We start from the raw sequence: 455795 nt of genomic DNA on the forward strand, positions 1-455795 counted from the left end.
TTGAAAAGCAGTCCCAGCAAACCCCATTAACGAGGTCGCCAAAACAATCAAACCATTGAATTGGCACTGGCTTATCAAACACCCTGTTGAGTTCTCAAAGAACAACCACACACCACACCAGCAACCCAACACAGGCCACCAACACGGGGCAAGTCATTCAGGTCTTGCAGGCCGCGCGGTCTCCCGCTTGGCACTCCTACTACGTTACTCGGTGGTTTTCGCCGTGTCAAACCCGGTTCCTACCGGTTTGACCCGCCGTCGCCCGCCGGACAACGCACCCCACCGCGAACCAGACGGTCACGACCGCCCGGAACATCGCGAGGATTTCGGCAGAACCGGCCGCCCGCGGATCACTCCACACGCTCGCCCGGCACCCTGCCGAGGGAAAACCTTACCCGGCCGATCCCGCACCACCAAATCCGCCTTGCAGCAGACCCGACGGGCAACCACCCGGAACCCCGACCCAGCAGCACGACCACCAGGACCGGAGCGGACTTCCCACCCGCGACCATCCGGGCGCCCCAGCACTTCGTACCGGTTCGTCCCATCCCCGCGGGCAGAGAGAAAGTTACGCGGCCCGAAGATCAAACGTCAAATCCGCCGATGGCGGCGTACGTCACACCGGGCACGGACCGCCCGGCTCAGTCCGACAGCAGCTCCAGCACCGCGGACTCGACCTCACCGGCCGGAGCCTCGGTCGGCATCCGCAGCAGCTTGCCGTCCGCGTACAGGTCCAGGATGCGGGGATCCACGTACGAGGCCCGGGCCACGGTGGGGGTGTTGCCGAGCAGCTCGGACACCTCGCGCATCACCCCGGCCACGGCGCGGCGGCGAGCGGTCTCGGCCCGGGACGGTCCGGCCGCGGCCAACCGGCGGGCGGCCAGCACCGTGGCGTGCCAGGTACGGAAGTCCTTCGCCGTCATCTCGGTGCCGCTGGACTCCCGCAGGTACCCGTTGACGTCGTCGGCGCGCACATCCCGCCAGTCCCGGCCGGTCCAGTACGCGAACAGCCGCTCCGCGCCCCGACGCCGGCGTCGGAGGTCGACGAGCACGCTGCACACCTCCGGGGCGCCGATCTGGCGTACCTGCTCGATCCCGCCCTTGGCGGGAAACTCCAGCACCACGCAGTCGCCTCGGCGCCTGGCGTGTTCGGGGCGGAGGGTGGCGAGTCCGAAGGTCGGTTCCTCGCCCGCCGCGTACTCGTCGCTGCCGACCCGGAACATGCCCATGTCCAGCAGCCGGGCGATGGCGGCCAGCACCCGGGACCGGCACAGGCCGCGTTCGCCCAGGTCCTCCGCGACCCGCTTGCGCAACCCGGGAAGGTGCCGGCCCACCTCGAGCACGTGGTCGAACTTGGCCTCGTCGCGCTTCTCGCGCCACCGCCGGTGGTAGAGGTACTGCTTGCGGCCCGCCGCGTCGATCCCGGTCGCCTGGATGTGGCCGTTGGGATGGGGGCAGATCCAGACATCGGTCCAGGCCGGCGGGATGACCAGAGCCTTGATCCGGAGCACCTCGTCCGTGCCCAGCGGGCGGCCGTCGATGTCGAGGTAGGAAAAGCTGCGTCCCCGGCGCCGGCGGCCATACCCCGGACGACTCGGGTCGCTGCGCCGCAGCCGCCCGGCAGGGGCTGCGGTCCGAACGGCAGCGCCCGCGCTCCGTACGGCCTTCCCGCCCGCGCTCTCCACCCGCTGCGGCATGGCGGGGCCTGTACCCCTCCTGAAAGCGGCTAATCGCTCCAGCGAGTTGCTCCGGTGACAGCGGGTAGCCGGGGGCCATTTCGGGTATCTCGGTGCGGAGCGCCGGAGCGGGCGGCCCCGGGGCGGGTCGGCCCCGGTTGGCAGATCCGGGACGGGCGGGTTGCGGACGGGAGGGACGGGCATGCCGGAGCACCAGTTCGCCGACCGGCTGGCGGCGGGCCGGGCGCTCGCCGCGCCGGTCACCCTGGCCCTCGCCGCCGGCCAGTCTCAAGCCGCCGGCCAGGCGCCGCCGCTGGTGCTCGCGCTGCCGCGCGGCGGCCTGCCGGTGGCCGCGGAGGTGGCCCGAGCGGTCGGTGGCGAGCTGGACATCGTGGTGACGCGGAAGATCGGCGCTCCGGGGCAGCCGGAGTTCGGCGTGGGCGCGATGGCCGAGGACGGGCCGCCGGTTTTCGACGGCCGCTCGCTGGACTATCTCGGCTTGAGCGAGGTCGACCTGGCCGAGACGGTGGATCGGGAACGCGCCGAGGTGGCCCGCCGGATCGAGCGCTACCGCAACGGCCGCCCGATCGCCACGGTCACGGGCCGCAGCGTGGTGCTGGTCGACGACGGCGTGGCGACCGGAGTGACGGCCCGGGCGGCGCTGCGCTGGCTGCGGCTGCACCGCCCCGGGCGGCTGGTCTTCGCCGCCCCGGTCTGCTCGCCGCCCGCGCATCGGGCCCTGGCCGCCGAGGCGGACGCCGTGGTGTGCCTGGCCACGCCGCCGGACTTCCAGGCCGTCGGGCAGTGGTACGCCAACTTCGCCCAGCTGACCGACGAAGAGGTGCTCGGTGTGCTGGCCGCCGAACGCAATGGATGAATCCCCCGAACACGACCGGAGGCAACGATGAACCCGATGCAACTCGATCCGTGGACCTGGCGGGACCCGACGCTGCTGGCCGCCGGCCTCGGCCCGGAAGAGGCCGACCGGGATGCCGGCGCCCGCGGCCGCGCCGGGACGCCGGGTGGCGCCGGCGACGAGGGCGGCCCGGGCACCGACATCAACCTCGTGGGCTATCGGGTGGCGGCGGTGGACGGGGGGATCGGCACCGTCGACGAGGCCAGCACCGAAACCGGGGCCGGTTGGCTGGTGGTCGACACCGGGCCGTGGATCTTCGGCCGCAAGGTGCTGCTGCCGGCGGCCACCGTGGACCGCATCGACCACCTCGACCGCACCCTGTACGTGGACCGGGACCGGGAACAGATCAAGAACTCTCCGGAGTACGACCCGGAGACGTTCGGTCGGCCGGACTACCACCAGCAGGTGGGCGACTACTACCGGCAGGTCCCGCCGCCCCGCGCCCCGCGCTCGGAATAGTTGACTCGTCAAGTATGTTCCCTGCTACGTGCCCGGGACGACCGGCCCCGGGACGGGCGTGAGGGAGCAGGTCATGCAGTTCGGGGTCTTCACCGTGGGCGACGTCACCACCGACCCCACCACCGGCCGCGTGCCGCCGGAGGGCGAGCGGATCAAGGCGATGGTGGCCATCGCGCGCAAGGCCGAGGAGGTCGGGCTGGACGTGTTCGCCACCGGCGAGCACCACAACCCGCCGTTCGTGCCGTCGTCGCCCACCACCATGCTCGGCTACATCGCGGCCCGGACCGAGCGGCTGCTGCTGTCCACCGCGACCACGCTGATCACCACCAACGACCCGGTGAAGATCGCCGAGGACTTCGCGATGCTCCAGCATCTCGCCGACGGCCGGGTGGACCTCATGCTCGGCCGCGGCAACACCGGCCCGGTCTACCCGTGGTTCGGCAAGGACATCCGGGCCGGCATCCCGCTGGCGATCGAGAACTACGCGCTGCTGCACCGGCTGTGGCGGGAGGACGTGGTCGACTGGAAGGGCCGCTACCGGACCCCGCTGCAGTCGTTCACCTCGACTCCCCGGCCGCTGGACGACGTCCCGCCGTTCGTGTGGCACGGCTCGATCCGCAGTCCGGAGATCGCCGAGCAGGCCGCGTACTACGGGGACGGGTTCTTCGCCAACCACATCTTCTGGCCGAAGGAGCACACCCAGCGGATGGTGGCGCTCTACCGGGAGCGGTACGCGCACTACGGGCACGGCTCGGCGGAGCAGGCCATCGTCGGGCTCGGCGGCCAGGTCTTCATGCGGCGCAACTCCCAGGACGCCGTCCGGGAGTTCCGGCCGTACTTCGACAACGCCCCGGTGTACGGGCACGGGCCGTCGCTGGAGGAGTTCTCGGCCGAGACCCCGCTCACGGTGGGCAGCCCGCAGCAGGTGATCGACCGGACGCTGGGCTTCCGCGAGTACGTCGGCGACTACCAGCGGCAGCTGTTCCTGCTCGACCACGCCGGCCTGCCGCTCAAGACCGTGCTGGAGCAGCTCGACCTGCTCGGCGAGGAGGTCGTACCGGTGCTGCGGCGGGAGTTCGCGGCCCGGCGGGCGCCCGGCGTACCGGACGCGCCCACCCACGCCGCGCTGGTCGCGGCCCGGGCGGCCGAGGGTACGGGCGAGCCTGCCGAGGGTACGGGCGAGCCGGCCGCGTCGGGGGTGTCCCGATGACCCGGCGGACCATCGCGGTCGTGTCGGCCGGCCTGCGCCAACCGTCCTCCACCCGGCTGCTCGCCGACCAGCTCGGCGCGGCGGCCGGGGACGAGCTGCGGCGGCGCGGGCTGACCGTCGACATCCGGCCGATCGAGCTGCGCGAACACGCGCACGACCTGACGAACGCGCTGCTCACCGGCTTCGCCCCGGCCGGGCTGCGACCGGCCGTGGACGCGGTGGCCGGGGCCGACGGCCTGGTGGCGGTCACCCCGATCTTCAACACCTCCTACAACGGGCTGTTCAAGTCGTTCTTCGACGTGCTGGAGCGGGAAACGCTGGCCGACCGGCCGGTGCTGCTGGCGGCCACCGGTGGCACCGCCCGGCACTCGCTGGCGTTGGAGTACGCCGTGCGGCCGCTGTTCACGCACCTGCGGGCGGTCACCGTGCCGACGGCGGTCTTCGCCGCGCCCGAGGACTGGGCCGAGGGGTCCGCGGCCGGTCCGCTGGCCGACCGGGTGCGCCGGGCCGGCCGGGAGCTGGCCGAGCTGGTGGCGAGCCGGGCGCCGGCGGTGGCGCCCGATCCGTTCGCCCTGACCACGGACTTCGAGCGGCTGCTGGCCGGCGACTGAACCGGCCACGGCCGTACCGGATCGCGCTCCGCGTCGGGCGCCGCGCCCGACGCCGCCCATCACGTCGGGCGCCGCGCACCTGACGCCGGGCGCCGCGCGTGACGCCCGGCGTCGGCGCGGCCCCGGCCGGGGGGTCAGGCGTACCGGCTAGCATGGCCGGCGCGGTGAGATCCGAGGTCAGGGGGGTGGACGGTGCGTTATCTACCGTACGAGGAACGGACCCCGGATCGGCAATATCGCGACCTGCTCGCCCGGATCCTGGCCGACGGCGCGGAGGCGCCCACCCGGCAGGGGCCGCCGGCGCTGACCCTCATGCAGCAGACCATGCGGTTCGACCTGGCCAACGGCTTCCCGGTGATCACCGACCGGAGCGTGGCATCGTTCTGGCAGAAGCCCATCGGCGAGCTGTGCGCGTTCATCAACGGCGCCACCACGCTGAAGGAGCTGGCCGAGTTTGGCTGCGACTGGTGGGGGCCGTGGGCCACGCCGGAGAAGACGGCCCGGCGCGGTCTGCCGCCCGACGACATCGGCCCCGGCTCGTACGGCGGCGCGTTCCACGACTTCCCGACCGCAGAGGGCGGCGGGTTCGACCAGTTCAAGCACCTGGTGGAGCAGCTTCGCGAGCTGCCCAACGACCGTACGCACTTCGTGTCGCCGTGGATCCCGCAATACCAGGTCCGCGGGGCCGGCAAGACGCCGCGGACCACGATCGCGCCCTGCCACGGCTGGGTGCACGTGCGGGTCCTGGGCGACCGGCTGCACCTGCACATGTTCCAGCGCTCCGGGGACGTGCCCGTGGGCGTCCCGTCCAACATGATCCAGTACGCGGCCCTGCTGCTCATGCTCGAGCAGCTCACCGGCATCCCGGCCGGGGCCTACTACCACACCATCTCGGACGCGCACATCTACGCCGACCAGGTCGAGCAGGCCCGGACGATGACCACCCGGGAACCGCGCCGGCTGCCCACGGTACGGCTGACCGGGGCCGGTCGCGCCGTGACGGACATCCACGCGTTCCGGGCCGAGCACTTCGAGCTGGCCGACTACGACCCGCACCCCGGCCTCGGCCGCATCCCGGTGGCGCCGTGACCGCGGCCGGCTCTGCGCGTACCGCCGAGGCGGCTGCCGGATCAGCCCGGCCCGGCGCCGCGGCCGGCGGGTCGGCGCGTACCGGCGGGACGGCCGCCAAATCAGCGCGGCCCGGCGCGGACGTGCGGACCTCGCTGGTGGTGGCGGCCGACTTCGCCGACGTGATCGGCCGCGGCGGCGACCTGCCCTGGCACCTGCCCGGCGACCTGCGCCGGTTCAAGGCGCTGACCGCCGGCGGCGTGGTGGTGGCCGGCCGGCGCACCCACGAGTCGATCGTGGCGCGGCTCGGCCGGCCGCTGCCCGGCCGGCTCACCGTGGTGGTCAGCCGGCGCGCCGACCTGCCCCGGCAGGACGGCATGCTGGTCCAGCCGGACGTGCCGGCGGCGCTGCACGCGGCGCGCGCCGTGGCCGCCTTCGCCGGGCGCGACGAGCTCTTCGTGATCGGCGGCGCCGAGATCTACGCCCAGGCGCTGCCCGAGGTGACCCGGATCCACCTGACCCGGGTGCACGCCCGGGTGGGCGGCGACACCGCGCTGCCGGCCGGCTGGCTGGCCGGCTTCACCCGGGTGGCGGCCGAGCGCGTCGACGGCGACGCGCTGCCGTTCACGGTCGAGACGTACGAACGGGCCTGACGTGCCGCTCTACCACCTCAGCAACTCGCGCTCGGCCGAACAGCTGGCCGACATGCTGCGGCTCGAAGCCGCCGGGACCTGCCTCTTCTGCCCCGACGAGCTGGAGCGGGACGCCGAGCAGCAGATCCTGCACCGCACCGCGCACTGGACCGTCACCCCCAACGAGTTCCCGTACGCCGGCACCCGGCTGCACCTGCTGCTCGTCCCGCACGCCCACGTCGGCGACCTGCTCGACCTGCCGGCCGCGGCGCAGGCGGAGTTCTGGACCGTGCTGGGCTGGGTCCGCGACCGCTACGGCCTGGCGTACTACGGCCTCGGTTCGCGCAACGGCGATCCCGGCCGCACCGGCGGCACCATCGAGCACGTCCACCTGCACGTCGTGGTGGGCGACGCCGACGACCCGGCGCACCAACCCGTGCGGATGAAGCTGAGCCAGCGGTCCGACCCGGAGACCGAGGCCCGGCTACGCCGGCGGCTCGCCGAGGTCGACCCAGACCAGCTCGACGCCGGCCGCGCGTAGGATCCCGTCGCCGTCCAGCAGCGCGTACGGGCCGGCGAAGTAGCAGGTCCGGAAGCCGGCCTCGGCCACCAGCCGGGCGCACGCCGGGCAGGGGAACGTCGAGACGTACAGGTCCGCGCCGGCCAGCGCCACCCCGCTCCGCGCCGCGCGGCCCACGAGCCGGGCCTCCGCGTGGATGGCCGTGGACAGATCCGTCCGTACGCCCCGGCGGAACTCGTTGCGCGGGTCGCCGTCCAGGTACGGCGCGTACTCGGTCGGCAGGTGCGCGTTGTAGGCCACGTCGATGATCTCGCCGTCCCGGGCGGCCACCGCGCCGACCTGGCGCCACCAGTCCGAGCTGTGTGCCGCCGCCTCGGTGGCCCGCCGCGCCAGCCGGACGGTCAGCTCGTCCGCGGCCACCCGGCCCTCGTACCCGGCCGGGCGCTGGGCCTGGCTCCACGGCCGGTCCCAGCGCAGGAACGTGCGCTCGTACTCGACCACCCGCCCGGCGGCCAGGCCGTGCCGGGCCACCAGGTCGCGGGTGATCTCCTCGTCCGGTACGACCAGCACGTCGGCCACGACCGCGCCGGCCAGCTCGGCCGGCGCCACCACCCGCACCGCCGGCCGGTCCCGGACGGCGCTCAGGTAGCGCGCCGCGGTCTCCGGGGACAGCGCGCGGATGTCCTTGCGCAGCGTCGGGTGCTCCTCGGCGAAGCCGGGGCCGAGCAGCAGCACCTCGTCGGCGTCCCGGTGCCGGTCCAGGAACGCCTCGTAGCCGGAGTGCAGGACGGGCAGGTAGAGCAGGAGCTGCTTCACCCCGCCGGCTCTCCGCGGTCGATCTCGTCGAACACGTCCTGGAGCAGGTCCGGCAGCCGCTCCGAGAGCCGCTGGGACATCCGCTTCTCCAGGCCTAGCTGGAGCAGCCGGAGCCGCGCCGAGGTGCTCACCGTGGCCATCCGCTCCAGCACCTCGACCCGGCCGCAGTAGCCGGCCTCGAGCTCCGCGATCTGCTCCGGGTCGTACGTGTCGGCGGTGGCCACGAGCACGTCGGGGCGGACGGCCTTGATCAGCGACCAGCGCTGCTCGTCCGCCGGCTTCAGGGTGACCAGGCCCACACCGCGCTGGTGGGTCACCATCCGCAGCCGTTCCAGCTCGGGTACGGCCGGCCGCCACACCCCCTTGCGGCGCCGGACCTTGTCGTCGCTGTCCACCCCGACGATGAGGAAGTCGCCGAACTGCCGGGCCGCCTCGAGATACATCGAGTGGCCCTCGTGCAGGATGTCGAAGGTGCCGCTGGTGAGCACCACACGCAGGCCGAGGACCCGGAGCGCGGCCACGATCTCGCTGATCCGGTCGTAGTCCGGGACGAACCGCAGCTCGAAGTTGGACGCGTCGGCGAAGAACCCGCTGGTCGTCACCGTGGGCCGGGACGCCGGCCCGGGCTGCGCCGGCGGTCCGGCGACCTGCTGCTCGGAAATGTCACTCGTCATGTCCGCGAACTGCGCTTTCACCAATAGATGGTACGGGTCGGGCTCCGGGCCGCCTCAACCTAGCGCGCCGGCCGGCCGACCCACCAGTTCGGCCCCCGGTCTCCGGGCGACACGCCGGAAGCTCGGCCCCGGTGGCGAGCGGCCGGGAACCCGGCGCGGGTGGCCCGTCGGTACGGTGATACCATGGTCCCGCCCCTCGCCCGTACCAGCGCGGAAGCTCACCTGTTCATGGACCTGCATCCGTGCGAGTGCGGCGCGGCGGGCTTCGCCCGGGGCAGCTCCGTGGTGGCGTTGGACGACGGCGACCTGGCCAGCCGGTACGCCGGCGCCTGCGCGGGCTGCGGCCGGGAGCGGGAGTTTCTGTTCCGGCTGCCGGCTCAGGTGACGGCGCCGGCCGCGGACGGCCGGTTCGGCTTCAGCGGAGACCGGGACGGGCCCTCCGAACTGCTCGATCCCGGCGAGTGGCTGTGGGTGGCCGACGCGTACGCCGGCCAGGCCCCGGCCGACCCGGCCGGCGTCCCGGCCGATCAGCGACCCCGGGCGCGGGCCGTGCTGCAGCGCGCCGCCGCAGCCCTCGACGAGGCCCTGAAGTTCGTGCCGGCCGAGGCGGACGAGGTGCCGGCCGCCGCGGTGACCAGCGAGCGGGGTCGGGCCGCCGTGGCCGGCCAGCCGGGGCGGCTGCGGCGGAGCCGGCTGGTGGCGCTGCGGGACGCGTACACCGAACTGGCCGACCGGTTCGGCTGAGCCGGCCCGCGCCGCGGCCCCGGCGCGGACCGACGCCCCCGGCGCGGCCCGGACCCGGCGCTTTCAACGCCGCCCGGGCCCCGGCGCGCTCAGCGCCGCGGCGCCTCGTCCAGGCAGGCCGCGCTGATCCCGATGAGTTCCTGCAGGCCGCCGAGGAACTCGGCCAGCACGTACCGGGGGTCGTGTTCGCGCTCGTCGTCCACGGCCGCGCGGGCGCCGGCCGAGGCGAACGCCACGCAGACGTCCCACAGGCTGCCGCCCGTCGAGCTCCACATCCACACGTCGTTGACCAGCGTGGGCACCCGCAGCACGGGCTCGCTGCCGAACAGCCCGATGCCGTGGCGCAGCGGGTCATCCGGCGTGTTGCCCAGCGGCAGCATCAGTGGCCACACCCGGTGGGCGCGGGCGAACTCGACGGCGTCCGGGTCCGCCGGATCCACCTCGACCAGCAGCCCGTCGGTGAGGAACTCGTCGATCAGCGCGTCCGGCTCGGCCACCCCGAGCCGGCGCTCGGCCGCCTCCGCGACGTCCGCCCGCCGCCACGGCCGGCCCGCGTCCGGCGGGCGGTGCCCGGCCACCCACACGTTGAAGGCCGCCTCCGTCTCGAGCTGAACGGAGAGCCGGCCGATGACCAGCGAGTGGTACTTGACCGGCGCGCCGTGCGACGGGTGGAAGGCCCCGGTGTACCGGCCGACCGGAAACATCAACGGCGTTCCGCCGCTCGGTTCTGTCGTCGGTCCGGTCACGGCATGGGCTCCAGGTATAGGGCGCTGCTCACCAGCAGGCTGTGGACGGTGGTGAGGAACCCCGCGAGCATGACCTCGGGATCGATCAGGTCGGGCTCGGTGCCGCCGGCCTGGCGCTCCTCCGCGGCCAGCGCTGCGCACAGGTCCCACAGGCTCTCCCCGGACGGGCAGCGTTCCCAGAGGTCGTAGACGGTGCGCGTCACCTTGATGACCGGATGGTCGAAGAACCCGATGGCATACAACCACGGCTCGTCGGCGCTGTTGCCCAGGCCCAGCATCCGGGCGCCGATCCGGTGCCGCCGGGCGAACCCGATGGCCTCGTCCGAACCCGGCGCCACCCGGGCCGCCAGCCCCGCGCCGTCCAGATCCGCCAGCAACGCCGCCAGATCGTGCTCGGGCCCCAGATGCTCGGCCGCCGCCTCGCGCAGCGTCTCGAACGTCCACGGTCGCTCGGCGAGCGGGCCGACCACCCCGTGCAGCAACGCCCACACCAGGAACCGGGGATCCTCCAGCTCCCACACCTCGTCGCGGAGCCGGACCCGGTGGTAACGCTCGGCCGAGCCGACGACCGGATGGAAGGTGCCGAAGAACTGCCCGATCGGCAGCAGCAGCGTCGGTGGCGCAACGGTGGTCACTGCGGGCTGTCCTCGCTTCTCATTCGGGACTCTGCTCTCTGCGGGGTCACTCTCGGGGGGCCCAGTACATCGGGTCGTTCCGGTCGGGATAGGTGACGTCCCCCGGCCGTGCCTCGATGTCGGGCTCCGGCACCGGATGGAACCGCCCCAGGAAGGAACGGATGTCGGGCCCCACCCGGGTCAGCTCGGCCTCCCGGATCGCATGACCCGCCTCACCATTCGGGCCGTAACGCCGGTGGTTGAGCAGCAGCCAAACCGAGTCGGCATCCGGCTCGGCGGCCTTGACGAACAAGACGCCCTCCTCCGCGGTTCCGATCGCCAGGTACGCCCGGGACACCTGCTGGTCTCGGTGGACCGACTGCGCCACGACGAGATCGCGGTAACGATTGTCCGGGTCGACGCCGAACAGCGCCTTGTGCGGCCAGAGCGTCACCGGCTGCGGATAGTGCTTCCCGCCGACCGGCCCCTCTCCGGCCAGGAGGTCGGGGATCCGGTGGGTGCCCTCCACCCGTACGCCGTTGGTCTCGGCCAGCCATCGCGCGTAGATCGGTGGCAAGTCCTGGCCGAGCGCCGTCTGAAGCTCGGCGAGCCTCGCCGGGGTCAGTGAATCGTACGGGAGCAGGCGGGCCGGTTCGTCGCTGCGCGGCCATTCGTACACACCGTGCTGGCCGCCGGGCGGGTCCTGGGGCTCGTCCCCGTCGACGCGCCGGAGGGTGACCGTCCACCAGCCGAGCGTCTTGAAGTCGATGTCCGCGAACCGCCAGGTCTCATCGACCACCGGGAACGTCTCACCCAGCCGTACGAGATGCTCCTGATCCCCAGCGCCACCCCGCGGAACGACCAGAATCCGAGCGGTCGGCGGTGAACCAGGCATGGCCGATCCGACGGCGATCCGCGCCGACCCGACGCTCCCGATCGTGTTGTTGTCCACCCGCAGGACGTTCACGTCCGAACTCATCGGCGGGCCCCCTCTGTGCTCACGTGCTCAGCCGCCCAACATGGCCTGCAGAGCCGGCTCCGGCGGCAGCTCGAACCCGACGACCTCCCGGGCGATCCGCTCGGCCTCGCCCCGGCCCACCGGCAGCACACCGCCGCTGGCGGTCTGCCCCGCGGCGGTCCACAGCGCGGATCGCTGGCCGTGCTCGGACAGCTCGACCACCGCCAGGCCGACCACCCTACCGTCCGGGTCGAGCAGCGCCTGGTAGATCACGTGGACGTGCTGATCCTCGGGGCGGATCCGGCCGAAGCCGTGAACGATCCGCGGGCGTGGTACCGCGGGCGTGGCCGGGGAAACCGGCTGCCTCGGCGGTGCGGGCGGCACGCTCCGGACCGGCGGCGTGGGCGCCGCGCTCCGCACCGGCGGCGTGGGCGCCGCTTCTGGCACCGGCGGCGCCACTGAACGGCGATCGAGGTGCGCGTAGCCTGCCCGCATCAGGTCGAGGAAGTCCCGCACCGGCATCGACTCGGGGTGCTGGGTGTTCCACGGGTTGCGCAGTTGGATCTGCCCGTCGCGGACGTCAATCACCTCGTACGCGTGTCCATGTGCCAGGCGGTAGGGCAGTCGCGCCCGCAGCTGCGACGGGTACTCACCGGGGCCCTTCGTGCTGGCCAAAATCGGATTGCCGGCCGCGAGCAGCCGACCGAGCTGCGCCTCCGCGTCGCCCTCCCGGCCCGGTGCCGGATCGAACAGCGCTGTCCGGGCCGGTTCCCCGGTGAGCTGGGTGAGCAGTTCGGCCCACATGGCCGGGGAGCTGCCCCAGTTGAGCCGGTCATACCCGGCCGGGGCCGGCTCGCTCGGGTCGAAGTCCGGGCCCGCCCATGCCTTGTGCTGCGCGCGCCACTCCTGCCAGCGGGCGTCGGTCCAGGTCCGGTCCACCGCCGCAACGGCCTTTTCCAGCACCGCAGCCCAGGATGCTCGAACATCCTCGGACTGGTCCGCGTACGCCGAATGGTGCGCCCTCTGGAGCGGCACGTCCGGGTGCACGGTGATCCGAAGGCGGCGGCCGGTCGGCGTCGTGACGGCCCCGGGCAGCGAACTCTCGTGCAGATACACGTCGACGGTCCCGTCCGGATTGGGCCGGAACATCTGCGCGTACGCCATCGGGAGGTGCCCGGCCACCGCGCCGATGCTGGCCAGCACGCCGCAGTCGCCGAGCTGACCCTGCTGGACCTGTTCGCGCCGGGGCATCCCGTCCCACATCGGCGCCGGCGCCCCGGTGTCCCGGAACTCCGCCCGGCCGTACTCCGGCCGCCGGCTGTTCTTGACGGGCACCGCCGGCCGATCGGCCAGGGCGCTCACCCGGGTCGCGGCCACCTCGGTCGGACCGCCGTGCACGAAGGTCCGGGCCACCGGCTGTGGCACGAGCGTGCCGAGCGCCTCGGTCAGCGCGTCGGGCACCAGCATCATGATTCGGGCGTCGCCGACGTAATGGAAGCTCTGGCCCTGGAGCGCGGCCAGCGCGGCCGGATCACCCGCATGCTGGCTCCACAACCGCTGACTGGCGAACCCGCGGTCGGCGGCCAACTGCTCCTGCCGACCCCGTTCGGTGGCCAGATCCGTGCCGGCCGGGATCGGGTCGAGGCGGATCTCCGGTCCGCCCATGATTCCGTACGGGCGCAGGTCGAACCGGCCGGACAGGTCGACGTACACACCCTCGGCCGCCACCCGCGCGGCGAGCTGCGGGTCGGTCCGGGCGATCTCGGCGATCCGGCCGGCCGGTAGGCCCACGATCTGACCCGCGTACGCCGGCAGCATCGGCATGCTGGCCTGGGCGTTCTCGGCCCGCACCACCCGCTCGTGCAGCCGGCTGGCGAGCTGGTCGGCCGGCAACGGCTGCCCGTTCGTGGTGGCCCGGTGCCAGTAGTCGAACCCGCGTACCCGCTGGGTCTCGGTCGGGTCCGGCACCCCGCGCAGCACGTCGGACACCTGCGCCGGGGTCACCCGCGGTGCGCTGAGCCTTGCCAGCCGCGTGGGTATGTCGGGCGGCAGCATCCGCCACCGGGCGGCCGCGTCGGGACCGTCCAGCCGCAACCCCAGGTGGTCGACCAGGGCCGCGATCTCGGCCCGGATCCGCACCCGGTTGGCCGCGTCGGCGGTGCGGTACTCGCCGGAGAGCACCCGGATCTCGGCCATCCGGCCGTGATCGTGCGCGCTCAACCCGGCCGGGTCGATCGGACCCGTCACGTTGCCCGGGTCGAGCGGCCCGACCAGCGCCGCGCCGGCGGCGTGCAGGGTCGACAGCTCGGCCACCTCGTGCGCGAGCGCCCGGGCCACCACCTCGTCGACGGCCCGGTCCGAGACGGTCACCAGGAACGAGCCGTCGCCGTTCCGGGCGGTCTGCGCGACCGTGCCGTCGGCCAGCGACGCCGAGGTGAGCCAGACACGCAGCGGGGCGGCATGACCGGACCGGATCTCGTAGTGTCCCGGTCCGATCTCCACGACCAGCGCGCCGGCGGCCGGACCGATCTGGGCCATCGCGTACCGGGCCGTGGCCAGCACCGCGGTCGCGTCGGCGACCGGCCGACCCAGGCCGTGGAAGGTCGATCCCGGTACGGGAGCAGCGGTGATCCGGCCGCTCGGGTCGGCGCCGGCCGGTCCGCTCGGGTCCGCGCCGGCCGGCCCGCTCGGGTCGGCGCCGGCCGGCCCGCTCGGGTCGGCGCCGGCCGGCCCGCTAGGCGGGGTGCGGAGCCGGGACAGCAGGCCGGTGCGGCGGTGGCTGCGGGCCAGCCGGTCCGCGAGGTCGTCGACCCGCCGCTCGGTCTCGGAGAGCTGCGCCTCCAGCCGGTCGGTGGCCCGGTCCAGCTCGGAGAGCGGTACGCCGACCCGCTCGATCACCGTGTCCGCCTGCTCGGCGGCGGCGCGGGCATCGTTCCGGGCGTCGAACCTGGACCGGCGGTCCTCGATGGCCAGGCCCACCCGCTTGCCGTGCCACTTGAGCATGCCGAGGACCGGGGCGGCCACGGCGGCGGCCACCGGAACGACCACCGCCAGCGGGCTGCCGGCGGCGACGGCCAGCGCCGTGCCCACGGCCGCGGCCGCCATCGTGGTGCCGGCGCTGGAGAAGAGATAGACCCGCAGCCGGGGCAGTCCGGTGGGCCTGCCATCGTCGGCCGCACGCCGTTCGGCGGCGACGCGGTCGAGCTGGGCCGGCCGGCCGGAGAGGTCCCCGCCGAACTCCGCCACGGCCTGCCGGGCCTCGGGCGTCAGCTGGGCGATCCGATCGTCGGCGCCGAGCATGCCGTCCCGGACACCCAGCCGGTCGATGACCTCGTGCAACTCCCGGGCCGCCGACCGGGCGGACCAGGCGTCGGCGGTACGGACCTGGTGCACGGCGGTCATCAACTCGGCCACGTCGGCCCGGCTGATTGGCTGCGACCGGGTGGACCCGGACAGCGCGTCCGGGGCGGGCTGCGAATCCGGCGCGGCCTGCGCGTCGGGTGCCGGCCGCGCGTCGGGCGCGGACTGCGCGTCGGGCGCCGGCCGCGCGTCGGGCATGGCCTGCGCGTCGGGCGCAGGCTGCGCGTCGGGCGCGGTCCGCGGATCCGGGATGGTCCGCTGGCCGGGCCGGACGCCGGGGTCGGTCGTGCCCGGAAGGCCGTCCGCGAGCGCGTCCACGGCGGCCGAGATCGCGCCCAGCCGCTCACCGGCCCGCTCGACCGTTCCGGCCGTGTCGGCCACCGCGGTCATGGCCGGACCGGTGAGCGCCGCCACCCGGGCGTCCTGCTCGACGACCGGGTGCGCCGAGTCCCAGGCCTTGCGATCGTCCTTCGCGGAGATCTCGCGGTTCTTGAGCAGGCCCTCCCGGATCGGCGCCACCACCCCGCCGGTGATCAGGTTGACGGGTCCGGCCACCGCCGCCGAGAGCGCGTGCGCGGCCGCGGCGACCGCCACCGTCGTACCGGCCTGCACGGCCGGCGCCGCGGTCTGGTCCAGCACGAGCGTCCGCAGGGTCGGTCGGGTGCTCGGCCGGGGCGCGTCCGTCTCGACGGCCGCGGGACCGGACCCGAGCCGGTGGCGGATGTCGAGCGGCCCCGGGGCGCCGAAGCGCTCGAGCAGCGGTTCGAGTTCCGCCGGTACGAGCTGTCGGCGCTGATCCACGCCGGGGGTGCCGGCCCGCAGCCCGAGGGTGTCCACCATGGCCCGCAGTTGCCGGTCGAGGGAGGGGCGCGCCCAGGGACGGGCGGCCTGCCGCCTGGCGGCCAGGTCGGTGAGCCGGTCCAGCGCCTGCCGGTCGGCGGCGGACAGGCCATCGGCGGACGGCCGACCGCTGCCCGCACCGCTGTCGCCGGTGGACCTCGTCGGTCCGTCCACCCGCGACGGCCGGCCGCCGACGCCGTTGCCGTTGCCGTTGCCGTTGCCGTTGCCGTTGCCGTTGCCGTTGCCGTTGCCGTTGCGAGCGTCATGGCCATTGCCGGACGGGCCGTCGTGGCCGTTGCCGGTCCGCGCGTCGCGGCTCCCGCCGTTGCCGTCCGGGCCCGACTGCGGGCCGGGGTCGGCCATGCCGTCCCAGCTCGGATCCCCGAACAGCAACCGGCGCAGCCCGTCGCGCATCCCGGTACGCTGGCGCGCCTCGGCCAGCCGCTGTTCCAGGTCGGCCAGCTGCCGGCCCACCGCGGTCACCCGCTCGGCGGCCCGCGCGGCCCGGTTGGCGGCCGCATCCAACGGGCCCTCGATCGCCGCTGTCGTCTCCCGCATCGACGCGTCGGCGGGTCGGGCCGGATGGTCCGCGTCCCATGCCTCCCGGGCCGTCTTGGCCGCCGCCTCCCGCCGGGCGACGATCGGATCGTTGACCATCGAGATGGCCGCGCCCGCGGTCGAGCCGACCACACCGGCCACGCCGAGCGAGAGGTTGTGCGCCATCGTTCCGGCGGCCACGGCCGTCGCGGCCGCCGAGGCGAAGCCGGGCAGGTTCTCGACGATGGACGTCCACCAGGGCGACACCCTGCTCGGCCGCCCGTCACCGCCATCCGGGCCGCCGCCGTCCGGGCCGCCGCCGTCCGGGCCGCCGCCGTCCGGTCCGCGCGCATCGCGGCCACCGCCATCCGACCCGCCAGCGCCGCGGCCGCCGCCCGCATCGGGGCTGCCCCCGTCCGGACCGCCGGCGGTCGGCCCGGCCGCGAACCCGCGCAGGCGTTCCCGGATGGCCGTCCCGGGCCGGTCGCCGAACCGCTCGGCCAGCCCCCGCACGTCGGCCGGCAGCAACTGCCGGCGCTGGTCGGCGCCCGGCTGGTCGGCGGTCAGCCCGAGGTTGTCCAGCAGCGCCCGGACGTCCCGCCGGGACCGCATGGCCGCCCACCGTCCGCCCGCGTCGTGCTGGGCGGCGAGGGTACGCAGTTCCGCGAGCCGCCCGTACTCGTGCGGGCTGAGCCCGGCATGCGGCGCCGGCCCGCCCGAGCGGTCCGGGCCGGCGCCCCGCGGGCCGTTCCTGGTCGGGTCCGGCGCGGCCGTGCCGAACCGGCGCACCGTGCCCATCCCCTGGCCGCGTCGCTCCTGCCCGCCGAGCCGCTGCTGCATCGACGCCACCCGGTCGTCGAGCCCGCTGATCGCCTGGTCGAGCTGCTGCGCCGCGGCGGCCGGTCCGGTGCCCCGATCGGCCAGCTCGCCGCCGTACGACGCGTCCGCGTCCGCCGCGTCCCGCGCCGCCTGTCGCGCGTCGAACCGGGCCCGACGATCCTCCACGGCCAGGCCGACCCGCTTGGCCGCCCACTTGGCCGGCCCGGTCACCAGCGCGGTGGCCGCGGCGCCGGCGCCGACCACCATGGCGGCCAGCGGGTTCTGCGAAACCTGCAGGGTGACGAAGGCGGCCGTACCACCGGTGACGGCGGTCGAGGCGGCGTGGGTCAGCAGGTACGTCCGCAGCCGGGGCAGCCCGGTCGGGCGTTCACCGTCCGCGGGCGGGCTCTGCTGGCCGCTCACGGTGGCGTCGGCGCGGGCCGTTCCGGTGGCCGCGCCATCGGTGCCGGCCGCGCGGGTGTCGCCGGCGCTCCGCCGATCGTTCCGGGCCGACCGCTGGTCCACGGTGACCGTACCGGTCCGGGCGGTGTCCAACTCGGCCAGCGCGGAGCGCGCCGGCGCGGGCAGCGTCCCGAGCCGCTGCTCGGCGCCGAGCATCCCGTCCCGCAGGCCGAGCCGGTCGATCACCGCGGCCAGCTCGCGCCGGGCCGCGGGGCGGGACCACCGATCGGCCGTACGCGCCTGGTGCGCCGCCGTCACCAGCTCGGCCACGTCGGCCCGGGACAGCGGGGCCACCCCGGGCCGGCCGTCGCCGGTCGGCGTCGTGCCGGCCGTCAGCTCTGCCACCTCGTGCGCCAGGGCCCGATCGATCACCCGGTCGGTCGCCCGGTCGGAGACGGTGATCAGCGCCGTACCGTCCGGTTGGGCGGCGCTCTCCGCGACGGCGCGGTTCGACACCGGCCCGCTCGCCAGGCGCACGGTGAGGGTCCGACCGTCGGTCCGGGTGATCTCGTACGCGCCATCCGGCCGCACGGCGATGTCCCGGATCCCGGCGTGCGCGGCCACGCCGCCGATCGCGGCGTTCGCCCGGTCCAGCACGGCGACCGGATCCGGCTGCGCCCGGCCCTGCCCGTGGAAGGACGTGCCCGGAACGGCGCTCGCGGTGATCGGCCCCTCGACCGCGACGCCACCCGCGGCGGCCGGGGCGGTCGGGGTGCGGTCGGTGGCGTTGGGATTCCCCGGCGTCAGGCCGTCGGCTGGCCCGTCGACTCGTCCGTCGGCCAGACCTGGCGACCCGTGATCCGCCCCTCCCGGCGCGCCTCGGTGTAGTCGTCGATTATCAACGGAACCGGCAGGCTCGAGTGCACGGTCACGACCCCCGTCTGGTCGATGACGAAGGTCCCCTGCCCGACGTTGATCCCCTGAGCCCGCTCCGTCGGAGACAGGATCTCCTGTGCCGCCCAGCCGAACTCGAACGGATACAGGTCCACCGGATTCGGGGTCCCCAACAGTCGAAGGATCAGCGCCCTCGCCTCGTCCTCCGTCATGGCTCCCCTCGGTTCCAGTCAGGCTTCCGCCGTCGGCTCCTCCCTGGGCCACACCTGCCGGCCGGTGATCCGACCCTCGCGCCGGGCCTCGGTGTACTGCCGGATGATCATCCGGACGGAGAGGCTCGACTGAGCCGTCACCACGCCCGTCTGGTCGATGATGAAGCTCCCGTGCCCCAGGCCCAGTCCCTGCGCCTGCTGCTCCGGCGTGAGCTTCTCCTTCGCCAACCAGCCGAACTCGAAGCGGTACAGGCTTATCGGGTTCGGCGTGCCGAGCAGCCGGGTGATCAGGGCTCTCGCTTCGTCCTCCGTCAAGATCGGCTCCTTCGATCAGTAGCGGCCGGGACCACAGGGCGTACGAATCCTCCATGTGACCCTGAGGAGGCTCGGTCCAGGTCAGGCCGTGTTGCGGATCCCACCACACGGGACCTTCGGCATCGGCTGGATAGACGACCAGGAAGGCATGCGAGTCGCTGGACTTGACGTGCCCCATCTCGTCGAGTTCCAGCTCCAGCGTGTCCTCATCGATCTTGAGCCACTCCGCCACCACTAGCGCGGACGATCCAGGTCCGGCATCCGCGATCAACTGGTGGAGCTGCTTGTACTGGTCCGCGACCGCGATCGCCCGCTCGTCCGGGGCACCGGGAAGATCCGGCGGTGGAACCAGACCACCGCCCAGCCACTCTTCAGCGCGATCAAGCCCGTTGATTTCGCCGCTGTGGAGATCGACCTCTCCGTTTCTCAGCACGTCGGGCCAGCGTGGTACCGAGACCTGCGGATCGCCGTAGAAGCTGGAGAGGCCGGACAGCGAGCAGTCCAGGCAGTTGTTGCTGCGGCCCACCTGCTCCGGGCCACCGTCGTTGATCAACTCACCGTACGGATGCTGGGAAGGGTCCGCCCAGCTGGCGTACCCGTCCGGGGTCAGCAGGCTCTGCTCCACATCAGCCTGGAACCGCGGGTCCTCCAGCGGGGCGAGCTCACCCGGCCCGTACCGCCGGGTTTCCGGCAGCGACGACTGCTCGCCGGCGTCCGGCGGGATGGTGTCCGGGGCAGGCTGCGCCGCCGGACCCCCGCCGTCGGTTGGCGCCGAGTCGCCGGCGTGGTCGGGATCCCCTGGGGTCAGGCCGTCGGCTGGCCCGTCGGCTGGCCCGTCGGCTCGTCCGTCGGCCAGACCTGGCGACCGGACGTCCGACCCGCCTCGCGGGCCGCCTTGTACTCCTCGATGATCAGTTTCGGCGGCAGGCTGCGGTGCGCCGTCACCACCCCGTTCTGATCGATGATGAAGACCCCCTGACCCACGTGCATCCCCTGCGCCCGCTGTTCCGGCGAGAGGACCTCCTGTGCCGCCCAACCGAACTCGAACGGATGGAGCGCCACCGGATTCTGCGTCCCGAGCAGCCGAACGATCAGCTCCCGTGCCTCGTCCTCCGTCATGACCACCTTCCGCTGCCGCGTCGGTCGAATGTCCTGGCGGGGTGACGCTATCGGGTGCGGGGGTGGCGGTGTCGGTCGCCACCCCGATGTTGACCATGGGTGCCGGCATCGTCCACAGCGTGTGGGTGGCGGCCACGTACTGGGCCGGCGGCTGCGACGACGTCATCCCGCTCTGCGGATCCCACCAGACCGGGCCGGATCCGTCGGCCGGATTGACGATCACGAAGGCGTGCCCGCCCGCGGACTGGACGTTGCCGTGCTCGTCCACCGCCGGCTGGCCGGTCTGCGGGTCGTACGCCACCCAGTCGGCCACCACCAGCGCTGACGCGCCCGGACCGGCGGCCGCGATCCGCTGGTGCAACTCGTCGTACTGCTGGGCCACCCGGGCCGCACGCTCGGCAGGCGTACCCGGAAGGTCCGCCGGCTGCGCGTCCCACTGGCCACCCAGCCACTGCGTGGCCCGGGCGACCCCACCCTGCTCGCCCGACTGGGTGTCGATCGACCCGTCCGGGTTCACGTCCGCCCACCGGGGCGCCGACACCTGAGGCTGCCCGGCAAAGCAGGACAGCGCCGACAGCGAGCAATCCAGACAGTTGTTGCTGCGGCCCTGCACCTGCGGCCCGCCGTCGTTGACCACCTGCCCGTACGGCGGTGTCGACGGATTGGCGCCCACCACGTACCCGGTACCGTCCGGGTTCGCGTAGACGGCCGCCACGTACTGCTGGTATTGCGGGCTCTCCAGTTGGTTCAGCTCGCCCGGGCCGACGACCCGGGTCGCCGCGAGGTCCGGCAGCGCGCCGATCTGGCCCAGATCCGGGCCCGGACCGCCTACCGGCTGCCCTCCCGGCAGATCTCCGTCAACTCCGCCTCCGTCGGCAGCGGAACCGTCGTGAAGTTCGGTGCCGCCGCCTCCGCCGTCGCCCGGTCCACCAGTTGAACCTCGTGGTCCTCCCGGTTCACCCAGAGGATCGCCACCGCCACGTCCGGACGGAAGTTCCAGCTCTCCGTCCGCCGGTCCCAGATCACCGCCTGGGTCTGATCCATCGTGGCGGCCTCGATGATCACGTTCACCGGTGGCGGTGTCCGGTCCTTCTCCTTCCACAGCAGGTAGTAGTCGAAGGTCAGCGTCTCCATGCGGGCCTCCCAAAAGGCCGAGATCCAGACCCGGCAGGTCCGACACCGTCAATCCTCGCTCAGCCAGGACCTCTGGAAAACTCCGGCCCTGTTCGCTGAGCCAAGACACGTACCGCTCACGCAGCTTGGTCTGGGCGCGCTGCCCTATCCAGTCCGCAAAGGTACGGTCCTTGGGCCTGCCAAAACGCTCCGGATAGGACTCCAGTCCACCCGGAATACGAGTATCGGCATGATTTGCCTTGTTAACCGCCAGGATGTCCAACAGGGCATGGATCCTGCCAACCGGCGGTTGCTTGTCGTCGCGGAAAATTTCGTACGCATCGTGCGTCTGTTTGCCGATCGCCCAGCTGGTGGCCGTGGGGAACTGCAGTTCGAAGGTACGACCCGCCGGGGAGACCACTGTGCAGTTCAGGCCAAGAAAGCGATTGGCCGGCTGCCAGAAGTTCTTCGTGTCCGTTATCCGGTAGTGCTGGTCCTCCAGGTCGCTCAGTACGGCGTCGACCACCGCCCCGTAGGCCGTCGACTCGGGGCACTGAAGCGAGAACCGGACCAGGTCGTTCGTCTGGCTCAGGGCGGTGTCGAGGTCGACACCTCTCGGGTCGAACTCGGTGTGGAACTTCCGAGCGAGCGACTCGGCGGTCTTGACCATGTGCTCCTGGCCAAGGGGCTGGACCGTGTCCGCGCCGGTCAGACCGAAGCGATCGTTGACCCGGAAAGTCGCTCCGGACAGAGCCTTGAAGACGGCCCGGGCGTCGGTCTTGGCCGCGTCGACCTCGTTGAGCAGGAGCGTCTGTTCGCTACCTGACAGCGCCGCGAAATGCTCGCCCCGCACCGAGGCGGGATCCGGGGCGTCGCTGCCTTCGACCGGTCCGCCATGGTCGTTGCCGGGAACATGGTCGTGGGGCTCCGCGGCGGGGTCCGTCCCGTGAGGCTGGTCGGTAGTGCTCGAACCGTCGTTGAACGTCCCGCTGTCGGCGGCGGCGTCGGTGCCGGTGGTGGCCTCGGTGTCCACGGTTGGTGTGGTGCTCTGGGTGTTCGGGCTGACTGGCGAGACCGGCATCGACCAGAGCGTGTGGGTGGCGGCCACGTACTGGGCCGGCGGCTGCGACGACGTCATCCCGCTCTGCGGGTCCCACCAGACCGGTCCGGAGCCATCCAGTGGGTTCACGATCACGAACGCGTGCGAACCGGCGGACTGCACGTTGCCGTGCTCGTCCACCGCCGGCTGGCCGGTCGCCGGGTCATACGCCACCCAGTCGGCCACCACCAGCGCCGACGCGCCGGGACCCGCCTGCGCCACCTGGTACTGCAGCAGGTCGTACTGGTAGGCCACCCACGCGGCGCGTTCCGCGGGCGTACCCGGCATGTTCGGCACCGGATTCCACTGGCCGCCCAGCCACTGGGTGGCCCGGGCAATCCCGCCCTGCTCGCCGGACTGGGTGTCGATCGACCCGTCCGGGTTCATGTCCGCCCACCGCGGCGCCGACACCTGCGGCTGGCCGGCGAAGCTCGACAACGCCGCCAGGGACGAATCCAGGCAGTTGTTGCTGCGGCCCTGCACCTGCGGGCCGCCGTCGTTGACCAGCTGCCCGTACGGGTGGGTGGCGGGGTTGGCCCCGACCTGGAAACCGCTGCCGTCGGGCGAGATCAGACTGTTGGCCAGGTCCGCCTGGAACTGCGGATCCTCCAGCGCCGCCAGCTCGCCCGGACCCTCCACGCGGGTGTCGGCCAGCGGCGGACGGCCGCCCTGGTCCGGTGGCCCGGTGTTGTCGCCCGGATCGTTCGGTCCGGACGGCGTGCCCGACGGGCCCTGGTGGTCGGTCGGGGAGCCCGCACCCGGCTCGGTCGCCGGGGCCTCGGCCAGGCCGGCCGGCTCCGCTACGGAGGGGCCGTTCGGCCGATCTCCGCCAGCTCCTCCTCGGTCGGCAGCGGAACCGTCGCGAACTCCAAGGCCGCCCGTTCCGCCGTGGCCCGGTCCACCGGCCAGAGGATGAGGTCGTCCCGATCCGGATCCAGCCAGACCGTCGCCACGTCCGGGCGTGCCTCCCACCTGCTGTTCCGGTAGCCCCAACACACCGTCCGGATCGGCCTGAGCCGCCACGCTATCGCCAGGACGTTGACCGGAGCTGAACTCGGATCGTCCGTTTTCCTGATCAGGCGGTAGTCGAAGCTCGGTGTCTGGTCTGCCATCCCGACCTCCTAGCTCCGTCGGCTGCCCCGCCGGGGGGCCGTTCGACAGATCTCCGTCAGCTCGGCCTCGGTCGGCAACGGCACCTCCGTGAACGTCAGCGCCGCCTGCTCCGCCGTCTCCCGGTCCGTCAGCCGGATCGGGAGCTCCCGGTCCTCGTACAGGTGCGCTATTGCGACCTCCGGGCGGAACTCCCACCGATTGTTCCGATAGCCCCAGATCACCGCCTCCACCGGACGGTCTCCGAGCGCCACCGCCATCACGTTGACCGGGGATCCTTCCTGGTCCCCCCGTCTCATCAGCAGGTAGTAGTCGAACGTCATCGTCCCCACCTACCTGGGCATGCCCGGATGCCAGTTGGGTCCCGCCGCCTGGCAGATCTCCGTCAACCTCTCCTCCGTCGGCAACGGCACTCCCGCTAAATGCGCCGCCGCTCGCTCCGCGGCCTCCTGGTCCACCGACTGGGTGTCGTGCTCCCCCGGGTCCGAGTACAGGATCGCCGCTGCCCGCTATCTCGGCCGAGGTGCTGCCCGACAGATCTCCGTCAGTTCGGCCTCCGTCGGCAACGGCACCTCGGTGAACGTCGCCGCCGTCCGCTCCGCCGTCGCTCGGTCCGCCGGCTGGAGAATCAGGTCGTCCCGGTCCGGGTCCAGCCAGACCCTCGCCACGTCCGAGCGGGCCTCCCACCTGTTGTGCCGGTAGCCCCAGCACACTGCCTGGATCGGCCTGACCCTCCTGGCCACTGCCAGCACGTTCTTCATCGAGAGGTCGGGATTGGCCTGTCTCCGCATCAGGTAGTAGTCGAACGTCATCGTGTCCATGCGTGATCTCTATCGACGCTTGATGCCCCGCCAGGGACCCGCCAGCCGGCAGATCTCCGTCAGCTCCTCCTCCGTCGGCAACGGCACCGTCGTGAACTCCAACGCCGCCCGCTCGGCCGTCGCCCGGTCCACTGACCGCGTGTTGTGCTCCCCGGGGTCCGAATACAGAATCGCCGCCGCTACGTCGGGACGGAAGCCCCAGGCCCCTGCCCGTCTGTCCCAGATCACCGCTTGCGTCGGTCCGCTGCTGTACGCCACCGCTATCACGTTGACCGCCGGTGCTGCCGGGTGGTCGGTTTGCATCAGAAGGTGATAGCCGAAGGCCAGCGTCTCCATGCGGACTCCCTAGCAGGCTCGGATCCAGGCCGGGCAGGTCGGATGACGTCAAGTCTCGCTCAGCTACATCGTCGGCGAACGTTCGGCCCTGCTCGGTCAACCACATCTGGTAGCCGGCACGGAGTTCCGTCTGGTCCGCCTTACTGATCCACTTCGCGAAGCTGGTGTCCTTAGGCGCCGGGAACCGGTCGTGCTCCATGCCGGTCGGTAGGTGGCCAACAGCGTCATTCGCCCGGTTGATCCTCAGAATGTCAAGGAAGGCGTGCACCCTTTCGGCCGGCGACTGCGCCGGATCACGCACGACCTCGTACAGGTCATGGGTCTGCTTTCCGATCACCCAACTGGTGGCGGTCGGAAACTGCAGTTCGAATGTGCGTCCGCCGGGCGACACCAGAGTGCAGTTCAGTCCGTAGAACCGATTCCCCGGATGCCAGAAATTCTTTGTGTCGGTCAGCCTGTATTTCTCGGCCTTCAGCCGGTTGAGCACTGCGTCGACCGCCGGGCCGTACGCCGCCGACTCGGGGCCTCTGAGCGAGAACCTGACGACATCGTTGACCTGGCCAAGCGACGTCTCCAGACCAAGACCGTAGTGCTCAAGCTCGGTCAGGTACTTGCGGGCGAGAGACTCGGCCGACTTGACCCGGTTCTCCTCGCCGAGCGGCTGCACCGCGTCGTCACCGGTGAGCCCGAGCTGCTGGTTGATGTCGGCGCTGATGCTGTGCAGCTCCCCGAGGATGGCGTCCGCATCGGTCTGTGCGGACTCGAGCACGGTGTCGAGCAGCTGCTGCTCGTCCGCGGTCAAATCATCGAGGTGCGGGGTTTCCGACGTGTCCCCGGCGGCGTCGGGATCCTGCACAGGGTCCTGGCCCTGATCGCCGTCGTCGTGCCGGTCGCCGTCGTCGTGCTGGTCGCCGTCATCGTGGTGGTCGGGGTTGGAGTCCGGGTGCCCGTTCGGGTCGGTGGAGGCACCCTCCGGGGACGAGGACGCGTCCGGCGAGGCCGACTGGTCTGGCGAGGAGGACGGGTCGCTGCCCGGCCGCGAACCGGGGGCGTTCGGGCCCGGGTGCTGGGCACCGGCCGTACCGGCGTTGGGTACGCCCGCGCCGGGCGCCACCGGATCGCCGTTGGCGTCCAGGGTGATCGACCAGACCCCGTCGACGCCGTTCGTGTGCACCGGGCCGGTGTCGGAGACGGCCCGGATCTGGGCGTCCACCCAGACCACCGTGCCGTTCACGTTGACCGCGTTCCAGGTGTGCGCCCCGCCGCCCACCTCGGCGGTCCAGCTCGTGATGACCAGCGCGGCCGAGCCCGGGCCGGCCTGGCGGAGCCGCTCGGCCACCGCGTCGAGTCCGTTGACGCCGGTGCCCTGGGGGGTGAAGTTGGTGCCCAGCCACTGCTGCTGCCGGGCCGTGCTGCCGGTCTCCATGCCGGTCGGGTCGGCGGCCGAAGCGGCGACCTGCGGATCGCCGAACCAGGTTGACAGGAAGGACAGGCCCACGTCGGCGCAGTTGTTGTTGCGACCGGGGTTCTCCGGGCCGCCGTCGTTGACCAGCTGCGACCAGTTGCCGACCCGCGGGTCGGGATGCACGACCGGCTGGTCGTTCGAATCCTGCGGCACGGCGTCGGACAGGGCCTGCTGGTCGACCGGGTCGGGCGCCACGAGCCCCTGCGGGTCGCCGTACGGGCGGCTGTCGGGCAGCGGCTGGCCGTTGGCGAGCGCGGCCGACTCGGCCGGCGGCGGCTTCCACCCGGGTGGCCGGTCGGGGTCCGTCACCGGATCGATGCCGAAGTCGGAGAGGAAGACGTCGCAGGTGCGGCAGGGCGGCCGGTAATTGCCGTGCTCGTACTTGACGCCGTTCTCGATCGCCGGCTTCACCTGGTGGGTCGTCATCATCGAGCCGGCCAGCCCGGCCCGGGCGTACGCCTCGAAGTCGCCCGGCCGACCGGCGGCCTCCCACTGGCCCTCGAGCCGGTAGAGCGCGTCGGAGACGAGAGCCACCTCGGCACACTTGCCATGTCCGGCGCCAGGCGCTTCCAACTGCTGTTGGATGCGGTCCAAGACCTGCTGCGCGACCGGATGGACCGCCGGATTGGTGGCCGGGTTGGTGGCCTTGTTGGCGGTCATGCTGGTGTGCGTGGTGATCCGCCCGTCGGGCGTCATCAACGCGCCGGCCATGCCCGGGTACTTGGCGCGGGAGATGTCGCCCCGCTGGGACGACTGCTGTACGGCGTCGGCGAGGCTCCGGGAGGCGTCGATCAGCGCGCGCTCGGCCTCGGGGCTGGTGGGATCGCCGTTGAACGTCGTCGGCTCGAGTTGCCAGCTGTGCGTGCCGTTCCCGGTCTCTCCGGTGGACCGGTGGATGGTGTCCGGATTGACCGGACCGGTGCCGGTCGGCGCTGGCCGGGCGCCGGGGTCGGGGGCGGTGTTTCCGGTGGCGTCGGCCGCCGTGCGTCCGGTCGGGTCGGTCCCTGTGTGACCGGCGGGACCGCCGATCGGATGCCCGCCGGCCGTGACTATCGGTACGACGACCACGCCGTCGTCGTTGCGGTCGGTGCCCTGGTCGGGCGCGGTGTCGGCCCGCGGCCCGGTGGCCGGGTCGCCGGTGTGGTGGCTGTTTGGTCGGTGGCCGGGGTCCGGATGCGTGGGATCGACGCCGGACGGGCCGGCGTTGGTCCCGGACGGATCGCCGGTCGCCGGTGGCGGCTGGTTGGTGGGTACGGACGCCTGGTCGGTGGGCACGGACGTCTGGTCGGTGGGCACGGACGTCTGGTCGGTGGGACCCCCGGTCACCGGGTGGCCGGGGCCGGGCTGCCCACCCACCGGAACCCTCGTCCGCCCGTCCGGCTGGGCTTGGCCCTGCTGGGTGCCGGTTCCCGGGCTGGCGTGCTGGTTGGGGGTGGCCGCGCCGCCCGCCTGGGTGGCGGTGTTCGGGGACGGGTTCAGCCGCACCGAGCCGGCCGTGTTCGACGCGCTGGGATTGACGCCGGTCCGACCCGACTCGCCGGTCTGCGAGCCGTTCGGGTTCGCGGTCGGGTTGCCCGAGGTGGCGTTGGTGCCGGGGGTGGCGGTGGTGCCGGGCGTCGCGGTGGCCGGGTTGCCCGGCGTGGCGTTGGTCGCCGGGTTCGGCGCGGTCGTGGGGCTCGGCGCGGTGCCCGGGTTCGCCGTGGTGCCGGGGCTCGGCGCGGTGCCCGGGTTCGCCGTGGTGCCGGGGCTCGCCGTGGTGCCGGGGCTCGCCGTGGTGCCGGGGCTCGCCGTGGTCGGGTTGCCAGCGGTCGGGTTGACCGTGGTCGGGCCGGCGGGCGTGGAACCGGTCGTCGGCCCGCCCGTGGTCGGTCCCGTACCGGTGCCGGGCGTTGCCGGGCCCTGCGGGGGACCGCCGGCCGGTGCGGCCACCAGCGGCGTCTGGTCGGTGGTGCCGGAACCGTGGACCGGGACCGGATCCGCCGGGCCGTGCGAGGTTCCGCCGCCGTACGAGGGCGACGTCACGGCGGGCGAGACCGGGACCCCGGACGACGGTTGCCCATGCGTGGGCGTGTGGCTCGGCGCGGTCGAGCCGGTGCCCGGGCCTGCCGTGCCGGTGCCGCCACCGGTCTGCTGGCCGGTGGCGGGCGTACCGCCGCCGTTCGAGGCGTGCGCCGGGGTGGCGTTGCCCTGGCCGTTGCCGGCCGGCACGCCGGCACCGGCGGACGGTTGGCCACCACCATGTGCGGGGACCGCGGTCCCCGCGCCGTTTCCGGTCGCGCCGCTGCCGCCGCTGCCCTGGCTGGTGCCGGTGGACCCCTGACCGGCGCCGGCCGAACCCTGGGTCGATCCCGCGGAGCCGTTGGCCGAGTCGCCGGCGCCGGACGGCTGTACGGTCACGGACCCGTTGGCCGGCGTCGTACCGCCGCTCGCGCCGCCCTGCTGACCCGTTCCGGCGCTGCCACTGCCGCCACCCTGCTGCCCCGCGCCGGTGCCGGTGGCGCCGCCACCACCCTGCTGCCCCGCGCCGGTGCCGGTGGCGCCGCCACCACCTTGCTGGCCCGCGCCGGTGCTGCCACCCTGCTGGCCCGCGCCGGTGCCGGTGGCACCGCCGCCTTGCTGGCCCGCGCCGCCGGTGGTCTGCTGCGATCCGCCCGAGGAGGTCGAACCAGCGCCGGCGCCACCGTTCGCCGAAGACCCGGCACCCGTCGAGCCGGCACCGGTCGAGCCGGAGCCCGAGCCAGTCGAACCCGAGCCCGAGCCCGTCGAGCCCGAGCCAGTCGAACCCGAGCCCGAGCCCGTCGAGCCCGAGCCCGTCGAGCCCGAGCCCGAGGCCGTCGAACCGGAGCCCGAGCCAGTCGAACCGGAGCCCGAGCCAGTCGAGCCCGAGCCGGACCCAGTCGAGCCGGAGCCCGTCGAACCGGAGCCAGTCGAGCCCGACCCGGTCGAGCCGGAGCCCGAGGAACCCGAGCCCGATGCATTGGACCCGCCGCCGGCACTCGACTGCCCACCAGCACCGGACTGCGCGCCCGCACCCGCACCGCCCGCACCGCCCGTGCCGCCCGCACCCGTGCCGCCGTTCAGGCCGGCGATGTTGTTGGCCAGGTTGGCCAGCCCGTGCCCGGCGAGGTGGCCGCCGCCCTCAAGCCCGGTCCGGCCGGCGCCGCCGGCAAAGCCACCGAGCAGGTCGCTGCCGGTGGGCATCTGGAACTCGTGGTTGACCGCGAGGTTGGCCAGCACGCTGGCGGTGGGTGAGATCACCGCGTTCTGCAGCCCGGAGACCAGGGCGTTCTTGCCCGGGAAGTGCACCACCGGCGGGTTGAAATGGGGCTGAATGCGCGGGGCGAGCTTGCCGCCCAGCTTGTTCAGGCCGAGTCCCAACGGCACCCCGAAGGCGCCGCCGAGGCCGGAGGTCATGGTGCGCTTGTAGTCCCAGTCGGTCCGCGTGCCGTTCTTCATCTGGTACGCCTGCGCGCCGGCGTCGATGATCAGCTCCTCGCCGGCCTCCTTGATCACCTCCTTGCCGATGTGCTGAGCGAGGTGCTTGGCACCCTGCTTGCTGACCTGCTGGCCGATCTCCCGGGCGGTGGTGCGGAAGAGCAGCTTGAGCCCTTCCTTGGTGAAGAACTTCTTGCCGAGCTGGGCGAGCAACCGCCGGAAGGCGAGCATCACGGCCTGCCGGCCGCCCTGCAGGATCCCCGGGATGGCGCCCGCGGAGACGCCACCGAGCCAGGCCATCAGCAGCGCCACGAAGACCGCGATGACGGTGATGATGACCGAGATCAGCACCGTGAGCTTGGCGTACTCGATCTCCATGGCCGCGTTTTCGCAGCCGGCGGCGAACTGGCCGGCGGCCTCCTGGAGCAGCGGCAGGCCGCTGTCCTGGTCCACGCCGAGCTGCGTCCACAGGTCCCCGAAGGCCGTGCCCGCCTTGCCGCTCCAGTTCTGCTGGATGATCATGGCGGCGCTGTCGGCGTCGTTCAGGTTGTTGCCGATGGCCTCGCCGAGCTGGTTCCACGCGTCGGCGAGGTCGCGCATCTTGTCCTCGTCGCCGCTCGGCCACGCCTCGCCGGCGCCAACCCAGCAGATGGCGTCCCAGACCCAGCCGTACTCGCCGAGCGTGCCCTTGGGATTGGGTACGGACAACCCACTCGCCCCTTCGCCCGGTCCAGCTCGGTCTTACCGCGCTACTTGCCCTGCTTGGGGAACCACTTGGCGATCAGCTGGTCGTCGTCCACCGTCCCGTCGACGGAGGACGCGACGTCGACGCCCAGCCCCTGCACCTTGTCGACGACCTTTTTGCCGTCGGTGAGGATCGACTTGGCGGGCGCCTTGCCGCCCAGGTAGTTCTTGTTGAACTCGTCGCCCGGCTGGTCGGTGCCCCACGGCTTCTCACCGTTCAGCTTCTCGATCTGGCCGGTGAGCTGCGCCCACTTGCTGGCCAGGTGCTGCCCCGCCGTGTTGAGGTGCGACGCCGCGTGCCGCGCGTCGGTCGGGTTGAGAAACATCTCCTGGTCGTCGCTCATCGGTCCTCCTCGGGCTTGGGCAGCTCGCTGTCGAGTTGCCGGAAGATGCCGTCCAGGTCGTAATCCATGTACGCCTGGAACTGCGCATCCGGCACGTAGGGGCGGCACAGCTGTTCGACCTCGGCCATCGCCTTGGCCGTGGCCTTGTGAATGGTCTCGGTGACCGTGGCCGACAGCTCCTTGGAGTTGGGCCGGCGGTAGATGCGGGCGTCGAACTCGACCTTGGTGACCTGGCCACGCGGCCCGACGGTCACCTTCACGAGGCCGTCGTCGGAGGATGCCTCGGCCGAGACGGCCTTGAGCTTCTGCTGCAGCTCCCCGACACCGGAGCGCATCCGCTCCCACTGGGACATCAGCTCGTCCGCGCGGGCGCGCAGGCCGTGAATGTCCATGGTGTCCTCCCAGCACGCCCCCCAGGCGCCCGCGAGCCACGGGCGACGTGTCACCTCGACCTTACTGAATAGAGGCGAGCCGGGGCACCCCGGCAACCCGGGCCACTTCCGCGGGCGGTTCCGGTGGCTACGATGCACCGGGGTCGCAGGGGAAGGTCGGCACGGATGATCAGGCGCCACCGTACTATCCGGACTTTGCTGGTCGCGACGGCTGCGGTCGTCGCCGGCGCCGGCCCGGTCCTGCCGGCGGCCGCGACGGCCGGCGAGTCGCGCTCCACCGCCGCGCTGCTGCGCGCCCCGGGCTCGGGCGGCTGCGAAAACGAGGCCAAGCCCGGTGACATCATTCGGGACACCCCGTGGCAGCAGCGCTGGCTGCGACCGGAGCGGGTGTGGCCGTTCAGCACCGGCGCGGGCGTCACGGTGGCCGTCGTCGACTCGGGCACCGACGCCGGGCATCCGCAGCTCAGCGGCAAGGTGCTGACCGGGTTCGACGCCCTGCGGAACGCGCCGGGCGGCGACGTCGACTGCGTCTCGCACGGCACCGCGGTGGCGAGCATCATCGCCGCGCAGCGGGAGGAGGGGATCGGCTTCCAGGGCCTGGCCCCCGGCGCCCGGATCCTGCCGGTACGGGTCACCGAGCGCGAGCTCGACCAGAGCGACAACGCCAGCGGCGCGGACGTGCCGGCCGCGACCTTCGCCCGGGCCATCCGGCGGGCGGTCGACGGCGGCGCCCGGGTGATCAACCTGTCCGTCACGCTCTACGTGCCGGATCCGGAGGTCGAGGCCGCGGTCCGGTACGCCCGCGCGCACGACGTGGTCATGGTGGCCGCCGCCGGCAACCGGCACCACGACGACGGCCGGCCGGACCCGACGCCGTACCCGGCGGCATTCGACGGGGTTATCGGGGTGGGTGCCATCGAGGAGACCGGCGCGCGCGTCGGCGAATCCCAGATCGGCCCGTACGTCGACCTCGTCGCCCCGGGCGGGCAGGTGGTGGCCGCCACCCGGCTGGCCGGGCACAACCTCTACACGGGAACCAGCTTCGCCACCCCGATGGTGAGCGCCACGGCGGCGCTGATCCGGTCGGCCGAGCCGGGCCTGTCGGCCGACGAGGTGGCGAAGCGGATCATCGGCACCACCGACCCGGCCCGCGGGGACGCGAGCCTGGGCTACGGCAGTGGCGTGCTCGACATGTACCGGGCGGTGACCGAGCGTCTGTCCACCGGACGGCCGGCGGCGCTGCCGCCGCTGCCGGAGCTGCGGCACGATCCGGCGGCGGCCGCCCGGGCGCACCGCTGGGCCACGATCCGCCAGGTGGCGCTGTGGGTCCTGCTCGGCACCGTGGTGGTGGTCGGCGGGGTGGCCGCGCTGGGCGTGCTGCTGCCCCGGGGGCGGCGCCGGCGGTGGCGGCCCGCCCGGCCGGCCGGGCCGCCGCCACCGCGGCCCGAGATCGACGAGCCGGCGGAGAAATTCTTCCAGGTGCCGGCGAGCAACCGGCCGGCCGGCTGACGCGGCGGAACCGCATCCGGCCGCGCAGCGGCCGCCTCCGGCCGCCCGGCCCGCACCCGGCCGCCCGGCCCGCACCCGGCCGCCCGGCCCGCACCCGGCCGCCCGGCCGGCACCCGGCGGCATCCCGCCTGGCCGGCACCCGGCGGCATCCCGCCTGGCCGGCACCCGGCGGCATCCCGCCTGGCCGGCGCCCGGCGGCGTCGGATACGGAGATGGCCCGGCCGACCGGCCGGGCCATCAAGAGGTTCGGCCGAACTCAGCCGCCGAACTTGCCCGCATTCTTGTGCTCGCGCTGCTGCATCTTGAGCGCGGACTCGCGGAGCGCCTTCTCGATCTTGCCGAGCAGGGCCTGCAGGTCGTGCGCGGCGGTCTCCCACTGGGTCTGCCGGACGTGGTAGGCGGCCTGCGCGTCACCGTCCCAGGTGGCCATCATCGGCTGGATGTTGCGCTTGAGCTGGTCAAGCTCCCCGAGCATGTTCTTGGTGGCCCCACCGCACTGGTCCGCGGCCGCCAGCAGCAGCGGGAAGTCGTACCGGATCTCGGTCATGGTTCGTCCCCCCGCCTCAGAGCTTCAGCGCGTCGGTGATCTGCCCCGCCGTGGCCCCGGCGTGGCTCATGTCGCTTTCGATCTCCTGGTCGCTGACGTCGTAGTCCTGACCCGCCGACGCAACCGCCTCGGCGATCGACCGGAGCGCCACGTTCAGCTTGGCCATGTCCTCGTCGAACCGCTGCCGGACCTGCTGGAAGGATCCAGCACCGGCACCCTTCCACTGGTCGTAGAGCGGTGCCAGGTCGTTCATCAGCTTGTTGAGGTTGCTGGTCAGCCGGTCAGCGACGCCATCGACGTCCTGACTGGCCTTGCTCATGACGCCGGTTTCGGTACGCATCTTCGACACGGAATACACCCCCGTCCTCGGTGGTTGGCCCCGTCTTGAGGGGGCACATCTGCCCGCGGCACGTCGTGCCGTCCATCAAGGAAACCGTAACGGTTGTCCGCCAACCCGCGCTAGGCCGGTCGGACTGTTCACTCAGGATCGCACCACACGGCTGCCGCGCAGCCGCCGGTGCGATGCGGCGTCACTCCGGGTCCAGCGCCCGCTTCGCGGCCGTGGTGTCCAGGGCCGGGCCGGTGGGCAGCCGCACGACGAGGCTGGCCGGCAGCTTCACCGGCCGCACGTCGCCGTAGCCGAGGATGCCCGGAACGGAGTCGTCGCCGAGCGGATAGCGGAAGCCGATGTCGGTGACCAGGTTGAGGGTCCCGCTGGGCGCGTCCGGGGACGGTTCCGAGGACACCAGCACGCCGTACCCGGGCTCGATGACGACCCGGTCGGCCAGCGGGATGCCGCTGCTGCTCTGCTCCGGCGTACGCACCGGCTCCTTGACCGGCCGCACCTGCGCGTCCAGCAGCACCGTCGGATCGGTCTGGCCCGGCTCGTACCGGGCGCACACGGCCGGCCGGTCGCCGGTCAACCGGGCGATCTCCGGCCGCTGTTCGGGCGCCCGGGCCGCGCCCTTGTCCGGTTGGTCGGCCTTCGGCGCGGCGGCCGCGGCGTCGGCTTCCAGCGCCAGCGCCTTCAGCGTCCGGCCGCCGGGGTACGCCGCGCGGGTCGCCGGGTCGGCCAGCACGATGTCCGCCTGGAGCTGGGTGATCGGCAGCAGGTTGGTCCGCTGGGCGAGGTAGTACTGCCGACTGCCGTTCTGGCTCTGCACCACGTACACCTGGCCGGTGCGCGCACCGTCCAGCACGCTCGACGGGCTGCCCCGGCCGGCGACCGCGATCGTCCCGATCGGCTCGCCGGCCGGCAGCGCGTTCAGCCAGGCCGCCCCGACCGGGTTGGCCGGCTCGGCGGCCAGGGTCAGCCCCTCCAGCACCGTCTTCGCGTCGTTGATGAGATAGCGGTGGTCGCGCCAGACCAGGTAGAGCCGGTTGTTCTTCTCGTCCTTGGCCAGCAGGGCGGCGGCGCCCGGCCGGCGGCCGCCGGTGGGCGGCTTCCCGACCGTCAGCACGGTGGTGGCCACCAGCTCGTTGGCCTCGTCGCGGGCCTGCTGGGAGCAGAGCGTCCACGGTCCACTGAGCATCCGGCCGGGGTCGGGCAGCGCGTCCGGGGCGTACGGGATGCCCAGCCGGCTGCCCCGGGGCGTACCCACCAGGGAGTTGCGGGAGACGGTCGTGGTCGGCACGTTCTGCCCCATGGCCAGCAGCGCGGACGCGTAGTTGAGCACCGGATGCAGCTGGCCCTCCCGGTAGAGGTAGCGGGTGCCGGTCTCCTTCTCCAGGATGACCGTGCCGCCGTCCTTCCACCCGGTGGCGCCGCCCGGCCGGATCATGCCGTAGACGCCCACGGCGGCCAGGAAGATGACCGCCACCATGATGCCGCCCAGCCCGGCGCCGCCGAGCCGGCGGAACGGCGCGTTCGCCGGGTCGGGGTCGCGCGCCACCAGCGCGGAGGTCATCCGCTGCACGAAGAACTGGTACGACTGGACCTGGTCCCGCCGCGACGCCATGGCAGCCTCCCCCTGCTCGCCGGCGGACATGGGTACGCGCCCGACTCGGCCGCACATACGATAGGCGGCGCGGGACCGCCTTGGGTGGGGGCCCGTGGCCGTCCCGGTTGGCGGCTCGGCGCGGCGACCCGGCCGTGGCGCGGTCGGCTCGATCGATTGGCGAGGAGCAGCGGATGATCAGTCGCGCCGAGGCGCTGGAACGCGCCCGGTCCTGGGCCGCGGGCGACCGGCCGGACGCCGCGCCGGAGGTCGGCCTGTACGAGTTCGACGGCGGCTACGTGGCCTGGGTCGTCGAGCCGGCGCCGGATCCGGCCGCGGGTCCCCCGGCGGCGACCGGCTCGCCGCGCATCGTGGTGGACGGTGAGACCGGCGAGCTGTCGCAGTGGCCGTCGCTGCCCGCGCCGGAGATCGCGGCCCGGTACGCCGACCGGCAGGCCGCCGCGGGCCGGTTCCCGCCGGACGTCCGGTACGTGCTGGAGCAGGCCGGCTGGTTCCCGGGCCGGGACGTCACGGCCGCGGTGGAACAGTGGCGCCGGGAGTGCGCCGAGGACCTGGCCGGCTTCGACTACTCGCCGGCCGCCCGCGCCGCGCTCACCGAATTCGGCGGTCTGGTGCTGCCGCAGTTCGGCCGTAAGGGCCAGCCGGGAGGCGGGTTCACCAGCTACGTCTACCCCCAACGGGCCGGCGTCGTGACGATGGGCGCCGAGGGCTTCATCGAGGAGTTCGACCACCCCGTCCACCCGCTCGGCACCAACGACGACGGGCCGTCCGAGCTGGTCATCGACGCGCAGGGCCGGGTCTTCCTGCTGCACTGGGTGGACATGTTCTTCGTGGCGCCCGACCTCGACACCGCGCTGGTCCGGATGATCCGGGGCGGCGAGTTCCCGTCGGCCGACGAACGCACCTGGTGAACGCCGGCGCTGTCCCGGCCATCGTCAGGTCGCCCGCCCGGTGCGGATCGCCGGCGGGCGGGCGGGTCGCCGTCAGCCGTTCAGCGCCCGCATGAGCGAATACAGCCCCAGCACGCTGCACGCGATCGGCACGATGGCCAGTTGCAGCAGCACGTCCAGGGTGTCGCCCAGCCGGGCCAGCCGCGGCGACGGCGGCCGCCGGCTGTAGACCAGCCCGGCGGCGGCCACCAGCGCGGCCGCCACCAGCATCACCGGCAGCATCGCGACCGCACGGACCAGCGTGGACGCGCCCGCCGCGCCGAGCAGGGGCAGCAGCGTGACCCCCGCCAGCCCGGCGGCCAGCAGCGGCAGCCGGTGCCGCACCGTCGGCACCAGCCGGGCCCGCAGCAGGCAGGCCACCGACACGGCGCCGGCCAGCAGCAGCGACGCGACCGTCCGCGCCATGGCCAGCACCACCAGGCAGCTCACCGTCACCGCGAAGGCGCCGAAGATCATGCCGGTGAGCACCTCGTCGGCCCGCGCGGTGGCCTGGTAGACCTGCTCCCGCCGTGGCTGCGGCTCGTCCCGCAACAGGTCCTCTGCGGACTGCGGCAGCATCGGCATCGGAATCTTTCCCAACCGGACGGCGAGCAGCGGCATGGCCGGCAGCAGCAGCGTCACGGCGCTCACCACCACGGCCGCCGCCTCGGCCCCGCCGGCTGAGCCGAGCGCGATCAGCCCGCCGACCGCGCCGGCGAAGCCGGCGAGGATCGCCGCCACGAACACCCGGGTGGCGTCGCCCACGCCGAGGAAGCCCAGCACGCCCGCCGCGACCAGCAACGCCGAGCCGAGCAGCACGTGCGGCGCGCCCAGCGAGCGCAGCGGTTCGCCGCCGGCTATCACCAGGGCGCCACCGATGAAGGCGTACGGCAGGCCGATGGCCGCGAACACCGCGCCGGCCAGCGAGTCCGCCATCGCCCGGGACAGCACGATGCCGGTCACCACGAGCACCAGCGCGGCGCCCAGCGCCACCGAACCGCCCAGCCAGCCGGGGTCGCGGGCGAGCAGGATGGCCACCAATCCGACCAACAGCAGGACGGCGGCCACCACGAGCCCGGTGACCCGGGTGGCGAACGGGGTCCAGGCGGTGCCGCGACGCCGCGCGCCGTCCGCCACGGCCTCCATCAGATCGTCGTACGTCAGCTCGGGCCACTCGGTCCGGCGCGGCACGAGGTGCAGGGTCTCGCCGTCCCGCACCTCCTGCGCAGCCAGCGTGCGGGCGAGGTCGAGCGCGGATCCGTCGGCGCGGCGCAGCGTCCAGCCGCCGTGCGCCGTACCGTCCGTGGGATTTTCCTCGGCCTGGCGCAGCACCGCGGGCAGCAGCCCGACCAGCGGAAGGTGTTCGGGCAGCGCCAGATCGAGCCGCCGGCTGGGTGCGATGACGGCGATCCGCGCGAGTCCGGTTCCGGCCTGGGTGACCACGGCTGTCCTCCACCCGAGGAGCGGGCGAGAGCCCGCGGCTGTCATGACGGGAGAAGGCTACCTACCATGTGCCGTGTCGTCGGTGCCGGTTCGTACGCTGGCGGCCCCGAACGACCCTGGGGAGGTCTGAACCGTGGGCACGGTGGTGGTCAAACGCCCGGCTCGACAGCCGGAGCCCGAATACCCGGCGGGCGAGGTGCTGCTCGACGCGCCGCCGGAGGTGCCGCCGCCGGCCGGACGCGCCTGGGGCCAGATGCTCATGATGCTGCCCATGATGGCCGGCTCGGTGGCCATGGCGCTGATGTTCGCGGGCCAGCGCGGCGGTTCGATGGCGTACGTGACGGGCGGCCTGTTCGGCCTCTCGGCCCTCGGCATGCTCGGCTCGCAACTGTCCGGTCACGCGGGTGGCGCCGGCAAGCAGGAGATGCTGCAACGCCGCCGCGAGTACATGGACCACCTGTCCCGCACCCGCAAGCGGGTGCTCAAGACCGTCCTGCGCCAGCGGGAGGCCGCGTTCTACCGGCACCCCGACCCGGACGCCCTGTGGTCGATCCCGCTCGGCCCCCGGCTCTGGGAGCGCCGCCGCGGCGACGCCGACTTCGCCACCGTGCGGATCGGGCTCGGCGCACAGGAACTCGCCACCCCGCTGGTGCCGCCCCCACCGATGGCGCTGGAGAAGCTGGAACCGATGTGCGCGCTGGCGCTGCGCCGGTTCCTGTTGACCTACTCCGAGGTGCCGGACCTGCCGGTGACGATGGCCCTGAACGGCTTCTCCCGGATCCACCTGCGCGGCGACCCCGACGCCGCCCGGGCCCTGGCCCGGGCCACGATCGCCCAGGCCACCGCCTTCCACGCCCCGGACGACCTGCTGGTGGCCGTCTGCGTGGCGCCGGACCGGCGGGCCGACTGGGACTGGACCAAGTGGCTGCCGCACGCCCTGCACCCGACCCGCACCGACGCGCTCGGGTCGCTGCGCCTGGTGGCCCCCACGGTCACCGGCCTCGAGGCGATGCTCGACGACCTGCTGGTCAACCGGCCCCGGTTCAACCCGTCCGGCGGCGACCCGCACCTGGGCGGCCCGCACCTGCTGGTGGTGCTCGACGGCGGCGACCCGGCCGGCTCGGACTATCTGATGACCGAGGGCGGCGTGGAGGGCGTCACCCTGCTCGACCTGTCCCAGCCGCCGCCCCGGGTGCTCGACCGGGCCCGGCTCGTCCTCGAGGCGGCGGCGGACGGCGAGCTGCACAGCGTGACGTACGACGGCCGGGCCGCGATCGGCCACGCGGACCGCTGCGGGATCGAGCAGCTGGAGACGCTCGCCATGCAGCTCGCGCCGCTGCGGCTGTCCGCGGCCTCGCGCGGCGAGCAGCCGCTCACCGCCGAGCTGGGCCTGTCCGAGCTGCTCAACCTCGGTGACCCGTACGAGCTGGACGTGGACCGTGCGTGGACCCCGCGGCCAAACCGCGACCGGCTGCGGGTCCCGCTCGGCCTGACCCCGGATGGCACGCCGATCGAGCTGGACCTCAAGGAGTCCGCCCAGGACGGCATGGGCCCGCACGGCCTGCTCATCGGCGCCACCGGTTCCGGAAAGTCGGAGCTGCTCCGCACGCTGGTGCTCGCGCTCGCCGTCACGCACTCCTCGGAGAGCCTCAACTTCGTGCTGGTGGACTTCAAGGGCGGGGCCACCTTCACCCGGCTGGACAAGCTGCCGCACACCAGCGCCGTCATCACCAACCTGTCCGACGAGCTGCCGCTGGTCGACCGCATGACCGACGCCATCAACGGCGAGCTGGTACGCCGGCAGGAGCTGCTCCGGTCGGCCGGCAACTACGCCTCGCAGCGGGACTACGAGAAGGCGCGGGCCGCGGGCGCCCCGCTGGCCGCGCTGCCCAGCCTGCTGATCATCTGTGACGAGTTCTCCGAGCTGCTCACCGCCAAGCCGGACTTCATCGACATGTTCGTCCAGATCGGCCGGGTCGGCCGGTCGCTGGGCGTGCATCTGCTGCTCGCCTCGCAACGGCTCGAGGAGGGCCGGCTGCGCGGGCTGGACACCCACCTGTCGTACCGGATCGGCCTGCGGACCTTCTCCGCCATGGAGAGCCGGGTGGTGCTCGGCGCCACCGACGCGTACGAGCTGCCCCGCTCGCCCGGGCACGGCTACCTGCGGTACGGCACCGAGCCGCTGATCCGGTTCCGCGCCGCGTACGTCTCCGGGACGTACCGGAGCAAGACGGCCGAGGCGGTCGCGGCCGGCGACGGCGAGGACCGGGTGCAGGAATACACCACGCAGTACGTGGCGCCCCGGCTGCCCCGCGAGCCGGTCCAGGAGGAGGCGCCCGAGCCCACCGACGGGATCGGGGAGAGCCTGCTCGACATCCTGGTCGGCCGGCTGGCCGGTCGGGGCGAGCCGGCGCACCAGGTGTGGCTGCCGCCGCTGTCCGACCCGCCCACCCTGGACCAGATCCTGCCGCCGATGACCGCCGACCCGGCCCGCGGGATCACCGTGGCGCACGCCGGCCTGCACGGCGAGCTTCAGGTGGCGGCGGGCACCGTCGACAAGCCGTTCGAGCAGCGCCGCGACGTGCTGTGGCTGGACCTGGCCGGCGCGGCCGGCCACGCGGTCGTGGTCGGTGGTCCGCAGAGCGGCAAGAGCACCATGCTGCGCACGATCGTCACCTCGCTGGCGCTGACCCACACCCCACGCGAGGCCCAGGTCTACTGCCTCGACCTGGGCAGCGGCGCGCTCTCCTCGCTGCGCGAGCTGCCGCACGTCGGTTCCATCGCCACCCGGCTGGACGCCGGCCGGGTCCGCCGGACCATCGCCGAGCTGCAACTGCTGATGAACCAGCGGGAGCGGTACTTCGCCGATCACGGCGTGGAGTCGATGGCCGCGTACCGGCGGGCGCGCCGCTTCGGGCAGCACGGCGACGACCCGTTCGGCGATGTCTTCCTGGTGATCGACGGCTGGGCCATCGTCCGCTCCGAGTTCGAGGACCTGGAACCGGCGCTCACCGACATCGCCAACCGGGGGCTGTCGTTCGGCGTCCACCTGGTGATCAGCGCGGGGCGCTGGATGGACCTGCGGCCCGCCGTGCGGGACGTCTTCGGCAGCCGGCTCGAGCTGCGGCTGGCCGACGCGTCCGACTCGAACCTGGACCGGCGGGCGGCCATGAACGTGCCGGAGAAGGCGCCCGGCCGGGGCATCACGCCGGACGGCATGCAGTTCCTCGCCGCCCTCCCCCGCGCCGACGGCACCCAGGACCCGGAGAGTTTGCCGGACGGCAGCCGCAAGCTGATCACCGCCATTGGCGAGGCCTGGCAGGGCCCCGGCGCGCCGCCGATCCGGCTGCTGCCGGCCGTGCTGCCGTACGGCAGCCTGGCCGAGACCGGCCGCCGCGGCATCCCGATCGGCATCGCCGAGGCCGACCTCCAGCCGGTGCTGCTGGACCTCGGCACCGATCCGCACTTCATCGTGTTCGGTGACGGCGAGTCCGGCAAGAGCACCTTCCTGCGGGCGCTTGCTCAGTCCATCGTGGACTCCAACGACCTCACCCAGGCCCGCCTGGTGATCGTCGACTACCGGCGCAGCCTGCTGGGCGACATCACCACGCCGCACCTGATCGGCTATGGATCCTCGGCACAGATCACCGAGGGGATCGTCGCCGAGGTGGCCAACGTGATGCGGGACCGGCTCCCACCGGCGGAGGTCACCGCGGAGCAGTTGCGGGCCCGCAACTGGTGGAAGGGCCCGGACCTGTACGTGCTGGTCGACGACTACGACCTGGTCACCGGCGGCAGCGGCAACCCGCTGGCGCCGCTGCTGGAATTCCTGCCGCAGGCCCGGGACATCGGGCTGCACCTGATCGTGGCGCGGCGCACCGGCGGCGCGAGCCGGGCGCTGTACGAGCCGATCCTGATGCGGCTGCGGGAGCTGAGCACCCCCGGCATCGTGATGGCCGGCGACCGCGACGAGGGCGTGCTGCTCGGCAACGTCCGGCCGGGGCCGTTGCCGCCGGGGCGGGGCTGGCTGGTGAGCCGCCGCGAGGGCACCCGGCTGGTCCAGTTGGTGAACCTGCCATCGACGGCGTGAAGATCCGTACCCCACAATGTGGTCGGACAACGATAGCGTTAGGTGAGCAGAGCTGTGGTCGCCGGCGCGGCGGGGCGCCCGGCGGCCGAGGAGACGGACGGGGAGGCCGATGAGCGGCGACAAATGGCTGGCCGACGGCAACGTCGAGGTCGACATTCATCAGCTGCAGGACTTCGCAAAGCACATCAAGGACGAGTTGGAGAAAAACTTCCGGCCCAGCTTTGAGAACGGCATCGCCCCGATGCTGCGGGTCCAGCCGCCGTTCGGCGGCGGGGGCCTGTCCGAGGGCAAGTTCTTCCGGGTCGAGCACGACAAGAGCCGAGCCGCCGCCCAGGCGCTGCTCCACGAGGCGCAGGCCGGCCTCATGTCGCTGAGCGCGGTGGCCATGTCGATCGCCGCCGAATACCTGGACGGTGACGCGTTCGCGCAGGCCAAGTCCGACCAGGTGTACGACGCGCTGAACGCGGCGCCGCCGCCACCGGCGACCAACGGCGACGGCAAGGACGGCAAGGACGGCAAGGGTGACACCGTGGACGTGTCCGCCGACAAGAAGGACCCGAGCAAATACTTCGGACCGAACTCGGGCGACCAGGGCGGCACGACTCCGGGGCAGGGCGACCAGCAGGTCATCGGCAAGGGCGACGGCCAGTACGTCATCCCGGCCGACCAGGAGCACATGGACGACCCGAGCCTCGCCATGCCGAAGATCGAGCACTGACGCGACGGCGGCCGGGGGACGAGGAGCGGGGATGACCGACAACTACTACGGCTACCAGCAGGTCACGCTGCCGGGATACGCCGGCGCGGCCGATGACTACGCATACAAGCCGTCGGGCGATACCAACAACTACTCGCCGACCAACTGGGCCGGGACCAACATCGAAGCGATGTGGGCGATGATCCAGAAGGAAAGCGACGAGATGACCATGGCCATGGCCGAGACCTGGCGGCGGACCGCGGTGCTGCTGCAAAGCACCCGGGACAACCTCCAGCGGCACGCCGACGCGCTCAACAAGAAGTGGACGTCGCCGGCCGGTCAGGTCTTCATGACCAAGGTGGGCGCCAGCCTCCACTCCTACGACGAGTGGCACAAGGTCGCCTCGGACAACGCCAGCGGCCTGGAGCAGCTGGCCAAGAAGATCAAGCAGACGCAGCAGGACTTCAAGCCGCTCTGGGAGGAATACCAGCGGACCCAGACGAGCGAGGCGCAGAAGCGCAAGGACGACAAGGGCTTCCAGGCGATCGACCTGGTGGACAGCTGGGTGCCGGGGGTGGACGGCAACAACGGCAAGTCGTACGAGGACGTTCAGAAGGACTTCCACCAGCGCGCGGTCAACATCATGAAGCCGCTGGCCGACACCTACATCGACGTCTACATCAGCAACATCTCCCGGGGCGGGAAATACAAGGGCCCGGTGGTGTTCCCGAAGATCAACCCCGGCAACGTGCCGACCCCCGGCCGGCCGCCGGCGCCCGGTCGCCCACCGGGTCCGGGCAGCGGCCCGGGCGCGCCGCCCAGCCGGCCGAACGCACCCGGCCGGCCGACCACGACGGACCACCCGAACGCCCCGGCGCCGCCGCCGGTCGGCACCCACTCGCCGGTCGGCACCCACGGGCCTGGCGCCGCGGCGCGCGATCCCGGGATCACCCTGGCCGGCGGGGCCGCGCCGCTCGCGCCGCCGCCACCGGCGCCCACCGGCACGCCGCCCGCGCCGCCGCCATCGGCGCCCGGTGCGCTGCCACCCGCGCCGCTTCCACCGGGGCTCGGTCCCGGCGGTACGGGGCCGGGCCGGCCGACGCTGTCCGGCACCGGAGGGCGGGGACAGGCGCCGAGCCGGCCCGGCCTGAACCCCGAGGGCACGGGTCGCGGTCCGGCGCCCGGGCGGCCCACCCTGCCCGGCGCAAAGAACGGCCTGGGCCGTCCCGGCGCGCCCGGGTCGGAACCGCCACCCGGCGGTCGCGGTCGGGCCCCCGGCCGGCCCACCCTGCCCGGCAGCAAGGGCGGCCCCGGCACGTCCCGGCCCGGTTCTCCGGGCCTCGGCAAGGGCACCGCCCGCGGCGCCGGCCCGGGCAACCCCCGGCTCCCGGGCAGCACCAACCGCACCGGCCGGCCGGGTGCGCCCGGCGAGGGACCCGAGCCGCAGTCCCGGGCCAGCCGGCCCAGCCTGGGCGGCAAGCGCGCGCCCGGCCGTCCGGGCCTGGAATCCGAACGCCCAGGCAGGCGGCCGGGGGCGCCGGGCGTACCGGAGGAGACGCCCGGGCGGCCCGGCGCGGCACGGGCCGGCGGCGCCCCGGGTGAGAACCCGACGTCGGCGCGTCCGGGCCGGCCCGGCGGCGCCCCGGGTGAGAACCCAATGTCGGCGCGTCCGGGCCGACCCGGCCTGACCGGCCGGACGGGCCCCGGCGGCGGCCGGCCCGCGCCCACCACCGGGCCGGAGCCCGCGCTGGGCGGACGCCGGGCCGGCAGCGGCGGCACCGGCCTGCCGGGTCCGCGCCGGGACAAGCGGTCCGAGGAGAAGCCCGAAACCTGGGAGTACGGCGACGGCGACGACGAGTTGTGGCGCACCGAGTCCACGGCCGTCGGCGACCTCGATGCTCCGGCGGAGCACCGGCCCCAGGAACAGGGGAAGGCACTCGGACAGTCTTAGCTCGCAACGGGCCGGCCGCCATGCACCTGTGCGTGGTGGCCGGCCCGTACCATGAGGACATCCGATCCCGAGCCGGCTCGCGGCCCGATCTCAGCAGGCCCCGGCCCCGGCCGGCCACGAACGAGCCGGCCACCAACGGAAGGTGCATGAACCATGCGCGTCGCCCGGCGCCCGGCGGTGGCCCTGTCCGCCCTCGCGCTCAGCGCAATCGGAGCTGTGGTCCTCCCGGCCGCCCCCGCCAGTGCGGACGACATCCGGGACCGGCAATGGCAGTTGCGCACGCTGCACGTGGCAGAGGCCCAGCGGATCACCCAGGGCGAGGGGATCGTCGTCGCGGTCCTCGACTCGGGCGTCGACGCGAACCATCCCGATCTCAAGGGCAACGTGCTGCCCGGGCTCGACCTGTTCGACGGCAAGGCAAAGGGGCAGGTCGACCGCGATCCCGGCGGGCACGGCACGTCGATGGCCTCGCTCATCGCCGGGCACGGCCACGGGCCGGGCAACCGGGACGGGGTGCTGGGCATCGCGCCCAAGGCCAAGATCCTGCCCGTGACGGTAGAGCGAAAGGGCTACCCCGCCCTGGGAGGCGCCCTTGCCACCGCCGTCACGTGGGCGGTCGACCAGGGGGCCGACGTCATCAACGTGTCGTTGGCCGGCGGCACCAACGATGACCTGGAACGGGCCGTCGAGTACGCCTGGGACAAGAACGTCCTGGTGGTGGCCGGCGCCGGCAACAAGGAGACGAACCTCGGGGTCAACTGGCCGGCCGCCTATCCGCCCTGCCTGGCCGTCACCAACGTCGGCCCGGACGGGAAGATCAGCCCCAACGCGGTGACCGGGGAAGAGATCGACATCGCCGCCCCCGGCGTGAACGTCGTCGGCGCCACGCCGGGCGGCCGATACGCCACCGCCACCGGCAGCAGCAACTCGACGGCCATCGTCTCCGGCGCCGCGGCGCTGGTCCGGGCGAAGTACCCGAATCTGTCCACGCACGACGTGTTCGGCCGGCTCATCGAGACCAGCAAGGACGCCGGACCCAAGGGCTTCGACGAAACCTTTGGCTGGGGCTCGCTCGACCTCATGAACGCGCTCACCGGGCAGCCGGACGGCCGGGCCAGCAAGACCGCCGAGCCGACCCCCAGCGACACCGCGGCCGCGCTGCTGCCGGAGGCCAACGAATCCCCGAACTCCAAGTGGGACAAGATCCGCGGCGCCGGGCTGTTCTTCCTCATCCTGGCCGTCCTGGTGCTGGCCGTCGTGTTCGGGATCCGCTCTCTGCGCCGCCGGCGCCGCCGGCGGGCCACGGACCCTGTCGCCGCGCCGGGCGCGTCGGTTGGCGCGACGGCGGCGGCCGGGACGGCGGCGGGCGCTGGGCCCGGGCTGCCGGTGCCGCCGACCCAACCGGGCCGGGAGACCGGCACGCCGCCCGGGGAGACCGGCACGCGGCCCGGGGTGGTCGACGACCAGGCCGGTCAGGGCGACGACTCGGTCTGGCGACCGCCGGCTCGATGACCGTCCGCCCGTGACCCCCACCCTGCACGTCGCGCCGGACCGGCCGGAGGCGTACCAGACGATCGGGGCCGCGCTGGCCGCGGCCACCGACGGCACGGTGGTGTCCGTGGCCCCCGGCACCTACTACGAGGCCCTGTACGTCAACGACACCCGCCTGACGATCGAGGCCGCCGAGGGTCCCGGCACGGTCATTGTGGACGCAAGCTCCTCGGCCACCCACCCCGCCGCGTCCTGCCGGAACGGCGGACTCGACCTGCGGGACCTCGTCCTGCGCGGCGGCGGCGCGCCGGCCGTCAGCGTCGGCGCGTCCCGGCTGACCGCCACCGGCTGCGAGTTGACCTCGGTGGCCGGTCCGGCCGTCGACGCGCGGGACGGCACCGAGCTGGCGCTCACCCGGTGCCGCCTCCGGGCCGAGGGCGGTCCGGCCGTCGCGGTGGGTGACGGCTGCCGGGGAACGCTCGAGGAGTGCGTGCCGGAGAGCGGTGCCGGGCCCGCGGTCGCGGTGGCGCCCGGGGGACGGCTCGTACCGGCCGGTTCGGATCCCGGCCTGCCCGGGGGCACGGCTGTCCCGGACGACCCCCGTCCCGCGGCGCCGGACGACGCGAGCCCGGCGGACGGAACGGGCCCGGCGGACGGGACGGGCCCGGCGGACGGGACGGGCCCGGCGACGGACGACGCGAGCCGGGCGGCGGCTCGGCCCGGCGGGCTCCGGCGGCCGCCGGAGGTCGCGGCGGCCGCGCTGCTGATGGTGCCGGCCGCGCTCACCTGGCTGATCGCCGGCATCGGCTTCACCGTGGCGGTCTACCGGACCGAGGACGGGACCGGCAAGTGGCTGCTGTGGATCATCGCGATCGGGATCCTCGCGCTCTGCCTGCTGATCACGGCCGTGACGGTCATCGGCATCTGGCTGGCCTGGACCGGGGACTCGCAGATCCTCCGCGGCCCGGCCGGGATCACGGTCGCCCTCTTCGTGGTCACTCTGGTCATGCTGCTGGTGCGCCGGCGCCTCCACTTCGAGCAGACCATGCTCACGCCGCTGGTCGTGGGCGGGTTGGCCGCCATCGCCATCGCACTGCTGCGCCAGCCGCGGGCGAAGGCCTGGTTCAGCGCCCATTCCGACGACTGAGCGCCACACCGCCCGGCCGGCGTCATCCCGCCGTCGACGGCGGGCCGGCCCCGGCCGCTCAACCACCACCGGTCGGCCGCCGCTGCTCAACCGCCTCCGGTCAACCGCGGCCGCTCAGCCGGCATCGGTCGGGCGCCAGGTGCGGGCCGCGGCGTCGTACCGGGCCAGCGGCTCGTCCCGGCCGTCGTCGTGCAGCACGTGCAGACCACACCCGTCAGGTACGGCGACGGCCTCCATCCGCGGCTCGCCGCTCACCCACTCGGCCGGGGTGGTGTCGTCCGGTTCCCACCGGAGCACCGCCACCCACTCGTCGGACTCCTGGAACGGCGAACCCTCGCCGAGCAGGCCCAGCCGGCGGTAGAGCCGGGCCGGGGTGTCCCGGGCGGGCCCGCCCCAGGCGTGCACGAGCCCGGCGGCCCGGTCGTAGTTGTCGTCCAGATAGGACGGCAGGTACCGGTGCGGGATGACGATCTGCAGCCGTACCGGCAGGTCGGGGTCCGGATCGTCGTCCGGATCGTCGGCGGCGGCGGGCCCGGTGGCCCAGCCGGGACGGGCGGGGGCGGCCTGCTCCGCCGCCCGCTCCTCCTCGAAGGCCTCGACCAGCACCGTCTCCACCTCGCCCAGCCAGTCCCGCAGGGTCAACACCGACTCGCCGGGCAGCGCGGCCGCGAGCTGCGTACCGGGGTTGAGCGCGAGCTGCCAGGCCGGATCGGGCCACGCGCCGGCGAGCTGGAGGGCGTTCACCTCGACCAGTTCGTGGTCGCCGAGCACCTGGCGCAGCCGCGCCTCCGAGGTGAAGACGGGCACGGCCTGCCCGCCGGCCTCATCCGGCAGGCACCACCAGGGAAAGTCGGGATCGGACAGGTCGCGCGACGCCGAACCGCCCGGCCGCAACGGCACCGCCAGGCCCGCCCGCAGCACCGCGGCGGCGAGCGCGTCCGGATCCTCGGCCCGGATGGCGTCCCGCAGGGCCACCTCGGTCTCCAGCTCGCGGGCCAGCTCGGGCGCCGCCCGCACCTCGTCGGTCGTGACGCGCAGCCCGATCGGCAGGCCGGGGTCCACGGCGAGCAGCCAGCCCTCGTCCGGCCACCCGGCCACCAGCCCGGCGAGGCTGTCCGCGCGATAGCTGACCGACCGGTCCGGCAGGCAGGCGGCGATCGCCGCGGGCGAGGTGAAGGCCAGCACGTGGGTGATCCCGTCCAGCACCCCGGTGGGCCACGCTGGCGCCTCCCGGCCGGCCGCCGCGGCGGACGAGACCGGCAGCAGCAAAGGCCCGCTCGCCACCGCGGCGAGCAGCGCCGCCCGGTCACCGGCCTCGGCTGCGGCCAGCATGGCCCGTTCGGGGCCGGTGGTCGGGACCCAGCCGGTCACCAGACGCCGTCCTCGGCGATCCGGGCCGGCTGCCGGCCGAGCAGCAGCACGGCGAGCGCCTCGGGCACCGTCTCACCGAGATACCAGTCGCCGGCGTGGTCGAGCAGGAACACCCGTCCGGTCCGGTCCACCGCGAGGATCCCGGCGCCGTCGTTTTCGACACCGAGCGGCGACAGGGGTACGCCCAGCGCGTCCGCCAGTCCGGCCAGGGTGGCCACGGAGTGCAGCGCACGCAGCGGATCGAGGTCCACCGCGCTGGCGGCCACCTCCTCGCCGGGACCCGCCGGTGGCACCCGTAGCCCGCCGAACTCGGCGTACGCCTCGATCGCGGCCGGCAGCACGGTGTGCTGACGGCCGTCCGGCGTGGCGTACCCACCGATCCGGAGGGCCCACTCCCGGGCCCGGTCCTCGGCGCGACGCCCGGGCTGCCAACCGGCGGCCGCGAGCGCCTCGGCGACGGGGTCAGGGATGCGCTCGGTCACGGAATCACCTCCACGCCCAGCCAGTCGAGCAGGGCGGCGCAGGACCGGCACGGCGGCTGGCTCGTGCCGTGGGTCGGATCGCCCGGCTCACCCACCCGGGACAGCCGCATCCGGGCCCCCCACAGCAGCGAGCGGGCCCGCAGCTGGCTGACCTCGCCGTCGCCGGCTCGCTCGGCCGCGTAGAGCCGGTCGGAGAGCAGCACGGCCTCGGCGCACCGGCCGAGGTACCGCTCCCGCTGGTCGGTCGGCAACTCGTGCAGGAACCGGCGAATCACCGGGTGCAGGTCGGGTACCAGGTCTCCGCGTACCGAGGTGTGGGTGTGGACGGTGCCGTCGACCAGCAGCGCCCCCGCCACCAGCGGCAGCACTCGGGTCGGCGGGACTCCTCCTGCGGGCACACCGCCTCCTCGCGTACTCGTCACCCGGTCGCCTGGCAGCCTATCGGCCGGGGACCGGCCACCGCCCGACCCCGGCCCGGCCCGGGCCGGGGGTGCCGCGCGGTGGTGGCGCTGCGATATCGTCGGCGCATCCCTCGCCGCCGTCGTTCGAAGCCGGAGCCATGTCGCGCACCCTCCTCGTCTCCCCGGATCAGCCCGGCGCCTATCCCTCGATCGGCGACGCCCTGGCCGTGGCGACGGACGGCACGGTGGTGTCGGTCAGTCCCGGGACCTACTACGAGGCGCTGTTCGTCAACGACCGCACGGTGACGATCGTGGCCGCCCGGGGCGCCGGCACGGTCACCCTCGACGCCTCCTCGGCGACGTACCCGACGGTGTCCTGCAACAACGGCGCCCTGGAGCTCCGCGACCTCGTGCTGCGGGCCGGCGACGCCCCGGTGGTGACGGTCAACCGCACCCGGCTCACCATGACCGGCTGCGAGCTGAGCGCCGGGTTCGGCGCGGCCATCGACGTCGGCGGCGGCTCCCAGTTCAGCCTGGACCGGTGCCGCGTGACGGCGGCCCGGTACGGGCTGGTGGTGGAGGACGCGGAGGGCACGGTCGAGGGATGCGAGTTCGCCGACCTGGCCGAGGACGGCGTCATCGTCCGGATCGGGGCGGCGCCCACCATCCGGACCAGCACCGTCACCCGGTGCGGCAACCGCGGCGTCTACGTTTACCAGTACGGCAGGCCGACCATCGAGACCTGCGACATCTCCCAGACCGGGGGCGCCGGGATCGCGGTGGTGCATCAGAGCTCCCCGACCATCCGGCGGTGCCGGATCCGGGACACCCGCGGCCCCGCCGTGTCGTTCGCGCGCGGCTGCCACGGCACCGTTGAAGAGTGCAGCTACGAGAACACCGGGGTGCCACCGGTCGAGGTGGCGCCGGGCGCCGATCCGACCATCGTGGAGGGTACGGCCGGTAGGCGCGCGGTATTCGGCGCCGAGGCCGCCAAGGCGGCGCCCGCCCAGGACACCGCCCGGATCGACAAGCTGCTGTCGGACCTGGATGGCATGGTGGGCCTCGAATCCGTCAAGGACGAGGTGCGCGCGCTGATCGACGAGATCCAGGTCAACGAGTGGCGTCGCGGGGCCGGGCTGCCGGTCAGCGCGGTGAGCCACCACCTGATCTTCGCGGGCGCGCCCGGCACCGGTAAGACCACGGTGGCCCGGATCTACGGCGAGCTGCTGGCCGCGCTCGGCGCGCTTCCGGGCGGGGACTTCCGCGAGGTGTCCCGGCGGGACCTGGTGGGTCAATACCTTGGCCACACCGCCGAGAAGACCGCCGAGGCGTTCAACAAGGCCCGCGGCGGCGTGCTGTTCATCGACGAGGCGTACACGCTGTCCCGGTCGATGGGCACGGGCGGCGACTTCGGGCAGGAAGCCATCGACACGCTGGTGAAGCTCATGGAGGATCATCGCGACGAGGTGGCCGTGATCGCCGCCGGATACACCGCGGAAATGCTCCAGTTCCTGGACGCCAACCCGGGCCTGGCGTCCAGGTTCGCCAAGACAATCGAGTTCGGCAACTACTCGCCCGACCAGTTGGTGATCATCGTGCAGCGGATGGCCGCCTCCGACGAATACCTGCTGGCGGACGGCGTCGCGGACGTGCTCTCCGGGCACTTCTCGACCATCGAGCGGGACCAGAACTTCGGCAACGCCCGCGAGGCCCGCAAGCTGTTCGAGGGGGTCCGCAAGGCCCAGGCCCAGCGGTTGCGCCAGTCGGGTCAGCGGCCGAGCCTGGACGAGCTGCGCACGGTGGCGGTCGCCGACGTCCGCGCGGCGACCGGCCGCTGAGCCGAGACGAGCTGACGGGGAGGCTGCGGTGACGACGCCGGGTGCGGCACGGCCGGGCGAACCGGCGTGGCAGCGGGACGCGGCCGGGCAGGGCGACCAGCGCCAACCGGCGGCCCGACCGCCGGCGGGCACGCCCGCGCCCACCGTGGGTGGCGCCGGGGACCGGCCGGCGGCCGGCTGGGACGGCCGGGGACGCGCGACGCCGAGTTCGGGGACTGCCGCCCGGGCGTACCCGGGTCCGGCGCCGGGGCAGCGCGCCCCGCAGCCGGGCCAGGCAGCGGCGCCGGGGCAGCGCGCCCCGCAGCCGGGCCTGGCCGGCGCCAGGGCCGGGTCGGCCGCCGCGAGCCGGCAGGCCGGGGTCGCGGCGCGGGCCACGGCGGCGTCCGGGACGGCCATGGCGCCGGCGGCCGTGGCCGCCGCCGCTCCGGTCCCGGCCGCCGCGACCGGCACCGCCACGCCGGCGCCGGCCACCGACCGGGCCGCCGGGGCCGCTGCCGCCGGCGCGGTACGCCCGCAGCGGTTCCGTCCCGCGGTCGGCGCGTTCCACGTCGCCCAGTTGGTGGCCTGGCAGGTCGCGCTCGCCGCCGTGCTGGCCGTCAGCCGGTACGGTCCGATCGTCACGGCGGCCGTGGGGGGCGCCGCCGTGCTCCTGCTCGGTCCCACGCTGATCCGCCGGCGCGGCCGCTGGCTGCACCAGTGGCTGTCCATCTGGATGCGCTACCGGTTCCGCCGCCACCAACTGCCGGCCGCGGCGGGCAGCCCGGCGCTCGGTCTGCTCACCTTCGTGGAGGAGTCCGCCGAGGTCGAGGCGCTCGACCTGGACGACCAGCCGGTCGCCATGATCACCCACCGCGGCGGGCTGAGCGTGGTGTTCGAGGTGGACCCGGCGGACGGGGCGCTGATCGGCGGCCCACCGCGGTCGCTGCCCTCGCCCGCGGCGCTGCTGCCGGCGCTGGACCCGGCCGCCCCACCGGTCGCCGTGCAGACGCTGGTCCAGGTCACGCCGGCCCCGCGAGCATTGAACGGGCCGGGGGTCGACCGGTCGTACCGGGAACTGGTCAACGGCGAGGTGCCGGCGCAACGCCGCAGCTGGCTCGTGTTGCAGGCCGTCCGTACGGCCGACTTCTACCTCGACGGCGACCTGCGGCCGGCGCTGGTCTCGGCGATCCGCCGAGCCCGCCGGCAGCTCCGGCAGTCCCGCATGGGCGCCCGCCTGCTCAGCCGGGAGGAGCTGCTGGCGGCGGTCAGCTACCTGGCGCGGACGGCCGGGCCCGGCGACACCCAGGGCGTGTACGGCACGGCCAGCGACCGGATGGTCGGCCGGGAAACCTGGCGCGGCTGGACGACCGGCGACTTCCCGCAGGGCTGCTACCGGCTGGCCCGCTGGCCCCAGCTGCCCTGGCAGCTCGACCCGGTGCTGCGGCAGCTGCCCGAGGTGAGCAGCGTGGTCTCGGTGGCGGCGACCCGGGACTCGGGCGTGCGCAGCCGGGGCGGCGCCGACGTGGCGGTGGAGGTGGCGATCCGGCTGATCGCCGGCCACCCGGACGGACTGGCGGCCGGGGACCGGGCGCTGGTCGAGGCGGTGCGGTCCGCCGGCGGCCGGATCGAGCGGATGGATGGTGAGCAGGTGTACGGTCTGGCCGCGACCCTGCCGTTCGGAGGTTTCCTGCGGTGACCGGGCCCAGCTTCCCCGGCAGCCGGATGGGGCTGCATCTCACCGACCCCGGCACCCTGGGCGGGCTGGACCTGCTGGGTGGCGGCAGCGGGCTGGTGCTCGGCCGCAACCGGGACGAGCTGCCGGTGGCGGTACGCCTGTTCCGGCCGGAGCCGACCCGGATGCTGCTGGTCGGCGGGGTGCGCTGCGCGCAACTGCTGGCGTTCCGCACGATGGCGCTCGGCGCCCGGCTGTTCATCCAGACCGCGCGGGAGCAGGACTGGGACGCGTTCCTCCGCCGCTGCGCGGTCGGCCGCGACTCGGCCGCGTTCCTGCCGGTCGGCACCCAGCCGCCGGCCCCGGCCTCCTCGGTCGACCCGCAACTCGTGCTGGTCGACATCGGGCCCACCGCCGGGCCCGAGCCGGTCGAACCGGCGCCCTGGCGGGCCACCCTGGTGGTCCGGGACGACCTGGCCAACTGGGATGTCGACGCCATCGTCCGGAGCGACGTCGTGCTGCTGCAGCGGCTCACCCAGCCGGAGGCCGCGATCGCGGCCTCGGCCCTCGGACTGACCGAGGCGCAGGGTTGGCTCCCGCGGATCCACCCGGAAATGGCCGGCGTGGTGAGCAAGGGCCGGCTGCAGTGGGTCATGCTCGGCCTGACCCCCACCGAGCAGAACCTGCTCGGCTCCGCCGCCCGGTCGGGCTGAGCCGGTCAGCCGCCGGCGCGGCGTAGCAGCGACCGGGCGTCCTGCTCCGCCTTTGCCCGCCCGGTGCGCCGGTGGGCCGACACCGCGAGGTTGATGAGGTCCACGGCGCCGGCGTCCCCGTCGTCGAGTCGCACCCGGGCGAGGGCCGTGAGGATGTCGCCTTCGAGGAGCCCGTATTCGTGCTCCCGACAGATTCGCAGCGCGGTCTCCAGGGCAGCGGCGGCCGCTGCGAGATCGCCCCGCGCGGCGTGGACCTGCCCGAGGCCCAGCAGGGCCGTCCCCTGGAGAAAGCGATCCGCGACCTCGTCGCCCACGCCGAGCGCGCTCCGGTACTGCGTCGCGGCCTCCTCAATCTCCCCCCGGTGGAGACGGATGTTGGCCGACGTCGTCCTGATCTGCGCTTCGACCCGGCGGCGACCGGTCCGGCCGATGATGTCGAGGGCCTGCCGGCTGTGCCAGAGGGCGGTGTCGAGATCGCCCAGGTCGCGATGCAGCGCAGCAATGCCGTCGTGGTTGGCGGCCAGGAAGGTCGGTCGGCGCAGTGCCTCGTTGAGCCGCAGCGCCCGGTGGAACTCCTCCGCCGCCTCGGCGAACTCGCCCAGGTAGCGGTGGGCTTCCCCCAGGTTGCCCCGCGCGGTCGCCTCCTCCGTAAGTGAGCCGGCCGCGCGGCTGATTGAGATCACCTCCGCGCAGCTCGCGATCGCCTGTCCTAGCTCGCCGCGCACGAGCTGTACGGCGGCGAGGCTGAGCCCCTGCATCGCCTCGTTCAGTGACCGGTCCGACGCGTCGGTAGCGGCGATGGCCCGCCGGTAGCAGTCGCCCGCCAGGGTCAGCTTCCCCCGACTGCTGTGAATGTCACCGATCAGTCCCAGCGCCTCGGACCTGGCTCGTCCCCACCCGACCCTCGCGGCCAGCTCGGCGGCCCGCTGCAGGTGTTCGAGCGCCACGTCGTAGGTCGCCGAGAGGTAGTTCAGCTGTCCTAGATGTAGTTCCGCGAGCGCCTGCTGGCTCTGGCTGCCGCCCTGTGCCGCCTGCCGGGCGGCCTTGGCGACCGTGACGGCCTCGCTCGGGTGCTGTCCGCCTGCGAAAGGCTGCAGCAGAGCGTCCGCGAGTCGGCAGGTCGGATCCGGGCTGCCGGTGTGGGCGGCATGGACGGCGACGGCCACGAGGTTCGGTATCTCCTCGTCGAGCCAGTCGGTCGCGGCCGCGACGTCGTCGAACCGTGACGCGGGGGAGGCGAGCCCGGGCAGCCGGGGCCGCCCGGGGAAGACCTTCGTGGCGGCGGCGTCCGCGCGAGCCGAATAGTGGTCGTACAGGCGATGCTGCGCGGCTGCGGCCGATTCGGCGGTCTCGATCCGTCGGAGGAGACGCCGCGCGTACTTGAGCAGCAGATCGTGGATCTGGAACCGCCCCGGCCGGTGCTCGGTCACCAGATGCGCCTTGTCCAGCTCCCGCAGCAGGGAGCGGGCCGTCGCCACCGGCTGCTCGCCGAGCTGCGCCACCGTGTCGACCGACACGTCGCGGCCGACGACGCAGCCGAGCAGCCGGAACAGGCGCTGGGCCGGCGGAGTGAGCGCCTCGTAGGACCAGGAAAAGACCGATTCGATGTCGCTGAACGGATCCCCGTCGCCCAGCGCCACCAGCAGGTTGTCCGCGTCGTGCAGTTCCTCGGCGATCGGACCGAGACCGAACTCGGGCCGCATCACAGCTCGCGCGGCCACGATGGAAAGGGCCAGCGGTACATTCCCGCACCGCCGGACGATGTCCAGCGCGACCTCGGGCTCGGCCGCGACCCGCGACCGGCCCAGGCGGAGCGCCAACAGCTCGATGGCATCCGAGGTGGGCATTTCTTTCAGCCGTAACGGCACAGCTGAGGAGGTCACAACCAGCCCGGCCAGATCCCCGCGGCTGGTGACGAGTACGCAGCAGCCGTTGCCTGCCGGCAGGAGTGGCCGGATCTGATCGGCGTCCCGCGCGTTGTCGAGGACGATCAGTACCTTCCGATCAGCCAGCGTGCTCCGGTACAGCGCCAGCCGCGCGGAGACCCGGGCAGGTTGGCTGTCGGCCCCTATCCCGAGGCCCTCCAGCAGGTCGGTGACAGCCTCGCCCGGGTCGACTACAAGCTCATTGGGGTCGAACCCGCGGAGGTTGACGTACAGCTGGCCATCCGGGAACCGATCCCGGGCACGGTGGGCCCAGTGAATGGCCAGGGCCGTCTTTCCCATGCCGGGCGCGCCCGCGATGGCCACGATCGCATCCTGCTCGCCAGCGCCGCCGCAGTGCTTGTCGAGCAGGACCAGTTCCTCAGCCCGACCGGCGAACACCGGTACGTCGCGAGGCAACTGCGCCGGAGCGACCAGTAGGTCCGAGCGGCGCTGGTGGTCGGCGGTCGGCTCGGTGTCCAGCGAGTCGGGCCCGGTCTCGTGCTCCGGCGCAGATTCTGCGGACGGGCTCTCCTTCTCGGCGGCGGGGGCGGATCCCGACAAGTGCACGGCCACCGGCCTGGACAGACCCGCCAGCGTCAGTTCCGGCGCCTGGCGCAGGATGGCGACCTCAAGGTCGCGGAGTGAACTGTTCGGCTCAATCCCCAGCGAATCGACCAGCTTCCGGCGAGCCTCCCGGTACGCCGTCAACGCCGCGGTCGCCTGTCCGCTGCGGTACAGCGCGATCATCAACTGCTCCAGCAGGATCTGCCGCTCCGGATATCGCCGCACGAGGTCGGTGAGCTCACCGAGCAGGCCGGTGTGCCAGCCCAGCGCGAGTTCCGTGGCAATGCGGTCCTCGATCGCGCCGAGCCGCTCCTCCGCTAGCCCCTGGCACAGCCGGACGCGGAGCTCATCGGTGAAGGTGCCCTCCAGGACCGGGCCACGCCACAGCCCGAGCGCCTCTTTTAGCCGGGAACTTCGCTCCGCGCCCACCAGACGCTTGGCCTCGGCGACCAGTGCTCGGAACCGATGAAGGTCCACGCAACCGGCGCTCACGTCGAGGCGGTACCCGTCCGGCACCCAGGTGACGGGGGCTATCGCACCAAGCATCGACCGGATGCCCGAGACGCCGCCCTGTAAGGCATTGCGAGCGGTGGCCGGGGGATGGCCGTGCCAGATCAGGTCGATCAGTCGATCAGTCGGCACGACACGACCGGGCTCCAGGAGCAGCACACCGAGGATCGTCCGCTGCCGGCGGAGGCCGGTCCGAAGACGCTCGCCATGGCGCAGTACCTGGAGCTCACCGAGCACGTTGTAACTGACCTGACTCTCGATGCTACGCCTCCAGGCACGGGTCGGCTTCGCCACGCCAGCCTACCGTAAGCCGCCGCCGAGCCGATCGTCAGCCGACCATAAGCGAAGGCATTTACCGTTCTCCCATCACATCGAAGTTCGGCTCTATTAGGAAGGCTCCGGCATGAATTTGTCCGACGCTCGAAAGACCGGACCCCGGCGATGGGGCAAGGGTGCTGTCGCCATGACTGCGGCGCTCGGTTTGGCGCTCCTGGGGGCAGTTCCCGCCCAGGCTGCGCCGCAGGGTGCGCCGAAGGACCCGAATGGCGGCGGCAGCGGCAATTCGTGCGTGCCGTTGGCAGCCTCCCCGTACGCCTCCGGCAGCACCATCCACTTCAACGGCTACACGAACTGTCACTCCTCGCTGCCTTACATCCTGAAGATCGGGTATGGCCGGGACGGCCAGACGAAGTACAGCCCGCAGCGGACGTGCTACGCCGGAAGTGGCCAGCAGGCGTGCGGCTTCGACGGTGTTTACGCCACTCTGACCGACAACCTGAGCGGCAGCCAACGCTGGTGCGTTTCGACCTGGCTCCAGATGACCGACGCGAGCGGCCACGCCACCTACCAATGGTCCATCGCCCAGTGCGTCAATCACTAGGTTCCGCACCGGAACCGGTTGACTATTCCTGGGCAGATGCGTTTTGCCGCTGATTCGAATGCCCGGGACACCTGCGCATGCGATGGAAGCTGGATCGAGCTGGAGAGCAACGCCTGATCCGTAACTTGATGGGCTTCCGGTGCATCCCTGATCTTCCGGCGAAATGCACGACAGGCAGATGCGGAAAACTGAGGGGCCCGGCCGGCCGGGCCGGTTTTCCATCGGGGGCGGCTCCCTCGTCAGCTCCGCGAACCGCATCGGGGCCGGTGGCTCACGCCCACCGGCCCCGATTGTTTTCGTAAATCTTGGAATTTGCTACCCGCCTGACGGGTACCGAAATTCCAAGATCTCCTCAGGTACGGGCATCGGGGCGGCCTGCTGTCAGAGGAGGGGCTGGGGGAGCGGCCTGGGGGGTAGCCGTTGATCAGCGGTTGCAGTGCCTCGTTGTCGGTCCACTCCGCCAGTCGCTGTTGATCTCGATGCTCTCGTCCCCACGACCGCCCCCAGGAAGGCGAAGAACTCCTCGTCAGACAAGTCCGCCTCGCCCAGCAGGTCGTACTCGACAGCCATCGTCAGACTCCGCCCTGGAATTCAGGAGACCACCTGGTAGTTCGGGATCCTGGGCAGGCGGTCGTCGGGGGCTTCGTCGATGGATCGGGTGACCGAACCTGCCGGTATGGGCGCCCGGGAAACGACGATGCCCTGCAGGCAGTTGTCACACCAGAAGGAGGCGTAACCGACCCCCCGGTCCAGATGGCCGGTGAACACCAGCCGGAGACACCGATGGCCACAGTTGGGGCACGGCACGTTGAGGTCCTCGGGCAAAGCAAGGTAGGCAGCCTCGTACGCGCTGCTCCACTCATCCCACGTGGCCATCACTTCACCTCGTCCGGCCGCACAGGTGAGATCTCAGCTCGGTCGATTGGCAGCAGGAGCATCCTGGTCCGGCGGCGCCATTGGCGCGGCTGACCAGACCGGCTGTGCGACAGACCAAACCGCTGCCTGATAAGGCGACAGCTGGCACCCCATCGCGACAACTTCAACTGGCCACTTCTCGTGCAGCCCCACCCAGAGCTCCGAGCTGAGACCCGCGTAGGTCGGGAGCTCGTCGGTCCCCGGCACGACGAGGAGCAAGTAGGTCCAGGTCCCTGTCCCTGACACGTCAGCCAGGGGTTCGCGCCAGGCGCGGCGTAGATCGAGGCCGCCATGGCGAGGAGCAGCCGCGGACAGGAGTTGGTCGGCCGAGCGCGATGTGGGAGCGGTCGACGGTCCCGTTGGCTGGAAGGAATACGCCCGTGGCGGCAACGCCTCGATGATCGTCACGGCGGCCAGGTCCGGCGTGTTCGGGTCCTCCAAGACAGAACGGATGGCATCGGCCTCAACGCCGGTGATGCCTATGGTCTCGTTTCGGAGACCAAGCAGCAACGCCGACTCCGCCAGTTCCCACTCGCCGGCGGAGTAGTGCTCCCGGACCACTCCCAGGACGTCGTCCGAGAGCCGGCCGGCCAGCCCGGCGCACATGGCGACGATCGACGAGTAGGTCTGCGCGTCCACGGTGCTCAGAGCAGTGGCTGTGGGAGCGGCCTGAAGGCGTAGCCGTTGATCAGCGATTGCAGCGCCTCGTTGTCGGTCCACTCCTCCCAGCCACTGTTGATCTCAATCTCCTCACCGAGCTTCTGGATGGTGACTTCCTCGCCGTTGAACAGCAGAACGCCCCGACCCGAGAACCGCTCGAAAAACTCGAGGACCGTCCGGTACATCACGATCTGAGCGAGACCCCTCTCCTCGGACGAAGCCAGGTTGTGAAAGCGAAACGTGGCCGTCACGCGAGGCCGAAACCCGAAATTGTCCGCCGCCGACATCTCATCATCCTCGGAGACTCGATAGGCGATGACATCCATGCTCCTAGCCTTGATCAGGCCCTCATCGAAAATTTTCCCGTCGACGGAGGTAGCGATGAAGCTGACGAACTCAGAGTCGCTCAGGTCGGCCTCACCGTACAAGTCGTGCTCGATAGCCATCTCTTATCGTCCGTTCAGGGGAAGGGGAAAAACGGGATCACTTTGCCGCCCTGGACAAGGAGGACCTCTTGCAGGTTCTGAATTGGCTTACGCCGCAGCACGTCCTCAATGTCAGCAGGCGTCAGGGGACAGTCATCGAGGTTGAGTACGAGCCGGTCTGCCTGGTCCCGCTTCACCTTCTTGCTCATTGTGTTCCGCAGGTTATCCAAGTTGGAGGTGTCGGGCGAGTAGCAGTCGAAGTACTGGCCCTCGATTTTGTAATCAGGATTCGTACCATTTGGCTTGGTTCCGGGGTTCTGCTCAACATCGTAGCCGTTTTGGGCGAGCACGTCGGCGGACTCGTTCTCCCGCCTCAGTGGTCTGTCCAGCTTTTTGGTGGGATGGGCATCAGTACGCTTACCGCCTGGCTTGGCATCCGGGTTTGGCCGCTTGGATGGGTTGGTGCCGGGCCACCTGTTCTCGGGCTCGTGCTTGCCGCGGAGTTTGTTGAGGACCCGCTTCAGCAGCTCGATGAGCTTCTCCAGCTGCCGGCTGCGCGAGGCCAGCTCACGGAGGCTGGACAGCAGGCCGCGCAGCCACCGGGAGATCTTCGCGGCCCAGGAGGCCACCAGGGTGCTGACCTGCTCGACCACCAGCGGCGTGCCGAAACCGAGCGTCCCGACCTCCTCGGCGGCGTACACGATGAGCCGGGACACCACCGTGGCGATCGCGTCCCGGACCAACGCCCGTACGGCGGAGATGAGGAACCCGGCCCCCTCGGTGATGGCCGCCATCACCTCGGCGCCCTTGGCCAACCCACCGATCGCGTCCTGCTGCTGGCCCGACCAAACCTGGTACGCCGAGGCCGCGGCTCCCGACCACTCCGACAGGTCCAACCGCGCCGCCGAAGCCAGGTCCGCCGCCTGGGTACCCAGCGAGGCCGCCACATTGCGCCAGGTCTGCGCGTTTCCGGCGATCTGCCCGGGGTCGCCCGCCAACCAGTCCAGCGCCTGGCTCAACGGCTTGACGTGCTCGATGAGCCACGCGACCCCGTACTGCAGGAGGGCGCCGACCGGGTCGGAGATCAACGCGAGCCCGTCCAGGGCCGCGCCCACCACCCCGAGGCCCGTGTCCACCCAGCTGCCGGATTTCACCCCTTGGCCGATCAGCTCGATGTCCTCGGCGATCCACACCCCGGCCCAGGCATCCACCGGTTGATCGAGCTTCCCCACCACCAGCGGATTCACCGTCACGGCAAACCGCCGGCCCGGCGCATGTTCGCCGACACCTCGGCGTCGGTCGAGTCATAGCCAACCGCGGTGGAGCGCAGCCGCTCGGCGGTGTCGTGCAGCGAGTGCGCCGCCTGGTCGATGCCGGCCACCAGCACGCCCTGCAGGGCCCCGAGCATGACCGGGACCATCACGCAGAGCTTCCCGTACGCGTCCGGGCCGGGGCTGGTCGCCTCGCCGGCCTGCTTGGCCGTGGTCACCGCCGACGCCACCGTCTCCACGTGACCGGCGTGGCTGATCAGGTCGGCGGTGGTGACTGCGACGTGGTTATGGCCGGCCATCATCGGCCCGCTCGGTGGACGGCGGAACCCGCCGGGCGTACGACTCGATCACCGCACGACCGGCCGGGCTGTCGGCGCCCAGTGTCTCCGCCGTCGCCTGCGTGACCCGCTCGGCGAGCTGCGCGGTCGCGACGCCCAGCACCTCCATGATCTGCTGGGCGGTGTCCGCGGCGGGCCGCCGGCGGATCCCCTCGGCCAGGCGCAGCTCGGTCAACGCGCCCGACGAGGACACCGTCACCTCGACCAGGCCGTCCCGGCTGCGAGCCGTGCCGGTCAGGCCGCGTACCCGTTCGGCCAGGTCGCGGGCCTGCGTGGCCTGCCGCTCGATCCGCTCCTGCCAGTCGTCGACCCATCGGTCAGCCGCGGCCAGCTCGGCATCCTCAGGAAACACCGCCATCGCCTCCCCGAGGCGATGCTATCGAAGAACGTCGAGCGACCGCTGCCCTGCGTACCGGTCGGATCACCGAACGGTACGCAGGGCGGTTCGTCAGACGGTCGCGCTCAGCTGGTCGGCCAGCAGCCGGGCGAAGCGCGCCGGGTCCTTCAGCTCGCCACCCTCGGCCAGCAACGCCATCCCGTACAGCAACTCGGCCGTACGCCCCAACGCCTCGCCCTCGGCACCCTGCTCGTGCGCCTTACGCAGGCCGGTGACCAGCGGATGCGTCGGGTTCAGCTCGAGGATCCGCCGGGTCTGCGGCACGTCGTGCCCCATCGCCCGGTAGAGCTTCTCCAGCGTCGGCGTGATGTCCTCGGCGTCCCCGACCACGCACGCGGGCGAGGTGGTCAACCGGGTGGACAGCCGCACCTCCTTGACGTCGTCGGCGAGGCGCTCGCCCAGCCACGTCAGCAGGGACTCGAACTCCCGCTGCCGGTCCTGGTGCTCCGACTCGGCCGCCTTCTTCTCATCCTCGGTGTCCAGGTCGATCTGGCCCTTGGCCACCGACCGCAATGGCTTCCCGTCGAACTGGCCCACCTGCTCGACCCACACCTCGTCCACCGGATCGGTGAGCAGCAGCACCTCGTACCCCTTGGCCCGGAACGCCTCCAGGTGCGGCGAGTTCTCGACGCCGGCCCGCGTCTCGCCGGTGAGGTAGAAGATGTCGGTCTGGCCGTCCTTCATCCGCTCGACGTACCCGCGCAGCGTGGTCGGCTGCTCCGGGTCGTGGGTCGAGGCCACCGAGATGAGGTCGAGGATCGTGTCGCGGTTGTCGGCGTCCTCGAGCAGGCCCTCCTTGAACGCCTTGCCGAACTCGGTCCAGAAGGTGCGGTAGCGCTCCGGCTGCTTCTCCCGCATCTCCCTGACGGTCGACAGCACCTTGCGGACCAGCCGCCGCCGCACGGCCCGGATCTGCCGGTCCTGCTGGAGGATCTCCCGGGAGATGTTCAGCGACAGGTCGTGAGCGTCCACCACACCCTTGACGAACCGCAGGTAGTTGGGGGTCAGCGCCTCACAGTCCTCCATGATGAAGACGCGCTTGACGTACAGCTGGACCCCGCGCCGGCCCTCCCGGGAGAACAGGTCGAACGGCGCGTGCGCCGGCAGGAAGAGCAGCGCCTCGTACTCGAACGTCCCCTCGGCCCGCATGTGGATGATCTCCAGCGGATCCGTCCAGTCGTGGCTGACGTGCTTGTAGAACTCGTGATATTCGGCGTCGTCGACCTCGTCCCGCGGGCGGGCCCAGAGCGCCTTCATCGAGTTGAGGGTCTGGACCTCGCGCACCGGCTCGCCGGGCTCGCCGCCCTCGCGGGGCTCACCGGGCCGCTCCACGGTCATCCGGATCGGCCAGGCGATGAAGTCCGAGTACCGCTTGACGATTTCCCGGATCTTCCACTCGGCGGTGTAGTCGTACAGGTGGTCCTCGGGATCCGCCGGCTTGAGGTGCAGGGTGACGGCCGTACCCTGCGGCGCGTCGGCGACCTGCTCGATGTCGTACGTGCCCTCGCCCGTCGACTCCCAGCGCGTGCCGGTGGTCTCGCCGGCCCGGCGGGTGGTCAGGGTGACCCGGTCGGCCACCATGAAGGTGGCGTAGAAACCGACGCCGAACTGCCCGATCAGCTCCTGCGAGGCGGCGCCGTCGTTGGCCTCCCGGAGCTTGCGCAGCAGCTCCGCGGTGCCGGACTTGGCGATCGTGCCGATCAGCTCCACGACCTCGTCGCGGGACATCCCGATGCCGTTGTCCCGGACGGTGAGCGTACGCGTCCCGGGGTCCACCTCCAGCTCGATGTGCAGGTCCGAGGCGTCGACCGCCAGCTCCTTGTCGACCATCGACGCGATGCGCAGCTTGTCCAGCGCGTCCGACGCGTTGGAGATCAGCTCGCGGAGAAAAATGTCCTTGTTGGAGTAGATCGAGTGCACCATCAGCTGGAGCAGTTGGCGCGCCTCTGCCTGGAACTCCAACGTCTCGCGGTTGCTCACGACGCTTCCTTCCCTGACCGGCCCGTTACGCCGGAAAGGATACGAGCAGCCGGGCCAGGTCGTCACGCAGGGCCACCGATGGTCAGCGCAGCGTCCGAGAGGGATGCCGCCGGACATTGACCCGACCCTATTGAAGGTGTCTCATGTCCGTCAGGATCCACCCGCACCATCGCTGGGCAGCAGGTGCTCGCGGTCCCGCCCCTCGGGCCCCACAACGTCGGCACCCAATCAACGAGCTTCGCTGACTATTGTGGGTGACCGGACCGAAACGGTGGAGGGAACGGCGATGCGGCTGTGCTGATCGGGGAGCGCTACCGGCTGCTGCGCCTGGTGGGCCAGGGCGGAATGGGGCGGGTCTGGCTTGCCCGGGACGAGGTGCTGCACCGCGACGTCGCCGTCAAGGAGGTCGCCCTCCCGGACTGGCTGGGCGGCGAGGAACAGGACCGGCTCGTCGCCCGTACCCTCCGCGAGGCGCGACTCACCGCCCGGCTGAACCACCCCAACGTGGTCAGCGTGCACGACGTGGTGAGCGTGGACTCCACGCCGTGGATCGTGATGGAGTACGTCCCCTCCCGGTCCCTGCAGGACGTCCTCGAGGCCGGGCCGGTGTCACCCCGACGCGCCGCCCAGATCGGGCTGGCGGTGCTCGACGCGCTCACCGCCGCGCACCGCGCCGGCGTGGTGCACCGGGACGTCAAGCCGGGCAACGTGCTGATGGCCGACGACGGTCGGATCATGCTCACCGACTTCGGGTTGGCCACCCTGGACGACGGCCGGGACGGGATCACCCGGTCCGGCATGATCATGGGGTCGCCCGAGTACGTGGCGCCGGAACGCGCGGCCGAGGGCGCGTCGACCGCGGCCACCGACCTGTGGTCGCTGGGCGCCACCCTGCACGCGGCCGTGGAGGGCAAATCCCCGTACGCCCGGTCCACCGCCATGGCCACGCTCACCGCGCTGGCCACCAAGCCGCCCGACCCGGCGCCGCACGCCGGGCCGCTCGCTCCCGTGCTGGCCGGGCTGCTGCGCCGGGACCCGGCCCGCCGGCTGACCGCGACCGAGATCGAACGCCTGCTCAACTCGGCGCTGGACACCACCGCGGTGGACGACGAGCCCACCGTGGCCGACTGGTCCGGGGTGGGCGCCCGGCTCGCCGCGCTGGTCCGTACCGAGGTGAAGTCGGGGCCGGAGTGGGCCGCGCTGAGCGCCGCGGCCGAGCCGGGCCCGCCGCCCGGCCGGGCGCGTACCGAGGTCATTCCCGCCGCCGGCGGCGAGCCGGGACGGCACTCCCGGCGCTGGTGGTGGGTGACGGTGACCGCGGCCGCGCTGGCCGTGGTGCTGGCGGCCGTCGGCACGGCGCTGGCGCTCAACCGGGACCGCGACGGCTCCCCCACCGTTTCGGCGAGCGACGCCGCCGGCACCTCGACGCCGGACCCGGACCGGCCGGGCGACGGAGGCGGCCCGGGCGGACGCGGCGGACCGCCGCCGGGCGGGGCCGGCATCCCGCCGCCGCCGTTCCCCTGCATCGGGCCACCCCGGCCGGACAAGGTGGTCATCGCGGGCTCGCCCGCGCCGGTCGGGGAGAGCTACCCGCCGCCGGACGGGTGGACCTGGTACACCGGCCCCGGGGGTTTCCGGCTGACCGTGCCGGTCGGCTGGGTCTACTTCCAGGACGAGGGCGTCTCCTGCTTCCAGGACCCCCGGTCGGTCCGGTCGCTCAGCGTCGACCCGGCCACGCCCGCGCAACTGGCCGCCGACGACCCGGTGGGGCTGCTGCGCGGCGAGGAGCGCCGGGGGGTGAACGGCGGCGTGCTGCCGAAGTACCACAGGGTGCGGCTCGGTCGCCAGGACGGCCGGGCCGAGTGGGACTGCCAGTGGACGGCGCCGGACGGGGAACGGATGCGCAGCCTGCGCACGGTGACGGCGGCCGGCGACCGGGCGTACACGCTGGGTTGGGTCGGCTCCGACGCGGAGTGGGCGGGCGACGCGGCCGGCCTGGCGGCGGTCCGGGCGAGCTTCCGGCCGGCGCCCTGAGCTGAGGATTCGCGGCGCGTCCGGTACGGATACGACCGGGCGCGCCGGGGTAAGGGCCGCTGCATGACCGCACCCGGCCCGCACCACCACCGTCCCGCATCCTGGCGGGCCCGGCGGCTGGACCCGAACCGCTCGCTCGGCCTCCGCCTCACCATCGGCGCCGCGGCGGCGTTCCTGGTGCTGGTGCCGTTCTCGCTGCTGGTTCTCCTGGTGCTGGACGCCTGGGCGCCGCTGCGCCACCTCGACCAGGCGGTCACCGACGCGCTGCACCGGTACGCCCTCGGGCATCCGGCGTGGGTCGACCTGATGAGGGTGTGGACCACCGTCTTCGCCCCGATGACGCTGCGGGTGGCCGTGGCCGGGCTGGCCATCTGGTTGTGGCGTCGCGACGCCCGCCGGCTGGCCGGGTGGGCGGTCGCCACGATGGTGGCCGGCGGCCTGCTCGGTCTGCTGCTCAAGCTGCTCGTTGGCCGGCACCGGCCGGAGTTGCTCGACCCGGTGGCCCGGGCGACCGGCTACTCGTTCCCGTCGGGCCACGCGCTCAACTCGACCCTGGCGGCCGGGGTGTTCCTGCTGGTGCTGCTGCCGTTCGTCCGGCGTCGTCCGGCCGCCCGTTGGGGCCTGTGGGTCGCCGCGGTGCTGGTGGCCGGCCTGACCGGGGTGAGCCGGATCGCGCTCGGGGTGCACTGGACCAGCGACGTGGTGGGCGGATGGCTGCTCGGGATAGGCGTGCTGGCCGCGACCACGGCCGCGTTCGCCAGCTGGCGGCAGCGGGTCGGCGGTCGTCGGGTGCGGCCGATCCGGGAGGGCGTGGAGCCCGCCGTCACCGACGCGCCCACCGAACCGGCCTGAGCCCGGCCGCCCGCCGAACCGGCGAGCCCGCCCGGCCGGCCGCCGAACCGGCCTGAGCCCGGCCGCCCGCCGAACCGGCGAGCCCGCCCGGCCGGCCGCCGAACCGGCCTGAGCCCGGCGGACCGGCCGGCGAGCGAACCGCAGCGGACGGGGCCGGTGGCGTGCCGGGCGGGCCGGCCGCCGGGTGGGCTTAGCCGAACGCCGATATGGGTACTGCCGGGCCCATGTCAGACGTGGCGGCAACAGACGTAGCGGCACGGATCGCCAAGCGGGTGGTCCTCCCGGTGGCCCTGCTGCTGGCCGGGATGATCCTGCTCGGCCTCCTGGTCACCAAGGTGCTCAACCACACCTGGCCGTTCACTGTGGAGGATTCGGTCAACCGCGAGTTGGCCGCGGATCGTTCCGGCGACCTCAACAACGTCTCGCTGGTGTTCAGCACCCTGGCCAGCACCCAGGTGATCGTGGCCACCACCGTCCTGGTGGCGCTGGGCCTGTTCCTGTGGCTACGCCGCTGGCGGGAGCCGCTGTTCCTGACCGCCGCGGTGGCCACCCAGGCCCTGGTCTTCTTCCTCACCACGCTGGTCATCGACCGGCACCGGCCGGACGTGCCGCACATGGACGCCTCCCCGCCGACCTCGAGCTTCCCGTCCGGCCACACCTCCGCGGCCACCGCCCTGTACGTCGGCATCGCGCTGCTGATGGCCATGCGGGCCCGGAGCACCGGCGCCAAGGCGATCTGGTGGCTGCTGATCGCCGTCCCGGTCGGGGTGGCGCTGGGCCGGATGTACCGCGGGATGCACCACCCGAGCGACGTGCTGGCGTCCTTCGTCAACGGCACGACCTGCGTGATCATCATGGCCCGAAGCGTGCTCGACCGGAGCGTCAGCTGGGGACGCGACCGGCTCTCCGGCGTCGGCAAGGCACGGCGGACCGCAGCCGCGACGACCACCCCGGCCCCGGCCACGTCCGGAAGCTGACCGACCCCCGGCATCACTTCGGCGTGGTGGGGGAATCCAGCCACGCGTTGATGAGTCCGGTGAAGTTCCGGCCGGTGTTCTTGTTGACGAAGGCGATGAACGATGCCCTGGTCTGCTGGGTGTTTCGCTGCTCCGCCACCCAGGCCCGGGCCAGCGCGAAGAACTTCTGGTCGCCGAGGGCCTTGTTCAGTTGCCGCAGCATCGCTTCGGCGCAGACGTACACGTTGCCCTCGGCGAACTGGTCGGCCTTCGGCTTGCCGGGCGGCCCGAGCTTCTTGCGCAGCCTGCCGTCCGTCTCGCGCAGATACCTGTCGAGGCTGGCGTCGCTGAAGCCGTTGGTCTCCTGGGTGTAGAGGTCCTGCGCGTACGTGGCCCAGCCCTCGTTGAGCCAGAGGTCGCGCCAGTTGGTCGGGGTGACCGAGTCACCGAACCACTGGTGGGCGTACTCGTGCAGCAGGTCGATGCCCCACCCCTCGCGCCGCTTGGCCGAGTTCGCCACCTTGCCGCCCATGGTGATCATCTGCTGCGTCTCCATGCCGGACGCGGAGTCCACCACCACGACACCCCCGCTGGAGAACGGGTACGGGCCGAACTTCTTCTCCAGCCAGGCCAGGTACTTGGGGGACCGCTTCATGATCGGCACCAGCCGGTCGTCGGTTCCCTTGCGGTACCAGTACGTCAGCGGGATGCCGCGCGGCCCGGCCGCGGTGACCTTCTGGTAGCGCCCGACGGCCAGCGTGGTGAGGTACGTCGCCACCGGATCGGTGCTGCGGTACCGGAACGTTCCCCCGGAGTCCTCGCCCGGGACTCCTGACGCCACCGCCGTCCACCCTGCCGGCACCCGCACCTCGATGTCGTAGAGCGCCTCGTCCGAGGGTTGGTCGTTCGCCGGATACCACGTGAAGGCGCCGAAGGGCTCCTGCATCGTCCAGAGTCCGCCGTCCTTGGTGACGGTCAGGCCGAGGTGCTCGGCGTCGCTGCGGTGCGACGGCATCGGGGTGGTCCGCGGCTTGCCGTGGTATTTGACCACCAGCGTCACCGGCCGGTCCGCGGTGACCGGCGCGGCCACGGTGAGCTTTTCCTGCCGCACCGCACCGGTGACCGGAGCGCCGTCCAGGGTCACGGCGTCGACCTGGTAAGGCATGAAGTCGAGGCTCAGCTGGGCCGCGTCCCGGGTGGGCCGGATGTGCAGCGTGGCGCTCCCGGTGAGCACCCGGCTGGTGGGAGACCAGTCCAGCGTGAGGCCGTAGTGCAGCACGTCCAGCGCGTCGGTGCCGCGGGCCGGATAGATCGGATCGGCCACCGGGGTGGACCGACCGGCCTGCCAGGCCGCGTAGTCGACGGCCGGCGCGCTGGCGGAGGCCGAGGGTCCGGCCGCGGCGGACGACGAGGGGGCCGGGGTCGGGGTGTCCGTGCAACCGGCCAGGAGAACCGCCGGCAGAGCTGCGGTGACGAGGAGGGGGCGACGCATGATCGGCACCGTAGTGCATGGCGCCCTCCCGGACGGTCCCCCGCCGAACCCGGCCGGCTCAGCCCGTCGGCAGGTGCTGGCACAGGGCGGCGAACTGCGCAACCGTCAGGTACGAGGGGTTGGCGGCCTGGGGCTGACGGAGCACCTCCAGGTCGGCCAGCCGAGGGTCGGCGCCCAGTTCCCGCCGGGTCAGCCGCGACGGCTCGGCCAGGATGGTCAGGTCGAGCGGGACCGACCAGGGCGAGCCGGGCTCCCCGGGCTCGGCCGGCCCGGTCACCCGGCCGAGCCCCCAGACGCCGTACCGCAACCGGCCGCGGCTCCCGCTGGCCCAGAACACCACCGGCTGCCCCGCCCGCATCAGCCGGGCCCGGTAGCCCGGCCGGACGCACCAGCCGGACACCCGCGGATCGCGGGCGAACCGGCCGACCAGGTCCGCCGCGTCGGCGTTGCCCTTGATCAGCCACGCGCCCAGGTCGTCGAGGGTCACCCGCCGGTCGGTCATGCCGTTTCCCTTTCCCCGGCCGCCGGGTCCGAAGCGTCCGGGACGCGCCGGCCGTCGGGACCGAAGCGTCGGGGACGCGCCGGCCGTCGGGACCGTCGGGGACGCGCCGGCCGTCGGGACCGTCGGGGACGCGCCGGCCGTCGGGTCCGAACCGATGTCCGGTCCACCGGGCCGAAGCGCCCGGGGCGCGGGTCAGTCCCCGGGCGGATCGCCGGGCAGCGCGTTGGCCGCCACCACCGAGCCGTACCAGTGCGCGCTGTCCTTGCACGTCCGGCGCTGGGTGGCGTAGTCGACGTGGACCAGCCCGAAGCGCTTGCCGTATCCCTCCGCCCACTCGAAGTTGTCCAGCAGCGACCAGGCCAGGTAGCCGCGCAGGTCGACGCCGGCGGCCAGCGCCGCGTGCGCGGCCCGCAGGTGCCCGTCGAGGTAGCCGATCCGGCCGGCGTCCCGGACCCGGCCGTCGACGATCCGGTCCGGGAACGCCGCGCCGTTCTCGGTGACCATGAGCGGTATCCCGGGCGCATCGGCGCCGATCCGCCGCAGCACGTCGGTCAGCGCCGACGGGTCGATGCCCCACCCCATGTCCGTGACCGGGCCGGTCGGCGGCGGGAAGTCGATGCCCTCGCTGCCCGGGTAGGGCGGCGCACCCGGCGCGCCGGGCCGGGCGGCCACGTAGGTGGGCGCGTAGAAGTTCACCCCGAGCAGGTCGAGCGGCGCCCCGATCGTCTTCTCGTCGGTCGCCTCCAGCCAGTCGAGGCCGCCGTGCCCGGCGCCGAGACCGGAGCCGTATCGGGACATGTGCTCGAGCATGTCGTCCGGGTAGCCGCGACCGAGGACCGGTTCCAGGATGATCCGGTTGTGCAGGCCGTCGACCAGCCGTACCGCGTCGAGGTCCGCGGCGCTGGCGGGGTCGACGGGCCGGACCGCGGCGGGGTTGACGACCAGGCCGATCGAGCGGGCGCCGCCGGCGCGCAGGGCCTGGGCGGCCAGGCCGTGCGCGAGCAGCAGGTGGTGCAGCGCCGCGAACGCCGCCGCCGGGTCGCGCCGGCCGGGAGCGTGCAGGCCGCTGCCATAGCCGAGGTACGCCGAGCACCAGGGCTCGTTCAGGGTCGTCCAGGTCCGCACCCGGTCGCCGAGCCGATCGTGTACGGCCACCGCGTAGCCGGCGAAGCGCTCGGCCGTGTCCCGGACGGTCCAGCCGCCCCGGTCCTCCAGCTCCTGTGGCAGGTCCCAGTGGTAGAGCGTCGGCAGCGGCTCGATGCCGTGCGCGCACAGCGCGTCCACCAGCCGATCGTAGAAGTCCAGGCCGGCGGCGTTGGTCCGGTCGGCGCCGGCCGGGCGGATCCGCGGCCAGGCCACCGAAAACCGGTACGCCCGCAGGTCCAGGTCGGCCATCAGCGCGACGTCCTCGCGGTAGCGGCGGTAGTGGTCGCACGCCGGGTCGCCGGTGTGGCCACCGGCCACCGCGCCGGGCATCGCGGCGAAGGTGTCCCAGATGGACGGCGAGCGGCCGTCCGCGCCGGTCGCGCCCTCGATCTGGTACGCCGAGGTGGCCGCGCCCCACACGAAGTTGTCCGGAAAACGGATCATGCCTTGACCGCTCCCTCCATGATGCCGCCGACGATCTGCCGGCCGAAGACGACGAAGACGACCAGCAGCGGCACCGTGGCGATGGCGGTGCCGGTGAAGATCTGCGACATGTCCTGGTAGTAGCCCTGAGACAGGGCCCGCAGGGACAGCTGCACGGTCGGGTTCTGCGGATCGTTGAGCACCGCGTACGGCCAGATGAAGTCGTTCCAGGTGGTCATGAAGGTGAGCAGGCCGAGCACGGCGGCCGCCGGGCGCAGCGCCGGCAGCACCACGTTCCAGTAGATCCGCAGGGTCTGGCAGCCGTCCATCCGGGCCGCCTCGATCAGCTCGTCGGCGACCGCCTGGTCGGCGTACTGGCGCATCAGGAACACTCCGAACCCGGTGACCAGGGTCGGCACGATGACCGCCTGGAGGTGGTTGTTCCACCCGAGCCGGGTCATCAGCAGGTAGAGCGGGATCACCCCGAGCTGGGTGGGCACGGCCATGGTCGCGATGATCATCAGGAGCAGCTTGTTGCGGCCCCGGAACCGCAGCTTGGCGAAGGCGAAGCCGGCCAGGGACGAGAAGAACACCACCGAGACCGTGACGCAGCTGGCCACGATCGCCGAGTTGAGCAGGCCGGTGAGGAAGTTGGCGTCGGGGTTGCCGAGCAGCCGGCCGGCGTTGCCGGCCAGCTCGCCGCCGGGCAGCACCGGCGGGGGCACCTGGCCCATGGCGTCGTTCGATCGGGTGGCCACCACCACCATCCAGTAGATGGGGAAGAGCGAGACCAGGCAGGCCGCGACCAGGGTGAGGTAGGTGAGCCGGCTGGCGTTCCACAGGTCTGCACCGGAGCCGCGGCGGCGCCGGGTCGAGCCGCGCGGGTCGTCGCTGGTCAGGGACGGGTTCGGGCGGGTCAGCAGGGTCGTCATGCTCGGCCTCCTCGCCGGGCGGAACGGCGGATCAGGGCCACGTTGGCGGCCGCCACCACGACGATGAGCAGGAAGAGCATCCACGCCACGGCCGAGCCGTAGCCGAAGTTGAAGTTCGGCGCGAAGGCGTTCTCGAACATGTACATGGTCACCGTCTGCGACTCGCGCAGCGGCCCGCCGCGGATCGGGTTGGTGCCGGAGTTGAACATCAGCGGCTCGGTGAACAGTTGCAGGCCGCCGATGGTGGAGATGACCGTGCAGAAGATGATCGTCGGCCGGAGCAGCGGCACGGTGATGGACCAGAACTGCCGGGCCTGCCGGGCGCCGTCCAGCGCGGCCGACTCGTACAGGTCGCGCGGGATGGCCTGCATGGCGGCCAGGAAGATCAGCGCGTTGTAGCCCGTCCACCGCCAGTCGACCATGGTGGCCACCGCGAGCCAGGAGCCGAACCGGTTGCCGTGCCAGTCGACGCCGTCCGCGCCGACGAGCCCCAAAGCCCAGTTCACCAGCCCGAACTCCCGGCTGAAGAGCTGGCCGAAGACGATCGCCACGGCCGCCGTACTGGTCACGTTCGGCACCAGGATGCCCATCCGGAACGCCGTCCGGGCCCGCAGGGTGCGGTTGAGCAGGTGCGCGAGCCACAGCGCCAGCAGCAGCTGCGGGACGGTGGACAGCACGAAGATGCCCAGCGTGTTGAGCACGGAGTTCCAGAAGTCGGCATCGCCGAGCAGGGCGGTGTAGTTGGCCAACCCCACGAAGGGGTGCTCGGCGGCCATCAGGTCCCAGTCGTGCAGCGAGACCCAGGCCGTGTAGCCGAGCGGGTAGAGGCCGAAGGCGGCGAAGAGCACGAAGAACGGGGCGATGTAGAGGTACGGCGACAGTCGGTCGTCCAGCCGGCTCCACCGGTACCCGATAGGCGTCGGCTTCACTTCTGCGCGGCGGCCTTGGCCTTGGTCACCGCGTCGGACCAGCCCTGGTCCGCGCCGCGCTGGCCGAGTTCCACCGTACGGATGGCGTTCTCGACCTCGGTCCGGACGGCCTGGTTTTTCGGTCCCATGTAGACCGGCCTGAGGCTGCGGGCACCCGCGCCGAAGATCTGTCCCACCGGCGCGTTGTTGAAGTACGCGTTGTGCGCGTCCTTCACGGCCGGGTCGTCGAGCGCCTGCGGGGACGACGGCAGGGTGCCCTTGTCCTTGAACGCGCCGACCTGACCCTGCGGGCTGGTGAGGAATTTGGCCAACTCGATGGCCTCCTTCTGGTGCTTGCCCTGCCTGGGGACCGCGAGGAAGGAGCCGCCCCAGTTGCCGCCGCCGCCGGGCACGGTGGCGATGTCCCACTTCCCCTTGGCCTCGGGGCCGGAGTTGCCCTCGATCACCCCGGTCATCCAGGCCGGGCAGGCGATGGTGGCGAACTTGCCCTGCTTGAACGCGGCAACCCACTCGTCCGACCAGGCGCCGTACTTCCCGGACAGCCCGGCGTCGACGATCCGTACGGTGGTGTCCCACGCCTGGCGTACCGCGGGGTTGCTGTCCACCACGAGGTTGCCGGCCGTGTCGTAGTAGCTGTAACCCGTCGTGTTCCCGGCGGTCTGCAGCAGGATCGTGTTGAAGGTGTTGGTGGCGGCGTCCAGGAAGCTGGCGCCGGCGTGCGCGGCCGTGAACTTCCGCCCGGTGGCGACGTAGGCGTCCCAGGTGGGCCAGAGCTTCGACACGGCGGCGCGATCGGTGGGCAGGCCCGCCTTGGCGAAGAGATCCTTGCGGTAGCACATGGCCATGCCGCCGACGTCGGTGCCGAGGCCGATCAGCTGCTTGCCGTCCGCGCTGAGCCCCTGGTTCCACTTCCAGTCCATGAAGCTGCCCTGCAGCTCGCCGGCGCCGTGGTCGAGCAGGTTCACGAAGTTGCCCGGGTGGGCCTTGTATTCGGTGAGCAGCCCCTCCTCGATGGCCACCACGTCGCCGGCGCCCGCGCCGGCGGCCAGCCACTGGGTGAGCTTCGGCGAGTAATCGTCGAGGTTCGTGCCGGTCCCCCGCTCGACGATCTTGATGTTCGGATGGGCGGCCATGTACTGCTTGTACAGGTCCTGGTAGCCGAACTGGCTGAACACGTCGACGGTGAGCGTGACGGTGCCGTCGCCGGCGCCGCTGGAACCGCCGCACGCGGCGAGGCTGGGCAGCGCCGCGACCGCGGCCAGGACGGCCGCCGCGGCGCGGCGGGATGGGGTGAATCGCATGGCAGGGACCCCCTCAAGGTCATCCACTGGTCATCGATCAGAAGCCGGGTGCCCGCACCGCTGCGGCGCACCGAGTGAGAGAGCGTTCTCACGGAGGCATCAGCGTGCGGTCCACAATGGCTTCTTGTCAAGAGAGCGCTCTCTCAGACGATGGAAGCGTGGATCGCCGCCGGCGACCGGCACACGTCGGCGCGGCCGCGGGATCGTTACGATGACCGCAGGAGGTGTGCGGTGACGGGTGGACCGGGACGGCCGACCCTGGAGGCGGTGGCCCGGCGCGCCGGCGTCTCCCGCGCCACCGTGTCCCGGGTGGTGAACGGGTCGCCGACGGTCGCCGAGGAGATCCAGAGCCGGGTCCGCCGCGCCGTGGACGAGCTCGGGTACGTGCCGAATCCCGCCGCCCGCAGTCTGGTGACCCAGCGCACCGGCTCGATCGCGCTGGTGCTGACCGAGGAGGCCAACCGCGTCTTCTCCGACGACCAGGTCTTCCCGGGCATCATCCTCGGCGTCAGCCAACAGCTCGAGGCGGCGGACCGGCAACTCGTGCTGATGCTCGCGCACTCGCCGGCCAGCCACGAACGGATCGAGCGGTACGCCACCGGCGGGCACGTGGACGGGGTGCTGATCGCCTCGCTGCACGGCTCCGATCCGCTGCCGGCCACCCTGGCCCGGTCCCAGGTGCCGGTGGTCTGCGGCGGCCGCCCGCTCGGGCGGGCCAGCACGCTGCCGCACGTGGACGTCGACCAGGCCGGTGGGGTGGCGGCGGCCATCCGGCACCTGCTCGCCACCGGCCGGCGCCGGATCGCCACCATCGCCGGTCCGCAGGACATGGGCGCCGGGATCGACCGGCTGGCCGCGTACCGGGCCGTGCTGCGCGACTCCGACCGCCGGTCGATCGTGGCGGTCGGCGACTTCACCCGGGAGTCCGGCGCGACGGCCATGCGCCAACTGCTCGCCGACGACCCGCGGCTGGACGCGGTCTTCGTCGCCTCCGATCTGATGGCGCACGGCGCGCTGCGCGCCCTCCGCGAGGCCGGCCGGCGGGTCCCGGACGACGTGGCGGTGATCGGCTTCGACGACATCGAGATGGCCCGGTACACCGATCCGCCGCTGACGACCGTGCGGCAGCCGATCGTCGGGCTGGGCCGCCAGATGGCCCGCCAGCTGCTGCGGCTGATCGCCGGTGAGCAGATCGAGACCGCGCTGACCCTTCAGACCGAGCTGGTGGTCCGCGACTCGGCCTGACGGCCGGCCGCGCACCACCGCGCACCGCCGGGCACCGCCGCGCGCCGCCGGGCACCGCCGCGCACCGCCGGGCACCGCCGCGCACCGCCGGGCACCGCCGGGCACCGCCGCGCACCGCCGGGCAACCGCTCGGCAACATTGACGTAATGACATGGATGCATTAGCGTCCGCATCTCAGAGAGCGCTCTCACGGCCGTCAAGTCCGCCACAGCCGGCGGCCGACCCCGGCGTTGCCCACCGCGCCGCCGGGGTCCGTCGCCATCCGGAGGCATCATGAAAGCGTCCGCCCGACCCCGCTCCCGGATGCTGGCCGCCAGCATCCCGCTCCTGCTACTCGCCGGCGCCGTCGTGGCGGGCGCCGCCACCGCCGGCACGCCGGCCGCAGCTGGCACCGCCGGCTCCCCGGCCGCTGCCGCCACCGTGGGCGCCGGCAGCTATGCGAGCACCCCCGCCGGCCCGCTGCCCAGCGGGTGCGGCTCGATCTCCACCAACCCCCGGCAGTTCACCACCGCCGACGCGCCGACCGGCGCGGTGCCGACCAACGACTGGTGGTCCTCGCTGCTGTTCAAGCGCACCGACTGCGCCTTCAGCGAGCCGCTGTACGCGCACCCGCTGGCGTACGACACCTTCACCGACGGGCTGGGCTTCTCGGCCAACTCGATCCCGTCGATCAGCGGCACCTCCACCGGGGTGGGCGAATACCACTTCCCATACGCCGAGGACCTCCGGGTGGGCGTGGCCGGGCTGGCCGCGCCGCTGGTCAAGGTGGCCGACTGGACCGACTGGACGGTCACCCCGTACTGGAGCGACGGCGCCCGTACGCTGCGCGCCACCATCGGGCACGGGCTGCCGTTCGCGTACTTCCAGGCCTCCGGCGGGGACGCCCGGATCAGCGTCACCGGCACGCCGACGGTGTGGGCCAACGACGGCGCCATGCTCGGCTTCACGGCCAACGGTCACAACTACGCCGCATACGCGCCGACCGGCGCGGCCTGGACGGTCAGCGGGAGCGCGTTCTCCAGCGCGCTGAACGGCCGGGGCTACTTCTCGGTGGCACTGCTGCCCACCACCCCCGCCACCCCGGCCGCCGACCGGGCCGCGCTGGCCGCCACCTACGGCCGGTACGCGCACGCGCACGTCACCGGCACCCGGGTGAGCTACGCGTACGACCCGGCCACCAGTCGGGTGACAACGACTTACGCGTTCACCGTGACGCCCCGGGAGGGCACCGGGACGCAGACCGTGGTGAGCCTCTACCCGCACCAGTGGAAGGCGCTGACCGGCGCCGCCCCGATCGCGCCGACCTACTCCTCGCCGCGCGGCCGGATGAAGGTGCTGACCGGGGTGAGCGAGTTCCGCACCACCATGACCTTCCACGGCGTACTGCCGGAACTGCCGGCCGTGGGCGACGGCGCCGGCGCCGACCGGGCGTCCCTGGACGCGCTGCTGGCGGCCGACCGGGCCAACCCGATGGACCAGCGCGGCGACGACACGTACTGGACCGGCAAGGGGCTCGGCCGGGCCGCGCGGATCGCCGAGATCGCCGACCTGGTCGGCGACGCCACCGACCGGGACGGCGCGCTGGACGCCATGCGGAGCACGCTCACCGACTGGTTCACCGCGCCGGCCGGGGAGACCCGACACCAGTTCTACTACGACCCCAACTGGGGCACGCTGATCGGCTATCCGGCCTCGTACGGCTCGGACCAGGAGCTGAACGACCACCACTTCCACTACGGCTACTTCGTGGCCGCCGCGGCCACGCTGGCCAAGTTCGACCCGGCCTGGGCCTCGGCCGACCGGTACGGCGGGATGGTCGACCTGCTCATCCGGGACGCCGACAACTACGACCGGTCCGACGCCCGGTTCCCCTACCTGCGCGACTTCGACATCTACGCCGGGCACGACTGGGCGTCCGGGCACGGCGCCTTCGCGGCCGGCAACAACCAGGAGTCCTCGTCGGAGGGAATGAACTTCGCCAACGCCCTCATCCAGTGGGGACAGGTGACCGGCAACCGCGCGGTCCGGGACGCCGGAGTCTTCCTCTACACCACCCAGGCGGCCGCGATCCGGGAGTACTGGTTCGACGTCGACGACGAGAACTTCCCCGCGGCGTTCGGGCACGCGGCCGTCGGGATGGTCTGGGGCGACGGCGGGGCGTACTCGACCTGGTTCAGCGCCGAGCCCGAGATGATCCAGGGCATCAACCAGCTGCCGGTCACCGGCGGCCACCTCTACCTCGGCTACGACCCGGCCTACGTGCGGCGCAACCGCGCCGAACTGGTCCGGAACAACGGCGGCGAGCCGACCGTGTGGCAGGACATCCTGTGGGAGTACCAGGCCCTCGGCGACGCCGACACGGCCCTGGCGAACCTGCGGGCCAACCCCGGGTACACCCCGGAGGAGGGCGAGAGCCGGGCGCACACCCTGCACTGGATCCGCAACCTGGCCGCGCTCGGCACGGTGGACACCACGGTCACCGCCGACCACCCGCTCGCGGCGGTGTTCAGCCGCAACGGCGCGCGCACGTACGTGGCCGCGAACCCGAGCGGCGCGGCCACCGTGGTGACCTTCTCGGACGGCACCCGGCTGAGCGTCGGCGCCGGCCGGACGGCCACCACCGGCGCGTACCAGTGGAGCGGCGGGAACGCGGGCGGCGGCGTCGAGCCGACCGGCTCACCGTCCCCGACCGGCTCACCGACCCCCACCGGCTCGCCGACGGCGAGCCCGTCCGCCTCCGGTTCCCCCTCGCCGACCGCGAGCCCCAGCCCGACGGCCTCGCCGTCGCCCAGCGGCTCACCCACGGCGAGCCCGACCGCCGGTGACGCGGCCACCCGGTATCTGGCCCCGAACGGCGGGCTGCCCGGCGCGGCACAGGGTCCCGGCACGGCCGTCGTACCGGCCGCCAACGGCAACCACGACGGGACGCCGACCAACCCGCTGACGTTCACCGCCACCGGCCTCAACCTCCGGTACGCCGGCGGCGCGACCGACTTCGACCTGTTCGTCGACGCCGGCACGGCCGTGGGCAACGGCGTGCAGGTGCGGATCACGTACGACCTGACCGGCGACGGCACGCCGGACCGGGTGGAGACGTTCCGCTACTTCGCCACCGACCCGATCGCCGGCTACGAGCACTACACACCGGCCGCCGGAATGCTCGCCAGCTCGGGGAGCCTCGGCGACCTGCGGAACGGCACGGTCCGGGTCGAGGTGTGGAGCGCCATCGGGGTCAACCCCAGCACCCTGGGCATCGGCGACGGTTCCGTGCTGCGGCTGCCGTACGCCTGACCGCCGCCGGGGTGGCAGTCCGGCCGGGTTCGCCTCACACGGACCCGGCCGGGCCCTGGCCGGCATGCGTGACGTCGATCCCGGCGCAGGTCAGCACCGCCTGTCGAAACGAGCGGACCAGCGGAGCCCGCCGTGCGGCAGGGACGCCGGGCAGGAAATCAGGCCAGTCGGCGACGAGCAGCCGCAGCTCCTCGATCGCCAGCGCCCGCCGCAGGTCAGGGCCGGCCGACCGGCCGCGAGCCGTCTCGTAGGCGACCAGCATGGCGTCCCGGGGCGGACGGGCGCCATCGAACTCCGCCCGCTGCCAGAGCAGGGCGAGATCCTCCACGCCGCTGCCGAGCCGCACGTCCTGCCAGTCGATCCAGAGCCGACGGCCGGCCGCGTCGGTCAGCACATTGCCGAGGTGGCAGTCGCCGTGGATCAACACGGTCGGCAGCCGGGACGGTGGCCGCGCGGCATCGGCCAGCAGCGCGGCCGCCCCGTCCAACGGCAGCTCCGGCTCGAGGTCGCGCCAGCGACGCAAGCCGGCCGAGATCCGCTGCGCCGCGGGCCACGGTCGGGCGACCAGCCCGGCTCGTAACGCCGGTCCGTCCCGGTGCAACGCACCCAGGTCAACGGCCAGGTCGCACCACTCCCGCTCGCTTTGCCGGTCATCCGCCGTGCACGGCCGGTATGCGGGAAGCACCATCACGACCAGATCGCCACGCACCGCCACGGCCTCGACCACCGGGACGGCCACGCCCAGATCGTCGGCCCATCGGGTGAGCACCTCGGCCTCCAGGCGGGCGCCCGCCAACCCGATCGGATCGGCCGTGGCCTTGACCACCAACTCCCGGCCGCCGCGCCGGAGCAGGAAAACCCCGGATCGCGCATCGGCGGCGTTCAGCCGACGCACCGGCTCGGCGTCGCCGAGGCCGACGGCGGCGATCGCGCGGCTCAGCAGCCGCCGGTCATGATCGGTCAGCATGCGGCAACCGTTGCACGGCGGTACGACACCGGCCCGCCGGCGGCGGGTCCGGCTCACCGGGTCGCCCCACGGACCCCACGGACCGCGTCGTCGTGTCGGACCCCCCGATGGTTGGTAGCGTCGCGCGGATGGAGCATCGGATGTTGGGCCGCACCGGCCGCGAGGTGTCGGTCGTCGGCCTGGGTACGTGGCAGCTCGGCGGGGACTGGGGCACCGTCGACGAGGACGATGCGCTGGCCATCCTGGACGCCTCGGTACGGGCCGGCGTCACCCTGCTGGACACCGCCGACGTGTACGGCGACGGCCGCAGCGAGCGCCTGATCGGCCGGTTCCTCGCGGCCCGGCCGGCCGAGGGCGTGCTGGTGGCCACCAAGATGGGCCGGCGGGTCGAGCAACGGCCCGAGCACTACACGCTGGACAACTTCCGGGCCTGGACCGACCGCTCGCGGCAGAACCTCGGGGTCGACACGCTGGATCTGGTGCAGTTGCACTGCCCGCCGACCGCGGTGCTGGAAACGGATGCCGTCTACGACACGCTCGACACCCTGGTCGCCGAGCGGCGGGTGGCCGCGTACGGGGTGAGCGTGGAGACCTGCGACCAGGCGCTCACCGCGATCGCCCGGCCGAACGTGGCCAGCGTACAGATCATCCTCAATGCCTTCCGGCGCAAGCCGCTGGAGCGGGTGCTGCCGGCCGCGCTGGCGGCCGGGGTGGGGATCGTCGCCCGGGTGCCGCTGGCCTCCGGCCTGCTCACCGGGAAGTTCCGGCCGGACACCGCCTTCGCGGCCGACGACCACCGGAACTTCAACCGGCACGGCGCGTCGTTCGACGTCGGCGAGACGTTCTCCGGGGTCGACTACGAGACCGGCCTCGCCGCCGCGGCCGAGTTCACCCGGCTCGTGCCCGCCGGCGCCAGTCCGGCCCAGGCGGCGCTGCGGTGGGTGATCCAGCAGCCGGGGGTGACTACCGTGATCCCCGGGGCCAGCAGCGTCGAGCAGGCGACGGCGAATGCGACGGCCGCGGCGCTGCCCGAGCTGCCCGAGCCGGCGCTCGCGGCCATCGCGGAGCTGTACGACCGGCGGATCCGCGCCCAGGTCCACCACCGTTGGTGAGCGCACCCAGACCAAGCCGTTAGGTGAATTCTTCCGCCGAACGGCCAACCGGGACAGCGTCGGGAGGGATGGGGTTCCTACCCTCGAAAGGTCTTTCGACGCCAACTCAAAGGACCCTGACATGCCTGGATCCGTACGCCGGCGCTGGCTCGCCGCGCTGGGCAGCGCCGCCGCGGTGCTCACCATCGCCAGCCCTGCGCTCGCCGACGAGGCGCCGGCGAAGCTCGGCATCTACTTCCCCGACACCACGATCGCGGCCGGCTCGGACGGCAAGGTCGGGGCCACCGTCATCACCTCGTCGAAAGCGCTCTTGCTGTCCTCCGTCACCGTCCGGTACGACTTGACCGACCTGGCCGGCAAGGTGACCGTCGCCAAGGGGCCGATCGCGGGGGTCGGCTCCGAATGCGATCCGTCGACGGGGACCGTGCTGGTCTGCCATGTGCCGTACGACCTCGCCTTCGAGCCGCCTGGCATCGGAGACATCGCCCCGGTGCGGATCAAGGCCACCGAGCAGGCAAAGGACGGGGACACCGGCACCTTGAAGGTGACGCTGACGGCCAGCGGTTATCCCGGTAGCTACACCGTGTCGCACAGCGCGCGGATCCGCATCGGCGCGGGCGTCGACCTGGTCGCGGGCCCGGAGATCAAGCGGTCGGCGGCGCCCGGGCAGGGTTTCACCGCCCCGCTCACGGTCAGCAACAGCGGCGCGGCCACCGCGAGGGGCGCGGCCGCCGTCTTCCACAACGACTACGGGCTCAACGCCGCCAAGCACTACAGCAACTGCACCTACGTGGGCGACCAGCTGCGCAGCTGCCAATTCGACCAGGACCTGCCGGCCGGCGCCACCTTCGCGGCGACGCTGCCGTACGTCCTCGGCGCCGACACCTTGGCACCCGGCGCCAAGCAGGGCGAGATCCTCTGGATGACCCCGGACGAGTTCGCGGACTACCAGGGCAGCGTCGGCGCCAGCGGCGAGGCCATCGGCACGCCGGGCGCCGACGGCAGGCTGAGCCTGGCGGAGGTCAGGGCCGCCAGCCGGGGCTTTCAGGCGGATCCGGATCCGGGCAACAACCGCACGGCGCTGCAGGTGACCGTCGCCGGCACGAACAGCACCGATCTCGAGGCGATCGGCGCGTCCGCGACCGGCCGGGTGGGCCAGACCGTCACGGCGAAGGTCGGGGTCCGGAACAACGGGCCGGCGACGCTCGACTACGTCGGTGCCCACGGCTCCGTCACGTACCTGGACTTCGACGCGCCGGCGGGGACCACCGTGGTCAAGCCCGGGCCGGGCTGCACCCCCACGAGCCAGGACAACCGGCACTTCCACTGCTCCTTCGGATCGTTCCTGAAGGCCGGTGACTCGATCATGCTGGACTTCTCGCTGCGGATCGGCCAGGTCCTCCCCAACGCCACCGGGCTGGTGAAGATCAATGTTCCGTGCCGGTGCGACGACGGCAACACCGGGTTCGACCGGGACACCAATCCGGCCAACGACACCGCGAAGGTCGTCGTGAACGCCGCGGGCGGTGGCCAGGGCGGCGGTGACGGCGAGGGCGGTGGCACGCTGCCGATCACCGGCGCCGACACCGGCCTGCTCGCCGGCATCGGCATCCTGCTGGTGGCGGCCGGCGCCGGCGGCTACCTGCTGGCCCGCCGCCGGAGGACCCGCTTCGTGGCCTGAGCTGGGACCATCGGGGACCCCGCCGACCGGTCCGGTCGGCGGGGTCCCGTCGTCAGGAGGTCAGCACCTTCTCGGCCGCCGTCTCGATCGTGCTCCGGTCGTAGTCGAAGTAGCGCCGCAGCTGCGGCGGCGCGGCGGTCCGCCCCCAGTCGTAGATCTGCTGCTGCACCGCCATCGACCCGTCGTGCCAGCGGCGCAGCACGTCCCGCAGGTTAAGCGGGGCCGGCGACGCCTCGCCCTCGCCGAGCACCTCGGCCAGCCGGCCGACCGCGTCCGCGGCGCTCAACTCGCCGCGCTCGACCTGCTGCATCACCGCGAAGCAGCCGTCGAAGAGGTCCTGCGCCGAGGCCAGGTCGGGGCAGAACGAGCCGGGCCGCTCACCGTCGTGCAACCGTGCGAGCAGCCCGTCGTCGCCGGTCTCCAGGTAGCGGTAGTAGGTGCCCGAGATGCGGATGACGCCCAGGTTCCAGGCCAGATACCAGGTCTTCGACCAAGCCCGCCACAGGTCGAAGTCGCGGAACGCGATGTACGACCCGGCGATCAGCCGGTCGTTGTTGTCGAGGATGCGCTGGTTGAGGGTGTCGAGGTAGCCGAAGCGCGCCGCGCTGAAGTCGCGGTCCTGCCGGGCGGCCAGGAACAGCGGCACGAACGCCTCGATGACCGCCATGGTGTTCGCCATCCCCCTGCTGAACAGCGCGTCGATGGCGCCGGCCGCGTGGCTCATCAACACCCACCGGTCGCCCACCGTGCGGGACGAGGAGAACTGGGTACGGCCGGTGGAGATCCACGGGAACGCCGGGGTGGCGTCGGCGAACTGCCGCCGGATGGATGGGTAGCGCGCCAGGAACTCGTCCCACTCCTGCTGGGCGCTCACCCCCGCCCGCTTCGGATACCGCCGGCTGTCCAGGTTGAGCCCGACGCTCACCAGGTCGGACTCCGACTCCGGGTGGTTGTCGAACGGGATGACCCACATCCAGCCGCCGTCGAAGAGGTGGTGCAGGGTGCCCTGGTGCCAGAGGTTGGGCTGGCCGCTGGACTCCTCGACACTGTCGTACGGCCGTACCCCGCGCATGTGGGTGAAGATCGTCCGCGAGTCGGTGACGAACCGGCACGGCTCCTCGCGGAGGCCGAACTCGTTGGCCAGCACCGAGGTGCGGCCGGTGGCGTCGATGACGTAGTCGGCCGTGAACACCTCGCCGGTGGAGAACTCGATCCGCGCGCGGTCGGCGTCGATGTCCACCCCGGCGACCCGTACCCCCTCCCGGGCCAACGCGCCGTACCCGATCGCGGCCTGGAACAGGTGCTGGTCGATGTCGGCCCGCATCAGGTGCGACTCCGGCCCGAACGGCCCCTCCGAGACGCTGCACTGGGTGACGTCGTACGGGTCGTGCTCCACCTCCGGCCGGTGGTGGACGAAGCCGAAGTTCGTCTTGATGCCGCACCGCCGGCTCGCGTGCTCGCGGATGCCCCGGCTGGTGGAGACCTGGGCCAGCTCGGGCACGTCGTACCGGGCGGCCAGCAGCCGCATGAGGAACGAGGTCTCCCCGATGGTCGACTCACCGAGGGCGAACCGGGGATGGGTGGCGGCGTCGACCATCGCGACCGATACGCCGGCCCGGGCCAGGATGGCCGCTACGGTGCTGCCGCCGATGCCGGTGCCCAGCACCATGGCCTCGACGTGTTCGGATGCCGCGGAAGTGGTCACGGGTGTTCCTTTCCATCATGGGTCGTGCAGGTCGAGGATCACGGCCCGGCCAGCCGTCCGGGGCGTCCACGGTGGAAGATGAGCGGTTCGCCGGCCCCGACCCGCAGGCTGCCGACCGAGGCCACCACCAGCACGTGGTCGCCGCCGTCGTGCTCGTCCCGCACCGCCGCGTCGATCCAGGCGTGCGCCCTGACCAGCTCCGGCAGTCCGGCCGGGCCGATCCGCCAGGCCGACCCGGTGAACCGGTGCTCGCCGTCGGCGTACCGGCCGAACTGCCAGGCCAGCTCCGCCTGGTCGGTGGTGAGGAGGTTGAGCCGGAACCGCCCGCCCGCCCGGCGTACCCGCTCCCAGGACCGCGAGTGCCGGCCCACGCCGAGCGCGATCAGCGGAGGGTCGAGCGACAGGCTCATCAGGGCCTGGATGGTCATCCCGATCGGGGCGCCGTCCCGACCCCGGGAGGTGAGCAGGGTGAGCCCGGTGGCGAAGTGACCGAGCACCTGGCGGAAGTGGGCGGCCACCGACGGATCGCGGACCGAACCGGCCCACGTGGCCGCGACGACGACGGAGTCGGGACGGTCGGGCGCCGGGACCGTCACGGCATCCCGCAGCTCGTGCGGCACCGCGGCGGCCGGCACGATGAACTGTCCACGAATCCAGCGTAGGAGCGGACGGCAACAGCGGGCAACGGTTCCACTCGCCCACCGCGCCGGTCGCCCGGGCGGACCTCGCCGGTGCTCACGGGTGAACGCGAACACTCGGTCAATCAACCGGTTCAGCTGCCGGATTTGCACCCCCGAGCCGACGAGTACGGCACCGGCAACCTGCGACAATCCCCTTTTCCTGCCTGGCCAGCCGTCACGGAAACCGGCTCTGGTGAATATAGGTCACGATCGAGTAACGCTCGCATACACTTCTTGACGTCGATGTTCTGAACCGATTCAGTTGGGCGTGTGCCGACGGACCGGCCGAGCCGCCGGTCCCCGACCAGGTTGCCGCCGTGGCATGGGCGGCCCAGCTGTGGAGGTTTCTCGATGGCTCTGCGCAACCGCCGGACCGTCCTCGCGAGGGTCGTGGCCGTGCTCGCGGCGCTGGTCTTCCTGCCCGCCACCCCGGCGACCGCGGCCGACCAACGGGCCCCGGGCGCCGACCGCGCCGCGGCCGACGACCGAGCCGCGGGCGACCGGGAAGCCGGGGCCGACGGGCGGCCGGCCACCAAGCGGGCGTTCGTGGTCCGCGATGGGACCCGGTTGACCGTCGCCGGCCGGCCGTTCCGGTTCGCCGGACCCAACGAGTACTGGCTCGGCCTGGACGAGAACGTCGGCGGGGTCGACCCGACCGACCCGCCGACCGTGGACTACCCCACGTACTTCCGCATCCGCGACGGGCTGACCACGGCCAAGGCCATGGGGTCCACCGTGGTCCGCGCGCACACGGTCGGGGTGTCCACCGGCAACCCCCGCTCGCTGGAGCCGGCGCTCGGGCAGTTCAACGAGCGCGCGTTCGACAGCATCGACTACTCGGTGGCCGAGGCCGGCCGGCTCGGGCTCCGGCTGATCGTCCCGCTCACCGACAACTGGCAGTACTACCACGGCGGCCGGTACGACTTCCTGCGCTGGCTGGGCCTCAGCACGGACAACAACGGCGCGCTGTTCTACACCGACCCGGGCGCCCGCGCCGCGTTCAAGGAGTACGTCCGGCACCTGCTCACGCACGTGAACCGCTACACCGGGGTGCGGTACACCGACGACCCGACGATCATGGCGTGGGAGCTCGGCAACGAGCTCAACGGGATGACGCCCGACTGGGTCGAGGACTCGGCCGGCTACGTCAAGAGCCTCGCCGGCCGACAGCTGGTGGCGGCCGGCAGCCAGGGCGGGGTCGACCCGGCCGTGCTGGCCGCGCCGCACGTCGACATCAGCGACTCGCACTACTACCCGCCCACCGCCGAGCGCATCGCCGCGGATGCCACCGCCGCCACGAGGGCCGGCAAGGTCTACGTGGCCGGCGAGTACGGCTCGGGCCAGGCCACCGACGAGCTGCTCGATCAGGTCGCGGCGAACCCGGAGGTCAGCGGGGCCCTGTTCTGGTCGCTGTTCCCGCACCATGACCACTACGGCTACGTGCCGCACAGCGACGGCTTCACCGTGCACTACCCGGGCGACACCCCGGGGATGCGTGCCGTGGTGGCCGCGCTCACCCGGTTCGCCAGCCGGATGTCCGGCGCGCCGCTGCGGCCGGTGGTCGGCGACCGGCCGTTGCTGACCGCGATCGACGCCAGCTACGGCATCAACACGCTGCGCTGGCGGGGCACCGCGGGCGCCGCCGGCTATCTGGTCCAGCGCCGCGGGCCCGGAACCGGGTGGCGCACCGTCAGCGGAGCGCAGCCGTTGAGCGACAACGACACCCCGTGGCTCGACCTCACCACGCCCGCCGGGCCGGTCACGTACCGGATCGTCGCGGTCGACGCGGCCGGTCGGAGCGTCGCCACCTCCGCGCCGGTCGCCACCGACCCCGCGAGCGACCAGCTGTTCGACCCGCTGGAGGACTGGTACGACACGGCCGGCCACAGCGACTCGCTGCGGCGGATCCCGGCCGGCGACGGGGTGCTGGTGGCGCCCGCGCCGGGCGCCTCGGGTGAGCTCCGCTACCAGCGCGAGCGCATCACGGCGGCCACCGTCACGGTGGCCTCGGTCGGGGTTCCCCGCGCGGTGCTCGAGGTGTCCGCCGACGGGACCACCGGCTGGCACCCGGTCCGGCCACGGATCGCGCCCGCCGGACACGGCCGGTACGCGCTCAGCGTGTCCCGACTGTCCGGCGTGAACGGTCTGCGGGTCGTCTGGCGGCCCGGCGCCCGGTTCGCGGTCGCCTCCGTGGCCCTCACCGCCGCGGCCGGCTCGGTGGCCACCGGAGCGCCGGGCTCCTTCGGCCTGACCGCGCCGGCCCCCGGTGCCACCGGGGTGAGCCGGCTGGCCGCCCTGACCTGGTCGGCCGCGCCGGGCACGGCGTACTACTCGCTGACCGTCTCCGAGCACCCCGACCTCAGCTCGCCGCTGGTGTCGGTGTCCGGCCTGCACACCACCGGCTACACCCCGACCTCGGCCTGGCCCGCCGCCACCACGCTGTACGTGCGGATCACCGCCACCAACGGGTACGGCTCGACGGCGGTGACCGGGTCGCCGGTGTCCTTCACCACCCGCGCGGACGTCCCGGGCGTGGTGGTCGACGACTTCGACACCTATCCCTCGGACGCCGCGCTGGCGGCCGCCTACCCGGCCAACACCGGCGGCGACCCGATCACGGCCACGCTGGCCCCGGCGGGCGAGGGCAGCGGGCACAGCATGCTGCTCAGCTACACGCTCGGCAGCAACGGATACGCCGGGGTCATCCACACCCTGCCCGCGGCGCAGGACTGGCGCGGCACCACCGGGCTGCGGATGTGGATCAAGCCGGGCACGGACGGGCAGCGGCTCACCCTTCAGTTCGTGGCCGCGGGCTTCTACTGGGAGAGCACGGTCACGCTCGCCGGGACGGCGCCGCGGGTCGTCGAGGTGCCGTTCAGCGCCTTCGCCCCGCCCCCGTGGGCCACTCCCGGCCCGCTCGACCTGAGCTCCGTGACGCAGCTGTCGCTGTACCCGGGCGGGGGCGCGGGCTCGGGGACCATCCAGCTCGACTCCATCGGCGCGTACGTGTCCTGACGCTCGAGACTGACCGCCGGGCCGCCGCGGGAGGCGGCCCGGCGGTCCCGTCCCGGCCTCCGGCGAACGGCGCCCGGGCGGCCCGGCGGCCCGATCAATGCCCGACCCCGCGCTGGAATTGGACAAACAATACTTAATAGGAAGTCGTTGATCATCGGTGTTGGGTAGCACTTCTCGGGTACGGCTTCTTCATGCGCGTGCTCGGAATCAACGCGATCTTCCACGATCCGGCGGCCGCCCTGGTGGTCGACGGGCAGATCGTGGCCGCCGCCGAGGAGGAACGGTTCAGCCGGCGTAAGCACGGCAAGCGGCCGGTCCCCTTCTCCGCGTGGGAGCTGCCGGAGCTCTCCGCGGCCTGGTGCCTGCGCCGGGCCGGCATCGACGCCGGCCAGCTCGACGCCGTCGCCTACTCGTTCGATCCCGGCCTGTGCCGGGACGCCGACCAGCTCGGCCTCGCCGACCCCTGGGACTGGCTCCGGATCGAGTACGCGAACCGGGCGCCCCAGTTCCTCGCCGCGGCGCTGCCCGGCCTGGACCCGGCCATCGTTCGCTTCGTTCCGCACCACGTCGCGCACGCGGCCTCCGCCGGCCTGGCCGCGCCGGCCGGCGCCGGGCCGGAATCCCGGACCGGCGACCCGACCGGTACGGGCGGCCAGGACGCGGCCGTGCTGGTGCTGGACGGGCGCGGGGAGACCGCCAGCCATCTGGGCGGCGTCTATCGGGACGGGCGCCTCGAGCAGCTCGCCGCGCAGGAGCTGCCGCACTCGCTCGGCCTGCTCTACGAGGACCTGACCCGGCACCTCGGGTTCATGCACTCCAGCGACGAGTACAAGGTGATGGCGCTGGCCTCGTACGGCGAGCCCCGGCACCTCGACCTGCTGCGGGAACTGGTCCGCCCCACCGACGACGGCGGTTTCACGGTGCAGCGGATCGACTGGGCCGCGCTGGCCGCGCCCCGGGCGGCCGACGGCGAAATGACGGCCGCGCACGCCGACCTCGCGTCCAGCGTGCAGGCCCGACTGGAGGAGGTGATCCTCGACCTTGCCCGCTGGTTGCACAAGGCGGCCGACGGCCCGCCCACGCTCACCATGGCCGGTGGGGTGGCGCTGAACTGCGTGGCCAACGCGCGCCTCGCGGCCGAGGGCCCGTACCAGCGGGTGTGGGTGCAGCCGGCGGCCGGCGACGCCGGGACCGCGCTCGGCGCGGCGCTGCACCTGGCCGGCGAGCTCGGCGACCGGGCCGCCCCGATGCCCGGCGTCGACCTCGGTCGCGGTTGGCCGGACGACGAGATGGAGGCGGAGCTGCGCCGGGCGGCGCTGCCCTACCGGCGGCCCGATTCGATCGCGGCCGAGGCGGCCGAGGTGCTGGCCCGGAACGGGATCGTGGCCTGGTTCCAGGGGCGGAGCGAGTACGGCCCGCGGGCGCTCGGCCACCGCTCGCTGCTCGCCCATCCCGGCGACCCAAACACCACCCGGCGGATGAACGACGTGAAGGGCCGCGAACAGTTCCGGCCGATCGCCCCGATGGTACGCGCCGAGCGGGCCGCCGAGATCTTCGAAGGCGTGCTGCCCAGCCCGTACATGCTGTTCGTGCACCGGGTGGCCGCGCAATGGCGGGACCGGATACCGGCCGTGGTGCACGTCGACGGCACGGCCCGGATCCAGACCGTCGATCCGGACACCGAGCCGGTGCTGGCGGAGATGCTGGCCGAGTTCGAGCGCCGCACCGGCCTGCCGGTGGTGGTGAACACCTCGCTCAACACGGCCGGACGGCCCATGGTGGACACCCCGCGGGAGGCCATGGAGCTGTTCGGCTCGGCCCCGGTGGACCTGCTGGTCCTCGGGCCCTTCGCCGTACACCGCGCCGACCTGACCGGAAACCGCGCCGACCCGACCGGGGAACGCGCTGCCCTCGCCGTACCCGGCACCGGCCTCGGCGGCCGGCGGTGATCAGCATCGTCGTGCCGACCGTGGCCCGGGACAGCCTCGCCGACCTGCTCGGCGCGCTCGCCGGGCAGCGCGGTCCACTGCCGGAGCTGGAGCTGCTGATCGTCGACGACCGCCGGTCGGGCAGCGGCGAGCTGCCGGTCCCGGGCTCGCTGGCGGCGTACACCAAGGTGTTGCCCGGCCGCGGTTGCGGGCCGGCGGCCGCCCGCAACGTGGGGTGGCGCGCGGCCCGGCACCCCTGGGTGGCCTTCCTCGACGACGACGTGCGGCCGGAGCCGGACTGGCTGACCGGCCTCGCGGCCGACCTCGCGGCCGCCGGCCCGGACACCGGCGGGATCCAGGGCCGGCTGCGGGTGCCGCTGCCGGCGCACCGCCGCCCCACCGACTGGGAACGGGTCACCGCCGGGCTGGCCGAGAGCGAGTGGATCACCGCGGACATGGCCTACCGGCGAGCCGCCCTCGCCGCCGTGGGCGGCTTCGACGAGCGGTTCCCCCGGGCGTTCCGGGAGGACGCCGAGCTGGCCCACCGAGTCCGGGCCGCCGGTTGGCGCCTGGTCCGCGGCGCCCGCCGGGCCGTGCATCCGGTACGCGCGGAGAGCCGCTGGGTCAGCCTGCGTACCCAGCGGGGCAACGCGGACGACGCCCTGCTGCGCCGGCTGTACGGACCCCGCTGGCGGACCGAGCTGGGCATCCCGGCCGGGCGGCGGCACCGGCACGCGGTCGTCACCGGCGCGGCGGCGCTGGCCGCGGCGGCCCTGGCCGGCGCGCTGGCCGCCCGGCGGTCCCGGGCCGGACGCCCGCTCGCCGGGGTGGCCGCGCTGGCCGGGGCCGCCTGGCTGGCCGGCACCCTCGGCTTCGCGTACGAGCGGATCCGGCCCGGACCCGGCGGCCGGCCGGAGGTCGCCACGATGCTGCTGACCAGCGTGGCGATCCCGCCGCTGGCCACCATGCACTGGCTGGCGGGCTGGTGGCGGCACCGGCACACGGCCCGGGTCGACCGGTGAGCGGCCCGGGCGGGCGGGCCGGACCGCTGTTCGACGCCGTGCTGCTGGACCGGGACGGCACCCTGATCGAGGACGTGCCGTACAACGGCGACCCGGACAAGGTCCGCCCGATGCCCGGCGCCCGGGCGGCGCTCGACCGGCTCCGCGCCGCCGGGCTGCGGCTCGGCGTGGTGACCAACCAGTCGGGACTGGCCCGCGGCCTGTTCAGGCCGGCGGACCTGGCCGCGGTGCACGCCCGGATCGAGGAGCTGCTCGGCCCGTTCGACACCTGGCAGGTCTGCCCGCACGACGACGGCGACCGGTGCCGGTGCCGCAAGCCGGCGCCCGGCCTGGTCCGGGACGCCGCCCGGGTGCTCGGCACCGACCCCCGGCGCTGCGCGGTGATCGGCGACATCGGCCGGGACATGACGGCCGCGGCCGCGGCCGGCGCCGCCGGGATCCTGGTGCCCACCCCGGTGACCCGGCCCGACGAGATCGCGGCCGCTCCCGAGGTGGCCACGGACCTGGCCGACGCCGTCGACCGGCTGCTGCGCCGCCAGGAGCTGGCCCGGCCCGCGCCGGCCGCCGCCCGGCCGGACACCGTGCTGGTGGTACGCGCCGACTCGGCCGGGGACGTGCTGCTCACCGGCCCGGCCATCCGGGCCGTGGCGGCCGGCGCCGATCGGGTAGCGCTGCTCTGCGGTCCGCGCGGTCGGGGCGCGGCCCGGCTGCTGCCCGGCATCGACGAGCTGATCGAGTGGCCGCTTCCGTGGATCGACCCGGCGCCGCAGCCGGTCGACGCCGCCGCCATGGCCGAGCTGACCGAGCGCCTCTCGGCGGTCCACCCGGCCCACGCGTTGATCTTCACGTCCTTCCACCAATCGCCGCTGCCGCTGGCGCTGCTGCTGCGGATGGCCGGAGTGCCCCGGGTGAGCGGGATCAGCGACGACTATCCGGGCAGCCTGCTGGACCTGCGGCATCGCGTGCCGGCGGGTCTGCCGGAGCCGGAGCGGGCGCTGTCGCTGGCCGCCGCGGCCGGCTTCGGGCTGCCGGCCGGGGACGAGCCCATCCTGCGGGTACGCCCCGACGCGCTGCCCGGCCGGCCCGCCGCCGCGCAGCGGCGCGGTTACGTGGTGGTCCATCCCGGCGCGTCGGTGCCGGCCCGGGCCTGCCCGCCGCAGCGGTGCGCCGACATCGTCCGCGCGCTCGCCGCGGCCGGGCACCGGGTGCTGGTCACCGGCGGCCCCGCGGAACGGGAGCTGACCGCCCGGGTGGCGGCGGCCGGCGGCACGGATCTCGGCGGCGGCACGTCGCTGGCCGAGCTGGCCGCGGTGCTGGCCGGAGCGGCGTGCGTGGTGGTCGGCAACACCGGGCCGGCGCACCTGGCCGCCGCGCTGGACGTGCCGGTGGTGAGCCTGTTCGCCCCGACGGTCCCGTTCGGACAGTGGGCCCCGTACCGGGTGCCCGTGGTGCGGGTCGGCGACGCCGCCGCCGGCTGCCGGGACAGCCGGGCCACCGTCTGCCCGGTGCCCGGGCACCCCTGCCTCACCGGGGTGGACCCGGCCGAGGTGGTGGCGGCCGTCGGGCTGCTCACCGCGGACCGGGAGGCGGGTTGGTGAACATCCTGCTCTGGCTCATTCCGGCGGGCTGACTGCGGTATGCCGGCCGCCGTCTGGGGTACGCAGGTGGATCGTGACCGATGTGACCGTGGTGGTGGCCACTCGAAACCGCCGGGACCAGTTGCTCGACTCGCTCGACCGGCATGCCGGCCCGGTGATCGTGGTGGACAACGGCTCCACGGACGGCACCGCGGACGCCGTCCGGGACCGCTTTCCCGGCGTACGCGTGGTCCGGCTCGACCACAACGCCGGGGCCGCGGCCCGGAACGTCGGCGCGGAGCTGGCCCGTACGCCGTTCGTGGCCTTCGCCGATGACGACTCGCACTGGGCGCCGGGCTGCCTGGACCGCGCGGCCGCTCTGTTCCGGGCCCATCCCCGGGCCGGTCTGCTGACCGCGCAGATCCGGGTGGGCCGGAGCGAGCGGCTGGACCCGGTGTCGGCGGGGATGGCCGAGGACCCGCTCGGTTCACCGCCCGACCTGCCCGGTCCCGCGGTGCTCGGCTTTCTGGCCTGCGCGGCGATCGTCCGCCGGGACGCCTTCGGCCAGGTCGGCGGCTTCAACCCACGGCTGCGCATCTATGGCGAGGAGGAGTTGCTGGCCATGGACCTGGCGGCGGCCGGGTGGGGCCTGGCCTACGTACCCGAGCTGGTGGTGCACCACCAACCGGCCACCGAGGGTCGGGACCTGCGGCGCCGGCACCGTCTGGAGGCCCGCAACCGGCTGCTCACCGCGGCGCTCCGCCGACCGGCCCCGGTGGTCCTGCGCACCGCGGTCGAGACCTGGCGGGCGCCGCAGGGCCGATCCGCCCTGCTGGACGCCGGCCGCGAGCTGGGCTGGATCCTCCGGCACCGGCGCCGGTTGCCGGCCCCGGTCGAGGCGGCCCGGGCCCGGCTCGACCGGTGGGACCGGTCGGCGGGGCAGGTCCGCGACGTTTGTCCGGTCGAATCCCGGGGAGTCCGCCGGGCGTGACCCGTGGCCCGAAGCTGGACCAGACCCTCCGGCTCGCCCTCGAGGGTTACGCCTGGTTGCCCAACCTGCGCCGCCGCATCGGCGACAACGTGGTGCGGACGACCCTGTTCGGCGGTCCGGCCGTCGGCCTGTGCGGGCCGGAGGCCGCCCGGTTCGTCTACGACGAGCGGCACGTCCGCCGGCACGGCGCGCTGCCCAAGCCGGTCCTGAGCACCCTGTTCGGCAAGGGGGCCGTGCACACCCTCGACGGCGAGGCCCACCGGGTCCGCAAGGCCATGTTCACGGGGCTGATGACGCCGGACGGGACGGAGGCGGGGGCCGGGGTGGCCGCCGGCGTGGCCCGGCTCGGCGAGCACGTCGGGGAGGCCTGGGACGCCGCCGTACCGGGGTGGCGGGGGCGCGGCGGGCTCACCGTCTTCGCCGACGTGCCGGCCGTGATCACCGCGGCCGTGTGCCGGTGGGCCGGCGTACCGCTGGCCGGCGAGGAGGTCGGCCCGATGGCTACCGCCCTGATGGCGCTGGTCGACGGCTTTGCCACGGCCGGCCCGCGGCACTGGCGGGCCCGCCGGGCCCGCGGGCGGATCGAGGCCCGCTTCGCGGACCTGATCGATTCGGTACGGGACGGCCGGCTCGCCGCCCCCGCCGGGTCCGCAGTGCGCACGGTGGCCGAACACCGCGACGCCGACGGCCGCCCGCTGGACCGGGCGGTCGCGGCCGTCGAGCTGCTCAACGTGGTACGCCCCACCGTGGCCGTGACCTGGTTCGTGATGTTCGCCGGGCATACCCTGCACCGCTGGCCGGAACACCGGGCCATGCTGGCCGGCGGCGACGGTGAGCGCGCCACCGCGTTCGCCCAGGAGGTCCGCCGGTTCTATCCGTTCGCGCCCTTCGTCGGCGGTCGGGCGGCGCGGGACCTGACCTTCCGAAACGAGCCGATCCCGTCCGGCGCCATGGTGCTGCTGGACGTCTACGGCCAGAACCACGACCCGAGCCTGTGGCACGACCCGTACGCGTTCCGCCCGGACCGCTTCGTCGGCCGGCCGATCGGCGAGTTCGACCTGATCCCGCAGGGCGGCGGCGACCCGCGCGCCGGACACCGCTGCCCGGGCGAGGCCATCACGCTGGCCACCCTCACCGCGCTGGCCGGCCGGCTGGCCCGGCTCGACCACCGGGTGCCGGAGCAGGACCTGCGGATCCCGCTGCACCGCATACCCGCCCGGGTCACCAGCGGTTTCCGGCTGTCGCTCCGGTAGCGGCGCGCCGCCGACGCGCGGCGGGAAGCACCGGGCGTTTTCTGGCGACCTGCGGGGGTAGGTCGACATCGGCGGCAGAAAAGCCGGACCGGCGCCTGCCCGCGACCGGTTCGCAGAAAGCGGAGGTCGACAGCCATGGAAAACACTTCGACCGGACGGCCGCTCGCGGTGGTGACCGGGGCATCCAGCGGCATCGGGTACGAGCTGGCCCGGCAGTTCGTCGAGCACGGGTACGACGTGGTGATGGCCGCGGAGGACGCCGAGCTCGACGAGGCCGCCACCGGCCTGCGCCGGGACGGGACCGCGACGGTGACGCCCGTTCGGGTCGACCTCACCACGTACGACGGGGTGGAGCAGCTCTACCGGGAGATCGGCGGCGCCGGCCGGCCGGTGGCGGCCATCGCGCTCAACGCCGGGGTGGGCCAGGGCGGCGACTTCGCCCGGCAGACCGACCTGCGCGACGAGCTGGCCATTGTGGACCTGAACTGCCGGTCCGTCGTCCACCTGGCCAAGCGGGTGGTCCCGGACATGGTTTCCCGCGGCGCCGGCCGGGTGCTCTTCACCTCGTCGATCGCCTCCACCATGCCGGGCGCCTACCAGGCCGTCTACAACGCGTCGAAGTCGTTCACCCAGTCCTTCGCCGAGGCGCTACGCGAGGAACTCAAGGACACCGGCGTGACGGTGACCTCGCTGATGCCGGGGCCGACCGACACCGAGTTCTTCGAACGGGCCGACCTCGAGGACACCAAGCTGGCCAAGAAGAAGGACGACCCGGCCGACGTGGCCCGGCAGGGCTTCGAGGCCATGATGAAGGGCGAGGCCAAGGTGGTGGCCGGCTCGTTCCTCAACAAGGTCCAGGCGGCTGGCGGCCGGCTCATGCCGGACGCGGTCAAGGCCAAGCTGCACGGCAAGGTGGCCGAGCCCGGCTCCGGCAGCTGAGGCCGGCCGGCGGGGCCCGGCCCAGCGGCGGGAATCGTGCCGGCGAGCCCCGCCCACCCGGGGTGGGCGGGGCCGGATCTACCGCTTGAAGGCCACGCTCAGGCGCCATCCTCGGCAGCCTGCCACGGGTTGACGGTATGGACGCCAGTGGAGAACCCCCATCTCCAGCTCCTGGACGGTGATCGTCGAGACGAACAGCTGCTGGCCCGGCCGCCCGCCGGCAATGATCGGAGCCCTCAGTCGGCCGGTTTGCGGTAGACCGAGATGTGGTCGGTGCTGTCCGGCCCGAACGGGTCCCGCCGCCAGTTGGCGTACCGCGCCTCAAGGCGCAGCCCCGCCTGCGCGGCCAGCTCGTCGATCTGCTCCGGCCAGCGGTAGCGCATGCCGAACGGCTGGAGTCGGACGCCGCCGTCGGTGAAGGTGAGAGTCTGCCGGACGAAGGTCTGCTCCGCCCGGTCGTACCGGTGCATCCGGACCGTCACCGAGCTGTCGGTCACGGAACGGACCTGCACCTGCCGCTCTTCCTCGTCGAACTTCGCCAGGTCGGGCACGAACGCCTCGATCACGAAGGCGCCGCCGGGGGCGAGCACCCGGGCCACGTTGCGGAAGCAGTCCTCCTGCCGCCCCTTGACCGTCAGGTTGAACAGCGTGTTGAAGACCAGATAGACCAGCGGGTACGGGCCGCCGTCGACGGCCACGTCGGCCATGTCGCCCACCAGGACCGGGACCGCCTCCCCGCCCGGCTTGGCGCGCAGCAGCTCCACCATCTCCGGCGACGCCTCGATGCCCTCGACGGGCACGCCGCGCTCGGCGAGCGGCAGCGCCACCCGGCCCGAGCCGACGGCCAGCTCCAGGGCCGGCCCGCCGCCGGCCAGGTCGGCCAGGAACTCCACCGCGGGCGCGGGGTCCGGGTTTCCCGGATCGTCGTACGTGGTGGCCCACTGCCGGCCGAACAGGCCGGGATCATCCAGCATCGACATGCGACATCGATAACAAGCCGCCCACCCGCGGGGCAACCGAAATTCGGCGCCGCCGCGGCCACCCGACCGGGCACCAGCCCTGCGCCCTGCGTACCGTGCGGGCATGACGCACGGGCCGGCCCGCTTCGGCGGGCGACGGGATGTTGTCCTCGCGGTGGTCCTCGACTGCGCGGACCTGGACCGGTCGGCGCGGTTCTGGTCGACCGTGCTCGGCTACGCCGCTCAGTCGGGGCCGCCGGGGCCCGGGCCCTACCAGCAACTCCTGCCGCCGGACGGGAACGGCGTCGAGCTGCTGCTGCAACGGGTCGCCGAGCCGAAGGCCACGAAGAACCGGATGCACCTGGACCTGCGCGTACCGGATCTGGCGGCCGAGGTGGCCCGGGTGCTGGCGGCGGGCGCGCGGCTGGTCACCGACCGTCCCGTCGAGGAGGACGGCTGGACCTGGCACGTGCTCGCCGACCCCGACGGCAACGAGTTCTGCGTGCTCCAGCCGCCGCGGGCAGCGTAGAAGCGCAGTCGTCTTAGCCCAAGGACTGGCCCATAGGAAGCGCCTCCACCTGCCTATGAGCAATGGGGAGCACGACCATCTGCCGTGGAGGCGCAGCCCATCTAAAGGTCTCGGATAGATTCGGCTACTCTCTGGGCGAGCAGCGGGGGAACGCTATTTCCGAGTTGAGCTTGGACGCTTCCACGCTTGCCAACGAATTCGAACCAGTCAGGGAAGGTAAAGAGGCGACGCAGCTCTGGGACACGCAGCCGTCGGTTCTCCCAATGAAATGGTCCAATATTTGGGCCCGGCTGCGCCTGAATTGTAGGCGAAGGCCTATCTGGATCCAGTTTCAAGAGGAACGACCAGAAACGCGACCGCCACCCGAACTTCGGCTCTGGGTGCCCCCTCTCCGCGGTGTAGTAGAGATAGTTGTCCCCGGGCGGGATCTCCGGGAGCAGTGCGCCATACTTGCCGTTGACAATTTCGCCTGGTTCGGGATCACAAATCAGGCCATCTAAAGCCTCTCCCGAGGTAACGTGCGGACGATTGCTATCACCGGTCGCTCTACGTTCCCACCTACCACCATGAGTCGGCTCCGGGTGCTGAGGAATCGGATTCCCCTTCTTAGCGCCAATTACAAAGAGACGCGGTCGCGCCTGCGGTACCCCATAGTCAGCCGCATGCAATACCTTGGCCACACAATCATAGCCAGCATCATCGATTTCGCTCAAAAGTCGTTCATACGCTGTCTTACTGGCCAGATTGTTGTATGTCAGAGCATACACATTTTCAAGGATAAACTTTTTCGGACAAGCCTCTCGAAGCACTCGCGTGTAGGCTTGGAGCAGGCTGGCGTCGGGATCCAAGCCCTTACGTTTCCATTCAAGCCAGAAGCCACTCTTACTAAAAGGGGTGCACGGAGGGCCGCCAACCAGAAGGTCCGGTCGCGCCTTGCCGCGCAGTCCAGCCGCCTTCAAGATGTCCTGCGTGGGTACATCCAAGATGTTGCTCCGGATCACTGGCCCAGGTAGCGTGAGGAAGTTTTTCTCCATCGTTGTGGCGGCATCCTCATCACGCTCCACCGCGGCCCGAACCTGGTATCCGGCGTCCTCCACACCCAAGTCAAGTCCGCCCGCTCCGGAGAAGAGACTGATTGCCACACCCGCGCCCGAGGCAGCTCTCTTGGAACTCATGTGCGAAGTTTGCCAGGAGGACCCGACAAAACCAAGTAGGCACGCAGGGTGACAGCGAGCACGACTCTCTGTACTCCTTAGTTGTCGACGACTGACCTGAGCCGGTCCAGCTCACTTGTTTGTTGCTGCACCAAACGTTGAAGGATATTGGAGACACTTGCGGATGTTTCAAATGGAAAGGCTCGCCAGTATCGATAGAACTCGGCCGCATTGTCAAATTCTCCTCGGCCCTCCCTAAGGCCCTCGATCGAATTCACCGCTCCAATATATTCGCGCGTTTTGGACGATCTCTTTTTGCTGGCGATCCGCCAAGGCTCATGTACAAGTATCTCGAGGTCGGTAACCCGTTCGTGTAGCATCTCGTCGAAAGTGTAGAGCACTACGACGTCAAGGTGGCCGGTGTAGTCATCGAACGGTCGAAATGTTCCAGGCCAGTGCAGCTTTGGCCACTTGAAGTATGTATTTCCCGTGTACAGCGTTATACGGGACTGCGTCCTGGGAAGGACCGTTCCCCTCTTGCCCTGGGCTCGCCTGGCAACCTTCACATCAACCGCGTAAACAGCGCCTCCGAACAGATTCCCCGAAATCTCTAGGTCCGGATATCCGCGTTCACTCCCTCGCCGAACAACAACCGAATCTTTTTCCCGAGCGGCTGCGGCAGCGATGAAGCCACTGATACTCACCTCGATCACGTTGGCCAGAGCGGCTGGTTCCTTTGGCAATGGGAGTAGATGCCCACGGGACGTAAGCGCCTTGGTCAACTCAGCCGGCGAGTGCGCCTGAAGGGGCCAGTTCGGATTGGGCGCTGCGGCCTGGTAAACACCACCGGCCTCGAACCTGTAGTACGAACAGACGCTTCTGAGCCAACGGAGGGGGTCTTGTTGTATCGGCTGCATGTGAAAGATCTAATCGTATAATGGGGATCTTGGATGCCCCGTACTCCGAGTGGCGCGGATGTTTCTTGCACAACCGGCGCGCCGTGCCCGGCGCGGGTGGCGCCGGTGAGTCGCACGTAAGGCCGGACGCGTCCGGAGGGCGGGCGGCGAGCCGGGCGTTGACCAAGGCCGCGCATCCTGGCCGTCTACGAGCACGCATGTCGTGCATGTCGGTGTCGCTTTGACCAGGCAAATCAAACACATTGACCTATAGGTTGACGCTGTCCGTCCGTCAGCTCGCCCCGGTCGATCGCAGCCTGTTCCGCGCTCATCCTCCGATGACGCAGCTGCGGCTCGGTTCTAGATATGGGGCAGTAGTTGCGAGGATGACTGCCTCTTTAGTGTCGCAGTTGCGCAAGCTAGGGTGTGGGGGTGACCGTGTTCCGGATTGGCGAGGCCGCCGAGTTGCTCGGGGTGAGCGTGGACACCGTGCGCCGCTGGGTCGACGCTGGCCGGCTGGCCGCCGGCCGGGACGAGCACGGCCACCGGGTGATCGACGGGGTCGAGCTGGCCGGGTTCGTCCGTGGCCAGGCCGGCGAGCCGGACGGCCGCTGGGAGGGGTCGTCGGCGCGCAACCGGCTGCGCGGCATCGTGACCGCGGTGCTCAAGGACACGGTGATGGCACAGGTGGACATCCAGGCCGGGCCGTTCCGGCTGGTGTCGCTGATGAGCCGGGAGGCGGTCGACGAGCTGGGCCTGCAGGTCGGCTCGGTGGCGGTCGCGGTGATCAAGTCGACCACGGTGGTGGTGGAGCGGTCCACCCCGGCCGCGAAGACCCGCGCCGGCGCCTGAGCGCGGGCGCCGTAGCTGGAGGAGGTACGGGTGGGCAGGCGTTTCGTTCGCACCGCGCTGGCCGGGTTGGCGGCCCTGACGCTGGCCGGCTCGGTCGGCTGCGGCAATGGCAACGGCACGGACACCGCGGCCTCCGCGCCGGGCGGCGCCGCCGGCTCCGGCGTGACCGGGACGGTGACGGTCTTCGCGGCGGCGTCGCTGACCGAGTCGTTCACCCGGATCGGCAAGGACTTCGAGGCGGCCAACCCGGGCACGACGGTCAAGTTCAACTTCGCCGGCAGTTCCGCGCTGGCCACCCAGATCGACCAGGGCGCGCCGGCCGACGTGTTCGCCTCGGCCGCGCCGAAGAACATGCAGACGGTCACCGACGCCGGCAACGGCGACGGCAGCCCCGCCACCTTCGTGAAGAACCAGCTGGTCATCGCCGTACCCAAGGGGAACCCGACGGGCATCCGGAGCCTCGCCGACCTGGCCCGGCCCGGGGTGAAGGTCGCGCTCTGCGCCCAGCAGGTGCCCTGCGGCGCCGCGGCCAGCAAGGTGCTCTCGGCGGCAAAGGTGACGGTCAGGCCGGTCACCCTGGAACAGGATGTCAAGGCCGCGCTGGCCAAGGTGAAGCTCGGCGAGGTCGACGCGGCCCTGGTCTACCGCACCGACGCCCGGGCGGCGGCCGCCAGCGTGGACGGGGTGGAGTTTCCCGAATCGTCCGGCGCCATCAACCCGTACCCGATCGTCGTGTTGAAGAAGGCGCCGAACCCGGCCGGCGCGCGGGCGTTCGTCGCCTACGTGCGGTCCGATCGCGGCATGGCGGTGCTGACCAGCGCCGGCTTCCAGGCGCCGTAGGTGGTCCGTACCGGCGCGGCGACGCGACCCGGGGCCGCCGGGCCGGCACCCCGCCGGCGCACCCAGCGGGCGCCGGCGGCGCTGTTGGCGCCGGCCCTGCTCGGCCTGCTGTTCCTGGTGCTGCCGCTGGCCGGTCTGGTGATCCGGGCGCCGTGGACCACCCTGCCGCGCCGGCTCGGCGAGCCGGGCGCGTTGACCGCGCTACGGCTGTCGTTGCAGACGGCCACCGCGGCCACCGGGCTCTGCCTGCTGCTGGGCGTGCCGTTGGCGTGGCTGCTGGCCCGGATGAGCTTCCCCGGCCGCCGGCTGATCCGCGCGCTGGTCACCGTGCCGCTCGTGCTGCCGCCGGTGGTCGGTGGGGTGGCGCTGCTGCTGGTCTTTGGCCGGCGGGGCGTGCTCGGCGGCTGGTTGGACGCCACCTTCGGCTTCTCGCTCCCGTTCACCACCACCGGCGTGGTGGTGGCCGAGGCGTTCGTGGCGATGCCCTTCCTGGTCATCGCCGTCGAGGGCGCGCTGCGCGGCGCCGACACCCGGTACGAGGAGGCCGCCGCCACCCTCGGCGCCGGCCGCTGGACCACCTTCACCCACGTCACCCTGCCGCTGGTGGCGCCGGGCGTCGCGGCCGGCGCCGTGCTGTGCTGGGCCAGGGCGCTGGGAGAGTTCGGCGCCACCATCACCTTCGCGGGCAACTATCCGGGCATCACCCAGACCATGCCGCTGGCCGTCTACCAGACCATCGAGGGCGGTGACCTGGCCGGCGCCGTGGTGCTCAGCCTGGTGCTGCTCACGGTGTCGGTGGCCATCCTGGCCGGCCTGCGCGACAAGTGGATCACCAGCGGATGACCGACGTCCGAACCGAGCCCGCCGCCGGTCCGCTGGTCGACGCGCGACTCACCGTCGACCGGGGAGCCTTCCGACTGGACCTGCCGCTGCGCATCGACGCCGGCGAGGTGGTGGCGCTGCTCGGCCCCAACGGCGCCGGCAAGACCACCGCGGTACGTACGCTGGCCGGCCTGCAACCGCTGACCGCCGGCCACCTCACCCTCGCCGGCCGGCCGATCGACCATCCCGAGCACCGGCTGTGGACGCCGGCCGAGCGCCGCGGAGTCGGGGTGGTCTTCCAGGACTACCTGCTGTTCCCGCACCTGAGCGCGCTGGACAACGTCGCCTTCGGGCCGCGCCGGCACGGCGCCGACAAGCGCGCCGCCCGGGAGCAGGCGGCTTGCTGGCTGGCCCGGGTCGGCCTCGCCGAGCACGGCCGCCGCAAGCCCCGGCAGCTGTCCGGCGGGCAGGCCCAGCGGGTCGCCCTGGCCCGCGCCCTGGCCGTCGAGCCCGCGCTGCTGCTCCTCGACGAGCCGCTCGCCGCGCTGGACGCCCGGACCCGGTTGGAGACCCGGGCGGAGCTGCACCGCCACCTCGCCGAGCATCCCGGCGCGGCCCTGCTGGTCACGCACGACCCGCTGGACGCCCTCGTGCTGGCCGACCGGCTCGTCATCATCGAGGACGGCCGGGTCGTCCAGGAGGGCAACGCCGCCACCATCACCGCGCAGCCCCGTACCGACTACGTGGCCCGGCTGGTCGGGCTCAACCTCTACCGCGGCCGCGCCGAGGGTCGGACCGTACGCCTCGGTGACGGGTTCGCGCTCACCGTGGCGGACTCCCTGCACGGCGACGCGTTCGTGGCCTTCCCGCCCGCGGCCGTGGCACTGCACCGGGGCCGGCCCGACGGCAGCCCGCGCAACGCCTGGCCGGCGGTGGTCGCCACCCTGCAACGCCACGGCGACAACCTGCGCGTCCAACTGGACGGCCCGCTCGCCGTGGCCGCCGACGTCACCCCGGCCGCGGCCGCCCAGCTCCAGCTGAGCACCGGCCAGCCGGTGTGGGCCGCGGTTAAGGCCGCCGAGACCCGCGCCTACCCGGCCGATCCCCGCGCCGGGGCGGGGGGATCGGCCGGGTGAAGCACCGGCCCCCGGTCGCCGGTCAGCGCTGCTCGTTCAGGAAGTTCAGGGTGGCCGCCGCGAACAGCGGGGACTCGGCCATGCTGTAGTGGGTGCAGCCGGGGATGATGGCCAGCGCGTGCCCGCCCTTGGGCCGGCCCTCGTTCATCCAGCCGCCGTCCCGCTGGCCGCCGTCCAGCAGCGCGAACACCTCGACGAAGTGGCTGGGCGGGGCCATGTCGGCGTCGCCCGCGACGATGAGGGTGGGCACCTGGAGACCGCGCACCAGGTCGGTGAAGTCGAAGTCCTTCGCCATCCAGGCGCCGACCTTGTCGAGCAGCCGGGGGAAGTCCTCCGGGCGCGGCGCCACCCGCTGGTACAGCTCGTACATCGGGGTTTCCTTCATGAACTCGGCGGCGGCCGCGTTCACCTGGCCCTGCTGGCCCCGGATCTCGGCGTACACGGCATCGGAACGGATGTAGGCGGACGCCGCCACGGCCCGGCCCACCTTGTCGGGATGGCGGGCGGCCACGTGCAGCGCCACCCCGCCGCCGACGGAGAAGCCCACCACGTCCGGCCGGTCCAGCCCCAGGTGGTCGATGAGCGCGGCCACGTCGTCCGCCAGGGACGCCAGGTCGAACGGCCGACCGATGTCGGCGGTCCGGCCGTGTCCCTGGAGGTCCGGCACGATCACCTGGTGCCGCTCCGCCAGCAGCGGCAGGACCGGACCGAACATCTCGCCCGATCCGAGGCCGCCGTGCAGCAGGATCAGTGGACGACCCGTGCCGTGCGTCTCGTAGTACAGGTGCAGGCCGTTGACGTCGGCGTACCGGCCGTTGTTCGGAGCCTCGCTCCGCCAGGTGGTGGTCATGGTGTCGCTCCTCTGGTCGTCGGTGCGGGCGATGGTGTCGTCGGTGCGGGCGATGGTGTCCTCGGTGCGGGTCATGCCGGTCAGACCCGGCATCCATGCAGAACTCATCGCCGCGGAGGAAGGAAAATGTCGGGCGGGCGGGTTAGTTTGGCCCGGTGACCGATACGGCAGCTGCCCTGGACGAGCCGGCTGAGCTGCGCCTGGAGGCATTCCGGGGCGAGCTCACGGCATACTGCTACCGGATGCTCGGCTCGGCGTTCGAGGCCGAGGACGCGGTGCAGGACACGATGATCCGGGCCTGGCGGGCCCTGGACCGGTTCGAGGGGCGGGCGGCGCTGCGGTCCTGGCTCTACCGCATCGCCACGAACGTCTGCCTCACCATGCTGGGCAGCGCGCAGCGTCGGGCCCGGCCCATGGACCTCGGGCCGCCCGGCACCGCACGCTCCGACCCGGGCGAGCCGCTGCCGGAAAACATCTGGCTGGGTCCGATCCCGGACGCTCGCCTCGCCGTGGGCGACCCCGCCGACGCAGCCGTGGCGCAGGAGTCGATCCGGCTGGCGTTCGTGGCCGCGCTGCAGCACCTGCCGGCGCGGCAGCGGGCCGTGCTGATCCTGCGGGAGGTGCTCGCCTGGTCGGCCGCCGAGGTGGCCGAGCTGCTCGACACCTCGGTGGCCTCGGTCAACAGCGCGCTGCAGCGGGCCCGGGCCACGCTGGCCGAGGCCGATCTGGGCGGGGACACCGCGCGCCCGATGGACCGGGAGCAGGCGCGGCTGCTGGACCGCTACGTGGCCGCGTTCGAGGGCTACGACATGGCCGGGCTCGCGGCGCTGCTGCACGAGGACGTGACGCTCAACATGCCGCCGCTGCCGCTCTGGCTGCGCGGCCACGCCGACATCCGGGACTGGATGCTGGGCACCGGCAGCGGTTGTCGCGGCTCCCGGCTGGTGCCCACGGTGGCGAACGGGATGCCCGCGTTCGGTCAGTACCGCACCACCGGCCCCTGGGCGCTGACCGTGCTCGACATCTCAGCCGGCCGGATCCGTACGATCAGCAACTTCCTCGACGTGGAGCGGCTGTTCCCGCTGTTCGGCCTTCCGCTGCGGTACGCCGGCTGACTCCACCGCGATCACCCCGTCGAGGCCGGTGAGCGCCAGCAGCTGGCCGAGCCGGTCATCCGGATCGCGGACCCGGATGTCCGCGCCGAACCGCCGCGCGGTCAGCCGCAGCCGGGCGATGGCCTCGACCACCACCATGCTGGGCGCCACGGTGCCGGGCAGCTCGAGGACGACCACGCCGAGGTATCCGCGCAGCAGCGCGGCCAGGCGGTCGCACAGCTCGGGGATGCCGGCCCGCGCCATGCCGGGGTCGAGGACCAGCACGGGCGGCGCCGGGTATTCATACACGTCGACTCCATCCGGTCGTGGCCGTCACCCGGTACGACCGACCGGACCGCCGGAACTCATCGCCGGCCGTCGAGAAATCCATGTCCCGGGCGGAAATGCCCACGGAAACGGCACGTCACGACACGTGATCGCGCGGTCACCGCCTTACCGTGTGGATATGCCCTCCGGACCCCTCGAATCCGCCGCGCCGGGCCGGGCGTCGGTGCTGCCAGAGTTGCGGGAAATGTGGTGGGAGACCGGCGTACGCGCGCGGGCCCAGGCCGGCCTGCTCGCCGTGCTCGCCGAGCTGCCCCGGCTGGTCATCGCGGCGGTCTCGGCGAGCTGGCGCGCCGACCGCACCCGTACCGCGGTGGTGGCCGGGACCACCGTGGGCGCCGGGGTGATGTCGGCCTTCGGGCTGCTGGCCACCCAGCGGGTGCTGGTGGAGCTGTTCGCCGGCGGACCGACCGCCGACAAGGTGCTGGCCGCGCTGCCCGCGCTGGTCACCCTGGCCGCGGTCACCGTGCTGCGCGCCGGGATGGCCGCCGCCATGGGGTACGCGGAGAACGGTCTGACCCCCAAGGTCGACCGGGAGGTGGAGCGACGCCTGTTCGAGGTGACCACCGCGGTGCGGCTGGAGGCGTTCGACGCGGACGCGTTCGCCGACGACATGGAACGCGCCGCCAACGGCGCCGACTCCACCACGGGGCTGGTGCAGGCGTCGATGAACCTGCTCGCCGGCCTCGCCGGGCTGCTCGCCGTCACGGTCGCGGTCGTGGTGATCCACCCGCTGTTGCTGCTGGCCCTGCTCGTGGCCACCCTGCCCAACGCCTGGGCCGCGCTGCGCGCGGGGCACCTGCGTTACCAGACCTATGCGGCCGGCTCGGTCCGGCGCCGCCGCCTCTGGCTGCTGCACCGGCTGATGGCCGAGCGGGACTCCGCCCCCGAGCTGCGGTCGTACGGCCTGCGGGCCTTCCTGCTGGACCAGTACGACCGCGTCATGGGGGTGGAGACCGGCATCCAGCTCGCGCTGGCCCGCCGGGTCACCACGACCACCACGGTGGGCGCGATGATCGGCGGCGTGGCCACGGCCGTGGTCTACGTGCTGCTCGGCCTGCTGCTCATCGGCGGGCAGATCCCGCTGGCCGCGGCGGCCACCTGCGTCATCGCCGTCCAGTCGGCGCACCGCTCGCTGTCCGTGGTGACCTACCAGATCGACCGCGTCTACACGGAGGGCCAGCACTTCGGCGACTACACCGGCTTCATGGCCCGGGCCGCCGCCTACCTGCCCGGCCCGGCGGGCCCGACGGCGGCCGGCGGACCGGGCCCGGCAGCCGGCGGGGCGGGATTGCCGGCGGCGGTCCCGCCAAGCCCGGCGAGGGCCGGCGGGACGGCCGACCGGCTGCGGGAGATCGTCGTGGAGGGGGTCAGCCTGCGCTATCCCGATCGGGACGGCCCGGCCGTCGACGGGGTCAGCCTGACCATTCGCCAGGGACAGACGGTGGCCTTCGTCGGCGAGAACGGCTCCGGGAAGTCGACCCTGGCCGCCATGATCGCCACCCTCCGCTGCCCGACCGGCGGGACCATCCGGTACAACGGGCGGCCGGCGGCCGAGTGGGACGCCGACGCCCTCCGGGCCCGGATCGCGGTGGTGACGCAGGAATACCACAAGTGGCCGTTCACCGCCGCCACCAACATCGCCATCGGCGATGTCGGCACCGAACCGCGGCAGGACCGGATCGAGGCCGCCGCCGCCCGCGCCGTCGCGCACGAGATGATCCGCGAGCTGCCACACGGGTACGAGACGCTGCTCGACCGGACCTTCGCCGGCGGCCAGGACCTGTCCGGTGGCCAGTGGCAGCGCATCACGGCCGCGCGCGGCTTCCTCCGGGAGGCCGACCTGCTCATCATGGACGAGCCGTCCTCCGCGCTCGACCCGCGCGCCGAGGATGCCCTCTTCCAGGCCATCCGGGACCGCCGCGGCCGGGCCACCACGATCCTCATCACGCACCGGCTCGCCAACGTGCGGCACGCCGACCGGATCTACGTCCTGCACCACGGCCGGCTCGTCGAGGCCGGCGCCCACGACCAGCTCATGGCCGAGGACGGCCGGTACGCCGAGCTGTTCACCCTGCAGGCCGCCGGCTACGACTCGGCCCGGAGCACCGTGGCGCCCGCCCCCCGGCGGGCCAACTCCGGCTGACCGTGGCCGCGCTCAGCCCGGGCCGGCGCCACGAGCGGCTGGATTTATCCACCAGTACGACGACGACAACGGCATCGACCAGGTATTCGACACGGAGGGCGGCCATTCTTGAAATGGCTGGGGAAAGCCCTACGGGCGACGTCCGCGTGTCCTTACCGTCAGACATCCGACATCCACCGGCTCGGCCACCATCTGCCGCGGTGACGCCAACTCGGATCGATGACGCAATGCGAGCCCCTTCCCTGGATCCGGCTATGAAGGACAGATAATTCCAGGTCAGCGCGTTGTGCATGGGATGCGTCGATAGCATCGGGTGCAGGTATCGGTGAATTTCGAACGTTCGGGTGAGACTCCGTCCACAATTTACCGGTTATTGTCGAGGCCGTGACGCGAGAGGCGCTTCCGTCAGCGGTGAGTTCCGCGACCGATGTCGCCGGTACGAGGGATTGCCAGGTCACCCGACGATATGTATTGGCGACGGTCGCCGTGTCCGCGGCCGGCACCGGATGGTACGCGGCGTACCGCACCGTCGGGGCCGGCACCGAGGCGCTGGCGTACCCGTTCGTCCCGGTCGGCGGCGCGCTTGCTACCGCGTCCGTCCTGCACCTGCTCCGCGCCGGCCGGCTCGCCCCGGTCGCACGACGGTTCTGGCGTGCCCTGCTCGTCGCGGCGGGCGTGATCACGATCGGCTACGGGTGGCTGGCGGTGGACATGCTGACGCACGCCGCGGAGGCCCGTACCCGCAGCATGCCGGTGCCGGCCGCGGCCTGCGTGGCCTTCGGGTTCGGCGTGGCCATCTGGGCGGTGGCCCGGGTGCCGGTCGTGCCGACCGGCGGGGTCGAGTGGTGGCGCATGGCGCTCGACCGGACGATCGCGTTCCTCGGCTGCGCGACGGTGCTGTGGTACGGCGGGCTGGCCCCGATGCTGTCCGCCCGCGAGCCATGGAGCCGGCAGGCCATGGTGCTGGTCGGGCTGGGATTCCTGGTGGCGGCCGGTGCGGCCACCAAGGTGTCCTATGTCGGCGACGGCCCGGTCGACCGGGTCGCCCTCCGGCTCATCGCCGCCAGCGGCGGCCTCACCGCGGGCATCGTGGCGGTGCTGGCGGCCCGGTTCGGGTACGCGGCCGGCATCCCGGCCCAGGCGATCGTGATGCCGTTGACCCCGGTGCTCACCGCATTGGGCGTCCGGGCGCAGCGGCGGGCCGATCTGGGGCTTCGCCGCGACACCGGCCGCGGCGGCATGCTGCTGCCCTATCTGGCCATGGCGGCGGTCGATGTGCCGCTGGTGGCGGTGGCGTTCGGCGAGCCGCTGAGCCGGCCGGTCCGGGTTGTGCTGCTCGCGGCCGTGGTGGTGACCGTGCTGGTCGGTGCGCGGCAGTTCATCGCGTTCCGGGAGAACGCCCGGCTGCTGCGGAACACGCGCCTTCAGGAGGAGAAGCTTCAGTACGAGGTCAGCCACGACGCGCTCACCGGCCTGGCCAACCGGGCACTGTTCCGGCAGCGGCTCGCGGTCGCGCTGGCCTCGCCGGCGCGGACCTCGGTGCTGCTGGTCGACCTGGACGACTTCAAGACCGTCAACGACCTGCTCGGCCATGGCGTCGGGGACCGGTTGCTGGTCTCCGTGGCGGGGTTGCTGCGCGCCGAGGTCGGCGCGGACGGCCTGCCGGTGCGGGTGGCCGGCGACGAGTTCGCGGTCCTGCTCACCGGCGCCGGGGCCGAGCCCGAGGAGTTGGCCGGCCGGTTGCTGAGGGCGCTCAACCACCCGATCAGCGAGCATCGACTGTTGGTGCAGGCCAGCATCGGCATCGCGGCGGCCGCGCCCGGCGCCACCGTCGACTCGGTGCTGCGGGACGCCGACGTGGCGATGTACACGGCCAAGCAGCGCGGCAAGGCGGGCTTCGTGCGGTACGAGGACGGCATGGGGGAACCGGTGCTGGCGCACATGCAGCTCGGCGGCGAGTTGCGGCGAGGACTGGACAACGACGAGTTCCGGGTGGTCTACCAGCCGATCCTCCGGCTCGACAACAACCGGCTGATCGGCGTCGAGGCGCTGGTGCGCTGGCATCACCCGACGCGGGGCGTCATCGGGCCGGCCGAGTTCATCCCGGCGGCCGAGCGGACCGGCCTGATCGTGCCGTTGGGCCGGTTCGTGCTGCGCGAGACCTGCCGCCAGGCGGCCGCCTGGTCCGCGGAGTTCGGTGCCGACGCGCTGGAGGAGGCGGGACTCAACGTCTCCGCCCGGCAACTCCATGATCCCGACTTCGTGGCCGACGTGACGGAAGCGCTCACCGACAGCGGCCTGCCCTGTGAGCGGCTGGTGCTCGAAGTGACCGAATCGGCTGTGCTGCGGGGTCAGCAGGTCTCCCGGACGCTGTTCGAACTCGATCGGATGGGGATCCGGCTGTCCCTGGACGACTTCGGCACCGGCGAATCCTCGCTGAGCCTGCTGCGCGCGTTTCCCGCAGCCATCGTGAAGCTCGACAAGTCGTTCGTGGACGGCATCGAGATCGATGACGGCCAGCCAGCCGCTGCCGACGCCCGTCGGGCGGTGGCTCGGGCGGTGATCCAGCTCGCCCACGCGCTCCGGCTGGACACGGTCGCCGAGGGAATCGAGAGCGCCGAACAGGCGGCCGTGCTTCGCGAACTGGGTTACACCCGGGGCCAGGGTTATCACCTGGCCCATCCGATGACCGCCGAGGGCGTGTCCCACCTGCTGGCCGGCCAGCAGACCATGGCCGCCGCGGACCGCTGAGCGAGCCGCCGGCGCTGCCGAGGAGCGCTCGGCCGCCCGGACCGCCCGGCTAGCGATCGATGGCTATGTATTGAAGATGTGGGAGCGCTCCCGTAACATACCTGACACTCTTGTTAACGCTCACATCCAGCGATCTTCGACAATGCGCACGGCTGTTGTGCCGTCGGGAGGGTGCTTCATGGCCAGATTCAGAGCGAGCAATGTCTTTCTGGTGCCGGCCGGCGTCATGCTGCTGGCGTCGGCCGGCGTCACGGTGGCGCTGCCGGCCGGCGCCGCCACCACGGGATGTGCGGTGGACTATGCCGTGTCGTCGCAGTGGCAGGGCGGCTTCGGCGCCAACGTCACCGTCACCAATCTCGGCGACGCGGTGTCCAGCTGGACGCTGACCTGGTCGTACAGCGCCGGGCAGACGGTGACGCAGTTCTGGAACACCGCGCTGACCCAGAGCGGTTCCGCGGTCACCGCGAAGAACGTGAGCTACAACGGCTCGATCCCGACCAACGGCTCGGTGTCGTTCGGCTTCAACGGGTCCTGGACCAGCAGCAACCCGTCGCCCACGACCTTCGCCCTGAACGGCGTGACCTGCACCGGCAGCCCGGTGCCCAGCAGCGCCCCGCCCACCACGGGGCCGACGACCCCGCCGCCGAGTTCCCCGCCGCCGAGCAGCCCGCCACCGAGCAGCCCGCCGCCCAGTTCTCCGCCCCCGAGCAGCCCGCCGGGCAACTGCTCGCTGCCCTCGTCGTACCGGTGGACCTCGACGGGCCCGCTGGCCACGCCGAAGTCCGGGTGGGTGTCGCTGAAGGACTTCACCAACGTGGTCTACAACGGCAAGCACATCGTGTACGCCACGACGCACAACACCGGTTCGGGCTGGGGTTCGATGGCCTTCAGCCCCTTCGCCAACTGGTCGGACATGGCAACCGCCACGCAGACCGGGATGAACTCCGGCACCGTGGCGCCGACGCTGTTCTACTTCGCTCCGAAGAACGTCTGGGTGCTGGCGTACCAGTGGGGCGGAACCGCCTTCTCGTACCGCACCTCGACCGACCCCACGAACCCCAACGGCTGGTCGGCGCAGCAGACCCTGTTCACCGGCAGCATCTCCGGGTCCGGCACCGGCCCGATCGACCAGACGCTGATCGGGGACGGGCAGAACATGTACCTGTTCTTCGCCGGGGACAACGGCAAGATCTACCGGGCGAGCATGCCGATCGGCAATTTCCCGGGCAGCTTCGGCTCGAACTACACCACCATCATGAGCGACTCCACGAACAACCTCTTCGAGGCCGTCCAGGTCTACAAGGTCGGTAACCAGAACCAGTACCTGATGATCGTGGAATCGATCGGTTCGCAGGGCCGCTACTTCCGGTCGTACACGGCCTCCAGCCTGAGCGGTTCGTGGACCCCGCAGGCGACCAGCGAAAGCAACCCGTTCGCCGGCAAGGCCAACAGCGGCGCCACCTGGACCAACGACATCAGCCATGGCGATCTGGTCCGGAACAACCCCGACCAGACCATGACCATCGACCCGTGCAACCTGCAACTGCTCTACCAGGGGCGGGCCACCAACTCCGGCGGCGACTACGGCCTGCTGCCGTACCGGCCGGGCCTGCTCACCCTGCAACGCTGACCGCTCCACCCGGGTCGGCCCGAACGGCCCGACCATCGCAAGCACCGGCATACGCCGAGGCGGATGGTTCAACGATCTACCTGAATGCGTAGGCCGCCAGTCCCCCAGGAAGGGTGCGTTATGAGCAGATTCAGAGCGACGAGGGTCGGCCTGGTGTCGGCCGGCGCCGCGATGCTGGCATTGCCGGCGGTCATGGCGTTGCCGGCCTCCGCCGCCACCGCCGGCTGTTCGGTCAACTATGCCGTGTCGTCGCAGTGGCAGGGCGGCTTCGGCGCCAACGTCACCATCACCAACCTCGGCGACGCGCTGTCCAGCTGGACGCTGACCTGGTCGTTCAGCGCCGGGCAGACGGTGCAGCAGGCGTGGAACACGACGTTGACCCAGAGCGGTTCGGCGGTCACGGCGAAGAACGTGAGCTACAACGGCTCGGTGCCGACCAACGGCACGGTGTCGTTCGGCTTCAACGGGTCCTGGACCAGCAGCAACCCGTCGCCGACGAGCTTCGCCCTCAACGGCGTGGCCTGCACGGGTAGCCCGGTGCCGACCAGCGCGCCGCCCACCACGGGTCCGACCTCGCCGCCGCCGACCAGCGCGCCGCCGACGACCCCGCCGCCCACCAGCGCCCCGCCGACGAGCAACCCGCCGGGCAACTGCTCGCTGCCGTCGTCGTACCGGTGGACCTCGACCGGCTCACTCGCGAACCCGAAGAACGGGTGGGTGTCGGTGAAGGACTTCACCAACGTGGTCTACAACGGCAAGCACCTGGTGTACGCCTCGGACGTCAACTCGTCCGGCTCGTACGGGTCGATGGCGTTCAGCCCGTTCACCAACTGGTCGGACATGGCCTCGGCCGGGCAGACCGGCATGTCTCAGGGCACGGTGGCGCCGACGCTGTTCTACTTCGCCCCGAAGAACATCTGGGTGCTGGCCTACCAGTGGGGTCAGTACCCGTTCATGTACAAGACCTCCAGCGACCCGACCAACCCCAACGGCTGGTCGGCCGCGCAGCCGCTGTTCACCGGCAGCATCTCCGGCTCCGGCACCGGGCCGATCGACCAGACGCTGATCGGGGACGGGCAGAACATGTACCTGTTCTTCGCCGGGGACAACGGCAAGATCTACCGGGCCAGCATGCCGATCGGCAACTTCCCCGGCAGCTTCGGCTCGAACTACACCACGATCATGAGCGACTCCACGAACAACCTCTTCGAGGCCGTCCAGGTCTACAAGGTGGCCAACCAGAACCAGTACCTGATGATCGTGGAATCGATCGGTTCGCAGGGCCGCTACTTCCGCTCCTACACCGCCAGCAGCCTGAGCGGTTCCTGGACGCCGAACGCGACCAGCGAGAGCAACCCGTTCGCCGGCAAGGCCAACAGCGGCGCCACCTGGACCAACGACATCAGCCACGGTGACCTGGTCCGCAACAACCCCGACCAGACCATGACCATCGACCCGTGCAACCTGCAACTGCTCTACCAGGGCAAGGCGCCCAACGCCGGCGGCGACTACAACCTGCTGCCGTGGCGACCCGGCCTGCTCACCCTGCAACGCTAGGAATGTGACCGCAAGCGGCGGGCCCGACCGTGCGGTCGGGCCCGCCCCTGTTTGCTTGGCGCGCGATCCACCCGCCCGAAGACGTCGGCGTTCGCCCTCCACTGGGCCCAGCGCGTCGGCCCCGGGACCGCCGCCGACGGCGCCGCAGCCCGCGAAGGCACCCGGGTGACGGGGTGGCCGGAGGCCGGCACGGTGCGGCAGCCCGCGACCGGCGAGAATACGTCGGTGAGCGGCACGTCGATCAGCATCGGTCCAACCCTGCTGGGGGTCCTGGTGGCGTTGACCGGGCTGGCGGCCGCGGTGATGTGGTGGGCGCGGCTCGGGCCGGGCCTGCCGGTGGTCGGCGCGGCCGCGCGCGCCGTGCTGCAGCTCGGCGCGGTGTCGCTGATCATCGTGGCGGTCCTGGCCTCCTGGTGGAGCACCTGCGCCTTCATCGTCGTGATGTACGTGGTGGCCACGGTCACCTCGGCCCGCCGGATCGGCGCCACGGGCGTCCGGTGGGCGGTCGCCGCGCCGGTGGGACTCGGAGTGCTGCCCGCGCTGGGGCTGCTGCTGGCCAGCCGGGTGTTCCCGCTGACCCCGTTGGCCGTGCTGCCGACCGCCGGCATCCTGATCGGCGGGGCGATGACCGCCACCAGTCTGGCCGGACGGCGGGCGTTGGACGAGCTCCGCACCCGGCACGGCGAGTACGAGGCCGGCCTCGCGCTCGGGTTCACCGAACGCGACGCGGTGTTGGAGGTGTGCCGGCCGGTCGCCGGGCAGGCGCTGATCCCCGCGCTCGACCAGACCCGTACGGTCGGGCTGGTGACGCTGCCCGGCGCGTTCGTCGGGGTGGTGCTGGGCGGCGGAAGCCCGGTCCAGGCGGGCGCGACCCAGGTCCTCATCCTCATCGCGCTGCTCGCGGTGGAGGCGATCGCGATAGCGGTCACCGTCGAGTTGATCGCCTGGGGTCTCCTGCGGCGCTCAGGCGTGGCCTGACCGGCGACAGCGTGGCAGGCTGACGGCGGAATCACCGCGGGGACGGGACGCCGCGCGGTCGCGGAGGGGAGGCGGCGGCATGCCGTGGTGGGCACAGGCCCTGATCGGCGTCGGGATCGGCCTCCTGGCCGTCTGGGTCGCCCTGGTGGTCGCGCTCCTGGTCGCCAGGCCGACCACGGCGCACCTGCGCGAGGCCGTACGCCTGCTCCCGGACCTGCTGCGGCTGCTCCGCCGCCTGGCCGCGGACCGCACCCTGCCGCGGGCCGTCCGGATACGCCTCGGCCTGTTGCTGGCCTACCTCGCCATCCCGATCGACCTGATCCCCGACTTCATTCCCGTGCTCGGCTATGCCGACGACGCCATCATCGTCATCGTCGCCCTGCGCTCCACCGTCCGCCGCGCCGGCCTCGGCGCCGTCCGCGCGCACTGGCCGGGCACCGACGACGGCTTCGCCGCCCTGTGCCGGCTCGCCGGGCTCACCCCTCCCGCCGCGCCGCACCAGCCGAGCGGCCGGGCAGGTCGGCGGGAAGCGACCCAGGCGTACGGAGCCGATCTGCGCCACCGATCCGCCGAACAGGTCGAGGGGGATCGGGCGTTGATCGAAGCCAGCAACGACGTCGCCCTGCGCGACTCGCAGTGGTGAGCAGGCTTCAGGGGCCGGCGGTACGGAGCAACGTGGCCAGCAGTCGCTCGAGCGTCCGGCGATCGCCGTCGGTCAGCTCACGGAGGATGGCCGCTTCGTTGGCCAGATGTTCCTCGATGAGCCGGTCCGTCATCGTCACCCCGGCCGGCGTCAGCCCCACGAGCCGGCCCCGCGCGTCGGCGTCGGCCACCGAGCGCGACACCAGACCGCGGGCGATCAGCCGGTCCACCCGCTTGGTCACCGCCCCTGTGGTGACGAGCATCCGCTGGCTCAGCTGACCGGCCGTGAGCGTGTACGGCTCCCCCTCCCGGCGGAGCGCCGCCAGCACGTCGAACTCGCCGTTGCCGAGTTCCGCCGCGGCGAACGGCGGCCGCAGGACCGCGTCGAGCACGTCGGCCAGGCGCTGGATCCGACCGACGATCAGCAGCGGGCTCGGGTCGAGGTCGGGCCGCTCGCGACGCCACTGCGCGACAATCTCGGCGAGGTGATCGTGGTCCTGGGACACGGTTTGCAGCTTACCTTCCACGGAAGCTAGTTTATCTTCCATGGAAGATAAGCTCACGGCGGCGCCCACGCCGCTGGTGACGGCGTACGTGGACCCGTCCTGCCCGTTCGCCTGGATCACGTCGCGCTGGCTCATGGAGGTGGCGCGGCTGCGTCCCATCACCCTGCGGTACGAGGTGCTGAGCCTCGCCGTTATCAACGAGCATCGCGAGCTGGAGCCCTGGTACCGCGCCTTCAACGACCGGGCCTGGGGACCGGCGCGGGTGTGCGTGGCGGCGGCCAGCCAACATGGCCCCGCCGCTCTCGCCCGGCTCTACCCGGCGCTCGGCCGCCGGATCCACGACGGCGGCAACAAGGACTTCGACGTGGTCATCCCGGCGGCGCTGGCCGAGGCGGGCCTGCCGGCCGACCTGGCCGATGCCGCGCACCGCAGCGACGTCGACCCGGAGATGCGGGCGAGCACCGCCCGCGCCCAGCAGCTCGTGGGTGAGGAACTCGGCACCCCGACGATCGTCGTCGACGACGTGGCCTTCTTCGGACCGGTGCTCACCTCGATCCCCCGCGGTGCCGAGGCGCTGCGCGTCTTCGACGGCGCTCGCCTGCTTGCCGGGTGCCGCGCGTTCTCCGAGCTCAAGCGGGCTCGGGGCGGCGACCTCAGCTTCGCCTGAGCCGACCTGACCGCGCCGACCCGACCCGCGCCGCCCGGTCGTCATCGGCGCTTAGGTGGTCATGGATCGTCGATGGCTCGGGGCTGCCGGCGCCGTCGGGGGCGCCGCGACCGGCTGGCCGCGGCACCTCCGGGAGCCGGCCGCTCAGTTAGCGGTCGCCGCCCGCCACCGGCAACCAACGGCCGACACGGCACGTCCGGACACCGGCCGAAACGGTACGTGTCCGACCACGCCCGACGCGGTACGTCCGGTCACCGGCACGCGGGCAGGTGCAGGGCCTCCACATAGCCCCAGCGGCCGGCGGCCGGCGCGTAGCCGAGGATCCACGCCTTCGCGGAGTGGTGCCCGCAGGTCGCGGTCGTGATCTCGAAGCGGTCGCCGCCCCGCAGGTTGCCGATCGCGAACGACTGGGGCGCGCTGCGGAGGGTGCCGACCGATGTCAGGTGAATCGTCTTGACCCGCCGCTTTCCCTGGTGGGCGGCGGACGTCGGGACCGCCTTCACCGCCCCGCTGCCGCCGACGGCCCGCAGGTTGCCGAGCCGGGTGGTCCCGCTGTAGGCGTACGGGTCCTTCAGGCAGGAGCGGGCCACGAACACCCAGTGCGTCTCACCGGCGTTGGTGTGGTCCAGCACCATCGCGTACGAGCCGCGGGTGTACCGGACGCCGACCGGGGGGCGCTTGGGGTTGTGGGTCCGGTGGATCGCCCAGGTCCGGTCCGGCACGCCCCCCTTGGGGTAGTTCGCGTGCGCGGTGCAGCTCTCCGCCCTGAGATCGGTGCCGTGGGTGTAGACCGGCTTGGCCGAGGCGGGTGACGCGACCGCGAGCGCGGCCGTCACCGCCCCGATGGTCAGCCCGGCAAGAATTCGGATGCTCCGGTACATGGGGTACCTCCCCTGTCTCCACTGCCCCGGCGCCATGCCGGGCATCGACAGATCTACGTGTCCGGCGAGGCGTCCGGCTAGGCTCTCGGACGGTCCCGGACAAGCCCGGTCACCCCGGTGGCGGCGGGTTGCCGGGGCAGCGAGAGGAGCGCGATGTCCGAGGGGAACCCGTCTTCGACGCCGGACCGGCGCGAGGATTTCGTCGCCGACCTGTCGCGGCTGGTCAGAGCGGCCGGCTTCACCATTCGTCCCCTGGCCGGCCGGGTGGGCGAGCCCAAGAGCACCGTTGCGGACGCGCTCCGCGTCGGCCGCTGGCCCAGGCGTGACCTCGTACTGAAGATCGTGCAGGCGTGCGACGGGGACCGGGCGGAATGGGCGGCCCGGTGGGGTCGGCTGAACGCGGCGGACCCGCCGGGCAAAGCGGACCCGGGCCGCGGGACTTCGCCCGGCAGCGGCGCCGGCACCGGCGCCCGCGCCGGCCCCGGCCGCCGCCGGTTGGTCATCGCGGGCGTTCTGGTCGCCGCCTGTCTGGGGGCGGGCGGCGTCGGCTGGACCATGGCCGCGCACCGGACCGCGTCATCTCGGCCGGGCTCGTGCCAGACCGCCACCCGGCACCGGATCGACCGGGCGGGCAACCTGCTCGACGCCGAGCACCGGATCATCGCGACGACCAACACGGCCGACGTCTTCTACGTGACCAGGCCCAACGCCGCCCCGTACACCGGCCGCCACTACGGCCGGCTGGAACGGACCGGTCAGTGGGGGTACGTGGACACCGCGAAGCTGGGACCCGGGACGCCGGCCTGCGTGAGCTGAGCCGCGAGTTCAGTGGCCCTGGATGGGGCGCGGAGTGTACGGCTCCTCGAGCAGCGCGACCTCCTCGTCGGTCAACTCGATGTCCAGCGAGGCGACGGCGTCGTCCAGGTGCTCGGGCCTGGTGGCTCCCACGATCGGGGCCACCACCGCCGGGTGCCGGGACACCCAGGCCAGCGCCACCTGGGCCCGGGACACCCCGCGCTGTTCGGCCACCTTCGCGACCTGATCGACGATGACCCGGTCGCCGTCCTGATAGAGCGTCCTGCCGAACTGGTCGGTCCCGCTGCGCGCCGTGGTGGCGTCCCAGTCGCGGGTCAGCCGGCCGCGCGCCAGCGGACTCCACGGGATGACGCCGATCCCCTCGTCCGCGCAGAGCGGCAGCATCTCCCGCTCCTCCTCGCGGTAGAACAGGTTGTAGTGGTTCTGCATGGTGGCGAACCGGGTCCAGCCGCCCAGGTCGGCCACGCGCAGCGCCTTCGCGAACTGCCAGGCGTACATCGACGAGGCGCCGACGTACCGCGCCTTGCCGGCCTTGACCACGTCGTGCAGCGCCTCGACGGTCTCCTCGATCGGAACGGCCGGATCCCACCGGTGGATCTGATAGAGGTCGACGTAGTCGGTGCCCAGCCGGCGCAGGCTGTGGTCGATCTCGGTCATGATCGCCTTGCGGGACAGCCCGGCGCCGTTCGGGCCCAGTCGCATCCGGCCGTGCACCTTGGTGGCCAGCACGATCTCGTCGCGGTTGGCGTACTCGTGAAGCGCCCGCCCGACGATCTCCTCGCTGCTGCCGGCCGAGTAGACGTTGGCGGTGTCGAAGAAGTTGATCCCGGCGTCCAGCGCCCGCTTGAGGAACGGCCGGCTGGCCGCCTCGTCCAGGGACCACTCGTGATTGCCCCGGTCCGGCTCGCCGTAGCTCATGCAGCCCAGGCAGATCCGGGACACGTCCAGGCCGGTGGCGCCCAGCTTCACGTACTCCATCAGGTTTTCTCTCCCAGGTGGCCGCGGTGGTGCGGGACTCGTCGCTACCGGTTCCGTACCTCGCCACGACCCCGGCACTCCCCGCGACCTCGAAAGGGGCTACCCCGCCCGCAGGGTGAGCAGGGTGATCTCGCTCGGCGCGAAGATCCGGAACGGCGGCCCCCAGAAACCAGTGCCCCGGCTCGTGTAGAGCTGGGTCCGGCCGTGCCGGCTGAGGCCCTGCACGACCGGCTGGTCGATCCGGACCAGGTAGTGGAACGGCCACATCTGACCGCCGTGGGTGTGCCCGGACAGTTGCAGGTCCACGCCGGCCGCCACCGCGGCGCCGATCTGCTTCGGCTGGTGGGCCAGCAGCAGCACGGGCAGCCCCGGGTCGGCGCCGGCCAGCGCCGCGGTGTGGTCGGCCCGGTGGCCGGCCACCCCGGACGACGCCGCGGTCGCGTCGTCGACGCCCGCCACGATGAGCCGGGCGCCGTCCCGCTCCACCACGACGTGCCGGTTGTGCAGCGGCTCCCAGCCGAGGACCCGCATGTGGTCGACCCAGCCCTGCGCCTCGCCGTAGTACTCGTGATTGCCCGTCACGTACACCCGGGCCAGCCGGGCCCGGACGGCACCGAGCGGCGCGGCCTGCTCCCGGCGCTGGTCGACCGTGCCGTCGGCGATGTCGCCGGTGTGGCAGACGATGTCCGGGGCCAACCCGTTGACCACCTCGATCGTGCGGGCCGACCAGCCGGCCCGGTCGATCGGGCCGTAGTGGGTGTCGGTCAGCAGCGCCACCCGGACCCCGTCGAGACCCGCGCCGAGCCGGTCGACGGTCACGTCCACCCGCCGGACCCGGGGCACTCGCATGGCCTCCGCGTACCCCCAGATGGCCAGGACGACCGAGACGGCCGCCGCGCCGATCGCCACGGCCCGGGACCGGACCGGATCGGCCACGCCCGCGGCCGCCAGCGCGAGCCGGGCCACGTTGCCGAGCAGCGCCCACACGAAGAGGATCCAGACCAGCCCGAGGAGGGTGTCCCCGGCGCGAGCCGCCGCGTCCAGCCGCCGGCGGCCGTGCCCGAGAACCATCAGCGCGGGAAACGCGGCCAGCGCCACGACAAACACCGCCGTGCCGGCCGCCACCACCGGCGCCGGCCAGCGCGCCGCGACCATCAACGTCCACCAGGGCAGCCCGAACAGCAGCACGAGGACCGTGACCAGGGTCGCACCGGACGCCAGCGGTCGCAGCGACCGTCGCGCCGGCCGCACCTGTACGGCGTCGCCAGCAGCCATCGTCATCCTCCCCTCGGATCCGTGCAGCATGACACGACCCAGTGCGGATCGACCACGCCCGGGAACTGTCGGCGGGCTCCGTAGACTTCGACGGATGGACTCCCTCGTCGACGCGCAGACCGAGCCGCCCCTGGCGGTGCTCCGGCGGGTCTTCGGCTACGACGCCTTCCGGGGCGAGCAGCGGGAGATCATCGAGCACGTCGTGGCCGGTGGGGATGCCCTCGTGCTGATGCCCACCGGTGGGGGCAAGTCGCTGTGCTACCAGATCCCCGCGCTGGTGCGGCCCGGCGTGGCCGTCGTCGTCTCACCGTTGATCGCGCTCATGCAGGACCAGGTGGACGCGTTGACCGCGGTCGGGGCGCGGGCCGGCTTCCTCAACTCGACGCAGGACCTGACCGAACGGCGCCGGGTCGAGGCGGCGTTCGTGGCCGGCGAGCTCGACCTGCTCTACCTCGCGCCCGAGGCGCTGGGCAGCCGGTCGACCGTCAACCTGCTCGACCGGGGCACGATCGGGCTGTTCGCCATCGACGAGGCGCACTGTGTGGCGCAGTGGGGGCACGATTTCCGCCCCGACTATCTCGCGCTGTCGATGCTGCACGAGCGCTGGCCGGACGTACCGCGGATCGCCCTGACCGCGACGGCGACCACCGCGACCGCCGCCGAGATCGCCACCCGGCTGGACCTGACGGCGGCCCGGCACTTCGTGGCCAGCTTCGACCGGCCCAATATTCAATACCGCATCGTGCCGAAGCGGGAGCCGCGCAAACAGCTGCTCGACCTGCTGCGCACCGAGCACCCCGGGGACGCCGGCATCGTCTACTGCCTGTCCCGGGCGTCGGTGGACAAGACCGCCGAGTTCCTGGTGCGCAACGGCATCACCGCCCTGCCTTACCACGCGGGTCTGGACGCGGCTACCCGCGCCGCCAACCAGCAACGATTCCTGCGCGAGGACGGCCTGGTGATGGTGGCCACCATCGCCTTCGGGATGGGCATCGACAAGCCGGACGTACGCTTCGTGGCCCACCTCGACCTGCCCAAGTCCGTCGAGGGCTACTACCAGGAGACCGGCCGCGCCGGCCGGGACGGGCTGCCGTCCACCGCCTGGCTGGCCTACGGCCTCCAGGACGTCGTCCAGCAGCGCAAGATGATCGAGTCGTCCGACGGCGACCTGGCCCGCCGGCGGGTGCTCGCCGCCCACCTGGACGCCATGCTCGCCCTCTGCGAGACCGTCGACTGCCGCCGGGTGCGGCTGCTGCGCTACTTCGGCCAGGACGGCTCGCCGTGCGGCAACTGCGACACCTGCCTCACCCCGCCGGAGTCCTGGGACGGCACCGTCCCCGCGCAGAAACTGCTGTCGACCGTGCTGCGGTTGCAACGCGAACGCAACCAGAAGTTCGGCGCCGGGCAGTGCATCGACATCCTGCTCGGCCGGCACACCGACAAGGTCAAGCAGTACGACCACGACTCGCTCACCGTGTTCGGCATCGGTGGCGAGCTGTCCGAGTCCGAATGGCGGGGCGTGGTGCGGCAACTGCTCGCCCAGGGACTGCTCGCGGTCGAGGGCGACTACGGCACGCTGGTGCTCACCCCGGCCAGCGCCGAGGTGCTGAGCCGCAGTCGTACCGTGTCGATGCGCCGCGAGCCCGAGCGGCCGGCGTCCTCCTCCCGGGCCGCGAAGGCCCGGTCCGCGGGCACCCCGGCCGTCGAGCTGCCGGCCGGCGCCGAGCCGCTGTTCGAGCGGCTCCGGGCCTGGCGGGCCGCCACCGCCAAGGAGCAGGGTGTCCCGGCGTACGTGGTGTTCCACGACGCGACGCTGCGGCAGATCGCCGCCGACCCGCCGGCCACGCTGGCCGAGCTGTCCCGGGTCAACGGGGTGGGGGAGAACAAGCTGGCGAAGTACGGCGAGCAGATCCTGGCCACCCTCGCCGAGTGACCGCACCTAGTCGGTTGCCGGTTGGCTGGCGGCTATGGCGCGTTGGGTTACTTCCGGTCCGCGCCGGGGTTGTGGTGGATGGATTCCTGGTAGATCTCGGCGTAGGTGCGCGAGTCTGAGATCAGGCCGTCGCAGAAGGCGGCCACGTCGGCGCCGACGAGTTCCAGGACTCCCTTTCCGGCCGCGGCGCCTTCCTCGAAGAAGTCGACGATTCCGGGAAGCAGCCCGCCGCCGGCCAGGTCGACCGGTCCCACCTTGAACAGGTACCGCTGCATCTCCTGGTAGACGATCCGGTAGTCCGGCGGAAGCGCCTTGACCCGCGCCACGTGCGCCCGCCACTGCTTCTTGCCCTCGATGATGTCCTGGATGCCCACGTCAGCCTCCCAGCCGGCCAAGTTTTCTGGCGACGTTTCTGTTCAACTGCTCACGCCACCGATCGCGATAGGTCCGCGCACCCTCTCCACCGGCCAGGGCCGCACAGAAGCCCGGGATGTCGTCGCCGAGCACCTCGGGCAGGCGCTGCCCGTCCGCCGCCGCCTCTTCGAGCAGTCCCAGCGCGGCGTCGAGGATCGGCGTCAGATTCCGACCCGTGAAGCCCGCGTACGGAAAGAGGTGGCTCTTGATCTGTTCCCACGCCGCCCGGTAGTCGGCCGGCAATGCCTCCGCCCGGACGTCGAACGCCTGCCATTCCCTGCTGAGATCGGCGCCGGTGATGGTGTCCCAGAAGCTCATCTCCCGCCCTCCTTGAGCTTGTCGATGCGAGCCGAGACGTACTGCCATTTCGCCCAGAAGGCCGCGAGTTCCCGACGCCCGGCGTCGTTGAGGGCGTAGAACTTGCGCGGCGGGCCGACCTCGGATGGTCGTCTCGTCACCTGCACGAGCCCGTTGCGTTCCAGCCGCAGCAGGATGGTGTACACCGTGCCTTCGGTGACGTCGGTGAAGCCGAGTTCGTTGAGCCGACGCGTGATGGCGTACCCGTAGGTCTCCTCGCCGGCGATGATCTGAAGCACGCAGCCCTCGAGCGTGCCCTTCAGCATCTCGGTCAGGTCGTCCATCGCGGCTCCCTATTCGGCTTGCCCCGGTACCTCGTACCACCGAGTACCGCTACACGGTATCACCGAGTACCGCCGGGATGCCACCACCACCCGGCTGAGGTGGTGGTGGCATCCCGGGCGCCGACCGGCTATCCCTTCACGCAGACGACCTGCTTGAGGTGCGCAACCACCTCGACCAGGTCGTCCTGCTGCTTCATGACCTCGGTGATGTCCTTGTACGCGGCGGGGATCTCGTCGACCACGCCGGCGTCCTTGCGGCACTCGACCCCGGCGGTCTGCGCCGCCAAGTCGTCGGTGTCGAAGGTGCGCTTGGCCTGGCCGCGGGACATCCGCCGGCCGGCGCCGTGCGACGCCGAGCAGTACGCGTCGGGGTTGCCCCGGCCGCGCACGATGTACGACCCGGTGCCCATCGAGCCGGGGATGATGCCCAGGTCACCGCGGCCGGCCCGGATCGCGCCCTTGCGGGTGACCAGGACCTCCACCCCGTCGTAGGTCTCCTCCGCCACGTAGTTGTGGTGGCAGGAGATCGGCTCGTCGTAGGTCACCTGCGGCAGCTGCTCGCGCAGCACGTTGCAGAGCACGGCGAGCATGACCGCCCGGTTGCGCCGCGCGTACTCCTGCGCCCACCACAGGTCCCGCCGGTAGGCGTCCATCTCCGGCGTGCCGGCGAGGAACACCGCCAGGTCCCGGTCGGGCAGGTCCGTGTTGTGCGGCAGGGCGCGGGCGGCCGCGATGTGCCGCTCGGCCAGCTCCTTGCCGATGTTGCGGGAGCCGGAGTGCAGCATCAGCCACACCCGCCCGGCGTCGGGGCCACCCTGCTCGAGGCACACCTCGATGAAGTGGTTGCCGCCGCCGAGGGTGCCCAGCTGGTTCTGCGCCCGGCCGGAAAGCTTCGCCACCCCGACGTGCAGGTCGGCGAACCGGCGCCAGAAGGCGTCCCAGCCGGCCTGCTCGAGGCCGCGTACCCGGCGGGGATCGACGGCGCTGGCCCGCTGGGCGAACCCGACCGGGATGGCGTCCTCGATCCGCCGGCGCAGCGCGGCCAGATCGTCGGGCAGGTCGTCGGCGGTGAGGGAGGTACGCACCGCCGACATGCCGCAGCCGATGTCCACGCCCACCGCGGCCGGCGAGACGGCCTGCCGCATGGCGATCACGGAGCCCACGGTGGCGCCCTTGCCGAAATGCACATCGGGCATGACGGCCACGCCCTGCACCCACGGCAGCGCGCCAATGTTGCGCAGCTGCTGGGCGGCCTGCGGCTCGATGCCGTACGGGTCGGTCCAGACCCGCACCGGCGCCCGGGTGCCGGGCAGCGGGGTGTACGTCATGACGGTGCCTCCTGTGGTCGATCGAGCTGACGGGGCTTGGTGGACCCGCCCGGGCTCGAACCGGGCGCCCCCGCCGAACCGGATCCTCCGGGTTACGACGCCGGTGCACGGCCGGTCGTGCTGCGCTGGCTTGCTGTGGTGATTCGGATACGAAAGAAGCCGCCCTACCCCTTGGCCGGGTGGGCGGCTTCCGCGTCTTCCGCGGGGCGCTAGCCGCGCCACCTGCCCAGCGTCTGGGGGTTCCACCGGTCATCAAGGCCGCGCCCGACGCACGCGGGCAGCACGACCCGGCGGAGCGGCATGGACCGCTTCGACTCGCTGGTGTGCGTCCGCAACATGGGTGGCTCCTGGTTCAGGGGTTGACCTTGCGCATTGACGGTAAGGGCCGCGTGGGTGGCGGGGCAAGGTCTTTTAGGGGCGGGACTTAACCCCCGAAAACCGGTCCGAGCTGCTTGAGCACGGACGCCGCTCGAGACCCAGACCGTCGACGATCGACCGGTGTACCTCCGGCGGCATCGACGGGAACATCCGGTCCGCCTCGATATGGGCGAGCGGAATCTGTGACTGGCGCTGGATCTCCCGGGCCAGGCTGGTCTTGCCCGCGGAGCTCGGACCGGTGAGCACGACGACGATAGTGCGCTCGGGAGGCATCTCGCGCCGTCAGGCCGCGGCCTGGGCGGACTCGACTGCGGCCGCGACGAAGGCTCGGAGTCGCGCGGTCTCGCGCGCGGTCGGCCACACCGGACCCCAGTGCAGCGGCGGCGCGTCCCGGAGCGGGACATAGACCACGTCGGGACGGGCGTAGAAGCGAGTGACGTGCTCGCCGACGACGAAGGTCCCCTGGCCGGCGCCGATGAGCGTCAGCACCTCCTGGAGCGTCTCGGCCGCTGGAACGTCGTCGTCGGCAGACGCGCCGGGCGCGACCGGCGGGAGCGAGCAAGGCGCCGCGACGAGGCGTACCCGATCAAGATCCTCGATTGACACGGACGTGGCCCGCGCGGCCTTGCCGGCCCGCATTGGCCGACGTCCGGCACACCGCGTCCCGGGGCCGGTCACGGAGTCTGCCGGGCGACCAGCAGGGCCTCGGTGCGCTCCCGCAGCCGGGCACGGAACGCCGGGTCGTAGGCCTGGTCGAGTGCCCGCGCGGGCTGCGTGCCGTTGAAGTACCGACCGGTCACCCCGGCCAGGCCGGGGTCGACGACCAGCCGCAGCGTCGCGCGCAGCCCCTGCTCCAGCGAGTCGATGGTGCCGTAGCGGGACTCGCGCACCATCGCGGTCGGCATCAGCGACGCCGGGTGCAGGCAGTTGGCCGTGACGGCGGTACCGGCCAGTTCGTCCGCGAGGTCGAAGGTGTGCGCGATCAGCGCCAGCTTGGACCGCCGGTACGCCTCGATCCCGGCGTACTCCCGTTCCATCATCAGGTCGTCGAGGTCGATCGGACGCTGCCCGGCCGACGCGACGTTGACGACCCGCGCGGAATCGGACCGGCCCAGCGCCGGCAGCAACAGCCTGGTCAACAGGTACGGCGCCAGATAGTTGACCGCAAGACGCAACTCGTACCCGTCGCGGGACAGCTCCCGACCGGCGCCCGGCGCGCCGAACCCCACACCGGCGTTGTTGACCAGCACGTCGAGCCGGGTGGCCCGGTCGTCGACCCGGGCCGCGAGTTCGCGTACCTCGTCGAGGGACGACAGGTCCGCGCGGATCGCCACCGCGCCGGTCTCCCGGGCGACGTCGGCCAACCGCCCGGCGTCGCGGCCGTGCAGGATGAGGTGGTGCCCGGCGCTTGCCAGTTCGCCCGCCAGGGCCCGCCCCAGCCCGTCGGAGGCGCCGGTGATCAAGATGTTCGCCACGGTCCCAGTCTGCCGGGTCAAGCTGGTCGAAACGTACGTTCTGCGGTCGGGTCAGCGTGGCGAGCAGCGAACGGGCGACGCCGAACTCGACGGTGAACCCGTTCAGACGACTTCGGTCGACAGCGGACGGGTCCAGTTGCGGGTCCAGGCGGCGAGTAGCTGGTCGAGGTCGGCGGGGTCGAGAGGCTTGGGCAGGTGGGCGTCGAAGCCGGCGCTGCGGCTGCGGACGCGGTCGGTGTCGGCGGCGAACCCGGAGACGGCGATCAGCCGGGTGCAGCGGTGGGTGCGGCTGCGGCGTAGCCGGCGGGCGATGGTGTAGCCGTCGTTGTCGGCGTCGAGGGCGAGGTCGCACAGGATGAGGTCGTAGGAGGTGCGGCGGGCAGCGGACAGTGCGGCGGCCGCGGTGGTGGCGACGGTGACGGTGTCGCCGCGATCGGTGAGCAGCCGTTGGTACATGGCGGCGAGGTCCTCGTTGTCGTCGATGAACAGGATCCGCAGCGGGGGCCGGGGCGACGGGGCGGCCGGTTGCCGATCGATGACTGGCCGCTGGGTCAGCGGGAGGCGGACGGTGAAGGTGGCGCCGGTGCCGGGGCCGTCGCTGTGGGCCGTGGCGGTGCCGTCGTGGGTTTCGGCGATGCCGCGGACGACGGCCAGGCCGAGGCCGAGCCCCGCGGGTGCGCGCTGCCCGGCTGTGGCGGCGCGGACGAACGGGTCGAACAGGCTCGCGGCGCTCTCCGGCGGGAAGCCGGGGCCGGCGTCGCGGACGTCGATTTCAGCGTAGCCGTCCCCGACGGTGACATCGACGGTGATTGAGGTGCCTGCGGGGGTGTGCTTGTGGGCGTTGTCGAGCAGGTTGGTCAGCATCTGCACGAGCCGGACCGGGTCGCCGTCGACGGTGACGGCGGTGTCCGGCTGCCCGAGCCGGATCGGGGGCCCGTCCCCGGTACGGGCGGCGCGCATGGCATGGGCGTCGCGGACGGTGGCAGCTACCAGCGGCCGCAGGTCCAGCGGGCGGCGGCTGGTGCGCAGCCCGCCGGTGAGGGCGCGGGCGGCATCGAGCAGGTCGTCGGTCATCCGGGTCAGCGCGGTCAGTTGCCGTTCGAGGACGGCCCGGGCGGGGTGCTCGGGGATGTCGAGGCCGAGCACGTCCAGGGCCGCCCGGGCCGAGGCGAGGGGATTGCGTAGCTCGTGGGAGAGGGTGGCGATGAAGCGATCCTTGGCCTGCTGCTGCGCTCGAAGTACGGCGCTGGCGGCGGCGAGTTCGGCGTTTACCTGCTGCAGTTGCCGGTTGGTGTCCTGCAGTTGGCGGCCGCGGGTGAACAGGTCGGCTTCCATCTGGTCGACGCGGGTCTGCAGCGCGGCGGCGGCCTGCTCGTGGGCGGCGCCGGCGCGGCGCAGTTCTACCAGGTCGGTGACGTCCTGGACCCGGTGCACGATGTAGGCGACGGTGCCGTCCTCGGCCGGCAGCGGCGTGTTCACCGGGCTCCAGTAGCGCGGCACGAACGTCCCGTCCGGCGCGCGCACGTCGTAGCGCTGCAAGGCGAGTGCGTCGGGTCTGCCCGTGGCCACGACGGTCTGCAGGGATCGGCGTAGGTTGCGGACCCCGTCGGCGTTCGGGTCGTCGGGGTTGTCGGGGAACACCTCGAACATCGGCCGCCCGACCACTGCCGCTCGGTCGATCATGGTGGCGGCGGCGTATGCGTCGTTGACGGTGACGATGGTGAAGTCCGCCGTCATGATCAGATAGGGCGAGGGCAGCGCGTCGAACAGCCGCCGATAGTCCAGCGTCGGCATCATGCCGGGCCGCCTCCTCTGCCGGGTCAGGGGTCGAGGCGGTAGCCGACCCCGCGGACGGTGACGATCCGCAGCGGGGCGACGCCGGCCTGGGTGAGCTTGCGGCGCAGCCGGTAGACGTGTTCGGCGACCGCGGAGCGCTCGCGTCGCTCGGCGGCCGAGCCCCACACGTCGGCCAGCAGCTGCCCGGCGGTGAACACCTGCCGGGGCGCCGCGGCGAAGGTGGCCAGCAGGTCGAACTCCAGCGCCGTCAGCGCGACGGCTTGGCCGTCGATGCTGACCTGCCGCGACCGGGTGTCGACCGCCAGGGCCCCGACGCGGTGCACCGTCTCGTTGCTCGCCGTCCCGGCCCGGCGCAGCACCGCCCGGAGGCGCGCCCCGAGCTCGGGCAGGGAGAACGGCTTGACGACGTAGTCGTCGGCGCCCAGCTCCAGGCCGAGGACCCGCTCGTGCTCCTCGGCCCTACCGGTCAAGATGACCACCGGTAGGTGCCGGCCGGCGATCACCCCACGCAGCAGATCCAGCCCGCTGCCGTCGGGCAGCATCAGATCAAGGACCAGCAGATCGAGCGGATGCGCGCGCAGCAGCGCGGCGGCGCCGCGCACGTCACCGGCGGTCACCACGGCGAACCCGTCCCGGATCAGGTAATCGACGGTCATGGCGACCAGATCGGATTCGTCGTCCACGACCCCGATCAGCGGACGCCGGGTCCGCGCCGACAGCTGCCCAGGCGAGTCGTTGTCGACCTGCCGTGGATGCGCAGGCGATGGCGTAGCCATCCCCGCACGGTAACACCGAGACAGTCCCGCTCCCGCAGCCGAAACGGGTGAGCACCATTCGAGCGCAGAACGACAAGGCACCGCCCCCGGCGGCCTCGGGTGAACCCGAACGGCAGACCGACGCGGACCGAAGCAGACCGCCACCGGCGCCGGCGCCGGCGCCGGCGCCGACCGACGGGAATACCGTGGTCCAACGCGCCGAACAGCTGCACCGCAGGGTGGCAACCGCGCTCGAACGCTCCGACGCACGTCTGCGCCGCGTCGACGCCCTGCTGGCGTCCTCGCGCCGCCGGCTGACCGGGCCGGCGAAGTAGGCCCGCGGGGCCCGTCTCCGCCGGCCTGCAGCTTCCGTGGCCCGGTGGTTGACTCCCGGCATGATTGCTCTTGGCACCTGGCCCACCCCGATCGAGGAGGCCCCGCGACTCGCCGCCCGGCTCGGCCTGGACCGCCTGCTCATCAAACGGGACGACCTGGTCGGTCTGGGCGGGGGCGGCAACAAGGTCCGCAAGCTGCAGTACACGTGCGCTGAAGGCGTCGCGGCCGGGGCCCGCATGCTGATCACCTCGGGCGCGCCGCAGAGCAACCATGCCCGGCTGACCGCTGCCGCCGCGGCCCGGCTCGGGCTCGGCTGCATCCTGGTGCTGACCGGTGAGCGACCGGCAGACCAGCGGGGCAACCTGCTGCTGGACGACCTGGCCGGTGCCGAGATCGTTTGGACCGGCGACCGCGCGTCCGACGACGTGGTCGCCGAGGTGGCCGCGGCGCATTCGGACGCGTACGTGATCCCATTCGGCGGCACCTCGGCGACATCCCTTCAGGGCTACGTCGACTGCGCCCGCGAACTGCGCGAGCAGGCCGGCGACTTCGATCACCTCGTGGTGGCAGTCGGCTCCGGCGGCACGATGGCCGGCCTGGTCAGGGAGCTCGGCCCGGAACGGGTCCTCGGCGTGCACACTGGCGCCGTCCCCGACTCCCGCACGGTCGTCGCCGACCTGCTGGACCTGGACCCGGCCCTGCTGCGCATCGACGACAGTCAGGTCGGCGCCGGATACGGGACAGTCACCAAAGCGGTCCGCGAGGCGTTGCGCGTCACCGCCCGCGTCGAGGGCATCTTCCTCGACCCGACCTACACCGGGCGGGCGATGGCCGCCCTCCTGGCCAGCGGTCTGCGCGGACGCGTCGTGTTCCTGCACAGCGGCGGACTGCCCGGACTCTTCGCCCACTGACAGGTTGTGATGGCCACGGTCGGCCATGGTGCGGGCGACGCAGGCCACCCTGACCGGCAGCCACGGACACGACGTACCCATCCCCGTGTTCGAATGGACCGGGCCTTCGACCCGGACAACCGAGACCGGGCGGCACGGACGGGAGCGGCAGTGACGGACCAGACCCTGACCACCGACGTGTCCCCGCGGCGGGGATTGACGCCGTGGCGGGCCGTCGTCGGGTTCGGTGTGGTGAGCCTGGCCGCCGACATGGTGTACGAGGGCGCCCGGTCGGTCACCGGCCCGCTGCTGGGCGCGCTCGGCGCCTCGGCGCTGGTGGTGGGGCTGGTCACCGGCGCGGGCGAGGCGATGGCGTTGCTGCTGCGGCTCGCGTTCGGCCCGCTGGCCGACCGGACCTCCCGGTACTGGGCGCTGACGCTGGCCGGCTACGGCCTGACCGCCGTGTGCGTACCGCTGCTCGCCCTCGCGCCGGTGCTCGGCGGCGCCGGACTGGCGGTGGCCTGCGGGCTGATCGTGGCCGAGCGGGTGGGCAAGGCGGTCCGCAGTCCGGCGAAGTCGGCGCTGCTGGCCCGGGCCGCCGGGGCGGTCGGCCGGGGCCGCGGCTTCGCCGTGCACAAGGCCCTCGACCAGGTCGGCGCCTTCGCCGGGCCGCTGCTGGTCGCCGCCCTGACCGCCGCCACCGGCGTGCTGTGGCCCGCGCTCGCGGTGCTGGCCGTTCCCGGCGCCGCGGCGATGGGCCTGCTGCTGTGGATGCGGCGCAAGGTGCCGGACGCCGCCGGTCACGAGGCCACCCCGCCGGCCGTACCGGGGCAGCGCCGGCCCACCCGGGTCGCGGGCTGGCTCGGGGTGGATCTTCCCCGCCGGTTCTTCTGGTTCGCCGCCGCGGCCGGGGCCTCCACGACCGGTCTGGTGACGTTCGGGCTGATCTCCTACCACGCCAGCCGGGTCGGCCTGATCACCGTCGCGGCGGTGCCGGTGCTGTACGCCGCGGCGATGGCCGCCGAGGCGGTCGCGGCGCTGGCCAGCGGGCACCTCTACGACCGGTGGGGCGGCCGGGTGCTCTACGCGCTGCCGGTCATCGCCATCGCCGTACCCGCGCTCGCCCTGTCCCGCAGCGGCGTAGGTCTGCTCGTGGGCGCCCTGCTGTGGGGCGCGGCCGTCGGCGTGCAGGACTCCACGGTCAAGGCGCTGGTCGCCGACCTGGTGGCCGCCCCACGCCGCGCCACCGCGTACGGGGTGTTCGCCGCCGTGCAGGGCGTGGCCGCGCTGGCCGGCGGCGCCCTCGCCGGGGGCCTCTACAGCCACTCGCTGCCCCTGCTGGTCGTCCTCCTGTGCGCCTGCCAGGTCACCGCGGCGGCGCTGCTGGCCGCGGCCCTCACCCGCCGGTCGGCGCCCGGCGGCACCACCTCCGGCGACCGGGCGACCGTCGGCGGATGATCGCGATCCCGGTACGGGTCGGGACCATCGGCCCGTACCCGGGTGACCCGCTGCCCTGCCGGGGTGTGGCTCGCGGCCGTAGCGTCCGGATCAGGAGCAGACGTGCGGGATCGGCAGGGGGTGAGCGGCGATGGTGGGTTACGGCGGGATGGCCGCTGGGATGTGGCTGTGGTCGCTCCTGCTGGTAGTGGCCCTGCTGGTCCTGGGTTATTTCTGCATGCGGCTGTTGGCCGGCGCCGGGTTCTCCGGTCGCGCGCGAACCGATGGCGAGGACACCGCCCGGCGGATCCTCGACGAGCGGTACGCCCGCGGGGATATCGACGAGGAGGAGTACCGGCGGCGGCGGGACGTGCTCCGGTGAGCCGGCCGGGGCTGGCAGCCACATCGCACCCGTGTGACACCCACCGTCCACGCAGGCCAGACAGCAAGAAGGGCCTGAGCCGCGTTTCCGCAGCTCAGACCCATCATGATCCTGTGCGCCCGAAGGGACTCGAACCCCTAACCTTCTGATCCGTAGTCAGATGCTCTATCCGTTGAGCTACGGGCGCAGGTGCCCGGCAAGCATACACACCCGGGCGACCGCGGAGACTCCGGGATTCGAACCCGGGAGGGGCGGTTAACCCCAACCGCATTAGCAGTGCGGCGCCATAGACCAGACTAGGCGAAGTCTCCCCGGTGGTCGTGGACCACCGACGGTCGAGGATACAGGGCCGGCGCCGGCCGGGGCAAAGCACCTTCGCCGTCGGCCGGTCCAGCGCCCCGCGAACCCTCGGCGGCACGCCGATCGATCTCCTCAACAGGTGTGAAACCTCACTCACGACTAGGCTTCCGACCATGGAGGAGCAGCCGGACAAAGATCAACCCACCCGCCCTGCGGCGACGCCACGCCAGCGGGCCCGACGCGATCCGAGCACCGGAAGCTCCGCCGCTCCGGCCGGCTCCGGTGCCGACCGCGCCGCGCCGGCCCCGGATTCTCCGCCGGCGGGTTCCGGGCCGCGCCAGGCCGGACGAACCTCCGGTGCGCCGGCGGGCGCCGGGCCACGCCGCACCGGCGAGTCCTCGGGTACGCCGGCTGCTCCGGCGCGGCCTCGGCAGGCGGGCAAATCCGCCCCGGCCGTCCTGTTCCAGCCCCCCGCGCCGATCGAGGAGCAACCCGCGGCGCCCGAAGGGTCCGACCCACCCGCGAGGGCCACCGGACCGGCCGAGGCGACCCCGGTCACGAAAAAGACCCCGCCCGCGAAGGCCACGCCGGCTCGGAGGGCAAGCCCGGCGAAGGCCGCCGCCAAGAAGGCCAGCCCCGTCAAGAAGGCCGCACCGGCCCGGAAGGCCACCACCGAGACGACCGCGCCGGCAAAAACGACCGCCGCCGGGACGACCACGCCGGCAAAGACGACCGCCGCCGGGACGACTATGCCGGCGGAGACGGCCACGCCGCAGACGACCACGCCGGCAGAGACGGCCGAGGCCCGGCCATCCGTGCCAGCGGCCGCCACGACGGCCACGCCGCCAGCCGGGCCCATGGCCGACGCGACCGCCCCCGCCGGCGGGCTCTTCGAGACGAAGGCCACCACCGAGGGCGTGAGCGCCGTCGGGGAGACCGCACCGGCGAAGAAGCCGGCCCCGGCCCGTAAGGCCGCCACGAAAAAGACCGCAGCACCCAGGAAGGGTGCGCCAGCCAGAAAGGCCGTCGACCCGGCCGCAACGCCGGCCGGGAACGCCAGCGAGCCGACGCACCACGAGCCGCCGGCGCAGGGCGGATCGCCGAGCCGCCAGGACCAGCCGCCGGGCGACGAGGCGGTGCCGCCCCGCGCTCCGGCTCCGGCCGTACGGGAGCAGAGCGCGCCTGCCGGTCGTACCCCCATGGGGGCCGGACCGGTGCGGCGGGTGCTCGACCGGCCGGACCGGGCGGCGGAGCTGCTCGCCCAGGCGGCGGTCGAGCTGGTCGGGCCGCGGGCCCGGGACTGGGCCGCGCGGACCCGGGAGGCCTACCCGGCGGCCGGGCCGGACGGGCTGGCCCGGCTGGCGAGCCGGCGCTACACCCGGCTGGCCGGCGCGGGCGCGTTGCTGGCCACGGCGACCGGCCTGCTGGCCCCGGTGGCCGAGCTGGCGGCCGTGGCCTGGGCCCAGGCGGGCCTGATCCTGCACCTGGCGGCCGCTTACGACCGCGACCCTACCGACCCGGAGCGGGTGGTCGACCTGCTCGTGCTGACCGGGGCGCACCCGGACGCGGCCAGCGCTCGGGATGCGCTCGGCGGGTCGGACCGGCGGCCGGGCGTCGGCGACCAGCCGGTACGGCGGCTGCTGGAGGGCGGGCGTCGGATCGCGGCGCCGTTCGCCGCGCAGTCGAGCGGCTGGATGGCGCTGCGGCTGGCCGCTCGGGGAATCCCCGGCGGTGGCCCGTTGACCGCCGCGGCAGCCAACGCCGACGCCACCCAGCGGCTGGCCGCGCGGGCCGCGGCGCACTTCCGGAACGCCGGGCGCTAGCCGGATCGGCGCCGTTAACAGGGGCCCCTTGCTATACAAAAAGCGATAACAAGGGGCCCTTCCTTACCCCTACAGCCAGTCGAACCAGGAGCGGGGCAGCAGGTCGTAGCCGACGAAGGCCACCACGTCGAGCAGCGTGTGCGCGATCACCAGCGGCAGCACCCGCCGGGTGCGCAGGAAGAAGAGCACGAAGATCACCCCGAGGACGGCGTTGCCGAAGAACGCGCCGATGCCCTGATAGAGGTGGTAGGAGCCGCGCAGCACGGCGCTCGCGCCGACCACCAGCCAGCCGCGCCAGGCCAGTTCGCGGAGCCGGGTCACCAGGTACCCGACCACCACGATCTCCTCCAGGATGGCGTTCTGCGCGGCCGACAGGATCAGCACCGGCACGGCCCACCACTGGTGCGGCAGCGCCGCGGGCACCACGCTGGCGTTGATGCCGAGCCGCGCCGCCAGCCAGAACAGGCCGAGGCCGGGCAGCCCGACCAGCGCCGCGAGCGCCGCGCCGCGCGCGAGGTCCGACCCGGGCCGCCGGGCGTCCAGGCCGAGCAGCCCGCGCGCGTCGCCGGGGTCCCGGTTCAGCAGATGTACGGCGAGCAGCACCGGCACCAGCGCGAACGCGATGCCCAGCAGCTGGTACGTGAGGTCGAGCCAGGGTCGGGGAGACTGCGAGGCGTTGAGCGTGGCGGTCTGCTGCGAGAGCGGCCGGTCCGCGGTCAGCCGGGCGACGATGGTGACCAGGGAATAGACGGCCGACTGGCCCAGCGAGACGCCCAGCACCAGCAGGACCTCGATGCCGAGGGTCCGCCGGCGCACCGGGTTGGCGAGATCAACGGTCACCCTGACACTCTGCCCGACGCAGCGACGTTTCTGTGCCCGGGACCGGCCGGTTGACCTGGGATCCCACGTTCGGTCAGACCCGTGAGCGGGACTCTTGATCGCACACTGTGTGCGATCGGTCTCCACGGAGCGTGTCCATCCTGAATGAGCGCGCAGCAGCATGACACCCCTCGCACGAAACCCCGACCTGCCGGCCAGCTCGTGCGGCGCATCCGACGCACGACAATACCGAGAAGGACGTCTATGGACAACCTCGGGCGGCTGTTGAAGGAGAGCTGGGTTCTCGTCGAGGATCGGCGGGACCAGCTCGCCAGCCACTTCTACGCACGGATGTTCCTCACCGATCCGGGCCTGCGGCCGCTGTTTCCGGTGCAACTGACCGGTCAGCGGAACCGGCTGCTGGAGGCCCTCGTCAACGCCGTACAGACCGTCGAGGACCCCGAGCAGTTCGACACGTACCTGCGCGGGCTGGGCCGCGACCACCGCAAGTTCCACGTGGCGCCGGAGCACTACGACGTGGTGGGCTACGCCCTGCTCGACGCGCTGCGCACCTTCGCCGGCGACCAGTGGACCCTGGAGTACGACCAGGCCTGGCGGGACGCGTACGCGGCCATCGCCGCCCGGATGCTGGCCGGCGCGGCCGACGACCCGAACCCCCCGTTCTGGCACGCGGAGGTGCTCACCCACGAGCGATACGGCCGGGACATCGCGGTGTTCACCTGCCAGCCATTGCAGCATCCGCTGCCCTACCGGGCGGGGCAGTACGTCAGCATCGAGGCGCCCCGGCACCTGTCGCGGATCTGGCGGACGTACTCGATCGCGAACGCGCCGACCGAGGACAACGTGCTGGAGTTCCACGTCCGCTGCCGGAACGCGGGCTGGCTGTCCGGCACCCTGGTCCGGCGGGTCCGGCCGGGCGACCTGCTCCGGGTGGCCGCGCCGATGGGCTCGATGACGCTGGACCCGGAGTCGACCCGGGACGTGCTGTGCGTGGCCGCCGGGGTGGGCCTGGCCCCGGTCAAGGCGCTGGTCGAGGAGCTGACCCGGTACAACCGGACCCGGTGGGTGCACGTCTTCGTCGGCGCACGCAGCGAGAGCGACCTCTACGCCCTGGAGTCGCTGTACCGGTTGTCCGCCCGCCATCCGTGGCTGTCGGTGGTGCCGGTGTGCAGCTCCGACCCGGCCTTCAGGGGCGAGCACGGCACGCTCGGCCAGGCGCTCGACCGGTACGGCCCGTGGACCGGGCACGACTGCTTCGTCTCCGGCTCGACCCGGATGGTCCGGTCCACCCTGCGGGTCCTGGCCGAGCAGGAGGTGCCGAGCGAGAACATCCGGTACGACACCTTCGGCGGCGCGTAGCGGCGCCGAACGACAGACCTCCCTCCCCCCGAATGGGCCCCGGGTCCTGCGGTGACGCAGGATCCGGGGCCCGCCCCCACTCTCCTGTCGGCGCGGGCCGGCGGGTCAGTAGCGCCAGGGGTGGCCGGTGTCGCGGTACTCCTCCACCGGCACCACCGGCATCCCGGCCGGCATCCGATCGGTGTAGAGGCGGCCCTCCAGGTGGTCGATCTCGTGCTCCACGAGCCGGGCCATGGCGAACTCGAACGACGTGATCACCGGCGAGCCGTCGTACTCGACGTGCTCGACGTCCAGCCGCAGCGGACGGGGCACCAGGCCGCGGACGCCGAAGAAGGACAGGCAGCCCTCGTACTGCTCGTCGGTGTCCGGGCCGACGTCCACCACGCGCGGGTTGAGCAGCACCACCGGCGGGGCGCCCCGGTCCGGCGGGCGGACCACCGCGGCCGACCAGCCGAGCCCGAGCTGGGGCGCGGCGAGGCCGACGCCCTTGCTGAACGGGTGCAGCTGGTCGACCCGTTCCAGCGCCTCGAGCAGCCGGTCCACGGCCTCCCGGGCCGCGTCCTCCTCCTCCGGCAGCTCGAACCGGCGGGTCGGCTGGCGGAGGATGTCCGCGCCGCGCTGCACCACGCCGGCGGCCCGCATCCGGTCGCTGGCCCGCTCGCCGTCGCCGTCGTCCGTCCCGGTCGGCGCGGCCGGGGGCGTCCGGAACCGCCACTCCAGCCGGTACCGGGCGTGCAGCTGGGGATATTCGGTGTGCCACTCGAAGACCACCCGCTCGCCCTCCGGATGCCGCTCGATCGGCGTACGCAGCGGGCCCTCCTCGGCCGACAGCGACGCCTCCACCCCCCACACCTGGGGGTCCAGCTCCGCCGGCAGGTCCAGCCGCACCACCAACCGCTGGGTGGGCATCCGTACGGCCCGCTGGAACCACGGCCCCCACTTCTCCTCGGCGACCGTGTACGCGTACTCGATGGTGGCCCGGTGTCCCGGGTAGAGCGGGAAGCGGCCTTCGGCGTTCTCGAAGAGCAGCCAGGCCTCCTTGAGGGCATCCCGGTCGTGCTTGGTCCGCCAGTCCATCGACTCCACCCGGCCGTCGTCCCGCCACCGGGCCTGCAGGTCGAGCTCGGCGAAGGTGAGCGGGTGCTCCCGGTGGTGCCGGTTCGACCGGCCCGGATCGTGCGGGTACCGGTCGACCGCCACCCGGACCAGGTAGCGGGTGACCGGCTCGATGCCGCCGTTGTAGAGGCGCCGCCGCATCACACAGCGGTAGACCCCGTCCACGTACCGGAGGGTGGCCACCTCCTCCTCCACCATGAGCCCGGTGCCCGGCGGCAGCCACTGCTCGCCGACCGGGGCGGGGCGGCGGGTGGCGGGTACGGTCCGGGCCTGCCGCAGCTCGTCGTACTCCTGGAAGCGCTGCCAGATGGCGCCGCTGGCGCCCAGCACGGCCTCCGCGCGCCGCGCGAAGTCCTCGGTCGGGCGGTGCCGGCGCCCCTCCACGTGGCTGACGTACGACGGGTCGAAGCCCATCCTCGCGGCGAGCTGCTTCTTGGTCAGGCCGCGGGCCACCCGCCGCCGGGAGAGCTCGGCCGCGAACGAGTCGGCGGCCCGTTCGAGAGGCGAGAGGGTCATCGGTGTCCTCTGGGCAGGGAGATTCCAGTGTGCTGGGGCTGCCCCGCGCGGACCGTGAAAGTGAAGCGTTACCGACATTCGCCTTGACAATTGTCTATGAATCGTCAAGGATTTACACGATTAGTGTGCTCCTCGACACGCTATGGATCGGTCGATTGGCCGCCTCGCCAGCGCCGCGGCCGGTCAGGCGTGACCGGCGCGAGGCCGGGTACCTGACCGGCACGCCGGCCCGGACCGGGCGACGAGGGCCTCGATCTCGCCACTTAGGTTTGCCTTACCTGAGTTCGTTGGCTAGCCTGGCCGGAGAGGCGGCAACTCAGGGGTCCGGAGGATCCGGCGAGGCGGAGGGACAGCGTGGCGTCGACGACCGATCTGGCATCCGTCCGGCAAGGGCGGTTCGGATCATGTTGATGCTCGCCACCGACCGGCCCGAGGCCCCCGCGCCACTGGCGCCGGTGACCGGCACCCTGCGCCGGATCTTCGGCACCGACCTGGTGCCCGGCCTGGCGCCCGAGCTGATCGTCCGGGACGAGCGCGGCTGGCTGCCGGCCACCGAGCTGATCGGCGGGCGGAGCCTGGACGACCTGCTCGCCGCCGCCGCCCGCCGGTGGGACGCCCAACCGCACGCGGCGGCCGCGCTGGCCTGGAAGGCGTACACCTACTGGCTGGCCCTGCCGGTCGTGCTCGGGTGGCTGTCCGCCCGCCGGGTTCCGCTGCTGGACCCGGCCGACGTACTGGTCCGGCTCGACGAGGACGGACCGCTGATCACCGTGGGCCTGCGCGCGTCGGCCCGGATCGCCGTGCTGCCGACGGATCCGCTGGCGCTGGCCGGCGCGGCCGAGGTGCTGGTGGTCCGGGACGAGGCCGAACTGCTCGCCGAGCTGCGCCGCTCGCTGCTCGACGCCCACCTCGAGCCGCTGCTGGCCGCCATTCAGGACCGGGTCCGGGTCGGCGCCCGTACGCTGCTCGGCTCGGTCGCCGCGAGCGTGGCCCAGGCGGTGCTGCGCGCCACCGACACGGTGGCCGGCTCGTCCACCGCGGCCGTGGCCACCCTGCTCGGCGCGCTGGGCGTCGACGACCTCATCGAGCTGGTCCCCGGGCCGGCCGGCGCCCCGATGGTGCAGCGCAAGACCTGCTGCCTGGCCTTCACCCTGCCCCGGCCGAAGCTCTGCGTCGGCTGCTGCGTCCGCCCCTCCTGACGCCCCACCCCTATCAGGTGGTCAGCGGGCGGACGTCCCAGATCCAGGCGCCGCCGCGCCATACCGGGGCGATGCCGATCAGGTCGGTCATCGCCGTACGCATCGTTGCGGCGTACGGGCCGGGTGGCAGCACCACCACTCCGGCGCGCCAGAACCGCAGGTCCGCCACGGCGGCCGCCCGGCGGCGCGCATCGATCGGCGGCGCCGTGCCGGTGTCCCGGATCCGACTGAAGACGTTGCTGGTCGAGCGGGGCGGCGGGGAGAACCGGGCCCGCCGGTCGGGCTGGCCGTCCGGGCCCAGGAAATAGCCCCGGGGCAGCCGGAGCGCCAGCCCGGTGGCCGCCGACCAGCGCAGCGGATCCGCATAGTGGGCGTCCGGCAGCGGCAGCGGGACCACCGTCCGATCGCCGGCCGTGTACTCCCGCCAGGCGCCCGTGGTGACGAACTCCGGGATCGGAGCGAGCGGCGCGGCCGGCAGCGGGGTCGGCGCGAGCGGGAGCAGCAGCACGACCACGGCCGCGGCCATCAGGAGCCGGACCGACCTGGCAGGGCGGGCCGCCGGCGCCGGGGCAGGCCAGGCCGGGCCGGACGCCGGGGCAGGCCAGGCCGGGCCGGAGGCCGGGGCGGACAGGGCCGGGCCGGAGGCCGCCGCCCGGTCCCAGGCGAGCGCCACCAGGACGGCCACCGCGGGCACGGCGGCCAGCGCCCATCGGGTGGGCAGCACGGCGTCGAGCACGGGCAGCCGGTCGAGCACGGCCCACGGCCCCGGCACGCCGGTGGTCCGGCCCGCCACCCGCAGCCGCGGGCCGACGGAGAGCACGGCGAACACCAGCACGGTCACCCCGGCCGCGAGCGCCAGGGCGGACCGGCGCAGCCACCACACCAGCACCGGCAGGGCGAGCAGCAGCGGCCAGCCAAGGAACGCGTTCTCCTCGCTGGCGTTCTGCGCGAGCCGGCGCGTGGCGAGCAGGTGACCGCCGAGCGACTCCCGGGAGTACCAGCCGAAGGACAGCAGGTCGGCGGCGTACCCGGCCACCGATGGTGGCAGCCCGCGGTAGCTGCCGGGGCCGCTCGTGGCCACCGCGAAGGGGTACGCCAGCAGCAGCGCCGAGAGCAGGGTGGCGGTGCCCAGCCCGGCCAGGAAGGGCCGGGCGTCCCGGCGTACCTCCGGGCGCAGCGCCCCGACCACGGCCGTGAGGATGCCGAGCCCGACGGCAGTGAACAGCAGCAGCTCCGGATTGAGGAAGGCCTGGGCCACCACGACGAGCGCGAGCAGCGCGCCGTTGCGGGCCCACCGGCGGGGCTGGCGCAGCCGCACCGTCCGCCAGACGAGCACCGGCACCAGGAACTGGCAGACGATGTTGGGATGGCCGTTCGCGTGCGACACCATTGCGGGGGCGAAGCCTGCGAAGACCGCGCCGAGCCACGCGGCCGAACGGGTCCGGACGACCATCCGGCGCAGCAGCACGTACCAGGCGGTGGCCGTGCCGGCCAGGGCGCCGGTCAGGAACGCCGCGAAGCTGAGGTGCGGGCCGAGGAGCAGCGTGACCGGGGTGAGCGGGAGCGCGGCGGTGAGCACCGAGGTGTTCGCCATCAGGTTCACCCCGTCCGGGACGTTCATCCGGGTGCTGAACAGCGGGTCCGCCCCGGCCGTGAGCACCCGGGCCCCGTGTGCCAACATCCACTCGAACAGCGCCTGGTCCGTAGGGTTGGCCCGCAGGCCTTGGGCGGGGTGCAGCCACAGCCGGGCCGTCACCCAGCCGGCCAGCAGGCCGAAGCTCAACACGACCGCCGCGTCCGCCAACCAGGCCGGCCGCCCGGACCGAGCCGGCCGCGGCCCGGATCGAGCCAGCCGCCGCACGGACCGAGCCAGCTGCGGCCCGGATCCAGCCGGCCGCCGCGCGGAGCGGGCCGGCCGTCCGGACCGGGTCCGGCGGCCGTTCCGGGCCGGGGGCGCCGGCCGGGCCCGACCGGGCGGGCCGATCTGATCGACGGCCGGATCGGGATCGACCACGATCGGTTTGGTTCCATCGACGGCCGGGCGGGAAGCATCGACGGGCGGGCAGGGTCCGTCGGCCGGGCGGGCCGGATCGCCGGTGGCCGGGCCCCGGATTCCGGGGCGCTCGGGCGATGAGCCGCCGGAACGGATGCGTCGGGTTGTCATACCATTTCGGAGCGTATCCAGCGCACTTGTCGGCCGAGTAGGGATCGGCGGCATTAGCGAAGAAAACTCGTGTTAGTCCTGCATCCCGAACCCTGATTTCCGTACAGTCGCCTTAGATGGTTGACTCTGTCGGTCTAGTGCAACGTCCAGAGAGATCGTGAGGCGTCGACGCATGGCAGAACTCACCGGAGACCAGCAGGTCCAGTCCGAGGTGCTGGAGGGCCTGGCCACCGCCGTGAACCACCGTCGGTGGTTCGTCGAGCTCGCTCTGCCGTACCTCGGCGACAACCCGATCGAGATCGGCAGTGGCCTCGGCGACTACGCCCTGGAGTGGGCGGCCCACCTGCCCCGGTTCACCGCCACGGAGGCCGACCCCGAGCGCCTGATCTCCCTCAAGGAGCGGCTCTCGGTGGAGCCCAAGATCGAGGTCCGCGAGATGCTGCTGCCGCACGGTGAGCAGGGCAACTACAGCGCGGCGGTCTCGTACAACGTGCTGGAGCACATCGAGGACCACGTGGGCGCGCTGCGTAGCATGCGCGAGCTGGTCCGGCCCGGCGGCGCCATCGTGCTGATCGTCCCGGCGTTCCAGTTCGCCATGAGCCAGGCCGACATCGCCACCGGCCATGTCCGGCGCTACACCCGCAAGACCATGCGCGACGCCCTCGAGGCGGCCGGCCTCCGGGTGGAGAAGCTGCACTACGCGAACGCCCTCGGCCTGCTCGGCTACTACATGGCCACCAGCGTGTTCAAGCTGATGCCGAAGGAGGGGCCGATGGTGAAGCTGTACGACACCCTCGTGCTCCCCGCCACCAAGGCCGCCGAGCAGGTCGTCCGCCCGCCGTTCGGGCAGTCGGTCTTCGCGGTGGCCCGCGTACCCGAGTAAACCCCGCGACCCGCGCGAGCGCCGGCACGACCCCGCGGGCCGCGCCGGCGCCGCCGTGGTGCTACTCCTTCACCTGGTACGTCGGGCGGATGACCGCCCGGGCCAGGGTGTGGAACGTGAGGTTGAAGCCGACCTGGGCGGGCGGGGTGTCCGGCCCGAGGTCGAGGCGCGGCACGTCCAGCGCGTGCACGGCGAAGAGATACCGGTGCGCCCGGTCCCCGGCCGGCGGCGCGGCCCCGCCGTACCCCTGCGAGCCGTAGTCGTTGCGCATGGCCACGGCGCCGTCGATCGACTCGGTGGCCACGCCCCGGTCAAGCTCGGTCACCGAGGCCGGCACGTCGATCAGCACCCAGTGCCAGAAGCCGCTCGCCGTCGGGGCGTCCGGGTCGAAGCAGGTCACCACGAAGCTCTGCGTCTCGGCCGGGAAACCGGACCAGCTCAGCTGCGGCGACCGGTTGGCTCCCCCCACGCTGTCGTGCGCGAACTCCGCGTCCATCGGCTCGCCGTTCGCCACGTCCGCGCTGGTGAGCGTGAACGACGGCACGGGCGGCAGCGTTTCGTACGGGTCGGGGGCGATCGGGCGGTCCAGGTTCATCTCGAGTCCTTCCGCGAGGTTCCGCAGATGTTCTTACCCGAACCCGGCCCGGTATACGGGGCTTGCCGGCGGAGGGTGTGGGATTCGAACCCACGAAGAGGTTGCCCCCTTACCGGTTTTCAAGACCAGCGCCATCGGCCACTAGGCGAACCCTCCCGGCGCGTCCGGCTGGCCGGGCGCCGCTGTCTTAGTCTGCCATGACCCGCCGACGGCCGGTGATCGCCGGACACCGGCATGGCCGGGCGCCGCGCCGGCGCCGCCGCCGGTCTCGGCCCGGAGCGGTGGGGATCGGGGACCCCGGCGTGCGCCGGCGGCGCGGTGGGGTATGACTGGGCCATGCATGCGATCACGATTCCCGAACCCGGTGGTCCGGAAGCCCTGGTCTGGGCCGAGGTGCCGGACCCCGAGCCGGGCCCCGGCGAGGTGCTGATCGACGTACGCGCCACCGCGGTCAACCGGGCCGATCTGCTGCAGCGGCAGGGCAACTACGCGCCGCCGCCCGGCGCGCCCGCGTACCCCGGTCTGGAATGCTCCGGCGAGGTCGCCGCGGTCGGCGCCGGGGTGACCGGCTGGGAGGTGGGCCAGCCGGTCTGCGCGCTGCTGGCCGGCGGCGGGTACGCCGAGCGGGTGGCCGTGCCGGCCGGGCAGGTGCTGCCGGTGCCGGCCGGGGTGGACCCGGTGGACGCCGCCGCGCTGCCCGAGGTCGCCTGCACGGTCTGGTCGAACGTGGCGCAGCTGGCGCACCTGAGCCGCGGCGAGACGCTGCTGGTGCACGGCGGCGGGAGCGGGATCGGCACCTTCGCCATCCAGCTCGGCAAGGCGCTCGGGGCCACCGTGGCGGTCACGGCGCGGTCCGGCAAGCACGACGCGCTGCGGGAGCTGGGCGCGGACCACACGATCGACTACCGCGAGCAGGACTTCGTCGAGGAGATCCGGTCGGCCACCGGCGGCCGGGGCGCCGACGTGATCCTGGACATCATGGGCGCGGCGTACCTGCCCCGGAACGTCGCGGCGCTCGCCACCGGCGGCCGGATCGTGGTGATCGGCATGCAGGGCGGCCGCAAGGGCGAGCTGGACCTCGGCGCCCTGATGGCCAAGCAGGGCACCGTGGCTTCCAGGGCGTTGCGGTCCCGCCCGGTCGAGCAGAAGGCCGAGATCGTACGGGGTGTCCGGGAGCACGTATGGCCGCTGATCGAGTCGGGGAAGATTCGGCCGATCGTCGACCGGCGGATCCCGCTGGCCGAGGCGGCCGAGGCGCACCGGTTGGTGGAGTCCAGCGACCACCTCGGCAAGGTGCTGCTGGTCCGCGGCTAAAGCGTTAGGAGGGGACCCTTCCTATACAGAAAGCGATAACAAGCGGCCCTTCCTTCGGTCATCGCAGCAGGCGGGGGCCGGGGCCCTCGGCGGCCAGCACGTCGTCGGGGTTGTAGAGGCGGCAGCGCTGCAGGGACAGGCAGCCGCAGCCGATGCACCCGGTCAGGTCGTCGCGCAGCCTGTTGAGCAGCCGGATCCGCTCGTCCAGCTTCCCCCGCCACACGTTGGACAGCCGGGTCCAGTCGGCCCGGGTCGGCGTACGGTTGTCCGGCAGCTCGTCGAGCGCGGCCCGGATCTCCTCCAGCGACACCCCCACCTGCTGGGCGATCCGGATGAACGCCACCCGGCGCAGCTCGGCCCGCTCGTAGCGACGCTGGTTCCCGCCGGTGCGGTTGGCCCGGATCAGCCCCAGCCGCTCGTAGTAGCGCAGCGCCGAGGGCGCCACGCCGGACCGGGCCGACAGGTCGCCGATGGTCAGTGCTTCCTGCATCGCCGCCGCCTTGAGTTGAAGTGGGCTTCAAGTTGCAGGCTAGCCACATGAGCCAGTCAACGACCACGGCGGACCGGGTCGACCCGGTCGGGCCGCTGCTGACCCGGATCACCGGGGACGAGAAACACGGGCCGAGCGCGCACAGCACCCTGGACGTGCTCTGGGTGCTGTACGACCGGGTGCTCCGGATCACCCCGGAGACGGTCGACGACCCCGACCGGGACCGCTTCGTGCTCTCCAAGGGGCACGGGCCGGCCGCGTTCTACGCCGTCCTGGCGGCCAAGGGCTTCATCCCGGAGAGCTGGCTGGACGACCTGGCCGGCCCGGACAGCCGGCTCGGGCACCACCCCGACCGGCTGCTGGTGCCGGGGGTGGAGATCGGCTCCGGCTCGCTCGGCCACGGCCTGGGGCTGGCCGTCGGCATGGTGCTCGGGCTGCGGGCCCAGGGTCTCACCGACCCCCGGGTGTACGTGCTGCTCGGCGACGCCGAGCTGGACGAGGGCTCCAACCACGAGGCGATCGCCTACGCGGGCGCCACCGGCCTGGACCGGCTGACCGCGGTGGTGATCGACAACCAGTCGGCCACCCACGGCTGGCCGGGCGGGATCGCCAGCCGGTTCACGGCGCACGGCTGGACGGCCGGCACGGTCGACGGCCGGGACCACGAGGAGATCCGGGCGGGGCTGACCGGGCACCGGCCGGGCCGGCCGCACGCCGTGGTGGCCCGGGTGGGGGTGAAGTGATGCGCAGCACGTTCATCGCCACCACGACGGAGCTGCTGGCCGACGATCCGCGCGCCGCGCTGGTGCTGGCCGACATCTCGGCCGCGGACTTCCGGTCGGCCGCGCGGCGCCACCCCGACCGGGTGCTCAACGTCGGCATCCGGGAGCAGCTCATGATCGGGGTGGCCGGCGGGCTCGCCCTGACCGGGCTGCGGCCCATCGTGCACTCCTACGCCACGTTCCTGGTGGATCGGGCGTACGAGCAGATCAAGCTGGACCTGGGCCACCAGGGAGTCGGGGCGGTGCTGGTGAGCATCGGCGGCTCGTACGACGCCTCGGCGGAGGGCCGGACCCACCAGTCGCCCGGGGACGTCGCCCTGTTCGACACGCTGGGTCGATGGACGGTACGGGTGCCCGGCCATCCGGACGAGGTGGCGCCGCTGCTGCGGTCCGCGGTGCGCGGGGACGACGCGGTCTATCTGCGGCTGTCCAGCCAGGCGAACGCCGTGGGGTACGCCGGGGCGGACCGGCTGCGGGTGCTGCGCCGGGGATCGGCCGGCGCGCCGCTGGTAGTGGCGATCGGGCCGGTGCTGGACGCGATGCTGGCCGCCACGACCGGGCTGGACGTGACGGTCGCCTACACCCACACGGCGCGGCCGTTCGACGTGGCCGGGCTGCGCGAGCTGGCGGACCGGGATGTGGTGCTGGTCGAGCCGTACCTGGCCGGCACCTCCAGCGCCGTGCTGGGCCGCGCGCTGGCCGACCGGCCGCACCGGCTGCTCGCGCTCGGGGTCACGGAGGTGGATCTGCACCGGTACGGCGACCCGGCCGACCATGCCCGCTGGCACGGGTTGGACGCCGCCGGCCTGCGGCGCTCGATCGCCGCGTTCCTGCCGGTGGGCGTCGCCTGATCAGCTCGTGCGGCCCGAGGCCGAGCGATCGGTCTCGACGCGGCGCCGCCTGGTCGTCCGGCGCCGGGCGGCGCCGGACGGTCAGCGGGCCCCGGAGGTCAGCGGGCGTCCGAGTTCAGCGGGCGCCGGAGCTCAGCGCGCGGGGGCGCCGGGCCCGCTCGCGGCCGAGGATCCAGAGCGCCTCGACGCCGTCCCGCCAGGTGATCTTCTTGCCTTCCTCCCGGCCCCGCGCGCGGTAGCTGATCGGCACCTCGTACGGCCGGAGCCGGCGGCGCAGCAGCTTGCCGGTGACCTCGGCCTCCATGCCGAAGCCGCGGGAGCGGATCTCGAGCGACCGGTAGAGGGCCACCGGGAGGAGCTTGAAGCAGGTCTCCAGGTCACCGATGTACGAGTTGTAGAGCACGTTGGCGGCGGTCGTCACGGCCTTGTTGCCCATGACGTACCAGAAGCTGTAGGCGCTGTGGCTGCCGAACGTGCGATTGCCGTAGACCACGGTCGCCCGCCCGTCCAGCACCGGGGCGAGTAGCCGGGGGATGTCGTTCGGGTCGTACTCGAGGTCGGCGTCGAGAATGACCATGTACTCGCCCTCGGCGTTGTCGACCGCCGTCTTGATCGCGGCGCCCTTGCCGGCGTTGCGCTGGTGAGTGATCACTCTCACCCGGCTGTCGTCCGCGGCGGCGAGGATCTCCGCCGTGCCGTCCTTGCTGCCGTCGTCCACCACGACCAGCTCGATGTCGCAGGGGTAGTCCACGGCCAGCGCCTGCTTCAGCGCGTCGGCGATGCGTTCGGCCTCGTTGTAGACCGGCATCAGGATCGAGAGCTTCACAAGAGTCTCCGCGGTGAGTCGACAGATCTCCGACAGCGTATCCGAACCCTTTCGATCACCATGCCCGCGCCGGCCGTCCGGTGTCCAGACCCATCCCAGCGGGCCGGCGCCGGGAACGCGAAAATCCCGTCACCCATCGATGGGTGACGGGATTTCCCCGATCCCGGCGCCGCTACTTCTTGTTCGGGATGACGATCAGCCGGGCCACACCCTTGTCGCCGTCCTTCGCGCCGGCCACCCCCAGCTCGGTGCCGACCTTCACCGCGCTCGGCTGGATGGTGCTGCGCCGCTCGACCACCTTCAGCTGGGGCCCGAACGTCCACGTCTCGGTGAACCCGTCGGTGGACTTCACGGTCATCGAGGTGTCGCTGATCGCGGTCACCGTGCCGCGCTGGACGGCCACCGTCTTCGTACCGTCCTTGGTCTGGACCACGACCTCGCCGTGCAGGGTGTTCCGGCGCAGCAGCACCCGGGCCTGGTGGCGCTTGCGCCAGTCCTGCGCCCGCTGGCCCTTCTTGCCCGGGCCGGCGCTCGGGTTGGCGCCCGGACCGCCGCTCGGGTCGGCGCCGCCGGTGACCGACGGGTCGGCCGCGGGGTCGGCCGCGGCGATCTGGGCGGTGTCGAAGCCCATGGCCGCCAACGCCTGCCCGTCCGCGCCCATGGCGGCGGCCACGTCCACGGCCGCCTGCTGAGCGGTGCCGGTGGCCCGCTCGGGCACACCGCAGCCGGTCAGGCCCAGCGCCCCGACGCCGGCCAGCAGGGCCGCGCCGACCACAACTCCGAATCGCTTCATCGTCCGTCCTTCCTGATGAGGTGCCACCACCCTGCCCCGCGCGGGCCAGCGGAGCGTCAGGCCGATGTTCGGATCCGGTAAGAACTTGCCGCGTTCGGCGGGGGCGGCAGCCGAACCGTGAAGGACGCGCCGCCCTCGGGGGCGTGCCCGGCGTCGATCGTGCCGCCGAGCCGGCGGACGAGCCCGGCCGCGAGCGCCAGGCCGAGGCCGCTGCCCACCTTGCGGATCCCCCGGTACCGCTGGTGCAGCGCGCCGCGCTCGAACGCCACCGCCAGGTCGTCGTCGGTGAAGCCCGGCCCGCCGTCCCGGACCTCCAGCACACCCCCGCCGAGGAATTCGGGCGCCGCGCCGGGCGGCCAGCCCGGGCCCGCGCGCTCCGCATCGGGCGGCCAGCCGGGGCCCGCGCGCTCCGCACCGGGCGGCGCCGGCGCCGGCCCGGTCGCCCCGCCCGGGGCGGCCCGCGCCGCGAGCACCACGGGCGACCCCGGCGGTACGACCCGGAGCGCGTTCTCCAGCAGCCCGTCGAGCACCTGGCGGGTCCGCCCCGGGTCGGTCCACACTGCCACCGGGGTGCCCGGCAGCTCGGTCCGCAACTCCACCCCGGCCGCGGCGCAGCGCGGCGCCCAGGCGTCGGCCACGGTCCGCAGCAGCGCACCCAGCTCGACCGAGGCGGGCTCCAGGGCGAAGTCGGCGGCCTCCAGCCGGGCCAGCGCGAGCAGGTCGCTGACCAGCCGATCCAGGTGCTCGGCCTCGGCCAGCATGGTCTGCCCGGCCTGCCGGGCGGCGTCGGCTCCGACCACGCCGTCCGCGATGGCCTCGGCGTACCCGCGGATCGAGGTCAGCGGCGTGCGCAGTTCATGGGAGACCGACAGCAGGAACTCGCGCTGCCGCCCCTCGCTGGTGGCCAGCGCCGCAGCCAGCCCGTTCAACGCGTACGCCAGGTCGGCCGCCTCCTCCGGCGGCTCGATCGGCACCCGGACGTCCCGCTCGCCGGCCCGGAGCCGGGCGGCGGCCAGGGCGGCGTGCCGGATCGGCCTGGCCAGCCGGCGGGCCAGCAGGACGCCGGCCACCACCCCGGCCGCGAGGCCGGCCAGCAGCGGCAGCCACAGGCCGCCGGCCACCCGCAGCCACAGACCGGTGCCGAGCGGGCGGACCAGCACCACGCCGTTGCCGCCGGCCAGCGGTCGGGCCTCGACCAGGGAGAGCCGGCCGGCCACCGGGCGGCGGCCGGAGAAGGCATGCCCGGCGGCCACCCGCTGCACGGCCACCGCGGGCAGCCCGGCCCGGTCCGGCTGGCCGGCCCGGACCAGGTACGCGTCGATGTGCTGCCGGCGCAGCTGCTGGATGATCCGTTCCTCGTCGGCGGTCCGACCCCGGTCGATGCGGGGCCGCAGCGCCTGCGCGGCGAGGTTGGCCTGGGCGGCGAGCGCCTGCCGGGCCTGCCGGTCGGCCGTGACCGCGGCCAGCGGCACGGCCACCAGGACGGTGACCAGCACGGAGATCAGCGCCACCGTGCAGCTGACCAGCACCGCCCGGGCGGTGAGGGTGCGCGCGAACCGGCGCCGGCCGCGGGCGTCGTCCCGCCGCCCGGGTCCGATCACCGGCAGCGACATGGTGGGCTGGGCGACCGGGCCCGAGCGGGCCGGGCCCGTCTCCGTACCGGCCGGCGGCCCGGGATCCGCCGGGCCCGGGCGCGGTGGCGGCCCGGGGTCAGCCGGCGCAGGCATAGCCCACGCCGCGATGGGTGCGGATCACGTCGGCTGCCGCGTCGCCGAGCTTGGCGCGTACCTGGGCCACGTGCACGTCCACGGTGCGGGTGCCGCTGTGCGCCGCGTAGCCCCAGACGGCGGCCAGCAGCTCCTCCCGGGTGAACACCCGGCCGGGCCGGCTCATCAGGTGCGCCAGCAGGTCGAACTCGGTCGAGGTGAGCCGGATCGGGGTGCCCGCCACGGTGACGGTGCGCCGGGCCGGATCGAGGGTGACCGGCCCGGCCACCCGGGGCCGTTCGGTCTCGGCCGGCGCGCCGGCGGTGCGCCGCAGCACCGCGCGGACCCGTGCCACCAGTTCGCGCGGGCTGAACGGCTTGGTCACGTAGTCGTCGGCGCCGAGTTCGAGCCCCACGATCCGGTCGACCTCGTCGTCCCGGGCGGTCAGGAAAATCACCGGGGTCCAGTTGTCCTGCTGGCGCAGCCGCCGGCAGACCTCGGTCCCGGCCAGCCCCGGCAGCGCGATGTCGAGCACGCAGGCGACCGGCCGCAACCGGCGGGCGGCCGCGAGGCCGGCCTCGCCGTCATGCTCGACGTGTACGCCGAAGCCGTCCCGACTCAGGTAGAGGCGGACCAGGTCGGCGATCGCCGGCTCGTCCTCGACCACGAGGACGAGGCCCCGGTTCGCCGCTTCCCCTGCCACCGGCCAATGATGGCCGATCCGGCGCGGCCGGCACGAGCGGCCCAGGTTCGAACTGTGTAAGAGAACTCAGGTGGCCACGGCCGGGCCGAACGGCAGCAGCCGACCGTCGCCGCCGGCCGCGCCCGCGGGCGCCCGGGCCGCGCCGGCCGCGTACCGCACCGGCTGGATCAGGGCGGGCACCCGGAAGGCGTGGCTCAGCAGGGCGTCCAGCCGCCACACCTGGCGGGGTTGCCGGGTGCGGATGACGAAGCGCTCGCGGATCCCGTCGACCGCGGTGGCCGCGAACTCGACGAGGCCGCAGCGCGGATCCGGGTTCCAGGTGACGTTGTCCAGGTGCCGCAGCTCGGTGTTGAGGTGCAGCCGCAGCCGGTGGGTGAACCGGGTCTCGGTGGTCAGCACGAGCCGACGCTCGGTGAGCAGCATCAGATAGCCGGCCTGCCCGGCGCGTTCCGGGCGGGTGCAGCGGGTGACCAGCACGGTGGTGTCGCCGGGCTCCACGCACCGGCGCAGCACCGGCAGGTGCCGGGTCACGGTGGGGATGCCGACGCCGGCTTCGGCGGCGGCCGGCAGGAAGGTCCGGATGAACACGTCCATGACAGGGACAACGATAGGTGCGCTCGCGATGACGCGGCGTAACATGGATGAAAGTAAAATTACAGAAGTTCCACGATGGTGGCGTTCGCCATTCCGCCGCCCTCGCACATGGTCTGCAGGCCGTACCGGATGCCGTTGTCCCGCTGCTGCGCCAGCATGGTGGTCATGATCCGCGCGCCGGAGCCGCCGAGCGGATGGCCCAGCGCGATGGCCCCGCCGCGCGGGTTCAGCCGGGCCGGGTCCGCCTCCGTCTCGGCCAGCCAGGCCAGCGGCACCGGCGCGAAGGCCTCGTTCACCTCGTACACGCCGATCTCCTCGATGCCCAGCCCCGCTCGGCGCAGCGCCTTCGCGGTGGCCGGGATGGGCGCGGTGAGCATGACCACCGGGTCGGCGGCCGTGACCACCGCGGTGTGGATCCGGGCCACCGGCCGCAGCCCGTGTGCGGCGGCCCACTCGGAGGTGGTGATGGCCAGCGCGGCCGCCCCATCGGAGATCTGCGAGGCCGAGCCCGCGGTGACCACACCGTCCGGCCGGAACGGCGTCGGCAGCTCGGCCAGCCGCTCCAGGCTGCTCTCCCGGCGGATGCCCTCGTCCCGGTCCGCCTTGCTGCCGTCGGCCACCGGCACCGGGGCGATCTCGGCGTCGAACGCGCCGGCGTCCTGAGCGGCGGCCGCCTTGGCGTGACTGGCCAGCGCGTACTCGTCGAGTTGGCGGCGGGACTGGCCCCAGCGCCGGGCGATCAGCTCGGCCCCCACGCCCTGATTGAACGGCACCGGGTCGTCGGCCGCGAACCCCTCGACGCCGCGGTACCGCTCGCGGACCAGGTCCCCGTACGGCAGGCCGGCGCCCACGCTGGCGCCCATCGGCACCCTGGTCATCGACTCCACCCCGCCGGCCACCACCAGATCCGCCTGACCGGCGATCACGGCCGCCGCGGCGAAGTGCACCGCCTGCTGGCTGGACCCGCACTGCCGGTCCAGGGTGGTGCCCGGCACCGATTCGGGCCAGCCGGCCGCCAGCACGGCGTTGCGGGCCACGTTCCAGGCCTGCTCGCCCACCTGCGAGACGGTCCCCCAGACCACGTCGTCCACATCGGCCGGATCGAACCCGGCCCGCTCGGCGAGGGCGCGCAGCACGTGCGCGGAGAGGTCCACCGGATGCACCCCGGCGAGCGCGCCGCGGCGCCGGCCCACCGGGGTCCGGACCGCCTCGACGATGACCGCGTCTCTCATGTTTACTCCCCGGTAACGTGGCTGCCCCGATGGTAGCCCGACGCCCGGCCACGCGCGACCACCCATTGATCATGAGGCGGCCGGTCCGCACCTTCGTGATCAGCGCACGCTGGGATACTGGACCGATGGAACCGGCGGTCTGGCGGGTGCCCCGGGTCGTACCCGGACTCAAGCTGGCCGGGGCGGCGGCGCTGGCGGCGCTCGCGCTGCTGCTCGGCGACGGCGATCCGGTCCGGCCCGGCGTGGCCGCGCTGGCCGCCGCCGCGCTGCTGGCCTGGGCCGGGCGCGACCTGCTGGCGCCCGTCCGGCTGGCCGCCGACGCCGCCGGGGTCTGGGTGCCACGGGGGTACGCGGGGCGCCGCCGCCTGAGCTGGACGCAGGTGGAGGGGATCCGGGTCGACCGGCGGCCGCGGCGTGGGATCAGCACCGAGCTCCTGGAGATCGACGCCGGCGACGCGCTGCACCTGTTCGGCCGGTACGACCTCGGCGCCGACCCGGCCGACGTGGCCGCGACGCTGCGCGCGGCGCACCGGGCCGCGACCCGCGCCTGACCAGCGGCGCCCCCCGCAGGGCGACGCCCCGGCCCGCGGCGAGGCTGACCACGCGTGCAGGTTGGGGCGGTGTCAGCCCAGCAGCATGGCGGTGCGCGCGATGGAGACGCAGACCAGCAGCAGCACCAGCGCCACCCCGCCGGCCGCCTGCACGGCCGTGCGCCGGGTCCGCGGGGCGTACGCGAGGACCAGCGCCATCAGCGTGCCCGCGACCAGCCCACCGAGGTGGCCGGCGATGCTGATGTTCGGCACGGTGAAGGTGAAGATCAGGTTGACCACCAGCACCGGCACCACGCCCGAGGTGTCCCGACCGAGCCGTCTCATGATCACGAAGAGCGCGCCGAACAGCCCGAAGATCGCCGTCGAGGCGCCGGCGGACTGCTGGTTGGGCGCGCTGAACAGGTAGGCCGCGACGTTGCCGCCGAGGCCGGCCACCAGATAGAGGCCCAGGAAGCGGGCGGGCCCGAGCGCGGCCTCCAGGGTGCGGCCGAGCACCCACAGCGCCCACATGTTGAGCAGCAGGTGCACCACGCCGTAGTGCAGGAACATCGCGGTGAGCAGCCGGTACCACTCGCCCTGCGCGACGCCGTGCACGGTGAAGTCCTGATAGCGGGCCAGCCCGAGCACCGAACCCCACTGGGTCAGCGGCGTGCCCTGGCCCATCAGGCCGCCGAGCCCGCCACCGGCCACCGCGGTGCCGGCGCCGGAGGAGACCACCGACGCGAGGAACATCAGCACGTTGAGGCCGATGATCGTCTTGGTCACGTAGCCGTGACGGCCGGCGGCACCGCCGCCGAAGGCGGTGCGCGCCGGCCGTTGGCTCCGTCGGCCCAGTTCCACGCACTCGGGGCACTGGTGGCCCACCGAGGCGTCCCGCATGCAGTCCGGACAGATCGGCCGTTCGCAGCGGGTGCACCGGACGTACGTCTCCCGCGACGGGTGTCGGTAGCAGACCGGCGTCGTCGGCGGGGACTCACTCATGCCGGCAAAAATACCTCGGCCGGCGGTGTGCGGTCAGTTCCCGGACCGCTCGATCTCGACACGCTCGATCACGACGTCCTGCCGCGGCCGGTCGCCCGGTCCGGTCGGGGCGTTGGCGATGGAGTCCACCACCTTGGCCGACGCCTCGTCGGCCACCTGCCCGAAGATCGAGTGCTTGCCGTTCAGGTGCGGGGTCGGGGACACCGTGATGAAGAACTGCGAGCCGTTCGTGCCCCGACCGGCGATCTTGCCGGCGTTCGCCATGGCCAGCAGGTAGGGCCGGTCGAACCGGAGCTCCGGGTGGATCTCGTCGTCGAACTGGTAGCCCGGGCCGCCCCGGCCGGTGCCGGTCGGGTCGCCCATCTGGATCATGAAGCCGCTGATCACGCGGTGTGAGATGGTGCCGTCGAAGTAGGGGCCGGAGCCCGGCTGCCCGGTGGTCGGGTTGGTGTATTCCCGGGTGCCCTCCGCCAGCTCGACGAAGTTGCGCACGGTCTTGGGCGCGTGGTTGGGAAAGAGTTCGAGCCGGATCGGGCCGTGGTTCGTGTGCAAGGTGGCGTAGATGGTCTCGGCCACGGGTACTCCTCAGTCGTTGGTCAGTTCCATGCGGATCCTCCCATGTGCCCGTTCTGGCCGTACGGAGGCATCCGCTGGTGGAGGATGGCGGAGGAACCACACAGGAGGTGGAGACCGGTGTTTGGAATCGGGCGACGCACGCGTCATCGCGATCTCGTCAAGTCCGAGTTGGGGGAAAGCCTGGATCACTTTGTCCAGGCCGCCTCGCATGCGGCCGACGGGGTGGGCTCGACCGTCGGTCCCCGGGTCACCGCGGCGCGCACCCGGGTGGCGCCCGGAGCGGCCAAGGTGCGCGGCGGCGCGGCAAAGGTCCGCGGTGACGCGCAGCGACGCTGGGGAAGCACGATGAGCGCGCTCGCGCCGCTCGCCGTGGCCGCCGCCGACGGCGCTCGGCAGGCCGGCACCGGGACCACGCGGGGCAAGGCGAAGGTGACGGGGATGAAGGGCAAGAAGAAGAAGTCGAGCGGCCGGTTCGGCAAGGCCGCCAAGGTGCTCGCCGTGAGCGCCGCGGTGGGCGCGGCCGGCGCCATGGTGCTGCGACGTCGGCGGGACGACCAGGAGTGGAACGCGTACGACCCGACGGCCACCCTTACTCCAGCGGCGAAGGACCCGGCCGCCCGGACCGAGAGTGACCTGGCCACGAACGCGGCCACGGCGCCGGAGACGAACATCACCCCCGAGCAGACGACGGCCAGCACCACCACCGGCCGCGCCGCCACCAGCGGCGACAAGCCGGGCTCGGCGACCAGCTCGGTCACCGAGAACGCCCACCAGGCCGCCGGCAAGTAACCCCCACCGGCCCCGGCCCATCCGGCCCCGGCCCAAGCGGTTGATCATGGGCTTTACCGCGACTCCGACCACGGAAGCTCGCAGTAAAGCCCATGATCACGCCTGGGGGTCCGTGGGATGGGGGTCAGAGCCAGCCGTTGCGGCGGAACCAGCGGTAGAGGCCGAAGGAGATGCCGAGGATCACGGCCCACACGCCCGGGTAGCCGTACTTCCAACTCAGCTCGGGCATGAACTTGAAGTTCATGCCGTAGACCCCGGCGATGGCGGTCGGCACGGCGGCGATCGCGGCCCACGCCGCGATCTTGCGCATGTCGTTGTTCTGCTCGACGGTGACCTGCGCCAGCCGGGCCTGCAGGATCGAGTTCAGCAGGTCGTCGTACGAGTTGACCTGCTCGACCGTGCGGGTGAGGTGGTCCTGCACGTCCCGGAAGTAGCGCCGGATCTCCTTGGGCACGCTCCGGCTGAGCTGCCCGGTGAGCTGCACCATCGGCCGCTGCAGCGGGATGACCGCCCGCTTGAACTCGACCAGCTCGCGCTTCATCTGGTAGATCCGCTGGATCCGGCCGCTCGTGTACCGGGCGAAGACCTGGGTCTCCAGCTCGTCCAGGTCGTCCTCGATCTTGTCGGCGACGTCCAGGTAGAGGTCCACCACCCGGTCGGTCACCGCGTACGCCACGGCCCAGGGCCCCTGCTCGAGCAGGTCCCGCTTGCTCTCCAGGTCGGCGCGGACCGGGGCGAGCTTGCAGGCGTCGCCGTGCCGGACGCTGATGGCGAAGTTCGGCCCGATGAAAAGCATCACCTGCCCGGTCTCCACGACCTCCGAGGTCTCGGTGAGTTCGTCGTGCTCGCAGTACCGGGCGGTGCGCAGCACCAGGAAGCTGATCTCGCCGAACCGCTCGAGCTTGGGCCGCTGCTCGGCCTTGACCGCGTCCTCCACGGCCAGTTCGTGCAGCCCGAACGCCTCGGCGATGCCCTCCATGGCCCGCGCGGCCGGCTCGTGCAGGCCCACCCAGACGAACGCGTTGTCCCGGTCCCGGGCCTCGGCCAGCGCGTCGGCGTAGTGCCAGGTGCCGGGCTGGCGCTCACCGTCCACATAGAGCGCGCAGTCGACGACCGAGTCGCGCTCCTCCTGGGTGGTCTCCCCGGCGCGGCGCGGCTGGCCGTCCACGGCCAGGATCCGGGTGACCGCGCGGACGGGCGCGGTCCAGGGCCGGCCGCGTCCCCGGGCCTCGCCGGCCGCCGTGCGCCCCCTGGGCTCGTCGGCCGCGGGCCGCCCGGCCCCACCGGCCGCGGGCCGCCCGGCCCCGCCGGACGCGGGCCGCCCGGCCCCGCCGGACGCGGGCCGCCTGGGCTCACCGGCCGTTCTGGGGTGTCCCTGCTCGATCCGCTCCGCCATGGCCGCCTCGCCTCCTCCCGGTGGTGCACCGCGGATTGCAGGCTACGCCGCCGGATGCGAAGCACATGATCAACAGGGCGGGCGGCGTGTCGGGAGTGGCGAAGAACATCGGCGCGGCCCATGACGCCGCCCGGTCGGCTCGCCGCTTACGGCGGCGCCGGGTGGACCGGCCGCGTCGGGGGGGTGAGGTGCGAGCGGCCCACCCGGCGCCATCCTGGGGGCGGGGGGTTATGCCTTCGACACCCGTCGCCGCGGCGCTCGCCGGCCCTTCCGGGCCGCGCCAGCGGAAACCGGTGCTCGGAGCATTGTGAGCCCGGTCTCGCTTTCAGGAAAGGCCTGCACTCGGCAGTCGCCGGCTTCTGTCGGGTTTCCGACAGAAGCCGGCGACAACCGGACGGGTCGGCCGAGCGTCAGCGCCGCACCGCGTGCACCGCCTCGGCCAACCGGCGTACGCCCTCCTCGATCTGCTCCGTGCCGACGGCCGAGTACGCCAGCCGCAGCGCGTGCCGGCCGCCGTCCAGGACGAAGTCGCTGCCCTTGACCACCGCCACCCCGCGCTCGGCCGCCGCCGGCGCCAGGTCGTCCACGTGTACGTCCTCCGGCAGCTCGATCCAGAGAAAGTAGCCGCCGTCCGGCTCGGTGAACCGGGCCTCCGGGATGTGCCGGCGCAGCGCCTCGGCGAGCGCCCGGGCCCGGTCCCCCAGCGCCGCCGAGACGGTGGCGATCGACCGGTCGATGTCCCCGGACACGCAGAACTGGTGCACGATCGCCTCGGAGACCATGCCGGGCGAGATGTAGAGGTTGGTGGCCCGCTTGGCGATCGCGGCGATCAGCTCCGGCTGGCCCACCAGGTAGCCCACCCGGACGCCGGGGCAGACGGTCTTGGTGAAGCTCGACGCGTGTACGACCAGCCCGTTCCCGTCGAGCGAGAGCATCGACGGCAGCGGCTCGCCGCGGAACCGGATGTCCGCGTACGGGTCGTCCTCGAAGATCGTGAACCCGTACTCGGCGGCCAGGTCGAGCAGCTCGTGCCGCTTGCTCAGCGACAGGGTCACCCCGGCCGGGTTCTGGTAGTTCGGGATGACGTGCGCGAGCTTGGGGCGTACCCCGGACTCGAGCAGCTTGCGCAGCTCGGCGGTGTCCAACCCGTCGGGCTGGATGGTCACCCCGTGCACCTGGCCACCCAGCTGCTGGAGGTTGAGCAGGGTCCGGTCGTACGTCGGGCGCTCCACCACCACGGCGTCGCCGGCCTTGACCAGGTGGTCGAAGAGGAACGCGTCGGCCTGCAACGAGCCGTTGGTGACCAGCACCTGCTCGATGTCCACCCCGTGCTTGCGCGCGATCCACTCGCGCAACGGCCGGTAGCCCACGGAGGTCCCGTACGCGGTGATGCCGGCCGGATCGTCCTCGAAGGCGCGGACGGCCGCGGCCTTGAGTCCGTCGACATCGACGATGTCCAACGAGGGCGCCCCACGGGCGAACGAGATCAGCTGCTCGGCAGTCATGACTACCGAGCGTACGGGGGGCCGGGGGCCCCGCGAGGCAGGTCCGGCCGTGTCCGCATGCTGAACCCGCGTACGGGCGACAGCTCCGGCGGTCGTTGGCGACAGCCGTGCCCGAGCCTGCGGGACCGCCGGCTCAGGCCGGAGCGGGCGCGCGCGAGCTGGTCCAGACCCGGACGATGTCCCGCACCGAGATCACCCCGAGCACCTCGCCGTCGGAGAGCACCACCAGGTGCCGGAAGCCGCCCCGGGCCATGGCGGCGGCCGCCTCCTCGACGGTCCAGTCCGGACCGGCGTACACGACATCCCAGGTGAGATGGGCGCCGGTGCGCTCGACATCGCAGTCCAGACCCGCGCCGAGGGCGTAGAGGACATCCCGCTCGGTCAGGATGCCCACGCCCTCCGACTCGGGATCGATCACCACGGCGGAACCGACCCGCCGCTCCGACATCATCCGGGCGGCCTGCCGGAGCGTGTGCTCCGGACCCACGACCAGCACCTGCTTGGACATGGCCTCGCGTACCTGCATCACGCATCACCCCTGATCGGCGCGGTGGTGGCCTGCGGTGGGCTCCATCCTGTCCTGACGAGGGTCTATGGACAAGCCCTCCGGCCGGTGCCGGAGGGCCCCGGTCAGTAATCTTGCGGCCGTGGGCGACGGGGTGGACCGGGTGGCGGTGCCGACGTACCGGGTGGCGGCGCTGGTCGCCCCGGCCGTGGACCGGATCTTCGTCTCGGCCATGGCCGCGGTGCGGCTGGGCGGCGGCAGCCGGCTGGTCCAGCGGCACGGCGGCCGAGACGCCATCGGGTTCCTCATCGATCTCCGCACCCGGCTGGCCGCGCCCGGCGGCACCGTGGACTGGACCGGCTTCGCGGCGATCACCCGCTACCGGGACCCCGCCGAGTGCCAGCGCGCCCTCGACCGCCAGGTCGCGCACGGGATGATCCGCCGGATGCCGGCCGGCTTCGCCGCCACCGAACGCGGCCTCACCTTCCTGGCCGAGCTGTACGACCTGCACGCCGAGGTGACGGCCGCCGTCTGGCGGGACCACGCCGACCGGGTACGGCGGTTGGCCGGGGCCGCCGGTCGGCTCCTCGGCGCGGCCGCCGCGGACGCCGGGCCCGCCTTCGCCGCCGTGGCGCCGCCGTACGAGCCGGCCGGAGCGCCGGCCGGCCTGCTGCTGCTGAACCGGCTCGGAACCCTCCGCCTGCACCGGGCGGACGCCCATGCCGCGGCCTGGGCGGCGGCCGGGCACACGGCCGCCGGCATCCAGCTGCTGGAGGCCGGCCCGGAGCGGCAGGCCATCGAGCAGGAGACCGACCGCCGGGCGGCCGGGCCGTACGCCACGCTCACCCCGGACGAGCGGCTCGACCTGCTGGCCGACCTGGCTGCGCTGCCCGGCTGACCGGCCCGCCCGACGGGTGGACCCGGCTCCCGGCCGAGGGTCCGCGCTTCCGGTAAGAGGTCCGCGGCCGGGCCGGCCGGGACGGTCACGGATATGAGCCGGATCACTACCGGATCCGGGTTAACGGCCGGGTAACGGCGGCTGACGCGGACTCGACCACCGGGCGGCGCTATCCTCCTGCGGAGGCTCATGTCTGGCAGGGAGGACCCGTTTCCATGATCGGTTTGGTGCTCGCCGCGGGAGCGGGGCGCCGGCTCCGCCCGTACACGGACACGTTGCCAAAGGCGCTGGTGCCGGTGGACGGGGAGACGACGATCCTCGACATCGCGCTCGGCAATCTCGCCGAGGTCGGCCTCACCGACGTGGTGATCGTGGTCGGCTACGCGGCCGGCGCGGTGGAGTCCCGGGTCGACGCCCTCCAGGAGCGGTACGGCGTCAAGATCACCCTGGTGCACAACGACAAGGCCGAGGAGTGGAACAACGCGTACTCGCTCTGGCTGGCGCGGGAGCACTTCGCGCAGGGCGCCCTGCTGGTCAACGGCGACACCGTGCACCCGGCCGGCGTGGAGCGGACGCTGCTGGCCGCGCGGGGGCCGGGCATCCTGCTGGCCCTGGACACGGTCAAGAAGCTGGCCGACGAGGAGATGAAGGTCGTCCTCGACTCCGGCGGCCAGCTGAAGCGGATCACCAAGCTGATGGACCCGGCCGACGCGTACGGGGAGTACATCGGCGCCACCGTGATCGAGCCGCAGGCGGCGGCCGGGCTGGCCGACGCGCTGGAGGCCACCTGGCGGCGCGACCCCGACCTCTACTACGAGGACGGCTATCAGGAGTACGCGGACCGCGGTGGCGAGGTGCGCGGAGCGCCCATCGGCGAGGTCGAGTGGGTCGAGGTGGACAACCACGAGGACCTGGCCCGGGCGCGGGAGATCGCGTGCCGCTACTAGCCCGTTCCGTCCAGACCCCGCTGCACATAGAGGTACGCCGGGGCGCGGTGGCCGACCTGGGCGCGATCCTCTCCGACGGCCGGATCTCCGCGGGCGGGGACGTGGCCGTGGTGGTGGGTCCGGGGCAGGGCGAGCGGATCGCCGAGCTGCTCGAGCCGACCCTCGGCTCGGCCGACCTGTTCACCACCACCGGCGGCTCCCTGGACGCCGCCAACGAGCTGGGCAGCAAGCTGCGGAACCGCTCGTACGACGCGGTGGTGGGCATCGGCGGCGGCAAGACCGTGGACGTGGCCAAGTACGCGGCCATGCGGCGCGGCCTGCCGATGGTCTCGGTGGCCACCAGCCTGGCCAACGACGGCATCGCCTCCCCGGTGGCCAGCCTGGTCACCGACGGGATCAAGGGCTCGTACGGCGTACACATCCCGATCGCCGTGATCGTCGACCTGGATTTCGTGGAGAGCGGACCGGAACGGCACAACCGGGCCGGAATCGGCGACGTGCTCAGCAACATCAGCGCGCTGGCCGACTGGGAGCTGGCCCGCCAGGTCCGCGGTGAGCCGGTGGACGGGCTGGCCGCCTCGCTCGCCCGGGCGGCCGCCGAGGCGCTGATCAACCACCCGGGCGACATGACGGACGACGACTTCGTCATCGTGCTGGCCGAGGGACTGATCTCCAGCGGGCTGGCCATGGCCGTCTGCGGCAGCAGCCGGCCGGCGTCCGGCGGTTGCCACGAGATCATGCACGCCATCGACACGCTGTTCCCGGAGACGGCCTCGCACGGTGAACTGGCCGGCCTCGGCGCGCTGTTCTGCACCTGGCTGCGCGGGGACGAGCGCCGGCTGCGGCAGATGTCCGCCTGCCTGGCCCGGCACAACCTGCCGCGTACGCCCGCCGACGTCGGCCTGGACGACGAGCAGTTCGCGGCCGCGGTGGCCTTCGCCCCGCGGACCCGGCCGGACCGTTACACCATCCTCGAGCATCTGGACCTCGGCGCCGACGAGGTCCGCAGCCGGCTGGGAGATTACGTCGATGCCCTCGACCGCGATGATGACTGAGCCGGCCGTTCGCGACTTCTACCGGACCAACCGCGGCGGCGGGCTGTTCAGCGAGGCCGTGAGCCAGTGGTTGGGCGCCGCGCTGGCCCGCGTCGCGAACCGCCTCGGGCTGCCGCCGACCGGGCTGACCCTGCTCAACCTGCTGTTCGGCCTGGGCACCTCGGCCGTCGTGGCCGCGCTGGCGTCGCGGGTGGCCGCCGGCACGCTGCCGGCCTGGCCGGTCGGGCTGCTCGCGCTGGTCGGCTGGCAGCTCGCGTACGCCTTCGACTGCGCCGACGGACAGCTCGCCCGGGTGACCGGCCGGGGCAGCGCGTTCGGCGCGCGGCTGGACGTGCTGTGCGACGTGGCGGTGCAGATCGCGCTGGTGGCGGCGCTGTCGGCGGTGGCCGTGGCCCAGCGGCACGGCACGCCGACCTGGCTGGTGGCCACCTTCGCCGGCACCTGGATGGTCAACCTGGTGACCTCGGTGATGCAGGCCGGCCCGAACGCCGGCAGCATGGTGGCGTCCCGGTCGCTGCCGGTCCGGGCGGTCAAGCTGGTTCGCGACTACGGCGCGGTGATCTTTGTGGCCGGCCTGGTGCTGACCCTCGTACCGGCCTGGACCCTCTGGCTGATCGCCGCCTTCACCCTGGTCAACGGCCTGTTCCTGCTGGCCAGCATCGCCTTCTCGGCCCGCGCCACCCTCCGCTGACCCTGCCCGGCCAACCGGCGCGCGGTCGGCCGGCCAGGGGTTAAGAGGGGACCCTTCCTATACAGAAAGCGATAAGAAGGGGCCCTTCCTTTCACTTCAGGCCGGCGTAGACGGCGAGGAGCTGGCGGGTGACGACCTCCGGCGAGAACATCCGCTCGTAGCGGGTGCGGGCCCCGGCCGCCAGCGCGGCCGCACCGTCCCGGGCTACCGGCAGCGCCGCGGCGAGGGCGCCGGGGTCGGCCGGCACGGCCCAGCCGGCCGGCCCGGCGCCCGTGCCAAGACCCCCATCGCCCGGAGCGCCCGCACCGGCGGCGTCCACGCCCACGCCGCCGTCGACGACCGCGGCATCCGGGGCTGCGGCGCCCCCGTCGCCGACTCCGAGCAGGTACGGGATGCCGCCGAGCGCGGTGCCCAGCACCGGCCGGCCGGCCGCCATGGCCTCGATCACCACGGTCGGCAGCACGTCATACCAGGTGGGCACGACGAGCACCACGGCCGTGCGGCGCAGCGCCGCGGCCACCCCGGACCGGTCCAGCGGGCCGAGGTACTCGACATCGGCCCGGGCCACGGCCGCCGCCTCGGCCAGCGGCCGGAGGTCACCGTCGCCGGCGATCCGCAGCGTGCCGAGCGCGCCGTCCGGGTGCCGTTGCCACGCCTCCAGCAGCAGGCCGAGGCCCTTCTCTCCGGAGAGGCGGCCGTAGTAGAGGAAGCCGTCGCCGAGCGGCGCCGGAGCGCCGGGGTCGGGGATGCCGTTGGGCTTGATCACGATGCGCTCGGCGGGGATGCCGTACCCGCGCAGGTGCTCGGCGATCCCGCCGGTCAGGGCGATGTACCGGTCCACCGAGCGCCAGGTCGGCCGGTGCACCGCGAGGGTGGTGGCCATCAGCGCGCTCTGCGCCCGGGAGCCCCGGTAGCAGCGATGCACGATCGCCGGAACGCCGAGGGCCCGGCCGCGGCAGTCGGTGCAGATCCGGCCGTCCCGGAAGTAGATGCCGGAGGAGCAGACCTGGCGGTAGTTGTGCACGGTCTGCACGACCGGCACGCCGTACCGGTGCGCGGTCCGCACCACCCAGGGCGAGAGCAGCGGGTACGGGTTGTGCAGGTGCACCAGGTCCGGCCGCTGCGCCTCGATCAGGCGGGCGAGGTCCCGCTGCGCCCCCGGCGCGTAGATCGGCGACAGCGGCAGCAGCGCCCGGGCCGCCGGAGGCAGCTCGGGGATCTCGTCCGAGCTGCGCAGGAACGGCAGCACCTCGACGCCGGCCCCGGTCAGCTGCTCGATCTCGGCGTCGACGATGGTGTTCTCGCCGGACGGCTGACCGGTCCGATAGCGGTTGTGCGCCACGACCACCTTCATGAGGGAACAAGCTACCGTTGACGCGTGCCGGAGCTACCCGAGGTGGAGGCGCTGGGCGCCTATCTGCGCGAGCGGGCCGTGGGCCACGCGGTCGAGCGGCTCGAGGTCGCGTCGCTGTCCGCGCTCAAGACGTACGATCCGCCGCCGTCGGCCCTGGCCGGCCGGCGGGTGACGGGCGCGGGACGGCACGGCAAGTTCCTCGACGTGACCTTCGACGGCGACCTGCACCTGGTGGTGCACCTGGCCCGGGCCGGTTGGCTGCATTATCGCGACGCGTTCGGCTCGAAGCTGCCGTTGAAGCCCGGCAAGGGACCCATCGCGCTGCGGCTGCGCCTGGACGACGGTTCCGGCTTCGACCTCACCGAGGCCGGTACGCAGAAGAGCCTGGCCGCCTACCTGGTGCCCGATCCGGCCCTGGTGCCCGGGGTGGCCCGGCTGGGGCCGGACGCGCTGGCGGTGGACCTGGAGACCTTCGGCGAGCGGATCAGGGGCCGCCGGGGGCAGCTCAAGGGGGTGCTCACCGACCAGCAGGTGCTGGCCGGCATCGGGAACGCGTACTCGGACGAGATCCTGCACGCGGCGAAGCTGTCGCCGTTCGCGATCAGCGAGCGGCTGCGCGACGACCAACTCGAGGCGCTGTACGAGGCCACCCGGCGGGTGTTGTCGGACGCCGTGTCCCGTTCGGTGGGTCAACGGGCCGCGGAGCTCAAGGGCGAGAAGCGGGCCGGACTGAGTGTGCACGCCCGGACCGGGCTGCCGTGTCCGGTCTGCGGCACGACGATCCGCGAGGTCTCCTTTGCCGATTCCAGCCTGCAGTACTGCCCCGGCTGCCAGACCGGCGGCAAGCCGCTGGCTGACCGTCGGTTGTCCCGCCTTGTGCGCTGAGTGAAAGCGCACGGAAATCCCCCACCAGGTGAGAAAACCGCCCGGTCGGCGCGCCTTGGCACGGCTCGATCCGTCGGTATAGTTGCCCGGTCCGTCGTCGCCGCGGCCCGACCGGCCCGCCGGGCGGACGCCCGGAAAGCGCGCGGGTGGGCGGTGCGACCGGGTGGCGTAATGTCTTGCGGGGTCAACGTCCGGCCAGGTCGGCGTGGGAGACTGGGACGGTGGGCGACCCGAGCCCTTATGGGGAGTGGCTGGCACGTGTCAGGCGGGAGGACCCAGGCGAGGTGACCACGAGCCTCCAGCGCCCGGACGGCCACATCTACCGGAGCAGCAACGCGCACCTCGACAGCTTCGAGATCCAGCCGCCGACTGCCCCGACGGCCAACGGCGTGCCGCGCTCGGCGTGGGCCCGGGCCCGCCGGCGGGTGTCCCGCTGGCACCGGCCGTACACCGCCGCCCTGCTGCTCGCCGACTTCGCCGCGGCGGCCCTGGCGAGCTGGATCGCCATCGCCTGGTTCGACCAGGCCAAGGCGGGCTTCTATGACGTCAACGAGGACCCGACCTGGTTCTACACGGTCACGTTCCTGCTGCTGCCGCTCGGCTGGCTGGTCATCCTCTGGGGAAACCGGGCATACGACCGTCGCTACCTCGGCCTCGGGCCGGAGGAGTTCAAGCGGGTGATCCGGGCGTCGGTCACGGTGGCCGCGAGCGTCTCGTTCCTCGCCTTCGCCACCAAGACCAACCTCTCCCGGTACGCGGTGGCCACCGCGCTGGTGGGCGCCACCGTGTTGCTGCTGCTGGAGCGCTACGTGGCGCGGCTGGTGCTGCACGGCGTACGCACCAAGGGCGGGCACGCCGGGCACCGGATGGTGCTGGTCGGGACGCTGCCGGACGCCCTGGAGGTCTACCGGGCGGTCACCCGCAGCCCCGCCGCGGGCCTGGTGCCGGTGGCCATCGCCCTCACCGACGGGATAGCCGCGGCCCGGGGCATCGAGACCCCCGTGCCCGTCTACGCCGGCCGGGACGTGCTCGCGCTGGTCCGCGAGGTGGGCGGCGACACGATCGCGGTCTGCGGGTCGGCCAGCGCCGAGCCGGGTGAGCTGCGCCGGCTGGCCTGGCAGCTGGAGGGCTCCGGGGTCGACCTGGTGGTGGCGCCCCAGCTCACCGACATCGCCGGCCCGCGGGTGCACATCCGGCCGATCGAGGGCCTGCCGCTGCTGCACGTCGAGGAGCCCACGCTCTCCGGGCCGGCGCTGCTGGCCAAGAACCTGCTGGACCGGGTGGCCGCCGGCCTCGGCCTGCTGCTGCTGATCCCGCTGTTCATCGCCATCGCGGTCTCGATCCGGCTCTCCGACGCCGGCCCGGTCTTCTTCCGCCAGTCCCGGGTGGGGCACGAGGGCCGCACGTTCCGGGTCTGGAAGTTCCGGACCATGTACGTGGACGCCGAGGAACGGCTCGCCGGCCTGGTGGACCAGAACGAGACCGACGGCATGCTGTTCAAGATGAAGCTGGACCCGCGGGTCTTCCCGATCGGCCGGTTCCTGCGGGCCAGCTCGCTGGACGAGCTGCCGCAGCTGATCAACGTGTTGAAGGGCGAGATGTCGCTGGTGGGGCCGCGCCCTCTGCCCGCGGACGACGGCGACTTCCTCGGTGACGTCCGGCGCCGGCTGCTGGTCCGGCCCGGCATGACGGGCCTCTGGCAGGTCTCCGGCCGCTCGGACCTGTCCTGGGACGAGTCGGTCCGGCTCGACCTCTACTACGTCGACAACTGGTCCCTGGCGTACGACCTGAGCATCCTGTGGCGCACCATCGGGGTGGTGCTGGCCCGCAAGGGCGCATACTAGGCCCCCCGCCCGCCCGCGCCGGTGGCATACTGCGGCGGTGATCCGGGTGGTGCTCGCGGACGACCAGGCGCTGGTCCGAGCGGGCTTCCGGGCGCTGCTGGAACGCGCCGCCGAGGTCGAGGTGGTCGGTGAGGCCGCCGACGGCGAGCAGGCGGTCTCGGTGGCCCGGCGGGAACGGCCGGACGTGGTCCTCATGGACGTCCGGATGCCGGTGCTGGACGGCCTGGAGGCGACCCGGCGGATCGTCGCCGACCCGGCGCTCGCGGACGTCCGCGTGATCATGCTGAGCACCTTCGAGGTCGACGAGTACGTCTTCGCGGCGCTGCGCGCGGGCTCCAGCGGCTTCCTGCTCAAGGACATCGAGCCGGACGACCTGCGGCAGGCGGTCCGGGTGGTGGCCGGCGGCGAGGCCCTGCTGTCGCCGCGGATCACCCGCCGGTTGATCGCCGAGTTCGTGGCCCGACCCGCCGCCGTGGACGGCGCGGCCGCCGACCGGCTGCGCCAGCTCACCGACCGGGAACGCGAGGTCGTGGCGCTGGTCGCCCGCGGGCTGTCCAACGACGAGATCGCTGGCCGGCTGCACCTCAGCTCCGCCACCGCGAAGACCCACGTGAACCGGGCCATGGCGAAGGTGGGCGCCCGGGACCGCGCCCAGCTGGTGGTGTTCGCGTACGAGGGCGGGTTGGCCGGCCAGGGCTGAGGCGTCGCCGCCCGGCTACCACGGCTGCGGTACGGCGGGCGCGGCGACGTACCGCAGATCCGGTAGCGGGGTCACCGCGCTGGTGGGACGACCGGATCGAGCCCGATGCATAGCGTCGAAGAAGAATCTTCGACACCTTCGCAACGGGGGTTTCCGTGTCTCGTCTGACTTCGTTCGTCCTGCGCCACCGCCTGGCGGTGGCGCTGATATGGCTGGCGGTGGCGCTGGCCGGGGCGCTCACGGCCGGCACCACCACCGGCCGGATGACCCAGGACTTCACCCAGCCCGGCAGCCCCGCGCAGACCACCGCCGAGCGGATCGCCGCCGCCTACCACGTCGACGCCGGAGCGCCGCCGGTTGTGCTGGTGCTGACCCTGCCGGCGGGGCAGCGCGTCGACAGCCCGGCGGGACGGGCCGCGGCCGGGCGGGCGTTCGCGGCGGCCCGGCCGGTCGGCGCCCGCCTGGTCGACTACGCCGGCACGGGCGACCGCAGGTTCGTCACGGCCGACGGGCGCAGCACGTACGCGATCATGACTCTGCCCTCGATGTACGCGGCACCCGGCCTGCCCGCCGCGGCGGAGGCGGCGGTCCGGAGCGCCGCACCCGCCGGCGCCACCGTGACGCTCACCGGAATCACCGCGCTGTCCGACTCGGACGGTGGTACGGGCGGCAACGGCGTGCTGGTCGAGACGCTGATCGGCGGCATCGGCGCGCTGGTGGTGCTGGCCTTCGTGTTCGGCAGCCTGGTGGCCGTGCTGCCGCTGGTGATGGCGGGCGTGGCGATCCTCGGCACGTTCCTGCTGGTGCTCGGGGTTACCGAGGTGACCGACGTGAACTTCGTCGCGCAGTTCATCATCGGCCTGATCGGCCTGGGCGTGGCCATCGACTACTCGTTGCTGGTGGTCACCCGGTGGCGGGAGGAGCGCACGCACGGCGCCGCCAACCGGGACGCGGTGCGGACCGCCATGGCGCACGCCGGGCGGGCGGTCGTGCTCTCCGGGCTGACCGTGGCGATCGGGCTGGTCGCCCTGGTGGGCCTGCCCATGCCGGCCATGCGCAGCTTCGGGTACGCTGGCGCGCTGATCCCGCTCGTCTCGGTGGCCGCGGCCGTCACCCTGCTGCCGGTCCTGCTGGACGCGCTCGGTCCGGCGCTGGACCGGTTCCGGCTGCGCAGCGACGACACTGCCAGCCGGGGGTGGACCGGCTGGGCCCGCGCCGTCGTGCGGTGGCGCTGGCCGGCCGCCCTCGCCGGGCTCGCATTTCTCGCGGTGCTGGCCGCGCCGATGACCCACCTGCGGATGGGCGACCCGCAGACCGCCTCGCTCGCCCGCTCGGGCCCGGCGTACGAGGCGCTGCGCACCGTGACCGACGGCGGCGTGCCCAGCGGGGTGGTCAGCCCGGTGGTGGTGCTGGCCCGCGCGGACGCGGCGGCGCACGTAGCGAGCCGGCTCGGCGCGGTGCCGGGGGTGTTCGCGGCCGTCGCGCCGGACGCCCCGGATCAGCGCCACGACGGTACGGCGCTGGTCACCGTGCTGCCGGCCGACGAGTCCGGGGCGGCCGCCGGCGCGCGGACGGTGGCCCGGATCCGGGCGGCGGCGACCGGCGACCCGGCCGTGCTGGGAGTGACCGGCGAGGGGCCCGAACAGGCCGACTTCCGCGAGGCGACCTGGGGGCGGTTCCCGCTCATGCTCGGTGTCGTCTGCCTGCTCACCTTCGTGTTGCTGGCCCGGTCGTTCCGGTCGCTGGTGCTGCCGTTGAAGGCGGTGGCGCTGAACCTCGTCTCGCTGGGGGCCGCCTACGGCGCGTTGACCTTCGTCTGGCAGGACGGTCACGGCAGTCACGCCCTCTGGGGCTCCCCGGCCGCCGGCGCCATCCCGACCTGGCTGCCGCTGATGGTCTTCGCGTTCCTGTTCGGCCTGTCCATGGACTACGAGGTGTTCCTGCTGGCCCGGATGCGCGAGGCGTACGACGCGGGCGAGGACACCGACGCCGCGGTCGTCACCGGGCTGAGTCGGACCGGGCGGCTGGTCAGCTGCGCCGCGCTCATCCTGGTGCTCGCGTTCGTCGCCATGTCCACCGCGCCGGCCACCCAGGTGCGGATGCTGGCCACCGGGATGGGCGTCGGCATCCTGGTGGACGCGACGGTGGTCCGCTGCCTGCTGGTGCCGACCCTGGTCAGCCTGTTCGGCCGGTGGAACTGGTGGCTGCCCGCACCGCTGGCCCGGTTGCTGCGGGTGCCGCCGTCCCCGGCCCGCGCCGAACAGCCCCGGGATCTCCCGCGACTGGCTCCTGCCGGACGGGCCGGCTGACCGGCAGGATCGGGACATGTCCACGGTCGCTTGGTGGCGGCGGGAGCCCGCCATGGAACTCCCCCTGGTTGTGCTGGTCGCCACGGCGACGGCGCTCGGCACGTTCGGGGAGTTCCGTGGCTCGCCCTGGCCGGTGCGCGCGCCGGCCCTCGGCTACGCGCTCGGCCTGGCGGCCGCGGCCGCCCTGGCCTGGCGGCACCGCCGGCCGGTGGTCGTGGCCGGGGTGACCGTCGCCGGCCTGGCGCTCTATCACCTGGCGGGCTATCCGGGCGGCGCGCCCGTGCTGGCGGTCTTCGTCGGCTGCTACGCCCTGGCCGCGTTCGTGGTGGACGGGCGGGCGGCGGTGCGGGCCGCGCCGCTGTTGGTGGCCGGCTACCTGGCCCTGTCGCTGCCGCCGAACCGGTTCCTCTGGTCGTCCCCCGCGGTGTGGGGGCCGGGATCGGCGCTGCTGGTCACCGCCTTGCTCGGCGCCACCGCCCGGCGACGCCGGCTGGACGCCGAGGCCCGGGTCGAGCAGGCCCAGGCGGTCGCCACCGCGGAGGTCGGCCGCCGGATGGCGGAGCAGCGGCTCCGGGTGGCGCAGGACCTGCACGACGTGCTGGCGCACACCATCTCGGTGATCGGCGTGCACACCCGGGTCGCGCTCGAGGCGCTGGACGACGACGTGCCGGACTCGGCCCGTCGGTCGCTGACGGTGATCCGCTCGTCGACCCGGGAGGCCATGACGGAGCTGCGGGCCACGTTGAACCTGCTGCGCGGCGAGCCGACCGAGGGGGACACCGCGCCGCAGCCCACCCTGGCCCGCATCCCGGAACTCGCCGTCCGGGCCGAGGCGGCCGGCCTGCGGGTCCGGGTCGGGCTGCCGGAACCGGGCCGCGAGCTGCCCGCGCTGGTCGAGTTGACCGCCGTACGGGTGGTGCAGGAGTCGCTGACCAACGTGATCCGGCACGCGGCCGGCGCCACCACGGTCACGGTCGACGTCCGGGTCGCCGAGGGCGAGCTGTGCGTGGACGTCTGGGACGACGGCTCGGGCGCCCCCCGCGGCGCCGCATCATCCGGCGCGGCGGCCGGCGCCGGTCTGCCCGACGGGGCCGGGTTCGGCCTGCTGGGGATGCGCGAACGGGTCGAGGCGCTGGGCGGCCGGCTCGTCGCCGGCCCGCGTTCGGCGGGCGGTTTCGGGGTCAGCGCCGCGCTGCCGTGCTGAGCCGGGCTGGCGTGCCGGCCCGGCGAGCGGCAGGATTCGACGGTGGCCGCCAACCTGTCCGCCGCGTTCGCCGTGCTGGTGCTGGTGAGCGCCCTCGGTGCGGCCGTGTTCGCGGTGCTGCGGCTGCGGGCCCGGCGCGGCATCGTCACGGCCGGTCAGCGGGCCACGTACGAGGTGCTGCACACCGCGGGGCTGGCCGCGGAGTCGCTGCGCTCCGGACTGACGGCGGCCAGCGCTGGGAAGGCCGTCCGGCACCTGCGTACCCTGGTCGGCGCGGCCGGCCTGGCCCTGGTCGACGAGCGGGCGGCGCTGGCCTTCGACGGCCGCGGCGAGCACCATATTGATCAATTGGTGGCGGCCGCGCACCGGGCCATCGCCGCCAACCGCTCGGCCGTGCTGGGCGAGTCGGACCTGCACTGCGACCGGGTGGACTGCCCGGTGCGCGGGGCCGTGGTGGCCCCGCTCACCGGCCCGGACCACCGGCCGGTCGGCGCGCTCGTGGCCGTCTCCGGCGGGCCGCCCGCGCCCGGCCTGGTGCACGCCGCGCTGGAGACCGCGCACTGGACCGGCGACCAGCTGGCGCTGGCCGAGCTGGAGTCGTCCCGGGAGCGGTTGGCCCGGGCGGAAGTACGCGCGCTGCGCGCCCAGATCAGCCCGCACTTCATCTACAACGCGCTCACGGCCATCGCCTCGTTCGTCCGGACCGATCCGGAGCGGGCGCGGGAGCTGATCCTGGAGTTCGCCGAGTTCACCCGGTACTCGTTCCGGGCGCACGGCGACTTCACCACGCTGGCCGAGGAGTTGCGCTCGATCGACCGGTACCTCACCATCGAACGGGCGCGGTTCGGCGACCGGCTGCAGGTACGGCTGCAGATCGCCCCCGAGGTCCTGCCGGTGAGCCTGCCGTTCCTCTGCCTGCAGCCGCTGGTCGAGAACGCCGTCCGGCACGGGCTCTCCCGCAAGACCGGGGTGGGCATGGTGAGCATCGTGGCCCGGGACGCCGGCGCCGAGTGTCACCTCACGGTGGAGGACGACGGGGTCGGGATGGACCCGGCGGTGCTGCTCGGCGGCTCCGAGCCGACCGAGCGGACGGCGGCCGACGGGGTGCCGGACGATCCGGACGCAGGCGAGCGGGAGGCGACGGACCGGACGGCGGCCGAGCGGGCGGCAGCGGCCCGGGTGGACGACCCGGGCCAGCACGTCGGGCTGTCGAATGTGGACGAACGCCTCCGGTCGGCGTTCGGCGACGAGTATGGGCTGGTCGTGGAGACGGCTCCGGGAGCTGGTACGAAGGTGAGCATGCGGGTGCCGAAGTTCCACCGCCACGTCCGGGCCAGCGCGTGACCGCGTTCCTGCGGGTGCTGGCCGTGGACGACGAGCCGCCGGCGCTGGACGAGCTGGCCTACCTGTTGCGCGCCGATCCCCGGGTGGCCCGGGTGCACACCGCCGGCGACGCCACCGAGGCGCTGCGACTGCTCCGGGACGTCGACGTCGAGGCGGTGTTCCTGGACATCCGGATGCCCGGCCTGGACGGGATGGAGCTGGCCCGGGTGCTGCGCCGGTTCGCCCGGCCGCCGGCCATCGTCTTCGTGACCGCGTACGACGACGGGGCGGTGGACGCGTTCGATCTCGGGGTCACCGACTACGTACGCAAGCCGGTGCAGACCGAGCGGCTCGCCGAGGCGGTCCGCCGGGTGGTGGGCTCCCGGGTGGTCGCCAGCCATCCGGCCGCGCTGGCCCGGGCCGAGGAGGACCCGGCCATCCCGGTGGAGCTGGCCGGCACCACCCGGATGCTGCCCCGCTCCGCGGTGCGCTGGGTCGAGGCGCAGGGCGACTACGCGCGGCTGCATACGGCCGACGGCTCCCACCTGGTCCGGGTGCCCCTGGCCACCCTGGCCGACCGGTGGGCGGACGCCGGTTTCGTCCGGATCCACCGGTCCTACCTGGTGCAGCTGCGGCTCATCGCCGAGCTGCGGCTGGCCAGCTCCGGGTACGTGGTCGTGGTGGACGGCGCCGAGCTGCCGGTGAGCCGGCGGCACACCCGGGAGCTCAAGGACCGCCTGGTCCGCGCGGCGAAACAGGACTGGACCCGCTGACCCCACCACCGGGCGGGGCCGCGCCGGGACCGCGGCGCCGGGACGCGGCCGTCAGTCCCGGACCGGCACCTCGCTGTCGGCCATGTGCAGCGGCAGGTAGTGCTCGAAGAACACCGTCTTGACCAGGTCGATCCGGCCGCTCACCCGGAACGAGTCGAAGAGCGCCACCATGCCGTCCTGCACGGCGAACGCGGGGATCCGGAGATCCTGGGCGATCTGCGGGATGCTCCGGCCGAGGGCCACCGCGCCGAGGATCCGCCGGTGTACCGGCTGCAGGTCGCGGGCGCGCAGGATGAACTCGCTCACCTGGTGCGGCCCGATCCGCTGCACGGTCACGTCCAGGGCCGCGTCCCGGGCGGCCGCGTGGAAGACCAGCAGCCGGCCGTCCTGTCGGGCGCCGCCGATCGGATCGATGAGGCCGGACAGCTGCCCCCGGGCCACGGCCGCGCCCACCCGGTCCAGCTCGATCGTGTCCAGCAGCCGCCGGGCGTCCTCGGTGACGTCGAACAGGCGCCCGTCGTGCGAGATGGTCAGCCGACCGGCCGTCGGCGGTCCGGCGCGGCCAGGCGGTGGTCGACCGGCCGGCTCGGCCACCCGGTCGGCCGGTCGGCGGCGCGGCCACGGCCACCGGCCGCGACCACCGGTGCCACCCGGAGCCGCCAGGCCACCGGCGCGGCGCCGCGCCGCCGAACCGGCAGACCCGCGGCCCTCGGCCGGGCCCGACCGCTCGGCGGTGTCCGCCACGCCGCGCTGCACCGGCGGACGTGGGCCCGGATCCCGGTCGGCCTGATCCGGCCCGGCACCGACCTCGGTCCGGGCCAGGCTCCGGTGCAGCACCGCCCCGAAGGGCCGGGCCGCGGGGGCGAGGCGGGCGATGTCGGTGTCGGTGAACGCGCCGTCGGTCCGGTACAGCAGCAGCGCCCCCCAGGTGCCGTCGGCGTCGTAGAAGGTCATCCGCAGCTCGTCGGCGAAGCCACGCGGTCGCAGGATGGTGCGGTAGCGGCGGCTGGTGGCCGGGTCGCCCTGGGTGTAGGCGCGCAGCGAACCCACTCGCGCCCGCTGGGCGAGCTCGGCGAGCCGGAGCACGTCCTCCTGGCCGTACTCGTTGGCGAACAGCTCGTGCTCGAACCGCTCGTCGTGCGGACCGCCGTCGACCACGCAGGAGGACCACATCAGCGTCACCGGATCGAGCACGGCCCAGATGGCCAGGTCGTAGCCGACGGCCCCGCGCAGCAGCAGGCCCGCCTGCTGGCGCAGCGTCAGGTGGTCGGCGGCCGGGTCGAGGTGGTTGCCCAGCCGGGTGGCGAGCGAGTCGCCGGCCAGCACGGGGCCGGCGGGGAACGCGGCCAGCCAGCCGAGTCGCGCCGGCGCCTGGGCGCGACCGAACGCGGGCCGGCCGCGGCTGTCCGAGCCGCGCCCCGGATGCTTGATGTCCGGGTCGGTGTGCCCCTCGAGGTCGTCGTCGGCCAGCCCGTCCAGCGGCACCCGGATGCCCGCCGCGTGCGCGAGCGTCACCGTCACCTCTTCGCTGCCCGGCCGCCGCTCCGGCTCCTTCGCCAGGCACCGTTGCACCAGGTCGGTCACCACCGGAGGCACGCCGGTCAGCCGCGGCAGCGGCGCCGGTTCGACGTAGGCGTGCGCGGCCAGCATCTGGGTCGCGGTCTCCGCGGTCCACGGCATCCGACCGGCCAGGAGCAGGTAGAGGATCAGGCCCAGGGCGTACACGTCGGTGGCCGCCACGACCGGGTCCCCGGCCAACCGTTCCGGCGCCACGTACGCCGGCGTGCCGAGCAGCAGCCCGGTGCCCTCCGGGTCGTCCGCCTCCCCGGCCACGGCCGCGAGGCCGAAGTCGACCACCTTGGCGCCGCTGGCGGTCAGCATCACGTTGGCCGGCTTGACGTCCCGGTGCACCAGGCCGTGCGCATGCGCCGCCGCGAGCGCCGACCCGACCTCGGCACAGATCCGCAGGGCCAGCTCGACCGAGAGCGGGCCGCGCTTGAGCCGCTGCGACAGGGAACGCCCGTGCAGCAGCTCCATGACCACGAACGGCACCCGATCGCCGGTCTCGGTGTCCGATTCGCCGTAGTCGTACACCCCGGCCACGTGCGGGTGGGTCAGCCGGGCCGCGGCCCGGGCCTCGGCGAGGACCCGCTGGCGGGAGGCGATGTCCTGGGCGTACCGCGGGTTGAGCACCTTGACCGCGACGCTGCGGTCCAGCACCTCGTCGTGGGCCCGCCAGACCACGCCCATCCCGCCGGCGCCCAGCTGGGCGACAAGCCGGTAGCGATGCCCCAGAATGTCGTCGCCGCGCACTATCCCACTCTGCCCTCTCCGCCGGACGTCGAACTGTCCGAAAGCCGTCTTTGCCAGGTCAGCACCCCTGCGCGCACGTACCTAAGCAAGACTTAATGTGAATTCCCCCGCCGACCTGGCAACCTCGGTGCAGTCACCGCGTGATCCGCCGGTGACGGAACGCCGATCGGCAAACAGGGGTGGGGAGGTTAGATGCCCACGGTTTTCGCCATCCACACCCGTCCCGGTACCCATCTCGTGGTCCGGCGTGCCGTGGCCACGCTGCCGGGCACCGAACTCGCCGGCCGGAGCACCTCCGCGGTGGAGGCCGAGCGGGTCTTCGACACGCTGGCGCCGGACGCCGTGACGATGGACGTCCGGCTGCCCGACGGCGACGGCATCGAGCTGGCCCTGCGGCTGCGCGCCCGCCGCCCGGAGCTGTGCGTGGTCCTGTTCAGCCCCCCCGACACCCGGCTGCTCCGTCGCGCGGTCTCGGCCGGCATCACCACCCACGTCACTCCGCCGGTCGAGGTGGCGGAGGCCGCCGCGGCCATCGGGGTCTGCCTCTCCGGGGGCGCCAGCTTCGGCACCCGCTCGCTCGCCCGGTTGTTGCGGGAGGCCGCCGAGCCGGGAAAGGTCGAGCTGAGCCCGCGGGAGCGCGAGGTGGGCCGGTTGTTGGCCGCCGGGCTGAGCCCGGCCGAGATGGCCGAGGTCATGCACGTCAGCGAGTCGACGGTAAAGACCTACCTGGCGCGGGCGCGGGCCAAGATCGGGCTGCCGGCGGAGCCGTTCCGGCGCCGGATGCCGCCACCACGACAGGGGCCGCAGCACTAGGCGACCACTCAGTTGCCGAGGGTGGCGAGCAGCCGGATGATCCCCGGACCGAGGACCACGACGAAGAGGGCCGGGAAGATGCAGAAGATCACGGGGAAGAGGATCTTCACCGGCACCTTCTGCGCCATCTCCTCCGCGCGCTGCCGGCGGCGCAGCCGCATCTCCGCGGCCTGCTGCCGCAGCACCTTGCCCATCGGGACGCCCAGCGAGGTGGCCTGCACGGCCGCCGACGCGAACGCCTTGAGCTGCGGCACGCTGCTCCGGGCACCCATCTGCCGGAGCGCGTCGACCCGGGACTGACCGATCTGCATCTCGTGCAGCACCCGGGCGAACTCGCCCACCATCGGTCCCCGGCCGTTCCGGACCACCTGCGCGAGCGCCGCCTCGAAACCCAGACCCGCCTCGACGGTCACCACCAGGGTGTCCATGATGTCCGGCAGGGTGCGCCGGATCTCCTCCTGGCGCTCCTGCGCCAGGTGCAGCACCAGCGCGTACGGCGCGAAGAAGCCGGCGGCGCCGCCGACCACCGCCCAGCCCAGCGCGCCGATCGGGCCGGTGTAGAGCAGCGAGAGCAGCAGACCGAGCGCGGCCCCGACGAACAGGAGCAGTCCCTGGTACGCGAGCACCGCGTCGACGCTCAGCCATGACGGGTTGCCCGCCTGGTCGAGCCGGCGGGTCAGCCAGGTCAGCGCCCCGCTCGTGCTGAGCCGCCGGCCGATCGAGGCGGCCTGCCGGGGCAGCGATCCGGCCGGCGGCTCCGCGGCCTGGGCGCGGGCCGCGGCGATCCGGTAGCCCTGGTCGACGGCGCGCAGCGTCCGGGTGACCGCGCCCCGGCCCTCCCCCGCGGTGACCGCGGTGAGCGCCAGGATGATGGCCAGGAAGAGCGCGCCCAGCCCCGCCACCAGCAGCATGTTCGGCACGGCTACACCTCTACCTTCGTCCAGCGGCTCATCCAGAAGGTGCCGACGGCCATCAGCACCGCGGCGCCGATCAACATGGTCAGCCCCAGCGGGGTGGTCCAGAGCGCGGCCAGGTAGTCCCGGCGCGTCAGCAGCAGCCAGCCGGCCAGCGCGAACGGCAGCCCGATGAGAACGTACGCGGACAGCCGCCCCTCGGCCGACAGCGCCCGGACGTGCCGGCGCAGCCGGTCCCGCTCGCGCAGCGTCTCCACCGCGGTCTCCAGCACCTCGGCCAGGTTGCCCCCGGTCTCCCGCTGGATCCGGATGGCCATCACCGCCCAGGCCAGGTCCTCGTTGCCCACCCGCTCGGCCGTGCGCTCCAGCGCGTCGTCCAGGTCGGAGCCCAGCCGTACCTCGGACATGGCCCGACCCAGCTCCACGGCCAGCGGGCCCGGCGGGGCGTCCCGGACCACCCCGTCGATCGACTGGCCCAGCGAGAAGCCGGACTTCAGCGAGCCGACCACCAGCTGGAGCGCGTCCGGCAGCTGGTCGGCGAAGGCGCGGCGGCGACGCCGCTCCCGCGTCCGCCGCCGCAGCGCCGGGACGAACCAGCCCAGCACGGCGCCGAGCAGCAGCCCGAGCGGGCCGGCCAGCAGCCCCAGCAGGATCGCCCCGGCCACCGCGCAGCCGGCCGCCCAGAGCAGCCGGTTGGGCCCGTGCTCGGCCTCGCCGTCGGGCTGGGCGCCGGCCCGCTCCGCCGGGCCGGGGGGTCCGGTCCGGTTCGGCCGCCGGCGCGGTCCGGCGCGGTTCGGACCGGTGTCGCCGGTGATCGGCACGCCCCCGCCGGCCACCCGGAACCGTTCCACCTGGCGCAGCCGGCCGGGCCGGACCGAGTCGCCGCCGGCGAAGACCACCAGCAGGATCGCCGCCACCAGCAACCCAAAGATGAGCAGCGTGAGCGGCCCAAGGCCCAGCCCGAGGCCGCGCAGGCCGCCGCCGGTCGCGGCCGAGGCGGCGGCCGAGGGCAGGGCCGGGATCCGCACCGGCACGTCGGCGCTGGCCCGGTCCGCTCCGGCGCCGACCGACACGGCGAGCCGGGTCTCGGTGCCGGCCAGCTCCGGCGGCACGGCCACCGAGATGGTGGCGCGGACCGGGAAGGTGCCGGCCATCGCGCGCAGCGCCCCGGGCAGCGCCCCGGGCGCGGCGGCGGGCCGGACCGTTCCGCCGGTCGCGGCCACCGCCCGGCGCAGCCGGGTCAGCCCGCCCCGGGCGGCGCCGACCGGCACCAGGTCGATCCGCCGCTTGGCCGAGGTCAGCTGCCCGGCAATCCGGTCCGCGTCGGCCGAGTTGTCCGGGTTGGCGGCCACCACCAGCAGCCGCCGGTCCGCGGCCCCGCCGCCGACCCCGGCCGCGGTGGCCAGGCCGGCGTAGATGGCCGGGTCGCCGCCGGCCCGCAACCCCGCCACGGCGGTACGCAGCGCCGCCCGGTCCCGGGTGGGCGGCAGCACCACCGCCGGGGTGCCGGCGGCCGACACCAGCCCGATGGCCAGCTCGGCGGGGGCGGCCGCGGCGAAGCCGAGCACGCCGTCCCGGGCCGCCGGCAGGGTGCCGGCGGCGGCCGTGCCGGTGTCCAGCACCACCACGACCGACCGGTCCGGCCCGGCCCGGTCCGGGCGGACCGTGGCGGACAGCGGCTGGCCGTTCCAGCTCACGGTCACCGGTGGAAGCTCGCCACCGGCCGCCCCGGGCAGGTCCGCCACCAGTTCCACCCGGTCCGCGGTCACCGCGCCGGGCACGACCGTGAGCCCGTCGTCGGCCCGGGCCGGCCCGGCCCCGGCGGCGAGCGCCGCCACGGAGACCAGCCCGGCCACCACCAGGCGGCGGGTCACCACGGCTGGCCCTCGAACATGCCGGCCGGCACCGGCTCGCCGGCGTCCTCCAGCGCGTCGAGCAGCCGGGGGCGCAGCCCGGTCCACCGCAGCGTGCCGCGGTGCCGGCCATGCTCGTCGAGGCCGGCCCGGTGATCGAAGACGAACAGGTCCTGCATGATCACCACCTCGCCCTCCATCCCGAGCACCTCGGTCACGTGGGTGACCCGGCGGGTCCCGTCCCGCAGCCGGCTCTGGTGCACGATCAGGTCCACGGCGCTGGCGATCTGCTCCCGGATGGCACGTACCGGCAGCTCCAGCCCGGCCATCAGCGACATGGTCTCCAGCCGGGCCACCGAGTCCCGCGGCGTGTTGGCGTGCACGGTGGTGAGCGACCCGTTGTGGCCGGTGTTCATGGCCTGCAGCAGGTCCAGCGCGGCACCGTCCCGGACCTCACCGATGACGATGCGGTCGGGGCGCATCCGGAGCGCGTTGCGAACCAGGTCCCGTACGGTGATCTCGCCGCGGCCCTCGATGTTCGGCGGTCGCGATTCGAGCCGGAGCACGTGGTTCTGCCGCAGCTGGAGCTCGGCCGCGTCCTCGATGGTGACGATCCGCTCCTCCGGCGGCAGGAAGCTGGAGAGCACGTTCAGCGTCGTGGTCTTGCCCGAGCCGGTGCCGCCGCTGATCACCACGTCGAGCCGGGCCCGTACGCAGGCGTACAGCAGCTGGGCCACCTCGGGGGTGAGGGTGCCGAAGCCGATCAGGTCGTTGGCGGTGAACGCCTCCCGGGCGAACTTGCGGATGGTGAGCACCGAGCCGTCCAGGGCCACCGGCGGCAGCACCACGTTCACCCGGCTGCCGTCGGGCAGCCGGGCGTCCACCATCGGGCTGGACTCGTCCACCCGGCGACCCACCCGGGAGACGATCCGGTCGATCACCCGGCGCAGGTGGTGCTCGTCCACGAACGACGCGTCGACCGGGTGGATCCGCCCGAAGCGCTCGGCGAAGATCTGGTCCGGCCCGTTCACCATGATCTCGGTGACGTCCGGGTCGCGCAGGAGCGGCTCGATGGGGCCGTGCCCGAGAATCTCGTCGAGCAGGTCGGCCGCGATCCGGGCCGGGTCGGCCACCGCGAGCGGCGAGTCCGTCCGGGCCAGGACGTCGTTGATGGTGTCCCGGACCTTCTGCTCCAGCACCGCGTCGGCGGTGCGGGTGTCGTAGAGCTGCGGGCCCAGGATGTCCAGCAGCTCGCGGTGCACCCGCAGCCGCAGCGCCGCCATCGAGCCGCCGGCCGGGACGGTCACCGTTCCCGACGTACGGCCCCGGCCGCCGCTGTCGGCGGAGTTCGGGTAGCGCTGCGCCAGCCGATCGCTGAGGCTCATGCCGACTCCTCGCTCCGCTCGCTCATCGGTTGCCTCCGCGGCCCAGCCGCTCGCGCAGCCCGCGGCCGGCCCGGTGCGGCGTCCGGTTGGCGATCTGCGCCTGCGCCACCTCCCGGATGGCCTTGCTGACCGGATGCGCCGGCTTGTCCGCCACGATCGGCACCCCCCGGTTGATCGAGATGGGTACGTCCCGGCTGGACGGGATGTGCGCCCCGATGGGCGTACGCAGCACCCGGTCCACGTCGGCGCCGGTGAGCCCGACCCGGGAGTCGCTGCGGTTGAGCACCACCAGCCGGTTCTCCCGGCGCAGCCCGAGCAGGTCGAGCATGTCGATGGCGATCCGCAGGTTCTTCAGCGCCGGCACGTCCGGGGTGGCCACCAGCACGTGCAGGTCGGAGACGTCGAGCGCGGCCAGCACCCCGTCGGTGAAGGCGGCCGGCGTGTCGATCACCACGTAGTCCACCATCGTGCGCAGCGCGGCCAGCACCCGGGCCACGAGGTCCCGGTCGATCCGCTCCGCCTCGGCCGGCCCGACCGGCGCGAGCAGCACGTCCAGCCCCGGCCCGTACGGGGTGAGCAGCGCGCGGACCAGGTTGGCGTCGATCCGGTCCCGGGCGCTCACCGCGTCCGCGATGCCGCGCTCGGGCACCAATTGGAGCATGATGCCGACGTCCCCGAAGGCCAGGTCGAGGTCCACCAGGCAGACCCGGTGCCGGCCGCCGTCGGCCAGCGCCACGGCCAGGTTGGTGGCCAGCGTCGACTTGCCGCACCCGCCCTTGGCGGCGAACACGGTCACCACCTTGGCCTCGGCGGCCGGGGCCGCCGGCGGGGCGGGCGCCGGCGCGGCCCCCTGCTGCAGATGCCGGGACACCTCGATGGACCGCATGCAGGCCGCCCGTACCGCGGCCACGTCGCGGACCTCGACCACGTCCCGGATGCCGGCCCGGAGCGCCTGGCCGAGGGTCTCCACGTCCAGGCCCTCGCGCAGCAGCACCACCCCGAGCGCCGGGCGGGTGAGCCGCTGCTGGGCCGAGAAGTCGACCGCCAGCCGCGCGTCCGTGCTGGGCCCGAACACCACCAGCGGCTCGGCCGGCTGGTCGGCCAGCAGCCGCTCCACGTCCTCGATCCGGCTCGCCGGCAGGACCCCGGCGCCCAGCAGGCCGGCCAGGTGCCCGCTCCACTGGCGGTTCGGTTCGAACAGGATGGTCATCACGCGCTTACCCGAACAGCGATCGGTTGTCGACGCCGGTGTCGGGCTTGACGTCGGAGGTGTCGCCCAGCAGGCCGATGTTGATCGCGCCACCCAGCGCGACGGCGTGCGCCAACCGCTCGGCGTCCCGCTGGTTGAGCCCGAAGGTGACCTCGAATTCGTTCTTGCCGCCGCCCGTCGAGGTCACGGCGTCCCCACCGCTCCCCTTGGCCGCGGCCTCCACGGAGATGACCTCGACGTTCGTCATGAGCAGCCGGGTGACGCTGTTGACCGCCCGGCCCTTCTCCAGGCCGGCGCCGGAGACCGTGTCCCGCTTGGCCGGGTCGGCCGGGGTGTACGTGTAGAAGATGGCCACCCGGGTGCCGGCACGCACCGACGACGGGCTGAACACCGTGGAGGTGACCCGGGCGCTCACCGCGAGCTGGCCGTCCGGGATGGCCACCCCGCTGCCGTTCTTGACGGCCGTGCCGAACATGGCCCGCAGCAGCAGCTGGCCGCGCTGGACGGCCGAGGTGACGACCATGGTGTCCAGGTCGGCGCCGACCTCGCCGAGCGTGTCCTCCGGCAGCGAGCCCACCGGCATCGGCACCGCGCGCAGGTACCCGTTCGACCGCAGCGCCCGCCCGGACGTACCGGCCGGGATCTGCTTGTCGGCCACCAGCACCGTCCGGGCCTGCTTGCCGGCGGTGGCGCGGGCGTCGGCCGAGCGCAGGTACAGCAGGACGGCGCCGGTGCCGATGGCCGCGAGCACGACGGCGAGGACCACCGAGATGACGCGTCGGTTCATGTTTCCGGGTTCCTTATCGGGGAGGGGGTGTGCGGTTCTGGGTCAGCCGATGGGTTGGACGATCCTGGCCCCCAGGTCCGGTCCGCCGAGGGCGCCACCGCCCGGCACCAGGTCGCGGACGAGGTGGCCGTACACGCAGTTGCCGGCGGTCGCGCAGGGCGCCGCCCCGGCCGGCGGCTCGTCGTCGCCGGGCAGCTGCCAGCCGGTGACCACGAACGCGGCGAACCCGCGCACCTCGTACCGGGCCGCGCTGCCGGCGCCGGTGACCGCGCCGATGACCGGCACCGCCACCGGCCGGCCCGAGTCGCGCAGGTCGGCCAGGGCCCTCGCGCAGCCGCCGGCCAGGGTGGCGTCGGTGCCGACGGCGTCGCCCGCCGACAGCGTGGTCCGGCAGTCGGCGCCGGTCGGGGCCAGCCAGCGGAAGCCACCCCGGGTGCCGGCGGCCGCGCCGCACGCGTCGGGGGCGTCCGGGTCGTACAGCGGGATGGCGCCCTCGGTCGACGGGTACCGCCGGCCGTCGTTGGTGAGCGTCCGCCAGTCGCAGGCGGACAGCGTCATGGCCAGCCCGGTGGCGGTGGCCGGGGCGCCCCAGCCGACCCGGGAGCAGGCCGTGACGTGCGCGCCGTTGAAGCCGCTCAGCACGGCCTGGGCGAAGACCGGCGGCAGCACGGTACGCCCGTCCGCGGTCTCGGTCCCGGTGTGCACCTCGGCGTAGTCGCCGGCGTCCGGAGCCGGGCCGACACAGTCGGGGACCCCGCCGGTGGGGGCCGGGCAGTCCACCGAGTCGCCCTCGAACCGGCCGCACACCTGCGCCGCGGCCGCGCCGTCGGCGGCGTTGTCCCGGGCGAGGCCCGCCGCGAGATCCCGGCGGTTGGCGGCCGAGCAGTCGCCGGCCGCGCTCGCGCACTCCTGGGCCACCCGCAGGGCCGCGCCGTCGGCCCCGCTCTGCAGCTGGGTCCGCTCGGCGTACAGGTTGCCCACGTCCACCACCAGGGCCGCCATCCCGAGCAGCACGCCCGAGCCGAGCAGCAGCGCCACGGTGATGGCCACCGCGCCCCGATCGCCGCGGCTTCGGCTCGCGGGCCGCTCGCCCAGCCACCGGCCCGGGGACCGCTCGGCCAGCCACCGGCCCGAAGACGGCACGGCGAGGCGCCGGCTCGCCCCCTCGACGAGCCGGCGCAGGGTTTGGCTCACTGGCACGGCATGACCCCTCGGCCGGTGATGGCGATCCGGTTGTCCGGGCCGCCCAGGGTGATGCCGGCCAGCGCGCCGATCGGGGTGACGAACTGGAACCGGTCGACCACCCGTACCGTCACCGGCGCACTGTCGGGCAGCGACCCCGGCTGGCACGGGTCGGCCACCGTGACCTGGACGTCGGTGCCGGCGATGGCCGCGACCCGGTCGGCCGGGTCCTGTCCGAACGCCGCCGCCCGGGCGCCCTCGTGGGCCGCCTGGGTGGCGTTGAGCTGCGCGTTCAACATCCGTCCGAAGTCGATGATCCCGAAGATCAGGAGCAGCAGCAGCGGCAGCACGAGCGCCATTTCGACCGCCGCCGCCCCCTGGTCCGGTGTGCGGTGCCTCGTTCGGTTGAGCCAGCCGAGGGTCCGGTCGCCGGACTCGTCGAACCGGACCCTCGGTTCAGCCATTGCGTGCCTACGGGGCGCATGCCGCGTTGGGTCCGCCAATCGCCCGACATGCCGCGGTGAACCGGCCGGAGATGGCGGTCCCGAGGAAGGGGATGGTGAGAGCGATGATGACCGCGATCAGACCGATGATGAGGGCGTACTCCACAGCGGTAGCGCCGCGGTCCCGCTCCAGCCGACCTGCCAGGTCCCAGGACTGGAACCAGGCCACCATCCGGTTGACGTACTCGTTCATGAAGAAGCGCTCCAGGGGAGGGGTCGCGGCGTTTCGGACCGTCGCGACGGTTACGGGGGAAGTGAAGCGGACCGAGTCTGTCGGCCGGTGGCGGCCGTGTCAGTCCGCCGCCGGTGCTGATCGCGGCCGACCGATCCGGCAGCCGGGATGACAACCAAACCCGCCGTTCGGTGGATTCTTTCTTGCCCAAGGGAACTATCGCAGGGCGGCAATGATCATCGCCGCAAACGTCCCCGCGAGCAAGGCGGGGCCGAACGGGACGGACGTTTTGCGGCCGGCCCGACCCGTGACGAGCAGGCCCACCACCAGCGGAAGGTTGAGCAGCGGGGCCAGCGCCACCCCGGCCACCACCGGGAACCAGCCGAGCCAGCCGAGCAGCAGCCCGATGGTCGCGCCGAGCTTCACGTCGCCGAAACCGAGCCCCGAACGCGGCACCAGGGCGATGGTCAGATAACCGACACCGCAGGCCGCCGCCGCCCCGAGCGCGCGCAGCAACGGCCAGCCGGCGCCGTCGACCAGGGCCGCCAGCCCGAGCAGCGCCAGCCCGCCGGCGGCCACCGTGCCGACCAGCGGGTCGGGCAGCCGGAGCACCGCGAGGTCGACCAGGGCGAGCGGCACGGCCAGCGCGGCGAACAGCAGGTACGCCGGCAGCGCGGCCACCGGTCCCACCGCGGCTGCCACCCCGCCGCAGGCCGCCGCGGACAGCGGCACGGTCAGCCACCGGCCCGGTCGGGGTCGCCGCCCGCACCCCGGGCACCGGCCGGCGGCCCGCCACCAGGGGCCGCGCTCCGCCCCGCAGTACGCGCAGCCGGTGCGCCACTCCGGTCGGGGCGCCCCGGCCGGCCACTCGACCGCGTACCGGTGGACCAGGCCGGAAACGAGCACGCCCCAGCCGGCGCCGGCAAGCGCGGCGGCGACCACGACGGCGAGCAGCACCGCCGCATCGTATGCCGAGCGGGATCAGCAGATGGTGCCCAGATCGAGGGTGAGCGGGAACGGCTGGTCGGCCGTCCAGGTCTGACCCGCGGTCACCAGGGCCGCCTCCCGGTAGACGCCGCCGACGTTCTCCAACACCGTCAGGGTCCGCTTGCGCGGGTCCACGAGCCAGTAGCGCGGTATGCCGGCCACGGCGTACTCGTGGCGTTTCAGGACCAGGTCCCGGCCGGCGTTGCTCGGCGAGATGACCTCGATCACCAGCAGCACGTCCTCGGGACGCAGCGCCGACCCGCCCCGGTCGATGGCGTGGTCCCGCGCGACGAAGATGTCGGGCACGAGGTATGAGGATCGCTTGGCGCTCACCCCGATGTCCTGGCCGACGAGCAGGTCGTCCGGGGCCTGCCGGTCGAGCAGCCGGCGGAGCCGGTTGGCCACCCCGCCGTGGAAGACATCCGCATGGGGCGACACGAGCAGGCTCCCGTCGAAGATCTCGTACTGCTGGCCATCGGCAGGGAGCGCCCAGAGGTCGTCCACCGTCCAGGCGTCACCGTGCCGAGGCTGAGCGACGGGGCTGGTCATCACCGGTCCTTTCTACCGCTTCACCCTGGCAGCCCCGGCCGTTATCCACAACCGCCCCGAGTTGTCCACAGGGGTGACCCGTTGTCCACAGGTTGTCCACAGCCCGGCGACGCCCCGGCAGATGCTTGTCTTGACAAACATCTCCGGACGGTGAGACTGCCGGGGTGGCCGCAACCCCCGACACCCCGGCCCCGGCGCCCGCGGATCCGCCGCGGCGGGCCCGCATCGTGCTGGCCGAGGTGGGCCGCCGGTCCACGCCGCGGGCCCCCATCCGCACCGAGCTGGCCCAGGGCACGCAGATCGGCGACGCGCTGGTCCGCGGCCTGGTCCGGGCCCAGCTGGCGCTGGCCGTACGGCTCTCGCTGGTGGTGGTGATCGGGCTCGGCGGCCTGCCGCTGCTGTTCGCCATCGCCCCCACGGTCGGCCGGGTCACGCTGTTCGGGGTGAAGCTGCCCTGGCTGCTGCTCGGCGTCGCGGCGTACCCGTTCCTGCTCGGCGTGGGCTGGCTGCACGTGCACTGGGCCGAACGCAACGAGCAGGACTTCACCGACCTGGTCCAGCGGCCGGAGCGCTGATGGCCATCCCGTACGCGGCACCGGCCATCGTGGTCGTCACGCTGGTCACGGTGGCCATCGGCTTCTACGGCCTGCGGGTGGCCCGGACCACCTCGGACTTCCTGGTGGCCTCCCGGATGGTGAGCCCGACCTGGAACGCGGCCGCGATCGGCGGCGAATACCTCTCGGCCGCCTCGTTCCTGGGCGTGGCCGGCCTGATCCTCAAGTACGGCGTGGACGTGCTCTGGTATCCGGTCGGGTTCGCGGCCGGCTATCTGGCGTTGCTGCTGTTCGTGGCCGCGCCGCTGCGCCGGTCGGGCGCGTTCACCCTGCCCGACTTCTGCGAGCTGCGCCTCGGCTCGCGCCCGCTGCGCAAGCTCGCCACCCTCTTCGTGATCTTCATCGGCTGGCTCTATCTGGTGCCCCAGCTCCAGGGCGCCGGGCTCACCCTCAGCACGGTGACCGGCCTGCCGTACGCGCTGGGCGCCCTGCTGGTCGGCGCGGTGGTGACCGCGAACGTGGCGCTCGGCGGCATGCGGGCCATCACCTTCGTGCAGGCCTTCCAGTACTGGCTCAAGCTCACCGCGCTGGCCGTACCGGCGATCTTCCTGGTCCTGCAGTGGCAGTCGGACGGGCGTCCGGCCGTGACGCCGGAGTCCGGCACGGTGTTCCGGACCGCCACCACCGTCGAGGTCCGGCAGGACGCGACCGTCACCCGGGCCGACGGCACGATCCAGCGGGTACGCCCCGGCGACCGGCTGAGCTTCCCGGCCGGTGAACCGGTGCCGGAGGTGTCCACGGTGCAGACCCGGGGCGGGGTGGACTGGCTGCTGCCCAGCGCCGCCGGCCGGGACGACCGGGGGCTGTTCGGCACGTACTCGCTGATCCTGGCCACCTTCCTGGGCACGATGGGGCTGCCGCACGTACTCGTGCGCTTTTACACCAACTCCGACGGCGCCGCCGCCCGCCGGACCACGCTGGTGGTCCTCGGCCTGGTGGGGGCCTTCTATCTGCTGCCCACCCTGTACGGGGTGCTGGGCCGGGTCTACACCCCGCAGTTGCTGGTGACCGGCGACACCGACGCGGTGGTGGTGCTGCTGCCGTCGGTGGCGCTCGGCGGCTCGACCGTCGGCCACCTGCTCGCGGCGCTGGTCTCGGCGGGCGCGTTCGCGGCGTTCCTGTCCACCTCCTCTGGCCTGCTCACCAGCGTGGCCGGGGTGCTCTCCGCGGACGTGCTGCGGCGCGGTTCGGTACGGGGTTTCCGGCTGGCCGCCCTGGTGGCCGGGGTGGTGCCGATGGCGCTCGCCCTGTCGGTCACCGGGCTGGATGTGTCCCAGGTGGTCGGCCTGGCCTTCGCGGTGGCGGCCTCGAGCTTCTGCCCGCTGCTGGTGCTCGGCATCTGGTGGCGCGGGCTCACCGCCGCCGGGGCGATCGCCGGGGTGCTGGCCGGCGGCGGCGCGGCCGTGCTGGCGGTCCTGGTCACGGTGCTCGGGCCGCCGCTGCGCGGCTGGCCCTCGGTGCTGGTGACCCAGCCGGCCGCCTGGACGGTGCCGCTCGCCTTCACGGTGATGGCGGTCGCCTCGATGGCCACCCGCCGCCGCACCCCCGCGGACGTAGCCGCCACCATGCTCCGCCTGCACTCCCCCGAGGCCATCCGGCTGTAAGGACGGACCCGCCGGGGGCGCTCCGGCGCAGCATGCGCCGCCGGCGGGTCCGCCGGGCCCCTTGTTATCGCTTTTTGTAGAGGAAGGGGCCCTTCCTAACCGGTCAACCTCCGCGGGGCGGACCGGTGAGCGCTCCGCCCGCGGGAGGAGCCGGAGATCATTCTCTGGCCGGAGTCCTGGCTGGCGGTGGCGGTCTACGGTGGCCGCATGGATGGGAACGGACGGCCGGCGCTCGCGCTGCGCGGACTGGCCAAGCGGTTCGACCACAAGGTGGCGGTGGCGGGCGTCGATCTCGACGTGCCGGCCGGCTCGTTCTACGGGCTGCTCGGGCCCAACGGCGCCGGCAAGACCACCACGCTGTCGATGGCCGTCGGACTGCTCCGCCCGGACGCCGGCACCGCGTACGTGCTGGGTCACGAGGTGTGGGCCGACCCCATCGAGGCCAAGCGCCTGCTGGGCGTGCTGCCGGACGGCGTACGGCTGTTCGACCGGCTGACCGGGCCGGAGCTGCTGGCGTACCACGGTCTGTTGCGCGGGATGGACCCGCAGGTGGTCGACCAGCGCGCCCGGGAGCTGCTCGACGTGCTGGCGCTGGCCGACTCCGGCCGCACCATGGTGATCGACTACTCCGCCGGCATGAAGAAGAAGATCGGCCTGGCCTGCGCCCTGCTGCACGCGCCCCGGCTGCTCGTCCTCGACGAGCCGTTCGAGGCCGTCGACCCGGTCTCCGCGGCCCTGATCCGGGACATCCTGCACCGGTACGTGACGGGCGGCGGCACTGTCATCTTCTCCAGTCACGTGATGGAGGTGGTGGAACGGCTGTGCAGCCACGTGGCGATCCTGGCCGACGGGGCGATCAAGCGGGTGGGCACGCTTGCCGAGGTCCGCGGTGACCGGTCGCTGGAGGACACGTTCGTCGAGGTCGTCGGCGGCCGGACGGCGACCGGCGAGGAGCTGGCGTGGCTGTGACCGAGGTGGCCGCACCGGCGGACCGGCCGGTCGCGGCCCGGCGCCCGGTCTCGCCGGGACACTTCGTCCGACTCAAGCTGCGGGTGCTGCGCAACAACTTCCGCGGCCAGCCGGCCCGGATCATCATGTTCGTCGTCGGGCTCGTGCTGGCGCTGTGGTTCGCGGGCACCGGCTTCCTGCTCTTCGCGGCACCCGGCATGACCGACCGGCCCGACGTGGCGCTGCTGGTCTCCGCGTTCGGCGGCGGGCTGCTGGTGCTCGGCTGGCTGTTCCTGCCGCTGGTCTTCTTCGGCGTCGACGAGACGCTGGATCCGGCCCGGTTCGCGCTGCTGCCGTTGCCCCGCCGCACGCTGATCGGCGGGCTGCTCGCGGCGGCGCTGTTCGGCGTGCCGGCGCTGGCCACCCTGCTCGGCTCGACCGGCCTGGTGGTCTCGGCGTGGGGGCTGGGCGGCGCGCCCGCCGGCCTGGTGGCGATCGTCGGCGTACTGGCCGGGGTGGTCCTCTGCGTGGCCGTGAGCCGGGCCATCACCAGCGCCTTCGCCACCATGCTCCGGTCCCGGCGGGTCCGTGACCTGGCCGCGGTGCTGCTCGCCCTGTTCGCCGCGCTGCTCGGCCCGCTCCAGATCGCCGTGCTGGGCACCGTGGAGAACACCGACTGGCACCGGTACGAGACGCCGGCCCGGATCGTCGGCTGGACCCCACTCGGGGCGCCGTTCACGATGGGCCTGGACGTGGCCGACGGGCGGGCCTGGGCCGCGCCGGTCAAGCTGCTCATCACCGTGCTGGCCATCGGGCTGCTGCTGTGGTGGTGGGCCCGGTCGGTCGAGTCGGCCATGCTGGGCGCGACCGGCGGCGCGACCGCGCCGCGCCGGGGCGCGAGCGCGGACTCCCCCGTGCGCCAGCTCTTTCCGCGGGTCCTGGACGGGCTGCGACCGACCCGGTACGGCGCGCTGGTCGCCCGGGAGGTCCGCTACTGGTGGCGAGACATGCGGCGTCGGGCCGGCCTGATCACCTTCGCCGTGGTCGGCATTTTCCTCCCGGCCATGATGAACATCCGCGGCGTCCACGGCGACGTCGGCGCCGGGTCGCCGTCCCGGGTCACGCTCAGCTTCTCGCTGCTCTTCGTCGGCCTGCTCGCCGCGATCACCCTGGTCAACCAGTTCGGCTACGACGGCAGCGCGTACGCCGCGAACGTCACGGCCGGCGTGCCCGGCGGCGCCGAGCTGCGGGCTCGGGCGACCGCCTATTCGCTGTACGTCGTGCCCCTGCTCGCGGTGATCTCGGTGGCCCTTGCCCTGCTGCTCGGCCGGCCGGGATGGTGGGGAATGATCGCCGGCACCCTGTTCGCGGCGTACGGCGCCGGCATCGGCATCAACCAGTTCATTTCGATCTTCGGTGCGTACGCGCTGCCGGAAAACAGCAACCCGTTCGCCATCAACACCGGCGCCGGGGTGGCGAAGTCGTTCCTCAGCTTCGTGGCCATGCTGGGCACCGCCGTGGCCGGGGTGCCGATGCTGGTGGCCAACGCGCTGCTGGGGGACGGCTGGCTGTGGCTGGCCCTCCCGGTCGGCCTGGCCTACGGCACCGGGGCCGCGGTGCTCGGCACGTACCTCGCGGGGGACGTGCTCGACCGCCGCATGCCGGAACTGCTCCAGTCGGTCACCCCGCGCCGCTGATGCCCGCCGGGCAGAATTGGTCGGGTGACCCAGCCGCCCGGTGGCCAGATCCACCACACCGACCCGTTCGCGACCCCCCAGGCCGACCGGTCGCCGGTACGCCGGCTGCGCGGCCGGCTGGCCGCCCCGGTGACGCTGTGGACCGCGCCGGGGCCGGCCGGTCTCACGGTCTCCTCGACGCTGGTGGCCGACGGCGCTCCGGGCCGGTTGCTGGGCCTGGTCGACGACGAGTCGGAGTTCTGGTCCGCGCTCACCGCGGCCGAGCGGTTCGCGGTGACGCCGCTCGGTCCCGCGCATCGCCGCCTCGCGGACCGGTTCGCCGGGCTCTTCCCGGCGCCGGGCGGGCCGTTCGCCGAGGGCGAGTGGACGGAGACCGACTTCGGGCCGGTGCCGGCCGACGCCGGTGGCTGGGCGGGCTGCCGGCTCGACGAGGCCCGGCCGTTCGGCTGGGCGCTGCTGATCGAGGCCACCATCGAGACGGTCGAACTGGCGGACGACGTACCGCCGCTGCTGCACCACCGCGGACGGTACCGCGACCTCGCCTCCTGATCCGTCCCGGCGCTCGCGGCCGGCGCGAGCGGCCGGCGCCGGACCGCGCCGCTGATCGATTCCGGCCAATCGGGTTCGGGCGACGAGCGGCGTGACCGGAGTCACTCGGCGCACCGTGCGGTCCGTTCGGCGCAGCCGCCGGCACCTCCGGTTCGGAGCACTTCCGTGGTACGGCGTCACTACCTACCGTGCGCGCAATTCCGCACCCTGCGAAGGTGGTGATCCCGCATGTCCACGGATACGCCCGCCGAGACGCCGGCCGGTACGGCCGAGCCGGCGGACCGGTATCTGGAGGTGGCCAGGTCGGCCGAGTTCGACGGCCTCCGGCGCGCGCTGCGCCGGTTCGTCTTTCCGATGACCGTGGCGTTCTTCTGCTGGTACGCGCTCTACGTGATCCTCTCGGCGTACGCCCGGGGGTTCATGGGCCAGATCCTGTTCGGGCACATCAACGTGGCGCTGGTCTTCGGCCTGCTGCAGTTCGTGTCGACCTTCCTCATCGCCTGGCTGTACTCCCGCTACGCCGACCGGAACCTGGACCCAGTGGCCGACCGGATCCGGCACGAGCTCACCGGAGGTGACGCGTGAACGGCGTCCTCGCGGCCGCTTCGGCCGGTTCCGCCCGGGGCCTGACCATCACGCTGTTCCTGGTGCTGGTGGCGGTCACCCTGGTGATCACGATCTGGGCCAGCCGGCAGACCCGCACGGCCACCGATTTCTACGCCGGCGGCCGGTCGTTCTCCGGATTCCAGAACGGCATGGCGATCGGCGGCGACTACATGTCGGCCGCGTCCTTCCTGGGCATCGCCGGCATCATCGCGCTGAGCGGATACGACGGCTTCCTCTACTCGATCGGCTTCCTGGTGGCCTGGCTGGTGGCGCTGCTGCTGGTGGCCGAGCTGCTGCGGAACTCCGGCCGCTACACGATGGCCGACGTGCTGGCCTTCCGGATGCGGCAGCGGCCGGTCCGGACGGCGGCGGCGGTCTCCACCATCACGGTGTCGATCTTCTATCTGCTGGCCCAGATGGTCGGCGCGGGCGCCCTGGTGGCCCTGCTGCTGGGGATCAAGCCGGGCACCACGTTCCTGGGCATGGACGCCGGGACCGCGAAGGTGGCCACCATCATCCTGGTCGGCGCCCTGATGATCATTTACGTCACCGTGGGCGGCATGAAGGGCACCACGTACGTCCAGATCGTGAAGGCGATCCTGCTGATGGGCGGGACGCTGATCATGACCCTGCTCGTGCTGGCGCACTACAAGTTCAACCTCTCCACCCTGCTCGGCGACGCGGCGCGGGCCTCCGGCAAGGGCAACGCGTTCCTGGAACCGGGCCTCAAGTACGGGGTGGAGACGGCCGACGCGACGAAGACGTTCTACAGCAAGATGGACCTGCTGTCGCTCGGCATGGCCCTGGTGCTGGGCACCGCCGGGCTGCCGCACATCCTGATCCGCTTCTACACGGTGCCGACCGCCCGGGCGGCCCGCCGCAGCGTGCTCTGGGCGATCGGGATCATCGGCGTCTTCTACCTGTTCACCCTGGCGCTCGGGTTCGGCGCGGCCGCGCTGGTCGGCGGCAAGGCGATCGCCGAGCAGGACAAGGCCGGCAACACGGCCGCCCCGCAGCTCGCGCAGGCGCTCGGGATCGACTACCTGGGCGGCGACACGGGCGGGTCGATCCTGCTGGCCGTGATCGCGGCCGTCGCGTTCGCCACCATCCTGGCCGTGGTGGCCGGGCTCACCCTGGCCTCCTCGTCCAGCCTGGCCCACGACTTCTACGCGAACGTGGTCCGGCGCGGCGAGGCGTCCGAGCGCCAGGAGGTGAACGTGGCCCGGGTGTCGGCGCTGGTGATCGGCGCGATCGCGATCGTGCTGTCCATCTTCGCGCAGAGCCTGAACGTGGCGTTCCTGGTGGCGCTCGCCTTCGCGGTGGCGGCGTCCGGAAACCTGCCGGCGATCCTCTACAGCCTGTTCTGGCGGCGCTTCAACACCTCCGGCGCGGTCTGGGCGATCTACGGGGGCCTATTGGCGGCGGTGGTGCTGGTGTTCTTCTCGCCCGTGGTCTCCGGAGCGCCGACGGCGATGTTCCCGAAGCACGACTGGCACTGGTTCCCGCTGTCCAACCCGGGCATCATCTCCATCCCGTTCGGCTTCCTGTGCGGCTGGGTGGGCACGCTGCTGTCCCGGGAGCACGACGAGGCGAAGTACGCGGAACTGGAGGTCCGGGCGCTCACCGGCGCGGGCGCGCACTGACCGCCCGCCGCGCGCCGCGGCGACCGGGCCGCACGCGGCCCGGGCCGCCCGCCGCGCGCCGCGGCGACCGGGCCGCACGCGGCCCGGGCCGCCCGGCGTGCGCCGCCCCCGGCGGCGCACGCCGGGAATCCCCCTCCCGCCGGCCGGCCCGACCCGGCCCGGGAGGGGGATTCGCGTTCTCCCTCTCCGGACCGGTCGGGAGATCGCCGGTCTGTGTAAGCTCGGCGGCATGGTGGTTTCGCAGCGATTCGGGTCCGGACAACGCGTTCTCGTCACCGGCGGCGCCGGCTTCGTTCCGTCCCACCTGGTCGATGCGCTGATCAAGCGGGGCTGCACCGTGGTGGCCGTCGACAACTTCGTCACCGGCTCCAAGGAGAACGTCGCCCACCTGGCCGAGGAGTCCCGTTTCACGCTGGTGGAGGCCGACATCTCGGAGGGCCTGCCGGCCCACCACCCGGCGCTGGCCGAGCGCTTCGACGCGATCATGCACATGGCCTCGCCGGCCAGCCCGACCGACTTCGCGCTGCTGCCCGTCGAGATCCTCCGGGTCGGCTCGCTCGGCACCCTGCACCTGCTCGACCGCGCGCTCGCCGACGGCGCCCGCTTCCTCTTCGCCTCCACCTCGGAGGCGTACGGCGACCCGTTGGTGCACCCGCAGCCGGAGAGCTACTGGGGCAACGTCAACCCGAACGGCGTACGCAGCGTCTATGACGAGGCCAAGCGGTTCTCCGAGGCGGCCACCATGGCCTACCACCGGTTCCACGGCCTCGATGTGGCGATCGTCCGGATCTTCAACACCTACGGTCCGCGGATGCGCCCGGACGACGGGCGCGCCATCCCGGCCTTCATCACCCAGGCGCTGCGCGGCGAGGCGATCACGGTGCACGGCACCGGCGCACAGACCCGGTCGATCTGCTACGTGGACGACCTGGTCCGCGGCATCCTGCTGCTGCTCGACTCGACGGAGACCGGTCCGATCAACTGCGGCACCGAGCACGAGATGTCGATGCGGGAGCTGGCCGAGCTGATCGTCGAGATGACCGGCAGCGGGTCCGAAGTGACCTATGTCACCCGTACCGCCGACGACCCGGAGAAGCGCCGCCCGGACCTGACGTTGGCGCGGGAGCGCCTCGGCTACGAACCGCAGGTCGACCCCCGGACGGGGCTGGGCCGCACCATCGAGTACTTCCGGGATCACCTGGGCTGAACCACCGGCGGAGGGTACAAATCCGCCCGTAACACCCCGCGGCGTCCAGGGTTTTCTTGGCCTGACTACGTACCCTGAGCGGCATGTCAGCGAATCCGCCCGCCGGTTGGTCCGGCGACGACTACCCGCCGCCGTCCCGCGGCGTGGCCGGCCGCAGCACCGTCCCGGTCGCCGCCGGTCGCGGCCGGATCCCGCGCCCGGCCTCGGGCGACCGGGACGTCGACCCGGGCCCGGGTTACGGCCATGGCCGCGGCGGGCCTGGCGGCCCGGGTGGACCGGGCTGGCCCGGTGACCCGGCCGGTCGCCGCCGTCGGCCGCGCTGGGGCCGGATCGCCCTGGTGGCCGTGCTCGTGCTCGCCCTGGTGACCGGCCTCGGCGTCTGGCTCTACGCGCGCAACCTCGACTCCGACGTCAAGCGGGTCGACCCGTTCTCGGCCATCACGGCCGGCCGCCCGGCCAAGACGGTGTCCGGCGCCTTCAACATCCTGCTGGTCGGCAGCGACTCCCGGGACCCGGACGCGCCGGTCGACGGCGCCGGCAAGTGGCGGTCCGACACGATCATCCTGATGCACGTGCCGGCCAGCCACGACAAGGCGTACCTGGTCTCCATCCCGCGCGACCTGTACGTGCCGATCCCGCAGAACGCCTCGGCCGACTGCGGCACCGGGCAGCGCGAGAAGATCAACGCGGCGTTCGCGTTCGGCGGCCTGCCCCTCGCGGTCCGGACCGTCGAGTGCGTCACCGACGTCCGGATCGACCACGTGATGGCCATCGACTTCGCCGGCTTCAAGGAGGTCACCGACGCGCTCGGCGGGGTGGACCTCAAGGTGGATCAGAGCATCACGTCGATTCACAAGCCGTACCGGAAGTTCACCAAGGGCATGATGCACATGGACGGCGCCACGGCGCTGGACTGGGTGCGGCAGCGCAAGCAGTTCGCCCAGGGCGACTTCGCCCGGGTCCGGCACCAGCAGGAGTTCCTGCGGGCCCTGATGGACAAGGCCGCCAGCACCGGCACGCTGGCCAACCCGGCCAAGCTGACCGCGTTCCTCAACTCGGTCACCAAGGCGGTCACCGTCGACAAGGACCTCTCGCTGGTCGACATGGGGGTGCAGTTCCGCAACCTGCGCGGGAACAACCTCACCTTCATCACCAGCCCGAACCTGGGCGGCCAGACCATCAACGGTGAGTCGGTGGTGGTCTCCGACAAGCCGCGGGCGCTGGCCATGTACCAGGCAATGGCCGCCGACCGGATGGAACAGTGGGTGAGCGCCGACAAGCAATCCGGGACTGGCACCAACGGCGGTTGAAACCACCCGAACGGCCGCATCGACGCAGCGTAGCGGCCGTTCGGGCCCCCGGTGGCCCGGGCCCGGGGCACCGCAGCCCACCGACGCACCGTGCCACTACCTCGCGAGATCGGCTATGGATCCGTACAGTGGGCTGGCCACCGCACGTGAACTGGAGCAGGCATGCCGGTTGACACCCGCCGACGTCCCTCAGTGGAGCCGCCAGCGGCGCCCGTATACGGCTCCGCGGCCCCACCCCCGCCGACCGATCCGCCCCGACCGACCGCCCGCAAGCGACGCCGCGATCCCGCCTGGGCGCGCACGCTGGTGATCTTCGGAGCGGTGCTGATGATGCTCAGCGGCGTTGCGATCGTCGGCAGCAAGGCGATCATCAGCCGGGCGGCCGGCGCGATCGACCAGGAGAACCTGCTCGGCGGCGCCGGCAAGGCGGGGAGCGACCTCAAGGGCCCGATCGATCTGCTGCTGCTCGGGGTGGACGTCCGCAAGGGCTGGGACAAGAACGACACCCGACCGGACACGATGATCATCCTGCACATCCCCGCCGCTCACGACCGGGCCTATCTCGTCTCCCTGCCCCGGGACACCGAGGTGCAGATCCCGCCCGCCAAGAACGGGTTCAAGGGCGCGGTCGAGAAGCTCAACAGCGCGTTCTACTTCGGCGCGCAGAACGGCGGCGGCTGGGCCGGCGGCACGGAACTGCTGGCGCGGACGATCAAGAACGCCACCGGCATCAGCTTCGACGGCGCGGCCATCATCGACTTCAACGGCTTCAAGGGCGTCATCGACGCCCTCGGCACCATCAACGTGTGCGTGGACCAGAAGGTGTCGTCGCACCACATGATGCTGGTCGACGGCAAGCTGATGTACATCACCGACGCCCAGAAGAGCGGTCGGCCGTACAAGCCGGTGACGTACGAGCCCGGCTGCCAGGACATGAAGGGCTGGCAGGCGCTGGACTTCTCCCGCCAGCGGTACGGGCTGAAGAACGGCGACTACGACCGGCAGCGCCATCAGCAGCAGGTGATCAAGGCGATCGCCAAGAAGGCGATGGCGGGCGGCGTGATGACCAACCCCGTCAAGGTCAACAACCTGGTCAAGGCCGCGGGCAAGGCGTTCACCCTGGACACCAACGGCGTGCCGATCCAGGACTTCATCTTCACCATGCGCGGGGTGACCGCGAACGACCTCACCCTGCTGCGCACCAACGCCGGGAAGTTCAACTCGCACAAGACCAACGGCGAGTCCCGGGAGGCGCTCACCCCGGAGAGCATCGAGATGTTCCGGGCGGTGAAGTCGGACAAGCTCGCCGACTTCATCAAGCTCCACCCGGACTTCGTGGCCCCGAAGGCCTGACCCCTCGTACCGGGGTTGCCGGTCCGCGACCGTGGAGCCGGCGGTCCACCGACCGCCGACTCCGGCACGCTGAGTAGCGCAAAGGACACGCAACGTACTGCCGGGCCCGTAGGGTGAACCCGAAGAAGGTTCACACACTACGGGTTCGGGAGGGGTCACGTTCAGTTCGAGGCCGCGGCGGACGCCGCTCTGGGCCCGGCTGCTCACCGCAGCGGGGCTGCTGCTGGTGGTCCTGGCCACCGTCGCCGGTGTCGGCGTCCACGCCCTCACCGACCGGTACGACCGCAGCGTCGCCCGGCAGGATCTGCTCGACACCTCCGCTCGGCGGGACCGCGCCACCGTCACCGGGCCGCTCAACTACCTGCTGATCGGCTCCGACCAGCGCCCCACCCAGTCGGCCGGGGACGCGCGGTCGGACACCATCATCGTGGTGCACGTGCCGGCGACCCTGGATCGGGCGTACCTCATCTCGGTGCCCCGCGACCTGCTGGTCGACATCCCGGCCAGCGGCACGCACGCCGCCGGGACCGACAAGGTCAACGCGGCCTACCAGTACGGCGGCGGCGGCGAGGGCGGCGCCCAACTGCTGTCCGCCACGCTCAGCCGGCTGACCGGAGTCCGCTTCGACGGCGCGGCCCTGATCGACTTCTCCGGTTTTGAGCGGGTCATCGACCTGGTGGGCGGGGTCCGGATGTGCGTGGACACGCCGGTGCGGTCCATCCACACCGGCACCAGCTTCGCCGCCGGGTGCCAGCAGATGACCGGAGCGCGGGCCCTCGACTACGCCCGGCAGCGGTACGACCTGCCGCACGGCGACTATGACCGGCAGCGGCACCAGCAGCAGCTGCTACGGGCGATCATGGACCGGGTGGCGCCGAGTGACCTGATGTCCAACCCGATCAAGCTGGACCAGGTGATCCGGGCCGTCGGCTCCGCGCTCACGGTCGACACCAACGGCACCCAGCTGGAGGACCTGGTCTTCGCCCTGCGCGGGATCCACTCGGGCGCCCTGGTGGGGGTCCAGCTGCCGTCCCATCCGGAAACCATCGACGAGATCTCCTACGACCTGCGGGATCCGGACGCCGACGGGCTGTTCGACGCGCTCCGCGGCGGCGACCTGGACGGCTGGGTGCGGGCCAACTCCCGGTGGGTGAACCAGCTGTGAGCGACGGCCTGCCCTACCCTTGGGAGTTGTGTTCGGACCTGATGTTCCCGAAGTGAGCCCCGCCGGCGTGCCGGCCCATGCCTACCTGCTCGACGTGCGCGAGCCGGACGAGTGGTCGGCCGGGCACGCGCCCGACGCCCACCACCTGCCGATGATGGAGATCCCGGCGCGACTCGCCGAGATCCCCACCGATGCGGACGTGGTGGTGCTGTGCCGCTCGGGCGGCCGCTCCGCCCAGGTGGTGAAATACCTGATGGGCAACGGCTTCGACAACGTCCGCAACCTCACCGGGGGGATGCGCCAGTGGGCCGCCGATGGCCGGCCGCTGGCGAGCGAGGACGGGCAGCCGGGCCGGGTGATCTGACCGGATGCGCCAGGCTGCCGGCCGACCGGCGACCGGCGAGAGCGGTGACCCGCCCCGGCCGCTGGTCTTCGCCCACCGCGGCTCCTCGGCCGCGCTGCCCGAGCACACGCTGGCGGCGTACCTGCGGGCCCTCGACGAGGGCGCCGACGGGCTGGAGTGCGACGTCCGGCTGACCCGGGACGGTCACCTCGTCTGCGTACACGACCGCCGGTTGGACCGCACCAGCAACGGCCGGGGCCGGGTCAGCGCGCGTACGCTCGCGGAGCTGACCGAACTCGACTTCGGCTCCTGGCATCCCGGCGCATCGAGCGAGGACGCGCCCACGGACGTACCGGCCGATCCCTCGCTGAGCCGGCTGCTCACCCTCGACGGCCTGCTCGGGGCGGTCCGGGACGCGGGACGGCCCGTCGAGTTGCTGATCGAGACGAAGCATCCGGCCCGGCACGGGCCCGAGGTGGAGCGGCGGCTCGTCTCGATGCTGGACCGGCACGGGCTGCTGCGCGGGGGCGCCGAGCAACCCGTCCGGGTCACGGTCATGTCGTTCTCGGCGCTGGCCGTGCGGCGCATCCACGTGCTGGCCCCGGCGCTGCCGACGGTGCTGCTCCTGGAGGTGCTGCCGCCCGGGATGCGCTCGGGACGGCTGCCGTTCGCCACCCGGATCGCCGGGCCGGGCATCGGCCTGGTCCGCGCGCGCCCGCAGCTCATCCCGACGCTGCAGGCCGCCGGGAAGCGGGTGTACGTCTGGACGGTCAACGAGGCGGAGGACCTCGACCTGGTGCTGGACCACGGCGTCGACGGGGTGATCACGGACCGGCCGGCGTTCATCCTGGACCGGCTGGGTCGCTGAGCCCGCGCGGCGCTCGCCAGAAGCCCGCGCGGCGCTCGCCAAGAGCCCTCGCGGCGCTCGCCGGGAGCCCGCGCGACGCTCGGCACGGCCACCCGGGCGGCGGCGCCGCGTACCGCTGATCGACGGCGCAGGAAGCCGCGACCACACGGCCCTGCCGCGAAGCCGTCGCAGCGGGCAGACTCGGGGGATGCCGGAGGTCCCCGACTACCGTTCCCTCATCGCCGGGCACACCGTGGCGATCGAAATGATCAACACCGGTGATGCCGGCCTGCCCGTTCTCACCCGCCTGATCGGCATCATCCAGCGGTCGATCCATGCCGACGGCATGGTGTTCGTGGAGTACACCCCCACCGAGGGGCGCATCGTGGCCGCCACCGGCGCCGCCGAGTGGACGCTCGGGCGGCCGGTCCCGATCGGTGATCCGGCATCGAACCGCCTGCTGACCGGTCCGCGCTGCCAGGAACTGCCGGTGGACGCGCTGGCCGAGGAGCTGGCCGCGCAGTTGGACGGCAGCGGGATCGGCCGCATGCTGGTGGCCCGCGCCGAGATCGGCGGCCTCACGGTCGGCGGGCTGCACGCCCTCTATCCGCCGGACACGCCCGCGCCCGGCGACGAGGTGCGGACGGTGCTCAGCTATGTGGCGTCCAGCATCGCCCATCTGTACGGAGACCAGGCCGGGCTCCCGGTGCACGGCGACGGACCGGTGGTGGCCGCGCTCGCCGACGGCCTGGCGATCGTGGACAGCGACGGCGGGGTCCGGCTGTGGAATCCGGCGGCGGAGCGGATCACCGGGCTGCCGGCGGCCCGGATGCTGAACGAGCGGCTGCCGTTCCCGGTGCCGCCGCCCGGCCAGGTGCTCGACTACCGGCTGGCCGACGGCCGGTGGCTCAAGATCACCAGTGGCGACCTGCCCGGCACGGTGGCGTCCCGGGTGGTCACCCTCTCCGACGTGACGGACCAGCACCAGCGCGACCACGACCGGGACCTGTTCGTCGCCGTGACCAGCCACGAACTCCGTACGCCGGTGACCGTCATCAAGGGCTTCGCCGACACGCTGAGCAACCACTGGGACTCGGTTCCCGAGCCGGACCGTCGCGCCGCGGCGCGGGTGATCGGGCAGCGGGCGGACGAACTCGCCCGGTTGGTCGACCGGCTGCTCTCGGCGGCCACCGGCGCCGGTTCGGTGGGCGGCGCGCCGCCGCAGCCGTTCGATCTGGCCGCGGCCCTGCGGGAGGCGACCGCCGACCTGCCCCGCGACCTGTGTCGGCGGCTCACCCTCGCCCTGCCGGTGGACCTGCCCGCGGCGCTCGGCGACCGGGCGAGCCTGCCCACCATCCTCACCGAGCTGGTCACCAACGCCGGCAAGTACTCGCCCGTCGAGTCGGCGATCGAGCTGGGCGCCGAGGCCGACGACCGCTCGGTGGCGTTCCGGGTCAGCGACCGGGGCATCGGGGTACGTCCGGAGCACGTCGAGCGGGCCTTCGACCGGTTCTGGCAGGGGGAGTCCGGCGACCGCCGGCGCTATCCGGGAGCCGGACTCGGGTTATATCTGGTTAGAACGATCGTTGAACGACAAAAAGGGTGGGTCAGCCTCCGGCCGCGCGCCGACGGCGGTACCGTCGCAGAGGTGCGGCTGCCCCGGGCGTGACTCGGGCCGGCCCGTTGGCGCGGCGCCGGTCCGGCATGCCTGGCCGGCGCGGAGGAGGATGGCGGGCGATGCTGGGTCCAGCGGAGCGAGCCTGGTGCGTGGTGGTGCCGCACCAGCCCCGTGGCGCCCGGATGGCCCGACACCGGCTGTCCACCGAGCTCGTCGGCACGATCCGGCCCGGACTGCTGGCCGATGTGGTGGCCGTGCTGGCCGAGTTGGTCGGCAACTCCGTGCGGCACGCCGCGCCGCTGCCCGGAGAGGTGATCAGGGTCGCCTGGCGGCACCGGTTGGACGGCGACCACGACATCGTGCAGGTCCGGGTGACCGATGGGGGCGGCGGCGCCGTACCCCGGCTCCGGCCCACCGACCTCGACTCGCTCGACGGCCGCGGCCTGCACATCGTGGCCGCGCTGGCGACGCGGTGGGGCAGCGACCGGGACGGCCTTGGCCAGAGCGTCTGGGCCGAGTTCCGCGCGCCGGCCGCCCGCCTTCCCGGGCCGGACGGGGACGACCCCGCGCCCAACGACCTGCTCGCCACCCGCTGACCCGCCGCGACGGCCGGTCGCGCGACGGCGGGCGGCGGCCGCCGCACTAGGCTGTCTCCCCGTGAGCAAGCGTCGCAAGAGCAACCGCGCCGGTGAGGGCGCGCCGAAGCGCCAGAAGCTGCGGGACATCTTCGCGCCCCGTCCCTTCGAGGGCCTGGCCGACGAGGTCGAGTGGATCGCCCTCCGCGAGTTCGTGCCGGCCGCGTCGGCGCCGCTGACCCTGCGCCCCGAGCTGGCCGCCGAGCATGGCGACCGTCCGGTGACGCTGGCCACCGTGCTGCCCATGGCGGCGCCGGCGCTGGCCCGGGCGGACGGCGCGGTCCTGATCGGGCTGCAGCGGCACGTGCAGTCCGGTGACGTCTCGCGGGACCTGGCCGAGGCGCTGTTGTGCGCGCTGCGCACCGAGCCGGGGCGCCAGGTCGAGGTGCCGGCGCTGCCCGGCGAGGGTCCGCGGCTGCCCGACGTGCTGGTGGACGGGCAGCTCGAGATCACCATGCACGACGGCTTCGACTTCTGGCTGGCCGACGACGCACCGCGGGATGGCGCGGTGCAGGCGTCGCTGGAACGCGCCAACGCGTCCATCTACCCCACCGTCCGGCTCGGCGCGGCCCGGGCCGCCTACTGGGTACGCGTTCCCGAGAAGGCGCACATCCGCTGGGTGATGCCCGAGGCGGAGGACGACGCGCTGGACGCGCTCGCCCGGCTCTCCGCGGCCGGCGAGCTGCTGCTCACCGACGGCACGAAGTTCGCCGGCATGTTCCGGGCGCACGGCCGGCTCGTACCGGTCTGGGACCTGCCCGCCGACGCGGCCGCCGAGCACTGGGAGGCGCCAGTGGCCGACTTCGCCAAGCGATACGCCGCCGCGGTGGCCGACCGGACGCCGCTGGACGCGGCCGGTCGGCGCGCCCGGCAGGGCCTGCTCGGCCGCCAGGTCGCGCTGCGCTGACCCAGCGGTTAGGAAGGGCCCCTTCCTATACAAAAAGCGATAACAAGGGGCCCTTCCTTACTGCTCAGCCGGGGACGCGGGCCACCGGGCAGGACATGCAGCGCGGGCCGCCCCGGCCGGAGCCCAGCTCCGATCCGGCGATCCGGATCACCTCGACGCCCGCCCGTTCCAGCTGGGCGTTGGTCTCCACGTTGCGCTCGTAGGCCACCGCCAGCCGCGGCGCGAGCGCCAGCGTGTTGTTGCCGTCGTCCCACTGCTCCCGCTCGGCCGTCACCGGGTCGAGCCCGGTGTCGATGACGCGCAGCGTCGCCAGGTCCATCGCGTCGGCGGCGGCCCGCAGAAACGGCGCGGGTCCGTCCACCCGCGGCTCGCCGTCGGTCCCGGAGATCACCGTGTACGCCGACAGCGTGTCGGCGATGTTCGGATACATCAGCACGGCGTCGACGTCCACCATGGTGCACACCGTGTCGAGGTGCATGGTGGCCCGCTGCTGGGCGATCGGCACCACCAGCAGGGTGTGCGCCAGCTCCGCCGCGAACACCCGCCGGGCCAGCCGCTCGGCGCCGGCCGGCGTGGTCCGCTCGCCCACGCCGATGGCCAGGACGCCCGGGGCGAGCAGCAGCACGTCGCCCCCCTCCACGTGCTCCAGCTCCGGCCGGTAGACCAGGTCGGTGCCGGCGAACCGGGGATGGTGCCGGTAGATGGCCTCGGTCAGCGACGTCTCCCGCCGGCGGGCCGGCATGGCGAGGCTGGTCACCGCAACCCGGTCGCGGATCCACACCGATGAGTCGCGAGTGAAGAGCAGGTTCGGCAGCGGATCGATGACGAAGTCGTGCCGGTCCATCAGCCGGTAGACCAGCCCGCCGGGGCGGTCGGGCCCGGTGCGCAGCTCCTCGTGCGCCAGCCCGGCGATGAGCACGTTGGACAGCGTCTCCGGGTCGAGGTAGCCGAGATGGTCGGCCACCCGGCGGCGCAGCGTCTCACCGAGCCGAGGGTCGGCCAGCACCTGGTCGGTCAGCTCGGCGCGGGCCTCCGGGATCGCCAGCGCCTCGGCCAGCAGGTTCCGGAGGTAGAGCACCTCAACCCCTCGCTCGTGGAGCGCGGCCGCGAATCCGTCATGCTCCTCCTGCGCGCGTCCCACCCACGGGATCGCGTCGAAGAGCAGGGAGTCGTTGTTTCGAGGGGTCAGGCGGGCCAGTTCCGGCCCGGGCCGGTGCAGGAGCACGGTGTTCAACCGGCCGACCTCACTGTCGACGTAGTGAGTCATCCGTGCAGCGTAGGTCAGAGGTTGGCACCATCCGGGAAATCGGCCCCCGGATGAATGTGGCATTCATCCGTAGTCACTCCGGCGCTGCCGCTTGCCCGTTTGGCGGCCCGTCAACGTAGGGTAGTGGGCACATAACTTCAGGAGACCTTTTGCCGGAGGTCGTCATGACTGTTTTTCCCGCCCGACGCGCCATCCCACCGGGCCGGGCGCTGCCGCCCGGGAGCGCCAGCACCGACGCGCCAAGATCGCCCGGAGTTCTCGAACCCGCCCGACCCAACCCGATGGAGTGGGCCCGGCGGCGCCGCGCCGACCGGGACGCCCGCCGGCTGGAGGCCGCGGGCGCCCGGGCGCTCAGCCGGCTCGACCACCTCGGCCCGGCGTGGCACGTCGCCGAGCTTCCCTCGCCCGACATCCAGGCCGGGCTGCTGGACCTGGACGGCGTGGCCGAACGCCACTGCTTCCTGGCCATCGGACCCGGTGGCCTCTTCGCGGTGACCGTGGCCGACCACGGGCGGGCCCGGGTCATGGTGGCCGGGGACGTCGTACAGATCAACGGCAAGCGGCCGACGTACGTGGCCGACGCCCGCCGGGAGGCCAGGCGGGCCACCCGGGCGCTGTCCGAGGCGGTCGGGCTCAACGTCCCGGTGGCGCCGGTGCTGACCTTCGTGGGGTCGGGCGACATCAGCGTCTACGGCCTGCCGAAGGAGTGCCTCGTGGCCACGCACCGGGAACTCGACCGGCTGCTGGTGGCCGGCGGCGAGCGGATCAGCGCGGCCACCGCCGACAAGTTGTACCGGGTCGCCAGCGCGCCCGCCACCTGGGGTTTGCGGCCACAACCGTCGGCGGCCGACTACCGGTGGTATGCCGAGGGCCGAACGGCGGCTGACAAGGAGCCCACCCGCCGGTAACGTCGCAACCAGCGCCACCGCTGTCTCATGGCGGGCCCACCGCTGGCGGACGTCACCGGCGACATGCGCTCCGCCGGACCTGCCACGGCGGCTCTCGTCGCGGCAGGGTGACGTTACGGGGCGGAACCGTTAGCGTGGTTCCGCCGGTGGTTGCATAGGAGGCGCGGTGGCCCACGTCGAACTCTCCCTCACGGAAGCGTTCGTCCCAGCACCCGCGGCGTCGACGCACGAGTCGGACAGCTTCTCCCGCTGGGTCGGCACGGTTTCGGCGGCCGCGGAGCCCTGCCTGGTCGTCGACGTGCACACGATCGTGTCGGCCGTCTCGCGGTCGTGCTGCGAACTGCTCGGGCTCGGCTCGCCGGCCGACGCGGTGGGTCGGCCACTGCTGTCGAACGGTCTTCGGCTGCTGGACTTCACCGCGGCCCGGGCCGAGTTGAGCGAGCAGGAGGCGGAGAAGATCCCGCCGCTGCTGGCCATCAGTTCGCAGCGGTTGGCCCGCGGGCTGCTGCGGGTGGCCACCTCGACCGGCGGCGACACGGACGCCACGATGGATGCCATCGCCACGCCGCTGCTGGCCGCCGACGGATCGGTGGCCGGCTCGCTCACCTTCCTCTCCGAGGTCTGAGGCCCGCGAAATCACCGGTTGTGGCGTTCGCCGCACCCGTACGCCGTTGGGCCGGAGCACGGGTGACCGTATGGTCTCCTCATGCTGGATATCGCTCTGCTGCCCGGGGAGTACGCCGTGTGTCGGTTGCCCGCCGGCACGGCGGTGCCCGCCGGACTGCTGGGCGGCGCGGAAGGCAGCGGCGTCGTCTCGGTCACCTCAACGGCGGATGAGCTCTCCGTCATCTGCCCGGCCGGCCGGGTCCCGGCCGAGGCCGTGGTGGAGACGCCGTGGCGGTGCCTCCAGGTCGTCGGGCCGATGGACCTGGCGCTCACCGGCATCCTGGCCTCGCTCGCCGTCCCGCTGGCGGATGCCCGGGTGAACATCGTGGCCTTCTCCACCTACGACACCGACTACCTGCTGGTGCCCGCGGTCCGGCTGCGCGAGGCGCTGGCCGCGCTCACCGACGCCGGCCACCGGGTGGCCGGCGGCCTCGGCGGCGCGCCGGGCGGAACCGCCGGCTGAGCGCCCGGGCCGGCCCCGCCCCGGCCTACGGGTACGCCCCGGCCGGCTCTACCATGGGTCGGTCGCTGACCTTCGTCGATATCAAGGAGCCGGATCCGTGCTCCGTCCGTCCCCTGTACCCGGCCGGCCCGCCACCGCACCGGTCGGCACCGCTCTGGCCGGGATGGTCCTCCTCATCGGCGCTGGCCCGCTCGGCGGCTGCGGCGCGCCGCCCCAGCCGCGCGCCACGCCGGGCGGTTCGCCGGCGCCGTCCGCAGCGCCGACCGGCGTCCCCTCGGCCACCGGCGTTCCGACCGGCCCGACCGGCGCCGCGCCGTCGCTGCCGGGTGCGACCGTGCCGCCCGGCGGCCTGCCGCCGACGGCCGGTGTCCCGCCGCCCCTGCCCGGTGGCCTGCCGACCCTGCCGGGTGGCGTCCCGCCGGCGCCCAACCCGGCGCCCACGGCGCGGGCCTGCGGCGGCCGGCCGAGCGGCGCCGAGGTGCTGGCCGCGGTCCGGCGGGCCGGCGTGGTGCCGGCCGGCCTGCACGCCACGGTGGCCACCGGCCCGCTCTGCGCGACGGACTGGCAGTTCACCCAGTTCGATGTCCCGGGCAGCGACCCGCTGCTGGTGGTGACCCGGCGCCGGGGCGGCGGCCTGACCGTGGTGACGGCCGGCAGCGACGTCTGCAGCGTCGACGTCAGCGCCGCCGCGCCGCCGGCGATCCAGGCCCTGGCCTGCGACGCCGGCCAGGGAGGCGCTGCGTAGGCTGGGCGGATGCCAGGGACACCACCGAGCCGCTTCGTCTACCTGGGGCCGGAGGGCACCTTCACCGAGCAGGCGCTCCGGACGATCCCGGCCGCCGAGCACGGCGCCCGGACCCCGGCCCGGAGCGTTCCCGAGGCGCTCGACGGGGTGCGGTCCGGCGACTTCGACGCCGCGGTGGTGCCGCTGGAAAACTCCGTCGGGGGCGCCGTGCCGGTGACCCTGGACGAGCTCGTGGCCGGCGACCCGCTGACCATCACCCGGGAGATCGTGCTGCCCGTCCGGTTCCAGCTCGCCGCGCCCGCCGGCACGCGGCTGCCGGGGATCCGGTCCGTCGCGGCGCACCCGCAGGCCTCGGCCCAGTGCCGGCACTGGCTGCGCGCGCACCTGCCGGACGCCACGGTGGTCGACGTGCTGTCCAACGGCGCGGCCGCCGCGGCGACCGCGGACGGCCGGTACGACGCGGCCATCTGCGCCCCGATCGGCGCGGACCGGCACCGGCTCGCGGTGCTGGCCGACAACATCGCCGACCACGACGACGCCGTCACCCGGTTCGTCATGGTCGCCCGGCCCGGGTCGCCGCCGCCGCCCACCGGCGACGACGTGACCTCACTGGCCGTCTACATCGCGCACGACCGGGTGGGCGCGCTGCTCGCGGTCCTCACCGAGCTTTCGGTACGCGGGATCAACCTGACCCGGATCGAGTCGCGACCCAGCGGGGAGGGCCTGGGCCGGTACGTCTTCTTCCTGGACTGCACCGGGCACGTGGCCGACGCACGGCTCGGTGAGGCGCTGCAGGGACTCCGCCGCACCTGCGCCGACGTTCGATTTCTCGGCTCGTACCCGCGGCATCGCTGGACCGGATCGGCGGCCGAACGTCCGGTCCCGGCCCCGCCCGGTCTCTCCGACGCGGACGTGGCCGACTCGGCGGCCTGGCTGGCCCGGATCCGCGCCGGGCAGCCGGCCTGAGGGCCCCACACATCGGGTCGGGAGCGCCCCTCCCCCCGGGAAGGGCGCTCCCGAACCGCCGTCAGTTGCCCAGCAGGCCGCCGAGCAGGCCACCCTGCTGCTGCTGGTCCTGGTGCCCGGACCCGAGCACCGGCGGCTCCTCGGACGGCTGGACGACCACGAATCCCTGGCCGGCGAAGCTCATCGTGAAGGCCTCGCCGGTCCGCCGCCCGAGCAGCGTGCCGAGGCCGAACTGCTCGGCCTGGTGGTATCCCGTCTGGAGGCTGGCCGACCAGCAGACCGCGGCCTGCGGGTCCACGAATGTCGGCTGGTCGACGTTCAGCACCACCGGGGTGCCCTTGGTGGTGATGGCGATCCGGCCCTGACCGGTGAAGACGCAGTTGAACAGGCCGGCCGAGGACATCATGCCGGCGCCGCCGACCATCTTGATGTCGTAGTTGAGCGTGGTGTCGAAGGCCAGCACGCTGGAGCCGTTGATCGACAGGGCGTCGCCCGGCTCGAGGTCGATGATGTGCACGTCGGAGGCCAGGTTGGCCAGGAACACGTCGCCCCGGCCGCTGAGCTTCATCAGCGGTACGCCCTCACCAGTCAGCTTCTGCTTGAGAAACTTGCCGATCCCGCCGGAGCCGAGCGCCTGGAACTGCACCTGGCCCTGGTAGGCAACCATCGAGCCCACCCGGGCCATTGCCTCGCCGTTGAGCTCGATCTTGAGGAGCTTGGAGTTCTGCAGCCGCATGCCGGGCTGGTCAGACTCCTTCTCCAGGTTCTCGGCGGCGAAAAGCGCGCTGCGCATCTGTCGTTCCTCCTGGTCAACCGAAGCGGGGTGCCCAGGGTAGGCACAGTGCGCAAGCGCGGACCACGGCCGTTCCGGCCGATCTCAGGCCCAGCCGAGATCATGCAGCCGTTCGTCGTCGATGCCGAAGTGGTGGGCGATCTCGTGCACCACCGTGACGGCGACCTCCTCGACCACCTCGTCCTCGTCGGCGCACAGCCGGAGGGTGGGGCCGCGATAGATGAGGATCCGGTCCGGCAGCACACCGCCGTAGTCCCAGCCGCGCGCGGTGAGCGCGTGTCCCTCGTACAGGCCGAGCAGCTCCGGGTCCTCGGGCGGCGGCTCGTCCTCGACCAGGATGACCACGTTGTCCATCAGCCCGAGGAGTTCCTCCGGCACCTCGTCGAGGGCCTCGCCGACCAGCTCCTCGAAGCGCTCACGGCTCATCTCGACGGGCACCCGACCATTGTGCCCGCCGGCACAGCTGGTCGGGTGCCGCCAAGGTCAGACGGTTGTCGCCGCGCCTGGAGGTCGGGCGGGCGTCGGCGCGGTCAGGAGGTCAGGCGGGCGTCGAGACTGATCTCGGCGCCCGGGGAGAGCAGCCGGGAGATCGGGCAGTTCGCCTTGGCGTCCTCGGCGATCTTGGCGAAGTCGCCGGCGTCCACGCCCGGCACGACGGCCTCGGTGACCAGGTCGATCCGGGTCACCGTCATGCCGGCGTCGGTCTTGTCGAGGTGCACCTTGGCGGTGGTGTCGACGGAGGTCGGCGGGTGCCCGGCGTCGGAGAGGGCCTTGGCGAAGGCCATCGAGTAGCAGCCGGCGTGGGCGGCGCCGATCAGCTCCTCGGGGTTGGTCCCCTCGCCCTCTTCAAAGCGGGACTTGAAGGAGTAGGCGCCCTGCAGGCCCCCCTTGCCGGTCTTGATCGTGCCGGCACCCTCGGTCAGATTTCCCTGCCACTGCGCGGAGGCGGTTCGGATAGGCATTCCCCGACGCTAGCCCAGCCGGCCCGGCGGCGCGACGCGGTCGGCGGTCAACCCCGGTGCGTCGCCGGACGGCCCGGTGTCCGGCGGGATATCGGGATGAATGCTTCCCGGCCGCACCGGTAGGCTCAGGTCCCGTGATTGACCTGCGCTTGCTCCGCGAGGACCCGGAAACCGTACGCGCCAGCCAACGGCTGCGGGGCGAGCCCGAATCCCTCGTCGACGACCTGCTCAGCGCCGACGAGCGGCGGCGAGCCGCGGTCGGCCGCTTCGAGGCGCTGCGGGCGGAGCAGAAGCAGCTCGGCAAGCGGGTGCCGAAGGCCACCGGCGAGGAGAAGGCCGCGCTGCTGACCCGGACCCGGGAGCTGTCGGCGGAGGTCAAGACCGCCGAGGCCGCGGTGGGCGAGGCCGACCGGGAGCTGCGCCGCGCCCAGCTGGCCATCCCGAACGTGGTCGAGGAGGGGGTACGCCCCGGCGGTGAGGACGACTTCGTGGTGCTGCGCGAGGTCGGCGACCGGCCGACCATCGACAACCCGCGCGATCACCTGGAGCTGGGCGAGCTGCTGGGCGCCATCGATGTCGAGCGCGGCGCGAAGGTCTCGGGCAGCCGGTTCTACTTCCTCACCGGGGTGGGAGCGCTGCTCCAGTTCGGGCTGTTCCAGCTCGCCATCGCGCAGGCCGTGGAGCACGGTCTCATCCCGGTCATCACTCCGTCGCTGGTGAAGCCCGAGGCGATGGAGGGCACCGGGTTCCTCGGCGCGCACGCCAGCGAGGTGTACCGGCTGGAGGCCGACGACCTCTACCTGGTTGGCACCAGCGAGGTGGCGCTGGCCGGCTATCACATGGGAGAGATCCTCGATCTCGCCGAGCCGCTGCGCTACGCCGGCTCGTCGTCGTGCTACCGCCGGGAGGCCGGCTCGTACGGCAAGGACACCCGGGGGATCATCCGGGTGCACCAGTTCGACAAGATCGAGATGTTCTCGTACTGCCGCCCCGAGCAGGCGCGCGAGGAGCACCTGCGGCTGCTGGGCTGGGAGGAGGAGCTGCTGGCCAAGGTCGAGATCCCGTACCGGGTGATCGACGTGGCCGCCGGCGACCTGGGCAGCAGCGCGGCCCGCAAGTACGACTGCGAGGCCTGGGTGCCCTCGCAGGACCGCTACCGGGAGGTCACCTCGGCCTCGAACTGCACCACCTTCCAGTCGCGCCGGCTGAACATCCGCTACCGGGACGCGGACGGGCGCACCCAGACCGCGGCCACCCTCAACGGGACCCTTGCCACCACCCGGTGGCTGGTGCCGATCCTGGAGAACCACCAGCAACCGGACGGATCGGTACGAGTTCCGAAGGCGCTGCAGCCATACCTGGGCGGTCGGGACGTGCTCGAACCTCGCTGAGCTGGCGAAGGTTGCTCGGCTCTTCGCCTGAATGTCATGGCTGGGCCACGGCGCGCGAGGTACGGTTGCTGCCCCGTCGCGCCGGCTCACGCGGTTTGGCGACGTCCCGGCGGACGGGGTGAAGGAGGAAGCCATGCCCCGACCCGGACTCCCCAAGCTGATCGCCACGGACCTCGACGGCACCCTGGTCCGCAGCGACAACACCGTGTCGGCGTTCACGCACGAGACCCTGGACCGGGTGCGTGCGGCCGGCATCCCGATCGTCGGCGCCACCGGGCGGGGGCCCCGGCTGACCGAGCTCACCCGCAACGACATCCGGGCCGCCGACTTCCTGGTGATGGCCGGCGGTGGCTGGGTGGTCGACCACACGGACCCGGCCGGGCCGGCCGTGCTGCGCGACGAGCGGCTGTCCGGCGCGGTGCTGGCCGAGCTGCTGGCCGAGCTGGAGGCGGCCGTCGGCCCGCTCACCGTCATGGTGGAGGCGTCCGAGGCCTCCGGCGCGCCGCTGTGGGGCGACCACGACCCGAGCTGGCCGTACCAGGACGCCTTCGAGGCCCGCAGCCGGCAGGAATGCCTGGCCGTCGACGTCGTCAAGGCCTTCGCGCGGACGGCCAGCCACGACGTCGACGTGCTGCTCGCCACCGCCCGGGAGATCATCCCGCCGACCAGCGCCAGCCTCACCCAGGCCGGACTCGGCTTCATCGAGATCTGCCCGCCCGGGGTGGACAAGGCCAGCGGTCTCGCCGTGGTGGCGCAGCACCTGGGCGTGGACCCGGCCGAGGTGCTGGTCTTCGGTGACATGCCGAACGACCTGCCGATGTTCGACTGGGCCGGCTGGGGACGGGTGGCCGTCTCGAACGCCCACCCGGCGGTCCGGTCGGTGGCCGACGAGGTGACGCTGCGCAACGACGACGACGGGGTGGCCGTCTACCTGGACCGGCTACTGTCTCGGTGATGGGACGTCTGCCCCGGCTGATCGCCACCGACATCGACGGCACGCTGATCCACGAGGACCACACACTGAGCCGCCGGACGGCCGACACGCTCGCCCGGCTGGTCGACTCCGGCACCCACGTGGTGCTGGTGACCGGCCGGCCGGTGCGCTGGCTGTCCCTCGTCTATGAGCAGTTGACCGTGCCGGTGCCGGCGGTCTGCGCCAACGGCGCCGTCGTGTACGACCCGGTGGCCGACGCCGTGCTGCGGGCCGATCCGCTGGCCCCGGACCTGCTGGCCGAGGTGGCCCGCCGGCTCCGGGCCGAGGTGCCCGGCGCGGTGTTCGCGGTGGAGGTGGAGGACGGCCGGTCCATGCGGCACGACCCCACCTGGCCGATCCGCCCGTACGAGGACGACCACCCCGCGGTACGACCGTTCGACACCGACGCCGACCTGATGGCGGCGCCGGCGGTGAAGCTCCTGGTCCGGGCCGGCGACCGGGATCCCGACCTGTTCGTCAAGCTGGTCGCCGGCGCGGTGGCCGGACTGGCCGAGGCCACCCACTCGTCGAACTCCGGTCTCGTGGAGATCTCCGCGGCCGGGGTCACCAAGGCCGCCGGCCTGGCCTGGCTGTGCTCCCGGTACGGCATCGACGAGTCCGAGGTGCTCGCCTTCGGCGACATGCCCAACGACGTACCGATGCTGGCCTGGGCCGGCCGCTCGGTCGCGGTCGCCAACGCGCACCCGCGGGTGCTGGAGATCGCGGACGACCGGACCGGATCCAACGACGAGGACGGGGTGGCGGCGTACCTGGACGGCCTGTTTCCGGCCTGACCCGCGGGACGTGCCGGGACGTGCCGAGACGTGCCGTCAGCGGGCGGGAGGCTCGCCGAGCACGTCCCGGCCGGTCCGCCCCACCGCATCGGCGGATCCGGGGTGCTCAGAGATACTGGCCGGTGTTGTGGCCCTCACCGGGCGGCGGGCCGCCGGGCATCCCCGGCACCATCCCGGCGGGACCCATCGGCAGCGCTTGCCGCCCGCCCGACCGCATCTGCTCCAGCTGCACCCGGGCGGCCATCTGCTGGGCCACCAGCGCCGCCTGGATGCCGTGGAACAGGCCCTCCAGCCAGCCCACCAGCTGGGCCTGGGCGATCCGCAGCTCGCTCTCGCTGGGCGTGGCGTCCTCGCTGAACGGCAGGGAGAGCCGGGTCAGCTCCTCGCGCAGTTCGGGCGCCAGCCCGTCCTCCAGCTCGACGATCGACCGCAGGTGGATCTCGCGGAGGCGCCGCCGGCCGGCCTCGTCCAGGGGGGCCGACTTCACCTCCTCGAGCAGCTGCTTGATCATGCTCCCGATCCGCATGACCTTGGCCGGCTGCTCGACCAGGCGGGACGGATCCTCCCCCGACTGGTCGGCGTCGGTCTGCACGGTGCCCACCGGGCGGCCGTCCGGGCCGACCACCACGACCGTGCCGGGACGGGCCTGGGGGTTCTCGTCCTGCTCGCTGCGCTCGCTCATGTGTCTCATCTTCCCGCAGCGCGACCCGGGACCGCTCGCCGGGACGCCGACGCCCGTGGGCGGCTGTGTACCCTCGCCGCCATGACCGCGGACCCCCGGGAGGTGCTCGCCAGGCCGGCGCCGCCGCCAGACGCCACCGTCCGCTACGGGCCGCACCCCGACCAGGTCGCCGATCTGCGGCTGCCGGACCGGGCCGGCGCCGACCGGCCGCTCGTCGTGGTGCTGCACGGGGGCTTCTGGCGCGAGGAGTACGACCGGGCGCACACCGGTCCGTTGGCCGCCGCGCTCGCCGATCTGGGATATCCGGTGGCGCAGCTGGAGTACCGGCGTACCGGCGGGGCCGGAGGTTGGCCGGACACCGGGGCCGACGTGGCGGCGGGGGTGGCGGCGCTGCCCGCGCTGTTCGCCGAGCGGACCGGGCGGGACCTTCCCGGCGCTCCGGTGCTGCTCGGACACTCCGCGGGCGGCCACCTGGCGCTCTGGTGCGCGGGCGCCGGTCCGCGGGTGGCCGGAGTGCTCGCGCTGGCCCCGGTGGCCGACCTGCGCCGGGCGTACGAGCTGAACCTGGACGGTGGGGCGGTGGCCGCCCTGCTCGGCGCCGGCCCGGCCGAGGACCCGGACCGGTACGCGTCGGCGGACCCGGCGCTGCGGGTGCCCATCGGTGTACCGACCGTGATCGTGCACGGCGAGCTGGACCGCCAGGTGCCGATCGAGCTGAGCCGCCGATATGTGGCCCGGGCCCGGGCCGCGGGGGATCAGGTCACCCTTGTCGAGCTGCCCGAATGCGAACACTTCGGTCTGATCGACCCGCTTTCGGCGGCGTGGCCGAGCGTGCTGGAGGCGCTCCGCGACCTGCCCGAAAACGATCGTGGGCATTGACGCCACCCTGCGGAACGGGTAGAACGCCGGGGGGATCCGATCGGTCCATCATTATGGGGAGGCACGGTGGCGCAACTCGACCGCAGGCAGGCGCTCAAACTGTTGGCCGCCCTCGGCGGCAGCAGCTTGGTTACCGCGTGCGGCACCGACGGCGACGCGGAGGCGCGACCCACGGGCAGCAGCAAGCCGGTCCGGATCGGGTTGGTGGCCCCCGAGACCGGTGGCTACAAGGACATCGGTGACGACATCCGGGCCGGATTCCGGTTGTTCCTCCAGCTCAACGGCAACCGGCTGGGCGGGCACCCGGTGGACCTGGTCACCGCCGACGAGGGCGCCGACCCGAACGCTGGCAAGACGGCCGTCGACGGCCTGATCAAGCAGAACGTGCTGGCGTTGACCGGGGTGGTGAGCTCGTCCACCATGCTGGCCGTGCGGGACACCGTGGAGCGGGCCAAGGTGCCGCTGATCGGCTCTAACGGCTCCCCCACCGACCTGCAGAGCGTGGTCTACATCTGGCGCACCTCCTACGTGAACGACCAGCCGGGCCAGGCGCTGGGCGACTTCGTGGCGCGCAAGGTGTCGAAAAAGGGGAAGGTGGTCACCATCTCCCCGCAGAGCCCGGCGGGCACCGACGCGGTCGAGGGCTTCCGGAACGCCTTCGGCGTCTCCGATCCTCGGCTGGTCAACCCGCCCATCTGGACCACCGGGTCCGTCGATCCGCCCTCGGACGCCTTCCGGGCCGACGTGACGAAGCTGATGTCGTACCGGCCCGAGGCGCTGTTCTGCTTCTTCGCCGGCACCCCGGCCGTGCGGTTCATCAAGCAGCTGCACGCGTCCGGCTTCCGCGGCACCGTGTACGGCTCCGGCTTCCTCACCGAGGGCAGCGTGCTCAGCCAGCTCAAGCCGGAGGAGGCGAGGGGCATCACCACGGCCCTCAACTACTCGCCCGACCTCAACAACGCCGCCAACCGGACGTTCGCGGCCGCGTACCGCAAGGACCACGAGACCCCCCCGACCACGTACGCGATGGCCTCCTACGACGCCGCGCAGATGCTGGACAAGGCGATCCGGCTCGCCGGCGACGACCTGAACCCGCAGACGCTCAACCTGGCCCTCGGCCGGATCGGTCAGATCGACAGCCCGCGCGGCCCGTGGCAGTTCAACCAGTCCCGCACGCCGCAGCAGGCGTGGTACCTGCGCCGCGTGCAGGACGACGGGCAGACGCTGTCGAACGTGCTGGTCGACGAGCTCGGCACGCTCGGCTGAGCCGGCTGCCCGCCCGGGCCGGGTCGGCCGGCTCGGCCGCCCGGCTTTGGCCGGGCCGGCTGGGGCCGCCCGGCTCGGCCGCTTGGGCCGGACCGGCCGGCTCGGGCCGCTCGGGGCCGGGCAGCCCGGGCCGGGCAGCCCGGGCCGGGCGGCTCAGTGGCGCAGTTCGGCCACGCAGCACTTGACGCTGCCGCCGCCCTTCTTGAGTTCACTGAGGTCGACCGGCACCGGGACGTAGCCGGCCGCCGCGACCTTGGCGGCCATTCCGCTCGCCTCGGCGTTCAGCACGACGTGCCGCCCGTCGCTGACCAGGTTGAGGCCGAACGCGAACGCGTCGACCTCGTCGGCCAGCACGGCGTCCGGGAAGAGCTGGGCGAGCACCTTCTGCGCCGCCGCCGAGAACGCGCCCGGGAAGTACGTCACCCGCTCGTCGTCGAGCACGGCCAGCGCCGTGTCCAGGTGGTAGAAGCGCGGATCCACCAGGCGGAGCGAGACGACCGGATGGTTGAGCATCTCCTGCGCCTCGGCGTGCGCGGCCGGCTCGGTGCGGAAGCCGTAGCCGGCGAGGATCAGCCCGCCGTACGCGCGCGGCAGGTAGGCGAAGTCGCCCTCGCCCTCGTTGACCTCGCTCGGCGCGACGAACCGCCAGCCCGAGGACTCGTAGAAGTCACGGTGGCCGGCGGCCTCCGCGGCGCGCTGCTCGTGCTTGAACCGGGCGCCGTACGCGGTGCCGTCCACCACGAAGGCACCGTTGGCCGCGAAGACCATGTCGGGCAGCCCGGCTCGGGGCGGCAGGACGTGCACGGTGTGGCCGAGCCGGGACAGGGTTTCCCGCAACGACTCCCACTGCTTCACCGCGAGCTCGACGTCCACCGGCTCGTCGGTGTCCATCCACGGGTTGATGGCGTACTCCACCGCGAAATGTTCCGGCGGGCACAGCAGGTATGTCCGCTTTCGCGGCGTGCGCTCCTGGTTCACGGACACCAAGAGTAAGTACGGTAAAGCATCGGTGACAGCCACAACCATTGCTTGAAAGAGACGGAACGTTGCACATCGACGCCGTAGACCAGCGGATTATTGCGTCCCTCGTGGCCGACGCCCGGGCCTCGTACGCGGAGATCGGCGGCCGGGTCTCCCTGTCCGCTCCGGCCGTGAAGCGCCGGGTCGATCGGTTGCGCGCCGCGGGGGTCATCAAGGGATTCACCGCCGTCGTCGACCCGGCCGCGGTCGGGTGGACGACGGAGGCCTTCATCGAGCTCTTCTGCACGGGCCGGACCACCCCGGCCCAGATCTCCGCGGCCACCCGCCGGCACCCCGAGGTGGTCGGCGCGTACACGGTGTCCGGCGAGGCGGACGCCATCGTGCACCTGCGGGCGGCCGACATCGCGCACCTGGAGCAGACCCTCGAGCGGTTGCGCGCGGAGCCGTTCGTCACCTCGACGCGCAGCATGATCGTGCTGTCCCGGTTGCTCGAGTCGCCGACCGTGGTGGCCGCGCCGAGCTGAGCCTGTGGATAACTCACCGGGGCTGACGCCTGTGGATAACTCGTACACACGTGCTATCCACAGGCTGCGGATAGCACGTGTGTACGACGGATCAGAGGTACATGCCGGTCCGCGGTCCGGCTTCCCGGTCGGTGGGCTTGTCCCCCTCGCCGAAGAAGCGCTTCCCGCCGAACTCGCCGAGCAGCCGGTCGTCGAGTTCGTCGGCCAACCCCGTCATGACCTGGACGGCCAGCATGAGGTGGGTGGCCTGGAAGTTGCGGCCGAAGACCGGGATGGAGGCCCAGACCGTGTCGTTGGTGCAGTACAGCCGGCCGATCGGCATCCGGTTGGTCAGCTCCGACAGCTTCACGTACAGCCGCTCGGTGGGCTCGACCTCGGTCAGGACCGGCGAGAACACGTCCACCAGGGGCGGGTTGTCGCGAACCCGGACGAAGACCATCGCCGAACCGGCCCGGATGCTGATGTCGCCGTCGGAGTCCACCTGTAGCTGCTCCGGATTCGACCGCAACATCGTCGAGATGACGGTGCGCACCCGTTCGTCCAGGCGCAGCACCTCGTCGTCCGCCTCGGCGACCTCCGTCTGCGCCAGCTCCAGGGCGGCGGCCAGCTCCCGCTCGCTGCGCTGGTCCATCGCCAGCTCCGGCCGGGCCGGGCCGAGCGGCTCGACCGGCATCGGCTCGTCATCGGCGTCCCGGACCAGGTAGACCAGGAACGCCGGGTGCGGTGCCCCGTACACGTCGCGCAGCGTCCGCGCCACCACGGTGGCGGTCCGGTTGGCCCCGTCGCGCGTGCTGTCCAGCCCGAAGTGATCCCCGGAGCCCGACACCACGCCCGGCGGCGACCAGCCCAGGGCCACCATGTCGGCGACGGCCGCCCGGTCCAGCCGGTATCCGGCGGGCAGCGTGGCGTTGCCCACGGCCCGCGCCAGCACCCGGTCCTGGTCGCCCACCCCGAGGAAGACCGAGTAGACAGCCTCACCGGTTCCCGAGGCCGTGGGGTCGAGCGTGAGCTCGAGTTGCGCGCCGGCCGGCAGGGCCCGCAGCGCCGTGGCCAGCGCCCGGGCGAAGTCCTGCCACGCCTCGGTCACCTTGGCCCGCAGGTCGGCGGTGGTGGGCTCGTCGAGCAGGACCGGGTCGGGCAGCGCGGTCGCCTCCGCCCCGGTGTCCCCGTCCGCGCCGGGTGAGGGGTGCTCTGCTGTCATGATCGCCTCCGTCCGTCTGGCACACCCTAGGCGATGGCGCCGTCGGGGGTGACGTGCCGGACTCGAAGCTGACAGCTACCCAGCCGCCGGTTCCGCCGAACCCACGCGGGCCGGCCACCACCGCCCCCGCACGCGGTCACCTCGTGCCGGGCCCGGCCGGCTCATCGGGTCCGCCGGGCCCAGCGGCGGGTCCGCCGGGCCCAGCGGCCCAACCCCTTGCCAGGCCGCTGAGCCGGTCGGCCGCGTCGGCCGGGTCGGCGCCGCGGCCCACGGCCAGACCGAGCAGGTACGCGGTCACCGGCGCGCCCGGCCGGAGCACGTTGTGCGCCACGTCCCGGGCCAGGTCGAGCACCAGCGGCGTTCGTACGTCCGCCGGGTCCAGGCCCAGTTCGGCGCTCGCGGCCGTCACCCAGTCATCCATGGTCGTCATTGAGCCACTCCTCGGCGCGCCGGACGTCCGCTTCAGTGTCGCAGTCGAACCAGGGCGGCGGCCCGCCCCCCGGCCAGGCCACCTCCCGCACGGTCAGGGCGGCGAGCAGCGCCCGGAACGGCGCGCCGGCCAGCGATCCGTCCCGGGACCTGGCCAGCGCCGACACCGCGCCCCGGAGCGGCTCCACCCGCCACATCGCGCACAGCGACTGCCGCCGACCGGCGTCATCCAGGTAGCAGACCCCGTCGGCCGGGCCGCACCGCAGCTCGCGGCGCAGCAGCGCCACGGCCTCCGGGGTGAGCAGCGGCAGGTCGGCCGCGAGCACGGCCACCTCGGCCACGCCGGCCAGCTCGGGCCGGGCGAGGCCGGCGGCCAGGGCAGCCACCGGTCCGCCGCCCGCGGGTTGCTCGCGGACGGTCAGCACGTCGGCGGGCAGCCCGGCGGGAGGCCCCACCACGATCCGCGGCGCGGCATCGGCGACGGCGGCCAGCACCCGGTCCCGCATCGACCGGCCGCCGACCGACACGGCCGGCTTGTCCGCCCCGCCGAGGCGGCGGCCGGCCCCGCCCGCCAGCACGACCGCCCCGTACCCGCTCATGCCGGCCACCGTAGCGGGCGCCGCCCCGCCCGCTCGGCCGGCGGGTGGCCATCGACGAGGTCGGTCGAGGCGCCGGACCGGCGCGACGGCCTCGACCGTGGGCCCGCCGGGAAAGGCCGCGGGGCGGGTTGCCGGCCGGCGAGGCAGGATGAGGTCATGGGACGTGCCAGTGACCGGCGAAGTGTGCTGCGGATCGACCTGTCGGCTCCGGACCGGGACGCGCCCGCCGCGGTACGCCGTCCCGACACGCTGGCCGGGGAGGAGCCCCTGGAGATCCGGGTCGGCCGGGCGGGGCAGGCCCGCCGCCCGCTGGCGGTGACGATGCGAACCCCCGGCGACGAACTGGACCTGGCCATCGGGTTCCTGCTGACCGAGGGCCTGATCCGATCGGCCCGGGACGTGTCCACCGCGCAGCTGTGTGCCGGGGACAACGCGCCGAACACCTACAACGTGGTGGACGTGGTGCTGGCCGACGGCGTCCCCGAGCCGGAGACAGATCCGGCCCGGGCCTTCTACACCACCAGCTCCTGCGGGGTCTGCGGCAAGGCGAGCATCGACGCCGTCCGGACCCGGTCGCCGTACGACGTGGCCACCGATCGGGTCGAGCTGGCGGCGACCGATCTGGCCCGGCTGCCGGACCGGCTCCGCGCGGCGCAGCGCACCTTTGAGCGCACCGGCGGACTGCACGCGGCCGGCCTGTTCAGCACGGGCGGCGAGCTGGTGGTGGCCCGGGAGGATGTCGGCCGGCACAACGCGGTGGACAAGGTGATCGGCTGGGCGGCCCGGCAGGAGCGGTTGCCGTTGACCGGCCACGTTCTGATGGTCTCCGGTCGGGCCAGTTTCGAGCTGACCCAGAAGGCGTGGATGGCCGGGATCCCCGTGCTGGCCGCCGTGTCGGCGCCCAGCACGCTGGCCGCCGAGCTGGCCGGCGAGGCCGGGATGACGCTGGTCGGGTTCCTCCGCGGGCAGACCATGAACGTCTACACCGGCGCGGAGCGCGTCACCTGCTGAGCGGGCCGCCGTGCTCATCGCCGGCGGGCCCGGCCGGTCCGCGTGCCGCCGGTCCGGCCGCTGCCGGTCCGCGCGGCGTCGGACGGCTCCTCGTCCATCACCGAGGGCGGCAGGCCGGCGCGCAGGGCCTCGTCGAGCAGCAGGGCCATGGGGTAGCGGGGTTCGACCGCCAGCGCGCGTTCCACGGCGATCACGGCGAGGGCGCCCTGCCCGGATCGCCAGGCCGCGTAGGCCAGCAGCGCGGCCGGTGGCGCCGCGAGCCGGCTCGGCACCCGGCGCAACACGTCCGTCCAGAGCGCGACCTGGTCGGGGTCGGAGTCGACGCGGTGCCACGCCTGTTCCCGTACCGGCAGGCGGCTGAGCAGCACCCCGAGCCAGCACACCTCGTCGTCGGTGAGCCGCTGACCGGCCCGGTGCCGCGCCCGGGCCACCCGCAGCGCCGCGGCCCCGGCCGAGCGCAGGGCGCGGATCCGAGCCGCGCGCACCGCCCGGGAGCGCTCGTCGCGCGGCGTCGGCCGGACCGGCGCGCCGGCGGCCGATTGCCGCTCGGCCGGCATGCCGGCGGCCGATCCCGGCTCGGCCCGCACGTCGGCCGCCGATCCCCGCTCGGCCGACGCCACCGGGCCCGGACCGGCCGCGGTCCGGGCGGCCGCGGCGGCCGCGGCGGCCGCGTCCATGAGCAGGGTGGACAGCCGCTTGCTGGCCCGTTCGGCGGCCGCGCGCAGTGCCACCCGCTCCGGGCCACCGACCGGCGCAAGCTGCCGCTCGAGGGCGTTCCGGTCGGGCAGCGCCACCTGGCCCGCGAAGATGGCGGCCGCGGCCACCGGGCTGGCGTGCGCGTCGAACCGCACACCGTCGGCCGGGCAGCACGCGGGGTTGTCGCACAGGTAGGACCAGTACCGGTCGCCGGTGACCCGGAGCAGGTCGAGCACCCGCAGGTCATGCTGCCGCACCACCGCCGCCACCGCATCGATGGCCGGCGTCACCCGCTCCGGCGGCCCATACCCCAGCACGGTCACCGCGTCCACCCGCTGGCGCCGGACCACCTCGACGATCTCCCGGGCCATCGCGCCCAGCACTCCGGCCGACGGCGCCGGATGCCTCGTCGAAGCCGCGCGGTCGAGCGGATCCGCGCGGCTCCCGACGGTCGCGCGGGTGCGCGGATCCGCACGCCCCGCCCCGGACACCCGGTCCGCCGGGGCCGCACCCACCGGTCCGGACGGCGGCTCGGGCAGGTCGACGCGGGCGGCGAACTCCACCCGCGGGCCGCGCAGGGCGACCACGACCAGGCTGTCGGACGGGTGGAAACCGAGCAGGTAGGGGACGGCCGCGATGAGGTCCGCCGGCGAGCGGACCATGAGCCGGGGAGGTTCGCAGGTAGCCATGCGCGCCAGCCTGGCGGGAACGCGCTCCGGGTGGCCACGGCGACAGCAGGCGCCTGTGGACGACACGCCGGTCATCCACAGCCACGCTGGGTAATGGTGCTGGTCGGCACGATGCCGCCCCGGGCCGTACCGGAAGAATTTCTGTCTGGCCGCCCAGCGTGGGTCAGGCCCGGAACCGCAACCCGTGCAGCTCCAGTTCGGTGCGCCGGTCCTCGGTCCGGCCGGCCAGGTCGAGGGTGAGCTCGACGGCGGACAGCCGGTCGTAGCCGGCGCCATGCAGGCAGCGCAGCGCGTCGAGGTTCCGGGCGTCCGGGGTGACGGTCAGCCGGCGCATCCCGCGCCGGCGGGCCTGGTCGGCCACATGGGCCAGCAGGGCCCGGCCGATGCCGATGCCACGCGCCTGCCCGGCCACCACAACGGGCTCGATCCGCCCGGACCGGCCGTCCAGGATCAACCCCACGAGGCCCACCACCCCGTGCTCGGGGTGCTCGGCCACCCACATCCCGGACAGATCCAGCCGGGTGAGGTACTCCTCGAAGTCGCCGACGTCCGGTCCGCCGCCGCCCGGATAGAGCGATCGGCGCTGGTCCGCCAGCTCACCCCAGAGGCGGCGCCCGGCGGCGTGGTCGGCGGGACGGTAGGGCCGGACAGCGGTGGTGGTCATGGTTCATCCTCACCCCCCGATGCCGGACACGGCACCCACTCGATGCGCAAAGCCTCCGGTGTGTCACCGGCCGCGCGGGGCGCGGCGATACGGTGCGCGGATGGATCTGGCCTACCTGCGCGCGCACCCGGGACAGCTTCCCACCTTCCTCACCCACCAGCGCATCCGCGAGACGCCGGTCTCCGGGGGCGACATCTGTACGGCGTCCCGGCTGACCCTGGACGACGGCACCTCCATCTTCGCCAAGAGCTGGCCGGAGTCGGCGGGCTCGCCGGCGCCGCCCGGCTTCTTCGCGGCCGAGGCGGCCGGCCTGCGCTGGCTCGCCGCGGCGGCGGCCGTGCCGGTGCCCGAGGTGCTGGTGGTGCTGGACGGCATGCTGGCGCTGGAGTGGGTCGAGCCGGGTCCGGCCGAGCCGGCCGCGGCGGAGCGGTTCGGCCGTAACCTGGCCGCGCTGCACCGCGCCGGCGCGCCGCGCTTCGGCGCGGACTGGCCCGGATACATCGGGGCGCTCCCGCAGGACAACGCCGGCTCGGAGGGCCCGTGGTCGGAGTGGTTCGGCCGGACCCGGCTCGCGCCGTACCTGCGCCGGTCGGTGGACTCCGGTGCGCTCGACCGCGCCGATGCCGGGCTGGTGGAGCGGGTGATCTCCCGGCTCGACGGCTACGGCGGCGCCGAGCCGCCCGCCCGGGTGCACGGCGACCTGTGGCCCGGCAACGTGCTGTGGTCCGCTACCGGCCGGGCCCACCTGGTGGACCCCGCCGCGCACGGTGGGCACCGGGAGACCGACCTGGCCCAGCTCGCGCTCTTCGGCGGCAGCCCGCACCTGGACCGCACGCTGGCCGCGTACCAGGAGGTGTGGCCGCTGGCCGACGGCTGGCGGGATCGCGCTCCCGTACACCGGTTGCACCTGCTCCTGGTGCACACCGCGCTGTTCGGCACCGCCTACCGCGAGTCGGTGCGGGCGGCCGCCCGGGCCGCGTTGTCGGTCTGACGGGCTACGGTGGACCGGTGAGCATCGGAGTCGGCGCATCCCCCGAGCGGCCCGGTTCGGCGGACGGGGCGCTCGTGGACCGGTACGGGCGCGCCGCCACCGACCTGCGCGTGTCGCTGACCGACAGGTGCAACCTGCGCTGCACCTACTGCATGCCGGCCGAGGGCCTGCCCTGGTTGCCGAAGTCGGAGGTGCTCACCGACGACGAGGTGGTCCGGCTGATCCGGATCGCCGTCGAGCGGCTCGGCGTGACCGAGGTGCGGTTCACCGGGGGCGAGCCGCTGATCCGGCCGGGTCTGCTGGACATCCTGGGCCGGGTGGCGGGGCTGCGGCCCCGGCCGGTGCTGTCGCTGACCACCAACGGCCTGGGCCTGGACCGGCTGGCCGAGCCGCTGCGGGCCGCCGGGCTGGACCGGGTCAACGTCTCACTCGACACCGTCGACCGAGAACGGTTCGCCGAGCTGACCCGGCGGGACCGGCTGCCGGACGTGCTGGCCGGCCTCGCCGCGGCCACCGCGGCGGGGCTGCGCCCCGTGAAGATCAACTCGGTGCTGATCCGGGGCGTCAACGACGACGAGGCCCCGCGGCTGCTGCGCTTCGCGCTCGACCACGGCTACCAGCTGCGGTTCATCGAGCAGATGCCGTTGGACGCCCAGCACGGCTGGGACCGCCGCGTGATGGTGACCGCCGACGAGATCCTCGCCGCGCTGCGCGCCGCGGTCAGCCTGCTGCCCGACCCCGTGGCGCGGGGCGGCGCGCCCGCCGAGACGTGGCTGGTCGACGGGTACGTCGACGCGGCCGGGCAGCCGGCCCGGGTGGGCGTCATCGGCAGCGTCACCCGCCCGTTCTGCGGCGACTGCGACCGCACCCGGCTGACGGCCGACGGCCAGATCCGCAACTGCCTGTTCGCCACCGAGGAGTCGGACCTGCGCGCCGCGCTGCGGGCCGGCGCCGACGACGCCGAGCTGGCCGACCGGTGGCGGGCCGCCACCTGGGCCAAGCGGGCCGGCCACGGCATCGACGACCCGACCTTCCTGCAGCCGGTACGCCCGATGTCCGCGATCGGCGGTTGAGTGGCGTGACCGTCACCGTGCGGTACTTCGCCGGCGCGCGCGCCGCGGCCGGGCGGTCGGAGGAGTCCCTGCCCCATCCGGGCTGCCTCGACGAGCTCGTCGGCGCGCTGCGTGACCGGCACGGGCCGCGGCTGGGCGCCGTGCTCGAGGTGGCCAGCTTCCTGGTCGACGGCCTGCCGTGGCACGATCGCCGGGCGCCCGTCCCGTCCGGGGCAACAGTGGACATTCTGCCCCCGTTCGCCGGCGGCTGAGCGACGATGGCCATCGTGCTGCCTCTCCTGGTCGTGGCCGTGGTGATGACGCTGGCCCACCTCTACCTGTGGCGGCGTCTCGTCCGGGACACCACCGGGTCGGTGTGGCTGCGCCGGAGCGGCGCCGTGCTCGCGGTGGCGCTGGCCGTGCTGGTCCCGGTCACGGTGGCCGGCACGAACGCCGGCTTCTACTGGCTGGCCTGGCCCGGCTACCTGTGGCTCGCGCTCATGTTCTACCTGGTGCTGGCGCTGCTCGCGCTGGAGCTGCCGATGCTGGTCGCCCGGCGCGTGCTGCGGTCCCGGGCGCGGCGGGTGGCGGAGCACGGCGGCCCGGCGCCGACCGCGGCCCCGCCGGCACGAACGCCGTCGGCCGTCGGCGTAGCCGGACCGGGCACCGGCGCTCGCGCCGGCGTCGGCTCCGGGCCGGGCCCGGCCGCCGCGCCGGACATCGACGCCGGGTCGTCTGCCGGCGCGGTGCCGGGGATTGCCGCGGGGACGTCCGCCGACGGCACGCCGCCGAACGGCCGCACCCGCGCGGACGGCACGCCGCCGAACGGCCACACCCGCGCGGATGGCACGCCGCCGAACGGCCACGCCGGCGCCGCTGGTCCCCGCGACGGCGCCGACCAGGACAGCGGCGGCACCGATGCCGGCGCCGGATGGCACGATCCCGGCCGGCGGCTGCTGCTGGCCCGGGGCGCGGCCATCATGGCCGGGCTCACGGCCGCGGGCGTGACCGGGTACGGCGTACGGGTGGCGACCGGACCGCCCCGGCTGGACCGGGTCCGGATCGGCCTGGCCAAGCTGCCCCGGCCGATGGACGGCCTGCGCATCGCCACCGTCTCCGACATCCACCTCGGACCGCTGGCCGGACGACCGCACGCCGAGCGCATCGTCAACATGATCAACAGCCTGGACGCCGATCTGGTGGCGGTGGTCGGTGACCTGGTGGACGGCTCGGTGGCCCAGCTCGGCCCCGCGGCCGAGCCGCTGCGCGACCTCCGCTCCCGGTACGGCAGCTACTTCGTCACCGGCAACCACGAATACTATTCCGGCGTCGCGGAGTGGGTGGCCGAGGTGGACCGGCTCGGCGTACGGGTGCTGCAGAACGCCCGGCGCGAGATCGTCACCCCGGGCGGGGTGCTGGACCTGGCCGGCATCAACGACGTGTCGGCCCGCGGGACCGGGCCGGCGGCGGCCGGGCCGGATTTCGACGCCGCGCTCGGCGACCGCGACCCGGCCCGGCCGGTGGTGCTGCTCGCCCACCAGCCGGTGGCGGTGCACGAGGCGGCCAAGCACGGGGTGGACCTGCAGCTGTCCGGCCACACCCACGGCGGTCAGGTGTGGCCGTTCGACTACGTGGTCCGGCTGCAACAGCCGGTCGTCTCCGGCCATGCCACCATCGACGGCACCCAGCTGTACGTCACCAACGGCGCCGGGTTCTGGGGCCCGCCCGTTCGGGTCGGCGCCCCGCCGCAGGTCACCCTCGTGGAGTTGCGGAGCAGATAGCCCGGGTCACCCGGCCGCGTGGCGGAACGCGGCGGCGAATCGCCCCATGACAGGATGCGGCGTGCTTCCGTTCCCAGCCGCCGCCGACCGTGGCGCTCCCGTAGGCACCCCGTACGTCGCCGACCTGCACATCCATTCGCGATACTCCCGCGCGTGCAGCCGCGACCTCTCGCTGCCCACCCTCGGCTGGTGGTCCCGGCGCAAGGGGATCACCCTGCTCGGCACCGGCGACTTCACCCACCCGGCCTGGCTGGCCCACCTGCGCGAGACGCTGGTGCCCGCCGAGCCGGGGCTGTACCGGCTGGATCCGGAGACCGAGCGGGACATCGCGCGCCGGCTGCCGCCCCGGTTGGCCGGCACCTCGGGGGACACGGCCACCAGGTTCATGCTGAGCGTCGAGATCTCCACCATCTACAAGCGGGACGACCGGACCCGCAAGGTGCACCACCTGATCTATCTGCCGGACCTCGACGCGGTGCAGCGGTTCAACGCGGCGCTCGGCCGGATCGGCAACCTGGCCTCGGACGGCCGGCCCATCCTCGGGCTCGACTCGCGCGACCTGCTGGAGATCACCCTCGACGCGAGCCCGGACGGCTACCTCGTCCCGGCGCACATCTGGACCCCGTGGTTCTCGGCGTTGGGTTCGAAGTCGGGGTTCGACGCCATCGCGGACTGCTACGCCGACCTGGCCGACCACATCTTCGCGGTGGAGACGGGCCTCTCGTCGGATCCGGCGATGAACTGGCGGGTGTCCGGGCTGGACCGGTACCGGCTGGTGTCCAACTCGGACGCCCATTCACCGGCCGCGCTGGCCCGGGAGGCCACCGTGCTGGCCACCGAGCTGGACTACTTTGCGATCCGGGACGGGCTGCGCGGCGGATCGGGGCTGCATTCCACGATCGAGTTCTTCCCGGAGGAGGGCAAGTACCACGCCGACGGGCACCGCGGCTGCGGGGTGAACTGGCCGCCGGAGCGGACCCGGGCGGCCGGCGGCCGGTGCCCGGAATGCGGCAAGCCGCTCACCGTGGGGGTGCTGAGCCGGGTCGAGGACCTGGCCGACCGCCCCGAGGGCTACCGCCCACCCGGCGCGCCGGCGGTCACCCACCTGGTTCCGCTGGCCGAGATCCTCGGCGAAATCGAGGGCGTGGGTGCGAAGTCGAAGACCGTGGCCGGGCAGCTCAACAAGCTGGTCGCCGCCCTCGGGCCGGAGCTGGAGATCCTGACCCGGTCGCCGCTGCCGGACCTGCGTGCCGCCGGCGGCGAGCGGTTGGCCGAGGCCATCGACCGGCTGCGCCGGGGCCGGGTGCACCGGGTCCCGGGCTACGACGGCGAGTACGGGGTGATCCGGCTGTTCGAGCCCGGTGAGCTGCGCCGGACCGGTGGCGCGGCGCCGCAGCCGGAGGCGCTGTTCGACGTACCGGAAATGCGGCCGGCGCCGGCCCAGCCGGGGCGACCGGCGGCCGGCGCGGTGCCCGCGCAGCGCCGGCGGACCCGGCCGGCGCCCACCCCGGCGCCCGCGCCACCGCCGCCGATCGCGGCCCCGCCGTCCCCGCACGAACCGTTCGAGCCGATGCTGGCCGGCATGGAGGAGGTGGGCACCGGCCTGCTCGACCGGCTGGACGCCATGCAGCGGGTGGCCGCGTCCGCGCCCGGCGGTCCGATGCTGATCGTCGCGGGCCCGGGGACCGGCAAGACCCGGACCCTCACCCACCGCATCGCGTACCTGTGCGCGGAGCTGAACGTGTTCCCCGAGCGCTGCCTCGCGATCACCTTCACCCGCCGGGCGGCCGAGGAGCTGCGGGCCCGGCTGGACGGCCTGCTCGGTCCGGTGGCCGAGGACGTCACGGTGGCCACCTTCCACTCGCTGGGGCTGCGGATCCTCCGGGAGAACGCGCCGGCCGCCGGGCTGCCGGCGGACTTCCGGATCGCCGACGACGCGGATCGGGCCGAGCTGCGCGCCGAGGCCGGCGACGACGACGCGGCGTACGTCAAGCTGCTGCGCGCCCGCGACCTGGTCGATCTCGATGAGCTGGTCGAGCTGCCGGTGCGGCTGTTGCGGGACGACCCGGACCTGGTCGCCGAGTACCGGCGGCGCTGGTCGTGGGTGTTCGTGGAGGAGTACCAGGACGTCGACGCCACGCAGTACGAGCTGCTGCGGCTGCTCAGCCCGGCGGACGGCAACCTCTGCGCGATCGGCGATCCGGACCAGGCGATCTATTCGTTCCGGGGCGCGGACGTCGGCTACTTCCTGCGCTTCTCCCAGGATTTCACCGACGCCCGCCTCGTGCGGCTGACCCGCAACTACCGGTCGTCGGCGCCGATCCTGGCCGCGTCCGTGCAGGCCATCGCGCCGACCTCGCTGGTCCGTGGCCGGCGGCTCGACCCGGCCCGGCTCGACCCCGAGGCGCCGCTGGTCGGCCGGTACCCCGCCGCGTCCGTCGCGGACGAGGCCGATTTCGTGGTACGGACCATCGACGAGCTGGTAGGCGGGCTCTCGCACCGGTCCCTGGACTCGGGACGGGTGGACGGCCGGACCGGCCACGCGGGGGCCGTCTCGTTCGCCGACATCGCCGTGCTGTACCGCACCGACGCGCAGGCCGGGCCGCTCGTCGACGCGCTGCACCGGGCCGGCGTACCGGTGCAGAAGCGCTCTCACAACCGGCTGCGGGACCGGGCCGGCGTGGCGGCCCTGGCCGCCGAGCTGCGGCACGCCGGCGGACCCGGCACCCCGGCGGTCTCCGCCGGGCCGGTCGGCCCCGACGGTCCCGGCGTCCCCAACGGACCCGGCTTCTCCGGCGGGGTGGCCGAGGTCGGCGGCGCCGGCGGTTCGCTGGCGGACCGGCTGCGGCGTGCCGGGCGGGTCCTGGCCGAGCGGTACGCGGCGCCGACCCTCGACGCCCGCGGCGGCGCCGGGCCGGACGACGTCTGGTCGGCGGTCGAGCTGCTGACGCCGCTGGCCATCCGCTGCGGGAACGACCTGCCGGCCTTCCTCACGGCGCTGGCCACCGGGGCCGAGGTGGACGCGCTGGATCCGCGGGCCGAGGCCGTGACGCTGTTGACGCTGCACGCGGCCAAGGGGCTCGAGTTTCCGGTGGTGTTCCTGGTCGGCTGCGAGGACGGCCTGCTGCCGCTGCGGCTGCCGGGCTCGTCGCCCGGCCCGGACGAGGTGGCCGAGGAGCGCCGGTTGTTCTTCGTCGGGATGACCCGGGCCCAGGATCGGCTCTACCTGAGCTCTGTCCGGCGCCGCAGCCGGCACGGCCGGGAGCGGGAGTGCAGCCCCACCCCGTTCCTGGAGGCGATCGATCCGGGTCTCTTCGAGCGGTTCGGCGCCGAGCAGCCACGCCGCCCCCGGGACCGGCAGCTACGGCTGCTGTGACGCCAGTGGTACACCTCCAGCGCGGCGGCTGCTTTAATTCCCCGTCCGGGCTACGGTGGCCTGGACGCTAGCCACCACAGGTAGCCGGCCCCTCACCTACCGGCCCAGACCGACCCCCGGGAGCCCCCGTCATGTCCAACTATGGACCGCCGGACCGCGCTGGAGCAGGGCCCGAGCCGTGGCCGGACGGACGCCCCAGCCGGTCGGCCTGGTCGTCGGAGGAGCCGGAGCCCGACGCCGGCAACGACGGCCTGCGGACCCCGCCCTGGTCGGCCGGGTCGGCCGGGTACGACTCCGCGGAACCGACCGGCCGGTACGGCGCAGCCGGGTCCACCGGCGGGTACGGCGCGCCGGAATCGGCCGGCGGCTACGGCTCGGCGGACCCGGCGGACGGGTACGGCCCCGCGGCCCCGACGGACGGGTACGGCTCGGCGGCGCGCGGCGGGTACGGGGCGACCGGTCGGTACGGGTCCCCGGCCGACGGCGGCTACGAACCGGGGAACGCCGCCGGCTACCAGCCGTCCGGGACCGGGTACGACCCCGCGGCGGCCGGCGGGTACGAGCCGGGCCGGTACGAGCCGGCGACCGGGTTCGATGCCGCGGCGACCCGCGGGTTCGATCCGGCGGCGGCCGGCGGCTACGCGCCGGACGGGTACGATCCCACGGCGACCGGCGGCTACCAGCCGTCGGCCGGGACCGGCTACGGGTCCGCCTCGGGCGGCCCCCAGGAAGCGGCGACGGCCGGGCCCGGCTCGACCCCGGGCTACGGGTCGGCACGGCGGTACGAGCCGGGCCAGTCGGCGGGCCTGCCGGAGTGGTCCAGCAACGCGCCGGAGCCGGCCGCCGGGCGCCGACGGGGGCCGACGGTCGCGGTCCTGGTGGTGCTGGCGCTCCTCGTCGTGGGCGGCGCGGCCGGCGCCTACTACCTGAAGAACCGGGATGGCGGGTCCGGCGTGGCGGCCCCGGCCGGCACGACCGGTGGCACGCCGACGGCCGCCGGCCCGGGCGCCGGCGCCGGCACCCCGAATCCGGACACCGGAACGCCGACGCCCGAGTCCTCGTCGGACGCCCGGTTCGTCAAGGCCGGCCAGTGCGTGCGCAACGAGAGCGGCGCCGGTGACAAGCCACGGATGGTCATCACCGATTGCGGGCCCGGGACCTTCGAGGTGCTGCGCCGCGTGGACGGCGCCACGAACGGCAAGACCGACGCGGTGGCCAAGTGCGCGCAGGTGGACGGTTACACCGACTGGTACTTCTTCAACAGCCCGCTGGACACCCTCGACTTCGTGCTCTGCCTCAAGCAGCGCTGAGCCGGCCGCGTAGGCAAAACTAGGTCTTTCTAGCCCTCTCGCTAGAAGGCCCTAGTTTTTGCTCGAGGCGCCGTCCGCGACACGCCATCGGTTCCTCTACAGCAATCTACCGATTCAGCTAGAAGCGCCGATACGGTACGAGGGTGGACCCCGTCCGGAACCCCTACGCTCCCGGCGCCGGCCAGCGGCCACCCGAGCTGGCCGGCCGCGACCGCGAGCTGGACGTGTTCGACGTCGTCCTGGAACGCATCGCCCGCGGGCGGCCCGAACGCAGCCTGATGCTTACCGGACTGCGCGGCGTCGGCAAGACCGTGCTGCTCAACACCCTCCGCTCGCAGGCAATCGGTCGGCTGTGGGGCACCGGGAAGATCGAGGCCCGGCCCGACCAGTCGCTGCGCCGGCCGGTGGCCGCGGCCCTGCACATGGCCGTCCGGGAACTCGCGCCGCACCACCGCGCCCCGGGGCGGATCGACGAGTTCCTCGGCGTGCTCAAGGCGTTCGCGCTGCGCGGCGGAGCGCCCGCGCAGGCCGGCCGCAAGGCCGCCGCGCCCCGGCTGCGGGACCGCTGGCAGCCCGGCATCGACGTGCCGGCGGCAACCGGACGGGCCGATTCCGGCGACATCGAGATCGACCTGGTGGAGCTGCTCAGTGATGCGGCGAGCGTGGCCACCGACGTCGGCACGGGCATCGCCGTGTTCATCGACGAGATGCAGGACCTCGGCCCGGAGGACGTCTCCGGGCTGTGCGCGGCCTGCCACGAGCTGTCCCAGCTCGGCGCGCCGCTCATCGTGGTGGGCGCCGGCCTGCCACACCTGCCGGCCGTGCTGTCGGCCGCGAAGTCGTACTCCGAACGGCTGTTCCGCTACCAGCGCATCGACCGGCTCGACCGGATCGCCGCCGACCAGGCGCTCTGCGCGCCCGCCGAGCGGGAGGAGGTGGAGTACGAGCCGAAGGCGCTCGACCTGCTCTACGAGAAGTCGGGCGGCTATCCGTACTTCGTGCAGGCGTACGGGAAGGCCACCTGGGATCACGCCCCCCGGTCCCCGATCGCCCCGGCGGATGTCCGGGTGGCCGCACCGGAGGCGGAGGCCGAGCTGGCGGTGGGGTTCTTCGGCTCGCGGTTCGAGCGCGCCACCCCGGCCGAGCGGGAGTACATGCGCGCCATGGCGGCCCTGTCGTACGTCGAGACCGAGCCGGCCGACGGGCAGCCCACCGACGACATGGACGCGGCCGTACCGACCGCCGAGATCGCGAAGTCACTCGGGCGCAAGCCCGCGAGCCTCTCCCCCGCTCGCGACGCGCTGATCAAGAAGGGACTGATCTACTCGGGCGAGCGCGGCACGGTGGCGTTCACGGTGCCGCACTTCGGCCGCTACCTGCGGACCCAGCCGAGCTGACCGGCGGCCGGGGCCGGCGCGGCTCAGCCGAGCTGACCGGCGGCCGGGCCGGCGCGGCTCAGACGAGCGACCAGGGCCCGGGGAAGGTGACCTCCCCGGACGGCGGCACCGGCGCGTCCTCGGCGGGCGGTCCCGCCGCGCCGGCGGGCGATCCCGCCGTACCGGCCGCGGTCGACGGCGCGGCGGCGTCGCCGGCGGAGGCCGGCAGCAGCAGCGCCTGCCACGGGTCGCCCAGCCCCGACCACGGGCTGGTGAGCCCCAGCCGGGCGGCCGGAAAGAAGCCGAACCGCCGGTAGTACGCCGGGCTGCCGAGCAGCACGACGAGCCGCTCGCCCAGCTCGGTGGCCGCCGACAGCGCGGCCTGCACGACGTCGCTGCCGTATCCGGCCCGCTGCCGGTCGGGCCGCACGGCCACCGGCCCGAGACAGAGCGCGGGGAAGCCGGCCGGATCGACCCGTACCCTGGACAACAGGGCATAGCCGAGGATCTCGCCGCCGACCTCGGCCACGATGGAAAGCTCGGGTATCCAGGCGTCGTCCACGCGGAGCGCGTCCACCAGCCGCACCTCGGCCGGGACCCGGTTGTCGGAGTGCGCGAAGGCGGCGGCCAGCAACCGCCGGATCGCGGGCACGTCCGACGGCTGCTCCGGCCGGAGCCGCACAGCTGTCATGGCTGGCGACGCTACCTGCCCGGCGGCCGATCGGTGGGGCAAAGTGCCGGGGCCAGCCACGATGACCGGCCATGGTTACCGTCGATGCGCGGGTAAAGCGGACGGCCGCGGGGTATGACTGACGCATGAGACCCGTACGTGGCATCGCCCGCGCCATGCTCAGCGGCATTTTTGTGATCAACGGTGCCCGGTCCCTGGCCAACCCGCAGCCGTTCGTCGGGCGGGCGCGCAAGGTCACCGATCGGGTGGGCCCGATGATGGAGCGGGTCGACCCGCGGCTGCCCTCCGACGCCGAGAGCCTGGTCCGGGTCAACGGCGCCCTGCAGTTGACCGCCGGACTGCTGCTGGCCACCGGTCACCTGACCCGGCCGGCCGCGACCGTGCTGGCCGGCACGCTGGTGCCGACCACCGTGGCCGGGCACTCGTACTGGGCCATCGACGACCCGGCCGAGCGGGCGAACCACCGGATCCACTTCCTGAAGAACCTCGGCATGTTCGGCGGGCTGCTGCTGGCGGCCGCCGACACCGAGGGCCGACCGGGTCTGCGCTGGCGCACCAGCCGGGCGGTGCTCGACGGTCGCCGGTCGGTGCAGCGCGGCGGTCGCTCGGTGCGGCGCGTGGTCCGGGGCGCCCGCCGGGACGCGCGGATCGCGGTGCGCTCCGCCACGGCGGCGCGGCGGCTGCCGGGCTGAGGTGCCCCGTGCGCGGCCGGGTTGAGCCGCGTCGATAGGATTTCGAACCTCATGGCCGAGCCGGCGGGACCGCGCCGCCGGGAGCGCCCGCGGTCGCGCCGGGCACGGGCCGGCACCGCCCATTGCACCGGGCGACACGGCAGCTTAGCGGTGATTTATCTGGAATTACCGCCCTGTGGCAACGAGACAGAAATGTCGCGAACTAGTGTGGGACGGGATACGTTCGGATAACGCAGGGGGCGGTGCGGTGTGGCGCGGTTCTAGGCTGCTGCGTGCAGGACCTGGACACGATCGGTACGGGGGTGACAGTGCCATGCCGGCGACCGTCGATGGGCGGACCGACACGCACACCCCGTCCCGGTGGACGTGGTCCCGCGTGGACAGCCGCACCGTCACGCGCCTCGCGGCCGTGGCCCTGACCTGCTATCTGTCCTGGCTCGCCATCGGCGCGTTCGGCCGGCCGTACAACTTCTTCGACCTGAAGATCTACCACGGCGCCGTGGCGTGGTGGGCGGCCGGCAACGACCTGTACGGGTTCGTGGCGCCCCGGACCACCCTCGGCTTCACCTACCCGCCGTTCGCCGCGCTCACCATGCTGCCGATGGCCCCGCTGCGGGTCGGGATGGCCGGCCTGATCAACGTGCTGGCCAGCCTCGGCACCCTCGCGGTGGTGCTGACGGCCCTGCTCAAGCCGATCGCCGAACGGATGCGCTGGCCGCTGTGGTTCGGGGTCGCCCTGGCCGTGCCGCTGGCCGCCGCCATCGAGCCGGTCCGGGAGACGCTCGGCTATGGCCAGGTCAACCTGCTGCTCTTCGGCCTCGTCATGGCCGATCTGATCGCGCTGCGCTGGCGGGCCCGCCGGGTGTTGCGCGGTCCGGTCACCGGCGGGTTGCTGCGGCGATGCTGGCTGGGCGGCGCGTGGGCGGGGGTCGGCATCGGCCTGGCCACCGCCATCAAGCTGACGCCCGCGCTGTTCATCGTCCATCTCTTGCTGACCCGTCAGTGGCGGGCGGCGTTCACCGCAATGGCCACCGCCGCCGGCGTCACCCTGGCCACCTTCGCGGTGGCCGGCCGGGCGTCGACGACCTACTTCACCGAGGTGCTCTGGGACACCGGCCGGGTGGGCGAGCCCGACGCGACCCCCAACCAGTCCCTGGCCGGCATGCTGGCCCGGCTGTACGACTCGATGGAGACGCCGGGCCTGATCTACCTGGCGTTCGCGGTGCTGCTGCTGGCGGTCGGGCTGTCCCGGGCCGCGAGCGCGCACGCCGACGGCGACGAACTGACCGCCTTCACCATCATCGGCCTGACCGCGAACGTCATCAGCCCGATCTCCTGGACCCACCACCTGGTGTTCGTCGTGCCGGCCGTCATCATCCTGGCCGACGCCGCGAGCCGGCGCCGGGCCGCCAGCCGCGGGCTGCGCCGCACCACCGCCGCGCCGACCGGGCTGAACGGCATCGGCGGCCTCCGCTCGCCGATCTGGTACCCGACGCTGACCGGGGCGCGGCACGCCGCGGCCGCCGTCGCGCTCTACGCGCTGTTCCTCATCTCACCGATCTGGCCGTACGAGCACCAGCTGCCCGCGGTCTCCCACTACCAGGACGGCCTGTTCGGCGCGCTGATGGAAAACTCGCTGGCCATCGCGCTGATCGTGCTGGTGGCGGCGCTGCCCTGGCGGCCGGGGGCGGAGCCGGTGTTCTACCCCGAGCACCAGCGGCAGGACCGGCGCACGCCCGCGCTGCGCGCCTGACGCCGCAGGGGCACGTCAGACCCGCCACACCGGTGCGGGTGATGCCGCCGCGCGGCGGGGAGCGTCCGTCCGTCAGGGACAGTTGACCCACTCGTCCGTGCCATCGGCGAAGATCTGGTGCTTCCACACCGGGAGCCTGGCCTTCACCTCGTCGACCAGGCGTGCGCAGGCGGCGAAGGCGGCGGCGCGGTGCGCGGTGCTGACGGCGGCCGCCAGCGCGACGTCGCCGATGTCCAGCGGCCCGACCCGGTGGGACACCGCGACGGCGTGCACCGCGTCATCGCCGGCGATCTCCGCGGCCACCGCCCGGAGCACGTCGAGGGCGCTCGGATGTCCCTCGTACTCCAACCGGGTGACTCCGCGGCCGTGATCGTGGTCGCGGACGACGCCCTGGAACGACACCACCGCCCCGGAACGCGCACCCGCCACCGCCGCCTCGTGGGCGGCCAGGTCCAGCGGCTCGGTGCCGACGGCCACCAGGACGACCTCCGGCGGAACGGCCCCGCCGACCGCGTCGTGCGGTGCAACGGCGCCCGTCACCGGACCACTCCCTGGCGCGGCGGCAGCGGCACCAACGGCACGGCGTCGCCGGGCGCCCCCTCGGCGCCCGGCGCGATGACCGCGAAGCCGTCCGCCAGGGCGAGCCCGCGCAGCATCGCGGAGCCGACGTGCCGGACCGGGCGGGCGGTGTTGTCTCGCGGGTCAACCCGGACGAGCGCGAGGTGGGTGGACTCGCCGCGGCCCGGGACCGGCTCGGCCAGCGTCACGGCCGGCAGTTCCGGCTGGGCGCGACCTTGAAGACCGGCCAGCAGCGGTGCCACCAGGGACACCAGGGCGACGATCGCGGACTGCGGATTGCCGGGCAGCCCGGCCACGAACCGGGCCCGGCCGTCCGCGCCGGACACCCGGGCCACCAGCATCGGGAAGCCGGGCCGGACGGCGACGGTGTTGACCACGTACTCGGCGCCGAGCGCGTCGAGCGCCGGATGCAGGTGGTCCACCGGCCCGTGCATGGTGCCGCCGGTGGTGCAGACCAGGTCGGCGCCGGCCAGTGCCGCCCGGAGCGCGTCGACGTGCGCCGGCAGGGTGTCGGCGACCGGGCCGGTGAAGTCGGCCGGCCCGATGTCACAGCCGTACCGGCGCAGCCAGGCCGGCACGGCCGGGCCGAGCGCATCCCGCACCCGCCCGTCCCCCGGCGGTCCGGCGGTCAGCAGCTCGTCGCCGAAGACCAGCAGCGCGGCGCGCGGGGCCCGGCGGACCGCGAGCCGGTCGTGCCCGCAGGAGGCCGCCAGACCGATCACGGCCGGGTCGACGGGCGTGCCGGCGGGCAGCAGCTCCTCGCCGGCCCGCGCCTCCTCGCCCGGCGAGCGCCACTCCGGCGTGCCGCGCAGCCGGCCCTCGACCAGACCGTCCGCGGACCGGGTGGACTCCTCGACCCGGAGCACGGCGTCCGCCCCGTCGGGCAGCATCGCGCCGGTGGCGATCTCGACGGCGGTGCCCGCCTCGGGCAGCGGCGCGGACACGGCGCCGGCCAGGGCCCGGCCGACGATCCGCCACGGGCCCGGTCCGCGGACGGCCCAGCCGTCCACGCTGGAGGTGCGGAAGGCGGGCAGGTCGGTGAGCGGCGCGAGCGGGCGGGCCAGCGTGCGGCCGTCGGCCGACTCGAGCGGGACCTCGGCCACCGGAAGCGCCGCGGCGGCGCCGGCCTCGTGCGCCCGGCGCCGGGCCTCGGGCCAGGACAGCGGAGCGGGTACGACGCCCGGGGCGGCGACGGCGACGGGATCGGCTGCGGTCACCTGCCGAGCCTATCGCCCGGCACCGACGCCCCCGCCGGTACGCGGTCGCGCACCGGTCCCGGTCCGGCCCGACCTGCCTGCACGGCCATGGCCCCACCGCCGGTGGCCCTACCGCTGATGGTCCCCGCCGCGCAGCTGGTCGACGGCGTGGGGGAGGATCGGGCGCAGGACCGCGAGCCCGTCCCGCGCGCCGCCGGTGGAACCGGGCAGGTTGACCACCAGCATCCGGCCGAGCACCCCGGCCAGCCCGCGGGACAGCGCCGCCGCCGGCACGGTCGGCCGGCTGTGCGCCCGGATCGCCTCGGCGATGCCCGGTATCTCATAGTCGAGGACCGCCCGGGTCACCTCAGGCGTCCGGTCCGTCGGGTTGATCCCGGTGCCGCCGCTGGTCAGCACCACGTCGACGCCGTCCTCCAGCGCCGCGAGCAGGGCCTGCCCCACCGGATCGCCGTCCGGCACCACCACCGGCTCGTCGACCGCGCAGCCCAGCTCCCGCAGGCCGGCGACCAGCAGCGGGCCGCTGGTGTCCTCGTACACGCCGCTCGCCGCCCGGTTGGAGGCGACCACCACGCGGGCCCGGATCATGGCCGGTCCGCCGGCCGCTGCCAGTCGCCGGTCTTGCCGCCGAGCTTCCGCAGCACGCGTACCGCGTCGATGGTGGCCGCCGGGTCCACGGCCTTGACCATGTCGATCAACGCCAGCCCGGTGACCGCCACCGCGGTGAGCGCCTCCATCTCGACTCCGGTCCGGTCGGCCGTCCGTACGGTCGCGGTGATCTCGACGGCCCGCTCGGTCAGCTCCAGGTCGACGGTCACCCCGTGCAGCGCGATCGGGTGGCAGAGCGGGATGAGGTCCGGGGTGCGCTTGGCGCCCATGATGCCGGCCACCCGTCCCACCGCCAGCGCGTCGCCCTTGGGCAGCCCGTCCCGGCGCAGCAGCTCGATCACCTCGGTGGTGGTGCACAACCGCCCGGCGGCAACGGCCCGGCGACCGGTGACCTCCTTGGCGGACACGTCCACCATTCGGGCCGCGCCGGCCGCGTCCACATGGCTCAACCGAGCCGGAGAATCCGTCACGCCCCGCAGCCTATCCATTGACGCAGCGGATGGGGCCAATCGGCCCCGCGACGCCGGGCCGCCGGACGCCCATAATGAGCAGCGGAACGGCCGTGCGCCCGCCTCCCTATCCGAGCGGAGCAGAAGCCCTCGGTAAACGTCCGTAATGGCCACCGTGATGCTCGCGTGCCGACGCCGGAAATAGACTCACCGTTTTGTTCTGAGCGCGTTCGGTGACGATAAGCCGGCCAATCATCGGATTATGCGCAATACGACATCTCTCGGGTGCAATCGGACCCGAGTTGGCCTAGCGTCATGGTCATCGGGATAACGGCGGGCACCGCGAAGGTCCGCCAAGGGGTCGACCAAGAGGGAGTAGCCATGCGCGGCAGCAGCTGGGAGTGAGAGGGTACCGTCGCCCCCGCAACGGGGCGTAGGCTGCCTGGTACGCCTCTTCCTGGAGAGTCATGGCAGGACAGCCGCGACGAAATCATGAGACCGATCGGCAACTCGCGTTGCCTGTCGGTCTCGTCGTCGTTCTTGCCGCCCTCGTCCTGGCGGTGGCCGTGCAGTCGGTGGTCCGGGACGAGATATCGGCGCACGACGGGCAAACCGCCGCGATACTGACATTCCTGGTTATTCTCGGAATGACGACCGCCATCCGGATCCGAATCCGCTCGACCACCCAGGCGATCCAGTGGTGTGACGTGGCGATCATCATCGGGCTTGCGGTAGCACCGCCCGCCACTGTGGTCGTCTGTACCGCGGTCGGGGTGACGACCGCATATCTGATTCGTCGCCGAGCGTTCATCAAATCCGCCTTCAACGTGGCGAAAGAAACGGTCCTTGCCGGGGCAGCCTGGTTGCTGTTGCACACATTGGGCTGGAATGCACAATCGGCCCGAACGCTTCGTGAAGTTCTGCTGCCACTTCTCGTGGCCTACTGCCTCCTAGTCGTCCTCGACGAGCTGGTAATGCTGCCGGTTATCGCGCTCGACACCGGCACGCCGCTGCTCGACCTGCTGCGAGCCAACCTTGGGCTACGCCTCGTCAGCGCGGCGGCACGGCTGCTGCTGATCATCGTGACGCTGCTCATCTTCCGGCTCGATCCCCGGCTGCTGCTGGTGATACCCCCGCTGGTGCTGAGCCTGCATCTCGCGTACGCGGGCCGGCTCCGCTCCCGCGAGGAGCGCCAGGCCTGGCAGCGGCTCGCCCGGACGACCGACGCGCTCAACGTGGTGGACCCCGACCTCGTGCTGCGGACCGCGGTGGCGCAATCGGCCGAGCTCTTCTCCGCCGACGAGGTGGAGGTCGAGCTGTTCGGGGCGGGCCGGCTGATCCGCGGCGACACCGAGTCGATCACCTACGACGGCCCCATCAGCGGCGCGCCCGAGACCGCCGACGTGGTGATCCCGGCCGCGCTCACCCGGCACGACGATCACGAGGCCGTCGGCGAGGTGCGGCTGCGGTTCCACGGGCCCGTCAAGCTCTCCGAACGGGAGCACTACACGCTGCGTACCTTCGCCTCGGCGCTGTGCACGGCGATCCGCAACGCCGACGCGTACGCCGAACTGGACCGGGTGGCCCAGGAGCAGGCGCACGCGGCCACCCACGACGCCCTCACCGGGCTGCCCAACCGGCGACACCTCATGGACAGCGGCAACGAGGTGCTGCGCCGCCAGCACGCGGACGGGGTGGTGGCCCTGCTGCTGATCGACCTCAACCACTTCAAGGAGATCAACGACACGCTCGGGCACGCCGCCGGCGACCGGGTGCTCATCCAGGTCGCCGACCGGCTGAGCTCGGCCGTACGCGACGAGGACCTGGTCGCCCGGCTGGGCGGTGACGAGTTCGCGGTGCTGTTCCGCGGCCTGCCGGCCCCCGCCGTCGCCGCGCACCGCGCGGAGACGCTGTTCACCGCGTTGCACAAGCCGTTCGACCTGGACGGCATGCGGATCAGCGTGGAGGCCAGCGGCGGCATCGCGAGCGCCCCCAACATGGGCGGGATGGCCGAACTGCTCCGCCGCGCGGACGTGGCCATGTACCAGGCCAAGCGCACCGGCCGGCGGATGACCACGTACCTTCCCGCGCAGGACACGGCCGACCTCGGCCGGCTGGTGCTCGGCGGCGACCTGCCGCGGGCGGTGGCCGACGACGAGTTCACCGTGACGTTCCAACCGATCGTGGAGCTGAGCACCGGCGAGGTGATGGCCGCCGAGGCGCTGGCCCGGTGGCAGCACCCGGTGCACGGGACCATGGACCCGCTGCGGTTCATCGACGCCGTCGAGCGGTCCGGCCTGCTGCCGGCGTTCACCGAGGCCGTGCTGGACCAGTCGCTCATGGCGGCCCGGAGCTGGCGGGAGGCCGGCTTCGACCTGCCGGTCGCGGTGAACGTCTCGCCGCGCAGCCTGCTCGACGCCCGCTTCCCGGGCGCGGTGCTGGCCCGGCTCCGCACCCACGACCTGCCGCCGGACGGCCTGATCCTGGAGCTCACCGAGACGCTCGCGCTCAGTCAGCTCGAGGTTGTCGACCAGGTGCTCAACCAACTGCGCGACGAAGGCGTACGGCTGGCCCTGGACGACTTCGGCACCGGATACTCCTCGCTGTCCATGCTGTCCCGGATACCCGTACACGAGCTCAAGATCGACCGTGAGTTCGTGATGGCCATGGAAAACTCGGCCGAGGCCGCCGCGGTGATCCGCTCGACGGTCGACCTCGGCCGCAGCCTCGGCCTGGTGGTGGTGGCCGAGGGCGTCGAGAGCGAGCCTCAGCGGCAGGCCCTGTGGGAGCTCGGCTGCGCGGCCGGCCAGGGGCACCTCTTCGCCCGGCCGATGGCGGCCGGGCGCCTGCTCGGGGCGCTCCAGCAGGGCGCCGAGGGCCGGCCGGGCACCCTCGCGCCGCCGCTGCACGAGGCCGGCTCGGTGATCCGGCTGTCGCCCAGCCGGCGCGGCGGACCGCGGCGCCAGGACAGGCTGCCGCACCTGCCCGCGTGACCGCCCTGGCAGACTGGCGGCCATGACCCGAGCCGCCGACCGGGACGCCGGGCCGCCGCCGATGCGTCCGACGCCTGTCGGTCCGGCGCCTGTCGGTCCGCCGCCGGTCGGGCCGCCGCCGGTCGGGCCGCCGCCGGTCGGTCCGGCGCCGTCCCCGGTTGGTCCGCCGCGGTCCGCGCACCGGTTCCTGACCCGGGTACGCCGGCGCGACGGGCTCGTCGGGGACCTCGTTCTCTATCTCGCGTCGGTGCTCTTCGCGGCCTGGACCGCCGCTGCGTCGACCCTCGCCCCGCACCGGGCCTGGGGCGCCCTGGCCGTCCCCGGCTACCTGCTGGCCAGCCTGGCCGTGCTGGCGCAGCTCGCCGCCCGCCACCGCGCCGCCGGCGCCCGGTGGACCGGCACCCGGGCCCGGGCCTGGATCGCCGGCACCGCCTGGGCGTTCACGGCCGGCGCGCCACTGGTCGTCGAGGCGGCTCAGCGGGCCGCCGGCCGGGGCGACCGGGCGCAGGAGGAGGTGATCGTGGTCGAGCAGGCCGGCCACCGCCTGCTCGAGCACGGAACTCCGTACCTTTCCCGGGACGCGATCGCGGCCCTGCCACTGGACGAACGGCTGCTCGGCTACCTGCCGTACCAGCCGGGGATGGCGCTGTTCGGCCTGCCTCGCGCGCTCGCCGGGGCCGCCTGGTGGACCGACGCCCGGGTCTGGTTCGCGGCCGTCACCGCGCTGACGGTGCTGGCCGCCGCGGCGCTGGCCCGGCGCGGCGCGCCGAACCCGGGCTCGACGCCGGACCTCCGCGCCACACCAGACCTCGGCCCCACGCCGGACCTCGGCCCCACGCCGCCGGGCCTCGGCGCGACGCCGGAGGTCCGCGCGACGCCGGACCGCGACGCCGCGCCGGACGTCGACGCGATGTCGGACCTCCGCGCCACGCCCGACCGCGACGCGACCCCGGGCGGGGCCGGGCCCGAACCGGCGGGCGCGCTCCTGCGCGCGGTGCAGCTCAGCACCGTCCTGCCGCTGTCGGCGCTCACCATCGCCACCGGCGGAGACGATCTTCCGGTGCTCGGCCTCTGCCTGCTCGCGCTCGCCCTCTGTGCCGCGCGCCGTCCCGGCGCCGCCGGCGTGGCCATCGGCATGGCCGGGGCGCTCAAGCTGTTCGCCTGGCCGGTCGCCGCGGTCCTCATTGCGTACGCGGCCACGAGGGGACGCGGCAGCCTCCTCAGAATGACGGCCGGCGCGGTCGGTCTTCCCGTGCTCGCGGTCCTGCCGGTCCTGCTCATCGACCGGGCCGCGCTGATCGAAAACGTGCTTCGCTTCCCGCTCGGGCACGGCCTGGTCACCAGCCCCGCCCAGTCGCCGCTGCCGGGTCACCTCATCGCCACCGCGGTGCCCGGCGGCCGGCTGATCGCCGCCGGGCTGCTGGGGGCAGCCGCCCTGGCCATCGGCGTGCGGCTGCTGCGCCGTCCGCCCCGCACGGCCGCCGCCAGCGCCGCCATCAGCGGGTACGGCCTGCTCGCCGCGATGCTGCTGATGCCCAGCACCCGGTTCGGCTACCTGTTGTATCCGGTGGCGTTGCTCGGCTGGGCGGCGGCGTTCGCCGGGGCCAGCCCCGCCCGGGGTCGCGCAGCCGGCCACGGCGCAGCTGGCCGGCCGGGGTGCGCGGGTTCGCTACCGTCGGGTGATGCAACCCTTGACGTGCCCGAAATGCCGGGGCGCCATGCGCCAGTACGAGCGCAGCGGCGTGACGGTGGATCAGTGTGACGAGTGCCGCGGCATCTTCCTCGACCGGGGTGAGTTGGAGAAGCTCTTCGAGGCTGAGACGCAGTGGAATAGCCAGCACGCCGCGCCGCCGCCCGGCGTACCGGGACCGCCGCCGCCCGTGAGCCCGCAGCCGGGCTACGGCGCCCCCGGCCAGCCACCGCCCGGGTACCCACCGGCCCCGGCCTACCCCCCGGGCCCGGCGTACGGGTCCGGTCAGCACCCGGGCTATCACGGCCACTACCGGCAGAAGCAGCACGGCTATCACGGCCACTACCGACGGAAGCGGCACCAGGGATTCCTCGGCCAACTGTTCGACTGACCGAGGTGGCCGGCCCACGCCGGCCGCCGGTGTGCCCCCGGGGCCGGCATGTGCGACGCTGATCCGCATGCCGGCCACCGCGACTCCCGCCGAGCTCGACAGCGCCTACGCGGGAATCACCGCCGCGGTGCGTGACCTGAGCGACGAGGACCTGCAACGGCCGACCCGGTGCCACGGCTGGGTCGTCGCCGACCTGCTGTTCCACGTGTTGTGCGACGCGCGACGCGCCCTCGTGGCGCTGGCCAGCCCGGCCGACGGGCCGCCGGATGTGGACGCCGTGAGCTACTGGGCGGCGTACTCGCAGGAGTGGTCGGATGCGGCCGGCCGGCACGCGTGGTGGGCCCGGCGGTCGGCCGCGGCCTTTGACCGGCCGCGCGGGATCGTCGACGTCTGGTCCGACACGGCGCCGGCGACCGCCCGCGCCGCGACCCGGTGGGGACCGGAGGACCTCGTCACCACCCAGGGCCACGTGCTGACGGTGGCGGACCTGCTCGGCACCCTGGTCACTGAGGCGGTCATCCATCACCTGGATCTGACGGTCGAGCTTCCCGGGGCGCCGCCGCCGGCGTCAGCGGCGGTCGCGGTGGCGACGGCGACCATGGACGGGCTGCTCGATGCCGGACCGGTGCCGGACCGGTGGACGCCCACCGGCTACCTGCTCAGGGCCGCCGGCCGTGAGCCGCTGGACGCGGACGACCGGGCCGCGCTGGGTACTGTCGCGGACCGGTTTCCGCTGCTGCGCTGAACCGTACCGGCGCTGCGCGCGATCTGTAGGCAACCGCCCGCCGGGCAGGGAGCCCCGCCAGCCGACCTCAGACGATGGCCATGTCCACGAAGCGGGACAGGTGCAGTTGGGCCGCGACGGTCACGGTGTCGGTCGGGCCGTTTCGATGCTTGGCCACAATGAAGTCGGCCTCGCCCGCCCGCGGCGACTCCTTGTCGTAGTAGTCGTCCCGGTGCAGAAGTATGACAACGTCCGCATCTTGCTCGATGCTACCTGATTCACGCAAATCGGACAGCTGCGGGCGCTTGTCGGTCCGCTGCTCCGGGCCTCGGTTCAGCTGGCTGACCGCGATGACCGGACACTCGACCTCCTTCGCCAGCAGCTTGAGGCCCCGGGACAGCTCGGCCACCTCCTGCTGACGGCTCTCGACCCGCTTGGGTGAGCTCATCAGCTGCAGGTAGTCCACGACGATCATCTTCAGGTCGTGTCGCTGCTTGAGCCGGCGCGCCTTCGCGCGGATTTCCATGAGGTTCATGTTCGGCGTGTCGTCGACGAACAGCGGCGCCTCGCTGATCTCGCCCATGCACCGGGCCAGCTTGGTCCAGTCGTCGTCGGACAATTGCCCGCTGCGCAGCACGTGCAGCGGCACCCGGGCCTCGGCCGAGAGCAGCCGCATGACGATCTCCACCTTGCTCATTTCCAGCGAGAAGATGGCGGCCGCATGATTAGCTCTAATAGCCGCATTTCGGGCAAAGTCCATCGAAGCGGTACTTTTACCGAGCCCGGGTCGGCCGGCCACGATGATGAGCTGACCGGGGTGGAGTCCGTTGAGCAACCGGTCCAGGTCGGTGAAGCCGGTGGGCACGCCGGTCATCACGCCGCCCTGAGCGCCGACCGCCTCGATCTCGTCGAGGGTCGGTTGCAGCATGTCGGCGAGCACGGCGAAGTCCTCGCTCACCCGCCGTTCGGTGACGTCGTAGACGGCCTGCTGGGCGAGGTCGACGACGTCGTCCACGTCCCGCCCGCCGCCGGAACCGGAGCCGTATCCAAGTTGGACGATGCGGGTGCCGGCCTCGACCAACCGGCGCAGCACCGCCCGCTCGCTCACGATCCGCGCGTAGTAGGCGGCGTTCGCCGCGGTCGGCACGGCGGCCATGCAGGTGTGCAGGTAGGGCGCCCCACCGATCCGGGCCAGCTCGCCCGAGTCGGCCAGCGCCGCCGCCACGGTGATGGCGTCGGCCGGCTCGCCCCGGCCGTAGAGGTCGAGAACGGTGTCGAAGATGGTGGCGTGCACCGGTCGGTAGAAGTCGCCCGGCTTGAGGATCTCGACGACGTCGGCCACCGCGTCCTTGGACAGCAGCATGCCGCCCAGCACGCACTGTTCGGCGGCGATGTCCTGCGGAGGGGTCCGGTCGAACTGACCGTCGCGCTGCGGGGGCGGCGTGGACGGTTGAACCGCGGGCCGGGCATCCGGGCGCGTCTGGTCGTCGATGGACACCGCCTCCCCCTCTCAGCGCTCCGGTGGTACCCGTCGAGCTTGCCGTCCGGGTCCGACAACTTTGATCGCCGTGGTCACGGCGGGGGGAGTCTCCGTGTCCGGCGCCCGAGCAACGATACGTACCCGCCGGTCGGTGACTCAAATGGCCCGGTGGACGAGCCTTGGGACAACCTGTGGACAGCCCGCCCCTAGTTGTGCGCAGTCCTGTGCACAGGGTGTGGATATCTTCTGGGGATTAGCCGGGGGATGCGCCTTGAGCTGCGGAAACACGATCCCCAGGCTGTGGAGGAAAAAAGTCCACTGGGTGAGTTGGGCCGAGTGTGCCGTACCATCGACGCCGAGAAGTCTGCTCGACACTTGATTGCACGTTCGATCCCCGGAAAGGGAATTCTCCGGCCGTGGACTACCGGGACTGGGGGAGCGGTGAGCTCTCCCGGCGGGTGCGCCAGCACGACGCCCGGGAGGGTGGGCTGTCCGACGCTCCCGCGGAGGAGGGTGCACGCCGGGCCGGCCGGCGCAACCTGCATTCCGCCGAACGGTATGTCCCGGCCTGGGCCCGCGACGACGCCGACATCGCCGGCGGCGGGCGGCATCGCCAGGAGGATACGGACGAGGCGCCACCGGCGCGCCGCGCACGGTGGCAGACGGCGACGGAAACCACCGGCGGCTGGCAGCGGGAACCCGAGCCGAGCAGTTGGACCGGCCGGGTGCCCCGGCAGGCGACGGGCCGGGAGCCGGTGTCGCCGACCGGCGCGGGCTGGGGCCAGCAGGAGACGCGGAGCGTCGGGCGTCGGCGTGCCCGCGAGGATGACGACCGGGGTGGTGCGCACCGCGCGTCGCCGGCCGAGGACCGGGATCGGCCCTATTCGGCGCAACCGGTCACCGGGGTGGGCGGTTGGGAGCCGCCGACCAGCACCGGGGGCTGGGGACGCGGCGGCGGTACGGGCTGGGAGGATTCCACCAGTGCCGGCAACTGGGCGGCCTCCCTCGGCGCCGACCGGCGGACCTCGCGGCCCCCGGGGGATTCGCGCTCCGGCCGGGAGGGCCGGGGGCGGGATTCCCGGCGGGACCCGGCTACGGACTGGGAGCGGTCGCCGGCCGTCGACCCATGGGCGCGGCCGGACGACACCTCCACCAACATCCGCCGCTGGGATCAGGCCGCCGGCGATTTCACCGCGAGTGAGCCCCGGAGCGGCCCGGCGACCGGGGGGCGATCGATCGGCCGCGCCACCCCACGCAGCCCCGAGACGGACGGCCCCGAGCAGCGGTACGGCCGTCGGGACACGTTCTGGTCCGGTACGCGGTTGGCCGGTGACGATCCCCGCTGGATGGACACCCCGGCCGCGGCGCCCAGCTCGCCGGTCGTCGGATATCCGCGACCCGGGCTCGGCCAAGCGCCCCCCGCGCAGCCCCCGGGGTTCGAGTCGGCCGGTACGGGCATCGCGAGCGCGCCGGCGCCGCGCGGCCTCGGCGGCCCGGCGACCGGCCGGAGCGGCGCGGGCAGGTCCGCCCCGGCGCGACGCGGAGCCGTCTACGGCGGCGCCGGACGCCCGGCCGCGGCCGCGACGGCCCCCCGCGGTACGGCGACGGCGAGCCGGAGCGCCGCCCGACCGGCGCAGTGGGGCGCGGCGTCCGTCGGGCTGAGCCGGATGCCGGCCCGGCTGGATTCGGGGCTGTTGATCGACGGTGACCGGGGCAGCATGTCCGGTGCCCTGCTCTGCACCGTGGCCTGGTACGCGTTACCGGTGCTCGTGCTGTTTGGCTGGCTGGTCACTCTGGACGGAAGTGTCCCGGATGGCTGCGTGACCGACGTGACCGGCGGGGGGTGCCAGTCTCCGCGTACGCATGCGCTGGTCTCGCTGCTGGCCGGGGTGCCGCAGTTCGGTGCGGCGCTGCTGGCCAGCCTGGTGGTGGCCGTGCTGCTGCGCCGGGCCAGCGGCGCGTGGCGGTCGGTGACGGTCGGTCTGGCCGCGGCCGTCGTGGGGGGCGGGCTGTCGACGGTGCTCTTCACCGCGCTGAGCGGCACCGGCTGAGCCGGGCACGTTCCCGGACGACGCGGCGCCGGCGGCGGACACGACGACGGGGTGCCGCGCCCAGTGGCGCGACACCCCGTCGTGGTGGTGCCTACTTGCCCGGTACGACGTTCAGATCGAACCGCGCGCTGACCTCCGGGTGCAGCCGCACCCGGACGGCGTAGGACCCGACCGCCTTGATGTGGCCGGGCATCTCCAGCCGGCGGCGGTCCAGGACCGGTCCGCCGGCGGCCTTGACCGCGTCCACGACCTCGGCCGGGGTGACCGAGCCGAAGAGCCGGCCCCCGTCGCCCGCCCGGGCGCTGAGGTTGACCTTGAGGCCCTCGAGCTGGCCCTTGATCTCGTTCGCGTGGTCGAGGTTCCGCACCTCGCGGGCCGAGCGGGCCCGGCGGATGACGGCCACCTGCTTCTCGGCGCCCTTGGTCCAGGCGATCGCGAAGCCCTGCGGGAGCAGGTAGTTGCGCCCGTACCCGTCCTTGACCTCGACGATGTCGCCGGGCTCGCCGAGGCCGGACACCTCCTGAGTGAGGATGATCTTCATCGTGGTGCCCCCTCTCAGCGGGCCGTGGCCGTGTAGGGCAGCAGGGCCATCTCGCGGGCGTTCTTGACCGCGCGAGCGATCTGCCGCTGCTGCTGGGAGGTGACTCCGGTCACCCGCCGAGCGCGGATCTTGCCGCGGTCGGAGATGAACTTGCGCAGCAGCGCGGTGTCCTTGTAGTCGATGTAGGTGATCCCGTCCTTGTCGAGCGGGTTCACCTTCTTCTTCGGCTTGCGAAGTGCCGCAGCCTTTGCCATTGCTCTTGCTCCTGATAACAGATCCGGACGCCTCTCGGCGCCGTCAGAACGGGGGCTCGTCGTCGAAGTTTCCGCCCGAGCCGGACGAGGAGGGTGCGGCCGTGGCCCACGGGTCGTCGAAGTTTCCGCCGCCGCGGCTCTGGCCACCGCCGCCGCCACCACCACCGTTGGAGGCGCCGAACCCGCCGCCGCCACCACCCGAGCGGGACATCTTCTGCACCTTGGCGGTGGCGTACCGCAGCGAGGGGCCGATCTCGTCGACCTCAAGCTCGATGACCGTACGCTTCTCGCCCTCGCGCGTCTCGTACGAGCGCTGGCGCAGCCGACCCGAGACGATGACCCGGGCACCGCGCTGCAGCGACTCGGCCACGTGCTCGGCCGCCTGCCGCCACACGGTGCAGGCGAGGAAGAGCGGCTCGCCGTCCTTCCACTCACCGGAGGCCTTGTCCATGAACCGGGGCGTCGAAGCGACCCGGAACTTGGCGACGGCCGCACCGGAAGGGGTGAAACGCAACTCGGGGTCATCGGTCAGGTTGCCGATGACCGTGATGGTGGTGTCTCCTGCCATGACCATCTCCTCGCGCACGCATCAGTCTCGTCAGCAAGGCTGCCAGAGCCCTGTGACAGTGCCGGTGCGGCTGATCCGGACGGACCGGTTACGCGCTCAGCGCGTCTCCGGACGGATGACCTTGGTACGCAGCACCGACTCGTTGAGTCGCAGCTGCCGGTCCAGCTCGGCCACCGCCTCAGGCGAGGCCTGGAGGTCGATGACGGCGTAGATGCCTTCGGCCTTCTTGCTGATCTCGTACGCAAGGCGCCGGCGGCCCCACACGTCGAGCTTCTCCACCGAGCCACCCGCGGTCCGGATCACGTTCAGGTACGTGTCGAGCGACGGGGCAACGGTGCGCTCCTCGAGACTGGGGTCGAGGATCACCATGATCTCGTAATGACGCAAGACGTTCTCACCTCCTGTGGGCTATGCGGCCACGGTCCTTCCGTGGCAGGAGGTCGTGCGTCGTCGTCCGGGACCGGGGGAACGGACCACCGGCACACGGACAACCTGACCAGGATAGCCGCCCATCCGTGGATCGCCACCGCCAGGGCCGCGGCACGCCGTCCGCCCCGGTCCCCCTGCCGCGATCTTGCGCTTTCGGTTGAGGATCGGTGAAGAAGGTCCGTCATGCCGGCGCAAGCGGCACAAGATCGCCGAGCTGGGTGGACAGGCCGGGCCGGCCGGAGCTGTGGCGTGGCCGAGCGGGCTGGCGAGCCTGGGTGAGTGGGGGTGGACAGGACGACGGGCTCCTGCCCGACTGGTGCGGGAGGAGCCCGTCGGCGACCGGTCCGTGGCGACGGACGGCGCTGAGCCGCGGGGCGCCCCCGTCCGCATTCCTTGGGTGGGACCTGGGGAGGAACGACCACACCGATGAGGTTGGACGGTTGGCGCCCCGCGGAGCCGGTGTTTTCTTGTCTAAAGCCAAGATAGCAGTAATTTGCACCTTGAGTGGTAATCGCCCGAATTGCTCCGGAAATTTCTTCCGGAGCCGCTATCCGTGGCGGGCGGCCCGCCAACCGAGCCGGCCGGCACGGAGCCGACCTGTACGCAGCCGCGGACGCGCCGATCCTTCATGCCCACACAACGAAACGCCGGGGCGCCGGTGACGCGCCGCCGCCGTGGGACGCCGCCACCCGGATGTCGGCCTCGGGACGTAGGCTCCCTTCCATGCGTATCGGAGCCCACGTCGACGCGACCGACCCGCTGGGGGCGGCAGCGGCCCGCGATGCCGAGACCGTCCAGTTCTTCCTGGCCGATCCGCAGGGTTGGAAGGCGCCGCAGCCACACCCGGACGCGGACCGGCTCCGCGGGTCCGACATCGACGTCTATGTGCACGCGCCGTACGTCATCAACGTGGCCACGCTCAACAACCGGATCCGGATCCCGAGCCGCAAGCTGCTGGTGACGCACGCGACAGCCGCGGCCACGGTGGGCGCGAAGGGCCTGATCGTGCACGGCGGGCACGTGAACGCCGGCGACGACCTGGCGGTCGGCATCGACAACTGGCGCAAGACCTTCGCGTACGCCGCCAAGAGCGGCGGTTTCGCGACGCCGGTGCTGATCGAGAACACGGCCGGCGGCGACAACGCCTGCGCTCGGCGGTTCGACAACCTGGCTCGACTCTGGGACGCGGTGGGCGAGTTCGACGTCGGCTTCTGCCTGGACACCTGCCACGCGCACGCGGGCGGCGAGGATCTGCTCGACATCGTCGACCGGGTCAAGGCCATCACCGGCCGGATCGACCTCATCCACGCCAACGACTCCAAGGACGCGTTCGGCTCCGGCCGTGACCGGCACGACAACCTGGGCAACGGCAAGATCGACCCCGAGTTGGTCGTCGCCGCGGTCCGTGCCTCGGGCGCCCCGGTCGTGGTCGAGACACCGGGCGGTGTGGACGGACAGCGGGCGGACATCGCGCTCCTGCGCGGGGCCGGACGGTAGGCGGCACGATGAGCACCGATCAGTCCAGCGAAGCCGAGACGTCGCCCCGGCCAGCAGGTCGGTCCAGGGACGCGGAGCCGTCCCCCGGGCCGGGCGCGGGCAGCCCGGACATCCTTGCGGGGCAGGATCCGCCCACCCCGGCGCCCGCCCCGGCGCCCAACCCGGACGGCTCGGCCGACCCGGCGCGAGCCCCGCACGGCGGCTCGGGCGACCCGGCGCCAGCCCCGCACGGCGGCTCGGGCGACCCGGCACCCACCCCGGGCGGCTCCGCCGAACGCGCAAGCAACGTCACAACCGCCGCCGGGCCGGCAAGCACCGTCGGCGACTCCCCCGACCCCGTGACCGCCGCCGGCGAGCCGGCGCCGAAAGGCGCGGCATCCACCGCCGGAGGCGTACCGACCATCGATGGCGATCCCGACGACCGCGCGGTGCCCGAGAAGACCCCGGCCGGCACGGCCGACCCGGTTGACCCGAGCAGCGCGGCCGAGCCGCCCAGCCCGAGCAGCGCGGCCGAACCGGCGAGCCCGAGCGGCGCGGCCGACCCGAGCAGCGCGGCCGAGCCGGCCGACTCGGCCGAGCCGGGCGGCGACACCGGTTCCGGCGACCCGTGGGCCGCCTTCGGCCCGGCGGGCGAGGCGCGGCCGAGCCGGGCCGGTCGGGTGGCCCACGCCGTCTATCGCTTCCTCGTGCACGAGTGGACCCTCGCCGCGCTGGCGAGCCTTGTCCTGGCCGTGGTGATGACCTGGCCGACCCTGCGCTATCCGCTGCACACGATCCCGCAGGACATCTGGGACCCGACCCTGCAGGCCTGGCAGATGGCCTGGTCGGGCCACGCCCTGCTGCACGATCCCGGTCAGCTCTGGCAGTCCAACACCTTCTACCCGGAGCCGTGGAGCTTCGCGTTCTCGGACACGCTCCTGGGTTACGCCCCGGCCGGGATGCTCGGCACGGGCCCGGTGGCCGCCCTGCTGCGGTACAACATCCTGTTCGTCCTGGTCCACGCGCTGGCCACGTTCGGCGGGTACGCGCTGGCCCGCCAGCTCGGCGCCGGGCGGATCGGCGCCGCGGTGGCCGGGGCCAGCTACACCTACGCGCCGTGGCTGCTGGCCCAGGACGGTCACCTGCACGTGCTGTCCAACGGGGGCATCCCGCTGGCCTTCGCCATGCTGGCCCGCGGGCACGGCTGGTCGTTGCGGCGCGGATACCGGCCCGAGCGGCGGAACGCCGGTTGGGCGGTCGCCGGCTGGCTGGTGGCAAGCTGGCAGATCACCCTGGGCTTCGGGATCGGCCTGCCGTTCGCGTACGTGCTCGGGCTGGTCGTGCTGGTCTCGGTGGTCGTCTGGTACGTGCGGCGCTTCACCGGCGCGGGCCGGCGGCCGTTCGGGTGGCGGCTGCTGGGCGCGGACCTGGGCGGCGGTCTGGTGTTCGCGGCGACCGGCGCGCTCATGTCGATCCCGTTCTTCAAGGTCGCCGAGCTGTACCCGTACGCGAAGCGCTCGCTGCCCGAGGTCGACCTGTTCTCGCCGCCGGCGGACGGCTTCCTCATCGCGCCCGCCGAGTCGCGGATCTGGGGCGCGGCGCACGAGCAGGCCCGCGCCGCGCTGCCGTGGCATCCCGAGATGACGCTGCTGCCGGGCTTCATGCTGTACGGGTTGGCGCTGGTCGGCCTGGTGTTCTCGATCTGGACGGTCCGCCAGCGGCTGTTCCTGGCGGCCGGCACCGTGCTGGCCCTGCTGCTGGCCATGGGCACCAAGTTCCACGGCGGCCGGTACACCTACGTGCCGCTGTTCGAGCATCTGCCCGGGTGGGACGGCCTACGCACCCCCGGCCGGCTGATGCTCTGGACCACGCTGCTGCTGGGCTTGCTGGCCGCCGGGGCCGTGACGGCCCTGTGCGTCCGGGTCCGAGAACTCGCCGCGCACCGCGTGCCGCCCTGGCCCGGTCCCTGGCTGCGGCTGGTCACGCTGGTGCCGCTGGCGCTGGTGCTGATCGAGGGATTGAACGTCACGCCGCACCCGGTCGTGCCGGAGCAGCCGGACGCTCTCCGCACCCTGGACGGGCCCCTGCTGGTGCTGCCGAGCGACCAGTCCACCGACCAGAACGTGATGCTCTGGACGACCAGCCGGTTCCAGCCGGTGGTCAACGGCGGCAGCGGCTTCACGCCACAGGCTCAGCAGGCCACGCGGGACGTGACGAAGAGCTTCCCCGACCCGAACAGCGTCGAATACCTCCGCGGCATCGGGGTGCACACGGTGGTGCTGCTCCGCGACCGGGTGGCCGGCACGCCGTGGCAGACCACCATCGACCTGCCGGTGGACTCGCTGGGCATCCAACGCCAGGACGTCGGGAACGTGGTGGTCTACCGCTTCTGACGGCCACGCGGTCGCAGCCCGCGGGGGTTCAGGGCTCGGCCGTGGGATTCCGGGTCACGAAGCAGGCGCCGAGGGCGCCACCTCACGCGCTCAGGTTGCGACCGGGGGCTCAGGTTGCGACTGCGGGCTCCCGGTGGATCCCCTCCGCGCCCCGACCGGTCAGCCAGGTCGCGTCCGGGGCGCCGTCCAGGACGCCGCCGTCCGGGTCGTCTGCGTACGTCTGCCGCACCGCGTCCTGCTCCGGATGCATGATCTCCCGCACCACGAACCCGCACAGCACCGCAACGGTCACCAGCCGCAACGTCGAGGCCAGCACGAACACGCCCTCGGGAAAGACCGGTGTGCCGGTGGAGGTGCCCAGCAGTTCGCCGTAGAAGGCAACGAAGTAGCAGACCTCGGCGAACTGCCAGGCGAGGAACGCCCCCCAGCGCGGCCGGGCCAGCACGGCCAGCGGCAGCAGCCACAGGGTGAACTGCTGCGACCAGACCTTGCTGAAGATCAGGAACGCGGCCACCACCAGGAACGCCAGTTGACCGAGCCGGGGGCGGCGGGGCGCCCGGAACGTCAGCACGAGGATGCCGACGCAGGCCGCGCCGAACAGCAGGTACGACACGGTGTTGAGGGTCGGGATGTGCCCGCTGAGCCACTGGAACGGGCCCTGCTGGCCGGGCTGCCCGGAGCGCCACTTGCCGTCCAGGTAGCGCCCGATGTACCAGAGCGTGCCCCAATCGACGGCCCGGGTCTGGTTCAGCTCGAAGAACCGCCACCAGTTCTTCGGATAGAGGATGGCGATCGGCAGGTTGACCACCAGCACGGTCGCCACCGCGGTCGCCACGGCGATCAGGGCGGCCCGCAGCCGGGCGGCCCGGAAGGCCAGCACCAGGATCGGCCCGAGCAGGAAGATCGGCCACAGCTTCGCGGCCCCGGCGAGCCCGAGCAGCAACCCGGCGAGCGCGGGCCGGCGACGGGCCCAGGCGTACAGGCCGAAGGCGCCGATCCCGATGGCCAGCAGGTCCCAGTTGACGGTGGCGGTGAGCAGCAGCGCCGGGGAGAGCGCGAACATGGCCGCGTCCCAGGGTCGGCGGCGGCGCAGCGCCAGCAGGACGCCCACGGTCGCCACGGCCAGCCCGGACAGCACCAGGGCGTTGAGGTTGTAGAACCACTGCCCCTGGTTCAGCGCCGGCCGGTCCACTCCGAGCGCGTGCACGGGCAGGCCGAGCGCGCCCATGAAGTACCCGGTGACCACCGGGTACTCCACCGCCTGGTCCCGGTAGGGCACCTTGCCCTCGTTGAGCCCCTCGGCGTAATAGAGCGCCAGCACGTCGGTGTAGCAGAAGTCCTTGTACTGGATGTTGTTCTGCCAGGCACCGTTCTGGCACGGCGACTTCTGTACCCAGTGCAGGGCCAGGACCAGGCAGGCGAGGGCCAGCACGATGCGCGCCGCCGTCCAGAACCGCCCCGTGCCGCCGCCGGCCGCACCGACGGCCGGATTGGCATGCGAGCCGAGCGGGCCGCCGATGGCCTCGGACAGCCCTCGGACCACCCCGTCGGACCGGGACGGGTAGTCGACCCCGGCCGGGTGCCCACCGACGGCAGCGGGCGCCGGATAGCTGGCGTCACCGGCGGCGCGGGGCGGCGGTGCCGCGGGCGCGTCGGTCTCCACCGGCGACGTGCCGCCGTCGGCGTCCGCCGCTGGCGTGGACGGATCGACCTCGGCCGGCTGCCTGCTGGCATCGGCCTCCGCCGGCTGCGTGGTGCCGTCGGCGTCCGCCGACGAGGGCGTGCCGCGGCGGGCGGCGGACTGCGGGCTCATGAACAGGCATCCTGCCGTATCCGCCCGCGCTTCGCGCGCACCTTGGTGGTACGTGTCCGCACAACGGACGCTGGCCCACCGATCGACCGACGGCACCGATGACAAAGACGCTGGTAAATGTAGCGGCGGGCCGGTCATGGACCGGCCCGCCGCTGGCACTCCTAACCGCCCGGGTTCGGTGGCGGCGGTCCCACGCCCGCGCCGTTTCCGTTGCCGCCGTTGCCGTTGCCATTGCCGTTGCCGTTGCCGTTGCCGAAGGGGAACGGGTTGTTCGGGTTGGGCAGGCCCTGGCAGGCCGGGTTGTTCGGGTCCGGGTTGTTCGGGTCCGGGCAGGTCGGCGCCGGTGGCGGCGCCGCCGGGGCCTTGCCGTCGCCGGCGTTCGGGTCACCCAGCTCGACCGAATCGTGGAAGGCCACCGGCTGCTCCCCCTTGAGAGCGTCGTCCATGTACCGCTCCCAGATGTCACCGGCGAGGTCCTTGCCGTACATGTCCTTACCGCTCCTGGTCTTGAGCGGCACCTGGGCACTCTTGTTGCCGACCCAGACCGCCGTGGCGAGCTGCGGCGTGTAGCCGATCATCCAGGTGTGGGCGTTGCCACCCTTGTCAAGTTCCCAGGTGCCGGTCTTGGACGCGGACGGCCTGCCGTTGTCCAGGTTGTGGCCCACCCCCGTGCCGTACTTCTTGAGCACCCCCGTCACGGCATCCGTGACCTCGGCCCGGATCCGCCGCTGCGGCTTGAGCTGCTCGCCGCCCTTCTTCACCCACTGACCGGTCTCCTGGTCCTGCTGCTCGACCGAGAGCACGAAGTGCGCCTTGTTGTAGACGCCGCGGTTGGCGATGGTGGCCACTCCGTTGGCATGGTCGAGCACGGTGATCGGGAACTGGCCGAAGGCGACGTGGTTGTCGATCAAACAGCCATGGTCAGCTTGGCAGCCGTCCTTGGTGGTGGCCGCCTGCTTGACGTCGGTCTTGGTCAGATCGATCTGGCGGTAGGCGCCCTTGCTGTCCTGTCCCCAGATCATCCCGATGCCCGCGGCCTTGGCCATCCCGAGCACCTTGTCGGCGCCGATCTTCTCGGAGATCTTGTAGAACGGGACGTTGTACGACTTCAGCGTGGCGTACTCCAACGTGCAGTATTTGCCGCCGTTCGGGCACGACAACCTGGCGCCCTCGAAGCCGTTGCGGATCGGTTCCTTGACGCCCTTTGGCTTGTAGTCGGTGGCGTCCCAGTGCGACTGGGTGGAGATGTTGTTGTCGACCGCCGCCGCCAACGTGTAGATCTTGAACGACGAGCCGGGGGGATGACCGCCGCTGAGCGACCCGTCCTTCTCGGTATTGACGCCCGCATAGTCGGTGCCGGTGCCGTCGTCACCGCCGTAGTAGGCCAGCACTCGGCCGTTGGTCGGGTCGATCGAGGCCATCGCGGCCATGATGTTGGAGCGTTGGTCGTGCACCAGGGAGTTCTTGTCGGCGCGGCGCGCGGTCTCCTCGGCGTCCTGCTGCATCCTCATGTTGATCGTGGTCTTGATCCGCAGGCCGCCGTCCTGCAGCGCGTCCTTGCAGGTCGGCTTGCCCGACCCGTCGTCGCCGTTGTCGGTGCAGATGCCCATCTGCTTCAGCTCGGCGGCCACGTAGTTGACCACGTTGCCCCGCGGGGTGTTCAGACCGACCGACCCGTTGCTGGCCGCCTTGGGCTTGAGCACCGACGGGTACTTGGCCGGCCGCTCCTGCGGCTTCATCCAGCCCTTGGTGACCATGCCGTCGAGCACGTAGTTCCAGCGGTCCAGCGCGCCCTGCGGGTTGTTCGCCGGGTCATACCCCTTGTGCGTGGCGCTCGGCACCGGCTGCTTGATCACGCCGGCCAGCACCGCACCCTCGGCCGGGCTGAGCTTGTCGACCGACTTGCCGAAGTACGCCTGGGCGGCCGCCTCGATCCCGTACGCCCCGCGACCGAAGTAGATCGTGTTCAGGTAGTGCTGCATGATCTCTTCCTTGCTGAACTTGTCGTTCAGCTTGGAAGCCATGATCGCTTCCTTGACCTTCCGGGAGTACGAGTCGTCCTGGAGGCCCTTGTACGCGTTCCGGGCGTACTGCTGGGTGATGGTCGAGGCGCCCTGCTTGTCGCCGCCGGTGAAGTTGTTCCACGCCGCGCGGACGATGCCCAGGTAGTCCACGCCGGAGTGCTCGTAGAACTTCCGGTCCTCGGCCGAGGCAACCTCGTTCTGGACGAACTTCGGGATCTTCTCGATCGGGACGATGACCCGGTTCTCCTCGCCCAACCGGGCGATGACCGTCTTGTTGTCGCTGGCGAACACCGTGGTGGGCAGCGGCAGCTTGACGTCCTGCGGCAGCACCACGGTGGTGGAGTAGTAGGTGCCGACCACGACACCGAGCCCGGCCAGCATGATGAAGACGGCGAACGAGGCGATGATCCAGTTCAGCCGCTTGCGCTTCTTGGCCCGCAGCGCCGCCTCACCGGACTTCCGACCCGGACCGGTTCCGCCCGAACCACCCGGCCCGCCGGGGCCGCCCGGCCCGCCAGGACCGCCGGGTCCGCCCGGCCCGAAGCCGGCCGGGGAGACCGGCGACACCGAGGCCCGACCGACGGTGGCCCGACCGGCCGCGCTCGCCGCGCTCGCGGCGCCGACCGACGCCGCGCCCACCGACGCCCGGCCGGGGGTGGCGCGGCCGGCGGCCCCGCCGTACCCGGCGGCGCCGTAGCCGGCGTCCGCGCCGTAGCCGCCGGGGGCCGGGGACACCGGACCGGGCACCGAGGCCCGACCGACCCGGGCCCGGCCGGCCGGGGCCGAACCGGCGGCGTCGGCCGAGCCGGTCGCCCGGCCCACCGAGGCTCGTCCGCTCGGCGCGGCGCCGCCGGACCCGCCGGTCGGCCGGGCGGAGCCGCTGGCGCCGGACCCGCCGGTCGGCCGGGCGGAGCCGCTGGCGCCGTACCCGCCGGCGCCGGGGCTGCCGGCGGCGTCGCCGGACAGCCACCGGCCGTCGGCCGGCCCGGAGTCGCCGGGGCCTTCGTGGTCCCGACCGCGCGCGGAACTGGGATCACCGTACGAGTTCATCTGTCACACCCTGCCGGTCGCGGTGGTTGGGACGGACGCCACCACCGGGTTGCCGTGAGTTGAAACACGCGGATGACCGCCGCCGATCCGGCGGCGATCATCCGCGGTAATTCCGATTTTCCCGACTCGTCCCGGAAGGGACGGTCCACTGTCTCCGAATTCGTACGCCGTCATGGGCGCCAGCCGGAAACCTTCGGTCACCGTTGCGCTCCACGTCGTCGACGCCCCGACCCACCCGAGGCACCGCCCGCCGCCTCGGCCAGTCGTTCGCCCACCGCGTCCTGCTCGTCGCCGACCAGGCCGTCCCGACCGAGCAGGTACTGCTCGACGAGATGGTTCCAGTCACAGGCCCGGCACACCTCCACCACGAAGACCTGGAACTCACTCAGCGTCATTGCCAGCACCGGCAGCTCCGCGAGGGTGCGGGCCTGCCCGGCCGACTGCTTGAGCTCGTCGCCATAGATGTAGTGAACGTGCGTCAGGTTCTCCCGACGGCAGATCGGGCAGAGCTTCTCGGTGGGCTCGCCGTGGAAGCGGGCAGCGTTCTTCAGGTACGGCGAGGCGTCGCACACCTCGTACGTCCCGACCCGCCCGGAGAGCACGCCACGCAGCACCGCTCGCTTCTGAAGCGAGTAGTCGACGACCTGGCGCTGCGTACGCATGCGCGCAAGGGTACGCGGTCCCGCCCCGGGAGGCGACCATCGTCACGGTGGGTGGCCGTGTCCCTGCACAACTGGGATTTGCTCCCGCCGCCGATCGTGGCTACGGTGCGATGTATCGGTCCGATACATCGTCGGGTTACCGGACGGATTCCGCGGGTATACCGGGGTGGTGGGGGAAGGAGAGCCATGCTTGAGCTCGCCGTCCTCGGGCTGCTTCAGGAGTCGTCGATGCACGGCTACGAGCTGCGCAAGGAGCTCACCGCCAAGCTCGGCGCCATCCGGGCGGCCATCAGCTATGGATCGTTGTATCCCACGCTGCGCCGCCTCCAGGCGGAGGGTCTGATCGCTGAGGCGACCGACACCCCGCCGGCCAGCCCGGACGAGGTCCCGGTGCTGACCAGCCGGCGCGGCCGGGTGGTTTACAAGATCACAGCGGACGGCAAGGAACGCTTCGCCGAACTGCTCGCCCAGGCGGGCCCGGAGACGTACGACGACGCCGGGTTCGGCGTGCACTTCGCGTTCTTTGCCCGGACGGACCAGGCGACCCGGCTGCGCATCCTGGAGGGCCGCCGTCGCAAGATCGAGGAACGTCGCGAAGGGCTGCGTGACGTGCTGAGCCGGGCGGCTTCCCGGCTCGACTCGTACACGCTGGAGCTGCAGCGGCACGGCCTGGACGCCTGCGAGCGCGAGGTTCGCTGGCTGGAGGAACTCATCGCGAACGAGCGCTGCGGCCGGTCGCCGGACGCCGGAGGCCGGGGCAGCGAGACCGGGGGCCCGGAGAAGGACACCGGAAGCCCGGACAGATATGACGACAACCCGAGTACGCCCGGCGCCGGCGCGCCGAGGGGCGAGCAGGAGCGGACGTGAACAACACGTCCGTGAATAACAAGAAGGAGGCAAGACCCATGGGCTCCGTCCGCGTCGCCATCGTCGGTGTCGGGAACTGCGCCTCGTCCCTCGTGCAGGGCGTGGAGTACTACCGCAACGCCGACCCGAACGACCGCGTCCCCGGTCTGATGCACGTCAAGTTCGGCGACTACCACGTCTCGGACGTGGAGTTCGTCGCGGCGTTCGACGTGGACGCCAAGAAGGTCGGCATGGACCTCGCCGAGGCGATCGTCGCCAGCGAGAACAACACCATCAAGCTCTGCGACGTACCGCCGACCGGCGTGACCGTGCAGCGCGGCCCGACGTACGACGGTCTCGGGCAGTACTACACCGAGATCATCGAGGAGTCCGGCGCTGAGCCGGTCGAGGTGGCCCAGGCGCTGCGCGACGCGCAGGTCGACGTGGTCGTCTCCTACCTGCCGGTGGGCTCCGAGGAGGCCGACAAGTTCTACGCGCAGGCCGCGATCGACGCCGGCTGCGCGTTCGTGAACGCCCTGCCGGTCTTCATCGCCTCGGACCCGGTCTGGGCGCAGAAGTTCGTGGACGCCGGCCTGCCGATCGTCGGCGACGACATCAAGAGCCAGGTGGGCGCCACGATCGTGCACCGGGCGCTGGCGAAGCTGTTCGAGGACCGCGGGGTCGAGCTGCTGCGGACGTACCAGCTCAACTTCGGCGGAAACATGGACTTCATGAACATGCTGGAGCGCACCCGGCTGGTCTCCAAGAAGATCTCGAAGACCCAGTCGGTCACCTCGCAGATCCCGCACGAGATCAACAAGGGTGATGTGCACATCGGCCCGTCCGACCACGTGCCGTGGCTGGACGACCGCAAGTGGGCGTACATCCGCCTGGAGGGCCGCTCGTTCGGCGACGTGCCGCTGAACGCCGAGCTGAAGCTCGAGGTGTGGGACTCGCCGAACTCGGCCGGTGTGATCATCGACGCCGTCCGCGCCGCCAAGATCGCGCTGGACCGCAAGATCGCCGGCCCGATCCTCTCGGCGTCGTCGTACTTCATGAAGTCGCCGCCGGAGCAGTACGCCGACCACGAGGCGCACCAGGCCGTCGAGGACTTCATCGCCGGCAAGGTCGAGCGCTGAGCCTGCATTGACCGCGCCGTCGGGGTGCGGCGCCGGCGTTCGCCGCCGGCACACCCCGGCGCCGGCTGCGCGCCGGCGAGGGCCGGGTCCGCACGGACCCGGCCCTCGCCGCGTTCCGGCGCGCCATCCGGGAGTACGCGCCGACCACTTGGACACTGAGCGAGATGATCTCCGCGACCGAGGTGACCGGCACGGTCACCGCCTATCTGGATCGGTACCCGGACGAGCGCTCCCGGCTGGCGCCACTGCTGGCCGCGCTCGAGCAGCCGGCCGACCTCACCGCCCGGCACACCGTCCCCGGTCACCTCACCTGCTCGGCCCTGCTCGTCGACCCGCGGCGACGGGTGCTGCACATCCGGCACGCCACCCTGGGCCGCTGGCTGCCGCCCGGCGGCCACCTGGAACCGGCCGACGACGGCCTGCGGACAGCCGCGCTGCGCGAGGTGGCCGAGGAGACCGGGATCCCGGCCGAGGTCCCCGTGTCGCTGGGTGACCTGCCGCTGAACCTGGACGTGCACCGCATCCCGGCCAATCCGGCCCGGAACGAACCGGCACACTGGCACTTCGACGCCTGCTTCGCGTTCGCGCTGCCCGGCCCCGTCGTGCTCACCGCGCAGCCCGGCGAGGTCACCGGCTTCCGCTGGCGCCCGATCCGCCGGCTGCGGCCGGCCACCGTCCGCGCCAAGCTGCTGGCCGCCCCCGGCCTGCCCGCGCGAGGCGTTAAGCGGGGACCCTTCCTATACAGAAAGCGATAACAAGGGGCCCTTCCTTCAGGCCCAGGCACGGCGGAAGGCGACCGCGGCCTCGATTTCCAGCAGCCGCCGCTTGCGGTCCAGGCCGCCGCCGAAGCCCACCAGCTTGCCGCCGGCGCCCACGATCCGGTGGCAGGGCACGATGACCGGCAGCGGGTTGCGGTTGCACGCCACCCCCACCGCCCGGGCCGCGTCCGGCTCGCCGATCCGGGCGGCCACCGCGCCGTAGGTGCTCGTTTCCCCGTACGGGATCAGGGTCATCTCCCGCCACACGGCGCGCTCGAAGTCGGACCCGCCGGTCACCGCGGTCGGGACGGTGAACTCGGTCAGCTCGCCCGCGAAATACGCCAGCAGCTCGGCGCGGACGGCCCGCAGGTGCGGGTCGGTGGGCTCGGCGACCGCATCCGGCACCCGGCCGAAGTGCGCCGCGCGAACGCCGGTGGCGTCGGCGCCCACCGAGAACTCCCCGATCGGCGAGTCGAGCACGGTCCACTCCATCCCACCATTCTTCCTCCCGTACCCGGGAGCGTCCCCCGCGAGCCCGCCATGAACGGCATGCAGATCCGCAGAACGTGAATCTTGGACCGAAACCGTCAGCCGCTGACGGTTTCGGTCCAAGATTCAGATCTCAGCGGCATGCCGAGAGCGGGAAGCAAGCAATCTGCCGCCGTGAGCGTCAGAGCTACTGGGAGGTGGAGCGTGCCGCAGTCGTTCGACCGGGAATTCACCGCGTTCGTGTCGGAGCGGGGTGACGCGCTGTTCCGGGTGGCGTATGCCCTCGCGGGTGACCGGCACAGCGCGGAGGACCTGTTGCAGAACGCGCTCGCCAAGGCGTACGCGCGATGGGGCCGGATCCGCGGCGAGGCCGAGCCGTACGTGCGGCGGATCCTCTACCACGACCAGGTGTCCGGCTGGCGGAGACGGCGGCTGCGCCCGGAGGTTCCGCTGGACAGCGTCCCGGATCGCTCCGCCGGAGGGGCGCTCGACCACGAGGCCGCGCTCCGGCTGATGCTCCGGGACGCGCTGCGGATGTTGCCGCCGCGCCAACGGGCCGTGCTGGTGCTTCGCTACCTCGACGACCTGAGCGTCGAGCAGACCGCCGAGGTCCTGTCCTGCCGGGCCGGCACGGTGGCCAGCCAGGCGTCTCGGGCCCTGGCCAAGCTGCGGGAGCTGGTACCCGCATTCGATGAGATCGCCGCCCGCCCGGAGGTGCTCCGATGAGTCACGACGCCGACCAGTTGCTCCGAACGACCCTCCGCGAGCCGGATCCGGCCGTCACCCTTCCACCGGGGCTCGCGGCCGCGGCGGTTCGGCGGGGTCGGCGGCTGCGACGGCGCCGGCGCGCGGCGATGGTCCTCGGCGCCGTGGTGGCCGGGGCGACGTTGGTCACCCCATTCCTGGTGCTCCGGCCGGGGCCCGGGCACCCGGTACGGCCGGCGGGGCCGGACCCGGCCGCCTCCGCGGTGCCCACCGCGACCGACTCGACCGCACCGAAATCGCGCCCCGCACCCGCGCAGTGGCGTTCCGGGCCGCTCACTCTGCCCGGCGGCTGGACGATCGTCGGCGCCACCGGGACCGGCGAGCCGGTCGAGCCGGCCATCGTGCTGGACCGGTCGCGCGGCCGGTACGTGACGGTCAACGGTTACGACGAGGTGTGGGCGGCTCCGCGCGGTTCGTTCGCGGCGGTCTTCCGCTACCAACGGCGGGCCGAGACGGGAATCCTGGACATCGGCACCGGACGGGTGCGCTGGTTCCGCACCGGCGCCCACATCATGACCCCGCAGTGGTCGCCGGACGGCACGCGATTGCTGCTCACGCTGGACGACAAGGACAACGGAACCACCGCCATCGGCGTGCTGACCGCGGCCAGCGGCGCCGTGCGCCGCTGGCCGGTCGACACTCAGAAGTACTTCTGCACCGACCAGTGCTTCTTCACCTGGAGCCGGGACGGTCAACAGGTGGTCTTCCAGCAGACCGACCCCGGCGGGCCGCTGTCCGAGTCGGTGCGCCCTCGCCGGCGAGGTCTTCAGCTCTTCTCCTCCGGCACCGGACTCCCGACCCGGCTGGTGCCGGTCCACGGCGACGCCGCCGGCCCGTACGCCTGGTCGCCGGACGGCTCGCTGGTCGTGGTTCAGGGACAGCAGCAGCCCGAGCTGGCCGAGACCGGGACCGGGCGGGTACGCCACCAGCTGCCCGGCGCGGATGTCTACTGGGGACCCGACGGCCGGTTGCTTGTGCTGAGCCGTGAGGCGGGGGCCTGTTCGGTAGGGCTCATGGAGCCCGACGGGCGGCTCATCGAAAGCCAGGACCTGCCGGCGGAGCTGTGCGCGGGACGGACGCCGCTGTTCGCTCCGCGCTGACCAGCAGCGCCCGCGCCCCGACGCGGGCCGCAACGACGACGGCGCCCGCCGAACCCTGATGGGCTCGGCGGGCGCCGGGTAGAGCGCGCCGGATCAGACCGGCGAGATGCTGAACTCCTCCCAGAGGCCCAGGCCCCAGGGGTAGTCACAGCTGCTCTGGTTGCACTGGATGCGCCGGTTGGCGATCAGCGGCTTGGTGCCGCCGCTCTCGGCGGTCACCGCGGTGAACACCGAGTTGGCCGGGTCCGAGTTCGCGTTGGCGAAGATCGTCCGAGCCCCGTTGTCGGCGTACGCCCAGGTGTTGTACGCCTCCCACGCGCCGATGGAGGTGGACCGGGCGATCAGCGGCTTGGTGCCGGCGCTCTCCGCCGTCACGTACTTGCCGTTCGCCTGGGCGCGCAGCGCGAACCAGCCGCCACCGAGGTCGACCAGGTCGTACTTCTCCCAGGCGCCCACGGTCGAGGCCCGGGCGAGCAGCGGGTTGGCCCCGGCGCTCTGGGCCGTCACGTACTTGCCGTTGGCGCTGGCCTTGATGGCCACGGTCGGACCGCCGGACAGGTAGCTGAAGCGCTCGTTGGACCCGATGGAGCTGGCCCGGGCGATCAGCTGCCCGCTTGCGCCGTCCAGCGAGACGTACTTGCCGTTGGCGTTGGCCTTGTAGCTGAGGCTGCCGTCGGCGTTGTTGATGACGGAGAACTTCTCCCACGCGCCGACGCTGGTGGAGCGGGCGATCAGCGGCTTGGTACCGGCGCTCTCCGCCGTGACCCACTTGCCGTTGGCCTTGGACTTGATCGCCACGAAGCCGCCGGTCTGGTAGACCACGTCGTACCGCTCCCAGGCGCCCGGCCAGTCGGACCGCGCCACCAGCGGCTTCGTGCCCGCGCTCTCCGCCGTCACGAACAGGCCGTTCGCGTACGAGTAGAGCGCCACCCCGTACCGGGTGGCCGGGGCGCCACCGACGTGCGCCAGGCGCGTCGGGCTGAGGTCCGGCGCGCGCACCGCGCCGGAGACACCGTTCTTGACGAGCTCGTCGCGGACCTGCTCGGGCGTCCAGTCCGGGTGCGCCGACAGCACCAGCGCGGCGTCTCCCGCCACGAACGGGGAGGCCATCGAGGTCCCGTCCAGCACCGCCGTGGCGGTGGCGGAGCCGATGAAGTCGGACGGGATCGCGACGCCCGGCGCGTGGATGTCGACGACGTCGCCGTAGTTCGAGAAGTACGCCTCGGCGTCCAGGTTGTCGGACGCGCCCACGGTGATGGCCTCCGGCACCCGGGCCGGGGACTGCTGGGACGCGTCGACGCCGTCGTTGCCGGCGGCGACGGCGTAGGTGACGCCGGAAGCGATCGACGCCTTCACGGCGGCGTCCACCGCGGCCAGGTCGGCCTCGCAGTTCGGGTCGGCCGGGTCCGGCACCGGCGGGCAGCTGCCGCCGAGGCTCATGTTCGCCACGGCCGGCGTGGCCGGGTTCGCGGCGTGTTGCGCGGTCACCCATTCGACGCCGGCGATGACGTCGTCGCTGGTGCCGGTGTCACAGCCGAGCACCCGCACGGCCACCAGCTTGACACCCTTGGCCACGCCGTACTTCGTGCCGCCGAGGATGCCCCCGACGTGCGTGCCGTGGCCGCCCGTCGTGCAGGTGTCGGTGGCGTCGGCGTCGTTGTCCACGAAGTCGTATCCGGACGTCGCCCGGCCACCGAAGTCCTGGTGCGTGAGGTTCATGCCGCTGTCGATGACGTACGCGGTCACGTTGCTCGCGGTCGTCGGATAGGTGTACTTCTTGTCCGGCGCCGGGCCGGTCTGGTCCATCCGGTCCAGGCCCCAGGACGGCGGGTTGGCCTGGGTGTCGTTCGCGACGATGGTGCGGACCGGCACCACGGACGCCACATCGGCCCGCGCCCGCAGCTTGGCCGCCTGCTTTGCGGTCATCTGTGCGGAGTAGCCGTGCAGGGTGTGGCTGAACACCCGGCGGACCTTGCCGCCGGTCGCCGCGGACAGGGCCGAGGCGGCGGCCTTCACCTTGGCGCCGCTGGCCTTGGTGTCCTTCAATCGGACGATGTACCGGTCCTTGACCACCTTGGACTTGGTGGACTTACCCGCCAGCGCGTGCCGGACGGGCGCCTTGCCCGGCGCACTGAAGCCGTGCGAGGTCGGCGCTCCGGACGGAGTGGCCGATGCGCTCGCGCCGGCGACGGCGGTGAGCATGGTCGTGGTGGTGGCCACGGCGAGAGCCGCGGCGGCAGTGCGGCGCAATACGCCACGATTCATACAGGTTCTCCCCGTTCCGACGCACATCCACAATGGACGGCGTGCGGCCTCGGCGCAGAATCGCCAGAGGCTGATGGATGGTCGCCTAATGATGAGGCAAGATCAGTTGTTCCGGTTCAACCGTTAGGACGATTCCTCGGGAAACTGTTCGCGTCAGTCGGTGATGCCCTGTTCCCGGGCCCAGCGCAGCAGCTCGGCCTCGGCTTCGTCGCGGCTCAGCGGGCCGCGTTCCAGGCGCAGCTCCTTGAGGTGCTTCCAGGCCCGGCCGACCACCGGCCCCGGCGGCACGCCGAGCAGCTCCATGATGGCGTTGCCGTCCAGGTCGGGACGCACCCGGGCCAGGTCCTCCTCGGCGCGCAGCCGGGTGATCCGCTCCTCCAGCGCGTCGTAGTCCTCGGCCAGCTGCCGGGCCTTGCGCCGGTTGCGGGTGGTGACGTCCGAGCGGGTCAGCTTGTGCAGCCGGGGCAGCAGGTCACCCGCGTCGGCCACGTACCGCCGGACCGCCGAGTCGGTCCACTCGCCCCGACCGTACCCGTAGAACCGCAGGTGCAGCGCGACCAGCGCGACCACCTGGCCGATGATGTCCTTGGGGTACCGGAGGTCCTTCATCCGCTGCTTGGTCAACCGCGCCCCGACCACCTCGTGGTGGTGGAAGCTGACCCGGCCGTCCGGGCCGACGGCCTTGGTGGCCGGCTTGCCCACGTCGTGCATGAGCGCGGCCATCCGGAGCACGAAGTCGCAGCCGTCGTCCTCCAGCCGGACCGCGTTGCTCACCACGATGAGGGTGTGCTCGTACACGTCCTTGTGCTGGGCGTGCTCGTCGATCTCCAGGCGCAGACCGGTGAATTCGGGCAGGAACCGCTCGGCGAGGCCGGTATCGACCAGCAGCCGCAGGCCGGTGATCGGGTCGACGCCGCAGAGCAGCTTGGTGAACTCGTCCCGGATCCGCTCGGCGGTGATCCGGTCCAGGTCCGCGGCCATCGCGGTCATCGCCGCCCGGACCGGCGGCGCGACCGCGAACCGCAGCTGGGCCGCGAACCGCGCCGCACGCAGCATCCGCAGCGGGTCGTCGCCGAACGACTCCTGCGGCGTCCCGGGGGTACGGATCAGCCGCCCGGCCAGGTCGGCGAGCCCCCCGTACGGGTCGGTGAACCGGTGGTCCGGCAGGCTGACCGCCATGGCGTTGATGGTGAAGTCGCGCCGTTCCAGGTCCTCGACCAGGTTCGTCCCGTACCGCACCACCGGGTTGCGGGTGACCCGGTCGTACGACTCGGCCCGGAAGGTGGTGATCTCGAGCCGGAGGCCGTCCCGCTGCACGCCGATGGTGCCGAACTCCCGGCCGGTCTCCCAGATCGCCTCGGCCCAGCCCTTGACGATCCGCAGCGTCTCGTCGGGGTGGGCGTCGGTGCAGAAGTCGAGGTCGTTGCCGAGCCGGCCGAGCAGCGCGTCGCGGACCGAACCGCCCACCAGGTGCAGCTCGTGGCCGGCCGCGGCGAACCGCCGGCCGAGCTCGTCGGCCACCGGGGAGACGCGCAACAGCTCGGCCACGGCCCGGCGCTGGGCGGCGGTCAGGGAAACCGGAGCCGCCGGAGTGGTCCCGGCGGCGGGTGCGGAGGAATCGGACATGGGACCGCCAGCCTATCGGTCCACCGGCCCGCCGATCGGCCCGGGATCCGCCTCGCCCGATCGGGGTATGTCGGGGGAACTATGGTTTCCGGCAGTACCGGCGGTCTCGGCCGCCGGGCGTCCGGCGATCTCACGGCCGCCGGGTCACCGGCGGCCGGACGGCGGCCGGGCTAGGAGCGGGAGGCGCGAATGAGCGGCCGGGTCTACCGGAGCGGGAACGCCGCGGGCGGCGATCAGGGCGTACGCCCGGTCGACAGCGGCGCGTACCAGCCCGGCGGGGCGTCGTTCATCGCGGCGGAGCCGCTGAACCAGCCGGGCGTCGAGGCCACCGCGCCGCCGCCGGAGCAGGTCTCGGAGAGCAGCGCCGCGGCCAACAGCACGGTGATGGCGATCGGCAGCCTGGTCAGCCGGGGCACCGGGTTCGTCCGCAACCTGATGATCGGCGCGGCGCTCGGCGGTGACCTGGTGGGCAACGCCTACACCACGGCCCAGTTCCTGCCGAACCAGGTGTACGAGTTCCTGCTGGGCGGCGTGCTCACCAGCGTGCTCATCCCGGTGCTGGTGCGCCGGCGCAAGGCCGACCCGGACCGCGGTGAGGCGTACGCGCAGCGGCTGCTCACCCTCGCGGTGCTGGCGCTCGGCGTGGCCGTGGCGATCGCGCTCATCGGCGCGCCAGTGCTGACCGCCCTGTACGCCGGCGGCAAGTCCGGGGACTACCAGGGTCTGGTCACGTCCCTGTCGTACCTGATGCTGCCGATGCTGTTCTTCACCGGCATCAGCGCGCTGGTGGCCGCGGTGCTGAACACCCGGGGTCACTTCGCGGCCCCGATGTGGGCGCCGATCCTGAACAACCTCGTGGTCATCGCGGTGTGTGCGCTGTACATCGCGCTCTACGGCGCGAAGATCGTCCGGCCCGACCAGATGTCCGGCGGACGGATCCTGCTGATCGGCGGCGGCACCCTGCTCGGCGTGGCCACCCAGGCGGCCGGGCTGCTGCCGGCGCTGCGCAAGGTGGGCTTCCGCTGGAAATGGCGGTTCGACTTCCGCGCGCTCGGGCTGCGCGAGCTGGGCCGGCTGAGCGCCTGGATGCTCTGCTACGTCGGGGTCAACCAGCTCGGCCTGTTCGTGGTGGTCAACCTGCTCACCCGGGCGGCCGGCGACAAGCGGGCCGGCCTGCTCATCTACAACAACGTCTTCCTGCTGCTGATGATGGCGAACGGCATCATCGCCGTCTCGATCATCACGGCGCTGATGCCCCGGATGAGCGCCGCGGCCGCCGACGGCCGGTACGCCGACCTGACCGCGGACCTGTCCCGGGGCACCCGGATGGTCACCGCGGCCCTCGCCCCGATCGCGGTCTGCTACGTCGTGCTGGCCGCCCCCATCTCGGTGGCGGTGTTCCGGTACGGCGCCTTCAACGGGGACAACGCCACGGCCACCTCGACGGTGCTGCTGGTGGCCGCGCTGGGGCTGGTCCCGTTCTCGGTGAGCCAGCTGTTCACCTTCGCCTTCTACGCCCTGCCGGACACCCGGATGCCCGCGCTGATCAACATCCCGGTGGTCGTGCTGCGGGTGCTGATCCAGGTGGCCGTGTTCCTGGCGTTCTCGGCCACGTTCGCGGCGGCCGGGATGATGCTCGGCAACGCCGTCTCGTACGTGGCCGCGGCCGTTGTCTCGGCCATGCTGCTGCGGCCGCGGGTCGGTCGCATCGGGTTCGGCCGCCTCATGCGGACGTTCGGCAAGGTGCTGGTGGCCGCGCTCGGCGCCGCGCTCGTGGGCTGGCTCGTCCTCAAGGTGCTGCCCGGCGACTCGACGGACCTGGGCCGGCTGGCCGCGCTGGTCCGGCTGGTGGTCGGCGGCGGCGTGATCGGGCTGAGCTACCTGGGCCTGGCCATGGTGCTGCGGATCACCGAGATCACCGAGGTGGTCGGCATGGTCCGCCGCCGCCTCGGCCGCTGAGCAAGGAAGGGCCCCTTCTTATCGCTTTTTGTATAGGAAGGGGCCCTTATTAACGCCCCGGCGCCGCGAGCGCTGTGTGGTCGGTCGGACACCCGGCGAGCAACCGGGCGAAAACAACCGATACATTGTCCGGGGGTCAACGCCGACGCCCGGGGACGCCGGTCGGTGCCACCACGGCGGATGAGATGTCGGGGAAACCGGCTCAGGCGGGTAAGGTCGCTCTCGGCGGGTGCCGGCAGCACCTAGGCTAAGAGGTGAAGCTTCCCCGGCCCGTCAAGCGTGTTCACCGGCGGAACGGAATGCGATGCCCGGGCAGCGGGATCCATCGAGCGGCACCATCACCGAGGGAGGACTGGTGACCCAGGTCGGCGAGGGCCAGGAGGCGGACGAGGCCGCCCCCGTGGGCACAACCCTCGGTGCGCCGACCGCCGGTGAGGTCCTCGCCGAGCGGTACGAGTTGTCCGAGCACATCAACGACGACAGCGCCGGTCGGCAGGTGTGGCGGGGCATCGACGTCGTGCTCCGCCGTCCCGTCGCCGTGGTGCTGCGCTACCCGGGCGGCGACTCGGCCGTCGAGATGCTGCAGGCCGCCGTCACCGCCAGCCGGGTGATCCACCCGAACCTGGTGGGCGTCTACGACGCCATAGACGAGCAGGACCGGGCCTACGTCGTACGGGAATGGGTGGACGGCCGGTCGCTGCGCGAGCTGGTCGCCAGCGACGGCCTCCTGGACCCGGCCCGGGCCACCAGCGTGGCGCACTCGGTCGCCGGCGCCGTGGCGGCCGTGCACGCCACCGGCATGGTGCACGGCAACATCCACCCCGGCACGGTCATGGTGGCCGACGACGGCCGGGTGGTGCTGGCCGACGCGCGCGCGGACTCCAACGACTCCCGGGCCACCGACGTCCGCGCGATCGGCGGCATCCTCTACTTCGCCCTGACCGGTCACTGGCCGCACGCCGAGGCCGCCCTGACCGGCGGCACCGAGGGCCGGGGGCGGTCCAGCCTGCCGGACGCGGTACGCGACTCCGGCGGTGGCCTCGTGGCCCCCCGGCAGGCCCGCGCCGGCGTCCCGGCCTACCTGGACGAGCTCACCATGGCCCTGCTCGACCCCACCGTCGAGCCGCCCTCGTCGGACGTGCTGGCCGCCGAGCTCGGCCGGCTGGACACGGTCGACGACTCCTATCTCGACGACAACGGCCCGCTGCGGTTCGCCGGCGGGGACGAGGACGGCCAGGGTTCGAGCCCCAGCGGCCGTCGCAAGATCGCCGCTGGCGTGGCCGGCCTGCTGGTCGTGGCCGTGGTCGGCCTGATCTTCGGCATCAACGCCCTGACCGGCGGCAGCGGCGCGAACGGCAGTGGCGGCGGGAGCAGCCCGTCGGCCAAGGCCGGCGCCGACGCCACCAGCAACCCCTCCACCGCACCGGCCGGCCAGCCGCGGAAGATCGCGCTCACGGGCGATCAGGTACGCGTCATCGACCCGGACGGCACCCGCTCGGAGCTGCGGGGCGTCGCCAAGGCGGTCGACGGCGACACCGACGAGGGCTGGCAGACCGAGGGTTACACCCGGTCGGACTTCGGCCATCTCAAGCAGGGCATGGGCGTCCTGATCGATCTGCGGACGGCCCGTACGGTCTCCTCGGTGCAGGTCGTGCTCTCCTCGCCCGGCACCTCCGCCGAGCTGCGCAGCGGCAACTCGGCGCCGGCCGAGAGCAGCAAGTCGGCCGACCAGCAGGTCGTCGCCCAGGTGAGCAACCGGATCGGGGAGAAGCTCGAGAAGTACGACGGATCGACGATGTCGTTCTCGGCCTTCGACCCGGACCAGAAGTACCGCTACCTGCTGTTCTGGATCACCGACCTGCCCCGGGACGACGACGGCCGCTACCGGGTCGGGGTCCAGGAGATCACGGTCAACGGGCTGTGACCCCCCGGTCGGCTCCCCGGCGCCGGCGGTCGCCGTGACCGACCGGAGCGCACCCTCACCGTCCGAGCACGCCGCCAACGCCGGCAGGCCGCCCGCGCACGCGGGTCCGCCACCCGCGGCGGGCGTCGCCGACCGGGCGGCGCGGGCCGACCGTACCGACGAGGAACTGCTCCGGGCGCACGTGGCCGGCGACCCGGAGGCGTTCGGCGAGCTGTTCCGCCGGCACCGCGACCGGCTCTGGGCCGTGGCCGTGCGTACGGTCGGCGACCGGGAGGACGCGGCGGACGCCCTGCAGGACGCGCTGATCTCGGCGCACCGCGGCGCGGCCCGGTTCCGCGGTGACTCGGCGGTCACCACCTGGCTGCACCGGATCGTCGTTAACGCCTGCCTGGACCGCCTCCGCCGGCGCCGCGCGCACCCGACGGTTCCGCTGCCGGACGGCTCTCGCTCGACCGACCAGCGCGGCGGGGTGGAACCGGCCGCGCCCGCGCCCGATCACGACACGGCCCTGGTGGTCCGCCAGGCGCTGGCCGAGCTTCCGGTGGAGCAGCGGGCCGCTCTGATTCTCGTGGACGTGCAGGGATACCCGGTGGCCGAGGCCGCGGTCATGCTCGGGGTGGCCGAGGGCACGGTGAAGAGCCGCTGCGCGCGGGGCCGGGCGAGGCTGGCCGGCAAGCTCGGACACCTGCGGCCGAGGTCCGCCCACGGCGGCAAACCGGCTGGCGGCGGCGCGGTGGCTGGCCACGGCGGCGAACCGGCTGGCGGCGGCGTGGCTGGCGATGACGGCGGACCGGCCGGCGGCGGCGACGACCACGACCGGATCGGATCGACCACCGGAACCGCCGCCCGCTCCGGCCCGGTCGGTGGCGGTGAACAGCCGGACGTGCCGCCGGTCACCCGACGGAACCCGCACCGGGCCGGGAGCGTCCCATCTGGGTCGACGCACGGGACAGACGGGCAGGAGGAGCGGTGACAGCGGGCGAGTTCAGCGAGGCGGATCTCGACCTGCTGGCCGATTACCTCGGTGGCGCGCTCACCGGATCCCCCGACGAGAGCAGGGTCCGCGAGCTCGTCCGGGACGACGCGGAGTGGGCCGAGGCGTACACGGTGCTGCTGGCCGCGTCCGACGCCGTGCGGGCCGACCTGGCCGGCTGGGGCGCCGAACCGGAGCCCATGCCGGCGGCGGTGGCCGAGCGGTTGACCGCAGCCCTGGCGGCGGCACCGCCGGAGCCCGCGCCGCAGCAGCGGCCGGCCGCCACGTGGCCGGCGGCGGCCGAGACCGGGCAGCCGACCGGAGGGCCGAACACCGCCGCGACCGGAGGGCCGACCGCGGCGCCGGCCCAACGGCCGGCCAGCGGCCCGGGCCCGGCGCGCCCGGACAGTCCGCCGGCGGCTCCGGCCCGCGACGCGAGCACCCGCCGGCCCGGCCGCGACGCGAGCACCGGCCCGCCTAGCCGCGACACGAGCACCCGCCCGCCCGCCCGGCCGGACCCGGCCGCCGGACCGACCCGCGGTGGCCGCCGCCGGTGGTCCCGGGCAGCCCGGCCGGTCGCCGTGCTGGCGCTCGTGGCAGCGCTCGGCGGTGTCGGGGCGCAGTGGTGGGCGACCGGCTTCCAGAACGGTTCGAGCAACGACAGCCGGACCGCCGCGGGTCGTGGCGACTCCGCGGCGAACTCGTCGGCCCCGGTCGTCCGGGCGCCCTCGGCCCGGCAGCCGGCGGCCAGCGGCACCGACTACCAGCCCGGGACGGTGGCCGGCGCCGCGGAGCGGGCGGGGCTGGCCGCCGGGAACCTCGGCGGTCCCGGTGCCCCCGGCGGATCGCCCAAGGACAACCGGCAACCGGGCCTGCGTCCGGAGAGCGGCCCCGTGCCCGCCGTGCCGGCGGACCTGCGGCGGCTCACCGATCCGCACGCGCTGGACGGCTGCCTGACCGCGGTGGCGGCCGAGCACGCCGCGGGCGCGATCACCGTCCAGGCGGTCGATCTCGCGACGTACCAGGGCGGGCCGGCCGTGGTGGTGGTCTTCACCGATGCTGCGGCCGCGCGCTGGGCGTGGGTGGCCGGGCCGGCCTGTGGCCTGGCCGGATCCGGTGCCGACACCCGGTACGCCAGCCCGGTAGGGTGAGGAATCCGGCGGCGGTCAGCTGGTCGCTTGCGTGACGTGACCCACCGGATGCCCGACTCGGGAATCCCCGGTCCGTACGATGAGTTCTGCTCAACAGTGGCAGCCGGTCCGGGTTAGGCCGGCCGCCCGACCGGCTACGGCGCCACACCGGTCGACCACACACCACATCGGGAGACGGCAGTGGACGAGGTCCGAAACCTGATCATCATCGGCTCGGGGCCGGCCGGCTACACGGCTGCGGTCTACGCCGCGCGTGCCAACCTCAAGCCCCTGATCATCGAGGGCGTGCAGTCCGGTGGCGCGCTCATGACGACCACCGAGGTGGAAAACTTCCCGGGCTTCCCCGACGGGGTGATGGGCCCGGAGCTGATGGACTCGATGCGCAAGCAGGCCGAGCGGTTCGGCGCCGAGTTCCTCACCGACGATGTCACCTCGGTGGAGCTGGTGGACACCGGCCGGCCGGGTTCGGAGGCGACCCACGCGGTGCGGGTGGGCGAGACGGTCTACCGCGCCAAGGCGGTCATCCTGTCCACCGGTTCCGCGTGGCGGCCGCTCGGCGTGCCCGGTGAGCAGGAGTTCCTGGGCCACGGCGTGTCGTCCTGCGCCACCTGTGACGGCTTCTTCTTCCGCAACCAGCACATCGTGGTGGTGGGCGGTGGCGACTCGGCGATGGAGGAGGCGACCTTCCTCACCAAGTTCGCCGAGACCGTGACGATCATCCACCGCCGGCACGAGTTCCGGGCCAGCAAGATCATGGCTGACCGCGCGCTGGCCAACGAGAAGATCCGGGTGGAGTGGAACTCGATCGTCGAGGAGGTGCTCGGCGACGACGGCAAGGTGACCGGCGTACGGCTGCTCAACACGCACACCGGCGAGACGAAGGTGCTGGACGTCACCGGCGTCTTCGTGGCCATCGGCCACGACCCGCGCAGCGAGCTGTTCCGTGGCCAGGTGGAGCTGGACGCCGACGGATACGTCAAGGTCGACGCCCCGACCACGCACACCAGCGTTCCCGGCGTCTTCGCCGCCGGCGACGTGGTCGACCACACCTACCGTCAGGCGATCACCGCGGCCGGCACCGGCTGCGCCGCGGCGCTGGACGCCGAGCGGTTCCTCGCAACGTTGGAAGTCTGACAAACAACCCGAACACCCCCGAGGAGGGTTCCAGTGGGAGCTACACAGGCGGTCACCGACGCCAACTTCGTCAGCGCCGTGCTGCAGTCCGACAAGCCGGTCCTGGTCGACTTCTGGGCGGAGTGGTGCGCCCCGTGCCGGAAGGTCGCGCCCCTGCTGGAGGAGATCGCGGGCGAGATGGGCGACAAGGTCACCATCGTGAAGCTGAACATCGACGAGAACCCGGAGACCGCCATGGCGTACCGGGTGATGTCGGTGCCGACCCTCACCGTCTTCAAGGGTGGCCAGCCGGTGCAGTCGGTGGCCGGCGCCAAGCCCAAGGGCGACCTCGTACGCCTGATCGAAGCGGCCCTCTGAGCTGCCGATAGATCCTCACCTCGCGCCCGCATCCGGCATCGGATGCGGGCGCGAGTGCGTTCGGGAACCGCGCCGGCACCCGGCCGCCCCACCGGCCAGCCCCGGCCGCCCCCGTCCGGGGCGCCTCGGACGCCGCGGGTGTGCGGCGACGCCCCGGTCTGAGCGCTCCGGACGCCGGCGGGTGTGCGGCGACGGCCCGGTCTGAGCGCTCCGGACGCCGACGGGTGGGCGGCGTCACCCCCGGTCGACCGTGGCCCGGCGCCGCCGGCCGGAATGAGCATCCGGCCTCCGGGGTATCGCCCGGGGTGGCGGAACGACAGCGACGCCGACGACGGCGGGTCCCCCGGCCGGAGCGGCGCCGCCGCAACCCGCCACGCCGGATGGCCAGCCGCGCTAGGCTCCGGAAGCTCGTGCCGGACCGGCGCGACCGTGGCCCAACCGACGCCAGACACCGCCGAGGGAGGTCAGCCGTGCGCCCCATCCGACGTGGCGATCGCGGTCCCGCCGTACGCGAGATCCGTGGCCTGCTGGTCGGGCTGGACCTGCTGGACGGCCGGCCCGGCGCGGTCGACGAGTTCGACGAGGCCACCGAGCGGGCGGTGCGGGTCTTCCAGCAGAACCGCGGGCTGAGCGTGGACGGCCGGGTGGGCGCCGAGACCTGGCGCGCGCTGGAGGCCGCCCGCTGGCGGCTGGGCGCCCGCACGCTCTACCACGCGGTGCCGGACCCGCTGCGCGGCGAGGACGTCCGGGCCCTGCAGGAACGCCTGCTGGAGATGGGGTACGACGTCGGCTACGCCGACAGCATCTACGGTCGGCGTACCGCCCGGGCCTTGGCCCAGTTCCAGCGCGAGGTGGGGCTGGCGCCCGACGGCGCCTGCGGGCCGCAGACCATGAACGCCCTGCGCCGGCTCGGCCGCAAGGTGGTGGGCGGCCGGCCGCAGTGGCTGCGGGAGGCCGACGCCTTCCGGCAGTCGGGCCCGGATCTGGTCGGCAAGGTGATCGTCATCGACCCGGGGCACGGCGGGGCGGACCCGGGCGTGGTGGTGCCGGAGGGACCGCTCCGGTGGACCGAGGCCGACCTCGCGTACGACCTGGCCAGCCGGCTGGAGGGCCGGCTCGCGGCGGCCGGCATGCGGGTGCACCTGACCCGCGGACCGGCGCCGCACGAGACGCTGCCCGACCTGGTCCGAGCCGACCTCGCCAACGAGCTCGGCGGCGACCTGCTGATCTCGCTGCACCTGGACGGGCACCCGAACCCGGAGGCGGACGGCGTGGCCGCCTTCCACTACGGCACCGGCAGCGGCGTCACCTCCACGGCCGGGGAACGGCTGGCCGGGTTGGTGCTGCGGGAGATCGTGGCCCGGACCGGGCTGCGGGACTGCCACACCCACGCCAAGACCTGGGAACTGCTCCGGCTCACCCGGATGCCCGCGGTACGCGTCGACGTGGGGTACCTGACCTCGCCGCTGGACCGCGCCCGGCTCATCGACTCGCGCTTCCGGGACCGGACGGTCGACGCCATCGTGGCGGCCGTGCAGCGGATGTACTTCCCGGTCGAGCGGGACGTGCCCACCGGCTCGATCGACGTCCGGGAGCTGCGTTCGGCCATCGCGGCCGGCGCGATCGGCTAGCGCCGCCGCGCCGAACACCGGGCGGTGCCGTCGCGGTGCCGGCGCCCGCCCTGTCGCCGGCGCACCCTGCGGGTTCAGCTCATCGCGCGGGTGGCCGGGCGGACGGGCCGGAGCAGGCTTTCCGGGCTCATCGAGCCGAGCAGCTTCTCCAGCGCGTACTCGACGTCGGACTTCCAGGACAGCGCCGTGCGCAGTTCCAGGCGCAGTCGCGGATAGCGTGGGTGCGGCCGGACGGTCTTGAAGCCGACCGACAGGAAGAAGTCGGCCGGCGCCACGCAGCCGCCCGCCTCGTCACCGGCCTCGCCGAACCTCGCGTCGCCGAACGCCTCGATGGCCTTGATGCCGCGCTTGGTGAGGTCGCGGGCCACGCCCTGGACCAGCATCCGGCCCAGCCCGCCGCCCGCGAAGGCGGCCACGATGTGGGCCGTGGTGAGCAAGGCCGCGTCGGCCGAGACCGGCGAGGTGGGGAAGGCCATCGACCGCGGCGTGTAGGCCGGTGGCGCGTACATGACGAACCCGGCCGGCATGCCGTCGACGTACACGAGCTTGCCGCAGGAGCCCCACTCGAGCAGGGTCTGCGAGATCCACGCTTCCTTCTCCAGGCCCGGGTCGCCGGAGGCGCACGCGCGGTCGGCGGCCACCGGATCGAGCTCCCAGTAGACGCACTGCCGGCACGGTCGGGGCAGATCCTCGAGGGTGTCGAGGGTCAGACTGACCAACCGTCGTGACATTGGCGCAACCCCATACTCCGGGCGGAGGTCGGAACGCCGCGAATCGGCATCCCGCCGTCTCCTGGCCCCCGACGAGCGATCGTACGCCGGAACGGGCGCGTCGAGGGAGGGGACGGTTGAATTCCGCCGGTCCGCCATGTGGACCGGGCGGCTGGTACGGGTACCCCACCCGCGCAGGCGGTCTACGATCGACCAACCAGCGGCAAGGCCACCCACCGCCGCGCAGGCGGCGGCCCGATCGAGGTGATGTCATGACCGGTACGACGCTCGACGACTACACCGACCGGTACGCCCAACGGGTACGCGGGATGACCGCTTCGGAGATCCGTGCCCTGTTCGCCGTGGCCAGCCGGCCGGAGGTCGTCTCGTTGGCCGGCGGGGCGCCGTACATCTCCGCGCTGCCCCTGGACGCCGTGGGTGAGGTGCTCGGCCAGCTCGCCGCCGAGCACGGCGCCACCACGCTGCAGTACGGCATCGGGCAGGGCACGCAGGAACTGCGCGAGCGGATCTGCGAGGTGATGGCCCTGTCCGGCATCGACGCGAGCTGCGGCGCGTCCCCCGAGGACGTGGTGGTCACGGTCGGCGGCCAGCAGGCGCTCGACCTGATCGCCCGACTGTTCCTCGACCCGGGCGACGTGGTGCTGGCCGAGGGCCCGACCTACGTGGGCGCGCTGGGCGTGTTCCAGGCCGCGGAGGCCCGGGTGACGCACGTGCCGATGGACGCCGACGGGCTGATCCCGGAGGCGCTGGAGGAGGCCATCGCGGAGACGGCCCGCTCGGGCCGCCGGGCGAAGTTCCTCTACACCATCCCGACGTACCAGAACCCGGCCGGCGTCACGCTCAGCGAGGAGCGCCGGGAGCGGGTGCTGGACATCTGCGAGCGGGCCGGGCTGCTGGTGGTGGAGGACGACCCGTACGGCCAGCTGGGTTTCGACGGCGAGCCGCCGGCGCCGCTGCGGTCCCGGCGCCGGGACGGGGTCTTTTATCTGAGCACGTTCTCCAAGACGTTCGCGCCGGGGCTGCGGGTGGGCTGGATCCTGGCCCCGCACGCCGTCCGCGACAAGCTGGTGATCGCCAACGAGGCCCAGGTGCTCTGCCCGAGCCCGTACGCGCAGGCGGCGGTGACCGCCTACCTGACCACCATGCCGTGGCGGCAGCAGCTCAAGGTCTACCGCGAGGTCTACCGGGAGCGCCGGGACGCCATGCTGGCCGCGCTGACCGATCTGATGCCCGAGGGGACCACCTGGACCACCCCGGGCGGCGGCCTGTTCGTCTGGGCCAACCTCCCAGAGGGCCTCGACGCGAAGGCCATGGTCCCGCGGGCCATCGCGGCCCGGGTGGCCTACGTGCCGGGGATCGGCTTCTACGCCGACGGCTCGGGCGTGGCCAACATGCGGCTCAACTTCTCGTTCCCGCCGCCGGACCGGATCCGCGAGGGCGTACGCCGACTGGCCGGGGTGATGGAGCAGGAGATCGCCATGCGGCGGGTCTTCGGCGCCACCGTCGGCGGCGGACCCGTCGCGGCCACCGGGGTCGACCCGCGGGACCCGCGTACCCGATTGGCATGATCACGGGCATGGAGAGCAACCCCGTCGAGGAATTCACCCCGCCCACGCCGAGGGCCGGCGCCATCCCGGACCTCCGCGTGCTGGTCCTGGCCGGCGGCCTGTCGTACGAGCGGGACGTGTCGCTGCGGTCCGGCCGGCGGGTCCTGGACGCGCTGCGGTCCGCCGGGGTCGAGGCGGAGCTGCGGGACGCGGACTCCGCGTTGCTGCCCACGCTGGCCGGCGATCCACCGGACGCCGTGGTGATCGCCCTGCACGGGGCGACCGGCGAGGATGGCTCGCTGCGCGGTGTCCTGGATCTCTGCGGCGTGCCCTACGTCGGCTGCGACGCCCGGTCGTCCCGGCTCGCCTGGGACAAGCCCTCCGCCAAGGCGGTCCTGCGGGAGGCCGGGATTCCGACGCCCGAATGGGTGGCCCTGCCGCACGACCGGTTCTCCGAGCTGGGCGCCGTGGCCGTGCTGGACCGGATCGTGGACCGGTTGGGGGTGCCGCTCATGGTGAAGCCGGCGCAGGGCGGTTCCGGCCTGGGCGCCGCCGTGGTCCGGGACGCCGCGGCGCTGCCGGCCGCCATGGTTGGCTGTTTCGCGTACGACTCCACGGCGCTGGTCGAGCGATACGTTCCCGGGATGGACGTGGGCGTCTCGGTGGTGGATCTCGGTGACGGCCCGCGGGCGCTGCCCGCCGTGGAGATCGTCCCCCGGGACGGCGTGTACGACTACGCGGCCCGGTACACGGCCGGTCTGACCACTTGGCACGCCCCCGCGCGGTTGCCGGCCGAGGTGGCCGACCGGGTGGCCGCCACGGCGGTGGCGGCACACGAGGCACTGGGACTGCGGGACCTGTCCCGGGTCGATCTCATCGTCGGCGAGGACGGCTCGGCGCACGTCCTCGAGGTGACCGTGTCGCCGGGCATGACCGAGACCTCGCTCCTGCCCCTGGCGGTCAAGGCCGCCGGTCTCGACCTGGGCGATCTGCTCGGCACCCTCGTGGCCCGCACCGCCGCCCGCGCCCGATAGTCCGCGGTTCCCGCTCGGTCCGTCCGTTCGCCACGCGGGTCCGTCCGTTCGCCACGCGGGTCCGTCCGTTCGCCACGCGGGTCCGTCCGTTCGCCACGCGGGTCCGTCCATCGCCACGCGGGTCCGTCCATCGCCACGCGGGTCCGTCCATCGCCACGCGTCGGGGCGGGCATCCCTATGTCCGTCCCGGCGCTGCGCGTCGCCCCCATCTACCCGGGTCGTGGGCGCGGGGCACCTGCCCCCGCGCGGTCGTCGGTCAGGCCGGCGTTTCACGTGAAACATCGCCTGGGTACGTCCAGAGCAGCGCGTCGACGAGCAGCGCCTGCAGGCCGGTGTCCCAGTCCCAGCCGAGCAACAAAGGCCCATCGACCTGAGGTAACACCCCAATGCCGACTTGCCCCGGCGCCCGTCCCCGGCCGGGCACGGCCCCTGCGTCGCGACGGACTCAGCCCTCGCGTAGCGATCAGGCCCCATGCCCCATACGAGCGCGATGTCCCGACATCGGGGGGCCGGGTGAGCCCGAGTGCCGATGTCCGGGACATCGCGTTGATCCTCCGCCGGAGCCGAGGACCGGTCACGCGCCGACAGCGACGTTTCACGTGAAACAGGAAGCCACGCCCGGCAGGCCTGGGCCAGCAGCGCTCGTCGGCCTGGGCTCCTCCCGCCCGCGCCGCCGAGCCGTCGAATCTGCGGCCCGGCTGCCAATCGGATCCGCGGCCATCCGGGAGGCGGGCCACGGCCACCGCGGATCGCTCCTATTCAGCCGGCTCTCGGCCGACCCGCTCGTCCCGGGTCGCGTCGGGCTGGACGGAAGCTGGCGCATCGCCTTCCATAGGCAGCCGTCCGGATCCGCCCATCGCAGACCGCGGAGCCGGGATCCGACCGGGTGCCGGCCGGGTCGTCGGGCCGCCGTCACCGGCGCTCGGCCCGACGTGCCCAGCGCCGCCGTCGGAGCCAGCCCCGCCAGTGGCTCCGGCGACGTCGTTCACCCCAACGGACCGGGCACCAACGCCACCACCAAACCCAGCGCCATCGCCGGACGCAGCGTCGGACCCGGCGGCGCCAATGCCACCGCCGGACCGAACTCCGCCGCCTCGCCCAATGGGTCCAGCACCACCGTCGAGACCAGCGTTCGTCTCCCGCGCTGGATCCGACGCCGGCTCGGGAACCGCGTCCGGCGGGGCCTCGGCACCGGCCACCGACGGCGGCCGAGAGCGCGCGTCCGACCGAGCGGGCACATCCGACCAGACGGACCGCGGAGGCGCGTCCGGCCGTCCGGACCCGTCGGGGGCATCCGGCGCCGGGGACTGGGTGGGGCCCGACCGGCCCGCCGGCACCGACCCCGCTGCCGTTGGCACATCCGCGCCCGAGTACGACGTCGGACCGCCACCCGGACCGACCGAGTTGGGGCCCGGGCCCGACGCGTCGGTGCCCTCCGCGCCAGCCGAGGCGGCGTCGGCCGAGGCGACACGGGGCGAGGCCACGTCGGACGAGGCCACACCAGGCGAGGCCACGCCGGGCGATCCGTCGGCGTCCTCCGGTGCCAGCGGGACGACCTGGGTGCTGAAGCTGGCCGGCGCCTGCCACTGGATCCGCGGTGGCTCGGCCAGGGGGCGGCCGCCAAACTCGGCCAGCCAGGCGGCCACCAGCCCTAGGTTCTCCCGCCACACCGATTCGGGGATCGGCGGGAGGATGCCGTCCCAGAGCGACAGGAACGTTCCGCGGAGCTGGAGCTGCCCGTACGGCCGGGCCAGGAACCACATGTGCAGGTGGGCGGAGCCGTCGCCCCAGCGGTTGACGTGGACCCGGGCCACGCCGTCCAGCGAGCGGATGGCGCGTTCCAACCGGACCGTCATCACCCCGAGCTCGGCCGCCAGCAGATTGGGCAGATCGCCGAGGTCGAGGTGGGAGCGTGACTCGAGGATCAGCACGGCCGGCAGGCCGGTGGGCCGGTCCATGGTGCGAACCCGCCAGCGCTCGCTGACCCAGATGTACGCCTCGTCGGGCGCGGCGCAGGCCGTGCAGTCGCCGGCATCCTCGCCCTTGCGGGGTGGCTCGACCGCCACCGGATCGTTGAGCTTTTTGACCCTTAGGTCGCCCTCGAAGGGGAAGGACGGCCACCTGGTGAAGTCGGGAAGGGAGGGAGGGGTGTGGGGCACGAGGTGACCCTAGCCCCTCGGCGGGCCCGCTGTCCGCATCGGAACGGGCGGTCCCGGAGTCCCTGTGGATGAGCGGTCGGCGAGGGCCACCGTCATCCACAGGAGTTATCCACAGGCTCGGTCGTACGGCGAGAAACCCCGTGTGGCGGCGGGTGCACGCCTGTGGATAACTCTGCGTCCGGCGACGGATCTTGGCCCACGATCGGGGTCGCGGCGCCTGGCGTGCCGGCCGGCACGCAGACGACGCGGCCGCCGTTTCACGTGAAACGGCGGCCGCGGGAGGAAGAGACTTGTGGTCCGAGGATCACTCCTCGGAAGGCTTTTCCAGGTTGATGATGCCCACGATCCGCTCCAGGTCGTCCACCGTGGCGAACTCGATCGTGATCTTGCCCTTGGACCGGCCGATGTCGACCTTCACCCGGGTGTCGAAGCGGTCCGACAGCCGGTCGGCGAGCTCGGTCAGCCCGGGAGCGTGCGGCTTGGCCCGCCGCTTGGCCGGACCGGGCTTCGCGGCCGCGTCCTCGGCCGCCGCCATCGACACCAGCTCCTCGGTGGCCCGTACCGACAGGCCTTCGGCCACGATGCGGTGTGCCAGCGCATCCTGCGCCTCGCCGTTCTCCAGACTCAGCAGCGCCCGGGCGTGCCCGGCGGACAGCACCCCGGCCGCCACCCGGCGCTGCACCTGCGGCGGCAGGTTGAGCAACCGGAGGGTGTTCGAGATCTGCGGCCGGCTCCGGCCGATCCGGCGCGCCAGCTCCTCGTGGGTGGCGCCGAACTCCTCAAGCAGTTGCTGGTAGGCCGCGGCCTCCTCCAGCGGGTTGAGGTTGGCGCGGTGGATGTTCTCCAGCAGCGCGTCCCGGAGCATGGCGTCGTCGCGGGTGTCCCGGACGATGGCCGGGATCGTCTCACGACCGACGGACTGGGCGGCCCGCCACCGGCGCTCGCCCATCACCAGCTCGTACTTGTCGTCCGCCAGCTGGCGGACGACGATCGGCTGCAGGAAGCCCACCTGCTCGATCGAGGTCTTCAGCTCGGCGAGCGCCTCCTCGTCGAAGACCTGCCGTGGCTGCTTGGGGTTCGGCACGATCGCGCCGACCGGCACCTCGGCGAAGCGGGCGCCCGGCACCGGGGCGAGGTCCTCGGCACCGGCATCGACCGAGCCGGCGAACGGGGCCGGTGGCGACGCCTGCGGCGGCCCCTCCTCGGTGGGTGCGGCGGGGGCGCCGACTCCCGGCTGCGGCGGCGTGGTCGGGATCAGCGCGCCCAGGCCGCGTCCCAGCCCACCCCGCGGACGGTTCTTCATACCCCTGCCTTCCACTGGTCTGCTCCGGCTCAGGCGTTCCGGCCGACGGTGGCCCGGACTCCCCGCTCCGCAATCTCCTGGGCCGCCTCGAAGTAGCTCGTGGCGCCCCGCGATCCGGGATCGTAGGTCATCACGGACTGGCCGTAGCTCGGAGCCTCGGAGACGCGCACGTTCCGCGGGATGACGGACCGCAGGACCTTGTCCCCGAAGTGATTCCGGACGTCCTGCTCCACCGCGTCGGCCAGCCGGGTGCGCCGGTCGTACATCGTGAGCAGGATCGTCGAGACGTCCAGCGTCGGGTTGAGGTGCTGGCGCACCAGGTTGATGTTGTTGATCAGCTGGTTGAGCCCCTCCAGGGCGTAGTACTCGCACTGGATCGGGATGAGCACCTCGCGGGCCGCCACGAGCGCGTTCACCGTCAACAGGCCCAACGACGGCGGGCAGTCGATGAACACGTAGTCGAACGGCTCGGGGTGCGCGGCGATCGCGCGGGCCAGCCGCGACTCCCGAGCCACCACGGAGACCAGCTCGATCTCGGCGCCGGCCAGGTCGATCGTGGCCGGTACGCACCAGAGGTTCGGGATCCCCTCCACCGGCTGGGCGACGTCGACGATCGGGGTGCTGTCGATGAGGCAGTCGTACACGTCGGGGATGCCGGTGTGGTGCGGCACGTTCAACCCGGTCGAGGCGTTGCCCTGCGGGTCGAGGTCGATCACCAGCACCCGGTTGCCGTGCAGGGCCAGGGCCACGGCCAGGTTGACGGTCGTGGTGGTCTTGCCGACCCCGCCCTTCTGGTTGGCAACGCACATGATCCGGGGCTCGTCGGGGCGCGGCATGGTCACCTCGCCGCTCGGGTTGAGGATCTGCACGGCGCGCAATGCCTCCATAGCCAGGGGTGGGTCGTCATCGTGCGGGGGTGGTGCCTCCGGTGAAACGTACGCGGTCGGCGGCTCGGCCGGGGGCACCCCGACGCCCGCGTCGCGCGTGTCCGGGCCCACACCGGCGTAGCCGTCCGGTTGTGGCTGTTCCGGGACGCCGGGACGGTGGGTGGTCGGCACGGCCGGGGTGGGCGGTTCCGCGGCGGGCCGCACGGCCCGTCCGGGCCGCGCGATGCTGCCGGTCGCCTCCGGGTCCGCGTCGGGACCGGCCGGCTGCGACCCGTGGTCCGGCCAACCCTGCCCCGGTACGGCCGCCCGGCCGGTGCCGAGCCGCGGATCGGCACCGGCCCGGTACGTCGACCGCGCGCGATCACCGGCGGACCACCCGTCGAAGTCGGTTTCACGTGAAACGGCGCCGTCCCCGGCACCGCCCGGGTAGCCGCCGTTCGACTCGTCGTACGTACCGTTGTCCTGCACCGTGTCATCCCTGCCAGCCGCTGTGGATGGGGTCGGCGCCGCAGCGCCCCACCTCGGCGTACGGGCGGAGCGTGTGGCCCGGCGCGGAGCGGCCGGCGATCCGACGCCGCGGCCCGCCGCCGGTCCACTCTATCGACGCGCGGCCAGCCTACGGCCGACGGGCGGCGGAGGCCACGGCTGGCCGGTGTGGCCGTCGTGTCCGGTCGGCCGATCATCGCGGCGCGGACGGGAGCGGGACGCGGCCATCTCCATACCTCCCAGTCACGTCAGTGACCGAAAGGTATCGAGGCGGCTCTCCGTCCTCCCCACCGTGGCGACACGCCCTGGCGATTACCCGAGATCACGGCCGAAGCGGCCGGCATTGCGCGACCCGCTTGCGACGGGGCATCGGCGCCCGGGCCAGATGGCTCACCGGCGACGGGCCTTCTTCCCGCCGCCGCGGGCCGCACGCCGGGCCGGCAGGACGCGTTCGCGAATTATCTCCACGACCGTGGCGGGCGGGTCGATCACGCCGGCGCCGCACCGGTGCAGGCGCGGCGCTCCGCCCCCGAGGCGGTCCACCGCCGCGCGATGCGCGGCCACCTCCTCGGCGGCCGAGGCTCCCTTGAGGGCCAGCAGGCGACCGCCCGGGGCCAACAGCGGCAGGCACCAACCGGCCAACCGGTCCAGCGGGGCGACCGCGCGGGCGGTCACCACGTCGGCGGGCCGGGCCGCGCCGGCGGCGTACTCCTCGGCCCTCGCCCGGACCACCTCGACCGAATCGGCGAGGTCCAGTGCCACGACGGCTTCGGACAGGAACGAGGTACGCCGGGCCAGCGGCTCCACCAGCACCACCCGTAGGTCGGGGCGGGCGATCGCGAGCACCAGCCCGGGCAGGCCGGCGCCGGAACCGACGTCCACGACCAGCTGGTCGGCCGGGATCAGATCCGCCACGGCGGCGCAGTTGAGCAGGTGCCGGTCCCAGATCCGGGGCGCCTCCCGCGGCCCGATCAGTCCGCGCAGCACGCCGTCGGTGGCGAGCAGTTCGGCGTACGCCCCGGCCACCGGCAGGCGGTCCCCGAACAGCGCGCCGGCCGCGGCCGCGACCTCGGCGGGCGGGAGGAACGGCCCGACAGCGGCCGGCCCGGGTGGAGATCCACCCGGGCCGGCCGGCGTTGCTGGCGATTCGGTCACGATCAGTCGGCCGGACGCACGACGATCCGCCGGCTCGGCTCGACGCCCTCCGACTCGCTCTCCACCCCGTCCATGGCGTTGACCACGTCGTGCACGCACTTGCGCTCGAACGCGCTCATGGCGTCCAGCCGGACCGGCTCGCCGTACTCACGAACCTTCTCCACCGCGTTCTTGGCCACGGCGGTCAACTCCTTGCGCCGGGTGGCCCGGTAGCCGCCCACGTCCAGCAGGAGCCGGCTCGGCGCGCCGGTCTGCCGGAAGACGGCCAGCCGGGCCAGCTCCTGGAGCGCCTCAAGGGTGGCGCCGCGCTGACCCACCAGGGCGTTCAGCCGGCCACCGACCACCTCGACCATGGGCCGGCCGTTGGAGACCAGCTCATCGATGTCGCCGTCGTAGTCGAGGATGTCCAGCAGGCCCTCCACGTAGTCGGCCGCGATCTCGCTCTGCCGGAACAGCTCCCCGTCGCCGGAGCCGGACGCCGGTGCGGCTGCCTCCGCGCCGTCCTCGATCTCGCCGTCTTCCTCGTCGACGCCGTCCTCGTCGTCGACCTCGCCGACGGTGGCCACCGGCTCGGTCTCCTCGCTCAGCGGCTGCTCGGCGTGCGGCGTGCTCGTCTCGGTCACCGTGTCATCTCCGTATTCGATCGGGACCGTACGGTCCTCGCGGTTCCCCGGGGCCCGGCGGGGGTCCGCCGTGCGCCCCGGCACGTCCTAGCGGGCATCCTCACCCGTCGCGCCGACCTCGGGGGGCCGATTCGGAATCCGGCGCCGGCCTGACGGCCGCGGCACGGACCCGCGGATGGCGTCACCGCGCCGCTGGGGCGGTGACGCCATCGCGTCATCGGCGCTTGGCCGGCCGGTTCTTCTTCGGGTTGACCGGCTTGGCGCCCGGCTTGGGGGCGACCGCCCGGCTCTGCGCGGCCGGCTCGGCCACCGGCTCGGCGCCGTTGGCCTTGCCCCGCCCGAACAGGCCGGCGGCCTTCGCGGGCTGCGCCTTGGCCGGCTCCGCCGTGGCCGCCTGCGCCTTGGCCGCGGCCGCGCGCGCCGGCTTGACCGGGCCGCGGCCGGTCGGCGTGGCGGGCGTCTTGGCCGGGGCGGCCTTCGCGGTGGCCTTGGCGATGGTGGGCGGCGGCGGGAACTTGCGCAGCACCCACTGCTGCTGGGCCAGCGTGAACAGGTTGTTGGTCACCCAGTAGATGATCACGCCGATGGGGAAGATCGAGCCGGACACCAGCAGGGAGACCGGGATGCCGTACAGCATCAACCGCTGGACCATCTTCTGCTGTGGGTCCTCGGCCCAGCCGGTCTTGAGGATCATCTGACGGCTGGTGAGGTACGTCGTGGCGATCATGATCGCCACGAGGATGCCGGCCACGATCTTCACGGTGGTGGTGCTCGCGCCCAGGTTGGCCAGCTCGGTGGCGGTCGACCCGAAGCGGCCGGAGATCGGCGCGTTGAACAGCTTGGCGTTGGCGGCGTTGTCGAACTGCCCGACCGTCCAGCCGTACAGGTCCTTGTACGGGTTGGTCGGGTGCAGCCGCTTGAGGGTGTGGAACAGGCCGAGGAAGACCGGGATCTGCAGGAACATCGGAAGGCAACCCATCAGCGGGTTGGCCTTCTCCTTCCGGTACAGCTCCATCATTTCCTTCTGGAGCGTCTCCCGGTCACCCTTGTGCTTCTCCTGCAGCTCCTTGACCTTGGGCTGCAGCGCCTGCATGGCCCGCTGGGACTTGATCTGCTTGACGAAGATCGGGAACAGGATGACCCGGACGGTCACCACCAGGAAGATGATCGAGAGGATCCAGGCCCAGTTGGTGCCGATGACCTGGCCGGCGGACACCCCGATGGCATCCCACAGCGAGTGCCAGCGCAGCAGGATCCATGAGATCGCCCAGTAGATCCAGTCGAGACTCAATTCTCAGGCTCCAGTCACGTCGACACGGCGACGGCCGCCCGGCTCCGGCACCGGGTCGTAGCCGCCGGGGTGGAAGGGGTGGCACCGCAACAGCCGCCGGACCGCGAGGCCGGTCCCCCGAAGGGCACCGTGCCGCGTCACCGCCTCGAGGGCGTACGCGCTGCACGACGGGTAGAACCGGCAGCGAGCCGGCAGTGCCGGGCTTATCCAACGACGGTACGCGACGATTGCCAGCGTCAGCACTCGGGCACCCGCCGTAGGGGTGTTCCCGGTCTCCGTGACGCCGGTCACCGGGACCGCCGAGCCGGCCGGCGGGGCGCCCGGGCCGCGGCGAGCGCGGCGTCGAGATCGGCGGCCAGCCGGTGGTACGGCGCCTCGGCGGCCGCCGGCAGGGCCCGGACGACCAGGGTGGCTCCGGCGGGTACGCCGGAAATCCGGTCCCGGACCAGGTGCCGCAGCCGCCGCCGCACGGTGTTCCGGCGTACGGCGTTGCCGATCGCCTTGGACACGACAAAGCCGGCCCGGGGCGGCGCGGAGATCAGCTCCGCGCCGCCGGCCGGTGCCGGCTCTGGCTGTGGCTGTGGCTGTCCGTCGACCGCCGTAATGGGCGAATGGAGATGGACCACCAGGGATCCGCGCCCGGCCCGTCGGCCGTTCCGGATCGCCGCGGCGAAGTCGGTGCTGCGCCGCAGTCGGTGTGCGGCGGACAGCACGACTGCCTCGTCCCTGCGGTTGGACCGCCCGATCGGCCTCAGGCCGACAGGCGAACCCGACCCTTGGACCGCCGGCTGGCCATGATGGCGCGGCCGGCCCGGGTGCGCATGCGCAGCCGGAAGCCGTGGGTCTTCGCGCGCCGGCGGTTGTTCGGCTGGTAGGTGCGCTTGCTCACGTCAGGCTCTCCGTCTTCGTACGCCCCGGTCTTGCCACCCGGGGTCGTGTGGTGGTCTGGCGTCGACCGCCACACGGGCGGCCACGGATTGGGTGCTGTCGGGCGACGCGCAGGGCGGCGCGACAGCAAGCATTCACTACCCTAGCAGAGGGCAAAAGGACAGCCGCTCTACCCTACGCACCCCCCCACCGAGCGTCAACGGGCCCATACTCCGGGCTCGGGGCCGCTCACCGGCACAGGTTGCCGGCCGGTGACGGTTGAAGGGTTGTGGACAACGCTGTTAGCGTGCCCGTTTGCCGGTCTGCGTCCGGGGCCAGCGGAACTACCGCGCAAAACCGGTCAAGCTCCTAAATCGTTCGCACGATGAGTCCGCGCCAAGGGGTCCACCCGTCCGGGTGGGGTTGGACGAACGTGCGATGGGGGGATCCACCGACGGTCGGTACACAGGCTGTGGATAACTTGTGGACAACGGCCGGTGTACCGGCCCGGGGTTAGCGACATCCTGCCTGTCCGACGCGGCAGCAGGCCGAACGGCCAGGTCGGTGCGCCGGCCCGACCGTCAGCACGGTTGAGGCGAGGGGGGTGGCGCGACGGTGGCCGACACGATCGACCTTGCCGCGGTATGGCTGGCGACGACCGATGAACTGGCCGACGAGATCGGGTCGGCGCAGCAGCGGGCGTACCTCCGCCTGACCCGGCTCCGCGCGATCGTCGAGGACACCGCGCTGCTTGCCGTGCCGGACGCCTTCACCCGGGACGTGATCGAGTCCCGGCTGCGGCCCTCGATCACCGAGGTGCTCTCCCGCCGGCTCGGCCGGCCGATCCAGGTGGCCGTCACGGTCCGGGTGCCCGACGACGGCCAGAGCCGGCCGGGCACCGTCTACGGGACGGCCGTGGTGGTCGACCAGTCCACGTTCCCGGCCCAAACCCCGTACCTCATGGGAGGCGGCGCCGACCTCGACGACGCCGCCGGCGCCGGCACGGCCCTGGCTGGGCGCCCCGACGACCGGGAGCCGGCCGGCTATCCCGGCCACCGGGAGCCGGCCGGCTATCCCGAGCAGCGGGACCGCGCCGGCCACCCGGCCGACGGGCCCCACCCCGACCACCGGGGGCCGACCGGCGACGACACCGACCCGGCGGGCTCGCCCGGCGACGGCCGGAGCACCGGCTTCCCCGAGCCGCCCACCGGCTCCGCCCAGGCCGTGCCGCTGGACGGCGTGGGGGCGCCGGCCGGTCGGGGTGGCCAGGAGGCCCTCTTCGCGGCGCCCTACCCCGAGCCGCGCCGGGCGGCACCGGCCCGGCCGGTGGCACCCGAGCGGCGACCGGACGTCCGGCCCATGGACCGTCCGGACCACCGGTACGGCGACAGCCTCGCCCCGCGCGAGGACCGCCGGGCGGCCGCCGTCCCCGACGGCGGCGCCGGCAACCGGTTGAACCCGAAGTACATGTTCGAGACGTTCGTCATCGGATCCTCGAACCGCTTCGCCCACGCCGCCTCGGTGGCGGTGGCCGAGTCGCCGGCGAAGGCGTACAACCCGCTGTTCATCTACGGCAGCTCCGGGCTGGGCAAGACGCACCTGCTGCACGCCATCGGGCACTACGCCACCACCCTCGGGAACGCGCGGTCGGTGCGGTACGTCTCCACCGAGGAGTTCACCAACGACTTCATCAACTCGCTGCGGGACGACAAGACCAGCGCGTTCCAGCGCCGCTACCGGGACGTCGACATCCTCCTGATCGACGACATCCAGTTCCTGGAGAACCGGGAGCGGACCCAGGAGGAGTTCTTCCACACCTTCAATACGCTGCACAACGCCAACAAGCAGATCGTGATCACCTCCGACCGGTCGCCGAAGCAGCTGGCCACCCTGGAGGACCGGCTGCGCACCCGGTTCGAGTGGGGCCTGCTGGCCGACATCCAGCCGCCCGACCTGGAGACCCGGATCGCGATCCTGCAGAAGAAGGCCGCCCAGGAGCGCCTGTTCGCCCCGCCCGACGTGCTGGAGTTCATCGCGTCCCGGGTGTCGAACTCGATCCGCGAACTCGAGGGCGCGCTGATCCGGGTCACCGCCTTCGCCAGCCTCACCCGGTCCAGCGTCGAACTGTCGCTGGCCGAGGAGGTCCTGCGGGACTTCATCCCGGACGGCGCCGGGCCGGAGATCACCGCCGACCAGATCATGGCCTCGACGGCCGACTACTTCGGCGTGAGCCTCGAGGACCTGCGCGGCAACTCCCGCTCCCGGGTCCTGGTCAACGCCCGCCAGGTAGCCATGTATCTGTGCCGCGAGCTGACCGACCTGTCCCTGCCGCGCATCGGCCAGGCGTTCGGGGGCCGCGATCACACGACCGTCATGCACGCCGACCGGAAGATCCGGCAGCAGATGGCGGAGCGGCGGTCGCTCTACAACCAGATCGCCGAGCTGACCAACCGGATCAAGCAGACCTCCTGACCGTCCCTTCTCCGCCCTTCTCCGCCCTTCTCCGCCCTTCTCCGCCCCGCCCCTGCCCCGCCCCAGCCCTGCCCCTGCCCCTGCCACTGCCACCGCCACTGCCACTGCCACTGCCACTGTCACTGCCAGCGCCAGCGCCAGCGCCAGCGCCAGCGCGGCCAACTGGCCCGGGCGCCCCGACCCCGACCCCGACCCCGGACGCCCCGGGCCGCCCCGACCGCCGATCCCGGCTGACCAGGCGGCCCCGACTGACCAGGCCACGGCGGCCCCGACTGCCCGGGCCACGGTTGGCCCCGACTGCCCGGGCCAGGGTGGCCGCCCGGCGCGCCACCGCCAGCCTCGCCGCCCGGCGGCCCGGCGGCCCGGCGGCCGCTCAGCTCACTCACGTATACGTCAGCCCCCTTAACCGGGCGAGTTGAGGGGGCTGACGTATACGTGAGTCGACCGCGCCTCAGCCACAGCCGCTGCCCGCGCCGCCCGGCCTCGCCGAGCCGGGTTCGAACGGCGATCATTCCCCTCGCCCCGATGCCCCGGCGGCCGGCGGCCCGGTGGCAGCGCCCCGGCGGCTTGGCGGTACCGGTGGGCAGCGACCCGGCCGTCCCGATGTCCCGGCGGCTTGGCGGTACCGGCGGGCAGCGACCCGGCCGTCCCGATGCCCCGGCGGCCCGATGCCCCGGCGGCCGGCGGCCCCATGCCCCGGCGGCCGGCGGGCCCGATGCCCCGGCGGCCGGCGGCCGGGCGGGCAGCGCCCCGGCCGTCCCGATGCCCCGATGCCCCGGCGGTACCGGTGGGCAGCGCCCCGGCGCCCAGGCGGTCCCGATGCGCCCGGTCCGATGCGCCCGGTCCGATGCGCCCGGTCCTCGTCGCCGCCCGGCCCCGGGCACCGGTGCCCCGGCCACCGGTGCCCCGGCCACCGGTGCCCGGACGCATCGCCCGGTCGCCGCCACCGTCCCGCCGCACGGCCACCTGGTGGCCCCGCCGCACCGCACCGACGTTTCCCGTACGGCCAGGTGGCTGTCGCGGTGAGCCTCGCGCCCGCGACCGTCGAGGCTTCCCCACGTTTCCGGATCCTCGCGGACGGCAAATTAGGCGCACACGATCGTCCCCCGCTGTGCACAACTTCGGTTCGCGGCCCTCGCGTTATCCACAGTCGTCCACAGGCATCCACAGGTGGTTGTCCACCACTGTGGATAACTCACCGTGATCAACTGACTGCGGTCCACAGGTTGTGGATAAACCCTGGGGACGACGCTGTGGACAAAGCAATCGCCATCCACAGCCGTCCACAGATTTCCCCGCCCCTGTGGACGGCCTGTTGAAGGTTCTGTGGATGGATGGGGGGCACGACGGCATCTGTTGTCCACAGGTCTGGGGAGAAAACCCGTGGATAACCGGTGGATAACCGGTGGACAAGGGTGGATAACTCGAGCGGCCGGAGCGGCTGTGGACAACAAGAGGGGTTTTTCCCCCGGTCATCCACAGACAATCCACCGGCCCGCACGGCGCTGACCTGGGGTAACGAGGGTTCTCCACAGTTTGCACAGCACCGATGAAGACGACTAGTTATCTCTCTAAGAGAACAAAAATCAATCATCGGCGTTGGGCATTGGTGTGGATTGGCCAGCCGCAGCCGGCATGGGTCACAATCTGGCGGGCGGAAAGCCGGGGCGGGGCACCCGGTTGAGGCCCGCGGGGCCTAAGGTGCGAGGCGGACCCGCACGGTTGGCCGGGCCGACGCGCCGCGTCGGCATGAGACAGTGGTCGCTGACGTCGAGGCGGAGGCAGGGGCATGAAGTTCCGAGTGGAGCGCGACGCGCTCGCCGATGCGGTGGCATGGACGGCGAAGAGCCTGCCCAGCCGCCCGTCCGTACCGGTGCTCGCCGGAGTGATGCTCCGGGTGGCGGACGGCACCCTGCAGGTGTCCGGCTTCGACTACGAGGTCTCCAGCCAGGTGACGGTGGACGTGCACGGTGACGCCGACGGCGCTGCCCTGGTCTCCGGCCGGCTGCTCGCCGAGATCACCAAGGCGCTGCCGGCCAAGCCCGTCGACATCGCCGCGGTCGGCGCCCACCTGGAACTGGTCTGCGGCAGCGCCCGTTTCACCCTGCCCACCATGCCGGTGGAGGACTACCCGACCCTGCCGGAGATGCCGGAGAGCGCCGGCACCATCGACGCGGCCGCCTTCGCCGCGGCGGTGGCCCAGGTGGCGGTTGCCGCGGGCCGGGACGAGACGCTCCCGATGATGACCGGCGTACGGCTCGAGATGAACGGCGGCAACCTGGTCATGCTGGCCACCGACCGTTACCGGTTGGCCATGCGCGAGCTGCCGTGGCAGCCGGACGACGCCGAGATCAGCATGAACGCGCTGGTACCGGCGCGCACCCTGAACGACACGGCCAAGACGCTGGGCCCGCTCGGCGGTGAGGTGACCCTCGCCCTGGCGCACGGCGGCGCCGGCGAGGGGATGATCGGCTTCGCCGGCGGCACCCGCCGGACCACCAGCCGGCTGCTCGACGGGGCCAACTACCCGCCGGTGCGCTCGCTGTTCCCGGCCAACTCGAACGCCGAGGCGCGGGTTCCGGTGGCGGCCCTCATCGAGGTCGTCAAGCGGGTGGCCCTGGTGGCCGAGCGCACCACGCCGGTCCTGCTGAGCTTCAGCTCCGACGGGCTCGTGGTGGAGGCCGGCGGGACCGAGGAGGCCCGGGCCAGCGAGGCCATGGACGCCACCTTCACCGGCGAGGCCATGACGATCGGCTTCAATCCGCAGTACCTGATCGACGGCCTGCAGAACCTGGGCTCCGCCACGGCGCTGCTGTCTTTCGTGGACGCGTTCAAGCCGGCGGTGATTTCCCCCGCGACCGAGGATGGTGAGGTGGTGCCGGGGTACCGGTACCTCATCATGCCGATCCGGGTCACCCGCTGAACGCGGACCCGCCAGTTTCTGGGAGGAACAGGACATGCAGCTCGGCCTCATCGGTCTCGGCCGAATGGGTGGGAACATGCGGGAGCGGCTGCGCGCCGCCGGGCATGAGGTGGTCGGCTACGACCGCGACCCGAAGGTGAGCGACGTGGCCAACCTGGCCGAGCTCGCCGAGAAGCTCACCGCGCCGCGCGCCGTCTGGGTGATGGTCCCGGCCGCGGTCACCGACGCCACGATCGACGAGCTGGCCGGGGTGCTCGGCGAGGGCGACATCATCATCGACGGCGGGAACTCCAAGTTCAGCGACGACGGTCCGCGCGGCGAACGGCTCGCCGAGCGCGGCATCGGGTACGTCGACGCCGGCGTCTCCGGCGGCGTCTGGGGCCGGCAGAACGGGTACGCCCTCATGGTGGGCGGCAGCGAGGAGCACGTCGGCCGGCTGATGCCGATCTTCGAGGCGCTCAAGCCGGAGGGCGAGTTCGGCTTCGTGCACGCCGGTCCGGTCGGGGCGGGCCACTACGCCAAGATGGTGCACAACGGCATCGAGTACGGCCTCATGCAGGCCTACGCCGAGGGCTTCGAGCTGCTCAGCAAGTCTGAGCTGGTCACCAACGTCCCGGCCACCATCAAGTCCTGGCGGGAGGGCAGCGTGGTCAAGTCCTGGCTGCTGGACCTGCTGGACCGGGCGCTGGACCAGGACCCGGGGCTGACCGCGCTGCGCGCGTACGCCGAGGACACCGGCGAGGGCCGGTGGACCGTGGACGAGGCCATCCGGCTCGCCGTACCGATGAACGTCATCGCGGGGGCGCTGTTCGCCCGCTTCGCGTCCCGGGAGGTCGACTCCCCGGCGCTGAAGGCGGTGGCCGCGCTCCGGCAGCAGTTCGGCGGTCACGCCGTCACCCCCGCCGACGGCTGAGTCGCCGGCGGCGCAACCAGAGAGGTCCGCTGTGCACGTCCGACGGCTGGAACTAATCGACTTCCGGTCGTACGAGCGGGTGGGCATCGACCTCGAACCGGGCGGCAACGTCTTCGTCGGTCCGAACGGGATGGGCAAGACCAACCTCATCGAGGCGCTCGGCTACGTGGCCACCCTGTCCAGTCACCGGGTGGCCACCGACGCCCCGCTGGTCCGGGCCGGCGCCACCGCCGCGGTGGTCCGGTGCGCCATTGAGCATGAAGGCCGGGAGCTGCTGGTCGAGCTGGAGATCGTGCCCGGCAAGGCCAACCGGGCCCGCCTCGGCCGTTCGCCGGCGCGGCGGGCCCGGGACGTGCTCGGCGCGCTGCGGCTGGTGCTGTTCGCCCCGGAGGACCTGGAGCTGGTCCGCGGCGACCCGGCCGAGCGCCGGCGGTACCTCGACGAGCTGCTGGTCACCCGGATCCCCCGGTTCGCCGGCGTGCGCGCCGACTACGACCGGGTGGTCAAGCAACGCAACGCGCTGCTCCGCACGGCGTACCTGGCCCGCAAGACCGGCGGCGGCCGGGGCGACCTGAGCACGCTGGACGTCTGGGACGTCCACCTGGCCCGCTACGGCGCCGAGCTGCTCACCGGGCGGCTGGAACTCGTGGCGGCGCTCGCGCCGCACCTGGCCAAGTCGTACGACGCGGTGGCCGCCGGCCGACACGCGGCCACGATCGCCTACCGGCCGTCGGTCGAGCTTCCCGAGGCGCCCGACCGGGCCGCGGTCGAGCAGACCCTGGCCGCCGCGCTGACCGAGGCCCGACCCGCCGAGGTGGAGCGGGGGGTCACGCTGGTGGGCCCGCACCGGGACGACCTGCACCTCGCGCTGGGGCCGCTGCCGGCCCGGGGGTACGCCAGCCACGGCGAGTCCTGGTCGTACGCGCTCGCGCTGCGGCTCGCGGCGTACGAGCTGCTGCGGGCCGACGGCATCGAGCCGGTGCTGGCGCTCGACGACGTGTTCGCGGAGCTGGACAGCGGCCGCCGGGAACGGCTGGCCGGCCTGGTCGGCGGCGCGGCTCAGCTGCTGGTCACCTGCGCGGTGGCCGACGACGTGCCGGCGGCGCTGCGCGGCACCCGCTTCGAGGTCGCCGAGGGGGCGGTAGTCCGTGTCGAATGACCCCGAGCCCCCCCGCCCACCCCGCGCCCGCCCCCGACCGAGCGACCCCGCCTCCGACCCGGCACGCGCCGATCATGTTGATCATGAAGTTGACGGGTCCTCGGCCGGCGTGCCGCCCCGCCAACCTCATCATCGACAGGCGGCGGCGGCCGACGTGCCGGAGCCGGGTGGCGGGCCGGAGCTGGCGCGGGCCGTGCTGGAGGCCGCGCTCGCCCGGCGGCAGGCGGGCCGACCCCGGCGCCGGACCGGCCAGCCGGGCGACCAGACCGAGGCCTCGGGGACCCTGGGTGGGGGCGCCACCGGCCGGCGCGGCCGGCCGCGCGGATACTCCGGACCCGGACCCGACCCGCGCGACCCGCAGCTGCTGGGCGCCGTGCTGGCCCGGATGGTCAAGGCCCGCGGCTGGCAGCGGCCGACCGCCGAGGCCACCGTCTTCGGCTCCTGGGCCAAGGTGGTGGGCGCGGACGTGGCCGAGCACAGCCGACCGGTGAAGCTGGTGGACGGCGAGCTGACCGTGGAGGCGGAGTCCACCGCCTGGGCCACCCAGCTGCGGTTGCTGAGCGGCTCCCTGCTGCGCCAGATCGCCTCGGTGGTCGGGCACGACGTCGTACGCCGGTTGAACATCCACGGCCCGGCGGCGCCGTCCTGGTCGCGCGGACCGCGCCGGGTCCGCGGCCGCGGACCCCGGGACACGTACGGCTGAGCGGACGGGCTGCCGGCTCAGGAGTCCGCGTAGACCGCGAAGCCGCGGTCGGCGCACCGGCGGTAGAAGCCCGCCAGCACGGCCAGCTCGGAGCGCGGGAAGTTCCACTGCGGCGCCGCGCCGGACTCGTCCCGCAGCGCGTCCAGCCGCTGACCCAGCCAGCGCAGCTGCTGGTCGGCCAGGCGACCGCCGGCCAGCGTGGCGCGGAGGATCTCGGCCACCGTGTCGAAGGTCACCACCTCGCCGAGCTCGCGGTGACCGTCGACGAACCGCTCCAGCCCGCCGGCGATCCACGCGCAGCCGTCCGGGTCGATCACCGGATCCTCGTCCTCCGCGGCGGCCTCGGTGGCGTACAGCACACCGTCCAGGCCGAGCAGCAGGTCCACCAGCTCGGTGTACGCGGTGGCGCGCACCGAACCGGTCTTGGCGATGTACTCCGCCAGCGCGGCGGTGGGCGCGGCCACCTCGGCGGCGTCGGCCAGCTCACCGAAGTCGACGAACTCGGCCGGCGCCACCGGGTCGTAGAACCGGCCGGTGCGCGGCCACTGCACCGCGACGTTGTCCAGCCCCATTGGGCGTCACCTTCTCCAACGCGTACGGATCGGTCGTGCCCGACCGCCAAGTCCACGGGTGGCGACGCAAAGTTACGGCACGTCCGGAGCGAACGCGACCCCCGACGGCCGCGTCGTCCGGTTCCCGCCCGTTGCCGGCCCCTCGCCCGGCCGGACGAGCGGCCTTGATCGGCGCGGGTGCGTGTGGGGGGAGTAGCGGATGGGACGGTTCGGCCGGCTACGGCGATCTGAGGTGCCTCTCCAGGGGTGCCGAGTGGGCATTCTGTCGTGCTGGCGCAGTAAGATTGAGCCCGAGACGAAGTGTCGGCGCGAACGGCGGCCCGGACCCCGGTCCGCACCGCCCAGCCGGGCCGGCACGGATCCGATCGCGATCCGCGGGTGACCGCCGGCGATCGGCGCAATGCGGATCGTACCCGGACAATCCACCGGGGGGATCCCCTGCGCCGGGAGCGTGGCCGCCCGCCGAACCCGCGTACGGCGTCCGTCCGGACGCACGGCGCGAGAAAGTGGCCAGGGTGGCAGCGCAGAAGAAGCAGGAGTACGGCGCCGAGTCGATCACCGTGCTGGAGGGCCTCGAGGCCGTCCGGAAGCGACCGGGCATGTACATCGGGTCGACCGGTGAGCGGGGTCTGCACCACCTTGTCCAGGAGGTCGTGGACAACGCGGTCGACGAGGCCATGGCCGGCTATTGCGACACCATCGAGGTGGTCCTGCTCGCCGACGGCGGCGTCCGGGTCACCGACAACGGCCGGGGCTTCCCGGTCGACCTGCACCCCAAGCTCAAGAAGCCGGGCGTCGAGGTGGCGCTCACCGTGCTGCACGCCGGCGGCAAGTTCGACTCGAAGTCGTACGCGGTCTCCGGCGGCCTGCACGGCGTCGGCGTCTCGGTCGTCAACGCGCTCAGCACCCGGATGGCCGTCGAGATCCAGAAGAACGGCTTCTTCTGGCGCCAGCAGTACGCCAACTCCAAGCCCGGCCCGCTGGAGAAGGGCGAGCCGACCAACCGCTCCGGCTCGGCCGTGTCGTTCTGGCCCGACCCGACGATCTTCGAGACGGTCGACTTCGACTTCCAGACCATCTACCGGCGGCTGCAGGAGATGGCCTTCCTCAACCGAGGCCTCACCATCTCGCTGCGCGACGAGCGCAGCGAGGACGAGGACGGCAAGCCGCGCGAGGTCACCTTCTGCTACAAGGGCGGCATCGCCGACTTCGTCCGGCACCTCAACGCCTCCAAGAACCCCATCCACAAGACCGTGGTCGAGTTCGGCGCCGAGGAGGACGGCATGGCGGTCGAGATCGCCATGCAGTGGAACGAGTCGTACGGCGAGTCGGTCTACACGTTCGCCAACACGATCAACACGCACGAGGGCGGCACCCACGAGGAGGGCTTCCGGTCCGCGCTCACCAGCGTGGTCAACCGGTACGGCACCGACCGCAAGCTGCTCAAGAGCGACGAGAAGCTCTCCGGTGAGGACATCCGGGAGGGGCTGGCCGCCATCATCTCGGTCAAGCTGTCCGAGCCGCAGTTCGAGGGCCAGACCAAGACCAAGCTGGGCAACACGCCGGTCAAGAGCTTCGTGCAGCGGGTCTGCAACGAGTGGCTGGTCGACTGGTTCGACCGCAACCCGAGCGAGGCCAAGACGATCATCCAGAAGGCGTCGCAGGCGGCCCGGGCCCGGATCGCCGCGCAGCAGGCCCGCAAGCTGGCCCGGCGCAAGTCGCTGCTGGAGTCCGGCTCGATGCCCGGCAAGCTGGCCGACTGCCAGTCCACCGACCCGCGCGAGTCCGAGGTGTTCATCGTCGAGGGCGACTCGGCCGGTGGCTCGGCGAAGCAGGGCCGCGACCCGCGCACTCAGGCGATCCTGCCGATCCGCGGCAAGATCCTCAACGTGGAGAAGGCCCGGATCGACCGGGTCCTCAAGAACAACGAGGTCCAGGCGCTGATCACCGCGCTCGGCACCGGCATCCACGACGACTTCGACATCGAGAAGCTGCGCTACCACAAGATCGTGCTGATGGCCGACGCGGACGTCGACGGCCAGCACATCCAGACGCTGCTGCTCACCCTGCTGTTCCGGTTCATGCGCCCGCTGGTCGAGCTGGGCCACGTCTACCTGGCGGCCCCGCCGCTCTACAAGATCAAGTGGAACCGCAAGGGCGACGACGCCCAGTACGCCTACTCCGACCGAGAGCGGGACGGGCTGATCGCGCTGCGCCAGCAGAAGAAGCCGAACGCCAGGCCCGACGACATCCAGCGGTTCAAGGGCCTCGGCGAGATGAACTACCCGGAGCTGTGGGAGACCACCATGAACCCGGCCACCCGTACGCTCCGGCAGGTCACCCTCGACGACGCCGCGGTGGCCGACGAGCTGTTCAGCGTGCTGATGGGTGAGGACGTCGAGGCGCGCCGGTCGTTCATCCAGCGCAACGCCAAGGACGTCCGCTTCCTGGACATCTGACGGTTGGACCGCCGACCCCGAACGGTAACCCGGGGTTGGCGGTCCACACGGTTATCCACAGCTTTTCCGGTTTCCACAGCCGTTATCCACAGGTGAATGCGGCTTAGCTACTGATAAGGGTTGACTGTGACGGATACTTCCGATTCGCCCGGCGGCACCCCCGAGGAAGTCGCCGCCGTCGTCTCGCACGACCGCATCGAACCGGTCGGCCTCGAGGTCGAGATGCAGCGGTCCTACCTCGACTACGCGATGAGCGTGATCGTGGGCCGGGCGCTGCCGGACGTCCGGGACGGGCTCAAGCCGGTGCACCGCAAGATCCTGTACGCCATGTTCGACTCCGGCTACCGGCCGGACCGCGGCTACGTGAAGTGCTCCCGGGTCGTCGGCGACGTGATGGGCCAGTTCCACCCGCACGGCGACTCGGCCATCTACGACGCGCTGGTCCGGATGGCCCAGCCCTGGTCGCTGCGCTATCCGCTGGTCGACGGCAACGGCAACTTCGGCTCGCCGGGCAATGATCCGGCTGCCGCCATGAGATACACCGAGTGCAAGCTCGACCCGCTGGCCATGGAGATGCTGCGGGACATCGACGAGGACACCGTCGACCTGCAGGACAACTACGACGGCCGGGCCAAGGAGCCGACGATCCTGCCGTCGCGGATCCCTAACCTGCTGGTCAACGGGTCCGAGGGCATCGCGGTCGGCATGGCCACCAAGATCCCGCCGCACAACCTGCGGGAGATCGCCGCGGCGGTGCAGTGGTGCCTGGACAATTCCGAGGCGGACGAGGCGTCGACGCTGGACGCGCTGATCGGGATCGTGAAGGGGCCGGACTTCCCGACCCACGGTCTGATCGTGGGCCACGGACCGATCCAGGACGCGTACCGGACCGGGCGCGGGTCGATCCGGATGCGCGCGGTGGTGGAGGTCGAGGAGGACCGCCGGGGGCGGGCCAGCCTCGTGGTGACCGAGCTGCCCTACCAGGTGAACCCGGACAACCTGGCCGAGCGGATCGCGGAGCTGATCAAGGAGGGCAAGCTCACCGGGATCGCCGACATCAAGGACGAGTCGTCGGGGCGTACCGGTCTGCGGATCGTGCTGGTGCTCAAGCGCGACGCCGTGGCGAAGGTGGTGCTGAACAACCTCTACAAGCACACCCAGCTGCAGGAGACGTTCGGCGCCAACATGCTGGCGCTGGTCGACGGCGTGCCGCGGACGCTGAACCTGGCGCAGTTCATCCGCTACTACGTCGAGCACCAGATCGACGTGATCCGCCGGCGTACGGCGTACCGGTTGCGCAAGGCCGAGGAGCGGGCGCACATCCTGCGCGGTCTGGTGAAGGCGCTGGACGCGCTGGACGAGGTGATCGCGCTGATCCGCCGGTCGCCGACGGTGGAGGAGGCCCGGCAGGGTCTGATCGAGCTGCTCACGATCGACGAGGTGCAGGCCACCGCGATCCTGGACATGCAGCTGCGCCGGCTGGCCGCCCTGGAACGCCAGAAGATCATCGACGAGCTGGCGAAGATCGAGCTGGAGATCGCCGACTACCAGGACATCCTGGCCAAGCCGGAGCGGCAGCGGAAGATCATCTCGGACGAGCTCGGCGAGATCGTGGCGAAGTGGGGCGACGAGCGGCGCACCAAGATCGTGCCGTTCGACGGCGAGGTCTCGATGGAGGACCTGATCGCCCGCGAGGACGTTGTGGTGACAATCACACGTACTGGTTACGCCAAGCGGACCAAGGTCGACCTTTACCGCTCGCAGCGGCGCGGCGGCAAGGGCGTGAGCGGGGCCAGCCTGCGGCAGGACGACATCGTCAGCCACTTCTTCGTCTCCTCGACGCACGACTGGATGCTGTTCTTCACCAACAAGGGCCGGGTCTACCGAGCCAAGGCGTACGAGCTGCCCGAGGCCAACCGAGTGGCCCGGGGCCAGCACGTGGCGAACCTGCTGGCGTTCCAGCCGGAGGAGCACATCGCCCAGGTCATCCGGATCCCGGACTACCAGGTGGCGCCGTACCTCGTGCTGGCCACCCGGCAGGGCCTGGTCAAGAAGACGCGGCTGGAGGAGTTCGACTCCAACCGGTCGGGTGGCATCATCGCCATCAACCTGCGCGACGGAGACGAGTTGGTGGGCGCGGCGCTCGCCGGCCCGGAGGAGGACCTCCTGTTGGTGTCCAAGAACGCGCAGGCGATACGGTTCAATGCCACGGACGAGGCGTTGCGTCCGATGGGCCGGGCGACCTCCGGCGTCATCGGGATGCGCTTCACGGACGAAGATGTCCTGCTGGCCATGGAGGTGGTCAAGGAGGGCCTGGACGTCCTGGTGGCGACCAACGGAGGCTACGCAAAACGTACGCCGATCGAGGAATACCCAGTCCAGGGTCGGGGAGGTAAGGGCGTGCTGACCGCGAAGATCACCGAGCGTCGCGGCGCGCTGGTCGGCGCGGTGGTGATCAGCCCGGACGACGAGCTGTTCGCGATCACCAGCAACGGCGGCGTCATCCGGACTCCCGTGAAGCCTGTACGCCGTACTCGCGATCGGAACACAATGGGGGTCAAGTTGATGGACCTTCCAGACGGCGTAACAATCGTGGCCATTGCTCGCAATGCCGACGAGCCTGACGAACAGGACTAGTTGATGACGGAGACACAGGCGACGTCGGGGGCTGCGGGGGCCTCGACCACCCCGGTCGACGAGGAGGCCGCCGGGCCCGGCGGCGCTCCCGCGGCGGCGACCGGCCGCGCGGCGGTCGGTCGGGCCACGGTCCCCGCCGATTCGCCGTCCCCGAAGTTCACCCGGGCGCCGGGCATGGCCCCGCCGCCGGGCGCGCCCGAGAAGCCTGCCCCCGGTGACGAAGCCCCGACCGAGGCGGACGCGGATGTCGATGCGAGCGCGAGTACGGACGAGAAGACGTCGGCCGATGGGCGCGCGGTGACCGGGGTCGCCGCGCCGGTGACGGTGGGCGCGCCCGCGGTCGACAGCGAGGCCACCAGCGACGACCGCCGGCCCGGCCGCGAGGCCATCAGCGACGACCGCCGGTCCGGCCGTGAGGCCACCAGGGACGACCGCCGGCCCGGCCGCGAGGAGCGCACGGCCGTCCGGTCGGCGGGGTCGGACGGCGCTCGGCTCGGCGGCCTCGGCAACCGCCCGGTGAACGCGGCGGGCGCCGCCAAGGGCACCACGAAGGCGGGTCGACCGGGCGTCGGCGGCCCGGGACGTCCCGGCGCGGCCACCGGTAGCGCCCGCGCCGGCCAGACCAGCGCCGGCCAGACCGGCACCGGCTTCCGGCCGGCCACGGCCGGCGGTGCGGCCGCCGTCGGCGCGGCCAGGGTGACCGAGGCCGTACGCGCGGCCCGGAACACCGTCAACTCGGCAGCGTCCCGTGGTCCCCGCCGGGCGCGGCTGAATCTCAAGCGGATCGACCCCTGGTCGGTGATGAAGTTCTCCGCGGCCGTCTCGGTGGTGCTGTTCATCGTCGTGATCGTCGCGACGTCGGTGCTCTACCTGGCGCTGGACGCGATGGGCGTGTTCGACGCCGTCAACAGCAGCCTGACCGACCTGGTCAGCGCGGGCGGTGGCGGCGGCGCCGGCGGATTCCGGATCACCGCGAAGGGCGTCATCGGCGCCTCGGCGCTGCTCGGCCTGGTAAACGTGGTGCTGTTCACCGCCCTGGCCACGCTGAGCGCGTTCATCTACAACGTCTGCGCCGACCTGGTCGGCGGCATCGAGGTCACGCTCGCCGAGCGGGACTGACCGCACGTACCCGTGCGCCCGCCGGGTGCCAGCGGAATCCGCTGGCCCCGGGCGGGCGTACCCGGATATCGTCGCTGGCGGGCGGCGAAGGCCGCGCCGGCGCCACCCCCGATTTGGGCGCGGATCCGGCGGTACGGTAACCTTGCTCGTCGCCACGCGGGGCTATAGCTCAGTCGGTTAGAGCGCAGAGCTGATAACTCTGAGGTCGCTGGTTCGATTCCAGCTAGCCCCACACCTCCAGCAATTTGCAGGTCAGCAGTCAAGCGTGAGGGGACCGCCCCATGAAGAAGCTCTTGGTCGTCGTCAGCCTCGTCGGCGTGGCTGCCATGGTCTTCCGCAAGGTGAAGGCGTCGAACGACGAGCGGGCCCTGTGGCACGAGGCCACCACCGCGCCCGACCTGCGCTGATCTTTTCCGCGGACTGCCCCGCCCGGGCGGCACCGCCCGCGGGGCCGTAGCTCAACTGGCAGAGCACTGCCTTTGCAAGGCAGGGGTTAGGGGTTCGAGTCCCCTCGGCTCCACGCAACTTTCTGACCTGCCGTTTCGTGGCGACCTGTGTTCACCATGCGAACCATCGGCGTGGTGTCTGGGGGAACGGTGGACCACCCAGCGGATTTTGGTCATACTTGTGACCATGACGACGCTGCCGTTGGGGGAAGTGAAGACTCGGCTCTCTGAGCTCGTGGGGCGGGTGCACGACCACCACGAACGGGTGACCGTGACCGTGCATGGTCGGCCGTCCGCCGTGCTGGTGTCGGTGGAGGACTTGGAGCGTCTGGAGGAAACCGTCGCGGTCCTCGGAGATGCGGGCACCCTGCGGCGGCTGGCCGACTCCGACGCGGAACTGGCCCGCGGTGAAGAGGTGTCCGCCGACCAGCTTGCGGAGACCATTCGCGCCCGTCGCGCCTCGGCCGCGTGAGCCCCCGGCTGTCGGAGGATCCGTACACGCTGCGCACCACGCCGACCGTCCGTCGAGCGCTCGCCGAACGATTGCCGGAAGCCGTCGCGGTGGCCGCGTACGAGTTTATGACCGGGCCGTTGCTGCGAGAGCCCTACCGGGTCGGGAAGCGTTTGTTGCCGCCGTTGTCGGATCGGTTCAGCGCCCGGCGAGGTACCTACCGGATCATCTACCGCATCGACGACGACACCCGCACCGTGACTGTTGTGGACATCGATCACCGAAGGGATGTGTACCGTTCCTGACGCCCCTGGCTCTCCGTTCCCGATGGCGTCAGGGCATTCAGTACGGTAGGTGCCGTGTCGATGAGTGTGGCTGACGAGGCTGCGGCCCTTGAGGCTGAGGCGGAGCAGTATCCGGACGAGCGAGGTGAGATCTTGCTCGAGGCTGCCGACGCATGGCGCGCCGCCACAGCGGCAGCGGCTTGTCGACGCGGATGGTGTGCGGGCCGCCGTGGCCTCTGGACGAGTGCCACGACAGGTGCGGATGCTGATATTTCAACGCCAGGAGCGGGCTGAGGCGCGACGGCGGTGGCCGCAAGAGCACGACATGACCGACGACGAGCACTATCAGGCTGCCGAGCGCCGGTGGCGTGAGTTGGCGAACGGCGGTGTGCCAGCCATCTTCGCCAGCCAGGCGACGAACATGGTGCTGGCGAGCAAGAGGACCTCCAGCCGCTCCACGGTCAGCCACCGTGCCAGCCGTCGCCCTATCACCACGTAAGCGAAACACGATTTGTGCCCGGGCGGAATCGGGAGAACCTCGGAAGGGTTGCGCCCCGTTGACCAAGCACCCTGGGCTCGCCCAAGCTGCCTCTCCCATCGGAGATGTTGAGGTGGCGAGCAGGGGTGTCTGGCGGCATCGGTGGAGTTCTAGGTGTTGCGGGTGGCCAGAGTGGCGGCACAAGAATTTCGCAAGGTGTCCAAACTCGACGGTAGATATCGTTCGCGTCATGCAGTACGAGCCGATGCCGGCCGCATCCGACCCCGTCCGGAAGCCCAAGCGGACAACCCGTACCGTTCTGATCGTCATCGCGGCTGTGCTGGTGGTGTGCTGCCTGGGCGGGGTAGGCGGCGGGTTCCTGGTCTACCGGTCATACAGCACCGCCGCTGGGCCGGCGCGAGATGTGGCGACGCGGTACATGCAGAATATCCGACTGGGTGACTATCAGGGAGCATATGAGCTGCTCTGCCAGCGTGCCCAGGACACCACCACGCCGGAGCAGTTCATCCGGATCCAGTCCGCACAGCCCAAGATTGCAACCTACGAGATCAGCGGCACGAGCGTCGTCAGTCGTGCGGGCGAGGTCAGCGCGGATGTCACCTTCAGCGTTGAACAGCAGGTCGGGGCCAAGGGCGAGTTGACCATTCATCTGCTCAAGGAAGACGGCGAGTGGCGGGTCTGCCCCTGACGATCAGGCGGCTGTCGCCTTCTTCACCAGCGCGACGATCCGAGCCTCGTCGTCGGCGGTCAGCTTCGTGATGGCGTACGCGGTCGGCCACATGGTGCCCTCGTCGAGGTTCGCCGGGTCGTTGAAGCCGAGCGTGGCGTACCGGGCCTTGAACTTCTCGGCCGGCTGGAAGAAGCAGACGACCTTGCCGTCCCGGGCGTACGCGGGCATTCCGTACCAGGTCTTGGGCGCAAGCTCGGGGGCGGCGGCCGTGACGATGGCGTGGATCCGCTCGGCCAGGGCGCGGTCCGGCGGCGACATCTCGGCGATCTTCGCGAGCAGGTCGCTCTCGCCGTCGGCCCTGGCGGCCTTGGCGCCCCGGCGCGCGGCCGCCTTCAGCTCCTGGGCGTGGTCCTTCATCGCGGCCCGTTCCTCGGCCGTGAAGCCAGCGGAACTCTGGGCGGTCGGGGACTTCTGCTTCGCGGTCATGTGGGTTCCTCCCAGGCGTTTCTTGATCGGGTGAACCCAGCCTATGGACCACGGCCGGCCTGCGGCTTCTCCAAAACTGACCGACCACCGGACGGTTGAGGGGCCACGGGCCCACGCCGGTCCAAGCGTGGGCCCGAAGGCCGGCTCAGTCCGGCGCCACCCAGCGGTAGAACGGCGTGGCCACTGAGTCCGCCGGGCCGTGCCAGGCATCCGGCCGGTACGGCCCGACAAACGGGGCGAGGTCCTGCATGATCTTGGTGAAGGCCGGCTTGTCGTTGTGGCTCTGCCGGGTCGCCTCGGCGGCCGCCTTCTCCTGCTCCAGCAGGTGCACGTAGACGTCGTCGATCGAGTAGAGCCACCGGCCGGTGACGCCGAGCGTGCCCGGCAGCGCGCCGGCGTCCGACTCGGCGAAGATGCGCGCCACGTCCGGCTCGGCCCCCGGCTTGAACCGCCCGACGATGACCGTGAGCTCCCGGTCGGCGCCCGGAGACCCGCCGTCGGCGCCGTCCGGAGAGGCCGCGTCGGGCTCGGCGCCCTCCGGGAGCCAGCGGTAGAACTCCTTGGCCACCGAGTCGGACGGGTTCTTCCAGTACCTCGGGTACGGGGTCACGTACGGCCCGATCTCCTCGGCGATCTTCTGGAACGCCGGCAGCCCGCGGGTCTGCCCGGAGATCTTCGGGTCCTGCCGGCGCTCGATGACGTGCAGGTAGAGGTCGTGGTGCGACAGCAGGATCCGGCCGATCACGCCGAGATCCTGCGGTCGGGTGGCCTGGTCGTAGTGCCCGAAGACCTTGCCGACCGTCTCCTCGCTGCCGGGCACCATGTGGCAGACGATCACGTTGCGGAAGACCATGACGCGCGCTCCTTTGTTCAGGGTCAGAACCGGATGGGAAGTTCCAGCAGGCCCCGGAACGGTGACGCGGGGGGCAGCCGGCGCAGCTCCGCGGCCGGCACCGCGAGCCGCAGCCCGGGCAGCCGGCGCAGCAGCGCACCGAGGCCGAGCAGCGCCTCCAGCCGGGCCAGCGAGACACCGAGGCAGTAGTGGATGCCGTGGCCGAAACCCAGGTGCGGGCCGCGTTCCCGGCAGATGTCCAGCCGGTCCGGCTCGGCGAAGTACCCGGGGTCGTGATTGGCCGCGTTCAGCACCACGCCCACCACGGAACCGCGCGGGATCCGTACCCCCTGGTATTCGATGTCCTCGGCGGCGATCCGCGGGCTGGCCACCGGCAGCGGGCCGTCGAACCGGAGCAGCTCCTCGATCGCGCCCGGCAGCAGCGCGGGGTCGGCGCGCAGCCGGTCGATCTGCTCGGGATGGGTCAGCAGGGCCACCACGGCGTTGCCGAGGAAGTCGGCGGTGGTCTGGTGGCCGGCGAACAGCAGCAGGAACGTGGTGGTCACCAGCTCCCGTTCGGACAGCCGCCCGGACTGGTCGCAGGCCTCGATGAGCGCGCTGATCAGGTCGTCGGCCGGCTGCTCCCGCTTGGCCTGCACCAGCTCGGCGAGGTAGTGGTGCAGCCGCAGCTGGACCTCCTGGACGGCGGCGCGTTCCTCCTCGGGGCTGCGGCGGGACGAGCCGGAGGTCCGGATGACCTGCGTCCAGTCCAGCACCCCGTCCCGGTCGGCCGGCGGGATGCCGAGCAGGTCGCAGATCACCGTCATCGGCAGCGGGATGGCGAAGTCGGCCATCAGGTCCGCCTCGCCCCGCGGCACGATCTTGTCGAGCAGGTCGTCCACGGCCCGCGCGATGCGCGGCCGCAGCGCCTCGATGCGGCGCGGCGCGAACGCCTGGGAGACGATCCGGCGCAGCCGGGTGTGCTCGGGCGGGTCCGCGTTGAGCATGTTCTTGTTCAGGCCCGCCGAGTTCGGGCCGAAGATCCGCAGGTAGTGCCGCTCCGGCCCGTACAGGTCCTTGGACAGCCGGGGGTCGGTGAGCGCCAGCTTCGCGTCCTCGTACCGGCTGATCAGGTAGGAGTCGAAGCGCGGCGACCGGACCGGGCACACCGGACGCTCGTCCCGGAGCCGGGCGAACGTCGGGTAGGGATCAGCCGCGAACCCGTCGGTGTAGAGCTCCGCGGCCGGCACGGCCTCCGTCTCACCGGGCCCCGCCTGCGCCGGCATTGGCGCGGCTTGCGCCGGCGTGGGCCCGGCCTGGGTTGGCGCGGGCGGCGCGGCCTCCGTCGCCGGTCCGGCATCCGGCCCGGGTACGTCCGTTGCGGTCATCGTGACTCCTCGCGTTCGCCGCCGACGCTGTGCAGAACCTGGTACGTGTGCCGCTGCGCTGACTCGCGCAGCTCCCGGATGACCCGCAGCAGCCGGTCCCGGTGCTCGCTGCGGCCGAAGGCGTCCAGCCGTTCCCGGTCCGCCCAGTCGCTGATGATCAGATAGCTACGCGGGTCGTCGGCGTCCCGCACCAGGTCCTGGCGCAGGCAGCCGTCCAACGTGCGGATCTCCTCGGCCGCCGACCGCCACTCGGCCTCGAACCGCTGCTCGCACCCCGCCCGGGTCCGCATGGCCAACACCGTCCGCACCGCGCCCGACGGCTGCGCCGCGTTGCCCGGCTGCGCCGCGTTGCCCGGTTGCGCCGCCTCGGCCGCGGCCGTGGACCGCGCGTTCACCCGACACCGCCGAAGACCAGGTGCAGGTGCTTGCGCAGCTCGGCGGCGTCGACCGGTTGGCTGCGGAACCCGATGTGCCCGTCGGGGCGTACCAGATAAAGGGCCGCGCCGCGCACCCCGTACGCGGACCGGAACCCGCCCTCGGTGTCGCGGACCTGGGGCGGCGTGGCCGCCCGCGGCGTGGGGGCGTCCGGGTCGAGCAGCAGATAGCCGTCGACCTCGCCGGCGGTCTGCCGGCGCACGTCGGCGTACAGCTCCGCGATGGCCGCCAGCTCCGCCTCGCCCACCGAGTCGTCCGCGTACGCCAGCAGCGTGTGCCGGGTGCCGGCGGTGAGATCCCGCAGCCGCAGCGGGTGGCCCACCCCGTGCCGATGCAGGCCCCACACGTCGGGCGCCCGGTCCCCGGGCCGGGGACCGGCGCGCAGCGCGTCCGGGTCGGCCACGCACTCGCCCACCAGCGGGCTGTTCGCATAGCTGAGCAGCAGGGACATCTCCTGCAGGAACTGTCGCTTGAGGTCAGCCCGGTCCAGCTCGTCGGTGAACGCCATCCGCACGGCGCGCCCGACGATTTCCTCGCCCTCCGGCCGGCGCTCGGTCTCGTAGCTGTCCAGCAGGCCGGGCGCGGCGATCCCGCGTACCGCCAGGGCGATCTTCCAGGCCAGGTTCCAGGCGTCCTGGATGCCGGTGTTCATGCCCTGCCCGCCGGCCGGCGGGTGCAGGTGCGCGGCGTCGCCGGCCACGAAGACCCGGCCGTCGCGGTACCGGTCGACGATGCCGTGGCTGATCCGGAACACCGACGACCAGCGCAGGTTCGACGCCTTCGTGCCGGCCGGCGCCAACCGGTCGATGGCGGTTTGCAGATCCTCCAGGGTCGGCGAGCCGAGTTCGGCGCTGAACCCGGGCGGCGCCTCCGCGCCGCCGGTCTGGGCGAAGAACCGCGGCGGCGCCAGCGTGGCGATCCGGTACCGCGACTCGCCGCGCAGCGGCACGCAGACCAGCATGCCGTCCATCTGGCCGTCGGTCTCGTGCATGAACCGCAGCAGGTGGCCGTCCGGCATGTCCCAGTCGACGTCGACGTCGCAGAGCATGAACAGCTGCGGGAACCGGCCGAGGCCGCCGGAGAAGGTGAGGCCCAGCTGCTCGCGTACGCGACTGTGCGCGCCGTCGCAGCCGATGAGATATTTCGCCCGTACCCGCTCGATGCCGGCGGCGGTCACGACGGTGGCTGTCACCCCGGCCCCGTCCTGGTCGAACCCGGTCAGCTCGGCGCCGCGCCGCACCCGTACGCCGAGGGTGGCCAGCCGGTCCGTGAGTAGGCGCTCGGTCTCGTACTGCGGCAGCCCGAGATGCGCGTACGGCAGTTCCGGCAGGTCCCAGTCCACCCGGCCGACCTGGGCGCCGTTGACGAAGACGAGGTTGCCGGTCAGCCAGAGCCCGGCGTCCATGGCCGGCCGCACGATGCCCTGCTCCTCCCAGATCTCCATGGTGCGGCAGTGCACCCCGATCGCCTTGTCTGCCTGGCCGACCGGGGCGACCAGCCGGTCGATCACCTGGCAGGCGATGCCGCGCCGGGCCAGCTCGACCGCGGCGGTCAGCCCGGTGGGACCCGCGCCGACGATGAGTACGTCCGTCATTGACTCCACGTCGATCTCCTTGTCCGTGCCGGGTGTGCGGTGTTCGCCGGCCGGGTGGGCGGCCGGGTGGAAGATGCGCCGCCGGAACTCGAGCAGGAACGGCGCGATCGGCCCGGCCTCCCGCTGCGCGTGCTCCGGGTCGCCGATCCACTCGAAGAAGTCGGCAGCGGTGCGCCACTCGGCGAAGATGTGGTACGTGTCCGTGCCGGGCTCGTGCAGCAGTTCCTCGCGCAGGTAGCCGGGCACCCCGGCCACCCGCCCGAGCACCACGGCGTACCCGGTCTCGAATTCGGCGAGCCGGGCCGCCGGCACGGTCACCTCGACGTCCACGAACATTCGCGGATCGCCGCCGGCGTTCCCGGGTCCGCCGGCGCTCCCGCGTCCCGGGCCCGCCGCCTCGCGCATCATGCGGTGGCGGGGTGGGTCGCTCGTCTCGCACAGCGGGCGCAGCGCGGCGGTCAGCCCGGCGGCGACCGGACCGGCCTCATAGCCGAGCAGCGCGGCCTCGTCGGCCCATTCCGTGACGATGACGAACCACTGCGGCTCGGTGGCGTCCCGCAGCAGTTCCCGCCGGGTGCTGCCGGGCAAGCCGGCGAGCTGGCCGGCGGTTGTGTGCCACAGCGACTCCAGGGCCGACTCCAGCCCCGGCAGCACCCGGAACCGGGACATCGTCCTGATCATGAAAAAGCCCCCTGCCGGCCGGCGCACGACGGTGGGATCGAGCCGTCCGGGGACCGCTCGCCTTGGCTGGGAGTCTGTGCAAAGTACCGTCACCCGGCCGTCACGGGACGGCGGTTCCTGTGGACTTCCTGTGACAGCCGGTCGCTGGCAGCGGTATCAGGCGACGTGATAGGTCGAGTCGTCGAACTCAGCCGTGATCCGCAGCCGGCCGCCCAGAGCTTCGACGTACGACCGCAGCACCGATACCGAGACGACGTCCAGGCGTCCGCGTTCCACGTCCGACACTCGCGGCCCGGAGACGCCCATCACCTCGGCCACGTCCCGCTGGGTCAGCGACCGATTGCGACGGATCTCGGCGAGCCGGTATGCCCGGATCTCGTCGTCGATCCGACGTTGGCCCGCGGCACGGTCCGCGTCGGTCCGTGTGGGTTGTCCGGCCGCTCGCCGGGCCTCGGCCGCGCGACGCTTCGCTTCCCCCCAGGAGACGGTGTTCATTCGTAGCCCCTCGTATCCAGTTCCGCCAGGTGCGCGTCGTACCTGTCATCGGCCACGGTTATCGCCTTGTCATACCAGCGCCGCCAGTCGTTCGCCTTGTTGCCAGCAACCAGCAGGATTGCCCGGCGTATGGGATCGAAGGCGAAGATGATCCGAAGTTCGCTGCTTCCCGTCGAGCCTGGTCGCAGCTCCTTCATGTTGTGATAGCGAGACCGGCCGAGTGCTGGTCCCGCCGCCTGTAGACGGTCGATCGCGTCTTCAACAAGGTCCGCTGAGGCCGGGTCGTCCTGGGAAAGTTCGATGAACCACTCGGCAACCTCCTCCACCAACAAATCTGCCAACCCTCCACGCCAAGCTTAACGCAGGGGTTAAGCGCCAGGATGCGGGTCGCCGGGTCGCGTCTGCGGATAGGTTTACCGCGACGAATAGATCTTGGACGGAACCCGTTAGGCCAACGGTCTCCGTCCAAGATCTTCCGTAATTAGGCGCGCGAGGTGAGGGTCAGCAGCCGATTCGGGTGGTGCCGAGGGCCACGTCGTCGTACCAGAGGGTGTCGGCGCCGTTGCCGTAGCTCTCCCAGCCGAACTTCAGGTCGGTGAGCTGCGGCCGCCAGGTGCGGTTGTACCACTGGCCGTCGATGTCGTGCGTCGGCGTGCCGTCCGCGGTGAGGCCGGCGATGGGGTTGCCGTCCAGCCAGGTACGCAGCTGCCCGGTCGAGCCGTCCACCATGAACTCGACGCAGGCCCACCGGTTGGTGGGCAGCGGCACGCTCTGCGCCACCCCCGCCGGGCTCTGCTCGGGGAGGGTGGCGTCGTCGGACGAGCGGTTCCACTGCATGGCGCCGTTCTGGCCGCCCATCCGCAGGTCCCGGTTGCCGTCGGCCGCGTCGTTCATGGCCAGCATCGTGGTGTGATCGGTGGGCTGGGCGGTGGTGTGCCGCACCCAGAGCCGGCCGTACCGGACACTGCCCACGCCGGACAGGTTGCGGGTGGACTTCACGAACACGTGGTTGCAGTAGCCGGCCGCGCCGGTCACCTTGACCGACCGGCTGCCGCTGTGCGCGGTGCTCGCGTCGATGGTGGCCGTTCCGGCGCCGGAGCAGTCCGGGTTGACCACGGTCCAGTCGCCGGACGGCGTCGAGCCGGTCTGTCCCTCGAAGCCGTCGCACAGCGCCGCTCCCGCACACCCGGCCGGCGGCGGCGCGCTGGTCGGGGGCGCGCTGGTCGGCGGCGTGGTCGTCGGCGGCGTGGTGGTGGGCGGCGTGGTCGTCGGCGGCGCGGTCGTGGGAGGAACAGTGGGCGGCGCGCTGGTCGGGGGCGCCGTCGTGGGAGAGACAGTCGGCGGGGCCGAGGTCGGCACCGAGGTGGTGGGTACGCCGGTCGGCCCGACGCCGTTGCAGGCCACCCCGTTCAGGGTGAACCCGGTCGGCGCGCCGCCACCCGAACCGTACGTGCCCTGCACCCCGAACTCGGTCGAGCCGCCGGCCGGGATGCTGCCGTTGTAGGAGACGTTGCGAGCGGTCACCACCTTGCCGGACTGGCTGACCGTGGCGTTCCAGCCGTTGGTGACCCGCTCGTCGCCGCCGTAGGTCCAGGTGACCGTCCAGGAGCTGACGGCGCTGTCGCCGGGCGAGACCTTGATGTTGGCGGTGAAGCCGCCGGGCCAGGTGTTGGGCGTGTAGTCGACCCGGCACCCGACCGCGGCCGAGGCCGGGCCGGTGAGCAGGGCCGTGCCGGTGACGGCCACGGCGGCGGTCACGGCCGCGCCGGCCGCCAGCGCCGAGCGCAGCCGGCCGGCCGGAGTCGGTCGCCGCCATGCGGCCATGGCCGGGCGCAGCCTTGCTGGCAGCGCAGGGCGCGGGCGGGTCACCAGGGCGCGGGGCGGACGGGCAGGGAAGATCCTCATGTACGGGGTCCTTTGGGTGTCGAGCCGGACAGGCGCGGCGAGCACGGCCGCGCCACAGGGTCGGTCGGCACGCGTCGGCGCGTACCGGAAGAGAGCCCGGCTCGGGATGGAGCTGTCAGCCGCCGACGGCCCGGACCAGCCGGCCGCCGGCGGCGCCCACCCTCAATCTATTGACCAATGCCGATTGAATCAAGCCCGCGCTATTTCGGTGGACGCGCCGGCGGCCGCCGTGCCAGCCTGACCCCGACCAGGCCGACCACAGAGGGAGCACGGCGATGCGAGGACTCGAAAACTTCCCGCCCATCCGGATGCGAGTTTTCGAGGACCCGACCGCCCATGCAGACCGTCAACATCGGCATTCTCGCCCATGTCGACGCAGGTAAGACCAGCCTCACCGAACGCCTGCTCTACGACACCGGCGTCATCGACCGGCTCGGCAGCGTCGACGCCGGCACCACGATCACCGACACCGGCGACATCGAGCGCCGCCGGGGCATCACCATCCGCAGCGCGGTGGCCGCGTTCCGGCTCGGGGACCGCCAGGTCAACCTGATCGACACGCCGGGGCACAGCGACTTCGTGGCCGAGGTCGAACGCGCGCTCGGGGTGCTCGACGGCGCCATCCTGGTGCTGTCGGCCGTCGAGGGCGTGCAGCCGCACAGTCGCCGGCTGATGCGGATCCTCCGGGCGTTGCGGCTGCCCACGCTCATCTTTGTCAACAAGATCGACCGGATGGGCGCCCGCACCGACGGGCTGGTCGCGGACGTGCGCCGGCTGCTCACCCCGGCGGCCGTCCCGTTGGGCACGGTCCGCGCGCCCGGCACGGCCGCGGCCGTTTTCCAGCCGTACGAGCCGTCCGGCGCCCTCGTCGTGGCGCCTACCGGCGGTACGGCCGCCGTCGGCACGCCGATCGCCGTCGCGACGCCCGGCGTCGCGGGGCCCGCTGAGGGCACGCCGCTCGGCGCGGTGCCTGCTGCCGCGACCCGCGCCGTTGGCGCGGCGCCTGCTGCCGTGACACCCGCTGTCGGCGCGGAGCTCGGCGCGGTGATACCCGCTGTCGGGACGCCTGCCTTCGGCACGCTCGTGGAGGCGCTGGCCGAGCAGGACGACGAGCTGCTGGCGGCGCTGGTGGACGAGCTGCCCATCGACCCGGACCGGGTCCGCAAGGCGCTGCGCGCGCAGACCGCCGCCGGGCTGGCGCATCCGCTGCTGTTCGGCTCGGCGCTGTCCGGGGCCGGCGTACCGGAGCTGCTGGACGCGGTCGCGGACCTGCTGCCGCCCGCGCCGCCCGCCGAGGACGGGCTGCGGGCCCGGGTCTTCGCCGTGTCCCGGGAGGGCGGTGAGCGGGTCGCCTACCTGCGGTCCTACGGCGGTGAGCTGCGGGAACGGGCACGGGTGCCGGCGTACCACCGGGGGGCGGACGGCGGCGTCACCGCCGCGCGGGCCCGGCCCACCCGGGTCGAGGTGGTCGGGCCGGGCGCCGCGTCGCGGGTGCTGACCGCCGGGCTGATCGCCCGGGTGTCGGGCCTTTCCCGGGTACGCCTCGGCGACCAGCTGGGCACCGCCGCCGGACTGGACGGCGCGGGCCCGCTGCACGGGCCGCCTGGGCCGCCCGGGCTGGACGGGCAGACGCACTTCCCGGCGCCGACCCTGGAGTCGGTCGTCCGGCCGCGCGACTCGGCTCAGGTGACGGCCCTGCACGCGGCGCTGCTGGACCTCGCCGACGCCGACCCGTTCATCCGCACCCGGGTGGCGGCCGACGGCGGCAGCAGCGTGCTGCTCTACGGCGAGGTGCAGCGCGAGGTGCTGGCCGCCACGCTGGCCGAGGCGTACGGGATCGAGGTGGAGTTCGCGCCGGCCACGCTGCTGCATGTGGAACGGCCGGTCGGGGTCGGCTCGGCCGTGGAGATCATCGGGCACGGCTTCTTCGGCACGGTGGGGCTGCGGGTCGAGCCCGGGTCCGGGGTGGACTACCGGCTCGCGGTGGAGCTGGGCTCGCTGCCGTTGTCGTTCCACAAGGCCATCGAGGACACCGTGCGGGCGGCGCTGGAGCAGGGCTGCCACGGCTGGCCGGTCACCGACGTCACGGTGACGCTCACGCACAGCGGGTACTGGTCGCCGATCAGCACGGCCGGGCACTTCCGGGACGTCACCCCGCACGTGCTCATGCTGGCGCTGGCCCAGGCCCGGACCCGGGTGTTCGAGCCGTGCCGGCGGTTCGAGGCGGAGATCCCGGCCGACCGGCTTGGCGCGGTCACGTCGTACCTGGCCGGGCTGGAGGCGCGGCTCGACGGGACCACGCAGGTGCCGGCGGGCTGGCTGCTGTCCGGCTCGCTGCCGGCGCGGCTGGAGCCGGAGGCGCAGCGCCGGCTGCCGGACCTGTCCAGCGGGGAGGGCTTATGGTCGTCGGTCCCTGACGGCGACCGGCCCGTGGTCGGCGTGCCGCCGACCCGGCCGCGCACCGACGGCAACCCCTTCGACCGGGTGGAATACCTGCGCTTCCTCGCCCGGCGGGACCTGTGAGTCCGTAAGCCGGGCTGGGTCAGCGGGGGCGGCGGAAGCCGTACGTCTCGGCGACCCGGGTGAAGCCCAGCGACTCGTACAGCCGGCGGGCCGGCACGTTCGCGGCGTCGTGGTTGACGCTCACCGCGCGCATGCCGGCCGCTCGCATCCGGTGCATGGCCGCCAGCATCACCGCCCGGGCCAACCCGCGACGGCGGAAGTCCTTCGCCGTGCCCACCGGCTCGAAGTGCCCGGCCGCGTTGCGGTGATCGAGCCAGTAGACCGCGTACGCGGCCACCCGACCGTCCGGCGCCTCCGCGACGATCTCCTGCTCCGGCGCGTACCCCGGCTTGGTCATCACCGCGGACCGGAAACCGTCCCCGGTCCAGTCCTCGTGAAACGACGCGTTGCGGGCGGCCGCGAGCCCGTCGGCGTCGGACAGCCGGGCCGGCCGGATCCGGAAGCCGGCCGGCGGCGCCGGGTCGGCCGGCGCGGTGGCCAGGCCGCGCTCCCGGATGTGGTCCCAGGTGCGGAAGTGCTCGAAGCCCGCCTCGGTGAGCAGCCCGATCCGGCCGGTCTCGCAGTCCCAGGCGTCGGTGAACACGTGCGGTCCGGACGCCCGACCGGCCGTCACGGCCGCCGCCGTGGCCAGCATCGACCGTTCGGCGTCCGTGCCCCGCAGCGCCGGCGACACGAGTACGTCGAACGCCACGCCGAACCGCAGGCAGACGGCGAGCCCGCCGACCTGCCCGTCGTCCTCCCAGATCCGGACCAGGTCGCTTACCGGGCCTTGGCCGTGCAGGTTCTGGTAGATCCGGTGCGGCAGCTCGCCGATGTGGTCGTACCCGCAGCGGCCCGCCTCGGCGATCCAGCCGGCCACGGCGTCCTGGAGCCGGGGCAGATCCTCGTCGCGGTAGGGGCGGTCTGCCAGCGCGTCGGGGCGAACGGCTGGCCGGCCATCGAATGACACGGGTTGCGACGCTACGCGCGCCAATGAGGCTGATCAATGGGACGGCCCGCGGTCGGTCCCGGGGATCGTCAAGCGGTCAGTGCGGGTCGTTCAACGGTAATGGTCGATCTATCGTCTCAGGCGGCGATGGTCGGGTGGTTCTGGTCGGGCGGCGGCGGTGGTTCAGTCCGTGGTCGGAATGTCGAGGCCGGTCAGTGCCGCCGACAGCGCCCAGAGCCGGCGCGCGTCTTCCCGGTCGGCTCTCTCCGCCGCCGGATCCGGCTCGACGATGCGGCAGTCGGCGCAGTAGTCGCCGCCGTGACCGGCCAGCTCCGGCGACGTTGCGGCCCAGGCCAGGGTGGCCGCGCCCTGCTCGGCGGTGCTGAACAGGCCGGGGGTCGACCGTCCGGCGGCGTCGATCCAGCCGGCCGCCATCATCTCCGCGTCGGTGAGATGGCGTTGCAGCGGCGTGCGGACCCAGCCCGGGTCGACCGAGAAGGCGTGCAGCCCGTGCCGGCGGCCGAGCCCGTCGAGGTGGCGGGCGAACAGGATGTTCGCCAGCTTCGACTGCGCGTACGCCGCCCACTTGTCGTACCCGCGCGCGAACTGCACGTCGTCCCAGCTGATCCGCCAGTCCGGGTTCCGCCCGGAGGAGACGGCGACCACCCGGGCCGCCCCTTCCCCGACGGTGAGCGCCGGCCACAGCAGGTTCGTGAGCGCGTAGTGGCCCAGGTGGTTGACGGCGAACTGCGCCTCCCAGCCCTGGCCCACCCGGGTCTCCGGGCAGGCCATGACGCCGGCCGCGGCGACGAGGATGTCCAGCGCCGGGTGGCGGCGCTGGATCCGCTCGGCGAACGCCCGGACCGAGGTGAGGTCGGCCAGGTCGAGCCGCTCGACCTCGACGCCGGCGACGCCGGCCAGGGCGGCGGAGGCGGTCTCGGGCCGGCGGGCCGGGACGATCAACCGCGCGCCGGCACCCGCGAGCGCCCGTGCGGTGGCCAGCCCGATGCCGGAGTAGCCGCCGGTCACCACGGCCGTCCGGCCGGTCAGGTCGATGCCGGCGAGCACATCGGCGGCCGTTCTCGCCGCGCCGATTCGGGCTTCGTCGGTGTTCGCGTCGTCGGTGTTCGTGGCGTCGGTGTTCGTGGCGTCGTCGCTGTCGTTGGTCATGGCCGGCGACGCTAGGTGCTATACCGCGGTCTAGGTCAAGGGCTAGCGTCGGTCCATGGCGGATGGCCTGTTGAGTATCGGCGAGGTGGGGCGGCGACTCGGCCTCAGCGTGCACACCCTGCGGCTGTACGAGCGCGCGGGCCTGCTGGCCGACCCGGTGCGCCGGGACGCCGGCGGCCGGCGGGTGTACGACGCGGCGGCGGTCGAATGGCTCGGCAACTGCGTCAAGTTCCGGGCCACCGGGATGCCGCTGGCCACCCTCGGCCGGCTCGCCGAGCTGGTCCGGGCGGGCGACGGCAACGAGGTCGAACGGCTCGACCTGCTGCGCGAGCACCGGGAGCGCATCACCGAGCAGCTGGAACGGCTGCACGACTGCCTCAAGCTGGTCGACGCCAAGGTGGACGGCTACGAGCGGCACCTGGCCGCCGGCGCCACCGGCGACCCGTGGTAGCGGCCCTTACCGCTCGACGGCAGTCGGGCGTTAAGAGGGGGCCCCTGCTATACCGAAAACGATAAGAAGGGGCCCTTCCTTACTTCCTTACAGCTCGGCGGCGCGGGTGAGCAGCAGGGTGCGCTCGCGGGCGTTGCGGGTCAGCCCGGCCGCGCGCTCGAACTCGGCCCGCGCCTCGGCGGCGCGGCCCAGCCTGGCCAGCAGGTCGCCGCGCACGCTGGGCAGCAGATGGTACGACCGCAGCGCCGGATCGTCGGTCAACTGGTCCACCAGCTCCAGCCCGGCCGCCGGCCCGTACGCCATGCCCAGCGCGACGGCCCGATTCAGCTCGACCACCGGCGACGGCGCAACCCGGGCCAGCAACTCGTAGAGCGCGGCCATCCGGACCCAGTCGGTCTGCTCGGCCGTGGGGGCCCGGGCGTGGCAGGCCGCGATGCCGGCCTGCAGCGTGTACGGGCCGGGCACCTCGCCGGCGCGGTCGGTCAGCTCGGCGGCCCGGTCCAGCGCGGCCAGCCCGCGCCGGATGTGCAGCCGGTCCCAGCGGTGGCGGTCCTGCTCCAGCAGCCGGATCGGGCTGCCGTCCGGGCCCGTCCGGGCGGCCGCGCGCGACGTCTGGATCTCCATCAGCGACACCAGCCCGTGCACCTCGGGCTCCTTGGGTGTGAGGGTGGCCAGGATCCGACCCAGCCGCAGCGCCTCGGCGCACAGCTCGGGGCGCATCCAGTCGTCGCCCGCGGTGGCCGAGTAGCCCTCGTTGTAGATCAGGTAGATGACCTCGAGGATCGACGACAGCCGGGCCAGCCGCTCGGCGCCCTGCGGCACCTCGAACGGCACCCCGGCGTCGCTCAGCGACCGCTTGGCCCGCACCAGCCGCTTGGCCACGGTCGGCTCGGGCAGTAGGAATGCCCGGGCGATCTCGTCGCTGGTCAGCCCGCCGATCAGCCGCAGGGTGAGCGCCACCCGCGCCTCGGTGGACAGCACCGGGTGGCAGGAGACGAACATCAGCCGCAGCAGGTCGTCCTCGATGCGCTCCTCGGCGGCCGCGTCCAGGGCCGCCACCCCGGTGTTCGGCGCGGTGGCGAGCTCCTGGCCGACCTCGGTGAGCTTGCGGACGTACCGCTGCTGGCGCCGGATGCTGTCCACGGCCCGGCGCTTGGCCACGGACATCAGCCAGGCGCCCGGATTGCGCGGGACGCCCTCCCCGGGCCACTGTTCGAGCGCGGCCACCAGCGCGTCCTGGGCCAGCTCCTCGGCCAGGCCGACGTCGTTGACCAGCCGGGCCAGCCCGGCGATCAGCCGAGCCGACTCGATCCGCCAGACCGCCTCGACGGCGTCCGTCGCGCGCCTGCTCCCGGCTCCCGTCACCCACCCATTCCAGCACCCACCGGAGCAGGGGAAAGGAAGGGCCCCTTGTTATCGCTTTTCGTATAGCAAGGGCCCCCTGTTAACGCCTGGTCGGGGTCAGTCGCGGTCGGCCAGCTGCGGGTACGGCTCCTCGACGGACGAGGCGGACTGGCGCACCTCGACGACGGCCTCCTGGTCGCCGGAGACGGCCTTGTCGACCGGGCAGCGCGAGGCCCACTCGATGGCCTCCTGCCGAGACTTCACGTCGATCAGGTAGTAGCCGGCCACCAGCTCCTTGGCCTCGGCGAAGGGGCCGTCCACCACCGTGCGCTGGCCGTTGGAGTAGACGACCCGGGCGCCGAGCGCGCTGGAGAACAGGCCCTTGGCGTCCAGCAGCACACCCGCCGCGGCCAACTCGGCGCTGAACTGGTTCATCGCCTCGATCAGCTCGGCCGGCGGCGGGGTGTCCGGGGTCGAGTCGCCCTTGAGCAGCAGCATGAATTCCATCGGTCGGTCTCCTTCGTAGGCAGGCAGGCGCGTTGCCTGTTCTACCAGTGCGTCGACCGGCAGGGTTGCCAGCAGGACAGCGCGGCGGAGAATTGTCCGACGGCGTCAGCTCGCGCCGTCGTACCGGCCGCCGAAGAAGACCTGGACCTCGACGATCCGGCCGTCCTCGACGGTGATCAGCTCGGTGTTGCGGTGTGTGTCGCCGTCCGGCAGCTCATATTCGTACGTGGCGTACACGTCCCGGTCGTCCGCCTCGGCGACGTGCAGCAGCCGCCAGGTCCGGAACCGGCTCGCCGTCGGGAAGCAGCGCTCGAAGAACGCGGCCCGGTCGATGTGGTCGTCCTGCGGGCTGGTGAACCGCAGCTCCGGGCCGTACAACGGCTCGGCCGCCGCGCGATCTTCCTGCCGGTACGCCTCGAAGGCGGCGCGCACCACGTCGGCATTGCTCATGCCCGTCAACCCTCCCGGGTGAGCCGCAGGTAACGGTCCTTGGCGACGAGTCGCCAGAGCGCGGCGAGCGGGCCACCGTTCGGTTCGACGCGCAGCCGTACCTCCCTGCCCGCCCCGACCTCGAACTTCAGCTCGCGGCTGCCCGCCCGACCCAGCCGGACCCGCGCCCGGTGCCCGCCCGGCGCGACCACCAGGCGCAGCTCGTCGCCGGCCCGGACGGTGCCCCGGTCGGCGGCGTCGATGAGCACCTGGTACGCCTGATCCCGGTCCCGCGCGGCGCCGGGCGGGCGGACGAAGACAACTGTGGCGGCGACCGTCATGCCAGGAATGATCGCCCCACCGGCGGGCGCCCGCAATTCAGCCGCGCCACGGCTCGGCTCCCGCGTCGGGCCGCGGCCTCCGCGTCGCGTCGCGGCTCGGGTCAGCGGTCGACCACCACGACCTCGGTGCCGGAGATCAGCTCGGCCAGCAGTTGCCGCTGGCCACTACGGGTGAGCCGGATGCAGCCGTTGCTCACGTTCTGCCCGAGGGTGGCGTCGGTGTACCAGGTGTGGATGCCGGTGTGCGCGCCGCGCAGCCCGGCCGGCACCTTCCCGGGGAAGTCCGGGATGGCGCCCAGCGCGAACACGTCGGTGTCCGCGTACACCTTCCCGGCCAGCCGGGACCGGCCCAGGACGAAGGTGCGGCCCAGCGGGGTCGGTGTGGCGGCCTCGCCGAGCGTCACCCGCCAGGTGTTCACCGCTTGGTCGTCGCGCAGCCAGGTGAGCTTGTGCGACCGCCGTTCCACCACGACCAGGTCGCGCAGGGTCACCGTGTCCCAGCCGCCGGGCGGCACCCAGGCAATCGTGCGGTTGACCGACGGCAGCAGCACTGCCGCCCAGCCGGCCCGCCGCTGCACGATCGGCATGGTGAGCTGGACGCCGGAGATGGTCGGGGCGAGGAAGGCGCGCGGCTTGCCGCCGGGGGCGTCATACGCGGCCACCCGGGCGGTCGGGTGCAGCCCCTCGCCGAGCCGGGTGGTCGACTGGGGGTCGGGATCGGCAGGGAACCCCTTCGGGGCCGGTCCGTAGTCGATCACGGGGAGGAAGGCCGGCGCCGCCGCGGCCGGAATGGACGCCTCGGTGGTCGGCACGGGCATGCTCGGCGCCGCCGATCCGCCGCCCGCCCCGGGCTGCGGCCCCGACCACTGTGGCGCGTCTTTGCCGCGGTGGGGCAGGACCGTGGCCGCGAGGCCGCCGAGCAGGGCGAGCGCCGCGATCACCGCGACGGGCAGCCACCACCGCCGCCCGCGCGCCGCATCCGATCTGGACGGCGTCGCGGCGGGCTCGGAAGTCACGTCCAGATCCGGAGGTACGGCAGCCACCCCTCGATCCTAGGCCCAGCCGCCAGCCCCCTTCATGATCGGCGCGGGAGGCGGGGGCATGACGAGTGTCATGGGGGGAGGGTGAAAAAGTCATGGGTCGGTCGTGATGGTCGGCCCCGGGTTCGGGGGGCGTTCCGGACGACAGTTATGGCATGACAACGAGCACGCAGCTATCACCGGTCGCCGGTCCCACCGGCACCCCGACGCCGGCCGTCGCCATCGACGGCCTCACCAAGACGTTCGGCCCGGTCCGCGCGGTAGACGGGATCAGCCTGCGGATCCAGCCGGGCGAGGTGGTGGCCTTCCTGGGTCCGAACGGCGCGGGCAAGACCACCACCATCGACATGCTGCTCGGCCTGGCCCGCCCCACCAGCGGCACGGTGAGCCTGTTCGGGCAGCGCCCGGCCGACGCCGTCGCGTACGGCCGGGTGGCCGCCGTCATGCAGACCGGCGGCCTGCTCAAGGACCTCACGGTGGCCGAGACGGTGAAGATGACGGCCGGCCTGTTCGGTTATGCCCGGCCGGTCGCCGAGGTGCTGGCCCGGGCCGGCATCGCCGACATCGCCAACCGGCTGGTGGGCAAGTGCTCGGGTGGTCAGCAGCAGCGGCTGCGGTTCGCCATGGCGTTACTGCCGGATCCCGATCTGATGGTGCTGGACGAGCCGACCACGGGGATGGACGTCGAGGGGCGGCGCGAGTTCTGGAACGCGATCCGCCACGACGCCCAGGGCGGCCGGACGATCCTGTTCGCCACGCACTATCTGGAGGAGGCCGACCAGTACGCCGACCGGATCGTGCTGATCAGCCGCGGTCGGATCGTCGCCGACGGCACCACGGCCGAGGTCAAGGCGCTGGCCGCCGGGCGTACCGTCCGGGCCACGCTGCCCGGCGCGGACCAGGTGCGGCTCGCGGGCCTGCCGGGCGTCGACTCGGTCGAGGTACGCGGCGACACCGTGCTGCTGGCCACCCGGGACTCGGACGCGGTGGCCCGGCACCTGCTCACCGCCACCGACGCGCGGGACCTGGAGATCACCTCCCGCAACCTCGAGGACGCGTTCATCGCCCTCACCTCCGACGACAACGCCAGCACCGCCAACGCCGAGACCGGGAGCGCCCGATGAGCACCACCGCCGCCACCACGTCCACCGCCGCCCGCGTCGCCACCCGGGAGCGCCGGGTGCCGCCGATGGGCGGGTTCAGCCTCAACCTGCTGTTCCTGGAGATCCGCCGGGTGCTGCGCAACCGCCGTACGATGATCTTCATCCTGATCATGCCGGCCGTGTTCTTCCTGCTGTGGGGACTGCCGCAACGCGGCCAGCAGTTCGCGAACGGCTCGCCGGTCACCGCGTACATCATGATCAGCCTGGCCGTGTACGGCGCCCTGGTGGCCACCACCAGCGGCGGCGGCATGGTGGCCGTCGAGCGGGCCCTCGGCTGGAGCCGCCAGCTGCGGCTCACCCCGCTGCGCCCCGCCGCGTACGTGGCCACCAAGGTTTTGACGGCGATGTCCCTGAGCCTGGTGGCGGTGCTGGTGGAGTTCGTCGTCGGCGCCGTCAGCGGAGTCCGGATGGCGCCGCACATCTGGATCGAGGCCGGGCTGGCCGCCTGGATCGGCTCGCTGGTCTTCGCCGCCTTCGGGCTGTTCGTCGGCTACCTCTTCCCGGCCGAGAACGTCACCCAGTTCGTCGGCCCGATCCTGGCCATCCTGGCCATGTTCGGCGGACTGTTCGTCCCGCTGGAGGTGCTGCCGCACGTCATCCAGACGATCGCCAAGTTCACCCCGGTGTACGGGGTCGGGTCGATCGCCCGCAGCCCGCTGACCGGCAGCGGCTTCACCGCCACGGCCGTGGCCAACGTGCTGGCCTGGACCGCGGTGTTCGGGTTCGGCGCGGCCCGGTTGTTCCGCCGGGACACCGCCCGGGTCTAACCCCGGACGCTACCTGAATGCGGGCCCAGTGCTCCGGCCTTTAGGGCGGGGGTGAGGGCCCGCGCTGGGTGGGCTGTTAGGCCCGGGCAGTGGCTTAACGGGGATGGTTCTGCTGTTCGATGTACTGCTTCACGACGTTCAGTGGTGCGCCGTCGACGGAGCCGGCGAAGTACGGCGTCGGGAGGAGACACCTTTGCGGGAGTTGACCAGCCGGGTCACGGCGACTTTGGGTGGGAAGGTGACCAGTAGGTGCACGTGGTTGTTGTCGCCGTTGAACTCGATCCACTCGGCTTCGAAGTCGGCGCACACGTCCCGCATGATCGCCTTCATCCGGGTGAGGTGCCGGTCAGTGAACACCTTGTGCCAAAACTTTGTCACGAAAACCCAGGTGGACATGCATCGCGGAAACACGGTGTCTATCGGTCCGGATGCCGGCAAGTTCAACCATGAAGCGACATATACGGTGTTCTTCGTGCAGCTGCGTTACCACTTCCGCGTGTACCCGACGCCCGGCCAGCAGATCGCGCTGGCCAGGGCGTTCGGGTGTGCGCGGGTGGTGTTCAACGACGGACTGCGCCTCCGCCAGGCGGCGCGGGAGGCGGGCGAGAAATACATCTCCGACGCAGAGTTGTCGCGCCGTCTGATCAGCGAGGCGAAGCTGACGCCCGAGCGGGCCTGGCTCGGTGAGGTGTCGGCGGTGGTGTTGCAGCAAGCCCTCGCGGACCTCAACACCGCGTACCGCAACTTCTTCGCCTCGATCTCGGGCACGCGCAGGGGCCGCAAGGTGGGCCCGCCGAGGTTCCGGTCCCGCAAAGACAACCGGCAGGCGATCCGGTTCACCAAGAACTCCCGGTTCCGCGTGCTGAACAACGGCCGGCTGCGACTGCCGAAGATCGGCGATGTGGAAGTCCGCTGGTCGCGGGTCCTGCCATCCGACCCGTCCAGCGTGGCGATCATCCGGGACGCGGCCGGACGGTACTTCGCCTCGTTCGTGGTCGCCACGACGGACGAGCCGTTGCCCGAAGTGGAGCCGGAGGTCGGGATCGACCTGGGGCTGACGCACTTCGCGGTGCTCTCCGACGGCACGAAGGTCGCCGCCCCAAAGTTCCTGCGCCGCGCGGCCCGCAAGCTCAAGCGGCTGCAACAGGCCCTCTCCCGCAAGCAGAAGGGGTCGGCGAACCGCAAGAAGGCCGTCGTCAAGGTCGCTCGCGCGCATGCGCGGGTGGCCGACACTCGGCGGGACTGGCAGCACAAGCTGTCCACGGCGATCATCCGTGACAACCAAGCGGTGTACGTCGAGGACCTGTGCGTCGTCGGTCTCGGCCGCACGAGGCTCGCCAAGTCTGTGCACGACGCGGGATGGGCCAGTTTCACCGCCATGCTGCAGTACAAGGCCGCCCGGTACGGGCGCGTCTTCGCCCGGGTGGACCGGTTCTTCCCATCCACCCGTATGTGCTCGCAGTGTGGCCGCATCAGCCAGAAGATGGCGCTCAATATCCGGGCGTGGGACTGCCTCTGCGGAGCAGCCCACGATCGGGACGTCAACGCCGCCATCAACGTGCTCGCCGCTGGACAGGCGGAGAGTCGAAACGACCGTGGAGCGCAGGTAAGACCGGAACGTGTTCCGGCACCGCGCAGCGAAGCGGTAACCCACCCGCACGCCGCGTGTCCCACACGCAGCGTGGAGGGAATCTCCGCCCTTAGGGCAGAGAGGATGTCAAGGTGAGCACCGTGACCAAGCAGGCCGAGCCGCCGCAGGAGGGATTCCAACATCCCAAGCGGTGGCTCGGCATGCTGTTCGCCGGCGTCTGGCTGTGGTTCCTCGCCAGCCCCGCCACCGCCATCTGGGACCACCCGCGGCTGCCGGTGCGGGTGCTGTCCATGACCTCGCTCGTGGCGTTCGCCGCGCTGTACGTCTACGCCTTCATCACCGGCCGGGGCTACCGGCGCGAGCTGCGGACGATGCGGCCACGCCGGGCCTGGACGCTGCTCGGGTCGCTGGTCCTGCTGGCCCTGCTGGTGGTCCCCGGCGCCGGCCCGCAGGCGATGGGCACCGTGGTCTATCTGGCCGCCGCCGCCATGTTCCTGCTGCCGATGCGGCCGGCCGTCGCGGTGGGCGTGGCGATGGCCACGCTGCCCCTGGTGGTGCCGCTCTGGCTGCCCGCGTGGCGGTCACAGCAGGTCGTCTCGTTCGCGGTGGTGATGGCCGCGCTGGCGATCTTCGGGATCACCCGGATGGTCGACCGCAACGCCGAACTGCTCGCCGCGCACTCGGAGATCCGCCGGCTCGCGGTGGCCGAGGAGCGCGCCCGGGCCGCCCGGGACCTGCACGACATCCTCGGCCACTCGCTCACGGTCATCACCGTGAAGGCCGAGCTGGCCGGCCGGCTGCTGGAGATCGACCCGGCCCGCGCCGCCGGTGAGGTGGGCGACCTTGAGCGGCTGGCCCGGGAGGCGTTGGCGGACGTGCGGCGCACCGTCGGGGCGTACCGGGAGGTGTCCCTGGCCGAGGAGCTGGCCAGCGCGCGGTCGGCGCTGTCCGCGGCGGGCATCGCGGTCGAACTTCCCGGTACGATCCCGGACCTGCCGCCGGAGCGGAACGAGCTCTTCGGCTGGGCGGTCCGGGAGGGGGTGACCAACGTGGTGCGGCACAGCGGCGCCCGGCACTGCGCGATCCGGGTGGAGCCGGAACTGGTCGAGGTGCGCGACGACGGCCGCGGGCCGGTCACCCCGGACGGCACCGCCGAGCCGGCCGGGGTGGGTGGGCACGGCCTGCGCGGGCTGCGGGAACGGGCCGACAAGCTGGGCGGTCAGCTCGGCATCGGCCGGACCGGCCCGCGCGGCGGGTTCGTGCTGCGGATAAGCACACCGGCCGGTGAGTCGTGACCGGACCCATCCGGCTGCTGCTGGCCGACGACCAGGCGCTGGTCCGGGGCGCGCTGGCCGCGCTGCTGTCGCTGGAACCGGACCTGGACGTGGTGGCCGAGGTCGGCCGCGGGGACGAGGTACGCGACGCCGCGTTGCGGGCCCGGCCCGACGTGGCCCTGCTGGACGTCGAGATGCCCGGCATGGACGGCATCGCGGCCACCGCGGCGCTGCGCGAGGCCGTTCCGAGCTGCCGGGTGCTGGTGGTGACCACCTTCGGCCGGCCCGGCTACCTGCGGCGGGCCATGGAGGCCGGGGCGAGCGGCTTCGTGGTCAAGGACACCCCGGCCCGGCAGCTGGCCGACGCCGTCCGGCGGGTCCACGAAGGACTGCGGGTGGTGGATCCGACGCTGGCGGCCGAGACCCTGGCCACCGGCCGCAGCCCGCTCACCGAGCGGGAGACCGAGGTGCTGCGGGCGGCCCGGGACGGTGGCACGGCTGCCGACCTGGCGCGCAAGCTGCACCTGTCCGAGGGCACGGTCCGCAACCACCTCTCGGCGGCCATCGGCAAGACCGGCGCGCGGACCCGGGCCGGCGCGGTCCGGGTGGCCGAGGAGAACGGCTGGCTGCTCGGCGAGGGCGACCGGTCCTGACCGCGGCCGGTCCTGACCGCGGCCGACCCTGACCCGGCCGGTCTTGACCCGGCCGACCCTGAGCCGGAGATCCGGCGCGGGTAGGTGATCCATCGGGGTCGTCCTACTTCAGGAGTACGCGGGCCGGGCACCGCAGGCCGACGTCCCGGACCGGCCGCCGAAAATAGCGTCATGGCATGACCGCGAACCTGACCGTCGCGACCCGCGCCGCGGTGTCGATCAACGAACTGACCAAGGTGTACGGCAGCGGCGACACCGCCGTGACCGCGCTGGACCGGGTGAGTGTGGACTTCGCCCGGGGCCACTTCACCGCCATCATGGGACCGTCCGGCTCCGGCAAGTCGACGCTGATGCACTGCGCGGCTGGCCTGGACACCGCCAGCCGCGGCAGCATCCGGCTGGGCGACGAGGAGCTGACCCGGCTGCGCGACTCGGCGCTCACGAGGCTGCGCCGGGACCGGATCGGCTTCATCTTCCAGGCGTTCAACCTGCTGCCCACGCTCACCGCCGCGGAAAACATCCGGCTGCCCATGGAGTTGGCCGGGCGCCGGCCGGACCCCGCCTGGCACGACCAGATCGTCGGCGTGCTCGGGCTGGCCGACCGGCTCGCCCACCGGCCCGCGCAGCTGTCCGGCGGGCAGCAGCAGCGGGTCGCCTGCGCCCGGGCGCTGCTGGCCCGGCCCGAGGTGATCTTCGCGGACGAGCCCACCGGCAACCTCGACTCGCACTCCTCGGCCGAGGTCCTCGGCTTCCTCCGGCGCAGCGTTCGCGACCTCGGCCAGACCATCGTGATGGTCACCCACGACCCGGTGGCCGCCTCGTACGCCGACCGGGTGGTGCTGCTCTCCGACGGCCGGCTGGCCGGCGAGCTGACCGAGCCGACCACCGACACCGTCCTCGACGCGCTCCGCCGGCTGGGGGCATGATGCTGCGCACGACGCTTCGCGGGCTGCTGGCCCGCAAACTGCGCCTGGTCGCCACCGCGCTCGCCGTGGTGCTCGGCGTCGGCTTCGTGGCCGGCACCCTCATCTTCGGCGACACCATGAAGGCCGCCAGCTACGACAAGTTCGCCCGGGAGGCCAGCAACGTCGACGTGTCGGTGCGGCCGCCCGACAGCAAGTCCGACCAGCCGGCCGAGCTGCCCGCCGGCACGGTCGACGCCGTCCGGTCCGTACCGGGTGTCACCGCCGCCGACGGCCGGATCGAGCGGTACCTGCCGCTGCTGGACCGGCGCGGCAGGCTGGTCGGCAACGACGGCAGCCCCGGCGTCACCATCTCGGCCGGCAGCGAGCCACGGCTGCGCCCGTACGACGTGGCGGCCGGCCGGGTGCCGACCGCGCCCGGCGAGGCGGCGCTGGACGCCGAGACCGCCACCCGGACCGGTTACCGGATCGGTGACCAGATCACGGTGCTCGACCGGCGGCAGGCACGGCACCAGCTCACCCTGGTCGGCACGGTCGACTTCGGTTCGGCCAAGCGGTACGCCGGGCAGGCCGTGGTCGTGCTGCCGCCGGACGGGATCGCGGCGCTCACCGGCGCCGGCGGGGTGCAGCAGGTGGTGGCCGTCGGCGGCGGTGGCGTGTCGCAGGCCGAGTTGGCGCGCCGGGTGGCGGCCGCGCTGCCGGCGGCCCAGCACGCCCGGGTGCAGACCGGCGCCGACTACCGGTACGCGCTGGCCGACGACGCCACCAACCAGTTCGGGGCGTTCCTCACCGTGCTGCTGGTCTTCGCCGGCATCGCCTGCGTGGTGGCCGCCTTCGTCATCTACAACACCTTCAACATCCTGATCGCCCAGCGCGTCCGCGAGCTGGCTCTGCTGCGCTGCGTGGGCGCCGGCCGCCGGCAGGTGTTCGGCTCGGTGTTGCTGGAGGCGGCGGTGGTCGGCCTGCTGGGCGCGGCGTTCGGCCTCGGCCTCGGGCTGCTCGCTGCGTACGGTCTGTTTTCCGGGGCCAACGCGCTCGGCGCGGAGCTGCCCCGGCACAGCCTGGTGCTGACCGCCACCCCGATGGTGGTGGCCGTGCTGCTCGGCGTGCTGGTCACCATGGCGGCCGCGCTGGTGCCGGCGTTCCGGTCCACCAGGGTGGCGCCGCTGGCGGCCCTGCGCGGCAGCTCGGCCACGGCCGTCACGGGGGTCCGCCGGCGGGTGCTGCTGATCGTGGCGGCCGCCGTGATCGCCGCGATCGGCACCGCGCTGACGCTGCTGGGCTCGCGCGGGCACGGCGATCCGAAGGTGGCCACCATCCAGGTGGTGGCCGGCGGGCTGGTGAACTTCCTCGCCATCCTCGTGGTGTCGCCGCTGTTCGTCGGGCCGCTGACCGCCGCGCTGGGCTGGCTGCCGGGCCGGATCTTCGGTACGCCGGTGAAGCTGGCCTCGGCCAACGCCCGCCGCAACCCGGGGCGGGCCGCCGCCACCACGGCCGCGCTGATGATCGGGGTGGGGCTCATGTCGGCGGCCACCGTGGCGGTGAACACCGTCCGGCACACCGCCGAGCACCAGTTGGACGCCAACTTCCCGATCGACTACCTGATCCGGTCGGTGGACGAGCGGAGCGGCGGCGTACCGGTGGACGTGGCCGCCCGGCTGCGCCAGCAGGACCGGTTGTCGCTGGTGACCGAGGTACGCACCGAGCCGGGCCAGCTGAACGGCGCCCGCCTGGACGTGGGCACCTTCGACGACTCGGGACTCTCGACGCTGCTCCCATCGCAGCTGACCGCCGGGTCGGCGCCGGGACCGGGTTCCGTGGTGCTGTTCAGCGGCGCGTCCCCGAACATCGGCCACCACGTCGGGGACCGGGTGACGGTGACCGGGGCCGGCGGGCGCAAGCAGACGTTCACGGTGGCCGGACTGGCGGGTGGCACCTCCCAGACGGGGGACGTGATGCTGCGCTGGACGGACTTCGCGGCGCTGTATCCGAAGGTCAGTCAGGACGACAGCGTGCTGATCAGGGCCGCTCACGGCGTGTCGCCGGTGGACTCGCGGAGCGCGGTGGAGGCGGTGACCAACGACTTCCCGCTGACCAGCGTGCTGAGCCTGGCCGACTGGCGGGGGCAGATCACCACGGCCGTCGACCAGCTGATCACGGTGATCGCCGCGCTGCTCGGGGTGGCCATCATCATCGCGCTGATCGGCATCATGAACACGCTGTCGCTGTCGGTGCTGGAACGCACCCGGGAGTCGGCGGTGGTCCGGGCGCTGGGCCTGACCCGGTTCCAGCTCCGGCTGACGTTGCTGGTCGAGGCGTTGCTGATGGGCGCGGTCGGCGCGATCGTCGGCATCGGCTTCGGGGTCACGTACGGGCTGCTCACCTCGCGGGTGATGTTCTCCGGGATCCGGCCGATCATCACCGTGCCGCTCGGCGAGCTGGCCGCCTTCCTCGGGGTGGCCGTGGTGGCGGCCGTGCTGGCCGCGGTCCTGCCCGCCCGCCGCGCCGCCCGCGCCTCCGTGGTCTCCGCCATGGCCGAGGTCTGACCCCCAGCCCTCCCATCCGCCCCTTCGGTCCGTTGATCTGGAGTTAGCGGTGTTTTTGATCTACAAACGCCCGCTAACTCCAGATCAACGTGTGCATGGGGAGAGGGGGAGATTAGGGGCTGGGCGCCGGGCGGATGAGGCCGCGTTCGTAGGCGAGGACCACGATCTGGACCCGGTCGCGGAGGTCGAGCTTGGTGAGGATCCGGCCGACGTGGGTCTTCACGGTTGTCTCGGCCACGAAGAGGCGCTGCCCGATCTCGGCGTTCGACAGGCCCTGGCCGACCAGCAGCAGCACCTCGCGCTCCCGCTCGGTGAGGGCGGCCAGCCCCTGGTCGTCGACGGTCCCCGTCGGCGGCACGAGCTGGTCGGCGAACCGGTCGAGCAGCCGCCGGGTGATCCGGGGCGCCACCACCGACTCGCCGGCCGCCACCACCTTGATGGCACTCAGCAGCTCCTCCGGCGGCACGTTCTTGAGCAGGAACCCGCTCGCCCCGGCCTGCAACGCCGCGAACGCGTCGGCATCCGTGTCGAACGTCGTGAGCACCAGCACCTTGGGGGCGTCCGGGCCGGTCGCGCAGAGCCGGCGGGTCGCCTCCACGCCGTCGAGCACCGGCATCCGGATGTCCATCACCACCACGTCGGCGGGGGTACGGGCGAGCAGCCGCAGCGCCTCGGCCCCGTCGCCCGCCTCGCCGACCACCTCGATGTCCGGCTGCGAGCCCAGCACCATCCGGAAGCCGGCCCGGACCAGCGGCTGGTCGTCCACGATCACCACCCGGATGTTCACCGGCCCGCCTCCACCCGCGCCGTACCGTCCGCCTCCGCCGCCTGCTCCGGCGCGCCACCGTCCCGCGCGACGCGGTCCGGGCCTTGGCGGTCCGGGCCTGAGCGGTCCGGGCCTGGGCGGTCCGACGCCGAGCGGCCCGGGCTTGGCAGGATCGCCGAGACCCGCCAACCACCGCCGAGCACCGGGCCCGCTTCGCAGGAGCCACCGTGTACGGCGACCCGCTCGCGCATGCCGACCAGGCCGTGCCCGCCCGATCGGCCCGGCGCGGCCGCGACCCGGCCGCCCCCGTCGTCGATCAACTCCATGCTGACCCCGCCGCCGGTGTACCCCAGCCGCAGGGTCACCCGCGCTCCCGGTCCGGCATGCCGGAGCACGTTGGTGAGCCCCTCCTGCACGAGGCGGTACAGCGTCAGCTCCAGCCCGGCCGGCAGGTCCGGCAGTTTGGCCGGCACCGGCTCGACATCGACCCGCAGGCCGGCCGAGCGGGCCCGGTCCAGCAGCGCGGGCAGCTCGACCAACCCCACCCGGCGCCGGACCGGCTCGTCCGCCGAGCCGCCGTGCGCCGAGCCGCCGTGCGCCGAGCCGCCGTCCGCCGCCGCGGTCCCCGCTCCGGCCGAGCCGCCGTCCAGTGCCGTTGCGGCCGCCGACGCGGCCGAGCCGCCGTCCGCCGCTCCGCCGGTCCCGACCCCACCGGCAGGGGAAATCGGCGGGCCGTCGTCCGGGCCGTCGACCGTGCCGCTCCCGCGCAGCACGCCGACCAGCCGGCGCATGTCCTCCAGCGCCTCCCGGCCGGTGGCGGCCACCTGCCGGATGGCGGTGCCGGCCAGCTCCGGGTCACGGGCCAACGCGAAGCTCGCGCCGTCGGCCTGGACGATCATCACCGACAGGCTGTGCGCCACCACGTCGTGCAGCTCCCGGGCGATGGCCGCCCGCTCATCCACGACAGCGAGCAGGGCCCGCTGGTCCCGCTCCCGCTCGGCCGTCAGCGCCCGCTCCTGCAGGCTCGCCATGAACAGCCGGCGGGTCCGGACCGTATAGCCCATCAGCCAGACCCCGGCACAGACCGCCGTGAGGAACAGCGACGTGTAGATCACCTGATTGGTGGTGCGCACGTGCCGGACCACCTCGATCACGATGCCGATCGCCGTCGGCACCGCGGCCACGAAGGCGTGCCAGCGGGGCACGGCGTACTTGACCACCGAATACATGGCGATCAGCACGGCCACGTCGAACGGCATCGGATCGTGGTTGGGCGAGAAGAGCAGCACCTGGAGCAGGGCCAGGGCGCTCACCACCACCATCACCGAGAGCGGGAAGCGCCGGCGCGGCAGCACGGCCAGCGCCATCGCGAAGCCGATGAGCTTCAGGCTGGACGCCTGGGTGATGCCCAACGACAGCAGCGCGAACAGCGCCACCATGGCGGCGACCATCAGGTCGAAGAACACCGACCGCCAAGACCCGCCGGGCTCGCCCATCACCCGGGACACCGGGCCGAGCCACCGCCGGCTGCGGACGGGGTACGGATCGGCGGCGCCGGCCTGCGCGGACATGCCGTCCAGCGTAGTCGTACCGGCCGGTCACTCCGGAGGCGTCGAGTCGGGCTGCGGCGGGTCGCCGTCCTCCGGGTCGCCCTGGGCCGGGCCGAGGCTGCCGATCCGGCGTACCAGGGTGCCGTTGGCCAGGGTGGCGCCCACGGCGCTGCCCGCGGCGATCGACCAGCCGACCGGGCCGAGCGGGGTGCAGCCGAAGAACTGGCTCAGCCCCGGCGTCTGCACGATGGCCGCGAGGGTGGCCACCGAGGCGGCCGTGGCGAGCAGCACGGGCGGGCTCGCCCCGCCGGCCAGAACCGTCTGACCGAGTTGGCTGCCCACCAGCGAGGCCAGCGCCACCGTGCTGGCCCGGCGCCGGGTGCCGGTGTACCGCGCGACCGTCCAGCCGGTGGTGGCGCCCAGCGTGGTGGCCACGGCGCGCAGGGCCAGCTCCCGGGTCAGCGTGCCGCCCAGGGACGTGTCGGGCCCCTCGGCCAGCAGGTCACCGTCGCCGGACGGCGGGCGTACCGCGATGGCCATCGCCGGCGCCAGGTCGGTGAGCAGGTTGACCAGCAGCAACTGCCGGCCGTTCAGCGCGGACCGGCCGGTGGTGGCCGCCGAAAGCACGCTGAAGGCGATCTCCCCGAGGTTGCCGCCGACCAGGATGCTGAGCGCGTGCCGTACCGAGGACCACATGGCCCGGCCCTCGACGAGGGTGGCGATGATCGTCTCCAGCCGGTCGTCGGTGACGACCAGGTCGGCGGCGGCCCGGGCGGCTGGGGTGCCGCGCTGGCCCAGCGCGATGCCCACGTCCGCCAGCCGGATCGCCGGCGCGTCGTTGGCGCCGTCCCCGGTCATCGCTACCGTGCGGCCGCGACCCTGCAACGCCTGGATGATCCGCACCTTGTGCGCCGGGGTGCACCGGGCCACCACGTCGATCCGCATGAGCCGGTCGGCGAGCGCCTCGTCGGCCAGGCCGTCCAGCTCGGCGGCCGTGCTGACCCGTTGCGGGTCGCCGCCCTCGCCGATGATCGCCGCGATGGCCTCGGCGGTGGCCGGATGGTCACCAGTGATCATGATCGTGTGTACGCCCGCGGCGCGGATTCGCCGGACCGCGGGCGCGGCGCTGGCCCGTACGCCGTCGGAGATGGCCAGGAAGCCCAGGAAGGTGAGCCCGTTGACGGCGTCGTCGTCGACGTGCCCGCCGGGTACGGGCCGTTCGGCCACCGCCAGGATCCGGTGGCCGGCCCCGGCCAGCCGGTCCAGCGCCCGCTCAAGAGCCCGGTGGTCCACCTCTTCCAGCCGCTCGGTCTGCCCGCCAAGCCGTCGGCGGCGGCAGCGCGGCAGGATCCGCTCGGGCGCGCCTTTCACGGTGAGCAGGAAGCCGTCGGCCCACTCGCCGACCGTGGCGTGGTAGCCGCGGGACGGCTCGAACGGCAGCGACCCGGTCGGGTTCCAGCCCGGGCAGGCGCTGTCCGGCCGCAACCCGGCATCCCGGGCGCCCGCCACCACCGCCCGGTCGGTGTGCTGGGACAGCTCCTCGATCGACCCCGCCGAGGGGGTGGCCCGGAGCGCGGCCGCGAGGACCGCCCGCAGCTCGTCGTCCAGCTCGCCGGTCGGCGCGTACCGGCTGCCGTCGCCGACCCCGGCGAGCCGCAACCGACCCTCGGTGAGGGTGCCGGTCTTGTCGAAGCAGAGCACGTCGACCCGGCCCAGCGCCTCGATGGTGCGCGGGTTGCGGACCAGCGCGCCGTGCTCGGCCAGCCGGCGGGCCGCGGCCAGCTGCGCGGCGCCTACCAGAAACGGCAGGCCCTCCGGCACCGAGGCCACGGCCAGGTTGGCGGCCGTGGCCGCCGACTCCGCCAGCGGTACGCCGTGCAGCAGGCCGGCCCCGCCCACCGAGATGGCCGCGCCGGCGGCCAGCGGGATGGCGGTCTTGGTGAGGCCGCCGAGCCGCTGCTCCACGCCCCCGCTCGGCGCCCCCGCGCGGGCCAGCGCCATCCCGCGGCCCACCTCGGTGTCCGAGCCGGTGGCCACCACCACGGCCCGGCCCCGCCCGGCGGCGATCGTGGTGCCCTCGTAGAGCATCGAATGCCGGTCGGCCACCGCGGCCGCGATGGTGGGCCGGTCGGTCTTGGCCACCGGCAGCGACTCGCCGGTCAGCGACGACTCGTCCGCCTCCAGCCCCTCGGCCTCGACGACCCGGCAGTCGGCCGGCACCGCGTCGCCGGGCCCCACCAGCACCACGTCGCCGGGCACCAGCTCGCCGGCCGGCAGCACCCGGTCCGTTCCGTCCCGCCGTACCGTGGCGGTGACCGCGGACCGGGAGAGCAGCTCCGCCAGGGAACGCTCGGTGCGGACCCGCTGCAGCGCGCCGACCAGGGCGGACAGGCTGATCACCCCGCCCACCAGGCCGGCGTCGACCGGTGAGCCGACCGCCGCCGACAGCGCCGCCCCACCGGCCAGCACCGGGGTGAGCGGATTGGACAGCTCCTCGACGAAGGCCCGACGCAGCCCCAGCGGACCCGATTGGTCCCCGTCGGCCGGCCGGGCCCGGCGCTGCGCCTCGGCCGTGCTCAGCCCCTCGGGGCCGGTCTCGAGCTGGCTCAGCACGGTCCGGACCGGCATGAGGTGCCAGGGCACCGCCGGGCGGAGCCGCTGGGCCGGCGCTTCGGGCAGCTGGCGGGCCCGCCACACCCCGTTGGCCAGCGACACCCCGGCGGCGATGTTGACCGAGTCCAGGGTGAGCGCCGGCAGCCTCCGGGGGGCGGCGGTGAGCGCCGCAAGCGCGCCGACCCCGGTACCGGCGCCGCTCAGCACGATGCTCTGCCGGGCCACCTGCCGGGCCAGCGCGGCCGCGTCCACCACCTGCACGGCCAGCCGCAGGTCCGTGCCGACCAGCAGGTGCGCGCCCCACGGCGGCCTTTCCTCCGGCCCCCACACCCCCAGCCCGCAGTCGGCCGCGCCCAGCGCCCGGCCGTTCCGGGACACCAGCATCACCATGGCGCCGTCCGCCTGGAGCCGGCGGACCGACTCCAGCAGCCGGTCCCCACCCGGTACGTGATCCTCGGCGGCCCGGTGGGCGTCGCCGGCGTACAGCACGCGCATTCCGGCCCGCCGGGCAGCCAGCGGGAGGTCCTCGGCGCCCGGCGCCGCTTCCGGCTCGACCCGCACGACCGCGGTCAGCCGCTGCCGCTGGGCCAGCCCGAGCACGGTAGCGCCGTCGGCGCCGAGCCGGCGCGCCTCCCGGACCCCCGTGCGGCCCCGCACGTCGAGGTGCGGAAGGGGCCCGAGCCGCCAGCCGTCCGCGTCGCGTACCTGCTCGAAGGCGGCCGCGTCGAACAGCTCGAACGTGCGGTCGGCCGCCACGTCGGCGTCCGCGCCGGGCAGCGGCACGAGGTCGGTGAGGGTGCCGCGCGGGGACCGCAGCACCTCCTCGTCCAGCAGCAGCGTGTCGATCCGGTCCAGCTCCCGCAGGACGCCGCGGTCCATGGCGATCACGCCGCGCTGGGCGAGCTTGCGGCCGAGGTACGCGGCGTAGCCCTCCCGGCCGGACGAGCCGGCCTTGGGCAGCGCGGACAGGCCCAGCGCGGCCGCCCGCTTGCGCCCGAGCAGCGGGAACGTGACGGCCGTGGCCGCGCCGCTGGCCGCGAGGATGCGGCCGGCGTACCGCTCGACGGGGCCGTCCGGCTTGGAGCGAGGCCGGTCGGCGGGGCACGGCGGCGCGGCCACCAGCTCGGGCGAGCCGGCCAGTCCCGGCTCCGCCCGGTTCCAGGCGGACAGCTGGGCGCGGGCCTCGCTCCACTGCAGGGCGCGCTGCGCGACGTCCAGGGCGGTGCCCGCCCAGCCTCCCGCGAGGCCCTGGGCGAGCGCCTCCACCAGCGGGAACACCGAATTCGCCCGGTCCGGCCGGCCGGTCGCCCGGCCGGCCACCTCGTGCAGCCGCGGATGCAGGTCGATCGCGTTGATCAGGCCCGCCAGCTCACCCGGCAGCGGGGTGAACGGCAGCACCCGGGTGGCCGCCGCGAGGCCCAGGCCGAAGGCGTCGGCCGCGATGGTGGACAGCGCCCGGCGGGTCCGCGGGCCCTCCTCGGGCGGGTGTGGCGGCGCGCAGTCGGTCTCCGGCACCAGCCCGTCCCGGCGCTCCACCCGGGCGATCGTGGCGAGCAGGTCGCGCATCCGCGGCTCCGGCGGCCGCACCGCGACCACCACCCGCCCGGACGGCCCGTTGACCCGGGCCCAGACCACCCCCGGCAGGGCTTCCAGGGCCGCCTCCACCTGCCGGGCCAGGCGCTCCCCGCCCGGCGCCGACACGCCGTGCACCTCGATGTGATGGCGGCCCGGGCGGGACCACACGCCCCGGCCGTTGACGCCCGCCGCGTGCGCCAGCCGGGACGCCGTGCTGGCGGCGCCGCGGGACGCCCCGACGAGCGCCTCCCGGGGCAGCCCGGCGAGCAGGGCCGGCAGTCGGGACGGTACGGACAGCCGCCCGGGAATGAGGCCGCGTGCCGTCATAGGTCCGCCATACCGCCTCCCGAGTGAACCGCGCAGAAGGCGGGGCATTCCCGACACTCGGCCGCTCATGCGTGGTCAAGTTGTCGGAATTGCCCACCGGCCGGCCGGCATGGACCGGGCGCGGGGTGGAATACGGCGGACGTCGTCAGGTCCTGGGGAGGAACGATGACCGCACTGATGGATCGACCCGCCTCGGCAGATGCCGTCCGGAGCTACAGCCGGGAGGTCGAGCTGCCGGTGTTCGGCAAGGTGGCCGTGCCGCCGCCGGACAAGATGGCCTACTACGCCGGGATCGGGGCGCTGGCCCTGCTCCAGGTGATCGAGTGGCCGATGGCCCTGGTGATCACCGCCGGCCACGTGCTGGCCGATCAGCACCTGTCCAAGCTGGCCAAGGGGGTGGGCGCCGCGATGGAGTCGGCCTGACGCTCCCGCCCGCGCCGGGCCGTCCGCCCCGGTCAGCGGGGGGTTGTGCGGCGCAGCAGGGGGATGAGGACGGCGGCCGCGACCAGGTGCAGGGCCGCCAGCGCCAGCTTCGCCGAGCCGCCCACGCCGGAGCCCAGCGGTCCGGCCAGGGACAGCGCCGCAACCGCGACGGCCACGCCGGTCCAGCTCGCCCGGGGACGCCGGGTGAACCGCTCCAGCCCGGCCAGCAGCGCCCAACCGGCCAGGCCGGCCAGCACGGCGGTGAGTACCACCGCGATCGCGCCGACCGACTGGGTGGACCCGCCGCTGCGGACCCGCAGCTCGACGAACGGGGCGGTGACGGCCCAGACCACCAGGGTGGCGGCCGCGGCGACGCCGACCGCCAGCAGCCGGGTACGCCAGGTCGCGGCGGTGCGGGCGGTGGTGGAGAGGGTGGACATGATGCGACCCCTTTCGATGGTGGGATGTCGGGCGCCGGTCCGGCCCCCCGTTCAGCCGCCGGACCGACCCCGGTGAGCCGCCGGACCGGCCCGGTCCGACATCGACAACGCTAGGTTTCGGGCCTGCCCTCCGGATCGGCGGCGCGAGCGGTTCGGATCTCCGCCCCCGGGCTGAGAGCCCGGCCGCATCTCCGTCGCGCGGCCGATGAGCCGGCCGGTGAAGCCCGCCTACCATCCGGGTGTGTCCTCCCCGCCCGCCCCGTGTTCGACCGACCGTCCACGCCGATCGGCGCTCCGGCTGATCGACGGCAGCTACGCGGCCCTGGTCTTCGGGGTGCTCGCCGCGCTGCTCGCCGTGGCGCCGCCGCACCCGTCCCACCTGGCCGCCGCCGCCCCCGCCCTCGGGTACGGTCTGGCCGCCGTGCAGGCCAGCACCCTGCTGTGGATCCGCCACCGCCCCGGTTACGCGCTCGCGGTGGCCGCGCTGGCGGGCGTCGGGCTGGAGGCGATGGGCCCGCAGCTGGGCTGGCTCGGCCTGGTGGCGGCGCCGCTCAGCTACCTGGCCCGGGTGCGGCCACCGCGGGTGTCGCTGGTCGCGCTCGCCCTGCTCGTGCTGCCCGTACCGTGGAAGCTCGTCACCGGTGGGTGGCGCGACCTGCTGCTCGCCGTGGTCGGCCTGGCCCTTGCCTGGACGCTGGGCGAGTTGCAGCGGAGCCGGTTCCAGCGCCGTGCCGCCGAGCGGGAGCGGATCGTCACCGAGGAACGGGAACGGATCGCCCGGGAGCTGCACGACGTGGTGGCCCACCACGTTTCCCTGATCGCCGTCCAGGCCGGTGCGGCCGAGGACGTCTTCGAGCTGCGCCCGGAGCGGGCCCGGGCCGCGCTCGGCACCATCCAGACCGCGGCCAGCTCGGCCCTGGCCGAGCTGCGCGCCATGCTCAACACGCTCGCCCCGGACCGGGACGGCGTGGCCGCCCCGCCGCAGCCCGGCCTGGATCAGCTCGACGCCCTCGCCGACACCGTACGGGCCGCCGGGCTGCAGATCCGGCTGACCCGCTCCGGCGCCGACCGGGGCCCGCTGCCCGGCGGGATCGAGCTGTCCGCGTACCGGATCGTGCAGGAGTCGCTGACCAACACCCTGCGGCACGGGCGGGCGACGCAGGCGGACGTCCGGGTCAGCTACCTCGACTCGGGGTTGGATCTCGAGGTGGTGGACGACGGCTCGGTGATCGGCTGGCCCGGCGCCGGCGGCGGGCACGGACTGGTGGGAATGCGCGAGCGGGCCCGGTCGCTGGGCGGCACCCTGGACGCCGGGCCGCTGCCCGGCGGCGGCTTCCGGGTCCGCGCGCACCTTCCGGTGGGGCAGCGGTGACCACAAAGGTGCTGCTCGCCGACGACCAGGATCTGGTACGCGCCGGACTGGAGATGATCGTCGACGCGCGGGACGACCTCACCGTGGTCGGCTCGGCGGCGGACGGCCTGGAGGCGGTGGCCCTGGCCGAGCGGTTCCGGCCGGACGTGGTGCTGATGGACGTCCGGATGCCCCGGCTGGACGGGATCGAGGCCACCCGGCGGCTGGTACGGGCCGGCAACCCGGCCCGGATCGTCATGCTCACCACCTTCGACCTGGACGAGCACGTCTTCGCGGCGCTGCGCGCGGGCGCCAGCGGCTTCCTGCTCAAGGACACCCGGCCGGCCGCGCTGGTCGAGGCGATCCGGACGGTGGCCCGCGGCGAGGCGTTGCTGGCGCCCACGGTGACCCGCCGGCTGCTGGACCGGTTCGCCGACCGGCTGCCGGGGCCGGCCGAGTCGCCCCGGGAGCTGACCGGGCTCACCCCGCGCGAGGTCGAGGTGCTCAGGCTGGTGGCGGAGGCGCTGTCCAACGCCGAGATCGCCCAGCGGTTGTACGTGAGCCAGGCGACCGTGAAGACCCACCTGTCGGCCATCCTCACGAAGCTCGGCCTGCGCGACCGGGTTCAGGCCGTGGTGTACGCGTACCAGGTGGGCCTGGTCCGGCCGCCTGCGGCCGGGTGACCAACGCCGCCCGGCCCCCGCGGCCGGGTGACCAACGCTGCCCCGCCGCCTGCGGCCGGGTGACGAACGCCGCATCCGATTGACCTGAACCCTGCTTGAGGTCGCAGGCTGGTGCGCATGCGGAATGACCACCGGCCCGGCGGCGCGGCGTGACGGCCACCGCGGTGCGGCACCCGGCTGCCGGCCCCGGGCTGTTCGCGCCCGGCCTGCGCGGTCTGACCATCGGGATGGTGGCGCTGGTGTCGCTGCTGGCCTTCGAGGCGCTGGCGGTGGCCACCGCGATGCCAACGGTGGCCCGCGACCTGGACGGGCTGTCCCTGTACGCGCTGGCCTTCGGCGGTCCGTTCGCCTCGGGCGTGCTGGCCATGGTTCTCGCGGGAAGCTGGTGCGACGCCCGCGGCCCGGTGGCGCCTACGGCGCACGGCGTGCTGTGGTTCGTGGCCGGCCTGCTGGTGGCCGGTACGGCGCCCTCGATGCCGGTGCTGGCGGCCGGCCGGATCGTCCAGGGCTTCGGCTCCGGAATGCTCTCGGTGGCGCTGTACGTGCTGGTCGGCCGGGCCTACCCGGAGGCGTTGCTGCGTCGGGTGTTCGCGGCCTTCGCCGGGGCCTGGGTGGTGCCGTCGCTGGTGGGCCCGGCCGTCGCCGGACTCACCGTGCAGTACCTCGGCTGGCGCTGGGTCTTCCTGGCCGTTCCGGTGCTGGCCGTACCGGCCGTGCTGCTGATCCGGCCGGCCCTGCGCACGTCGTCGCCCACCCCCGCCGGTCCCGACCGACCCGCCGGCACGGCCGTCGGTCCGGACCGCCCGGTCGGCGCTCGCGCCGGTGAGCGACGGTCTGTTCGCGGCCCTGGCTCGACCACCGCAGGCGCGCGCCGGCGGATCGGTTGGGCCGTGGGCGCCGCGACCGGCGCCGCGCTGCTGCACATCGGGGGTCAGCAGCGCGGCGCCACCGCGGTGGTGCTGCTGGCGGTGGCGGCCGGCGCGCTGCTGACCTGCGTACCCCGGTTGCTGCCCGCCGGGTTCGCGCGGGCCCGGCGGGGCCTGCCGGCGGTGATCGCGGTACGCGGCCTCACCGCGGCGGCGTTCGCCGGGTCCGAGGTGTTCCTGCCGCTGGTGTTGTCCCGGGAGCGCGGGCTGCCACCGGCCGGTGCGGGCCTCGCGCTGGCCGTCGGAGCGCTGAGCTGGTCGGCCGGGTCCGCGCTGCAGGGCCGGCTCGCCCGGCCGGGCGCCGGTCCGCGCACCGCGCTGCCCCGGCTCGGCCTGCTGTCCATGGTGATCGGGATCGGGACGGTGTCGCTGCTGCTGGTCGGCGTCCCCGTCCCGGTCGGCGTGCTCGGCTGGGGGCTGACCGGGTTCGGGATCGGCATCGTCTACCCGATCCTGTCGGCGCTCACCCTCACCCTGTCCGAGCGGGCCGACCAGGGACGCAACAGCGCCGCGTTGCAGCTGGCCGACTCGATCTTCTCGGCCACGGTGCTGGCGGTGGCCGGGGCGCTGCTGGCGGCGACCGCCGACCCGGGGCCGGCCACCTATCTCGCCGGGTTCGGCGTGACCGGCGCGGTGGCCGTGGCCGCGCTGCTGCTCGCCGGCCGCCTCCGGCCCGCCGCCTGACCGTGCTCCCGGCCCGGGCCCGCGTGGGCCGCGCCGTCTTCGCGTGGGCCGCACCGTTTTCGCGTGGGCCGCGATGTCTTCGGGTGGGCCGCGCCGTCTTCGCGCGGCGGGCAGTGAGTAGGTCACGTCCGGCGGCGGTGGCTCGTCCTGATGGGGTGGGAGGGGAACAGATGCTGATTCTGGTCACCGGTGCCACCGGCACCCTTGGTACGGCCGTGGTGCCCCGGCTGCTGGCGGACGGGCACCGGGTACGGGCGACGAGCCGGCGGCCGCGGTCGGGCGGCGAGGTCGAGTGGCGGGTGGCCGACCTGGCCGACGGCGCCGGCCTGGACACGGCGCTGGCCGGCGTGGCGGCCGTGGTGCACCTGGCCACGGGCGGCACGGGCGGTCGACGTACCGCCCGGGTCGATGTGGCCGGCACTCGCCGGCTGGTCGACGCGGCCGCGACCGCGGGCGTACGCCAGCTCAACTACGTGTCGATCGTGGGCATCGACCGGGTGCCGCTCGCCTACTACCGGCACAAGCTCGCGGCGGAACGGGTCGTCCGGGCCGGTGCGGTGCCGTGGAGCATCCTGCGGGCAACCCAGTTCCCGCAGCTGCTGGACGAGCTGCTGACCCGGTCGTCGCTGTTCGGCACGGTGGTCGGGGACCGGAACGTGCTGGCCCAGCCGGTGGACCCACGGGACGTGGCGGACCGGATCGCCGGCCTGGTGGCGGCCGGACCGACCGGACGGATCGAGGACTTCGCCGGTCCCGAGGTGATCCGCTTCTCCGATGCCGTTCGGGACTGGTCGGGAGCTCGCGGCCGGCGCGGCCGGCTGTTGCCGGTGCGGCTGCCCGGTCGGCTCGGCCGGGAGCTGCGGGCCGGCGGGCTGACCAACCCGGGCGCGGCCGCCGGCCGCCGGACCTGGCACGGCTACCTGGCTGACACGTACGGGGGATCCGGCGCCGGCTCACCGGGAACCGGTGCCCGGGCCGCTCTACGGTGACGCCATGGTCGCATTGGTGACGGCGGTGCTGCTCTACTCCGCCGGTTTCGTCTTCCTGTACGGGGTGATCCGGCTGGCGGTCCGGCACGGCATTCAGGACGTCAACCGGATCCGCCACGACGAGCTGCTGGCCGAACGGCGGGCCGAGCTGCAGGAGCGGACCTTCATCCAGGACAACGCGTACCTCGCGGGCGGCTGACCGCCGCGCGGCCCCGGCCGACCGGCGGCGCGCGACCGCGTGCCGGGGCGGGCCGGCGGCGCGACCGCGTGCCGGGGCGGGCCGGGGAGCGGGAGCGTGCCGGGGCGGGCCGGCGGCGCGACCGCGTGTCGGGGCGGGCCGGGGAGCGGGAGCGCGGCGGGCCGGGGAGCGGCGGGCCGGCCGCGGTGCGAGGATCGGCGCATGTTGGGCACCCTGAAGACAGAACCGGCGCTGGTCCGTACCGATCTGCTGGCGCCGCCGGTGGCGGAGTCGATCGCGGGCTGGTCCCCGGACGCGCCGATACGGGCGGACGACGTCCTGGTGGCGCCGATCGACGCCGAGTTGGCCGACACGGCCGCCTTCTGCGCGGCGTACGAGGTGGGCCTGGACGTGTCGGCGAACTGCGTGGTGGTGGCGGGCAAGCGCGAGGGACAGCTGCGGTACGCCGCCTGCGTGGTGCTGGCCACCACCCGGGCCGACGTGAACGGCACGGTCCGCCGGCTGCTGGACGTGCGCAAGGCGAGCTTCGCGCCGATGGACGACGCGGTCCGGCTGACCGGCATGGAGTACGGCGGGATCACCCCGATCGGCCTGCCGGTCGACTGGCCGGTGCTGGTCGACGCCAGGGTGGTGGCGGCGCCGCACGTGGTGATCGGTTCCGGGGTGCGGCACAGCAAGATCGTGCTGCCCGGTCCGGCCCTCGGGGTGCTGCCGAACGCGAGGGTGGTCGACGGCCTGGCGCGTTAAGAAGGGGCCCCTGCTATACAAAAAGCGATAACAAGGGGCCCTTCCTTGCACTGCAACGACAATCGTCGATGTTGTTGCACGTGAAACAGTGATCAGGCGAGCTGCTCGCGTACCTGCCGCTTGAGGCGGCCGAGGATCGCGGTGCCGCCGCGGATGCGCAGCGGGCTGATCGCCTGCGCGAGCCCCATCCGCTGATAGAGGTCGTCCGGGACGGTGAGCACCTCCTCGGCGCTCGCTCCGGCCAGGCCCTCGGCCAGGATCCCGGCGAACGCCCGGGTGGTCGGCGCCTCCGGCGGGCAGTCGAACCAGGTGGTCACGGTCCGGTCGGGGTTGACCTCGGCCCGCAGGAAGAACTGGGTCTGGCACTCGGGCACCTGTTCCATGCCGGTGCGGTCGGCGAGCGCCTCGGGCAGCGGCGGCACGGCGTCGGAGTATTCGAGCAGCATCTCCAGGACGACGTCCCGGGGGGCCGAGGCGAACTCCTCGACGATCTCGGCGAGCTTCGGTGGCATGCCGGCCAGGCTACTGCGGCCGGTCAGTTGTTCGACGGCTGCTCGCTGATCTCCTCCAGGGTCGCCGAGGCGTCCATCCGCATCGCGAGGTCGCCGAGGGAGACGATGCCCACCAGTTGCCGGTCGGCGTCGCAGACCAGGATCCGGCGTACGCCCCGATCGCGCATCAGGGCCGCGGCCTCGGTGGCCGTCGAGCTCTGCTCGATCATCACCACCTCGCGGGTGGCGATCGAGCCCAGCGAGGTGCTGGTCGGATCCTTGCGCTCGGCCACCGCCCGCACCACGATGTCGCGGTCGGTCACCATGCCGATGATCGACGAGCCCTCGGTCACCACCACGTCGCCGATGTCGGCGTCCTGCATCGCCTTGGCCGCCTCGTCCAGCGGGGTGTCCACGGAGAGGTAGACCACCTGCTTCGTCATCACTTCGCTCACCCGGTACACGCAGAACCTCCGATCACCGGCCGCTCCGCCGGACTCCGTACCCCCGTAGGGATTCTCCTTACCCGAAGGGCCGACGGATGTCACAGTTCATCGAGGGATACCTCGGTTCGTTCGTTTCCGGCCCGGTCCCGGACCTCCACGTACCCCTCGGTCAGCCGCCGCCCGACCACGATGGTGCGCGGAATGCCGATGAGGTCGGCGTCGGCGAACGCCACGCCCGCCGAGACGCCGCGGTCGTCCAGCAGCACCCGCTGACCGGCCCCGGCCAGCCGCGCGGCCAGCTCCGCGGCGGCCGCCGGCTGCGGACCACGACCCGCCGCCACCACGTGTACGTCACACGGCGCGGCCGCCGCGGGCCAGGCCAGACCGCGGTCGTCGTGGTGCTGCTCGGCGATGGCCGCGACCAGCCGGGACACCCCGATCCCGTACCCGCCGAGGACCGGCCGCACCGGCCCGGTGGGGCCGGCCACCTCCACGTCGAGCGCGTCGCTGATCCGCCGCCCGAGCTCGGCCAGATGGCCCAGCTCGATGCCGCGGCGCAGCTCCAGCCGCCCACCCCGGCAGGCGGGGCACGGATCGCCGGACCGCACGTCGGCCGCCTCGATGGCGCCGTCCGGGTAGAAGTCCCGGCCGCAGACCACGTTGGCGGCGTGCCGGCCCGGCTCGTTCGCTCCGGTGAGCCAGGCCGAGCCCGGCGCCACCCGCGGGTCGACCAGGTACCGGATGCCGAGCTTGGCCAGCACCTGCGGCCCGAGGTAGCCGCGGACCAGGTCGGGCTGGCTCGCGAAGTCGTCGAACAGCTCCACCGACACCGGGTGCAGCGCCGCGGCCACCCGGCGCAGGTCGACCTCGCGGTCGCCCGGCACGCCCACCACGAGCAGCTCCGGCTCGGCCCCGGGCCGGCGGGCGGTCAGCACCACGTTCTTCAGGGTGTCGGCGGCGGCCCAGTCGGCCCGGCCGGCCAACCGGCCGGCGTTGGCGGCCTCGACCAGCGCCGCGATCGTGGGGGTGTCCGGGGTGTCGTGCACGGTGAGGGCGGGCTGCCGCGCCGGGTCCACGGGCCGGGGCGCCGGGGTGGTCACCGCGGGGGTGCTGGCCGCGTAGTGGCACTGCGAGCAGCGGACGAAGGCGTCCTCGCCGGCCGGCACGGGCGCCAGGAACACCTCGGCGGTCGTCCCGCCGGGGGCCGCGGCCAGGCACTCGTACGCCAGCCCCAGCCGGTCGAAGATCCGCTGGTACGCCGCGCGCACCCGGTGGTACGCGGCGCGGGCCGCAGCCGGTTCCAGATCGACCGTGTACGCGTCGGCCACCTGAAACTCACGCGACCGCAGCAGCCCGGCCCGGGGCCGGGTGTCGTCCCGGAAGCCGGTCCGGATCCCGAACAGCAGCAGCGGGAGGCTGCGGTACGCCGGGCCGACGTCCCGGACCAGCGTGGCCGCCAGTTCCGCGGTGCCCGGGTCGAGCGGTGTCCCGTTGGTGGGAAAGAGCAGCTCCTGGCCGCCGGCCGCCGAGAGTTCGGCCCGGACCACCTCGGTGACCCGGTCCAGCACCAGCTTGCCCAGCGGCAGCCAGGCGTAGCCCCCGGGCGTGACCCGCCGGACGTACCCGGCCCGGACCAGCAGGCGGTGGCTGGCCGCGTCCGCGTCGGCCGGGTCCTCGCGCAGGGTGCGCAGGAACAGCGTGGACATTCGCAACAGCACTCCGGCAGCGTGCCACGCCGCCCGCCCCCCGTCGATGCAAACCCCACCCCTCCCGCCCCCACCCGCCCCGCCCCCACCCGGTTGGGCCCGGGGTGGGTGGGGTCCGGGTCACGTTGGGGGGTGGGGTGGGTCAGGTGGGCCGATCGGGGTGCCAGACTGCGGTGCGGATCAGCGTGGGCGGGTCGATCGGCTTGGGAGGCGTGATGCGCTGGCGCAGCTTTGTCGCGGTCGGGGACAGCTTCACCGAGGGGATGGACGACCCGTACCCGGACGGCACATACCGCGGCTGGGCCGACCTGGTCGCCACCCGGTTGGCCGCCGAGGCCGGTCCCGAGTTCGGGTACGCCAACCTGGCCATCCGCGGCCGGCTGTTCCCGAACATCGTGGCCGAGCAGGTCCCGGCCGCGCTGGCCATGCGGCCCGACCTGATCAGCTTCGCCGCCGGCGGCAACGACGTGCTGCGCCGCGGCTTCGACGCGGGGACGCTGGTGGCCCGATTCGACCAGGTCATCGCCGAGCTGCGGGCCAGCGGGGCCGACGTGCTCATCTTCCGATTCGCCGACGTGATGGCCCGGCTGCCCGGGCAGCGGATCGTGGCCCCCCGGGTGTCGATCCTCAACCGGGCGGTGGGCGAGACCGCCGAGCGGCATGGCGCGATCATGGTTGACCTGTTCGCGGACGACGAGTTCCACAACCCGCTGCTGTGGGGGGTCGACCGGCTGCACCTCTCGGAAGCCGGGCACCGGCGAGTGGCCGGGCACGTGCTGACGGCGCTGGGCGTCGAGTCGGATCCGGAGTGGCTGCTGGTGCCCCCGCGCCCGGCGCCGACCCCGTGGCTGGCCGCGCGCGGCGCCGACCTGCGCTGGGCCGGCCAGCACCTGGCCCCATGGATCAGGCGCCGGCTCACCGGCCAGTCCTCCGGGGACACCATCTCCGCCAAGCGCCCCCGCCTGGGCCCGCTGGCCGAGTGAAAGGAAGGGCCCCTTCTTATCGTCTTTCGTATTGCAGGGGCCCCCTATTAACGGGCCGGTCGGCCGCGGCGGCGTACGTTGGGGTCATGCCAGTGCCGAACGATCCCAGTCCCGCTCTCCAGTCGTACGCCGATCCGGGCCGCCTGGTGACCACCGAGTGGCTCGCCGCGAACCTCGGCACGGACGGCCTCGTGGTGGTCGAGTCCGATGAGGATGTGCTGCTGTACGAGTCCGGCCACCTCCCGGGCGCCGTCAAGGTCGACTGGCACACCGAGCTGAACGACCAGGTGACCCGCGACTACCTGGACGCCGACGCGTTCGCCGAGCTTTGCGCCCGCAAGGGCATCGGCCGGGACGACACGGTGGTCTTCTACGGCGACAACTTCAACTGGTGGGCCGCGTACGCCCTCTGGGTGTTCACCCTGTTCGGCCACCCGGACGTGCGATTGCTCGATGGCGGCCGGCAGAAGTGGATCGCCGAGGGGCGCGAGCTGACCCGGGAGAAGACCGACCGGCCGGCCGCGGACTATCCGGTGCCGACCCGGAACGACGCGCCGATCCGCGCCTACCGGGACCAGGTCCTGGCGCACATCGCCGCGGGTCGCCCGCTGGTGGACGTGCGGTCGCCGGGCGAGTACACCGGCGAGATGCTGCACATGCCGGACTACCCCCAGGAGGGCGCGCTGCGCGGCGGGCACATCCCGGGGGCGGTCAACAAGCCGTGGAAGTCGGCGGCCAACGACGACGGCACCTTCAAGCGGCCCGAGGAGCTGCGCGCGATCTACGCCGACCAGCTCGGGCTGGCGCCGGCGGACGACGTGATCGCCTACTGCCGGATCGGCGAGCGGTCCAGCCACACCTGGTTCGTGCTGCACCACCTGCTCGGCTACCCGCAGGTGCGCAACTACGACGGCTCGTGGACCGAGTGGGGGAACCTGGTACGCACCCCGATCGTCCGCGGCGACCAGCCCGGCGGCCTCACTCCGCCCCGCTCCGCCTGACCGCCGCCCGGTTAGCCTGCCGGCGTGGGGTGGGTCTGGGCCGGGGCTGTGGTTGTCTCGATCCTCGGCGTGCTCGGCGCCGGACTCGCGGCGGCCGCCGGGTACCGGCTGCGCCGCCGGTGCGGGATGCCCGCCGGGACGGCCCGGCGGTTCTCGGCGGCCGAGTTCGGGATGGTGGCCGGCACCCTGCCGTGGCTGTGGCTCACCCTCACCCCACGCCCGCACGCGCGCCTGGTCCACCTCATCCCGCTGAGCGACCTGGTCGACCAGGTCCGCACCATGCCGGCCGGCTGGGTGGCCGAGCAGGCCGTCGGCAACCTGCTGGTCTTCGCCGCGCTGGGGTTCTGCGCCCCGATCCGGTACGCCGCGCTGGCCCGGTTCGGCCGGATCCTGCTGCTGGGCGCCGCGGCCTCCGCCGTGATCGAGATCCTCCAGTACGCCCTGGACATCGGTCGGGTCAGCTCGGTCGACGACGTCCTGCTGAACGCGTCCGGGGCGGCGCTGGCGGGCCTGCTCTCCCGGCGCTGGTGGGCCACCCGGCCCGGTGAATCCGGCCGCACCGGTGGCGCGGGTCGCGCCGGGTCACCCCCGGCCCCGGCGGTCGTACCCGGGCCGGGTAGCCGGACCACCCCGCCGGATCGGTGAACCGCGCATGCCCGGATCGCTGCCCGCCGGGCAGTCGCCGCCGCTGGCCATCTCGGTGAACCCCGTCTGGGGGAGCCGGGGAACCGCGGTCCGGCGGCTATCAGGCGGATCTGCCAGCGCGGCGATTTGTCGCTTTTGCTGCGCACCTGTTCCCGGTCCGGAACAGTCGATTCCGGACCAGTCGGGTCGGTGACCCGGTCCCCGGCACGTCCTGCCCGGGCCGGGCCGCCAAGAGCCGCGACCGAGGAGGTGGGTGCCGGTGCCGCGTGGCCGGTTCATCGGGCTGCTCGCCCTCGCCACGGTCCTCCCGACGCTGGAGGGGGCGGTGTTCAACGCCCTGGATTTCCGGAGTGCCGAGGGACTCGCGCCGCAGTCGTCCGCGCTCTGGCCGTACGACAGCTACCACGACCTGCGCTGGCTGCTCGTTTACCACAACTCCTGGCAGACCTTCCTGCTCGGGTTTGCCGGGATGGTGATCCTGCGTGGGCTGATCTCGGCCGGCCTGGTCCGGCTGGCCTGGCCCGGCTCCACCCCCTGCCCGGCGTTCCGGCGATTGCTGGGGCGCAACCTCGCGGTGGCCGCGGGGACCGCGGTGATCATCTCGCCGCTCGCCGCGCTCGCGGTGGCGGCCTCGGTGGTCTCGCTGTCCTGGTTCGTCTTCGCCTCGGTCCTGCCGATGCTGCTGCTTTCCCCCTTCCTCCAGCGCATCGGGGTGGGCGCCGGCTGGTGGCGCGGGTTGCCCTCGGCCGCCCTGGTCGGCTGGTCGCTGCTCGACTTCGTGGTGATCACCGTGGCCGGCGCGCTCGTGTGGCGGGCGCCCGACTACTGGACCCTGGTCGTAGCGGCCGCCTGTGGGATCGGCAACGGGCTGCTCTGGAAGCAGACCGTTCGCGCGGCCGTGAATCCGGCGCACGTGCACTGGCGCCGGGTGCCGGTGGCGCCGATGGCCATCGTGCTCGCGCTGCTCATCCCGCTGCTGGTGCAGTCGATGACCGTGGTGGGCGCGCCGTCGCGGAACAACTTCCGGCCGCCGGTGCTGACCCATCCGCTGCCGGCAACGGTCCCGTACGCGGTGCTCGTGCTGGCCGGCCACAACTCGACGTACGACGGGCAACCCGCGCTCGACCCGGCGGTGCGGCAGTTCTCCTACGCCGGGCTGGACCCGGACGGCCGGGCCCGGCCGTACAGCCTCCGGGACACCCACCGGTCGCTGGATTCGAGCGCGGCCCTGCTCGCGACCCAGGTCAACGACCTGAACCGGCGGACCGGCCGGCCGGTGGCGTTGATGGCCGAGAGCGAGGGCGCCATGGTCTCCGTGACCTACCTGCGGGACACGCCCGGCTCGCCGGTCAAGGCGCTGCTGATGTTCAGCCCGCTGGTCCGGACCGGGCGCGCCTACTATCCGCCGCCGTCGGCGAGCAGCGGCTGGGGGCTGGTCGCCGGCTGGGAGCTGCGCGGGATCTTCGGCGCGGTGAACCTGATGACCGGCGGGCACGACAGCGCCGACGAGCCGTTCGTCCGGTCGTTGCTGGAGAACGCGCCGTTCTACCGGTACCAGACGCTCTGCCCGGTCCCGGGCGTCCGGGTGGTCGCGTTCCTCCCCACGGTGAGCGCGGCCGAGACGCCGCCCGGGCCGTACACGAACATTCCCACCTTCGTCACGCCGGGCCTGCACGGCGGCCTGCTCGGTCGGCCGGCAATCCACGACCGGGCCGACGACTTCCTCGCCGGGGCCAAGGTGGCGGCGCCGCGCGGCGAGTACGGGATCATCCAGGTGCTCGCCGGCGCCTGGCAGGCGCCGTCGCTGGCCATCACCGTCAACCCGGTCTGGCGACCCCAGGTGTCGCCCGGTCCGCCGTTCAGCGCCAAGCGGATCTGCGCGGGCCGCTGAGCGGTCCGCGGCCTCAGCGGTCCGCGGCCTCAGGCGTCAGCGGTCTGCGGCGTCACCGGCCGGCGGGCGGCGGGTGGGCCGCGGTCGGCGGGTGGGCCGCGCCGTCCCGCATGTGCCGGTTCAGCAACAGGATGGCCGCGACGTCCAGCCCGATGACCATCGGGCTCAGCAGCGGCTGGTACGGCAGCACCAGCAGGTTGATCCCGATGCTCCCGGCCGCGGCTGCGATGGCCAGCACCGAGGTCCAGTGCCGGTCGGCGGCGGCCGCGAGGCCGAACAGGGCGGCGGCCGCCCCGACGGCCAGGTGCACCCAGGCCCAGCCGGTGATGTCGAGGTGGTACGTCCCGCTCGGGCCCACGTCGAAGTACGGGTCCACCGGGATGGTGACGACGCCGGCCAGAACGTCGATCAGCCCCGCGCCGCCGAGCAGCCCGCCGGCCACCAGCACCCGGCGCCGCCGGCCGTCGGGCGGGGCCGGGCTGACCGGCGGGCACGCGGGGGGCGGCTCGGACATAACCCCAGGTTAGGAGGGGTACGCCGGCGTTGTCCGACGGACGGCGACGCCGGTGTGGCCGGGTGTCGGACACCGGTCGACCGCCGATGGAAGGCGGTGGATCGACGTGTGGTTAGGCTAGCGTCGTGACGGTGGACCAACAGGCGGGAAGCGCGGCCACGACCGCGCCCCGGCGCCGCTCGCGGCGCGAGGAGATCCTGGCAATCGCGGTCGATTTGTTCGCGACCCGCGGCTATCACGGAGTCTCGATGGACGACATCGGGTCGGCCGCCGGAGTGACCGGGCCGGCCCTCTACCACCACTTCGCCGGCAAGGAGGCGATGCTGGCCGCGGCGCTCGCGCCGGTGAGCGACGGTCTGCTCGCGGGCGGTCGGGAACGGGTGGCCGTGCATTCCGACGACCCGCGGGCCGCGCTGGAATCCTTGATCGACTTCCATGTCGACTTCGCGCTGGCCAATCCCGCGGTGATCGCGCTGCATCTGCACGAGCTCGACCGGCTGCCCGAGGAGCCCCGCCGGCGGATCCGCCGGCTGCAGCGGCTCTATGTGGAGGAGTGGGTGGCGGTGCTCACCGCGGTCCGGCGGCTGCTGCCGGCGGAGGCGCGGGTGCTGGCGCACGCGGCGTTCGGTCTGATGAACTCCACCCCGTTCCTGGGCGGCGAGGTGGACCGTTCCCGCCGGGCCGCGCTGCTGCGCGCCGCCACCCTCGCGGCGCTGGTGGGGGACCCGGCCTGCTGACCGGTGGGCCCGGCATGGTGTCCTAGCACCCGCCACGACCGCAGCACCGGGGAGGAAACCAGAATGATCGAGTCGTTGCTCGTCGCGAACCGGGGCGAGATCGCCCGCCGGATCATCCGTACCGCCAAGCGGCTCGGGATCCGGACCGTGGCGGTGCACTCGGAGGCGGACACCGACCTGCCGTTCGTGGCCGAGGCCGACGAGGCGGTCTGCGTGGGGCCGGCCAACCCGGCGCAGAGCTACCGCAACGTCGAGGCCATCCTCGCCGCGGCCAAGTCCACCGGCGTGCAGGCCGTCCACCCCGGGTACGGCTTCCTGTCGGAGAACGCCGAGTTCGCCCGCGCGGTGGAGGCGGCCGGGCTGATCTGGGTCGGCCCGTCCGCCGAGGCGATCGACGCGATGGGCGACAAGATCAACGCGCGGAAGCTGATGGCCGCGGCCGGCGTACCGGTGGCGCCCGGGACCACCGACCCGGCCGCCGACGCCGACGCGGCGGTGGCCGCCGCCGCGGAGATCGGCTACCCGGTCATGGTCAAGGCCGCCGCGGGCGGCGGCGGCATGGGCATGGGAGTGGCGGCCGACGAGATCGCGCTGCGCACCGAGTACGACAAGGTGCACGCCTTCGCCGAGCGGATGTTCGGGGACGGCTCGGTGCTGATCGAGCGCTACTTCCCCCGGGTACGCCACGTCGAGGTGCAGATCCTGGGCCTGGCCGACGGCCGGGTGGTGGCGCTCGGCGAGCGCGAGTGCTCGGTGCAGCGGCGCAACCAGAAGCTGGTCGAGGAGTCGCCGTCCCCGGCCGTGTCGCCCGAGCTGCGCGAACGGTTCCTGGCCGCAGCGGTACGCGCCGGCGAGGCGGTGGGTTACCGCAACGCCGGAACGGTGGAATGCCTGTTGGTCCCGCGCGAGCGGGACGCAGCCGGCTCAGTCCCGGCGTCCGACGAGTTCTTCTTCCTGGAGATGAACACCCGCCTCCAGGTTGAGCACCCGGTGACCGAGTACGTCTACGGCGTCGACCTGGTCGAGGAGCAGCTGCGGGTGGCCGCCGGCCTCGCGCCGACCTTCGACCCGGACGCGCTGTCCCCGCGCGGGCACGCCATCGAGCTGCGGATCAACGCCGAGGACCCGAAGCGGTTCCTGCCCGGGCCGGGCGCCATCAGGACCTGGGTGGAGCCGACTGGCGAGGGCGTCCGCGTCGACTCGGGCTACACCGAGGGCAACACGGTGACCCCGTTCTACGACTCGCTGATGGCCAAGCTCATCGTTTCCGGCGCCGACCGGGCCGAGGCCATCGAGCGGGCCCGGGCCGCGGTGGCCGCGTTCGAGGTGGCCGGCCCGAAGTGCAACCTGCCCTTCTTCGCCGAGCTGCTGGACAACCCGGAGTTCGTCTCCGGCGAGTACGACACCGCCCTCGTCTCCCGCATGCGCTAGACCCCACCGCCGCGCCCGACCGTCCCTAGCGGTTGATCACGAAGTTAGCGGGTTCTGGCGCCCGATATGTCCCCGCCAACTTCATGATCAACCCGGGTGGTGAGGGACAGGGCCGCGGGGTGGCAAGCTTGGGGCGTACGCCCGAATGACCGTCACAGTGAGGTGACCAGATGAGCGAGCTGCCGCAGTCGGTGTCGATCCGTGAGGTGGGCCCGCGGGACGGGCTGCAGAACGAGGACCCGGTGCCGACGGACGCCAAGGTCCGGCTGCTCGACGCGCTGTCCGGCACCGGCGTACGGCGGATCGAGGCGGTCTCGTTCGTCCACCCGAAGGCCATCCCGCAGATGGCGGACGCCGACGAGGTGTGGCAGCGGGCCGCCCGCAACCCCGACGTGCGCTATTCGGCGCTGGTGCCGAACAGCCGGGGCGCGCAGCGGGCGCTGGCGGCCGGGTTCACCGAGATCGAGGTGGTGGTGTCGGCCAGCGACACGCACAACCGGCGCAACGTGAACCGGTCCACCGAGGAGTCGCTGGACGACATCGCCGGGCTGATCGAGCTGCTGCACGCTGGCGGCGCGACCGCCGAGGTCATCGTGGCCACCAGCTTCGGCTGCCCGTACGAGGGGGACATCGACCCGAAGCGGGTGGCCGGCATCGTGGACCGGGTGGTCGCGGACGGCGCCGACCGCGTGGCGTTCGGCGACACCACCGGGATGGGTACGCCGCGCCGGGTCCGCGAGCTGGTGACCGCGGTACGGGACCGGCAGCCGGACGTGCCGGTGCTGCTGCACTTCCACAACACCCGCGGTACGGCGCTGGCCAACCTGCTGACGGCGCTGGAGCTGGGGGTGACCGAGTTCGACGCCAGCGTGGGCGGCCTCGGCGGCTGCCCGTACGCCCCGGGCGCGAGCGGCAACGTGGCCACCGAGGAGGTCGTGCACATGCTGCACGACATGGGCATCGACACCGGCGTCGACCTGGATGCGCTGCTCGGGGCGGCCGCGCTGGCCGAGAAGCTGGTCGGCCGGGAGCTGCCGTCCGGGGTGCTGCGCGCCGGTCCGCGTACCCGGCTCACGCCCGCCTGACCCGACCCGGGGTGCGTGTCCCGCACGCACCCCGGGTCGCGGCGCCGGGGTGCGGGTGCGGGTTCCGCACACACCCCCCGGATCGCGGCTCAGCGGGCCAGGGCGCCCGCCTCGGTGGGAAGGCCGGCGGCCACCCAGTCCTCGATGCCCTCGGCGTACTTGCGCACGTTGGTGTAACCGAGCGCGGTCAGGCGATCGGCCACCCGGCCGCTGTTGGGGCAGGCCGGGTTGGAGCAGTAGGTGACGACGGCGGCGTCCCGGTCCGGCAGCAGCTCGGCGGCGCGGTCGGCCACCTCGGCCTCCACCAGCGGTACGGCGCCCGGCAGGTGCTGCCGGGCGTAGTACTCGCCGCCGAGGGCGTCGACGACGGTCACCGTGCCGGCGTCGATGGCGGAACGCAGCTCGTCGCGGGTGATGCGTGCGGTCATGGCGACCTCCAGATAATTGGACTATGGTCCGGTTATGCCTCCGAACGTTAGCGGACCGCAGTCCGCTTGCGCCACCCCTCCGGCCGAACTGCTGGAGTTGCGTGCGACACCGCCACGCGAGCGGGCCGACGCGGCGCGCAACCGGGTCGCCGTGCTGGAGGCCGCGGCGGTGTTGTTCCGGGAGCGCGGGGTCGACGGCGTCTCGATGGACGCCGTCGCGGCGGCGGCCGGGGTGGGCAAGGGAACTCTTTTCCGGCGCTTCGGGGACCGGGCGGGTCTGGCGACCGCCCTGCTCGACGAGCAGGAACGCGGCCTGCAGGAGGCGATCCTGTTCGGCCCCGCGCCGCTCGGGCCTGGCGCCGCCGGGCAGTCCCCGCCGGCAGGGGACCGGCTACGCGCCTTCCTCGACGCGTACCTCGACTATCTGCTCGCCCACCTCGACCTGGTCCGGGTGTCCGAGACGGCCACTTCGGGCGCTCGCTACCGGATCGGGGCGTACCGGTTCTGGCACCGGCATGTGAGCCTGCTCCTCGCCGGCCGCCCGGATCCGGCCGCCGCCGCGCACACGCTGCTCGCGGCCCTCGGCGCCGAGCACGTCACCGCGGTCCGCGCCGAGATCGGCGCCGAGCGGTTGCGGACGGCCACCCGTCAACTGGCCGACGCCCTGCTGCCATGATGCCGGTTGCGCCTCGGGTGGCGGATGCGCGACTGACGACGAGCCTCCGGTCCCCGAGATTTGCCGGGATGCGCTACCCTAACGATCGTTCAGGTCGGTGGGTTGGTGAGGAGTCGGCGTGACGCTCGACGGCGAGGCGCTGGAGCAGTTGCGGAAGCGGGCCCGGGCGGGCGGCGCGGAGAAGTACCACGCGGCGAACGCCGGGAAGGGCAAGCTCTTCGCCCGGGAACGGGTCGCGCTGCTGGTTGACGAGGGTTCGTTCGTGGAGGACGGCCTCTATGCCAACGCGATGGCCGAGGGGCTGCCCGCGGACGGCGTGGTCACCGGGCAGGCCACCATCGACGGACGGCCGGTCTGCCTCATGGCCAACGACTCCACGGTCAAGGCCGGCAGCTGGGGCGCGCGTACGGTCGAAAAGATCATCCGGATCATCGAGCGGGCCTACGCGCTCGGCCAGCCGATGGTCTACCTGGTCGACTCCGCCGGGGCCCGGATCACCGACCAGGTCGACCTGTTCCCCGGCCGGCGTGGCGCCGGCAAGATCTTCTGGAACCAGGTACGCGCTTCCGGGTCGATCCCGCAGGTGTGCGCCCTGTTCGGGCCGAGCGCGGCGGGCGGGGCGTACATTCCGGCGTTCTGCGACGTGGTGGCCATGGTCGACGGCAACGCGAGCATGTACCTCGGCTCGGACCGCATGGTGGAGATGGTCACCGGCGAGAAGACCACCCTCGAGGCGATGGGCGGGGCCCGGGTGCACTGCGCCGAGTCCGGCGTCGGACACTTCCTCTGCAAGACCGAGGCCGACGCGCTGGACGTCGTCCGCACGTACCTGTCCTACCTGCCGGCCAACTGGACGCAGCCGCCGCCGGCCGCGCCGGCCGTCGAGGCCCCGGCCAAGGCCGACCTGGCCGCGCTGGTGCCGGCCAGCGAGCGGCAGGCCTTCGACATGCGCCGGTACGTCAAGGGCCTGCTCGACGACGGCTCCTTCCTGGAGATCCAGGCGCTCTGGGCCAAGGAGCTGACCATCGGGTTCGGCCGGCTGAACGGCGAGGTTGTCGGCGTGGTCGGCAACAACTCGATGTTCAAGGGCGGCGTGCTCTTCGTCGACTCGGCCGACAAGGCCACCCGGTTCGTCCAGCTGTGCGACGCGTTCAACGTGCCGCTGCTGTTCCTGTCCGACGTACCCGGGTTCATGGTCGGCACGGCCGTGGAGAAGCAGGGCATCATCCGGCACGGCGCCAAGATGATCACCGCGATCTCCGAGGCCACCGTGCCGAAGATCTGCGTCGTGGTCCGCAAGGCGTACGGGGCCGGGCTCTACGCGATGGCCGGCCCGGGCTTCGAGCCGGACGCCACGATCGCGCTGCCCACCGCCAAGATCGCGGTGATGGGCGCCGAGGCGGCCGTCAACGCGGTGTACGCCAACAAGATCGCCGCGATCGCCGACGAGGACGAGCGGGCGGCGTTCGTGGCCGAGCGCCGGGCCGCGTACGAGCGGGACATCGACATCGTCCGGCTGGCCAGCGAGCTGGTGATCGACGCGATCGTCGAGCCGCACGAGCTGCGTCCGGAGCTGATCCGGCGGTTCGCCGCGGCGCGCGGCAAGGAACGGCACTTCTCCCGGCGCCGGCACGGCGTCACCCCGGTCTAGGCGCCGTCACCGGGTCCAGACGCCGTCCACCAGGGCTCGGGCGCCGTCGAGCAAGGTAAGCGCACCGTCACCCGGTGCGGGACAGCATCGTCAACCCGCCCGGCCGCCACGAGCGGTCGGACCGGTCATCCCCAGGAGGAACCCATGGACTTCCGGCTCACCGAGGAGCAAGAGGCGCTGCGGGAGACCGTACGCGAGTTCGCCCGCGAAGCCGTGGCGCCGGTGATCGCCGAGCACTACGAGCGGCACACCTTCCCGTACGACCTCATCCGGCAGATGGGCAAGATGGGGCTGTTCGGGCTGCCATTCCCGGAGGAGCACGGCGGGATGGGCGGCGACTACTTCGCGCTCTGCCTGGCGCTGGAGGAGCTGGCCCGGGTCGACTCGAGCGTCGCCATCACCCTGGAGGCGGCCGTCTCGCTGGGCGTCATGCCGATCTACCGGTTCGGCACCGACGAGCAGAAGGCGCAGTGGCTGCCGAAGCTCACCAGCGGCGAGGCGCTGGCCGGGTTCGGGCTCACCGAGCCGGGCACCGGGTCGGACGCCGGCGGCACGCAGACCCGGGCCGTGCTGGACGCGGCCACGAACGAATGGGTGATCAACGGCTCGAAGGCGTTCATCACGAACTCCGGCACCGACATCACCGCCCTGGTCACGGTCACCGCGGTGACCGGCACCCGGCCGGACGGGTCCAAGGAGCTGTCCACCATCATCGTGCCGTCCGGCACGCCCGGCTTCACCGTGGCGCCGGCGTACTCCAAGGTGGGCTGGAACGCCTCGGACACCCACGAGCTGACCTTCGACGACTGCCGGGTGCCCGCCGCGAACCTGCTCGGCGAGCGGGGCCGGGGCTTCGCCCAGTTCCTGCGGATCCTGGACGAGGGCCGGATCGCCATCGCCGCGCTGGCGGTTGGCCTCGCGCAGGGCTGCGTGGACGAGTCGATCAAGTATGCCCGGGAGCGGCAGGCGTTCGGCCAGCCGATCGGCAACTACCAGGCGATCCAGTTCAAGATCGCGGACATGGAGATGAAGGCGCACACCGCCCGGTTGGCCTACTACGACGCGGCCGCCCGGATGCTGGCCGGCGAGGACTTCAAGCGGCAGGCGGCCATCGCCAAGCTGCACGCCAGCACCATCGCGGTGGACAACGCCCGCGAGGCCACCCAGATCCACGGCGGGTACGGGTTCATGAACGAGTACCCGGTGGCGCGGTTCTGGCGTGACTCCAAGATCCTGGAGATCGGCGAGGGCACCTCCGAGGTCCAGCGAATGATCATCGCCCGCGACCTCGGCCTGTAAGGCTTGCAAGGAAGGGCCCCTTGTTATCGCTTTTTGTATAGCAAGGGGCCCTTCTTAACGCCCGTGCCGGCCGCGCCGCCCGTGCCGCCCGTGCCGGCCGCGTCGCCCGTGCCGGCCGCGTCGCCCGTGCCGGCCGCGTCGCCCGTGCCGGCCGCGTCGCCCGTGCCGGCCGCGCCGCCCGTGCCGGCGCGTATCGGGGCGGATCGTGACGGATCGCCGACAGCCGCTCCGGCCGTACGCCGGATCCGTCCGGGCCGTAACGGCTGCTTGGCTGGCCAACGGGCGGGTCGACCCCCGCCGCGGAGGTCGCCATGCTGGTCGCGCTGGCCCGTACCCTGCACCGCCGGCGTTGGCCCGTGCTCGGCGCCTGGCTGCTGCTGACGCTGGCCGGGCTGCTGGCCGCCGGCCCGGTGTTCGACCGGGCCGGCGATGAGGATCCGTTGCGGCCCGACGCGGAGTCGCGGTTGGCCGCGCACCGGGTCGACCAGCTGGTGCCGGAGGGCCCGGTCCTGGTGGCCGTGGTGCGGGACCGGGACCCGTACGACCCGGCGCTGGTGGCGAGCGTCCAGCGGACCGTCGCGGCGGTGCGGGCCACCGCCGGGGTCGTCGGGGTGCACGACCTGTACGACCCCGGGGGCAGCCAGATCGGCGCGGACAACCGGTCCACCCTGGTACGCGTCGAGCTGAGCCGGGGGCTGCCCGAGCCGGACCGGCGCCGGGCCGAGGACCGGGTCGTCGAGCTGCTGCACCGGATCGACGCGCCGCAGGTGCTAGTCGGCGGGGAGACCCTGGCCAAGCGCGCCTTCACCGACCAGGCCGTCCGGGACGCCGCGCGCGGCGAGACCGTGGCGCTCGGCGTCCTGCTGCTGCTCCTCCTGCTCACCCTCGGTCCGGTCCGCGGCCTGGTGCCGTTGGCCGCGGCGGTCGGCACGGTTGCCACCACGCTGCTGGCGCTGTTCGCCCTGGGCCGGGTCACCCAGCTCGGCCAGTTCACGGTCAACGTGGTGACGCTGCTCGGCACCGGGCTCGCTGTCGACTACGCGCTGCTGCTGGTGGCCGGCCTGCGCGAGGAGCTGGAGGCGACGCCCGCGGCGGATCGCGCCGAGCTCGCGGGCCGCACGCTGCGGACCGCCGGCCGGACCGTGCTGGCCGCCGGCTCAGCCGTGGCGGCCGGGATGGCCGCGTTGCTGCTGTTCGGCCAGCCGCTGCTGACCGGCATGGCCCTGGGCGGCGCGGTGGTTGCGCTGGTCGCCACGCTGGCCGGGCTCACCCTGGTGCCGGCGCTGCTCGCCGTCTGCCCGGTCCGCGCCGGCCGCCCCCGTTGGGCCGGCCGGTTTCGCCGGCTCCCCCGGGCCGTCCCGGGTCCGCTGCGCGGGCTCCCCCGGGCCGTGCCGGGCCCGCTGCGCCGGCTTCGCCGGGTCATGTCGGGTCCGCTGCGCCGGCTTTCCCGGGCCGTGCGGGGTGCGCTGCGCCGGCCCCGCCGGGTCATACCGGGTCCGCTGCGCGGGCTTCGTCGGGTCGTGCCGGGTCCGCTGCGCGGGCTTCACCCGGCCGAGCCAGGCCCGCCGCCCGCAGCATCCCGACCGGGGGTACGCGCGGTCCCGCTCGTCCGGATGGCCAGGTACGCGCAGCGGCGGCCGGTGGCGGTGCTCGTGGGGGTGGGCGGATCGCTGCTGCTGCTCGCGCTGCCCTTCCTGTCGGGCGCCCGGCTGGTCGACTCGGATGTCCGCGCGCTGCCCGCCGACGTCGAGGCGCGCCGGGCGTACGAGATCATCGAGCGCGACTTCGACGCGGACCGGGCGCCCCCGGTGGTTGTGGTGGTGGCGGCCGACCCGGCCGACGCCGCGGTCCGGGACCTGATGAACCGGATCATCCGGTCGCCGCAGGTGCTGCGCGTGCAGGGCCGCCCCGACGTGCCGGCCGGGTCGACCATCGTGGACGTGACACCGCGCGGCGGGCCGGCCGGCACGCCCTCCCGGGAGGTGGTCGACGCCGTACGCCGGCTGCCCGCGCCGGTTCCCGTGCTGGTCGGTGGCCCGGTGGCCGAGCTGATGGACTACCAGGACTCGGTGCGGACCCGGCTACCGCTGGCGCTGCTGGCCCTGATCCTGGCCGCGGGGGTTCCGTTGTTCCTGCTCACCGGGTCGGTGGTGATTCCGGTGAAGGGCGTGGCGATGACCGCGCTCACCCTGCTGGCCACCCTGGGCCTGCTGGTGCTGGTCTTCCAGCACGGCGTCGGGGCGTCGCTGCTCGGGGTCCGGGCCGGCCCGGTGGACGTGACCACACCGGTCCTGCTGCTGGTCTTCGTCGTCGGCCTGTCGACCGACTACGAGGCGTTCCTGCTGGAGCGGATCGGCCGGGAGTGGCGGCGCTCCAGCGCCGCACCCGACCGGACGGCCACCGACCGGACGGCTACCGACCGGACGGCTACCGACCGGACGGCTACCGACCGGACGGCTACCGACCGGACGGCTACCGACCGGACGGCTACCGACCGGACGGCTACCGACCGGACGGCTACCGACCGGGCCGTGCTGGCCGGCCTGCGCCGGACCGGTCCGGTGGTGGCGCTGGCGGCCGGCTGCATCACGGTGGTGTTCCTGGGCTTCCTGACCGGTCGGCTGGGCGCGGTCCAGCAGGTCGGCTTCGGCATGGCCGTGGCGGTGGCCATCGACGTCATTCTGGTACGCGGGCTGCTGATGCCCGCGCTGCTGCACCTGCTGGCCGGGCGCAACTGGTGGGCGCCCGGCCCGCTGCGCCGGTTGGCCCCGGGACCGCGGCCACTGGCCGACGGCGTTCCCCGGCCCGCCGCCACGGTCGCCCCGACCGCGGACACCGCCGCACTGTCCTGAGCGGACCGTCAACTGTCGGCTATCCGCCGGACCCCGAGTCGGCACCTCGACGGATCACTGCCTCCTGTCGCCCGGTCTGCGTACCCTTCCGCCCATGGCGGAGGATCATGGGACCACCCGGGGACCGGTGACCCTCGATGGGCTGCTCCGGCAGCGGCGGCTGGCCGTCGGGCTGACCCAGGCGGAGCTTGCGCAGCGTGCCGGCATCGGCGTCCGTACGGTCCGCGACCTGGAGCGGGGCCGGGCCACCCGGCCGCAGCGCACCACCGTCGAACTCCTCGCCTCGGCGCTCGGGCTCACCGGCGCGGATCGGTCGCTGTTCCTCTCGACGGCCCGTGGGGGTGCGGCCGGCGGCCAGCCGGACGAGCAGCCGGTCCCGGCGCCCAGCCTCAGCCTGCCGGCCCCGGCCGACCTGGTCGGCCGGGATCAGGACGTGGCCGAGCTGGGCGGCATCCTCGGCGGCCCGGACGGTGCGGCGCCGGCCCTGGTGAGCCTGGTCGGACTCGCAGGGGCGGGCAAGACCGGCCTGGCCCTGGCCGTGGCGGCCCGGGTCGCGGACCGGCACCCGGGCGGGACGGCCGGCATCGTGATCACCGAGAATTCGTCCGCCAACGACGTCTTGTCCACGGTGGCCACCGTGTTCGCGGTGGCCCGCGCCGACGATCTGCCGGCGCGACTGGCCCGGGGGCCGGCGCTGCTGCTGGTGGACGCCATCGAGCGGCAGCCGGCCGCGGCCGCCGAGGCCGTGCAGTGGCTGACCAGGCGGGCCCCGACGCTGCGGGTCCTGGCCACCGGCCGGCATCCGGTCGGGTTGCCCGGCGAGCGGGTCTGGCCGGTGACTCCGCTGGAGGTGCCGCCGCCGGACGCCCCGGCGGAGCTGGCCGCCATCGACCGCTATCCGGCCGTGGTGCTCTTCCTGCGGCGGCTGCGGCAGGTGCGCTCCGAGCCGCTCCGGCCGGACGAGGTGCCCGCCCTCATCGGGCTGGCCCACCGGCTCGGCGGGCTGCCGCTGGCGATCGAACTCGCCGCCGCCCGCGGCCGGATCCTCGACCTGACCGAGATGCTGCTCCGGTACGGCGACCGGGTGCTCGACCTCTCCGGGCCGTCCACCACCCGGCAGGCGGTCACGGTGACGCTGCGGGACGCGGTGGCGGCCAGCTACCGTCTCCTCGAACCGGCCGAGCGGGCCGCGCTGCGCCGGCTGGCCGTCTTCCGCCACCGCTGGTCGGTGGAGCTGGCCGAGGCGATGCTGAAGCATGCCGGCGACGACGCTCGGCCGCCCGCCGACCCGGTGCCGCTGCTGGACCGGCTGCTGGCGCTGGGGCTGCTGAGCACCCGGGGCACCGGCCGGTTCCGGTTCCGGCTGCTCGACGTGGTGCGCGACTTCGCCACTGAGCGGGCCGCCGCCGAGGGCGAGCTGACGCTGATCCGGGGACGGCACGCCGTGGTGCTCGCCGACATGGCGAACCGGGTCGCCCCGGAGCTGGTCGGGGCCAACCTGATCCGGGCCGTCGGCATCCTCGACGAGGTGAGCGCCGACCTCTGGGCCGCGCTCGCCCACGCCGCGATCGACGATCCGCACACGGCACTCCGGCTGGCGGCCGCGCTCCCGCGGTGGTGGCGGTTCCGGGGCCGTGACGTGGCGGGCCGGCAGTGGCTGCGCCGGCTGTTGGACGACCCGCGCACGGCCGACGCCGACCCGGTGCTGCGGGCATGGGCGCAGATCGGCATCGCGCAACTGGCCCAGGAGCACGGCGAGGGTCCGCGCGAGCTCACCGGCGTTCAGCAGGCACTGTGGCAGTTCCAGCAGGCCGGCGACGTGTCGGGCGAGCTGGCTGCCCGTACCGTCCTGTGCGGCCTTTACACCGCGGTCGGCGGACACGGCGAGGCGCGCCGGCACGGCGAGGCCGTGCTGGCGCTGGCCGGTCGCACGGGCCGGACCCGGGACATGGCCGTGGCCCAGAACAACCTGACCTGGCACGAGATCCGCACCGGTGACCTGGCCGCGGCGCGGCGCCGGCTGGCCGCCGTGGACCGGCTCGCGGCGCAGTGCGGCGAGGAGCGGCTGCGGGTGCTGGCCCGGGCCAACCTGGCCGACGTGGCCCGGCTCGACGGCCGGTACGCCGAGGCCGTGCAGCACGGCCGCCGGGTGGCCCGGGCGCTGGCCGACCTGGGCGACCCGGGGCACCGCCGCCGGGTGCTCGGCACGGTCGGCCTCGCGCTGGCCCAGGACGGGCGGCTGACCGAGGCCGAGGCCGTCCTGGCCGAGTTGCGCGCGACGCTCCCACCGACCGGGCCGGTCCCGGGCCCGGCGGGCGAGTTCGAGTCGGGCGCACCGCTGTTCGCGCCGGCCGGTGTCGAGCCGGCTGCCGGTGGTGTCCGGCGCGCTGCCGGTGGGGCCGAGCCGGCTGACGGTGGGGTCGAGGGCGTTGCCGGTGGCGTCGGGCGGGCTGCCGGTGGGGTCGAGCCGGCCACCGGCGGGGTCGAGGGGGCCGCGGGCGGTACTGGGCCGACGGGGCGCGCTGGCGATGGCCCGAACGGAGCGGCCGGGCCGGGCCGGCTCCGCGAGGATGGGACCATCGCGTTGCTCGAGGGTCAGCTGGCGCTGCGGCGCGGGGATCGGGAATGGGCGGCCGAGTGGTTCGCGGCCGCCGCACGGGCCAGCACGAACGCCCGGGACGCCCGGGACGTGGTGGAGGCCCTGGTCGGCCTGGTGGCCAGCACCGACGACCCGGCCGCGCGGACCGCGCTGCGGGAGCGCCTGGACTTCACCTGCCAGGAGGCGGCCATCAGCCTGCTTCCGCACGAGCGCGCGCTGGTCGATGCCGCCGGGACGATCCCCGGGCAGCGGCCCCCGGCGGACTGACCGGCGCCGACCCATCCCCCCTGACGGATCAACGCCGGTCAGGACCGCCCCGAGGTGACGCGGACGGATCGGCCCCCGACAGCCCCTCGCTCGCGTCCATCCACGCCACTCCCGTGCCCCCCGCTTGCAGACACTAGCCAGCGCTGTCTAGCCACCTGAGCCGTTTGTCGAGATTATCCGAATACCCGAATGACTTCTGCCGGTCTTTCTGCCGGTCCTGCCTCAGCACCTCTCGGGCTCGGCCTCGCTGCCCGCCGTGGCCCCGGGATGTACGGCGTCCCGCAGCGTTCGCAGCGACGCGAGCAGATGGTCGAGATCTGCCGGCGCGAGCTGGCCGGTGAACCAGTCCTCGATGATGCGCAGGTGCCCGGGCAGGGTCTGGTCCAGCCGGCAGCGGCCTTCCTCGGTGGCCACGGCGTACGAGCTGCGCCGGTCGGATGGGCAGGCCCGGCGCCGGATCAGTCCGTCCCGTTCCATCCGGTCCACGACCCGGGTGACCCCGCTGGTGGACAGCGAGGTCTGCGCCGCGAGGTCGCTCATCCGCAGTTGGTGGCCCGGGGATCGGGCGAGTCGCATCAGCACCTCGAACTCGACCATGGACAGGTCGTGCTGGTCCAGTTGCGCGGCGAACCGCGCCGCCAGCCCCGAATACGTCTCGACGAACAGGCCGAGCGCCGTGATCCGGGGATCGTCGAAGAGGTTCTGGGTCACCGGTCCATCGTAGCAATACTTGACACGGGGAATATCGCCGTGACTATAGTTGCTCGTACAGCTGTTGAGGTACTAAACCAAATCTCCGCAGGAGGAGTTCCGCCATGACCACCAGCACCGGAGTCACCCGCGACTGGCAGGGTCTCACGATCCCGGCTGCCGGCACCTACGAGCTCGACCAGGCCCACCAGCGGGTCGGCTTCATCGCCCGGCACATGATGGTGAGCAAGGTGCGCGGCCAGTTTACCGAGGCGACGGCCACGATCACCGTGGCCGAGGACCCGCTGGAGTCGTCCGTCCAGGCCACCATCGCAGCGGCGAGCATCTCCACCGGGCAGGCCGACCGGGACACCCACCTGCGCGGCGGCGACTTCCTGGACGTCGAGACGTACCCGACGCTCGAGTTCCGCAGCACCGGCGTCCTCTCGCACAGCGGCGCGGAGTTCGTCCTCGCCGGAGAGCTGACCATCCGCGGGGTCACCCGGCCCGTCGAGCTGACGGTCGAGTTCGAGGGCGTCGGCCGGAGCCCGTTCGGCACGGACATCTTCGGCTTCACGGCCAGCACCGAAATCGACCGGGAGGACTTCGGCCTCACCTGGAACGTCGCCCTCGAGACGGGCGGCGTCCTGGTCGGCCGCAAGGTCAAGATCGAGATTGAGGGCGAGGCCGTCCGGCAGGCCTGACCTGGATCGCACCGCGGCCCGTACCCGAATCCGGGTACGGGCCGCGGTCGTCGCGGGGTGAGGGTTCCCACTGTGATCGCGCGTAACGGCTGGGTAAGGCAGGATGAAGCGTCCGGGCGAACACGCGTCCGATAGCGCCGCGCACCTGGAGGACACATGGGCCGCGACGTCTCGCAGGGCGTCTTCTCCCGAGAGGATCGGGTCCGGTACCGGCAGAAGGTGCGTCGCTGTCTCGACGTCTTCGCCCTGATGCTCGACGACTTCGGTTTCGACGCGGACCGGCCGATGACCGGGTTGGAGATCGAACTCAACCTGGCGGACGGCACCGGCGAGCCGGCCATGCGCAACTCGGAGATCCTCGCCAACCTCGCCGACCCCAACTTCCAGACCGAGCTGGGCCGGTTCAACCTCGAGCTGAACGCCGCGCCCCGGTTGATCGAAGGCAACGGCTTCGCCGACTACGAGCAGGACCTGCGGGACAGCCTGGCCCGGGCCGACGAGCGGGCCACCCGCTCGGACGCCCGGATCGTCATGGTCGGCATCCTGCCCACCCTGACCGCCGGCCATCTGGTGGTGGACAACCTCTCCGCCAACGAGCGGTACCAGGTGCTCAACGAGCAGATCGTCACGGCCCGCGGCGAGGACATCGAACTGGACATCCGCGGCGTCCAGCGGCTGGAGACGCACACCGACTCCATCGCCCCGGAGGCCGCCTGCACCAGCCTGCAGCTCCACCTACAGGTGGCGCCGGACAGCTTCGCCGACGTCTGGAACGCCGCCCAGGCCATCGCCGGGGTACAGGTCGCGCTCGGCGCGAACTCTCCGTATCTCTACGGCAAACAGCTCTGGGCCGAGACCCGGGTGGCGCTCTTCGAGCAGGCCACCGACACGCGGCCGGACGAGCTCAAGGCCCAGGGGGTACGCCCGCGGGTGTGGTTCGGTGAGCGGTGGATCACCTCGATCTTCGACCTGTTCGAGGAGAACGTCCGCTACTTCCCGCCGCTGCTGCCGATCTGCGACGACGAGGATCCGGTGGAGGTGCTGCACGACGGCGGCGTACCCCAGCTGGCCGAGCTGCGACTGCACAACGGGACCGTCTACCGCTGGAACCGGCCCGTCTACGACATCATGAACGGCCGGCCACACCTGCGGGTGGAGAACCGCGTCCTGCCCGCCGGTCCGACCGTGGTGGACATGCTGGCCAACGCGGCGTTCTACTTCGGGCTCGCCCGGGAGCTGTCCGAGTCCGACCGCCCGGTGTGGAGCCAGCTGACCTTCAGCACGGCCGAGGAGAACTTCCACGCGGCCGCGCGACGCGGCATCGAGGCCACGGTCTTCTGGCCGCGGCTGGGCGAGGTCCGGGTTACCGATTTGGTCCTGGATGTGCTGCTGCCCCGCGCCGCCGCCGGGCTCGACCGGTTCGGCGTGGCCGCCCCGCATCGGGATCGCCTGCTCGGCATCATCGAGCAGCGCTGCCGTACCCGCCGCAACGGCGCGGTATGGCAGACCGAGACTGTGCGGGCCGCCGAGCGCGGCCGGGGGATGGACCGCAAGGCGGCGCTGCACCACATGGTCCAGCGCTACGGCGAGCTGCAGCGCAGCAACGAGCCGGTGCACACCTGGCCGGTGGACTGACATCCTCGCCCTGCGTGCGGGCGGAGGTCCTGGTGATCACCGTCCGCGCGCGGGATCAGCCTCCCGAGCGGCCTCGCCGGGCGGCGCCCGCCCCCGGCGCGTCCGGTTCGTCGACCGGCCCACCCCGACCTGCCTCGGTCTCCTCCGGGGCGGCAGCCTGGGCCGGGATCCGGCCGGCCCTGCCCCGGGGCGTACGCCGGGACGGCTTGGCCCCGGCGACCGGTTCGGCGGGAACGCTCGCCGCCGGCTCCGGCGTTGCCGGCGCCGGGTCGCCGGCGCCCTTGCGCGCCGGCCCCGACGTCGCCCGCTCCGGGTCGCCGGCGCCCTTCCTCGCCGGCTGGGGTCCGGGCGCCTCCGCGCCCAGCGGGCGGGCCGCCGGTGCGCCAGCGTCGACCCGGCCGGGTGCCGCCGCCCGGCCCACGGCCGGGGAGGCCGGCCGGTCCAGCGCCGTGCCGCCGGGATGCGCCGTACCCGCTGGGCCGTCGGTCGCCGCGGCGATGGCCGCCGGGCCGCCGGCGTCCGCGGCGACGGCCGTCGGGGCGTCCCGGTCCGCCGGATCGCCGGCGCGGTCGCGGCGCTGGGCGTACGCGGCCACCAGCGCCGAGCCGAGCAGGCCGGCCACCATGGCGTACGGCGCGATGACCTGGGCGGGCAACTGGTCGGCGCGGACGCCGGCGAGTCGCGGCGTGGTCAGGAAGTACGCGGCCGCCACCAGCGCCGGACCTGCGGCGCCGGAGACGGTGGCGCCGACCCGGCGAGCGGGCCGGGCGGCCTGCCGGCGGGCGGCAACGGCGCCGATCAGCACGGCCGAGGCGAACGACAGGGCCGCGCCGGGCCAGTACAGGTAGCCGCGCAGCCAGTAGCGGTCGTCCTCGGTGATCCGCCAGGTGCCGAGCTGGACGCCGGACGACCGGTCCCCGGCCACCACGGCGTCCGCCACGGCCACGATGGCCAGCACCCAGATCCAGGCCACCGTGCCGAGAATGTTGCTGGCGACGGCCGGCGAGGTGAGGGCCCAGATCGCGACCAGCACCCCGAGCAGCACGCCGAGGACCGCGTACGCCGCCGCGATGGTCTGCGGGGTGAAGGTGTCCGTCGGGGTGGCCACCCGGGCCGGCACGGCCACGAGAGCGACCGTCAACAGCCCGCCGAGCGCGGCCGACAGGGCCAGCACCAACCGCCAGAGGCCACCGGCCAGGCCGCCAGCGCGAGGCCCGTCCGGGTCCGGGCCGCTCAGCCGGGCCGCGCAGATGGCACCGCAGACGGTGGCCGTGGCCGCCACCCAGATGGCCCAGGCCACGCCGGTCTGCCAGGCCAGCTGGCCCGGACCGTCCGTCGCCGGCTGCCAGGCGATGATGCCGAGGCCGTAACCCAGGCCGAGTTGCGCGGCGCCGGTGCCCGCGGCGACAGCGGCGGCCGTTCCGACCGATCCAAACCAGCCTCGTACGGCCATGCCGGGCAGCGTAGCGGGCCGGCGGCGAGCCGGCGAGCGGTGCTCGGGTTACGGCGCCGGTCGATGCGCCGGCGCTACCCGTCGCGACCGCGCGGCCCCGTTCGGTCAACGGGTGAGTGCCACCCGGAGCATCGGGTACCTGGCAGAGATCGGTCCTGACGACGGCCCGGGCGGATAATCGAACCCTCGTGGGGCGGGGCCCAACGGAGAGGACGGGGCGATGCCGGAGCAGGGTGAGCCGCGGGGCGGCGACGCGGGCGGCCGCGACCGGTCGCGCGGCGGGGGGCCGGGCGCCGAGCCCGACCAGACCCGGCCGTTCGGCCCGTTCGACGCCGAGGAGTCGCCCCGGCCGGAGCAGCCGACCCAGCAGCTCCGACCCGGGTCGTACCCCTCGGAGCCGACCCGGTCGATGCCGGCGACGGGCCGGCCCGACCAGACCCGGGCCTTCTCCCCGAACGAGACCCGGCCGCTGCCGCCCGCCGGGGCGACCGGCCAGGGTGGCACCCCGGCCGCTCCGGTCTGGTCGGGGCGGGCCGGGGTGCCACCCCGGTCGTCGGTGCCGGCGGCCGAGGTGATCCAGCAGAGTTGGGAGACGGACGAGCGCCCCGGCGGCCGTCCCTGGTGGACTCCGATCCTGCTCGGGATCGTGGCGCTCGTCCTGGTCGCCGCCCTGGCCGTCGGGGTGTGGCTGATCCTGCACGCCACCCCGGACGGGACGGCGCCGACGCCCGGCCCGTCCTCGGCGCCGGTGGCCACGACGACGCCGCCGGCCACCAGCGCCGCGCCGACGTCCGCGGCCGCGCCGACCTCGGCGGCGGCCGTGGTGGTCCCGCCGGTGGTGGGGCTGCCCGAGGCCAACGCGCGGGCGCTGCTGGATCAGTTCGGCCTCAACTACCGGCTGCAGTTCCGGGATTCAAACCGCCCGCCGGGCACCGTGATCGCGACCGAGCCCGGCACCGGTTCGCAGGTGGCGCCCGGCACGGTGGTCACGCTCATCGTGGCCCAGGCGCCGACCGCGGCACCGACCTCCACGTCGCCGGTCCAGCCCACCGGCGTGCCGACCAGCCCGGAGGGCTGACCGGCTCAGACGCGGGCCCGGCCGGTCGCCAACCGTCCGGGCCGGGACGTCTCGCTGGGCCGGCGCGGGGCCGGCGCCGGCGACCGGAACTGCCGGAGCCCTTCCTTCTGCACGAAGATGGTCCGCCGATCCGTCGCGTCGCCCGACATGTTGAGCTCGTAGCCGTCGAGCCAGATCCAGCCGTCGTAGGTCGGCCAGTCGAGCACGCGGATCACCCGGAAGAGGATCGGCTCGCTGAACTGCACGCTCGCGGCGCGGGTCACCTGAAGCACATCGCCTGATCGGGGAAGCATGTCAACTCCCGGTCTGCATTCGTACGCCAGGACGAGGCCGGCGAGAGGTGGTTTGATGTGGATGGACGTCCGTTCCGTGTGGACACGAGCGTGGATGATCGGCCGGGGGCCGGCAGCCGGACTCGCCAACTGCCGGGCCGGCCTCGCCCGACGACCGACCGGGAAACCGCTCCCGCCGCCGCAGCCTCCGGCGTCCAGCGGCGGGGTCCCTACCCGGGAGGTCATCGGACGTGCGAGCTGACTCGACCCGCTCAAATCGGGCCGGCGGGGCCGGCACGGGAACGCTGAGTGATCCGAGGCATACGGACAGCCTGCATCACCAGACATGATCAATGCAAGTTGCATGTCAGCATCTGCACGGAATTTGCACCCCGCCGCGGAGGCGCTTGAACTGGCCGGCCGCAGCGCGGCAGACTGGACCGAAACTCCGTCGTCGCACGCTGACTGTCCACTCTGTCCGCTGTGGCAACGACCGCCCGCCGATCGACGTCGCGCCCTCGGCGGGTTGCCGCCCCCCGCGCGATCGACCGGAGGTGACGCGGGTGACCGAGCGTCGGAGCCCAACCATCCGGCGCCGCCGTCTCGGCGCCGAGCTACGTCGGCGCCGCGAGACCGCCGGCGTCACGATCGAGTCCGTGGCCGAGGAGCTGGAATGCTCCGCGTCCAAGATCTCCCGCATCGAGACCGGCCACACCTCGGCCACCCCGCGGGACGTCCGGGACATGCTTCGGATCTACGGGGTCGTGGGCGCCGAGAGCGACGAGCTCGTGCAGATCGCCCGCGAGGCCCGGCAGAAGGGCTGGTGGCACCCGTACAGCACGGTGCTGACCGGGGCGTACGTCGGGATGGAGGCGGCCGCCAGCTCGATCCGGGCGTACGAGCAGCAGGTCGTGCCGGGTCTGCTGCAGACCGAGGAGTACGCCAAGGCGATGATCCGGGCGGCCCGTCCGGACATCGCCGACGAGGAGGTCGACCAGCGTGTCCGTGTCCGGTTGGGTCGTCAGTCGTTACTGAGCCAGGACGATCCGATCGACTTGTGGGTGGTGCTGGATGAGGCGGTAGTGAGCCGTCCGGTGGGTGGCGACACGGTGATGCGGACCCAGTTGGCGCGGTTGGTCGAGGCGGCCGAACTGCCCAACGTGACGTTGCAGATCCTGCCCTTCGAGGCCGGAGGCCATGCCGGGATGGACGGCACCTTCACGATCCTCGATTTCCCAGAGGCGGGCGACCCGGACGTCGTGTACGCGGAGAACGCCACCGGTGGGCTCTTCCTGGAAAAGAGCGAAGAACTGCAGAAGTACATCTTCATTTTCGACCACATCCGGGCGGCGGCCATCCCACCCGAGGAGTCCGTCGCCCTGATCGCAAAGCTGGCAGAGGAGCCATCGTGGAAGTGGAGACCAAAGGTTTCCGCGTCGACCTGAGTCACGCCGCCTGGTACAAGAGCTCGCGCAGCGGACCCAACTGCGACAACTGTGTCGAGGTTGCCTTCGTGAGTGGTGCCATCGCGGTTCGTGACTCCAAGAACCCGTCTGGTGCGGCCCTGATCTTCACGCCGGACGAGTGGGACGCCTTCGTGGGCGGCGCCAAGGACGGCGAGTTCGACCTGAACTGACCCGAGCACATCCCCCCGTACGACAAGATCTCGGCCGCATCGCGGCGGCCGGTCACGACGCGGTCATCGGCGGCCAACCGGCCGGCGATGGCCGCGTCGCTCCTCACCCGGCGGGCATTCGTCAGCGCTGGGTCGCCGGCTCGGCACCGGGCGTAATGCCGTGGATCGTGGCGTCGCCGGGCGGCCGCCCTGTCGTTGTACCAGTCGGCACGGCGCTGCCGGCCAACCCGCTCGCGGGTTCCGAGACCGAGCGAGGGTGAGACGGATGACGATCGATTCGGAAAACCTGACCAACGGGCCAGGCAAGCCCGAGCGTTTCGGCGGCAAGTACCGCGGCGCGCGTCGGGACAGCGTACTGGCCGAGGCGCCCCTGCCGGCCGACGATTCGAGCCGGGACGGTGCCGGCGCCGAACCGCCCGGCATGCCGCCGCTGGCCATGGCCGGGCTCACCGAGCCGGTCTTCGAGCCGTCCGACTGGTCCGGCACCGGCAACGTCGAGCCGTTGCTGGAGCACCCGCTGCTACGCGGCCTGCTCATGGAGTTGCCGCCCAAGGGGCGCGGGCCGTCGCCGGAGTGGCTCGACCGCTGGTTCGAGGCGACCCGAGCCATCCTCGACCTGCTCTACGCGCAGGGGGCCGGCACCCGCTGAGTCGCCGGTCGGCCGGGCCGCCCGGGGGAGGGGGCGAGCCGGAACGACCGCGCGTTCGACCAGCCGGTTGTGCCGCAGTGCCTGCCGGGCGGCGATCGCCACCACCAGGAGCACCGTGGCGGTGACCCCCGGACCCACCAACCGGGCGTCGAGGGCCGGCGTCGCGAGGACCGCGGTGACCGCGGCCGGCAGCGCGGCGATGCCCGCCAGCTGAGCCGGCAGCACGACGAGTGGATGCGCGGCGGCGGCCCGGAGCGCGGGTGGGACCGGGGCATCCGGGACCCGGGACAGGGCGGACGCCCCGGCGCGCAGCCGACGCAGCCGGGGCACGCTGCAGGCCAGGACCACCGCGGCCGGCAGCGCTGGCAGGGCCATGGCCGGACCCAACCGGTCGGCCGCAGCGGTGCCCGAGCCGCTCAGCGCCATGGTCTCGACCAGCGCGGTGCCCGCCACCCCCGCCAGCCCCAACCAGAGCAGCACGGCGGCGCGCCGAGCCAAGGACCGGGACGGCCGCCGCGGCAGCCCGTCCACCAGCAACGCCGTCGCGAGCCAGAGCCCACCGACGGCCAGCACCACGCCCAGCTTCACGTCCATGAATGCAGCCTGCTCGACCGGCGCCACGAGGTCATCCGGGACCGTCCCCCGGACGGCCCGCAGATCCGGCCCGTAGGGGGCGGTTCCGGCACGGGCGTTAAGCGGGGGCCCTTCCTATACGGAAAGCGATAAGAAGGGGCCCTTCCTTACCTCTCAGACGGGGAAGGTGGCGGGGCGGGTCTGGGCCGGCGCCGGCGGTGTCGCCCGCCAGAGGCTGAGCCGCTGGGCGGTCAACCGGGCCAGATACGCGGGGTTGAGCAGGACGTAGCGGCGCCAGAGCCGGCCCGGCTCCAGCCCCAACCGCCACAGCCACTCCAGGCCGGCCCGCTGCATCCATGGCGGGGGCGTGCGGAGCAGCCCGGCGTGGTAGTCGAAGGCGGCCCCGACGGCCAGCAGCGGCATGTCCAGCAGCGGCCGCATGGCGTACGCGAAGACCTCCTGGCGCGGGCAGCCGAGCCCGACCAGGACCAGCCGGGCCCCGGAGGACCGGATCCGGTCGGCGATCTCCACGTCCTCGCCCGGCTGGGCGGAGCGGAACTTCGACGGCTCGACGCCGGCCAGCTTGAGGGCCGGGAACATCCGTTCCAGCGCCGGCACCAGCCGGGCGAGGGTCGGCTCGGTCGAGCCGTACAGGTAGACCGGCAGGCCCTCGTCGGCGCAGCGGGCCAGGACGCGCAGCGTGAGCGTCGGGCCGTACACCCGGTCGGTGAGGCCGGCGTGGTGCAGCAGGTTGAGCGCCCAGCGCACCGGTTGGCCGTCCGGGGTGATCAGGTCGAAGGAGTTCAGCCGGGCGTTGTGCGGCGGATCCTGCACCCCGGTCATCACGCCGTGCACGGCCAGCGCGGTCAGCGCGAACGGCCGGCGCTCCCGGGCGGCCGCCACCACCTGCTCGGTGGCGGCGTCGTAGTCGACGGCGTCGACCAGGACGCCGAGGACATTCCGCTTGCCCTGACTGATCACGCCTTCGGCACCCAGTTCTCGGCGTTGGCCTGGTAGATCTCCCGGAGGATCATCGGCACGTCGTACGTGAGCTTCCAGTCCGGGTAGTGCTCCTCGAACCGGGCCGTGCTGCTGATCCACCACTGGTGGTCGCCGGTGCGGTTGCGCTCGAGATAATTGATCTTCGCTTCCCGGCCGCTGATCTCCTCGGCCAGCCGGAACGCCTCGATGTGCGAGGCGTTCGAGTGCCGGCCGCCGCCGAGGTTGTAGACCTCGCCCGAGCGCGGGTTGCGGAAGAACGCCTCGAACGCGGTCAGCACGTCGTGCGAGTGGATGGCGTCCCGGACCATCTTGCCCTTGTAGCCGAAGAGGTTGTACGTCCGGCCTTCCATCACGGCGCGCATGAGGTAGGCCAGGTAGCCGTGCAGCTCCGCCGCGGCGTGCGCCGGGCCGGTCAGCGTGCCGCCCCGGAAGCAGGCCGTACGCATCCCGAAGTAGCGGCCGTATTCCTGGACCGCCACGTCGGCGGCGACCTTGGAGACCCCGAAGATCGAGTGCAGGCAGCCGTCGATCGACATGTCCTCGGTCACACCCTGGTGATAGGGGTGGTCCGCGGGCAGCTCGTACCGGGTCTCCTGCTCGATCAACGGGAGGCTGTTCGGCCGGTCGCCGTACACCTTGTTGGTGGAACAAAAGATGAACGGTGCGTCGATGGCGTGCTGCCGGGTGTTCTCCAGCAGGTTGAGTGTGCCGACCGCGTTCACGTCGAAGTCCGTCAGCGGCTCCTTGGCGGCCCAGTCGTGGCTCGGCTGCGCGGCGGTGTGGATCACCACGGAAATGTCCGACCCGTACTTCTTGAAGACCTGCTCGAGCGCGTCCCGGTCCCGGATGTCGGTGCCGAAGTGCGTGTACGCCGAGCCGAGATCCCCGGTCAGCCGCTGGAGGTTCCCGGCCGTCGAGCCGTCCTCGCCGAAGAAGTAGCGGCGCATGTCGTTGTCGATGCCGACCACGTCCATGCCCAGTCCGGCGAAATGGCGGACGGCCTCCGCCCCGATCAGGCCGCCGGATCCGGTCACCAACGCGACACTCACACGCCACTCCTGGATTCGAGGATGCAGGACAACCACAGGAGCATAGCCCGTGGCTGGACGGGTGCCCGATACGACGAGAGGCCCCGCGCCGCGGGGCCTCTCGTCGTTGGTGGGGAAGGGGGGAGTTGAACCCCCACGCCCTTTCGGGCACACGGACCTGAACCGTGCGCGTCTGCCATTCCGCCACTTCCCCGTGGCACAGCGCCGGGAACAAGTGTAATCGCGTCCCGGCCCGGTCGATCACCGGGGGCCCGGACATACTACTGTGTTCCAGGTGCGCCGCGGTCGCATCCGGCCGCGGCGGATGGAAGAGTAGCACGACAACTCCGGTCGTCAGGACAGGCCGGTAAGCAGGACGGCCGAGCGGCGTGTGAGCTGCGCGCGCCCCGGCCGGATACCATCATGTCCTCGGGACCCGAGGAGGAGCCGGTGAGCGTGCTGCAGCGCTTTGAGAAGCGATTGGAAGGCCTGGTCGAAGGTGCCTTCGCCAAGGTCTTCAAGGGGGTCGTGCACCCCGTCGAGATCCTGAACGCCATGCAGCGGGAGGCTGAGGCGCACAAGGCGATACTTGCCGGTGGGCGCACCCTCGTGCCGAACCGTTACGTGATCGATCTCTCGCCGTACGACCACAGCCGACTGGCGCCGTACGCGGCCGCGCTCGCACAGGAGCTGGCGCAGTCGCAGGCCGAGTTCATCGGTGAGCAGGCCTGGACGGTGTACGGCGATGTCATCGTCGAGATCGAGCGCGGCGACGGGCTCGACACCGGGATGTTCCGGGTTACCGCCGAGGTCTACACCGGTGGCGACGTCGCCCCCGTGCAGCACTCCGGCTACGACGCGCCGCCGCAGTACCCCGCGTACGACCAGGGCGGCGGCTACGGCCCGCCGGCCGGCCAGGGCGGGCGGAACATCCGGCTGGTGTCCGGCGACGGGCGGACCTATCCGCTGCAGATGGGCTCCACGGTGATCGGCCGGGGTGACCAGGCGACGCTGCGGCTGCCCGACGTCGGGATCTCCCGGCGGCACGCCCGGCTGGACTTCGACGGCGCCCAGGTGGTGCTGACCGATCTGGGCTCGACCAACGGCACCATGGTGAACGGGCAGCGGGTCTCCGCGGTCGCGCTCAACCCAGGTGACATGATCCAGCTCGGGACGACCACGCTCACGTTCCGCGTGGACGGCTAACGATCTTGCCAGCTTTCGTCGTCACCGTCGCCAGGTTCGGCTTCATCATCCTGCTGTGGATCTTCGTGTTCACGGTGGTCGGGGTGATCCGGCGCGACCTGTTCGCCGGCGCCCGGTCCAGCCGGCTCGTGGCCGCCCCCCGCGGCGTGGGTGCGGTCGGCACCACGCCGAGCCGGCCGGCCAAGGTCAAGAAGGGCCGGGCCGCGCACCAGCTCGTGGTCACGGCCGGCCAGCTGGCCGGCACGCGGATCACGCTGGGCGAAGCGCAGATCACGATCGGCCGGGCGGAGGACTCCACCCTGGTCATCACCGACGACTACGCCTCCGCGCGGCACGCCCGGCTGGTGCCCCGGAACGGCCAGTGGTTCGTCGAGGATCTCGGCTCGACTAACGGCACCTATCTAGATCGCGCTAAGGTCACCGGACCAACCCCCGTCCCCCTCGGCGTGCCGATCAGGATCGGCCGCACCTCTCTCGAATTACGGCCATGACTCTGACCCTGCGTTATGCGGCCCACAGCGACCGCGGACTGATCCGAGACGGGAACCAGGACTCCGTCTACGCCGGTCCGCGGCTCCTTGCCGTTGCCGACGGTATGGGCGGCATGGCCGCCGGTGACGTCGCCAGCAACATCGTCATCGGTGCGATGGCTCCGCTCGACGAGGACGTCCCGGGCGATGCCCTGGTGGACGCCCTCCGAGGGGCCGTCGACACCGCCAACCAACAACTCCGGGACACCGTCGACGCCAATCCCCAACTGGAGGGGATGGGCACCACCCTGACCGCGATGCTGTTCTCCGGCAGCAAGATCGGCATGGTGCACGTCGGCGACTCGCGGGCCTACCTGTTCCGGGACGGCGAGTTCAGCCAGATCACCAAGGACGACACGTACGTCCAGATGCTGGTGGACGAGGGCCGGATCAGCCTGGAGGAGGCCAGCAGCCACCCGCAACGGTCGCTGCTGACCCGCGCGCTCGACGGCCGGGACATCGACCCCGAATACTCCGTCCGGCAGGTGCTGCCCGGCGACCGCTACGTGATCTGCAGCGACGGCCTGTCCGGCGTGGTGAGCGCCGAGACCATCGGCGACGCCGTACGCGAGTTCACCGACCCGCAGCAGTGCGTGGAGCGCCTGGTCCAGCTGGCCCTGCGCGGCGGTGGCCCGGACAACATCAGCGTGGTGGTGGCCGACGCCACCGACCAGGACATCCTCGAGGCGGCGCCGATCGTGGGCGGCGCCGCGGCCCGGGATCGCGGGATGGCCACCTCGGCCGACGACTCGACCCCGGCCGCCCGGGCCTCCGCGCTCACCCCGCCGCGGCCGGCCAGCCCCGAGCAGTCGGCCCCGCCGACCGGTCGGGACGACGAGCCCGAGCGGCGCCGGCACCGACCGCTGCGCACGGCGGTCCTGCTCGTGGTGCTGCTCGCGCTGCTCGGCGGCGGGCTGTGGGGCGGCTGGTCGTACACCCAGCGGCAGTACTACGTCGGCGCCACCGACGAAGGCCAGCTGGCCGTCTTCCAGGGGATCCCCGGGCAGGTGGCCGGGCTGGACCTGTCCAACGTGCACGCCACCAGCGCCACCCAGCTCAACGACCTCACCAACGCGGCACAGGAGCGGGTCAAGCTCGGCATCCAGGCCAAGAGCGAACCGGACGCCGAGCGCCGGCTGGCCGAGCTGACCAACGACGACCCGGCCAATCCGAACCTCAAGCCCACCTGCCCGCCGAGCCCCACCGCGCCGGTCCCGCCCGGCCGCTCACCGCGCGCCACCACCCCCGCCAGCAACGCGGTGGCCCCGAGCGGGACGGCTTCTCCCTCGGCGCCGGCCGCGAGCGACACGCCGAGCGTCCTGCCGACGCCCGACCCGACCCCGTCCGAGACGGCTTCGGCGGGCGGTGATCCGACCGGATGCCGCTCGGTGGAGTGAGTGTGCTTTACAGCTACCCCGAGGATGATCGGTGAGCAGCCAACCAGCGTCCGCAGCGCCGCCCGCGTCGACGGGCGAGCTGCCGCGCCTCCGGGAGGGTCAGTCGCGGCGTAACGCCGAACTGGGCCTGCTGATCTTCGCGCTGCTGCTCGTGGCGGCCTACTCAGCCACGGTGGAGGCGAACGTGCTCGGCACGCTGCGCCCCGACTTCTGGGTGCCGATGGCGGTGCTCGCCGGCTTCTTCCTCGCGCTGCACGTGGCCAACCGGTTCCTGGCCCCGTACGCCGATCCGGTGCTGGTCCCGGCGGTGGCCCTGCTGAACGGGATCGGCGTCGGCTTCCTGCGCCGGCTCGACCTGGCCAAAGCCGATCCGACGGACCGGAAGCACGTGTCGATCTTCGCGGGTCTGGGCGGCCGGCAGCTGCTCTGGACCCTGATCGCCGTCGGGCTCGCGGCCGGCCTGCTGCTGCTGGTCCGCGACCACCGGGCGATCTCCCGGTACGCGTACACGCTCGGCCTGGCCGGCATCGTCCTGGTGATGATCCCGGCGGTGCTGCCGGCCCGGTTCTCGGAGATCTACGGCGCCAAGCTGTGGATCCGGGTGGGCAGCTTCTCGCTGCAGCCCGGTGAGTTCGCCAAGCTGGCCCTGCTGGCGTTCTTCGCCTACTACCTGGTCCGCAAGCGGGAGGTGCTCTCGCTGGCCAGCCGGCGCTTCCTGGGCATCGACTTCCCGCGCGGCCGGGACCTCGGCCCGGTGGTCGGCGTCTGGCTGCTCAGCCTCCTGGTGCTGATCTTCGAGAAGGACCTTGGCACGTCGCTGCTCTACTTCGGCATGTTCGTGGTGACGCTCTACATCGCCACCGAGCGGTCCAGCTGGTTGATCATCGGTCTGCTGCTGTTCTTCGGCGGCGCGTTCCTCGCGTACTTCCTCGGCGCCTCGGTGGGCGGCCCGTTCGCCAACTTCTACGTGCGGGCCGAGATCTGGCTCGACCCGTTCGGCGACCCGTACCAGAAGGGCTACCAGCTGGTGCAGGGCCTGCTCGGGCTGGGCACCGGTGGCCTGTTCGGCACCGGGCCGGGCGGCGGCCAGCCACTCAAGATCCCCGAGGTGCAGAACGACTTCATCTTCGCCGGGCTCGGTGAGGAGATCGGGCTGTTCGGCCTCACCGCGCTGCTGGTGGCCTACCTGCTGGTCGTCGAGCGCGGGCTGCGGGCGGCGCTGGCCGTGCGCGACTCGTTCGGCAAGCTGCTGGCCGGCGGCCTGGCCTTCACCCTCGGCCTGCAGGTCTTCGTGATCGTCGGCGGGATCAGCAAACTCATCCCGCTTACCGGCCAGACCACCCCGTTCATGTCCGCGGGTGGCTCGTCGCTGATGGCCAACTGGCTGCTGGTCGCGATCCTGCTGCGGGTCTCCGACGCGGCGCGCCGCCCGGTCGAATCCGGCCCGGTGGTCCGCACCTCCGGCGGCTCGGCCATCCCGGCCAAGCTGCACGGCGCGCAGACGGAGGTGATCCGGCCGTGAACGCTCCGCTCCGCAAGGTCGGCGTGGTCGTGTTGATCCTCTTCGGGCTGCTCTTCGCCAACCTCAACTGGGTGCAGGCGTACAAGGCCGACGAATATCGGACGAGCCCATACAATGGCCGCGTCCAGGTGGCCGAGTACGACCGCAAGCGCGGCAACATCGAGGCCGGCGGGACCGCGCTGGCCACCAGCAAGGACACCGGCGGCGAGCTGCGGTACACCCGCACCTATCCGCAGGACGAGAAGTACGCGCACGTCCTCGGCTACAAGCCGGTCAACCTCGGCGCCACCGGCATCGAGGCGAGCGAGAACGACTTCCTCTCCGGCACCAGCGACCGGCTCTTCGCCGACCGGTTCCGGGACATGTTCACCGGCAACCAGACCGCCGGCGGCAACGTCCTGCTGAGCATCTCCAAGCGGGCCCAGGACACCGCCTTCCAGCAGTTGGCCGACAACCGGCTGGGCGTCGACAAGGGCGCCGTGATCGCGCTCGACCCGCGCACCGGCGGCATCCAGGCGCTGGTCTCGATGCCCAGCTATGACCCGAACCCGCTGGCCAGCCACGACACGGACAAGGCCCAGGCCACGTTCAACCAGCTGGACAAGAACCCGGGCAAGCCGCTGCTCAACCGGGCGCTGGGCGAGACGCTGCCGCCCGGCTCCACCTTCAAGGTGATCGACTCGGCCGCCGCCTTGGAGAACGGCTACACCAAGGACACCAAGATCCCGGCGGGTCCGTCGTACCGGCCGCCCGGCTCCGGCGCCGACATCCGCAACGAGGTCAGCGGGATCTGCCCGGAGAACCAGGTCACGCTGATCCAGGCGCTCACCCAGTCCTGCAACACCGGGTACGCCCAGTTGGGCGTGAAGCTCGGCTCGAACGTCATCAAGCAGAAGGCGCAGGCGTTCGGCTTCGGCCAGCAGGACCTCACGGTCGGCCGGCTGGACGGCGGCGGGTGGCCGGTGGCGGCCAGCCAGACCGGCAGCATGCAGGGCCCGGACGGGCAGGACGACCCGGGCGCGCTGGCCCAGTCGGCGATCGGCCAGCGCGACGTGCGGATGACCCCGCTGCAGGGCGCGTTGATGGCCGCGACCGTCGCCAACGGCGGCAGCCAGATGCGTCCCTACCTCGTTCAGCAGCTCATCGGCCCGGACCGGACCACCAACTACTACACGGCCGACCCGAAGCAGCTGCGCCAGCCGGTCAGCCCGCAGGTGGCCAGCGACCTGCAGGCCATGATGGTCAGCGTCGTGGAGAACGGCACCGGCACCAAGGCGCAGATCTCCGGCTACACGGTCGGTGGCAAGACGGGAACGGCCGAGAACGCCCCGGGCGTGCCGCCGCACGGCTGGTTCATCGGCTTCCTCATGAAGGACGGCCAACCCATCTCCGCGATCTGCGTCCTGCTGGAGCGCGCGGGCGACTCCGGCAGCGGCGAGGCCGCGCGGATCGCCGGCCAGGTCTTCCGGTCGATAATCCAGGACCGGGGTGGCAAGTGATCCTCAGCCCCGGCGTGCAGCTCGGCAACCGCTACCGGCTCGACGAGCGGATCGCCGGTGGCGGCATGGGCGACGTCTGGCGCGGCACCGACGAGGTGCTCGGGCGCACGGTGGCGATCAAGGTGCTGCTGCCGGCGCTGCTGGACGAGCCCGGGTTCGCCGAGCGCTTCCGGGGCGAGGCCCGGACCATGGCCACCATCAACCACCCGGGCGTGGTGGACGTCTACGACTACGGCAGCGACAAGCAGATCGCCTTCCTGGTGATGGAGTACGTGGAGGGCGACGCGCTGTCCCGCACGCTCTCCCGGGTCGGCCGGCTCACCCCGGCCCGCACGATGGCGCTGGTGGCCCAGGCCGCCGACGCGCTGCAGGCGGCTCACGACCGGGGCATCGTGCACCGGGACCTCAAGCCGGGGAACCTGTTGGTCCGGCCGAACGGCACGCTGGTGCTCATCGACTTCGGCATCGCCCGCTCCGACATGGTCGGTCAGCTCACCGCGGCCGGCGCGGTGCTCGGCACGGCGTCGTACATCTCGCCGGAACAGGCCACCGGAGGGGTCGCGACCGCCACCTCCGACGTGTACGCGCTCGGCGTCGTGGCGTACCAGTGCCTGGCCGGCCGGCGACCGTTCGAGGGCGACAATCCCCTCGAGATCGCGATGCGGCACGTCCGGGACGCCCCCCGACCGCTGCCGGCGGACTGCCCGCCGGCGGTGCGCGGCATCGTCGAGCGGGCCATGGCCAAGGATCCGGCGGCCCGCTGGCCCAGCGCGGCCGCGATGGCCGCGGTGGCCAGGCAGGCGGCCGGCGGGTTGGCCTCGGCCCGGCCCCAGTCGGGGCCGCCGGCCGGCGCGTCGGCGGCCGCCCCCGGTTCGCCGGTCGGCGCGACGGGTCGCTCCTATCCGCCGGCCGCCGGCTCGGCCCGCCCCCCGGGCGCCCCGCCCGGCTCCCCCGTCTCCGCGGCGCCGGCCAGTGGCCCGCCTCGGATCAGCGGTACGGCCTCGGCGCGGCCACCGGCCGGCGCCGGGAACTCCCGCCACGCGGCCGGTCCGCGCCCGCCGACCGGTGCCGCGCCGCGTCCGCCCGCCGCAGCCCGACCGGCCGGTACGGCGCTCCCGCGCCCGCCCGGCGCTGCGAACGCGCCTCGATCCCCCGCCGGCCCCCGGCCCCCGGCAGCCGCCGGCAACCGCACTGGCGCGCCCAGCCGGGGCGCCGCCGCCGTGCCCCGGTCGGGTCCCCCGGCCGGGTCGCAGCAGTCCCGGGCCGCCGGCGTGGCCCGCCCGGTCCCGGCGCCGGCCGGCGCCGAGGCCGGCCGGCGGTCGATCTGGACCGTGCTCGCTATCGTGGTGGTCCTTGTGGTGCTGCTCTGCGTCGGGGCGTCGCGATACCTGAAGCAGAATGCAACCTCCGCGCCGGCACCCGGACCGGTCAGCGTAGTGACGGCGTGGCGCACTGTCGCGGGGTACGACGATTCCGGCCGCACGCCGTACCGTCGGGGGGAACGGACGCCGCCCCGCGGCGGTGACCAGACGAGCGAAGGACGACAGACGAAATGACGGCCCAGGCCCGCCTGCTGGGTGGCAGGTATCAGGTCGGCGAGCTGCTGGGGTACGGCGGCATGGCCGAGGTGCACCGCGGGCGCGATCTGCGGCTCGGCCGGGATGTCGCGATCAAGATGCTCCGCAGCGACCTGGCCCGGGACGCCACCTTCCAGATGCGGTTCCGGCGGGAGGCGCAGAACGCCGCCTCGCTCAACCATCCGGCCATCGTGGCGGTCTACGACACCGGCGAGGAGATCGCGCCCACCGGTGAGACGCTGCCGTTCATCGTCATGGAGTTCGTGAACGGGCGCACCCTCAAGGAGCTGCTGGCCGCCGAGGGTCGGCTGATGCCGCGGCGGGCCATGGAGATCACCGCGGACATGTGCGCGGCGCTCGAGTTCAGCCACCGGCACGGGATCATCCACCGCGACATCAAGCCCGGCAACGTGATGCTCACGCTGAACGGCCAGGTCAAGGTCATGGACTTCGGCATCGCCCGGGCCCTGGCCAGCGGCGCCACCACCATGACGCAGACCAGCGCCGTGATCGGCACCGCGCAATATCTCTCCCCGGAGCAGGCCCGCGGCGAGCCCGTGGACGCCCGGTCCGACGTGTACGCGGCCGGCTGCGTGCTGTTCGAGCTGCTCTGCGGGCATCCACCGTTCGTCGGTGACAGCCCGGTGAGCGTGGCGTACCAGCACGTCCGGGAGGACCCGCCGTCACCCAGCTCGATCAACCCGGACGTCACGCCGCCGATCGACGCCATCGTGCTCAAGGCGCTCTCCAAGAACCCGCTCAACCGCTACCAGAGCGCCGGCGAGATGCGCGCCGACCTGCTGCGGGCGGCCGCCGGCCGGCCGGTGATGGCCACCCCGGTGATGCCGGCCGAGGAAACCATGGCGATGGCAGGGGCGCCCACCACGATCGCCCGGCCGGGGCAGCCGGTCCGGCCGCCCGCCGCGACCCGGGTCGGCGACGCGCAGCGCAAGCGGGCGTCGGCCTGGCTGGTGGCGGTGCTGAGCGCCCTCGGCGTGCTGGCCGTGGTGGCGCTGGTGGCCGCGCTGCTGCTGACCCGGTACGACCGCAACCGCGTGGACGTGCCCAACCTCCAGGGGCTGACCCAGCAGCAGGCCCAGAGCGAGCTGGCCAAGGACGGCCTCACCGCCAACATCAACAGCCAGCCCGGCGACAACTGCACCAAGGGGCAGGTGACCGGCCAGGATCCGCAGGGCGGCACCCGGGCCAAGCGGCAGGACGCGGTCACGGTCACGATCTGCGGCGGCAAGGCGCAGGTGCAGATCCCGCAGGGCTTGGTGGGCGGCACGTTCGACTTCGCCGAGGCCAAGCTGAAAGGGCTGGGCCTCGGCGTCCAGAGGAAGACGGTGTCCAGCTCCAAGCCCGAGGGCGAGGTCGTCGGGATCGATCCCAACGAGGGCAGCACGGTCGACAAGGGCAGCAAGGTCACCGTGTCGGTGTCCGGCAACGACCTCAGGCCCGTGCCGAACGTCGTCGGGCTGACGCTGGAGCAGGCGAAGGCCAAGCTGGAGGCGAACGGGTTCACCAACGTGGTGACGAAGGACGGCGACGTCAGCGCCGACAACGCCGGAAAGGTCTCCGACCAGAACCCATCCGCCAACCAGCAGCGGAAGACCAGCACCCGGATCACGATCACCGTGGATCAGGCGCCGCCGACCGAGTCACCGTCCGCCGGTCCGCCCACCGCCACCCCGAGCGCCACGCCCAGCGGGCGGGGCAATGGCGGCGGCAGCGGCGGACCGACGCTGCCGGGTCCGTACTGACCGGTCTCAGGCGGTCGCGAACGCGGCCAGCCGGCGCTGGTCCACCTCGGCGGCCAGCGCCGGGGCGCGATCCAGCGCCTCCGGGTAGCCGCAGCCGGCCAGCCAGTTGGCCAGCATCAGGTGGCCGCCCTCGGTGAGGACGGACTCGGGGTGAAACTGGACGCCCTCGACCGGCAGGCTGCGGTGCCGCATGGCCATCACCACGCCGGAGTCGGTCCGGCCGGTCACCTCGATCTCGTCCGGCAGGGTGTCGGCGAGCACGGCGAGCGAGTGGTACCGGGTCGCGGTGAACGGATCGGGCAGTCCGGCCAGCACGCCCACGCCGGCGTGCCGGACCAGCGACGTCTTGCCGTGCAGCAGCTCCGGCGCCCGGGTCACCGTGCCGCCGAACGCCTCCCCGATCGCCTGGTGCCCGAGGCAGACCCCAAACAGCGGCAGCTTTCCGGCGTACTCCCGGATCAGGTCGAGGCAGATGCCGGCGCGGTCCGGCGTGCCCGGCCCCGGCGACAGCAGCACCCCGGCGGCGCCGGCGCGGCCGACGTCGGCCAGCGAGATCTCGTCGTTGCGCCGCACCTCGCACTCCACCCCGAGCTGGCCGAGGTACTGCACGAGGTTGAAGACGAACGAGTCGTAGTTGTCGATCACCAGAACGCGCATCGGCCTCATCCGGACGTCAGCTCGGCAGCGGCTGCCCGGACGGCGGCCGGTTGTTGGTGTGGGTGGCGTACGGCAGGTCGTAGTCGTCGCCGGTCGGGGTGGCGCCGGGCGCCGGCCTCGTGACAGGCGCCTCTCCCGGCGTCTCGCCCTGCTGCGTCACCTGTACGTCGTCGAACGGAAGCAGCGGCTCGGCCCAGGGAAAGACCACGAACCACAGCAGCAGCACGACAGCGGCGCTCAGCAGCACCGAGCCGGCGAGCTTGCCGGGCAGGCCGAAGGGCAGGTGGCGCCAGATCCAGCGGTACACGGTCGCCTCAGCCCTCCACCAGCTCCGCCGGCCGACCCTCGGACTTGGCCTGGGTACGGTCCAGCTCGGCGTGCACGATCAGCCGTTGGTAGTTGTTGAACTTCGGGTTGCACGTGGTGAGCGTCAGCATCTTCTTGGTCGGTTTGGCGCCCGGCCGATCCGGCACCGGCGCCACCACCTCGACCTGGGTGGGATGCACGATCTCGGTGCCGGAGACGCGGTAGACGTACCAGTCGGTCTTCGTCTCGGCCACGATCACGTCACCGTTGTGCAGCTCGTCCAGGCGCCAGAAGATGGCCTTGATCCGGTGGCCGGCCACGGAGAAGTTGCCCACCTGGCCGGGCAGCGCGCTGTCCGGGTAGTGCCCCGGGGCGTACCGGATGTCGCCCGGGGTGACCCCCTCGACCACCACCCAGTTCTTGTCCAGCTTGGGGATGTAGAGCCCGGCCACCGGCTTGCCCTCGACCGGCACGAACGGCTTGTCGTTGGACGTGGGCCCGACCGTCGGATCCGGCGCCCACTCCTGGGCCAGTTGATTGTCCAGATCGTGCTGATGGGAGTCGATGATCACCGACTTGCCCCAGACCTCGTACCCGGCGAAGAGCAGCACGATCATGCCGAAGGTGATCAGCACCTCGCCCGCCACCCGGATGCCGGTGCGGATCCGGGAGCCGACGGTGGGCCGGGTCAGCTCGGAGTAGACGCTCTTGTAGCCCTCGGCCAGCTGCTCCGGGCGGAGCTGGACCACCACCTCGCCCCGGCGGGGCGTCGGGTCCTCGGCCGGCTGCTCGGCCTCGCCCTCCGGCCGGGGCGGCGCGTCGGGCACCGCCCCCATCAGCGCGGTCTGGTCGCTGACCGGGCCCGCCCCGACGGCGGGGATCAGCGCGGTGGCTTGGTCTCCCGGGCCCGCCGCCGGCCGGGCCGGCAGACCAACCCCCGGGCCCGCGGGGCGGGCGGGCAGACCAACGCCCGGGCCCGCCGCCGGCCGGGCGGGCAGACCAACGCCCGGGCCCGCCGCCGGCCGGGCGGGCAGACCAACGCCCGGGCCCGCCGCCGGCCGGGCGGGCACCGGGCCGGTCCCGCCCGACCCGGTGCCGCGGGTCGGCATGCCGGCTCTCGCCGGAGGGTCGATCCGGGCCGGCGAGCCGCTCGACCCGGGCGTGCCGGTCCGGGCCGCGGTGTCGGGTCGGGCGGTCGGTACGGCGGGGATGATCGCCGTTTCGGCGTTGCCCCGGAGCACCGGGATCGTGGAGGTGGGGGCGTCGTTCAGCGACCCGCCACCCGGCCCGTCGGGCGGGACGGGCACCGCGTGCTCTCCGGGCGGGGCCGGCCGCCGGGAGCCGCCGGTCGCCTCCGGCCGGGTGACGCCCGGGATGACGGCCGGCCGGGGCCAACCGGGACGGGTGGGCAGGAGCTGGTCGGGCGACGACGGCGCGGCGGGGCCGCCGGCGGCCTGGGTCGGGGGATTCCCCGCGGGCCCGTGCGCGGCCCTGGCCGGCGCCGAGCCGATGCTCGTCGGCGGCGTGGCACGAGCCGGGACGGCCGGCGCCGCGGGTGCCGGACCCGGGACGGCCGGTGCCGCGGGTGCCGGACCCGGGCCGGCCAGCCCGGTGGCGGCCGGGCCCGGGGACGCCACAGCCGGGGTGGCCCGGCCGGCGGCCGGGCTTGCGGGAGCTGGGCTTGCGGGAGCTGGGGTGGCCCGGCCGGTGGTGGCCGGCCGCGCGCCGGCCGGGCCGGCGATCGTTGGTCCGGCTGCTGCGGTGGCCGGCAGGCCCGGGCGACCATTCCGGGCGTCCGCGGGCGCCGAGCGGGCCGGTTGGCTGAGCGGCGCCGTGGGCAGCCGCCGAGGCGCGGGGTCGACCGGACGCGCCGCCGGCGGCTGGGCGGCCTCGACGGGCCGGCCCGGCCACGGCGGCGGCGGCTCCACCGCCCCGCCGGTGCGACCGCCCGTGCCGCGCGGCTGGCCCACCGTGCCGCGTGACTGGTCCAGGCCGCCCGGCTGGTCCACCGTGCCGCGTGACTGGTCCAGGCCGCGCGGCTGGTCCACCGTGCCGCGTGACTGGTCCGGACCGCCCGGCTGGCCTACGGTGCCGCGTGACTGGTCCAGACCGCCCGGCTGGCCCAGCGTGCCGCCCGGGTTGCCCGGCCCGCCAACCCGCTCGCCGCCCGGGTTGCCCGGCCCGCCAACCCGTTCGCCGCCCGGGCGAGCGCCGGGGGGCGCTCCCGGGGCGCGGCCCGCCACCGGAAGGTCGGCCGCGCGGGCGGCCGCAGCCGCGGCCACCTCGTCGGCCCGCACGACCACCGCGGTGGGATCGTCCAGGTGTACGGCCCGGTGGCGTCCGTTGCGCCGCTCGGCTTCCTCGTCCCACTCGGCCGGGGTCGGGCTCACCGGGGCACCACCGCTGACCGCAGCGTGCTCGAACCGTCGAACGCCGGCACGCTCACCTGGCTTTCCTTCTCCTGATAGCCGAGGTGGTAGTGCTCGGCGTAGTCCTTGAACAACCGGACCCCCTCGGAGTTGGCAAGTGCCCGACGCAGCTGAGCCGGGTCGCCGATCGCCTTGATCCGGAACGGCGGCGAGTAGACCCGCCCGTGCAGCAGCAGGGTATTGCCGACGCAGCGTACGGCGCTCGTCGAGAGCACCCGAACGTCCATGATCGACATGGCTTCGGCGCCGCCCGCCCAGAGCGCGTTGACCACAGCCTGCACATCCTGCTGGTGCACCACGAGGTCGTCGTTGCTGACGCCCTTGGGCAGCGTTCCGTCGGGGCGCGTCGGCGCGTCGTTCAACTCAACGGTGAGACCGGGGCCGGCCAGCGCGGTGAACCCGGCCGCCTGACGAGACCCGGCCGCCCGGTCGCGCTGGGCCGCGATGGGGGCGTCCGAGCCGGCGAGCGACTCGGTCTGCCGCTCCACATCGGCCCGCAGCGCGGCGGCCTGCGCCTCGCTGTTCGCCACGTCGCGCCGCCGTTCCTCGATGACCTGGGCGAGTTGCGGGCTCCGGTCCTCACGCAACGACGTACCGCTCGCCGTGGTCGCCGTGGTGGTGAACAGCAGGCCGGCGGCCAGGGCGATCAGCGGTACGCCGACGGACCAGACGGTCCGGCGCTGGCCCCGGCGTCGAGGCAGCAGGCCGGCGCCCGCGCGCAGGAACGCCTTGCGCCACGACGCGGCGCCGGAGGTGTATTCCACCGAGGCTTCCTTCCTCGCTCACCGGTCGGATGGCGGGGGGAACCGGTCGTTCCGCTCACCGACCGCACTCATCCGACCCCGTTCGTGGCCTGAGCCGTCCGCCCCGACTACGCTAGCTTCGAATATTATTGGCCATGGACCGTCGCCCCCGCGCCCGGTTGTCAGGCCGGACGAGGTCGTTAACCCCCTCAGGAGAGCGTCGTGCCCAAGTCGCAGGTCCGCAAGAAGAAGGTGTACACGCCGCCGTCGGACATCCGGCCGACGAGTACGGCCGCTTCGCGCAAGCCTAGCCCGATCTGGCTGCCGATCACCGCGGTGACGTTGATCGTGGTCGGCATCGGCTGGCTCGTCGTCTACTACCTCTCCGAGACGGCATACCCGGTCGCGAGCTGGCACTACTGGAACCTCGCCGTCGGGTTCGGCGCGATGGTCGCCTCGCTGATCCTGCTGTCCCGCTGGCGCTGAGGATCGGGCGACCTGCCCGATCGGCCCTCCTGAGCGCCTTCTAAGGTGGTCGGGAAGTTCGGCGTCGCCGGCTGCGAGGTTCCTCACGTTACCGATCGGTAACCCGGCGCGTAGGCTGCAACGGTGATCGCGTCCCGCGGTCACTCGCGCTCGCCACCACGCAGACCGGGAGGATCGCATGGGCAGCGTCCAGATCGTCACGACGGTCCTCGCGGCCGCCGTCACCGCCGTCGCGGTGTTTCTGGCGGTCCGTGCGGTCCTGAAGATCACCGCGGTCATCCGACTCGGGCAGCCGGACCCCAGCCGCTCCGGCGAGCCCGGCACGCGCACCCGGACGATGCTGACCGAGACGCTCGGACACACCCGGATGCTGCGCTGGAGCGTGGTCGGCGCGGCCCACTGGACGGTGATGGTCGGCTTCATCGTCCTGTCGCTGCTGGTCCTCGAGGCGTACTTCGAGGTCGTCACGCCCACCGGCGGCCTCCCGCTGGTCGGCGGCTGGGTGGTGTACGGCCTGGTCACCGAGATCATCGGAGCGCTCGGCCTGGTCGGCATCCTGGTTCTGATAGCCATCCGGCTGCGCAACCGGCCGACCCGGCCGAGCGGCCGCTCCCGGTTCACCGGTTCGACGATGTGGCAGGGCTACTTCGTCGAGTGGATCGTCCTGCTGGTCCTGGTCTGCGGGTTCCTCATCCGCGGCTTCAAGGTCGCCAACGACCACTTCGAGTTCCCGACCTGGGCCACCCCGGTCAGCCACGCGGTCGGCGCCGTCCTGCCGGCCTGGGAGTCCGGCGCGAGCGTGGTCGGGCTCATCAAGATCGTCATCTCGATGACCTGGCTCATCGTCATCTCGCTGAACGTCACCATGGGCGTCGCCTGGCACCGGTTCCTGGCGTTCCCCAACATCTACTTCAAGCGCAACCCGCGGCTGGACCCGGCGCCCGCCTCCGGCCTGGGCGGTCTCAAGCCGATGATGTCCAACGGCAAGCCGCTGGACTTCGAGGAGGCGGACCCGGAGAAGGACCAGTTTGGGGTCGCCCAGGTCGAGCAGTTCACCTGGAAGGGCCTGCTCGACTTCAGCACCTGCACCGAGTGCGGCCGCTGCCAGTCGCAGTGCCCGGCCTGGAACACCGGCAAGCCGCTGTCGCCGAAGCTGCTGATCCTGTCGCTGCGCGACCACGCGTACGCGAAGGCGCCCTACCTGCTGGCCGGCGGCGGCAAGGACCTGACGGGTGAGGAGAAGGCCACCGAGGCCCAGCTCGCGCACGTCGACGTGCTGGCGCTGGCCGAGGGCAACCGGCCGCTCATCGGCGGGGCCGAGGAGGGCGGCGTCATCGACCCGGACGTGCTGTGGTCCTGCACCACCTGTGGCGCCTGCGTCGAGCAGTGCCCGGTCGACATCGAGCACGTCGACCACATCGTCGACATGCGTCGCTACCAGGTGCTCATCGAGTCGAGCTTCCCGTCCGAGGCCGGCGTTATGCTGCGCAACCTGGAGAACAAGGGCAACCCGTGGGGCGCGCCGCAGAACACCCGCGAGGACTGGACCAAGGGGCTCGACTTCGAGGTGCCCCGGGTCGGCGAGAAGGACGACTTCGAGTACCTCTTCTGGGTCGGCTGTGCCGGCGCGTTCGAGGACCGGGCCAAGAAGACCACCCGGGCCGTGGCCACGTTGCTGCACGAGGCGGGCGTCGACTTCGCCATCCTGGGCGAGGGCGAGACCTGCTCCGGAGACCCGGCCCGGCGGATCGGCAACGAGTTCATCTTCCAGATGCTGGCCCAGCAGAACGTGGAGACCCTCAACGAGGCGTTCGGCGACCGGGAGAGGAGCAAGCGCAAGATCGTCGCGAGCTGCCCGCACTGCTTCAACACCCTGGCCAACGAGTACGGCCAGCTCGGCGGGGATTTTGAGGTCGTACACCACACCCAGCTGCTGGCCCACCTGGTCTCCACCGGCCGGCTGACCCCGGTCCAGCCGGTGGACGGCGGCGTCACCTACCACGACCCGTGCTACCTCGGCCGCCACAACCGGGTCTTCACCCCGCCGCGTGAGGTGCTGACCGCCGCCGTCCAGGGCGGCGACGGTACGGCCGCGAGCGGGCCGGCCGCGTCCGGGCCGGCCATCACGGAGATGCCCCGCAACAGCGAGCGCTCGTTCTGCTGCGGCGCCGGCGGCGCCCGGATGTGGATGGAAGAGAAGATCGGCAAGCGGATCAACGTCGAGCGGGTCGAGGAGGCGCTGTCGACCGGCGCCAGCACCATCGCGGTGGGCTGCCCGTTCTGCTACACGATGATCGGTGACGGGGTGACCGGTAAGGGCGCGGCCGAGCAGGTGGAGGTCGTCGACGTCGCCACCGTGCTGCTCCGCTCGGTCAAGCCGGAGCCCGGCGCCGCCCCGGCGGCCGGCGCCGCCGGATCGCCGGAGCCCGCCCCCAGCGCGAGCTGACCGGCCAGGGCGCCCTGGCCGGCCAGGGCGAGCTGACCGGCGGCGAGCTGACCGGCCAGGGCGAGCTGACCGCGACAGCGCCGGTCAGCTCGAGGCGGACGTGGTGCTGGCGACCGTCGCGGCCGTGATGGCCGCAATGGTCGCCGCCTGCATCTCCTGGATGACCCGCCGGGTGGCGTCCGAGGCCCAGTCGCCGGCGCTGATCTCCGCCAGCCGCGCGTTGACCTGGCGGCGGGACTGGTCGGGGAAGACCTTCCGCTCCATGCCGGCGGCCCGGACCAGTCCGCAGAGCGCCGCGGTCCGCGGCTCCACCGGGCCGTCGGCGAGCACGGCAGCGGTCAGCCGCTGTCGGGCCTCGGTCTCGGCCTGCGGTTCCACGCCGTGCGGCGACGGGAACCGGGTCCGCGGGATCAGGCCGAGCACCCGCTCCTGCCGGCGTTCCAGCACCCCGGCCGCGACCAGCCCGTCCAGCACCTGGTCGAGCAGCCCCTTGCTCAACCGGTTGACCAGGTCCTTGGGCTTCTGGGGCCGGCGCTCGTCGGCGGCCCGGCTCAGCGCCGCGTCGAGCACGGGGTGGCCGGTCGGCGCCGGATCGGCCACCCGCACCCGGCCGTCGGCCAGGTCCAGCCGGCCGGCCAGGGTCAGCTCAAGCACGACCGCGCCGGCCAGCGCGTAGTCGAGCGTCGGGCGGCCCACCTGGGACCGCCCGTCGACGTCGTACGACAGCAGGGCGAGTTCGTCGGCCAGGGTGAGAGAGCTCATGCGGCGAACGTACCCACCGGTCGCCAACCCCGCCCGGGACGGCCGCATGGAACAATCGACGTCGAGGTGAACCGATCATCGACGGCCCGCTCGTGACCACGCTCCTGCCGCTGGTCTGCTTCGTCCTGCTGACCGCCGGCAACGCCTTCTTCGTGACGGCCGAGTTCGGCCTCGTCACGGTCGACCGGGCCGGCATCGAGCAGCGCGCCGCGGCGGGTGAGCGGCGGGCGCGCACGGTACTGGACGCGCTGCACGCGCTGTCCTTCCAGCTCTCCGGCGCGCAGCTCGGCATCACCATCACCACCCTGCTCACCGGCTACCTGGCCCAACCGGCGCTGGCCAAGCTGTTCGGGCCGGCCGTCCGGCCGCTCGCCGGGACGGCGACCGGACAGGTCACCTCGGTGCTGGCGCTGGCCCTGGCCACCGCCGTGTCGATGCTGTTCGGCGAGCTCGTCCCGAAGAACGCGGCGCTGGCCCGGCCGACCCGGGCCGCGTTGACCACGGCCGGGCCGATGCACCGGTTCTCCGCGGCCTGCCGGTGGCCCATCCGGATCCTCAACAACTCGGCTAACTGGCTGGTCCGCCGGCTCGGGATCGAACCGCAGGAGGAGCTGGCGAGCGCCCGGTCCCCCGACGAGCTGGGCCTGCTGGCCGGGATCTCCGCCCAGGCCGGCGCCCTGCCGCCGGACACCGCGATGCTGCTGCAACGCACCATCCGGTTCGCCGACAAGCGGGCCGCGGAGGCCATGACGCCGCGGGTGGACGTCATCGCCCTGCCCGCCGCGGCGACCGTGGCCGAGCTGATTGCGCTGGCCCGGCAGACCGGCCGGACCCGCTTTCCGGTGTACGAGGACACCCTCGACCTGGTCACCGGCGTGGCCGGGGTGCCGGACGCGCTCGGCGTACCGCTGGCCCGGCGCGCGGCCACCGCGGTGGCCGAGGTGGCCCGCGAGCCGGTGTACGTGCCGGAGAGCCTGGACCTGGACGGCGTGCTCGCCGCGCTCCGGACGGCCGGCGCCGACCTGGCCATCGTGGTCGACGAGTACGGCGGCACCGACGGGGTGGTCACGGTCGAGGACCTGGTCGAGGAGCTGGTCGGGGAGATCGCCGACGAGTTCGACCCGGCCGTCGGGCTGCACGCCGACGCCGGCGACCTCACCGTGCCGGGCGGGGAGCGGGCCCTCCTGCTCGACGGGGTGCTGCGCGCCGACGAGCTGGCCGAGCAGACCGGGTTCCGGCTGCCGGACGGGCCGTACGAGACCCTCGCCGGCTTCCTGATGGCCCGGCTGGGCCACATCCCGGCGCCCGGCGAGGCCGTCGTGGAGCGCGGCTACGAGTTCACCGTGGTGGAGGTGGAGCGGCACCGCGTCGAGCAGGTCCGGGTGGTGCTCCCCGAGGAGCCGGCCGACCATGCCTAGCCTGCTGCTCGCGGCCGCCCTGCTGGTGGCCAACGCCTTCTTCGTGGGGGTCGAGTTCGCGCTCATCGCCTCCCGGCGGACCGTCATCGAGCCGCTGGCCGAGACCTCGAAGCGGGCCCGGTGGGCGCTGTCGGCGATGAACCAGATCCCGCTGATGATCGCCGGCGCGCAGCTGGGCATCACGATCTGCTCGCTGACCCTGGGCGCGATCGCCGAGCCGGCGCTGGCGCACCTGCTGGAGGCCCCGTTCGACGCGCTCGGGCTGCCGGCCGGCACGGTCCACCCGGTGGCGTTCGTGCTCGCGCTGGCCGTGGTGGTGTTCCTGCACACGGTGGTCGGCGAGATGGTGCCGAAGAACGTCACGCTGGCCGGTCCGGAACCGTCGGCGCTGCTGCTGGCCGGCCCGATGCTCGGCTTCTGCCTGCTCACCAAGCCGGTGTTGGTGGCCATGCGGTGGGCCGCCCGGCAGGTGCTGCGGCTGTGGCGGATCGAGGCCACCGACGCGGTCAAGACGGTCTTCACGGCCGAGGAGCTGACCGGGCTGGTGACGCAGGCGCGTACCGAGGGCCTGCTCGGCTCCGAGGAGCACGCCCGGATCACCGCGGCGCTCGCGCTGCACCGGCGTACGGCCGCGGACGCCCTGCGGCCGTGGTCCACGGTGACCACGGTGGCCGACGACGTGTCGCCGGCGTCCCTGGAGGTGCTCGCCACCCGGACCGGCCGGTCGCGGTTCCCCGTGGTGCAGCGGGCCACCCGGCGGGTGACCGGGTTCGTGCACGTGAAGGACGTGCTCGGCGTCGAGGGCGCGCAGCGGCGGGCGCCGGTGCCGGCCGACCTGATCCGCCCGCTCGCGGCCGTTCCCCCGGACCGGTCGCTGGCCGACCTGCTGCTGGCCATGCGCCGGGAGCGCCGGCACATGGTGCTGGTGAGTGACGGACGGGTGCCGCTGGGTGTGTTGACACTCGATGACGTATTGACGGCCGTTGTCGGGAACACCTCCGAATCCGTTTCGCCACAACGGATTGTGTCGACGCAGTAGCGTACGGCAGGGAATTGCGGTGGTGCCTTGATTAGGCGATGAACCTTCCCTAATCTGAGGCACCGATCGCCATCGGAAATGTCGGCCACCGCCACCCCCCGGCGGAGGCGCCCGGCGATCGGATTCGATAGGAGACGCTGTCCGGTGGCACGTGTGCCCTTCCAGCCCCGGCGCGGACCACGACGCGCCGCTCATCGCATCCTCACGGTGCTTCTCGTCGCCTGCGCCGGACTGCTGCCGGCGCTTGCGGCCCACGCCGGGCCCTCGGTGGACGACATCGAGAAGCAGATCGACAAGCAGTGGGAGCAGCTCGAGCCCACCATCGAGGCGTACAACAAGGTGCACAGCCAGTTGGGCGCCAAGCGGAAGCAGATCACCGACCTGCAGAAGAAGATCGAGCCGCTGTCGCTGCAGAGCGCCATCGCCCTCAACAAGGTTGGCGACCTGGCGATCCGCTACTACAAGACCGGGCCCGGGTCCGATCTGAACGCCATGCTGGTGTCCGGCAACCCGAACACCCTCACCGAGCAGCTGACGTTGCTGGACCAGCTGGCCACGCAGCAGAAGCAGGAGATCGCCGGCGTGCTGGCCACCCGGGACCGGTACAACGCCGAGAAGCAGAAACTGGAGCAGCTGGTCGGCCAGCTCGCTCAGCAGGAGGCCGAGCTGGCCGCGAAGAAGAAGCAGATCAACGCGGAGATCAAGCGGCTGACCGCCTCGCTGCCGAAGACCGTGGTCAAGGTGTCCGGCTGCCCCACCATCAAGGGCGTGGTCAGCAGCGCGGCGTCCACCGCGATCAGGACCGCGTGCCAGCAGGTGGGTGACCCGTACGTCTGGGGCGCTGTCGGCCCCAACTCGTTCGACTGCTCCGGCCTGACCCAGTACGCGTACAAGGCGGCCGGCATCTCGCTCACCCACTACACCGGCGCGCAGTGGCAGTCGGGCCGGGCCGTCAGCCGCGCCGATGCCCGCCCGGGCGACCTGGTGTTCTTCTACAGCGACGTGCACCACGTCGGTCTCTATCTCGGGGACGGCCTGATGGTGCACGCGCCGCGGACCGGGAAGCCGGTCCAGGTCAGCAGGATCGACTACCAGCCGGTGCAGGGTTTCCGCCGGGTCACCTGAGCCGAGTCCGTGAGCCCGAGCCGCTGACGAAAGTGCCCCCGCCGGCAAGCCGGCGGGGGCACTTCGTGCTGGTGGATCAGCGCGGCGCGCCCACCGGCGACGGCAGCAGGTCGACGTCGGCGAGGTTGACGTACATGATGCGGTGTCCGAACTGGACCTGGACGTACCGCATCTTGCCCCGGATCACCGTCCAGTCGCCCGGGGACGAGCCGTCGAAGGTCGTCGCCCGGTAGTACTCGCCGAGCGGCAGGCCGCCCACCACGTACCGCTGGCCGGCCGAGAACGTGTACTGCAGCGGCGTGATGGTCTGGTACGGCACGCCGGCCGGGTAGGCGCTCTGCTCCGGGTAGGCCCGCCCGTACACCGGGATGGTGGCCTTGCCCGCCTTGGGGGTGGCGACCAGGCCGACGGTCCACTTCGCCGCCGGCGCCGATGCCGGGTTGTGGAACCAGCCCTTCTGGCCGAGGTACCAGATGGCCGTCCAGTCACCCTGCCGGTCGGCCACCGCGTACGTCTGGCCGGCCGAGGCCCGGGATCCGTGGTCGGCGATGTCCATGGTGGTCGGGCTGCCGTCCGGGTGCAGGCCCGGGTCGGTCAGCAGCGGCGCGTCCTCGCTGGGCGCGCTGTGCAGGATCACCGCCGAGGAGCCGCGGGACGGGCACGGCGTGCCGGGCGCGTCGCATCCGGTGAACGCCGGCCGGTTGGTGGCGACGTTCGGATCGATGATGACGGCGCCCCCGGCCGGGGCGCCGATGCCGCGGAACGGGGCGTGCAGCAGGTCGAAGTAGTGCGACCAGTCCCAGTACGGGCCCGGGTCCCAGTGCATGCCGCGGACCGTGGATGGGACCGTGCCGGGCACGTTGTCGTGCCCGATGATGTGCTGCCGGTCCAGCGGGATGCCCAGGCTGCGGGCCAGGTAGCTGACCAGCTTGGCCGAGGACCGGTACATGGCCTCGGTGTACCAGGTGCCCTGTGCGGCGAAGCCCTCGTGCTCGATGCCCACCGACTTGGCGTTCACGTACCAGTTGCCGGCGTGCCAGGCCACGTCCTTGGTCTTGACGTGCTGGGCGATCAGCCCGTCGGCCGAGCGGATCGTGTAGTTCCAGCTCACGTACGTCGGATCCTTGATCAGGTCCAGCGTCGTGGCCCAGCTGCCCTCGGTGTCGTGGATGACGATGTAGTCGATCTTCTGCCGGGCCGGCCGGTTCGACAGGTCGTGGTTGCCGTAGTCGCCGGCCGTCGGCCCGTACTGCTCGTACGGCGCCGGCACGTCGATGCAGGCCACGTCCTTCGGGCACTCCAGGCCGTCCGGCCGCGGCTTGGGCGCGCGCAGGCCCAGCCGGTTCAGCCAGGAGCGGACCGGGTCGATCGCGCTCGCGGCCAGCCGCAGGTGGTGACCGTCGTCGGTGGTGCGCTCGGCGCCGGTCCGGATGGTGGCGTACACCTCGTTGGCGAACGCGGCCGCGGCGTCCGCGCTGTCCGCGCCGGAATACCGGGCCACCGCGCCGTACCAGGCCGCCGGGTCGCTCGCGCTCCCCGTCGGTCCGGCCAGTTCCTTCTGGTACGACGCCAGCAGCGCGGCGCCGCCGCGGATGTTGCTGGCCGGGTCGGTACGCAGCGCGCCGGCGCCGGCGCCGGTGAGCTGCTCGGCGGCGTCGACCGTCTGCAGGGACGCGGCCGGTGGCGCGTCGTCGGCCCTGGTCGCGGGCGGCTGGGCCCGCATCGGTCGGGCCGAGTCGCCGCGGGCGTCCTCGGCCGGGCCGTAGTGCCCGGACACCGGCAGCGCCCGGACGTGCGCGGCGTCGGTGAGGTGCATCGGGCCGTATCCGGCCGCGGTGCTCGGGGCGCCGGCGTTGGTGTCCCAACGCGACTCCAGGTAGGAGACGCCGAGCAGGACGCTCGCCGGTACGCCGTACTCGGCGGCCGCCGAGGCGTACTCTTGCTGCCGTGAGTCGTCGGATCCGGCGGCGACCGCCGGCGTACCGGTCGGGGCGAGCGACGCCGCGCCGACCAGTGCGGTGCTGAGCAGGATCCTCCTGCTCAGTGCGAGTTGCGGACGGTGCATCGAACCTCCATTGCCTGGCTGTGGGCTCCTGGTCACCCTCGTCCCTGCGGCGCTCGGCGTCAATAGACTCCGATCGGTCGGCAGGCGGCGTAGCTTTTCTTCATTTCCGACACCCTCCGCTACTGACCGTTATACATAACGATGGAACTTGCGCGTCGGCTTGCGCTGGCTCCCGGCGCTTACCTACTCTTGGTCACCGTCGAGCCGGTATCAGATCGTCCAAGGGGGACGGCAACGGCTCACACCGCCGAATCGTTGTATGAACCGGGGACCCACGTCCCAGGGGTGAATCCGCGGAAACGCGGTAGGGCGCCTTCTCTTCCGCCCGAACCCGTCAGCTAACCCGGTAGGCGGGGAAGGGGAGAAGGAGTACCAGCCTCGGTGGCAAGCCATGCCCCGCGGTCGGCTCCGGTACGTCCGGCTCGCGCCGGCGCCGGACCCCGGTCGCGCTCGCGTTGGTCAGTCGTTTCCGTCGCGGTAGCAGCGGTCGCCAGCGTCATGGCGATGCTGATGGGTGCCGCGCCCGCACACGCCGATCCGTCGACGGCGGAGATCGAGAAGCAGATCGACGACGCCTGGAACAAGCTCGAACCCACCATCGAGAAGCACAACGCCGCCAAGCAGGAGCTGGACGCCAAGCGCAAGCAGGCCGACGCGCTGGAGAAGAAGATCCAGCCGCTGCAGCTGCAGGTGGACCTCGCCATGAACAAGGTCGGCGGCTTCGCCGCCGAGGCGTACAAGGGCGACCAGGCCTCGGCCATCAACGCCATCCTCACCACCGGCAGCCCGAACGCGCTGGTGGACCAGCTCGAGCTGCTCGACCACTTCGCCCACCAGCAGCAGCAGGACGTGCAGGCCGCGTCCGACCTGCGGGCCAAGTACGCCGCGCAGAAGGCGCCGCTCGACCTGCTGGTGGCCCAGCTCACCGAGCAGGAAGCCGAGCTGGCGCAGAAGGCCAAGGACATCAACACCGAGATCGACCGGCTGCAGAAGCTGCGGCTCAAGGTGTACGGCAACGGCGGGGGCGGCGTGTTCGCGCCGGCGCCCTGCCCGGCCAAGTACCCGGGTGGCGACGCCGGCAAGGTGGTCAAGTTCGCCTGCAAGCAGATCGGCAAGCCGTACATCTGGGGCGCCGATGGTCCGAGCACGTACGACTGCTCCGGCCTCATGCTGGCGGCCTGGGCGCAGGTCGGGGTGAGCCTGCCGCACAACGCCGCCCAGCAGTACCACTCGATGCGCCACGTCAGCCGGTCCGAGCTGCAACCCGGCGACCTGGTCTTCTACAACGGCCTCGCGCACGTCGGCATGTACGTGGGCAACGACTGGGTGGTGCACGCGCCGCAGAGCGGCGACCACGTCCGGATGAAGAACATCGACAAGGGCAGCATCGTCGGCTACGGCCGGCCGGGCTGACCCACCCCGCTGTCCGCCCGGGCCCCGGGGTCGCGCACGCGACCACCGGGGCCCGGTGTCGTTGCGGGCGCCGGGCTGAAGCGACACGGTCCGGCACGGCGTGATTACCCCCGCCACGCTCGGCGTTTCCGTGGTCCTTCGTACACGCGTTCGATAGAATGATCCCATGGCATCCTGGACCGAGTTCGCCACCGACGAGCCCCAGCTCGCCGCGGCCATCCGTGGCCTCCTCCAGCAGTACGGGCCGGGGCTGGGTTACCTGGCGACCGTGCGCGCCGACGGTGGCCCCCGGGTGCACCCGGTGTCCCCGGTGATCACCGCCGACGGGCTCTACTGCTTCGTCGTCGACTCACCGAAGCGGCGCGACCTCGAACGGGACGGGCGCTACGCGCTGCACTCGTTCCCACCCGAGGACAGCGACGACGAGGCGTACGTGGCCGGTCGGGCCCGGCCGGTCACCGACCGCGCCCGGGTGGCCGAGCTGGCCGGCTCGCTCCGCGCGGCGCCGCACGTGGACTGGCGATTGTTCGAGTTCAGCGTCGACGTGGCCATGGTGGCCCGCCGGGGCCCCGGCGCCGGCTCCCTCGACGGCGCCGGGACGGACCGTCCCGGCGTCCAGGTCTGGCTCGACCCCGCAGCCGCCGCCCAGAGTGAAAGGAAGGGCCCCCTGTTATCGCTTTCTGCATAGGAAGGGCCCCTTCTTAACGCCAACCGGCGCCGGCCCCCGCGTGGGGCCGGCGCCGGTTCGTGGGTGGGGACGGGGGTGCGGCGGCCGCCGGGCGGGGGCCCGGCGGGGTGCGGCGGCCACCGGGCGGGGGCCCGGCGGCCGGTCGATCAGGAGGCGCGGTACGTGTTCCAGCCGCTCAGCATCCGGCTGGCCTGACCCGCGGTGAACTGGTACATGCACGAGTCGTACGTGTAGTCCATGAAGTTGTGGATCGGGTCGGTACCGGGCGCGGAGCAGGTGTCCCGACCGGTCGGGCACTGGTAGGCGGCCGACGCCTCGGCGGGGGTGTCCGAGACCTGGTCGCCGCTGCCGGAGCAGCCGCCCTGGAACGTGTGGTAGAGGTTCAGCCAGTGGCCGATCTCGTGGGTGCCGGTGTCACCCTGGTTGTAGTTGGTGGCCGTGCCGCCGGGAAGCGACTCGTTGAGGGCCACCACGCCGTCCTGGAGGCTGAGGTTTCTGGTCGGGAAGGTGGCCCAGCCCAGCAGGTTGTCGCTCAGCTCGCCCAGGTAGAGGTTGAGGGTGTTCTTGCCGCCCTTGTGCAGGGCGTTCTTCATGGCCCGCTCGGCCGAGGAGCCGTCGACGATCGGGTACCAGCTCGGGTTCACCGTGCGGTCGATGCTCTGCAGTTGGAAGCCGAACGCCGTGGCCACGCCGCCGGTCGACCCCGCGTACGCCTGGTTGAGCACGCTGATCTGCGAGGTGATCATCGAGTCCGGGATGTTGCCGCCGGCCCGGGTGCTGTCCCGCTGGATGACGTGCACCACCACGGGGACGGTGATCGAGGCGGTCAGCGTCGGGCCGAGCGCCTTCCCGCGGGACCGCTCGGCGGCGGTGGCGGCCAGGTCGGCCTCCCGCTGGGCCACCTGCGCGGCGGTCAGCGAGTCGGGGTCCTTCGCGGCGTGCCCGCCGGCGCGTACCTTGGCGGCGGCCGGCGCGGCGGCGCTGCCGGCTGCCGCGGTGCCGGCCGAGGCGCAGCCGTGCGGGGCGGCGGCGAGCGCGGCGGCCGGGGCGGCCGCCACTCCGACGGCGGCGCTGCTGATCATGAGAGCCAGAGAGGTCGATGCGACTCCGGCGGATCGCCAGGTCGGCAGGTGTTGACGCAGCCCCATGGGCTTACCTCTTCTCCTGACGGTGCGACCCGGGGGTGTGTCGCACCGATGCGAAATCGTGCGCCAGACGTTACAAGACATCGAGAAATTTGAGAACATGAGTCACGTATCGATCATGTTTCGTGCCCCCACTCGCGGCCGCCGACCGCCGCCGGCCGCCGACCGCCGGCGGGCGCCGACCGCCGGCGGGCGCGGTTGCCGGCCCCACGCGCGGTTCAACGGCGGCCCTCGCGGGCTAACGACGGCCCTCGCGGTTGGCTGCGGCGCTCGCCGCTCGCTCGCCGCTGCCGGCCGGCCGCGCCCGCCCGCTCGCCGCTGCCGGCCGGCGGCGGCCGCCCGTTCACCCGCTCGCCGCTGCCGGCCGGCGCCGCTCGCTCGCCGCCCGCTCGCTGCTGCCGGCCGGCCGGCGCGGCGCCCTCGGCCGCGCCCCCTGACCTGGAATGTGAATCTTGGACCGAAACCGTTCGCGGCGGACGGTTTCGGTCCAAGATCTGGTTGGCGCGCCGCGCGGAGAGGTACCTGGATGCACCATGCCGGAGCGACCGGGTAGAGTGGGCCCGCCGGCGGGTGTAGTTCAATGGCAGAACATCAGCTTCCCAAGCTGACAGTGCGGGTTCGATTCCCGTCACCCGCTCCATACGAAGGCCCTGGTCGTGGCATGAGCCACAGCCAGGGCCTTCGATGTTGCTCGGGTCAGCAGCGCCCGACGGGCCATCCGCGGGCCACTAGCCACGCTTCTTGCCCCGCTCGTGCAGCGCCGGCAGGACCGCCGCCGGCGCCGAGACAGCCCGTCGGCCAGCCCGCGACTTTGGCGGACCACGAACGATCCCGACGCCGCGCACCTCGGTGAACGTCTGCCGAACGCGAACCACCCCGGCGTCAGCGTCGACGGCTTGGTCCGGCAACCGCAGGCCGATCATCTGGTCGTATGCGGCCAGGGCCAGGGCCAGGGCGTGGACCTGCTGGGCGATGCCGGCCTTCGCCGAGTCGGCAAGCCGCCGACGGATGGTGTGGTCGGAGCAGGTGGTGGCGCCCACCTGTCGCAGGTAACGCAGCCCGCATCTCCGGCGCTCTCCACAGTGGCCCGATGATGACTTCCCGGGCACAATCCACCCGAAGGGACAGCATGCATCGCCTGTCTGCCAGTATCGCTGCCGGCGCGTTGGGACTTGGGCTGCTCGCCACCGGCCAACCCGCCGTGGCGGCGACCTCCTACGACCAGCCTCTCGTGACGGTCAACTCCACGCTCGTCAACGTTGGCTTCTCCGACATGGTGAAGAGCGCCGCCACCGGCCGGATTCTCATCTCGAGCGGCAAGGACTACGACACCCTCCAGGTCGCCGACCTGGACGGCGGGATCATCGGTACCGTTCCCGGCCAGGCGGGCGCGAGCGGGCTCACGTTGAGCAAGGACGGGCGTACGGCGTACGCCGCGCTCTTCGACGCGGGTGCCATCAGCGCCATCGACGTGGCCACCGGCACCGAGACGGCGCGATACGTCGTCGGCGCCGACACCTGCCCGTACGATCTCGCCCTGGCCGGCGGCAAGCTCTGGTTCAGTTATGGCTGTTACGGCATCTCACCGGCCCGTCTCGGCTCGGTCGACCTTGGGGATCCGGCCGCCCCGATGACCCTCGACCAGGGTGACTACCTGACCTTCACCCCCCGGCTGGAGAGCGGGTCGATCGACGACGGGCTGCTCTTCGCCGTGGTGGAGGGCGTCTACCCTAACCGTCTGATCAGCTATGACGTGTCGGGCGGGACGGCGGTGCGGCGTACCGCGCTGGAGGACACCCTCCAGAGCGTCTCCGAGTTCGCCGTCACCCCCGACGGCTCCGCCGTCATCGTGGCTACCCCCGGCGAGTACCAGTTCACCACCAAGCTCGCCCGGTACTCCGCCACCGACCTGACCGAGCAGGGCCGGTACGCCGTGCCTGGCTCCGTCGTCTCCCTCGGCGTGGAACCCGACGGGCGGATGGCCACCTACTCCGACGACCAGGGGCTCGCCTACTTCGCCCCGGGGGAGTACGAGCCGCGCTGGATGGTCTACCAGGACTTCGCCCCGGGCCTGGAGCCGGCGCACCGCGGGATCGCGCTCGGCGACCAGGACCGGCTGTACGTGGCCACCCGCTACATCAGCAACTCGATGATGAACCTGACCGCCGTGGACGCGGTGCAGCCGCCGGTCGAGGTCACGCCGCTGGAGACCTCGCTGAGCGTCGACGCTCCCGCCTCGGTGGCCGTACGCAAGCCGGCCAACTTCACCGGACGGCTGGCGACCCTGGGCGACACGGAGGTCGGCGTGCAGACGGTGCATGTGACCCGCGAGGACAAGCGGGGCGCGGTCGCCCTGCCCGACGTGCAGACGGCGGCCGACGGGTCGTTCACCGTCACCGACGTGCCGCGGGTGGCCGGTGCGACCAGCTGGCGATTCGTCTTCGACGGCACCGAGCAGCTTTACGGGTCGAGGTACCTGGTCCAGCTGAAGGCCAGTTAGTCTTCCGGTCGGCGGCGGCCGTCCCCGGACGGCCGCCGCCGACCCCACCGAGCCGCTGGACTGAGGCGGCTAGCCCTTTCGCCAGTCGGTGAGCAGTCGGTCCAGCTCGGTCGCAGCGGCGAGGGGATCGGTCGTCTGCAAGATCTCCGCGACCGGCTCTCGGCAGGACGGGTGCCCGGACCACACGATATAGCGGTCCGGGTCGGCGGCGACGCCGATGAATGCCGGCGCTACGGCGCCCTCGCCCTGGTACCAGACCGGCGAGGTGGCGAAGCAGAGCAGCTCGTGGCCGATGAAGGGATAGAAGCGGCGCAGGCGCGTCGTGGCGGCGGCCAGCGCCAACGGGGTCATGATGGGCGCCGGCCAGGTCTTCGACCGGTCGGCGCAGGAAGCGTCATGTCCCCGCGCACAGTCGAGCAGCCACTCCCACGCCTGATCGAGCGTCTCGGCCATTGGCCAATCATCGCCCGGCCCGGATACCGCGGGAAGGCCTCGCCGGCGGCCCCGTCCACGAGCAGCCGCCAGGCACCGGCTCGACCGCAACGTCCTGATGCCGCGAGCAGCGCGCGGGCGTGTCGCAGATCAGTTGGCGGCCGAGTGTCGCGCATCGGTCGACGGAGAACACGGCTGCCGTCAGGGGCTGATCTCCGCGACCATCGTGTCCGAGTCCCGGAACGATTCCACCGTGCGGAACCCCTCGGCGGCGTAGAGCCGCGCGGCGAAGTTCGCCCGCTCCACGCTCAGCGAAACCGCGCGTACGCCACGGTCCCGCGCGGCCGCCCAGGCGGCGCGCAGCAGCGCCCGGCCCACGCTCCGGCCGCGCCACGACTCGACCACGCCGATGCTCAACTCCGGCACGTCGTCGGCGACGTACCCGTAGCCGGGATCGGCGGCGGTCAGGTACCGCAGCCAGGCCGCGCCGACCGCCGCGCCCTCGCAGTCCACCGCCACCACGCCGAAGTCGTCCGGCCGCTGCCACCCCGCGACGTAGTGTGCGAGCGCCGGGTCCGCCATGGTCGCCTCACGCGACCGGTCGGAGTCGGGGGCCCAGTTCACGGCGGCCACGAGCATGTCGGCCAGGAACTCCGCATCGCCGGGGCGGGCCGGCCGGATGGTGAAGTCGAGCACCGGGCAAGTCTTCAGCCGTCGTCGCGGCACAGGCAGAAGGGGTGGCCGGCCGGGTCGAACAGCACCCGTACGTGGTCCTGCGGCTGGTGGTCGGCGAGCCGGGCCCCGAGTGCGAGCGCCTCGGCCGTCGCGTCCGCCAGGTCACCGACCTGGAAGTCCAGGTGCATCATCGGGCGCTGCCGGTCCGGCGACGGTGGCCAGACCGGCGGTTGGTAGCCGTCCGCCCGCTGGAAGACCAGGAAGCTCGCCCCGCCCGGAGTGCCCAGCACCGCGGCCCCGGTCTCCTCGTGGACAATCGGCCAGCCGAGCAACTCCGCATAGAACCGCGCGAGAGCGCCGGGGTCCGGCGCCTCGATCGCCGGTCCCCACCACATTCCAGTCGTCCGAGATCGCATGCGAGCCAGCATGCCATCGTCAGGCCGGTACGCGGCTGGAGCAGGTGGCGAAGCTCAACCGCCGGCCGTCCCACACGGCCGGCCCGGTGCAGGTCTGCCGCTCAATCCGACCGGAGCCGAACCCGTCGGCGGACCCGTCGATGGTGACGGCGGAGGGTGTGCGTACCGCAGTCCAGCGATGCTCCCTCGCCCGGGAGGGCGGCCGCCGCCGGGCCGGTCGGGGGCGCGGACTGCGTCGAGCCGGGCACGGACGTCGGCGTCGCTCGGGCCGCACACCCGGCCAACAGCATGGCGAGGGGCAACACCGCGAATCGTCGGTTCGGCATGGTGGTGGGACGTCCGTTGGTTCGAAGCGGTTCCGGCCGATGCCGGCCCGGGCACCATGGCCTGGGCAGGACCGTCCACAGCGGCTTCGGCCGGCTCAATCCGCCAGGGTGGCCAGAACCAGCTCCGTGACCATCCCGGGCCGGGTGACCATCGCCAGATGATCGGCGTTCCGGCGCCGGACGAGGTACCCGCGCTCCTCCGCCTCGTCCCCCGTACCGCGGTACGCCTCGCTCAGCTGGAGGTAGACCCGCCGCGCGGATTCCCACGCCCCGCCCGCCGCGGGCAGCACCTCGGTCACGACCCTCCATGGCAGCTCCGGCATGCCGTCCAGCACCCGTCGTCGCTGGTCGGGGTCGGGCAGCAGCTCGTCGAGGGGGTCTTCGGGAAACCAGGTGTGCCAGGCCGGCAGTCGACCGGACCCGGCCATCCGGCGCAACCACGCGGCCCGCTCCGGCGGCATGGAACCGACCCAGCTGGTGCCCGGGTACGGCAGGCGGGCATCCAGGAACACGACCGTCAACCGGTCGCCGCCGACCGCTTCGGCGATGCCGGGCAGGTAGGCGCCGGCGCGGCTGTGGCCGACGATGACGGTGGGCGCACCGGCCGGGACGTCGGCGGCCGCCGTGGCGCAGGCCGCCGCGTAAAACGACGGAGCGTCGATCACGGGCCGTAGATCCGGTACGACCACCCGCCACCCCGCCGCCGCGAACCACGGCCGTACGGCATCCCAGGTCGCGCAAGTGAGCAGCGGACTGTGCACGAGCAGCATCGTTGGTAGGGACGGCATCCGCTCATCCTGCTGGTCGCGTGGCCGTCCAGCCAACCGGGCCATGGCCGCCAAGGAGGTACGCTCAGGGCGCGGTCAGCCAGGCCGTGAGCGGGAGCGTGACGGAGTGACCGGCGTACTGGTATCGATCCTTGTCCTGCTGGTGGGGCTCGGCGTCGACCTGTGGGTCTATGCGGACGCGCGGGAACGGCAGCGCGCCGGCAGCCCTGCCGTGGTCTCGGTGGGAACCCTGCGGGTCGACAGCCCGCAGGCGTGGTTCCTCGGCTGCCTGGTCTTGTGGGTTGTCTTCGTCCCGCTCTACCTCACGGCGACGGGACGGAATCCCTTTGCCCCCACGAGTGGTTGAGAACGAGGTCAGCGGAGCCGGTCGGCCGCGGCGGCCGCCACGAAGGCGCGCCAGCCGTCCGGGCCGAACCGCAGCACCGGCCCGGGCCGGTCCTTGCTGTCCCGCACGGCCACCAGGCCGGGCAGGTTGTCGGCCACCTCGACGCAGTTCCCGCCGTTGGTGCCGCTGCGGGTGCTGGTGCGCCAGCGGGCCCCGGTCAGCTCAGCCATCCCCGTACTCCTCCGCGATCGCGCCGATCAGCTCACGCGATTGTTGCTCATCCAGGGCGGCGGCATCCAGCCCACGCCAGACCCGGACGTACGCGGCCACCTCGGCCGGCCGGTCCAGATAGAGCGCCCCGGTCAACCCCTCGCAGTAGATCGTGGTCGGTTCGGCCGGCGTCACCGGCTGCACCCGGGGGAAGTCCAGGATGACGAATGCCCCGGCCTCCCCGGCCAGCGGTGGCCCGGCGGCCAGCGGCAGGACCCGGATGCGGACGTTGGGCAAGAGGCCGTTGTCGCGCAGCGCGTGCAACTGGTCGCGCCACACCATCCGGTCCGGCACCGGCCGGCGCAGCACGGCCTCGCTGAGGATCACGTCCAGGTCCGGCGCGGGCGGCAGCCGGCGGACCAGCAGCCGCTGCCGGTGCAGCCGGACCGCGGACCGGGGTCACGCCGCGCTCGATCCGCCAGACCTTCTGCCGCGAGCAGCCCAGGGCCCGGGCCGCCGCGTCCAGCGAGACGCCCGCATCGGTCCGCAACTGGGTCAGGTAGCGCCCGAGCTGCCGGCGCGGCACCGTGGAACCACCGATCTCCTCCGCCATTCAACCGCCCTCCACCGGTCGACCAGCAGGCTCGACCCGACGTAACGACGGGTGGCGCCCGCGGGTCAACGCGGGGAGGGTCGATTTTCGGTCCATGAACAACAGCGGACCGATGTTGCAGAAACGGCGCCCGAAGCACGGATCACATGTCGCGGATCCGCAACGTCATCATGTCGGGCTCGGACAGCTGCTCGGTGAGGGCATAGATCCGGTTGCCGCGTACCGCCAGCCCGCCGTCGACCAGGCGGTACGCCCAGGTCTCCTGGTTGGGCAGGTGGCCGAAGTCGAAGGTGGTGACGGGCGTCGAGCCGCCCGGTTGGAACACCCACACATCATCCTCGTACGACGAGGCGGTGCCGGCCACCACGAGCCCGTCGTCGCGGACCACCACGGCGTTCGGGTACGTGGTCGTCGGGTACCGGTGCACCTCGGTGAAGTCGGCCGTGCTCAACGCCCGGTGGTAGTACGGGTAACCCGACGCCACGATCACCTGGCCGCCGTCCGGGGTGACCGCGAGCTGCGCCACCGATCCACCGTCGGTCGAGCCGATGGCCCGCTGCACGAGCCCTTCCGCCGTGACCTCGAACCGCACCAGCAGGGCGGGGCTGACCCCCGTCTCGCCGGCGATCAGCATGTTCGGCTGCCCGGGCACCGGGGCCAGCAGCGGGGGTCGGACGATCGTCTGGTCCACGCTCGCGATGGCGTTCAGGTCGTACCTGCCGGTCAGCGGGTCGACCCGGGCGATGCCCGCGTTGGAGCCGTCGTCGCAGCCCAGCGAGACCCACAGCGACCCGGCGGCGAAGGCGAGGTCGCGCGGGCACGACATGGTCCCGTCGTTCGGCCCGACCCAGTAGGAGGTGCTGTCGAAGGTCTCCGTGTCGAAGATGACGATCCATGCTCCGTCGCTGGCCGCGACGTAGAGCTTGCTGCCGTCCGGGCTCAGGGTCATCCCGGCGGCGCCCGCGATGCCCGGCAGCGTACGCAGGATGTGGCCGTCCAGGTCCGTGACGACCACATCGCTGGTGCCCTTGCCTCCCGAGAGGTAGAGCCGGCCGTGCGCCTCGTCCAGCAGGATGTCGGCGAAGCCGTAGTAGGGGGCGTACCCCGGCATCGGGATCTGCACGTCCGAGCCGTTCGACGGCGATGGCGTGGGGGTGGGGGTGGGGCTCGGTGTTGGGCTGGCCGTGGGGGTGGGAGTTGGCCGTGGCTTGTGCCCGGGGGCCGAGGTTTTGGTCGTCCCGCCGGCCGTCAGCCGGGCGACCTGCGCCACCGGCAGCGTGGCCGCCCCGGGCTCTCCGCTCGTCGGTCCCTGCTGCGCCCCGAGCGCGGCGCTGCCGGCGCCGGCCAGCACCCCCAGCACAGCCACCGAGACGCAGGCGCGCTTGATCATCCGATTCATCGGTCCCCGTTCCTCCGCCGAGCGTGCTACCCGGCACCAACGGCGTGTCGGCACCGGGGGGAGCCGGTGCCGACACCGCACGGGCGACGTGTCCGTCGCACAATCGATGAGCGGCTCTTCAATCCCGGACGTTACACAGTGGATCAGCCGTGGGCGTGCGGGTCGAAGCCCTCTGGCGCCCAATCCAGAAACGCGGTGGCCGTGTTCGGGTACCCGCGCGACGTGACGCTCGACGAGATCTCCATCGAGACGTTCTTCCCGGCGGATCCCGGCTCGGCCGACCTGCTGCGGGCGCTGGCCGACGGCGCGGCGTGAGCCCGGCCGGACCGGCCGGAATGCCGTGTGCCGGGCCAAAACCGGCTGGCCACCGGCCGGGCGGGCTGCGACCATCCAGCCATGGTTGACGCATCGGGCGCCCGGATCGGCTGGTCGGACCTGCCGGAACAGGTCCGGCGGTCCGTCGAGGAAATCATCGGCGCGCCGGTGGTCGAGGCCGTGTCGCAGGCCGGCGGCTTCTCCCCCGGCACGGCGGACCGGGTACGCGCCGAGGACGGTCGCCGCGCGTTCGTCAAGGCGGTGAGCCCGGCGCAGAACCCGGACAGTCCCGGGATGCACCGCCGGGAGGCCCTGGTGGCGGCCGCGCTGCCGGAGTCCGTGCCGGCGCCCCGGCTGCTCGGCAGCTACGACGACGGCACCTGGGTGGCGCTCGTGCTGGCCGACGTCGAGGGGCGGCACCCGGCCGTGCCCTGGCGGGCCGACGAGCTGGACCGGGTCCTCGACGCGCTGACCGTGCTGGCCCGGGCGACCACCCCGACGCCGCTGCCCGACCTGCCCTCGGCGGCCGACTCGCTCGCCGCCGACTTCGCCGGCTGGCAGCGCCTCGCCGCCGATCCGCCGGCCGGACTCGACCCGTGGACCATCGACCGGCTGCCCGAGTTGGCGGCCCGGGCCGACCGCGGGCTGGCGGCGCTGGCCGGTGACACGCTCGTGCACCTCGACATCCGGGCCGACAACCTGCTCATCGCGGTCGACGGCACGGTCACCATCGTGGACTGGCCGTGGGCGTGCCGGGGGCCGGCCTGGCTGGACACCCTGCTGCTGCTGCTCAACGTCCGGCTCAACGGCGGCCAGGACACGCACGCCAGGCTGCTGCGGTACGCGGCCGGAGTCGGCGCCGACCCGGACGACCTGCTGGCGGTGCTGGCCGGGTTCGCCGGGTTCTTCCTGGACAGGGCGCGGGAGCCGGCCCCGCCCGGCCTGCCCACCCTGCGGGCCTTTCAACGTGCCCAGGGCGACGTGCTGCTCGACTGGCTCCGCGAGGCCGCGTAACGGACCACAGTGGAGGGGCGCTCTATCGACAGGTGCACTTGGGGCGGGTGAGGCGCTCTCGGCGCGCTCCGGCGCCGCCATCGGGCCGGCGCCATCCCTTGCCCTGTGAGGATCAGATGCAGATCTGCGCGCACCGCTCGTCAGCTACGCGGGCAATCCCCACCGTTTCGGCCGCCCTCGTACTACTCCCAGCCTGTGTGGTCCTGGCCGCGGCTTCCGCCGCCGCACCCGCGCAGGCGGCCGCACCAACCGTGACGATGCCATCGCCGGTGCTGGTGGCCACGCCGAGCCCGGTCGACGGCCCTGTCATCACGGAGCAGTCGTCCGGAGACATCGGCACCGGCACCGTCACCTTCCGGCTGTCCACCGGCTTCGCGTGGTATTCCGGCGGCATGTCGGTGACGGTGACGGACATCGGCAGATGTGGCAAGGACACGTCGCTGCGGCTGGGCGCGGACAACGCCCAGTCGGTGACGATCTATCCAAACGGGCCCGACCTCACCGTGCTGGTCGGCCGCCCCAGCAGCCGCAAGTGCCGGGGTGAGCTGCGATTCGACGGGGTATCCGTGCATGCGTTGCACACCGGTTCGGGCACGGTCAGCTACGCCGGGACGGCGCGGATCACCGGGATTCCCACAGGCACGATCCTCAGTCAGGTTCACACCGGTCCGGGACCGGTTGGCGTCGGCTGGGGCGGAAGCGTGTACGGCAACTCGGGGCAGCCGGGTGGCAGCCGGATCCCCATGCAGATCGACGATGCTCGCGTGCCGGGGGTCGGGCTGGGAGTCTCCGACTGGACCTCGTACGCGATCCAGGCCGACGGCACCGTTCTCGGCTGGGGCCGGTACGCGGACGGGGCCAACGAATCGCAGGTCCCCGTGCTCGTGCAGGGTGTGACCGATGCGGCAGCTGTGACCGGCGGCTCCTACGACAACCTCGCGCTGCGACGGGACGGCTCGGTGCTGACCTGGAGCGCGACGACGGCGCCCACCGTGGTTTCCGGAGTCAGCGGCGCGGTGGCCGTCGAGGCGTACGACCGTACCTTCTTCGCGGTGCAGGGCGATGGAACGCTGATGGCCTGGGGAGCGGGAGACGCCGGGCAACTGGGAACGGGCACCCGCACGTCCTCGGCGACGCCGATGGCCGTGCCCGGGCTCACCGGCGTGGTCGCGGTGTCCGCGTGCGAATACACCGTGCTGGCCCTGACGGCGGACGGTTCGGTGTGGCAGTGGGGATGGGACGGCCAGACCTTCAACCCGGACGGCTCCGGGGCGCTCGTCACGCCGCCCCAGCGGGTCGCCGGGCTCCCGCCGGCCAAGGCGATCGCCGCCGGATACCTGTTCGGCCTGATGGTGGGGCAGGACGGCACGGTCTGGGGCTGGGGCCGGAACAACAATGGGGAGCTCGGTGACGGGACCACCATCACGCCCACCGCTCCGGTTCGGGCCGCCGGTCTCGCGGGCATCGACCAGATCGCTTCGCTGGGCTCCAGTAGCTACGCGGTCGCCAGCGACGGGACGGCCTACGAGTGGGGCGGCCCGTCCACCGACCCGGCCGTGGCCTCGATCGTCAGGCAGCCCACGCCGATCTGGGGCGTCGACCGGGTCCGCTCGATTCTGGCCGGGAACGGGACGGTGCTGGCCACGGTCGAGTGATGCGCGCGAGGTGAGGCTGGCCGACTGGCTCGAAGTGACCGCGTAACGGTCCTCGGCGGCGGGGCGCTCTATCGGGAGACGCGCGGGGGGCCGGGTAGGGCTCTCGGCGCGCCCCCGGCGCTGCCATCGGGCCGGCGCCGTCCCTGCCACGTGAGGATCAGATGCAGATCAGCGCGCTCCGCTCGTCAGCCCTGCGTACGGCCCGTACCGTCGGTGCCGGCCTGGCGCTGTTCGCGGCCGTCGCCGTGCCGGCCACCCCGGCCTCGGCGGCACCCAAGCCCGGCCCGGACCTGGCGGTCCGGACGATGATGCCGGAGACCGTGAACCCGGCAATCGGGGAGGACTTCTCCACGACGATCGACGTCCGGAACTACGGCGCCGGTGTCTCGGACACCGTCACCGTCACCGTGACCGTGTCCCCGCAGCTGCGCCCCGAGGCCCCGACCGGACTGACCGGCTGGGCCTGCAGCACCGGCCCGACCAGCTGGACCTGCACCACCCCGGGGCTCGCGGCCGGCACCTCGGCACCGATGCTGCGCCTGTCGTCGCTCGTGGTCGGCGGAGCTCCGGGCGACCACCCCACGGTCACCGCAACGATCACGCCGCAGCGCCGGGAGACGTACCCCGACAACAACTCGAGTTCGATCAACGTGGTGATCGCCGGGCTCTGCACCGTACGCGGCACCATCTGGCAGGACCTGAACGGCGACGGTCAGCGGCAGCCGGAGGAACCCACGGTGGCGGCCGGCCCGGGCGGGGTCGTCGGAGTCTCGCTCTGGGCGCGTGAGGGCCAGGCGCGCACCGGCAACACCGAGGCCACCGTCAACCCGGACGGCACGTGGTCGATCGAAGCTCGCACCGGCACGCTGTACGAGGTGCGGGTCGAAGCCGCGAACACGTACGACTTCACCAGCGCCAACGTGGGCGACGACGGGACCGACTCCGACATCACCCACGGCTACCAGTGGGACCCCACGCTGCTCGGCGCCAGCGACGAGTTCCTCGCTGAGCCGGACGCGACGTACGTCGTCGACGCGGGACTCGTGGCGCGTTCCTGAGGAGCCGCCGCCCGCCCGGAACTCTCACCCCCCGCTCCGGGCGGGCGGCACCCCGGTCCGGGACCCGGCCGCGCGGCTGCCGGACTCATCCGCGCGGCCCCCGGGCCGGGCCGCGCGGCGTGCCAGCAGGATGCCGGCGTCCACGGCACCCAGCGCCACCGTCCCGACGGCCTCGACCAGCAGGGTTCCCCGGGCGCCCAGGGCCGCGGTGAGCGGTCCGCCGAGCGCGCTGCCCAGCGGCACGGCGAGCACGGTGACCGCGCCGTTGGCGGCCAGCACCTGCGGCAACCGTGCGGTGTCCACGGACTGCTGGAAGATCGACATGGACATCGACATGTACGGCGCCCACGCCAGCCCGGCCACGCCCATGCAGCCGAGAGCCAGCGCGGTCGGCGCGCCGAGGCCCAGCGGGAGCATGGCCGCGCCGAACCCGGTGACGATGCCGAGCACGGCCGGCCACCTGCGCCACCGACGGAGGTAGCCGGTGCCGAGACCGCCCATCAGCGCTCCCACCCCGAACGCCGTGTAGAACGCGCCTAGCGTGGCGGCCGAGCCGTGCAGGTCGCCCACCACGAGCAGCGGGAGCGCCACGTACACCGGGCCGAACAGGAAGAAGAACCCGAAGGTGAGGCCCAGCAGGCCGAGCAGCTCCGGGTTCCGCCGGAGCACGGCGAAGCCCTCGCCCCGGCTCGAACCACCGGCCGCCGGCGTCGCCCTGTCGGTCGTAAGCGGCTCGGTGGGGGACGGCGCTGCCCGGTCTCCGGGGGGCAGAGCGAGCCGGTAGGTGAGGGCCAGCACCGCGAACGTGCCCGCGTCGATCGCCAGCACCCAGACCACGCCCACCCAGCCGGCCAGCAGACCGGCCAGCGGCGGTCCGACGATGGTGGCGAACTCGGAGATGGTGGTCAGCACGGCGTTCGCCGGCAGCCGATGCCGCGCGGTGAAGATCTCGGCGATCAGCGTGAACCGGCCGGCGGATCCCCACGAGTGCAGCAAGGCGGAGGTCGCCAGCAGGACGACGTACAGCTCGATGCCGAGCACGCCCGCGAGGTGGGCGACGGGGATCGCCGCCAGCGCCGCGCACCGGAGCGCGGCGTCCCAGCCGGCCAGCCGGGCGCCGCGGTGGCCGCGCAGCCACCGGCCGAAGGCCACCGTGCCCACGGCGCCGGGCAGCGTGTACGCGGCCACCGCGACCCCGATCCAGGTGCCTCGGTGTGCCGCGGGCGCGAGCTGCATGGCCAGCCAGGACACCGCGAGCAGCCCCATCCCGTCGCCGAGCGCCGAGACGAACAGCCCGGGCAGCACCCGCCGGAACGACGGGTGGGTGAGCACGGGCCAGTACGGTGAGCGGCGGATCGCCGTGTCGAGTGCCATCCGCCCATTCGAGGCCGCGGCCCCGGCGGCGGACAAGGAAAGCTAGCCGAGGGCAGAATCCGCTACCGGCGTACGGGTGTCGGCCCGGTGCGCGTACACCCGCAGCCAGTCGCGGCGGGCGCGGTTCCGACCGCTCCGCCGCACCACGAAGCCGGCCTCCGCCAGCAGCCGGGTGAGGTCCGGGAGCCGGTGCAGGGTGAACCAGCGTCGGCGGTCGGATCCGTAGTTCGCGGCCATCTCCCAGCCCTCGCCGTCCCCCTCGGACACGTTGAGGTGCAACGCGCCGCCGATCCGCACGATCCGGGCAAACTCGGCAAGCACCGCGGGCACCTCGGCCCGCGGAATGTGCAGCAGCGCGGCCTGGCACCAGACGCCGTCCAGCGACCCGGACCGCACCGGCAGCCGCCGCATGTCGGCCTGCGCCACGCCGGCCACGCCACCGGCGCGGAGCTGGCCGAGCGACAGGTCGAAGCCGACCACCCGGACGCCGTGTGCGCGCAGCAGCTCGACCTCGCGACCCGGTCCGCAGCCCACGTCGGCCACCAGGCATCCCGGGCCCAGATCCGCCGCCAGCCCGGCCGCGTCGGCCCGGATCCGCTCGTCGGGTGTCGCGTTCACCCGGGCGTACGTCTCACTGATCAGGTCGTACGTCTGCCGGGTCTCGATACTGATCTCCGACACCCGGTCAGCCTAACCGGCGCCGGACGGCGTGGCGGCTGCCGTAACGCCCGCGCTGCGGGCCGGGGAAAATCGCTGTCCGGTTGGCGGCGCACGATGCTAGACAGCGGCGGTGGAACAGACCCTGGGGTTCACCGACCTGCTGCGCCTGATCGACGAGCGATCGGCCGCATTCCGTGCCGCGGTCGCCGCCGCGTCCAGCCTCGACGTGCGGGTGCCGCCGTGTCCCGAGTGGACGCTGTTCGATCTCGCCCAGCATCTGGGCGAAGGCCGCCGGGCCTGGGCGGCCACCGTGGCCGCCGGACCGCAGGCCACCGGGAAGGTTGCGCCGACGGACGACCCGGTCGCGCCGCGCGAGCGCGAGGCCCTGCAGGGCTGGTTGGCCGATTCGACGCGGCAGCTGCTGGACGCGCTGCGGGAGGCCGGTCCGGATCGCGCCTGCTGGGCGTTCTGGGGCAGGTCGCAGTCGCCGCTGACCTGCGCCGCCGTCGCCCGGCGCCAGCTCCACGAGATCGCGGTGCACACGTACGACGCCCAGCTCGCCGTGGGCGCGCCGCAGCCGCTGCCGGACGAGGTCGCCGTCGACGGCGCCGAGGAATTCCTGCTCACCTTCTGCACCACGACGGTCGCCTGGCCGCACGAGCCCGCCGTCGTCGACTACCACGTCCCCGAGGGTCGCTCCTGGCGCAACTGGCTCTCCGGCGACGGCGCGCGGGTCGCCCGTCTCCCCGGGTCCGGCACACTGCCCGCCGCCGCCGCCGGCGCTGACCCGGCCGACACAGCCGCGGACCCGGCCCACCCCTCGGCGGACCAGGCCGACATGGCCGCGGACCCGGCCGACGTGCCTGCGGACCGGGCTGGCGTGGCCGCGGACCGGGCTGGCGTGGCCGCGGACCGGGCCGGTATGGACGCGGACCGGGCTGGCGTGGCCGCGGCGCCGGTCGACGCCTCCGCCCGGGGCGCGGCTCGGGATCTGGTGCTCGCCTTCTATGGCCGCATCCCGCTGGACTCCCTGAAGCTCGACGGCGACCGGCGGCTCTTCGACCAACTCGTCGAATGGGACCCCGAGCGGTAGGACGTTCCGGCAAGCGGCAAGCCGGTCGAGCGCCGCCAGATCTTGGACCGAAACCGTTAGCTCGTGACGGTTTCGGTCCAAGATTCACATCGGGCCGATGCCCACCACCGGGTTGAGCGCGCCGGGCCGCAGGGACCGGGCAGAAAACGTCTGGCGGCTCTACTGTGGATGGCATGCCGACGGATCGACGAGGCTTCTGGACCAGGCGCAGGGTGTTCACCGTCATGGGCGCCGCCGCGCTGCTGGTGCTGACCGGAGCCGTCATCGAGCTTTTCGTCGGCGGTGCGGCTCACCGCTGGGGGATGCTGCTGGTCATGCTGGGATCCGTCACCACCATCGTCGGCATCATCGGCAACTCGTTCCGGCAGTCGTACGCCGAGCAACCGCCCGGACCCCGCTCCCCGCGATGACCCCACGCCCGCAGCGCAGCGACTACGACGACGACCCGGCGCGGTTCCGGATCAACCGGGAGGCCACCCGGCGGTTCGTCCGCGGTGGGGACGTCCATGTCGAGGTGGCCGACCGGTTAGCCGCCGAGGGCCGCAATGCCCTCGATGGCCGTGTCGCCGGGGGCCGTGTTGCCGGTCCAGTGTTGGACATCGGCGGGAACGACGGCATGCTGGCGCGGCTGCTCGCCGTTCGGGGCGTACCGGCCGTGGTGCTTGATCGGGCCGTGAGTGTCGCGCGGGCGCCGTGCCCGGCGGTACGTGCCGACGCGGACCGGCTGCCGTTCCCGGACGCCTCGTTCGCCGGGGCCGCGGCGCTGTGGATGCTGTATCACCTTGCCGAGCCGGTCCGCGCGATAACCGAGGCCCGGCGGGTCCTCCGACCCGGCGGCCTCTTCGTGGCCTGCACCCCGAGCCGGTACAACGACCCGGAACTTCGCGACGTGTTGCCCGGGTGGGGGCAGCCGGGCACGTTCGACGCCGAGGAGGCGGCGGAAATGGTGGCCGGCGTCTTCGGCGAGGTCGAGGTGCTGCGCTGGGACGAACTGCTGGTGCGACTGCCGGATCGGTCGGCGATCGCCCTGTTCCTGCGCGGACGTGGGCTGACCGACACCGCCGCGTGCGAGGCCGCTGGACGGCTGCCGACGCCGTTGGAGGTCACCAAGCGCGGGCTGCTCGCCTGGGCCCGCCGTCACTGACGCCCGCCGCGGTCGAACGCTGTGGCGGTCCGCGGGGCGACGAGTTTCCGACGGGCGTGCGATCCGTTGCCCGACAGCCGGCCGGCCGGGCTCGGGCGAGGCTGTGGAGCACACGGCCGCCACTGACCGGCGGATCAGGAGCGACATGAAGGACGGGGATCATGCGCGCGTCGATTCGGATGACCAGCTTGGTAGCGGCGGTTCTGGCGGGCACCATCGCCCCGGGCGGAACGGCGCTCGCCGCGCATCCCACCGGCACGCCAGCGTCCGCGCCGACCGCCGCGGTCGCCACCAGTTGGGGTACGTGGGACGGTCCGGCCACGGGCGCCACGCTGGTGAACTGGGGTACGTGGGACGGCCCGCGCGCGGGCGCCACGCTGGTGAACTGGGGGACCTGGGACGGTCCGGCTGCGGGCGCGACGCTGGTGAACTGGGGTACGTGGGACGGGCCCGGCACCGGCGCCGGCGTGCCGGTCTGAGGGCCGTCCGGCGGAAGCCGGCGGGCCGGGACCGCGCTGGCCTAGGCTGTCGATCATGCGGGTAGGCATTGTGATCCTGGCGGACCGGCGCTGGTCCGAGTCCCGGTGGCGCTGGCAGCGGGCCGAGGAGTGGGGCTTCGACCACGCCTGGACGTACGACCATCTGGGCTGGCGGGACCTGGTCGACGGTCCCTGGTTCGACTCCGTGCCGACGCTGACCGCGGCGGCCGGGGTGACCTCGACCATCCGGCTCGGGACGTTCGTGGCCTCGCCGAACTTCCGCCACCCGGTCTCCTTCGCCCGCCAGGTGACCGCGCTGGACGACATCTCCGCCGGCCGCCTCCTGCTGGGGATGGGCGCCGGTGGCATCGGGTACGACTCGGCGGTGCTCGGTGGCCAGACGTTGCCGCCGCGGCAGCGGGTGGACCGGTTCACCGAGTTCGTCGACCTGCTCGACCGGCTGCTGCGTACCGACGGGGTGACCTGGCGGGGCGACTGGTTCGCCGCCGTCGACGCCCGGAACAATCCGGGCTGCGTGCAGCAGCCGCGGGTGCCGTTCGTGGTGGCGGCCAACGGGCCCCGGACGATGCGCCTCGCCGCCCGGTACGGCCAGGGCTGGGTGACGACCGGCGCCGGCGGCGACGATCTCGACTCGTGGTGGCGGTCGGTGGCCGAGTTGTCCGCCCGGCTCGACCGGGAACTGGCGGCCGTGGGCCGCGAGCCGGGCACGTTGGACCGCTACCTCTCCCTGGACGCCGCGCCGGTCTTCTCGCTGTCCAGTGTGCAGGCGTTCGAAGACGCGGTAGGCCGGGCGGCCGACCTCGGCTTCACGGACGTGGTCACGCACTGGCCGCGCGAGTCGAGCTGGTACGCCGGTGACGAGGCGGTGCTGGAGCGCGTGGCCAGCGAGGTGCTCCCGGCGTTGCGGATCGCCGACGCCGCCGGCGGCTGACCCGGGCCGCCCGACCGCCGGCGGCTGACCCGCCCTGCCCCGACCTCCCGAGCGCTGCCGCCGCGGGCGGGCGCGGCGGTGATCACGAAGCGCCCCTACCACGGGCGGCCCCGGCGATGATCGCGAGGAATCGTCAGATCATGGACGCCGGGCGTTGCCGGTCGCCCAGTGGACACACGTTTCCGCAGGTCAGGGCCACTGTGAGGGGGTTCCGTCGGCGCGCCGGGCACCTCGACGCGGTGGCGGGCGGGAGGGGAGCAACCATGTCCACCAACCGGATCCGCGGCCTGGTCGGAGCCCTCGTGCTCCTGCTGGCCGTGCTCATCAACCCCGGCGTGGCCGCCGCCACGCTACCGGTCGGCTTCACCGACCAGCTGGTCTTCGGTGGCCTCACCGAGCCGACCGCGGTGGCCTTCTCGCCGGACGGGCGGGTCTTCGTGGCCGAGAAGAGCGGGCTGATCAAGGTGTTCGCCAGCCTCACGGCCAAGACTCCGACGATCTTCGCGGACCTGCGTACCAACGTCTACGACTACGAGGACCTGGGCCTGATCGGCCTGGCCCTACCGCCCGGCTTTCCCACCTCGAACCCGTACGTCTACGTGAGCTACACGTACGACGCGCCGATCGGGGGCCGGGCGCCGGTCTACCACGACACCTGTGCGGTGCTTTACAACTGCCTCACCAGCGGCCGGCTGTCCCGGCTGCGGGCCTCCGGCAACGTCTCCATCGGCGAGCAGGTGCTGATCAACGACTGGTGCCAGCAGAGCGACACGCACTCGATGGGCGACATCCTGTTCGGTCCGGACGGGGCGCTGTACGTCGGCGGCGGCGACGGGGGCAGCGGCGACGTGGTGGACTACGGCCAGCTCGGCTCGCCGAGCAACCCCTGTGCCGACCCGCCGTCCCCGGTCGGCGGCCCGATGACGCCGCCCACCGCGCAGGGTGGCGCGCTGCGGGCGCAGAGCCTGCGGTCGAGCGGACCGGCCCGGCTGAATGGCACGATCATCCGGGTCAACCCGGCCACCGGCGCCGCCATGCCGGGCAATCCGCTGATCTCCAACCCCAACCAGAACGCCCGGCGCATCGTCGCCTACGGACTGCGTAACCCGTTCCGGATGGTGTTCCGGCCAGGCACGAACGAGGTCTGGATCGGAGACGTCGGCTACCACACCTGGGAGGAGATCGACCGGGTGCTCGCGCCGACCGCCAGCCCGGTCCGCAACTACGGCTGGCCCTGCTACGAGGGGGCTGGCCGGCAACCGGAGTACGACGCCACGAACCTGAACCTGTGCGAGAGCCTGTACGCGGCGGGTCCGAGCGCCGTGGTGGCGCCGGCGTACTCGTACCAGCATGGTCAGGCGATCGTGGCCGGCGACGGCTGCCGGACCACCGGAGGCGCGATCACCGGCGTGGCCTTCTACCCGGCCTCGCTGGGCAACTACCCGGCGCGGTACAAGGGCGGGTTGTTCTTCACCGACCTGCTCCGGCAGTGCATCTGGTCGATCCGTCCCGGCAGCGGCGGCGTGCCCAACCCGAACTACATCGAGCCGTTCGGCAGCACGGTGGGGGCGCCGGTCCAGCTCAAGCTCGGGCCCGACTGCAACCTCTACTACGTGAGCATCACCAACAACTCGGTGCGGCGGTACGTCTACAAGACCGGCAGCACCAGCAGTTGCCCGGTGTGAGGCGTACCGGGGAGGCGCGGTTTGCGTACCGCGCCTCCCGTCACCGCCGGTCGTTCCGGCCGGCCGCGGGCACCTGCGGGTTGTCCGTGATGAGCGCCCAGCGTTCGTGGTCGCGCCAGGCGCCGTCGATGAACAGGTAGTCGGGCGACAGGCCCTCGAACCGGAACCCGTGCCGCTGCACCAGCCGACGGGAGGGCTCGTTGCCCGGCTGGATGTTGGCCTCCAACCGGTGCAGGTTGAGCTGCTCGAACGCGAACCGGATCACCAGCGCGAGGCCCGCGCTCATGAAGCCCTTCCCGGCATACGGGACGAAGGCGCCGTAGCCCAGCGCCGCGTTCTCGAACCGGCCGTGCACGATGGTGTTGAGGTTGACCGACCCGGCGAGGTCCCCGGTCTCCCGGTCGCAGATCAACAGCCCTTCCTTGGTACGGCGGTCGCAGGCCGCGACGTACGCGTCGAACGCCTCGGCGCTGTCGGCGAGCGCCAGCCACCCGCCGTGCAGGTCGGCGCTGGCCCGGACGGCGGCCGCGAAGGCGTCCCGGTCGCCCGGCACGACCCGCCGGATCCCGACCGGGCCCTCGGCGATCAGGTAGTCAGTCGGCATCGCGCGATCGTACCGGCCGTGATCGTCGGGTGGCGCCGCGCGTGGTCGGTCAGAGCGAGCCGCGGGTCGCCACCCACTCGGTCGGCTGGCCGGTGACCGCGGCGATCCGGTCATAGTCCGCGTCGTAGTGCAACACGGTGGCGCCGTGGACTTCCGCGGTGGCGGCGATGATCAGATGGGGCAGCCGGAAATGCCGGTGCTGGCTCTTCGTTGCCAGCTGCCGGTGCACGGCGAGCGCCCGGTCCATGGCCTCGGTCGTGACCTCCAGCCAGCGCTGGGCGGTCATGGCCGACCACAAGGTTTCGTAGCCGCGGGGGTCCGGTGCGTTGTTGAGGATCTCCAGGGCGCTCATCTGGCAGGCGGCCAGCCGGCCTTCGGTCAGCAGGGTTTCGAATCGGCGTCGCACCTCGGGATGGCGGCGCTGCAGCACGTAGACCGAGGTGTCGGCGAGATAGACCGGCCCGGCCATCAGGCCGCGTTCGACTCGCGGGCGTCCTCCGCCAGCCGGGTGAGGTCCCGGCCGCCACCGTAGCCAAAGCCCCCGTGCGGATCGGTCAGGTCCAGCTCGACGCCGTCGAACGCCGCGACGATGTCCTTGGCCTGACGGCGAACCGCGAACGAGTGCAGGGCGGCGTTGATGGTGGCCACCTTGGTGTCGGTGCCCAGCACCTCTCGGGCCGCGGCCAGCCACTCGTCATTGACGTCCACCGTGATGCGCGTCATGCCCAAAATCGTACACCACATCCGGCCCGACGAACGCACCAAGATCATACGGCTTGCGGTGTTAACAGGGGGCCCTTCCTATACCAAAAGCGATAACAAGGGGCCCTTCCTTACAGGTCGTCGGCGTGCAGTAACCAGGTGAGGTTCAGCGATCGGGCCAGCTCGGGCGGGCAGCCGGCCACCACGGCTGACGCGCCCACGGGTTCGGCGCCGCGCCGGCGGATCGCCTCGTACAACGCCGTGAGCTGTGCCCCCGTCTCCACCCAGTCGTCGACCAGCAGCACCCGGTCGCCGGGGCCCAGCCGCCCGTCACGGACGCCGAGCGACAGCGTCCGGCCGCGATGGTCGGGTGGCGTCCGGGCCCACGTTGTAGGGCCGGCAACGGTACGACCGTCTCGGTGCTTGTGCGCCGGGACGAAGCCGACGCCCAGGGCCACGGCCGCGAGCGGGCCCAGCAGCAGGCCGGTGACCTCGGGGGCGACCACCACGGTGGGCCGGGTGGCCCGGTGCGCCGCCGCCAGCGCCGGACCGAGCGCGGCCAGCAGGTCGGGGTCGCGCCACCAGCCCGAGACGTCGCTGATCAGGTGCGTCGAGCCGGGGTCGGGATCCACCCACCGGAACTCGTCGATGAGGCGTTTCCGCAGCTCAAGACGCACCTGGCCATCCTCCTCGGTGAATCTGCCGACCCGGGGTCGGTCGATCGGGCACACGTTAAGTAACAAATGCGGGCATACCACCATGATCAGGTTGACCTTCCATGGGCTTCTCCCGCTACGGTCCGCCGGTTGCCCGCAGTCCGAGGAAGGAACCCGGTCCGTGACTGGAAAGCACTCCCGTACGCGATTCTTCAGGTCCCCCGTCGGCATCGTCAGCTCGGCGGCCGTCGGCGTGGCGCTGGCCGTCGGTGGAACGGTGGGTGCCGTACAGCTCACCTCCCAGCCGGCCGGCGTGGCCGAGCCGGCGCCGACCACCTGGTCCCCGCAGCCCGTGCCGACCGATGCCACCCCGAGCAGCGCGGCGCCCACGCCCAGCCCGTCGGCCACCAGCGCGAGCCCCAGCCCCAGCCCGAGCCGGTCCGCGCAGCGGGCGTCCCGGTCGAAGACCCGGACCGCCGCGCCGAAGCCGACCGTGACCAGGAAGAAGACGGCCGCGCCGACCGTGCTGAGCAGCGGCACCTGCGGCGCCTCGTTCTACGACGAGGGGCAGATGACCGCCAACGGGGAGACCTTCAACCCCGACGCGCTGACCGCCGCGCACAAGACGCTGCCGTTCAACACCCGGGTGCGGGTCACCAACACCGCGAACGGAAAGTCGGTCATCGTCCGGATCAACGACCGCGGCCCGTACGTCGACGGTCGGTGCCTCGACCTGTCCCGGGCGGCGTTCGCCGACATCGCCTCCGTGGACCAGGGCGAGGTCACGGTGAAGTACGAGGTCCTGAAGTAGCGGATCCGCCCGCGCGGAACGCCGGACGGCGCCGCGCGGGCAGAACCGGCTCAGCCGACGGGCCAATCAGGTTCAGTCGAGGCGGTCGATCAGGCATGCTGTTCGGCGTACACACGCATCCCGCACGGCCGTTCCGCCGGCCGCTCAGCCCTGGCTCCCGCGCTGGTCTCGGCGCGGCCCTTGCGCTGCTTGCGGTCATCTGCGCGATCGAGCTGCTCGACCGCGGGACGACCAGCTACCTCGGCCTGGTGGTGGCGGTGCCGTTCCTGGCTGCGGCATTCGCGACCTGGCGGGTGGTGCTGGGCGTCGGTCTGCTGGCGACGGTGACCGGCGTGGCCCTCGCGCTCACCGGCCGGATGCTCACCACCGATGTGGTGGTGAACGTGCTGGGCATCGCCCTGGCGACCGCGCTGGCCGTGGGCGTCTCGCTGGTCCGCCAGCGTCAGGCCGAGCAGATCGACGAACTGTCCAAACTCGCCTCGGTGGCGCAGCAGGCGGTGCTCCGACCGTTGGGCCCGCAGGTGGGCGCGCTCGCCGTGGCCGGTCACTACATCTCGTCCACGGCCGCGGCCGACATCGGGGGCGACCTCTACGAGGTGCTCGACACGCCGTACGGCGTACGCATGATCATCGGTGATGTGCGCGGCAAGGGCCTCGACGCCGTACGGCTGGCCAGCATCGTGCTGGGCTCCTACCGGCATGTGGCGTACGAGCGGGCCGACCTGCGGACCATCGTTACGGACCTGGACCGGGCGGTGGCGCGCAGCGTGGGCGACGAGGACTTCGTCACCGCCGCCCTGGTCGAGGAGCGCGGCGGCACGCTCACCATCGTCAACTGCGGCCATCCGGCGCCGCTGCTGCTGCGTCGCGGGGCCGTGATCCCGCTGGAGCCGCCCGCGCCGGCGCCGCCGCTGGGTTTCATGCCGGTGGTGCAGCCCCGGGTGGAGCGGCTGGAACCCGGTGACCGATTGCTGCTGTTCACGGATGGTCTGGGCGAGGCGCGCCGGGATGGTGAGTTTTTCCCCACCGCCGACCGGGCCTGGCGGCTGCTCGGCCACGGCACGGTGGCCGACGGGTTGGCCTCGTTGGAGACGGCCCTGGTGGAGTGGGTACGGGGTCGCCTCGAGGACGACATCGCGCTGGTGCTGATGGAGTACGCGGGCACCGGGCAGGTGCCCTCGACGGCGGTGCCGAGCTGGGAACTCGGCGCCGCCGAGAACTGACTCAGGTCGGTCGGGTCGCCTTGCCGTCCAGCCAGAGCGTGTCGGACGCGTCGCGATGGCTGCCGGTGGCGCCCACGTGCTTGCTGGAGATCGTCGGCCCGTTCTTGATGACGTGCACGAATGCCATCGCGTGGCCGCGCCCGAGGCCATAGTCTGCCTTGAGCCAGTCGGCCACCGCGCCGGCCTTGACGGCGGACCCCGCGAAACCCCGCTCGGCGGCGAGCGCCAGCAACTCGCGCGGCGTCATGCCGGTCTTGTCCTCGATCGTGTCGAGGTACGCCTGGAACGACATGTCGATCCTTCCGTCGCGGGCCCGCCTGTCGGGCCGCTCATCTACGCGTCGAGCGGGCCCCGGCAAAATCGACACCCGCTCCGTAGCGAGCGACTATGGCGCAGGTCACTTCGTTGGCGGCGACGGTCGGTCCCCGGCGAGCGCCTCGGTGGCCTGCTGACCGGCTTCGCCGGCCCGGCGCAGGAAGTCGGCGATGACGGCGAGCTGGTTCTCGTCGTAGCCGGCGCAGATGGCGTCCATCGCCGCGTCCATCCCCGAGTAGAGCCGGATCACCTCAGCGGCACGATCGCGGCGCGCCCGCACCGTCACCGAGCGGCGGTCCGCAGCGGCCGGGTCGCGTTCCCGCTCGATCCAGCCGCCCCGCTGGAGCCGGTCGAGCACCCCGGTCATGGTGGCGGGGTGCAGGCCGGCGCGGCGGGCCAGGGCGCTCGGGCTGAGCGGGCCGTGCTGGGACAGCAGGTCAAGGCAGTCCAGGTCGACGCGGCGTAGTTCGAGGCGTGCCCCCACCTGGTGATCCAGGAGGGAGAGCCCGCTGTTGAGCGCCCGCAACGCCTCCTTGATCGCGACCGTGGTGCGCCGCCGGTCGCGGCCCGATCCCGAAACTTTGCGCTCCATATTGTATGAGCCTCATATTAAGTAGTACGGTTTCCAAATCATAGGCCGGCTGGTGGCCCCGAGCGCCGCCGTCGTCAGGGGAGGGAAGCAGATGAAGCTCGTCATCCTCGGTGCGACCGGAGGAATCGGACGTCAGTTGGTGGACCGCGCGCTCGCCGCGGGACATGACGTGACCGCGGTCGTCCGCGACCCGGCGCGGCTGACCGCGCGGCCGGTCCGGGTGGTGACCGCCGATCTCGCCGCTGCCGATCCGGCGGCGCTGCGGGACGCGGTCGGCGGCGCCGACGCCGTGCTCTCCGGGCTCGGGCCGCGATCGGCCGCCGACGTCGGCGTCGCCACCAGGGGCACCCGGGCCGCCCTGTCCGCGATGGCGGCGGCCGGGGTTCGGCGCATCATCGTGGTCAGCGCCGCGCCGGTGGGCACGGTGCCGTCGCCCGGCCGGCCCAACCCGCCCCGGCACGACCCGGGGGAGGGGTTCGTCATGCGCCACGTCCTCACTCCGGCGATCAAGCGGGTTCTCCGGGGTAACTACGCCGATCTGGCCGAGATGGAGGAGGTGCTCCGCGACAGCGCCGCGGACTGGACGGTCGTCCGGCCGCCGCGGCTGACCGACGGGCCGGCGACCGACGGGTACCGGGTGGCCTACGGGCGCAACCTGCGCCGCGGCTTCACCGTCTCGCGTGCCGACGTGGCCGGCTTGATGCTGCGGTTGCTCGACCGGCCGGACTCCATCGGCCAGGTGGTCGGGGTGGCCAACTGACGCCCCTGTGGCCCGCGTCACGTCCAAGATTCGCTTGTCGCTGCCTACCCGTCGGTAATACAGTGCCAGTTACTGACCGGTAATAACTGTCCCGAATCGGGGGGCCAGCGAGCATGACCCACTACAAGAGCAACCTGCGGGACCTCGAATTCAACCTGTTCGAGGTATTCGGGGTGGATCGCACGTTCGGCGCCGAGCCGTACGCCGATCTGGACGCCGAGACCGCCCGCAGCATCCTCGCGGAGGTGGATCGGCTGGCCCGGGAGGACCTGGCCGCCAGCTACGCCGACAGCGACCGCAACCCGCCGGTCTTCGACCCCGCGACGCACACCGCGCCGCTGCCCGAGTCGTTCAAGAAGTCCTTCCGGGCCTTCATGGACGCCGAGTTCTGGCGCCTCGACCTGCCGGCGGAGCTGGGCGGCACGGGCGCGCCGCGCGCGCTGTGGTGGTCGCTCGCCGAGCTGGTGCTGGGCTCCAACGCCCCGATCTGGATGTACGCCTCCGGCCCCTCCTTCGCGCACGTGCTGCACGTCGAGGGCACCGCGGAGCAGCAGCGCTGGGCCAAGCTCTTCATCGAGAAGCAGTGGGGCTCGACCATGGTGCTCACCGAGCCGGACGCCGGGTCCGACGTCGGCGCCGGTCGCGCGCGGGCGATCCCGCAGCCGGACGGCTCCTGGCACATCGAGGGCGTGAAGCGGTTCATCACCTCGGGCGAGCACGACCTGAGCGACAACATCGTGCACTACGTGCTGGCCCGGCCGGTCGGGGTCGAGGGCGCCGGCGGGCCCGGCACCAAGGGCCTGTCGCTGTTCGTCGTGCCGAAGTTCCACTTCGACGCCGAGACCGGCGAACTGGGCGAGCGGAACGGCGTCTACGCCACGAACGTCGAGCACAAGATGGGCATCAAGGTCTCCAACACCTGCGAGCTGACGTTCGGCGAGCACGGCACCCCGGCCCGGGGCTGGCTGCTGGGCGACAAGCACGACGGCATCCGGCAGATGTTCATGATCATCGAGTACGCCCGGATGATGGTCGGCACCAAGGCGATCGCCACGCTCTCCACCGGTTACCTCAACGCCCTCGAGTACGCCAAGAACCGGGTGCAGGGCGCCGACCTGCTGCGGCAGGCCGACAAGACCGCGCCGCGGGTGACCATCGCGCACCACCCCGACGTACGCCGGTCGCTGATGCTGCAGAAGTCGTACGCCGAGGGACTGCGCGCCCTGGTCTGCTACACCGCCACCTGGCAGGACCGGATCAACGTCGCCGAGGCGGGCGGGGACGAGAAGGCCGCGAAGCTCGCCAAGCGGGTCAACGACCTGCTGCTTCCGCTGGTCAAGGGCGTCGGTTCGGAGCGCGCGTACGAGGTGCTGGGACACGAGTCGCTGCAGACCTTCGGCGGCTCCGGCTTCCTCCAGGACTACCCGTTGGAGCAGTACGTCCGGGACGCGAAGATCGACACCCTCTACGAGGGAACGACCGCGATCCAGAGCCTCGACCTGTTCTTCCGGAAGATCGTGAAGGACGGCGGAAAGGCCCTGCTGGCGGTGGCCGGCGAGATTCAGGCGTTCATCGAGTCCGAGGGCGGAAACGGCCAGCTCAAGGTGGAGCGGCAGGCGCTGGCCAAGGCGCTCGGCGAGATCCAGAGCACCATCGGCACCATGACCACCTGGCTCGGCGAGGCCCAGGGCGGCGAACCGCAGGCGCTCTACAAGGTGGGCCTGAGCAGCCGCCGGCTGCTGTTGGCCCTCGGCGACCTGGTCGTCGGCTGGCTGCTGCAGCGGCAGGCCGAGGTGGCGCTGGCGGCGCTCGGCGGCGAGCTGTCCGGCCGGGACAAGGCCTTCTACGAGGGCAAGGTGGCGGCGGCCCGGTTCTTCGCCCACGAGGTGCTGCCGCGGATCGGCGCCGACCGGCGGATCATCGAGTCCACCTCGGCTGAGCTCATGGAGCTGCCCGAAGACGCGTTCTGATTACCCTTTCTCCCGGATTTTGGCTGGCCGGCGCGCGATTGCGCGCCGGCCAGCCGGCTATTCAGCCCCTGCGGACAACCGCGAAATCCCGCTGCGGAATGACGAGCAGCATCGGCAGGCAGTCACCGCGCACAGGGGAGTGCAGCGCAGATGGGCATCGGTAGCGGAATCTTCCTCATCGCGATCGGCGCGATTCTCACCTTCGCCGTACGGGCCAATGTCTGGTGGATCGACGTACGCGCCGTGGGCTGGGTCTTCATGCTGGCCGGGCTGGCCGTGCTGGCCATCACGCTGTCCTACTGGCAGGCGCGCCGGCAGCGGGCCCGCACGCTCATCGTGGAGGAGAACCGGTTGTCGCATCCCACCGCCATGATGCCGCCGCCGCCCGACCCGCCCCCGCCGAGCGCGCCGCCCAGCTGAGAGAGGGAAGGGCCCCTTCTTATCGCTTTTTGTATAGGAAGGGTCCCCTCCTAACGGGTGGGCTCAGCCCCGTGCGGTATACCAGCGTTCCAGCGGGGCCCGGCCGGGCGCCAGGTCCGACCACTGCCCGGAGAAGGCGTGGATCGCGAGGCCGCAGGTCCGCAGGCCGTCCGGATCCGCGTGTACCGGATCGAGCAGCTCGGAAAGCTCCGAAATGGTGGGATTGTGCCCCACCAGGAGCGCGGTGCCGACATCGTCCCCAACGGTCCGGAGCAGTTCGAACAGGTCGGCGGCGCGACCGTCGTACGCATCGTCCTCGTACCGCACCCTCGGGCCCAGACCCGGCACGGCCGGCGGATCGAGCGGCCCGCCCTCGGACGCCGCGCCGGCGTCCGGATGCTCGCCCGCGTGCGGCGCCGTCAGGCCCAGCGCGACGTCGTGCCAGGTCTGGCGGGTTCGCTTGGCCGGCGAACAGATGACCTCCTCCGGCCGGTAGCCACTGTGGTCCAGCCACGCCCCGGCGGCGGCCGCGTCCGCGTGCCCGCGCGAGGTCAACGCCCGGTCCGGGTCGGCCATCCGATCGGGCCGCTCCGCCTTGGCGTGCCGCAACAGCACTATCCGACGCTCGCCGCGCTCGCTCATCTGCTCAGCTTGCCCGATTGGGGATCGAAGAGGATGGGTAACCCGGTGCGTGCCGCAACCTCGCGAGTGGCGGTGACCGGCGCGTGCCGGTCAGCTGGGCGCCAAGGAGGGCGACAAGTGGGCATCGGTGGAAGCATCTTCCTCATCGCTCTGGGGGCGATCCTCGCGTTCGCGGTGGACGCCAACCTGGGCTTTCTCAACATCCACGTGGTCGGCTGGGTGTTGATGCTGGCCGGGGTGGCGGGTCTCATCTTCACCATGTGGTTCTGGCAGAGCCGCCGCCGGACGGTGGTCCGGGACGCGCCGGTGGTCCGCGAGACGCCGGTGGTGCCGCCGCAGAACGCGCAGGTCGTCGAGGAGTACCGCGAGGTCCGACGCCCGGGCCCGCCCCCGGCGATCTGAGCGGACCCGGACGGGAATGGGTGGATCTTGGAATTCTGCTGCCCCGCGAAGGGCAGTGAAATTCCAAGATCCACCGATTGTTCGTGCGGGACGGCGGCCGGGCGTCCGGCGGCCTTGAATCGCTGGCGGGGGGGACCGGCGGCCGGGGCCTCAGGCGAAGAGCGCGAAGTAGATGGCGATGTGGTGGCAGATCGCGGCCACCAACGTGCAGGCGTGGAAGAACTCGTGGTGGCCGAAGACCGTGGGCCACGGGTTGGGCCGGCGAAGCGCGTAGAACACCGCGCCCACGCTGTACGCGAGGCCGCCGGCCACCATCAGGACGAGCGCCGTCACCCCGCCGTTGTGCAGGATGTCCGGCAGGACGGCCACGGCCACCCAGCCCAGCGCGATGTAGAGCGGCGCGGAGAGCCAGCGTGGCGCGTGCGGCCAGATCAGCTTGATGGCCACCCCGGCCAGGGCGCCGGCCCAGACGAGGGTCAGCAGGAGCCGCCCGCCGTGGCCGGGCAACAGCAGCAGACAGAACGGCGTGTACGTCCCGGCGATGAACACGAAGATCATCGAGTGGTCGAGGCGGCGCATCACCTGGTATCCGCGCTCCGACCAGACCCGACGGTGGTAGAGCGCGCTGGTGCCGAACAGCCCGCAGACGGTCAGGCTGTAGATCCCGCAGGCGACCAGCGGGGTCCAGCCGGGCCGGGCGGCAGCGAGCGAGCAGAGCACGATGCCGCAGACGATGGCCACGAAGAAGGCGTACGTGTGCAGCCAGCCGCGCAGCAGCGGCTTGCCGATGTCGACCGGCTTCATCCGGAACGGGGTCGAGGTGCTCACCCCCCTAGGTTACGGCACCGTAAGTTACTTGCAGGTAGTTAGACGCGTCACGACGTACCGGTGTCCAGACCCGGGCCGCACAGCGGACCCGGCCCGGGTCGCGGCCCGGCGGCCCCGGCCCGGGTCGCGGCCCGACGGACTACGGTGCGGAGGATGGACCTCAACGCGGACCTCGGCGAGGGCTTCGGCGTCTGGCGGCTCGGCGACGACGAAGCGCTGCTCGACGTGATCACCTCGGCCAACGTGGCGTGCGGCTTTCACGCCGGCGACGCGCCCACCATGCGCCGGGTCTGCGCGGCCGCGGCCGAGCGGAACGTCGCGGTCGGCGCCCAGGTGGGCTACCGCGACCTCGCCGGCTTCGGTCGACGCCGGATCGAGTACGCGTACGAGGACCTGCGCGACGAGGTCGTCTACCAGATCGGCGCCCTGGCCGCGTTCTGCCGGCTGGCCGGCACCCGGCTCCGGTACGTGAAGCCGCACGGAGCGCTCTACAACGCCGCCGCCGTGGAGGAGTTGCAGGCCGCGGCCGTGGTGGCGGCCGTCGGCGAGTACGACGCCGAGCTGCCGGTGCTGTGCCAGCCCGGATCGGTGCTGGCCCAGCTGACCACCGGCGCCGGGTTGCGGGCGGTGGCCGAAGGCTTCGCCGATCGCGGCTACCGGGCCGACGGCACGCTGTTGCCGCGTACCGCACCTGGCGCGCTGGTCGCGGACCCGGCGGAGGCGGCGGACCGGGCCGTGCGAATGGCCCGGGACGGCACGGTCACGGCCGCGGACGGCACGGTCGTGCCCGCGGCCGTCGAGTCGATCTGCCTGCACGGCGACACGCCCGGCGCGGTGGACCTGGCCCGTCGGGTCCGGGACGCGCTGGCCGACGCCGGCCTGCCGGTCCGACCATTCGCCTGAGGCGCCGCCCGCGCCGCCCGCCCCCGGACGGCCCCGTTAAAAAGGGGCCCTTCCTATACAAAAAGCGTTAAGAAGGGGCCCTTCCTTTCAGTCCAGGCCGCGGAGGACCAGGGGGAGGCGGGTGGGACCGTCGGGGACGAGCCGCACCGGTACGCCCCAGTCCTGCCGGGTCAGGTGGCAGGCCGCGTGTTCGGCCTCGGCGTCGCAGGTCGCGGCCTGCGCCACCACCTGCAGCACCCCGGACGGTACGGCCGGGTTCAGCACCAACCGGCGGGACAGCTCGGTGCCGGTGCCCTCGCCCTCGAGCAGCAGCTCCGGCGGGGAAGCCGAGACGACCAGCCGGGTGGACGGCCCGAACGACTCGTCCAGCTTCTGCCCGGGCGCCGGCGTGAAGACCACGTCCAGGGTCACCTCGCCGCCGGCCAGGTCGCTGGGCGGGCGTTCGGCCCGGTGCCGGGGACCGTCCACCACCACGCCGGCCGCGGCCAGCGAGCCGGGGGCGAGTCGGGTGAGCCGGTGCGCCGCGGACTCCACCACCAGCACGCCGCCGTCGGCGGTCAGCGCCACGTCGCTCGGCTCGGCCAGCTCGGCCGCGACCGTCGACACCTGGCCGGCCACCGGGTCGTACCGGCGCACGGCGCCGTTGTACGTGTCGGCCACCAGCACCGAGCCGTCGGGCAGCGCGGCCACCCCCAGCGGATGCTGCAGCAGCGCCCGGTCGGCCGGGCCGTCCACGTGCCCGAAGTCGAACAGCCCCTGCCCGACGGCCGTGTGCAGCGCGCCGTCCTCGACGTACCGCAGCGCGCTGGTCTCGCTGTCCGCGATCCAGAGCCGGCCGCCGTCCGCGGCCGCCGACAGCCCCGACGGCTGCGCCAGCCACACGTCCGGCAGCGGCCCGTCGCGCAGCGCCTCCACCGTCGTGCCCGCATAGACCCCGGTGGTACGCCGCACCGGGTCGAACCACCACAGCTGGTGGATGCCGGCCATCGCCACGATCACCCGGTCGTCGTACCAGGCCAGGTCCCAGGGCGAGGAAAGGTCGATGGACAGCGCGTCGTGGGGGTGGTCGTCGACCGTCGACCGCCACTGCCGGCCCGTCCCGGCCACGGTGCTCACCTCGCCGGTGGCCAGCCGTACGCCGCGGAGCAGGTGGTTCACCGTGTCGGCCACCACCACGTCGTACCCGGAGATCTCGGCCACGTGCGGCGGCAGCAGCACCATGCCCTGCGGCTCGGCGAAGCTCGCCGTGGCCGGGTCGCCGTCGGCCCGGCCCCGGCTGCCCGAGCCGATCCGCCGCAGCAGCGTTTCGCCGTCGGCGGCCAGCTCCACCAGCGAGTGCCGGGCCGAATCCGAGACCAGCAGGGTGCCCTCGGGCAGCGGCACGGCCTTGCCGGGGAACCGCAGCGCCGTGTCCGGCTCGGCCGGCGGGACGTACGGGCCGTCGCCGCGGCGCAGCGTGCCCTTCGCCTCGTGCCGGTCGATCAGCTCGTCCACCAGCCGGGTCAGCCCCTCGGCGTGTCCCTCGCCGGCCATGGTGGCCACCACGTAACCCTCGGGGTCGATCACCGACAGCGTGGGCCAGGCCTTGGCGGCGTACTGCTGCCAGGTGATCAGCTCCGGGTCGTCCAGCACCGGGTGGGCCACGCCGTACCGCTCGACGGCCGCGGCCAGGGCGTCCGGGTCCTTCTCGTGCTCGAACTTCGGCGAGTGGACGCCGATCACCACGAGCGCGTCGCCGTACTTCTCCTCGAGCGGCCGCAGCTCGTCCAGGACGTGCAGGCAGTTGATGCAGCAGAAGGTCCAGAAATCCACGATCGTTATCCGACCGCGGAGGTCGGCAAGCTTCAGCTCGCGGCCGCCGGTGTTCAACCAGCCGCGTCCGCGGAACTCGGGGGCCCGGACCCGGGCTTCGGTGCTCATGCAGCAAGCCTGCCACGTCCCGGTGCGGACCCTCCGGGCACTCCGCGCCGGCGGTTTCGACCCATCCGGCGCACCCGCCGTCCGTACCGGGCCGGCCGGGCTAACGCTTCCGGGGTCGGATCACCTCAGACACGGCCAGCTCGGCGGCGAACGGCTCGATGAGGCGCAGCCGATCACCCTCGTCGGCCACGGCATGCTCGACGTAGTGGCCGGCCTGGAGCCGGAACAGCCGGAACTCGGGCGGCGTCTCCTGGGCGAGGAGATACCACGGGATGCCCGCGAGGGCGTACAGCTGCATCTTGACGACCCGATCGGCCGCGGCGTTTCCGGGCGAGACCACCTCGGCCACCAGCCGGACCTCGGCCGCCTCGAAGACGCCCAACTCGTCGTCGCTCGCCACCACCACGTCCGGGATGGCGATCCGGCCGGGCCGAAGGCGTACGTTCACCGCCTCCATGACGGCCAGGCCAGCCGCCTCGACGCCTGCTTCCATGGCGTTCGCCAACCGGCGGGCGATCTGCTGGTGTGGCCCGGATGGCGCGGGACTCACGATCAGGCTCCCGTCGAGCAGCTCGATCCGACTGGTGGACTCGCCCAGCCCGAAGTAATCCGCCTCGGTCCAGGGCCCGGCATGGTCAAGAGCCGCGGCTGTCACAGCGATGCACCTCCGAAGGGCCGATCCGACTTCCCGAGTCTGGCATGACGCCCGGCCTGCGAGAGGGGCCAGCAATCCGTTTCTGGCCGCATACCTGGCAGCCGAGGAAGACGCCTCGGCGAGCACACCCGGTTCCCGCGATCATCGCGGCCGAGCTGGTGCATCCGATCCGGCTCGAGGACGCCTGAGGATCACCCGCATGGCCGGATGGGGCAGAGTGGGCCGATGACCGGCACCCGAGACGCCGCAGCCGCAGCCGAGGCCGCGGACCGCCCGCCCGTGAAGGCCGCCGACCGCCCGCCCGTGGAGGCCGCGGACCGCCCGGCCGTCGAGGCCGCGGACCGCCGGGTCGTGGAGGCCGCCGACCACCCGGCCGTCGAGGCCGCGGACCGCGCCGCTGAGGTCGTGGCCGCCGCCCGGGCCGGCGATGCGGACGCGTTCGCCGGCCTGGTCGAGCCGCACCGGCGCGAGCTGCGGGTGCACTGCTACCGGATGCTGGGCTCGTACGACGAGGCCGAGGACCTGGTCCAGGAGACGTTCCTGCGGGCCTGGAAGGGCCGCCGCGGCTACGCCGGCCGCTCCTCGTTCCGCGCCTGGCTCTACCGGATCGCCACCAACGCCTGCCTGGACGTCCTGGCCGGCCGGACCCGCCGGATCCTGCCGCAGCAGCTCGCCGGGCCGGCCGAGCCGACCGCCTCGCTGCCGCCGCGGCACGACCTCCCGTGGCTGCAGCCCTTTCCCGACGAGCTGTGGGAGCCGGCGGGGCCGATCGACGCCCAGCCGGAGGCCCTGGTGGTGGCCCGGGAAACGATGGAGCTGGCCTTCCTGGCCGCTATCCAGTACCTGCCGCCGCGGCAGCGCGCCGTACTGATCCTTCGCGACGTGCTGGGTTGGCCGGCGAAGCAGGTGGCCGTGCTGCTGGACGGCACCCCGGCCGGGGTGAACAGCGCCCTGCAACGGGCCCGGGGGACGCTCCGGGAGCGGCTGCCGGAGCGTCGCGCCGACTGGTCGCCGCCGCCCCCGCCGGGTCCGCGGGAACGCGCGGCGCTGCGCCGGTACATGGCCGCGGTGGAGCGGGCCGACCTGGCCGTCGTGGCCGAGCTGCTGGCCGAGGAGGTACGGACGGCCATGCCCCCGTACCCGATGTGGTACGCCGGCCGGGAGGCGGTGCTGGCCACCCTCGCGACCAGCTGGGACCCGGCGTCGCCGCACTGGGTGGGCCGGTTCCGGGTGCTGCCGGTACGCGCCAACGGCGGCCCCGCGATGGCCACCTACCTGGCCGGGGCGGGCGAGCGGACGTACCGGGCCGCCGCCATCGCCGTACCGCGGATGGAGGGTGAGCGGATAACCGAGCTGACGGCGTTCCACGATCCGGGGCTGTTCCCGGCGTTCGGCCTGCCTTCGGAGCTGCCCGGCGGGTACCGATGACTTCCGCCCCGACCTGCCGTCTCAACGGGGGTCCACAACCCCTACGGAGGTAATCATGGCCAAGCTGCTGTATTCCGGCACGGTTTCGCTGGACGGCTTTCTCGCCGGCCCGGACGGCGACATGTCCTGGGCCACCCCCCACCTGGGTCCCAATCCCGAGATCGACGACCTCATCGGCCGGATCGGCGCGCTGCTGGTCGGCCGGCGGACGTTCGGCGGCGACGATCCGTACCGGGACGACCCGGAAAGGGCCGGAAAGGCCTTCGGCGGCGGTTGGAGCGGCCCGCAGTTCGTGCTCACCCACCGGCCACCGGCCACCGCCGCGCCCGACGTCACCTTCGTGACCGAGCTGGCCGAGGGCGTGGCCGCGGCCAGCGCGGCCGCGGGCGACGGCTACGTCAACGTCCTCGGCGCCGACGTGGCGCGGCAGTGCCTGCGGGCGGGCCTGCTCGACGAGCTGCTGTTCTGCGTGGCGCCGGTGCTGCTCGGCGACGGGGTCCGCATTTTCGACCAGCCCGGCGTGCCGGCCGTCCGGCTGGAGCGGCTGAGCGTCACCGCCGTGCCGCACGTTACGAACCTGTGGTATCGGGTGCTCCGGTAGCGAAAAGCCGCCGGCCCGCCCCGGATGGCGGGGCGGGCCGGCGATGCTGGGCTACTTGCCGGCGGGTTGCAGGCAGAGCACCTGCTCCTTGCCGTCCTTCTCCTTGACCACCAGGTGCGGCTGGTTGGCGTCCGGGCACTTGTCGGTGCTCGGCTCCTTGGCGGTCACCTTGTAGGACCCGGCCTCGTCGCAGCTGGCCTTCGCCGGGCTGGAGCCGGACTGCTTGACACAGTCGCCGACGGCCGGGCTGTAGGAGGTGTCGTCACCGCCGCCGCTGAACAGCCACACCGCGCCCAGCGGTATGACCAGCAGCAGCACCGCGGCCGCCAGCACGGCGGCCAGCACCCGCCCGTTGCGGACCTGCGGGGTCGGCGCGGGCTCCTCCTTCGGCGCGTCGGTCGACGACTCCGGCCGGAACGAGTCGAAGCGGTTCTGGTCGGGATCCGTGTTCGTGCCGGGCCGGCCGGCGCCGGGGGCACCGAACCCGTTGGGCCCGGAAGCGGATCCGCCCGGCCCACCGGCCTGGACGCCGCCCGGTCCGCCGAAGCCGTTCGGCACGCCGGCCGAGCCGCCGTAGACGCCCGGCGCTGCCGCGCGACCCGGCGGGCCGGCGTCGCCGGGCCCGAAGCCGCCCGCGCCGCCGAAGCCGCCGGGACCGCCGTTCGGGATGCCGGACCCACCGGCCGGATCGGGGCCGCCGAAGCCCGGCCCGGACCCGCCGAAGTCGGGGCGGTTGCCGGGCCCGCCATAGGTCCCGGGGCCGCCGTTCGGCCGGTCGAAGCCCGGCTCGGCCGGGGGGAACGCGGTGGTGTTCGGCGGGCCGCCGAAGGCGGCGCCGTTGACGTGACCGTTCCGCTGCTCACGCTCGTCCCGAGGCCCACCCGGGAACGACGGGTCGCCCGGGAAGGACGGGTCGGCCCGGAACGACGGATCGCCCGGGAAGGACGGGTCGGCCCGGAACGACGGATCGCCCGGGAAGGACGGACCGACGGTGGTGCGGTCGGGTGGCCGGGGTGGCTCCCAGTCGTCCGGGCGTGGGCCGAACGGCTGCGCGCCCGCCCGCCCGCCGGCACCACCCTGGTCGCGCCCGGCCGGCGAGCCGGGCGGGAAGGCCGCGGGCGAACCGGGCGGGAAGGCGGCCGGCGAGCCGGGCGGGAAACCATCCCGATCGTCGGGCTCGTACGCCGGGGGTCGGCCCGTACCGCGCCGGTCCTCCCGGTCGTTCGTCAGGTCAGCGAAGGGCACGGCCGCGCCGCCGAACACCGGGGCCGGTTCCCCCGCCCGGCCGCCGGGCGGCGCCGACCGGAACTGCTCGTCCGGCTCGTCGTCGCGGCCACCGCCGTACGTCGCCGGTCGGCCGTACACCCCGGGCGTCCGCTGCCCGGGGATGGCCTGCGGCGCCGGGGCGTCCTCGTGCTCGGGCTCCGCCTCATCCGCCGCCGGCCGGCCGTACACCCGCGGCTCCGGGCGCCCGCCGGGGCGCGTGCCGTAGTCGGTGGGTGGCATGACCCGGCTGGCAAGCGGCACCGAGGCGCTGGCCGTGACCGCGGCCCCACCCGGTTCCTCCTCGGCCGACGCCGATGGATCGCGCTGAGCCGCGCCGCCCGGCGAGCCGAGCCGCTGCTGCGGCAGCGGGGTGCCGGAGACCGGTCCGGCCGCCGGTGGTTCGGGCCAGCCGTGCGAAGCGTCCGCCCCGGCAACGTCCTCGTCGGGCCAATCGCCGGCCGCCTGCTCCTCGGCGTGTGCGGCCGCGAGCGCGGCCCCCGGCACCCGGCGAGTCTCCTGTGGAGGCAGCGGGACCGCTCCGGCCGGCGAGATCCCGGGCGCGGGACGCGGCTCGTACCGCGGCGGCTGCCCCTCCCGGTCGTCGCCGGAAGAGTCGTCTCCCGCGGATACCCGCCCGCGCGCCTCGGCGCCGGCCGCGAACGCCGGCCAGGCCTGGTCGCGGACGGCCGCCGACAGCTCACCCGAATCGTGGCTCATCGCACCGAACGCCATGGAGTCGCCGCTGTCCGGCAGGTAGGTTTCCTCGGCCCGGCGGTCCCGCCCGCGCTGCGGCAGTCCGCCGCCGGGAGTCGCCGTGGCTTCGTGACCGCCGGCGGGTGGGGCGTCGTCGTAGCCGCCGGCGGCCGCCGTGCCGTCGTAGCCGCCCGTGGGCGGCGGCTCCGGCGCGGCCGGCTGGGCCACCGCCCAGCCGTCGCCGGGGGTCCACGGCTTCGACGCCTCCGCGCCGGGGGTGGCCGGCGGCGGGATGTCGGCGGTGGCCCAGCGGGGCCGCTCGTCCGACGGTCCGGCGCCGACCTCCGGGGCACGCTCGACCCCGGCCCGGTCGCCGGCCTCCGGCGACCAGTCGGCGGGTCCCGCCGGGTTCGGCGGCGCCCAGGCCGCGGCCGCGGCGGGCGGAACCGACCAGCCGGCCTGGCGCTCCTCGGCCGGGTCCGACCAGCCCGTCGGCGCCGGCTGCGCCGGCCACGGTGCTGGCGGGTTCGGCCCCGGCTGGGCCGGAACGGACGGTTCCGGGCTCCGCCAGCCGCCGGAGGCCGGGCCGGCCTCGCTGCTGTCCTGTACGCCCCAACGGCCCCCCGCCGGTGGCGCCCAACCCGCGGCGTTTCCTGCCCCACCGTGCTCGGCCGCCTCGTCGGGCTGGTCGAACCGGGGTGGCTGGTCCCGCTCGTCGAACGGGGGCGCCGGTGGCCGCCCGTACGTGGTGCCGTGGCCACCGTGCGGCACGGGTCCAGCGGCGCCTCGTGCAGCCTCCTCCGGCTCGTGGCCGGGTCGCTGCGGGCCCTCGGACGTCATGCGCGCGCCTCCTTCGCGTCTCGGCCGGGCGGTTCCGATGGTTGGCGCCGGCCGCCGACTCTCTCTCCGCACGGTAGCCGGTCCGCCGACACGCGGCGCGGGGCGGTGCGGGGGATGACGGCGGATGATCCCGGCGTATCCGGAAAGTCACCGGTCCCGGGCGGTCGGGCGGAGGTCGGCCGTGCCCAACCGTACCGGGCGGTCGGGCCGGGGGGAATCCCGGCCGATCCGCTTGCGGCCCCGGCGGGCCGCCGGCCCCGGTCGGCCCGCCCCCGGGCGCGACAGCCACCCGCCGCCCGGAGCGTCGCCGGCCGGAGCGTCGCGGGCCGGAGCGTCGCGGGCCGGAACGTCGCGGGCCGGAACGCCGACGACCCCGCGCCGGCCGGAGCCGGGCGGGGTCGTCGGGGTGAGGAGGTGGAAGGTCTGTGGGCTCAGCGGAACTGACGCAGCTGCGCCAACATGATCTCGTTGGCAAAGCTGGGCGTCGGAGCGGACTGCAGCGCGCGATCGATGGCCCGAGCGCGGCGGCTGGCGTCCCGGCGGTTCCGGATCCGGTTCATCATGCTCATTTTGTGTCCCCCCGGACGTGTGCTTCCTGGTGCTCCTCCAGTGTGCCGCGTCGCGGGTCGGTAATCCAACGATTATTAGGTGAGCTGTGACACCAGCCGAAGAATCATCGGTCGCCATGGGCCTAGGGCCGAAGTTTCTTGGCTCAACGGAAACGACCGGTGTGCCCGGTGTTTCCACCGCGCACACCGGCCGTTCAGCCGGGAGGTTGTCGTCGGCCCGGTCCTGGCCGGGCCGACGACCTCGGGATCAGGTCCAGGCCAGCAGGGTCGCCTCCGGATCGGCCAGGAACGCCCCGACGTCCGCGAGGAACCTCGACCCGAGCTCGCCGTCGATGATCCGGTGGTCGAAGGAGAGACCCAGGGTGGTGACCTGGCGCGGCTTCACCTTGCCCTTGTGCACCCAGGGCATCTCCCGGACGGCGCCGAAGGCGAGGATGGCCGACTCACCAGGCGGGAGGATGGGCGTGCCGGTGTCCACGCCGAACACGCCCACATTGGTGATCGTGAGCGTGCCACCGGCCATGTCGGCCGGCGCCGTCCGCCCGGACTTGGCGGTCTGCACCAGCGCCGTCATGGCGTCGGCCAGCTCCCGCAGCGACAGCCGGCCGGCATCCTTGATGTTCGGCACGATCAGCCCACGCTCGGTGGCCGCCGCGATGCCCAGGTTGACGTACTCCTTCACCACGATCTCGTCGCCCGCCCAGGACGAGTTGACCATCGGGTGCCGGCGGACCGCGAGCAGGACGGCCTTGGCCACCAGCAGCAGCGGGGAGACCCGGACGTCCCGCCAGTCGCGCTGGGCGCGCAGCCGGTCCAGCGCCCGCATCGACCGGGTCACGTCGACGGTCAGGAACTCCGTGACGTGCGGTGCCGTGAAGGCCGAGCGGGCCATGTTCTCCGCCGTGAGCTTGCGCACCCCCTTGACCGGGATCCGCTGCTCGCGGTCCGGGCCGAAGGACGGGGCCGCGGCGGAAACGCCCGCCGGGGTCACTGCCGGCGCCTCGGCCGCCGGCGTCGCCGGCGTCTCGGCGGCCCGCTGTACGTCCTCCCGGGTGATCGAGCCCAGCGGGCCCGAGCCGGTGAGCCCGGTCAGGTCCACCCCGAGGTCCCGGGCCAGCTTCCGGACCGGCGGCTTGGCCAGCACCACCGTGCCCGCGGCCCCGTTCTGCCGATCATGGACCGGTGGCGCGGGGGTCGCGGCGGGAGCGGCCGCGGCGGTCGGCGCGGGAGCGGCCGCGGCTGGCGTACCGGGGACGGCCTTGCGGGGCCGGCGCTTGGCCGCGGCGGTCCGCGGTCCGTAGCCGACCAGCACCGGCGTGCGGGCCGGGGCGGGGCTACCCTCCATGCCCGGCTCCACGACGCCCTCGGCGGGCGCCACCCGCACGGCGGCCAGCGACGCGGCCGACGGCGTGGGCAGGTCCGACCCGGGCTGGCCGGTGGTGGCCGGGCCACCCACGCCGGACTCGTCGATCGGTCCGGCGCCCGGGTCGGTGTCGATCGCGATGATCGGGGTGCCGACCTCGACGGTCGCGCCCTCCTCCTGGAAGATCGCGTGCACCTGCCCGCCCCACTTGGCGGGGATCTCGACCGCGGCCTTGGCCGTCTCGACCTCCACGATCGGCTGGTTCAGCTCGATCGTGTCGCCGACCGCGACCATCCACTTGAGGATCTCGCCCTCGGTCAGGCCCTCGCCGAGGTCGGGGAGCGGGAACTCCTTGATTCGCGACATTCGGCTCACCATCCGAAGGTGCGGTCGACGGCTTCGAGCACCCGGTCGAGGTCCGGCAGGTACTCCTCCTCCACCCGGGAGGCCGGGTAGGGGGTGTCGAACCCGGTCACCCGCAGCACCGGCGCCTCGAGCGAGTAGAAGCACTCCTCGGTGATCCGGGCCGCGACCTCGGACCCGAGACCCAGGTTGCCCGGCGCCTCGTGCACCACCACGCAGCGTCCGGTGCGGCGGACCGACTCGTACACCGGGCCGAGGTCCAGCGGGGAGAGCGTGCGCAGGTCGATGACCTCCAGCTCCCGGCCGTCCTCCGCGGCCGCCGTCGCGGCGTCCAGCGCCACCCGGACCATCGGACCGTACGCCAGCACCGTGGCGTCCGTGCCGGCCCGCGCCACGCGCGCGGCATGCAGCGGGTACGCCCCGGAGAGCGGGGCGTCCAGCTCCACCGGGCCCTTCTCCCAGTAGCGCCGCTTCGGCTCCAGGAACACGATCGGGTCGTCCGAGGCGATGGCCTGCTGGATCATCGTGTACGCGTCCTGCGGGCTGGCGCAGCTGACGACCTTGAGCCCGGCGGTGTGCGAGAAGTACGCCTCCGGCGACTCGGAGTGGTGCTCGACCGCGCCGATGCCGCCGCCGAACGGGATCCGGATCACCATCGGGATCCGGACCTTGCCCTGCGACCGGTAGTGCATCTTCGCCACCTGCGACACGATCTGGTCGTACGCCGGGTAGACGAAACCGTCGAACTGGATCTCGCACACCGGGCGGTAGCCGCGGATGGCGAGGCCGACGGCCGTGCCGATGATGCCGGACTCGGCGAGCGGGGTGTCCACCACGCGCTGGTCGCCGAAGTCCTTCTGCAGCCCGTCGGTGATCCGGAAGACGCCGCCGAGCTTGCCGACGTCCTCGCCCATGATGACGACCTTGGGGTCGTTCTCCAGGGCCCGCCGCAGGCCCGTGTTCAGGGCCTTTCCGATGGTGAGGGTCTCGGTGGCCATCAGTGCGCGCTCCCCTCGAACGACTCCAGGTACCGGCTGAACTGCTCGCGCTGCACGTCGAGCTCGGCCGATCCGTGCGGGTAGACGTGGTCGAACATGCTGACCGGCTCCGGGTTCGGCATGTTCAGCACCCGCTCGCGCAGGTGCACGGACTCGCGCTTGGCCTGCTCGTCCACCTCGGCAAAGAACGTCTCGTCGGCGATCTGCTGCCGGGTGAGGAAGGCGCGCATCCGGGCGATGGGGTCCTTGGCCTGCCAGGATTCGACCTCGCTGGCGATCCGGTAGCGGGTGGGGTCGTCGGAGGTGGTGTGCGCACCCATCCGGTACGTGTACGCCTCGATCAGGCTCGGGCCTTGGCCCAGGCGCGCGTTGTCCAGCGCCTGGCGGGTCACCGCGTACGAGGCCAGCACGTCGTTGCCGTCCACCCGGATGCCGGGGAAGCCGAAGCCGGCCGCCCGCTGGTAGAGCGGGATGCGCGTCTGCCGCTCCAGCGGCTCGGAGATGGCGTACTGGTTGTTCTGGCAGAAGAAGACCAGCGGGGCGTTGAAGACGCCGGCCCAGACGAACGCCTCGTTGACGTCGCCCTGGCTGGTGGCGCCATCGCCGAAGTAGGCGATCACGGCCTCGCCGTCCTCGCCGCCGGTGCGGCCGTCCATGGTGACGCCCATGGCGTAGCCGGTGGCGTGCAGCGTCTGGGCGCCGATGACGATCGTGTACATGTTGAACTTGAACTCGTTCGGGTCCCAACCGCCCTGGTCGACGCCGCGGAACAGGCCCAGCGGCATGATCGGGTCGATGCCCCGGCAGTAGAGGACGCCGTGCTCGCGATAGGTGGGGAAGGCCATGTCCTGCGGCCGCAGGGCCCGGCCGGAGCCGACCTGGGCCGCCTCCTGGCCGAGCAGGCTGGCCCACAGGCCGAGTTCGCCCTGCCGCTGCAACGCCGTGGCCTCGGCGTCGAGCTTCCGGACCAGCACGAGGTCCCGGTAGAGGCCGCGGTACTCATCGTCGGTGAAGTCGACGCGGTACTCCACGCCGTCCTGACCGACGACGCTGTCGATCCGCTCGCCCTCGGGGGTCAGCAGCTGCACGGGCTCGCTGCTGGGCTGGTCGGCCAGGGGCCGCTTGGATCGGGATGTGGCCCGCTTGCCGCGGGCCGTGACCCCGGGGTCGCCCTTCGCCATCCGTCTCTCCTGTCGTGTGTGCGCCGGCACCGGGGTTGGCCCGACCGCGCAGTTCCATGCGCCGGCCCGACTGCCGTCCGGCCGGACGTGTGCACCGCGCCTAGCCCCGGTCCGGGGTTGCTGCGCGGTCTGGACGGCTTTCCTGACGCCAGATCCGGATCGCCGAACGTCGACCTCCCGTCGCCCCCCGCCGGGTACGCGGGCGGGCCGGCCGGAGTGCCGTTGGTTTCCATATTCGCAGAGGAGGTGAGCGGACCCACAGATCGGTATCCCCGAGCCGGAACCGGGGGGACGGTTGACGGCCTCGTTCGTCACAGACATCCCGGTTTGCCCCGCCCGCCGACCCGGAACGGGAAAGTCGGCACGGTGACACGCTGTACGGATCTGGAAAACCCTCGGTGATTGCGCCACGCTGTGCCGCGGTGATGCCGCCCGAGGAGTCCGGATTCCGTCACGACTTCGCACCGGAACCGGACGCGGTGCCTCATGTCGCCCGCGAGGAGTCCGACCTGTGCCCGAACCCGTCCCGTCCCGCCCGCTCGCCCGGCACCGCGGTTCCGGTGGCGCGCACGCCGACCGCCGGGTCATCGGGATTCACCGGGCCGACGGGTTGGCCGGCCCCGCCCGCCGCTATCTGCTGACCGTGGCGATGCTGGCCGGGACGGCGTCGCTGCCGATCGTCGCGGTGATCACCGCCGGTTCGGCCACCGTACGGGGGGCCGGTGAGCCCGGTTCGGACCTGCCGCCGTTCATCGCCCCGCCCTCGGAGGGGCCGGTGGTGGTCATCCCGCTGCCACCGACCACTCTGCCCGGCGGTCCGCCGTCCTGGACGGGTGACCGGGCCCGCGGCACCCCACCGGCCGGCCCCGCGGTCCATCCGGCGCGGCCTCGGCCGACGCGACGCGAACGCCCGGCGCTCCCGGCCGTACCCGCGCCGTTGCCGCCCGGGAGGCCCGCCGGCGACCCGTCGCCGACCGGATCGGCGCAGACCGACCCGTGGCCGTCGCCCACGGGTCCAAGCCCGACACCCACCCCGAGCGGCCCGACACCGGAGCCGCCCCCGCCCCCGGTGCCGACGCCATCGCAGAGCCCGACCCCGACGCCATCGCGGAGCCCGACCCCGACGCCGTCGCGGAGCCCGACCCCGACGCCATCGGGAAGCGCGACCCGAACGCCCACCCCGACCCCGTCAGGGAGCCGGAGGCCCAGCCCGGGCGCGCCGACCCCAACCCCCAGCCCAGCCGGGACGCCGAGCCCCATGCCGAGCACTTCGAGCCCCATGCCGAGCACTCCGGGCGCGACGCCGAGCACTCCGGGCCCCACGCCGAGCACCCCGGGCGCGACGCCGAGCACTCCGGGCCCCACGCCTGCGCCGCCACCGCCGAGCATCCTTAACCCGTCGCCGGGCACTCCGTACCCGCCGCAGAGGGATCCCGACCGGAACCCGTGATCGTTGGCGGATTCGGGCGTCGACACGCCGCACAAGCGCGCCGTTTTCAAGCAACGATCACCCCGAGAGCGGACCTCGACCGGTCCGGCGCCGGGTCAGTCGTCGCCGAGGCGTTGGCGGTTGTCCTCGATCCAGGCGTTCAGGGCGTCCGGGTCGTTCGGGTCCACCCCGTCGGCCATCAGCTGGGCCACCGCCGCGGTCGCCGGGCTGCGGCGCTCGCCCGTGGTGTAGAGCCGGACGAACTCCGGGATCATCTCCTCGACCGCGCTGTCGGTCTGCTCCACGGCCTGCGCCGGCAGGCCCCGCCGCCGGGTGGCGTACGTGGCCCAGGCCCGCACCACCCGGGGCAGCATGGCGGCGTCGTCCATGTCCAGCACCGCCCGCCGGTGCACCCAGTCCAGCAGGAACAGCCCGGCCACCGCCGGACTCCAGCGCAGCGGATCCGGCTCCGGCAGAGTGCCGGCGTGGTCGAGGATCAGGCTCAGGCAGAAGTGCAGCGAGGCCAGGTCGCCGCCGTCGACCTCGTCCAGGCCGTGCCGCAGAGCCTCCGGCGCGGCCAGGAACTCGCGTACCAGCCGGGCGCGCTCCTCCGGCGACATCGGCTCCGGCTCCGGCACCGCGGCGAGCGGCGGCGCCGGCAGCACCGCCAGCCGGGCGCCGACCAGCGCGCGGTCGGTCGCCAGCGAGCCCTCGTCGGGCAGCTCGGCCAGCCCGTCGGTGATGGCCAGGTGCCGGCTGACCTCGGCGCGTAGCCGCACCGGATCCTCGGTGCGGAACCAGGTGAGGTCGTCGCCGTCGCACATCCGCTTCACCTGGTCGAGGATGCCGGCGGCCGGGCCGCCCACAAAGACGTCCTTGGTGATCCCGATGTTGTGGTCCACCAGGGCCACCACGGCGTGTTCCGGCCCGCCGGCCTCGGCGTCCGAGTACGCGAACGTGGCCAGGTAGGAGGTCTGGTCGCCGTACACGTCGCCGTAGGCGTAACTGCCGGTGAGGCGTACCTGGCCCAGCTGGTCGGACCACGACGGCGCCTGGGCGCCCGGTCTGACCGCGGCCGCCCCGGTCGCCTCCGGAACGAGCACGGCGAACACCCGGCGGATCGTGGTGGCCGCGGCGCTGCGCCGCCGGTTGGTCGCGGCCAGGAAGTCACCGACGAACCGGCGCACGGCGGCGTTGCGGTCGTCGTCGGCCAGTGCGTAAACGCTGCCCAGGAGCGCGGTGCCGAGCATCTCGGCGTCCAGCGCGGAATCCAGCCTGGTCACGTCCCGCGCGGCATGGAGCACCGCCTCGTAGGGGGTCTGTGGCGTGGCCATGTCCCGACCCTACGCCGGGCCGCGGGTGCAGAGCACCAGCAGCACGGCCGGAATGCCCACCCCGAGCGCCAGCGCCACCAGGCTGGCCGCCAGGTCGACGCCGCCGAGGGTGCCGTGCCGGAGGAGATGAAACGCCAGGTGGACGCAGGAATAGAGCAGCACGCCGCCCAGCACCACGAGGGTCACCCGCCGGTCGGCCAGCCAGGCCGCCGCGAGCAGCAGCGCGCCGAGGGTGAGGAACGCCGCGCCGAGGTCGGTCACCAGATGCTCGTTGTACGGCGGATACGCGGCCGTCCAGGCGTGACCGAGGCCGGGAAAGCTGTCGAAGAACCAGCGGGGCGCCGCGGCGGCCGGCACCCCCCCAGGAGAGGTACAGCAGGCCGAGCAGGATCATCCCGCCGCGGACCAGGGCGGCGCGGCGCGGGCTCACCGGCCGGACCGGGCCGCCGCGAGCGCCTCGCGGGCCCGCTCGTACGCGGCCAGCACCTCCCGGACCGGCTCGATGACGTGGCCGATGGCCACGCCCGCCACCGCGGTCCGGAGCCGGCGCTCCGCCCGCCGGCGGGCGCGCCGAGCGCCGAGCGCGATGATCGGCCGGGCCAGCAGCGCGATGAGCACGCCGAGCAGCAGGCCGCCCAGCAGGAGCAGCGTGGGCAGCGGCGCCCGGCCGACCATCGGGTAGTCGAGCGGCGGCAGGCCGAGGGCGCGCAGCGCGTACCCGAACACCAGCCAGCCCAGCCCGGCCACCGCGGCCAGCGTGACCAGCCACTGCAGCGCGCCGACCAGCCGCCACCAGATGGGCTTGCGGCGCAGCCCGAGGTCGGTGCCCGCCACCGCGCCGTCCAGCGCGTCGGGCAGGTCGGCCAGCCGGGAGCGGGCGGCCGCGGCCACCGCCTCCGGCCACGGGGTGGCCAGCCCGCGACCGGCCCGGTCGGCGACCCGCCGCACGGCCAGCCCGACGGCCGAGCGTTGCGCCGCGGTGGGATCCGGTACGGAGGTGGCCGAGGTGAGGCTCGTCGCCTCCGCCTCACCCGCGGTGTCCGGGGCGGGGCCGGGCAGGTGCAGCCGGCGCAGCGGATCGGGGCGCAGCTTGCGCCAGCCGCGCACCAGCGGCCAGCCGGTGGAGCCGGCGGCCCGGTGCCGGTACGCGCGCTCGGTGGCCTCGACGACCGCCGGCACCCCGGCCACCCCGGCCAGCGCGTCGGTGAGCCCGGGCAGGCTGGCCCGGTCGAGGTCGTCCGGCGCCGGCGCCGGTCCCATCAGCGGCGTCAGCGCGTCGACCACGGCGTCGGCGTCGCCGGAGAGCCGGCGCAGCGCGGCCTGCCGTTCGCCGACCGTGGACTGCAGGGTGCTCCGTAGGTCGGCCAGCGCCGCTGGGTCGACCGCCGAGGTGGCCAGCACGGGCACTCCGGACAACCCGTCGCGGTCCAGCAGCCGGCGCAGGTCGGCCAGCACCCGGGGCACCTCGGCGGCCGGCAGTCGGTCGGTCTGGTTGAGCACCACCACGGTGACGTCGCGGTGCCGGTGGAACTCCCGCAGGTAGCTCTCGTGCACCACCCGGTCGGCGTACTTCTGCGGATCGACCACCCAGACCACCAGGTCGACGAGGCCGAGCAGCCGGTCGACCTCGCGGCGGTGGCTCTGCTGCACCGAGTCGAAGTCCGGCAGGTCGAGCAGGACCAGGCCGCGCAGCGCCGCCTCGTCCTCGGCGTCCAGCTGGCTCTCCCGGACGAACCGGTTGCGCGGCAGCACGCCGAGCCAGTCGAGCAGCCGTACCGCGCCCTCCGGGGGGCCCCAGACACACGCGTACGTGACGCCGGTGGTGGGCCGGCGCACGCCCACGGGCGAGAGGTCGATCCGGGCCAGCGCGTTGAACAGGCTGGACTTGCCGCTGCCGGTGGCGCCGGCCAGCGCCACCACCGTGTGGTCGCGGGACAGCGCCAACCGGTCGCCGGCCCGTTCCACCAGGGTGTGCGCGGGACCGAGCCGGTCGTCCGGCAGGTGGCCCTCGACGAGGTCGATGAACCGGCGTACCGCCGCCACCCGGTCGACCAGGACGTCCGGATCGATCCGGCGGTCTCCGGTGAGCGCCTCCCGGAACCGGCCCACGATGCCGGTCACCGCTCGTCCCCGGGCAGGGTGAGCGGGGCGCCCCGGGTCAGCCCGGCGCGCCGGCGCGCGGCCTCGACGTCGGCCGCGGCGACCCGGAGGCGCTCCGCGGCCTGGGCGTCGACGCCGGCCGCGCCGGTCCGGGCGTGGAACCGGGCGGCCTCGGTCTCCAGCAGCTCCGACACCCGCTCCAGCAGGTCCACCCGGGCCTGCGCGGCGAGGTTGCGTACCGCCTGGTCGCCGAAGATGGCCTGCAGCACGACCTGGCCGGCCAGGGTGGTGCCGGCCCCGGTGGCCACCTCCAGGCCGGTCGGGATGAAGGCCGTGGAGGCGAAGACCGCGATGGTGACGGCCAGGCCCATGGCGTTCACCGCGTACGCCGCGGTTCGGGCGATGAACCGGCGGTCGCCGCCCTCGGCGCGGACGAGTTCCAGCACGCCCCGCTGCCACTCCCGGACCAGCCGCTCGGCGCGTTCGGCGAAGTCGTCGGCCGGCCGGGCGAGCGAGGGCTCCAGCAGCGCCGCCCCGGCCGGGTGCGCCTGCCAGCCGGTGTACGCCGCCTCGGCCGCGTCCGCGGCCACGCCGCGGAGCAGGGTCACCAGCTGGGACTCGATGGCCGTCCGCAGCTCGTGACCGGGGGCGGGTCGGCCGGTCACCGCGGCCACCACCCGGTCCCGCAGCCGGCCGATCCGGGCCTCCAGGGTGCGGAACAGCTCGCCCGTGCCGACGAACTCCTGCCACCGGGCCAGCACCTCGCCGCGCAGCAGCCGGCCGTCGCGGACGCCCTGCTCGACGGTCCGGCGCGCGTTCCGGTATGCCCCGGTCACCCGCTCGTCGAGCGTCGCGGCGGCCCGGGTCTGCTCCTCGCCGGCCGCGGCCAGCCGGCCCACCGCCGGGCCGAGCGCGGTCAGCGCGCCGTCCAGGGTCTGCCGGACCACCGCGGCCCGGGCCTGCCCGTCCGCGGCGAGCCGGCCGAACCAGCTACGCAGGTCGCCGACCGCCCGTTCCGGCAGCAGGCCCTGACCGTCCACGGTCGTCTCCGGCAGCACGAACAGCGGGGCGGCCGCGAGATCGTGCGCGGCCAGCATCTCGGCGAGGTGTCCGGCGATCTCGTCGGCGGCCTCGGGCGGCACCCGGTCCAGGACCAGCGCGATGACCGTGCCGCGTTCCCGGGCGGTCTGCAGCAGCTCCCACGGCACCGCGTCGGCGTACCGGGCCGCGGTGGTGACGAACAGCCACAGGTCGGCGGCGGCCAGCAGCTGGGCCGCGAGGGCCCGGTTGGCGTCCACCACCGAGTCGATGTCCGGGGCGTCGAGGAAGGCCAGCCCGGGGGTGAGGGCCGGGGCCGCGACCAGTTGCAGCGTGTTCGGATCGCTCCCCGGTTCGTTCGTGCGGGTGAGCCCGGGCAGCAGCTCGCCCTGCCGGAACCAGCCGGTGTCGGCGGGGCTGCACACCAGCACGGGGGCGCGGGTGGTCGGCCGGAGCACGCCCGAGGCGCTGACCCGCGCCCGGACGAGGCTGTTGACCAGGGTCGACTTGCCGGCGCCGGTGGAGCCGCCGACCACCACGAGCAGCGGCGCGTCCAGCCGGGCCAACCGCGGCAGGAGGTAGTCGTCGAGCTGCCCGATCACCGTGTGGGCGGTCCGGCTCGCCTCGTTGGCCGAGGGCAGCACCAGCGGGAAGCGCGCCCCGGCCACCGCCGTTCGCAGCTCCCCGAGGGCAGCGCTGAGGTCCGGCTCGGCGGAGGCCGGGGTTTCCCCGGCCGAGCGCGGGGCAGATTCGAGGGGCGGGGCTGCCGCGCCCGCTGTGGCCGGCTCGCCCTGGGTCGTCACGGGTAAAGGGTGCCCGATCGATCCAACGCCGACAACCGGACACCCGGGCGAGTACCTCCGCCGGCGGTTCGGTCGGGCGTCCGAGCGGGGAATATCCGGACATTCGGCAGACTTGCGTAAGGCAGACTCAACCTCGACTTGACGCCACGGGTGATCGTGGCAGTATTGAGTCAGAGGCACTCAACTTGTGTCGGGCCGGCTCGTCAGTGGCCCGCCACCTGCTCTAGTAGCGAAGCGAGGAAGCGAACATGGCACGTGCGGTCGGTATCGACCTCGGCACGACGAACTCCTGCGTCAGCGTTCTCGAGGGCGGTGAGCCCACCGTCATCGCGAACGCCGAGGGCTCGCGGACGACTCCGTCGATCGTCGCGTTCGCCCGGAACGGTGAGGTGCTCGTCGGCGAGGTCGCCAAGCGTCAGGCGGTGACCAACCCGGACCGGACCATCCGGTCGGTCAAGCGGGAGGTCGGCACCAACTGGACCGTCGACATCGACGGCAAGAAGTACACGCCGCAGGAGATCTCCGCGCGCACCCTCATGAAGCTCAAGCGGGACGCCGAGGCCTACCTGGGCGAGCAGATCACCGATGCGGTGATCACCGTTCCGGCCTACTTCAACGACGCGCAGCGGCAGGCCACCAAGGAGGCCGGTGAGATCGCCGGCTTCAACGTGCTGCGGATCGTGAACGAGCCGACCGCGGCGGCGCTGGCGTACGGCCTGGACAAGGGCTCCAAGGAGCAGACCGTCCTGGTCTTCGACCTGGGCGGTGGCACGTTCGACGTGTCGCTGCTGGAGCTCGCCGAGGGCGTCATCGAGGTCAAGTCCACCAGCGGCGACAACCACCTCGGTGGCGACGACTGGGACCAGCGGATCATCGACCACCTGGTCAAGACGTTCCGCGGCGAGCAGGGCATCGACCTGTCGCAGGACAAGATGGCCATGCAGCGGCTCCGCGAGGCGGCCGAGAAGGCCAAGATCGAGCTGTCCGCGGCCACTACCACCAACATCAACCTGCCGTACATCACGGCGGGTCAGGCCGGCCCGCTGCACCTGGACGTGACGCTGAGCCGGGCGGAGTTCCAGCGGATGAGCCAGGACCTGCTGGACCGCTGCAAGGGCCCGTTCGAGCAGGCCATCAAGGACGCCGGGATCAAGGTCGCGGACGTCGACCACGTGATCCTGGTCGGCGGCTCGACCCGGATGCCGGCGGTCACCGACCTGGTGAAGCAGCTGACCGGCAAGGAGCCGAACAAGGGCGTCAACCCGGACGAGGTCGTGGCCGTGGGCGCCGCCCTGCAGGCCGGCGTGCTCAAGGGCGAGGTCAAGGACGTCCTGCTGCTGGACGTCACCCCGCTGAGCCTGGGCATCGAGACCAAGGGCGGCATCTTCACCAAGCTGATCGAGCGCAACACCACCATCCCGACCAAGCGGTCGGAGGTCTTCACCACGGCCGACGACAACCAGCCGTCGGTGCTCATCCAGGTGTTCCAGGGTGAGCGGGAGATCGCCGCGTACAACAAGAAGCTCGGCACCTTCGAGCTCACCGGCCTGCCGCCGGCGCCGCGCGGCGTGCCGCAGATCGAGGTGGCGTTCGACATCGACGCCAACGGCATCGTGCACGTGCACGCCAAGGACCTCGGCACCGGCAAGGAGCAGTCGATGACCATCACCGGCGGCTCGGCGCTGCCGAAGGATGACATCGAGCGGATGATGCGCGACGCCCAGGAGCACGCCGACGACGACAAGCGGCGGCGCGAGGAGGCGGAGACCCGCAACCTCGCCGAGCAGCTCCAGTGGCAGACCGAGAAGTTCCTGGCCGAGAGCGGCGAGAAGCTGCCCGCGGAGAACCGGGAGCAGATCAACGAGGCCCTCGGCGACCTGCGTGGCGCGCTCGGCGGCAGCGACCTCGAGAAGATCAAGTCGGCGCACGAGAAGCTCGCGCAGGTCTCCCAGCAGGCCGGCTCGCTGCTGTACGCGCAGCAGCAGGGCGAGGCCGGCCAGCAGGCGGGCCCCGGTGCCCCCGGCGCCGGTACGGCCGGCCCGGGTGCGGCCGGCGCAACCGGTGCGACCGGTCCGGACGACGTCGTCGACGCGGAGATCGTGGACGAGGACGACAAGAAGTGACCTGCCGCTCCACCATGCACAAGATTGAGGTAGATAAATGACGGACAAGCCACGACACGCCAAGGCCGGCGACGCCGGCCCGGCGCAGGGTGGCTCGGTGCCGGGCACGTCCGCCCGGGATGACGCGGCGGACGCCGGCCCGGCGAACCCGGCCGGCGAGCGCGTCGTCATCCGGGACAAGCGCCGGGTCGATCCGTCCGGCGGCAAGGGCGAGCCGACCGACCCGCCGGCCGACGGTGACCAGGCGGACGGCACCGGGGACGCCGAGGTCAAGCCGGAGACCAGCACCGAGGCCGAGCTCGCCGACGAGTCGGCCGAGCGGGCCGCCGAGGCCGAGGCCGAGGCGGCCGCCACCACCGGCGGCGACACGCCGGTGGTGGACGCCCCGGCGGAGCCGCTGGACTCCGCGGCGAACCGGTCCGGCGCCCTGGGCGCCGAGCTGGAGGCGCTGCGGGCCGAGCTCGACGAGCGGACCCGGGACGTTCAGCGGGTCTCGGCCGAGTACGCCAACTACCGCAAGCGGGTCGACCGGGACCGCGGCCTCCAGGCCGAGCAGACCACCGGGACCGTGCTGACCGCGTTGCTGCCGATCCTGGACGACCTGGATCGGGCGCGCGAGCACGGCGACCTGGTGGGTCCGTTCGGCACGGTCGCCGAGCAGCTCACCGCGGCGCTCGGCAAGTTCGGGCTGGCCGCGTTCGGTGAGAAGGGTGACCAGTTCGACCCGACCCGGCACGAGGCGGTCGCGCACCAGACGTCCGCCGAGGTCACCGAGCCGACGTGCGTCGAGGTGATGCGGCGCGGCTACCAGCTGGGCGAGCGGCTGCTGCGGCCCGCGCTGGTGGCGGTCGCCGACCCGGAATAGCTACGTCGGGGATCGTCGGCGCCCGTCCGGCCGGACGGGCGCCGACGATCCGGGCCAGGAGTGCAGGGAAGGGGGTGGACAGATGAGTTCCAAGGACTGGCTGGAAAAGGATTTCTACGCCGAGCTGGGGGTGGGCAGGTCCGCCTCCGCAGACGAGATCAAGAAGTCGTACCGGAAGCTGGCCCGGGAGTTGCACCCGGACCGCAACCCCGGCAACGCCGAGGCCGAGTCGCGGTTCAAGGCCGTCTCCGAGGCCTACTCGGTGCTGTCCGACGAGCGCAAGCGCAAGGAGTACGACGAGATGCGCTCGCTGTTCGGCTCGGGGGCGTTCCGGCGGAACGCGCAGGCCGGCGCGGGTGGGCCGGGCGGCGTCCCGTTCGACGTGTCCGACCTGTTCGGTGGCGCGGGTGGCGGCCCGGGTGGCGCCGCGGGTGGCCGCTTCGGGGGCGGCTTCTCGGACCTGTTCGGCACGCTGTTCAACGGCGGCGCCGGCACCACGACGCGGCCGCGCGGGCCCGCCCGGGGCCGGGACGTCGAGGCCGAGGTGGCGGTCGACTTCGCGGACGCGGTCCGCGGGGTGACGCTGCCGCTGACGTTGCGCGCCCCGGGGGTGTGCGACGTCTGCCACGGCAACGGCGCCAAGCCGGGAACCAGCCCGCGCACCTGCCCGGTGTGCAAGGGCGCCGGCGTGGTGAGCCGGGACCAGGGCGCGTTCAGCTTCGCCGAGCCGTGCCGCGAGTGCCAGGGCGTGGGCACGATCGTCGACGAGAAGTGCCCGGAGTGCCGCGGGACGGGCGGGGTCACCAAGACCCGGACGATCACCGTGCGCTTCCCGGCCGGGGTGGCCGACGGGCAGCGGATCCGGCTGTCGGGCCGGGGCGAGCCGGGCGATCGCGGCGGTCCGCCCGGCGACCTGTTCGTGCTGGTCCGGGTCCGCCCGGACGACCTGTTCGGGCGCAGCGGCGACGACCTGACGCTCACCGTGCCGGTCACGTTCGCCGAGGCGGTGCTCGGCACCGACCTGCGGGTGCCGACCATGGACGGCGCCGTGACGCTGCGGGTGCCCCCGGGCACGCCGAGCGGACGGGTCCTGCGGGCCCGCGGCAAGGGCGTGGCCCGACGCGACGGCCAGCCGGGCGATCTGCTGGTGACCATCGAGGTGATCGTGCCGGAGCAGGTGTCCGGCGAGGCCAGGGCGGCGCTGGAGACCTTCGCCGCGCAGACCCCGGGAGCGGGTCGGGAACGTCTCGACGCCCGGGTACGTCGTGTCAGTTGAGCGGCCGTCGACCGGAGGTGCTCACGATGGCTGAGGAGTTCATCATTTCGGTCGCCCAGGCGTCCGACGCCAAGGTGCTGATGATCTCGGTGGCGGCCCGGATGGCCGGCATGCATCCGCAGACGCTGCGGCAGTACGACCGGCTCGGGCTGGTGCAGCCCGGCCGGGCGGCCGGCGGCGGTCGGCGGTACAGCGTGCGGGACGTGGCCCTGCTCCGCGAGGTGCAGCGGCTCAGCCAGGACGACGGCGTCAACCTGGCCGGCATCAAGCGGATCATCGAGCTGGAACAGGCGGTCGACGGGCTGCGGCAGCGGCTCGCGCAGGCCCAGCAGCAGCTGGCCGCGGCGTACGAGCGGATCGCCCAACTGGAGGCGGCCCGGCCGTTCCCGCGGGCCGACCTGGTGCCCACCTCGCGGCCCTCGACGGCGCTCGTGGTGTGGCGACCGATCCGCCCGGAAGACCGGTCTTAGGCCGGTTCTGCCCGCGCGGGTCCGTCGGCTCCACTATTCTGACCTTTGGGTTCGTATTGCATAATCCGGACCAAATGGGGGCAGCGCCATGGCCGATCCGTTCCGCAAGATGACCGAGAAGGTCCGGGACACGCTCGGCGCCACCGAGCCCGTCGACGCACGCGCCGACGGCGAGGAGGGCGAGCAGTTGACCGAGGGCCGCTATGTCGATCAGGTCGACCACGGTCAGGATCAGGCCCGCGAGCAGGTACGCCAGGCGAAGGGCCGGCGCGCCGGAGGCTGACGCGGGTCGTGGCGGCGATGCTGCGGGCCGGGATCCACGGGGGCTCCCGGCCCGCGTCCCGTCCGCGCCGACGTCCGCCCGCCGCGACGCGGGCGTTTCGCTTGCCGCGTTCCGGACGGCGCAGCGGTACGCCTACAGTCGCCGGCCGCTGCGGACCAGGCCGCCCTCGCACCAGTCGTGATAGTCGAACAGCTCCGGCCGGGCCAGCAGCATCCGGCAGTTGTGCGCCCAGGTCAGCATCGACTCGTCGCCCTCGCGCTCGGCCCGCTCCACCAGCTTGCGCAGCCGGCGCCGGGGATGGGCGCGGAACTTCGTCCGAATCCCGTCGGCCGAGTAGATGTAGAGGCAGTGCTGGGCGAACCGGCGCGCCGGGCAGGTGCGGTCCATGGCCAGGTCGAACAGCGTGCCCACCAGGTGGTCGCCGGAGACCAGCAGGTCCCAGTCCGGCGGCATCGAGTGCAGCGGAACGGAGTCCGGCTGGTAAGCCCAGGCTCGCAACTCGGTTGCGCTGGGGTCGACCGGATTGGCGAAGCCGTGGAACGTCGACTCCTGCACGCTCACCCCGGAAAGAACCTTCCGCTCGCGGCGGTGGTGGTGGTTACCCGGGAGTATCCGTCCGGGCACCATCGGCTGCTGACGCGACACCGTAGCGCGCGGCCCCGGATTGGCGAAAGGCCCCTCATGTGCCACTTCATCAAGCCGTTACGGTGCCGGCCCGGGACGGCCGTCAGTCCGGTGCGGTCGCCGGCGCAAGCCGGCGGGCCTCCATCCGGCGGCGCAGCCACCCCTTGACGGCCGGAACGTCCGGCAGGCGGCCCAGCAGCGGCCCGACCACCACCGTGATCAGCACGTACGCCGTGGCCAGCGGCGCCAGCCGGGGCTCCACGGCGGAGGACGTGACGGCCAGGCCCGCGATCACGATGGAGAACTCGCCCCGCGGCACCAGACCCAGCCCGGCGCGGAGCCGGCCGGGCAGCGCCACCCCCACCCGCCCGGCGGCGAGATATCCGGTCACCACCTTCGTGCCGATCGTCAGCACGGCCAGCCCGAGCGCCGGCAGCAGGACCGGCGGGATGTCCGCCGGGTTGGTGGCCAGGCCGAAGAACACGAAGAAGACCGCCGCGAACAGGTCGCGCAGCGGGGACAGCAGCTCGGTGGCGTTGTGCGCCACCGGACCGGACAGGGCGATGCCGACCAG

At 73.1% G+C, this 455795-nt stretch carries 409 protein-coding genes, 7 tRNA genes, 13 pseudogenes and 1 riboswitch (1 of these 430 running past the window's edge); of the genes and pseudogenes, 224 read left to right on the plus strand and 205 right to left on the minus strand.

From position 1 onward, the window contains the following. Positions 1 to 641: 641 nt before the first annotated feature. On the minus strand, positions 642 to 1697 hold the full coding sequence (locus ACFFHU_RS01540) for a DNA topoisomerase IB (RefSeq protein WP_377334886.1): 1056 nt from the start codon (positions 1695 to 1697) through the stop codon (positions 642 to 644). Positions 1698 to 1878: 181 nt separating this feature from the next. Between ACFFHU_RS01540 and ACFFHU_RS01545 the strand changes: the two genes are divergently transcribed. From ACFFHU_RS01545 to ACFFHU_RS01575, 7 genes are all read left to right on the plus strand, one after another. Continuing rightward, positions 1879 to 2553, plus strand: coding sequence for a phosphoribosyltransferase (locus ACFFHU_RS01545; RefSeq protein ID WP_377334888.1), 675 nt, complete (start codon positions 1879 to 1881; stop codon positions 2551 to 2553). Positions 2554 to 2589: 36 nt separating this feature from the next. Continuing rightward, a complete protein-coding gene (locus tag ACFFHU_RS01550) occupies positions 2590 to 3051 on the plus strand; it encodes a PRC-barrel domain-containing protein (RefSeq protein WP_377334890.1) in 462 nt (153 codons plus the stop codon). Positions 3052 to 3124: 73 nt separating this feature from the next. Then, positions 3125 to 4261 (plus strand): LLM class flavin-dependent oxidoreductase, encoded by a 1137-nt coding sequence (locus ACFFHU_RS01555; protein WP_377334892.1) that lies wholly within the window; start codon positions 3125 to 3127, stop codon positions 4259 to 4261. Continuing rightward, positions 4258 to 4872, plus strand: a complete 615-nt coding sequence (locus ACFFHU_RS01560) for an FMN reductase (protein ID WP_377334894.1) — start codon at positions 4258 to 4260, stop codon at positions 4870 to 4872. Before ACFFHU_RS01555 ends, ACFFHU_RS01560 begins: the two co-directional genes overlap by 4 nt. 192 nt (positions 4873 to 5064) lie before the next feature. Next, on the plus strand, positions 5065 to 5961 hold the full coding sequence (gene thyA / locus ACFFHU_RS01565) for a thymidylate synthase (protein ID WP_377334896.1): 897 nt from the start codon (positions 5065 to 5067) through the stop codon (positions 5959 to 5961). After that, positions 5958 to 6593, plus strand: coding sequence for a dihydrofolate reductase (locus ACFFHU_RS01570; RefSeq protein ID WP_377334898.1), 636 nt, complete (start codon positions 5958 to 5960; stop codon positions 6591 to 6593). The genes thyA and ACFFHU_RS01570 overlap by 4 nt, the downstream gene beginning before the upstream one ends. 1 nt (position 6594) lies before the next feature. Then, complete coding sequence (locus ACFFHU_RS01575; RefSeq protein WP_377334900.1) at positions 6595 to 7113, plus strand: HIT family protein; 519 nt, start codon at positions 6595 to 6597, stop codon at positions 7111 to 7113. Here the strand turns inward: ACFFHU_RS01575 and ACFFHU_RS01580 are convergent. Together ACFFHU_RS01580 and ACFFHU_RS01585 are read right to left on the minus strand one after the other, a co-directional pair. Beyond that, a complete protein-coding gene (locus tag ACFFHU_RS01580; RefSeq protein WP_377334902.1) occupies positions 7057 to 7908 on the minus strand; it encodes a deoxycytidylate deaminase in 852 nt (283 codons plus the stop codon). The two genes, ACFFHU_RS01575 and ACFFHU_RS01580, sit on opposite strands and share 57 nt — an antisense overlap. After that, complete coding sequence (locus ACFFHU_RS01585; RefSeq protein WP_377334904.1) at positions 7905 to 8603, minus strand: adenylyltransferase/cytidyltransferase family protein; 699 nt, start codon at positions 8601 to 8603, stop codon at positions 7905 to 7907. Before ACFFHU_RS01585 ends, ACFFHU_RS01580 begins: the two co-directional genes overlap by 4 nt. Before the next feature lie 162 nt (positions 8604 to 8765). Between ACFFHU_RS01585 and ACFFHU_RS01590 the strand changes: the two genes are divergently transcribed. Beyond that, positions 8766 to 9326, plus strand: coding sequence for a hypothetical protein (locus ACFFHU_RS01590; protein ID WP_377334906.1), 561 nt, complete (start codon positions 8766 to 8768; stop codon positions 9324 to 9326). An 89-nt stretch (positions 9327 to 9415) separates the two neighbouring features. On the opposite strand, the gene ACFFHU_RS01595 is transcribed toward ACFFHU_RS01590, so the two are convergent. From ACFFHU_RS01595 to ACFFHU_RS01640, 10 genes and pseudogenes are all read right to left on the minus strand, one after another. Further along, positions 9416 to 10030, minus strand: coding sequence for a hypothetical protein (locus ACFFHU_RS01595; RefSeq protein ID WP_377336008.1), 615 nt, complete (start codon positions 10028 to 10030; stop codon positions 9416 to 9418). 38 nt (positions 10031 to 10068) lie between these two features. Beyond that, the gene (locus ACFFHU_RS01600) at positions 10069 to 10707 is read right to left on the minus strand and encodes a hypothetical protein (RefSeq protein ID WP_377334908.1); all 639 of its coding nucleotides are present in this window, start codon (positions 10705 to 10707) and stop codon (positions 10069 to 10071) included. A gap of 46 nt (positions 10708 to 10753) precedes the next feature. Next, positions 10754 to 11665, minus strand: a complete 912-nt coding sequence (locus tag ACFFHU_RS01605; protein WP_377334910.1) for a DUF6406 domain-containing protein — start codon at positions 11663 to 11665, stop codon at positions 10754 to 10756. A gap of 27 nt (positions 11666 to 11692) precedes the next feature. Next, entirely contained in the window at positions 11693 to 18259 is a 6567-nt protein-coding gene (locus ACFFHU_RS01610) for a hypothetical protein (protein ID WP_377336010.1), read from the minus strand. Between the two features lie 146 nt (positions 18260 to 18405). Continuing rightward, entirely contained in the window at positions 18406 to 18708 is a 303-nt protein-coding gene (locus ACFFHU_RS01615; protein ID WP_377334912.1) for an SUKH-4 family immunity protein, read from the minus strand. Positions 18709 to 18726: 18 nt separating this feature from the next. Next, complete coding sequence (locus tag ACFFHU_RS01620; RefSeq protein WP_377334914.1) at positions 18727 to 19023, minus strand: SUKH-4 family immunity protein; 297 nt, start codon at positions 19021 to 19023, stop codon at positions 18727 to 18729. A gap of 97 nt (positions 19024 to 19120) precedes the next feature. Continuing rightward, positions 19121 to 19648, minus strand: a pseudogene (locus ACFFHU_RS01625) (toxin glutamine deamidase domain-containing protein); the annotation flags it as partial. Between the two features lie 179 nt (positions 19649 to 19827). Further along, positions 19828 to 20142, minus strand: a complete 315-nt coding sequence (locus ACFFHU_RS01630) for an SUKH-4 family immunity protein (protein ID WP_377334916.1) — start codon at positions 20140 to 20142, stop codon at positions 19828 to 19830. A 223-nt stretch (positions 20143 to 20365) separates the two neighbouring features. Beyond that, positions 20366 to 20857 (minus strand): annotated as a pseudogene (locus tag ACFFHU_RS01635) (toxin glutamine deamidase domain-containing protein); the annotation flags it as partial. 113 nt (positions 20858 to 20970) lie between these two features. Next, positions 20971 to 21276, minus strand: coding sequence for a hypothetical protein (locus ACFFHU_RS01640; RefSeq protein ID WP_377334918.1), 306 nt, complete (start codon positions 21274 to 21276; stop codon positions 20971 to 20973). 268 nt (positions 21277 to 21544) lie between these two features. On the opposite strand from ACFFHU_RS01640, the gene ACFFHU_RS01645 reads away from it, so the two are divergent. Then, positions 21545 to 22081: a hypothetical protein gene (locus ACFFHU_RS01645; protein WP_377334920.1), complete on the plus strand. Its 537-nt coding sequence runs from the start codon at positions 21545 to 21547 to the stop codon at positions 22079 to 22081. A 369-nt stretch (positions 22082 to 22450) separates the two neighbouring features. Here ACFFHU_RS01645 and ACFFHU_RS01650 read toward each other — a convergent pair. The 6 genes and pseudogenes from ACFFHU_RS01650 to ACFFHU_RS01675 all read right to left on the minus strand — a co-directional run. Then, positions 22451 to 22993: pseudogene (locus ACFFHU_RS01650) on the minus strand (toxin glutamine deamidase domain-containing protein); the annotation flags it as partial. 161 nt (positions 22994 to 23154) lie between these two features. Next, positions 23155 to 23466, minus strand: a complete 312-nt coding sequence (locus ACFFHU_RS01655) for a hypothetical protein (RefSeq protein WP_377334922.1) — start codon at positions 23464 to 23466, stop codon at positions 23155 to 23157. Positions 23467 to 23475: 9 nt separating this feature from the next. After that, positions 23476 to 23787, minus strand: coding sequence for a hypothetical protein (locus ACFFHU_RS01660; RefSeq protein ID WP_377334924.1), 312 nt, complete (start codon positions 23785 to 23787; stop codon positions 23476 to 23478). Positions 23788 to 23973: 186 nt separating this feature from the next. Beyond that, the gene (locus ACFFHU_RS01665) at positions 23974 to 24285 is read right to left on the minus strand and encodes a hypothetical protein (RefSeq protein ID WP_377334926.1); all 312 of its coding nucleotides are present in this window, start codon (positions 24283 to 24285) and stop codon (positions 23974 to 23976) included. A gap of 9 nt (positions 24286 to 24294) precedes the next feature. Then, positions 24295 to 24621: a hypothetical protein gene (locus ACFFHU_RS01670; protein WP_377334928.1), complete on the minus strand. Its 327-nt coding sequence runs from the start codon at positions 24619 to 24621 to the stop codon at positions 24295 to 24297. A 1258-nt stretch (positions 24622 to 25879) separates the two neighbouring features. Continuing rightward, positions 25880 to 26797 (minus strand): annotated as a pseudogene (locus ACFFHU_RS01675) (YwqJ-related putative deaminase); the annotation flags it as partial. A 334-nt stretch (positions 26798 to 27131) separates the two neighbouring features. On the opposite strand from ACFFHU_RS01675, the gene ACFFHU_RS01680 reads away from it, so the two are divergent. Further along, complete coding sequence (locus ACFFHU_RS01680; RefSeq protein ID WP_377334930.1) at positions 27132 to 28406, plus strand: hypothetical protein; 1275 nt, start codon at positions 27132 to 27134, stop codon at positions 28404 to 28406. 873 nt (positions 28407 to 29279) lie between these two features. Beyond that, complete coding sequence (locus tag ACFFHU_RS01685) at positions 29280 to 29417, plus strand: hypothetical protein (protein ID WP_377334932.1); 138 nt, start codon at positions 29280 to 29282, stop codon at positions 29415 to 29417. Between the two features lie 398 nt (positions 29418 to 29815). Here ACFFHU_RS01685 and ACFFHU_RS31650 read toward each other — a convergent pair. The 3 genes and pseudogenes from ACFFHU_RS31650 to ACFFHU_RS01695 all read right to left on the minus strand — a co-directional run. Then, a pseudogene (locus tag ACFFHU_RS31650) lies at positions 29816 to 30229 on the minus strand (WXG100 family type VII secretion target); the annotation flags it as partial. Between the two features lie 41 nt (positions 30230 to 30270). Then, on the minus strand, positions 30271 to 30609 hold the full coding sequence (locus tag ACFFHU_RS01690) for a hypothetical protein (RefSeq protein WP_377334934.1): 339 nt from the start codon (positions 30607 to 30609) through the stop codon (positions 30271 to 30273). Further along, a complete protein-coding gene (locus ACFFHU_RS01695; protein ID WP_377334936.1) occupies positions 30606 to 31001 on the minus strand; it encodes a YbaB/EbfC family nucleoid-associated protein in 396 nt (131 codons plus the stop codon). Before ACFFHU_RS01695 ends, ACFFHU_RS01690 begins: the two co-directional genes overlap by 4 nt. Positions 31002 to 31421: 420 nt before the next feature. Between ACFFHU_RS01695 and mycP (ACFFHU_RS01700) the strand changes: the two genes are divergently transcribed. Continuing rightward, complete coding sequence (gene mycP, locus ACFFHU_RS01700; RefSeq protein WP_377336012.1) at positions 31422 to 32510, plus strand: type VII secretion-associated serine protease mycosin; 1089 nt, start codon at positions 31422 to 31424, stop codon at positions 32508 to 32510. Positions 32511 to 32766: 256 nt separating this feature from the next. Here mycP (ACFFHU_RS01700) and ACFFHU_RS01705 read toward each other — a convergent pair whose 3' ends face one another. The 3 genes from ACFFHU_RS01705 to eccB form a co-directional block, all read right to left on the minus strand. Further along, entirely contained in the window at positions 32767 to 33057 is a 291-nt protein-coding gene (locus tag ACFFHU_RS01705) for a WXG100 family type VII secretion target (RefSeq protein WP_377334938.1), read from the minus strand. Positions 33058 to 33073: 16 nt separating this feature from the next. Next, positions 33074 to 33397, minus strand: a complete 324-nt coding sequence (locus ACFFHU_RS01710) for a WXG100 family type VII secretion target (protein WP_377334940.1) — start codon at positions 33395 to 33397, stop codon at positions 33074 to 33076. A 190-nt stretch (positions 33398 to 33587) separates the two neighbouring features. Next, positions 33588 to 35015 carry a type VII secretion protein EccB gene (gene eccB / locus ACFFHU_RS01715; RefSeq protein WP_377334942.1) on the minus strand — a complete coding sequence of 476 codons (1428 nt, stop codon included), beginning with the start codon at positions 35013 to 35015 and terminating at the stop codon, positions 33588 to 33590. Positions 35016 to 35188: 173 nt separating this feature from the next. Between eccB and ACFFHU_RS01720 the strand changes: the two genes are divergently transcribed. Beyond that, positions 35189 to 35926: an SUKH-3 domain-containing protein gene (locus ACFFHU_RS01720; RefSeq protein WP_377334944.1), complete on the plus strand. Its 738-nt coding sequence runs from the start codon at positions 35189 to 35191 to the stop codon at positions 35924 to 35926. 72 nt (positions 35927 to 35998) lie between these two features. Here ACFFHU_RS01720 and eccD read toward each other — a convergent pair whose 3' ends face one another. Next, entirely contained in the window at positions 35999 to 37387 is a 1389-nt protein-coding gene (gene eccD / locus ACFFHU_RS01725; RefSeq protein ID WP_377334946.1) for a type VII secretion integral membrane protein EccD, read from the minus strand. Positions 37388 to 37520: 133 nt separating this feature from the next. On the opposite strand from eccD, the gene eccCa reads away from it, so the two are divergent. The 5 genes from eccCa (at position 37521) to ACFFHU_RS01750 (ending at position 46763) form a co-directional block, all read left to right on the plus strand. Beyond that, positions 37521 to 41477 carry a type VII secretion protein EccCa gene (eccCa, locus tag ACFFHU_RS01730; RefSeq protein WP_377334948.1) on the plus strand — a complete coding sequence of 1319 codons (3957 nt, stop codon included), beginning with the start codon at positions 37521 to 37523 and terminating at the stop codon, positions 41475 to 41477. A 109-nt stretch (positions 41478 to 41586) separates the two neighbouring features. Then, positions 41587 to 42195, plus strand: coding sequence for a hypothetical protein (locus tag ACFFHU_RS01735; RefSeq protein WP_377334950.1), 609 nt, complete (start codon positions 41587 to 41589; stop codon positions 42193 to 42195). Positions 42196 to 42226: 31 nt separating this feature from the next. After that, a complete protein-coding gene (locus ACFFHU_RS01740) occupies positions 42227 to 44125 on the plus strand; it encodes a WXG100 family type VII secretion target (RefSeq protein WP_377334952.1) in 1899 nt (632 codons plus the stop codon). 153 nt (positions 44126 to 44278) lie between these two features. After that, complete coding sequence (gene mycP, locus ACFFHU_RS01745) at positions 44279 to 45637, plus strand: type VII secretion-associated serine protease mycosin (RefSeq protein WP_377334954.1); 1359 nt, start codon at positions 44279 to 44281, stop codon at positions 45635 to 45637. A gap of 10 nt (positions 45638 to 45647) precedes the next feature. Continuing rightward, positions 45648 to 46763, plus strand: coding sequence for a right-handed parallel beta-helix repeat-containing protein (locus ACFFHU_RS01750; RefSeq protein ID WP_377334956.1), 1116 nt, complete (start codon positions 45648 to 45650; stop codon positions 46761 to 46763). A gap of 114 nt (positions 46764 to 46877) precedes the next feature. On the opposite strand, the gene ACFFHU_RS01755 is transcribed toward ACFFHU_RS01750, so the two are convergent. The 3 genes from ACFFHU_RS01755 to ACFFHU_RS01765 are packed head-to-tail and all read right to left on the minus strand — an operon-like array spanning position 46878 to position 48984. Beyond that, complete coding sequence (locus tag ACFFHU_RS01755; protein ID WP_377334958.1) at positions 46878 to 48134, minus strand: SseB family protein; 1257 nt, start codon at positions 48132 to 48134, stop codon at positions 46878 to 46880. Further along, positions 48131 to 48616 carry an SUKH-3 domain-containing protein gene (locus ACFFHU_RS01760; protein ID WP_377334960.1) on the minus strand — a complete coding sequence of 162 codons (486 nt, stop codon included), beginning with the start codon at positions 48614 to 48616 and terminating at the stop codon, positions 48131 to 48133. The genes ACFFHU_RS01755 and ACFFHU_RS01760 overlap by 4 nt, the downstream gene beginning before the upstream one ends. Then, entirely contained in the window at positions 48613 to 48984 is a 372-nt protein-coding gene (locus ACFFHU_RS01765; RefSeq protein WP_377336014.1) for a YwqJ-related putative deaminase, read from the minus strand. The genes ACFFHU_RS01760 and ACFFHU_RS01765 overlap by 4 nt, the downstream gene beginning before the upstream one ends. Positions 48985 to 49175: 191 nt before the next feature. Between ACFFHU_RS01765 and ACFFHU_RS01770 the strand changes: the two genes are divergently transcribed. From ACFFHU_RS01770 to ACFFHU_RS01780, 3 genes are read left to right on the plus strand one after another with little or no spacing between them, the layout of a single operon-like run. Continuing rightward, positions 49176 to 50855 (plus strand): right-handed parallel beta-helix repeat-containing protein, encoded by a 1680-nt coding sequence (locus ACFFHU_RS01770; protein ID WP_377334962.1) that lies wholly within the window; start codon positions 49176 to 49178, stop codon positions 50853 to 50855. Between the two features lie 28 nt (positions 50856 to 50883). Then, on the plus strand, positions 50884 to 52530 hold the full coding sequence (gene eccE, locus ACFFHU_RS01775; protein ID WP_377334964.1) for a type VII secretion protein EccE: 1647 nt from the start codon (positions 50884 to 50886) through the stop codon (positions 52528 to 52530). Next, a complete protein-coding gene (locus ACFFHU_RS01780) occupies positions 52527 to 53219 on the plus strand; it encodes a hypothetical protein (RefSeq protein ID WP_377334966.1) in 693 nt (230 codons plus the stop codon). The genes eccE and ACFFHU_RS01780 overlap by 4 nt, the downstream gene beginning before the upstream one ends. Positions 53220 to 53224: 5 nt before the next feature. On the opposite strand, the gene ACFFHU_RS01785 is transcribed toward ACFFHU_RS01780, so the two are convergent. Beyond that, entirely contained in the window at positions 53225 to 56512 is a 3288-nt protein-coding gene (locus tag ACFFHU_RS01785; RefSeq protein ID WP_377334968.1) for an AfsR/SARP family transcriptional regulator, read from the minus strand. A 169-nt stretch (positions 56513 to 56681) separates the two neighbouring features. Here ACFFHU_RS01785 and ACFFHU_RS01790 point away from each other — a divergent pair, with 169 nt between their 5' ends. After that, on the plus strand, positions 56682 to 57098 hold the full coding sequence (locus ACFFHU_RS01790; protein ID WP_377334970.1) for a hypothetical protein: 417 nt from the start codon (positions 56682 to 56684) through the stop codon (positions 57096 to 57098). A 591-nt stretch (positions 57099 to 57689) separates the two neighbouring features. Here ACFFHU_RS01790 and ACFFHU_RS01795 read toward each other — a convergent pair. From ACFFHU_RS01795 to htpG, 7 genes are all read right to left on the minus strand, one after another. After that, entirely contained in the window at positions 57690 to 57974 is a 285-nt protein-coding gene (locus tag ACFFHU_RS01795) for a hypothetical protein (RefSeq protein ID WP_377334972.1), read from the minus strand. A gap of 33 nt (positions 57975 to 58007) precedes the next feature. Continuing rightward, positions 58008 to 58652 (minus strand): hypothetical protein, encoded by a 645-nt coding sequence (locus ACFFHU_RS01800; protein WP_377334974.1) that lies wholly within the window; start codon positions 58650 to 58652, stop codon positions 58008 to 58010. A 5-nt stretch (positions 58653 to 58657) separates the two neighbouring features. Beyond that, entirely contained in the window at positions 58658 to 59119 is a 462-nt protein-coding gene (locus ACFFHU_RS01805; RefSeq protein WP_377334976.1) for a SitI3 family protein, read from the minus strand. Positions 59120 to 59133: 14 nt separating this feature from the next. Next, positions 59134 to 60351: a CdiA C-terminal domain-containing protein gene (locus tag ACFFHU_RS01810; protein WP_377334978.1), complete on the minus strand. Its 1218-nt coding sequence runs from the start codon at positions 60349 to 60351 to the stop codon at positions 59134 to 59136. Then, positions 60348 to 60671, minus strand: a complete 324-nt coding sequence (locus ACFFHU_RS01815; protein ID WP_377334980.1) for a type VII secretion target — start codon at positions 60669 to 60671, stop codon at positions 60348 to 60350. Before ACFFHU_RS01815 ends, ACFFHU_RS01810 begins: the two co-directional genes overlap by 4 nt. Further along, positions 60655 to 61059, minus strand: coding sequence for a YbaB/EbfC family nucleoid-associated protein (locus ACFFHU_RS01820; protein WP_377334982.1), 405 nt, complete (start codon positions 61057 to 61059; stop codon positions 60655 to 60657). The genes ACFFHU_RS01815 and ACFFHU_RS01820 overlap by 17 nt, the downstream gene beginning before the upstream one ends. Before the next feature lie 96 nt (positions 61060 to 61155). Then, entirely contained in the window at positions 61156 to 63084 is a 1929-nt protein-coding gene (gene htpG, locus ACFFHU_RS01825; RefSeq protein WP_377334984.1) for a molecular chaperone HtpG, read from the minus strand. Positions 63085 to 63378: 294 nt separating this feature from the next. Here htpG and ACFFHU_RS01830 point away from each other — a divergent pair, with 294 nt between their 5' ends. The 3 genes from ACFFHU_RS01830 (at position 63379) to ACFFHU_RS01840 (ending at position 66947) form a co-directional block, all read left to right on the plus strand. Next, positions 63379 to 65118 (plus strand): serine/threonine-protein kinase, encoded by a 1740-nt coding sequence (locus ACFFHU_RS01830; RefSeq protein ID WP_377334986.1) that lies wholly within the window; start codon positions 63379 to 63381, stop codon positions 65116 to 65118. A gap of 63 nt (positions 65119 to 65181) precedes the next feature. Continuing rightward, a complete protein-coding gene (locus ACFFHU_RS01835; RefSeq protein WP_377334988.1) occupies positions 65182 to 65970 on the plus strand; it encodes a phosphatase PAP2 family protein in 789 nt (262 codons plus the stop codon). A 233-nt stretch (positions 65971 to 66203) separates the two neighbouring features. Further along, positions 66204 to 66947 (plus strand): phosphatase PAP2 family protein, encoded by a 744-nt coding sequence (locus tag ACFFHU_RS01840; protein ID WP_377334990.1) that lies wholly within the window; start codon positions 66204 to 66206, stop codon positions 66945 to 66947. A gap of 13 nt (positions 66948 to 66960) precedes the next feature. Here the strand turns inward: ACFFHU_RS01840 and ACFFHU_RS01845 are convergent, their stop codons facing one another. The 6 genes from ACFFHU_RS01845 to ACFFHU_RS01870 form a co-directional block, all read right to left on the minus strand. Further along, on the minus strand, positions 66961 to 68418 hold the full coding sequence (locus ACFFHU_RS01845) for a M1 family metallopeptidase (RefSeq protein ID WP_377334992.1): 1458 nt from the start codon (positions 68416 to 68418) through the stop codon (positions 66961 to 66963). Between the two features lie 58 nt (positions 68419 to 68476). Further along, complete coding sequence (locus tag ACFFHU_RS01850; RefSeq protein ID WP_377334994.1) at positions 68477 to 68920, minus strand: EVE domain-containing protein; 444 nt, start codon at positions 68918 to 68920, stop codon at positions 68477 to 68479. A 192-nt stretch (positions 68921 to 69112) separates the two neighbouring features. After that, positions 69113 to 70510 (minus strand): GH1 family beta-glucosidase, encoded by a 1398-nt coding sequence (locus tag ACFFHU_RS01855; RefSeq protein ID WP_377334996.1) that lies wholly within the window; start codon positions 70508 to 70510, stop codon positions 69113 to 69115. Beyond that, the gene (locus ACFFHU_RS01860; protein ID WP_377334998.1) at positions 70507 to 71421 is read right to left on the minus strand and encodes a carbohydrate ABC transporter permease; all 915 of its coding nucleotides are present in this window, start codon (positions 71419 to 71421) and stop codon (positions 70507 to 70509) included. Before ACFFHU_RS01860 ends, ACFFHU_RS01855 begins: the two co-directional genes overlap by 4 nt. Further along, positions 71418 to 72350, minus strand: coding sequence for a carbohydrate ABC transporter permease (locus ACFFHU_RS01865; protein WP_377335000.1), 933 nt, complete (start codon positions 72348 to 72350; stop codon positions 71418 to 71420). Before ACFFHU_RS01865 ends, ACFFHU_RS01860 begins: the two co-directional genes overlap by 4 nt. Beyond that, complete coding sequence (locus ACFFHU_RS01870) at positions 72347 to 73651, minus strand: ABC transporter substrate-binding protein (RefSeq protein WP_377335002.1); 1305 nt, start codon at positions 73649 to 73651, stop codon at positions 72347 to 72349. Before ACFFHU_RS01870 ends, ACFFHU_RS01865 begins: the two co-directional genes overlap by 4 nt. Positions 73652 to 73882: 231 nt before the next feature. On the opposite strand from ACFFHU_RS01870, the gene ACFFHU_RS01875 reads away from it, so the two are divergent. Both ACFFHU_RS01875 and ACFFHU_RS01880 read left to right on the plus strand, forming a co-directional pair. Further along, positions 73883 to 74896: a LacI family DNA-binding transcriptional regulator gene (locus ACFFHU_RS01875; protein WP_377335004.1), complete on the plus strand. Its 1014-nt coding sequence runs from the start codon at positions 73883 to 73885 to the stop codon at positions 74894 to 74896. Between the two features lie 273 nt (positions 74897 to 75169). After that, positions 75170 to 78187, plus strand: coding sequence for a glycosyl hydrolase (locus tag ACFFHU_RS01880; RefSeq protein ID WP_377335006.1), 3018 nt, complete (start codon positions 75170 to 75172; stop codon positions 78185 to 78187). Positions 78188 to 78221: 34 nt separating this feature from the next. Here the strand turns inward: ACFFHU_RS01880 and ACFFHU_RS01885 are convergent, their stop codons facing one another. Further along, positions 78222 to 79154 carry an aminoglycoside phosphotransferase family protein gene (locus tag ACFFHU_RS01885; protein ID WP_377335008.1) on the minus strand — a complete coding sequence of 311 codons (933 nt, stop codon included), beginning with the start codon at positions 79152 to 79154 and terminating at the stop codon, positions 78222 to 78224. Positions 79155 to 79282: 128 nt separating this feature from the next. On the opposite strand from ACFFHU_RS01885, the gene ACFFHU_RS01890 reads away from it, so the two are divergent. Together ACFFHU_RS01890 and ACFFHU_RS01895 are read left to right on the plus strand one after the other, a co-directional pair. After that, on the plus strand, positions 79283 to 80266 hold the full coding sequence (locus ACFFHU_RS01890) for an aldo/keto reductase (RefSeq protein ID WP_377335010.1): 984 nt from the start codon (positions 79283 to 79285) through the stop codon (positions 80264 to 80266). Positions 80267 to 80387: 121 nt separating this feature from the next. Further along, the gene (locus ACFFHU_RS01895; RefSeq protein WP_377335012.1) at positions 80388 to 81947 is read left to right on the plus strand and encodes an LPXTG cell wall anchor domain-containing protein; all 1560 of its coding nucleotides are present in this window, start codon (positions 80388 to 80390) and stop codon (positions 81945 to 81947) included. A gap of 52 nt (positions 81948 to 81999) precedes the next feature. Here the strand turns inward: ACFFHU_RS01895 and ACFFHU_RS01900 are convergent, their stop codons facing one another. After that, positions 82000 to 83652, minus strand: a complete 1653-nt coding sequence (locus ACFFHU_RS01900) for an NAD(P)/FAD-dependent oxidoreductase (protein WP_377335014.1) — start codon at positions 83650 to 83652, stop codon at positions 82000 to 82002. Positions 83653 to 83690: 38 nt separating this feature from the next. Further along, positions 83691 to 84287: a flavin reductase family protein gene (locus ACFFHU_RS01905; protein ID WP_377335016.1), complete on the minus strand. Its 597-nt coding sequence runs from the start codon at positions 84285 to 84287 to the stop codon at positions 83691 to 83693. A gap of 396 nt (positions 84288 to 84683) precedes the next feature. On the opposite strand from ACFFHU_RS01905, the gene ACFFHU_RS01910 reads away from it, so the two are divergent. The 7 genes from ACFFHU_RS01910 (at position 84684) to ACFFHU_RS01940 (ending at position 95057) form a co-directional block, all read left to right on the plus strand. Then, a complete protein-coding gene (locus ACFFHU_RS01910; RefSeq protein ID WP_377335018.1) occupies positions 84684 to 87347 on the plus strand; it encodes a carbohydrate binding domain-containing protein in 2664 nt (887 codons plus the stop codon). Between the two features lie 191 nt (positions 87348 to 87538). After that, positions 87539 to 89296 carry a carbamoyltransferase family protein gene (locus ACFFHU_RS01915; protein ID WP_377335020.1) on the plus strand — a complete coding sequence of 586 codons (1758 nt, stop codon included), beginning with the start codon at positions 87539 to 87541 and terminating at the stop codon, positions 89294 to 89296. After that, complete coding sequence (locus tag ACFFHU_RS01920) at positions 89293 to 90297, plus strand: glycosyltransferase family 2 protein (protein WP_377335022.1); 1005 nt, start codon at positions 89293 to 89295, stop codon at positions 90295 to 90297. Before ACFFHU_RS01915 ends, ACFFHU_RS01920 begins: the two co-directional genes overlap by 4 nt. Then, positions 90294 to 91895 carry an HAD-IIIA family hydrolase gene (locus ACFFHU_RS01925; protein ID WP_377335024.1) on the plus strand — a complete coding sequence of 534 codons (1602 nt, stop codon included), beginning with the start codon at positions 90294 to 90296 and terminating at the stop codon, positions 91893 to 91895. Before ACFFHU_RS01920 ends, ACFFHU_RS01925 begins: the two co-directional genes overlap by 4 nt. Positions 91896 to 91968: 73 nt before the next feature. Further along, complete coding sequence (locus ACFFHU_RS01930) at positions 91969 to 92865, plus strand: glycosyltransferase family 2 protein (protein ID WP_377335026.1); 897 nt, start codon at positions 91969 to 91971, stop codon at positions 92863 to 92865. Next, the gene (locus ACFFHU_RS01935) at positions 92862 to 94118 is read left to right on the plus strand and encodes a cytochrome P450 (RefSeq protein ID WP_377335028.1); all 1257 of its coding nucleotides are present in this window, start codon (positions 92862 to 92864) and stop codon (positions 94116 to 94118) included. Before ACFFHU_RS01930 ends, ACFFHU_RS01935 begins: the two co-directional genes overlap by 4 nt. Before the next feature lie 135 nt (positions 94119 to 94253). Beyond that, a complete protein-coding gene (locus tag ACFFHU_RS01940) occupies positions 94254 to 95057 on the plus strand; it encodes an SDR family NAD(P)-dependent oxidoreductase (protein WP_377335030.1) in 804 nt (267 codons plus the stop codon). A 236-nt stretch (positions 95058 to 95293) separates the two neighbouring features. On the opposite strand, the gene ACFFHU_RS01945 is transcribed toward ACFFHU_RS01940, so the two are convergent. Then, entirely contained in the window at positions 95294 to 96037 is a 744-nt protein-coding gene (locus tag ACFFHU_RS01945; RefSeq protein ID WP_377335032.1) for a class I SAM-dependent methyltransferase, read from the minus strand. A 103-nt stretch (positions 96038 to 96140) separates the two neighbouring features. On the opposite strand from ACFFHU_RS01945, the gene ACFFHU_RS01950 reads away from it, so the two are divergent. After that, positions 96141 to 96545, plus strand: coding sequence for a VOC family protein (locus ACFFHU_RS01950; RefSeq protein WP_377335034.1), 405 nt, complete (start codon positions 96141 to 96143; stop codon positions 96543 to 96545). A gap of 101 nt (positions 96546 to 96646) precedes the next feature. Here ACFFHU_RS01950 and ACFFHU_RS01955 read toward each other — a convergent pair whose 3' ends face one another. Then, complete coding sequence (locus ACFFHU_RS01955) at positions 96647 to 97720, minus strand: DNA cytosine methyltransferase (protein WP_377335036.1); 1074 nt, start codon at positions 97718 to 97720, stop codon at positions 96647 to 96649. Positions 97721 to 97797: 77 nt separating this feature from the next. Beyond that, entirely contained in the window at positions 97798 to 98616 is an 819-nt protein-coding gene (locus ACFFHU_RS01960; protein ID WP_377335038.1) for a type II restriction endonuclease, read from the minus strand. Between the two features lie 411 nt (positions 98617 to 99027). On the opposite strand from ACFFHU_RS01960, the gene ACFFHU_RS01965 reads away from it, so the two are divergent. Genes ACFFHU_RS01965 through ACFFHU_RS01980 form a run of 4 tightly spaced genes read left to right on the plus strand, consistent with a single transcriptional unit; the run spans position 99028 to position 102245 of the window. Further along, on the plus strand, positions 99028 to 99447 hold the full coding sequence (locus tag ACFFHU_RS01965) for a TOBE domain-containing protein (RefSeq protein WP_377335039.1): 420 nt from the start codon (positions 99028 to 99030) through the stop codon (positions 99445 to 99447). A gap of 30 nt (positions 99448 to 99477) precedes the next feature. After that, entirely contained in the window at positions 99478 to 100287 is an 810-nt protein-coding gene (modA, locus tag ACFFHU_RS01970; RefSeq protein ID WP_377335041.1) for a molybdate ABC transporter substrate-binding protein, read from the plus strand. After that, positions 100288 to 101130 (plus strand): ABC transporter permease, encoded by an 843-nt coding sequence (locus ACFFHU_RS01975; RefSeq protein WP_377335043.1) that lies wholly within the window; start codon positions 100288 to 100290, stop codon positions 101128 to 101130. Beyond that, on the plus strand, positions 101127 to 102245 hold the full coding sequence (locus tag ACFFHU_RS01980; protein ID WP_377335045.1) for an ABC transporter ATP-binding protein: 1119 nt from the start codon (positions 101127 to 101129) through the stop codon (positions 102243 to 102245). Before ACFFHU_RS01975 ends, ACFFHU_RS01980 begins: the two co-directional genes overlap by 4 nt. A gap of 22 nt (positions 102246 to 102267) precedes the next feature. Here the strand turns inward: ACFFHU_RS01980 and ACFFHU_RS01985 are convergent, their stop codons facing one another. Continuing rightward, positions 102268 to 103203, minus strand: coding sequence for an alpha/beta fold hydrolase (locus tag ACFFHU_RS01985; RefSeq protein ID WP_377335048.1), 936 nt, complete (start codon positions 103201 to 103203; stop codon positions 102268 to 102270). Between the two features lie 47 nt (positions 103204 to 103250). Between ACFFHU_RS01985 and ACFFHU_RS01990 the strand changes: the two genes are divergently transcribed. Further along, positions 103251 to 104210 carry a sigma-70 family RNA polymerase sigma factor gene (locus ACFFHU_RS01990; RefSeq protein ID WP_377335050.1) on the plus strand — a complete coding sequence of 320 codons (960 nt, stop codon included), beginning with the start codon at positions 103251 to 103253 and terminating at the stop codon, positions 104208 to 104210. Here ACFFHU_RS01990 and ACFFHU_RS01995 read toward each other — a convergent pair. After that, positions 104121 to 104498 carry a hypothetical protein gene (locus tag ACFFHU_RS01995; RefSeq protein ID WP_377335052.1) on the minus strand — a complete coding sequence of 126 codons (378 nt, stop codon included), beginning with the start codon at positions 104496 to 104498 and terminating at the stop codon, positions 104121 to 104123. The genes ACFFHU_RS01990 and ACFFHU_RS01995 overlap by 90 nt on opposite strands. A gap of 157 nt (positions 104499 to 104655) precedes the next feature. Between ACFFHU_RS01995 and ACFFHU_RS02000 the strand changes: the two genes are divergently transcribed. The 6 genes from ACFFHU_RS02000 to ACFFHU_RS02025 all read left to right on the plus strand — a co-directional run bounded on the left by ACFFHU_RS02000 (position 104656) and on the right by ACFFHU_RS02025 (position 114239). Further along, positions 104656 to 106680: an ATP-binding cassette domain-containing protein gene (locus ACFFHU_RS02000; protein WP_377335054.1), complete on the plus strand. Its 2025-nt coding sequence runs from the start codon at positions 104656 to 104658 to the stop codon at positions 106678 to 106680. A 471-nt stretch (positions 106681 to 107151) separates the two neighbouring features. After that, positions 107152 to 109431 carry a putative bifunctional diguanylate cyclase/phosphodiesterase gene (locus ACFFHU_RS02005; RefSeq protein WP_377335056.1) on the plus strand — a complete coding sequence of 760 codons (2280 nt, stop codon included), beginning with the start codon at positions 107152 to 107154 and terminating at the stop codon, positions 109429 to 109431. 178 nt (positions 109432 to 109609) lie between these two features. Next, positions 109610 to 111061 (plus strand): non-reducing end alpha-L-arabinofuranosidase family hydrolase, encoded by a 1452-nt coding sequence (locus ACFFHU_RS02010; protein ID WP_377335058.1) that lies wholly within the window; start codon positions 109610 to 109612, stop codon positions 111059 to 111061. 120 nt (positions 111062 to 111181) lie between these two features. Continuing rightward, positions 111182 to 112618, plus strand: coding sequence for a non-reducing end alpha-L-arabinofuranosidase family hydrolase (locus tag ACFFHU_RS02015; RefSeq protein WP_377335060.1), 1437 nt, complete (start codon positions 111182 to 111184; stop codon positions 112616 to 112618). A 225-nt stretch (positions 112619 to 112843) separates the two neighbouring features. Further along, positions 112844 to 113596: an ABC transporter permease gene (locus ACFFHU_RS02020; protein ID WP_377335062.1), complete on the plus strand. Its 753-nt coding sequence runs from the start codon at positions 112844 to 112846 to the stop codon at positions 113594 to 113596. Positions 113597 to 113675: 79 nt separating this feature from the next. Beyond that, a complete protein-coding gene (locus tag ACFFHU_RS02025) occupies positions 113676 to 114239 on the plus strand; it encodes a YkvA family protein (RefSeq protein WP_377335064.1) in 564 nt (187 codons plus the stop codon). A 7-nt stretch (positions 114240 to 114246) separates the two neighbouring features. Here the strand turns inward: ACFFHU_RS02025 and ACFFHU_RS02030 are convergent, their stop codons facing one another. Then, a complete protein-coding gene (locus tag ACFFHU_RS02030; protein WP_377335066.1) occupies positions 114247 to 114744 on the minus strand; it encodes a MarR family winged helix-turn-helix transcriptional regulator in 498 nt (165 codons plus the stop codon). A gap of 40 nt (positions 114745 to 114784) precedes the next feature. On the opposite strand from ACFFHU_RS02030, the gene ACFFHU_RS02035 reads away from it, so the two are divergent. After that, positions 114785 to 115411: a mycothiol-dependent nitroreductase Rv2466c family protein gene (locus ACFFHU_RS02035; protein WP_377335068.1), complete on the plus strand. Its 627-nt coding sequence runs from the start codon at positions 114785 to 114787 to the stop codon at positions 115409 to 115411. A gap of 251 nt (positions 115412 to 115662) precedes the next feature. Here the strand turns inward: ACFFHU_RS02035 and ACFFHU_RS02040 are convergent, their stop codons facing one another. Then, the gene (locus tag ACFFHU_RS02040; RefSeq protein WP_377335070.1) at positions 115663 to 116292 is read right to left on the minus strand and encodes a hypothetical protein; all 630 of its coding nucleotides are present in this window, start codon (positions 116290 to 116292) and stop codon (positions 115663 to 115665) included. A 153-nt stretch (positions 116293 to 116445) separates the two neighbouring features. On the opposite strand from ACFFHU_RS02040, the gene ACFFHU_RS02045 reads away from it, so the two are divergent. Continuing rightward, positions 116446 to 117108 (plus strand): hypothetical protein, encoded by a 663-nt coding sequence (locus tag ACFFHU_RS02045; protein WP_377335071.1) that lies wholly within the window; start codon positions 116446 to 116448, stop codon positions 117106 to 117108. A 9-nt stretch (positions 117109 to 117117) separates the two neighbouring features. Here ACFFHU_RS02045 and ACFFHU_RS02050 read toward each other — a convergent pair whose 3' ends face one another. Beyond that, complete coding sequence (locus ACFFHU_RS02050) at positions 117118 to 118086, minus strand: aldo/keto reductase (RefSeq protein WP_377335073.1); 969 nt, start codon at positions 118084 to 118086, stop codon at positions 117118 to 117120. Between the two features lie 99 nt (positions 118087 to 118185). Beyond that, positions 118186 to 119361: a metallophosphoesterase gene (locus ACFFHU_RS02055; protein WP_377335075.1), complete on the minus strand. Its 1176-nt coding sequence runs from the start codon at positions 119359 to 119361 to the stop codon at positions 118186 to 118188. Positions 119362 to 119455: 94 nt separating this feature from the next. Between ACFFHU_RS02055 and recQ the strand changes: the two genes are divergently transcribed. Beyond that, positions 119456 to 121294 (plus strand): DNA helicase RecQ, encoded by a 1839-nt coding sequence (recQ, locus tag ACFFHU_RS02060; RefSeq protein WP_377335077.1) that lies wholly within the window; start codon positions 119456 to 119458, stop codon positions 121292 to 121294. 47 nt (positions 121295 to 121341) lie between these two features. On the opposite strand, the gene ACFFHU_RS02065 is transcribed toward recQ, so the two are convergent. The 10 genes from ACFFHU_RS02065 to ACFFHU_RS02110 form a co-directional block, all read right to left on the minus strand. Continuing rightward, entirely contained in the window at positions 121342 to 121668 is a 327-nt protein-coding gene (locus ACFFHU_RS02065; protein WP_377335079.1) for a DUF1048 domain-containing protein, read from the minus strand. Position 121669: 1 nt separating this feature from the next. After that, entirely contained in the window at positions 121670 to 122026 is a 357-nt protein-coding gene (locus ACFFHU_RS02070) for a DUF1048 domain-containing protein (RefSeq protein WP_377335081.1), read from the minus strand. Then, positions 122023 to 122349, minus strand: a complete 327-nt coding sequence (locus ACFFHU_RS02075) for a PadR family transcriptional regulator (protein ID WP_377335083.1) — start codon at positions 122347 to 122349, stop codon at positions 122023 to 122025. The genes ACFFHU_RS02070 and ACFFHU_RS02075 overlap by 4 nt, the downstream gene beginning before the upstream one ends. Before the next feature lie 128 nt (positions 122350 to 122477). Continuing rightward, positions 122478 to 123677, minus strand: a complete 1200-nt coding sequence (locus ACFFHU_RS02080; protein WP_377335085.1) for an RtcB family protein — start codon at positions 123675 to 123677, stop codon at positions 122478 to 122480. Between the two features lie 209 nt (positions 123678 to 123886). After that, a complete protein-coding gene (locus ACFFHU_RS02085; protein ID WP_377335087.1) occupies positions 123887 to 124015 on the minus strand; it encodes a hypothetical protein in 129 nt (42 codons plus the stop codon). Positions 124016 to 124088: 73 nt separating this feature from the next. Then, positions 124089 to 124328, minus strand: a complete 240-nt coding sequence (locus ACFFHU_RS02090) for a phosphotransferase-like protein (protein ID WP_377335089.1) — start codon at positions 124326 to 124328, stop codon at positions 124089 to 124091. Between the two features lie 9 nt (positions 124329 to 124337). Further along, a complete protein-coding gene (locus tag ACFFHU_RS02095) occupies positions 124338 to 124544 on the minus strand; it encodes a type 2 periplasmic-binding domain-containing protein (RefSeq protein ID WP_377335091.1) in 207 nt (68 codons plus the stop codon). 185 nt (positions 124545 to 124729) lie between these two features. Next, positions 124730 to 125530 (minus strand): SDR family NAD(P)-dependent oxidoreductase, encoded by an 801-nt coding sequence (locus ACFFHU_RS02100; RefSeq protein WP_377335093.1) that lies wholly within the window; start codon positions 125528 to 125530, stop codon positions 124730 to 124732. Between the two features lie 102 nt (positions 125531 to 125632). Beyond that, positions 125633 to 127327: an ATP-binding protein gene (locus ACFFHU_RS02105; protein ID WP_377335095.1), complete on the minus strand. Its 1695-nt coding sequence runs from the start codon at positions 127325 to 127327 to the stop codon at positions 125633 to 125635. Positions 127328 to 127350: 23 nt separating this feature from the next. Continuing rightward, on the minus strand, positions 127351 to 128103 hold the full coding sequence (locus ACFFHU_RS02110) for a winged helix-turn-helix domain-containing protein (protein WP_377335096.1): 753 nt from the start codon (positions 128101 to 128103) through the stop codon (positions 127351 to 127353). Positions 128104 to 128477: 374 nt separating this feature from the next. Between ACFFHU_RS02110 and ACFFHU_RS02115 the strand changes: the two genes are divergently transcribed. From ACFFHU_RS02115 to ACFFHU_RS02125, 3 genes are all read left to right on the plus strand, one after another. Further along, positions 128478 to 129329 (plus strand): pyridoxal-phosphate dependent enzyme, encoded by an 852-nt coding sequence (locus tag ACFFHU_RS02115; protein ID WP_377335097.1) that lies wholly within the window; start codon positions 128478 to 128480, stop codon positions 129327 to 129329. A 150-nt stretch (positions 129330 to 129479) separates the two neighbouring features. Next, entirely contained in the window at positions 129480 to 130766 is a 1287-nt protein-coding gene (locus ACFFHU_RS02120) for an MFS transporter (RefSeq protein WP_377335098.1), read from the plus strand. A 148-nt stretch (positions 130767 to 130914) separates the two neighbouring features. Then, positions 130915 to 131127, plus strand: a complete 213-nt coding sequence (locus ACFFHU_RS02125; protein ID WP_377335099.1) for an SHOCT domain-containing protein — start codon at positions 130915 to 130917, stop codon at positions 131125 to 131127. Between the two features lie 114 nt (positions 131128 to 131241). Here ACFFHU_RS02125 and ACFFHU_RS02130 read toward each other — a convergent pair. Together ACFFHU_RS02130 and ACFFHU_RS02135 are read right to left on the minus strand one after the other, a co-directional pair. After that, positions 131242 to 131314 (minus strand) — tRNA-Arg (locus tag ACFFHU_RS02130). Positions 131315 to 131348: 34 nt separating this feature from the next. After that, positions 131349 to 131438 (minus strand) — tRNA-Ser (locus ACFFHU_RS02135). 846 nt (positions 131439 to 132284) lie between these two features. On the opposite strand from ACFFHU_RS02135, the gene ACFFHU_RS02140 reads away from it, so the two are divergent. Beyond that, positions 132285 to 133250, plus strand: a complete 966-nt coding sequence (locus tag ACFFHU_RS02140; RefSeq protein ID WP_377335101.1) for a hypothetical protein — start codon at positions 132285 to 132287, stop codon at positions 133248 to 133250. Between the two features lie 69 nt (positions 133251 to 133319). Here the strand turns inward: ACFFHU_RS02140 and ACFFHU_RS02145 are convergent, their stop codons facing one another. Continuing rightward, complete coding sequence (locus ACFFHU_RS02145; RefSeq protein WP_377335103.1) at positions 133320 to 134090, minus strand: CPBP family intramembrane glutamic endopeptidase; 771 nt, start codon at positions 134088 to 134090, stop codon at positions 133320 to 133322. Between the two features lie 243 nt (positions 134091 to 134333). Here ACFFHU_RS02145 and ACFFHU_RS02150 point away from each other — a divergent pair, with 243 nt between their 5' ends. Further along, the gene (locus tag ACFFHU_RS02150) at positions 134334 to 135449 is read left to right on the plus strand and encodes a globin domain-containing protein (RefSeq protein WP_377335105.1); all 1116 of its coding nucleotides are present in this window, start codon (positions 134334 to 134336) and stop codon (positions 135447 to 135449) included. A 105-nt stretch (positions 135450 to 135554) separates the two neighbouring features. Here the strand turns inward: ACFFHU_RS02150 and ACFFHU_RS02155 are convergent, their stop codons facing one another. Next, positions 135555 to 137081 (minus strand): peptide deformylase, encoded by a 1527-nt coding sequence (locus ACFFHU_RS02155; RefSeq protein WP_377335107.1) that lies wholly within the window; start codon positions 137079 to 137081, stop codon positions 135555 to 135557. Positions 137082 to 137491: 410 nt separating this feature from the next. Here ACFFHU_RS02155 and ACFFHU_RS02160 point away from each other — a divergent pair, with 410 nt between their 5' ends. Continuing rightward, positions 137492 to 138280 carry an IucA/IucC family C-terminal-domain containing protein gene (locus ACFFHU_RS02160; protein ID WP_377336016.1) on the plus strand — a complete coding sequence of 263 codons (789 nt, stop codon included), beginning with the start codon at positions 137492 to 137494 and terminating at the stop codon, positions 138278 to 138280. A 13-nt stretch (positions 138281 to 138293) separates the two neighbouring features. Here the strand turns inward: ACFFHU_RS02160 and ACFFHU_RS02165 are convergent, their stop codons facing one another. Next, positions 138294 to 140066, minus strand: coding sequence for a DUF6311 domain-containing protein (locus tag ACFFHU_RS02165; protein ID WP_377335109.1), 1773 nt, complete (start codon positions 140064 to 140066; stop codon positions 138294 to 138296). A gap of 550 nt (positions 140067 to 140616) precedes the next feature. Here ACFFHU_RS02165 and ACFFHU_RS02170 point away from each other — a divergent pair. Continuing rightward, positions 140617 to 141327, plus strand: coding sequence for a class I SAM-dependent methyltransferase (locus ACFFHU_RS02170; protein WP_377335111.1), 711 nt, complete (start codon positions 140617 to 140619; stop codon positions 141325 to 141327). Positions 141328 to 141388: 61 nt separating this feature from the next. On the opposite strand, the gene ACFFHU_RS02175 is transcribed toward ACFFHU_RS02170, so the two are convergent. Continuing rightward, positions 141389 to 141922 carry a YbhB/YbcL family Raf kinase inhibitor-like protein gene (locus tag ACFFHU_RS02175; RefSeq protein WP_377335113.1) on the minus strand — a complete coding sequence of 178 codons (534 nt, stop codon included), beginning with the start codon at positions 141920 to 141922 and terminating at the stop codon, positions 141389 to 141391. Between the two features lie 69 nt (positions 141923 to 141991). Beyond that, positions 141992 to 142078: transfer RNA gene (locus tag ACFFHU_RS02180), tRNA-Ser, on the minus strand. Positions 142079 to 142258: 180 nt separating this feature from the next. On the opposite strand from ACFFHU_RS02180, the gene ACFFHU_RS02185 reads away from it, so the two are divergent. After that, entirely contained in the window at positions 142259 to 143236 is a 978-nt protein-coding gene (locus tag ACFFHU_RS02185; protein WP_377335115.1) for an NAD(P)H-quinone oxidoreductase, read from the plus strand. Between the two features lie 58 nt (positions 143237 to 143294). On the opposite strand, the gene soxR is transcribed toward ACFFHU_RS02185, so the two are convergent. Further along, a complete protein-coding gene (gene soxR / locus ACFFHU_RS02190) occupies positions 143295 to 143726 on the minus strand; it encodes a redox-sensitive transcriptional activator SoxR (protein ID WP_377335117.1) in 432 nt (143 codons plus the stop codon). 47 nt (positions 143727 to 143773) lie between these two features. Between soxR and ACFFHU_RS02195 the strand changes: the two genes are divergently transcribed. Further along, complete coding sequence (locus ACFFHU_RS02195) at positions 143774 to 144469, plus strand: thiamine pyrophosphate-binding protein (RefSeq protein ID WP_377335119.1); 696 nt, start codon at positions 143774 to 143776, stop codon at positions 144467 to 144469. Continuing rightward, positions 144469 to 145359: a transketolase family protein gene (locus ACFFHU_RS02200; protein WP_377335121.1), complete on the plus strand. Its 891-nt coding sequence runs from the start codon at positions 144469 to 144471 to the stop codon at positions 145357 to 145359. The genes ACFFHU_RS02195 and ACFFHU_RS02200 overlap by 1 nt, the downstream gene beginning before the upstream one ends. Before the next feature lie 115 nt (positions 145360 to 145474). Here ACFFHU_RS02200 and ACFFHU_RS02205 read toward each other — a convergent pair whose 3' ends face one another. The 6 genes from ACFFHU_RS02205 to ACFFHU_RS02230 all read right to left on the minus strand — a co-directional run bounded on the left by ACFFHU_RS02205 (position 145475) and on the right by ACFFHU_RS02230 (position 151213). Then, positions 145475 to 146185, minus strand: coding sequence for a glycosyltransferase family 2 protein (locus tag ACFFHU_RS02205; protein WP_377335122.1), 711 nt, complete (start codon positions 146183 to 146185; stop codon positions 145475 to 145477). Positions 146186 to 146357: 172 nt separating this feature from the next. Further along, entirely contained in the window at positions 146358 to 146978 is a 621-nt protein-coding gene (locus ACFFHU_RS02210) for a hypothetical protein (RefSeq protein WP_377335123.1), read from the minus strand. 56 nt (positions 146979 to 147034) lie between these two features. Next, positions 147035 to 148591: a sensor histidine kinase gene (locus tag ACFFHU_RS02215; protein WP_377335124.1), complete on the minus strand. Its 1557-nt coding sequence runs from the start codon at positions 148589 to 148591 to the stop codon at positions 147035 to 147037. A gap of 97 nt (positions 148592 to 148688) precedes the next feature. After that, a complete protein-coding gene (locus ACFFHU_RS02220) occupies positions 148689 to 149387 on the minus strand; it encodes a response regulator (RefSeq protein ID WP_377335125.1) in 699 nt (232 codons plus the stop codon). Positions 149388 to 149453: 66 nt separating this feature from the next. After that, positions 149454 to 149981, minus strand: coding sequence for a hypothetical protein (locus ACFFHU_RS02225; RefSeq protein ID WP_377335126.1), 528 nt, complete (start codon positions 149979 to 149981; stop codon positions 149454 to 149456). 59 nt (positions 149982 to 150040) lie between these two features. After that, positions 150041 to 151213, minus strand: a complete 1173-nt coding sequence (locus ACFFHU_RS02230; RefSeq protein ID WP_377335127.1) for an acetyl-CoA C-acyltransferase — start codon at positions 151211 to 151213, stop codon at positions 150041 to 150043. Positions 151214 to 151338: 125 nt separating this feature from the next. Here ACFFHU_RS02230 and ACFFHU_RS02235 point away from each other — a divergent pair, with 125 nt between their 5' ends. Further along, positions 151339 to 151764 carry a PH domain-containing protein gene (locus tag ACFFHU_RS02235; protein WP_377335128.1) on the plus strand — a complete coding sequence of 142 codons (426 nt, stop codon included), beginning with the start codon at positions 151339 to 151341 and terminating at the stop codon, positions 151762 to 151764. A gap of 72 nt (positions 151765 to 151836) precedes the next feature. On the opposite strand, the gene ACFFHU_RS02240 is transcribed toward ACFFHU_RS02235, so the two are convergent. Continuing rightward, positions 151837 to 152745, minus strand: coding sequence for a rhomboid family intramembrane serine protease (locus tag ACFFHU_RS02240; protein ID WP_377335129.1), 909 nt, complete (start codon positions 152743 to 152745; stop codon positions 151837 to 151839). Positions 152746 to 152778: 33 nt separating this feature from the next. Next, positions 152779 to 153321, minus strand: coding sequence for a peptidylprolyl isomerase (locus ACFFHU_RS02245; RefSeq protein WP_377335130.1), 543 nt, complete (start codon positions 153319 to 153321; stop codon positions 152779 to 152781). Between the two features lie 117 nt (positions 153322 to 153438). Between ACFFHU_RS02245 and ACFFHU_RS02250 the strand changes: the two genes are divergently transcribed. Then, positions 153439 to 154110: a hypothetical protein gene (locus tag ACFFHU_RS02250; protein WP_377335132.1), complete on the plus strand. Its 672-nt coding sequence runs from the start codon at positions 153439 to 153441 to the stop codon at positions 154108 to 154110. A 124-nt stretch (positions 154111 to 154234) separates the two neighbouring features. Here ACFFHU_RS02250 and corA read toward each other — a convergent pair whose 3' ends face one another. The 3 genes from corA to ACFFHU_RS02265 form a co-directional block, all read right to left on the minus strand. Further along, positions 154235 to 155506 carry a magnesium/cobalt transporter CorA gene (gene corA / locus ACFFHU_RS02255; protein ID WP_377335134.1) on the minus strand — a complete coding sequence of 424 codons (1272 nt, stop codon included), beginning with the start codon at positions 155504 to 155506 and terminating at the stop codon, positions 154235 to 154237. Between the two features lie 410 nt (positions 155507 to 155916). After that, positions 155917 to 157011, minus strand: a complete 1095-nt coding sequence (locus ACFFHU_RS02260) for an aminotransferase-like domain-containing protein (RefSeq protein WP_377335136.1) — start codon at positions 157009 to 157011, stop codon at positions 155917 to 155919. Positions 157012 to 157144: 133 nt separating this feature from the next. Continuing rightward, positions 157145 to 157537 (minus strand): CBS domain-containing protein, encoded by a 393-nt coding sequence (locus ACFFHU_RS02265; protein ID WP_377335138.1) that lies wholly within the window; start codon positions 157535 to 157537, stop codon positions 157145 to 157147. A 121-nt stretch (positions 157538 to 157658) separates the two neighbouring features. On the opposite strand from ACFFHU_RS02265, the gene ACFFHU_RS02270 reads away from it, so the two are divergent. The 4 genes from ACFFHU_RS02270 to ACFFHU_RS02285 all read left to right on the plus strand — a co-directional run bounded on the left by ACFFHU_RS02270 (position 157659) and on the right by ACFFHU_RS02285 (position 161107). Further along, positions 157659 to 158414, plus strand: coding sequence for a hypothetical protein (locus ACFFHU_RS02270; protein WP_377335140.1), 756 nt, complete (start codon positions 157659 to 157661; stop codon positions 158412 to 158414). Between the two features lie 215 nt (positions 158415 to 158629). Then, entirely contained in the window at positions 158630 to 159361 is a 732-nt protein-coding gene (locus ACFFHU_RS02275; RefSeq protein ID WP_377335142.1) for a phosphocholine cytidylyltransferase family protein, read from the plus strand. After that, positions 159349 to 160416: an iron-containing alcohol dehydrogenase family protein gene (locus ACFFHU_RS02280; RefSeq protein WP_377335144.1), complete on the plus strand. Its 1068-nt coding sequence runs from the start codon at positions 159349 to 159351 to the stop codon at positions 160414 to 160416. Before ACFFHU_RS02275 ends, ACFFHU_RS02280 begins: the two co-directional genes overlap by 13 nt. Further along, positions 160406 to 161107, plus strand: a complete 702-nt coding sequence (locus ACFFHU_RS02285) for a CDP-alcohol phosphatidyltransferase family protein (RefSeq protein ID WP_377335146.1) — start codon at positions 160406 to 160408, stop codon at positions 161105 to 161107. The genes ACFFHU_RS02280 and ACFFHU_RS02285 overlap by 11 nt, the downstream gene beginning before the upstream one ends. Before the next feature lie 91 nt (positions 161108 to 161198). Here ACFFHU_RS02285 and ACFFHU_RS02290 read toward each other — a convergent pair whose 3' ends face one another. After that, complete coding sequence (locus ACFFHU_RS02290; RefSeq protein ID WP_377335148.1) at positions 161199 to 162461, minus strand: glycosyltransferase; 1263 nt, start codon at positions 162459 to 162461, stop codon at positions 161199 to 161201. Positions 162462 to 162485: 24 nt separating this feature from the next. On the opposite strand from ACFFHU_RS02290, the gene ACFFHU_RS02295 reads away from it, so the two are divergent. The 7 genes from ACFFHU_RS02295 (at position 162486) to ACFFHU_RS02325 (ending at position 171499) form a co-directional block, all read left to right on the plus strand. Further along, complete coding sequence (locus ACFFHU_RS02295; protein ID WP_377335150.1) at positions 162486 to 163346, plus strand: Fpg/Nei family DNA glycosylase; 861 nt, start codon at positions 162486 to 162488, stop codon at positions 163344 to 163346. 284 nt (positions 163347 to 163630) lie between these two features. Beyond that, positions 163631 to 165190 carry a sugar transferase gene (locus ACFFHU_RS02300; RefSeq protein WP_377335152.1) on the plus strand — a complete coding sequence of 520 codons (1560 nt, stop codon included), beginning with the start codon at positions 163631 to 163633 and terminating at the stop codon, positions 165188 to 165190. 37 nt (positions 165191 to 165227) lie between these two features. Then, positions 165228 to 165890: a response regulator gene (locus ACFFHU_RS02305; RefSeq protein WP_377335154.1), complete on the plus strand. Its 663-nt coding sequence runs from the start codon at positions 165228 to 165230 to the stop codon at positions 165888 to 165890. Positions 165891 to 166045: 155 nt separating this feature from the next. Further along, on the plus strand, positions 166046 to 168199 hold the full coding sequence (locus ACFFHU_RS02310) for an MMPL family transporter (protein WP_377335156.1): 2154 nt from the start codon (positions 166046 to 166048) through the stop codon (positions 168197 to 168199). 16 nt (positions 168200 to 168215) lie between these two features. Further along, a complete protein-coding gene (locus ACFFHU_RS02315) occupies positions 168216 to 169403 on the plus strand; it encodes a sensor histidine kinase (protein ID WP_377335158.1) in 1188 nt (395 codons plus the stop codon). 42 nt (positions 169404 to 169445) lie between these two features. Then, positions 169446 to 170747, plus strand: coding sequence for a histidine kinase (locus ACFFHU_RS02320; RefSeq protein ID WP_377335160.1), 1302 nt, complete (start codon positions 169446 to 169448; stop codon positions 170745 to 170747). After that, positions 170744 to 171499, plus strand: a complete 756-nt coding sequence (locus tag ACFFHU_RS02325) for a LytR/AlgR family response regulator transcription factor (RefSeq protein ID WP_377335162.1) — start codon at positions 170744 to 170746, stop codon at positions 171497 to 171499. The genes ACFFHU_RS02320 and ACFFHU_RS02325 overlap by 4 nt, the downstream gene beginning before the upstream one ends. Before the next feature lie 51 nt (positions 171500 to 171550). On the opposite strand, the gene ACFFHU_RS02330 is transcribed toward ACFFHU_RS02325, so the two are convergent. Then, positions 171551 to 173812 (minus strand): serine/threonine-protein kinase, encoded by a 2262-nt coding sequence (locus tag ACFFHU_RS02330; protein WP_377335164.1) that lies wholly within the window; start codon positions 173810 to 173812, stop codon positions 171551 to 171553. Positions 173813 to 174004: 192 nt separating this feature from the next. Here ACFFHU_RS02330 and ACFFHU_RS02335 point away from each other — a divergent pair, with 192 nt between their 5' ends. After that, positions 174005 to 174625 (plus strand): LuxR C-terminal-related transcriptional regulator, encoded by a 621-nt coding sequence (locus tag ACFFHU_RS02335; protein WP_377335166.1) that lies wholly within the window; start codon positions 174005 to 174007, stop codon positions 174623 to 174625. 8 nt (positions 174626 to 174633) lie between these two features. Here ACFFHU_RS02335 and ACFFHU_RS02340 read toward each other — a convergent pair whose 3' ends face one another. From ACFFHU_RS02340 to ACFFHU_RS02385, 10 genes are all read right to left on the minus strand, one after another. Beyond that, the gene (locus tag ACFFHU_RS02340) at positions 174634 to 175536 is read right to left on the minus strand and encodes a type II secretion system F family protein (RefSeq protein WP_377336018.1); all 903 of its coding nucleotides are present in this window, start codon (positions 175534 to 175536) and stop codon (positions 174634 to 174636) included. An 11-nt stretch (positions 175537 to 175547) separates the two neighbouring features. Next, entirely contained in the window at positions 175548 to 177416 is a 1869-nt protein-coding gene (locus ACFFHU_RS02345; RefSeq protein ID WP_377335167.1) for a type II secretion system F family protein, read from the minus strand. Further along, positions 177410 to 178777, minus strand: coding sequence for a TadA family conjugal transfer-associated ATPase (locus tag ACFFHU_RS02350; protein WP_377335169.1), 1368 nt, complete (start codon positions 178775 to 178777; stop codon positions 177410 to 177412). Before ACFFHU_RS02350 ends, ACFFHU_RS02345 begins: the two co-directional genes overlap by 7 nt. A gap of 22 nt (positions 178778 to 178799) precedes the next feature. Further along, entirely contained in the window at positions 178800 to 179987 is a 1188-nt protein-coding gene (locus ACFFHU_RS02355; protein ID WP_377336020.1) for a CpaE/TadZ family protein, read from the minus strand. A 7-nt stretch (positions 179988 to 179994) separates the two neighbouring features. Further along, positions 179995 to 180774 carry a Flp pilus assembly protein CpaB gene (gene cpaB, locus ACFFHU_RS02360; protein ID WP_377335171.1) on the minus strand — a complete coding sequence of 260 codons (780 nt, stop codon included), beginning with the start codon at positions 180772 to 180774 and terminating at the stop codon, positions 179995 to 179997. 42 nt (positions 180775 to 180816) lie between these two features. Next, on the minus strand, positions 180817 to 181974 hold the full coding sequence (locus ACFFHU_RS02365) for a pilus assembly protein TadG-related protein (RefSeq protein ID WP_377335173.1): 1158 nt from the start codon (positions 181972 to 181974) through the stop codon (positions 180817 to 180819). After that, positions 181965 to 182420, minus strand: coding sequence for a TadE/TadG family type IV pilus assembly protein (locus ACFFHU_RS02370; RefSeq protein ID WP_377335175.1), 456 nt, complete (start codon positions 182418 to 182420; stop codon positions 181965 to 181967). The genes ACFFHU_RS02365 and ACFFHU_RS02370 overlap by 10 nt, the downstream gene beginning before the upstream one ends. A 7-nt stretch (positions 182421 to 182427) precedes the next feature. Then, a complete protein-coding gene (locus ACFFHU_RS02375; protein WP_377335177.1) occupies positions 182428 to 182652 on the minus strand; it encodes a Flp family type IVb pilin in 225 nt (74 codons plus the stop codon). A gap of 195 nt (positions 182653 to 182847) precedes the next feature. Next, the gene (locus ACFFHU_RS02380) at positions 182848 to 183588 is read right to left on the minus strand and encodes a prepilin peptidase (protein ID WP_377335179.1); all 741 of its coding nucleotides are present in this window, start codon (positions 183586 to 183588) and stop codon (positions 182848 to 182850) included. Between the two features lie 24 nt (positions 183589 to 183612). Then, positions 183613 to 184167 carry a Uma2 family endonuclease gene (locus tag ACFFHU_RS02385; RefSeq protein WP_377335181.1) on the minus strand — a complete coding sequence of 185 codons (555 nt, stop codon included), beginning with the start codon at positions 184165 to 184167 and terminating at the stop codon, positions 183613 to 183615. Between the two features lie 164 nt (positions 184168 to 184331). On the opposite strand from ACFFHU_RS02385, the gene ACFFHU_RS02390 reads away from it, so the two are divergent. The 16 genes and pseudogenes from ACFFHU_RS02390 (at position 184332) to ACFFHU_RS02465 (ending at position 201213) form a co-directional block, all read left to right on the plus strand. Beyond that, positions 184332 to 184742, plus strand: a complete 411-nt coding sequence (locus tag ACFFHU_RS02390; RefSeq protein WP_377335183.1) for a DUF485 domain-containing protein — start codon at positions 184332 to 184334, stop codon at positions 184740 to 184742. Continuing rightward, positions 184742 to 186385, plus strand: a complete 1644-nt coding sequence (locus tag ACFFHU_RS02395) for a sodium/solute symporter (protein WP_377335185.1) — start codon at positions 184742 to 184744, stop codon at positions 186383 to 186385. Before ACFFHU_RS02390 ends, ACFFHU_RS02395 begins: the two co-directional genes overlap by 1 nt. Before the next feature lie 207 nt (positions 186386 to 186592). Next, positions 186593 to 187354 (plus strand): ABC transporter ATP-binding protein, encoded by a 762-nt coding sequence (locus ACFFHU_RS02400; RefSeq protein WP_377335186.1) that lies wholly within the window; start codon positions 186593 to 186595, stop codon positions 187352 to 187354. Positions 187355 to 187359: 5 nt separating this feature from the next. After that, positions 187360 to 189030 (plus strand): ABC transporter permease, encoded by a 1671-nt coding sequence (locus tag ACFFHU_RS02405; RefSeq protein WP_377336022.1) that lies wholly within the window; start codon positions 187360 to 187362, stop codon positions 189028 to 189030. A gap of 9 nt (positions 189031 to 189039) precedes the next feature. Further along, positions 189040 to 189579, plus strand: a pseudogene (locus tag ACFFHU_RS02410) (flavin reductase family protein); the annotation flags it as partial. 228 nt (positions 189580 to 189807) lie between these two features. After that, positions 189808 to 190180: pseudogene (locus tag ACFFHU_RS02415) on the plus strand (DUF485 domain-containing protein); the annotation flags it as partial. Then, positions 190161 to 191828, plus strand: coding sequence for a monocarboxylic acid transporter (locus ACFFHU_RS02420; RefSeq protein ID WP_377335188.1), 1668 nt, complete (start codon positions 190161 to 190163; stop codon positions 191826 to 191828). The pseudogene ACFFHU_RS02415 and the gene ACFFHU_RS02420, both read left to right, overlap by 20 nt. Before the next feature lie 229 nt (positions 191829 to 192057). Continuing rightward, entirely contained in the window at positions 192058 to 193035 is a 978-nt protein-coding gene (locus ACFFHU_RS02425) for a UDP-glucuronic acid decarboxylase family protein (RefSeq protein ID WP_377335190.1), read from the plus strand. 83 nt (positions 193036 to 193118) lie between these two features. Further along, on the plus strand, positions 193119 to 194345 hold the full coding sequence (locus ACFFHU_RS02430) for an LCP family protein (protein ID WP_377335192.1): 1227 nt from the start codon (positions 193119 to 193121) through the stop codon (positions 194343 to 194345). A 306-nt stretch (positions 194346 to 194651) separates the two neighbouring features. Continuing rightward, positions 194652 to 195698 (plus strand): LCP family protein, encoded by a 1047-nt coding sequence (locus ACFFHU_RS02435; protein WP_377335194.1) that lies wholly within the window; start codon positions 194652 to 194654, stop codon positions 195696 to 195698. A 226-nt stretch (positions 195699 to 195924) separates the two neighbouring features. Next, on the plus strand, positions 195925 to 196863 hold the full coding sequence (locus ACFFHU_RS02440) for an LCP family protein (protein WP_377335196.1): 939 nt from the start codon (positions 195925 to 195927) through the stop codon (positions 196861 to 196863). 28 nt (positions 196864 to 196891) lie between these two features. Then, entirely contained in the window at positions 196892 to 197227 is a 336-nt protein-coding gene (locus ACFFHU_RS02445; RefSeq protein WP_377335198.1) for a rhodanese-like domain-containing protein, read from the plus strand. Positions 197228 to 197231: 4 nt separating this feature from the next. After that, positions 197232 to 198074, plus strand: a complete 843-nt coding sequence (locus ACFFHU_RS02450; protein ID WP_377335200.1) for a glycerophosphodiester phosphodiesterase — start codon at positions 197232 to 197234, stop codon at positions 198072 to 198074. A gap of 187 nt (positions 198075 to 198261) precedes the next feature. Then, entirely contained in the window at positions 198262 to 199722 is a 1461-nt protein-coding gene (locus tag ACFFHU_RS02455) for a sensor histidine kinase (RefSeq protein ID WP_377335201.1), read from the plus strand. A gap of 68 nt (positions 199723 to 199790) precedes the next feature. Beyond that, a complete protein-coding gene (locus ACFFHU_RS02460) occupies positions 199791 to 200267 on the plus strand; it encodes an ATP-binding protein (RefSeq protein ID WP_377335203.1) in 477 nt (158 codons plus the stop codon). A 61-nt stretch (positions 200268 to 200328) separates the two neighbouring features. Continuing rightward, positions 200329 to 201213: a DUF5926 family protein gene (locus ACFFHU_RS02465; RefSeq protein WP_377335205.1), complete on the plus strand. Its 885-nt coding sequence runs from the start codon at positions 200329 to 200331 to the stop codon at positions 201211 to 201213. Positions 201214 to 201277: 64 nt separating this feature from the next. Here ACFFHU_RS02465 and ACFFHU_RS02470 read toward each other — a convergent pair whose 3' ends face one another. Beyond that, the gene (locus ACFFHU_RS02470; protein WP_377335207.1) at positions 201278 to 202480 is read right to left on the minus strand and encodes an arginine deiminase; all 1203 of its coding nucleotides are present in this window, start codon (positions 202478 to 202480) and stop codon (positions 201278 to 201280) included. Between the two features lie 164 nt (positions 202481 to 202644). Between ACFFHU_RS02470 and ACFFHU_RS02475 the strand changes: the two genes are divergently transcribed. From ACFFHU_RS02475 to pheA, 5 genes are all read left to right on the plus strand, one after another. Next, positions 202645 to 203388, plus strand: coding sequence for a hypothetical protein (locus tag ACFFHU_RS02475; protein WP_377335209.1), 744 nt, complete (start codon positions 202645 to 202647; stop codon positions 203386 to 203388). 166 nt (positions 203389 to 203554) lie between these two features. Beyond that, positions 203555 to 204013: a PAS domain-containing protein gene (locus tag ACFFHU_RS02480; RefSeq protein ID WP_377335211.1), complete on the plus strand. Its 459-nt coding sequence runs from the start codon at positions 203555 to 203557 to the stop codon at positions 204011 to 204013. Positions 204014 to 204094: 81 nt separating this feature from the next. Next, the gene (locus ACFFHU_RS02485) at positions 204095 to 204517 is read left to right on the plus strand and encodes an ACT domain-containing protein (RefSeq protein WP_377335213.1); all 423 of its coding nucleotides are present in this window, start codon (positions 204095 to 204097) and stop codon (positions 204515 to 204517) included. 97 nt (positions 204518 to 204614) lie between these two features. After that, entirely contained in the window at positions 204615 to 205262 is a 648-nt protein-coding gene (locus tag ACFFHU_RS02490) for a hypothetical protein (RefSeq protein WP_377335215.1), read from the plus strand. Positions 205263 to 205271: 9 nt separating this feature from the next. Next, a complete protein-coding gene (gene pheA, locus ACFFHU_RS02495; RefSeq protein ID WP_377335217.1) occupies positions 205272 to 206228 on the plus strand; it encodes a prephenate dehydratase in 957 nt (318 codons plus the stop codon). A 61-nt stretch (positions 206229 to 206289) separates the two neighbouring features. On the opposite strand, the gene ACFFHU_RS02500 is transcribed toward pheA, so the two are convergent. From ACFFHU_RS02500 to ACFFHU_RS02510, 3 genes are all read right to left on the minus strand, one after another. Continuing rightward, a complete protein-coding gene (locus tag ACFFHU_RS02500; RefSeq protein WP_377335219.1) occupies positions 206290 to 207021 on the minus strand; it encodes an AIM24 family protein in 732 nt (243 codons plus the stop codon). 84 nt (positions 207022 to 207105) lie between these two features. After that, the gene (locus ACFFHU_RS02505) at positions 207106 to 207447 is read right to left on the minus strand and encodes a metallopeptidase family protein (RefSeq protein ID WP_377336024.1); all 342 of its coding nucleotides are present in this window, start codon (positions 207445 to 207447) and stop codon (positions 207106 to 207108) included. Positions 207448 to 207551: 104 nt separating this feature from the next. After that, positions 207552 to 207983 (minus strand): OsmC family protein, encoded by a 432-nt coding sequence (locus ACFFHU_RS02510; RefSeq protein ID WP_377335221.1) that lies wholly within the window; start codon positions 207981 to 207983, stop codon positions 207552 to 207554. A 134-nt stretch (positions 207984 to 208117) separates the two neighbouring features. On the opposite strand from ACFFHU_RS02510, the gene serS reads away from it, so the two are divergent. From serS to ACFFHU_RS02525, 3 genes are all read left to right on the plus strand, one after another. Further along, positions 208118 to 209374 (plus strand): serine--tRNA ligase, encoded by a 1257-nt coding sequence (gene serS / locus ACFFHU_RS02515; protein WP_377335223.1) that lies wholly within the window; start codon positions 208118 to 208120, stop codon positions 209372 to 209374. A 133-nt stretch (positions 209375 to 209507) separates the two neighbouring features. Beyond that, positions 209508 to 210329, plus strand: coding sequence for an HAD family hydrolase (locus ACFFHU_RS02520; RefSeq protein WP_377335225.1), 822 nt, complete (start codon positions 209508 to 209510; stop codon positions 210327 to 210329). Next, a complete protein-coding gene (locus ACFFHU_RS02525) occupies positions 210329 to 211141 on the plus strand; it encodes an HAD family hydrolase (RefSeq protein ID WP_377335227.1) in 813 nt (270 codons plus the stop codon). Before ACFFHU_RS02520 ends, ACFFHU_RS02525 begins: the two co-directional genes overlap by 1 nt. A 106-nt stretch (positions 211142 to 211247) precedes the next feature. Here the strand turns inward: ACFFHU_RS02525 and ACFFHU_RS02530 are convergent, their stop codons facing one another. Continuing rightward, positions 211248 to 211832 carry a bacterial proteasome activator family protein gene (locus ACFFHU_RS02530; protein WP_377335229.1) on the minus strand — a complete coding sequence of 195 codons (585 nt, stop codon included), beginning with the start codon at positions 211830 to 211832 and terminating at the stop codon, positions 211248 to 211250. 72 nt (positions 211833 to 211904) lie between these two features. Here ACFFHU_RS02530 and ACFFHU_RS02535 point away from each other — a divergent pair, with 72 nt between their 5' ends. Both ACFFHU_RS02535 and ACFFHU_RS02540 read left to right on the plus strand, forming a co-directional pair. Further along, positions 211905 to 212702, plus strand: coding sequence for an alpha/beta hydrolase family protein (locus ACFFHU_RS02535; protein WP_377335231.1), 798 nt, complete (start codon positions 211905 to 211907; stop codon positions 212700 to 212702). 66 nt (positions 212703 to 212768) lie between these two features. After that, complete coding sequence (locus ACFFHU_RS02540; RefSeq protein WP_377335233.1) at positions 212769 to 213968, plus strand: ABC transporter substrate-binding protein; 1200 nt, start codon at positions 212769 to 212771, stop codon at positions 213966 to 213968. 153 nt (positions 213969 to 214121) lie between these two features. Here the strand turns inward: ACFFHU_RS02540 and ddaH are convergent, their stop codons facing one another. Continuing rightward, complete coding sequence (gene ddaH, locus ACFFHU_RS02545) at positions 214122 to 214955, minus strand: dimethylargininase (RefSeq protein WP_377335235.1); 834 nt, start codon at positions 214953 to 214955, stop codon at positions 214122 to 214124. A 59-nt stretch (positions 214956 to 215014) separates the two neighbouring features. On the opposite strand from ddaH, the gene ACFFHU_RS02550 reads away from it, so the two are divergent. After that, a complete protein-coding gene (locus tag ACFFHU_RS02550) occupies positions 215015 to 215473 on the plus strand; it encodes an Lrp/AsnC family transcriptional regulator (RefSeq protein WP_377335237.1) in 459 nt (152 codons plus the stop codon). A gap of 91 nt (positions 215474 to 215564) precedes the next feature. Here ACFFHU_RS02550 and ACFFHU_RS02555 read toward each other — a convergent pair whose 3' ends face one another. The 3 genes from ACFFHU_RS02555 to mobA all read right to left on the minus strand — a co-directional run bounded on the left by ACFFHU_RS02555 (position 215565) and on the right by mobA (position 217702). Further along, positions 215565 to 216674 (minus strand): T3SS (YopN, CesT) and YbjN peptide-binding chaperone 1, encoded by a 1110-nt coding sequence (locus tag ACFFHU_RS02555; protein ID WP_377335239.1) that lies wholly within the window; start codon positions 216672 to 216674, stop codon positions 215565 to 215567. A 136-nt stretch (positions 216675 to 216810) separates the two neighbouring features. Then, positions 216811 to 217104, minus strand: a complete 294-nt coding sequence (locus ACFFHU_RS02560) for a DUF6457 domain-containing protein (protein ID WP_377335241.1) — start codon at positions 217102 to 217104, stop codon at positions 216811 to 216813. Continuing rightward, the gene (mobA, locus tag ACFFHU_RS02565) at positions 217088 to 217702 is read right to left on the minus strand and encodes a molybdenum cofactor guanylyltransferase (protein WP_377335243.1); all 615 of its coding nucleotides are present in this window, start codon (positions 217700 to 217702) and stop codon (positions 217088 to 217090) included. The genes ACFFHU_RS02560 and mobA overlap by 17 nt, the downstream gene beginning before the upstream one ends. Positions 217703 to 217858: 156 nt before the next feature. Here mobA and fdhD point away from each other — a divergent pair, with 156 nt between their 5' ends. Continuing rightward, positions 217859 to 218713 carry a formate dehydrogenase accessory sulfurtransferase FdhD gene (gene fdhD / locus ACFFHU_RS02570; protein WP_377335245.1) on the plus strand — a complete coding sequence of 285 codons (855 nt, stop codon included), beginning with the start codon at positions 217859 to 217861 and terminating at the stop codon, positions 218711 to 218713. 14 nt (positions 218714 to 218727) lie between these two features. On the opposite strand, the gene ACFFHU_RS02575 is transcribed toward fdhD, so the two are convergent. Both ACFFHU_RS02575 and ACFFHU_RS02580 read right to left on the minus strand, forming a co-directional pair. Then, positions 218728 to 220098 carry a DUF4192 domain-containing protein gene (locus ACFFHU_RS02575; RefSeq protein WP_377335247.1) on the minus strand — a complete coding sequence of 457 codons (1371 nt, stop codon included), beginning with the start codon at positions 220096 to 220098 and terminating at the stop codon, positions 218728 to 218730. Positions 220099 to 220261: 163 nt separating this feature from the next. Then, positions 220262 to 220762, minus strand: coding sequence for a GNAT family N-acetyltransferase (locus ACFFHU_RS02580; protein ID WP_377335249.1), 501 nt, complete (start codon positions 220760 to 220762; stop codon positions 220262 to 220264). Between the two features lie 100 nt (positions 220763 to 220862). On the opposite strand from ACFFHU_RS02580, the gene ACFFHU_RS02585 reads away from it, so the two are divergent. The 8 genes and pseudogenes from ACFFHU_RS02585 (at position 220863) to ACFFHU_RS02620 (ending at position 230669) form a co-directional block, all read left to right on the plus strand. After that, entirely contained in the window at positions 220863 to 221753 is an 891-nt protein-coding gene (locus ACFFHU_RS02585; protein ID WP_377335251.1) for a fructosamine kinase family protein, read from the plus strand. 23 nt (positions 221754 to 221776) lie between these two features. After that, positions 221777 to 222826 carry a GTP 3',8-cyclase MoaA gene (gene moaA / locus ACFFHU_RS02590; RefSeq protein ID WP_377336026.1) on the plus strand — a complete coding sequence of 350 codons (1050 nt, stop codon included), beginning with the start codon at positions 221777 to 221779 and terminating at the stop codon, positions 222824 to 222826. A gap of 5 nt (positions 222827 to 222831) precedes the next feature. Continuing rightward, a complete protein-coding gene (locus ACFFHU_RS02595; protein WP_377335253.1) occupies positions 222832 to 223077 on the plus strand; it encodes a MoaD/ThiS family protein in 246 nt (81 codons plus the stop codon). A gap of 6 nt (positions 223078 to 223083) precedes the next feature. Beyond that, positions 223084 to 224586: a metallophosphoesterase gene (locus ACFFHU_RS02600; RefSeq protein WP_377335255.1), complete on the plus strand. Its 1503-nt coding sequence runs from the start codon at positions 223084 to 223086 to the stop codon at positions 224584 to 224586. Between the two features lie 46 nt (positions 224587 to 224632). Continuing rightward, positions 224633 to 227320 (plus strand): annotated as a pseudogene (locus tag ACFFHU_RS02605) (UvrD-helicase domain-containing protein); the annotation flags it as partial. Positions 227321 to 227425: 105 nt separating this feature from the next. Continuing rightward, a pseudogene (locus ACFFHU_RS02610) lies at positions 227426 to 227962 on the plus strand (3'-5' exonuclease); the annotation flags it as partial. Between the two features lie 131 nt (positions 227963 to 228093). Next, entirely contained in the window at positions 228094 to 229272 is a 1179-nt protein-coding gene (locus ACFFHU_RS02615; RefSeq protein WP_377335257.1) for an LppU/SCO3897 family protein, read from the plus strand. A 143-nt stretch (positions 229273 to 229415) separates the two neighbouring features. Next, entirely contained in the window at positions 229416 to 230669 is a 1254-nt protein-coding gene (locus ACFFHU_RS02620; RefSeq protein ID WP_377335259.1) for an ATP-binding protein, read from the plus strand. A gap of 58 nt (positions 230670 to 230727) precedes the next feature. Here ACFFHU_RS02620 and ACFFHU_RS02625 read toward each other — a convergent pair whose 3' ends face one another. Beyond that, the gene (locus ACFFHU_RS02625) at positions 230728 to 231339 is read right to left on the minus strand and encodes a GNAT family N-acetyltransferase (protein ID WP_377335261.1); all 612 of its coding nucleotides are present in this window, start codon (positions 231337 to 231339) and stop codon (positions 230728 to 230730) included. 125 nt (positions 231340 to 231464) lie between these two features. On the opposite strand from ACFFHU_RS02625, the gene ACFFHU_RS02630 reads away from it, so the two are divergent. Beyond that, on the plus strand, positions 231465 to 232031 hold the full coding sequence (locus ACFFHU_RS02630; protein WP_377335263.1) for a DoxX family protein: 567 nt from the start codon (positions 231465 to 231467) through the stop codon (positions 232029 to 232031). 313 nt (positions 232032 to 232344) lie between these two features. Next, the gene (locus ACFFHU_RS02635; RefSeq protein WP_377335265.1) at positions 232345 to 233784 is read left to right on the plus strand and encodes a glycosyltransferase 87 family protein; all 1440 of its coding nucleotides are present in this window, start codon (positions 232345 to 232347) and stop codon (positions 233782 to 233784) included. Positions 233785 to 233856: 72 nt separating this feature from the next. Here ACFFHU_RS02635 and ACFFHU_RS02640 read toward each other — a convergent pair whose 3' ends face one another. The 4 genes from ACFFHU_RS02640 to moaC form a co-directional block, all read right to left on the minus strand. Further along, the gene (locus tag ACFFHU_RS02640; RefSeq protein ID WP_377336028.1) at positions 233857 to 234264 is read right to left on the minus strand and encodes a molybdenum cofactor biosynthesis protein MoaE; all 408 of its coding nucleotides are present in this window, start codon (positions 234262 to 234264) and stop codon (positions 233857 to 233859) included. 56 nt (positions 234265 to 234320) lie between these two features. Beyond that, complete coding sequence (locus tag ACFFHU_RS02645; RefSeq protein WP_377336030.1) at positions 234321 to 235526, minus strand: molybdopterin molybdotransferase MoeA; 1206 nt, start codon at positions 235524 to 235526, stop codon at positions 234321 to 234323. A gap of 162 nt (positions 235527 to 235688) precedes the next feature. After that, positions 235689 to 236165 carry a MogA/MoaB family molybdenum cofactor biosynthesis protein gene (locus ACFFHU_RS02650; RefSeq protein ID WP_377335267.1) on the minus strand — a complete coding sequence of 159 codons (477 nt, stop codon included), beginning with the start codon at positions 236163 to 236165 and terminating at the stop codon, positions 235689 to 235691. Then, positions 236162 to 236656 (minus strand): cyclic pyranopterin monophosphate synthase MoaC, encoded by a 495-nt coding sequence (gene moaC, locus ACFFHU_RS02655; RefSeq protein ID WP_377335269.1) that lies wholly within the window; start codon positions 236654 to 236656, stop codon positions 236162 to 236164. The genes ACFFHU_RS02650 and moaC overlap by 4 nt, the downstream gene beginning before the upstream one ends. Before the next feature lie 446 nt (positions 236657 to 237102). Between moaC and ACFFHU_RS02660 the strand changes: the two genes are divergently transcribed. The 4 genes from ACFFHU_RS02660 to ACFFHU_RS02675 all read left to right on the plus strand — a co-directional run bounded on the left by ACFFHU_RS02660 (position 237103) and on the right by ACFFHU_RS02675 (position 242454). Continuing rightward, positions 237103 to 239628: a putative bifunctional diguanylate cyclase/phosphodiesterase gene (locus tag ACFFHU_RS02660; RefSeq protein WP_377335271.1), complete on the plus strand. Its 2526-nt coding sequence runs from the start codon at positions 237103 to 237105 to the stop codon at positions 239626 to 239628. 22 nt (positions 239629 to 239650) lie between these two features. Then, a complete protein-coding gene (locus ACFFHU_RS02665) occupies positions 239651 to 241390 on the plus strand; it encodes a glycosyltransferase 87 family protein (RefSeq protein WP_377335272.1) in 1740 nt (579 codons plus the stop codon). Then, positions 241311 to 241709: a TFIIB-type zinc ribbon-containing protein gene (locus ACFFHU_RS02670; RefSeq protein ID WP_377335273.1), complete on the plus strand. Its 399-nt coding sequence runs from the start codon at positions 241311 to 241313 to the stop codon at positions 241707 to 241709. The genes ACFFHU_RS02665 and ACFFHU_RS02670 overlap by 80 nt, the downstream gene beginning before the upstream one ends. Before the next feature lie 67 nt (positions 241710 to 241776). Continuing rightward, positions 241777 to 242454 carry a maleylpyruvate isomerase N-terminal domain-containing protein gene (locus tag ACFFHU_RS02675; protein WP_377335275.1) on the plus strand — a complete coding sequence of 226 codons (678 nt, stop codon included), beginning with the start codon at positions 241777 to 241779 and terminating at the stop codon, positions 242452 to 242454. 67 nt (positions 242455 to 242521) lie between these two features. Here the strand turns inward: ACFFHU_RS02675 and dnaB are convergent, their stop codons facing one another. Further along, positions 242522 to 243931: a replicative DNA helicase gene (gene dnaB / locus ACFFHU_RS02680; RefSeq protein WP_377335277.1), complete on the minus strand. Its 1410-nt coding sequence runs from the start codon at positions 243929 to 243931 to the stop codon at positions 242522 to 242524. A 398-nt stretch (positions 243932 to 244329) separates the two neighbouring features. Here dnaB and ACFFHU_RS02685 point away from each other — a divergent pair, with 398 nt between their 5' ends. Continuing rightward, positions 244330 to 245964, plus strand: a complete 1635-nt coding sequence (locus ACFFHU_RS02685; RefSeq protein WP_377335279.1) for a hypothetical protein — start codon at positions 244330 to 244332, stop codon at positions 245962 to 245964. A 91-nt stretch (positions 245965 to 246055) separates the two neighbouring features. Here ACFFHU_RS02685 and rplI read toward each other — a convergent pair whose 3' ends face one another. The 4 genes from rplI to rpsF all read right to left on the minus strand — a co-directional run bounded on the left by rplI (position 246056) and on the right by rpsF (position 247714). After that, entirely contained in the window at positions 246056 to 246505 is a 450-nt protein-coding gene (rplI, locus tag ACFFHU_RS02690) for a 50S ribosomal protein L9 (protein ID WP_377335281.1), read from the minus strand. Between the two features lie 14 nt (positions 246506 to 246519). Next, the gene (rpsR, locus tag ACFFHU_RS02695; RefSeq protein WP_007073789.1) at positions 246520 to 246759 is read right to left on the minus strand and encodes a 30S ribosomal protein S18; all 240 of its coding nucleotides are present in this window, start codon (positions 246757 to 246759) and stop codon (positions 246520 to 246522) included. Between the two features lie 43 nt (positions 246760 to 246802). After that, positions 246803 to 247345 carry a single-stranded DNA-binding protein gene (locus ACFFHU_RS02700; RefSeq protein ID WP_377335283.1) on the minus strand — a complete coding sequence of 181 codons (543 nt, stop codon included), beginning with the start codon at positions 247343 to 247345 and terminating at the stop codon, positions 246803 to 246805. Positions 247346 to 247423: 78 nt separating this feature from the next. Continuing rightward, positions 247424 to 247714, minus strand: coding sequence for a 30S ribosomal protein S6 (gene rpsF / locus ACFFHU_RS02705; protein WP_095567421.1), 291 nt, complete (start codon positions 247712 to 247714; stop codon positions 247424 to 247426). A 765-nt stretch (positions 247715 to 248479) separates the two neighbouring features. Between rpsF and ACFFHU_RS02710 the strand changes: the two genes are divergently transcribed. Together ACFFHU_RS02710 and ACFFHU_RS02715 are read left to right on the plus strand one after the other, a co-directional pair. Continuing rightward, on the plus strand, positions 248480 to 249253 hold the full coding sequence (locus ACFFHU_RS02710; protein ID WP_377335285.1) for a deoxyribonuclease IV: 774 nt from the start codon (positions 248480 to 248482) through the stop codon (positions 249251 to 249253). Positions 249254 to 249261: 8 nt separating this feature from the next. Continuing rightward, positions 249262 to 251625: a hypothetical protein gene (locus ACFFHU_RS02715; protein WP_377335287.1), complete on the plus strand. Its 2364-nt coding sequence runs from the start codon at positions 249262 to 249264 to the stop codon at positions 251623 to 251625. Between the two features lie 109 nt (positions 251626 to 251734). On the opposite strand, the gene ACFFHU_RS02720 is transcribed toward ACFFHU_RS02715, so the two are convergent. From ACFFHU_RS02720 to ACFFHU_RS02730, 3 genes are all read right to left on the minus strand, one after another. Beyond that, the gene (locus ACFFHU_RS02720; protein ID WP_377335289.1) at positions 251735 to 253438 is read right to left on the minus strand and encodes a glycosyltransferase family 87 protein; all 1704 of its coding nucleotides are present in this window, start codon (positions 253436 to 253438) and stop codon (positions 251735 to 251737) included. Between the two features lie 161 nt (positions 253439 to 253599). Continuing rightward, positions 253600 to 256512 carry a transglycosylase domain-containing protein gene (locus ACFFHU_RS02725; RefSeq protein WP_377335291.1) on the minus strand — a complete coding sequence of 971 codons (2913 nt, stop codon included), beginning with the start codon at positions 256510 to 256512 and terminating at the stop codon, positions 253600 to 253602. 197 nt (positions 256513 to 256709) lie between these two features. Beyond that, the gene (locus tag ACFFHU_RS02730) at positions 256710 to 257174 is read right to left on the minus strand and encodes a DUF5318 domain-containing protein (protein ID WP_377335293.1); all 465 of its coding nucleotides are present in this window, start codon (positions 257172 to 257174) and stop codon (positions 256710 to 256712) included. A 186-nt stretch (positions 257175 to 257360) separates the two neighbouring features. On the opposite strand from ACFFHU_RS02730, the gene ACFFHU_RS02735 reads away from it, so the two are divergent. The 3 genes from ACFFHU_RS02735 (at position 257361) to ACFFHU_RS02745 (ending at position 259914) form a co-directional block, all read left to right on the plus strand. Then, entirely contained in the window at positions 257361 to 258041 is a 681-nt protein-coding gene (locus ACFFHU_RS02735) for a PadR family transcriptional regulator (RefSeq protein WP_377335295.1), read from the plus strand. Positions 258042 to 258079: 38 nt separating this feature from the next. Next, positions 258080 to 259159 carry an inositol-3-phosphate synthase gene (locus ACFFHU_RS02740; RefSeq protein WP_377335297.1) on the plus strand — a complete coding sequence of 360 codons (1080 nt, stop codon included), beginning with the start codon at positions 258080 to 258082 and terminating at the stop codon, positions 259157 to 259159. A 164-nt stretch (positions 259160 to 259323) separates the two neighbouring features. Continuing rightward, the gene (locus ACFFHU_RS02745; protein ID WP_377335299.1) at positions 259324 to 259914 is read left to right on the plus strand and encodes an NUDIX hydrolase; all 591 of its coding nucleotides are present in this window, start codon (positions 259324 to 259326) and stop codon (positions 259912 to 259914) included. Between the two features lie 15 nt (positions 259915 to 259929). On the opposite strand, the gene ACFFHU_RS02750 is transcribed toward ACFFHU_RS02745, so the two are convergent. Beyond that, positions 259930 to 260409, minus strand: a complete 480-nt coding sequence (locus ACFFHU_RS02750) for a methylated-DNA--[protein]-cysteine S-methyltransferase (RefSeq protein WP_377335300.1) — start codon at positions 260407 to 260409, stop codon at positions 259930 to 259932. A 201-nt stretch (positions 260410 to 260610) separates the two neighbouring features. Between ACFFHU_RS02750 and ACFFHU_RS02755 the strand changes: the two genes are divergently transcribed. After that, positions 260611 to 261132, plus strand: coding sequence for a SigE family RNA polymerase sigma factor (locus ACFFHU_RS02755; protein WP_377335302.1), 522 nt, complete (start codon positions 260611 to 260613; stop codon positions 261130 to 261132). Further along, complete coding sequence (locus tag ACFFHU_RS02760; RefSeq protein ID WP_377335304.1) at positions 261129 to 262271, plus strand: TolB family protein; 1143 nt, start codon at positions 261129 to 261131, stop codon at positions 262269 to 262271. The genes ACFFHU_RS02755 and ACFFHU_RS02760 overlap by 4 nt, the downstream gene beginning before the upstream one ends. A gap of 93 nt (positions 262272 to 262364) precedes the next feature. Here the strand turns inward: ACFFHU_RS02760 and ACFFHU_RS02765 are convergent, their stop codons facing one another. Continuing rightward, positions 262365 to 264536 carry a S8 family serine peptidase gene (locus tag ACFFHU_RS02765; RefSeq protein WP_377335306.1) on the minus strand — a complete coding sequence of 724 codons (2172 nt, stop codon included), beginning with the start codon at positions 264534 to 264536 and terminating at the stop codon, positions 262365 to 262367. Between the two features lie 153 nt (positions 264537 to 264689). Further along, entirely contained in the window at positions 264690 to 266162 is a 1473-nt protein-coding gene (locus ACFFHU_RS02770) for a CCA tRNA nucleotidyltransferase (RefSeq protein WP_377335308.1), read from the minus strand. 189 nt (positions 266163 to 266351) lie between these two features. Between ACFFHU_RS02770 and murJ the strand changes: the two genes are divergently transcribed. The 7 genes and pseudogenes from murJ (at position 266352) to ACFFHU_RS02805 (ending at position 275291) form a co-directional block, all read left to right on the plus strand. Next, the gene (gene murJ / locus ACFFHU_RS02775; protein WP_377335310.1) at positions 266352 to 268121 is read left to right on the plus strand and encodes a murein biosynthesis integral membrane protein MurJ; all 1770 of its coding nucleotides are present in this window, start codon (positions 266352 to 266354) and stop codon (positions 268119 to 268121) included. 304 nt (positions 268122 to 268425) lie between these two features. Further along, entirely contained in the window at positions 268426 to 270045 is a 1620-nt protein-coding gene (locus ACFFHU_RS02780) for a protein kinase family protein (RefSeq protein ID WP_377335312.1), read from the plus strand. Between the two features lie 34 nt (positions 270046 to 270079). Continuing rightward, positions 270080 to 270811, plus strand: a pseudogene (sigM, locus tag ACFFHU_RS02785) (RNA polymerase sigma factor SigM); the annotation flags it as partial. Positions 270812 to 271014: 203 nt separating this feature from the next. Then, on the plus strand, positions 271015 to 272169 hold the full coding sequence (locus tag ACFFHU_RS02790) for an RsmA family anti-sigma factor (protein ID WP_377335314.1): 1155 nt from the start codon (positions 271015 to 271017) through the stop codon (positions 272167 to 272169). A 180-nt stretch (positions 272170 to 272349) separates the two neighbouring features. After that, positions 272350 to 273303: a thioredoxin-disulfide reductase gene (gene trxB / locus ACFFHU_RS02795; RefSeq protein ID WP_377335316.1), complete on the plus strand. Its 954-nt coding sequence runs from the start codon at positions 272350 to 272352 to the stop codon at positions 273301 to 273303. Positions 273304 to 273336: 33 nt separating this feature from the next. Continuing rightward, positions 273337 to 273660 (plus strand): thioredoxin, encoded by a 324-nt coding sequence (gene trxA, locus ACFFHU_RS02800; protein WP_377335318.1) that lies wholly within the window; start codon positions 273337 to 273339, stop codon positions 273658 to 273660. Positions 273661 to 274130: 470 nt separating this feature from the next. After that, entirely contained in the window at positions 274131 to 275291 is a 1161-nt protein-coding gene (locus ACFFHU_RS02805) for an N-acetylmuramoyl-L-alanine amidase (protein WP_377335320.1), read from the plus strand. Between the two features lie 74 nt (positions 275292 to 275365). On the opposite strand, the gene ACFFHU_RS02810 is transcribed toward ACFFHU_RS02805, so the two are convergent. After that, on the minus strand, positions 275366 to 276022 hold the full coding sequence (locus tag ACFFHU_RS02810) for a GNAT family N-acetyltransferase (RefSeq protein WP_377335322.1): 657 nt from the start codon (positions 276020 to 276022) through the stop codon (positions 275366 to 275368). Positions 276023 to 276273: 251 nt separating this feature from the next. Here ACFFHU_RS02810 and ACFFHU_RS02815 point away from each other — a divergent pair, with 251 nt between their 5' ends. Then, a complete protein-coding gene (locus tag ACFFHU_RS02815) occupies positions 276274 to 277590 on the plus strand; it encodes an aminotransferase-like domain-containing protein (RefSeq protein ID WP_377335324.1) in 1317 nt (438 codons plus the stop codon). An 8-nt stretch (positions 277591 to 277598) separates the two neighbouring features. Further along, complete coding sequence (locus tag ACFFHU_RS02820; RefSeq protein ID WP_377335326.1) at positions 277599 to 278603, plus strand: D-alanine--D-alanine ligase family protein; 1005 nt, start codon at positions 277599 to 277601, stop codon at positions 278601 to 278603. Between the two features lie 1280 nt (positions 278604 to 279883). Here the strand turns inward: ACFFHU_RS02820 and ACFFHU_RS02825 are convergent. The 9 genes and pseudogenes from ACFFHU_RS02825 to rpmH form a co-directional block, all read right to left on the minus strand. Then, positions 279884 to 280762, minus strand: a pseudogene (locus ACFFHU_RS02825) (hypothetical protein); the annotation flags it as partial. 304 nt (positions 280763 to 281066) lie between these two features. Further along, a complete protein-coding gene (locus ACFFHU_RS02830) occupies positions 281067 to 282065 on the minus strand; it encodes a ParB/RepB/Spo0J family partition protein (protein ID WP_377335328.1) in 999 nt (332 codons plus the stop codon). Between the two features lie 29 nt (positions 282066 to 282094). Continuing rightward, positions 282095 to 283420 carry a ParA family protein gene (locus ACFFHU_RS02835; protein WP_446686783.1) on the minus strand — a complete coding sequence of 442 codons (1326 nt, stop codon included), beginning with the start codon at positions 283418 to 283420 and terminating at the stop codon, positions 282095 to 282097. A gap of 408 nt (positions 283421 to 283828) precedes the next feature. After that, positions 283829 to 284485: a 16S rRNA (guanine(527)-N(7))-methyltransferase RsmG gene (gene rsmG / locus ACFFHU_RS02840; RefSeq protein WP_377336034.1), complete on the minus strand. Its 657-nt coding sequence runs from the start codon at positions 284483 to 284485 to the stop codon at positions 283829 to 283831. 110 nt (positions 284486 to 284595) lie between these two features. Continuing rightward, on the minus strand, positions 284596 to 285216 hold the full coding sequence (locus ACFFHU_RS02845) for a Jag family protein (protein ID WP_377335330.1): 621 nt from the start codon (positions 285214 to 285216) through the stop codon (positions 284596 to 284598). A gap of 214 nt (positions 285217 to 285430) precedes the next feature. Next, positions 285431 to 286507: a membrane protein insertase YidC gene (gene yidC, locus ACFFHU_RS02850; protein WP_377335332.1), complete on the minus strand. Its 1077-nt coding sequence runs from the start codon at positions 286505 to 286507 to the stop codon at positions 285431 to 285433. 3 nt (positions 286508 to 286510) lie between these two features. After that, complete coding sequence (gene yidD, locus ACFFHU_RS02855; protein WP_377335334.1) at positions 286511 to 286798, minus strand: membrane protein insertion efficiency factor YidD; 288 nt, start codon at positions 286796 to 286798, stop codon at positions 286511 to 286513. Further along, entirely contained in the window at positions 286795 to 287220 is a 426-nt protein-coding gene (gene rnpA, locus ACFFHU_RS02860) for a ribonuclease P protein component (protein WP_377335336.1), read from the minus strand. Before rnpA ends, yidD begins: the two co-directional genes overlap by 4 nt. 38 nt (positions 287221 to 287258) lie before the next feature. After that, positions 287259 to 287396, minus strand: a complete 138-nt coding sequence (gene rpmH / locus ACFFHU_RS02865; protein WP_377335338.1) for a 50S ribosomal protein L34 — start codon at positions 287394 to 287396, stop codon at positions 287259 to 287261. 593 nt (positions 287397 to 287989) lie between these two features. Between rpmH and dnaA the strand changes: the two genes are divergently transcribed. The 5 genes from dnaA (at position 287990) to ACFFHU_RS02890 (ending at position 295544) form a co-directional block, all read left to right on the plus strand. Beyond that, a complete protein-coding gene (gene dnaA, locus ACFFHU_RS02870; RefSeq protein ID WP_377335340.1) occupies positions 287990 to 289846 on the plus strand; it encodes a chromosomal replication initiator protein DnaA in 1857 nt (618 codons plus the stop codon). A 1789-nt stretch (positions 289847 to 291635) separates the two neighbouring features. Next, entirely contained in the window at positions 291636 to 292769 is a 1134-nt protein-coding gene (gene dnaN / locus ACFFHU_RS02875; RefSeq protein WP_377335342.1) for a DNA polymerase III subunit beta, read from the plus strand. Further along, a complete protein-coding gene (gnd, locus tag ACFFHU_RS02880; protein WP_377335344.1) occupies positions 292711 to 293682 on the plus strand; it encodes a phosphogluconate dehydrogenase (NAD(+)-dependent, decarboxylating) in 972 nt (323 codons plus the stop codon). Before dnaN ends, gnd begins: the two co-directional genes overlap by 59 nt. A gap of 31 nt (positions 293683 to 293713) precedes the next feature. Continuing rightward, positions 293714 to 294841, plus strand: a complete 1128-nt coding sequence (gene recF / locus ACFFHU_RS02885; protein ID WP_377335346.1) for a DNA replication/repair protein RecF — start codon at positions 293714 to 293716, stop codon at positions 294839 to 294841. Between the two features lie 109 nt (positions 294842 to 294950). Beyond that, the gene (locus tag ACFFHU_RS02890) at positions 294951 to 295544 is read left to right on the plus strand and encodes a DciA family protein (RefSeq protein WP_377335348.1); all 594 of its coding nucleotides are present in this window, start codon (positions 294951 to 294953) and stop codon (positions 295542 to 295544) included. A 17-nt stretch (positions 295545 to 295561) separates the two neighbouring features. On the opposite strand, the gene ACFFHU_RS02895 is transcribed toward ACFFHU_RS02890, so the two are convergent. Continuing rightward, a complete protein-coding gene (locus ACFFHU_RS02895; RefSeq protein WP_377335350.1) occupies positions 295562 to 296116 on the minus strand; it encodes a hypothetical protein in 555 nt (184 codons plus the stop codon). 515 nt (positions 296117 to 296631) lie between these two features. On the opposite strand from ACFFHU_RS02895, the gene gyrB reads away from it, so the two are divergent. The 10 genes from gyrB to ACFFHU_RS02945 all read left to right on the plus strand — a co-directional run bounded on the left by gyrB (position 296632) and on the right by ACFFHU_RS02945 (position 304699). Further along, the gene (gene gyrB / locus ACFFHU_RS02900; RefSeq protein WP_377335352.1) at positions 296632 to 298575 is read left to right on the plus strand and encodes a DNA topoisomerase (ATP-hydrolyzing) subunit B; all 1944 of its coding nucleotides are present in this window, start codon (positions 296632 to 296634) and stop codon (positions 298573 to 298575) included. A 126-nt stretch (positions 298576 to 298701) separates the two neighbouring features. Further along, on the plus strand, positions 298702 to 301212 hold the full coding sequence (gene gyrA / locus ACFFHU_RS02905) for a DNA gyrase subunit A (RefSeq protein WP_377335354.1): 2511 nt from the start codon (positions 298702 to 298704) through the stop codon (positions 301210 to 301212). Between the two features lie 3 nt (positions 301213 to 301215). Next, positions 301216 to 302331, plus strand: a complete 1116-nt coding sequence (locus ACFFHU_RS02910; protein WP_377335356.1) for a DUF3566 domain-containing protein — start codon at positions 301216 to 301218, stop codon at positions 302329 to 302331. Positions 302332 to 302489: 158 nt separating this feature from the next. Next, a tRNA-Ile gene (locus ACFFHU_RS02915) sits at positions 302490 to 302563 on the plus strand. Between the two features lie 49 nt (positions 302564 to 302612). Next, positions 302613 to 302738 carry a DLW-39 family protein gene (locus ACFFHU_RS02920; protein ID WP_377335358.1) on the plus strand — a complete coding sequence of 42 codons (126 nt, stop codon included), beginning with the start codon at positions 302613 to 302615 and terminating at the stop codon, positions 302736 to 302738. A gap of 40 nt (positions 302739 to 302778) precedes the next feature. Beyond that, a tRNA-Ala gene (locus ACFFHU_RS02925) sits at positions 302779 to 302851 on the plus strand. A 113-nt stretch (positions 302852 to 302964) separates the two neighbouring features. Beyond that, positions 302965 to 303249 (plus strand): type II toxin-antitoxin system Phd/YefM family antitoxin, encoded by a 285-nt coding sequence (locus tag ACFFHU_RS02930; RefSeq protein ID WP_091614758.1) that lies wholly within the window; start codon positions 302965 to 302967, stop codon positions 303247 to 303249. Continuing rightward, a complete protein-coding gene (locus ACFFHU_RS02935; protein ID WP_377335360.1) occupies positions 303246 to 303533 on the plus strand; it encodes a type II toxin-antitoxin system RelE family toxin in 288 nt (95 codons plus the stop codon). Before ACFFHU_RS02930 ends, ACFFHU_RS02935 begins: the two co-directional genes overlap by 4 nt. Before the next feature lie 304 nt (positions 303534 to 303837). Beyond that, positions 303838 to 304011, plus strand: a complete 174-nt coding sequence (locus ACFFHU_RS02940) for a hypothetical protein (RefSeq protein WP_377335362.1) — start codon at positions 303838 to 303840, stop codon at positions 304009 to 304011. A 229-nt stretch (positions 304012 to 304240) separates the two neighbouring features. Then, entirely contained in the window at positions 304241 to 304699 is a 459-nt protein-coding gene (locus ACFFHU_RS02945; protein ID WP_377335364.1) for an Rv0361 family membrane protein, read from the plus strand. A 3-nt stretch (positions 304700 to 304702) separates the two neighbouring features. Here ACFFHU_RS02945 and ACFFHU_RS02950 read toward each other — a convergent pair whose 3' ends face one another. The 8 genes from ACFFHU_RS02950 to ACFFHU_RS02985 all read right to left on the minus strand — a co-directional run bounded on the left by ACFFHU_RS02950 (position 304703) and on the right by ACFFHU_RS02985 (position 312497). Further along, positions 304703 to 305167, minus strand: a complete 465-nt coding sequence (locus ACFFHU_RS02950; protein ID WP_377335366.1) for an iron chaperone — start codon at positions 305165 to 305167, stop codon at positions 304703 to 304705. 145 nt (positions 305168 to 305312) lie between these two features. Further along, positions 305313 to 306020 carry a TcmI family type II polyketide cyclase gene (locus ACFFHU_RS02955; protein ID WP_377335368.1) on the minus strand — a complete coding sequence of 236 codons (708 nt, stop codon included), beginning with the start codon at positions 306018 to 306020 and terminating at the stop codon, positions 305313 to 305315. Between the two features lie 23 nt (positions 306021 to 306043). Further along, complete coding sequence (locus ACFFHU_RS02960) at positions 306044 to 307387, minus strand: cytochrome P450 family protein (protein ID WP_377335370.1); 1344 nt, start codon at positions 307385 to 307387, stop codon at positions 306044 to 306046. Then, positions 307384 to 307782, minus strand: coding sequence for a putative quinol monooxygenase (locus ACFFHU_RS02965; RefSeq protein ID WP_377335372.1), 399 nt, complete (start codon positions 307780 to 307782; stop codon positions 307384 to 307386). The genes ACFFHU_RS02960 and ACFFHU_RS02965 overlap by 4 nt, the downstream gene beginning before the upstream one ends. Further along, positions 307779 to 310097 (minus strand): FAD-dependent monooxygenase, encoded by a 2319-nt coding sequence (locus tag ACFFHU_RS02970; protein ID WP_377335374.1) that lies wholly within the window; start codon positions 310095 to 310097, stop codon positions 307779 to 307781. Before ACFFHU_RS02970 ends, ACFFHU_RS02965 begins: the two co-directional genes overlap by 4 nt. Positions 310098 to 310253: 156 nt before the next feature. Continuing rightward, entirely contained in the window at positions 310254 to 310592 is a 339-nt protein-coding gene (locus ACFFHU_RS02975; protein WP_377335376.1) for an XRE family transcriptional regulator, read from the minus strand. Beyond that, positions 310589 to 310921, minus strand: coding sequence for a type II toxin-antitoxin system RelE/ParE family toxin (locus ACFFHU_RS02980; RefSeq protein WP_377336036.1), 333 nt, complete (start codon positions 310919 to 310921; stop codon positions 310589 to 310591). Before ACFFHU_RS02980 ends, ACFFHU_RS02975 begins: the two co-directional genes overlap by 4 nt. A 172-nt stretch (positions 310922 to 311093) precedes the next feature. Beyond that, positions 311094 to 312497: a cellulose-binding domain-containing protein gene (locus ACFFHU_RS02985; RefSeq protein WP_377335378.1), complete on the minus strand. Its 1404-nt coding sequence runs from the start codon at positions 312495 to 312497 to the stop codon at positions 311094 to 311096. A gap of 336 nt (positions 312498 to 312833) precedes the next feature. On the opposite strand from ACFFHU_RS02985, the gene ACFFHU_RS02990 reads away from it, so the two are divergent. Next, a complete protein-coding gene (locus ACFFHU_RS02990; RefSeq protein WP_377335380.1) occupies positions 312834 to 315020 on the plus strand; it encodes a GTP-binding protein in 2187 nt (728 codons plus the stop codon). 19 nt (positions 315021 to 315039) lie between these two features. Here ACFFHU_RS02990 and ACFFHU_RS02995 read toward each other — a convergent pair whose 3' ends face one another. Continuing rightward, positions 315040 to 315969 (minus strand): GNAT family N-acetyltransferase, encoded by a 930-nt coding sequence (locus ACFFHU_RS02995; protein ID WP_377335382.1) that lies wholly within the window; start codon positions 315967 to 315969, stop codon positions 315040 to 315042. A gap of 162 nt (positions 315970 to 316131) precedes the next feature. Next, positions 316132 to 317118 carry an SDR family NAD(P)-dependent oxidoreductase gene (locus ACFFHU_RS03000; RefSeq protein WP_377335384.1) on the minus strand — a complete coding sequence of 329 codons (987 nt, stop codon included), beginning with the start codon at positions 317116 to 317118 and terminating at the stop codon, positions 316132 to 316134. 55 nt (positions 317119 to 317173) lie between these two features. Here ACFFHU_RS03000 and ACFFHU_RS03005 point away from each other — a divergent pair, with 55 nt between their 5' ends. Further along, positions 317174 to 317569 carry a MerR family transcriptional regulator gene (locus ACFFHU_RS03005; protein WP_377335386.1) on the plus strand — a complete coding sequence of 132 codons (396 nt, stop codon included), beginning with the start codon at positions 317174 to 317176 and terminating at the stop codon, positions 317567 to 317569. A gap of 87 nt (positions 317570 to 317656) precedes the next feature. Here ACFFHU_RS03005 and ACFFHU_RS03010 read toward each other — a convergent pair whose 3' ends face one another. From ACFFHU_RS03010 to ACFFHU_RS03030, 5 genes are all read right to left on the minus strand, one after another. Next, the gene (locus ACFFHU_RS03010) at positions 317657 to 318934 is read right to left on the minus strand and encodes an RNA polymerase sigma factor (protein ID WP_377335388.1); all 1278 of its coding nucleotides are present in this window, start codon (positions 318932 to 318934) and stop codon (positions 317657 to 317659) included. A gap of 96 nt (positions 318935 to 319030) precedes the next feature. Next, positions 319031 to 319420 carry a YciI family protein gene (locus ACFFHU_RS03015; RefSeq protein ID WP_377335390.1) on the minus strand — a complete coding sequence of 130 codons (390 nt, stop codon included), beginning with the start codon at positions 319418 to 319420 and terminating at the stop codon, positions 319031 to 319033. Positions 319421 to 319525: 105 nt separating this feature from the next. Further along, a complete protein-coding gene (locus tag ACFFHU_RS03020; RefSeq protein ID WP_377335392.1) occupies positions 319526 to 319870 on the minus strand; it encodes a nuclear transport factor 2 family protein in 345 nt (114 codons plus the stop codon). A gap of 5 nt (positions 319871 to 319875) precedes the next feature. Beyond that, positions 319876 to 320190, minus strand: a complete 315-nt coding sequence (locus ACFFHU_RS03025; RefSeq protein ID WP_377335394.1) for a hypothetical protein — start codon at positions 320188 to 320190, stop codon at positions 319876 to 319878. 101 nt (positions 320191 to 320291) lie between these two features. After that, on the minus strand, positions 320292 to 321233 hold the full coding sequence (locus tag ACFFHU_RS03030) for a L,D-transpeptidase (protein WP_377335396.1): 942 nt from the start codon (positions 321231 to 321233) through the stop codon (positions 320292 to 320294). A 152-nt stretch (positions 321234 to 321385) separates the two neighbouring features. Here ACFFHU_RS03030 and ACFFHU_RS03035 point away from each other — a divergent pair, with 152 nt between their 5' ends. Both ACFFHU_RS03035 and ACFFHU_RS03040 read left to right on the plus strand, forming a co-directional pair. Beyond that, entirely contained in the window at positions 321386 to 322354 is a 969-nt protein-coding gene (locus tag ACFFHU_RS03035) for an ABC transporter ATP-binding protein (protein ID WP_377335398.1), read from the plus strand. Then, positions 322351 to 323160: an ABC transporter permease gene (locus ACFFHU_RS03040; protein ID WP_377335400.1), complete on the plus strand. Its 810-nt coding sequence runs from the start codon at positions 322351 to 322353 to the stop codon at positions 323158 to 323160. The genes ACFFHU_RS03035 and ACFFHU_RS03040 overlap by 4 nt, the downstream gene beginning before the upstream one ends. A 94-nt stretch (positions 323161 to 323254) precedes the next feature. Here the strand turns inward: ACFFHU_RS03040 and tnpA are convergent. Beyond that, positions 323255 to 323608, minus strand: a pseudogene (gene tnpA / locus ACFFHU_RS03045) (IS200/IS605 family transposase). Between tnpA and ACFFHU_RS03050 the strand changes: the two are divergent. The 5 genes from ACFFHU_RS03050 (at position 323555) to ACFFHU_RS03070 (ending at position 330147) form a co-directional block, all read left to right on the plus strand. Further along, positions 323555 to 324886 carry an RNA-guided endonuclease InsQ/TnpB family protein gene (locus ACFFHU_RS03050; protein WP_377336038.1) on the plus strand — a complete coding sequence of 444 codons (1332 nt, stop codon included), beginning with the start codon at positions 323555 to 323557 and terminating at the stop codon, positions 324884 to 324886. The pseudogene tnpA and the gene ACFFHU_RS03050 sit on opposite strands and share 54 nt — an antisense overlap. Continuing rightward, positions 324883 to 326046, plus strand: a complete 1164-nt coding sequence (locus tag ACFFHU_RS03055; protein WP_377335402.1) for a sensor histidine kinase — start codon at positions 324883 to 324885, stop codon at positions 326044 to 326046. The genes ACFFHU_RS03050 and ACFFHU_RS03055 overlap by 4 nt, the downstream gene beginning before the upstream one ends. Continuing rightward, positions 326043 to 326678: a response regulator gene (locus ACFFHU_RS03060; RefSeq protein WP_377335404.1), complete on the plus strand. Its 636-nt coding sequence runs from the start codon at positions 326043 to 326045 to the stop codon at positions 326676 to 326678. Before ACFFHU_RS03055 ends, ACFFHU_RS03060 begins: the two co-directional genes overlap by 4 nt. Before the next feature lie 176 nt (positions 326679 to 326854). Next, entirely contained in the window at positions 326855 to 327604 is a 750-nt protein-coding gene (locus ACFFHU_RS03065) for an ABC transporter ATP-binding protein (RefSeq protein WP_377335406.1), read from the plus strand. Then, on the plus strand, positions 327601 to 330147 hold the full coding sequence (locus ACFFHU_RS03070; protein ID WP_377335408.1) for an ABC transporter permease: 2547 nt from the start codon (positions 327601 to 327603) through the stop codon (positions 330145 to 330147). Before ACFFHU_RS03065 ends, ACFFHU_RS03070 begins: the two co-directional genes overlap by 4 nt. 112 nt (positions 330148 to 330259) lie before the next feature. On the opposite strand, the gene ACFFHU_RS03075 is transcribed toward ACFFHU_RS03070, so the two are convergent. The 3 genes from ACFFHU_RS03075 to ACFFHU_RS03085 are packed head-to-tail and all read right to left on the minus strand — an operon-like array spanning position 330260 to position 336978. Beyond that, complete coding sequence (locus ACFFHU_RS03075; RefSeq protein ID WP_377335410.1) at positions 330260 to 330934, minus strand: response regulator; 675 nt, start codon at positions 330932 to 330934, stop codon at positions 330260 to 330262. Next, a complete protein-coding gene (locus ACFFHU_RS03080) occupies positions 330931 to 332484 on the minus strand; it encodes a sensor histidine kinase (protein WP_377335412.1) in 1554 nt (517 codons plus the stop codon). Before ACFFHU_RS03080 ends, ACFFHU_RS03075 begins: the two co-directional genes overlap by 4 nt. 27 nt (positions 332485 to 332511) lie before the next feature. Further along, the gene (locus ACFFHU_RS03085) at positions 332512 to 336978 is read right to left on the minus strand and encodes a cation-translocating P-type ATPase (protein WP_377335414.1); all 4467 of its coding nucleotides are present in this window, start codon (positions 336976 to 336978) and stop codon (positions 332512 to 332514) included. Positions 336979 to 337143: 165 nt separating this feature from the next. Here ACFFHU_RS03085 and ACFFHU_RS03090 point away from each other — a divergent pair, with 165 nt between their 5' ends. Next, a complete protein-coding gene (locus ACFFHU_RS03090) occupies positions 337144 to 337401 on the plus strand; it encodes a hypothetical protein (protein ID WP_377335416.1) in 258 nt (85 codons plus the stop codon). A 32-nt stretch (positions 337402 to 337433) separates the two neighbouring features. On the opposite strand, the gene ACFFHU_RS03095 is transcribed toward ACFFHU_RS03090, so the two are convergent. Next, positions 337434 to 337841 (minus strand): DUF6069 family protein, encoded by a 408-nt coding sequence (locus ACFFHU_RS03095; RefSeq protein ID WP_377335418.1) that lies wholly within the window; start codon positions 337839 to 337841, stop codon positions 337434 to 337436. 241 nt (positions 337842 to 338082) lie between these two features. Between ACFFHU_RS03095 and ACFFHU_RS03100 the strand changes: the two genes are divergently transcribed. The 6 genes from ACFFHU_RS03100 to ACFFHU_RS03125 all read left to right on the plus strand — a co-directional run bounded on the left by ACFFHU_RS03100 (position 338083) and on the right by ACFFHU_RS03125 (position 343420). Next, positions 338083 to 339213, plus strand: coding sequence for a sensor histidine kinase (locus ACFFHU_RS03100; RefSeq protein ID WP_377335421.1), 1131 nt, complete (start codon positions 338083 to 338085; stop codon positions 339211 to 339213). After that, on the plus strand, positions 339210 to 339875 hold the full coding sequence (locus tag ACFFHU_RS03105; RefSeq protein WP_377335423.1) for a response regulator: 666 nt from the start codon (positions 339210 to 339212) through the stop codon (positions 339873 to 339875). The genes ACFFHU_RS03100 and ACFFHU_RS03105 overlap by 4 nt, the downstream gene beginning before the upstream one ends. Before the next feature lie 149 nt (positions 339876 to 340024). After that, entirely contained in the window at positions 340025 to 341485 is a 1461-nt protein-coding gene (locus ACFFHU_RS03110; protein WP_377335425.1) for an MFS transporter, read from the plus strand. Positions 341486 to 341655: 170 nt separating this feature from the next. Continuing rightward, the gene (locus ACFFHU_RS03115; protein ID WP_377335427.1) at positions 341656 to 342474 is read left to right on the plus strand and encodes an SDR family oxidoreductase; all 819 of its coding nucleotides are present in this window, start codon (positions 341656 to 341658) and stop codon (positions 342472 to 342474) included. Positions 342475 to 342478: 4 nt separating this feature from the next. Then, on the plus strand, positions 342479 to 342673 hold the full coding sequence (locus ACFFHU_RS03120; protein ID WP_377335429.1) for a hypothetical protein: 195 nt from the start codon (positions 342479 to 342481) through the stop codon (positions 342671 to 342673). A 204-nt stretch (positions 342674 to 342877) separates the two neighbouring features. Beyond that, positions 342878 to 343420: a YbaK/EbsC family protein gene (locus ACFFHU_RS03125; protein ID WP_446686785.1), complete on the plus strand. Its 543-nt coding sequence runs from the start codon at positions 342878 to 342880 to the stop codon at positions 343418 to 343420. 92 nt (positions 343421 to 343512) lie between these two features. On the opposite strand, the gene ACFFHU_RS03130 is transcribed toward ACFFHU_RS03125, so the two are convergent. The 3 genes from ACFFHU_RS03130 to ACFFHU_RS03140 form a co-directional block, all read right to left on the minus strand. Continuing rightward, positions 343513 to 343941: a SufE family protein gene (locus ACFFHU_RS03130; protein ID WP_377336040.1), complete on the minus strand. Its 429-nt coding sequence runs from the start codon at positions 343939 to 343941 to the stop codon at positions 343513 to 343515. A 14-nt stretch (positions 343942 to 343955) separates the two neighbouring features. Next, positions 343956 to 344354 (minus strand): CBS domain-containing protein, encoded by a 399-nt coding sequence (locus tag ACFFHU_RS03135; protein ID WP_377335433.1) that lies wholly within the window; start codon positions 344352 to 344354, stop codon positions 343956 to 343958. 101 nt (positions 344355 to 344455) lie between these two features. Further along, complete coding sequence (locus ACFFHU_RS03140) at positions 344456 to 346075, minus strand: His/Gly/Thr/Pro-type tRNA ligase C-terminal domain-containing protein (RefSeq protein WP_377335435.1); 1620 nt, start codon at positions 346073 to 346075, stop codon at positions 344456 to 344458. A gap of 203 nt (positions 346076 to 346278) precedes the next feature. On the opposite strand from ACFFHU_RS03140, the gene ACFFHU_RS03145 reads away from it, so the two are divergent. From ACFFHU_RS03145 to ACFFHU_RS03160, 4 genes are all read left to right on the plus strand, one after another. Then, the gene (locus tag ACFFHU_RS03145) at positions 346279 to 347046 is read left to right on the plus strand and encodes an SGNH/GDSL hydrolase family protein (RefSeq protein ID WP_377335437.1); all 768 of its coding nucleotides are present in this window, start codon (positions 346279 to 346281) and stop codon (positions 347044 to 347046) included. A gap of 86 nt (positions 347047 to 347132) precedes the next feature. Next, a complete protein-coding gene (locus tag ACFFHU_RS03150) occupies positions 347133 to 348047 on the plus strand; it encodes a sulfurtransferase (RefSeq protein WP_377335439.1) in 915 nt (304 codons plus the stop codon). Between the two features lie 24 nt (positions 348048 to 348071). Beyond that, on the plus strand, positions 348072 to 348692 hold the full coding sequence (locus ACFFHU_RS03155) for a VanZ family protein (RefSeq protein ID WP_377335441.1): 621 nt from the start codon (positions 348072 to 348074) through the stop codon (positions 348690 to 348692). 253 nt (positions 348693 to 348945) lie between these two features. Beyond that, entirely contained in the window at positions 348946 to 350583 is a 1638-nt protein-coding gene (locus ACFFHU_RS03160) for an alpha/beta fold hydrolase (protein ID WP_377335443.1), read from the plus strand. A 52-nt stretch (positions 350584 to 350635) separates the two neighbouring features. Here the strand turns inward: ACFFHU_RS03160 and ACFFHU_RS03165 are convergent, their stop codons facing one another. Further along, the gene (locus ACFFHU_RS03165) at positions 350636 to 351097 is read right to left on the minus strand and encodes a DUF7144 family membrane protein (protein ID WP_377335445.1); all 462 of its coding nucleotides are present in this window, start codon (positions 351095 to 351097) and stop codon (positions 350636 to 350638) included. Positions 351098 to 351222: 125 nt separating this feature from the next. Here ACFFHU_RS03165 and ACFFHU_RS03170 point away from each other — a divergent pair, with 125 nt between their 5' ends. From ACFFHU_RS03170 to ACFFHU_RS03180, 3 genes are all read left to right on the plus strand, one after another. Next, positions 351223 to 351834, plus strand: coding sequence for a TetR/AcrR family transcriptional regulator (locus tag ACFFHU_RS03170; RefSeq protein ID WP_377335447.1), 612 nt, complete (start codon positions 351223 to 351225; stop codon positions 351832 to 351834). Between the two features lie 63 nt (positions 351835 to 351897). Further along, complete coding sequence (locus ACFFHU_RS03175; RefSeq protein ID WP_377335449.1) at positions 351898 to 353265, plus strand: acetyl-CoA carboxylase biotin carboxylase subunit; 1368 nt, start codon at positions 351898 to 351900, stop codon at positions 353263 to 353265. Between the two features lie 170 nt (positions 353266 to 353435). Further along, positions 353436 to 354350: a hydroxymethylglutaryl-CoA lyase gene (locus ACFFHU_RS03180; protein ID WP_377335451.1), complete on the plus strand. Its 915-nt coding sequence runs from the start codon at positions 353436 to 353438 to the stop codon at positions 354348 to 354350. Positions 354351 to 354439: 89 nt separating this feature from the next. On the opposite strand, the gene ACFFHU_RS03185 is transcribed toward ACFFHU_RS03180, so the two are convergent. Then, entirely contained in the window at positions 354440 to 354778 is a 339-nt protein-coding gene (locus ACFFHU_RS03185; RefSeq protein ID WP_377335453.1) for a rhodanese-like domain-containing protein, read from the minus strand. A gap of 34 nt (positions 354779 to 354812) precedes the next feature. Here ACFFHU_RS03185 and ACFFHU_RS03190 point away from each other — a divergent pair, with 34 nt between their 5' ends. From ACFFHU_RS03190 to ACFFHU_RS03210, 5 genes are all read left to right on the plus strand, one after another. Beyond that, positions 354813 to 355454 (plus strand): TetR/AcrR family transcriptional regulator, encoded by a 642-nt coding sequence (locus ACFFHU_RS03190; protein ID WP_377335455.1) that lies wholly within the window; start codon positions 354813 to 354815, stop codon positions 355452 to 355454. A gap of 118 nt (positions 355455 to 355572) precedes the next feature. Continuing rightward, entirely contained in the window at positions 355573 to 357105 is a 1533-nt protein-coding gene (locus ACFFHU_RS03195; RefSeq protein ID WP_377335458.1) for an acyl-CoA carboxylase subunit beta, read from the plus strand. Positions 357106 to 357249: 144 nt separating this feature from the next. Beyond that, positions 357250 to 358404, plus strand: a complete 1155-nt coding sequence (locus tag ACFFHU_RS03200; RefSeq protein WP_377335460.1) for an acyl-CoA dehydrogenase family protein — start codon at positions 357250 to 357252, stop codon at positions 358402 to 358404. A gap of 311 nt (positions 358405 to 358715) precedes the next feature. Then, positions 358716 to 361256 (plus strand): MMPL family transporter, encoded by a 2541-nt coding sequence (locus ACFFHU_RS03205; RefSeq protein WP_377335462.1) that lies wholly within the window; start codon positions 358716 to 358718, stop codon positions 361254 to 361256. 94 nt (positions 361257 to 361350) lie between these two features. Continuing rightward, complete coding sequence (locus ACFFHU_RS03210; RefSeq protein WP_377335464.1) at positions 361351 to 364122, plus strand: ATP-binding protein; 2772 nt, start codon at positions 361351 to 361353, stop codon at positions 364120 to 364122. Positions 364123 to 364344: 222 nt separating this feature from the next. Here ACFFHU_RS03210 and ACFFHU_RS03215 read toward each other — a convergent pair whose 3' ends face one another. Further along, the gene (locus tag ACFFHU_RS03215) at positions 364345 to 364833 is read right to left on the minus strand and encodes a MarR family winged helix-turn-helix transcriptional regulator (RefSeq protein WP_377335466.1); all 489 of its coding nucleotides are present in this window, start codon (positions 364831 to 364833) and stop codon (positions 364345 to 364347) included. A 104-nt stretch (positions 364834 to 364937) separates the two neighbouring features. Here ACFFHU_RS03215 and ACFFHU_RS03220 point away from each other — a divergent pair, with 104 nt between their 5' ends. After that, positions 364938 to 365516, plus strand: a complete 579-nt coding sequence (locus ACFFHU_RS03220; RefSeq protein WP_377335468.1) for a YceI family protein — start codon at positions 364938 to 364940, stop codon at positions 365514 to 365516. 156 nt (positions 365517 to 365672) lie between these two features. After that, positions 365673 to 367151, plus strand: a complete 1479-nt coding sequence (locus tag ACFFHU_RS03225; RefSeq protein WP_377335469.1) for a glutamate-cysteine ligase family protein — start codon at positions 365673 to 365675, stop codon at positions 367149 to 367151. 55 nt (positions 367152 to 367206) lie between these two features. Here the strand turns inward: ACFFHU_RS03225 and ACFFHU_RS03230 are convergent, their stop codons facing one another. Next, positions 367207 to 368604 (minus strand): hypothetical protein, encoded by a 1398-nt coding sequence (locus tag ACFFHU_RS03230; RefSeq protein WP_377335470.1) that lies wholly within the window; start codon positions 368602 to 368604, stop codon positions 367207 to 367209. A gap of 220 nt (positions 368605 to 368824) precedes the next feature. Here ACFFHU_RS03230 and ACFFHU_RS03235 point away from each other — a divergent pair, with 220 nt between their 5' ends. Next, positions 368825 to 369682 (plus strand): PASTA domain-containing protein, encoded by an 858-nt coding sequence (locus tag ACFFHU_RS03235; RefSeq protein WP_377335472.1) that lies wholly within the window; start codon positions 368825 to 368827, stop codon positions 369680 to 369682. Between the two features lie 5 nt (positions 369683 to 369687). On the opposite strand, the gene ACFFHU_RS03240 is transcribed toward ACFFHU_RS03235, so the two are convergent. Next, positions 369688 to 369975 (minus strand): hypothetical protein, encoded by a 288-nt coding sequence (locus ACFFHU_RS03240; protein WP_377335474.1) that lies wholly within the window; start codon positions 369973 to 369975, stop codon positions 369688 to 369690. A gap of 542 nt (positions 369976 to 370517) precedes the next feature. Here ACFFHU_RS03240 and ACFFHU_RS03245 point away from each other — a divergent pair. The 3 genes from ACFFHU_RS03245 (at position 370518) to ACFFHU_RS03255 (ending at position 372239) form a co-directional block, all read left to right on the plus strand. Next, complete coding sequence (locus ACFFHU_RS03245) at positions 370518 to 371399, plus strand: helix-turn-helix domain-containing protein (RefSeq protein ID WP_377335476.1); 882 nt, start codon at positions 370518 to 370520, stop codon at positions 371397 to 371399. Next, on the plus strand, positions 371369 to 371590 hold the full coding sequence (locus ACFFHU_RS03250) for a DUF397 domain-containing protein (RefSeq protein ID WP_377336042.1): 222 nt from the start codon (positions 371369 to 371371) through the stop codon (positions 371588 to 371590). Before ACFFHU_RS03245 ends, ACFFHU_RS03250 begins: the two co-directional genes overlap by 31 nt. 265 nt (positions 371591 to 371855) lie before the next feature. After that, positions 371856 to 372239, plus strand: a complete 384-nt coding sequence (locus ACFFHU_RS03255; protein ID WP_377335478.1) for a hypothetical protein — start codon at positions 371856 to 371858, stop codon at positions 372237 to 372239. Positions 372240 to 372986: 747 nt separating this feature from the next. Here ACFFHU_RS03255 and ACFFHU_RS03260 read toward each other — a convergent pair. From ACFFHU_RS03260 to ACFFHU_RS03270, 3 genes are all read right to left on the minus strand, one after another. After that, entirely contained in the window at positions 372987 to 373793 is an 807-nt protein-coding gene (locus ACFFHU_RS03260) for a WecB/TagA/CpsF family glycosyltransferase (RefSeq protein WP_377335480.1), read from the minus strand. Further along, on the minus strand, positions 373790 to 374863 hold the full coding sequence (locus ACFFHU_RS03265; RefSeq protein WP_377335482.1) for an NAD-dependent epimerase/dehydratase family protein: 1074 nt from the start codon (positions 374861 to 374863) through the stop codon (positions 373790 to 373792). The genes ACFFHU_RS03260 and ACFFHU_RS03265 overlap by 4 nt, the downstream gene beginning before the upstream one ends. A gap of 107 nt (positions 374864 to 374970) precedes the next feature. Further along, positions 374971 to 375056: transfer RNA gene (locus ACFFHU_RS03270), tRNA-Leu, on the minus strand. Positions 375057 to 375265: 209 nt separating this feature from the next. On the opposite strand from ACFFHU_RS03270, the gene ACFFHU_RS03275 reads away from it, so the two are divergent. The 7 genes from ACFFHU_RS03275 to pknB all read left to right on the plus strand — a co-directional run bounded on the left by ACFFHU_RS03275 (position 375266) and on the right by pknB (position 384336). Beyond that, entirely contained in the window at positions 375266 to 376048 is a 783-nt protein-coding gene (locus ACFFHU_RS03275) for an FHA domain-containing protein (RefSeq protein ID WP_377335484.1), read from the plus strand. Positions 376049 to 376053: 5 nt separating this feature from the next. Continuing rightward, the gene (locus ACFFHU_RS03280) at positions 376054 to 376539 is read left to right on the plus strand and encodes an FHA domain-containing protein FhaB/FipA (RefSeq protein ID WP_377335486.1); all 486 of its coding nucleotides are present in this window, start codon (positions 376054 to 376056) and stop codon (positions 376537 to 376539) included. After that, positions 376536 to 377975, plus strand: coding sequence for a protein phosphatase 2C domain-containing protein (locus ACFFHU_RS03285; RefSeq protein ID WP_377335488.1), 1440 nt, complete (start codon positions 376536 to 376538; stop codon positions 377973 to 377975). Before ACFFHU_RS03280 ends, ACFFHU_RS03285 begins: the two co-directional genes overlap by 4 nt. 79 nt (positions 377976 to 378054) lie before the next feature. Beyond that, positions 378055 to 379497, plus strand: a complete 1443-nt coding sequence (locus ACFFHU_RS03290; RefSeq protein WP_377336044.1) for an FtsW/RodA/SpoVE family cell cycle protein — start codon at positions 378055 to 378057, stop codon at positions 379495 to 379497. Next, the gene (locus tag ACFFHU_RS03295; protein WP_377335490.1) at positions 379494 to 380996 is read left to right on the plus strand and encodes a peptidoglycan D,D-transpeptidase FtsI family protein; all 1503 of its coding nucleotides are present in this window, start codon (positions 379494 to 379496) and stop codon (positions 380994 to 380996) included. The genes ACFFHU_RS03290 and ACFFHU_RS03295 overlap by 4 nt, the downstream gene beginning before the upstream one ends. After that, a complete protein-coding gene (locus tag ACFFHU_RS03300; RefSeq protein ID WP_446686784.1) occupies positions 380993 to 382552 on the plus strand; it encodes a serine/threonine-protein kinase in 1560 nt (519 codons plus the stop codon). The genes ACFFHU_RS03295 and ACFFHU_RS03300 overlap by 4 nt, the downstream gene beginning before the upstream one ends. Continuing rightward, on the plus strand, positions 382549 to 384336 hold the full coding sequence (pknB, locus tag ACFFHU_RS03305; RefSeq protein WP_377335492.1) for a Stk1 family PASTA domain-containing Ser/Thr kinase: 1788 nt from the start codon (positions 382549 to 382551) through the stop codon (positions 384334 to 384336). The genes ACFFHU_RS03300 and pknB overlap by 4 nt, the downstream gene beginning before the upstream one ends. A 6-nt stretch (positions 384337 to 384342) precedes the next feature. Here the strand turns inward: pknB and ACFFHU_RS03310 are convergent, their stop codons facing one another. The 4 genes from ACFFHU_RS03310 to ACFFHU_RS03325 are packed head-to-tail and all read right to left on the minus strand — an operon-like array spanning position 384343 to position 388492. Beyond that, positions 384343 to 384993 carry an aminodeoxychorismate/anthranilate synthase component II gene (locus tag ACFFHU_RS03310; RefSeq protein ID WP_377335494.1) on the minus strand — a complete coding sequence of 217 codons (651 nt, stop codon included), beginning with the start codon at positions 384991 to 384993 and terminating at the stop codon, positions 384343 to 384345. Between the two features lie 16 nt (positions 384994 to 385009). Beyond that, on the minus strand, positions 385010 to 385300 hold the full coding sequence (locus tag ACFFHU_RS03315; protein WP_377335496.1) for a hypothetical protein: 291 nt from the start codon (positions 385298 to 385300) through the stop codon (positions 385010 to 385012). 7 nt (positions 385301 to 385307) lie between these two features. Beyond that, the gene (locus ACFFHU_RS03320) at positions 385308 to 387689 is read right to left on the minus strand and encodes a class E sortase (protein WP_377335498.1); all 2382 of its coding nucleotides are present in this window, start codon (positions 387687 to 387689) and stop codon (positions 385308 to 385310) included. Next, positions 387686 to 388492, minus strand: coding sequence for a DUF881 domain-containing protein (locus ACFFHU_RS03325; protein WP_377335500.1), 807 nt, complete (start codon positions 388490 to 388492; stop codon positions 387686 to 387688). The genes ACFFHU_RS03320 and ACFFHU_RS03325 overlap by 4 nt, the downstream gene beginning before the upstream one ends. 201 nt (positions 388493 to 388693) lie before the next feature. Between ACFFHU_RS03325 and ACFFHU_RS03330 the strand changes: the two genes are divergently transcribed. Next, positions 388694 to 388957 carry a cell division protein CrgA gene (locus ACFFHU_RS03330; protein WP_377335502.1) on the plus strand — a complete coding sequence of 88 codons (264 nt, stop codon included), beginning with the start codon at positions 388694 to 388696 and terminating at the stop codon, positions 388955 to 388957. Positions 388958 to 389135: 178 nt separating this feature from the next. Next, a complete protein-coding gene (locus ACFFHU_RS03335) occupies positions 389136 to 391403 on the plus strand; it encodes a heterodisulfide reductase-related iron-sulfur binding cluster (RefSeq protein WP_377335504.1) in 2268 nt (755 codons plus the stop codon). A gap of 84 nt (positions 391404 to 391487) precedes the next feature. On the opposite strand, the gene ACFFHU_RS03340 is transcribed toward ACFFHU_RS03335, so the two are convergent. Then, positions 391488 to 392165, minus strand: a complete 678-nt coding sequence (locus ACFFHU_RS03340; RefSeq protein WP_377335506.1) for a GOLPH3/VPS74 family protein — start codon at positions 392163 to 392165, stop codon at positions 391488 to 391490. 92 nt (positions 392166 to 392257) lie between these two features. Between ACFFHU_RS03340 and ACFFHU_RS03345 the strand changes: the two genes are divergently transcribed. The 3 genes from ACFFHU_RS03345 (at position 392258) to ACFFHU_RS03355 (ending at position 395747) form a co-directional block, all read left to right on the plus strand. After that, complete coding sequence (locus tag ACFFHU_RS03345) at positions 392258 to 393583, plus strand: hemolysin family protein (protein WP_377335508.1); 1326 nt, start codon at positions 392258 to 392260, stop codon at positions 393581 to 393583. Continuing rightward, positions 393576 to 394622, plus strand: coding sequence for a hemolysin family protein (locus ACFFHU_RS03350; protein ID WP_377335510.1), 1047 nt, complete (start codon positions 393576 to 393578; stop codon positions 394620 to 394622). The genes ACFFHU_RS03345 and ACFFHU_RS03350 overlap by 8 nt, the downstream gene beginning before the upstream one ends. Positions 394623 to 394700: 78 nt before the next feature. After that, a complete protein-coding gene (locus ACFFHU_RS03355; protein WP_377335512.1) occupies positions 394701 to 395747 on the plus strand; it encodes an NlpC/P60 family protein in 1047 nt (348 codons plus the stop codon). Between the two features lie 76 nt (positions 395748 to 395823). Here the strand turns inward: ACFFHU_RS03355 and ACFFHU_RS03360 are convergent, their stop codons facing one another. Continuing rightward, positions 395824 to 397812, minus strand: a complete 1989-nt coding sequence (locus tag ACFFHU_RS03360) for an N-acetylmuramoyl-L-alanine amidase (RefSeq protein ID WP_377335514.1) — start codon at positions 397810 to 397812, stop codon at positions 395824 to 395826. Between the two features lie 235 nt (positions 397813 to 398047). Next, positions 398048 to 398180: riboswitch (cyclic di-AMP (ydaO/yuaA leader) on the plus strand. Between the two features lie 136 nt (positions 398181 to 398316). Between ACFFHU_RS03360 and ACFFHU_RS03365 the strand changes: the two genes are divergently transcribed. After that, complete coding sequence (locus ACFFHU_RS03365) at positions 398317 to 399225, plus strand: C40 family peptidase (RefSeq protein WP_377335516.1); 909 nt, start codon at positions 398317 to 398319, stop codon at positions 399223 to 399225. Between the two features lie 166 nt (positions 399226 to 399391). Continuing rightward, positions 399392 to 399913 carry a pyridoxamine 5'-phosphate oxidase family protein gene (locus ACFFHU_RS03370; protein ID WP_377335518.1) on the plus strand — a complete coding sequence of 174 codons (522 nt, stop codon included), beginning with the start codon at positions 399392 to 399394 and terminating at the stop codon, positions 399911 to 399913. 146 nt (positions 399914 to 400059) lie between these two features. Here the strand turns inward: ACFFHU_RS03370 and ACFFHU_RS03375 are convergent, their stop codons facing one another. Further along, a complete protein-coding gene (locus ACFFHU_RS03375; RefSeq protein WP_377335520.1) occupies positions 400060 to 401061 on the minus strand; it encodes a zinc metalloprotease in 1002 nt (333 codons plus the stop codon). 563 nt (positions 401062 to 401624) lie between these two features. Between ACFFHU_RS03375 and ACFFHU_RS03380 the strand changes: the two genes are divergently transcribed. Continuing rightward, a tRNA-Gly gene (locus tag ACFFHU_RS03380) sits at positions 401625 to 401698 on the plus strand. A gap of 88 nt (positions 401699 to 401786) precedes the next feature. On the opposite strand, the gene ACFFHU_RS03385 is transcribed toward ACFFHU_RS03380, so the two are convergent. Next, entirely contained in the window at positions 401787 to 402098 is a 312-nt protein-coding gene (locus tag ACFFHU_RS03385; RefSeq protein ID WP_377335522.1) for a hypothetical protein, read from the minus strand. A gap of 89 nt (positions 402099 to 402187) precedes the next feature. On the opposite strand from ACFFHU_RS03385, the gene ACFFHU_RS03390 reads away from it, so the two are divergent. Continuing rightward, positions 402188 to 403558, plus strand: a complete 1371-nt coding sequence (locus ACFFHU_RS03390) for a YncE family protein (protein ID WP_377335524.1) — start codon at positions 402188 to 402190, stop codon at positions 403556 to 403558. Positions 403559 to 403627: 69 nt separating this feature from the next. Here ACFFHU_RS03390 and ACFFHU_RS03395 read toward each other — a convergent pair whose 3' ends face one another. The 4 genes from ACFFHU_RS03395 to ACFFHU_RS03410 all read right to left on the minus strand — a co-directional run bounded on the left by ACFFHU_RS03395 (position 403628) and on the right by ACFFHU_RS03410 (position 406195). Continuing rightward, a complete protein-coding gene (locus ACFFHU_RS03395; RefSeq protein WP_377335526.1) occupies positions 403628 to 404011 on the minus strand; it encodes a hypothetical protein in 384 nt (127 codons plus the stop codon). A gap of 180 nt (positions 404012 to 404191) precedes the next feature. Further along, a complete protein-coding gene (locus ACFFHU_RS03400; protein WP_377335528.1) occupies positions 404192 to 404686 on the minus strand; it encodes a GNAT family N-acetyltransferase in 495 nt (164 codons plus the stop codon). Positions 404687 to 404697: 11 nt separating this feature from the next. Beyond that, entirely contained in the window at positions 404698 to 405081 is a 384-nt protein-coding gene (locus ACFFHU_RS03405) for a VOC family protein (protein WP_377335530.1), read from the minus strand. 421 nt (positions 405082 to 405502) lie between these two features. Continuing rightward, a complete protein-coding gene (locus ACFFHU_RS03410) occupies positions 405503 to 406195 on the minus strand; it encodes an alpha/beta fold hydrolase (protein WP_377335532.1) in 693 nt (230 codons plus the stop codon). Between the two features lie 106 nt (positions 406196 to 406301). Here ACFFHU_RS03410 and ACFFHU_RS03415 point away from each other — a divergent pair, with 106 nt between their 5' ends. Continuing rightward, a complete protein-coding gene (locus tag ACFFHU_RS03415) occupies positions 406302 to 406541 on the plus strand; it encodes a hypothetical protein (RefSeq protein WP_377335533.1) in 240 nt (79 codons plus the stop codon). An 8-nt stretch (positions 406542 to 406549) separates the two neighbouring features. On the opposite strand, the gene ACFFHU_RS03420 is transcribed toward ACFFHU_RS03415, so the two are convergent. The 4 genes and pseudogenes from ACFFHU_RS03420 to ACFFHU_RS03430 form a co-directional block, all read right to left on the minus strand. Then, a complete protein-coding gene (locus tag ACFFHU_RS03420) occupies positions 406550 to 406750 on the minus strand; it encodes a DUF397 domain-containing protein (protein WP_377335535.1) in 201 nt (66 codons plus the stop codon). Further along, positions 406743 to 407171 (minus strand): DUF5753 domain-containing protein, encoded by a 429-nt coding sequence (locus tag ACFFHU_RS03425; protein ID WP_446686786.1) that lies wholly within the window; start codon positions 407169 to 407171, stop codon positions 406743 to 406745. Before ACFFHU_RS03425 ends, ACFFHU_RS03420 begins: the two co-directional genes overlap by 8 nt. Positions 407172 to 407217: 46 nt before the next feature. Next, positions 407218 to 407343 (minus strand): annotated as a pseudogene (locus ACFFHU_RS31655) (helix-turn-helix domain-containing protein); the annotation flags it as partial. 142 nt (positions 407344 to 407485) lie between these two features. Further along, positions 407486 to 408742 carry a hypothetical protein gene (locus ACFFHU_RS03430; RefSeq protein WP_377335537.1) on the minus strand — a complete coding sequence of 419 codons (1257 nt, stop codon included), beginning with the start codon at positions 408740 to 408742 and terminating at the stop codon, positions 407486 to 407488. A 396-nt stretch (positions 408743 to 409138) separates the two neighbouring features. Between ACFFHU_RS03430 and ACFFHU_RS03435 the strand changes: the two genes are divergently transcribed. The 3 genes from ACFFHU_RS03435 to ACFFHU_RS03445 all read left to right on the plus strand — a co-directional run bounded on the left by ACFFHU_RS03435 (position 409139) and on the right by ACFFHU_RS03445 (position 412784). Further along, the gene (locus ACFFHU_RS03435; RefSeq protein WP_377335539.1) at positions 409139 to 410071 is read left to right on the plus strand and encodes a phosphotransferase; all 933 of its coding nucleotides are present in this window, start codon (positions 409139 to 409141) and stop codon (positions 410069 to 410071) included. Between the two features lie 257 nt (positions 410072 to 410328). Then, a complete protein-coding gene (locus ACFFHU_RS03440) occupies positions 410329 to 411726 on the plus strand; it encodes an RCC1 domain-containing protein (RefSeq protein ID WP_377335541.1) in 1398 nt (465 codons plus the stop codon). Between the two features lie 161 nt (positions 411727 to 411887). After that, entirely contained in the window at positions 411888 to 412784 is an 897-nt protein-coding gene (locus tag ACFFHU_RS03445; protein WP_377335542.1) for an SdrD B-like domain-containing protein, read from the plus strand. Between the two features lie 24 nt (positions 412785 to 412808). Here ACFFHU_RS03445 and ACFFHU_RS03450 read toward each other — a convergent pair whose 3' ends face one another. Both ACFFHU_RS03450 and ACFFHU_RS03455 read right to left on the minus strand, forming a co-directional pair. Further along, a complete protein-coding gene (locus ACFFHU_RS03450) occupies positions 412809 to 414158 on the minus strand; it encodes an MFS transporter (protein ID WP_377335544.1) in 1350 nt (449 codons plus the stop codon). Between the two features lie 42 nt (positions 414159 to 414200). Next, positions 414201 to 414839 (minus strand): class I SAM-dependent methyltransferase, encoded by a 639-nt coding sequence (locus ACFFHU_RS03455; RefSeq protein ID WP_377335546.1) that lies wholly within the window; start codon positions 414837 to 414839, stop codon positions 414201 to 414203. 109 nt (positions 414840 to 414948) lie between these two features. Here ACFFHU_RS03455 and ACFFHU_RS03460 point away from each other — a divergent pair, with 109 nt between their 5' ends. The 6 genes from ACFFHU_RS03460 (at position 414949) to ACFFHU_RS03485 (ending at position 420171) form a co-directional block, all read left to right on the plus strand. Continuing rightward, entirely contained in the window at positions 414949 to 415911 is a 963-nt protein-coding gene (locus ACFFHU_RS03460; protein WP_377335548.1) for a maleylpyruvate isomerase family mycothiol-dependent enzyme, read from the plus strand. Positions 415912 to 416084: 173 nt separating this feature from the next. Next, a complete protein-coding gene (locus ACFFHU_RS03465; RefSeq protein WP_377335550.1) occupies positions 416085 to 416321 on the plus strand; it encodes a hypothetical protein in 237 nt (78 codons plus the stop codon). Beyond that, positions 416318 to 417055, plus strand: coding sequence for a class I SAM-dependent methyltransferase (locus ACFFHU_RS03470; protein ID WP_377335552.1), 738 nt, complete (start codon positions 416318 to 416320; stop codon positions 417053 to 417055). The genes ACFFHU_RS03465 and ACFFHU_RS03470 overlap by 4 nt, the downstream gene beginning before the upstream one ends. Before the next feature lie 161 nt (positions 417056 to 417216). Next, complete coding sequence (locus ACFFHU_RS03475; protein WP_377335554.1) at positions 417217 to 417534, plus strand: hypothetical protein; 318 nt, start codon at positions 417217 to 417219, stop codon at positions 417532 to 417534. Between the two features lie 55 nt (positions 417535 to 417589). Continuing rightward, positions 417590 to 418486 (plus strand): LLM class flavin-dependent oxidoreductase, encoded by an 897-nt coding sequence (locus ACFFHU_RS03480; protein ID WP_377335556.1) that lies wholly within the window; start codon positions 417590 to 417592, stop codon positions 418484 to 418486. A 263-nt stretch (positions 418487 to 418749) separates the two neighbouring features. Next, on the plus strand, positions 418750 to 420171 hold the full coding sequence (locus ACFFHU_RS03485; RefSeq protein ID WP_377335558.1) for a PQQ-dependent sugar dehydrogenase: 1422 nt from the start codon (positions 418750 to 418752) through the stop codon (positions 420169 to 420171). A 40-nt stretch (positions 420172 to 420211) separates the two neighbouring features. On the opposite strand, the gene ACFFHU_RS03490 is transcribed toward ACFFHU_RS03485, so the two are convergent. The 4 genes from ACFFHU_RS03490 to ACFFHU_RS03505 all read right to left on the minus strand — a co-directional run bounded on the left by ACFFHU_RS03490 (position 420212) and on the right by ACFFHU_RS03505 (position 422154). Further along, positions 420212 to 420775, minus strand: a complete 564-nt coding sequence (locus ACFFHU_RS03490) for a GNAT family N-acetyltransferase (RefSeq protein WP_377335560.1) — start codon at positions 420773 to 420775, stop codon at positions 420212 to 420214. A 49-nt stretch (positions 420776 to 420824) separates the two neighbouring features. After that, complete coding sequence (locus ACFFHU_RS03495; protein WP_377335562.1) at positions 420825 to 421244, minus strand: PIN domain nuclease; 420 nt, start codon at positions 421242 to 421244, stop codon at positions 420825 to 420827. Next, positions 421244 to 421498: a type II toxin-antitoxin system VapB family antitoxin gene (locus ACFFHU_RS03500; RefSeq protein ID WP_377335564.1), complete on the minus strand. Its 255-nt coding sequence runs from the start codon at positions 421496 to 421498 to the stop codon at positions 421244 to 421246. The genes ACFFHU_RS03495 and ACFFHU_RS03500 overlap by 1 nt, the downstream gene beginning before the upstream one ends. A gap of 110 nt (positions 421499 to 421608) precedes the next feature. Next, positions 421609 to 422154, minus strand: coding sequence for a phosphoribosyltransferase family protein (locus tag ACFFHU_RS03505; RefSeq protein ID WP_377335566.1), 546 nt, complete (start codon positions 422152 to 422154; stop codon positions 421609 to 421611). A 160-nt stretch (positions 422155 to 422314) separates the two neighbouring features. On the opposite strand from ACFFHU_RS03505, the gene ACFFHU_RS03510 reads away from it, so the two are divergent. Beyond that, the gene (locus tag ACFFHU_RS03510) at positions 422315 to 422944 is read left to right on the plus strand and encodes a septal ring lytic transglycosylase RlpA family protein (RefSeq protein WP_377335568.1); all 630 of its coding nucleotides are present in this window, start codon (positions 422315 to 422317) and stop codon (positions 422942 to 422944) included. Between the two features lie 95 nt (positions 422945 to 423039). Next, positions 423040 to 424167 carry a PP2C family protein-serine/threonine phosphatase gene (locus ACFFHU_RS03515; protein WP_377335570.1) on the plus strand — a complete coding sequence of 376 codons (1128 nt, stop codon included), beginning with the start codon at positions 423040 to 423042 and terminating at the stop codon, positions 424165 to 424167. Between the two features lies 1 nt (position 424168). Here the strand turns inward: ACFFHU_RS03515 and ACFFHU_RS03520 are convergent, their stop codons facing one another. Further along, on the minus strand, positions 424169 to 424459 hold the full coding sequence (locus tag ACFFHU_RS03520) for a DUF4287 domain-containing protein (protein ID WP_377335572.1): 291 nt from the start codon (positions 424457 to 424459) through the stop codon (positions 424169 to 424171). A 105-nt stretch (positions 424460 to 424564) separates the two neighbouring features. After that, entirely contained in the window at positions 424565 to 425074 is a 510-nt protein-coding gene (locus ACFFHU_RS03525) for a MarR family transcriptional regulator (protein ID WP_377335574.1), read from the minus strand. Between the two features lie 91 nt (positions 425075 to 425165). Between ACFFHU_RS03525 and ACFFHU_RS03530 the strand changes: the two genes are divergently transcribed. The 3 genes from ACFFHU_RS03530 (at position 425166) to ACFFHU_RS03540 (ending at position 428224) form a co-directional block, all read left to right on the plus strand. Next, on the plus strand, positions 425166 to 425834 hold the full coding sequence (locus tag ACFFHU_RS03530) for an NAD(P)-dependent oxidoreductase (protein ID WP_377335576.1): 669 nt from the start codon (positions 425166 to 425168) through the stop codon (positions 425832 to 425834). 113 nt (positions 425835 to 425947) lie between these two features. Next, complete coding sequence (locus tag ACFFHU_RS03535; RefSeq protein ID WP_377335578.1) at positions 425948 to 427804, plus strand: acyl-CoA dehydrogenase; 1857 nt, start codon at positions 425948 to 425950, stop codon at positions 427802 to 427804. A 150-nt stretch (positions 427805 to 427954) separates the two neighbouring features. Then, positions 427955 to 428224, plus strand: coding sequence for a DUF6458 family protein (locus tag ACFFHU_RS03540; protein ID WP_377335580.1), 270 nt, complete (start codon positions 427955 to 427957; stop codon positions 428222 to 428224). 63 nt (positions 428225 to 428287) lie between these two features. On the opposite strand, the gene ACFFHU_RS03545 is transcribed toward ACFFHU_RS03540, so the two are convergent. Continuing rightward, positions 428288 to 428866: a SixA phosphatase family protein gene (locus ACFFHU_RS03545; RefSeq protein WP_377335582.1), complete on the minus strand. Its 579-nt coding sequence runs from the start codon at positions 428864 to 428866 to the stop codon at positions 428288 to 428290. A gap of 117 nt (positions 428867 to 428983) precedes the next feature. Here ACFFHU_RS03545 and ACFFHU_RS03550 point away from each other — a divergent pair, with 117 nt between their 5' ends. Then, the gene (locus ACFFHU_RS03550; protein WP_377335584.1) at positions 428984 to 429268 is read left to right on the plus strand and encodes a DUF6458 family protein; all 285 of its coding nucleotides are present in this window, start codon (positions 428984 to 428986) and stop codon (positions 429266 to 429268) included. Positions 429269 to 429418: 150 nt separating this feature from the next. Here the strand turns inward: ACFFHU_RS03550 and trhA are convergent, their stop codons facing one another. Then, positions 429419 to 430096, minus strand: a complete 678-nt coding sequence (trhA, locus tag ACFFHU_RS03555; RefSeq protein WP_377335586.1) for a PAQR family membrane homeostasis protein TrhA — start codon at positions 430094 to 430096, stop codon at positions 429419 to 429421. A 153-nt stretch (positions 430097 to 430249) separates the two neighbouring features. Here trhA and ACFFHU_RS03560 point away from each other — a divergent pair, with 153 nt between their 5' ends. Next, positions 430250 to 430999, plus strand: a complete 750-nt coding sequence (locus ACFFHU_RS03560) for a LamB/YcsF family protein (RefSeq protein WP_377335588.1) — start codon at positions 430250 to 430252, stop codon at positions 430997 to 430999. Positions 431000 to 431086: 87 nt separating this feature from the next. Here the strand turns inward: ACFFHU_RS03560 and ACFFHU_RS03565 are convergent, their stop codons facing one another. Beyond that, positions 431087 to 432919 (minus strand): NHL domain-containing thioredoxin family protein, encoded by a 1833-nt coding sequence (locus ACFFHU_RS03565; protein ID WP_377335590.1) that lies wholly within the window; start codon positions 432917 to 432919, stop codon positions 431087 to 431089. 100 nt (positions 432920 to 433019) lie between these two features. After that, positions 433020 to 433574 carry a Uma2 family endonuclease gene (locus ACFFHU_RS03570; RefSeq protein WP_377335592.1) on the minus strand — a complete coding sequence of 185 codons (555 nt, stop codon included), beginning with the start codon at positions 433572 to 433574 and terminating at the stop codon, positions 433020 to 433022. Positions 433575 to 433799: 225 nt separating this feature from the next. Here ACFFHU_RS03570 and ACFFHU_RS03575 point away from each other — a divergent pair, with 225 nt between their 5' ends. Further along, a complete protein-coding gene (locus tag ACFFHU_RS03575) occupies positions 433800 to 435002 on the plus strand; it encodes an RNA polymerase subunit sigma-70 (protein WP_377335594.1) in 1203 nt (400 codons plus the stop codon). 55 nt (positions 435003 to 435057) lie between these two features. Continuing rightward, positions 435058 to 435603, plus strand: a complete 546-nt coding sequence (locus ACFFHU_RS03580; protein WP_377335596.1) for a dihydrofolate reductase family protein — start codon at positions 435058 to 435060, stop codon at positions 435601 to 435603. Between the two features lie 51 nt (positions 435604 to 435654). Here the strand turns inward: ACFFHU_RS03580 and ACFFHU_RS03585 are convergent, their stop codons facing one another. The 6 genes from ACFFHU_RS03585 to ACFFHU_RS03610 all read right to left on the minus strand — a co-directional run bounded on the left by ACFFHU_RS03585 (position 435655) and on the right by ACFFHU_RS03610 (position 443662). Continuing rightward, positions 435655 to 438402 (minus strand): LppU/SCO3897 family protein, encoded by a 2748-nt coding sequence (locus tag ACFFHU_RS03585; RefSeq protein ID WP_377335598.1) that lies wholly within the window; start codon positions 438400 to 438402, stop codon positions 435655 to 435657. Positions 438403 to 438833: 431 nt separating this feature from the next. Next, on the minus strand, positions 438834 to 438971 hold the full coding sequence (locus ACFFHU_RS03590; protein ID WP_377335600.1) for a hypothetical protein: 138 nt from the start codon (positions 438969 to 438971) through the stop codon (positions 438834 to 438836). Between the two features lie 247 nt (positions 438972 to 439218). Then, positions 439219 to 440700, minus strand: a complete 1482-nt coding sequence (locus tag ACFFHU_RS03595) for a dihydrolipoamide acetyltransferase family protein (RefSeq protein ID WP_377335602.1) — start codon at positions 440698 to 440700, stop codon at positions 439219 to 439221. 5 nt (positions 440701 to 440705) lie between these two features. Next, positions 440706 to 441695, minus strand: a complete 990-nt coding sequence (locus tag ACFFHU_RS03600) for an alpha-ketoacid dehydrogenase subunit beta (RefSeq protein WP_377335604.1) — start codon at positions 441693 to 441695, stop codon at positions 440706 to 440708. Further along, the gene (gene pdhA, locus ACFFHU_RS03605; protein ID WP_377335606.1) at positions 441695 to 442876 is read right to left on the minus strand and encodes a pyruvate dehydrogenase (acetyl-transferring) E1 component subunit alpha; all 1182 of its coding nucleotides are present in this window, start codon (positions 442874 to 442876) and stop codon (positions 441695 to 441697) included. Before pdhA ends, ACFFHU_RS03600 begins: the two co-directional genes overlap by 1 nt. A 630-nt stretch (positions 442877 to 443506) precedes the next feature. Further along, complete coding sequence (locus ACFFHU_RS03610; protein WP_377335608.1) at positions 443507 to 443662, minus strand: hypothetical protein; 156 nt, start codon at positions 443660 to 443662, stop codon at positions 443507 to 443509. 210 nt (positions 443663 to 443872) lie between these two features. Here ACFFHU_RS03610 and ACFFHU_RS03615 point away from each other — a divergent pair, with 210 nt between their 5' ends. Continuing rightward, positions 443873 to 444271, plus strand: coding sequence for a hypothetical protein (locus ACFFHU_RS03615; RefSeq protein ID WP_377335610.1), 399 nt, complete (start codon positions 443873 to 443875; stop codon positions 444269 to 444271). 150 nt (positions 444272 to 444421) lie between these two features. On the opposite strand, the gene ACFFHU_RS03620 is transcribed toward ACFFHU_RS03615, so the two are convergent. The 4 genes from ACFFHU_RS03620 to ACFFHU_RS03635 all read right to left on the minus strand — a co-directional run bounded on the left by ACFFHU_RS03620 (position 444422) and on the right by ACFFHU_RS03635 (position 449580). Next, positions 444422 to 445639 carry a hypothetical protein gene (locus tag ACFFHU_RS03620; protein WP_377335612.1) on the minus strand — a complete coding sequence of 406 codons (1218 nt, stop codon included), beginning with the start codon at positions 445637 to 445639 and terminating at the stop codon, positions 444422 to 444424. A 9-nt stretch (positions 445640 to 445648) separates the two neighbouring features. Then, on the minus strand, positions 445649 to 445996 hold the full coding sequence (locus tag ACFFHU_RS03625) for a hypothetical protein (protein WP_377335614.1): 348 nt from the start codon (positions 445994 to 445996) through the stop codon (positions 445649 to 445651). A gap of 69 nt (positions 445997 to 446065) precedes the next feature. Beyond that, on the minus strand, positions 446066 to 447760 hold the full coding sequence (locus ACFFHU_RS03630; RefSeq protein WP_377335616.1) for a GTPase: 1695 nt from the start codon (positions 447758 to 447760) through the stop codon (positions 446066 to 446068). After that, positions 447757 to 449580: a GTPase family protein gene (locus ACFFHU_RS03635; RefSeq protein WP_377335618.1), complete on the minus strand. Its 1824-nt coding sequence runs from the start codon at positions 449578 to 449580 to the stop codon at positions 447757 to 447759. The genes ACFFHU_RS03630 and ACFFHU_RS03635 overlap by 4 nt, the downstream gene beginning before the upstream one ends. Before the next feature lie 248 nt (positions 449581 to 449828). Between ACFFHU_RS03635 and dnaK the strand changes: the two genes are divergently transcribed. From dnaK to ACFFHU_RS03660, 5 genes are all read left to right on the plus strand, one after another. Then, complete coding sequence (dnaK, locus tag ACFFHU_RS03640) at positions 449829 to 451703, plus strand: molecular chaperone DnaK (protein ID WP_377335620.1); 1875 nt, start codon at positions 449829 to 449831, stop codon at positions 451701 to 451703. A gap of 37 nt (positions 451704 to 451740) precedes the next feature. Further along, positions 451741 to 452568 (plus strand): nucleotide exchange factor GrpE, encoded by an 828-nt coding sequence (grpE, locus tag ACFFHU_RS03645; RefSeq protein WP_377335622.1) that lies wholly within the window; start codon positions 451741 to 451743, stop codon positions 452566 to 452568. A gap of 82 nt (positions 452569 to 452650) precedes the next feature. Further along, the gene (gene dnaJ / locus ACFFHU_RS03650; protein WP_377335624.1) at positions 452651 to 453844 is read left to right on the plus strand and encodes a molecular chaperone DnaJ; all 1194 of its coding nucleotides are present in this window, start codon (positions 452651 to 452653) and stop codon (positions 453842 to 453844) included. Between the two features lie 26 nt (positions 453845 to 453870). Further along, positions 453871 to 454314 carry a heat shock protein transcriptional repressor HspR gene (locus ACFFHU_RS03655; RefSeq protein WP_377335626.1) on the plus strand — a complete coding sequence of 148 codons (444 nt, stop codon included), beginning with the start codon at positions 453871 to 453873 and terminating at the stop codon, positions 454312 to 454314. 88 nt (positions 454315 to 454402) lie between these two features. Further along, positions 454403 to 454597: a hypothetical protein gene (locus tag ACFFHU_RS03660; RefSeq protein WP_377335628.1), complete on the plus strand. Its 195-nt coding sequence runs from the start codon at positions 454403 to 454405 to the stop codon at positions 454595 to 454597. A 132-nt stretch (positions 454598 to 454729) separates the two neighbouring features. On the opposite strand, the gene ACFFHU_RS03665 is transcribed toward ACFFHU_RS03660, so the two are convergent. Both ACFFHU_RS03665 and ACFFHU_RS03670 read right to left on the minus strand, forming a co-directional pair. Then, complete coding sequence (locus ACFFHU_RS03665) at positions 454730 to 455158, minus strand: hypothetical protein (protein ID WP_377335630.1); 429 nt, start codon at positions 455156 to 455158, stop codon at positions 454730 to 454732. A gap of 166 nt (positions 455159 to 455324) precedes the next feature. Next, positions 455325 to 455795, minus strand: partial view of a cation:proton antiporter gene (locus ACFFHU_RS03670; RefSeq protein ID WP_377335632.1) — the final stretch only. The gene runs 738 nt beyond the window's last position; only the last 471 of its 1209 coding nucleotides appear in the window; the start codon falls outside the window, past its right edge; it ends in the stop codon at positions 455325 to 455327.

The sequence above is a fragment of the Plantactinospora siamensis genome (genome assembly GCF_042434095.1).
GTDB lineage: Bacteria > Actinomycetota > Actinomycetes > Mycobacteriales > Micromonosporaceae > KBS50.

Excerpts from the sequence above, each read along its gene's own strand:
- ACFFHU_RS01540 (WP_377334886.1), bottom strand. The coding sequence starts at position 1,697 with ATGCCGCAGCGGGTGGAGAGCGCGGGCGGGAAGGCCGTACGGAGCGCG.
- ACFFHU_RS01545 (WP_377334888.1), top strand. The coding sequence starts at position 1,879 with ATGCCGGAGCACCAGTTCGCCGACCGGCTGGCGGCGGGCCGGGCGCTC.
- ACFFHU_RS01550 (WP_377334890.1), top strand. The coding sequence starts at position 2,590 with ATGCAACTCGATCCGTGGACCTGGCGGGACCCGACGCTGCTGGCCGCC.
- ACFFHU_RS01555 (WP_377334892.1), top strand. The coding sequence starts at position 3,125 with ATGCAGTTCGGGGTCTTCACCGTGGGCGACGTCACCACCGACCCCACC.
- ACFFHU_RS01560 (WP_377334894.1), top strand. The coding sequence starts at position 4,258 with ATGACCCGGCGGACCATCGCGGTCGTGTCGGCCGGCCTGCGCCAACCG.
- ACFFHU_RS01590 (WP_377334906.1), top strand. The coding sequence starts at position 8,766 with ATGGTCCCGCCCCTCGCCCGTACCAGCGCGGAAGCTCACCTGTTCATG.
- ACFFHU_RS01595 (WP_377336008.1), bottom strand. The coding sequence starts at position 10,030 with ATGTTTCCGGTCGGCCGGTACACCGGGGCCTTCCACCCGTCGCACGGC.
- ACFFHU_RS01605 (WP_377334910.1), bottom strand. The coding sequence starts at position 11,665 with ATGAGTTCGGACGTGAACGTCCTGCGGGTGGACAACAACACGATCGGG.
- ACFFHU_RS01615 (WP_377334912.1), bottom strand. The coding sequence starts at position 18,708 with ATGACGGAGGACGAGGCGAGGGCGCTGATCCTTCGACTGTTGGGGACC.
- ACFFHU_RS01630 (WP_377334916.1), bottom strand. The coding sequence starts at position 20,142 with ATGACGGAGGACGAGGCACGGGAGCTGATCGTTCGGCTGCTCGGGACG.
- ACFFHU_RS01640 (WP_377334918.1), bottom strand. The coding sequence starts at position 21,276 with ATGGAGACGCTGACCTTCGACTACTACCTGCTGTGGAAGGAGAAGGAC.
- ACFFHU_RS01645 (WP_377334920.1), top strand. The coding sequence starts at position 21,545 with ATGGATCCTGCCAACCGGCGGTTGCTTGTCGTCGCGGAAAATTTCGTA.
- ACFFHU_RS01655 (WP_377334922.1), bottom strand. The coding sequence starts at position 23,466 with ATGGCAGACCAGACACCGAGCTTCGACTACCGCCTGATCAGGAAAACG.
- ACFFHU_RS01660 (WP_377334924.1), bottom strand. The coding sequence starts at position 23,787 with ATGACGTTCGACTACTACCTGCTGATGAGACGGGGGGACCAGGAAGGA.
- ACFFHU_RS01665 (WP_377334926.1), bottom strand. The coding sequence starts at position 24,285 with ATGGACACGATGACGTTCGACTACTACCTGATGCGGAGACAGGCCAAT.
- ACFFHU_RS01670 (WP_377334928.1), bottom strand. The coding sequence starts at position 24,621 with ATGGAGACGCTGGCCTTCGGCTATCACCTTCTGATGCAAACCGACCAC.
- ACFFHU_RS01690 (WP_377334934.1), bottom strand. The coding sequence starts at position 30,609 with ATGAGCGACGACCAGGAGATGTTTCTCAACCCGACCGACGCGCGGCAC.
- ACFFHU_RS01695 (WP_377334936.1), bottom strand. The coding sequence starts at position 31,001 with ATGGACATTCACGGCCTGCGCGCCCGCGCGGACGAGCTGATGTCCCAG.
- ACFFHU_RS01705 (WP_377334938.1), bottom strand. The coding sequence starts at position 33,057 with ATGACCGAGATCCGGTACGACTTCCCGCTGCTGCTGGCGGCCGCGGAC.
- ACFFHU_RS01710 (WP_377334940.1), bottom strand. The coding sequence starts at position 33,397 with ATGCGTACCGAAACCGGCGTCATGAGCAAGGCCAGTCAGGACGTCGAT.
- eccB (WP_377334942.1), bottom strand. The coding sequence starts at position 35,015 with ATGGCGTCGCGGCGGGACCAGGTCCAGTCGTACCAGTTCTTCGTGCAG.
- ACFFHU_RS01720 (WP_377334944.1), top strand. The coding sequence starts at position 35,189 with ATGATCAGTCGCGCCGAGGCGCTGGAACGCGCCCGGTCCTGGGCCGCG.
- ACFFHU_RS01735 (WP_377334950.1), top strand. The coding sequence starts at position 41,587 with ATGAGCGGCGACAAATGGCTGGCCGACGGCAACGTCGAGGTCGACATT.
- ACFFHU_RS01740 (WP_377334952.1), top strand. The coding sequence starts at position 42,227 with ATGACCGACAACTACTACGGCTACCAGCAGGTCACGCTGCCGGGATAC.
- mycP (WP_377334954.1), top strand. The coding sequence starts at position 44,279 with ATGCGCGTCGCCCGGCGCCCGGCGGTGGCCCTGTCCGCCCTCGCGCTC.
- ACFFHU_RS01770 (WP_377334962.1), top strand. The coding sequence starts at position 49,176 with ATGTCGCGCACCCTCCTCGTCTCCCCGGATCAGCCCGGCGCCTATCCC.
- ACFFHU_RS01790 (WP_377334970.1), top strand. The coding sequence starts at position 56,682 with ATGACTGCGGCGCTCGGTTTGGCGCTCCTGGGGGCAGTTCCCGCCCAG.
- ACFFHU_RS01795 (WP_377334972.1), bottom strand. The coding sequence starts at position 57,974 with ATGGCCACGTGGGATGAGTGGAGCAGCGCGTACGAGGCTGCCTACCTT.
- ACFFHU_RS01805 (WP_377334976.1), bottom strand. The coding sequence starts at position 59,119 with ATGGCTATCGAGCACGACTTGTACGGTGAGGCCGACCTGAGCGACTCT.
- ACFFHU_RS01815 (WP_377334980.1), bottom strand. The coding sequence starts at position 60,671 with ATGATGGCCGGCCATAACCACGTCGCAGTCACCACCGCCGACCTGATC.
- ACFFHU_RS01835 (WP_377334988.1), top strand. The coding sequence starts at position 65,182 with ATGACCGCACCCGGCCCGCACCACCACCGTCCCGCATCCTGGCGGGCC.
- ACFFHU_RS01845 (WP_377334992.1), bottom strand. The coding sequence starts at position 68,418 with ATGCGTCGCCCCCTCCTCGTCACCGCAGCTCTGCCGGCGGTTCTCCTG.
- ACFFHU_RS01850 (WP_377334994.1), bottom strand. The coding sequence starts at position 68,920 with ATGACCGACCGGCGGGTGACCCTCGACGACCTGGGCGCGTGGCTGATC.
- ACFFHU_RS01855 (WP_377334996.1), bottom strand. The coding sequence starts at position 70,510 with ATGATCCGTTTTCCGGACAACTTCGTGTGGGGCGCGGCCACCTCGGCG.
- ACFFHU_RS01860 (WP_377334998.1), bottom strand. The coding sequence starts at position 71,421 with ATGACGACCCTGCTGACCCGCCCGAACCCGTCCCTGACCAGCGACGAC.
- ACFFHU_RS01870 (WP_377335002.1), bottom strand. The coding sequence starts at position 73,651 with ATGCGATTCACCCCATCCCGCCGCGCCGCGGCGGCCGTCCTGGCCGCG.
- ACFFHU_RS01880 (WP_377335006.1), top strand. The coding sequence starts at position 75,170 with ATGAAAGCGTCCGCCCGACCCCGCTCCCGGATGCTGGCCGCCAGCATC.
- ACFFHU_RS01885 (WP_377335008.1), bottom strand. The coding sequence starts at position 79,154 with ATGCTGACCGATCATGACCGGCGGCTGCTGAGCCGCGCGATCGCCGCC.
- ACFFHU_RS01890 (WP_377335010.1), top strand. The coding sequence starts at position 79,283 with ATGGAGCATCGGATGTTGGGCCGCACCGGCCGCGAGGTGTCGGTCGTC.
- ACFFHU_RS01895 (WP_377335012.1), top strand. The coding sequence starts at position 80,388 with ATGCCTGGATCCGTACGCCGGCGCTGGCTCGCCGCGCTGGGCAGCGCC.
- ACFFHU_RS01910 (WP_377335018.1), top strand. The coding sequence starts at position 84,684 with ATGGCTCTGCGCAACCGCCGGACCGTCCTCGCGAGGGTCGTGGCCGTG.
- ACFFHU_RS01915 (WP_377335020.1), top strand. The coding sequence starts at position 87,539 with ATGCGCGTGCTCGGAATCAACGCGATCTTCCACGATCCGGCGGCCGCC.
- ACFFHU_RS01940 (WP_377335030.1), top strand. The coding sequence starts at position 94,254 with ATGGAAAACACTTCGACCGGACGGCCGCTCGCGGTGGTGACCGGGGCA.
- ACFFHU_RS01945 (WP_377335032.1), bottom strand. The coding sequence starts at position 96,037 with ATGTCGATGCTGGATGATCCCGGCCTGTTCGGCCGGCAGTGGGCCACC.
- ACFFHU_RS01950 (WP_377335034.1), top strand. The coding sequence starts at position 96,141 with ATGACGCACGGGCCGGCCCGCTTCGGCGGGCGACGGGATGTTGTCCTC.
- ACFFHU_RS01955 (WP_377335036.1), bottom strand. The coding sequence starts at position 97,720 with ATGAGTTCCAAGAGAGCTGCCTCGGGCGCGGGTGTGGCAATCAGTCTC.
- ACFFHU_RS01960 (WP_377335038.1), bottom strand. The coding sequence starts at position 98,616 with ATGCAGCCGATACAACAAGACCCCCTCCGTTGGCTCAGAAGCGTCTGT.
- ACFFHU_RS01980 (WP_377335045.1), top strand. The coding sequence starts at position 101,127 with ATGACCGACGTCCGAACCGAGCCCGCCGCCGGTCCGCTGGTCGACGCG.
- ACFFHU_RS01985 (WP_377335048.1), bottom strand. The coding sequence starts at position 103,203 with ATGAGTTCTGCATGGATGCCGGGTCTGACCGGCATGACCCGCACCGAG.
- ACFFHU_RS02000 (WP_377335054.1), top strand. The coding sequence starts at position 104,656 with ATGCCCTCCGGACCCCTCGAATCCGCCGCGCCGGGCCGGGCGTCGGTG.
- ACFFHU_RS02010 (WP_377335058.1), top strand. The coding sequence starts at position 109,610 with ATGGCCAGATTCAGAGCGAGCAATGTCTTTCTGGTGCCGGCCGGCGTC.
- ACFFHU_RS02015 (WP_377335060.1), top strand. The coding sequence starts at position 111,182 with ATGAGCAGATTCAGAGCGACGAGGGTCGGCCTGGTGTCGGCCGGCGCC.
- ACFFHU_RS02025 (WP_377335064.1), top strand. The coding sequence starts at position 113,676 with ATGCCGTGGTGGGCACAGGCCCTGATCGGCGTCGGGATCGGCCTCCTG.
- ACFFHU_RS02035 (WP_377335068.1), top strand. The coding sequence starts at position 114,785 with ATGGAAGATAAGCTCACGGCGGCGCCCACGCCGCTGGTGACGGCGTAC.
- ACFFHU_RS02040 (WP_377335070.1), bottom strand. The coding sequence starts at position 116,292 with ATGTACCGGAGCATCCGAATTCTTGCCGGGCTGACCATCGGGGCGGTG.
- ACFFHU_RS02045 (WP_377335071.1), top strand. The coding sequence starts at position 116,446 with ATGTCCGAGGGGAACCCGTCTTCGACGCCGGACCGGCGCGAGGATTTC.
- ACFFHU_RS02050 (WP_377335073.1), bottom strand. The coding sequence starts at position 118,086 with ATGGAGTACGTGAAGCTGGGCGCCACCGGCCTGGACGTGTCCCGGATC.
- ACFFHU_RS02055 (WP_377335075.1), bottom strand. The coding sequence starts at position 119,361 with ATGGCTGCTGGCGACGCCGTACAGGTGCGGCCGGCGCGACGGTCGCTG.
- recQ (WP_377335077.1), top strand. The coding sequence starts at position 119,456 with ATGGACTCCCTCGTCGACGCGCAGACCGAGCCGCCCCTGGCGGTGCTC.
- ACFFHU_RS02070 (WP_377335081.1), bottom strand. The coding sequence starts at position 122,026 with ATGAGCTTCTGGGACACCATCACCGGCGCCGATCTCAGCAGGGAATGG.
- ACFFHU_RS02075 (WP_377335083.1), bottom strand. The coding sequence starts at position 122,349 with ATGGACGACCTGACCGAGATGCTGAAGGGCACGCTCGAGGGCTGCGTG.
- ACFFHU_RS02080 (WP_377335085.1), bottom strand. The coding sequence starts at position 123,677 with ATGACGTACACCCCGCTGCCCGGCACCCGGGCGCCGGTGCGGGTCTGG.
- ACFFHU_RS02085 (WP_377335087.1), bottom strand. The coding sequence starts at position 124,015 with ATGTTGCGGACGCACACCAGCGAGTCGAAGCGGTCCATGCCGCTCCGC.
- ACFFHU_RS02090 (WP_377335089.1), bottom strand. The coding sequence starts at position 124,328 with ATGCCTCCCGAGCGCACTATCGTCGTCGTGCTCACCGGTCCGAGCTCC.
- ACFFHU_RS02105 (WP_377335095.1), bottom strand. The coding sequence starts at position 127,327 with ATGATGCCGACGCTGGACTATCGGCGGCTGTTCGACGCGCTGCCCTCG.
- ACFFHU_RS02110 (WP_377335096.1), bottom strand. The coding sequence starts at position 128,103 with ATGGCTACGCCATCGCCTGCGCATCCACGGCAGGTCGACAACGACTCG.
- ACFFHU_RS02115 (WP_377335097.1), top strand. The coding sequence starts at position 128,478 with ATGATTGCTCTTGGCACCTGGCCCACCCCGATCGAGGAGGCCCCGCGA.
- ACFFHU_RS02125 (WP_377335099.1), top strand. The coding sequence starts at position 130,915 with ATGGCCGCTGGGATGTGGCTGTGGTCGCTCCTGCTGGTAGTGGCCCTG.
- ACFFHU_RS02140 (WP_377335101.1), top strand. The coding sequence starts at position 132,285 with ATGGCCGACGCGACCGCCCCCGCCGGCGGGCTCTTCGAGACGAAGGCC.
- ACFFHU_RS02150 (WP_377335105.1), top strand. The coding sequence starts at position 134,334 with ATGGACAACCTCGGGCGGCTGTTGAAGGAGAGCTGGGTTCTCGTCGAG.
- ACFFHU_RS02155 (WP_377335107.1), bottom strand. The coding sequence starts at position 137,081 with ATGACCCTCTCGCCTCTCGAACGGGCCGCCGACTCGTTCGCGGCCGAG.
- ACFFHU_RS02160 (WP_377336016.1), top strand. The coding sequence starts at position 137,492 with ATGCTCGCCACCGACCGGCCCGAGGCCCCCGCGCCACTGGCGCCGGTG.
- ACFFHU_RS02170 (WP_377335111.1), top strand. The coding sequence starts at position 140,617 with ATGGCAGAACTCACCGGAGACCAGCAGGTCCAGTCCGAGGTGCTGGAG.
- ACFFHU_RS02175 (WP_377335113.1), bottom strand. The coding sequence starts at position 141,922 with ATGAACCTGGACCGCCCGATCGCCCCCGACCCGTACGAAACGCTGCCG.
- ACFFHU_RS02185 (WP_377335115.1), top strand. The coding sequence starts at position 142,259 with ATGCATGCGATCACGATTCCCGAACCCGGTGGTCCGGAAGCCCTGGTC.
- soxR (WP_377335117.1), bottom strand. The coding sequence starts at position 143,726 with ATGCAGGAAGCACTGACCATCGGCGACCTGTCGGCCCGGTCCGGCGTG.
- ACFFHU_RS02195 (WP_377335119.1), top strand. The coding sequence starts at position 143,774 with ATGAGCCAGTCAACGACCACGGCGGACCGGGTCGACCCGGTCGGGCCG.
- ACFFHU_RS02200 (WP_377335121.1), top strand. The coding sequence starts at position 144,469 with ATGCGCAGCACGTTCATCGCCACCACGACGGAGCTGCTGGCCGACGAT.
- ACFFHU_RS02210 (WP_377335123.1), bottom strand. The coding sequence starts at position 146,978 with ATGAAGCGATTCGGAGTTGTGGTCGGCGCGGCCCTGCTGGCCGGCGTC.
- ACFFHU_RS02215 (WP_377335124.1), bottom strand. The coding sequence starts at position 148,591 with ATGTCGCTGCCGGTGATCGGACCCGGGCGGCGGGACGACGCCCGCGGC.
- ACFFHU_RS02225 (WP_377335126.1), bottom strand. The coding sequence starts at position 149,981 with ATGGACGTGTTCATCCGGACCTTCCTGCCGGCCGCCGCCGAAGCCGGC.
- ACFFHU_RS02230 (WP_377335127.1), bottom strand. The coding sequence starts at position 151,213 with ATGAGAGACGCGGTCATCGTCGAGGCGGTCCGGACCCCGGTGGGCCGG.
- ACFFHU_RS02235 (WP_377335128.1), top strand. The coding sequence starts at position 151,339 with ATGGAACCGGCGGTCTGGCGGGTGCCCCGGGTCGTACCCGGACTCAAG.
- ACFFHU_RS02240 (WP_377335129.1), bottom strand. The coding sequence starts at position 152,745 with ATGAGTGAGTCCCCGCCGACGACGCCGGTCTGCTACCGACACCCGTCG.
- corA (WP_377335134.1), bottom strand. The coding sequence starts at position 155,506 with ATGGCGGAGCGGATCGAGCAGGGACACCCCAGAACGGCCGGTGAGCCC.
- ACFFHU_RS02260 (WP_377335136.1), bottom strand. The coding sequence starts at position 157,011 with ATGACTGCCGAGCAGCTGATCTCGTTCGCCCGTGGGGCGCCCTCGTTG.
- ACFFHU_RS02265 (WP_377335138.1), bottom strand. The coding sequence starts at position 157,537 with ATGCAGGTACGCGAGGCCATGTCCAAGCAGGTGCTGGTCGTGGGTCCG.
- ACFFHU_RS02275 (WP_377335142.1), top strand. The coding sequence starts at position 158,630 with ATGATCGGTTTGGTGCTCGCCGCGGGAGCGGGGCGCCGGCTCCGCCCG.
- ACFFHU_RS02285 (WP_377335146.1), top strand. The coding sequence starts at position 160,406 with ATGATGACTGAGCCGGCCGTTCGCGACTTCTACCGGACCAACCGCGGC.
- ACFFHU_RS02290 (WP_377335148.1), bottom strand. The coding sequence starts at position 162,461 with ATGAAGGTGGTCGTGGCGCACAACCGCTATCGGACCGGTCAGCCGTCC.
- ACFFHU_RS02315 (WP_377335158.1), top strand. The coding sequence starts at position 168,216 with ATGTCCACGGTCGCTTGGTGGCGGCGGGAGCCCGCCATGGAACTCCCC.
- ACFFHU_RS02335 (WP_377335166.1), top strand. The coding sequence starts at position 174,005 with ATGCCCACGGTTTTCGCCATCCACACCCGTCCCGGTACCCATCTCGTG.
- ACFFHU_RS02340 (WP_377336018.1), bottom strand. The coding sequence starts at position 175,536 with ATGCTGCTGGTGGCGGGGCTGGGCGCGCTCTTCCTGGCCATCATCCTG.
- ACFFHU_RS02350 (WP_377335169.1), bottom strand. The coding sequence starts at position 178,777 with ATGAGCCTCAGCGATCGGCTGGCGCAGCGCTACCCGAACTCCGCCGAC.
- ACFFHU_RS02355 (WP_377336020.1), bottom strand. The coding sequence starts at position 179,987 with ATGACCATCCTGTTCGAACCGAACCGCCAGTGGAGCGGGCACCTGGCC.
- cpaB (WP_377335171.1), bottom strand. The coding sequence starts at position 180,774 with ATGAACCGACGCGTCATCTCGGTGGTCCTCGCCGTCGTGCTCGCGGCC.
- ACFFHU_RS02370 (WP_377335175.1), bottom strand. The coding sequence starts at position 182,420 with ATGGCTGAACCGAGGGTCCGGTTCGACGAGTCCGGCGACCGGACCCTC.
- ACFFHU_RS02375 (WP_377335177.1), bottom strand. The coding sequence starts at position 182,652 with ATGAACGAGTACGTCAACCGGATGGTGGCCTGGTTCCAGTCCTGGGAC.
- ACFFHU_RS02385 (WP_377335181.1), bottom strand. The coding sequence starts at position 184,167 with ATGACCAGCCCCGTCGCTCAGCCTCGGCACGGTGACGCCTGGACGGTG.
- ACFFHU_RS02395 (WP_377335185.1), top strand. The coding sequence starts at position 184,742 with ATGGCCATCCCGTACGCGGCACCGGCCATCGTGGTCGTCACGCTGGTC.
- ACFFHU_RS02400 (WP_377335186.1), top strand. The coding sequence starts at position 186,593 with ATGGATGGGAACGGACGGCCGGCGCTCGCGCTGCGCGGACTGGCCAAG.
- ACFFHU_RS02425 (WP_377335190.1), top strand. The coding sequence starts at position 192,058 with ATGGTGGTTTCGCAGCGATTCGGGTCCGGACAACGCGTTCTCGTCACC.
- ACFFHU_RS02430 (WP_377335192.1), top strand. The coding sequence starts at position 193,119 with ATGTCAGCGAATCCGCCCGCCGGTTGGTCCGGCGACGACTACCCGCCG.
- ACFFHU_RS02450 (WP_377335200.1), top strand. The coding sequence starts at position 197,232 with ATGCGCCAGGCTGCCGGCCGACCGGCGACCGGCGAGAGCGGTGACCCG.
- ACFFHU_RS02455 (WP_377335201.1), top strand. The coding sequence starts at position 198,262 with ATGCCGGAGGTCCCCGACTACCGTTCCCTCATCGCCGGGCACACCGTG.
- ACFFHU_RS02460 (WP_377335203.1), top strand. The coding sequence starts at position 199,791 with ATGCTGGGTCCAGCGGAGCGAGCCTGGTGCGTGGTGGTGCCGCACCAG.
- ACFFHU_RS02470 (WP_377335207.1), bottom strand. The coding sequence starts at position 202,480 with ATGACTCACTACGTCGACAGTGAGGTCGGCCGGTTGAACACCGTGCTC.
- ACFFHU_RS02475 (WP_377335209.1), top strand. The coding sequence starts at position 202,645 with ATGACTGTTTTTCCCGCCCGACGCGCCATCCCACCGGGCCGGGCGCTG.
- ACFFHU_RS02485 (WP_377335213.1), top strand. The coding sequence starts at position 204,095 with ATGCTGGATATCGCTCTGCTGCCCGGGGAGTACGCCGTGTGTCGGTTG.
- pheA (WP_377335217.1), top strand. The coding sequence starts at position 205,272 with ATGCCAGGGACACCACCGAGCCGCTTCGTCTACCTGGGGCCGGAGGGC.
- ACFFHU_RS02500 (WP_377335219.1), bottom strand. The coding sequence starts at position 207,021 with ATGCGCAGCGCGCTTTTCGCCGCCGAGAACCTGGAGAAGGAGTCTGAC.
- ACFFHU_RS02505 (WP_377336024.1), bottom strand. The coding sequence starts at position 207,447 with ATGAGCCGTGAGCGCTTCGAGGAGCTGGTCGGCGAGGCCCTCGACGAG.
- ACFFHU_RS02510 (WP_377335221.1), bottom strand. The coding sequence starts at position 207,983 with ATGCCTATCCGAACCGCCTCCGCGCAGTGGCAGGGAAATCTGACCGAG.
- ACFFHU_RS02520 (WP_377335225.1), top strand. The coding sequence starts at position 209,508 with ATGCCCCGACCCGGACTCCCCAAGCTGATCGCCACGGACCTCGACGGC.
- ACFFHU_RS02525 (WP_377335227.1), top strand. The coding sequence starts at position 210,329 with ATGGGACGTCTGCCCCGGCTGATCGCCACCGACATCGACGGCACGCTG.
- ACFFHU_RS02530 (WP_377335229.1), bottom strand. The coding sequence starts at position 211,832 with ATGAGACACATGAGCGAGCGCAGCGAGCAGGACGAGAACCCCCAGGCC.
- ACFFHU_RS02535 (WP_377335231.1), top strand. The coding sequence starts at position 211,905 with ATGACCGCGGACCCCCGGGAGGTGCTCGCCAGGCCGGCGCCGCCGCCA.
- ACFFHU_RS02555 (WP_377335239.1), bottom strand. The coding sequence starts at position 216,674 with ATGACAGCAGAGCACCCCTCACCCGGCGCGGACGGGGACACCGGGGCG.
- ACFFHU_RS02560 (WP_377335241.1), bottom strand. The coding sequence starts at position 217,104 with ATGACGACCATGGATGACTGGGTGACGGCCGCGAGCGCCGAACTGGGC.
- mobA (WP_377335243.1), bottom strand. The coding sequence starts at position 217,702 with ATGAGCGGGTACGGGGCGGTCGTGCTGGCGGGCGGGGCCGGCCGCCGC.
- fdhD (WP_377335245.1), top strand. The coding sequence starts at position 217,859 with ATGGGACGTGCCAGTGACCGGCGAAGTGTGCTGCGGATCGACCTGTCG.
- ACFFHU_RS02575 (WP_377335247.1), bottom strand. The coding sequence starts at position 220,098 with ATGGCTACCTGCGAACCTCCCCGGCTCATGGTCCGCTCGCCGGCGGAC.
- ACFFHU_RS02580 (WP_377335249.1), bottom strand. The coding sequence starts at position 220,762 with ATGACCACCACCGCTGTCCGGCCCTACCGTCCCGCCGACCACGCCGCC.
- ACFFHU_RS02585 (WP_377335251.1), top strand. The coding sequence starts at position 220,863 with ATGGATCTGGCCTACCTGCGCGCGCACCCGGGACAGCTTCCCACCTTC.
- ACFFHU_RS02600 (WP_377335255.1), top strand. The coding sequence starts at position 223,084 with ATGGCCATCGTGCTGCCTCTCCTGGTCGTGGCCGTGGTGATGACGCTG.
- ACFFHU_RS02615 (WP_377335257.1), top strand. The coding sequence starts at position 228,094 with ATGTCCAACTATGGACCGCCGGACCGCGCTGGAGCAGGGCCCGAGCCG.
- ACFFHU_RS02625 (WP_377335261.1), bottom strand. The coding sequence starts at position 231,339 with ATGACAGCTGTGCGGCTCCGGCCGGAGCAGCCGTCGGACGTGCCCGCG.
- ACFFHU_RS02630 (WP_377335263.1), top strand. The coding sequence starts at position 231,465 with ATGAGACCCGTACGTGGCATCGCCCGCGCCATGCTCAGCGGCATTTTT.
- ACFFHU_RS02635 (WP_377335265.1), top strand. The coding sequence starts at position 232,345 with ATGCCGGCGACCGTCGATGGGCGGACCGACACGCACACCCCGTCCCGG.
- ACFFHU_RS02650 (WP_377335267.1), bottom strand. The coding sequence starts at position 236,165 with ATGATCCGGGCCCGCGTGGTGGTCGCCTCCAACCGGGCGGCGAGCGGC.
- ACFFHU_RS02660 (WP_377335271.1), top strand. The coding sequence starts at position 237,103 with ATGGCAGGACAGCCGCGACGAAATCATGAGACCGATCGGCAACTCGCG.
- ACFFHU_RS02665 (WP_377335272.1), top strand. The coding sequence starts at position 239,651 with ATGACCCGAGCCGCCGACCGGGACGCCGGGCCGCCGCCGATGCGTCCG.
- ACFFHU_RS02670 (WP_377335273.1), top strand. The coding sequence starts at position 241,311 with ATGCAACCCTTGACGTGCCCGAAATGCCGGGGCGCCATGCGCCAGTAC.
- ACFFHU_RS02675 (WP_377335275.1), top strand. The coding sequence starts at position 241,777 with ATGCCGGCCACCGCGACTCCCGCCGAGCTCGACAGCGCCTACGCGGGA.
- rplI (WP_377335281.1), bottom strand. The coding sequence starts at position 246,505 with ATGAAGATCATCCTCACTCAGGAGGTGTCCGGCCTCGGCGAGCCCGGC.
- rpsR (WP_007073789.1), bottom strand. The coding sequence starts at position 246,759 with ATGGCAAAGGCTGCGGCACTTCGCAAGCCGAAGAAGAAGGTGAACCCG.
- ACFFHU_RS02710 (WP_377335285.1), top strand. The coding sequence starts at position 248,480 with ATGCGTATCGGAGCCCACGTCGACGCGACCGACCCGCTGGGGGCGGCA.
- ACFFHU_RS02715 (WP_377335287.1), top strand. The coding sequence starts at position 249,262 with ATGAGCACCGATCAGTCCAGCGAAGCCGAGACGTCGCCCCGGCCAGCA.
- ACFFHU_RS02720 (WP_377335289.1), bottom strand. The coding sequence starts at position 253,438 with ATGAGCCCGCAGTCCGCCGCCCGCCGCGGCACGCCCTCGTCGGCGGAC.
- ACFFHU_RS02725 (WP_377335291.1), bottom strand. The coding sequence starts at position 256,512 with ATGAACTCGTACGGTGATCCCAGTTCCGCGCGCGGTCGGGACCACGAA.
- ACFFHU_RS02730 (WP_377335293.1), bottom strand. The coding sequence starts at position 257,174 with ATGCGTACGCAGCGCCAGGTCGTCGACTACTCGCTTCAGAAGCGAGCG.
- ACFFHU_RS02735 (WP_377335295.1), top strand. The coding sequence starts at position 257,361 with ATGCTTGAGCTCGCCGTCCTCGGGCTGCTTCAGGAGTCGTCGATGCAC.
- ACFFHU_RS02740 (WP_377335297.1), top strand. The coding sequence starts at position 258,080 with ATGGGCTCCGTCCGCGTCGCCATCGTCGGTGTCGGGAACTGCGCCTCG.
- ACFFHU_RS02745 (WP_377335299.1), top strand. The coding sequence starts at position 259,324 with ATGATCTCCGCGACCGAGGTGACCGGCACGGTCACCGCCTATCTGGAT.
- ACFFHU_RS02750 (WP_377335300.1), bottom strand. The coding sequence starts at position 260,409 with ATGGAGTGGACCGTGCTCGACTCGCCGATCGGGGAGTTCTCGGTGGGC.
- ACFFHU_RS02760 (WP_377335304.1), top strand. The coding sequence starts at position 261,129 with ATGAGTCACGACGCCGACCAGTTGCTCCGAACGACCCTCCGCGAGCCG.
- ACFFHU_RS02765 (WP_377335306.1), bottom strand. The coding sequence starts at position 264,536 with ATGAATCGTGGCGTATTGCGCCGCACTGCCGCCGCGGCTCTCGCCGTG.
- ACFFHU_RS02770 (WP_377335308.1), bottom strand. The coding sequence starts at position 266,162 with ATGTCCGATTCCTCCGCACCCGCCGCCGGGACCACTCCGGCGGCTCCG.
- murJ (WP_377335310.1), top strand. The coding sequence starts at position 266,352 with ATGAGCGGCCGGGTCTACCGGAGCGGGAACGCCGCGGGCGGCGATCAG.
- ACFFHU_RS02780 (WP_377335312.1), top strand. The coding sequence starts at position 268,426 with ATGCCCGGGCAGCGGGATCCATCGAGCGGCACCATCACCGAGGGAGGA.
- ACFFHU_RS02810 (WP_377335322.1), bottom strand. The coding sequence starts at position 276,022 with ATGTCACGACGGTTGGTCAGTCTGACCCTCGACACCCTCGAGGATCTG.
- ACFFHU_RS02815 (WP_377335324.1), top strand. The coding sequence starts at position 276,274 with ATGACCGGTACGACGCTCGACGACTACACCGACCGGTACGCCCAACGG.
- ACFFHU_RS02820 (WP_377335326.1), top strand. The coding sequence starts at position 277,599 with ATGGAGAGCAACCCCGTCGAGGAATTCACCCCGCCCACGCCGAGGGCC.
- ACFFHU_RS02830 (WP_377335328.1), bottom strand. The coding sequence starts at position 282,065 with ATGAAGAACCGTCCGCGGGGTGGGCTGGGACGCGGCCTGGGCGCGCTG.
- dnaN (WP_377335342.1), top strand. The coding sequence starts at position 291,636 with ATGAAGTTCCGAGTGGAGCGCGACGCGCTCGCCGATGCGGTGGCATGG.
- gnd (WP_377335344.1), top strand. The coding sequence starts at position 292,711 with ATGGTGAGGTGGTGCCGGGGTACCGGTACCTCATCATGCCGATCCGGG.
- ACFFHU_RS02895 (WP_377335350.1), bottom strand. The coding sequence starts at position 296,116 with ATGGGGCTGGACAACGTCGCGGTGCAGTGGCCGCGCACCGGCCGGTTC.
- ACFFHU_RS02910 (WP_377335356.1), top strand. The coding sequence starts at position 301,216 with ATGACGGAGACACAGGCGACGTCGGGGGCTGCGGGGGCCTCGACCACC.
- ACFFHU_RS02920 (WP_377335358.1), top strand. The coding sequence starts at position 302,613 with ATGAAGAAGCTCTTGGTCGTCGTCAGCCTCGTCGGCGTGGCTGCCATG.
- ACFFHU_RS02930 (WP_091614758.1), top strand. The coding sequence starts at position 302,965 with ATGACGACGCTGCCGTTGGGGGAAGTGAAGACTCGGCTCTCTGAGCTC.
- ACFFHU_RS02940 (WP_377335362.1), top strand. The coding sequence starts at position 303,838 with ATGACCGACGACGAGCACTATCAGGCTGCCGAGCGCCGGTGGCGTGAG.
- ACFFHU_RS02945 (WP_377335364.1), top strand. The coding sequence starts at position 304,241 with ATGCAGTACGAGCCGATGCCGGCCGCATCCGACCCCGTCCGGAAGCCC.
- ACFFHU_RS02950 (WP_377335366.1), bottom strand. The coding sequence starts at position 305,167 with ATGACCGCGAAGCAGAAGTCCCCGACCGCCCAGAGTTCCGCTGGCTTC.
- ACFFHU_RS02955 (WP_377335368.1), bottom strand. The coding sequence starts at position 306,020 with ATGGTCTTCCGCAACGTGATCGTCTGCCACATGGTGCCCGGCAGCGAG.
- ACFFHU_RS02960 (WP_377335370.1), bottom strand. The coding sequence starts at position 307,387 with ATGACCGCAACGGACGTACCCGGGCCGGATGCCGGACCGGCGACGGAG.
- ACFFHU_RS02970 (WP_377335374.1), bottom strand. The coding sequence starts at position 310,097 with ATGATCAGGACGATGTCCCGGTTCCGGGTGCTGCCGGGGCTGGAGTCG.
- ACFFHU_RS02975 (WP_377335376.1), bottom strand. The coding sequence starts at position 310,592 with ATGAACACCGTCTCCTGGGGGGAAGCGAAGCGTCGCGCGGCCGAGGCC.
- ACFFHU_RS02985 (WP_377335378.1), bottom strand. The coding sequence starts at position 312,497 with ATGAGGATCTTCCCTGCCCGTCCGCCCCGCGCCCTGGTGACCCGCCCG.
- ACFFHU_RS02990 (WP_377335380.1), top strand. The coding sequence starts at position 312,834 with ATGCAGACCGTCAACATCGGCATTCTCGCCCATGTCGACGCAGGTAAG.
- ACFFHU_RS03000 (WP_377335384.1), bottom strand. The coding sequence starts at position 317,118 with ATGACCAACGACAGCGACGACGCCACGAACACCGACGCCACGAACACC.
- ACFFHU_RS03005 (WP_377335386.1), top strand. The coding sequence starts at position 317,174 with ATGGCGGATGGCCTGTTGAGTATCGGCGAGGTGGGGCGGCGACTCGGC.
- ACFFHU_RS03015 (WP_377335390.1), bottom strand. The coding sequence starts at position 319,420 with ATGGAATTCATGCTGCTGCTCAAGGGCGACTCGACCCCGGACACCCCG.
- ACFFHU_RS03020 (WP_377335392.1), bottom strand. The coding sequence starts at position 319,870 with ATGAGCAATGCCGACGTGGTGCGCGCCGCCTTCGAGGCGTACCGGCAG.
- ACFFHU_RS03025 (WP_377335394.1), bottom strand. The coding sequence starts at position 320,190 with ATGACGGTCGCCGCCACAGTTGTCTTCGTCCGCCCGCCCGGCGCCGCG.
- ACFFHU_RS03035 (WP_377335398.1), top strand. The coding sequence starts at position 321,386 with ATGACAACGAGCACGCAGCTATCACCGGTCGCCGGTCCCACCGGCACC.
- ACFFHU_RS03040 (WP_377335400.1), top strand. The coding sequence starts at position 322,351 with ATGAGCACCACCGCCGCCACCACGTCCACCGCCGCCCGCGTCGCCACC.
- ACFFHU_RS03050 (WP_377336038.1), top strand. The coding sequence starts at position 323,555 with ATGCATCGCGGAAACACGGTGTCTATCGGTCCGGATGCCGGCAAGTTC.
- ACFFHU_RS03065 (WP_377335406.1), top strand. The coding sequence starts at position 326,855 with ATGACCGCGAACCTGACCGTCGCGACCCGCGCCGCGGTGTCGATCAAC.
- ACFFHU_RS03070 (WP_377335408.1), top strand. The coding sequence starts at position 327,601 with ATGATGCTGCGCACGACGCTTCGCGGGCTGCTGGCCCGCAAACTGCGC.
- ACFFHU_RS03080 (WP_377335412.1), bottom strand. The coding sequence starts at position 332,484 with ATGTCCGCGCAGGCCGGCGCCGCCGATCCGTACCCCGTCCGCAGCCGG.
- ACFFHU_RS03085 (WP_377335414.1), bottom strand. The coding sequence starts at position 336,978 with ATGACGGCACGCGGCCTCATTCCCGGGCGGCTGTCCGTACCGTCCCGA.
- ACFFHU_RS03090 (WP_377335416.1), top strand. The coding sequence starts at position 337,144 with ATGACCGCACTGATGGATCGACCCGCCTCGGCAGATGCCGTCCGGAGC.
- ACFFHU_RS03095 (WP_377335418.1), bottom strand. The coding sequence starts at position 337,841 with ATGTCCACCCTCTCCACCACCGCCCGCACCGCCGCGACCTGGCGTACC.
- ACFFHU_RS03115 (WP_377335427.1), top strand. The coding sequence starts at position 341,656 with ATGCTGATTCTGGTCACCGGTGCCACCGGCACCCTTGGTACGGCCGTG.
- ACFFHU_RS03120 (WP_377335429.1), top strand. The coding sequence starts at position 342,479 with ATGGTCGCATTGGTGACGGCGGTGCTGCTCTACTCCGCCGGTTTCGTC.
- ACFFHU_RS03135 (WP_377335433.1), bottom strand. The coding sequence starts at position 344,354 with ATGACGAAGCAGGTGGTCTACCTCTCCGTGGACACCCCGCTGGACGAG.
- ACFFHU_RS03145 (WP_377335437.1), top strand. The coding sequence starts at position 346,279 with ATGCGCTGGCGCAGCTTTGTCGCGGTCGGGGACAGCTTCACCGAGGGG.
- ACFFHU_RS03150 (WP_377335439.1), top strand. The coding sequence starts at position 347,133 with ATGCCAGTGCCGAACGATCCCAGTCCCGCTCTCCAGTCGTACGCCGAT.
- ACFFHU_RS03165 (WP_377335445.1), bottom strand. The coding sequence starts at position 351,097 with ATGTCCGAGCCGCCCCCCGCGTGCCCGCCGGTCAGCCCGGCCCCGCCC.
- ACFFHU_RS03175 (WP_377335449.1), top strand. The coding sequence starts at position 351,898 with ATGATCGAGTCGTTGCTCGTCGCGAACCGGGGCGAGATCGCCCGCCGG.
- ACFFHU_RS03180 (WP_377335451.1), top strand. The coding sequence starts at position 353,436 with ATGAGCGAGCTGCCGCAGTCGGTGTCGATCCGTGAGGTGGGCCCGCGG.
- ACFFHU_RS03185 (WP_377335453.1), bottom strand. The coding sequence starts at position 354,778 with ATGACCGCACGCATCACCCGCGACGAGCTGCGTTCCGCCATCGACGCC.
- ACFFHU_RS03190 (WP_377335455.1), top strand. The coding sequence starts at position 354,813 with ATGCCTCCGAACGTTAGCGGACCGCAGTCCGCTTGCGCCACCCCTCCG.
- ACFFHU_RS03200 (WP_377335460.1), top strand. The coding sequence starts at position 357,250 with ATGGACTTCCGGCTCACCGAGGAGCAAGAGGCGCTGCGGGAGACCGTA.
- ACFFHU_RS03205 (WP_377335462.1), top strand. The coding sequence starts at position 358,716 with ATGCTGGTCGCGCTGGCCCGTACCCTGCACCGCCGGCGTTGGCCCGTG.
- ACFFHU_RS03210 (WP_377335464.1), top strand. The coding sequence starts at position 361,351 with ATGGCGGAGGATCATGGGACCACCCGGGGACCGGTGACCCTCGATGGG.
- ACFFHU_RS03220 (WP_377335468.1), top strand. The coding sequence starts at position 364,938 with ATGACCACCAGCACCGGAGTCACCCGCGACTGGCAGGGTCTCACGATC.
- ACFFHU_RS03225 (WP_377335469.1), top strand. The coding sequence starts at position 365,673 with ATGGGCCGCGACGTCTCGCAGGGCGTCTTCTCCCGAGAGGATCGGGTC.
- ACFFHU_RS03230 (WP_377335470.1), bottom strand. The coding sequence starts at position 368,604 with ATGGCCGTACGAGGCTGGTTTGGATCGGTCGGAACGGCCGCCGCTGTC.
- ACFFHU_RS03235 (WP_377335472.1), top strand. The coding sequence starts at position 368,825 with ATGCCGGAGCAGGGTGAGCCGCGGGGCGGCGACGCGGGCGGCCGCGAC.
- ACFFHU_RS03240 (WP_377335474.1), bottom strand. The coding sequence starts at position 369,975 with ATGCTTCCCCGATCAGGCGATGTGCTTCAGGTGACCCGCGCCGCGAGC.
- ACFFHU_RS03255 (WP_377335478.1), top strand. The coding sequence starts at position 371,856 with ATGACGATCGATTCGGAAAACCTGACCAACGGGCCAGGCAAGCCCGAG.
- ACFFHU_RS03275 (WP_377335484.1), top strand. The coding sequence starts at position 375,266 with ATGTCCTCGGGACCCGAGGAGGAGCCGGTGAGCGTGCTGCAGCGCTTT.
- ACFFHU_RS03285 (WP_377335488.1), top strand. The coding sequence starts at position 376,536 with ATGACTCTGACCCTGCGTTATGCGGCCCACAGCGACCGCGGACTGATC.
- pknB (WP_377335492.1), top strand. The coding sequence starts at position 382,549 with ATGACGGCCCAGGCCCGCCTGCTGGGTGGCAGGTATCAGGTCGGCGAG.
- ACFFHU_RS03310 (WP_377335494.1), bottom strand. The coding sequence starts at position 384,993 with ATGCGCGTTCTGGTGATCGACAACTACGACTCGTTCGTCTTCAACCTC.
- ACFFHU_RS03335 (WP_377335504.1), top strand. The coding sequence starts at position 389,136 with ATGGGCAGCGTCCAGATCGTCACGACGGTCCTCGCGGCCGCCGTCACC.
- ACFFHU_RS03340 (WP_377335506.1), bottom strand. The coding sequence starts at position 392,165 with ATGAGCTCTCTCACCCTGGCCGACGAACTCGCCCTGCTGTCGTACGAC.
- ACFFHU_RS03350 (WP_377335510.1), top strand. The coding sequence starts at position 393,576 with ATGCCTAGCCTGCTGCTCGCGGCCGCCCTGCTGGTGGCCAACGCCTTC.
- ACFFHU_RS03355 (WP_377335512.1), top strand. The coding sequence starts at position 394,701 with ATGTCGGCCACCGCCACCCCCCGGCGGAGGCGCCCGGCGATCGGATTC.
- ACFFHU_RS03360 (WP_377335514.1), bottom strand. The coding sequence starts at position 397,812 with ATGCACCGTCCGCAACTCGCACTGAGCAGGAGGATCCTGCTCAGCACC.
- ACFFHU_RS03365 (WP_377335516.1), top strand. The coding sequence starts at position 398,317 with ATGCTGATGGGTGCCGCGCCCGCACACGCCGATCCGTCGACGGCGGAG.
- ACFFHU_RS03370 (WP_377335518.1), top strand. The coding sequence starts at position 399,392 with ATGGCATCCTGGACCGAGTTCGCCACCGACGAGCCCCAGCTCGCCGCG.
- ACFFHU_RS03375 (WP_377335520.1), bottom strand. The coding sequence starts at position 401,061 with ATGGGGCTGCGTCAACACCTGCCGACCTGGCGATCCGCCGGAGTCGCA.
- ACFFHU_RS03390 (WP_377335524.1), top strand. The coding sequence starts at position 402,188 with ATGCATCGCCTGTCTGCCAGTATCGCTGCCGGCGCGTTGGGACTTGGG.
- ACFFHU_RS03395 (WP_377335526.1), bottom strand. The coding sequence starts at position 404,011 with ATGGCCGAGACGCTCGATCAGGCGTGGGAGTGGCTGCTCGACTGTGCG.
- ACFFHU_RS03405 (WP_377335530.1), bottom strand. The coding sequence starts at position 405,081 with ATGCGATCTCGGACGACTGGAATGTGGTGGGGACCGGCGATCGAGGCG.
- ACFFHU_RS03410 (WP_377335532.1), bottom strand. The coding sequence starts at position 406,195 with ATGCCGTCCCTACCAACGATGCTGCTCGTGCACAGTCCGCTGCTCACT.
- ACFFHU_RS03420 (WP_377335535.1), bottom strand. The coding sequence starts at position 406,750 with ATGGCTGAGCTGACCGGGGCCCGCTGGCGCACCAGCACCCGCAGCGGC.
- ACFFHU_RS03430 (WP_377335537.1), bottom strand. The coding sequence starts at position 408,742 with ATGAATCGGATGATCAAGCGCGCCTGCGTCTCGGTGGCTGTGCTGGGG.
- ACFFHU_RS03435 (WP_377335539.1), top strand. The coding sequence starts at position 409,139 with ATGGTTGACGCATCGGGCGCCCGGATCGGCTGGTCGGACCTGCCGGAA.
- ACFFHU_RS03440 (WP_377335541.1), top strand. The coding sequence starts at position 410,329 with ATGCCATCGCCGGTGCTGGTGGCCACGCCGAGCCCGGTCGACGGCCCT.
- ACFFHU_RS03445 (WP_377335542.1), top strand. The coding sequence starts at position 411,888 with ATGCAGATCAGCGCGCTCCGCTCGTCAGCCCTGCGTACGGCCCGTACC.
- ACFFHU_RS03450 (WP_377335544.1), bottom strand. The coding sequence starts at position 414,158 with ATGGCACTCGACACGGCGATCCGCCGCTCACCGTACTGGCCCGTGCTC.
- ACFFHU_RS03465 (WP_377335550.1), top strand. The coding sequence starts at position 416,085 with ATGCCGACGGATCGACGAGGCTTCTGGACCAGGCGCAGGGTGTTCACC.
- ACFFHU_RS03470 (WP_377335552.1), top strand. The coding sequence starts at position 416,318 with ATGACCCCACGCCCGCAGCGCAGCGACTACGACGACGACCCGGCGCGG.
- ACFFHU_RS03475 (WP_377335554.1), top strand. The coding sequence starts at position 417,217 with ATGCGCGCGTCGATTCGGATGACCAGCTTGGTAGCGGCGGTTCTGGCG.
- ACFFHU_RS03480 (WP_377335556.1), top strand. The coding sequence starts at position 417,590 with ATGCGGGTAGGCATTGTGATCCTGGCGGACCGGCGCTGGTCCGAGTCC.
- ACFFHU_RS03485 (WP_377335558.1), top strand. The coding sequence starts at position 418,750 with ATGTCCACCAACCGGATCCGCGGCCTGGTCGGAGCCCTCGTGCTCCTG.
- ACFFHU_RS03490 (WP_377335560.1), bottom strand. The coding sequence starts at position 420,775 with ATGCCGACTGACTACCTGATCGCCGAGGGCCCGGTCGGGATCCGGCGG.
- ACFFHU_RS03495 (WP_377335562.1), bottom strand. The coding sequence starts at position 421,244 with ATGGCCGGGCCGGTCTATCTCGCCGACACCTCGGTCTACGTGCTGCAG.
- ACFFHU_RS03500 (WP_377335564.1), bottom strand. The coding sequence starts at position 421,498 with ATGACGCGCATCACGGTGGACGTCAATGACGAGTGGCTGGCCGCGGCC.
- ACFFHU_RS03515 (WP_377335570.1), top strand. The coding sequence starts at position 423,040 with ATGCTGTTCGGCGTACACACGCATCCCGCACGGCCGTTCCGCCGGCCG.
- ACFFHU_RS03520 (WP_377335572.1), bottom strand. The coding sequence starts at position 424,459 with ATGTCGTTCCAGGCGTACCTCGACACGATCGAGGACAAGACCGGCATG.
- ACFFHU_RS03525 (WP_377335574.1), bottom strand. The coding sequence starts at position 425,074 with ATGGAGCGCAAAGTTTCGGGATCGGGCCGCGACCGGCGGCGCACCACG.
- ACFFHU_RS03530 (WP_377335576.1), top strand. The coding sequence starts at position 425,166 with ATGAAGCTCGTCATCCTCGGTGCGACCGGAGGAATCGGACGTCAGTTG.
- ACFFHU_RS03535 (WP_377335578.1), top strand. The coding sequence starts at position 425,948 with ATGACCCACTACAAGAGCAACCTGCGGGACCTCGAATTCAACCTGTTC.
- ACFFHU_RS03540 (WP_377335580.1), top strand. The coding sequence starts at position 427,955 with ATGGGCATCGGTAGCGGAATCTTCCTCATCGCGATCGGCGCGATTCTC.
- ACFFHU_RS03545 (WP_377335582.1), bottom strand. The coding sequence starts at position 428,866 with ATGAGCGAGCGCGGCGAGCGTCGGATAGTGCTGTTGCGGCACGCCAAG.
- ACFFHU_RS03560 (WP_377335588.1), top strand. The coding sequence starts at position 430,250 with ATGGACCTCAACGCGGACCTCGGCGAGGGCTTCGGCGTCTGGCGGCTC.
- ACFFHU_RS03565 (WP_377335590.1), bottom strand. The coding sequence starts at position 432,919 with ATGAGCACCGAAGCCCGGGTCCGGGCCCCCGAGTTCCGCGGACGCGGC.
- ACFFHU_RS03575 (WP_377335594.1), top strand. The coding sequence starts at position 433,800 with ATGACCGGCACCCGAGACGCCGCAGCCGCAGCCGAGGCCGCGGACCGC.
- ACFFHU_RS03580 (WP_377335596.1), top strand. The coding sequence starts at position 435,058 with ATGGCCAAGCTGCTGTATTCCGGCACGGTTTCGCTGGACGGCTTTCTC.
- ACFFHU_RS03585 (WP_377335598.1), bottom strand. The coding sequence starts at position 438,402 with ATGACGTCCGAGGGCCCGCAGCGACCCGGCCACGAGCCGGAGGAGGCT.
- ACFFHU_RS03590 (WP_377335600.1), bottom strand. The coding sequence starts at position 438,971 with ATGAGCATGATGAACCGGATCCGGAACCGCCGGGACGCCAGCCGCCGC.
- ACFFHU_RS03595 (WP_377335602.1), bottom strand. The coding sequence starts at position 440,700 with ATGTCGCGAATCAAGGAGTTCCCGCTCCCCGACCTCGGCGAGGGCCTG.
- ACFFHU_RS03600 (WP_377335604.1), bottom strand. The coding sequence starts at position 441,695 with ATGGCCACCGAGACCCTCACCATCGGAAAGGCCCTGAACACGGGCCTG.
- pdhA (WP_377335606.1), bottom strand. The coding sequence starts at position 442,876 with ATGGCGAAGGGCGACCCCGGGGTCACGGCCCGCGGCAAGCGGGCCACA.
- ACFFHU_RS03610 (WP_377335608.1), bottom strand. The coding sequence starts at position 443,662 with ATGACCACCACCGGCCCCTCCGAGGGCGGGGCGATGAACGGCGGCAGG.
- ACFFHU_RS03620 (WP_377335612.1), bottom strand. The coding sequence starts at position 445,639 with ATGGCCACGCCACAGACCCCCTACGAGGCGGTGCTCCATGCCGCGCGG.
- dnaK (WP_377335620.1), top strand. The coding sequence starts at position 449,829 with ATGGCACGTGCGGTCGGTATCGACCTCGGCACGACGAACTCCTGCGTC.
- grpE (WP_377335622.1), top strand. The coding sequence starts at position 451,741 with ATGACGGACAAGCCACGACACGCCAAGGCCGGCGACGCCGGCCCGGCG.
- dnaJ (WP_377335624.1), top strand. The coding sequence starts at position 452,651 with ATGAGTTCCAAGGACTGGCTGGAAAAGGATTTCTACGCCGAGCTGGGG.
- ACFFHU_RS03655 (WP_377335626.1), top strand. The coding sequence starts at position 453,871 with ATGGCTGAGGAGTTCATCATTTCGGTCGCCCAGGCGTCCGACGCCAAG.
- ACFFHU_RS03660 (WP_377335628.1), top strand. The coding sequence starts at position 454,403 with ATGGCCGATCCGTTCCGCAAGATGACCGAGAAGGTCCGGGACACGCTC.